The organism is Vibrio sp. QJM3NY_39 (genome assembly GCF_057785895.1).
The window spans coordinates 343304-804676 of sequence record NZ_CM173505.1 but is presented as its reverse complement, the minus strand read 5'-3'; the positions used below and the strand labels follow the sequence as shown (position 1 = coordinate 804676).

The 461373-nt window shown below is 44.7% G+C and carries 385 protein-coding genes, 27 tRNA genes, 7 rRNA genes, 1 other RNA gene and 1 riboswitch (2 of these 421 only partly in view); of the genes, 172 read left to right on the top strand and 248 right to left on the bottom strand.

The window, feature by feature from the left end; all coding sequences use genetic code 11:
• The 9 genes from bamA to rpsB all read right to left on the bottom strand — a co-directional run.
• Positions 1–2256: the 5' portion of an outer membrane protein assembly factor BamA gene (gene bamA, locus AC3CHU_RS03740; RefSeq protein ID WP_017079407.1), read on the bottom strand. 150 nt of this gene lie to the left of the window's left edge; only the first 2256 of its 2406 coding nucleotides appear in the window; the start codon lies at positions 2254–2256; its stop codon lies beyond the left edge, outside the window.
• A gap of 48 nt (positions 2257–2304) precedes the next feature.
• Positions 2305–3663, bottom strand: a complete 1359-nt coding sequence (gene rseP / locus AC3CHU_RS03735) for a sigma E protease regulator RseP (RefSeq protein WP_017093243.1) — start codon at positions 3661–3663, stop codon at positions 2305–2307.
• Entirely contained in the window at positions 3660–4868 is a 1209-nt protein-coding gene (gene ispC / locus AC3CHU_RS03730; RefSeq protein WP_065205031.1) for a 1-deoxy-D-xylulose-5-phosphate reductoisomerase, read from the bottom strand. Before ispC ends, rseP begins: the two co-directional genes overlap by 4 nt.
• Positions 4869–4919: 51 nt before the next feature.
• On the bottom strand, positions 4920–5762 hold the full coding sequence (locus AC3CHU_RS03725) for a phosphatidate cytidylyltransferase (RefSeq protein WP_488518164.1): 843 nt from the start codon (positions 5760–5762) through the stop codon (positions 4920–4922).
• A 15-nt stretch (positions 5763–5777) separates the two neighbouring features.
• On the bottom strand, positions 5778–6530 hold the full coding sequence (uppS, locus tag AC3CHU_RS03720) for an undecaprenyl pyrophosphate synthase (protein WP_029222668.1): 753 nt from the start codon (positions 6528–6530) through the stop codon (positions 5778–5780).
• A 98-nt stretch (positions 6531–6628) separates the two neighbouring features.
• Positions 6629–7186 carry a ribosome recycling factor gene (gene frr, locus AC3CHU_RS03715; protein WP_004734349.1) on the bottom strand — a complete coding sequence of 186 codons (558 nt, stop codon included), beginning with the start codon at positions 7184–7186 and terminating at the stop codon, positions 6629–6631.
• A 98-nt stretch (positions 7187–7284) separates the two neighbouring features.
• A complete protein-coding gene (gene pyrH, locus AC3CHU_RS03710) occupies positions 7285–8016 on the bottom strand; it encodes a UMP kinase (RefSeq protein WP_017072669.1) in 732 nt (243 codons plus the stop codon).
• A 156-nt stretch (positions 8017–8172) separates the two neighbouring features.
• Complete coding sequence (gene tsf, locus AC3CHU_RS03705) at positions 8173–9018, bottom strand: translation elongation factor Ts (protein ID WP_017084154.1); 846 nt, start codon at positions 9016–9018, stop codon at positions 8173–8175.
• Between the two features lie 137 nt (positions 9019–9155).
• The gene (rpsB, locus tag AC3CHU_RS03700) at positions 9156–9887 is read right to left on the bottom strand and encodes a 30S ribosomal protein S2 (protein WP_032500394.1); all 732 of its coding nucleotides are present in this window, start codon (positions 9885–9887) and stop codon (positions 9156–9158) included.
• A gap of 458 nt (positions 9888–10345) precedes the next feature.
• Here rpsB and map point away from each other — a divergent pair, with 458 nt between their 5' ends.
• From map to AC3CHU_RS03685, 3 genes are all read left to right on the top strand, one after another.
• Complete coding sequence (gene map, locus AC3CHU_RS03695; RefSeq protein ID WP_004734352.1) at positions 10346–11224, top strand: type I methionyl aminopeptidase; 879 nt, start codon at positions 10346–10348, stop codon at positions 11222–11224.
• 138 nt (positions 11225–11362) lie between these two features.
• Entirely contained in the window at positions 11363–13984 is a 2622-nt protein-coding gene (gene glnD / locus AC3CHU_RS03690) for a bifunctional uridylyltransferase/uridylyl-removing protein GlnD (protein ID WP_488525088.1), read from the top strand.
• 164 nt (positions 13985–14148) lie between these two features.
• Entirely contained in the window at positions 14149–14532 is a 384-nt protein-coding gene (locus tag AC3CHU_RS03685) for a DUF3461 family protein (protein ID WP_488525087.1), read from the top strand.
• A gap of 127 nt (positions 14533–14659) precedes the next feature.
• Here AC3CHU_RS03685 and truC read toward each other — a convergent pair whose 3' ends face one another.
• Together truC and AC3CHU_RS03675 are read right to left on the bottom strand one after the other, a co-directional pair.
• A complete protein-coding gene (truC, locus tag AC3CHU_RS03680; RefSeq protein WP_286294532.1) occupies positions 14660–15418 on the bottom strand; it encodes a tRNA pseudouridine(65) synthase TruC in 759 nt (252 codons plus the stop codon).
• Positions 15409–15723, bottom strand: a complete 315-nt coding sequence (locus AC3CHU_RS03675; RefSeq protein WP_488525086.1) for a YqcC family protein — start codon at positions 15721–15723, stop codon at positions 15409–15411. Before AC3CHU_RS03675 ends, truC begins: the two co-directional genes overlap by 10 nt.
• Before the next feature lie 87 nt (positions 15724–15810).
• Between AC3CHU_RS03675 and AC3CHU_RS03670 the strand changes: the two genes are divergently transcribed.
• Together AC3CHU_RS03670 and AC3CHU_RS03665 are read left to right on the top strand one after the other, a co-directional pair.
• On the top strand, positions 15811–16851 hold the full coding sequence (locus tag AC3CHU_RS03670; RefSeq protein ID WP_488525085.1) for a DUF3549 family protein: 1041 nt from the start codon (positions 15811–15813) through the stop codon (positions 16849–16851).
• 98 nt (positions 16852–16949) lie between these two features.
• Positions 16950–17258, top strand: coding sequence for a DUF3301 domain-containing protein (locus AC3CHU_RS03665; protein WP_019821602.1), 309 nt, complete (start codon positions 16950–16952; stop codon positions 17256–17258).
• Here the strand turns inward: AC3CHU_RS03665 and AC3CHU_RS03660 are convergent.
• Positions 17224–17742 (bottom strand): GNAT family N-acetyltransferase, encoded by a 519-nt coding sequence (locus tag AC3CHU_RS03660; RefSeq protein ID WP_192889235.1) that lies wholly within the window; start codon positions 17740–17742, stop codon positions 17224–17226. The genes AC3CHU_RS03665 and AC3CHU_RS03660 overlap by 35 nt on opposite strands.
• Positions 17743–18510: 768 nt before the next feature.
• On the opposite strand from AC3CHU_RS03660, the gene AC3CHU_RS03655 reads away from it, so the two are divergent.
• The 3 genes from AC3CHU_RS03655 (at position 18511) to AC3CHU_RS03645 (ending at position 20138) form a co-directional block, all read left to right on the top strand.
• Complete coding sequence (locus AC3CHU_RS03655; protein ID WP_017093239.1) at positions 18511–18795, top strand: hypothetical protein; 285 nt, start codon at positions 18511–18513, stop codon at positions 18793–18795.
• Between the two features lie 41 nt (positions 18796–18836).
• Positions 18837–19280, top strand: a complete 444-nt coding sequence (locus tag AC3CHU_RS03650; protein ID WP_004734361.1) for a YaiI/YqxD family protein — start codon at positions 18837–18839, stop codon at positions 19278–19280.
• A gap of 117 nt (positions 19281–19397) precedes the next feature.
• Positions 19398–20138: a MipA/OmpV family protein gene (locus AC3CHU_RS03645; RefSeq protein WP_488525084.1), complete on the top strand. Its 741-nt coding sequence runs from the start codon at positions 19398–19400 to the stop codon at positions 20136–20138.
• Positions 20139–20243: 105 nt separating this feature from the next.
• Here AC3CHU_RS03645 and AC3CHU_RS03640 read toward each other — a convergent pair whose 3' ends face one another.
• The 3 genes from AC3CHU_RS03640 to AC3CHU_RS03630 all read right to left on the bottom strand — a co-directional run bounded on the left by AC3CHU_RS03640 (position 20244) and on the right by AC3CHU_RS03630 (position 22604).
• The gene (locus AC3CHU_RS03640; protein ID WP_488525083.1) at positions 20244–21830 is read right to left on the bottom strand and encodes an AbgT family transporter; all 1587 of its coding nucleotides are present in this window, start codon (positions 21828–21830) and stop codon (positions 20244–20246) included.
• Between the two features lie 388 nt (positions 21831–22218).
• On the bottom strand, positions 22219–22344 hold the full coding sequence (gene ykgO, locus AC3CHU_RS03635) for a type B 50S ribosomal protein L36 (RefSeq protein WP_010436457.1): 126 nt from the start codon (positions 22342–22344) through the stop codon (positions 22219–22221).
• Positions 22344–22604, bottom strand: a complete 261-nt coding sequence (locus tag AC3CHU_RS03630) for a type B 50S ribosomal protein L31 (RefSeq protein WP_016800686.1) — start codon at positions 22602–22604, stop codon at positions 22344–22346. Before AC3CHU_RS03630 ends, ykgO begins: the two co-directional genes overlap by 1 nt.
• Before the next feature lie 123 nt (positions 22605–22727).
• On the opposite strand from AC3CHU_RS03630, the gene tsaA reads away from it, so the two are divergent.
• The 6 genes from tsaA (at position 22728) to AC3CHU_RS03600 (ending at position 27296) form a co-directional block, all read left to right on the top strand.
• Entirely contained in the window at positions 22728–23423 is a 696-nt protein-coding gene (gene tsaA / locus AC3CHU_RS03625; RefSeq protein ID WP_171308078.1) for a tRNA (N6-threonylcarbamoyladenosine(37)-N6)-methyltransferase TrmO, read from the top strand.
• Positions 23424–23524: 101 nt separating this feature from the next.
• Positions 23525–25240, top strand: a complete 1716-nt coding sequence (locus tag AC3CHU_RS03620; protein WP_065205040.1) for a proline--tRNA ligase — start codon at positions 23525–23527, stop codon at positions 25238–25240.
• Between the two features lie 224 nt (positions 25241–25464).
• Positions 25465–26154, top strand: a complete 690-nt coding sequence (locus tag AC3CHU_RS03615) for a tellurite resistance TerB family protein (RefSeq protein ID WP_428786355.1) — start codon at positions 25465–25467, stop codon at positions 26152–26154.
• Between the two features lie 186 nt (positions 26155–26340).
• Positions 26341–26544, top strand: a complete 204-nt coding sequence (locus tag AC3CHU_RS03610) for a YaeP family protein (RefSeq protein ID WP_065205042.1) — start codon at positions 26341–26343, stop codon at positions 26542–26544.
• A gap of 1 nt (position 26545) precedes the next feature.
• Entirely contained in the window at positions 26546–26737 is a 192-nt protein-coding gene (locus AC3CHU_RS03605; protein ID WP_004736793.1) for a DUF4250 domain-containing protein, read from the top strand.
• 232 nt (positions 26738–26969) lie between these two features.
• Complete coding sequence (locus AC3CHU_RS03600) at positions 26970–27296, top strand: hypothetical protein (RefSeq protein ID WP_004736794.1); 327 nt, start codon at positions 26970–26972, stop codon at positions 27294–27296.
• 338 nt (positions 27297–27634) lie between these two features.
• Here AC3CHU_RS03600 and glyA read toward each other — a convergent pair whose 3' ends face one another.
• The gene (gene glyA / locus AC3CHU_RS03595) at positions 27635–28885 is read right to left on the bottom strand and encodes a serine hydroxymethyltransferase (protein WP_017084166.1); all 1251 of its coding nucleotides are present in this window, start codon (positions 28883–28885) and stop codon (positions 27635–27637) included.
• 347 nt (positions 28886–29232) lie between these two features.
• On the opposite strand from glyA, the gene AC3CHU_RS03590 reads away from it, so the two are divergent.
• The 3 genes from AC3CHU_RS03590 to AC3CHU_RS03580 all read left to right on the top strand — a co-directional run bounded on the left by AC3CHU_RS03590 (position 29233) and on the right by AC3CHU_RS03580 (position 32508).
• The gene (locus AC3CHU_RS03590) at positions 29233–29835 is read left to right on the top strand and encodes a YitT family protein (RefSeq protein ID WP_016784986.1); all 603 of its coding nucleotides are present in this window, start codon (positions 29233–29235) and stop codon (positions 29833–29835) included.
• 89 nt (positions 29836–29924) lie between these two features.
• Complete coding sequence (locus tag AC3CHU_RS03585) at positions 29925–31433, top strand: winged helix-turn-helix domain-containing protein (RefSeq protein WP_237290346.1); 1509 nt, start codon at positions 29925–29927, stop codon at positions 31431–31433.
• A 145-nt stretch (positions 31434–31578) separates the two neighbouring features.
• The gene (locus tag AC3CHU_RS03580) at positions 31579–32508 is read left to right on the top strand and encodes a hypothetical protein (protein ID WP_248389449.1); all 930 of its coding nucleotides are present in this window, start codon (positions 31579–31581) and stop codon (positions 32506–32508) included.
• A gap of 98 nt (positions 32509–32606) precedes the next feature.
• On the opposite strand, the gene treC is transcribed toward AC3CHU_RS03580, so the two are convergent.
• From treC to gmhB, 5 genes are all read right to left on the bottom strand, one after another.
• Complete coding sequence (gene treC, locus AC3CHU_RS03575) at positions 32607–34292, bottom strand: alpha,alpha-phosphotrehalase (protein WP_488525082.1); 1686 nt, start codon at positions 34290–34292, stop codon at positions 32607–32609.
• A 120-nt stretch (positions 34293–34412) separates the two neighbouring features.
• Positions 34413–35837: a PTS trehalose transporter subunit IIBC gene (gene treB / locus AC3CHU_RS03570; RefSeq protein ID WP_016791314.1), complete on the bottom strand. Its 1425-nt coding sequence runs from the start codon at positions 35835–35837 to the stop codon at positions 34413–34415.
• 203 nt (positions 35838–36040) lie between these two features.
• Positions 36041–36985 carry a trehalose operon repressor TreR gene (gene treR / locus AC3CHU_RS03565; protein ID WP_488525081.1) on the bottom strand — a complete coding sequence of 315 codons (945 nt, stop codon included), beginning with the start codon at positions 36983–36985 and terminating at the stop codon, positions 36041–36043.
• An 89-nt stretch (positions 36986–37074) separates the two neighbouring features.
• A complete protein-coding gene (locus tag AC3CHU_RS03560) occupies positions 37075–37410 on the bottom strand; it encodes an MliC family protein (RefSeq protein ID WP_054547584.1) in 336 nt (111 codons plus the stop codon).
• A gap of 118 nt (positions 37411–37528) precedes the next feature.
• Complete coding sequence (gene gmhB, locus AC3CHU_RS03555; protein WP_004734374.1) at positions 37529–38080, bottom strand: D-glycero-beta-D-manno-heptose 1,7-bisphosphate 7-phosphatase; 552 nt, start codon at positions 38078–38080, stop codon at positions 37529–37531.
• 240 nt (positions 38081–38320) lie between these two features.
• On the opposite strand from gmhB, the gene metN reads away from it, so the two are divergent.
• The 3 genes from metN to AC3CHU_RS03540 all read left to right on the top strand — a co-directional run bounded on the left by metN (position 38321) and on the right by AC3CHU_RS03540 (position 40920).
• Entirely contained in the window at positions 38321–39355 is a 1035-nt protein-coding gene (gene metN, locus AC3CHU_RS03550; RefSeq protein ID WP_171329159.1) for a methionine ABC transporter ATP-binding protein MetN, read from the top strand.
• Positions 39345–40028, top strand: coding sequence for a methionine ABC transporter permease (locus AC3CHU_RS03545; protein ID WP_004734372.1), 684 nt, complete (start codon positions 39345–39347; stop codon positions 40026–40028). Before metN ends, AC3CHU_RS03545 begins: the two co-directional genes overlap by 11 nt.
• Before the next feature lie 82 nt (positions 40029–40110).
• Positions 40111–40920, top strand: coding sequence for a MetQ/NlpA family lipoprotein (locus AC3CHU_RS03540; RefSeq protein ID WP_171329157.1), 810 nt, complete (start codon positions 40111–40113; stop codon positions 40918–40920).
• Between the two features lie 91 nt (positions 40921–41011).
• Here the strand turns inward: AC3CHU_RS03540 and AC3CHU_RS03535 are convergent, their stop codons facing one another.
• The 3 genes from AC3CHU_RS03535 to AC3CHU_RS03525 form a co-directional block, all read right to left on the bottom strand.
• A complete protein-coding gene (locus AC3CHU_RS03535; RefSeq protein ID WP_054547581.1) occupies positions 41012–42217 on the bottom strand; it encodes a carbohydrate porin in 1206 nt (401 codons plus the stop codon).
• 403 nt (positions 42218–42620) lie between these two features.
• Positions 42621–43397 (bottom strand): Zn-ribbon-containing protein, encoded by a 777-nt coding sequence (locus AC3CHU_RS03530; RefSeq protein WP_017089735.1) that lies wholly within the window; start codon positions 43395–43397, stop codon positions 42621–42623.
• Between the two features lie 229 nt (positions 43398–43626).
• Positions 43627–56244: a VCBS domain-containing protein gene (locus AC3CHU_RS03525; RefSeq protein WP_488525080.1), complete on the bottom strand. Its 12618-nt coding sequence runs from the start codon at positions 56242–56244 to the stop codon at positions 43627–43629.
• A gap of 368 nt (positions 56245–56612) precedes the next feature.
• Here AC3CHU_RS03525 and AC3CHU_RS03520 point away from each other — a divergent pair, with 368 nt between their 5' ends.
• The 3 genes from AC3CHU_RS03520 (at position 56613) to AC3CHU_RS03510 (ending at position 60531) form a co-directional block, all read left to right on the top strand.
• Positions 56613–57926: a TolC family outer membrane protein gene (locus AC3CHU_RS03520; RefSeq protein ID WP_488525079.1), complete on the top strand. Its 1314-nt coding sequence runs from the start codon at positions 56613–56615 to the stop codon at positions 57924–57926.
• Positions 57926–58537, top strand: a complete 612-nt coding sequence (locus tag AC3CHU_RS03515) for an OmpA family protein (RefSeq protein ID WP_145571319.1) — start codon at positions 57926–57928, stop codon at positions 58535–58537. Before AC3CHU_RS03520 ends, AC3CHU_RS03515 begins: the two co-directional genes overlap by 1 nt.
• Positions 58538–58872: 335 nt before the next feature.
• Positions 58873–60531: an ABC transporter substrate-binding protein gene (locus AC3CHU_RS03510; RefSeq protein ID WP_488525078.1), complete on the top strand. Its 1659-nt coding sequence runs from the start codon at positions 58873–58875 to the stop codon at positions 60529–60531.
• A 100-nt stretch (positions 60532–60631) separates the two neighbouring features.
• Here the strand turns inward: AC3CHU_RS03510 and syd are convergent, their stop codons facing one another.
• On the bottom strand, positions 60632–61177 hold the full coding sequence (gene syd, locus AC3CHU_RS03505; protein WP_488525077.1) for a SecY-interacting protein: 546 nt from the start codon (positions 61175–61177) through the stop codon (positions 60632–60634).
• Positions 61178–61308: 131 nt separating this feature from the next.
• Between syd and queF the strand changes: the two genes are divergently transcribed.
• The 5 genes from queF to xni all read left to right on the top strand — a co-directional run bounded on the left by queF (position 61309) and on the right by xni (position 68814).
• Positions 61309–62154, top strand: a complete 846-nt coding sequence (queF, locus tag AC3CHU_RS03500) for an NADPH-dependent 7-cyano-7-deazaguanine reductase QueF (protein ID WP_488525076.1) — start codon at positions 61309–61311, stop codon at positions 62152–62154.
• Positions 62155–62212: 58 nt separating this feature from the next.
• Entirely contained in the window at positions 62213–64471 is a 2259-nt protein-coding gene (locus AC3CHU_RS03495; RefSeq protein WP_488525075.1) for a tetratricopeptide repeat protein, read from the top strand.
• A 118-nt stretch (positions 64472–64589) separates the two neighbouring features.
• A complete protein-coding gene (locus tag AC3CHU_RS03490) occupies positions 64590–66155 on the top strand; it encodes a GGDEF domain-containing protein (protein ID WP_237290352.1) in 1566 nt (521 codons plus the stop codon).
• Between the two features lie 376 nt (positions 66156–66531).
• A complete protein-coding gene (gene ppnN, locus AC3CHU_RS03485; RefSeq protein ID WP_004734386.1) occupies positions 66532–67899 on the top strand; it encodes a nucleotide 5'-monophosphate nucleosidase PpnN in 1368 nt (455 codons plus the stop codon).
• A gap of 141 nt (positions 67900–68040) precedes the next feature.
• Positions 68041–68814 carry a flap endonuclease Xni gene (gene xni, locus AC3CHU_RS03480; RefSeq protein ID WP_237290353.1) on the top strand — a complete coding sequence of 258 codons (774 nt, stop codon included), beginning with the start codon at positions 68041–68043 and terminating at the stop codon, positions 68812–68814.
• Positions 68815–68908: 94 nt separating this feature from the next.
• On the opposite strand, the gene rlmM is transcribed toward xni, so the two are convergent.
• The 7 genes from rlmM to pomA all read right to left on the bottom strand — a co-directional run bounded on the left by rlmM (position 68909) and on the right by pomA (position 76085).
• Positions 68909–70000, bottom strand: a complete 1092-nt coding sequence (gene rlmM / locus AC3CHU_RS03475; protein WP_004734383.1) for a 23S rRNA (cytidine(2498)-2'-O)-methyltransferase RlmM — start codon at positions 69998–70000, stop codon at positions 68909–68911.
• Entirely contained in the window at positions 69997–70395 is a 399-nt protein-coding gene (locus AC3CHU_RS03470) for a DUF423 domain-containing protein (protein WP_004734382.1), read from the bottom strand. The genes rlmM and AC3CHU_RS03470 overlap by 4 nt, the downstream gene beginning before the upstream one ends.
• The gene (locus tag AC3CHU_RS03465) at positions 70385–71008 is read right to left on the bottom strand and encodes an alpha/beta fold hydrolase (protein WP_102536673.1); all 624 of its coding nucleotides are present in this window, start codon (positions 71006–71008) and stop codon (positions 70385–70387) included. Before AC3CHU_RS03465 ends, AC3CHU_RS03470 begins: the two co-directional genes overlap by 11 nt.
• The gene (locus AC3CHU_RS03460) at positions 71001–71909 is read right to left on the bottom strand and encodes a transcriptional regulator GcvA (RefSeq protein ID WP_017080068.1); all 909 of its coding nucleotides are present in this window, start codon (positions 71907–71909) and stop codon (positions 71001–71003) included. Before AC3CHU_RS03460 ends, AC3CHU_RS03465 begins: the two co-directional genes overlap by 8 nt.
• Before the next feature lie 663 nt (positions 71910–72572).
• A complete protein-coding gene (gene thiI, locus AC3CHU_RS03455; protein ID WP_065205057.1) occupies positions 72573–74021 on the bottom strand; it encodes a tRNA uracil 4-sulfurtransferase ThiI in 1449 nt (482 codons plus the stop codon).
• 339 nt (positions 74022–74360) lie between these two features.
• Entirely contained in the window at positions 74361–75308 is a 948-nt protein-coding gene (locus tag AC3CHU_RS03450; protein ID WP_004734407.1) for a flagellar motor protein MotB, read from the bottom strand.
• A gap of 12 nt (positions 75309–75320) precedes the next feature.
• Positions 75321–76085, bottom strand: coding sequence for a flagellar motor protein PomA (gene pomA / locus AC3CHU_RS03445; protein WP_004734406.1), 765 nt, complete (start codon positions 76083–76085; stop codon positions 75321–75323).
• Between the two features lie 298 nt (positions 76086–76383).
• On the opposite strand from pomA, the gene xseB reads away from it, so the two are divergent.
• Genes xseB through dxs form a run of 3 tightly spaced genes read left to right on the top strand, consistent with a single transcriptional unit; the run spans position 76384 to position 79436 of the window.
• The gene (xseB, locus tag AC3CHU_RS03440; RefSeq protein ID WP_004734405.1) at positions 76384–76626 is read left to right on the top strand and encodes an exodeoxyribonuclease VII small subunit; all 243 of its coding nucleotides are present in this window, start codon (positions 76384–76386) and stop codon (positions 76624–76626) included.
• A 20-nt stretch (positions 76627–76646) separates the two neighbouring features.
• On the top strand, positions 76647–77531 hold the full coding sequence (ispA, locus tag AC3CHU_RS03435; RefSeq protein WP_004734404.1) for a (2E,6E)-farnesyl diphosphate synthase: 885 nt from the start codon (positions 76647–76649) through the stop codon (positions 77529–77531).
• A 21-nt stretch (positions 77532–77552) separates the two neighbouring features.
• Entirely contained in the window at positions 77553–79436 is a 1884-nt protein-coding gene (gene dxs / locus AC3CHU_RS03430; protein ID WP_488525074.1) for a 1-deoxy-D-xylulose-5-phosphate synthase, read from the top strand.
• A gap of 125 nt (positions 79437–79561) precedes the next feature.
• Here dxs and AC3CHU_RS03425 read toward each other — a convergent pair whose 3' ends face one another.
• From AC3CHU_RS03425 to AC3CHU_RS03350, 16 genes are all read right to left on the bottom strand, one after another.
• Positions 79562–79921, bottom strand: a complete 360-nt coding sequence (locus AC3CHU_RS03425) for a putative quinol monooxygenase (protein WP_065205060.1) — start codon at positions 79919–79921, stop codon at positions 79562–79564.
• Positions 79922–79971: 50 nt separating this feature from the next.
• On the bottom strand, positions 79972–80478 hold the full coding sequence (pgpA, locus tag AC3CHU_RS03420; RefSeq protein ID WP_237300348.1) for a phosphatidylglycerophosphatase A: 507 nt from the start codon (positions 80476–80478) through the stop codon (positions 79972–79974).
• The gene (gene thiL, locus AC3CHU_RS03415) at positions 80478–81452 is read right to left on the bottom strand and encodes a thiamine-phosphate kinase (protein WP_171311724.1); all 975 of its coding nucleotides are present in this window, start codon (positions 81450–81452) and stop codon (positions 80478–80480) included. The genes pgpA and thiL overlap by 1 nt, the downstream gene beginning before the upstream one ends.
• A gap of 115 nt (positions 81453–81567) precedes the next feature.
• On the bottom strand, positions 81568–82035 hold the full coding sequence (gene nusB / locus AC3CHU_RS03410) for a transcription antitermination factor NusB (RefSeq protein WP_004734399.1): 468 nt from the start codon (positions 82033–82035) through the stop codon (positions 81568–81570).
• Positions 82035–82505, bottom strand: coding sequence for a 6,7-dimethyl-8-ribityllumazine synthase (gene ribH / locus AC3CHU_RS03405; RefSeq protein ID WP_004734398.1), 471 nt, complete (start codon positions 82503–82505; stop codon positions 82035–82037). Before ribH ends, nusB begins: the two co-directional genes overlap by 1 nt.
• A gap of 280 nt (positions 82506–82785) precedes the next feature.
• The gene (gene ribBA / locus AC3CHU_RS03400; RefSeq protein ID WP_171314987.1) at positions 82786–83895 is read right to left on the bottom strand and encodes a bifunctional 3,4-dihydroxy-2-butanone-4-phosphate synthase/GTP cyclohydrolase II; all 1110 of its coding nucleotides are present in this window, start codon (positions 83893–83895) and stop codon (positions 82786–82788) included.
• A 108-nt stretch (positions 83896–84003) separates the two neighbouring features.
• Positions 84004–84660, bottom strand: coding sequence for a riboflavin synthase (locus AC3CHU_RS03395; RefSeq protein WP_004734396.1), 657 nt, complete (start codon positions 84658–84660; stop codon positions 84004–84006).
• 52 nt (positions 84661–84712) lie between these two features.
• A complete protein-coding gene (ribD, locus tag AC3CHU_RS03390; RefSeq protein ID WP_171314988.1) occupies positions 84713–85828 on the bottom strand; it encodes a bifunctional diaminohydroxyphosphoribosylaminopyrimidine deaminase/5-amino-6-(5-phosphoribosylamino)uracil reductase RibD in 1116 nt (371 codons plus the stop codon).
• A 10-nt stretch (positions 85829–85838) separates the two neighbouring features.
• Entirely contained in the window at positions 85839–86288 is a 450-nt protein-coding gene (nrdR, locus tag AC3CHU_RS03385; protein ID WP_004734394.1) for a transcriptional regulator NrdR, read from the bottom strand.
• 156 nt (positions 86289–86444) lie between these two features.
• Positions 86445–87695, bottom strand: a complete 1251-nt coding sequence (locus AC3CHU_RS03380) for a glutamate-5-semialdehyde dehydrogenase (protein ID WP_171314990.1) — start codon at positions 87693–87695, stop codon at positions 86445–86447.
• A 92-nt stretch (positions 87696–87787) separates the two neighbouring features.
• Entirely contained in the window at positions 87788–88972 is a 1185-nt protein-coding gene (gene proB, locus AC3CHU_RS03375; protein ID WP_488525073.1) for a glutamate 5-kinase, read from the bottom strand.
• Positions 88973–89048: 76 nt separating this feature from the next.
• Positions 89049–89438, bottom strand: coding sequence for a sigma factor-binding protein Crl (gene crl / locus AC3CHU_RS03370; RefSeq protein WP_004734391.1), 390 nt, complete (start codon positions 89436–89438; stop codon positions 89049–89051).
• 143 nt (positions 89439–89581) lie between these two features.
• On the bottom strand, positions 89582–90835 hold the full coding sequence (gene frsA, locus AC3CHU_RS03365) for an esterase FrsA (RefSeq protein ID WP_026012376.1): 1254 nt from the start codon (positions 90833–90835) through the stop codon (positions 89582–89584).
• A gap of 89 nt (positions 90836–90924) precedes the next feature.
• Entirely contained in the window at positions 90925–91389 is a 465-nt protein-coding gene (gene gpt, locus AC3CHU_RS03360) for a xanthine phosphoribosyltransferase (RefSeq protein WP_017076234.1), read from the bottom strand.
• Positions 91390–91473: 84 nt separating this feature from the next.
• Positions 91474–92763, bottom strand: coding sequence for an NCS2 family permease (locus AC3CHU_RS03355; RefSeq protein ID WP_004734411.1), 1290 nt, complete (start codon positions 92761–92763; stop codon positions 91474–91476).
• Positions 92764–93284: 521 nt separating this feature from the next.
• A complete protein-coding gene (locus tag AC3CHU_RS03350; RefSeq protein WP_486679449.1) occupies positions 93285–93350 on the bottom strand; it encodes a hypothetical protein in 66 nt (21 codons plus the stop codon).
• Positions 93351–93827: 477 nt separating this feature from the next.
• On the opposite strand from AC3CHU_RS03350, the gene AC3CHU_RS03345 reads away from it, so the two are divergent.
• A complete protein-coding gene (locus AC3CHU_RS03345) occupies positions 93828–95300 on the top strand; it encodes an aminoacyl-histidine dipeptidase (RefSeq protein ID WP_017087469.1) in 1473 nt (490 codons plus the stop codon).
• A 168-nt stretch (positions 95301–95468) separates the two neighbouring features.
• Here the strand turns inward: AC3CHU_RS03345 and AC3CHU_RS03340 are convergent, their stop codons facing one another.
• Positions 95469–96008 (bottom strand): DUF3332 family protein, encoded by a 540-nt coding sequence (locus AC3CHU_RS03340; protein ID WP_488525072.1) that lies wholly within the window; start codon positions 96006–96008, stop codon positions 95469–95471.
• Between the two features lie 271 nt (positions 96009–96279).
• On the opposite strand from AC3CHU_RS03340, the gene AC3CHU_RS03335 reads away from it, so the two are divergent.
• Complete coding sequence (locus AC3CHU_RS03335; protein ID WP_004734415.1) at positions 96280–97326, top strand: succinylglutamate desuccinylase/aspartoacylase family protein; 1047 nt, start codon at positions 96280–96282, stop codon at positions 97324–97326.
• Positions 97327–97520: 194 nt separating this feature from the next.
• On the opposite strand, the gene AC3CHU_RS03330 is transcribed toward AC3CHU_RS03335, so the two are convergent.
• Positions 97521–97838 carry a DUF3622 domain-containing protein gene (locus AC3CHU_RS03330; RefSeq protein ID WP_009847480.1) on the bottom strand — a complete coding sequence of 106 codons (318 nt, stop codon included), beginning with the start codon at positions 97836–97838 and terminating at the stop codon, positions 97521–97523.
• A gap of 354 nt (positions 97839–98192) precedes the next feature.
• On the opposite strand from AC3CHU_RS03330, the gene AC3CHU_RS03325 reads away from it, so the two are divergent.
• Positions 98193–99203: an adenosine deaminase gene (locus AC3CHU_RS03325; RefSeq protein ID WP_054547561.1), complete on the top strand. Its 1011-nt coding sequence runs from the start codon at positions 98193–98195 to the stop codon at positions 99201–99203.
• Between the two features lie 91 nt (positions 99204–99294).
• Here the strand turns inward: AC3CHU_RS03325 and AC3CHU_RS03320 are convergent, their stop codons facing one another.
• On the bottom strand, positions 99295–100479 hold the full coding sequence (locus AC3CHU_RS03320; RefSeq protein ID WP_054547560.1) for an NnrS family protein: 1185 nt from the start codon (positions 100477–100479) through the stop codon (positions 99295–99297).
• A gap of 308 nt (positions 100480–100787) precedes the next feature.
• Here AC3CHU_RS03320 and AC3CHU_RS03315 point away from each other — a divergent pair, with 308 nt between their 5' ends.
• Positions 100788–101342: a gamma-glutamylcyclotransferase family protein gene (locus tag AC3CHU_RS03315; RefSeq protein WP_488525071.1), complete on the top strand. Its 555-nt coding sequence runs from the start codon at positions 100788–100790 to the stop codon at positions 101340–101342.
• A gap of 114 nt (positions 101343–101456) precedes the next feature.
• On the opposite strand, the gene AC3CHU_RS03310 is transcribed toward AC3CHU_RS03315, so the two are convergent.
• Entirely contained in the window at positions 101457–101789 is a 333-nt protein-coding gene (locus AC3CHU_RS03310) for a tRNA-binding protein (RefSeq protein WP_004734420.1), read from the bottom strand.
• Between the two features lie 197 nt (positions 101790–101986).
• Here AC3CHU_RS03310 and AC3CHU_RS03305 point away from each other — a divergent pair, with 197 nt between their 5' ends.
• Positions 101987–102985, top strand: a complete 999-nt coding sequence (locus AC3CHU_RS03305; protein ID WP_017080052.1) for a substrate-binding domain-containing protein — start codon at positions 101987–101989, stop codon at positions 102983–102985.
• A 40-nt stretch (positions 102986–103025) separates the two neighbouring features.
• On the opposite strand, the gene AC3CHU_RS03300 is transcribed toward AC3CHU_RS03305, so the two are convergent.
• The 5 genes from AC3CHU_RS03300 to galE form a co-directional block, all read right to left on the bottom strand.
• Positions 103026–104219 carry an ISL3 family transposase gene (locus tag AC3CHU_RS03300; protein WP_488524348.1) on the bottom strand — a complete coding sequence of 398 codons (1194 nt, stop codon included), beginning with the start codon at positions 104217–104219 and terminating at the stop codon, positions 103026–103028.
• Between the two features lie 286 nt (positions 104220–104505).
• On the bottom strand, positions 104506–105585 hold the full coding sequence (galM, locus tag AC3CHU_RS03295; RefSeq protein WP_237300339.1) for a galactose-1-epimerase: 1080 nt from the start codon (positions 105583–105585) through the stop codon (positions 104506–104508).
• 111 nt (positions 105586–105696) lie between these two features.
• Complete coding sequence (gene galK, locus AC3CHU_RS03290; RefSeq protein ID WP_488525070.1) at positions 105697–106857, bottom strand: galactokinase; 1161 nt, start codon at positions 106855–106857, stop codon at positions 105697–105699.
• 224 nt (positions 106858–107081) lie between these two features.
• Positions 107082–108137 carry a UDP-glucose--hexose-1-phosphate uridylyltransferase gene (locus AC3CHU_RS03285; protein WP_237300337.1) on the bottom strand — a complete coding sequence of 352 codons (1056 nt, stop codon included), beginning with the start codon at positions 108135–108137 and terminating at the stop codon, positions 107082–107084.
• 227 nt (positions 108138–108364) lie between these two features.
• On the bottom strand, positions 108365–109384 hold the full coding sequence (galE, locus tag AC3CHU_RS03280) for a UDP-glucose 4-epimerase GalE (RefSeq protein ID WP_054547556.1): 1020 nt from the start codon (positions 109382–109384) through the stop codon (positions 108365–108367).
• A 393-nt stretch (positions 109385–109777) separates the two neighbouring features.
• Here galE and ebgR point away from each other — a divergent pair, with 393 nt between their 5' ends.
• From ebgR to ygjK, 7 genes are all read left to right on the top strand, one after another.
• On the top strand, positions 109778–110761 hold the full coding sequence (ebgR, locus tag AC3CHU_RS03275; RefSeq protein WP_488525069.1) for a transcriptional regulator EbgR: 984 nt from the start codon (positions 109778–109780) through the stop codon (positions 110759–110761).
• A 324-nt stretch (positions 110762–111085) separates the two neighbouring features.
• The gene (gene ebgA, locus AC3CHU_RS03270; protein WP_488525068.1) at positions 111086–114202 is read left to right on the top strand and encodes a beta-galactosidase subunit alpha; all 3117 of its coding nucleotides are present in this window, start codon (positions 111086–111088) and stop codon (positions 114200–114202) included.
• 3 nt (positions 114203–114205) lie between these two features.
• Positions 114206–114658: a beta-galactosidase subunit beta gene (locus tag AC3CHU_RS03265; RefSeq protein ID WP_102450325.1), complete on the top strand. Its 453-nt coding sequence runs from the start codon at positions 114206–114208 to the stop codon at positions 114656–114658.
• 165 nt (positions 114659–114823) lie between these two features.
• Entirely contained in the window at positions 114824–116248 is a 1425-nt protein-coding gene (locus AC3CHU_RS03260; RefSeq protein ID WP_004734429.1) for an amino acid permease, read from the top strand.
• Between the two features lie 576 nt (positions 116249–116824).
• Positions 116825–118258: an amino acid permease gene (locus AC3CHU_RS03255; protein ID WP_017080740.1), complete on the top strand. Its 1434-nt coding sequence runs from the start codon at positions 116825–116827 to the stop codon at positions 118256–118258.
• 407 nt (positions 118259–118665) lie between these two features.
• Complete coding sequence (gene ygjJ / locus AC3CHU_RS03250) at positions 118666–119730, top strand: protein YgjJ (protein ID WP_488525067.1); 1065 nt, start codon at positions 118666–118668, stop codon at positions 119728–119730.
• Between the two features lie 15 nt (positions 119731–119745).
• Entirely contained in the window at positions 119746–122139 is a 2394-nt protein-coding gene (gene ygjK / locus AC3CHU_RS03245; RefSeq protein ID WP_488525066.1) for an alpha-glucosidase, read from the top strand.
• Positions 122140–122303: 164 nt separating this feature from the next.
• Here the strand turns inward: ygjK and AC3CHU_RS03240 are convergent, their stop codons facing one another.
• From AC3CHU_RS03240 to AC3CHU_RS03225, 4 genes are all read right to left on the bottom strand, one after another.
• Positions 122304–125465, bottom strand: coding sequence for a beta-galactosidase (locus tag AC3CHU_RS03240; protein ID WP_488525065.1), 3162 nt, complete (start codon positions 125463–125465; stop codon positions 122304–122306).
• Positions 125466–125627: 162 nt separating this feature from the next.
• Complete coding sequence (locus tag AC3CHU_RS03235; protein WP_488525064.1) at positions 125628–126854, bottom strand: ABC transporter substrate-binding protein; 1227 nt, start codon at positions 126852–126854, stop codon at positions 125628–125630.
• Between the two features lie 176 nt (positions 126855–127030).
• Complete coding sequence (locus tag AC3CHU_RS03230) at positions 127031–127882, bottom strand: carbohydrate ABC transporter permease (protein WP_004734435.1); 852 nt, start codon at positions 127880–127882, stop codon at positions 127031–127033.
• Entirely contained in the window at positions 127882–128802 is a 921-nt protein-coding gene (locus AC3CHU_RS03225; RefSeq protein WP_017095500.1) for a carbohydrate ABC transporter permease, read from the bottom strand. Before AC3CHU_RS03225 ends, AC3CHU_RS03230 begins: the two co-directional genes overlap by 1 nt.
• 296 nt (positions 128803–129098) lie before the next feature.
• Here AC3CHU_RS03225 and AC3CHU_RS03220 point away from each other — a divergent pair, with 296 nt between their 5' ends.
• Both AC3CHU_RS03220 and AC3CHU_RS03215 read left to right on the top strand, forming a co-directional pair.
• Positions 129099–130181 (top strand): ABC transporter ATP-binding protein, encoded by a 1083-nt coding sequence (locus tag AC3CHU_RS03220; protein WP_017087456.1) that lies wholly within the window; start codon positions 129099–129101, stop codon positions 130179–130181.
• Between the two features lie 281 nt (positions 130182–130462).
• Positions 130463–131803, top strand: a complete 1341-nt coding sequence (locus tag AC3CHU_RS03215; RefSeq protein ID WP_488525063.1) for an MATE family efflux transporter — start codon at positions 130463–130465, stop codon at positions 131801–131803.
• A 151-nt stretch (positions 131804–131954) separates the two neighbouring features.
• Here AC3CHU_RS03215 and AC3CHU_RS03210 read toward each other — a convergent pair whose 3' ends face one another.
• A complete protein-coding gene (locus tag AC3CHU_RS03210; protein WP_171308107.1) occupies positions 131955–133652 on the bottom strand; it encodes a solute:sodium symporter family transporter in 1698 nt (565 codons plus the stop codon).
• Between the two features lie 101 nt (positions 133653–133753).
• The gene (locus AC3CHU_RS03205; protein ID WP_488525062.1) at positions 133754–135856 is read right to left on the bottom strand and encodes an alpha-galactosidase; all 2103 of its coding nucleotides are present in this window, start codon (positions 135854–135856) and stop codon (positions 133754–133756) included.
• Between the two features lie 248 nt (positions 135857–136104).
• Between AC3CHU_RS03205 and AC3CHU_RS03200 the strand changes: the two genes are divergently transcribed.
• Positions 136105–137172 carry a LacI family DNA-binding transcriptional regulator gene (locus AC3CHU_RS03200; RefSeq protein WP_488525061.1) on the top strand — a complete coding sequence of 356 codons (1068 nt, stop codon included), beginning with the start codon at positions 136105–136107 and terminating at the stop codon, positions 137170–137172.
• Between the two features lie 244 nt (positions 137173–137416).
• Here the strand turns inward: AC3CHU_RS03200 and AC3CHU_RS03195 are convergent, their stop codons facing one another.
• Entirely contained in the window at positions 137417–138343 is a 927-nt protein-coding gene (locus AC3CHU_RS03195) for a LysR substrate-binding domain-containing protein (RefSeq protein ID WP_171329114.1), read from the bottom strand.
• 100 nt (positions 138344–138443) lie between these two features.
• Here AC3CHU_RS03195 and chrA point away from each other — a divergent pair, with 100 nt between their 5' ends.
• Positions 138444–139592, top strand: a complete 1149-nt coding sequence (gene chrA / locus AC3CHU_RS03190; RefSeq protein WP_488525060.1) for a chromate efflux transporter — start codon at positions 138444–138446, stop codon at positions 139590–139592.
• Positions 139593–139751: 159 nt separating this feature from the next.
• On the opposite strand, the gene AC3CHU_RS03185 is transcribed toward chrA, so the two are convergent.
• From AC3CHU_RS03185 to AC3CHU_RS03110, 16 genes are all read right to left on the bottom strand, one after another.
• The gene (locus AC3CHU_RS03185) at positions 139752–140672 is read right to left on the bottom strand and encodes a glycosyltransferase family 2 protein (RefSeq protein WP_488525059.1); all 921 of its coding nucleotides are present in this window, start codon (positions 140670–140672) and stop codon (positions 139752–139754) included.
• The gene (locus tag AC3CHU_RS03180; protein WP_171329106.1) at positions 140669–142447 is read right to left on the bottom strand and encodes a hypothetical protein; all 1779 of its coding nucleotides are present in this window, start codon (positions 142445–142447) and stop codon (positions 140669–140671) included. The genes AC3CHU_RS03185 and AC3CHU_RS03180 overlap by 4 nt, the downstream gene beginning before the upstream one ends.
• An 18-nt stretch (positions 142448–142465) precedes the next feature.
• Positions 142466–143470 (bottom strand): tetratricopeptide repeat protein, encoded by a 1005-nt coding sequence (locus tag AC3CHU_RS03175; protein WP_171329104.1) that lies wholly within the window; start codon positions 143468–143470, stop codon positions 142466–142468.
• The gene (locus AC3CHU_RS03170) at positions 143467–144438 is read right to left on the bottom strand and encodes a type II secretion system F family protein (protein ID WP_488525058.1); all 972 of its coding nucleotides are present in this window, start codon (positions 144436–144438) and stop codon (positions 143467–143469) included. The genes AC3CHU_RS03175 and AC3CHU_RS03170 overlap by 4 nt, the downstream gene beginning before the upstream one ends.
• A 3-nt stretch (positions 144439–144441) precedes the next feature.
• Positions 144442–145407, bottom strand: coding sequence for a type II secretion system F family protein (locus AC3CHU_RS03165; RefSeq protein ID WP_114633953.1), 966 nt, complete (start codon positions 145405–145407; stop codon positions 144442–144444).
• Positions 145408–145416: 9 nt separating this feature from the next.
• Positions 145417–146865 (bottom strand): TadA family conjugal transfer-associated ATPase, encoded by a 1449-nt coding sequence (locus AC3CHU_RS03160; RefSeq protein ID WP_488525057.1) that lies wholly within the window; start codon positions 146863–146865, stop codon positions 145417–145419.
• 33 nt (positions 146866–146898) lie between these two features.
• On the bottom strand, positions 146899–148119 hold the full coding sequence (locus AC3CHU_RS03155; protein ID WP_488525056.1) for an AAA family ATPase: 1221 nt from the start codon (positions 148117–148119) through the stop codon (positions 146899–146901).
• Between the two features lie 24 nt (positions 148120–148143).
• Complete coding sequence (locus AC3CHU_RS03150) at positions 148144–148629, bottom strand: TadE/TadG family type IV pilus assembly protein (RefSeq protein WP_029224628.1); 486 nt, start codon at positions 148627–148629, stop codon at positions 148144–148146.
• The gene (locus tag AC3CHU_RS03145) at positions 148629–149057 is read right to left on the bottom strand and encodes a TadE/TadG family type IV pilus assembly protein (RefSeq protein WP_029224629.1); all 429 of its coding nucleotides are present in this window, start codon (positions 149055–149057) and stop codon (positions 148629–148631) included. Before AC3CHU_RS03145 ends, AC3CHU_RS03150 begins: the two co-directional genes overlap by 1 nt.
• A 2-nt stretch (positions 149058–149059) precedes the next feature.
• On the bottom strand, positions 149060–150328 hold the full coding sequence (locus tag AC3CHU_RS03140; protein WP_017084221.1) for a TadE/TadG family type IV pilus assembly protein: 1269 nt from the start codon (positions 150326–150328) through the stop codon (positions 149060–149062).
• Positions 150329–150344: 16 nt separating this feature from the next.
• Positions 150345–150641: a hypothetical protein gene (locus AC3CHU_RS03135; RefSeq protein ID WP_488525055.1), complete on the bottom strand. Its 297-nt coding sequence runs from the start codon at positions 150639–150641 to the stop codon at positions 150345–150347.
• Complete coding sequence (locus AC3CHU_RS03130; RefSeq protein ID WP_488525054.1) at positions 150604–152058, bottom strand: type II and III secretion system protein family protein; 1455 nt, start codon at positions 152056–152058, stop codon at positions 150604–150606. Before AC3CHU_RS03130 ends, AC3CHU_RS03135 begins: the two co-directional genes overlap by 38 nt.
• An 8-nt stretch (positions 152059–152066) precedes the next feature.
• The gene (gene cpaB / locus AC3CHU_RS03125) at positions 152067–152816 is read right to left on the bottom strand and encodes a Flp pilus assembly protein CpaB (protein WP_017080023.1); all 750 of its coding nucleotides are present in this window, start codon (positions 152814–152816) and stop codon (positions 152067–152069) included.
• Positions 152809–154158, bottom strand: a complete 1350-nt coding sequence (locus tag AC3CHU_RS03120; RefSeq protein WP_081229529.1) for a P-loop NTPase family protein — start codon at positions 154156–154158, stop codon at positions 152809–152811. The genes cpaB and AC3CHU_RS03120 overlap by 8 nt, the downstream gene beginning before the upstream one ends.
• Before the next feature lie 37 nt (positions 154159–154195).
• Positions 154196–154726, bottom strand: coding sequence for a prepilin peptidase (locus tag AC3CHU_RS03115; RefSeq protein WP_488525053.1), 531 nt, complete (start codon positions 154724–154726; stop codon positions 154196–154198).
• A gap of 173 nt (positions 154727–154899) precedes the next feature.
• Positions 154900–155079 (bottom strand): Flp family type IVb pilin, encoded by a 180-nt coding sequence (locus AC3CHU_RS03110; protein ID WP_182795634.1) that lies wholly within the window; start codon positions 155077–155079, stop codon positions 154900–154902.
• A gap of 194 nt (positions 155080–155273) precedes the next feature.
• On the opposite strand from AC3CHU_RS03110, the gene AC3CHU_RS03105 reads away from it, so the two are divergent.
• The 3 genes from AC3CHU_RS03105 (at position 155274) to AC3CHU_RS03095 (ending at position 159033) form a co-directional block, all read left to right on the top strand.
• The gene (locus AC3CHU_RS03105; RefSeq protein ID WP_488525052.1) at positions 155274–156017 is read left to right on the top strand and encodes a helix-turn-helix domain-containing protein; all 744 of its coding nucleotides are present in this window, start codon (positions 155274–155276) and stop codon (positions 156015–156017) included.
• An 83-nt stretch (positions 156018–156100) separates the two neighbouring features.
• Positions 156101–157789: an AMP-binding protein gene (locus AC3CHU_RS03100; protein ID WP_488525051.1), complete on the top strand. Its 1689-nt coding sequence runs from the start codon at positions 156101–156103 to the stop codon at positions 157787–157789.
• 338 nt (positions 157790–158127) lie between these two features.
• Complete coding sequence (locus AC3CHU_RS03095; RefSeq protein ID WP_488525050.1) at positions 158128–159033, top strand: LysR substrate-binding domain-containing protein; 906 nt, start codon at positions 158128–158130, stop codon at positions 159031–159033.
• A gap of 161 nt (positions 159034–159194) precedes the next feature.
• Here AC3CHU_RS03095 and AC3CHU_RS03090 read toward each other — a convergent pair whose 3' ends face one another.
• Entirely contained in the window at positions 159195–159401 is a 207-nt protein-coding gene (locus AC3CHU_RS03090) for a DUF1127 domain-containing protein (protein WP_054547531.1), read from the bottom strand.
• A 103-nt stretch (positions 159402–159504) separates the two neighbouring features.
• Here AC3CHU_RS03090 and AC3CHU_RS03085 point away from each other — a divergent pair, with 103 nt between their 5' ends.
• Together AC3CHU_RS03085 and AC3CHU_RS03080 are read left to right on the top strand one after the other, a co-directional pair.
• Entirely contained in the window at positions 159505–160455 is a 951-nt protein-coding gene (locus AC3CHU_RS03085) for a LysR substrate-binding domain-containing protein (protein ID WP_488525049.1), read from the top strand.
• A gap of 45 nt (positions 160456–160500) precedes the next feature.
• A complete protein-coding gene (locus tag AC3CHU_RS03080; RefSeq protein WP_054547529.1) occupies positions 160501–160719 on the top strand; it encodes a VF530 family protein in 219 nt (72 codons plus the stop codon).
• Between the two features lie 109 nt (positions 160720–160828).
• On the opposite strand, the gene fusA is transcribed toward AC3CHU_RS03080, so the two are convergent.
• Positions 160829–162916, bottom strand: a complete 2088-nt coding sequence (gene fusA, locus AC3CHU_RS03075) for an elongation factor G (RefSeq protein WP_004734469.1) — start codon at positions 162914–162916, stop codon at positions 160829–160831.
• A 234-nt stretch (positions 162917–163150) separates the two neighbouring features.
• Positions 163151–164533, bottom strand: a complete 1383-nt coding sequence (gene radA / locus AC3CHU_RS03070; protein ID WP_004734470.1) for a DNA repair protein RadA — start codon at positions 164531–164533, stop codon at positions 163151–163153.
• Positions 164534–164694: 161 nt separating this feature from the next.
• Here radA and AC3CHU_RS03065 point away from each other — a divergent pair, with 161 nt between their 5' ends.
• Positions 164695–167043, top strand: coding sequence for a PilZ domain-containing protein (locus tag AC3CHU_RS03065; protein WP_004734471.1), 2349 nt, complete (start codon positions 164695–164697; stop codon positions 167041–167043).
• A gap of 106 nt (positions 167044–167149) precedes the next feature.
• Here the strand turns inward: AC3CHU_RS03065 and serB are convergent, their stop codons facing one another.
• Positions 167150–168130 (bottom strand): phosphoserine phosphatase, encoded by a 981-nt coding sequence (gene serB / locus AC3CHU_RS03060; RefSeq protein WP_004734472.1) that lies wholly within the window; start codon positions 168128–168130, stop codon positions 167150–167152.
• Positions 168131–168239: 109 nt separating this feature from the next.
• Here serB and AC3CHU_RS03055 point away from each other — a divergent pair, with 109 nt between their 5' ends.
• Complete coding sequence (locus AC3CHU_RS03055) at positions 168240–168851, top strand: YtjB family periplasmic protein (RefSeq protein WP_017080011.1); 612 nt, start codon at positions 168240–168242, stop codon at positions 168849–168851.
• Positions 168852–169082: 231 nt separating this feature from the next.
• Here the strand turns inward: AC3CHU_RS03055 and deoD are convergent, their stop codons facing one another.
• The 12 genes from deoD to ubiT form a co-directional block, all read right to left on the bottom strand.
• Positions 169083–169802, bottom strand: a complete 720-nt coding sequence (gene deoD, locus AC3CHU_RS03050; protein ID WP_004734474.1) for a purine-nucleoside phosphorylase — start codon at positions 169800–169802, stop codon at positions 169083–169085.
• A gap of 64 nt (positions 169803–169866) precedes the next feature.
• Positions 169867–171087, bottom strand: a complete 1221-nt coding sequence (locus tag AC3CHU_RS03045) for a phosphopentomutase (RefSeq protein ID WP_488525048.1) — start codon at positions 171085–171087, stop codon at positions 169867–169869.
• 76 nt (positions 171088–171163) lie between these two features.
• Positions 171164–172492 (bottom strand): thymidine phosphorylase, encoded by a 1329-nt coding sequence (deoA, locus tag AC3CHU_RS03040; protein WP_488525047.1) that lies wholly within the window; start codon positions 172490–172492, stop codon positions 171164–171166.
• Positions 172493–172715: 223 nt separating this feature from the next.
• Positions 172716–173492: a deoxyribose-phosphate aldolase gene (deoC, locus tag AC3CHU_RS03035; protein ID WP_017080007.1), complete on the bottom strand. Its 777-nt coding sequence runs from the start codon at positions 173490–173492 to the stop codon at positions 172716–172718.
• Positions 173493–174015: 523 nt separating this feature from the next.
• Complete coding sequence (locus tag AC3CHU_RS03030) at positions 174016–175278, bottom strand: NupC/NupG family nucleoside CNT transporter (RefSeq protein ID WP_004734478.1); 1263 nt, start codon at positions 175276–175278, stop codon at positions 174016–174018.
• 204 nt (positions 175279–175482) lie between these two features.
• Positions 175483–176313, bottom strand: a complete 831-nt coding sequence (locus AC3CHU_RS03025; protein WP_488525046.1) for a TatD family hydrolase — start codon at positions 176311–176313, stop codon at positions 175483–175485.
• Positions 176294–176449, bottom strand: coding sequence for a DUF5363 family protein (locus AC3CHU_RS03020; RefSeq protein ID WP_171329090.1), 156 nt, complete (start codon positions 176447–176449; stop codon positions 176294–176296). The genes AC3CHU_RS03025 and AC3CHU_RS03020 overlap by 20 nt, the downstream gene beginning before the upstream one ends.
• Before the next feature lie 91 nt (positions 176450–176540).
• Positions 176541–178121 carry a peptide chain release factor 3 gene (gene prfC, locus AC3CHU_RS03015; RefSeq protein ID WP_054547525.1) on the bottom strand — a complete coding sequence of 527 codons (1581 nt, stop codon included), beginning with the start codon at positions 178119–178121 and terminating at the stop codon, positions 176541–176543.
• A 173-nt stretch (positions 178122–178294) separates the two neighbouring features.
• Positions 178295–178750 (bottom strand): ribosomal protein S18-alanine N-acetyltransferase, encoded by a 456-nt coding sequence (rimI, locus tag AC3CHU_RS03010; protein ID WP_488525045.1) that lies wholly within the window; start codon positions 178748–178750, stop codon positions 178295–178297.
• Positions 178743–179141: a DNA polymerase III subunit psi gene (locus AC3CHU_RS03005; protein WP_102312516.1), complete on the bottom strand. Its 399-nt coding sequence runs from the start codon at positions 179139–179141 to the stop codon at positions 178743–178745. Before AC3CHU_RS03005 ends, rimI begins: the two co-directional genes overlap by 8 nt.
• Positions 179142–179295: 154 nt before the next feature.
• Positions 179296–179799, bottom strand: a complete 504-nt coding sequence (locus tag AC3CHU_RS03000; protein ID WP_488525044.1) for a GNAT family N-acetyltransferase — start codon at positions 179797–179799, stop codon at positions 179296–179298.
• The gene (ubiT, locus tag AC3CHU_RS02995) at positions 179783–180310 is read right to left on the bottom strand and encodes a ubiquinone anaerobic biosynthesis accessory factor UbiT (RefSeq protein ID WP_004734485.1); all 528 of its coding nucleotides are present in this window, start codon (positions 180308–180310) and stop codon (positions 179783–179785) included. Before ubiT ends, AC3CHU_RS03000 begins: the two co-directional genes overlap by 17 nt.
• Positions 180311–180568: 258 nt before the next feature.
• Here ubiT and AC3CHU_RS02990 point away from each other — a divergent pair, with 258 nt between their 5' ends.
• From AC3CHU_RS02990 to AC3CHU_RS02980, 3 genes are all read left to right on the top strand, one after another.
• A complete protein-coding gene (locus tag AC3CHU_RS02990) occupies positions 180569–182608 on the top strand; it encodes a sensor domain-containing protein (RefSeq protein WP_017084241.1) in 2040 nt (679 codons plus the stop codon).
• A gap of 178 nt (positions 182609–182786) precedes the next feature.
• Positions 182787–183800, top strand: a complete 1014-nt coding sequence (gene ubiU, locus AC3CHU_RS02985) for a ubiquinone anaerobic biosynthesis protein UbiU (protein WP_102455927.1) — start codon at positions 182787–182789, stop codon at positions 183798–183800.
• Positions 183801–183818: 18 nt separating this feature from the next.
• A complete protein-coding gene (locus AC3CHU_RS02980; protein ID WP_488525043.1) occupies positions 183819–184697 on the top strand; it encodes a U32 family peptidase in 879 nt (292 codons plus the stop codon).
• Positions 184698–184782: 85 nt separating this feature from the next.
• Here the strand turns inward: AC3CHU_RS02980 and AC3CHU_RS02975 are convergent, their stop codons facing one another.
• The 17 genes from AC3CHU_RS02975 to rlmE form a co-directional block, all read right to left on the bottom strand.
• Positions 184783–186120 carry an MATE family efflux transporter gene (locus AC3CHU_RS02975; protein WP_488525042.1) on the bottom strand — a complete coding sequence of 446 codons (1338 nt, stop codon included), beginning with the start codon at positions 186118–186120 and terminating at the stop codon, positions 184783–184785.
• A gap of 89 nt (positions 186121–186209) precedes the next feature.
• Complete coding sequence (locus tag AC3CHU_RS02970; protein WP_004734490.1) at positions 186210–186617, bottom strand: MarR family winged helix-turn-helix transcriptional regulator; 408 nt, start codon at positions 186615–186617, stop codon at positions 186210–186212.
• Between the two features lie 169 nt (positions 186618–186786).
• Entirely contained in the window at positions 186787–187710 is a 924-nt protein-coding gene (nlpI, locus tag AC3CHU_RS02965; RefSeq protein ID WP_004734491.1) for a lipoprotein NlpI, read from the bottom strand.
• 123 nt (positions 187711–187833) lie between these two features.
• Complete coding sequence (gene pnp, locus AC3CHU_RS02960; protein WP_086048817.1) at positions 187834–189954, bottom strand: polyribonucleotide nucleotidyltransferase; 2121 nt, start codon at positions 189952–189954, stop codon at positions 187834–187836.
• Positions 189955–190333: 379 nt separating this feature from the next.
• Entirely contained in the window at positions 190334–190603 is a 270-nt protein-coding gene (gene rpsO / locus AC3CHU_RS02955) for a 30S ribosomal protein S15 (protein WP_004734493.1), read from the bottom strand.
• Positions 190604–190821: 218 nt separating this feature from the next.
• On the bottom strand, positions 190822–191775 hold the full coding sequence (gene truB / locus AC3CHU_RS02950; protein WP_017094781.1) for a tRNA pseudouridine(55) synthase TruB: 954 nt from the start codon (positions 191773–191775) through the stop codon (positions 190822–190824).
• Positions 191775–192188 (bottom strand): 30S ribosome-binding factor RbfA, encoded by a 414-nt coding sequence (gene rbfA, locus AC3CHU_RS02945; protein ID WP_004734495.1) that lies wholly within the window; start codon positions 192186–192188, stop codon positions 191775–191777. Before rbfA ends, truB begins: the two co-directional genes overlap by 1 nt.
• 134 nt (positions 192189–192322) lie before the next feature.
• Positions 192323–195013, bottom strand: a complete 2691-nt coding sequence (infB, locus tag AC3CHU_RS02940; RefSeq protein ID WP_004734497.1) for a translation initiation factor IF-2 — start codon at positions 195011–195013, stop codon at positions 192323–192325.
• A gap of 22 nt (positions 195014–195035) precedes the next feature.
• A complete protein-coding gene (nusA, locus tag AC3CHU_RS02935) occupies positions 195036–196523 on the bottom strand; it encodes a transcription termination factor NusA (RefSeq protein WP_004734499.1) in 1488 nt (495 codons plus the stop codon).
• 35 nt (positions 196524–196558) lie between these two features.
• A complete protein-coding gene (gene rimP, locus AC3CHU_RS02930) occupies positions 196559–197014 on the bottom strand; it encodes a ribosome maturation factor RimP (protein WP_004734501.1) in 456 nt (151 codons plus the stop codon).
• Between the two features lie 237 nt (positions 197015–197251).
• Positions 197252–197328, bottom strand: a tRNA-Met gene (locus AC3CHU_RS02925).
• A gap of 53 nt (positions 197329–197381) precedes the next feature.
• Positions 197382–197466 (bottom strand) — tRNA-Leu (locus tag AC3CHU_RS02920).
• A 16-nt stretch (positions 197467–197482) separates the two neighbouring features.
• Positions 197483–197815 (bottom strand): preprotein translocase subunit SecG, encoded by a 333-nt coding sequence (gene secG, locus AC3CHU_RS02915; RefSeq protein ID WP_004734504.1) that lies wholly within the window; start codon positions 197813–197815, stop codon positions 197483–197485.
• Between the two features lie 293 nt (positions 197816–198108).
• A complete protein-coding gene (glmM, locus tag AC3CHU_RS02910) occupies positions 198109–199449 on the bottom strand; it encodes a phosphoglucosamine mutase (RefSeq protein WP_488525041.1) in 1341 nt (446 codons plus the stop codon).
• Positions 199450–199470: 21 nt separating this feature from the next.
• Positions 199471–200301: a dihydropteroate synthase gene (folP, locus tag AC3CHU_RS02905; RefSeq protein WP_488525040.1), complete on the bottom strand. Its 831-nt coding sequence runs from the start codon at positions 200299–200301 to the stop codon at positions 199471–199473.
• A 91-nt stretch (positions 200302–200392) separates the two neighbouring features.
• Positions 200393–202369, bottom strand: coding sequence for an ATP-dependent zinc metalloprotease FtsH (gene ftsH / locus AC3CHU_RS02900; protein WP_029404904.1), 1977 nt, complete (start codon positions 202367–202369; stop codon positions 200393–200395).
• 107 nt (positions 202370–202476) lie between these two features.
• Complete coding sequence (gene rlmE, locus AC3CHU_RS02895; protein ID WP_004734508.1) at positions 202477–203106, bottom strand: 23S rRNA (uridine(2552)-2'-O)-methyltransferase RlmE; 630 nt, start codon at positions 203104–203106, stop codon at positions 202477–202479.
• Between the two features lie 114 nt (positions 203107–203220).
• Here rlmE and yhbY point away from each other — a divergent pair, with 114 nt between their 5' ends.
• A complete protein-coding gene (gene yhbY / locus AC3CHU_RS02890; RefSeq protein ID WP_004734509.1) occupies positions 203221–203517 on the top strand; it encodes a ribosome assembly RNA-binding protein YhbY in 297 nt (98 codons plus the stop codon).
• A 125-nt stretch (positions 203518–203642) separates the two neighbouring features.
• On the opposite strand, the gene greA is transcribed toward yhbY, so the two are convergent.
• Positions 203643–204116: a transcription elongation factor GreA gene (gene greA, locus AC3CHU_RS02885; protein ID WP_017079993.1), complete on the bottom strand. Its 474-nt coding sequence runs from the start codon at positions 204114–204116 to the stop codon at positions 203643–203645.
• 513 nt (positions 204117–204629) lie between these two features.
• On the opposite strand from greA, the gene AC3CHU_RS02880 reads away from it, so the two are divergent.
• Together AC3CHU_RS02880 and dacB are read left to right on the top strand one after the other, a co-directional pair.
• Positions 204630–205688 carry a porin gene (locus AC3CHU_RS02880; RefSeq protein WP_488518208.1) on the top strand — a complete coding sequence of 353 codons (1059 nt, stop codon included), beginning with the start codon at positions 204630–204632 and terminating at the stop codon, positions 205686–205688.
• A gap of 111 nt (positions 205689–205799) precedes the next feature.
• The gene (gene dacB / locus AC3CHU_RS02875; RefSeq protein ID WP_488525039.1) at positions 205800–207233 is read left to right on the top strand and encodes a serine-type D-Ala-D-Ala carboxypeptidase; all 1434 of its coding nucleotides are present in this window, start codon (positions 205800–205802) and stop codon (positions 207231–207233) included.
• Positions 207234–207369: 136 nt separating this feature from the next.
• Here the strand turns inward: dacB and AC3CHU_RS02870 are convergent, their stop codons facing one another.
• On the bottom strand, positions 207370–208215 hold the full coding sequence (locus AC3CHU_RS02870) for a magnesium transporter (RefSeq protein WP_029222732.1): 846 nt from the start codon (positions 208213–208215) through the stop codon (positions 207370–207372).
• Positions 208216–208589: 374 nt separating this feature from the next.
• Entirely contained in the window at positions 208590–209777 is a 1188-nt protein-coding gene (gene tyrS / locus AC3CHU_RS02865; protein WP_488525038.1) for a tyrosine--tRNA ligase, read from the bottom strand.
• Between the two features lie 129 nt (positions 209778–209906).
• Here tyrS and shyC point away from each other — a divergent pair, with 129 nt between their 5' ends.
• Complete coding sequence (gene shyC / locus AC3CHU_RS02860; RefSeq protein ID WP_488525037.1) at positions 209907–211196, top strand: peptidoglycan DD-endopeptidase ShyC; 1290 nt, start codon at positions 209907–209909, stop codon at positions 211194–211196.
• Between the two features lie 90 nt (positions 211197–211286).
• Here the strand turns inward: shyC and AC3CHU_RS02855 are convergent, their stop codons facing one another.
• From AC3CHU_RS02855 to erpA, 3 genes are all read right to left on the bottom strand, one after another.
• Positions 211287–214400, bottom strand: a complete 3114-nt coding sequence (locus tag AC3CHU_RS02855; RefSeq protein ID WP_488525036.1) for an efflux RND transporter permease subunit — start codon at positions 214398–214400, stop codon at positions 211287–211289.
• 10 nt (positions 214401–214410) lie between these two features.
• Entirely contained in the window at positions 214411–215535 is a 1125-nt protein-coding gene (locus AC3CHU_RS02850; RefSeq protein WP_065205123.1) for an efflux RND transporter periplasmic adaptor subunit, read from the bottom strand.
• A gap of 337 nt (positions 215536–215872) precedes the next feature.
• The gene (gene erpA / locus AC3CHU_RS02845; protein WP_004734539.1) at positions 215873–216214 is read right to left on the bottom strand and encodes an iron-sulfur cluster insertion protein ErpA; all 342 of its coding nucleotides are present in this window, start codon (positions 216212–216214) and stop codon (positions 215873–215875) included.
• A 296-nt stretch (positions 216215–216510) separates the two neighbouring features.
• Here erpA and hemL point away from each other — a divergent pair, with 296 nt between their 5' ends.
• Entirely contained in the window at positions 216511–217806 is a 1296-nt protein-coding gene (gene hemL, locus AC3CHU_RS02840) for a glutamate-1-semialdehyde 2,1-aminomutase (protein ID WP_017084255.1), read from the top strand.
• 141 nt (positions 217807–217947) lie between these two features.
• Here hemL and AC3CHU_RS02835 read toward each other — a convergent pair whose 3' ends face one another.
• Complete coding sequence (locus AC3CHU_RS02835; protein WP_004734537.1) at positions 217948–218073, bottom strand: hypothetical protein; 126 nt, start codon at positions 218071–218073, stop codon at positions 217948–217950.
• A gap of 76 nt (positions 218074–218149) precedes the next feature.
• Between AC3CHU_RS02835 and AC3CHU_RS02830 the strand changes: the two genes are divergently transcribed.
• The 14 genes from AC3CHU_RS02830 to AC3CHU_RS02765 all read left to right on the top strand — a co-directional run bounded on the left by AC3CHU_RS02830 (position 218150) and on the right by AC3CHU_RS02765 (position 240723).
• Complete coding sequence (locus AC3CHU_RS02830; protein ID WP_004734536.1) at positions 218150–219235, top strand: AI-2E family transporter; 1086 nt, start codon at positions 218150–218152, stop codon at positions 219233–219235.
• A gap of 110 nt (positions 219236–219345) precedes the next feature.
• Positions 219346–220368 carry a 16S rRNA (guanine(1207)-N(2))-methyltransferase RsmC gene (gene rsmC, locus AC3CHU_RS02825; protein WP_054547510.1) on the top strand — a complete coding sequence of 341 codons (1023 nt, stop codon included), beginning with the start codon at positions 219346–219348 and terminating at the stop codon, positions 220366–220368.
• Positions 220369–220584: 216 nt separating this feature from the next.
• Positions 220585–223974: a response regulator gene (locus AC3CHU_RS02820; RefSeq protein ID WP_488525035.1), complete on the top strand. Its 3390-nt coding sequence runs from the start codon at positions 220585–220587 to the stop codon at positions 223972–223974.
• A gap of 710 nt (positions 223975–224684) precedes the next feature.
• The gene (locus tag AC3CHU_RS02815; protein ID WP_488525034.1) at positions 224685–226367 is read left to right on the top strand and encodes an ABC transporter substrate-binding protein; all 1683 of its coding nucleotides are present in this window, start codon (positions 224685–224687) and stop codon (positions 226365–226367) included.
• A 169-nt stretch (positions 226368–226536) separates the two neighbouring features.
• On the top strand, positions 226537–227523 hold the full coding sequence (locus AC3CHU_RS02810; RefSeq protein ID WP_004734532.1) for an ABC transporter permease: 987 nt from the start codon (positions 226537–226539) through the stop codon (positions 227521–227523).
• A 2-nt stretch (positions 227524–227525) separates the two neighbouring features.
• Complete coding sequence (locus AC3CHU_RS02805) at positions 227526–228551, top strand: ABC transporter permease (protein ID WP_004734531.1); 1026 nt, start codon at positions 227526–227528, stop codon at positions 228549–228551.
• Positions 228552–228553: 2 nt separating this feature from the next.
• Positions 228554–229537 carry an ABC transporter ATP-binding protein gene (locus tag AC3CHU_RS02800; protein ID WP_488525033.1) on the top strand — a complete coding sequence of 328 codons (984 nt, stop codon included), beginning with the start codon at positions 228554–228556 and terminating at the stop codon, positions 229535–229537.
• A gap of 87 nt (positions 229538–229624) precedes the next feature.
• A complete protein-coding gene (locus tag AC3CHU_RS02795; RefSeq protein ID WP_017080764.1) occupies positions 229625–230620 on the top strand; it encodes an ABC transporter ATP-binding protein in 996 nt (331 codons plus the stop codon).
• Positions 230621–230718: 98 nt separating this feature from the next.
• A complete protein-coding gene (locus tag AC3CHU_RS02790) occupies positions 230719–232440 on the top strand; it encodes a glycoside hydrolase family 9 protein (protein ID WP_488525032.1) in 1722 nt (573 codons plus the stop codon).
• 2 nt (positions 232441–232442) lie between these two features.
• Positions 232443–233327, top strand: a complete 885-nt coding sequence (locus AC3CHU_RS02785; protein WP_146454923.1) for a glucosamine kinase nucleotide-binding domain-containing protein — start codon at positions 232443–232445, stop codon at positions 233325–233327.
• A 12-nt stretch (positions 233328–233339) separates the two neighbouring features.
• Positions 233340–235301, top strand: coding sequence for a beta-N-acetylhexosaminidase (locus AC3CHU_RS02780; protein ID WP_488525031.1), 1962 nt, complete (start codon positions 233340–233342; stop codon positions 235299–235301).
• 128 nt (positions 235302–235429) lie between these two features.
• Positions 235430–237835, top strand: a complete 2406-nt coding sequence (locus AC3CHU_RS02775; protein WP_488525030.1) for a glycoside hydrolase family 94 protein — start codon at positions 235430–235432, stop codon at positions 237833–237835.
• A gap of 74 nt (positions 237836–237909) precedes the next feature.
• Positions 237910–239322: a phosphoglucomutase/phosphomannomutase family protein gene (locus AC3CHU_RS02770; RefSeq protein WP_004734524.1), complete on the top strand. Its 1413-nt coding sequence runs from the start codon at positions 237910–237912 to the stop codon at positions 239320–239322.
• 207 nt (positions 239323–239529) lie between these two features.
• The gene (locus tag AC3CHU_RS02765; protein ID WP_488524348.1) at positions 239530–240723 is read left to right on the top strand and encodes an ISL3 family transposase; all 1194 of its coding nucleotides are present in this window, start codon (positions 239530–239532) and stop codon (positions 240721–240723) included.
• A gap of 51 nt (positions 240724–240774) precedes the next feature.
• On the opposite strand, the gene AC3CHU_RS02760 is transcribed toward AC3CHU_RS02765, so the two are convergent.
• The 10 genes from AC3CHU_RS02760 to hrpB all read right to left on the bottom strand — a co-directional run bounded on the left by AC3CHU_RS02760 (position 240775) and on the right by hrpB (position 257581).
• A complete protein-coding gene (locus AC3CHU_RS02760; RefSeq protein WP_237291078.1) occupies positions 240775–241803 on the bottom strand; it encodes an ABC transporter ATP-binding protein in 1029 nt (342 codons plus the stop codon).
• Positions 241803–243428: an ABC transporter permease gene (locus tag AC3CHU_RS02755; protein ID WP_017084265.1), complete on the bottom strand. Its 1626-nt coding sequence runs from the start codon at positions 243426–243428 to the stop codon at positions 241803–241805. The genes AC3CHU_RS02760 and AC3CHU_RS02755 overlap by 1 nt, the downstream gene beginning before the upstream one ends.
• Before the next feature lie 245 nt (positions 243429–243673).
• On the bottom strand, positions 243674–244687 hold the full coding sequence (locus AC3CHU_RS02750) for a Fe(3+) ABC transporter substrate-binding protein (RefSeq protein ID WP_017084266.1): 1014 nt from the start codon (positions 244685–244687) through the stop codon (positions 243674–243676).
• A gap of 297 nt (positions 244688–244984) precedes the next feature.
• Complete coding sequence (locus AC3CHU_RS02745) at positions 244985–246214, bottom strand: ammonium transporter (protein WP_017088370.1); 1230 nt, start codon at positions 246212–246214, stop codon at positions 244985–244987.
• 27 nt (positions 246215–246241) lie between these two features.
• Positions 246242–246580: a P-II family nitrogen regulator gene (glnK, locus tag AC3CHU_RS02740; RefSeq protein WP_004738200.1), complete on the bottom strand. Its 339-nt coding sequence runs from the start codon at positions 246578–246580 to the stop codon at positions 246242–246244.
• A gap of 259 nt (positions 246581–246839) precedes the next feature.
• A complete protein-coding gene (locus tag AC3CHU_RS02735; protein WP_017088701.1) occupies positions 246840–247208 on the bottom strand; it encodes a YacL family protein in 369 nt (122 codons plus the stop codon).
• Positions 247209–247462: 254 nt separating this feature from the next.
• Positions 247463–250051: a bifunctional aconitate hydratase 2/2-methylisocitrate dehydratase gene (gene acnB / locus AC3CHU_RS02730; protein ID WP_171330451.1), complete on the bottom strand. Its 2589-nt coding sequence runs from the start codon at positions 250049–250051 to the stop codon at positions 247463–247465.
• A gap of 272 nt (positions 250052–250323) precedes the next feature.
• Positions 250324–252648: a patatin-like phospholipase family protein gene (locus tag AC3CHU_RS02725; protein ID WP_488525029.1), complete on the bottom strand. Its 2325-nt coding sequence runs from the start codon at positions 252646–252648 to the stop codon at positions 250324–250326.
• A 38-nt stretch (positions 252649–252686) separates the two neighbouring features.
• Positions 252687–255086, bottom strand: a complete 2400-nt coding sequence (mrcB, locus tag AC3CHU_RS02720) for a penicillin-binding protein 1B (protein ID WP_488525028.1) — start codon at positions 255084–255086, stop codon at positions 252687–252689.
• Positions 255083–257581, bottom strand: a complete 2499-nt coding sequence (hrpB, locus tag AC3CHU_RS02715) for an ATP-dependent helicase HrpB (RefSeq protein WP_488525027.1) — start codon at positions 257579–257581, stop codon at positions 255083–255085. The genes mrcB and hrpB overlap by 4 nt, the downstream gene beginning before the upstream one ends.
• Positions 257582–257615: 34 nt before the next feature.
• Here hrpB and sfsA point away from each other — a divergent pair, with 34 nt between their 5' ends.
• The 7 genes from sfsA (at position 257616) to panC (ending at position 263735) form a co-directional block, all read left to right on the top strand.
• Positions 257616–258341, top strand: coding sequence for a DNA/RNA nuclease SfsA (gene sfsA, locus AC3CHU_RS02710; RefSeq protein ID WP_488525026.1), 726 nt, complete (start codon positions 257616–257618; stop codon positions 258339–258341).
• A gap of 135 nt (positions 258342–258476) precedes the next feature.
• Positions 258477–258923, top strand: coding sequence for an RNA polymerase-binding protein DksA (gene dksA / locus AC3CHU_RS02705; RefSeq protein ID WP_017073117.1), 447 nt, complete (start codon positions 258477–258479; stop codon positions 258921–258923).
• Between the two features lie 199 nt (positions 258924–259122).
• On the top strand, positions 259123–259998 hold the full coding sequence (gene gluQRS, locus AC3CHU_RS02700; RefSeq protein ID WP_488525025.1) for a tRNA glutamyl-Q(34) synthetase GluQRS: 876 nt from the start codon (positions 259123–259125) through the stop codon (positions 259996–259998).
• A 183-nt stretch (positions 259999–260181) separates the two neighbouring features.
• Positions 260182–261537 (top strand): polynucleotide adenylyltransferase PcnB, encoded by a 1356-nt coding sequence (gene pcnB / locus AC3CHU_RS02695; protein ID WP_004735460.1) that lies wholly within the window; start codon positions 260182–260184, stop codon positions 261535–261537.
• Entirely contained in the window at positions 261534–262019 is a 486-nt protein-coding gene (gene folK, locus AC3CHU_RS02690; protein ID WP_004735459.1) for a 2-amino-4-hydroxy-6-hydroxymethyldihydropteridine diphosphokinase, read from the top strand. Before pcnB ends, folK begins: the two co-directional genes overlap by 4 nt.
• A gap of 22 nt (positions 262020–262041) precedes the next feature.
• Complete coding sequence (gene panB / locus AC3CHU_RS02685) at positions 262042–262836, top strand: 3-methyl-2-oxobutanoate hydroxymethyltransferase (protein WP_488525024.1); 795 nt, start codon at positions 262042–262044, stop codon at positions 262834–262836.
• An 8-nt stretch (positions 262837–262844) separates the two neighbouring features.
• A complete protein-coding gene (gene panC / locus AC3CHU_RS02680; protein WP_065205139.1) occupies positions 262845–263735 on the top strand; it encodes a pantoate--beta-alanine ligase in 891 nt (296 codons plus the stop codon).
• Between the two features lie 91 nt (positions 263736–263826).
• Here panC and AC3CHU_RS02675 read toward each other — a convergent pair whose 3' ends face one another.
• From AC3CHU_RS02675 to AC3CHU_RS02665, 3 genes are all read right to left on the bottom strand, one after another.
• On the bottom strand, positions 263827–264597 hold the full coding sequence (locus tag AC3CHU_RS02675; protein ID WP_004735456.1) for an ABC transporter permease: 771 nt from the start codon (positions 264595–264597) through the stop codon (positions 263827–263829).
• Between the two features lies 1 nt (position 264598).
• A complete protein-coding gene (locus AC3CHU_RS02670) occupies positions 264599–265516 on the bottom strand; it encodes an ABC transporter ATP-binding protein (protein WP_054547493.1) in 918 nt (305 codons plus the stop codon).
• 321 nt (positions 265517–265837) lie between these two features.
• Entirely contained in the window at positions 265838–267469 is a 1632-nt protein-coding gene (locus tag AC3CHU_RS02665) for a SulP family inorganic anion transporter (RefSeq protein WP_488525466.1), read from the bottom strand.
• 287 nt (positions 267470–267756) lie between these two features.
• On the opposite strand from AC3CHU_RS02665, the gene can reads away from it, so the two are divergent.
• Positions 267757–268416, top strand: a complete 660-nt coding sequence (gene can, locus AC3CHU_RS02660) for a carbonate dehydratase (RefSeq protein ID WP_004735453.1) — start codon at positions 267757–267759, stop codon at positions 268414–268416.
• A 115-nt stretch (positions 268417–268531) separates the two neighbouring features.
• Here the strand turns inward: can and hpt are convergent, their stop codons facing one another.
• Positions 268532–269062, bottom strand: a complete 531-nt coding sequence (gene hpt, locus AC3CHU_RS02655) for a hypoxanthine phosphoribosyltransferase (protein WP_004735452.1) — start codon at positions 269060–269062, stop codon at positions 268532–268534.
• Between the two features lie 337 nt (positions 269063–269399).
• On the opposite strand from hpt, the gene AC3CHU_RS02650 reads away from it, so the two are divergent.
• Positions 269400–270005 (top strand): LuxR/HapR/OpaR family quorum-sensing transcriptional regulator, encoded by a 606-nt coding sequence (locus AC3CHU_RS02650; protein ID WP_054547492.1) that lies wholly within the window; start codon positions 269400–269402, stop codon positions 270003–270005.
• 193 nt (positions 270006–270198) lie between these two features.
• On the opposite strand, the gene lpdA is transcribed toward AC3CHU_RS02650, so the two are convergent.
• The 5 genes from lpdA to ampD form a co-directional block, all read right to left on the bottom strand.
• Complete coding sequence (lpdA, locus tag AC3CHU_RS02645) at positions 270199–271626, bottom strand: dihydrolipoyl dehydrogenase (protein WP_017106891.1); 1428 nt, start codon at positions 271624–271626, stop codon at positions 270199–270201.
• A gap of 242 nt (positions 271627–271868) precedes the next feature.
• Positions 271869–273758 carry a pyruvate dehydrogenase complex dihydrolipoyllysine-residue acetyltransferase gene (aceF, locus tag AC3CHU_RS02640; RefSeq protein WP_488525023.1) on the bottom strand — a complete coding sequence of 630 codons (1890 nt, stop codon included), beginning with the start codon at positions 273756–273758 and terminating at the stop codon, positions 271869–271871.
• Between the two features lie 26 nt (positions 273759–273784).
• Positions 273785–276448 carry a pyruvate dehydrogenase (acetyl-transferring), homodimeric type gene (gene aceE, locus AC3CHU_RS02635; RefSeq protein ID WP_488525022.1) on the bottom strand — a complete coding sequence of 888 codons (2664 nt, stop codon included), beginning with the start codon at positions 276446–276448 and terminating at the stop codon, positions 273785–273787.
• Positions 276449–276510: 62 nt separating this feature from the next.
• Positions 276511–277272, bottom strand: a complete 762-nt coding sequence (gene pdhR / locus AC3CHU_RS02630) for a pyruvate dehydrogenase complex transcriptional repressor PdhR (RefSeq protein WP_017629813.1) — start codon at positions 277270–277272, stop codon at positions 276511–276513.
• A gap of 480 nt (positions 277273–277752) precedes the next feature.
• A complete protein-coding gene (gene ampD / locus AC3CHU_RS02625; RefSeq protein WP_488525021.1) occupies positions 277753–278301 on the bottom strand; it encodes a 1,6-anhydro-N-acetylmuramyl-L-alanine amidase AmpD in 549 nt (182 codons plus the stop codon).
• A 135-nt stretch (positions 278302–278436) separates the two neighbouring features.
• On the opposite strand from ampD, the gene nadC reads away from it, so the two are divergent.
• From nadC to yacG, 8 genes are all read left to right on the top strand, one after another.
• A complete protein-coding gene (gene nadC / locus AC3CHU_RS02620; protein ID WP_017079961.1) occupies positions 278437–279327 on the top strand; it encodes a carboxylating nicotinate-nucleotide diphosphorylase in 891 nt (296 codons plus the stop codon).
• 253 nt (positions 279328–279580) lie between these two features.
• Positions 279581–279973, top strand: coding sequence for a pilin (locus AC3CHU_RS02615; protein WP_488525020.1), 393 nt, complete (start codon positions 279581–279583; stop codon positions 279971–279973).
• Positions 279974–281659 (top strand): type IV-A pilus assembly ATPase PilB, encoded by a 1686-nt coding sequence (gene pilB, locus AC3CHU_RS02610; protein ID WP_488525019.1) that lies wholly within the window; start codon positions 279974–279976, stop codon positions 281657–281659.
• 15 nt (positions 281660–281674) lie between these two features.
• On the top strand, positions 281675–282904 hold the full coding sequence (locus AC3CHU_RS02605; protein ID WP_488525018.1) for a type II secretion system F family protein: 1230 nt from the start codon (positions 281675–281677) through the stop codon (positions 282902–282904).
• Between the two features lie 67 nt (positions 282905–282971).
• A complete protein-coding gene (locus AC3CHU_RS02600) occupies positions 282972–283841 on the top strand; it encodes a prepilin peptidase (protein ID WP_004735439.1) in 870 nt (289 codons plus the stop codon).
• A 2-nt stretch (positions 283842–283843) separates the two neighbouring features.
• Positions 283844–284458 carry a dephospho-CoA kinase gene (coaE, locus tag AC3CHU_RS02595; protein WP_488525017.1) on the top strand — a complete coding sequence of 205 codons (615 nt, stop codon included), beginning with the start codon at positions 283844–283846 and terminating at the stop codon, positions 284456–284458.
• 26 nt (positions 284459–284484) lie between these two features.
• Entirely contained in the window at positions 284485–285225 is a 741-nt protein-coding gene (zapD, locus tag AC3CHU_RS02590) for a cell division protein ZapD (protein WP_017088714.1), read from the top strand.
• An 81-nt stretch (positions 285226–285306) separates the two neighbouring features.
• Positions 285307–285504 (top strand): DNA gyrase inhibitor YacG, encoded by a 198-nt coding sequence (yacG, locus tag AC3CHU_RS02585; RefSeq protein ID WP_004735515.1) that lies wholly within the window; start codon positions 285307–285309, stop codon positions 285502–285504.
• A gap of 361 nt (positions 285505–285865) precedes the next feature.
• Here the strand turns inward: yacG and rplS are convergent, their stop codons facing one another.
• The 5 genes from rplS to ffh all read right to left on the bottom strand — a co-directional run bounded on the left by rplS (position 285866) and on the right by ffh (position 289480).
• Positions 285866–286219 (bottom strand): 50S ribosomal protein L19, encoded by a 354-nt coding sequence (rplS, locus tag AC3CHU_RS02580; protein WP_004735514.1) that lies wholly within the window; start codon positions 286217–286219, stop codon positions 285866–285868.
• A gap of 59 nt (positions 286220–286278) precedes the next feature.
• Positions 286279–287019 (bottom strand): tRNA (guanosine(37)-N1)-methyltransferase TrmD, encoded by a 741-nt coding sequence (gene trmD / locus AC3CHU_RS02575; protein ID WP_004735512.1) that lies wholly within the window; start codon positions 287017–287019, stop codon positions 286279–286281.
• A gap of 26 nt (positions 287020–287045) precedes the next feature.
• Positions 287046–287600, bottom strand: a complete 555-nt coding sequence (gene rimM / locus AC3CHU_RS02570) for a ribosome maturation factor RimM (RefSeq protein ID WP_004735510.1) — start codon at positions 287598–287600, stop codon at positions 287046–287048.
• 24 nt (positions 287601–287624) lie between these two features.
• A complete protein-coding gene (rpsP, locus tag AC3CHU_RS02565) occupies positions 287625–287873 on the bottom strand; it encodes a 30S ribosomal protein S16 (protein WP_004735508.1) in 249 nt (82 codons plus the stop codon).
• Between the two features lie 212 nt (positions 287874–288085).
• Positions 288086–289480, bottom strand: coding sequence for a signal recognition particle protein (ffh, locus tag AC3CHU_RS02560; protein WP_004735506.1), 1395 nt, complete (start codon positions 289478–289480; stop codon positions 288086–288088).
• Positions 289481–289680: 200 nt separating this feature from the next.
• Here ffh and AC3CHU_RS02555 point away from each other — a divergent pair, with 200 nt between their 5' ends.
• Both AC3CHU_RS02555 and AC3CHU_RS02550 read left to right on the top strand, forming a co-directional pair.
• Entirely contained in the window at positions 289681–290475 is a 795-nt protein-coding gene (locus AC3CHU_RS02555; RefSeq protein WP_017079954.1) for a cytochrome C assembly family protein, read from the top strand.
• 127 nt (positions 290476–290602) lie between these two features.
• Positions 290603–291874, top strand: coding sequence for an HlyC/CorC family transporter (locus AC3CHU_RS02550; RefSeq protein ID WP_004735502.1), 1272 nt, complete (start codon positions 290603–290605; stop codon positions 291872–291874).
• A gap of 203 nt (positions 291875–292077) precedes the next feature.
• On the opposite strand, the gene luxS is transcribed toward AC3CHU_RS02550, so the two are convergent.
• The 24 genes from luxS to pncC all read right to left on the bottom strand — a co-directional run bounded on the left by luxS (position 292078) and on the right by pncC (position 311280).
• A complete protein-coding gene (gene luxS, locus AC3CHU_RS02545) occupies positions 292078–292596 on the bottom strand; it encodes an S-ribosylhomocysteine lyase (RefSeq protein ID WP_017079953.1) in 519 nt (172 codons plus the stop codon).
• A gap of 24 nt (positions 292597–292620) precedes the next feature.
• On the bottom strand, positions 292621–293271 hold the full coding sequence (locus AC3CHU_RS02540; RefSeq protein WP_054547482.1) for a transglycosylase SLT domain-containing protein: 651 nt from the start codon (positions 293269–293271) through the stop codon (positions 292621–292623).
• A 10-nt stretch (positions 293272–293281) separates the two neighbouring features.
• Positions 293282–294850 (bottom strand): glutamate--cysteine ligase, encoded by a 1569-nt coding sequence (gene gshA, locus AC3CHU_RS02535; protein WP_237291067.1) that lies wholly within the window; start codon positions 294848–294850, stop codon positions 293282–293284.
• A 99-nt stretch (positions 294851–294949) separates the two neighbouring features.
• Positions 294950–297808: a M16 family metallopeptidase gene (locus AC3CHU_RS02530; protein ID WP_488525016.1), complete on the bottom strand. Its 2859-nt coding sequence runs from the start codon at positions 297806–297808 to the stop codon at positions 294950–294952.
• 9 nt (positions 297809–297817) lie between these two features.
• Positions 297818–298279 (bottom strand): YqaA family protein, encoded by a 462-nt coding sequence (locus AC3CHU_RS02525; RefSeq protein WP_004735497.1) that lies wholly within the window; start codon positions 298277–298279, stop codon positions 297818–297820.
• A gap of 6 nt (positions 298280–298285) precedes the next feature.
• Complete coding sequence (locus AC3CHU_RS02520) at positions 298286–299239, bottom strand: NADP-dependent oxidoreductase (protein WP_488525015.1); 954 nt, start codon at positions 299237–299239, stop codon at positions 298286–298288.
• A gap of 171 nt (positions 299240–299410) precedes the next feature.
• On the bottom strand, positions 299411–300541 hold the full coding sequence (locus AC3CHU_RS02515) for a sodium ion-translocating decarboxylase subunit beta (protein WP_004735495.1): 1131 nt from the start codon (positions 300539–300541) through the stop codon (positions 299411–299413).
• A gap of 9 nt (positions 300542–300550) precedes the next feature.
• Positions 300551–302332, bottom strand: a complete 1782-nt coding sequence (oadA, locus tag AC3CHU_RS02510; RefSeq protein ID WP_488525014.1) for a sodium-extruding oxaloacetate decarboxylase subunit alpha — start codon at positions 302330–302332, stop codon at positions 300551–300553.
• A gap of 31 nt (positions 302333–302363) precedes the next feature.
• The gene (locus tag AC3CHU_RS02505) at positions 302364–302621 is read right to left on the bottom strand and encodes an oxaloacetate decarboxylase subunit gamma (RefSeq protein WP_010435831.1); all 258 of its coding nucleotides are present in this window, start codon (positions 302619–302621) and stop codon (positions 302364–302366) included.
• 375 nt (positions 302622–302996) lie between these two features.
• Positions 302997–303073, bottom strand: a tRNA-Arg gene (locus AC3CHU_RS02500).
• A gap of 84 nt (positions 303074–303157) precedes the next feature.
• Positions 303158–303234, bottom strand: a tRNA-Arg gene (locus AC3CHU_RS02495).
• A 101-nt stretch (positions 303235–303335) separates the two neighbouring features.
• A tRNA-Arg gene (locus AC3CHU_RS02490) sits at positions 303336–303412 on the bottom strand.
• Between the two features lie 83 nt (positions 303413–303495).
• Positions 303496–303572: transfer RNA gene (locus AC3CHU_RS02485), tRNA-Arg, on the bottom strand.
• Positions 303573–303673: 101 nt separating this feature from the next.
• Positions 303674–303750: transfer RNA gene (locus tag AC3CHU_RS02480), tRNA-Arg, on the bottom strand.
• A gap of 101 nt (positions 303751–303851) precedes the next feature.
• Positions 303852–303928, bottom strand: a tRNA-Arg gene (locus AC3CHU_RS02475).
• 84 nt (positions 303929–304012) lie between these two features.
• Positions 304013–304089: transfer RNA gene (locus tag AC3CHU_RS02470), tRNA-Arg, on the bottom strand.
• An 85-nt stretch (positions 304090–304174) separates the two neighbouring features.
• Positions 304175–304267: transfer RNA gene (locus AC3CHU_RS02465), tRNA-Ser, on the bottom strand.
• 48 nt (positions 304268–304315) lie between these two features.
• Positions 304316–304392: transfer RNA gene (locus AC3CHU_RS02460), tRNA-Arg, on the bottom strand.
• Positions 304393–304438: 46 nt separating this feature from the next.
• Positions 304439–304531, bottom strand: a tRNA-Ser gene (locus AC3CHU_RS02455).
• 477 nt (positions 304532–305008) lie between these two features.
• A complete protein-coding gene (gene csrA, locus AC3CHU_RS02450) occupies positions 305009–305206 on the bottom strand; it encodes a carbon storage regulator CsrA (protein WP_004415691.1) in 198 nt (65 codons plus the stop codon).
• A 92-nt stretch (positions 305207–305298) separates the two neighbouring features.
• Positions 305299–306480 carry an aspartate kinase gene (locus AC3CHU_RS02445; protein ID WP_080583151.1) on the bottom strand — a complete coding sequence of 394 codons (1182 nt, stop codon included), beginning with the start codon at positions 306478–306480 and terminating at the stop codon, positions 305299–305301.
• A gap of 220 nt (positions 306481–306700) precedes the next feature.
• On the bottom strand, positions 306701–309283 hold the full coding sequence (gene alaS, locus AC3CHU_RS02440) for an alanine--tRNA ligase (RefSeq protein ID WP_488525013.1): 2583 nt from the start codon (positions 309281–309283) through the stop codon (positions 306701–306703).
• A 323-nt stretch (positions 309284–309606) separates the two neighbouring features.
• Positions 309607–310647, bottom strand: coding sequence for a recombinase RecA (recA, locus tag AC3CHU_RS02435; protein WP_004735435.1), 1041 nt, complete (start codon positions 310645–310647; stop codon positions 309607–309609).
• 138 nt (positions 310648–310785) lie between these two features.
• Positions 310786–311280 carry a nicotinamide-nucleotide amidase gene (gene pncC / locus AC3CHU_RS02430; protein ID WP_171317354.1) on the bottom strand — a complete coding sequence of 165 codons (495 nt, stop codon included), beginning with the start codon at positions 311278–311280 and terminating at the stop codon, positions 310786–310788.
• A 123-nt stretch (positions 311281–311403) separates the two neighbouring features.
• Between pncC and mutS the strand changes: the two genes are divergently transcribed.
• Positions 311404–313965, top strand: a complete 2562-nt coding sequence (mutS, locus tag AC3CHU_RS02425) for a DNA mismatch repair protein MutS (protein ID WP_488525012.1) — start codon at positions 311404–311406, stop codon at positions 313963–313965.
• A gap of 157 nt (positions 313966–314122) precedes the next feature.
• On the opposite strand, the gene rpoS is transcribed toward mutS, so the two are convergent.
• The 14 genes from rpoS to rlmD form a co-directional block, all read right to left on the bottom strand.
• Complete coding sequence (gene rpoS / locus AC3CHU_RS02420; protein WP_004735404.1) at positions 314123–315103, bottom strand: RNA polymerase sigma factor RpoS; 981 nt, start codon at positions 315101–315103, stop codon at positions 314123–314125.
• Between the two features lie 98 nt (positions 315104–315201).
• Complete coding sequence (nlpD, locus tag AC3CHU_RS02415; RefSeq protein WP_488525011.1) at positions 315202–316116, bottom strand: murein hydrolase activator NlpD; 915 nt, start codon at positions 316114–316116, stop codon at positions 315202–315204.
• A gap of 34 nt (positions 316117–316150) precedes the next feature.
• Positions 316151–316777 (bottom strand): protein-L-isoaspartate(D-aspartate) O-methyltransferase, encoded by a 627-nt coding sequence (locus tag AC3CHU_RS02410; RefSeq protein WP_004735402.1) that lies wholly within the window; start codon positions 316775–316777, stop codon positions 316151–316153.
• A complete protein-coding gene (gene surE, locus AC3CHU_RS02405; protein ID WP_004735400.1) occupies positions 316778–317521 on the bottom strand; it encodes a 5'/3'-nucleotidase SurE in 744 nt (247 codons plus the stop codon).
• Between the two features lie 76 nt (positions 317522–317597).
• Positions 317598–318644: a tRNA pseudouridine(13) synthase TruD gene (gene truD / locus AC3CHU_RS02400; RefSeq protein WP_473576207.1), complete on the bottom strand. Its 1047-nt coding sequence runs from the start codon at positions 318642–318644 to the stop codon at positions 317598–317600.
• Positions 318645–318666: 22 nt separating this feature from the next.
• On the bottom strand, positions 318667–319146 hold the full coding sequence (ispF, locus tag AC3CHU_RS02395) for a 2-C-methyl-D-erythritol 2,4-cyclodiphosphate synthase (RefSeq protein WP_004735397.1): 480 nt from the start codon (positions 319144–319146) through the stop codon (positions 318667–318669).
• Positions 319147–319148: 2 nt separating this feature from the next.
• Positions 319149–319850 carry a 2-C-methyl-D-erythritol 4-phosphate cytidylyltransferase gene (gene ispD, locus AC3CHU_RS02390; RefSeq protein ID WP_488525010.1) on the bottom strand — a complete coding sequence of 234 codons (702 nt, stop codon included), beginning with the start codon at positions 319848–319850 and terminating at the stop codon, positions 319149–319151.
• On the bottom strand, positions 319850–320131 hold the full coding sequence (gene ftsB, locus AC3CHU_RS02385) for a cell division protein FtsB (protein ID WP_004735394.1): 282 nt from the start codon (positions 320129–320131) through the stop codon (positions 319850–319852). The genes ispD and ftsB overlap by 1 nt, the downstream gene beginning before the upstream one ends.
• A 202-nt stretch (positions 320132–320333) precedes the next feature.
• Positions 320334–321527 (bottom strand): ISL3 family transposase, encoded by a 1194-nt coding sequence (locus AC3CHU_RS02380; RefSeq protein ID WP_488524348.1) that lies wholly within the window; start codon positions 321525–321527, stop codon positions 320334–320336.
• Between the two features lie 155 nt (positions 321528–321682).
• On the bottom strand, positions 321683–322981 hold the full coding sequence (gene eno, locus AC3CHU_RS02375; protein ID WP_004735393.1) for a phosphopyruvate hydratase: 1299 nt from the start codon (positions 322979–322981) through the stop codon (positions 321683–321685).
• 81 nt (positions 322982–323062) lie between these two features.
• The gene (gene pyrG / locus AC3CHU_RS02370; RefSeq protein ID WP_114634010.1) at positions 323063–324703 is read right to left on the bottom strand and encodes a CTP synthase; all 1641 of its coding nucleotides are present in this window, start codon (positions 324701–324703) and stop codon (positions 323063–323065) included.
• Between the two features lie 132 nt (positions 324704–324835).
• Positions 324836–325651, bottom strand: coding sequence for a nucleoside triphosphate pyrophosphohydrolase (mazG, locus tag AC3CHU_RS02365; RefSeq protein ID WP_065102955.1), 816 nt, complete (start codon positions 325649–325651; stop codon positions 324836–324838).
• Positions 325652–325896: 245 nt separating this feature from the next.
• Entirely contained in the window at positions 325897–328122 is a 2226-nt protein-coding gene (gene relA, locus AC3CHU_RS02360) for a GTP diphosphokinase (RefSeq protein ID WP_004735390.1), read from the bottom strand.
• A gap of 136 nt (positions 328123–328258) precedes the next feature.
• On the bottom strand, positions 328259–329578 hold the full coding sequence (gene rlmD, locus AC3CHU_RS02355; RefSeq protein WP_488525009.1) for a 23S rRNA (uracil(1939)-C(5))-methyltransferase RlmD: 1320 nt from the start codon (positions 329576–329578) through the stop codon (positions 328259–328261).
• A 165-nt stretch (positions 329579–329743) separates the two neighbouring features.
• Between rlmD and barA the strand changes: the two genes are divergently transcribed.
• A complete protein-coding gene (gene barA / locus AC3CHU_RS02350; protein ID WP_065205671.1) occupies positions 329744–332557 on the top strand; it encodes a two-component sensor histidine kinase BarA in 2814 nt (937 codons plus the stop codon).
• Positions 332558–332682: 125 nt separating this feature from the next.
• On the opposite strand, the gene acpS is transcribed toward barA, so the two are convergent.
• The 11 genes from acpS to rpoE form a co-directional block, all read right to left on the bottom strand.
• On the bottom strand, positions 332683–333063 hold the full coding sequence (acpS, locus tag AC3CHU_RS02345) for a holo-ACP synthase (RefSeq protein ID WP_017077798.1): 381 nt from the start codon (positions 333061–333063) through the stop codon (positions 332683–332685).
• A gap of 95 nt (positions 333064–333158) precedes the next feature.
• Complete coding sequence (pdxJ, locus tag AC3CHU_RS02340; RefSeq protein ID WP_102537958.1) at positions 333159–333896, bottom strand: pyridoxine 5'-phosphate synthase; 738 nt, start codon at positions 333894–333896, stop codon at positions 333159–333161.
• A complete protein-coding gene (gene recO, locus AC3CHU_RS02335) occupies positions 333893–334621 on the bottom strand; it encodes a DNA repair protein RecO (protein WP_012604785.1) in 729 nt (242 codons plus the stop codon). Before recO ends, pdxJ begins: the two co-directional genes overlap by 4 nt.
• A gap of 102 nt (positions 334622–334723) precedes the next feature.
• Positions 334724–335695, bottom strand: coding sequence for a GTPase Era (gene era / locus AC3CHU_RS02330; RefSeq protein WP_004735384.1), 972 nt, complete (start codon positions 335693–335695; stop codon positions 334724–334726).
• Entirely contained in the window at positions 335688–336365 is a 678-nt protein-coding gene (gene rnc / locus AC3CHU_RS02325; protein WP_004735383.1) for a ribonuclease III, read from the bottom strand. The genes era and rnc overlap by 8 nt, the downstream gene beginning before the upstream one ends.
• Positions 336366–336391: 26 nt before the next feature.
• Entirely contained in the window at positions 336392–337288 is an 897-nt protein-coding gene (gene lepB / locus AC3CHU_RS02320; protein ID WP_488525008.1) for a signal peptidase I, read from the bottom strand.
• Between the two features lie 97 nt (positions 337289–337385).
• Positions 337386–339179 carry a translation elongation factor 4 gene (lepA, locus tag AC3CHU_RS02315; protein ID WP_004735381.1) on the bottom strand — a complete coding sequence of 598 codons (1794 nt, stop codon included), beginning with the start codon at positions 339177–339179 and terminating at the stop codon, positions 337386–337388.
• A gap of 137 nt (positions 339180–339316) precedes the next feature.
• Positions 339317–339787 (bottom strand): SoxR reducing system RseC family protein, encoded by a 471-nt coding sequence (locus AC3CHU_RS02310; RefSeq protein WP_017084321.1) that lies wholly within the window; start codon positions 339785–339787, stop codon positions 339317–339319.
• Positions 339784–340746 (bottom strand): sigma-E factor regulatory protein RseB, encoded by a 963-nt coding sequence (gene rseB, locus AC3CHU_RS02305; RefSeq protein ID WP_004735379.1) that lies wholly within the window; start codon positions 340744–340746, stop codon positions 339784–339786. The genes AC3CHU_RS02310 and rseB overlap by 4 nt, the downstream gene beginning before the upstream one ends.
• Positions 340743–341366 (bottom strand): sigma-E factor negative regulatory protein, encoded by a 624-nt coding sequence (locus AC3CHU_RS02300; protein WP_004735378.1) that lies wholly within the window; start codon positions 341364–341366, stop codon positions 340743–340745. The genes rseB and AC3CHU_RS02300 overlap by 4 nt, the downstream gene beginning before the upstream one ends.
• 26 nt (positions 341367–341392) lie before the next feature.
• Positions 341393–341971, bottom strand: a complete 579-nt coding sequence (gene rpoE / locus AC3CHU_RS02295; protein WP_004735377.1) for an RNA polymerase sigma factor RpoE — start codon at positions 341969–341971, stop codon at positions 341393–341395.
• A 389-nt stretch (positions 341972–342360) separates the two neighbouring features.
• Here rpoE and nadB point away from each other — a divergent pair, with 389 nt between their 5' ends.
• Complete coding sequence (gene nadB, locus AC3CHU_RS02290; protein ID WP_017084322.1) at positions 342361–343977, top strand: L-aspartate oxidase; 1617 nt, start codon at positions 342361–342363, stop codon at positions 343975–343977.
• A 73-nt stretch (positions 343978–344050) separates the two neighbouring features.
• Here nadB and AC3CHU_RS02285 read toward each other — a convergent pair whose 3' ends face one another.
• A complete protein-coding gene (locus AC3CHU_RS02285) occupies positions 344051–344491 on the bottom strand; it encodes a protein YgfX (protein WP_488525007.1) in 441 nt (146 codons plus the stop codon).
• Positions 344439–344699, bottom strand: a complete 261-nt coding sequence (locus tag AC3CHU_RS02280) for an FAD assembly factor SdhE (protein ID WP_004735374.1) — start codon at positions 344697–344699, stop codon at positions 344439–344441. The genes AC3CHU_RS02285 and AC3CHU_RS02280 overlap by 53 nt, the downstream gene beginning before the upstream one ends.
• A gap of 167 nt (positions 344700–344866) precedes the next feature.
• On the opposite strand from AC3CHU_RS02280, the gene ygfZ reads away from it, so the two are divergent.
• The 3 genes from ygfZ (at position 344867) to AC3CHU_RS02265 (ending at position 347072) form a co-directional block, all read left to right on the top strand.
• A complete protein-coding gene (ygfZ, locus tag AC3CHU_RS02275) occupies positions 344867–345838 on the top strand; it encodes a tRNA-modifying protein YgfZ (protein WP_171313215.1) in 972 nt (323 codons plus the stop codon).
• 4 nt (positions 345839–345842) lie between these two features.
• A complete protein-coding gene (locus AC3CHU_RS02270) occupies positions 345843–346304 on the top strand; it encodes an aminoacyl-tRNA deacylase (RefSeq protein ID WP_017077792.1) in 462 nt (153 codons plus the stop codon).
• Between the two features lie 561 nt (positions 346305–346865).
• Positions 346866–347072, top strand: coding sequence for a DUF1107 domain-containing protein (locus tag AC3CHU_RS02265; RefSeq protein ID WP_004735370.1), 207 nt, complete (start codon positions 346866–346868; stop codon positions 347070–347072).
• 155 nt (positions 347073–347227) lie between these two features.
• On the opposite strand, the gene AC3CHU_RS02260 is transcribed toward AC3CHU_RS02265, so the two are convergent.
• From AC3CHU_RS02260 to AC3CHU_RS02250, 3 genes are read right to left on the bottom strand one after another with little or no spacing between them, the layout of a single operon-like run.
• Positions 347228–348451, bottom strand: coding sequence for an FAD-dependent 2-octaprenylphenol hydroxylase (locus tag AC3CHU_RS02260; RefSeq protein WP_488525006.1), 1224 nt, complete (start codon positions 348449–348451; stop codon positions 347228–347230).
• A gap of 12 nt (positions 348452–348463) precedes the next feature.
• Entirely contained in the window at positions 348464–349642 is a 1179-nt protein-coding gene (ubiH, locus tag AC3CHU_RS02255) for a 2-octaprenyl-6-methoxyphenyl hydroxylase (protein ID WP_488525005.1), read from the bottom strand.
• 24 nt (positions 349643–349666) lie between these two features.
• The gene (locus AC3CHU_RS02250) at positions 349667–350242 is read right to left on the bottom strand and encodes a YecA/YgfB family protein (RefSeq protein ID WP_171313212.1); all 576 of its coding nucleotides are present in this window, start codon (positions 350240–350242) and stop codon (positions 349667–349669) included.
• 307 nt (positions 350243–350549) lie between these two features.
• On the opposite strand from AC3CHU_RS02250, the gene zapA reads away from it, so the two are divergent.
• The 5 genes from zapA (at position 350550) to serA (ending at position 353908) form a co-directional block, all read left to right on the top strand.
• Entirely contained in the window at positions 350550–350858 is a 309-nt protein-coding gene (zapA, locus tag AC3CHU_RS02245) for a cell division protein ZapA (protein WP_139685053.1), read from the top strand.
• An 11-nt stretch (positions 350859–350869) separates the two neighbouring features.
• A non-coding RNA gene (gene ssrS / locus AC3CHU_RS02240) (6S RNA) lies at positions 350870–351052 on the top strand.
• A gap of 6 nt (positions 351053–351058) precedes the next feature.
• Entirely contained in the window at positions 351059–351658 is a 600-nt protein-coding gene (locus AC3CHU_RS02235; RefSeq protein WP_488525004.1) for a 5-formyltetrahydrofolate cyclo-ligase, read from the top strand.
• Positions 351659–351760: 102 nt separating this feature from the next.
• Positions 351761–352417: a ribose-5-phosphate isomerase RpiA gene (gene rpiA, locus AC3CHU_RS02230; RefSeq protein ID WP_139685055.1), complete on the top strand. Its 657-nt coding sequence runs from the start codon at positions 351761–351763 to the stop codon at positions 352415–352417.
• A 261-nt stretch (positions 352418–352678) separates the two neighbouring features.
• The gene (gene serA / locus AC3CHU_RS02225; protein WP_488525003.1) at positions 352679–353908 is read left to right on the top strand and encodes a phosphoglycerate dehydrogenase; all 1230 of its coding nucleotides are present in this window, start codon (positions 352679–352681) and stop codon (positions 353906–353908) included.
• 120 nt (positions 353909–354028) lie between these two features.
• Here serA and AC3CHU_RS02220 read toward each other — a convergent pair whose 3' ends face one another.
• Entirely contained in the window at positions 354029–354742 is a 714-nt protein-coding gene (locus tag AC3CHU_RS02220) for an oxidative stress defense protein (protein WP_054547458.1), read from the bottom strand.
• Between the two features lie 110 nt (positions 354743–354852).
• A complete protein-coding gene (locus AC3CHU_RS02215; RefSeq protein ID WP_054547457.1) occupies positions 354853–355749 on the bottom strand; it encodes a LysR family transcriptional regulator ArgP in 897 nt (298 codons plus the stop codon).
• A 142-nt stretch (positions 355750–355891) separates the two neighbouring features.
• On the opposite strand from AC3CHU_RS02215, the gene AC3CHU_RS02210 reads away from it, so the two are divergent.
• Positions 355892–356521: a LysE/ArgO family amino acid transporter gene (locus AC3CHU_RS02210; RefSeq protein WP_488525002.1), complete on the top strand. Its 630-nt coding sequence runs from the start codon at positions 355892–355894 to the stop codon at positions 356519–356521.
• 110 nt (positions 356522–356631) lie between these two features.
• Here AC3CHU_RS02210 and mscS read toward each other — a convergent pair whose 3' ends face one another.
• The 5 genes from mscS to tkt all read right to left on the bottom strand — a co-directional run bounded on the left by mscS (position 356632) and on the right by tkt (position 363698).
• A complete protein-coding gene (mscS, locus tag AC3CHU_RS02205; RefSeq protein ID WP_488525001.1) occupies positions 356632–357498 on the bottom strand; it encodes a small-conductance mechanosensitive channel MscS in 867 nt (288 codons plus the stop codon).
• Between the two features lie 378 nt (positions 357499–357876).
• Positions 357877–358953, bottom strand: coding sequence for a class II fructose-bisphosphate aldolase (fbaA, locus tag AC3CHU_RS02200; RefSeq protein WP_004735492.1), 1077 nt, complete (start codon positions 358951–358953; stop codon positions 357877–357879).
• A 155-nt stretch (positions 358954–359108) separates the two neighbouring features.
• Positions 359109–360272 carry a phosphoglycerate kinase gene (locus AC3CHU_RS02195; protein WP_108193464.1) on the bottom strand — a complete coding sequence of 388 codons (1164 nt, stop codon included), beginning with the start codon at positions 360270–360272 and terminating at the stop codon, positions 359109–359111.
• Between the two features lie 166 nt (positions 360273–360438).
• Positions 360439–361488 (bottom strand): erythrose-4-phosphate dehydrogenase, encoded by a 1050-nt coding sequence (gene epd / locus AC3CHU_RS02190; protein WP_032545991.1) that lies wholly within the window; start codon positions 361486–361488, stop codon positions 360439–360441.
• A gap of 215 nt (positions 361489–361703) precedes the next feature.
• Positions 361704–363698 (bottom strand): transketolase, encoded by a 1995-nt coding sequence (gene tkt, locus AC3CHU_RS02185; RefSeq protein WP_108177678.1) that lies wholly within the window; start codon positions 363696–363698, stop codon positions 361704–361706.
• 377 nt (positions 363699–364075) lie between these two features.
• Here tkt and metK point away from each other — a divergent pair, with 377 nt between their 5' ends.
• The 8 genes from metK to ruvX all read left to right on the top strand — a co-directional run bounded on the left by metK (position 364076) and on the right by ruvX (position 370806).
• The gene (gene metK / locus AC3CHU_RS02180; RefSeq protein WP_065102940.1) at positions 364076–365230 is read left to right on the top strand and encodes a methionine adenosyltransferase; all 1155 of its coding nucleotides are present in this window, start codon (positions 364076–364078) and stop codon (positions 365228–365230) included.
• Between the two features lie 367 nt (positions 365231–365597).
• Entirely contained in the window at positions 365598–366395 is a 798-nt protein-coding gene (locus tag AC3CHU_RS02175) for a DUF2189 domain-containing protein (RefSeq protein ID WP_488525000.1), read from the top strand.
• 78 nt (positions 366396–366473) lie between these two features.
• Positions 366474–366974, top strand: coding sequence for a SprT family zinc-dependent metalloprotease (locus tag AC3CHU_RS02170; protein ID WP_488524999.1), 501 nt, complete (start codon positions 366474–366476; stop codon positions 366972–366974).
• A gap of 97 nt (positions 366975–367071) precedes the next feature.
• Positions 367072–367803, top strand: coding sequence for an endonuclease (locus AC3CHU_RS02165; RefSeq protein ID WP_488524998.1), 732 nt, complete (start codon positions 367072–367074; stop codon positions 367801–367803).
• 159 nt (positions 367804–367962) lie between these two features.
• Positions 367963–368694 carry a 16S rRNA (uracil(1498)-N(3))-methyltransferase gene (gene rsmE, locus AC3CHU_RS02160; RefSeq protein WP_017077778.1) on the top strand — a complete coding sequence of 244 codons (732 nt, stop codon included), beginning with the start codon at positions 367963–367965 and terminating at the stop codon, positions 368692–368694.
• A gap of 9 nt (positions 368695–368703) precedes the next feature.
• Entirely contained in the window at positions 368704–369654 is a 951-nt protein-coding gene (gshB, locus tag AC3CHU_RS02155) for a glutathione synthase (protein ID WP_488524997.1), read from the top strand.
• 116 nt (positions 369655–369770) lie between these two features.
• Entirely contained in the window at positions 369771–370334 is a 564-nt protein-coding gene (locus AC3CHU_RS02150; RefSeq protein WP_171317521.1) for a YqgE/AlgH family protein, read from the top strand.
• A gap of 49 nt (positions 370335–370383) precedes the next feature.
• On the top strand, positions 370384–370806 hold the full coding sequence (ruvX, locus tag AC3CHU_RS02145; protein WP_146454210.1) for a Holliday junction resolvase RuvX: 423 nt from the start codon (positions 370384–370386) through the stop codon (positions 370804–370806).
• Between the two features lie 343 nt (positions 370807–371149).
• On the opposite strand, the gene AC3CHU_RS02140 is transcribed toward ruvX, so the two are convergent.
• The gene (locus tag AC3CHU_RS02140) at positions 371150–372259 is read right to left on the bottom strand and encodes a PilT/PilU family type 4a pilus ATPase (RefSeq protein ID WP_065205686.1); all 1110 of its coding nucleotides are present in this window, start codon (positions 372257–372259) and stop codon (positions 371150–371152) included.
• A 14-nt stretch (positions 372260–372273) separates the two neighbouring features.
• Positions 372274–373311, bottom strand: coding sequence for a type IV pilus twitching motility protein PilT (locus tag AC3CHU_RS02135; RefSeq protein WP_146454212.1), 1038 nt, complete (start codon positions 373309–373311; stop codon positions 372274–372276).
• Between the two features lie 26 nt (positions 373312–373337).
• On the opposite strand from AC3CHU_RS02135, the gene AC3CHU_RS02130 reads away from it, so the two are divergent.
• The 7 genes from AC3CHU_RS02130 to hemW all read left to right on the top strand — a co-directional run bounded on the left by AC3CHU_RS02130 (position 373338) and on the right by hemW (position 378191).
• Positions 373338–374042: a YggS family pyridoxal phosphate-dependent enzyme gene (locus AC3CHU_RS02130; protein ID WP_136994590.1), complete on the top strand. Its 705-nt coding sequence runs from the start codon at positions 373338–373340 to the stop codon at positions 374040–374042.
• An 82-nt stretch (positions 374043–374124) separates the two neighbouring features.
• The gene (gene proC / locus AC3CHU_RS02125) at positions 374125–374943 is read left to right on the top strand and encodes a pyrroline-5-carboxylate reductase (protein ID WP_017077774.1); all 819 of its coding nucleotides are present in this window, start codon (positions 374125–374127) and stop codon (positions 374941–374943) included.
• A 75-nt stretch (positions 374944–375018) separates the two neighbouring features.
• Positions 375019–375576 carry a YggT family protein gene (locus tag AC3CHU_RS02120; protein ID WP_004735475.1) on the top strand — a complete coding sequence of 186 codons (558 nt, stop codon included), beginning with the start codon at positions 375019–375021 and terminating at the stop codon, positions 375574–375576.
• Between the two features lie 29 nt (positions 375577–375605).
• Positions 375606–375896 (top strand): DUF167 family protein YggU, encoded by a 291-nt coding sequence (yggU, locus tag AC3CHU_RS02115; protein ID WP_009847703.1) that lies wholly within the window; start codon positions 375606–375608, stop codon positions 375894–375896.
• A 28-nt stretch (positions 375897–375924) separates the two neighbouring features.
• Positions 375925–376356: a DUF4426 domain-containing protein gene (locus tag AC3CHU_RS02110; protein ID WP_004735472.1), complete on the top strand. Its 432-nt coding sequence runs from the start codon at positions 375925–375927 to the stop codon at positions 376354–376356.
• A 48-nt stretch (positions 376357–376404) separates the two neighbouring features.
• A complete protein-coding gene (locus AC3CHU_RS02105; RefSeq protein WP_151408615.1) occupies positions 376405–377004 on the top strand; it encodes an XTP/dITP diphosphatase in 600 nt (199 codons plus the stop codon).
• Positions 377004–378191 (top strand): radical SAM family heme chaperone HemW, encoded by a 1188-nt coding sequence (gene hemW, locus AC3CHU_RS02100; protein ID WP_488524996.1) that lies wholly within the window; start codon positions 377004–377006, stop codon positions 378189–378191. The genes AC3CHU_RS02105 and hemW overlap by 1 nt, the downstream gene beginning before the upstream one ends.
• 256 nt (positions 378192–378447) lie before the next feature.
• Here hemW and glsB read toward each other — a convergent pair whose 3' ends face one another.
• Positions 378448–379368, bottom strand: a complete 921-nt coding sequence (glsB, locus tag AC3CHU_RS02095; protein WP_004735469.1) for a glutaminase B — start codon at positions 379366–379368, stop codon at positions 378448–378450.
• A 187-nt stretch (positions 379369–379555) separates the two neighbouring features.
• Positions 379556–380275 carry a tRNA (guanosine(46)-N7)-methyltransferase TrmB gene (gene trmB / locus AC3CHU_RS02090; protein WP_004735468.1) on the bottom strand — a complete coding sequence of 240 codons (720 nt, stop codon included), beginning with the start codon at positions 380273–380275 and terminating at the stop codon, positions 379556–379558.
• 165 nt (positions 380276–380440) lie between these two features.
• On the opposite strand from trmB, the gene mutY reads away from it, so the two are divergent.
• From mutY to AC3CHU_RS02010, 16 genes are all read left to right on the top strand, one after another.
• Positions 380441–381502, top strand: coding sequence for an A/G-specific adenine glycosylase (gene mutY / locus AC3CHU_RS02085; protein ID WP_004735467.1), 1062 nt, complete (start codon positions 380441–380443; stop codon positions 381500–381502).
• Between the two features lie 28 nt (positions 381503–381530).
• Positions 381531–381803, top strand: a complete 273-nt coding sequence (locus AC3CHU_RS02080) for an oxidative damage protection protein (protein WP_004735465.1) — start codon at positions 381531–381533, stop codon at positions 381801–381803.
• A gap of 69 nt (positions 381804–381872) precedes the next feature.
• Positions 381873–383006, top strand: coding sequence for a membrane-bound lytic murein transglycosylase MltC (mltC, locus tag AC3CHU_RS02075; protein WP_488524995.1), 1134 nt, complete (start codon positions 381873–381875; stop codon positions 383004–383006).
• 103 nt (positions 383007–383109) lie between these two features.
• A tRNA-Phe gene (locus AC3CHU_RS02070) sits at positions 383110–383185 on the top strand.
• A 74-nt stretch (positions 383186–383259) separates the two neighbouring features.
• A tRNA-Thr gene (locus AC3CHU_RS02065) sits at positions 383260–383335 on the top strand.
• 7 nt (positions 383336–383342) lie between these two features.
• Positions 383343–383418 (top strand) — tRNA-Phe (locus AC3CHU_RS02060).
• 56 nt (positions 383419–383474) lie between these two features.
• A tRNA-Asn gene (locus tag AC3CHU_RS02055) sits at positions 383475–383550 on the top strand.
• A 70-nt stretch (positions 383551–383620) separates the two neighbouring features.
• Positions 383621–383696: transfer RNA gene (locus tag AC3CHU_RS02050), tRNA-Thr, on the top strand.
• A 7-nt stretch (positions 383697–383703) separates the two neighbouring features.
• Positions 383704–383779: transfer RNA gene (locus AC3CHU_RS02045), tRNA-Phe, on the top strand.
• Between the two features lie 56 nt (positions 383780–383835).
• Positions 383836–383911 (top strand) — tRNA-Asn (locus AC3CHU_RS02040).
• Positions 383912–384292: 381 nt separating this feature from the next.
• Positions 384293–385918 (top strand): methyl-accepting chemotaxis protein, encoded by a 1626-nt coding sequence (locus AC3CHU_RS02035; protein WP_054548447.1) that lies wholly within the window; start codon positions 384293–384295, stop codon positions 385916–385918.
• Positions 385919–386153: 235 nt separating this feature from the next.
• A tRNA-Phe gene (locus AC3CHU_RS02030) sits at positions 386154–386229 on the top strand.
• A gap of 56 nt (positions 386230–386285) precedes the next feature.
• Positions 386286–386361 (top strand) — tRNA-Thr (locus tag AC3CHU_RS02025).
• A gap of 24 nt (positions 386362–386385) precedes the next feature.
• Positions 386386–386461: transfer RNA gene (locus AC3CHU_RS02020), tRNA-Asn, on the top strand.
• A gap of 36 nt (positions 386462–386497) precedes the next feature.
• A tRNA-Thr gene (locus tag AC3CHU_RS02015) sits at positions 386498–386573 on the top strand.
• Between the two features lie 29 nt (positions 386574–386602).
• Positions 386603–386678: transfer RNA gene (locus AC3CHU_RS02010), tRNA-Asn, on the top strand.
• A 349-nt stretch (positions 386679–387027) separates the two neighbouring features.
• Here AC3CHU_RS02010 and AC3CHU_RS02005 read toward each other — a convergent pair.
• The 13 genes from AC3CHU_RS02005 to AC3CHU_RS01945 all read right to left on the bottom strand — a co-directional run bounded on the left by AC3CHU_RS02005 (position 387028) and on the right by AC3CHU_RS01945 (position 402074).
• Complete coding sequence (locus tag AC3CHU_RS02005; protein ID WP_017079303.1) at positions 387028–387423, bottom strand: DUF2391 family protein; 396 nt, start codon at positions 387421–387423, stop codon at positions 387028–387030.
• 1023 nt (positions 387424–388446) lie between these two features.
• Positions 388447–388523, bottom strand: a tRNA-Asp gene (locus AC3CHU_RS02000).
• A 30-nt stretch (positions 388524–388553) separates the two neighbouring features.
• A 5S ribosomal RNA gene (rrf, locus tag AC3CHU_RS01995) occupies positions 388554–388669 on the bottom strand.
• A 42-nt stretch (positions 388670–388711) separates the two neighbouring features.
• Positions 388712–388788, bottom strand: a tRNA-Thr gene (locus AC3CHU_RS01990).
• Between the two features lie 73 nt (positions 388789–388861).
• Positions 388862–388977 (bottom strand): 5S ribosomal RNA (gene rrf, locus AC3CHU_RS01985).
• A gap of 97 nt (positions 388978–389074) precedes the next feature.
• Positions 389075–391967: ribosomal RNA gene (locus AC3CHU_RS01980) — 23S ribosomal RNA — on the bottom strand.
• A gap of 390 nt (positions 391968–392357) precedes the next feature.
• Positions 392358–393912: ribosomal RNA gene (locus AC3CHU_RS01975) — 16S ribosomal RNA — on the bottom strand.
• 413 nt (positions 393913–394325) lie between these two features.
• Positions 394326–394441: ribosomal RNA gene (gene rrf, locus AC3CHU_RS01970) — 5S ribosomal RNA — on the bottom strand.
• A gap of 98 nt (positions 394442–394539) precedes the next feature.
• Positions 394540–397433: ribosomal RNA gene (locus AC3CHU_RS01965) — 23S ribosomal RNA — on the bottom strand.
• Positions 397434–397823: 390 nt separating this feature from the next.
• Positions 397824–399378, bottom strand: a 16S ribosomal RNA gene (locus AC3CHU_RS01960).
• Together the 16S, 23S and 5S rRNA genes with 2 tRNA genes alongside form the textbook arrangement of a ribosomal RNA operon.
• Positions 399379–399999: 621 nt before the next feature.
• Positions 400000–401253, bottom strand: a complete 1254-nt coding sequence (locus AC3CHU_RS01955) for a cyclic di-GMP phosphodiesterase (protein ID WP_054548294.1) — start codon at positions 401251–401253, stop codon at positions 400000–400002.
• Positions 401254–401336: 83 nt separating this feature from the next.
• The gene (locus tag AC3CHU_RS01950; protein WP_488524994.1) at positions 401337–401744 is read right to left on the bottom strand and encodes a VOC family protein; all 408 of its coding nucleotides are present in this window, start codon (positions 401742–401744) and stop codon (positions 401337–401339) included.
• A 245-nt stretch (positions 401745–401989) separates the two neighbouring features.
• A tRNA-Leu gene (locus tag AC3CHU_RS01945) sits at positions 401990–402074 on the bottom strand.
• A 195-nt stretch (positions 402075–402269) separates the two neighbouring features.
• Here AC3CHU_RS01945 and AC3CHU_RS01940 point away from each other — a divergent pair.
• A complete protein-coding gene (locus AC3CHU_RS01940) occupies positions 402270–402746 on the top strand; it encodes an RDD family protein (protein WP_281053292.1) in 477 nt (158 codons plus the stop codon).
• 62 nt (positions 402747–402808) lie between these two features.
• Here the strand turns inward: AC3CHU_RS01940 and lptG are convergent, their stop codons facing one another.
• Positions 402809–403879, bottom strand: coding sequence for an LPS export ABC transporter permease LptG (gene lptG, locus AC3CHU_RS01935; RefSeq protein ID WP_192853933.1), 1071 nt, complete (start codon positions 403877–403879; stop codon positions 402809–402811).
• A 3-nt stretch (positions 403880–403882) separates the two neighbouring features.
• Complete coding sequence (gene lptF, locus AC3CHU_RS01930) at positions 403883–404983, bottom strand: LPS export ABC transporter permease LptF (protein ID WP_054548292.1); 1101 nt, start codon at positions 404981–404983, stop codon at positions 403883–403885.
• Between the two features lie 192 nt (positions 404984–405175).
• Between lptF and pepA the strand changes: the two genes are divergently transcribed.
• The 5 genes from pepA (at position 405176) to AC3CHU_RS01905 (ending at position 411846) form a co-directional block, all read left to right on the top strand.
• The gene (gene pepA, locus AC3CHU_RS01925; protein WP_004735335.1) at positions 405176–406696 is read left to right on the top strand and encodes a leucyl aminopeptidase; all 1521 of its coding nucleotides are present in this window, start codon (positions 405176–405178) and stop codon (positions 406694–406696) included.
• A gap of 99 nt (positions 406697–406795) precedes the next feature.
• Positions 406796–407245, top strand: a complete 450-nt coding sequence (locus AC3CHU_RS01920) for a DNA polymerase III subunit chi (protein WP_488525465.1) — start codon at positions 406796–406798, stop codon at positions 407243–407245.
• 103 nt (positions 407246–407348) lie between these two features.
• Positions 407349–410237, top strand: coding sequence for a valine--tRNA ligase (locus tag AC3CHU_RS01915; RefSeq protein WP_488524993.1), 2889 nt, complete (start codon positions 407349–407351; stop codon positions 410235–410237).
• 219 nt (positions 410238–410456) lie between these two features.
• The gene (locus AC3CHU_RS01910; RefSeq protein WP_192889449.1) at positions 410457–410861 is read left to right on the top strand and encodes a DUF2061 domain-containing protein; all 405 of its coding nucleotides are present in this window, start codon (positions 410457–410459) and stop codon (positions 410859–410861) included.
• A 79-nt stretch (positions 410862–410940) separates the two neighbouring features.
• Positions 410941–411846: a bifunctional helix-turn-helix transcriptional regulator/GNAT family N-acetyltransferase gene (locus AC3CHU_RS01905; protein ID WP_488524992.1), complete on the top strand. Its 906-nt coding sequence runs from the start codon at positions 410941–410943 to the stop codon at positions 411844–411846.
• A 93-nt stretch (positions 411847–411939) separates the two neighbouring features.
• Here the strand turns inward: AC3CHU_RS01905 and AC3CHU_RS01900 are convergent, their stop codons facing one another.
• On the bottom strand, positions 411940–412737 hold the full coding sequence (locus AC3CHU_RS01900) for a glycosyl hydrolase 2 galactose-binding domain-containing protein (protein ID WP_146456652.1): 798 nt from the start codon (positions 412735–412737) through the stop codon (positions 411940–411942).
• Between the two features lie 125 nt (positions 412738–412862).
• Entirely contained in the window at positions 412863–413279 is a 417-nt protein-coding gene (rraB, locus tag AC3CHU_RS01895; RefSeq protein WP_237291200.1) for a ribonuclease E inhibitor RraB, read from the bottom strand.
• Positions 413280–413856: 577 nt separating this feature from the next.
• Between rraB and arcA the strand changes: the two genes are divergently transcribed.
• The 5 genes from arcA to AC3CHU_RS01870 all read left to right on the top strand — a co-directional run bounded on the left by arcA (position 413857) and on the right by AC3CHU_RS01870 (position 418455).
• Entirely contained in the window at positions 413857–415077 is a 1221-nt protein-coding gene (gene arcA / locus AC3CHU_RS01890) for an arginine deiminase (RefSeq protein WP_017110564.1), read from the top strand.
• A gap of 156 nt (positions 415078–415233) precedes the next feature.
• Complete coding sequence (locus AC3CHU_RS01885; RefSeq protein ID WP_488518250.1) at positions 415234–416238, top strand: ornithine carbamoyltransferase; 1005 nt, start codon at positions 415234–415236, stop codon at positions 416236–416238.
• Between the two features lie 288 nt (positions 416239–416526).
• On the top strand, positions 416527–417456 hold the full coding sequence (pyrB, locus tag AC3CHU_RS01880) for an aspartate carbamoyltransferase (protein WP_004735321.1): 930 nt from the start codon (positions 416527–416529) through the stop codon (positions 417454–417456).
• 12 nt (positions 417457–417468) lie between these two features.
• Positions 417469–417930: an aspartate carbamoyltransferase regulatory subunit gene (gene pyrI / locus AC3CHU_RS01875; protein WP_488524991.1), complete on the top strand. Its 462-nt coding sequence runs from the start codon at positions 417469–417471 to the stop codon at positions 417928–417930.
• Between the two features lie 135 nt (positions 417931–418065).
• Complete coding sequence (locus tag AC3CHU_RS01870) at positions 418066–418455, top strand: RidA family protein (RefSeq protein WP_009847729.1); 390 nt, start codon at positions 418066–418068, stop codon at positions 418453–418455.
• A gap of 124 nt (positions 418456–418579) precedes the next feature.
• Here AC3CHU_RS01870 and AC3CHU_RS01865 read toward each other — a convergent pair whose 3' ends face one another.
• The 8 genes from AC3CHU_RS01865 to mlaF form a co-directional block, all read right to left on the bottom strand.
• Positions 418580–419305 carry a 1-acylglycerol-3-phosphate O-acyltransferase gene (locus AC3CHU_RS01865; RefSeq protein ID WP_004735318.1) on the bottom strand — a complete coding sequence of 242 codons (726 nt, stop codon included), beginning with the start codon at positions 419303–419305 and terminating at the stop codon, positions 418580–418582.
• A gap of 150 nt (positions 419306–419455) precedes the next feature.
• The gene (murA, locus tag AC3CHU_RS01860; protein ID WP_054548286.1) at positions 419456–420721 is read right to left on the bottom strand and encodes a UDP-N-acetylglucosamine 1-carboxyvinyltransferase; all 1266 of its coding nucleotides are present in this window, start codon (positions 420719–420721) and stop codon (positions 419456–419458) included.
• 8 nt (positions 420722–420729) lie between these two features.
• Positions 420730–420984 (bottom strand): BolA family iron metabolism protein IbaG, encoded by a 255-nt coding sequence (ibaG, locus tag AC3CHU_RS01855; RefSeq protein WP_004735316.1) that lies wholly within the window; start codon positions 420982–420984, stop codon positions 420730–420732.
• A gap of 13 nt (positions 420985–420997) precedes the next feature.
• The gene (locus AC3CHU_RS01850; RefSeq protein ID WP_004735315.1) at positions 420998–421306 is read right to left on the bottom strand and encodes an STAS domain-containing protein; all 309 of its coding nucleotides are present in this window, start codon (positions 421304–421306) and stop codon (positions 420998–421000) included.
• On the bottom strand, positions 421306–421935 hold the full coding sequence (locus tag AC3CHU_RS01845) for an MlaC/ttg2D family ABC transporter substrate-binding protein (protein WP_237300700.1): 630 nt from the start codon (positions 421933–421935) through the stop codon (positions 421306–421308). Before AC3CHU_RS01845 ends, AC3CHU_RS01850 begins: the two co-directional genes overlap by 1 nt.
• 52 nt (positions 421936–421987) lie before the next feature.
• Complete coding sequence (gene mlaD, locus AC3CHU_RS01840; RefSeq protein WP_237300690.1) at positions 421988–422479, bottom strand: outer membrane lipid asymmetry maintenance protein MlaD; 492 nt, start codon at positions 422477–422479, stop codon at positions 421988–421990.
• Positions 422480–422481: 2 nt separating this feature from the next.
• Positions 422482–423261 carry a lipid asymmetry maintenance ABC transporter permease subunit MlaE gene (gene mlaE, locus AC3CHU_RS01835; RefSeq protein ID WP_004735312.1) on the bottom strand — a complete coding sequence of 260 codons (780 nt, stop codon included), beginning with the start codon at positions 423259–423261 and terminating at the stop codon, positions 422482–422484.
• A gap of 1 nt (position 423262) precedes the next feature.
• Entirely contained in the window at positions 423263–424057 is a 795-nt protein-coding gene (gene mlaF, locus AC3CHU_RS01830) for a phospholipid ABC transporter ATP-binding protein MlaF (protein ID WP_004735311.1), read from the bottom strand.
• 265 nt (positions 424058–424322) lie between these two features.
• Between mlaF and AC3CHU_RS01825 the strand changes: the two genes are divergently transcribed.
• The 12 genes from AC3CHU_RS01825 (at position 424323) to mgtE (ending at position 433605) form a co-directional block, all read left to right on the top strand.
• Positions 424323–425288, top strand: a complete 966-nt coding sequence (locus tag AC3CHU_RS01825; protein ID WP_004735309.1) for a calcium/sodium antiporter — start codon at positions 424323–424325, stop codon at positions 425286–425288.
• Between the two features lie 34 nt (positions 425289–425322).
• Entirely contained in the window at positions 425323–426294 is a 972-nt protein-coding gene (locus AC3CHU_RS01820) for a KpsF/GutQ family sugar-phosphate isomerase (protein WP_237300691.1), read from the top strand.
• Positions 426294–426851 carry a 3-deoxy-manno-octulosonate-8-phosphatase KdsC gene (kdsC, locus tag AC3CHU_RS01815; protein WP_054548282.1) on the top strand — a complete coding sequence of 186 codons (558 nt, stop codon included), beginning with the start codon at positions 426294–426296 and terminating at the stop codon, positions 426849–426851. The genes AC3CHU_RS01820 and kdsC overlap by 1 nt, the downstream gene beginning before the upstream one ends.
• Positions 426848–427411 (top strand): LPS export ABC transporter periplasmic protein LptC, encoded by a 564-nt coding sequence (lptC, locus tag AC3CHU_RS01810; RefSeq protein ID WP_004735306.1) that lies wholly within the window; start codon positions 426848–426850, stop codon positions 427409–427411. The genes kdsC and lptC overlap by 4 nt, the downstream gene beginning before the upstream one ends.
• Positions 427392–427886, top strand: coding sequence for a lipopolysaccharide transport periplasmic protein LptA (gene lptA / locus AC3CHU_RS01805; RefSeq protein ID WP_004735305.1), 495 nt, complete (start codon positions 427392–427394; stop codon positions 427884–427886). Before lptC ends, lptA begins: the two co-directional genes overlap by 20 nt.
• Before the next feature lie 2 nt (positions 427887–427888).
• The gene (gene lptB / locus AC3CHU_RS01800) at positions 427889–428614 is read left to right on the top strand and encodes an LPS export ABC transporter ATP-binding protein (protein ID WP_004735304.1); all 726 of its coding nucleotides are present in this window, start codon (positions 427889–427891) and stop codon (positions 428612–428614) included.
• Positions 428615–428668: 54 nt separating this feature from the next.
• A complete protein-coding gene (locus AC3CHU_RS01795; protein WP_488524990.1) occupies positions 428669–430129 on the top strand; it encodes an RNA polymerase factor sigma-54 in 1461 nt (486 codons plus the stop codon).
• A 72-nt stretch (positions 430130–430201) separates the two neighbouring features.
• The gene (hpf, locus tag AC3CHU_RS01790) at positions 430202–430489 is read left to right on the top strand and encodes a ribosome hibernation promoting factor (protein ID WP_004735302.1); all 288 of its coding nucleotides are present in this window, start codon (positions 430202–430204) and stop codon (positions 430487–430489) included.
• Position 430490: 1 nt separating this feature from the next.
• Positions 430491–430952 carry a PTS IIA-like nitrogen regulatory protein PtsN gene (ptsN, locus tag AC3CHU_RS01785; protein WP_488524989.1) on the top strand — a complete coding sequence of 154 codons (462 nt, stop codon included), beginning with the start codon at positions 430491–430493 and terminating at the stop codon, positions 430950–430952.
• Position 430953: 1 nt separating this feature from the next.
• Positions 430954–431823, top strand: coding sequence for an RNase adapter RapZ (gene rapZ, locus AC3CHU_RS01780; RefSeq protein ID WP_488524988.1), 870 nt, complete (start codon positions 430954–430956; stop codon positions 431821–431823).
• A 2-nt stretch (positions 431824–431825) separates the two neighbouring features.
• Complete coding sequence (locus AC3CHU_RS01775) at positions 431826–432101, top strand: HPr family phosphocarrier protein (RefSeq protein WP_004735299.1); 276 nt, start codon at positions 431826–431828, stop codon at positions 432099–432101.
• A 148-nt stretch (positions 432102–432249) separates the two neighbouring features.
• A complete protein-coding gene (gene mgtE / locus AC3CHU_RS01770; RefSeq protein ID WP_004735298.1) occupies positions 432250–433605 on the top strand; it encodes a magnesium transporter in 1356 nt (451 codons plus the stop codon).
• Between the two features lie 138 nt (positions 433606–433743).
• Here the strand turns inward: mgtE and pmbA are convergent, their stop codons facing one another.
• The gene (pmbA, locus tag AC3CHU_RS01765; RefSeq protein ID WP_017086694.1) at positions 433744–435087 is read right to left on the bottom strand and encodes a metalloprotease PmbA; all 1344 of its coding nucleotides are present in this window, start codon (positions 435085–435087) and stop codon (positions 433744–433746) included.
• Between the two features lie 118 nt (positions 435088–435205).
• Between pmbA and yjgA the strand changes: the two genes are divergently transcribed.
• Positions 435206–435730, top strand: a complete 525-nt coding sequence (yjgA, locus tag AC3CHU_RS01760) for a ribosome biogenesis factor YjgA (RefSeq protein WP_017083748.1) — start codon at positions 435206–435208, stop codon at positions 435728–435730.
• A gap of 106 nt (positions 435731–435836) precedes the next feature.
• Here the strand turns inward: yjgA and thiQ are convergent, their stop codons facing one another.
• The 5 genes from thiQ to mpl all read right to left on the bottom strand — a co-directional run bounded on the left by thiQ (position 435837) and on the right by mpl (position 441507).
• Positions 435837–436541: a thiamine ABC transporter ATP-binding protein gene (gene thiQ / locus AC3CHU_RS01755; RefSeq protein WP_020477151.1), complete on the bottom strand. Its 705-nt coding sequence runs from the start codon at positions 436539–436541 to the stop codon at positions 435837–435839.
• Positions 436541–438154 (bottom strand): thiamine/thiamine pyrophosphate ABC transporter permease ThiP, encoded by a 1614-nt coding sequence (gene thiP / locus AC3CHU_RS01750; protein ID WP_065207454.1) that lies wholly within the window; start codon positions 438152–438154, stop codon positions 436541–436543. Before thiP ends, thiQ begins: the two co-directional genes overlap by 1 nt.
• A gap of 124 nt (positions 438155–438278) precedes the next feature.
• A complete protein-coding gene (gene thiB, locus AC3CHU_RS01745) occupies positions 438279–439271 on the bottom strand; it encodes a thiamine ABC transporter substrate binding subunit (RefSeq protein WP_146456662.1) in 993 nt (330 codons plus the stop codon).
• A gap of 53 nt (positions 439272–439324) precedes the next feature.
• Positions 439325–439444, bottom strand: a riboswitch (TPP riboswitch).
• A 43-nt stretch (positions 439445–439487) separates the two neighbouring features.
• A complete protein-coding gene (locus AC3CHU_RS01740) occupies positions 439488–440111 on the bottom strand; it encodes a flavin prenyltransferase UbiX (RefSeq protein WP_016787846.1) in 624 nt (207 codons plus the stop codon).
• 37 nt (positions 440112–440148) lie between these two features.
• Positions 440149–441507, bottom strand: coding sequence for a UDP-N-acetylmuramate:L-alanyl-gamma-D-glutamyl-meso-diaminopimelate ligase (gene mpl / locus AC3CHU_RS01735; protein WP_065207456.1), 1359 nt, complete (start codon positions 441505–441507; stop codon positions 440149–440151).
• Between the two features lie 270 nt (positions 441508–441777).
• Here mpl and fbp point away from each other — a divergent pair, with 270 nt between their 5' ends.
• Complete coding sequence (fbp, locus tag AC3CHU_RS01730) at positions 441778–442788, top strand: class 1 fructose-bisphosphatase (RefSeq protein WP_065207457.1); 1011 nt, start codon at positions 441778–441780, stop codon at positions 442786–442788.
• Positions 442789–442878: 90 nt separating this feature from the next.
• Here the strand turns inward: fbp and AC3CHU_RS01725 are convergent, their stop codons facing one another.
• From AC3CHU_RS01725 to tamA, 3 genes are read right to left on the bottom strand one after another with little or no spacing between them, the layout of a single operon-like run.
• Positions 442879–443232: a gamma-glutamylcyclotransferase family protein gene (locus AC3CHU_RS01725; protein ID WP_488524987.1), complete on the bottom strand. Its 354-nt coding sequence runs from the start codon at positions 443230–443232 to the stop codon at positions 442879–442881.
• Positions 443233–443281: 49 nt separating this feature from the next.
• Entirely contained in the window at positions 443282–447040 is a 3759-nt protein-coding gene (tamB, locus tag AC3CHU_RS01720; RefSeq protein ID WP_488524986.1) for an autotransporter assembly complex protein TamB, read from the bottom strand.
• A complete protein-coding gene (gene tamA / locus AC3CHU_RS01715) occupies positions 447037–448749 on the bottom strand; it encodes an autotransporter assembly complex protein TamA (RefSeq protein WP_488524985.1) in 1713 nt (570 codons plus the stop codon). The genes tamB and tamA overlap by 4 nt, the downstream gene beginning before the upstream one ends.
• 195 nt (positions 448750–448944) lie before the next feature.
• Here tamA and msrA point away from each other — a divergent pair, with 195 nt between their 5' ends.
• Positions 448945–449574 (top strand): peptide-methionine (S)-S-oxide reductase MsrA, encoded by a 630-nt coding sequence (gene msrA / locus AC3CHU_RS01710; protein ID WP_488524984.1) that lies wholly within the window; start codon positions 448945–448947, stop codon positions 449572–449574.
• Positions 449575–449686: 112 nt separating this feature from the next.
• Here msrA and AC3CHU_RS01705 read toward each other — a convergent pair whose 3' ends face one another.
• Positions 449687–449887, bottom strand: coding sequence for a DUF1107 family protein (locus tag AC3CHU_RS01705; protein ID WP_019821424.1), 201 nt, complete (start codon positions 449885–449887; stop codon positions 449687–449689).
• A gap of 253 nt (positions 449888–450140) precedes the next feature.
• Here AC3CHU_RS01705 and AC3CHU_RS01700 point away from each other — a divergent pair, with 253 nt between their 5' ends.
• From AC3CHU_RS01700 to AC3CHU_RS01670, 7 genes are all read left to right on the top strand, one after another.
• Positions 450141–450692, top strand: a complete 552-nt coding sequence (locus AC3CHU_RS01700) for a YtfJ family protein (RefSeq protein ID WP_286294810.1) — start codon at positions 450141–450143, stop codon at positions 450690–450692.
• 90 nt (positions 450693–450782) lie between these two features.
• Positions 450783–451073 carry a DUF2607 family protein gene (locus AC3CHU_RS01695; protein WP_488524983.1) on the top strand — a complete coding sequence of 97 codons (291 nt, stop codon included), beginning with the start codon at positions 450783–450785 and terminating at the stop codon, positions 451071–451073.
• Positions 451074–451114: 41 nt separating this feature from the next.
• Entirely contained in the window at positions 451115–451696 is a 582-nt protein-coding gene (gene zrgA / locus AC3CHU_RS01690; protein ID WP_488524982.1) for a zinc uptake protein ZrgA, read from the top strand.
• Between the two features lie 144 nt (positions 451697–451840).
• Positions 451841–452557 (top strand): ABC transporter ATP-binding protein, encoded by a 717-nt coding sequence (locus tag AC3CHU_RS01685; protein ID WP_488524981.1) that lies wholly within the window; start codon positions 451841–451843, stop codon positions 452555–452557.
• Positions 452554–453813 carry an ABC transporter permease gene (locus AC3CHU_RS01680; protein WP_488524980.1) on the top strand — a complete coding sequence of 420 codons (1260 nt, stop codon included), beginning with the start codon at positions 452554–452556 and terminating at the stop codon, positions 453811–453813. Before AC3CHU_RS01685 ends, AC3CHU_RS01680 begins: the two co-directional genes overlap by 4 nt.
• A gap of 14 nt (positions 453814–453827) precedes the next feature.
• Entirely contained in the window at positions 453828–454343 is a 516-nt protein-coding gene (locus AC3CHU_RS01675; RefSeq protein WP_065207465.1) for a DUF3299 domain-containing protein, read from the top strand.
• Positions 454344–454694: 351 nt separating this feature from the next.
• On the top strand, positions 454695–455603 hold the full coding sequence (locus AC3CHU_RS01670) for a TIGR03899 family protein (protein ID WP_488524979.1): 909 nt from the start codon (positions 454695–454697) through the stop codon (positions 455601–455603).
• A 149-nt stretch (positions 455604–455752) separates the two neighbouring features.
• On the opposite strand, the gene cysC is transcribed toward AC3CHU_RS01670, so the two are convergent.
• The 4 genes from cysC to cysD form a co-directional block, all read right to left on the bottom strand.
• A complete protein-coding gene (gene cysC / locus AC3CHU_RS01665) occupies positions 455753–456373 on the bottom strand; it encodes an adenylyl-sulfate kinase (RefSeq protein WP_428785360.1) in 621 nt (206 codons plus the stop codon).
• Between the two features lie 24 nt (positions 456374–456397).
• Positions 456398–458122, bottom strand: coding sequence for an SLC13 family permease (locus AC3CHU_RS01660; protein WP_017080873.1), 1725 nt, complete (start codon positions 458120–458122; stop codon positions 456398–456400).
• 65 nt (positions 458123–458187) lie between these two features.
• Positions 458188–459618, bottom strand: coding sequence for a sulfate adenylyltransferase subunit CysN (gene cysN, locus AC3CHU_RS01655; protein WP_017086682.1), 1431 nt, complete (start codon positions 459616–459618; stop codon positions 458188–458190).
• Positions 459619–459636: 18 nt separating this feature from the next.
• Positions 459637–460545: a sulfate adenylyltransferase subunit CysD gene (gene cysD / locus AC3CHU_RS01650; protein WP_004735271.1), complete on the bottom strand. Its 909-nt coding sequence runs from the start codon at positions 460543–460545 to the stop codon at positions 459637–459639.
• Positions 460546–460995: 450 nt separating this feature from the next.
• Between cysD and AC3CHU_RS01645 the strand changes: the two genes are divergently transcribed.
• Positions 460996–461373, top strand: the beginning of a protein-coding gene (locus AC3CHU_RS01645; protein ID WP_017069395.1) for a bifunctional 2',3'-cyclic-nucleotide 2'-phosphodiesterase/3'-nucleotidase. Its footprint extends 1599 nt past the window's final position; only the first 378 of its 1977 coding nucleotides appear in the window; it begins with the start codon at positions 460996–460998; its stop codon lies off the right edge, out of view.

Sequence of the window (461373 nt, the reverse complement as noted above, 5' to 3'; positions counted from 1 at the left end):
AGAGTAGTCGTAGTAGTACTGACCACCGCTAGTAGGTCTATTACGATCTACAAATTCCGTATCCCAAACACTTGCCATGTCGAAGAAGACACTGGTTCGAATTTGGCTGCGTGCTTCATCAGAAGCAAACGGCGTAGGTACAATTAACTCTAAACTTGCCAAGGCAACCGCATTACCACCAACCGAATCATCGGTTGCAGAGCTGTACGTAGGGTTGTTACCCGTACTGCTCCCGTAAACGGCTTTTGGACCCGCTGAGTTAGAGCCAAAGCCACGCAACGTTGTAAAGCCACCTGCGTAGTAGTTCTCGTAGAATGGGAACAAGTTATCATTACCATCCGTTTGACCGTAACCATTACCATATCCTAATCGGCCACGCATCAAAAGTGTGAACTCATGCTTTTTGGTCAGCGGGATGTAATGTTTTACATCGTACTGAGCTTTGAAGTACTTAGCGTCAGAGCCTGGTACAGTCATTTTAGCGAAAGCACGTTGGTGATTACCCTCGGTTGGGAAGAAACCACGGTTAAGGTTGTTACGTGTCCAAGAGATATTGATATCGAAGTCATCGGTTAAGATGTTTTCGTCACCATATTGGTTAATACTTCTCGCGAACTGTTCCACTTGGATATAAGTCGGAACGTTACCGATCTTGTTGTGCGTATAGCCAACACCAAATTCGATACGGTTCAGCTCATCCATAGGGAAGCCCCATGTCAGGCTGGTACCATAACTTTGGTTGGTATAGTCGACGATACCCGCTTCAGAGGCTTCGAATTCGTTGTAGAAGATCTTACCGCCTAAGCTCACACCATCAAGGTTCCAGTATGGGTCTCGGTAGTCTAAGCTCACGTTCTTTTGGTAATCGTTCATCATGGCACTTACGCCAACACGGTTACCTGAACCCGCAAAGTTATCTTGTTGCAAACCAACTTGGAAGCTGACACCTGATTCGGTACCGTAACCAACACCAAAGTTGATGCTGCCTGAGTTCGCTTCCTTAACGTTGTAAACCAAGTCAACTTGGTCTTCACTGCCAGGAACACGCACTGTTTGTACATCAACCGTTTCAAAGAAACCTAAACGGTTAAGGCGGCTCTTACCGGTGTCAATTGACTTAGAGTTAAGCCAGCTGCCTTCCATTTGACGCATTTCACGACGTAGTACTTCATCTTTGGTCGAGTTATTACCCGTAAATCGAATATCACGAACGTAGATACGGCTGCCCGCTTCTACATTAATAACCAATGACACTTCTTTGGTCTCATCGTCAAATTCAGGAATAGTACGTACTTGTGGGTACGCATAACCAGACTCACCAAGAATACGCTTTACGCCCTCTTCTAGTGATGTCACAGAAGAGCCGTTGTACGTATCGCCGTCTTCAAATGGTACTAATGCTTCAAAATCAGCCTCACGACCAATCAGCTCACCGCGAAACGCGACATCTTTAACGGTGTAGGCTTCGCCTTCATCAATACCAAGCGTGATGTAAACGCCTTTCTTATCTGGAGAGATCGCTACTTGTGTAGAATCCACCTTAAATTTAAGGTAACCACGGTCAAGGTAGTACGATTTCAACGCTTCGATATCACCCGCTAATACTTGCTTCTGGTATTTTTCATCCGCAAGGAAATTCCACCATGCAACATCAACATTCAGGTTGAAACGGCTCAGTAGCTCAGCATCAGAGAAGACTTCATTACCAATAAAGTTGATTTGCTGAATCTTAGCGGATACGCCTTCAGTAAATACAAACTTAAGGTCAGAACGGTTACGAGGCAAAGGTGTCACAACCGCTTTTACTGTCGCGTTGTACTTACCAACACTGTAGTAAAAATCTTCAAGGCCTTTCTCGATGTTACTCAGCGTTGTGCGGTCAAGGGCTTCACCTTCACGAACACCAGATGCATCTAGGTTCTGCTGAAGTTGCTCTTCTTTGATCGCTTTGTTCCCTGAGAATGAAATGCTTGCGATGGTCGGTCGTTCTTTTACTTGAACAACTAAAACACCTTCATCGCGAAGGACCTTAACATCCTCAAAGTTACCTGAAGCATACAGTGCACGAATGATCTCAGATACATCGCCTTCATCCACTTCATCGCCAATACGCACTGGCATTTTCAGTAGGGCTGCACCAAGTGCAACACGCTGTAAACCTTCGATCTTGATATCTTGAACTACAAAGTTTTGTGCTCCGTTCGCAGCCACACTAGTGGCCAATAGACTTGCGAACAGAATTTGCTTAATCGCCATACTTATTCTAATTATTCCTTGCTACTACCAATGCCTGTGAGAAACCATTCACAGACGAGTAAAATCATTAAATATTGCCAGAGCCATCAAAGAGAAGAGGATTGCTCCTCCCACTCTGTATCCCATTTCCTGAATTTTTTCAGGAACCGGTTTACGAGTAATGGCCTCAATAGCGAAAAAGAGCAAATGTCCGCCATCAAGCATAGGCAGCGGAACCAAATTAATAATACCCAAATTGACACTAATCAGAGCCAAAAAGCCTAAGAAGTAAACCAAACCGTAATCGGCGGTTGTACCTGCGCCTTTAGCAATTGAAATCGGGCCACTCAAGTTGTTTAAGCCAACATCGCCAACGATGAGCTTCTTGAGCATTGTCAGCGTCAAACCAATGATTTGACCTGTTTTATCAAATGCTTTTCCTACAGACTCAATTACACCAAATTGTAACTCAAAGCGATAATCTTCTGGCCATTCTGCGACTTCTGGAGCAATACCCGCATAGCCGATTATTGAACCATCAGAAAGCTCTCGACTTTTTGGCGTCATAGACAACGACTGTTCAAAACCATTACGCAGTACAATAAGGTTCATTGATTTCATCGGGTTCGAGCGAATCAACTCAACAACCGACTGCCACTGTTCAATTGGCTGCCCATTAATTTCAACAATTTTGTCACCAGCTTCTAGCCCCGCAGAGTATGCAGCGCCATCATCAATAACTTGAGCAAGCACTGTTGATATCTCTGGAGAGTACGGTCTAAAACCAAGCGTTGTCATTGCAGACTCAGTTTCTGGGTTGAACGACCAGTCTGAAATATCCAATGTCATCTGTTGCTCAAAGCCAATATCGTCTTGAGAAGAAACCGTTACTGTCATGGATTGGTCACCAATATGTGAGATCAAACCCATATTGACTGATTCCCAATCTGCGGTTTTGATTCCTGAAATAGATTTAAGTTCCATTCCAGTTTCAATTCCGGCTTGTGCAACAATAGATTGCGGGGTGACCTCACCGATCACCGGTTTAACCGCAGGCACGCCAATCAAAAATACCAGCCAATACGCAAACACAGCAAAGATAAAGTTAAATGCTGGGCCTGCACCGACTATGGCCGTGCGTTTCCACAATGGCTTCTTGTCAAAAGCGTATTGCTGCTCTTCTTCAGAAAGGTCGTCAACACGCCCATCGAGCATCTTAACGTAGCCGCCCAGCGGAATCACTGACAAGCTGTATTCAGTACCATCACGGCCGATCTTGCTCCAGATTGATTTACCAAAACCAATCGAGAATTTTTCTACTTTCACACCACAACGACGAGCAACCCAGAAGTGTCCAAACTCATGAACAGCAACCAGAATACCAAGCGCTACAATAAAAGATGCGAAGTTCCACAGAATTCCACTCATGCTAGCTGCTCTTTAATAAATTGAATGGCTATTTGACGAGACATATTATCTAGCTCAAGAAGGCTTTCCAAGCTATCTAAGCCCTCAGAGCTATATTGTTCACATACTTTGCTCATAACATGCTCGTTAATGACAGCAATATCGGTAAACTTAACCCGATTGTTCAAAAAGGCATCGACTGCAATTTCATTGGCAGCATTAATTGCTGTTGTTGCATGCTGCCCTAGGTAACACGCTTCAATTGCCAATCTTAAACATGGGTAACGGCTAAAATCGGGTTCTAGAAAAGTAAGCTCGCCCACTTTGGTGAAATCCAGAGGCTTAACGCCAGCTTCTGTACGCTCAGGATAAGACATCGTCAAAGCGATTGGCGTCGCCATATCGGGTTCACCCATTTGAGCAAGTACCGAGCCATCCTTGTACTGGACCATTGAATGAATCACAGACTGAGGATGAATAATGACTTTTAATTGTTCTTGAGAAGCATTAAATAGCCACTTAGCTTCAATGTACTCAAGACCTTTATTCATCATGGTCGCAGAGTCAACAGAGATCTTAGGGCCCATAGACCAGTTAGGGTGTGCAATAGCGCGAGCCGGTGTTACCGATTCTAACTCAGCAACATCCGTATAGCGGAAAGGACCACCAGAACCCGTCAAGAGAATATGGTTGATACCGTTCTCTTCCAGATTACAACGACCTAGATGGGTTTGTACATTTTGCGGTAGACATTGGAAGATAGCATTATGCTCACTGTCTACAGGAAGTAGTTCAGCACCGTACTTTTCCACGGCGTCTATAAACAACTGCCCTGACATCACTAAAGCTTCTTTATTAGCAAGCAAAATACGCTTACCAGCCTTAACCGATGCCATCGTAGGAAGCAAGCCTGCTGCTCCCACAATCGCAGCCATTACCGTGTCCACTTCCTCTAGAGAAGCAACCTGACACATGCCTTCTGGGCCTGAAAGTACTGTAACGTTAGGATAATTAGCAGACAGCATTTCAGTCAGCTGAGATGCAGCATCTGGGCAAGCCATAGCAATATAGCTTGGTTGCCACTTTTCAACTAACGCCAACATCTTTTCGACATTCGACCCGGCAGCCAGTGCCACGACCGAATAGAGATCTGGGTTTTGTTCAACGACTTTTAGTGTACTTGCACCAATTGAGCCGGTAGCGCCAAGGATAGTTAGATTTCGCATCACATATGACCGTAGAAATGAAATAAAGGGCAGAATCACTGCCCTTTATTATTAGAATGCTAAATAAAGCAGAGCAAAGACAGGGAATGCAGCCGTTAAGCTATCTATTCTATCAAGTATACCACCATGACCAGGAATCAGATTACTGCTGTCTTTCACCCCGGAAACACGCTTAAACATGCTTTCAACAAGGTCACCAAGAACAGAGATAACGACAGTCACAAGGGTAATTACAATCATGTGAAAAGGACTTGTGAATTGGATATCAAACAAGTCAGCAAAAATCCAAGCTATGATCACCGCTGTAATAATGCCACCAATAAGACCTTCAATCGTCTTATTAGGGCTTACCGCCGGTGCCATTTTACGCTTACCAAAACTCTTTCCTGAAAAATAAGCACCGCTGTCAGCAGCCCAAACGAGCAAACAAACAAACATCACCAATTTTGCACCGTGGTAAGGATCAACATCGATACCGTTAGCGCGCAGAATAACCACACTCCAGAAAAATGGCAGCAGAGTCAGCACGCCAAATGCGTGACGAAGGAGAGAAGAATCTTTCCATGCGGGCATAGACTTAGGATAAGTCACTGCCATACCACTTGCTATTACCCACCAAATAGAGCCAATCGTTAGAATTGTGTAGTGAGCGCTAGATAAATGATTAAGGCTAAATGCATCAAAAGGGATAAAAGCAAAACTTGCAGCACTGACTACAACCGTTGGAATCAGCGCTAAATAACGCGATTTGCTTTCAACAAACTGAGTCCACTCCCAAAAGCCCAATAGCGAGATTACTGCTAGTGAAAGAATAAACGTGGGAAGTGATAACTCGAAAATACCTAGAATAACTAGGGGAGCTAAAATCAACGCCGTAATAATTCGTTGTTTCAAACCAAAAAATCCTTATTAACTGTCCATCAGAGCTTTAATTTGCTCACCAGTGCATCCAAAACGACGCTCGCGGTTTACAAACCAAGTCACAGCTTCTACTAAGCTGTCTTCATTAAAGTCTGGCCAGAATTGTTCAGTGAAATACATTTCGGCGTAAGCCAATTGCCAAAGCATAAAGTTACTAATGCGGCACTCGCCACTGGTGCGGATAAGTAGGTCAACTTCAGGAATATCTGCCATAGTCAGGTGCTGTGTAATCATAGCTTCATCAATGTCATCTACATTAATATCGCCAGACTTTACCTGTTGAGCAATTGAGGTCATTGCCTGCTGGATATCCCACTTGCCGCCATAGTTAGCAGCAATATTAATAACCATACCCGTATTGGTACTAGTCAAAGCTTCTGCTTCTTCTATCTTCTTTTGTAGTCGATCATTGAAACGACTTTTATCACCAATAACACGCAATTGTAGATTATTTTTATGAAGTTTTTTGACTTCACTCGACAGCACTGAAATAAACAGTTCCATCAAGATACCGACTTCTTCTTCAGGACGACGCCAGTTCTCGCTACTAAACGCAAAAAGTGTAACGGCCTTAATGCCAAGTCTGGCAGATGAAGAGATGGTTTTACGAACGGCTTGAACACCGTTTTTATGACCAAAGACGCGAGGCTTGCCCTGAGCTTTTGCCCAGCGGCCATTACCATCCATAATGATAGCAATGTGTTTAGGAAGAGAGTCTGTGAACGCTTGAGAATTATGCATAAAAGAGTGAATCAAATTCTAATAGTCGAACAGAGTAGCATAAAAAAACGCTGAACCGTGAGTACAGCGTTTTTCCGGAAAGAAAAGAATATGGAAAATTAAACTTCCATCAACTCTTTTTCTTTAGTTGCTAGAACTTCATCTACGTTCTTAACCGCAATGTCAGTTAGCTTTTGAATTTCGTCTTGTGCTCTACGATCTTCATCTTCAGAGATTTCTTTGTCTTTCAGAAGTGCTTTTAGATCGCCATTCGCGTCACGACGGATATTACGGATAGCAACACGGCCACCTTCAGCTTCACCACGAACGATTTTAACGAGGTCTTTACGACGCTCTTCCGTTAACGCTGGAAGTGGTACACGAATAACCGTGCCAGCAGACATAGGGTTTAGGCCTAGGTCAGATGTCAGGATTGCTTTTTCAACTAAAGGAGTCAGTGTTTTATCAAACACTGTAATTGCTAGTGTACGTGCATCTTCTGCAATAACGTTAGCAACTTGAGCCAAAGGCGTTGGTGCACCGTAATACTCTACAGTAAGACCAGACAGTAGGCTTGGGTGAGCACGGCCTGTACGAATCTTTTGTAGGCTATTTTTAAGTGCATCTACACTTTTATCCATACGCTCTTGAGCGTCTTTTTTGATTTCGTTAATCACAATTTCACCTTGATTATGTTCTTTCTTCAAGAAAGCTTTTTATTTGGAGTGATAAGGATAAGCTTACCAAAGCATAACACCTCAGTAAGCCCGAAAAATTAGTCAGCGTCGCTGATTAATGTACCTTCAGTTTCACCCATAACCACGCGACGTAATGCGCCTGGTTTATTCATGTTAAATACACGGATTGGCATTTTGTGATCACGTGCTAGCGTAAATGCAGCCAAATCCATCACTTTAAGTTCTTTTTCAAGAATAGTGTTGTAAGACAACGTATCATACAGCTCTGCGTCTGGGTTTGCTACTGGGTCAGCAGTAAATACGCCATCTACCTTTGTCGCTTTTAGAACTACGTCAGCTTCAATTTCGATACCACGTAGACACGCAGCAGAATCTGTAGTGAAGAATGGGTTACCAGTACCAGCTGAGAAGATCACAACACGACCTTGACGTAGTTGGCTGATTGCATCTGCCCAATTGTAGTCGTCACACACACCTTTAAGAGGGATAGCTGACATTACACGTGCATTTACGTAAGCACGGTGCAGAGCGTCACGCATTGCAAGGCCGTTCATTACCGTTGCTAGCATACCCATGTGGTCACCAACAACGCGGTTCATACCTGCTTCAGCAAGGCCTGCACCACGGAAAAGGTTACCGCCACCGATAACAACGCCTACTTGAACACCTAGTTCAACCAATTCTTTTACTTCTTGAGCCATACGATCAAGGACCGTCGCGTCAATACCAAAACCTTCTTCGCCTTGTAGTGCTTCGCCGCTAAGTTTTAACAGAATACGTTGATACGCCGGTTTAGGGTTCGTAGTCATGGAGTTTACCTTCCAAAGAGTTGATGATTAACAGTCATGGATAAAAACTGAAGAGCTCAGTTTGCATTCATAACAGCTAACAGCCAAAAAATAATTCATTATTCATAAAAAGACCGCAGCATTTGCCACGGTCTTTTTCAATCAATACACTAAGGATTAACCTTGTTGTACCGCTGCAACTTCGTCTGCGAAGCTCATTTCAGCCGCTTTCTCGATACCTTCACCAACTTCTAAACGAACGAAGGTAGTAACTGATGCGCCTTTCTCTTTAAGAATGTCAGCAACAGTTTTCTTAGGTTCCATGATGAAAGCTTGACCAGTAAGAGATACTTCGCCCGTGAATTTCTTCATACGGCCGATAACCATTTTCTCAGCGATCTCTTGTGGTTTGCCTTCGTTCATAGCGATTTCAACTTGAACAGCTTTTTCTTTTTCTACTACGTCTGCAGGTACGTCAGATGGGTTAACGTACTCAGGCTTAGAAGCAGCAACGTGCATAGCGATGTGCTTAAGCGTTTCAGCTTCGCCTTCACCAGCAACAACAACACCGATTTTCTCGCCGTGACGGTAAGAAGCTAGTGCAACACCTTCAACAAGCTCAACGCGACGGATGCTGATGTTCTCACCGATCTTAGTTACTAGAGCGATACGTGCGTCTTCAAATTTAGCTTGAAGTGCAACGATGTCTAGACGTTCAGCTAGAGCAGCTTCAGCAACTTCGTTAGCGAATGCAAGGAAACCTGCATCCTTAGCTACGAAATCAGTTTGGCAGTTCACTTCAAGAAGAGCAGCAACGCCAGCGTCTTCTTTAATGATGATTGTGCCTTCAGCAGCAACGTTACCAGCTTTTTTAGCTGCTTTCGCTGCGCCAGACTTACGCATGTTTTCAATTGCTAGCTCGATGTCGCCTTCAGCAGCAACAAGCGCTTTTTTACATTCCATCATGCCCGCAGCTGTGCGTTCACGAAGTTCTTTAACTAGAGCTGCAGTTACAGTTGCCATTCTCTATTCCTCAGTAAATTCTAAAAAAGATAAAAAACAGGGGCCTAATTAATTGGCCCCTGATATTGACTGTATTCAGTTCTTAAGCCATCGATTATGACCGCTTAATGTGAACTAAATATGGCTCAGAGCCGCTATTATTCAGCTTCTACAAAACCGTCTTTTTCAGCAGCTACAGCAGCAACATCTTTGTTACGACCTTCTTTAACCGCGTCTGCAGCAGCGTTTAGGTAAAGCTGTACTGCACGGATTGCATCATCGTTACCAGGGATAACGAAGTCAACACCGTCTGGGTTAGAGTTAGTATCAACTACAGCGTAAACTGGGATACCTAGGTTGTTTGCTTCTTTAACTGCGATGTGTTCGTGATCAGCATCGATAACGAATAGAGCGTCTGGAAGGCCGCCCATGTTCTTGATACCACCAAGAGATTTCTCTAGCTTCTCCATTTCACGAGTACGCATTAGAGCTTCTTTCTTAGTAAGCTTGTCGAAAGTACCGTCTTGAGCTTGCGCTTCAAGTTCTTTCAGACGCTTGATAGACTGACGAACAGTTTTGTAGTTCGTTAGCATACCGCCTAACCAGCGGTTGTTAACGTAGAACTGGTTGCTGTTGATAGCAGCTTCTTTAACAGCTTCAGATGCAGCACGCTTAGTACCAACAAAAAGAACTTTACCTTTCTTCTCGCCAACTTTAGCAATTTCAGCTAGAGCTTCGTTGAACATCGGTACAGTTTTTTCTAAGTTGATGATATGAACTTTGCTACGAGCACCAAAGATGAATGGCTTCATTTTTGGGTTCCAGTAACGAGTTTGGTGACCGAAGTGAACACCAGCTTTAAGCATATCGCGCATTGATACAGTTGCCATTTTAAAATCCTCTATGGGGTTAGGCCTCCACACTCCCCATGAATCCGACCCCTAACAACTAACCACTTTTCAGCCGTTATCTGTGTTGTTGAGGCACCCCGGAACATGTGTCGGAATGTGTGTGATTTAAAGAAATAAGTTAGTAGACACAAAGCTTGTTTCGCCAAATGGAGAAAACAGTCCTGATGTCCGGCGCGCTTTATACCATATTTTGTCTATCTATGGCTAGAAAAAAATCTAAAAATGGCGACTGCTATACTGAACCCTAGCGGTGAATTTTCTCTATAAAATAGTGTCCTATTCAAATCGCGTCTGCGTCATTAAACCGAACATTATCTACTCAGACTGAGCAGTATCCACCAACATTGTGCGGACATGGGAATGTTGCGCTAAAATGCTGCACTGATAGAATAGCCCCAATATGCACACTTAGGTGCTACCAAATTAAGAGATATGCAATGGCTGTAAAAATTAAAACTGCTGAAGAAATTGAAAAAATGCGCGTTGCCGGCAAGCTGGCTTCAGAAATTCTAGAGATGATTGAACCTCACATCCAAGTGGGTACAACGACAGAAGAGCTAAACCAAATCTGTCATGAGTACGCTCTAGAAAGAGGCGCATACTCAGCACCACTTGATTACCACGGTTTCCCTAAGTCAATCTGTACGTCTATCAACCACATCGTGTGTCACGGTATTCCAGCATCACAAGATGAGACGGGTAGCACAGGTCAATTCAAACCTGCAGTATTAAAAGATGGCGACATTCTCAACGTTGATATCACTGTGATTGTTCCTGATGACGAAAATGCTGATCTAAGTGTTCGTCCACAAGGCTATCACGGTGACACATCTAAGATGTTCCTTGTGGGTGAAGTTTCTCCAGCAAACAAACGTCTGTGTATGGTTGCTCAAGAAGCACTTTACGAAGGCATGCGTCAGGTTAAACCAGGTGTTCAACTTGGCCAAATCGGTACTGCTATTGAGAAGTACATCAAAACAAACAACAAGAACAACCCACGCGCTAAATTCTCTATTGTAAAAGATTACTGTGGCCACGGTATTGGTTCTGAGTTCCACGAAGATCCACAAGTCGTTCACTACAAAAACAGTGACCGTACCGTACTGAAAGCAGGCATGTGTTTCACAATCGAGCCAATGATCAATGCGGGTAAGTTTGGCTGTCGTCTAGATGACGAAGATAGCTGGACAGTGTACACAGCAGACAGCAAGAACTCCGCTCAGTGGGAACACACTCTAGTTGTGACCGATACTGGTTGTGAGGTACTAACACTACGCAGCGACGATACGATCCCACGTATCATGAAGAACGCTTAGTTCAACAAGCTGAATACCTCAGACTTTTAAAAATATCCTCGCCTGTCGAGGATATTTTTTTATCCCCTCAATTTCGATTTTCCATCAGCTTCTGTTAAATTGTTTACTATTCTCATTTGCTTGCACGGATAGCAGACTATGCCTTATCAATGTCCCCTTACGTTCAATGACGAACAAATTGAAATCTGCGAAATAAAAAATCAGCTCGAAATCTTCACGCAGTATCAAAAAAATGAATTTCTCAATCATCATCCAGTCACCGATTTGGTGCTGCTTCGTTCCGAATACATGGATTTGCTTCTCAATCGTTTATGGGAGCATTTTGGATTCAACAAACTGCCTCATATTTCACTTGTTGCGGTGGGAGGCTATGGCCGTGGTGAACTACACCCTTTGTCTGATATTGATATCCTCATCGTCTCGCAAAAAACACTGCCACCCGCACTGGGTGAAAAAGTCAGTCAATTCATTACCCTACTCTGGGACTTGAAACTCGAAGTCGGCCACGCGGTGCGTACCATTGCAGAGTGTCTTGATATCGGCACCGATGATTTAACCGTTGCCACTAACCTGCAAGAGTCACGCTTACTGTGTGGCAGCGAAGACACCTTTCAAGAACTTAAGCTAAAGATTCATTCTGATTCATTTTGGCCAAGTGAGACCTTCTACAAGGCTAAGATTCAAGAACAGAGAGAGCGTCATGCTCGCTACCACGACACCACCTATAATCTAGAACCGGACATCAAATCGACTCCGGGAGGGCTCAGAGACATCCACACCCTGAGCTGGGTTGCGCGTCGACATTTTGGTGCAACGTCTTTATTGGAGATGAGCAAATACGGCTTTCTAACCGATGCTGAATATCGTGAGTTGGTCGAGTGCCAAGATTTCTTATGGCGTGTTCGCTTTGCACTGCACATTGAACTGCGCCGTTACGACAACCGTCTCACGTTTGCCCATCAAGCTCAGGTAGCGGAACATCTGGGTTACAGTGGTGAAGGCAACCGTGGCGTCGAGATGATGATGAAAGAGTTCTATCGAACACTTCGTCGCGTAGCCGAACTCAATAAGATGCTGCTTAAGCTGTTCGATCAAGCGATCATCAATGGCGGTCAAACACAGGAAGCCGAGATTCTCGACAACGACTTCCAACGTCGAGGTTCATTAATCGAAGCGCGTAAGCCGGCTCTATTCCAAGCAAGACCAGAAACGATTCTCGATATGTTTATCCATATCGCGAATGACTCTTCTATCGAAGGGGTAAGCCCACCAACATTGCGCCAACTGCGAACCGCACGTCGCCGATTGAATCGCTTCTTGCATACCATTCCTGAAGCTCGTGACAAGTTCATGGATTTGGTTCGCCACCCAAATGCACTGCACAAAGCCTTTAGTTTGATGCACAAATTGGGCGTGCTATCGGCCTATTTGCCACAGTGGAGCCAAATTGTTGGTCAAATGCAGTTTGATCTGTTTCACGTTTACACCGTGGATGAACACAGTATTCGCCTACTCAAACACATCAACCGCTTTGGCCAAATAGAGAACCACGATAAGCACCCTATCTGTTGTGAAGTGTATCCACGAGTTCAAAAGAAAGAGCTGTTGATTCTGGCGGCTATCTTCCACGACATAGGTAAAGGCCGCGGCGGAGACCACTCAGAAATTGGCGCTGTTGAAGCTTACTCTTTCTGTATTGAGCACGGGCTATCAAAACCAGAAGCCAAACAAGTCGCGTGGTTAGTACAAAACCACCTGTTAATGTCAGTGACCGCTCAACGCCGTGATATCTACGACCCTGATGTCATCACAGAGTTTGCTAAAAAAGTCCGCGACGAAGAATCATTAGAGCTACTGGTGTGCTTAACCGTCGCTGATATCTGCGCGACTAACCCTGAGTTGTGGAACAGCTGGAAACGCACCCTGTTAGCCGAGCTATTCCACTCTACGCAGCGCGCACTACGTCGTGGCTTAGAAAACCCAGTCGATGTCAGAGACCGTATTCGTCATAACCAGCAAATGGCATCTGCACTGCTGCGTAAAGAAGGCTTCACGGCTCGTGAGATTGAGGTGTTGTGGCAGCGTTTCAAAGCTGACTATTTCTTACGTCATACACACACTCAAATCGCATGGCACTGTGAACACTTACTTCGCTTAGAAGATCCGAGCCAACCTTTAGTGCTTATCAGCCAAAAAGCGACACGTGGCGGCACAGAGGTATTCGTTTACTGTAAAGACCAAGCGGCACTTTTTGCGACCGTGGTTGCCGAGCTCGACAGACGCAACTTTAACGTTCACGACGCACAAGTCATGGTCAGTAAAGATGGCCACGTTTTGGATACCTTTATCGTACTGGATCAGCACGGTGAAGCGATTGATGAAGCAAGACACAAAGCCGTCGCTAAGCATCTAACTCATGTTCTGGCTGATGGCCGCCCAACTAAGATTAAGACTCGTCGTACGCCACGTAACTTGCAGCATTTCAAGGTGAAAACCTTAGTTGAGTTCCTACCGACCAAGAGTAAGAAACGCACCTTGATGGAACTCAGAGCCCTGGACACGCCGGGATTACTGGCTCAAGTTGGTGCAACCTTTGCTGAATTAGACATCAATTTGCACGGCGCTAAAATTACCACCATTGGCGAACGTGCAGAAGATTTGTTTATTCTGACCAGTGAAGCGGGAGGAAGGCTGTCTGAAGAGCAGGAACAAGCGTTGAGAGAAAGATTAACTGAACATGTTTCGGAACTCGCACCCTAAAAACAGAATCTAATCATCAAATAAGTGTGGGTAAAGATAGAGAGCGATCTTGCCCACAACTTACAATCAATTCCCATATATCAACTATCTAGCTCGTCGTTAGGCTGCTACATTGATCAAGTCAATTACATAAAAGTATTACATTCATAAACTAGAGGTCGCTTATGTATCCAAACCTCACTGGCTTAGGTATCCACGAACCTAAACAGATTGAACGTTACTCCCTTCGCCAAGAAGCTCACAAAGATATTCTTAAGATTTACTTCCGTAAACAGAAAGGCGAACTGTTCGCGAAAAGCGTCAAGTTTAAATATCCACGACAAGTGAAAAGTGTGCTTGTTAGCGGTGGCAACAATCAATACAAAGAAGTGACCGAGATAAACCGTAATCTCACACTTGTAATTGATGAGCTCAATAAGATCACCAAGCCGATTCCAACCGCAGAAGTCGATGTGAAACAGAAAATTCTTGCTGACTTACGCCACCTAGAAAAAGTGGTATCGAGTAAGATCGCAGAGATCGAAGCGGATCTAGAAAAGCTAAAATGATCCCGAGAATAGACAACTAACAACCACATTAGTTGTTCCACTCAGGTCACACAGACATTAAAAAGGGCTGATATCACTATCAGCCCTTTGTTTTTCTACTGCCTACGTTGACTAGACACGTGTGTGTTTACTTAGACAAACGCGCTTCCGTATTCACTAAGTGGGTATCCCACTCAAAGGTTTCAAACAACCTTAACCACGTTTCATCTAGATTGGCCTTCATCACCAACTCTTCTTTAGTAAAAGGGTGGATGAAACGCAACTCAGAAGCATGCAGCAACAGACGGTGCGAATCTAAATCATCACGAAACAGTCGGTTATGCTTACCATCACCATGTGAAGTATCGCCTACAATCGGGTGTCTTAGGTGAGCCATATGACGACGCAGCTGATGTTTACGTCCTGTCTTTGGCATCATCTCAACTAAGCAATAACGACTGGTAGGAAAACGGCCTGTTGAATACGGCACTTCGACTTTCGCTAACGGTTCGTAAACGGTGACGGCTTCTTGTGGTTCTTTATCTTCTTTCGCGAACTTGTCTGCGATCTTATCCAACTCGACCTTGAGTGCGTAATCGAGCGTATCGCCCTCTTCTATCCAACCACGAACAATCGCATGATAAGTCTTTTGCATCTCATGGTTGGCGAACATCGGCATCACCTGTGAAGCAACCTCACTCGACAATGCAAACACCAACACACCCGATGTAGGTCGGTCTAAACGATGCAGAGGAAATACGTGCTGACCAATTTGATCGCGCAAAGTCTGCATAACAAATTGAGTCTCGTGTTTATCCAACCATGAGCGATGCACTAGCATACCCGCAGGCTTATTCACCGCGACAAAATACTCATCTTGATAAATGATCTCTAACATTACGCGCATACCTCATCAATGCTCAGAATCGTCACTAGCAGTTCAGCTTTGTCTGCCTCACTTTTCCACACTTCACCAAAATAAGGATGAATCGCAAAGCCTTTCGGTAGGCTCATTTGGGCATCCATCATTGCGTTGATCTTTACGATAAAGATCCACTGCAACCACTCTTCCGGTTGTAGCGAATCAATCGCGAAAGGTTCAACACTTGCAAGCGCCTCATCCGAGGGTGGAAGCGTACTCCATAGAGAACATTGGCGCATTTGTTGTTCTAATTGTTGAAGTAAAAGAGGTAACTTTGTGGCAGCTGTCATTTTTCACCAAGTTATTTATCTAGTGACCTTGAAATTGGGGCATAGAGTACCATCTATTTAGGAAAGAAAGTTAGGAGCTTTATTACTATGGAAACCATTCACACGCTCACTCAGTTGCTAAAGAATAGCGGTTGCCAATACGACATCTACGACCTAGGTCGTCGTATCCAGAAAATCGACAACACCCTATTCTCTGATGTTGAGCAGGGCAAACAGCCATACCCGTTTCCACTTCAGAAACAAGCTCACTTAGCGATTAGCTACTGGAACGAACACAAGCAACCTTGGATCTGGTTTCTAAAATTCAAACTGGACGAGAGAGGCCTATTACATCAAGGCGATGTGGGTAATTTCCTTAAGTTTGTTATCGAAGCAATGGGCACGCGTTTGAACGGCGATATCAGCGAAGAGCAACAACAAAAGCTGTCAAACAACCCTTATACCTTCAAGCCTTCTGAAGACAAAATGGCCGTATTCCATAGCCAAGTAAGAGCAGGTTTAGACCTCGCGACGAGCCAATATTACGAGCACGCTCAACATTACTTCACTGGTGAGCTTGGTTGGGATAACTGGAAGACTGTTGGTCTACAAGGCATCACAGATATGTGCGCACGTTTAGGCAGCCAACAAAACGGTGTCTCGATTCGCAAAGCCATCAATAAACTGCCATCAGAACCGCTATACGCGACGTTAGGTGCGCTTGAGCATACACAAATCAATGACAAACTCGCGCAACGTTTACAAGAGCTTGCAGAGAATGAGATCGCAAGCAAAGAGCCTGATTTGTTCTTACTTTCAGCCTTGGTTCGTGCCCTTTCAGGTGCAGAACAAGGGATTGCGAATAACATCATTAACCAAGTTCTGGCTAGCCCGCGTCTAAGTCACCAAGAAGTGTTGATTGGTTTAGCGGGTCGCAGCTGGCATGCGCTACAAGACCCTGCGATTGCTGAGCAATTCTTGCTACGTCTCGCACAAACAGGTAATCAAAACCTGTTCAATCAGTTATTTGCAGATTTAGTGATGATTCCGACACTAAGAATGGTATTTTTACCCTTGTTGAATTCGAACCCATCACCTGAGCTCTCAAACGCATTAATTGAGTTACAACAAGCGGCTAAGTCGCAATAACGGATTGACGACTAATTCAAGAGCGGGTTTGCTCTATAGCTCGTTGAAATACGCTGTAATGACAATTGGAATAGAGATAAAAAGGAAGTATGGATTAAATGATAGATAACTTATTGGCTATTTTGTTTCTGTGCTTCTTTTGCTTTTTATTTTGGCAGCAGCGCAGGCAATCCGAGCTTGCGAAAGCTGCCATTGCGAGAAAGTGTAAAGAGCTAGACCTACAATTATTAAGCGTCGCTTTCAGTGGTCATAAACTTAAGATGCGCCATGAGCTAACGACCATTTGGCGCTGGCATACTGTGTACCAGTTTGAGTTTTCGGCATTAGGTGATGACCTGTACCAAGGAAAACTGACGATGGTAGGCTTCCGCTCTATGCGGTTTGAGCTACAGCCTCATAGAATGTAACGTCGCAATACGCGGTATAACTATATTCATGAAAAGGGCCAAACTGATCTTGTTTGGTCTCTTTAAATGCAAAGCCTAACTTTTCGAGTAACTTAATCGATGGGTTATGACCGACATTAACAGTCGCGACCACATTCGTTAAGTGCTCTTCAAAACACACCAAACTAAAGAAAGGTTTTAGCACTTCGCTAGCAAGGCCTTGATTCCAAAACTCCTTGTCTAGAATAAATCCCAGTTCATGCTTCCCTTCCTCAGACGAAACAAACAAATGTCCAAGATATTCGCGGGTCTGGTTATGGATAATGGCACGACAAAAACCGACGTTGTCGTTCAATATTTCTTGAAATAGGTGTTTTGCAGAGGCAATAGAGTGCGGCCCGTTCATTTCAGCACGATTAATGGGGCAGCAATTCAACTTGATAAAGTCGTGTTGTAGCTGTTCAGTATAAGGTACTAACAGCGTTCTTGAGGTTGCTATCGTCATAAAACACTCCTTGTGTTGACCATTAGCAGAAAAGCAGATGTCGCGCTCTTAGATAAAAGCTCCTGAATTAAAAAGAGCCCCTAGATAGAGAAAAGCCTCAGATAAAGAAAAGCCCCGACACCGAAGTGTCAGGGCTAGGGTCTTACTCGCAGCAGTCCGGCTACTAATAAATGCTCCATGCATCATCCATAATAGTGGCTGTAATCCTTCAGCTCTTTCCTTTACTTCGCCGTCCTAGCGGTGTCCAATCATCCTGAAAGCTAACAATCCTAGTTAGCGCACATCACTTGTTCCGTGAGCGGTGTCCTTTACATCGTCCTGATGCTAATCCAACCCTTTAAATCCTAAAGGTGTCCATTGTCATTCCGTTGCAGCTAACTTCCTGTTAACTGACTGTATCCCTACAATGTCCTTACGCTCCATGCTTGACTACTCAATCCTAAGTAACCAAATCTTCATCCTGAAGATAACCAAATCCTTGGTGCTTTCCTGTTCCGTGTCAGAATCCTTCCGACAAGGTTTAATTTACGCGATTTAGGATTTCGGACAATAGATTTGCATCACATTTTGAATTCAAGAAAGTTGTTAATTATATAAAACAATTAAAATTCAAACACTTGGTTATATGCATATCAATCTCTCTAGAGAACTATTTGTGTTATCTCACAGCCTTTGTAAGAGATCTCTCACACGCGATGGGCGGTTTTATGATTCGCTATCATTCACTGGAGCGAGTAAAATGACAAAATACTAAAAATGGAGGTCTACATGCTAACAAAAGATGTGTCTGAAGAGTTGAAATCAGTGCTTGAAGGACTGCAAGCACAAGGGAAAGAGCCGACTGTTGCTTTAGTTAAAGCTCGTATGAGCACATCGGTGCCGATGCCTGCTTTGATCACAACCATCAAGAGCTGGAAAAGTGCGAATCGTGTACCTAAAGTAGAAGTCGCGACACAAGAAGAGCCGGCACTTGATCGTGTTAGCCAACTGGAAAAGCAAATCCTTGAACTTACCGCTCGCGTTGCCACGCTTGAAGCCAAGTTAACTGAGTAATAAGTTAACCGATAAATAAGCTAACAGAGAAATAGAACACTATGAAGATATGGGTTGATGCGGACGCTTGTCCCAAGGTTATCCGAGAAACAATCGTACGCGCAGCTGAACGCACAGGGGTCGAATGTACCTTTGTCGCGAACCATTTGGTTCCAGTTCCCAAGCGTAACAACATTCACTCAATTCAAGTCCCAAGCGGATTTGATATTGCAGATGATGAAATCGTAAAACGCACTGAACCCGGCGATCTGGTGATTACCTCTGACATTCCTCTGGCTGATGAAGTGATCACCAAAGGTGCGCTTGCTTTAAGCTCTCGCGGCGAGCTTTACACCAAAGAGACCATTAAAGCGCGTCTCAACATTCGTGACTTTATGGATACTATGCGTTCAAGTGGTATTCAAACTGGCGGACCAAGCACCCTTTCTCAGACCGACCGTCGTGAGTTCGCAAACCACCTCGATCGCTTGCTAGCTAAACGTTAACAGCAGTATTTGAATGACGACAACTTTAGAAGTCACCTCTTAATCGCTGTAGCCCCGATGAAATTTTAATCGACATACTCCGTTCTTGATATTTATTACAATAACGGAGTATTGCTTATGATTCGTCGAATCGCCCTCTCGCTATCCATTCTTCTTGGCAGCACCCAACTTTCTTTTGCCGATAAACACTTTGCTGATCAAGAGTACGGAATCATCGGAGGCAGCATCACCTATGGTGAAAGTGTTTTCTCCACTAAAAGTGCCCCTCAATTTGGCGCGACACCCAACCTATTCTATTCAGGTCCGAAAGGTTTTATCGATGGTAGCTTAGCCAATTGGCAACTGCTGCCTTACGTGGGGCTATCTGGAAATTGGCGCTTTGCTGAAGTGTCAGACACTTTTGTGGACCTACCTAATGGCATTCAAGACAGAGATGGTAATGGAGAGCTGGGGATAACCTTAGGAACAGTAGGCGTACGCCTCACCTACTTACACGATGTGACTTCAGAACATAGCGGCTACGAAGTTCAGCTTCACTTAGGCAGAACATTAGAAACCTGGACGCAGCCATTCACTATTACTCCCTACTTAGAAGTCGATTATCGAGACAAGAAACTGTCCAATCATCTGTATGGTATTTCTAACACCGAATCTTCTGCCTCAGGGTTAAATCAGTTTGATGCGGGTTCGACGTTTGTTTATCAAGCGGGGTTAATCGGGCTCTATGAGTTCACGCCAACTTGGATTGGTATCGCTCGAGCAGACTTGATTCATCACGACAGCGACAGCGCGTTGATACAACGAGACTTGGGCTGGTCATTCGAACTAGGCGTTACCTATCGGTTTGCGGGATTGTAAGTTTACTGACTCAAACAAAAAGAGCCTGCATCAATGCAGGCTCTTGGGTATATCGTCTTATATTCAGTTAATAAACGAATCGAAATGTTCGCCTATCACAGTTCTCTAAGGCGTGTAGTACGTTGCAGCGCCTGGACCTACTGGTAGACCGAATACGAATACCCATAGGTAGAACAAGATGCTCCAACCGAACATGAATACCATTGAGTAAGGCAACATTGTCGCGATCAGTGTACCGATACCAAGGTTCTTCATGTAGCGAGTCGCTACGGCAAGGATAAGACCGAAATAGCTCATCATTGGTGTAATGATGTTGGTTGTTGAATCACCGATACGGTAAGCCGCTTGAATCGTTTCTGGTGCATAGCCTACTAGCATCAACATTGGAACGAAGATTGGTGCTGTTACTGCCCACTGTGCAGACGCTGAACCGATCATCAGGTTAATGAAGCCACACATTAAGATAAACGCGAAGAACAACATTGGACCCGTTAAGCCAATATCTTGTAAGAAGCTAGCGCCACCTACAGCAACGACTTGACCAAAGTTCGTCCACTTAAAGAAAGCAACAAACTGTGCAGCAAAGAAGACAAGAACAATGTACATGCCCATTGAAGACATAGACGTCGCCATTGCATTAATCACATCACGGTCATTCTTCATTGAACCGGTAACTTTACCGTAAACAAAACCAGGAATAGCAAAGAATACAAAGATAAACGCGACGATACTTTTCAGGAATGGAGAGCCTGAAATCGTGCCCGCCTCTGAACGTAGAACACCATCAGCAGGAACAACAGTCCAAGCTAAAAGCGCACTGACGATTAATACTGCAACACCCGCAAACTTAAGGCCTTTCTTCTCAGTATCATTGAGCTTACCCATTGAGTCATTTGAAAGGTCTTCAGACGCGTCTTCGTCGTTGTATTTACCCAGCTTAGGTTCAACAATCTTCTCTGTTACAAATGCACCGGCAATCGAGATAAAGAAGGTCGAAACAAACATGAAGTACCAGTTTGATTCAGGGCCAACAGAGTAAGAAGGATCAAGCATTTGTGCCGCTGTTTCTGTGATACCAGAAAGCAGTGGATCAACCGTACCGATAAGTAGGTTGGCAGAATAACCACCAGAGACACCAGCAAATGCAGCCGCTAAACCTGCAAGAGGGTGACGACCTAAAGAGTGGAAAAGCATCGCTGCAAGTGGGATAAGAACTACATAACCAAGCTCAGATGCAGTATTCGAAATAATACCTGCAAAGACGACAGTTACTGTCACCATGCGCTGAGAGGCACCCATTACCATGCCGCGCATTGCAGCAGATAAAAGACCAGAATGTTCAGCAATGGCTACACCTAACATGGCAACAAGCACGGTGCCTAAAGGAGCAAAGCCAACAAAATTTGTAACGAGATTTGTAACGATAAGTTGTAGGCCTTCTGCATTAAGCAGGCTTACAACGTGGATCATACCATCAGCAGCACGACCACTAGCACCTTCGGGACGAGGGTCCATTACAGATACTTCAAAGTAACCAGCAATACCTGAAGAAACTAGGATTGCGACACAGAAGATTGCAAAAAGAGTGATTGGGTGGGGTAAAAGGTTCCCCAAATATTCAACGCTGTCTAAAAAGCGAGTGAAAATAGGTTTCTTTGGTGCGTTGTTTTTTATTGAAGCAGATGAACTCATCTGTTCCCTCCTTGTGTAGTGATTCCTGTGCAATTGTGACAAAGATGTTCAAATTGCCAGCGAAGGGTACGCGACAAAATTATCAATTAGAAATTCAAAATGTTACAAAATGTGTAACAAACGACTACTTTTAACTCCATTTGAACAATTAATTAGCAAATAAATCTACATTAAATACAAAAACTAGATTTATAATTCACAACTACACATTCACTACAGATATAACTGATGATATAACTCATTGATTCATTTAAAAACAAAGCACAGCGTACTTTAAATAAGCACTCAATATTCAGCAAGGTTCCTCTCGAAGGAAAAGAAAAACAGACAAATGAATGAAGTTTGACTTTCCCCTCGTTTTTACACACGTGTCACATCATATTGACGGTTATTTTTGAACCGCTTTAAATCTTGGATTGGATTTACAGATCACATAGTGACGCCCTCTACGCTTAACTATCTGGCAATCAGGGTGACGGCTTTTCGCACTTTTAAGTGATTTAACAACTTTCATTATTTAGATCCCTTACCTAATTGACCAAAGCGACGAGTAAAGTTAGCAACACGTCCCTCTTTATGTAGCACTCTCTGTTTACCCGTATAGAAAGGATGCGATTTTGCAGACACTTCAATCGTGAAATAAGGGTAAGTATTGCCATCTTCCCATTCGATAGTACGTTCTGTTTTCAACGTTGAGCCAATCAAGAAGTACTCATCAACACTGGTGTCGTGGAACACCACTGTGCGGTAGTCAGGGTGGATATTCGGTTTCATTGTATTTCCCTAAATATTAAATTGATACGTTATAACATATCAAATGATAATTATTATCAAAAGAAAAACAAGCGATTTTATGATATTTTTCCGCCATAGATCGTAATTAGAGAACGTCCACTCATGTACTCCATTGAACCTATTGGCTTTATAGAGTCTCCCTATAAAGAGAAGTTCGCGGTACCCAGGCAGCCTAGATTGGTGCCAACATCCACCTCAAGAGTCAAGTTGGTTGACGCAGCAAACTGCCTTGAGTCTGTGCGAGATATTGAGCAATTTAGCCATGTGTGGTTGTTGTTTTTGTTCGATAAGAACCTTGAAGCAGGCTGGAAACCAACAGTGAGACCACCTCGCCTTGGCGGGAATGAACGTATTGGTGTCTTCGCGTCTCGTGCCACATTCAGACCGAATGGAATAGGCATGTCTGCAGTTGAACTCAAAGGGGTATCTCAAGAAAAGGGACAAACTTGGTTGGACTTAGGCAGTGTTGATCTCGTTGACGGCACACCTATCATAGACATCAAGCCTTATATCCCCTACTCGGATTCGATTCCCGATGCACTAGGAGGGTTTGCCGCCGATGAACCTGAAGTGTTAGATGTGAGCTTCTCGCAGCAAGCCCAAAGTAAGCTGTCTGGTCACCCACAGGCGCGCCATATCATTCAGGTGATCAAAGAAGTGTTAGGCCAAGATCCACGACCCGCCTATAAGAAAGGCAAGCCAGACAGTAAAGAATATGCGGTAAATTTGTTCGATCTTAACGTGAAATTCGTTGTTGAAACGCTTTTCATCAATGTTACCGACATTGAACGCTTTTGAGATCCCAAATAGGCTGATATTATATACGGCTATATCAGATTTGCTGTCGTCACTAACTGCAGCAAGTTTTCTTTTATCAATGATGAAACGGATACCATAGAATGCGTACCAGTAACTACCTTCTTTCTACTCTGAAAGAGACTCCAAACGACGCAGAAGTTATCAGCCACCAGCTGATGCTACGTGCAGGTATGATCCGTAAGCTAGCTTCAGGTTTATATACTTGGCTACCTACTGGTCTACGTGTACTGCGTAAAGTCGAAAATATCGTTCGCCAAGAGATCGATAATGCAGGTGCCGTTGAAATCTTGATGCCCGTAGTTCAACCGTTTGAGCTTTGGGAAGAGACAGGCCGTTCTGAAAAGATGGGTCCTGAGCTACTTCGTTTCACAGACCGTCATTCTCGTCCGTTTGTTCTTAGCCCAACAGCAGAAGAAGTGGTAACGAGCCTAGTACGTAACGAGATCAGCTCTTATAAACAGCTTCCTCTAAATCTGTACCAAATCCAGACTAAATTCCGCGATGAACGCCGCCCTCGTTTTGGCGTAATGCGTGCACGTGAATTCTCTATGATGGATGCGTACAGCTTTGATATCGACAAAGAAGGCTTAGAAAAGTCTTACCAAGCGATGCACGATGCTTACTGTAAAGCATTCGACCGCATGGGCCTTGAGTACCGTCCAGTATTGGCAGACTCTGGCGCAATCGGCGGCAGCGGCTCTCAAGAGTTCCACGTTCTTGCTGAAAGCGGCGAAGACCTAATCGCTTTCTCTTCTGAGTCTGATTACGCAGCGAACATCGAGAAAGCAGAAGCACTAGCTCCAACGACTGAAGCGGCAGCGCCAACTCAAGAGATGGAACTTGTTGATACGCCAAACGCAAAAACAATCGCAGAGCTTGTAGAACAACACGGTCTAGCAATCGAGAAGACAGTTAAGACTCTATTCGTTAAAGCATCTGATGAAGTAGAAGCAAATATCATTGCACTGATCATCCGTGGTGATCACGAACTGAACGAAGTGAAAGCAGAGAACCTTCCACAAGTTGCTTCTCCGCTAGAGATGGCTTCTGAAGAAGAAATCCGCGCACTTGTTGGTGCAGGTCCTGGTTCACTTGGCCCTGTTGGTCTAGAGCTACCATTCATCGTTGACCGCTCTGTAGCAGTAATGAGTGACTTCGGCGCTGGCGCAAACGTAGACGGTAAGCACTACTTCGGCATCAACTGGGGTCGTGACGTTGAGCTTGCTCAAGTTGAAGATCTACGTAACGTTGTTGAAGGCGACCTTAGCCCATGTGGTCAAGGTACTATCCAGCTTAAGCGCGGTATCGAAGTTGGTCACATCTTCCAACTAGGTAATACTTACTCTAAAGCAATGAACTGTAACGTGCTTGGTCCTGATGGTAAGAGCGTAATCCTAGAAATGGGTTGTTACGGTATCGGTGTTTCACGTGTTGTTGCATCGGCTATCGAGCAAAACCACGATAAATTCGGTATCACTTGGCCAGATGCACTAGCACCGTTCCAAGTTGCTATCGTACCAATGAACATGCACAAATCTGAGCGCGTTAAAGAAGCCGCTGAGAAGCTATACGCTGAATTAACGGCTATGGGTATCGAAGTTTTATTCGATGACCGTAAAGAGCGCCCTGGTGTTATGTTTAAAGATATCGAGCTTGTGGGTATCCCTCACACTATCGTTATCGGTGATCGCAGCATGGACGAAGGTAACTTCGAATACAAAAACCGTCGTACTGGTGATAAAGAAGTTATCGCAATGGACACGGTTATCGAGCACCTTAAAGCTCAACTAGCTTAGTAATTAAGTAACTGAATAAGTCTGTATTGACTAAATAATTGGTTACTCGCTAGATAAACATTGAAAGGCTGCCATTAGGTGGCCTTTTTTGTGCCTGTCATTTCGCTTCAAACTCCCTTCTATTTATCAGTAGAGTAAATAACGTAAGTTAATCCCCTGTTCATCTTTAAATCCGTATATTGGTGTCATCAACTTTTTGGACATGCTCACCATTGGAGGTATCGATGGATATCAAAAGCTTACTGAACCAAGCACTTAAATCAGATCTCGTTAAACAAGGCACTCAGAAACTTTCACAAGGGTCTTCAAGTTTAAGTGGCCTAACTCAAGGCAGCAATGGCAAGAGTATCAACAAAAGCACGCTCGGAGCCTTCGGTGCAGGCGCAGTTGGCGGAGGACTCTTAGGTGCGTTAATGGGCTCGAAGAAAACCAAGAAAATGGGTAAGAAAGCCGCTGGTATTGGTGGCGCAGCAGCACTTGGCGCTCTCGCTTACAAAGTCTACAACGACTATCAGTCTAAACAAGGCCAAACACCGAATGCCGAACAAGCTCAATTTGATGAGAACGACTCAAACCATAGTGTGCTGATTCTAAGATCTATGATTGCTGCGTCCAAAGCCGATGGTCATGTCGATGAGGAGGAGATGGCAAAGATCGAGCAAGCGGTCGAAAATATGGGCGCGGACTATCAACTGACTAAACTGGTCTCTGAAGAACTGCACAAGCCACTCGACCCAAGTGAGATTGCTCAGCTCGCAACTTCACCTCAACAAGCGAGTGAGATCTACTTAGCCTCTTTGATTGTGGCTGACGAGCAGAATTTTATGGAGAAGGCCTACCTCAGAGAGTTAGCTAAGCAACTCAACCTTGCAGATGAAGTTACTTATCAACTTGAACAGCAGATATCTGGTTAATCATTAGATACTAAGCGACTCGTAAAGAACGACTCAAATGGCAAGCTAGCAAAGTAATACATTGAGCATTAACAGAATGAGATATTGAGCAAGAACAAACTAACTCTGAACTTAATCAGATCCACTTTGTTTTTGCTTATCTCTATGTGTATATTGAGATCAGTTATCATTTGGTTAGGTATAAAAATGAAAGTATACGATTGTTGTGATTTGGTGCGTGCACTGTATTCTCAAATTGGCAGTGGCGACCAAGGCTATATCCCTAAAGCGATCACCTGCGCGGTAAAAACATTGAATGACCTTGCTGCAGATGAATCTCTTCCTAAAGAAGCACGTGATCGCGCTGCATTTGCCGCAGCCAATCTGCTGATCTCAGATTTCGAGGACTAATATGAACCTCGCTAACTTTGAAAAGATGGACTCTGTGATGTTGATGAGCATCGTCAACATGAAGCTACGTGACGACTTCGGCGGTGATTTGGATCGAGTAGTCAACTTCTACGAAATCGACAAAGCAGCCTTGATCGCTAAACTTGCATCTGCTGGTTTTGAGTTTCTTCCAGAAGCCAAACAGTTTCGATAGTCATTTAAAACAAGCTTGATTTTGAAAGGCCAGCCTCAGTGTTGGTCTTTTTTATTGGTGATACGTATTGGATAAACATGTAGTTAGCCAGTTATAAATTATCTGTCTGCATCTATACTTTTATATCTTAGAGTCAACCAACGCTCCTTGAACCAAAGCGTATTGTTGTATAGGCTACCTCAAATAGCATATAAAACTCATCACCCAATCTGATGATAGCGAAGGATTAACAATGAAAAGACTCGGACTTTTGGCAGTTTTCGCTGCAACACTGACTGCAGGTTGCGCTTCAAATACACAGCAAGACAACTTTCGTGAAGCCTCTTTTGAGCTGTGTAATACCGAAGTCGATATCTACTCAGTAAGCCATGATGAGCGAATTCGTATCGTCTGTTCTGATGGTTCTAAATTCGCTTTGAACAGCGAAGATACACTAGAAGTAATGCGTGATATCAACATCGACTATTGTGATGGCGAAGGCTTAGGCAAATTCAACGAGAGCCGCAGCTACTACTCGTTTAGATGTAAGTCAGGTACTTTACTGAGCATCAAAAAGTAAAACCGATACCAACAAATAGCAAAGGGTTGATGTGCAAACATCAGCCCTTTTTAGTACCTGCCTTTCTGTATTCTCAGATAACCCAACGCTCATACCGACCAATACAAAAAAGGCCCCTATACAGGAGCCCTTCAAATCGTATGTTTCAATCAAATAGATTTAGTTCAAGGAAAAGGCGCGGAGTTTTCAGCACCTTTCCCTAAAACAAAAAGGGACTCAATGAGCCCCTTTAAAAGTACTTTTCAAAGTAGTCGTTTGAAATTTTAGGAGAGCACGCGGAGCTTACGGATGTAAGTGAGCATGCTCGACAACGAAGTTCAAATTACTACGAAGAAAAATTAAGCGTAAACCGGTAGACGCTTACAGATCTCTAGTACTTTTGCTTTAGTTGCTTCGATAACAGACTCATCACCCATGTTATCTAGGATGTCACACATCCAACCTGCTAGCTCTTTCGCATCGGCTTCTGAGAAACCACGACGAGTAATAGAAGGAGAACCGATACGGATACCTGAAGTAACGAACGGGCTACGTGGGTCGTTTGGTACTGAGTTCTTGTTCACTGTGATGTTAGCTGAACCTAGTGCTGCATCTGCTTCTTTACCTGTGATGTCTTTGTCGATTAGGTCAACTAGGAACAGGTGGTTCTCTGTAGAACCTGAAACGATGTTGTAACCGCGAGCTAGGAATTCAGCAACCATTGCTTTTGCGTTAGCCACTACGCGTGCTTGGTATTCTTTAAACTCTGGCTCTAGAGCTTCTTTGAACGCTACTGCTTTACCAGCAATAACGTGCATTAGAGGACCACCTTGGCCGCCAGGGAATACTGCTGAGTTCAGCTTCTTGTATAGATCTTCGCCTTCGTTAGAAAGGATAAGACCACCACGAGGACCAGCAAGCGTTTTGTGCGTTGTTGTTGTAACAACGTGAGCGTGTGGAACTGGGTTCGGGTAAACACCCGCTGCGATTAAACCAGCAACGTGAGCCATATCTACGAAGAAGTAAGCACCTACTTTGTCAGCGATTTCACGCATGCGCGCCCAATCACAAACTTGAGAATAAGCTGAGAAACCACCGATGATCATCTTAGGTTTGTGCTCGATTGCGAGAGCTTCCATCTCTTCGTAATCGATTTGGCCAGCTTCATCGATACCGTAAGGAATGATGTTGTAAAGCTTACCAGAGAAGTTTACTGGAGAACCGTGCGTTAGGTGACCACCGTGCGCTAGGCTCATACCTAGAACGGTATCGCCAGCATTCAATAGCGCCATGTATACAGCGTTGTTAGCTTGAGAACCTGAGTGAGGTTGTACGTTCGCGTATTGAGCGCCAAACAGTTCACATGCACGTTCGATTGCTAGAGTTTCAACTTTATCTACGAACTCACAACCGCCGTAGTAACGCTTACCAGGGTAGCCTTCAGCGTATTTGTTTGTAAGTTGAGAACCTTGAGCTTCCATTACACGTGGGCTTGTGTAGTTTTCTGAAGCGATAAGTTCGATGTGCTCTTCCTGACGAAGAGTTTCTTCTTGGATAGCTGCGAATAGGTCCGCATCGTAATCAGCAATGTTCATGTCACGCTTAAGCATCTGTATCTCCTGACTCAGATTGTACTGAAAGTTTCAAAAAAACCACACAACGACCGAAAGCAAACGTTTCCGTCACCGTTTTGATGTGACGCATTCTACATAATTTGATCTAGGTCATAAAGAGCTAATTGCAATTTTATCATGTAGTTTTTTCATAATCACATATAAGATTCATCATGGTTATTAAGCTTATCCAACCAAAGATGACGCTTACTGTCAATTTTACGCTTTACACCCTGTAAAACGCAGATTACATAGGTTTACCTTAATTTTACCCCTCAAGCTACCGAAAGCTAAGGTTTTTCTCTACTATGCACGCCTTTATTGGTTAGGTAATTATTAAAACGATGGAAAAACACTCACGTAAAGAAGATTGGGTAGCTATTCTCACTGGCACGTTTTTAGTGGCGTTAGGCGTCTTCTTTTTACAGTCAGCGAACCTGCTTACCGGTGGTACTACTGGCTTGGCTCTGCTTTTGAGTCAATTCTTACCTGTAACCTTCGGTATTTTGTACTTTGTGGCCAACTGTCCATTCTATTTATTAGCGTGGAAACGATTTGGCCGTAGCTTTGCCATTAGCAGTGCAATTGCTGGTGCGTTAGTTTCTGTGTTTGCCGATCATTTATACCTAGTTATCTCACTAGAAGTTCATAACGAGATCTACTGTGCTGTTGCCGGTGGCTTATTAATGGGCTTAGGTATGTTAATCCTATTCCGTCATCGCTCCAGCTTGGGTGGCTTCAACGTATTATGTTTGTTCATCCAAGACCGCTACGGCATCTCTGTAGGTAAAACTCAGATGGGCATTGATGCCTGTATTCTGTTCGCTTCTTGCTTCTTCGTATCGCCTTGGGTAATTGCCGTTTCGGTATTGGGCACCGCAGTATTGAACATCGTATTGGCAATGAACCACAAGCCTACTCGTTATTCGGTCAACTACGCGTCTTAATTCCAGTTATCCAATCAATGAATTACTAGCTGTTTTTCATAACAAAAACAGCTAGTATTTAGCTTTTATAAGCTACCCTCTCTTTTCTTATGCAAGATTACCTCTCTAACGCCAAAGACACTCAAACCTCGATCTCTATTGAAGGTTTAGAATTCAACCCAGTCACACGTGTCTTGAGTAGCAACGAGCAGGTCATCGATTTAGAACCTCGTTCTATTGAATTACTCGAACTGTTTCTTACTAGCGTGGGTGAGCCTATCGCAGCTGAGCAGATCATCGAATCAGTTTGGCAAAGTAACTTCATTTCAAAGAATGTTCTCACTAATAGAATCAGTACATTGCGTTCTGTATTGCAAAAGCACCTACCAGAAAGCGATGCTACTAAGATCTTGGTGACCTATCCACGCAAAGGATACTTTCTCAATCCGAGCTCAGTGAGTCTGGCCGATACAGCAGTCGAAATTACAGAAGTAACCGAGCCACCTCAGGCCAGCCAAAAGACGTCGCCGCTTAACCTCTTATTACTGTCATTCTCTGTTGTGTTGCTGATAAGCACCGCGACTCTAGGTTATATGTTTTGGCACTCGTCAAACCAAGCCTCCGAGCTAGAACGCACACAGAGGCTGATTCCTAAGGTCGAACTATTACTGAACCGCATCGATGCCATTGGTGATAATGCGAGAACGCGCCGAAAATCCGTTAAAGCGCTACTGCTCCAACAGCAAATTGAATACGCTTATACCGATTTAGCCAACCAAGATGCTCCGAGTTACTTCGTTGACCCAATAGACAGTACTCCTTTCTTTCCGGGCGCAAAAAACATGCGTACCAGTGACTACCTGCTCAATATTCAATTAAAGGATCAGGAGGTCGATACACGTCTTGCAGCTAAAGTCAGCCTTATTTATCCAAGCTCGGGCAAGCTTGCCTTTCGTGGGGTCTACTCAATAGAGTTAGATAACCTCAATGAAGACTTGATGGAGATAAATAGAGAGCTGGCAAACTACTTTGCTCTACCTGCTCCGCTATCACCAGAATGGTCTGTCAGCGATAAAGAACTAAACCATTTGCTTAATGAACAAACGCTAAAGCTGGATAGCGTGCCACTCAACGTGATGACTGCAACATTGATTGCACGACAAATGGCGCTCTTTGAGACTGACCACCAGCGACTGATCAGTTTCACTAGCCTTGTGCAAACACGCTTTAAGTTGATTCCCGATGAGCTCAAACTCTGGCTTGGGATTATCCACTTCAAGTTAAGAGACCTGCAAACTGCCAAAGAGTTTCTGACCAATACGGCGGGTAACTCGACCATCGAGAACGCACTGGTCTATATGATGATTTCCCATATTGCCTACAAGCAAGGGGATATGGATAAGTTTCGCCTCAACTACATGGAATCCTTGGTCGCGTTACTGCGAGTGGTTCCTTCAGAAGAGTTGTTTGCTCGCTTATCCAAACCTGAGTCGAAATCGACCTGTCTCCAGCCTTGGAAAAATCTAAAATTGAGCATCAATGAGCCACTGATCATCAAGCAATGGGAAAACCTAATGCTTAACTACTGCACGAATGTCGGCCATCAATTTTCCGAATGAATAAATATAAATCACTTAAAAACAATAAGTTAAACATAAATTAAGATCTTATGTATCTTCGTTTTTTGCCCTATTAACCCTCTCAACAATAGCATTCCTAAAAACAACAGGCCGCTCTAGGCCAACTATATTAGGAATGCTCAACATGAATAAATCTATGACGCTGCTTGCGACTTCTCTCTTTGCTTTATATGGCTGTGGAGGTGGCTCTTCTTCATCAGGCTCAACTGGTACAACTCAGTTCGATTACCCGATCAACAACTCTCAGTTTGCACCGAAGAACATCACACTATTATCGTACCTAGTATCAGAAGATGGTGAAGAGAACACAGTGTTGGATCTTGCATACCGAGACATCAGTTCTGAACTGATGTTGGCCAATATTCAGTTGGAATTGGATAAGCTAGCTATCTCTAACACTACTGAAGGTGTTGCTGAACTAGAGAAGCTAAAGGCAACGGTAGAGAGCATGGTAAACAGCGGTATCAACGACTTCTATGCTGCAGATGTGACGGTGCAAAGTGAGACAGACAGTGATCTGTTTTACAAAGGCAGTGATGGCTTTGTTAACTCAGTTGATGCCAATATAGAATTGAGCAACGGTGAGACTGTCGACTTTTTAGTGACCAACCCAGTATTCAAATCCTCAGGCAGTACAGTAAAAGAAAAAAGCCCAAATATTAGCCATAGCAGTAGTTCAGTCGGGCTTTCGTTTGAGGTTACTACTGGCCAACTAGAAGCCTTGCTTGATGATTTCTATGAAGAAGGCATCAATGATTTAGGACCATCAGAAACACAATGTCGATTCAACTGGAGCCAACAAGTATCTGAGAATGGCCAACGTTCAACTATGACGGTTCAAGGTAAGAAAATTGAAACGGCGTACCTGAAAGTTGAAAACACTTACAACGTTGCATGTGATGGGTATGACTCAGCTGAATTTCAAAGTAATACCGAGACATGGTTTAACCCAAACTTTGGCGTTGTGAAAATGATGGACTGGGATGAAAAGAATGGCACACAACTGAGCGAAACAGTGTGGGTTCTCGATTCATTTACGGTCAATAAAGGCTAAGCAATCGAATAAGACTTCAATGTTAAATTAGAAGAAAGCTTTGAGCCTAACATCTAGAGTTCAGGCTCAAAGCTTATACTCGCATAGGGGTACGAGTATTATTGCTCTATCAAGAGAATTCTTGTTTCATATGGTCGTAAGGTCATCGTATATTCAGAAACTGGCGACTGATCATCAGGGTAATTCCCCAATAGCAATTGCGCTTTATCCAGCTCAAGTTCATTAGGTAACTCAACCTGACACGCTTCACCATAGTAGTTATTAATACAAACCAAAGTCTGGCTTTTACTCTCACGAGAGTACGCAAATACCGACGGGTGCTCAGGCAATAAATCTTGATAGCTGCCATAAGTAATCACGGGCACTTCTTTACGTAACTCAATCAAACTCTTATAGAAATAGAATACCGAGTCTTTATCTTCAAGCGCTTGCTCAGCGTTGATCTCAGTGTAGTTATTCGCAACATCTAACCATGGCTGTGATAGCGAAAAGCCAGCGTACGTTTCACTGTTCCATTGCATTGGTGTACGAGAATTATCACGTGATTTCTGAGCTAAAATAGCCATCATATCTTGATGAGCCACACCATCACGGTTCACCATGATGTCGTACATATTGGTACTCTCTACATCACGATACTGGCTGATCTCGGTGTAACCCGGGTTGGTCATACCAATCTCTTCACCTTGATAGATATAAGGTGTGCCTTGCATCATGTGGACTGACGCAGCAAGCATCTTGGCTGATTCAACGCGATATTGCTGGTCGTTACCCAAGCGGCTCACGACTCTTGGTTGGTCGTGGTTACACCAGAATAGTGCGCCCCAACCTTTGCCGTTCAAACCGGTTTGCCAGTGATTGAAGATCGACTTGAGCTGTAAGAAATCAAACGGTGCATTAGTCCACTTCTCACCATTGGTGTAATCGACCTTAAGGTGGTGGAAGTTAAACACCATTGATAGCTCGCTGTTATCAACATTTGAATATTGCTGACAATGTTCCAACGTGGTTGAAGACATCTCGCCGACGGTCACGCTGCCGTATTTCTGGAATACCGCTTCGCTGATCTCTTTCAGGTATTCGTGCACACGTGGACCATCGGTATAGAAACGACGACCATCACCGATATCATCGTTAGGGAAATCTTGTTGCTTCGAAATTAGGTTGATCACATCCAAGCGGAAACCGTCAACGCCCTTCTCAGCCCAGAAGCTGATAACGTCTTTCACTTCTTCGCGTACAACCGGGTTCTCCCAGTTGAGGTCAGCCTGTTCTTTGGCGAATAAGTGTAGGAAGTATTGCCCTGTCGCCTCATCGAGTTCCCACGCATTACCACCGAACTTAGACTGCCAATTGGTTGGTGCTTGGCCATCTACGGGATCTTTCCAGATATAGTAATCGCGATACGGGCTGTTTTTATCGCCCAAAGCAGATTGAAACCATGCATGCTCTGTCGAGGTATGGTTTACCACGATATCCATCACGATGCGAATGCCACGTTGATGCGCTTCAGACAGCAGTAGGTCGAAGTCTTCCATGGTGCCGAACTGGGGGTTAATCGAGTAATAGTCTGAAATATCGTAACCATTATCGATCATGGGTGACGCGTAAACTGGGGTTAGCCAAATCGCATCCACGCTCAAATGTTTGAGGTAATCCAGTTTCGAAATGATCCCTTTGATATCGCCAGTACCTTTATTGCCGCTGTCACAAAAGCTCTTTGGGTAGATTTGATAGATGGTTGCGGTTTTCCACCAACTTTCATCATGCTCAGTCATCGCCATCTCTAACACTCACTTACCAGAAAATATAAACAAAAAATCACCATGCTTACATGGTCAAATAGGAATCATTCCTAAGAGAAAAAGCGATGACTCACTTGAAGTCATCGCTTGCTAAATGCATTACGCGTTGGCGGTTTCTAGTTCGCCTTTCATCTGTGCTCGTTTATAGAAGAACAATGTCAGCGTTATCGGCAGTACAACCGCCACCAGCATCGCGACTAAGTAAATCGACCAATATTGAGGTTGAATCGATAAGATACCCGGCAAGCCACCAACACCGATACCATTCGCCATCACACCTGCACTACCACAGATTGCAGCCGCTGCGGCACTACCGATCATTGCGCTCAACATAGGGAATTTGTATTTAAGGTTGATGCCGTACATCGCAGGTTCCGTTACACCTAGGTAAGCAGAGATTGCTGCTGGTACCGAGATGTCTCGTTCACCTTCACGTTTACTCAAAATAATGATGCCGACAACCGCTGAAGCTTGTGCAATGTTTGATAGTGCAATCAAAGGCCAGATTGGTGTGCCACCTAAGTCTTGCATCAGTTGTAAGTCCACAGCGTTGGTTGTGTGGTGAATACCCGTAATAACCAAAGGTGCGTATAGGAAGCCAAATACCACTGAACCAAGAATCGCGAAGTCACCAGTCATTGCCACTTTGGCAGCGAAAGCCACACCATCACCTAACATACGACCAAATGGGCCAATAAAGGCGTGAGCTAGAATCACAGATAAGATGATCGAGACAAATGGCACAACAACTAGATACAGATAAGAAGGTACAATGCGCTTAAGGTTGGTCTCGATGAAGGCCAGAGCCACACCCGCTAACATCGCAGGGATCACCTGAGCTTGATAGCCGACTTTCTCAATCACGAACAAACCAAAGTCCCACACTTCAGGCACCGATTTACCTATCATGTAAGCGTTCATCAACTGTGGAGAAACCAAGGTCACACCGAGTGTGATACCCAGAATTGGCGTTCCGCCGAGTTTCTTAACCGTCGCCCAACACACACCAACCGGTAGGAAGAAGAAAATCGCTTCGCCAATCAACCATAAGAATGAGTGAACGGTTGCCCAGAATTGGCTGATTTCAACTAAGGTTTTGCCATCGAACATGCGAATGTCGCCAATCACATTACGGAAACCAAGAATCAAACCACCAGTAATAATGGCAGGCAGCAGTGGTACGAAAATTTCGGCTAAATGGGAGATACCACGCTCAAGGAAGTTCATATTTTGACGAGCAGCCAACTTCGCCTCATCTTTTGATGATGCATCTTTACCAGTTTGCTCAATCAAAAGTGCGTACACCTCATCAACCTCGGTGCCAATCACGACTTGGAATTGACCTGCGTTAGTAAAGCAGCCTTTTACCAGTTTAAGCTTCTCTAACTCTGCTTTGTTCGCTTGTTCCGTATCGTTCAATACAAAACGCAGTCGAGTTAGACAATGGCTGACACTCGCAATATTCTCTTTGCCACCGACTAACTCGATAAGACGCGCAACGTCTTGCTTCGCTATCTTACTCATACTACCCCACCCTGGTTTCATTCAATTACTCTTCTAAACCATGCAGCTATAACCACTCGATTCAGATTGATGGGAACATTCCCAATTACGGTTATTATAATGCCCTCATGAATAATAAATTAAAATGGGAACAGTCCCATTAATTGAAAGAGATCACACTCTAATTTTAATCTAAGCGGTTCAATTTCGCTTGATTGAGTGGATTATAGAATCGGAGATTGAGTGTGATGAGAGATCTCTGCATTACCTAAAAGCTGAGAGATCAATAGATTAGCGGCCAACTTCCCCGCAGATTGATACCCAGGATCAATGCTAAATACTCGAGGGAACAAGAAAGAGAGAAGATCATTGCCACCGACACCAGTCACCACCACATCTTCACGTTGTAACTCTTGCAAACGCTTGATTACGCCAAGAGCCAGTGTATCACTCGCACAGACAATGGCTTGAGTCGCAGGAGCAAGCACCTCATCCACCAACTGATAAGCGCTTTCATGATGAAGTTGACCAGTACGATAGTTGGCGATCGAGCCTGTGACTTCACACCAATCCAGGTAGGCCTTAAGACGAAGCTCACCGGTTGATTTATCGCTAGGATCAACGCCAATGAAGCCAACATCAGAGATCCCCTGCTCCGATAGATGCGTTAACGCACTATTGATCACTTGTTGATTATCATAGTTAATCGACGTCACGTTCTCGGTATCCAGAGCAATCACTACCGCTTTGTGTTCCCAAGCTTCAATCGCAGGAATATCACAGTCAGTAAAGCCGAATACAATGATACCGTCTACATTGCGACGCTTGAGAACCTGCAGATGCTCATTGGCTTTTTCTCTATCAAGCTGACTTTCCATGATCACCACATCGTAATCCGCTCGATACAATTCGGCCAGCATCGTACTTACCGCTTTGTTTTCAGAAGGAGAGTCCAGACGAGAAATGATTACGCCGATGACTTTTTGACTGCCACCGCGCATAGACTGTGCAGACTTTGAAGGCGAGTACCCAGATTCTTGAATTACTCTTTCCACCCTTTCACGGGTTTCAGGTTTCACTTTTGGATCATTGGTCAGAACGCGAGATACGGTTGACTTACCAACACCGGACAGCTTAGCAATATCGAGAATAGTGAGTTTTTTGCTCATAAAAAGTCTAACGTTAAAGGGAAGAGAGGAAAAAGCGAGGGTATAATCCCTCACTTAACTGTTTGTAAATCCTAGAAGTTAACTATGACTTACTTTCGGCAATTTTTATAGACGACACGACCAAGTTCTAGACGTGCGTTGTCACCTTTAGTGCGTAAAGTGACGCTATTGATCAGTTCAGAGGTTCCATCATCTAAGATGTACTTCGTTCCTGAACCTGCAGCTATTTGAGTTAGGCGATATTCATTCTCTGGCAAACGTAATACCGCTTTTTCATTACCAAGGTAAGCGACCTTAAATGAAGCGTCAGACTCACATTGATAAGTCACGAATTGATCGTCCGAGACTGCACCATCAGGCGCCGCGGATTTAGAACACCCAACTAACGCTACCGTACATAGAGATGCTGCCAACAATGCTTTCATACTGCGTTCCTCATCTTTATATAGTTAACGGCGCTGATATCTTATTTATGGGTTAGCACCCCAGTTGACTGGTTAGAACACACGAAATAAGTAAGCCTGTTAACGATAGGAAAATGTATCAGCCTTTCAGGAAAGCTGGTACATCCTTAATGCTATCCAGCACAACACTGGCAAGTGCCTCACCCTTTTCAGTCACGGGTTTACCGGTTCTCACCAACACTCGGGTACCAACACCTGCAGCTTCTGCTGCCATCATATCTTCAGCTTTATCACCGATCATGACAGAGTTCGCCATATCAATTTTCAGAAAGTCACGCGCTGAAATGAACATACCAGGTTTAGGCTTGCGACATTCACAATCTTGCTTGTAGTCGCCAATGCCGTGTTCAGGGTGATGAGGACAGTAATAGATACCATCTAACTCAACGCCATTATCGACAAAGTTCCAATCCATCCACTGCGTCAAAGAAAGAAAACGATCTTCGCTAAACTTGCCACGAGCAATACCAGATTGGTTGGTCACAAGTACCAATAAATAGCCCATATCTTTAAACGCTTTTGCCGCTTCAAACACACCATCGATGTATTCAAAGTCATGCTCATCATGTACGTAGCCATGATCAACGTTAATCACACCATCACGATCTAAAAAAACAGCCGGTTTAGACAAAATTCAGTTCTCTATCAACTCTCTATTAATCATTAATTATTACACGCTTTATTTGCTTCATCACTATCTATTTAGTTTTGCGTTCGTTAACGATTTGTTTCTACCTTAGCAACACAATCGACGTTTAGCCGTCTAGACGTAAAAATATCTATTGACTTAGATCATAGAACACCATAGCATCGTCTGTAAATCGAGCGAGCTATCGACATATTATTCTGTTCCACCTGCACGGGTTTCTCTATGATTAAAGTGAATCAAGTCAACAAGGTTTTTTATCAAGGCACTAAAGAAATCAATGCCTTAATCGATATCAACCTTCACATACCTCAAGGTCAAATCTTTGGAGTTATCGGCTCTTCAGGTGCAGGCAAAAGTACCCTGATCCGTTGTGTAAATATGTTGGAAGCCCCGACCTCAGGTGAAGTGATTGTTGACGGTATTGACCTGACAAAACTCAGCAAATCAGAACTCAGCGAAGCTCGCCGTAACATCGGCATGATCTTCCAGCACTTCAATCTGCTGTCTTCTCGTACTGTATTTAACAACGTAGCACTGCCTTTAGAGCTTGCTGGTAAAGATAAAGCTGCGATTGAAGCGAAAGTGAGTGAACTACTTGAGCTTGTTGGTCTATCGGATAAGCGTGATACCTACCCTGCGAACTTAAGTGGCGGTCAAAAGCAGCGTGTCGCGATTGCTCGTGCGCTAGCGTCAGACCCAAAAGTACTGCTATGTGATGAAGCGACCAGTGCGCTGGATCCAGCAACGACTCAATCTATTCTTGAGCTGCTACGTGAAATCAACCGTAAGTTGAGTATCACTATCCTACTGATTACTCATGAAATGGATGTGGTTAAAAGCATCTGTCACGAAGTCGCAATCATCGGCGGCGGTGAGTTAGTAGAGAAAGGCACTGTCGGTGACATCTTTGCACACCCTAAGACAGAACTCGCGCATCAATTTATTCGCTCAACGCTGGATCTAACGATTCCTGAAGATTACCAAGCACGCTTGCAAGGAACTCGCGTAAACAGCAGCTACCCGTTGGTACGTCTTGAGTTTACTGGCGCAACGGTTGATGCTCCGCTGATGACGCAGATTGCGCGTAAATTCAATATCGATGTCAGCATCTTAAGCTCTGACCTTGATTACGCCGGCGGTGTGAAGTTCGGCATGATGGTCGCTGAACTGTTCGGTAATGAAGCAGATGATAATGCTGCTATCCAATTCCTACGCGATAACAATGTAAAAGTAGAGGTACTTGGCTATGTCCTTTAGTTTCAACGAGATTGCTGACTGGATCAGCCTTAACGGTAACCTTCTATTAGGCGCAACAGGAGAAACGCTTTACATGGTTGCTGTCGCAGGTATTGTTGGCTTCGCTGTCGGTATCCCATTAGGCGTGATTCTACACACGACTAAAAAAGGTGGTCTGTTAGAGAACACCAAACTAAACAAAATTCTCGGTGCGGTTGTAAACGTGGGTCGTTCAGTGCCTTTCTTAGTACTGATGGTTGCGATTATCCCATTGACTAAGATGCTGATTGGTACCTTCATCGGTACGACAGCAGCGATTGTTCCACTGACGATTGGCGCTATCCCATTCGTAGCTCGACTTATCGAGAGTGCACTACTTGAAGTACCAACAGGTCTAGTAGAAGCAGCTCAGTCAATGGGCGCAACACCAACACAAATCATCAATAAGGTTCTGCTTCCTGAAGCACTACCGACTATCATCAACTCAGTAACGATTACGCTAGTGACTTTGGTGAGCTACTCGGCAATGGCAGGTACTGTAGGTGGTGGTGGCCTAGGTGATGTCGCGATTCGTTACGGATTCCACCGTTACGATGTGACCATCATGGCTGTCACGGTAGTGATGTTGATTGTGCTTGTACAAATTATTCAATCAATCGGTGATTCATTAGTTCGCCGCGTTGACCACAGATAAAGACTCACAGCTTAAACGCAAACTACCTAAGACCAAGAGTCGTCTGAACCAAATTAAATAGATTTATTAAAAGGAGATTATTATGAAATTTAACCTTAAAGGTTTACTTACCATCGCAGCAGCGGCATCAGCGCTAGTACTAGCAGGTTGTGGTGATAAAGAAGTCGACACTTCTAAAGTAAAAGTTGGCGTAATGGCAGGTGCTGAAGCACAGGTTGCTGAAGTTGCAGCTAAAGTAGCAAAAGAGCAGTATGGCCTAGATGTTGAACTAGTGACTTTCACAGATTACGTAACACCAAACGCGGCACTGGATGATGGTTCTATCGACATCAACGCATTCCAACACGCACCGTACCTAGATCAGCAAGTGGCTGACCGTGGCTACAAGCTGACTATTGCTGGTAACACGTTTGTTTACCCAATTGCAGGTTACTCTAAAGAAGTGAAATCTGTAGACGAAATCCAAGACGGCGCGCGTATTGCAGTACCAAACGATCCAACTAACCTAGGTCGTTCTCTGCTTCTTCTTGAGCAACAAGGTCTGCTTGAGCTTCGTGAAGGCGCAGGTCTTCTAGCTACCGTTCGTGACATCGTTGGTAACCCTAAAAATCTAACGATTGTTGAACTAGACGCTGCGCAGCTTCCTCGTTCTCTAGATGACGTAGCACTGTCTATCATCAACACAACTTACGCGAGCTCTATCAACCTGACTCCGCAAAAAGACGGTATCTTCGTTGAAGACAAAGATTCTCCATACGTAAACCTAATCGTTTCTCGTGAAGATAATCTAAACGCTGAAAACGTACAGAACTTCGTAAAAGCTTACCAAACCGAAGAAGTGTACAAAGCAGCTTCAGATATCTTCCAAGGTGGCGTAGTTAAAGGTTGGTAATCACCTAAACTACAGCATCGTATAGATACCCGAAGGGGCTGACTTAACGTCAGCCCCTTTTTTATTGATTGCCGTGGCTGAAAGGGTCAGCTTACCACCAAGCTTCCACTTGCATGCCGACACTCATTTCGCTGTTTTTACCTTCACCGAAGGCATTGTCATTTTCAGCATCGTTTAGGTAAGTCGCAAAGATACGGAATTCAGGACGCGACCAGAAACCCACTTGTGGAACCCAAGCCTGAGCCACAGTAAACTTACCACCCGCCCCATCTTGGTTATTAATGGTTTCAACAAAACCACCAATTTCAAGAATGGTACGCATACGCTTGTCCCACTTGTAAAGCGGACGAATAACAGCACTGAAAGAGTCATCATCGCTATTATTCGCGCCAACACCCGTCGACATGGCATAACGAACAGTATGGCCAAACTCGATGTTCTCACCAATCGCAAGTACGCCCCAGTTAATCAAACGGAAGCCATCGGCGTCGTTGTTGTTTGCATCACGAACGATGCCTTTACCCGTTCCAAAAGTCGTCATCTGCTCGGCATAACCAGAGTTAGCAACCTGTAGAATGGTTTTGTTGAAACCGCCTGATAGGTTTTGATTCAAGCTCGCGGTTAGCATTACGCTGTCATCCGCATCCACCGTTTGACCTTGCTTTTCATTGGCGAAGTTCATATCAATACCGACCTCAAGATCCGCATTGTTCCACAATGGAATGCCCGCATAACGTATATCAGCAATCATGGCTGTGGTTTCTTTGCCATCAAATACATCACCCGTAACGGTGTCTTGAATCAAAGCTACCGATAATTTACCTGGGCCCATATTGATGTGTTCAACACCGGCACCAATACCACTGACATCCCAGTAATAGTTATCAACGATGTGCACATCATGACGTTGGTAGTAGCGCTCACCCGCCCAAATCCCAATGTCCTTATCTTCAAAAAGCCCCACCGCCTGAACATTCAATTGCACCACATCCACGCTTTTATCCGCCGCGTTTTCATCTTGGCCTTGCCAGTACGACAACATGGAATCAACTAAAAATGAAACGTCGTCCTCTGCATACACCTCTTTCTTAAAACCAAACTCACCATACAGGTCATTTTCGTTGCCGAGTCGGCCAACTTTACTCACTTCCCACTTGCTGTTTGAGCCGCCTTCATTACTCAGGCCAACGCCTCCGCGCATGTAACCATTGAACTCCAATGGCGTGGTTTCATCAGCGTATAAATTAGGGGCAAGTAAAGCAGTAGAGAGTGCAGCAGCAATAGGTAACAGTTTCATCGTCCATTCCTTTCAGATCTAGAATCAGGTTGTTTTTATAAATGGGAACATTCCCATGGGATCGATCCCATTTATATTGAGAAGAATATAAATTGAAAGAGAACTGATTGATTATTGTGATCAGGCTAACTATTGAGGTAACTAAAAGTTGATGGGTGTTGGATTATTTCTATGAATACGTTGGAGCTACAGAAAGAGGGAAATATCACGTTCTGTACCTACTTGGGGGAACAGTAGTTAACAATTAGGGGGAATAAAGATTGGGAAAAGATAGCTTGTGAGTCGCGAAATCGAGTAAGAAAACAAGATGGTAAACGATTAATATAAAAGGGGAAATCGATATCGGAGCACTTAAGCAATACTCCGATATCTAAAATATGACGTTTAAATAACCACAGAAGGGTTACTTCAGGTGATCCCAAGAGATGTTTGACACCAATCGGCAGTCATCACACTTGAAATAGAAAATATCGTGAATAGGCGCATCAAGCAGCCATTCACCACCGCACTGCGGGCATTTACGCTCTTTTTCAGCTTTCAGGCTGATCCCACCGACACGATATAAGTAGTAATAAGTTGGAATCTTAGTCAGAAACTCAATGCGCCCTCTCAAGCCCCAACCGCGTTTAAACAATACGCTTTTGGTATCGCTAATCTCGGTCAGCGTTGCATGTTCAGCACGGCAACCCCCGCCCATTTGTACTTCGTCACAGGCTTGCCATTCTGTCTGCCATTTCAACACGGCTTTATGGTCACCATTGAAGGTTGGCGGGTTGCGGTACAAAGGGATCGGCAACAAGCTATCGCCACTACGCAGCGGCGAACAGGTATGCACGAATGTCGTGTATAGCACCTGCCAACTTGGCGTTTCATCTTCTGCCACTTCTTCTGAGTTCAGATCTCGACCAAGCAGACGCATCTTAGGCGCTAATAAACTCGCAGCTGATAAGCGTTCAAAACAGACCTTTACGAAATCTGAATGATTACGTGGGTGTAAGCTGTCTTGCTCAGGGCACACAACGCGAACATAGAATTCGCCGTCGCCCATCACAATTGGAAACTCACGACCTAACACTTGTCCGTTGTAACGAAGTGCATCCATTAAGCCATTAACTGCCTTATCGACAGCGCTGACCGTTGTGTTATCAAAACACTCAAATTGAAGCTCTAGTACGTACATCTATTTACTATATGTGGTTCTATTAATAGCATCATTATAACGACTATTTATACTATTGTACTTAGCTTAATAATACGGATGACCCCGAATTAAATAAATATTCGCTTATAGCTTAATACTACTGCCTGGAGCTCTAAAGCAGCCAGTTAAAAACGCATATCATCTTCAGGCAAGTAGAAAACCAATTGATTGGCTTTCTACTCTGTTCAACACAAGTTAAACCACGTTTTTACGTAAAAGTTTGTTGTTGGAACAACTGCTCTACAATTTCATTGGATGTTGTCATAGCGCTCATATCGAAGCCTGATAAATCCAAGTTGGTCATCTCAACTGCAACAGATTGGCCAGATTCCGCTTCGATCGCTAACTCAATACTACTATCCGCAGTTAATGAAGCTGTAACATGCTCTAGTAGCATTTCCATATTAGTAACATCATCTCCAGTCAGGTCAAGAAGGTCTGTGAGGTCAATATTGTCATCACCAAAAGTGAAATCAGTAATAGTATCGCGTGACAAACCATCCACTGAGTCTTGCTCAAAAACAAAAGCGTCTTTGCCCTCTCCCCCCGTCAAAATGTCATTACCTAAGCCACCAATGAGTACATCATCACCTTCACCGCCAAGTAAAAAGTCATCCCCTTGGTTACCATGTAAGGTATCACTGCCTTGCTGGCCGAGTAGTATATCAATACTTTCAGAACCAAGAATCGTATTACCCAACTCATCGCCAGAAAGTGTCACACTATCTTGGATGACAGGGACTGCTCCTTTTTCGGTTAGAATTAAACTAAATACATTGTCACTGTTTTGCCCTTTACCGTCCGTAACCTCAAAAGCAAAATTCATATTTATTTGCTGACCATTCGACAAGTTGAAGTTCTCGTCTTGGGTAAAGTTATAACTTCCATTTGAGTATACTTCCAAGACACCAAACTCTGTTGTCACACTCAGAAGACCATTTTCACTAGCAACAGAAGAGGTCACATTGGGCGGTGTATCAAAGCCCATAAACTCGGTATTCATCAATCTAAAGTCATTAGTTTGAGTAGACACCTGTAGCGTATCACCATCGGGATCGAAACTACCCGACAATAACTCACCAGCAATAGGCTCTGGCGTGTAATGTTTAAGCAGTTGTCCTAAACTTTCTCCAGAGTCTACATATACGACAGTATCAGTAATGCCATTCATTGCATCCGCAACACTTTCGTCACCACGCGTCGCAATACCAATACCATAAACAGAAGCTTGGTTATCTTGAACATATTGCTCCCAGCGGTCAGTTAGGTCATCAGCAACCACAGCTCCGTCTCTAGGGTTCGGAGCTCCATCTGACATGAAGAAGATAGAATCATGGCTCTCGATTGGCTGCTCTTTAAGTAAAAGATCCCAATCCAGTTCACCTTGAGCGTTTAGGCCATCCTGCCACGGGAAACGATTAGAACTATCACTTGGTGCCATGACAGCTTCCAAGGCATCATTGTAATCGGTGTTCATTCCTCTATTGTCGATCCAGCACCACTCATTCACATACTTATTGACATCCGTCAGGTAAGTCATGTCCGTGAGCTCACGTCCATTCAGCTCTGGCGGACGTGTCATCTCAAGAACGTCACCAAGTTCAAACCAACTTTGCTCTTCAGTTTCACCTGCAAATTTAACCAAGCGAATGTAGCTATTTGAAGCTCCACCTTGTTGTATTAGATCTTCAACCATTTCATGTAGAGCTTCTGCTGCCTTATACGCTCTTGACTCTGTACGTGAAGCAAGAACTTCATCCGGTAAGCCACTATCTCTATACGTATTCGTCCCATCAAAAGTCCGAGTCATACTGCTAGAAACATCGAACACAACTGTGATCTTATTTATAGGTTGCTCTTCGACTTCAGCAAAACCAACTACTGCGGTGTTCTCCGGCGCCCTATTTTCAACAACATTCAGAGTAACTGTAGTTTGATCTAAGTCGCTGCCATCACTTGCTTCTACGATCAATTCATGAGCTGAAGAAAGATCAAAATCTAAAGCGTCTGAATCTTTTAACCAAATCTCTCCCGTATTACTGTCTATGCGGAATTTGTCACTATCATCCCCTTTAAGGGTATAAGTGATCGTATCGTTGTCAGGGTCAAATGCTGCAACTTTACCAACCAAAATTCCGCTCTCATGCTCAGCAACGTCAAAACTAATGGTGTCGGTGGTTGCTAAACCATGTCCATCAGAGCCTCGAATCTGATCTTCATCGTTTGGAGAAATAAATTCTGGGGCACCGTCTTTGATATTTATTGTAATATCGTTAGTTGCAATATCACCATCAGCATCAATGACTTTGAATGCAAAGCTTTCACTTTGATCACCATCGACATTATTCGCTTTATAGTCATACCAACCATTTTCAAAATTAATCGTTAACTGGCCAAAGTTCGTTTCTACTTCAAGCAGAGAATGTTCTGAAACTTGAGAAGATATCCCATTAACATCCGTTTTCGATACTGTGCCTGTTTGTTTATCAAACTGGTAGTTTTCACCTTTGATTTCAATAGAATTAACCCATTGAATTTCACCGCCAACTTGAGAAAAAACATCACTTTGAACTTCACCTGGGACGGTAGTCACTAAAACATTCTCTACATTTGACTCATCAACAACCAATGCCGAACCAGAACTAGTCGCCACTGGTTTGAGATAATTCAAAGAAGCACTATCGCCAATACCAAGCGCCCAAATATTATTAAAGGTATGGCCATTGGCAGACACTCCATTTTCCATCGCTAATTCGAGAATCAACTTTTCTTCGGCATCTGTCGGAGCCACTCGGCCTGATAACAAGTCATCATAATGTGATTGGTTGCTAAAATGCGCCGGGTCTAAGTCATCCATTAAGCTTGTTCGAGCTTGAGCGGAATAGAAATCTTGACGAGTCCAGCCACTGAAATCTGAAGGCTGTCCGTCAGAGATAAAGTACAACTGGGTATTGGAACCCGCGACTTGGCTAGAGAAGCCATCAGCTGAAACAATGTCTTCAATCTGCTCAATCGCTTCATAATAGGGTGTCCAACCAGCTGGAGATACAGTAGCAAAGAAATCTGTAATGTCTTGCTCTGACTCGATCCAGTTAGAAGTTTTACCGCTTGGTGAACCAGAGTGAGTAGCAATTTGGAACTTCACATCTCCCAGTTCATCATATTTCTCAAACATACTTTTTATTGAAGTTTGTGCTAAATCCCATCTTGTCGTTTGCAGACCATTTGAATCGAGAACAGTATCATTCATAGAGCTAGATGCATCTAGTGCAATCACGACTGAGTTAGACTGAGGTTGAACATCTTTTATCGTATGTTGATGAGTTCCAGCTTCGGGAATAACATCGACCACTTCAATATTTAGCTGTGCTTGCTCCACTTGATGACCGACATCTAGCGTGATATTTAAATCAAGCATCAATGAATCATTACCCTGTTCTAGATGATCAAGTGCCGCATGTTGCGATACTTGATACTCACCAGTAGCTTGATCTATCTTTGCCGAAAGCACATCAACTCGATGACCATTAACCTCAGTAAACGCACTAAATTCTGTTTGGTCTTGAGAAAGTTCAAACTGGACTACCAGACCGTTACTCGTTAAACCAGAAAGATCTTGTGTACTATCGAATCGATACTCCGCTTCTTCCGCTGAACCAAGGTCTGCATCCAGTTCACCTTCGACAAATACGGTCTGATTCGCACCTAAGTCAGATTCTTCTAGAGTAACTGATTCATTATCAAGTGAAATAGATTCTCCGATTATGGTAACGGTGACGCTGGCTGTATCCTGCAACCCATCCTCATCTTGAATAGTGTACTCAAACTCTACAGTTTTAACTTCACCTGCACTTAATGATTGCTCAGCTAAAGGTAGGCTATCTAGATACTTTTCAGCATCAAAAACAAATTGACCGTTTTTAAGTGTTATGTAGTTCGCCTGTGGGTAATCAACAATAGTTAGCTCATCGTTCTCTGGGTCACTATCATTGGCGAGCACATCTAAAGTTAATAGACCGGTTCCGTGTGTGTGATAATTACTATCGAAAGACGTTAAATCAGCAGATACTTCAGTAACGAAATATTCAGAACCTTTAGGGTCAACAACCCCATCTTTGTAGCCAATTGCAGACAATTCAATCGTATCAAAGTATCGTCCGGAGGCATCAATAGAAACTAATTGGCTGCCACCACGATTCCCTTCAAATATACCTGTCGCAATTAATTCACCATCAAAATAAGCTTTCCATACGCCTTGCTCAATGCCTGGTTCCCAGCTTCCGTTGTTTGTATCTGTCCATAAGTTTTTAACTTCAACTTGTGCATGATTAGCAAGTTGATTATTAGCAAAAGAGAAACTCATCGCTTCACTCTTCTGAGTTGCATCATCGTAACCAATTTGGCCAGATTGAACACGATCAGAAGGGTTATCAAGATCAGAATGCACACCGTATTTATTGTCACCATCCCCGGTGTAATCTGCCAGAGTAGCATCTGCAACTTTTTCTCCAGTCACACTGTCAATTACATAGACATCGACTTTGATATCGTCGCTGACTATCCAATTCGATGAATCTAATGTTTTAGTTTCAGTCGTAATACCCTTGTCATCTAAAGCAGTCGGACCTTCATTAACGTCACCGACTGTTATTTGAACTTGAGCGGTATCCGTCTCTCCGGATTCATCAGTAACGAGCACGCCTACACTGTAGCTTTCGATGTCTTCGTGATTGAGAGATACGCCTGGTTTCAACGAAATTTCACCTGATACAGCATCAATCTGAAAGAGGTCGGTATGATTGCTAAGAGAATAGGTCAATTGACTTGCGCTATCGACGTCAAATGCACCGACCTGACCAACAGTTTGACCTGGGCTATTTTCAAGCACAGAGAATGAATAAACATCATCATCAACGAGTCCCATACTGTTTAGGCCATGCGAGTCGTTATTGCCACTGACAAATTCAGGTTTATCATCTGAGCCAGTGATGGTCACTGCAATCTCATGCGTGCTGCCATCCGCAGTTTCTACCGTGAAGGTGCGAACGATTGGAGTAGAGTCGGCATCTAACGCTTGAATATCCGCGTGGTCATTGTTGAGCGTGTACGTCCACTCACCGCTGTCATCAACACTGAACGTGCCGTAATTGCCATCTTGAATATCGGTCTGCGCGGTAAACACCGCTTCGCCTAAATCCGGATCGTCAACATTGAGGTTGCCACCCGTGGTTAGGGTCACGTCTTCTTGCACCGCGCCTTTATCATCACCCGTTTTGCTTGGCGTGATGACCGCCGCGTCGTCTGAGCCGGTGATGGTCACTGCAATCTCATGCGTGCTGCCATCCGCAGTTTCTACCGTGAAAGTGCGAACAATGGGAGTAGAGTCTGCGTCCAACTCTTGAATATCGGCGTGGTCATTATTGAGAACATACGTCCACTCACCGTCTGCATCGATACTGAACGTGCCGTAGTGACCATCTTGAACATCAGTCTGCGCGGTAAACACCGCTTCGTCCAAATCTGGATCGTCAACATTGAGGTTGCCACCCGTGGTTAGCGTCACGTCTTCTTGCACAGCGCCTTTATCATCACCCGGTTTGCTTGGCGTGATGACCGCCGCGTCGTCTGAGCCAGTGATGGTCACTGCAATCTCATGCGTGCTGCCATCCGCAGTTTCTACCGTGAAGGTGCGAACAATGGGAGTGGAGTCGGCATCTAGCGCTTGGACATCGGCGTGGTCATTGTTGAGCGTGTACGTCCACTCACCGTCCGCATCAATACTGAACGTGCCGTAATTGCCATCTTGAACATCGGTCTGCGCGGTAAACACCGCTTCGTCCAAATCTGGATCGTCGACATTGAGGTTGCCGCCCGTGGTCAGCGTCACGTCTTCTTGCACCGCGCCTTTATCATCGCCAGCTTTGCTTGGCGTGATGATTGCCGCGTCGTCAGTACCAGTGATAGTCACTTCAACATTGTGAGTGCTGCCGTCTGCGGTTGCTACAGTAAAAGTGCGAACTATTGGGTCAGAATCGGCATCCAACGCTTGAACATCAGCGTGGGTATTGTTGAGTTGATACGTCCATTCACCTTTGTCATCGATACTAAACGTGCCGAAATTGCCATCTTGAACATTGGTTTGCGCGCTAAAGACGTCTTCGCCTAAATCTGGATCATCAACGTTTAGGTTGCCGCCTGTAGTTAAAGTTACGTCTTCTTGCACCGCGCCTTTATCATCGCCAGCTTTGCTTGGCGTGATGATTGCCGCGTCGTCAGTACCAGTGATAGTCACTTCAACATTGTGAGTGCTGCCGTCTGCGGTTGCTACAGTAAAAGAGCGAACAATGGGAGTCGAGTCGGCATCCAGCGCTTGGACATCCGCGTGGTCATTGTTGAGCACATAGGTCCACTCACCGTCTGCATCGATACTGAAGGTGCCGTAATTGCCATCTTGAATATCGGTCTGCGCGGTAAACACCGCTTCGTCCAAATCCGGGTCGTCGACATTTAAATTACCGCCCGTCGTCAGCGTCACGTCTTCTTGCACGGCACCTTTATCATCACCCGGTTTGCTTGGCGTGATGACCGCGGCGTCGTCTGAGCCCGTGATGGTCACGGCAATCTCATGCGTGCTGCCATCGGCAGTTTCTACCGTGAACGTGCGAACAATTGGAGTCGAGTCGGCATCCAGCGCTTGGACATCCGCGTGGTCATTGTTGAGTGTGTACGTCCACTCACCATCCGCATCGATACTGAACGTGCCGTAGTTGCCATCTTGAACATCGGTCTGCGCAGTAAACACCGCTTCGTCTAAATCTGGATCGTCAACATTGAGGTTGCCGCCCGTGGTTAGGGTTACGTCTTCTTGCACTGCGCCTTTATCATCACCCGGTTTGCTTGGCGTGATGACCGCCGCGTCGTCTGAGCCCGTGATGGTCACTGCAATCTCATGCGTGCTGCCATCCGCAGTCGCGACCGTGAAGGTGCGAACAATTGGATCAGAGTCGGCATCTAGTGCTTGGACATCGGCGTGGTCATTGTTGAGAACATAGGTCCACTCACCGTCTGCATCGATACTGAAGGTGCCGTAGTTGCCATCTTGAATATCGGTCTGCGCGGTAAACACCGCTTCGCCTAAATCCGGATCGTCAACATTTAAATTACCGCCCGTCGTCAGCGTCACGTCTTCTTGCACTGCGCCTTTATCATCACCCGGTTTGCTTGGCGTGATGACCGCCGCGTCGTCTGAGCCCGTGATGGTCACTGCAATCTCATGCGTGCTGCCATCCGCAGTTTCTACCGTGAAGGTGCGAACGATGGGAGTAGAGTTGGCGTCTAGAGCTTGAACATCCGCGTGGTCATTGTTGAGCGTGTACGTCCACTCACCGTCTGCATCGATACTGAACGTGCCGTAGTTGCCATCTTGAATATCGGTCTGCGCGGTAAACACCGCTTCGTCTAAATCCGGGTCGTCGACATTTAAATTACCGCCCGTGGTCAGCGTCACGTCTTCTTGCACGGCGCCTTTATCATCGCCAGCTTTGCTTGGCGTGATGACCGCCGCGTCGTCTGAGCCCGTGATGGTCACTGCAATCTCATGCGTGCTGCCATCCGCAGTTTCTACCGTGAAGGTGCGAACAATTGGAGTCGAGTCGGCATCCAGCGCTTGGACATCCGCGTGGTCATTGTTGAGCACATAGGTCCACTCACCGTCTGCATCGATACTGAAGGTGCCGTAATTGCCATCTTGAATATCGGTCTGCGCGGTAAACACCGCTTCGCCTAAATCTGGATCGTCAACATTGAGGTTGCCACCGGTGGTCAGCGTCACGTCTTCTTGCACGGCGCCTTTATCATCGCCAGCTTTGCTTGGCGTGATGATTGCCGCGTCGTCAGTACCAGTGATAGTCACTTCAACATTGTGCGTGCTGCCATCCGCAGTTTCTACCGTGAAGGTGCGAACAATTGGAGTCGAGTCGGCATCCAGCGCTTGGACATCCGCGTGGTCATTGTTGAGCACATAGGTCCACTCACCGTCTGCATCGATACTGAAGGTGCCGTAATTGCCATCTTGAATATCGGTCTGCGCGGTAAACACCGCTTCGCCTAAATCTGGATCGTCAACATTGAGGTTGCCACCGGTGGTCAGCGTCACGTCTTCTTGCACGGCGCCTTTATCATCGCCAGCTTTGCTTGGCGTGATGATTGCCGCGTCGTCAGTACCAGTGATAGTCACTTCAACATTGTGAGTGCTGCCGTCTGCGGTTGCTACAGTAAAAGTGCGAACTATTGGGTCAGAATCGGCATCCAACTCTTGAACATCGGCGTGGGTATTGTTGAGTTGATACGTCCATTCACCTTTGTCATCGATACTAAACGTGCCGAAATTGCCATCTTGAACATTGGTTTGCGCGCTAAAGACGGCTTCGCCTAAATCTGGATCATCAACGTTTAGGTTGCCGCCTGTAGTTAAAGTTACGTCTTCTTGCACGGCGCCTTTATCATCGCCAGCTTTGCTTGGCGTGATGATTGCCGCGTCGTCAGTACCAGTGATAGTCACTTCAACATTGTGAGTGCTGCCATCCGCAGTTTCTACCGTGAAAGTGCGAACTATTGGGTCAGAATCGGCATCCAACGCTTGAACATCGGCGTGACCGTTATTCAATGTGTATGTCCACTCACCGTCCGCATCGATACTGAACGAGCCGTAGTGACCATCTTGAACATCAGTCTGCGCGGTAAACACCGCTTCGTCCAAATCTGGATCGTCAACATTGAGGTTGCCACCCGTGGTTAGCGTCACGTCTTCTTGCACAGCGCCTTTATCATCACCCGGTTTGCTTGGCGTGATAACCGCCGCGTCGTCTGAGCCAGTGATGGTCACTGCAATCTCATGCGTGCTGCCATCCGCAGTTTCTACCGTGAAAGTGCGAACGATTGGAGTAGAGTCGGCATCTAACGCTTGAATATCGGCGTGGTCATTATTGAGAACATACGTCCACTCCCCGTCCGCATCGATACTGAAGGTGCCGTAGTGACCATCTTGAACATCGGTCTGCGCGGTAAACACCGCTTCGTCCAAATCCGGGTCGTCGACATTTAAATTACCGCCCGTGGTCAGCGTCACGTCTTCTTGCACCGCGCCTTTATCATCACCCGGTTTGCTTGGCGTGATGATTGCCGCGTCGTCAGTACCAGTGATAGTCACTTCAACATTGTGAGTGCTGCCGTCTGCGGTTGCTACAGTAAAAGTGCGAACTATTGGGTCAGAATCGGCATCCAACGCTTGAACATCGGCGTGACCGTTATTCAATGTGTATGTCCACTCACCGTCCGCATCGATACTGAACGAGCCGTAGTGACCATCTTGAACATCAGTCTGCGCGGTAAACACCGCTTCGCCTAAATCCGGGTCGTCAACATTGAGGTTGCCGCCCGTGGTCAGCGTCACGTCTTCTTGCACTGCACCTTTATCATCACCCGGTTTGCTTGGCGTGATGACCGCGGCGTCGTCTGAGCCCGTGATGGTCACTGCAATCTCATGCGTGCTGCCATCCGCTGTCGCAACCGTGAAGGTGCGAACAATGGGAGTAGAGTCGGCGTCCAGCGCTTGAACATCGGCGTGGTCATTGTTGAGCACATAGGTCCACTCACCGTCTGCATCGATACTGAAGGTGCCGTAGTTGCCATCTTGAATATCGGTCTGCGCGGTAAACACCGCTTCGCCTAAATCCGGATCGTCAACATTTAAATTACCGCCCGTCGTCAGCGTCACGTCTTCTTGCACGGCGCCTTTATCATCACCCGGTTTGCTTGGCGTGATGACCGCGGCGTCGTCTGAGCCAGTGATGGTCACTGCAATCTCATGCGTGCTGCCATCCGCAGTTTCTACCGTGAAGGTGCGAACGATTGGAGTAGAGTCGGCATCCAGCGCTTGGACATCCGCGTGGTCATTGTTGAGCACATAGGTCCACTCACCGTCTGCATCGATACTGAAGGTGCCGTAATTGCCATCTTGAACATTGGTCTGCGCGGTAAACACCGCTTCGCCTAAATCCGGGTCGTCAACATTTAAATTACCGCCCGTGGTCAGCGTCACGTCTTCTTGCACCGCGCCTTTATCATCACCCGGTTTGCTTGGCGTGATGACCGCCGCGTCGTCTGAGCCCGTGATGGTCACGGCAATCTCATGCGTGCTGCCATCCGCAGTTTCTACCGTGAAGGTGCGAACAATTGGAGTCGAGTCGGCATCCAGCGCTTGGACATCCGCGTGGTCATTGTTGAGCACATAGGTCCACTCACCGTCTGCATCGATACTGAAGGTGCCGTAATTGCCATCTTGAATATCGGTCTGCGCGGTAAACACCGCTTCGCCTAAATCTGGATCGTCAACATTGAGGTTGCCGCCCGTGGTCAGCGTCACGTCTTCTTGCACGGCGCCTTTATCATCGCCAGCTTTGCTTGGCGTGATGATTGCCGCGTCGTCAGTACCAGTGATAGTCACTTCAACATTGTGAGTGCTGCCGTCTGCGGTTGCTACAGTAAAAGTGCGAACTATTGGGTCAGAATCGGCATTCAACTCTTGAACATCGGCGTGGGTATTGTTGAGTTGATACGTCCATTCACCTTTGTCATCGATACTAAACGTGCCGAAATTGCCATCTTGAACATTGGTTTGCGCGCTAAAGACGGCTTCGCCTAAATCTGGATCATCAACGTTTAGGTTGCCGCCTGTAGTTAAAGTTACGTCTTCTTGCACGGCGCCTTTATCATCGCCAGCTTTGCTTGGCGTGATGATTGCCGCGTCGTCAGTACCAGTGATAGTCACTTCAACATTGTGAGTGCTGCCGTCTGCGGTTGCTACAGTAAAAGTGCGAACTATTGGGTCAGAATCGGCATCCAACGCTTGAACATCGGCGTGACCGTTATTCAATGTGTATGTCCACTCACCGTCCGTATCGATACTGAACGAGCCGTAGTGACCATCTTGAACATCAGTCTGCGCGGTAAACACCGCTTCGCCTAAATCCGGGTCGTCAACATTGAGGTTGCCGCCCGTGGTCAGCGTCACGTCTTCTTGCACGGCGCCTTTATCATCGCCCGGTTTGCTTGGCGTGATGACCGCCGCGTCGTCTGAGCCGGTGATGGTCACTGCAATCTCATGCGTGCTGCCATCCGCAGTTTCTACCGTGAAGGTGCGAACGATCGGATCAGAGTCGGCGTCCAGCGCTTGAACATCCGCGTGGTCATTGTTGAGCGTGTACGTCCACTCACCGCTGTCATCAATACTGAACGTGCCGTAATTGCCATCTTGAATATCGGTCTGCGCGGTAAACACCGCTTCGCCTAAATCTGGATCGTCAACATTGAGGTTGCCGCCCGTGGTTAGCGTCACGTCTTCTTGCACAGCGCCTTTATCATCACCCGGTTTGCTTGGCGTGATGACCGCGGCGTCGTCTGAGCCGGTGATAGTCACTGCAATCTCATGCGTGCTGCCATCCGCAGTTTCTACCGTGAAAGTGCGAACGATAGGAGTCGAGTCGGCATCCAACTCTTGAATATCGGCGTGGTCATTGTTGAGCACATAGGTCCACTCACCGTCTGCATCGATACTGAACGAACCGTAGTTACCATCTTGAACATCGGTCTGCGCGGTAAACACCGCTTCGTCCAAATCTGGATCGTCGACATTGAGGTTACCACCGGTCGTCAGCGTCACGTCTTCTTGCACTGCGCCTTTATCGTCACCCGGAATGCTTGGCGTGATAACCGCCGCATCGTCTGAGCCTGTGATGGTCACGGCAATCTCATGCGTGCTGCCATCCGCAGTCGCGACCGTGAAGGTGCGAACAATTGGAGTAGAGTCTGAATCTAGCGCTTGGACATCCGCGTGGTCATTGTTGAGCACATAGGTCCATTCACCGTCCGCATCGATACTGAAGGAACCGTAGTTACCATCTTGAACATCGGTCTGCGCGGTAAACACCGCTTCGTCTAAATCTGGATCGTCGACACTTAAATTACCGCCCGTGGTCAGCGTCACGTCTTCTTGAACCGCGCCTTTATCATCGCCCGGAATGCTTGGCGTGATAACCGCCGCGTCGTCTGAACCCGTGATGGTCACTGCAATCTCATGCGTGCTGCCATCCGCAGTTTCTACCGTAAAGGTGCGAACAATGGGAGTAGAGTCGGCATCTAGTGCTTGGACATAGGCGTGGTCATTGTTGAGCGTGTACGTCCACTCACCGTCCGCATCGATACTGAACGTACCGTAGTTACCATCTTGAATATCGGTCTGAGCGGTAAACACCGCTTCGCCTAAATCCGGGTCGTCGACATTCAAATTACCGCCCGTGGTCAGCGTCACGTCTTCTTGTAAATCACCTTTATCGTTTCCAGTGATAATAGCGGCTAATGATTCAGAAATAACATCAATAGTAGAATTCAAAACAGTGTTCAAAGTGACTTGTTGATTTGCAGTTAACCCCTTGGTCTCAAAGAATGTTTGCGCTAAAACTTCTACGCCATCTCTTTCAATACTTCCAGAGGTTATCAAACTAGAGCCACTAACATCTCCAGCCGCGGTAGCAAATTCACTCCCCAATAAAGTAGGGTCTAAACCGTCTTCGAGAGCATTGAATAAAGCAATAACATCAGGTGATATGTCAATGTTTTCGTGTTGATCAACAAACGTAATTTCAGGTTCTTTATTGCCTTCAAACGTTTCGACAATAATTTCACCTGGAAACAACTGCTGCCCTGGCTCGACTACTTTAATTTGACCATCTAAACCAATTACAACATGCGTTTCTACTGCTAACTTCATTCTGTCGACCACTGCTCATATCCCCTAGAAATCATCGATTAGATTCATCAATCAAACCCAACACAACAAGCTCATTTATTGACAAGAAAAATAACTGGGTAATTTATCATCAAACAGCCCCTATAAAACACGCACTTTTATAGGCTTAAATTTTCATGTTTTAAATTTGTTTTATTTTTATCCAAACAATAATATTTTATTAAAGAATTAAAAATCGAACAAGTGATGTATATTTTTCGATTAAAAATAAGTTTGAAAGTTGTAATAACCTAAAAAATTGAATGGCATTCCTTAAGCAAGAGTCATTCATTCTAAATCAATAAAAACAAATAATGATGTAAATATTATTAACAAATTGGAGAATTTCTTTGAAGCTAATTTACTGTAGCTTACTGTGCAGTGGGCTTTTATTACCACTACCTTCTTGGGCACAGTCATTAGAGCAAGCGGTATCACAAACCTTTGCTACAAATCCAGAAATAAAAAGTGCGTTTAATGAATATATAAGCAAACGCTATTTAATTGATGCATCTACAGGAGCCTATAGACCGAGTTTAGATTTAGATGCAGGAATAGGGTATGAAGCAATTAATCCAGCTTCCGAAATCGCTCGCGGATCAACTGAGATGACACGCAGAGAAGCATCACTTACGCTAAATCAATTGATATGGGATGGTTCAAAAACTCTGAATGATATCGATCGTGTCTCTGCAGATGCTGAGTCAGTTCGACTACAATTATTATCGAATGCACAAAATACAGCACTCGACGTTATAAGGATTTACATTGAGACTATTGAAGGTTTTGAGATTCTCGCTCTATCAGAGAGTAATCTCGCGACACACGAAAAGATATACGTCGACATAAAAAAGCGTACAGACTCAGGTATCAGTTCAACTGCAGATCTTACGCAAATTGAAGCACGTCTAGCAAAAGCACATAGTAATTTAATCGCAGCTGAAAACAACTTGATTGACTCACAGACCACTTTCATTCGCCTTGTTGGGGAAGCTCCTCAATCCCTTATTTTTCCTCGAGCCGATAAAAACTTTATCCCATTAACGTTAGAGCTCGCTCAAGAGCAAGCCTATGAATCTCATCCTGTTATTAAAATATCACAAGTGGATGTTGAGTCTGCAAAATTCCAATATAAGCAAAGCCAGTCAAACTACTTCCCTACCCTTTCATTTGAAGCCAAGCAGAGTTGGAAAGAGGATGCTGGAGGAATAGAAGGTAGTAGTGATGAAACAACAGCGATGATACGGCTTAATTACAACCTTTATAATGGAGGTCGAGATTCAGCAAAGAGTTCAGAAATGGCTTACCAGTTAAACAAAGCCAAAGATTTACGAGAGAGAGCATATCGCTCAGTTAAAGAAGAACTACAACTGTCTTGGAGCGCTTTAGAAATGACATCTCAGCAAAAGGTCTTCCTTGCTGATCATGTGGATTCGGCCTCCGAAACCGTAATTGCGTACGAAAAACAATACTTAATAGGCAAACGTACTTTGCTCGATCTTTTGAATACTGAAAATGAACTTTTCGAATCACGAAAAGGTTACGTAGAAGCAAAACATTCCGAACAATACGCAAAATATAGAGTCCTTACTTCTACAGGTAACCTATTGAATGCATTGAGAGTTAACTTACCGAGAGAGTGGACAGATAAGGTGGATTACTAATGTACAAACAAACCATTTTTTGGTCTTTTCTATTTTTTACTTTCAACATTCAAGCAAGTGATGAGATTAGTTACATCCCAACCCCGAATGTAAGTCAAGTTGCGGACCAGTTTGACCAAGATAGTGATGGGGTCATCAATGAAAGAGACCTTTGCCCAGACACCCCTCAATTTGCTGAGATAGACAATGATGGATGTGGAAGCCTTGTTGAAACAGAGGATTCATATGTTATTCGAATCTTATTCAATAATGACTCCGATACAATAGATTCAATTTATGATCAGCAAATCAAAGGTATGGTTAACTTCTTAAAGCAGTATTCGAATACCGCAATTGAAATTCAAGGTTACGCCAGTAACGTCGGAAATCACCAATACAACATGGCTCTGTCGACACGTCGAGCTAAACAAGTTCGTAACAAAATAATAAATTTGGGTATAAAAGAAAGTCGAATAAGGATTGTAGGTTTTGGTGATACTCAACTGAGTTCAATAGGTATTGATGAAATAAGCCATGCTCTAAATCGAAAGGTTACAGCTACGGTTGTAGGGCATAAAGGTGAAGTAAAAGAAGAGTGGAATATATTTACAACTCTTCCAAAAGCACATTAACACGATATGATGGGATGCAGAGCATCCCATCTCCGTCTCAATATTGAGACTTTATAATAACAACCAAAAAACAACCATCTATTATTTATAAATAGTTATATTATTATCCAGAAAATAAATGGGGTGTTAAAATTAGCAATCATTAGCAATCACTTCCCGCCAATATAATACTAATAAAGTTTCATACATTACCAAAATCATCAAATAATGCTTATAACAACATCGTTAATAGCGTATGTACACCATATTCCAAACTCTATATTTAGATTAATTCAAATATATCCACAGAACTCGATTTACTTAAAAGCCCAAACACATTATATAGCGATATAAATATGACTGAAACATGCCTTCGCAGGCTAAACCAATTGTTGGGCCACTACGATCATTCAGTCCTTTATGAAGTTAACTTAGACGAACTGGAAAACGTGTTTGCCACCTCCCGACGTAACACATCCAACATTCTAAAAATTTTAGGAGACTACAATTGGATTTTCTGGCAACCAGGTGTAGGGAGAGGGAAAAGTAGCACCATCCAAATAACAGTTTCAATGTATCAAGCAATCTATCAAACCCTTAGCAGTGAAATAGAATCAAATAACTTTGACGTTATTGCTAAGATTCTATACGCCTATCAAGAGGTTGCGGCTAACGCTTTAAATCAAGCAATGCTTGAATCCAATAGGAATAAAGAGGCTTCAAATTCTCTCGTGATCACTCAATATCCCTGGGTCAATGAGTTAAACCCAACTTTAACTTACCGGTTTTCAGAGCTACAAATAGCTCGAAGTCTTTACGACACCTTACTCATAGTTAATGTACACGGGAAACTGGAGACGCAGCTGGCCTATGATTACAGGGTAGATGGAAAAAGTATCTACCTCTGGATCAGACCAGAAGTAATTTGCCATGATGGGTTGCCTTTGACTATAGATGATGTAATTTTTAGCCTTAGAGAACTAAAAAATACACAAGGTCCAGTTAATCTATTATTCAAGCAAGTTGAAGATATCTATTTCTCGGAGTCTGAAAGAGCCGTTTGTATTCAACTGGAAAGTGAAAACCCACTTTTCCTATACTGTCTCGCTACAGCGAATGCTTCAGTTTTTACTAGTCGCAACCTTTCCTTCTCGAAGAAGAGAAGTATACCAATCGGTACCGGTCCATTCTCACTATCTTGTTGGGATAAAGATAAGGTCGTACTAAGAAAGAACCCGCATTACTTTGCTAAAAACGCATTGCTTCAAGAAATAACACTTTCACACCAAGGCAGCGAACTTGAGCACTTTGTAAGTTTCAATCACCCTGCCCTCGAAACAGAAAAGCATCTAATCCAAGCCTTTTCATACTTAGCTTATAATATGCGTGAAAGTAGTGATATTTCTCCCCACACGATCAATAACCTTTTTAAGTACTTAAAATCAATTCGAAATCAATTTAGCGTCAGTGAAAACTTACACCCGATGACACTAAACGAGTCTTCCTCATGCTCTATAAACCCGATTTCGACACCGATATTAAGTGGAAAGTTGGTCTTAACGCACCCGAAATGGACAATTAAGTATCTTGAGAACCTTTCTAACTGGTTAATTAAAAAAATTTCCGAGACAGGTATAATCGTGGATGTCGTTATCTTACCCAATGCGAGCACACCAGAAATGCTTAGAGATCAAGCCGATCTCTTATTTGTAGAAGAGGTTATAGAACAACCCTTAGAGTTCGGCCTTTATGAATGGCTGTTAGCCAGCACTGCCATTCGATTTATTTACCCTTATGAACGACTCTTAGAACATACATCAGACCTTCATAAGCAATTAACAAATGAAGACCAACTACCGCAATTAGTCACACGGTTTAATCAACTATGTTCAGAAAGCTCTTTACTCCCACTTTTTTGGGGGCAAGAAGAAGTAGTTCAAGCGAAACAGGTTAATGGGCTTTACATAAACAAATCGGGATACAGTGATTTTTATAAGCTTTGGATCAATAACTAACCAGTAGTGTAAATATCATCGTCAACCTAGGCTTAGGTTGACGTCTCTAAAGTTCCAGTATCATAGAAAAACGTCACTAGACGAAATCACTTGCTTCACCTTATACCGCTGGTTGTAACTTGTTTAAAAATTCTGCCAATGTCTCGGCTAACACATCACGATTTTTGGTTCCCAAACGCTCTAAAACTACGTTACCCGTTAAGTTACAGATAGAGATAACATCCAGTTCAGCGTCAGTAGCTGCGATGAAAACCGTTGGCTTTAGCTTCAAACGACGCTGAGTCACTAGGTGGCCTAAGATGTTTTCTTGCAGGCATTCGAAGTCTTCATCACTCCAAATCTGTAATAACGTCAGATCGTTACCGTCAAAAGTCGCGTTCATATCTGCGCTGTATTGCGCACCGTAGAAGGTTTTGATGTCTTCATGCAGCGTCAACTCGATACCCGTTTCAACGTTAGTGAAATCCGCGAATTGCTCACGTGGATAGTTTTTCCATAACACGGCGTCGCCGCTCTTTTCTTCTACGCAATGCGACACAATATCAACCAACTCCTCATTGCGAGGTAAGCTTTGGTGTTGCTGCTGCCACGCGTCAACGTATCGCTGACTAAAAGAAAGTAGTGCGTCTTGAGCACGTTGAGTCATGAAAATCTCCTAAACACAAAATAATAAATAGAATCCGAGCCCTTTCAGCGCCGATTAAGCGATGACTTAATGACAGGGTAATAGGGATTCAGTAAAATCGACCCCATTCTAATCGAATTTGAAACGAAAGTATGAGCAAATATTCTGACGCAAAAGAGCTAGCGGGTTTAACCCTTGGCCAAAAAACTGAGTACTCTAACCAATACGATGCAAGTTTATTGCAGCCAGTACCTCGTAGCCTGAATCGTGATGACCTTGCGCTAAACGGTGACCTGCCTTTTGTCGGCCATGATATTTGGACGATGTACGAGCTTTCGTGGCTAAACACCAACGGCCTACCACAAGTGGCGGTGGGTGAAGTTTTCATCCCAGCAACGAGCCCAAATTTAATTGAATCAAAATCTTTCAAGCTGTACCTGAACAGCTACAATCAAACTCAATTCCAAAACTGGGACCAAGTCACTGAGCGTCTTACTCAAGACTTGTCGGCATGCGCTGGCGAAGCCGTGATTGTGAACGTTAACTCGGTAACCGACTACACCAACCAACCTATCGTAACGATGGAGGGTGACTGTATCGACAACCAAGACATCCAAATCACCAGTTATGATTTTGAAGCGTCATTACTTGAAGGTGCTGCTGGCGAGCAAGAAGTAGAAGAAACACTGCACAGCCACCTATTAAAATCGAACTGTTTGATCACCAACCAACCCGATTGGGGCAGTGTTGAGATCGCATATTCAGGCAAGGAAATTGACCGTGAATCACTGCTACGTTATTTAGTTTCTTTCCGTGAGCACAACGAATTCCACGAACAATGTGTTGAGCGTATCTTCACTGACATCATGAAATACTGTGCGCCATCGAAGCTAACCGTGTTTGCACGTTACACGCGTCGTGGTGGTCTGGATATCAATCCATACCGTTCAACAGAGCAAGATAGACCAAGCCACAATAAGCGTATGGCTCGCCAATAATCAGGCGTGAACCCACCCACACTTATTTGAACCTACCAATCTTTAAAGGGACATTGAAATGCGTTGGTTATACGTTGTTAGTCTATTTATTTTAAGCTTAAGCACATCGGTCAATGCGTCGGTTTATTCGTCGGCGCTACTCAATGAAGCCAATAACTTGGTTGAGATCGAGCCAAGCCAAGCAAAACAAATGGCCAACAGTTACCTAACGCTTCGTGTCCTTTCTGATCAACGTGAGAAAAGCCCTTCAGCGATTTCTCGCGAAGAGACAGACTCTTCAATTAGAACACCAAACAGCAGTATCGATGCGTATAAGATCTTAGCCAAAGCGGAATACAACCTAGGCAACATTCGTATTGCGATTAAAAACATCGATAAAGCCTCTGAGCTCGCAAAAACCTATAAGCTTAATTACTTAAAGCTGGATCTTCAGATCCTAAAAGTTCGCTTACTTTGGCTGAGTGACAGAAAGTCAGCCACAGCAACAGCAGAGCTGACAAGTATTGAAGCAAACCTAGAATCGGTGAATAAAACCTTACGTTTAACAGAGGGTATTACCTATCGTTTGATCATGCTGAAAGCTGATATCGCCTCTTATGACAATAAGGTCGACGAAGCTGAAAAGTTCTACCAAGAAGCGAAAATCTACCTCGATCAGCGTTACTCAGAAAAAGTTACCATCGACTACCACATCACGGTCGGTGAATTTTATCTGACTCACAAAGAGTACAATCACGCGTTATCTGAGTTACTGTATGGCTATTGGAAATCAGTAGAAGGCAATCTGAGTTCACGCTTAGCTAAGGTAAACCGCCTACTTGCGCAACTTTTCTTTGAGCGCCAAGTGTTAGATAAAGCATTAGAGCACCTCTCTCAAGCCGCTGATTTTTATGATAACTTTGAAAACTCTCCCATATTAGCTCAAGTACTTAAAAAGATGGGTGATGTGTACTTCTATCAAGGAAAATATAACCTTGCCCTAGTGCACTTTTTCAACGTTCTTGATCACGAAAGTACCGACAGAGATATACACCAAGTCATCGATATTCGTCTAAGTCTATCGGCAACTTACTTACGCCTCTATAATTACCCTCTAGCTGAGCAGTACTTAACCCGGGCCCTTGAACTACTAGAGTACACCGACATTCCAAAACTGGAAGGTCGTGCCGCACTATTATCAGCAGGATTGGCTTACCACCTGCAAGAGAGCGAAGATGTGATCAAGCATGCGACACGTGCACTTGAGATATCGCGTCAAGTAGAAAATATGCGTCTGTCGCAACGCTCATACTATTTACTTTCTTTGGGTTATGAACAGGCAGGTCGTCCACAGCAAGCATTGGCAAATCTCAAGCAATACAACAGCCTTGTCTCTTTAGAGCAGCAAAAACTCAACCGTGTTGGGGAAGACGCATTCCGCCAACAAAAAGAGTTTGCCGAACAAACCCTGCACTATGCAGGCCAAGAACAAGAGCTAGAGAAATACAAACTAGAACATCGTAAGTTCCAAAAGATTTCGTTTGCCCTATTCTTGTTCAGCATTGTCTTATTCTTCTTTGTGCTGCGCCGAGGCTACCTCATTCAAACCTTAGCCAAAGAGGTCGATTCACTGCGTACCGACCTCTTTACGCATTCCCGTTCTAAGCTTCCTAATCTAAGAATGCTGAATGCGAAACTCTCAAATTCATTGGAACAAACCAGCCAAACCTTTGAGCAATGGCAGCTTGGTGAACTGATTCATGAACCGCTCAACGACCGTTTACGCTTCGTGATGATTGACTTACCTTTCCTACGTAATATGTACACGCAGAACGGTTACAAAGCGGGTCTAGAACTCGAAGATGCTTTTGGCGAATTCCTCAAATCTAAGCTTGAAGGCCCAGCTCGTGTCTACCATTTCTCGGATGCGAACCTGCTTTATATCGAGCCCAACGCTGACCGTGATTTATCACCTGAGGCCCTGTTCAGAAAGATTCAATCTTGGGTTAATAACTTCGAACCCGAGCGAAACATCAATCGAACCGTCCGCATGGGCATCGCTGACTACCCGTTCCTACCACGTGCTTACACTGCAATTAACGACCAAGAACTGCTCGATGTGTTATTGATGTCGACTAATCTAGCGCGTGAGATCAGTCTCAAAGAGCGCAGCAGTCAATGGGTATACTTAAAAGCTATCGATAATGCGCCCGCAGCGAGCCTTGCAACTGGTAACATAAGAGAAGCGTGTAAACATGCGATTAATCAAGGGTTAATAAAGATACAATCGTCATACCAGAATGAGGACAACATCAAAAAAATGCTAAAAGATAACTAATTTGCGAGCGGTTAAGAGCGGCAAGCCGTGACCTTATTTTTAGTTTTGTTATTATCGATGCAACGGAATTTCATCAAAATGATCGAGCTCGGTCTACGCGGCGCTAATTAATACATCTATGGGCATTCTTGAAAAAGACATTCAGGCGCAACTCCACCAGCTGAAACTTCAGTTGGAGCAGGTCCGTTTGACGCAAAGAGACACCTCGTTCAAATTTATTAGAGAACAAAAAGTTCTAAAGCGTATCGTCACATCTTTAAGTGACGCATGTGTTGGCAGTAACAGCCATTTAGATGAAAACCTCATTGCCCTTCGGGAAGAGCTAGAAAAGCAAAAAGACATTAGCTCGATGATCCCAAAGCTGGCAGTATTAGAAAGGATGCTTAAGCAGAAAACGTTGGCTATGGATAAACAGAACGGATATCTGGACGATAGCATTAAGCACAGTGGGGAAACGCTGCAACGCATAACAGGCCTTCCAGCGCAGCTTAAACGCGACCTACGAAACTTACTTAGCTTCTCCGAATGCAATGGCAGTCAGAAAGTCGACCATGCCATGAAACTTCTCGGTATTTATGAGCGTGCCATTAAGATTATGGCGAATAACTCACGCACTCATTTTGCCGACGTTACGCATTCTCCGGAACAAGAACTCCTTTCCGACCTATCAAACGAATTACAACATCTGATCACTGAACTCGATTTCGAGGGTGAGTCGGGTGATTTGCTTACCGATATTCGAGCGAAACTACTACTGGGTGTTTCCACACAAAATCTGCTTGAGTTGACACTTCAGATCCTCAAACTGGTAATTGAAGGCACCAACTTAGAGCGTAAGAAGTCTGAACAATTTATCGATCAGCTAAACTCCTCGCTGGCCTCCAGTATCAAAACGGCAGACCAAAATGCCGATCAGAGCCAAAGTTACTTTGAGCACCGCCAAGGCCTTAACTCTGAGTTAAGTGAACTTGTCATTAAGAGCCAGAGCTCTGTAGAGAAAGCGAAGGAAATTGATAGTTTAAAGCGAACGATTAATCCGCTACTCACTGAAATCGCCTCTCTTTCAGAAAGACTGAATCACGCAGAACAGAAAGAACAAGCTCTAATAGAGAGAATGAGTTATGGAAAGACTCAGTTAGATTCACTCTATGAAGTCACCCAAGATTACCGCAAGCGCTTAGAAGATCAGGCTCAGCGTATGCTACTTGACCCGCTCACTAAAGTTTACAATCGCACCGCCTTTACTGATCGCTTAGAACTTGAGTATCGCCGTTGGATTCGTGCACAACACTCACTGCGCGTAGTGCTGCTCGACATCGACAACTTCAAAGCCATCAACGACAGCTTTGGTTATACCGCGGGTGATAAGGCACTTAAAATCATCGCGAGAACTATTACTAAAGAAGCAGGCACAACCGATACCGTGGCTCGCTTTTCTGGTGAAGAGTTTGTCTTGCTGTTGCCAGAACAAACCGATGAATATTGCCACCAGGTGATTCAAAACATCCAAGCTCAAGTAAGCCGCCTACCCTTTAAGTTCCGTGACCAACAAATCACGATTACCTTGTGTGCGGCAAGTACTCAGTTTAAAGAGTCTGATACGCCTGAAGAAGTATTAGAGAGACTTAATAAGACGCTAAACAAAGCAAAGCAACGCGGTACCAACCAACTTGTTTGGAACTAAGTCAGCCTTAGATTTAATTTATTTCATTTTTTCAAATACTTATCACATACCATTTCCCTCAATGTTTGCTAAGCTAATGATTAACATTCGCTTAACAAGCATTCTTGGCAAGCAATGCTGTATATACGCTCTTAATTTATTTTATATTAGCTCTTAAGCATCTATACATCTGCTATTAAGCACCCATGTATATACTGTTAAGCACCTGCATATAGACTGTTAAGCAAGATTATATAATCCATTAAGCAACGCTGTCGTAACCGTTTCGTCTGGTTAACTCTCTCCCCTTTAACCAAACACTTTCAACGTTTGCTTCTCACTCTCGAGTCAGAGGGTCACTTCAACGTCCCCCTGCTCTTTTCAACAAGGAGGCACTATGATCACTCATATCAGCCCTGCCGGTAGCATGGATTTACTCTCTCAACTTGAAGTTGAGCGTCTTAAGAAAACCGCGTCTAGTGATCTGTACCAACTGTATCGTAACTGTACGTTAGCGGTACTTAACTCGGGAAGCCACACCGACAATTCCAAAGAGTTGCTCGACAAGTATCAATCGTTTGATGTTGAAGTCGTGCGACGTGAGCGTGGTATCAAGCTCGAACTAAGCAACCCACCAGAGCATGCCTTTGTCGATGGTGAAATCATCAAGGGTATCCAAGAGCACCTATTCTCAGTGCTGCGTGACATTGTCTACGTCAACATGCATCTTGCAGACAACCAAAGACTCAACCTGACTAATGCCACTCATATTACCAACCTCGTATTTGGTATTTTGAGAAATGCAGGTGCACTTACGCCGGGCATCGAACCTAACCTGATCGTGTGTTGGGGTGGCCACTCAATTAATGCCACTGAATACCAATATACTCGTGAAGTAGGTAATGAACTTGGCCTACGTGAACTCAACATCTGTACGGGTTGTGGACCAGGTGCAATGGAAGGACCAATGAAAGGCGCGGCTATTGGTCACGCTAAGCAGCGCTATACTGATCATCGTTACTTAGGGTTGACTGAACCATCAATCATTGCAGCTGAGCCACCAAACCCGATAGTGAACGAACTGGTGATCATGCCAGATATCGAGAAGCGTCTTGAGGCATTCGTTCGTATGGCGCATGGCATCATTATTTTCCCTGGTGGCCCCGGTACGGCTGAAGAGTTGCTGTATATCTTAGGGATCATGATGCACCCAAATAACGTCGACCAACCCATGCCGATTGTATTAACGGGTTCAAAAGAGAGTGAAGCTTACTTCCGCTCTATCGATAAGTTCATCGGTGAAACCCTCGGGGAAGAGGCTCAGAAACACTACGAAATCGTGATTGATGATCCAGCACGCGCAGCGAAAATCATGAAACAAGCGATGCCAGATGTACGTTCTCACCGTAAAGAGACCGGCGATGCTTATAGCTATAACTGGTCACTGCATATTGAGCCTGAATTCCAACTGCCCTTCGATCCAACACATGAGTCTATGGCGGCACTTGATCTTCATATGGACCAGAAAACAGAAAGCCTTGCGGCTAATTTACGCAAAGCGTTTTCTGGCATTGTGGCCGGTAACGTCAAAGCCGAAGGTATTCTAGAGATAGAGAAACACGGCCCATTCTTGATTGATGGCGACAAAGAGCTGATGACCAAAATGGACCAACTGCTGAATGACTTTGTTGAACAACATCGCATGAAACTACCGGGTGGCACTGACTACGTTCCTTGCTATAAAATTATGCCTAGCAGCGAATAACAACAAGTGATTGATAACACGCCATAAGCATAAAGCTAAACAAGTCATGACGTTTACGTCGCCAACGTTTCAACTCACTAAGTGATACGTTACTATAAGGGGCTAGCAGCCCCTTATTTATTGCCTATTTAGTGGAAACTTATGTCTATCCATCTTGTTATTATCGATGCTTTGAATCTCATCCGACGCGTTCACTCTGTTCAGCCGGACCCAACCGATATTGCAAGAACCATCACCACCACTGCTCGTACTCTTAATCGCATCCTAAAAGAATCAAAGCCAACCCATATCATTGCAGTATTTGATCATCATTTACAAGATCGAGGCTGGCGCGCTGAAGTCCTTCCAGCCTACAAGCAAAACCGCAAGCCGATGCCTGAACCATTAATGAAAGGCCTTGATGCTATCCAACAAGCTTGGTGGGAGTTAGGGATTGATTCACTGCTATCTGATGGTGATGAAGCGGATGATCTAGTCGCTACTCTCGCTAAGAAAGTGGCCGATCACGGAGAAACGGTCACCATCATCTCGACGGATAAGGGCTACTGCCAACTGTTATCACCAACGCTACAGATCCGTGATTACTTTCAGCATCGTTGGTTAGATAAACCCTTTATTGAAGCTGAGTTCGGTGTAAAGCCGGAACAACTCGCTGACTACTGGGGATTAACGGGCGTCAGCTCAAGCCAAGTGCCGGGGATTCCTGGAGTTGGACCAAAAGCAGCCAAAGAGATATTAACAACGTATCCAGATATAGAAACGGCATTCCTAGCTGAAGACTTACCGAAAAAGTATCGTAAGAAATTCGATGAGCATATTGAATCAGCTCGCGTATGTAAGCTCGTTTCAGCACTCAAAACAGACATCGATTTGGGCTTCAATCTTCAAGACATTCGCTACGAAGCTCATTCTTAACTCCCGATAATGCGATGAGCAGATACAAAAAATGCCCCTTAAAGGAGCATTTTATTGGTCACTGACAGTACTAAATTTTCACTTAAGTGAATAATTAGTACGGTGAGATATTCGAAAGCGACTGAATATGAACCGTGATCTCTTCGCGATCGTGGTAAAGGTGCTTCGCCTGCATCTTGAATTTAACTTTGTTATCAATCAGGAACTGTTTCAGGTTCTCGATATCCTGCAGTACTTCATCGTAACGGCCTTTCATTGGCAGTTTAAGGTTGAACAATGCTTCTTTCGCCCAGCCTTTGATGATCCACTCACCCATTAAGTGAGCAACACGAGCTGGCTTCTCAACCATGTCACAGATAATCCAAGTCACGTTCTTACGGTCAGGTTCAAATTTAAAGCCATCTACCATATGGTGCTTGATTTGACCCGTTTCCATTAGGCTGTCCGCCATCATGCCGTTGTCAACACAGTGAACGAACATAGAACGCTTAACCAGTTGGTAAGTCCAACCACCTGGACACGCGCCTAAATCTACGCCCCACATACCTGGAGCAAGACGCTCATCCCACTCATCACGAGGGATGAATACGTGGAACGCTTCTTCTAGCTTCAATGTAGAACGGCTTGGCGCATCTGATGGGAACTTCAAACGAGGAATACCCATAAAGAACTGTGAGTTATTGGTTGGGTAAGAGTAACCGACCAAGCAATGACCCGGAGCGATAAAACATAAGTGAAGCACAGGCTTCTTAACATTGTCTTTCGCTGTCATCAGGCCTTTACCACGCATAGCTTGACGCATTGGCACGGTAAACTTACGGCAAAACTTCAAAAGCTCTTTCGCTTCATTGGTGTCAGGCGTTTCAATACGGATGTCGCCACAACGTGGGAAACCTTCTTTCTCAGAAAGCGCCTCAAGAATTGGAGAAATACGATCATCAGTCGGCAGATCTTTGATTTCAGCTGCTACCGCGATCATTTGACGAGCAAAGATCAGCGATTGGAAGTCGATCTCTTTAACCAATTTATCAGCTTCGCCTGCTTGATAACATTCAAACAATACAAAGCCTGTATTGTTCTTTAAGCGAGGAAAACCAAACACTTCCAGTTGTGTTGCCTTGTCTTGAATTTCGCCAGCACATTCTTTTTCAAAACCAGAGCGACAATAAAGTAGTACGTGTTTCACTGAGTTACCTCTTTTATATTCAAAGCAGCGAAGGAGAAGACTCCCCAACCAATGATAAATAGTAGACCACCAAACGGAGTGATAGGGCCAAACCATTTTATTCCTGTCAGTGCCAAGCCATAAAGGCTGCCACTAAAACAAAGGATGCCGATGATAAAGCAAATTGCCGCAATGAAAAAATATTTTTGTGATTTAGCGCCAAGTTTCATCTGCAGCAGAGCGCCACACGCCAATATCGCCAAAGTATGGATAAACTGATACTGAACACCCGTCTCAAACACGCCTAGCAGATATTCAGGTAAAATAGCTTTCAACCCATGAGCCGCGAAGGCACCAAGCATCACAGCAATCGCACCAGAGATACCTGCAAACGTGAGTAAATACTTACTTCTCATTGAGTACCTCTTTGATAAACGCTGACAGCTTCTCAACGGTTAAGGCAATATTCTGCTGCTCTGTGTAACCAGAACTCTTACGAGGCTTAAAGCTGTGATCACCGTCTGGGATAAATTCAACACGAATAGAATCCGACAGGTCGAAATCAGCAAACTCTTCACGCTTACCAAAGGTATCGCGCTCACCCTGCAAAATAAGACATGGCTTTTGTAACTCAGCTAAGTGCTCACCTTTGTACTTCTCTGGCTTACCAGGAGGGTGGAAAGGAAAGCCTAAACAGGCCATTGCTGCCACCTTATCAACTTCAGACAAATGGCTCGCCATACGCCCTCCCATCGATTTACCGCCAATCACAAGTTTATCGGCATCGCACTGCTCAATGATGCCTTGGTAAGCTTCAAGCAGCTTAGGGGCTCTGTCAGGTGGACGACGCTTGCCATCTTCAGCACGTTTAATCATATAAGGGAAATTAAAACGAATCACTCGTATCCCTTTAAAGGCTAACCCTTTTGCCACCGACTGCATGAATTCATGATCCATACCTGCGCCAGCACCATGTGCAAAGACAAAGGTGATTGGATTGTCTTCACCGTCAATGATGACGTTATTCATCGAGTAAATCCTCTTGTTCACTTTGCGCTTTCGCCAGCATCCAATCGCGGAAGGTGGCGATACGGCCCATATCGGCTTGTTTCTCATGACAAACCACATAGAAGGCATTTTTGCTCACCAACACTTCGTCAAAAGGCGCAATCAAACGACCCGCTTCGATTTCAGGTTGCGCCAACACGTTGTTACCCAGTGCAATACCTTGGCCGTGAGCTGCTGCCTGCAACACCATGGTTGAGTGACTAAAGATAGGACCGTGATTGACGTTTACCCCATCGATGCCATTTTGCTTAGCGAACTGCTTCCAATCCTTTCGAGAAGTATCATGTAATAGCGTATGACATGCCAAATCGCTTAGAGATTCTAATGGTTTGGTACCAAGCAACACTGAAGGTGAGCAAAGAGGGATCAAGTATTCTTGATAAAGCTTATCAGCTCTAAGCCCCGACCAATTACCTCGACCATAATAAATAGCTACGTCTACATCATCGGTCAACGAGCCTTCATCCATATCAACGGCTTTGATTCTTACATCGATATCCGGTTCTTGCTGATTAAAATCAGCCAACCTTGGCACCAACCATTGAATCGCAAAACTTGGCGGTAAACTGATGGTCAATGCGCCCTTCTCACTTCGCTCAAGCACTTTGTCTGTCGCTTCTGCCAGTGATGTGAAAATATCTTTGATATCCAAGAAGTAGCTTTGACCTTCTTCCGTCAGCAACAAAGAACGGTTTCTTCGACGAAACAGCTTCAAAGACAAGAATTCTTCAAGCGCTTTAATCTGATGACTCACTGCAGCTTGAGTAACAAACAACTCTTCTGCAGCGCGCGTAAAACTCAAGTGTCGAGCAGCGGCTTCAAACACTCTTAGCGAGTTTAATGGGGGTAATCGACGAGACATAGGTACTCTCTAAATAAGCATTAGTTTTTTTTATCTGAAACATTATAATTTGTCCATTGCCTAGCGGCCAGAGAAATTCTATATTTCATCCCGCAGCAGCTAGCCTGAACGGCTTGATTCTCTCTAGAATCAATTGGTTTAGCTCCTGCGATGTTGTGTTTGCAAACTCGTTCTTTTCGAGTTGGGTAGAGTTCTACCAAATGTTTTGTTGCAGTTCTATACTGAAACGAGACATGTACTTCCTGTATTTATTTTGACCTGTCTGTCAAATTTGTTTACACCGCCTTATGGGCGGTGTTTTTTTATGTGCAAAGAAAAATAACAATAAGTTTATCAATAGCTGTACTAATTAATCTTTGTTATTTTTCGTCGTTAATCACAGAATCAGACACCCACTCAAATAATCAACTGAACACATACAAATACAACCATTGAATAGCACTAAAAAGTAACAGAGTTCCTCAGGTACTCACACTTCTTCGGTCACCTACAAGCCAACTCAAACCCCATCATTTCAATCTCAGAATCTCAAGACAGAGCATGATGATAACTCGACAAACTCGCGACTCTTACTGCCTACTGTAAAACAATCACAATAGAAAATAAAAAAGCCGCTTACTTTTCAGTAAACGGCTTTGCAAAATATTCGGCTACTCTATACCACTATGGGCGGTAAACCTTCACGTTATGGAAGCCTTGCTCTTTTAGATAAAGTGCCTGTAGACGGCTCATTACACCACGATCACAGTACAGCAAGTACTCTTTTGCTTGGTCCAAGTCGCCAAACTGAGTCGAAAGCTTGAAGAACGGGATATGTTTAATTTCAACACCATCGATCTCTAGTGGGCTTTCGTCTTCTTCGTCTGGGCTACGGATATCAAGAACGATCGAGTGCTCAGCAACAGCTTGAACTTGTTCAACTTCAGGCGCTTGCTCTTGGCTCTCTTTCTCGATGTCACGGATATCCATAACTCGAGCGTTCTCGATCACTTGCTCTAGCACTTCAAAGTTAAACTTAGCTTCTTCCGCTTCTAGTTTGCCTTTCTTCGCTTTCACGGTTGGCTTCTTAGAGATAACACCACAATACTCAGGCATTACTTTCGCGAAGTCTTCAGTACCAATCTTACGAGACAGATCGATGATGTCTTCTTTGTCCCAGTTGATAAGTGGACGAAGGATCAAAGTATCGGTCACGTTGTCAATGTGGCGAAGGTTAGTTAGCGTTTGGCTAGAAACCTGACCTAATGCTTCACCGGTTACTAGGGCTTCGATACCGAAACGCTCTGCAACCATACCACCAGCACGCATGAACATACGCTTAAGAACAACGCCCATTTGGCCGTCTTCAACGTTCTCAAGGATCTCTGCAACTACAGGTTCAAAATCGATAGAGATAAACTTCACCTTTGCAGATGAACCGTATTTATCCCATAGATAGTGAGAAACTTGCTTAACACCAATCTCGTGAGCAGGGCCACCAAGATTGAAGAAGCAGTAATGCACTTTAGAACCACGTTTGATGTGTAAGTAACTTGAAACACCAGAATCAAAGCCACCAGAGATCAAGCTAAGCAGATCTTCTTGAGTACCAAGAGGGAAACCACCTAGGCCTTTATGACGTTCAATAACTTGGTTTAGCTTCTCGTTCTCGACTTCAACTTTAACGGTAATATCTGGATTTTTCAGTTTTACTTTTGCTGATTCAACCGCTTGGTTTAAACCACCACCTACGTAGCGTTCTAGCTCAATAGAGGTAAAGTCATGTTTACCACGACGCTTAGCACGTACAGAGAAAGTCTTACCTTCAATAAGAGCACCGCTTCGCTCAAGAACTTGCTCGTAAATATGATGCAGGTCTTTAAACTCTGATTGCTGAACTTCAAGGGAGTGATGAATACCCGGAGTTTGCGTCAATACTTCGAGTGTTTCTTTAAAGTATTTGTCGCTCTCAGACGTCACTTCGATGTAGTCACGACGGTTGAAGACAGCCACAGACTCAGTACGACGCTGAAGAATAGTACGAATATTACGTTCTAGAATCTTTGTGAAGCGCTTACGCACCGATTCACTTTTAATAAAAATTTCCGGATGAGGCTTAACAATAAATTTCATAGTACTTTCACGCCAATAAGGTTCACAAATTTTAGTAGGTTCATCACCACGTAAAAGGTCATTTCACATAGTTATTGAAGCAATAATAGATCAATATTAAATCTAAGGGCGCGAATTATACATGAGAAAATCAAACAAGGAAAAGAGTGCGTGCTTCAACCTCATCATTAAACTGCCTGTTATTAAAAGTAGCAGATTTCAAAACGACATAAATACAGCTGAGAGCATCATTGAAGACCACAAAACAAAAAGCCCAACCTCATCATAAGGTTGGGCTTTCGATGCTATCTGCTGACTAACGTATGTGTACCTGAAGACTAATCGCTGTCTCTCTGCCTACTACTGACCAATAACAGGCACTTCATCACTATAAAGCGGCTCACCCTGCATTATGCTGATTTCAACACGGCGGTTGAGGCTACGCTGCCATTCAGTATCATTGGGTTCAACAGGCTCTGTATCAGCCATACCGCGCACTCTCAAGCGTTGATGAGAGAAGCCACGTACCTTTTCCATCTCTTGAGCCACAGACACCGCACGCTGCGATGATAAGTCCCAATTAGAACGATAAAGCTCTGAATCCAGTCGCTGGTTATCCGTGTGCCCAGAGATACGGACAATGCCCGGTACATCTTTTACCAGTTCAGCGACCTGTCTAACCAATGGTCGAAACTTAGGTTGTAGGAAAGCAGACCCCGATGGGAACGCACCTTTCTCACGAATTCGAATAACAATCTGCTGGCCAAGGTTTTCAACCTCAATCGCGCCTTGGTCGATCTCTCGCTCCAACGCCTTCTTGATGCTTTCCATCAAGGTTTCCATCTCTTGCGATTGAGCTTCGGCTTGCTGTTGCTGTTGGTCTGACTCAGAGTTTTGATTGTCATGAGTAGAGACCTCTGGCGACTTGCCTCCCGTCATCTTGCCTTGGTCACGCATTGTTCCGCCAGCACGCTCAGATTCACCTTCATGAAACTCAAGCGTTTGCTGCGTAATATCAATGGTCTGCTGCATGATCACATCGATAGGAGTCGGCTCTGGGCGACCAGGGCGAAACTCTTGCGCAATGATGCTAGTCCCTTTAGGAATATCTTTCACTTCCAAGCGGTTTTGTACACCAAACGCAAATTTCATCGATCCAGCGATCTGTTTGAACTTCAGTACGTCCATCTCAGAGAATGAGAGCAGCAGTACGAAGAAACACATCAGCAGTGACATCAAGTCAGCAAATGTCCCCATCCATTGAGGTAACCCCGGAGGAGGACATTTACATGGATTTTCTTCATCCATCTTCAACTCCTCTTACGCGGGTTCACCATCAATCGTGCGCTTACCTTCATTGAGGTAGCTCTTGAGGTAACCATCGATAACTCGTGGGTTCTGACCATCTTGAATCGCTAATACACCATCCATCACCAGACGACGGTTTAGTGTCTCTTGGTCACGACGCAGCGCAAGCTTGTCCGCAATTGGGAAGAACACCATGTTCGAAAGGATTGCACCGTAAAGCGTAGTCAAGAGTGCAACCGCCATCGCAGGGCCGATCGCTTTTGGGTCATCCATGTTAGAAAGCATGGCAACCAAGCCAACCAAGGTACCAATCATACCCATCGCAGGTGCAACATCACCAAATGCAGAGAACACTTTCGCGCCCTGCTCATGACGCTCTGTGGTTAATGCGATGTCTTTTTGCAGTGCAGCACGCACCACATCACCATCATGGCCATCTACCAATAGGTCGATGCCCTTTTGCATGAAACTGTTGCTGATTTCCATTTCTTCAAGTGCCAAGAAGCCACCTTTACGTGCTGCATCCGCCATCTCTACCACTTTAGCGATAAGATCTTCAGGCTCATCGGCCTTAAACATAAATGCTTTGCCAGCGATTTTGGTTGCTCCAAAGAATTGTCCCATGGTGAACTTCATTAGAACAACAAACGTTGAACCACCCACCACGATCAAAATGGATGTCGTGTCATAGAACATCCCGAGGCTTCCACCTAGGATCATTGCCATGATTACAAAGGCAAATCCACCAATCAAACCTATTAGGGTTGCTAAATCCACTGAGCACTCCTCATGCTTTTTTGTAGCTCTACGTCGACGATAATCTTTTTATCGGCCAGACTATAAGATCTTTTAGTAAATTCTTGGCCTAAATATCACACTTTTCGTTTTTGAATCACAATTATTGGCTTACTTTGCTCTTATCCTTAGCGCATAAACTCGATAAAGCTAAGGTTATTCAACCAAAGTGAGTTCAAGCCCCTTAAAAACGAACTTTCTAGCAAAATTTCTTGGTTACATTTGACCATCTCAGCGGCCTAGGGTAACGTTCGTTCATATTTCCAAACGCAGATTTATTATGGCTACTAAGAAACCTGAAAATATGAGCTTTGAAGCGGCTATCGAAGAGCTTGATGGCTTGGTTGATCAACTAGAAAATGGTGATCTAGCTTTAGATGATGCGCTGAAAAAGTTCGAACGAGGCATCTCCCTCGCTCGTGCTGGTCAAAGTAAACTAAACGATGCTGAACAGCGTGTTAGCATCTTACTGCAAAATGATGAAAATGCAGAACTTAGTGACTTTAACCCACAACCAGAATAACGAATTGTATGAGATCCCCTATGATCGAGACTTTATTGTCTTATCAAGCACGTAATAACGAGCAGCTGAACCTTTGGCTTGATCGCCTGCCACACCAAAATCAGAACCTTATCAACGCGATGCGTTATGGGTTACTTTTAGGCGGCAAACGCGCACGTCCATTTCTTGTCTACATTACAGGGGAAATGCTCGGCTGTACCGCTGAAGAACTCGATACTCCAGCTTCTGCAATCGAATGTATTCATGCCTATTCTCTGATTCACGACGACCTTCCAGCAATGGATGACGATGAACTTCGTCGTGGCCATCAGACTTGTCACATCAAATACGATGAAGCAACGGCAATTTTAACTGGCGATGCCCTACAAACTCTCGCGTTTACTATACTTGCGGAAGGCACATTAAGTGCTGACGGGGAAAGCAATCGCGTTCGAATGATTCAACGCCTAGCTGAAGCGTCTGGTGCACAAGGCATGTGCATTGGACAAGCTCTTGATATTGAAGCTGAAAACCGCTCTGTCACGCTAGAAGAGTTAGAAGAAGTTCACCGTAACAAGACTGGCGCTCTAATGAAGAGTGCGATTCGTTTAGGTGCTCTGGCTGCTGGCGAAAAAGCGTTTGAAGTGATGCCTCAATTAGATAAGTACGCCGATGCAATCGGGTTAGCCTTCCAAGTTCAGGATGATATTTTAGATATCATTAGCGATACCGAAACTTTGGGTAAACCACAGGGCTCTGACCAAGATTTGAACAAAAGCACCTACCCTTCTTTGTTAGGTTTAGAGGGCGCTCAAGAAAAAGCGCAAACTCTGCTACAGGAAGCGCTTCAAGCTTTGGCTGCAATCCCATACAATACCCAGTCACTCGAAGAGTTCGCCCGATACGTCATCGAGCGCAAGAACTAAGACAATAAGCGCGCATTACCTATGACTCTTGATATATCAAAGTACCCAACTCTTGCTTTGGCTGATAAGCCAGAGGATTTGCGTCTACTTCCAAAAGAGACGCTTACACAGCTTTGTGATGAATTACGTACCTATCTTCTTAACTCGGTGAGCCAGTCAAGTGGTCACTTAGCGTCAGGCTTAGGTACAGTAGAGCTAACCGTTGCTCTGCACTATGTGTACAACACGCCTTTTGACCAATTGGTTTGGGATGTTGGCCACCAAGCCTATCCACACAAGATTCTTACGGGTCGTCGCGACCGCTTGTCGACTATCCGTCAAAAAGATGGACTGCACCCATTCCCATGGCGTCAAGAGAGCGAATACGACACCCTATCTGTTGGTCACTCTTCAACATCGATCAGTGCCGGACTTGGGATGGCGATCAGTGCGAAGAAAGAAGGTAAGAATCGTAAAGTCGTAAGCGTTATTGGTGATGGCGCGATTACCGCAGGTATGGCTTTCGAAGCCATGAACCACGCGGGCGATATTCACAATGACATGCTAGTTATCCTTAATGATAACGAGATGTCGATCTCTGAAAACGTCGGTGCTCTAAACAACCACTTAGCTCAAGTTCTTTCTGGCAGTCTTTACACGTCTATTCGTGAGGGTGGCAAGAAAGTGCTATCAGGCGTTCCGCCGATTAAAGAGCTCGTTCGTCGTACAGAAGAACATCTAAAAGGCATGGTTGTCCCTGGCACCATGTTCGAAGAGTTAGGCTTCAACTACATTGGTCCAATTGATGGTCACGATGTGAATGAGCTGATTAAAACGCTCAAGAACATGAGAGATCTTAAAGGTCCTCAGTTCCTGCATATCATGACGAAGAAAGGCAAAGGCTACGAGCCAGCTGAGAAAGATCCAATTGGCTACCATGGCGTACCTAAATTCGATCCGGCACATTCAAGTCTGCCTAAGAGCACCAGCTCTAAACCAACTTTCTCTAAGATTTTTGGCGACTTCCTATGCGATATGGCCGCTCAAGATCCTAAGCTAATGGCGATCACGCCTGCAATGCGTGAAGGTTCTGGTATGGTTCGTTTCTCTAAAGAATACCCAGAACAGTACTTTGATGTAGCGATTGCTGAGCAGCACGCTGTGACGCTAGCCACCGGTATGGCTATTGCGGGTGATAAGCCAATTGTGGCTATCTACTCGACTTTCCTACAACGTGGCTACGATCAACTGATCCACGATGTTGCCATCATGGATCTACCGGTTATGTTCGCTATTGACCGTGCAGGTCTTGTCGGTGCTGATGGTCAAACACACCAAGGTGCGTTCGACTTAAGCTTTATGCGCTGCATTCCAAACATGGTGATCATGGCACCAAGCGACGAAAACGAATGTCGCCAAATGCTTTACACCGGCCACCAGCACACAGGGCCAAGTGCCGTTCGTTACCCTCGCGGTAATGGCATGGGTACTGAGATTCAAAGTGAGTTTACCGCTCTTGAGATTGGTAAAGGTCGTATCGTTCGCGAAAGTGCAAAAGCAAAAGATGGCTCGAAGGTCGCTATCCTGAGCTTTGGTACTTTCCTTGAAAGTGCACTTCAAACCGCAGATGCTATCAATGCGACAGTTGCAGACATGCGTTTTGTGAAACCGCTAGATGAAGCTCTGATCAAACAACTTGCTGCTGACCACGATGTACTAGTGACTATCGAAGAAAACGCGATTGCAGGTGGTGCGGGCGCGGGTGTGATTGAGTTCTTGATGCAAGAAAAACTACTGATGCCTGTTTTAAACCTTGGCCTACCTGACAAATTTATTGCTCAAGGTACTCAAGGTGAGCTGCATGAAGAGCTTGGCTTAGATGCGAAAGGTATTGAGAAGTCTATCTCCGACTACCTTGCCAAATAGCTTTCACAAGCAAACAGCATAAGCTGCAAAACAAAAAAGGTTGGCCCTAGGGTCAACCTTTTTAGTATCTGCTAACTGATAAACTATTCGTTGTTTAGCTGTTAGTTATTAGCAATTAAGCCTGCTTAGCAACAAGGCTTAAGTACTGGTGCGTCATAGTTCTCTGGTTCGTCAGAGTAGATAGCAACGTTGAAGTTCTCAACCAAGCCTGTCTCTTCAACGCACTGCTCTTGGAAGAATTGCTGAATCTCACGACGTTGGCAATGCGCTTCAAACGCTTCGTTGTCTGCCCAGATTTCATTGAATGCGATAGGGAAACTCTCACCTTCAGCAAATGGGCTCTTGATGTGACGAGTCACTGTATATTGGATACAACCGTCTTCACGCATTGTGTTTGGCTCTAGTGACTTTAACACTTCAAACAACTCGTTCAATTTGCCTTCTTTAGGCTGAAATTGAGCAACGCAGTAAACCTTCTTAGACATTGTAATTCCTTGTTTTGATCTATTATCGTCAGTGCTTTGGATATTGATTCTTAAACGAGCCAACCTGAAAAATGAGCCACTGCATACAGCGAAATCGCCGCCATAATACCCGCCACGATATCATCAATCATGATACCTAAGCCGCCGTGAACTCGCTTGTCTAACCAACCAATTGGCCAAGGCTTTACCATATCGAAAAAACGAAACAGAACAAAGCCAGCAAATAGCCATTTCCAATCATTAACAGGAATACCCAACAACGGCACTAGGCCCATGGTGATCCAAAAGCCCGCAAACTCATCCCATACAATAGAGCCGTGATCGTGCACGCCCATGTCATCAGACGTCACTTGGCATATTTTGATACCAATAATGCAGCTCACAACCACAAGAATGACATAAATAGGGAAAGGTAACTGAACCAGCAATAGATAAAATGGGATCGACGCAAGCGTGCCCATGGTGCCGGGAATAATCGGCGATAAGCCACTACCAAAACCCGTTGCCAATAAGTGCCAAGGATTTTTAAGAGAGATTGCAGAAATTGGGTTTGTCATCAATTAACCTTAAAGTGATCGTAACCAGTTAAGTTCCAACTCAGTGGTTCACCATTATTGTGTAATTCAAAATATTCTACAGGTCTTATCTGGCCAATGCAGGTGACTTTTGTTCCAGTGTGTGACAAAGCACTTTCCAACGAGCCTTTATTCTCTTCCGGCACAGTAAAGCACAGTTCGTACTCTTCACCACTGGTCAACGCATACTGTTGAGCCGAAGCAATATCAGATGCGAACTGGCGTAGTTCTGGAGAAATTGGCAGCGTACTCACATCAATGCTCGCACCAACCTGAGAACGCTTAAGGATATGTTTTAAATCAGCAATAACACCGTCAGAGATATCAATAGCAGACGAAGCAAGGTTCACGAGCGCTTGACCAGCCAATACTCGAGGAACGCTCATATAGTGTCTTTCTTCAAGCTCGAGAGCATAAGGTTTGACTTTGTTCTGTTCAGGATCAAGCAATACTTCTAGGCCGGCTTTGCTATCACCTAGGTTACCCGTTACGTAAATCCAGTCGCCCACTTTAGCGCCATCTCTACGCAGTGCTCGACCTTCTGGCACAAAACCTTGTACAGTCAATGTCAGACTTAGGGGCCCTTTGGTTGTATCACCGCCAATTAACTGAATACCAAAGTAGTCAGCGAGCTTGAAGAAGGAGTCACAGAAGGGAGCAAGCCATTCTTCATCAACTTCTGGCATAGTTAACGCAAATGAAACCCAAGCAGGTGTCGCACCCATCGCAGCAAGGTCGCTAATATTGGAAGCCAAAGCCTTGTGTGCCACCCAAGCAGGGTTAGCCTCTGCTAAGAAATGTGTGCCTGCAACTAAGGTGTCGGTGCTGATCGCTATCTCAACATTACTTGGCGCTTTGACTAAAGCACAGTCATCGCCCGCAGCCAGATGTACGTCTTTACGTTGTGGTTGTCGATTTACAAAATATTTTTCAATCAGGTTAAATTCGCCAGACATCACATGCCCTATCTTTAGTCTTCATACAAATCACCGTAATTATTGATATTACAGAAATTTAGTTACAAAAAAGGCCAGCATAAAAGCTGACCTTTAGATTCAATATACGAACGTCTTATTTCTTACGAACGTGTGGTGCAGCTTTATCAAGCACACCGTTAACAAACTTATGGCTGTCTTCTGCTGCAAATACTTTTGCAAGCTCGATAGCTTCGTTGATAACCACTTTGTATGGTACATCTTCGCGACGAGTCATCTCGTACATAGCTAAACGTAGAAGCGCTAGTTCCATCAAATCCAGATCTTGCATAGGGCGAGATACGAATGGACGAAGCTTGCTATCAAGTTCCATGTGGCTAAGAGCAACACCAGTTAGTAAGTCGCGGAAGTATGCAACGTCTGTTTCTGGCATAGCGAGAGCAGGTTCTGCGGCATGATGCTCTTCTTCATCATACTTACCACCAGATAAGAACTGTTCTTCAACGGTAGCAATATTTTCTTTAGTAATTTGCCAAGAATAAATTGCTTGTAGAGCAAATTGACGTGCGTTACGACGTGCGGCTGGTTTCACACTGGCCCCCATTAGGAATCGATTTCAGAAAGAACGTTGATCATCTCAAGTGCGCTAAGTGCGGCTTCTGCACCCTTATTACCAGCCTTGGTTCCTGCGCGTTCAATAGCTTGATCGATCGTATCAACAGTAAGAACACCAAACGCGACTGGAAGTGAAAACTCCAGAGACACTTGTGCCAAACCTTTATTACATTCACTACAAACATAGTCAAAGTGAGGTGTACCGCCACGGATTACTGTACCAAGAGATACAATCGCATCGAACTTACCTGTTTTTGCAACGCGTTGCGCTACAAGTGGAAGTTCTACTGCACCAGGGCAACGAACAACAGTGATGTTGTCTTCGCTTACTTGTCCATGACGCTTTAAAGTATCGATTGCACCAGAAAGTAAACTTTCGTTAATAAAACTGTTGAAACGAGCAATAACGATAGCAATTTTTGCATTTGGCGCTGGGAAGCCACCCTCGATCACTTTCATAAGCCTTCCTTTAACTATTTTCATCAAGTGAGAATCGCCGGATTCTAGCACAAAACTGTGAGCAATATCTAATGCTAATTTAGAAGAACAGACACCGGAGATGTAAAGATGATAACGCAGCACGGCTCTCAACCATATAGGAGCAACCAGTAGTCAAGCTCGTGTATTTAACACGTTTTGAATCGGGCTTAACTACTTTGCTCTTTTGGCAAAACTAATCACCAAAAGAGCCACTGGAATCATCGGTAAATTATGTTGCTATAAACAGAGATATATCGACTTACTCGCAAACATACTCAACAACGTTAAGACCAAAACCACCCAATGCGTGGTAACGCTTAGTACTTGAAGACAGCAAACGCATATCGTGAACGCCTAGGTCTTGTAGAATCTGAGAACCTACGCCAACACGACGAGAGGTACCCTGCTTCTTAGCCATGGTTGGTTGCTCATTCTTATCTTGAGCTTCGAATGTCTTCACTTTGTGAATCAAAGAATCTGAAGACTCTTCGTTGCCCAGAATAACCAACACACCGCCCTCGTCGCCAATGCGCTTCATCGCTTTATCTAGCGACCAACTACGCTCGGTACCGCGATCTGAATGAAGCAGATCGGTAAACGTGTCATGCAGGTGAACACGCACTAATGGAGCACCTTCAGACAGGTCGCCTTTTTGCATCGCGTAGTGGATCTGGTTATCAATTGTGTCACGGTAAGTCACTAGCTCAAAATCACCAAACTCTGTTGGCAGATGGCATTGTGCTACACGTTCAATCGTCGTTTCAGTGTTGTTACGGTATTCAATCAAGTCAGCAATGGTGCCCAGTTTGATATCGTGTTTTTCAGCGAAGACTTCAAGATCAGGACGACGTGCCATGGTGCCATCGTCATTTAGGATCTCAACGATAACAGACGCTGGCTCACAGCCTGCTAGACGAGCTAAATCACAACCTGCTTCAGTGTGGCCTGCGCGTGTTAGAACACCACCTTCTTGAGCTGTCAGTGGGAAGATATGACCAGGTTGAACTAAGTCAGCCGCTTTCGCATCTTTTGACACAGCCGCTTGAACGGTAACAGCGCGGTCTGATGCAGAAATACCCGTTGTTACGCCCTCAGCAGCTTCAATTGAAACCGTAAAGTTCGTCGTGTATTGAGCATTGTTGTCTTGAACCATAGGCGCTAGACCCATGCGATTTGAACGCTCTTTCGTCAACGTTAGGCAAATTAAGCCACGGCCATACATCGCCATAAAGTTAATCGCTTCTGGCGTCACATGTTCTGCTGCCATGATCAGATCGCCTTCATTCTCGCGATCTTCATCATCCATCAGGATAACCATTTTTCCTAGGCGAATGTCTTCAATAATTTCTTGAGGAGTACTAATTGGCATTGTTCTATATCCTTTGAAATGGTTCTGCTTCCTAGAACCGACACTATTTAAACCTGATGATATTGCTCGCTTTTACAAAGTGATGTTTAGTGCACTTTGTACCAACGGTTAGGCAAAACCATTCTGCTGTAAGAATTCCATCGTTAATCGAGATTCAGGCTCAGATTCTTGTTGCTGACCTTGCAGTAAACGCTCCATGTAGCGCGCTAATACATCGACTTCTAGATTCACTTTACGACCAACATTGAATTGATCGATGGTGGTTTCTGAAGAAGTGTGAGGAACGATCGTCAGCTTAAAGGCATTCTTGCGTAAATCATTCACAGTCAGGCTAATGCCGTCAACGGTGACTGAACCTTTTTGAGCCACGTACTTTGAGATCTCTGCTGGCATTTCAACCCAGAACTCAATCGCACGACCAACTTGGTTACGCTCAACAATCTCACCGACACCATCAACGTGACCCGATACGATATGACCACCGAAACGCGTGGTCGGTAGCATTGCTTTCTCTAGGTTGACCTTATCGCCAGCTTGGTAATCCACAAAACCCGTTTTTTTCAGGGTCTCAAGCGAAAGGTCTGCACTGTAGCTGTGGTCGTTATACTCAACGACCGTCAAACACACACCATTGGTCGCGATACTGTCGCCTAACTTAACGTCAGCCATATCAAGATTACCAACATTAACCGTTACGGTGATGTCTTCTCCGCGGGGAGTGATTGCACTCAATGTACCTACGGCTTCTACAATTCCTGTAAACATTTTAAAACTCTTTTTGTTGTCAACGACACGTATGCTGTTGGAATGACTATTTCTACTGTGGTTTCGTCGCGATAATAGGTTTCGCGACGATGCGAATATCCACACCAACCTGTCGAACATCTTTAATTTCTAGGTCAATCACATCAGACATTGAAGTGAGCCCTAATGCGCCCATCAAACCTCGTCCGTCACTGCCCATAAGTTTAGGCGCTAAATAGAGGATTAGCTCATCCACTAGCCGTGCTTCAATCAAGCTCTTGGCCAATGTCGCGCCCGCTTCGACCCAAATATGGTCAATATGATTCGCTGGCAATTGACGCATTAAATCGTGTAAGTCCAGCTGACCTGTATTCGTTGTTCCGACTGTAATATCAGCAGAGGTTTCAGCGACTCTCAATACCGAAGTTGGAGTCTGGAATAACTTGAGCTCAGGATACAGTTGATTTTGGCGATCAAGGATCACACGAATCGGCTGACGCAACTCGCCTTCAAGGTAATTTATTTTGGTATTGCTTGGCAATTCTGCCCAGCGAACATTTAACGACGCGTTGTCTTCAATCACCGTCTGGCTAGTTGATAGCACCGCACCTGCTTTTGCTCGGTAATTCTGAACATCACGACGCGCTTCTGGTGAGGTGATCCACTGGCTTTGACCATTTCCCAATGCCGTTTGCCCATCAAGGCTAGAGGCCATCTTTAACTGAACGAATGGCATGCGCGTTTGCATACGCTTGATAAATGCAGGATTCAAGTCGAGAGCATCTTGCTCTAATAAACCGATTTCAACCTCAATGCCGGCGTCGCGTAGCATTTTGATACCACGACCTGCAACTTTTGGGTTTGGGTCCTGCATGGCACAAATCACTTTGGCTACTTGAGCCTTAATCAAACCTTCAGCACAAGGTGGCGTTCGACCATAGTGCGAGCAAGGTTCTAGCGTGACATAAGCGGTCGCACCTTTTGCCTTATCGCCAGCCATTCGCATGGCATGTACTTCAGCATGAGGTTCACCGGCTTTGGCGTGAAAACCTTCACCAACGATCTGACCGTCGGTTTGCACGATGACACAACCCACATTTGGGTTTGGCGCAGTGGTGTAAATGCCGCGTTTGGCTAACTGAATAGCACGCGACATCATTTGAAAATCTAGGGGAGTAAAGTTTGACATGATTGAGGCGTTAATCCTCTAATTTAGCGATTTCTTCGCCAAACTCTCGGATGTCTTCAAAGCTGCGGTAAACAGAGGCAAAACGAATGTACGCCACTTTATCCAATTCTTTTAATTGGCCCATCACAAGATTACCAATCATCTCGCTTGGTACTTCACGCTCACCAGTTGCACGGAGTTGTGACTTAATCGTACTGATCGCAAGTTCAATCGCATCAGCACTCACTGGGCGTTTTTCTAGGGCGCGCTGTACACCACCCACCATTTTATCTTCATTAAATGGTTCGCGGTTTCCATTCGACTTTATGACTTTCGGCATCACAAGTTCTGCCGATTCGAAAGTCGTAAAACGTTCACTACATGCAAGGCATTGACGGCGACGACGAACCTGATGGCCATCGGCTACCAGTCTTGAATCGATTACTTTAGTGTCGTTCTCTGAACAAAAAGGACAATGCATATCACCTCCAAATAATTGAATATCAGTGTAACGGAATTGCCAAACGTTAGGAAAGAAAAAGGGCCAATTAAGGCCCTTTTGTGTGGTGATTCATTGATTATTGCTACTCGATCGCCATTTCAAAAATGAGCTGAGGAGTAAAATTAACGACCAGCGTTAACCGCGAATCAAATAGTTCGCTTTACCCACCCATTTGTAGCTTGTCAGTTCTTCTAAGCCCATTGGGCCTCGAGCGTGCAGCTTCTGGGTTGATACTGCGACTTCAGCGCCTAAACCAAACTGTGCGCCATCAGTAAAACGTGTTGATGCATTTACATAAACCGCCGCAGAACCGACAGAGTTAATAAAGCGCTCTGAGCTCTCTAGGCTGTTGGTCATGATCGCATCTGAGTGACTCGCGTTGTGTACACGCATGTGGTCAATCGCTTCTGCCACATCCGCTACCACTTTTACGCCTAGCGTGTAGCTTAGCCATTCAGTGTCAAAGTCGCCTTCAATCGCATCACGTTGGTCTTCAAAACCCGCTAGCAGCGATTTTGAGCTAGTGTCAGCAACCAAGGTAACCTTGCCTGCTAAACGCTGTTTCAGCTTAGCAAGGAAAGCCTCAGCAACCGCTTCATGCACTAGCAATGTATCTAACGAGTTACACGCTGATGGGCGTTGAACTTTTGAGTTTTCGACCACATCTACCGACTTTTCAAGGTCCGCACTTTCATCAACAAAGATATGGCTGATACCAAAGCCGCCGATGATCACTGGGATGGTGCTGTTCTCTTTACACATCTTGTGTAAACCAGCGCCACCACGAGGAATGATCATATCCACGTAGTCATCCAACTTAAGCAGTTGAGATACTAATTCACGATCAGGTTTTTCAATGTACTGAACTGAAGCGGCAGGAAGCTCAGCTTTCTCTAATGCAGACTGGATAACTTTAACCAGTTCCATGTTCGAGAAGAACGTCTCTTTACCACCACGTAGAATGCTTGCGTTACCTGTCTTCAAACACAGAGCTGCAATATCAATGGTTACGTTTGGACGCGCTTCATAGATAACACCAACCACACCAAGCGGCACACGGCGGCGAGACAGTGACATACCGTTTTCCAGTACCTTACTGTCCATTTCGCTGCCTACTGGGTCGTTCAGGCTAATCACGTTACGCACATCGTTAGCGATACCGGTTAAGCGCTCTTCGTTGAGCAACAGGCGATCTAAAAGTGCATCAGTCAGGCCCGCTTCACGGCCAAGTTCGATATCTTTTGCGTTCGCTTCTAGAATATCTACCGCGTTTGCTTCTAACTCATCAGCGATGATCGCCAATGCTTTGTTCTTCTGCGCCGTTGATGCGGTCGCTAGGTGAAAAGCAGCGTCTTTTGCTGCGATACCCATATTAGTTAAATCCACGTTTAACTCTCCCTAAATTCTGTCTGTCTTTGGATGTAAAAAGGCGATTTACGATTATGTATATTCGCAGCGCATCGCCTTATCATCACGAACTACTCTTGAATCACAACTAGGTCGTCACGATGAATGACTTCTGACCCATAATCGTATCCAAGAATGTTGCCAATATCTTTACTGTGCTTGCCTGCAATTTTTGCTAGGTCTTGGCTTGAATAACTGGCGATACCACGCGCAATCACTTTGCCTTTACTGTCTGTGACTTGAGTGACTTCACCACGAGAGAATTCGCCTTTAACTCGAACAACCCCTTTCGCCAACAAGCTACTGCCCTTAGTATTAACTGCGTTCACCGCTCCATCGTCGACTACGATGTCACCAGCAGAAGCTGGGCCCGCTAGAATCCAACGTTTACGGTTTTCAAGCGCTTCAGCTAAAGGCAAGAAACGTGTGCCTTGTGGGTTGTCACTCAATGAATCAAACACCACATTTTCAGCACTGCCTGCTGCAATAATCACTTCGATACCCGCACGACGAGCAATATCAGCCGCCTGCAGTTTTGTCGCCATGCCGCCGGTACCTAACGTAGTACCACTGCCACCTGCGATCTTACGCAGTGTGTCATCAATGGTTTTTACTTCTTTGATTAGCTCAGCATTTGGGTCTTTACGAGGGTCTGCCGTAAACAGGCCTTTTTGGTCGGTTAATAGCAAAAGCTTATCAGCGCCGCATAAAATACCAACCAGTGCCGACAAGTTATCGTTGTCACCCACTTTAATTTCATTGGTGGCTACTGCATCGTTTTCGTTTACTACCGGAATAATATCGTGCTCAACGAGCGCGTTGATCGTGTCACGTGCATTCAGAAAACGCTCGCGATCATCGAGATCAGCACGAGTCAGTAGCATCTGGCCAATCTTAAGGCCATAGATAGCAAACAAAGACTCCCAAACTTGAATCAACTGACTTTGCCCAACTGCCGCAAGCAATTGTTTGCTTGCCATCGAGTTGGGAAGTGCGGGGTAACCAAGGTGCTCACGTCCGGCTGCAATTGCACCAGACGAAACCATAACCACAGAGTGGCCTTGTTTTTTTAATTCAGCACATTGACGAACCAGCTCAACCATGTGAGCACGGTCTAATGCCAATGTTCCACCAGTTAAGACACTGGTACCCAGTTTAACAACGACAGTTTTACTCTGTGTTGTTGTCCCGCTTTGATGATTTGTTGTCATGAAGTCTTTTATGAATAAAACAAATAAGAGGTGATGTTTTAGCAATCAACAGGGGAATTCACAAGCAGAAAAGGTGCGAAATCGCACCTTTTTGCTTTATAGAGAAGAGTAACCTTCAAAATCAGACGAATTCGACAGACTCTTCGTCTAACTGAACGCCGATTTCAAATTTCTTTTGAAGTTCGTCAACCAGCTTTTGGTGAAAGGCTTCTTGAGTTCGAGACACCTCAGCGACCGCCTTTTTAGGTAATGGCAAAGGATCCCAGTTACCATCAATGTTGTATTTACCCGTGTTGTACTTCGCCGAGAATCCTTCTTCCGACTTATCCAACTCTAACCACCAGCCCCAGAACTCACGCTCTTCTGGTGACTTTTTATCGTTCACACACACAGACAAGCAATCAAAAATGTAATGACCATCTTCTGATTGCGGTTCCCTCAAGTAAGGCCCAATAGCCTTTAAAACGTTTAACAAGCGATAATGCGTAGGTTGTTGTGTCACTTCTGACATATTGAATCTCCATTTCAATGTTAAGAATGACGTTACTCAGACTGCAATACGTAGAAAACACGCAGTTGGATTTTATAAATTTTCTCTGAGTATCAGGTACTTACTTTGTACACTTTTCATGCTTAACTAATTTCGGAGAAATGTCATCTAAATAATTCATCCTCAAGCCATTTTATCGCTAATTCGAGGGATTGCTCATACCCCTGTGTAATTGATTTGGTTTTGATTTTCTTCGCTTTGCCGTAATCACTGTAAATAGCAACCAGTTGATTATCCAGATGCGGTGAAACAGGGTCACCTTCCAAAGCCAATGCCAAAATAGGAACGCTGGTTTTACTGTTAGCCAGCAAGCCTTGCACCTTGAGTGACCAAGCCATCAGTTGCCCAGAAAGGCTATTGATATCCACTGCTCCTTTGCCAAGGCGAGAAGCCAACACATCCAAATGCATCTTGGGCATCTGCTTGAGTTTGTCCGCATGAACAAAGATATCGTGGATCGGTGCGCCAAGAGAGATACAGGCTTTGAGTTTGTGCTGCTCAAGGAAGGATAACCTCACCATCGCGTTACCACCGAATCGGAACCCAAACAGACCGACTTTATGATGGTCCACCCATGGAATGTTAGGCAGTTCATTCAGCACGGCTTGATGCAGGCAAGAAGAATCTTCCGTCAAAGGCCAATGCGAACTGTGCCCTATCGACGGCATATCAATCGTTAGCATCGCAATGTTTTTCGGTGCTAGGTAATCTCTAAACAAACGCCACATGTCAGTTTGCAGACTATCTAAACCTGCACTCACGATCACGACAGGTTGTGGTTTGTCTGTTTTGGTTAGATGTAAGTTCGCCTTAATCTTTTTGTTTTGATACGGCACTTCGATTTGTTTGACGATCAATTTGGTGTGTTTGATCGCTTCAGAATACGCCGCATTCGCTAATACCTGTGCCTGAGCAGCAAGGTTATCGTTCTTTAGGTGTGGGTAGCCCGCAATGCTGAAACACAGCGATGCTGAAAATAACTCTTCAGCCATTTCTTCGCCGTTCTTTTCATTAGAACGATTCTGATGCTGCATACCTAGCTTGGTCCACTCGTATGCCCAGTTACCGCTGCGGTAACCCATCACGGTGTCTAGCCACTCATCAGTCGTGCGTGAATTGTCTGATGACGCAATGCGAGCCAATACCGCTTCTTGCTCAATTGGGTTAACGCCTTGCCATACCCACTGAAGACGTCTTAGGTTTCGATACCAAGATGAGTTCTGCTCTTCACGCTTTTTATCCAACAGTTCTTCTGAACTTGGCATGTAGCGAGTAAGCATTGAGGTCTCTTTGGCCTGCTTGTGCTTTACAAACAAGGTTTCCGAAAGGTTCGAGCTCGTTTCTTCTGATTCAGACATTGGGATACTTAATAAGAAATGGTTGTTACTAATCATATAAAAAAAAATGACCCTATAAAGGGTCATTTCTCAAAAAACTAAGTTTACGCTTATTTTGACTTGCGATTTACTGGCTCAATGAAGCTTAAGCTAGTATCCCAAGGTTGCTCAATCCATGTGTCTTGAGCGATATCCACGATGTACTCGTCTAATAAGTGTGCGCCAGATGGTTTTGCACAAACAGCAATCAGTTTCGCTTTAGGGTACATTTCGCGAAGCTTGCGTGCAGTGTCACCACTATCAACAAGATCTTCAACGATTAAGAAGCCTTCACCATCACCTTCAGGTGCTTTAACTACAGTCATATCACGCTGGTGATCGTGGTCGTAGCTAGAAATACAAATCGTATCTACGTGACGAATACCTAGCTCACGAGCCAAGATTGCACCGGGAACCAAACCACCACGGCTTACCGCCCAGATGCCTTTCCACTGCTCTGCTGGCATTTGCTTTTCAGCAAGTTGACGGCAGTAAGTCTGCATGTTGTCCCAAGTGATAATGAATTTGTTGCTCATAGTATAAAACCTAATAATTTTGTCATGTTATTAGAGGCTATTTCAAACATAGCCTCTTCAGCGATTAAGCAGAAATCTAGACGATTAAGCGAAAATGTATTTAAGAATAAAGATAACGGACATTACCCACACAGCAGGTGAAACGTCGCGACCTTTACCACTTAGCAGCTTAATTGCAGCGTAAGCGATGAAACCTAGTGAGATACCCTCAGCGATAGAGTACGTCAGCGGCATAAGCAGACATGTTACCACGACTGGTGCGGCTTCCGTAAGATCACGCCAATCAATGCCAACTAGGCCAGACATCATCAGAATTGCTACATAGAAAAGTGCACCTGATGTTGCGTAAGCCGGAATCATACCTGCAAGTGGCGAGAAGAAAAGAGCCAGTAGGAATAAGATACCAACAACAACAGCAGTTAGACCGGTACGACCGCCTTCAGCAACACCCGCAACACTCTCAACATAAGAAGTTGTGTTTGATGTACCTAGCAATGCACCAATAGATGTTGCTGTAGAGTCAGCAAGCAGTGCTTTGTTCAAGCGCGGTAGTTTACCGTCTTCTTTGATTAGGTTTGCTTTCGTTGCAACACCAACCAGAGTACCCGCTGTATCGAACAAATCGACGAACAAGAATGCGAATACAACTGAAATCATACCGATTTCAAATACAGCAGAGAAATCAAGCTGCATGAATGTAGGTGCAAGGCTCGGTGGTGTCGACATGATGCCGCCGTATTGAACGTCACCGATCGCAATACCAATCGCTGTGATAGCGAGAATCGCGATCATTACTGCGCCTTTCACACCACGGTGAACAAGAGCAATAGTAATGAAGAAACCAAGCGCGCCTAAAATAGGAGCAATCGCGGTAATGTCGCCCAGTGAAACTTTAGTCGCTGGGTTAGAAACAACGATGCCTGCATTGCTAAGCGCGATAAACGCTAGGAAAAGGCCGATACCAGCAGAGATACCAACACGCAGAGACATAGGGATCGAGTTGATAATCCATTCACGAATCTTAAAGATACTTAAGAAGATGAAGATTACGCCTGATACGAAAACCGCTGCCAGAGCAACTTGCCATGTATAACCCATACCCATTACAACAGCGTAGGTAAAGAATGCGTTCAAACCCATGCCTGGAGCTTGAGCAATTGGGTAGTTAGCAACAAAGCCCATGATGAAACAGCCAATAGCAGCCGCTAAACAGGTTGCTACAAATACAGCGCCATGGTCCATACCAGCATCAGCTAGAATCATTGGGTTTACAAAAATGATGTAAGCCATTGTTAGGAAGGTTGTTAGACCTGCGATGATTTCAGTGCGCACATTGGTGCCATTTTCACTGAGTTTGAATAGCTTTTCGAACATTATCGAATCCTATAAGGGTAAAAAGTAAACGGTTGCGTAAACGATTGGCTGTGGATTATAAAGTTATCAAATAACAAATTCCAGATAGAATTAAGGCTCTAATCGATATTTATCAGAATGCCGTATGAAACAAAGCGATTAAAAACGAGAAGCAACAAGAATAATAATGATTAAAAACAATGGTTTAATCAAAATAAAGGCGATAATATTACTTGGTTATTTTTTCAACCATCGGTTATTTCCATTGAGAATGTAGCCATCATATTCTCAATTTAAACCCACAAGAGTTGTGTATTTTTCAACAGAATCAGTAATAAGACGCAAATTGATATTTTGGCGTTTAAAAAACAACCACTAAGAACAGCAAAGAAAGTGACAAGCGAAAGCGGTTTGGGAAAGTAGCAGGCAAAAAAAACGCCACTCAAAACTGAGTGGCGGTAGAATCTGTCAACCAAAAGGGCTGTAAAAGAATTCCAATATATAGGGGTGAACAAAACTGTTCGAGTTACATGCTTACGGTATTAGTAACCAAAGCTTGTAGGGTATGCAAAGTTGCTAGTGTAAACAGAGCTGTTAATCCAGAACATTGCAGATGGTAAACCTTTCATAACTATCACCTTAATAAATCAATAAAAAACGAATTTGATTTCTCGGTTCCTTGGAGGCGATAAAACGGACTCATCCTTTGAGCATTTACTCTTCATCTCAGAAGTTGGTTATTAATATACTCTAAAGAAAAAAGATTACAAGTATTTTTTGCTATACGTCACACTTTTGGTCAGTTCTGGTTATTTTAAAAACTTATTTGTGTAATTAAATTACACAATAGAATTAAACAAACGTTTGCTTACGCCATTTATAAGCATCAAGTCTCTTAATTATGATCAGATGGACAAGACCGCTTTCAAAATTTGAGGTATTTGAGGTTTATAACCGCTACTCGTCAAAACGCTCAAGTGGTATGCTGTTGCCATCAAAACAGACCCATATTTTAGATTTTTATTCTAAGTTTTTACCTATAGAAACCCTAAATATATGGTTATCAAATAAAAAAGGAGTCATCCGTGTCTGAATTCCATTCTGAGATCAGTAAATTGTCCCCTGCCCCTATTTGGCAGTTTTTCGATAAAATTTGTTCAATCCCGCACCCTTCAAAACATGAAGAGGAGCTTGCTCAATACATTATTGCGTGGGCAACAGAGCAAGGCCTAGATGTACGTCGCGACCCAACAGGCAACGTATTCATCAAAAAGCCAGCAACGCCGGGTATGGAAAACAAAAAAGGTGTAGTGCTACAAGCTCACATCGATATGGTTCCACAAAAGAACGAAGACACTGATCACGACTTTACAAAAGATCCAATCCAGCCATACATCGATGGCGAATGGGTTACAGCAAAAGGCACAACGCTTGGTGCTGATAACGGCATGGGCATGGCTTCTTGCCTAGCGGTTCTTGCTTCAAACGAAATCCAACACGGCCCTATCGAAGTTCTACTCACTGTAGATGAAGAAGCAGGCATGACTGGCGCGTTCGGTCTTGAAGCCGGTTGGTTAGAAGGCGATATCCTTCTTAATACTGACTCAGAGCAAGAAGGCGAAGTGTACATGGGTTGTGCGGGCGGTATCGACGGTGCAATGACATTTGAAATTGCACGTAATGCGATTCCAGCTGACTTCGTAACACGCAAGCTAACGCTAAAAGGCCTAAAAGGCGGTCACTCTGGTTGTGACATCCACACCGGTCGTGCAAACGCAAACAAACTGATTGCTCGCTTCCTAGCGGGTCACGCAAAAGAGCTAGACCTTCGCATCGTCGAATTCAAAGGTGGTAGCCTTCGTAACGCAATTCCTCGTGAAGGTTTCGTAACGGTTGCTGTTCCTGCGGCAAACCAAGAAAAACTGGCTTCACTATACAACTACTACACTGAGCTACTTTCAACAGAGCTAGGTAAAGTAGAAGACAGCATCGTGACTTTCAATGAAGAAGCTTCTGTAGAAATGGGCGCACTAGCGTCAGCAGACCAAGCTCGCTTTATCGCGGCACTTAACGCATGTCCAAACGGCGTGATTCGTATGAGTGACGAGATTGAAGGTGTTGTTGAAACGTCTCTAAACGTAGGTGTTATCACAACGGAAGAAGATTCAATCACAGTACTTTGCTTGATCCGTTCTCTTATCGACTCTGGTCGTAGCCAAGTAGAAAGTATGCTTCACTCTGTTGCTGAACTAGCAGGCGCTAACATCGCGTTCTCTGGTGCTTACCCAGGTTGGAAACCAGACGCAGATTCAGAGATCATGCATATCTTCCGCGACATGTACGAAGGCATCTACGGTCACAAGCCAAACATCATGGTTATCCATGCTGGCCTTGAGTGTGGTCTGTTCAAAGAACCTTATCCGAACATGGATATGGTTTCTTTCGGCCCAACGATCAAGTTCCCACACTCTCCCGATGAGAAAGTGAAGATCGATACTGTTGAATTGTTCTGGAACCAAATGGTTGCATTACTTGCTGCGATCCCAGAAAAAGCATAAATCGATTAGCTATGTGTTTTTCAGTAAATGGTGTTTTCCAATAAATGGGCTCTTCAATAAATAGCACTTTTCAGTAAACACCGTTTATTAAGAACAAAATAAAACAGGTACTCAATGAGTACCTGTTTTTGTATCTAATCTTTGTCACTGCTACTTGTGACTAAATAATTAAGCGCGTGAAGCCGCGTAGCTTTCTAGCTCATCAATTGAAGTTTGTGCCACTACTTCGCCGTCGATGAAGTACGTCACCATCTTGCCATCACGAACACCGATTAACGTCGCACGCTCACCAGACTGGTAAGTGATGTCCATTTGGATAGTGTTTTCGTCGATCTGCTGCATTTGACCTTTCTCAATCATATCGGCACTCGTGATCGGGCCTACTGGCGCTTCAGTCAGTGACTTATCAAGCTGATCGTTGATATCAAGGTAAGTATCAGTCTTAGTATCAAAGATGTGCGGAGCACCTGTTAGTGGGTTGCTACCCGTCCAGAACTCTAGTGAGTTAAATACTAGGTAATCGGCAGCAACCGTTAGACCGTACGCAGGTGCAAGTAGTATGTTCAAACCACCACGAGCGTAGCGGTTGTCAACAGCCTTGATGTTGAACTTCATTAGGTAACCCGTTACTGCGTTGCTACCCACACAGCCAGATAGAGCAACAGATACCACCGCTAGTGCTACAACTTTTGAAATTGTTTTTTTCATTTTGATCTCGATATTTGAATTTGGCCGCCAAAAAATGGCGATGGATAATACCAACCAACCGAACAATAAATATCAGCGTTAAATCAATGTATTGTCAGGAAATTCACAATTCTAAACCCCTTCTAACTAGCCAAATCAAAAACAGAAACCAATTAAGAAACCCCTCCATAAAAAAGTTTTGTCGTCACCGTAAAGCGATTGATTCGTACTAAAAATCAACGATTGATACATTCCGTGTTAACGAATTATCACCATGTTGAGAACAACATAAATGGCAAGACTAAAACCTAATCAACCATTCGAATTACTTGGTTATACTGTTCAGCCAGGACAGAGAATGGAGATTGAACTGCAAGCGGCTCAGCTTTACACGCATTCTCCACTTTCAATCCCGATTGAAATTATTCATGGTCGCCAAGCGGGCCCAACACTGATGGTAAACGCGGCGATCCACGGAGATGAACTAAACGGTGTTGAGATTGCACGACAACTGACCAATGCGATAGATCCAAAAAAACTGAAAGGAACACTACTTGTTGTGCCTATCGTTAACGTATTTGGTTTTATCCATAAGTCTCGTTACCTACCAGACCGTCGTGACCTGAACCGTTGCTTCCCTGGAAGTGAGAAAGGATCACTGACATCACGCATCGCTCACACCTTCTTTGAGAACGTAGCGAAGCACTGTGATTACATTTTGGATCTTCACACGGGTGCGATTCACCGTACTAACTTGCCACAGATCCGTGCAAACCTGTCGAACCCTGAAACACTGCGCATCGCAAAAGCGTTCGCAACACCCGTGATCATAGATTCTCCACTGCGTGATGGTTCATTGCGCAGCGAAGCGGAAAAATTAGGTATTCCTGTATTAACTTACGAAGGTGGTGAAGCGCTGCGTTTTGATCACCTAGCGATTCGTGCGGGTTACCTTGGCGTACATCAAGTGATGAAAGAAATCGGCATGCTGCGCCCTAACCGTAAGAAGTTACCAGAGCCAGTATTGAGTAAATCGACCAGTTGGATCCGCGCTGAATCAGACGGCATTTTGCGTAATATGGTAAGGCTTGGCGAACAAGTTGAAGCAGGACAAACCCTGGCTTACATCAGTTCTCCATTGGGTCACCAAGAAGGCCAAGTAATCACCACTAAAGGCGGTATCGTGATTGGTCAACAAACTCTACCGTTGGTAAACGAAGGTGACGCAGTGTTCCACATTGCTTACTTCAAGCAAGATGATGATGAAGTGGGACAGTCTGTAGAGAGTTACATTGAAGAAGTCGCGGAAGACGATTGGCTGACAGCGCTAAACAACTAAGGACCGAATTCGGGTAATTAGTGAATCAGATACGTAGCCACCAGCCATGAGTGGTTACGTGATCCAGACTAATACGCCACAAATGAAAAAGCCCCGATAAACTTTTAACTAGAAAGAGAAAAGCTATATCGGGGCTTTTTTTACTTGTCCCTTATCTTAAAATTAAGGGACCTGTAAATTAATTGTGCACTGGATTACTCAGCGTCTTCTTGCTCTTCTTCACGAGCTTTTGCGCGTGCTTCACGTGCTTGCTCAGCTTTAAGCTCTTTAGTGTGACGTAGTTCGTCACGCTCTTTACGCTGCTCTGATTTACGCTCGTTACGTTCAGCTTGGTTTGCGATGAAAGATGCTAGCTCTTTCTCTGCCCACTCTTGTGCTAGAGCTTCAGTTTCGAAACCAGACTCACGCTTAGATACTGTTGTGCTGCGAGACGTTACTTGACGAGTAATCTCTGCACACCAACCGTTGCGTTTTTCTGTAAGGCGGATATCAAATTTTTTGTTCTTAGACATGTTCTATTTTTTCCTAAGGGAGATCATTAAGGGATCGGTCACTTTGATAACTCCATCTAAGTGAGCATCTTTTAACACCATCCCTTGGTAAGCGCGGTATTAGAGCACAAATCAATGAATATTGCTGCAAATATTTGCAGCGGATCACACTCCCATGCTGCAAATCGTTTGCGCCGGATTTCAATGGGTTCGTAACTCTCGATTCACCATCAACTTCTGTGCAGTTTTATCGACAACAATGAAATGAACTATGCTCAAACAGAGATAAATGAAAGAGATAACCTGCAGGCTCAGGTTTACAGACTCTACTGTCTCGCCTACTCCGCCCATAATTAAAATAGCTAAGGAGTTGCTATGGATAGCTTCATCAAACATTTACCCAAGGTTGAGCTGCATTTACATATTGAAGGCACGCTAGAACCTGAGCTGATGTTCCAACTGGCCAAGCGCAATAACGTGTCGATTCCCTTTGATAACCCAAACCAAGTAAGAGACGCGTACCAATTCCACAATCTTCAGTCTTTTCTCGATATCTATTATCAAGGCGCTAACGTACTGATTCATGAACAGGATTTCTATGACCTGACTTGGGCTTACCTACTCAAGTGCCAACAAGATAATGTGGTTCATACTGAGATCTTTTTTGACCCTCAAACCCACACCGAACGTGGCATTGCCTTTGAAGTCATCATAAGTGGGATTACTCAAGCTTTGAATCAAGCCGAGCAAGAACTAGGGATCAGCAGCCAGCTGATCATGTGCTTTCTGCGCCATCTTGATGAAGACAGCGCTTTTGAAACACTCCAACAAGCCCTTCCCTACAAAGATAAGATCATTGCCGTCGGGCTGGATTCGTCGGAAAAAGGAAACCCGCCGGAGAAGTTTAAGCATGTATTCCAAGAGGCGATCAACCAAGGGTTCCTGACCGTCGCGCACGCCGGAGAGGAAGGCCCTGCGCAAAATATTAGTGACGCGCTGAGCTTGTTGGGCATCACCCGTATTGATCATGGCGTTCGCTGTGTAGAAGATGAAGACTTGATGGAACAGCTAATCGCTAAACGCACACCGCTGACCGTATGCCCGCTATCGAATACCAAGCTAAAGGTCTTCGACACCATGCAAGAACACAATATCGTCGAGTTGCTGAGAAAAGGGTTGTGCGTCACCATCAATTCCGATGATCCGGCTTACTTCGGCGGCTATATGAATGATAACTTCCTCGCCGTCGCCAATGCTCATCCACTGACGAAAAACGAATTAGCGCAATTCAGTATTAATGCTGTCGAAGCGAGTTTCATCTCGCCTCACGCCAAAGAAGATATCATTGCACAAGTGCGCCAATATCTTGCCGAAAATACTCCCTAAGAGAATGGATCTTTGAGAATGGAGCTTTGCTGCGATCAAAAAAGGGAAGCTCAGTGCTTCCCTTTCAAAATGGGTTCGAAAATCAATAGGCTTAGCCTGGGTGACCATCCACTCTTGGCGTTAGAAGCATCATGCCGAACTTCCAGATAAACAACCCGAATGCTAACGTCCATAAACCCGCGCTGATGTTCACCATCTCAAATAAATACGCAGGGAAGAAAGTCACACCTACGCTGCGAACCAAAGCCGCGACAAAAATAGCCGAGAACGCTAAAGCCATACTTGGCCCTTTATATATAGCACGACCCGTGTGCCCCATTGTCACGCGCGTAATCATCGCAAGAATTAACCCACTCAAACCGCCAATCGCAAACAAGTGCAACATGTTGTGGCTCGCGAACGGGTTGTCTAATAAACCACGTAGCAGCAAGCTTAAAGGGATGCATAGGTAAGCCGCATGCAGCGACCACACCAAGGGTTCAGATAACGTAGTCCAAGGCTTCCAGCGGATAAAGCGCACCAACTGAGTCACACCTGCAAATACCATCAACTCATTGCCGGCTTGAGCAAAGGTCAATGGGAAGAAGCTCAATACAAATAAGCCAACCAAAGGTAGATTCGCTAACCATTCTAACCAAACGAGTGGCTGTGCTTTTTCAAAATCAAAACGACGCGCCGTAAAGAATGGAATAACTCGCCCACCCATCACTGATAGCAGTAAGGTAAACCACCACAACATCGCTTGCCATACCGCAGACGACGGGAATGGAGGCATCCCCTTAATGGTTGCGTAACTAGCAAAGTTCGCCACGATAGCCAATATAAACAGCGGCACAAAGAATAGATTCTTCCAGCCTTTCGATTTAACGACTCGGAAACCAATCTCGTAAGCGGCGAAGATTAAGAACAACGCCTCAACCGATGAGATCAGCCATAACGGTGCGGGGGTCCAAAACAGAATACGAGGTGCTAACCACAAACCAACCAATACGGCTAATCGATAGTGTTTGGTTCCATTGACACCCGTCCACGTTTGCACCGCCGTTAAAACAAAGCCGACCACAATCGCCATGGCAAAGCCAAACAGCATTTCATGCACATGCCACCAAAGCGCCGGTACTTTTAGCATTTCTGGCTGACCGTTTTGGAACATGATGACCCAAGCCACAATCGCGATCACAGCATAGAGACTGCCTAAAAAGAAGAAAGGTCTAAAACCTAATCGAAGATATGCAGGAATCGCATCTTCTACACTTTTATCTGTGATATTTAACAAACTCGTTCCTCACTTCAGATAACAAGCCAAGAGTGGCTTCTGGGAATTGCTATTTCATAGTCAAATTCATGATGCAGTAATCATCACTGCAATATTACCTAACGTAATGCATGAAACGCGCCAAAGGTATAAAGCCAATAAAAACAATCAACAAGGAGTCTTTAGGCTTCAAAAAAGTGTCAATTAAACACACCCCATAAAAGTCATTTAGACTCATGAGTGTGTAAAATAAAAAACTACTGACATTTGATGAAGCCAAACATATAGTAAGACTAGTCTCAAATACAAAAGAACAGACAGGGAACGCGATGTATATTTTTGGTTATGGTAGCTTGATCAACTCCTCTTCTCGTCAACTCACAGGTCAAACAGGACAAGCGATTCCTGCAATAGTGCATGGCCTAGTTCGTCACTGGAGTAAGATCGATGACAGCTATGTTTTGTCTCCTTTGGTCGTGAATCTCGGTGAGGGACAAGTGAATGGAGTTTTACTTGAGGTGGATGATATTGCGCTGACTGAGTTTGATCGCCGTGAGCGTGGTTATCACCGAATCGAATTAAAGGCCTCTCAGATAGAAAGCCAAAATGAGTTTAAACAGGATCAATCGATCTGGGTTTACATCAAAGACGAGATTGAAGCACCTTGCGAAAACAGCCCTATCGTTCAAACCTATGTCGATACGGTATTAGCAGGATGTTTAGAAGTGTCTGAAAGCTTTGCGGCGCACTTTGTTCAACACACACAAGGTTGGCATCACCCATTAGAAAATGATCGCCACCAGCCTAAATACGGTAATCTTGCTGGGGTTTCAGATCACCACCACAGTGTGATTGATGGCTTGATACTGACTGTTCGAAGCTAGTTGATGTACGTTATTAATGGATGTACACAGTTTATTAATCTACATCGTTAATTAATCTAAATCGCCAGTTAATCTAGGTTGGTGAGCTGGATCGCTCTCCAACCTAAAACGATCTTAAACGACACGAATACCTGCAGGCATCGCACGTTCCGGGGTCAGCAATACACTTTCAGATTCATCTTCCGTTTCAGCACATAACAACATGCACTCAGAAGTGTGGCCTCTCATCTTCGCCTTCGCTAGATTGCACAAAACAACAACCTGCTTACCCATCAACTCTTCTTCTGTGTAATAAGGGACTAGGCTGGTCACTGTTTGTAGCGTCTTCTCACCGATATCCACTTGCACGATGTAAAGCTTGTCTGCGTTTTCATGACGCACAACCTCAATGATCTTACCGACACGCATTTCTAACTTAGCAAAGTCACCATAAGAGACAGTATCCATTTCTCACTTCCTATATTGATTTATTTTCACTCATTAAATTATTTACTAAAATTAAGTAAAATGTAAATGTTTACACTAGCATTAAGCCTAATAATTACAAGCGGTAAAGATCTCATTACTGGAAGTAAAATGAGAGTTTCGTTGCCTTGCACTCATTGTCGGTGTTAAATAGATGCAGCAATGTATAGAGGTTAAAAATGGCAACAATTAAAGATGTCGCAAGGGAAGCTGGTGTTTCTGTTGCAACCGTATCTCGAGTCGTAAATAAGTCTCCGAAGGCAAGTGCGAACTCAATTGAATCCGTCACCAAAGCGATGTCTAAACTCGGCTATCGCCCGAATGCCAATGCTCGCGCGCTGGTAAGCCAGAGCACCAATACCGTCGGTGTGTTGGTTGGTGATATCTCCGATCCTTTTTTTGGCACGCTGGTTAAGGCTGTCGATAATGTCGCTCGTGAGAACGGAAAACATATCCTCGTCGGTAATGGCTCACACGATCGTGAAGAAGAGAGACAAGCGATTGAGTTGCTGATAAATAGCCGTTGCGATGCCTTGGTGATCCACTCTAAAGGACTCACCGACGAAGAGCTGATTGCCTATGCCAAAGAAGTGAAAGGCTTAGTGCTGATCAATCGCTATATTGCTGAGATTGCCAACCGTTGTATTTTCTTGGACAACAAGAAAGGCGCGTATCTTGCGACTGAATATCTGATCCGTCATGGTCATAAAAATATTGCCTGTATCGCTTCATCGCACAGCATTGAAGATGCCGATGAGCGTGTACAAGGTTACTTGTCAGCACTCTCGGATTACAAAATAGCGTTATCTGACAGCTATATTGAGTACTCAGCTCCCACCAGTGAAGGGGGTGAATACGCCATGACCAACCTTTTGACTAAATCACTGCCAATCACAGGCATTGTTGCGTACAACGATTACATGGCGGCAGGTGCTTTGTCTGTCCTAGATGAAAACGGTATTCAAGCGCCGGACAAAATGTCGATCATCGGTTTCGATGATGGCTTGATTGCACGCTATGTTCATCCAAAGCTAACCACCATTCGCTACCCGATTCAGATGATGGCAGAGAAAGCGACACGACTCGCGTTGCACTTAGCCAAAGGTGAAAACACCTCAACGGAGCCAATGATGTTCTCTCCGACTTTGGTGCGCCGTAATTCGGTAGAGAAAATCTAAGCTCTGGTCAACTCACCAAACAACAAACAAAAAAAAAGGTTCATCGCGGCTTTCCGGGGAAAGCCGCTTTTATCTTCAAGAAGAAGTAGTCTGTATCTCGATACCCATACCCCATTCGCTTGATTAACTTTATCTTGTTGTTTATCCCTTCCAGTGTGCAGGTGTTCAACGGATAACTTGCCGATGCGATAATGCCGTGAAGATAAGGACTCAGTTTTCGTGCGAACTCTTTCAATGGCTTAATTCCACTCTCTTGCACTTGTTCCCACCACGTGTCCCAGAGCCCCTTCGCGTGCCCTTCGGATTCACAATACCAAAGCTCTTTGAGTTGGGCTCCGAGTATATAAGTGGTCATTAAGTCCTTATTGATATTCAATATTTCAGTAAGATAGCTATCTTGACGTGTATTTAAGTTGCCTCTATTTTTCAGCAGTACCCACCGTGAGCGCTTCACCCATTGCCTCGCTTTTTTATCTTGCTTGAGTTTGTTGGCTTGGTCGACTCTGACTCTATCCATCACCTCGCGACCGAACTTAGCAACAACATGGAATAAGTCGTAAACGATTTTTGCGTTCGGGCAGTGCGCTTGAACTTCAAGGTCAAAAGCCGTATTCATGTCCATCGCTACTGCTTCGATATTTACCCCATTCTCGCCTAGCTGCTCGAAGAACGGCCGTATGTCCTTGCGGCTGCGGCCTAATCCAACCCAAATGACTTGATGAGTCTTCGCATCAGCGATGACGGTGGCATATCGATGCCCTTTAAAGATGGCGAACTCATCCATCACGAGCTGCTTTAGCTCACCCCATTTCACTGGCGGCACCACTTGTCGAAGTCGGCGTTTATCTATTTCTTTAATGGTGTGCCAATGAACGCCCGTAATTTGGGATATATGCTTAATGGGAAGCAGGGGTAGCAGTTGTTCTATATAGCTTTTTAGGCGCTTTGTTATACGAGCATAAGGCTCTAACCAAGAGAGAGATTCTGTTTTTATGCCGCAGTCACGACACTTAATCCTTCGAGTTTGAACGGAAAGTTCAACAGGCACACCGAGCAACATGGCATCCTTTACGTGACGCCATTGATACTCATGGATAGCCTCGGCCTCAAGACCACAAAGGCATTTAGCCTCAGAGCTAGGTTTAAGAGTCAGGGTAATAAGTGATGCTGTCTGGAGAGACTTTACTATTTGAAAGCCTTCCCAGAATGAAGATAGGAAAGTATGATTCGGCATAGAAACGGTAGTTTGTGTATGATTTTTGTTTGGCGACTAAACCATATCACTTACTACCGTTTTTGTTTTTAGTTCCCGCTAATCCGCGATGAACCAAAAAAAAGCCCTAACAGAATCGCTTCTGTTAGGGCTTTCCTACCTTACTCTGATACCCAACAATCGCGCTTAATAAATCACACACTTGTTGAGCGCCACTTTTACTCATCCCCCAAGAACAACACGATAACTCACATCGTTCTATTCACAAACAAAAGCAATTGGCGTAACCGTTTTGAGCTAGAGCGTACTAGTTTGAAGAATCCCCCGAAAATTCAAACTGGTAACAGGTACGGTAGTTATATTCTTGTTCAGGCTTGAGAATACAACTGTCCTGCTTCCACTCTGGGTGGTTAGGAGAGTCAGGTAAGAACTGGGTTTCTAACGCCAAACCAGCGTAGTCTTCATAGCTGCCACCACTTCGGTTTGGTGTACCACCAAGCCAGTTTCCGGTGTATAGCTGCATTGCAGGTTTGGTTGAAAATACTTTTAGTGAGACTAGCGCGTCCGGTGACGTTACGGTCGCAGCGCATTGAGTGCGCTTGCAGCCGTCAGCTAATAAGAAAGAGTGGTCGTAACCCTTTGCTGCTTTCTGCTGTTCATCACCCAACAAACGCTCTGAGATCATCATAGGCTGATTGAAGTCGAAGCTGGTCGATTTCACCGATTTAAGATTGCCTAATGGAATACCTACCGAGTTGGTCGGTAAGAACTGATTGGCGTTGATGCTCACAATGTGTGACAAACAATCGTGGCCGGCTTCTGCACCAAGTAAATTGAAGTACGCATGATTCGTTAGGTTGACTACGGTCGGCTTGTCTGTGGTTGCAGAGTAATTAATGGAAACTCGATTGTCTTCGGTGATGTCATAACGCACCGACACATTCAAATTCCCCGGGAATCCTTGGTCGCCATCAGCAGACTCAAGAGTAAACATCACTGACGTTTCGGTTTGCTCGGCAATATTCCAACGACGTTTATCAAAACCGTTCGGACCACCATGTAAAGTATTGCCCGCTTGGTTGGTTTCCAGCTTGTAGTTTTGACCATCAATTTTGAAACGACCATTGGCTATGCGGTTAGCATAACGACCAACAGTTGTACCCATATAGCTGGCTTGTTTATCGAAGTTCTCCATTGAGTTAACACCCAACAAAACCTCTCTTTTATTTCCCTTTACTGGCAGGATACAGCTCAACCATGTTGCACCAATGTCCATGAATGTCACTTCCATGCCACGCGTATTTGATAGCGTCACTAACTGAGCGGGTTGGCCATCATAGGCTGGAGTTTGTGTCATGGATTGATGCAGGTTTTGCTCTTGTGTCATTCTAAATTCCTTCTAGTGCCAGTAAAAAGCCTCTACCTGAAATAAAGGCTTTAGCATTTGGCCTACCATGATCTTTTCACTTGGTAAGCTCTATATTAAGTCTCGAAGCCGTTAGATTACTTCAACTAAGCCTGCTCCGTCTTTCGCTTGGCACACATAAATAGATTCTTTTAGACCCGTCGCCGCTTGATATTTCTGTTCAACGGTTGTTTTAATTTCATCAACCAATGCAGGTGGAACCAATGCCACAATACAACCACCGAAACCACCGCCAGTCATACGCACGCCACCTTGGTCACCGATCACGTGTTTTACCAGCTCAACTAAGGTGTCGACTTCTTTGACTGTAATTTCAAAATCATCATGCATTGACGCATGTGATTCAGCCATCAATTCGCCCATGCGTTTCATGTCATGAGTACGCAGAGCTTGAGCCGCTTCAACGGTACGGTCATTTTCGGTTATCACGTGACGGGCACGTTTCGCGACCATTTCATCCAACTCAGACTCTTTCGCTTTGAACTGTTCAATAGTCACATCACGAAGTGCAGAAACACCAAAGATGCGCGCCGCTTCTTCACACTGTTCACGACGCGTATTGTATTCGCTGTCGACCAAGCCGCGTTTCTTGTTCGAGTTGATGATAACCACAGCCATATCTTCTGGCATAGAAACCGCTTGAGTCTCTAGGCTACGACAATCCAAAAGCATCGCATGATTTGCACGACCTTCAGCTGAGATCATTTGGTCCATGATGCCGCAGTTACAGCCTACAAATTCGTTTTCGGCTTGCTGACCATTCAATGCAACTTCAGCTTGGCTGATCTCTAGGTTGTAAAGCACCTTGAATGTCTGACCGATGACCACTTCCAGTGCCGCAGAAGAACTTAAACCTGCACCTTGAGGCACGTTGCCCGTTACAGAGATGTCTGCACCTGTAAATTCAAAACCACGACCTTTTAAGCACTTCACCACACCACGAATGTAGTTAGCCCACATCTTATCTTGTTGGAATGTGATCTCTTGAGTTAAGTCGAACTCATCCACTGCATTTCCGTAGTCCACTGATACTACGCGCACGATGTTGTCGTCACGCTTAGCCGCTGCCACTACCGTTTGGTAGTTAATGGCACACGGTAGAACAAAACCATCGTTGTAGTCAGTGTGCTCGCCGATCAGGTTCACACGGCCTGGCGCTTGGATAATATGAGTCGCTTGGTAACCAAGGACTTGCTCAAAAGATGCTTTCACGTTTTGGATTAGATCAGACATAAGTAAACTCTCTGCTTAAACTCTTTAATCAATTGGTTATGGCCCCTTTACGGCACCACTTTAATTCTTTTAAATCCCCTATCTCGTTCGTCTCTCACGGTAGGGAATGACAACATCGGCTTCTCACCTGCCGTCATTCCAGAATCGAGGGACGAGATATCAGGAATCTCGCTTTTTTATTTAGTAACCGAGTTATCGATTAGTTTTACTATCAACGAAACAGGCTATTTCTGCTCTTTGTAATGAACGTCACTCAAATCACGCAAACGCTGCGCCGCTTGTTCTGCGGTTAAATCACGCTGAGACTCAGCCAACATTTCGTAGCCGACCATGAATTTACGAACCGAAGCACTGCGCAACAGTGGCGGGTAGAACAACGCATGTAGCTGCCAATGGTCGATGTCAGTACCTTCTTCGAAGAACGGCGCATAGTGCCAGCCCATTGAGTAAGGGAATGAGCATTGGAACAAATTGTCGTAACGGCTCGTCAGCTTCTTAATCGCAAGCGCTAAATCATCACGCTGCTCGTCAGTCAGTTCACTCATACGGCGGATGTGTGTTTTTGGCAGCAACATGGTTTCAAATGGCCACGCTGCCCAGTAAGGCACCACAGCAATCCAATGTTCGGTTTCAACCACAGTACGAGAGCTGTCTTTCATTTCAGCTTCAACGTAATCCACTAAAAGATTAGAACCTTGTTGTTCGAAGTACTCTTTTAACAGTTTCTCTTTGCGTTCAATTTCGTTGGGTAAAAAGCTGTTTGCCCAGATTTGACCGTGTGGGTGTGGCTGAGAGCAGCCCATGGTCTCACCTTTGTTTTCAAACGCTTGAACCCACAGGTAGTCTTTACCTAGCTCTTCAATCTGTTCATTCCAGGTATCGATAACACCACGGATCTTGTTTACCGGAAGCTCCGGCAGCGTTTTGCTGTGGTCCGGAGAAAAACAGATCACACGGCTCAACCCACGTACACCTTGAGTCTTGAATAGAGGGTTATCAGACTCTGGAGCATCAGGTGAGTCAGGCATCAACGCCGCGAAATCATTACTGAATACATAAGTGCCGTCGTAATCTGGGTTTTCATCGCCCGAAATACGCGTATTGGTTGGGCACAAGAAACACTCTTTCTCATACGCAGGAAGCTGCGCAGTCGATGGTTTTTCATCTTGGCCACTCCAAGGACGCTTTGCTCGGTGCGGTGATACCAAGATCCACTGACCCGTTAATGGGTTATAACGACGGTGCGGATGGTCTACTGGGTTAAATTCAACTTTTGACATGTTTAGATTGCTCTCAAATTTTGTGTCTTGGTCAATTAACCAAGATGAATAATTCTTCTACAAGGAGATTCCCTATCACGCTCGTTCCTCGCTGTAGGGAATGACGTTCAGAAATCGTAGTTTTAAAATTCGTCATTCCAGAATCGAGGGACGAGATATCTGGAATCTCTCTTCATCTGTATTCTCCAAAGAAATTGGAGTTGCAGCTAACAACGCTGCGGCTTCAATTACGAAGGGGAATAGCCGTTCGGGTTATTCGACTGCCAATTCCACGTATCCGCCGTCATTTCCATCACGCTACGCGTCGCCTTCCAGCCAAGTTCGCGCTCTGCTTTTTCAGTGCTTGCCCAACATTCAGCAATATCACCAGCGCGGCGTGGGCAAAGTTCATAAGGAACTGGCTTACCCGATGCTTGTGCGAAGGCTTCAACCATCTCGAGTACGCTTGAGCCTTTGCCCGTGCCTAGGTTGTAAATGTGTAAACCCGCCTTCTCGCCAACCGCTTTCAATGCGGCTACGTGTCCGTCCGCTAAATCCATAACATGAATATAGTCGCGAACGCCTGTGCCATCGACTGTTGGGTAATCGTTTCCAAAAACAGCCAATTTGTCGCGACGACCTACCGCTACTTGAGCAATAAACGGCATTAAATTATTTGGGATACCTTGTGGGTCTTCACCCATGGTGCCTGATGAATGGGCGCCAACTGGGTTGAAGTAACGCAGTAATGTCACACTCCAATCGTTCTCAGCGTTGAACAAATCACTCAAACATTCTTCGACCATGTACTTACTGCGACCATAAGGATTAGTTGTTGCACCCGTTGGAGAGCTTTCAGTAATTGGCACCACTTCTGGATCACCGTAAACGGTAGCCGAAGAGCTAAATACAATGCTCTTCACACCCGCTTTCTTCATGCTGCGAGCTAACACCAATGATCCATTGACGTTGTTATCGTAGTACTCCAAAGGTTTAGACACCGACTCCCCAACCGCTTTCAGGCCAGCAAAGTGAATCACGGCTTGGATATCGTTTTCTGAAAACACGCTATCTAGAAAAGATTGATCACGAATGTCGCCAAGATAAAAAGTTGGTCGCTTACCGGTCAATGATTCGATTCGCTCCAGTACTAGCTCTTTGCTGTTGCAAAGGTTATCAACAATGATTGGCTCCATACCCGCCTGTATCATTTGAATACATGTATGACTTCCGATGTAACCCATGCCGCCCGTAACCAGTACTTTCACAATCAACCTCTCTTTGTCGTCATTCTTGGACTAACTCGAACTAACATTCAGCTCAGTAGCACCGTATGCCAGAAATAGTAGCAGCCATTTTGACTATAATTCTGTGATCAAAACCACGAAGTGTAAACGTTTACACTAACTCATATCATTGTTACTGAACGTGACATAGGGAGAGCCTATAAACAAACACATCTAATTCATTGAATTTTAATAAGATAATTATAGATAGTTAGATTTGAGACATCATAGAGGAGTTGAGCATTTATTTTACTAAAAGTTAATGCAATGACTTCCAGTTTGATTACAATAGGTCTGTAGAATAAAGAGGTGCATTGCTTTTTTACTAAATACCAATTTCAAAGCAGCGCAATGTTCCAATAACAGGAAGTGAGTATGGCAACGTTAAAAGATATCGCGACTGAAGCACATGTTTCATTGGCTACAGTTTCAAGGGTTCTCAATGAAGATCCAACATTAAGCGTCAAGGAAGAGACCAAAAGGCGTATCTTTGAAATTGCAGAGAAGTTGGAATACAAAACCAGCAGCTCACGAAAAGCCGTTAGCAGTAAAAAACAAAATCATCACTTCCTTGCGCTGTATAACTACAAGCAAGAAGCTGAAGTGAATGACCCTTATTATCTATCGATTCGCCACGGGATTGAAACCCAATGTGACAAGATGGAAGTTAAACTAACCAACTGTTATGAAAGTAAAATACACGTAAATTCAGCACCTATCACTGGTGTATTGTTGGTGGGAAGAATGACACCGGAGGTTATCGAACAAGCCAAAAAGCTAAGCGACAATATCTGTTATGTCGATTTCACTGATCACTCTGAACCTTATGACTCTGTCGATATCGACCTGGCTTTGATCAGCAAAGAGATCACCAACTTCTTTATCAACCAAGGCTATCAACGCATTGGTTTTATTGGCGGACAAGATAACGTCAACACTCCTGATATTCGCGAAGTTGCCTTTGCTGAATACGGTAGCCTTAAGAATGTTGTCAGCGAGCAAGACATCTATCGTGGAGACTTCTCTAGTTCTTCAGGTTATAAGCTTGCAAAACAGATGCTAGCGACTGGCGACTACCCTAAAGCCATGTTTATTGCGTCAGATTCCATCGCAATTGGTGTTTTACGAGCCGTTCATGAGCACGGATTAAACATCCCTGAAGATATTGCGCTGATTAGTGTAAATGACATCCCAACAGCTAAATTTGCCTTCCCATCTTTATCGACTGTTCGTATTCACTCTGAACTAATGGGAATTCAAGGCGTTAACCTGTTGATTGAGAAAGTACGCGACGGCCGTACTATCCCACTACGTGTCTATGTACCAAGCAAATTAAAGCTGCGTGATACGACAAAATAGTTAGAAATATCAAATAGATAAATCAAGGCTGCCTTTACTTAAGGTGGCCTTTTTTGTGCCCATCACATACGCCTATATACACATACCTGCCTCTTTAGCCTGCTTCATAAAACAGCCAATAGTATTCTTTTAAGTGGATCACACAGCACTGTAAAAAGACCATAAAAAACGTGATGGAGTTAAAGTAAAACGTTTTCACCAATTTCATTTAGTAAAAGTTTTACTAATAATTACCTCAGTCCAAAAATACTCGTATTCACTACGACCCAATTACGCATAAGAACGTCGGTCAGCAAATTGCATTTAGGCCGAGAGAGAGGCAACGTGAACAACTGGGAAAACTTCCTGAACTTACATGAGAACCGTATGGCACCGCGTGCATACTTCTTCTCATACGCATCAGAAAAGAATGCAAAAACGTTTCAGCGTGAACTTAGCAGCCACTTCCAACTATTGAGTGGCCAATGGAATTTCAGCTATTTCACCAATCCACTATTGGTTCCTGAAGAGTTCTACTCTCAAGAAATGAGCGACTGGGGCCACATTACGGTTCCAAACATGTGGCAAATGGAAGGCCACGGCGATCTTCAATACACAGATGAAGGTTTCCCATTCCCAATTGATGTGCCTTTCGTACCATCAGACAACCCAACCGGTGCATACCAACGCTCTTTCTTCCTTGGCGAAAGCTGGGACGATAAGCAAACCATCATCAAATTTGATGGCGTAGAGACTTACTTCGAAGTTTACGTAAACGGCGAGTACGTGGGTTTCAGCAAAGGCAGCCGCCTCACCGCTGAGTTCGATCTCTCTAGCCACGTAAAAGCAGGCAACAACCTACTTTCTATTCGCGTGATGCAATGGGCCGACTCAACCTACATTGAAGACCAAGACATGTGGTGGACGGGCGGTATCTTCCGTGACGTTTACCTAGTGGGCAAAGAACAGCTGCACGTTCAAGACGTTACCGTTCGTACTGACTTCGACGACGCTTACCAAAGCGCTACTCTGTCGTGCAAAATGGAACTAGAAAACCTAGCAGCAGCGGTAAACGCAACCCTTGAGTACGCATTGCTTGATGGCAGCCAAGTTATCTCGCAAGGCTCTGTAGATAGCTTAGCCGTCCCTAATCATAAGACTGGTGGCAATGTAGAGACTCAATTCTCTATTGATGTGGTTAACCCTGTTCAATGGAACGCTGAAAACCCTTACCTATACCAACTGTTGCTTACGCTGAAAGACGCTGACGGCAAGGTGTTGGAAGTGATTCCACAGCGCGTTGGTTTCCGTGACATTAAAGTTCGCGATGGTCTGTTCTACATCAACAACAAGTACGTGATGTTGCACGGTGTGAACCGTCACGACAACGACCACCTGAAAGGTCGTGCTGTTGGCATGGATCGCGTCGAGAAAGACTTAGTACTGATGAAGCAACACAACATCAACTCAGTACGTACAGCGCACTACCCGAACGACCCACGCTTCTACGAATTGTGTGACATCTACGGCCTATTCGTGATGGGCGAAACCGATGTTGAAACTCACGGCTTTGCTAACGTTGGCGACCTAAGCCGCATCACTAACGATGCCGCATGGGAAGCGGTGTTTGTTGAACGTATCGAACGTCATATCCACGCTCAAAAGAACCACCCTTCTATCATCATGTGGTCGCTGGGTAACGAGTCTGGCTACGGCTGCAACATTCGTTCTATGTACGATGCAGCAAAAGCGATTGATGACACCCGTCTAGTTCACTACGAAGAAGACCGTGATGCTGAAGTGGTCGATATCATTTCAACCATGTACTCACGTGCTCAACTGATGAATGCCTTCGGTGAATTCCCACACGAAAAGCCACGCATCATCTGTGAATACGCACACGCAATGGGTAACGGCCCAGGCGGTTTAACTGAATACCAAAACGTGTTCTACAAGCATGACGCGATTCAAGGTCACTATGTTTGGGAATGGTGTGATCACGGCATTCTGGCGCGTGATGAAGCAGGCACAGAGTTCTACAAGTACGGGGGGGACTATGGTGACTACCCGAACAACTACAACTTCTGCATGGACGGCTTGATCTACCCAGACCAAACACCAGGCCCTGGCTTGAAAGAGTACAAACAAGTGATTGCCCCAGTGAAGCTTCGCGATTTCGATGCAACAACGGGCACCTTCACAGTAGACAACAAGCTTTGGTTCTCAAACATCGATGACTACACCATCACTGCGGAAATCCGCGCTGAGGGTAAAACCATTGCGGTACAGCATATCAAGGTTGAAGAGCTGGCTGAGAACTCTAGCCGTGAACTGACGCTTAATTTGCCAGAGCTTGATGAGCGTGAAGTGTTTGTGAACTTTACAGTTCGTAAGGATTCTCGTACTTCATACAGCGAAGCGAACCACGACATTGCGGTTTATCAGTTCCAAGTGAAAGAGAACACTGCACAACTTGACGCCTTCACTAACAATAATGCGACAGCACTGAATGTTGAAGAATCTCGCTTAGCCTACCTAATCAAAGGACACAACTTTGCTCTGAACTTCTCGAAAGTGAACGGCAAACTGACGTCATGGTTAGTGAATGGCGAGGAACTGATTAAGTCTGAGCCTAAGCTGAACTTCTTCAAGCCAATGATTGATAACCATAAGCAAGAGCACGATGGTTACTGGGAGCCTGCACACCTACAGATCATGCAAGAGCACTTCCGCACGCTAAACGTTGAGCAAGTTAACGGCAAGGTAGAGATCACCACCACCAGCATCGTTGCTCCACCAGTATTTGATTTCGGCATGCGTTGTGAGTATCGCTACCAAATCAGTGCTGAAGGTCAACTGAACGTTGAGCTAAGTGGCGAACGTTACGGTGATTACCCTCACGTGATTCCAGTGATTGGTTTCGACATGGGCATTAACGGTGACTTCGACCAAGTTCAATACTACGGCCGCGGTCCTGAAGAGAACTACCAAGACAGCAAGCAAGCCAACATGATTGATGTTTACCAATCAACCGTGGCTGACATGTTCGAGAACTACCCGTTCCCACAAAACAATGGCAACCGCCAACACGTTCGTTGGGCTGCGCTTTCAAGCCGCGCGGGTAATGGTATTGCAGTAAAACCACAGCAAGAAATCAACTTCAGCGCATGGTTCTACACCAACCAAAACCTACATCAAGCACAGCACACCATTGAGCTAGAGAAGAGCGGTTACATCACGCTAAACCTAGACCACCAAGTGATGGGCTTAGGCTCGAACTCTTGGGGCAGCGAAGTGCTCGACTCTTACCGAGTTTACATGGACGAGTTCCGCTACGGCTTAACTCTGATTCCATTCCAAGCAGGCGATTGCGACGCGCAGCACCTAATCAATCACAACTTTGGCGATGAGTTTTTTACGGCGAATACACCGAAAGCTCAACCACAACAGAACGAGGCATAAGCGATGATCGTTTTAGACAACCTAGAGCAATTTAAAGTCGTTTACCGCGACGGTCGTAAATGGCAACGCTGTGTAGAAGCGATTGAAAACATCGGCAACATCAAAGATGGCGTGATGTATTCCATTGGTGACTCACTGGCTTACATGATTGAAGACGGTGTGGCTCGAAACACAGAAAGCTTCACTGGTAACCGTCGTTACTTCGACGTGCATTACTACCTAGAAGGTCGTGAAACGGTTGAATTTTCAGATAAATCTCAACTTGAACAGACCCAAGCTTACAGCGATGAGACTGACCGAGAACACCTAATAGGTAACGGCGAGACTTGCGAGTTAGCTGAAGGCCAAGTAGCGATCTTTGATAACAGCAAAGCCTACCGATTCCACGGTGATAACCGAGTTCGTAAAGTGGTGCTGAAAGTGACTATCGAAGACGGTTACTTCCTTAATAAGTAAGTAACTGAAGCTAAACAAACGAAAGCAACAACAAGATCTATTCACAGTGTGTACCGAGCCTTGCCGTTCAAGGCTCAGTCACACTGCACAACGCCTTTACGCTTCTTCCCTACAAGGAAGCCTAAAGAAATAACGACTATAATTACGTGACCCTTGGAGGACACTATGTCTGAATCTGTACGCGGTAAGTTAGGTAAATTTGCCTTGCTCTCCATGACATTTGCAGCGGTATTTAACGTTCGCAACATTGTAAATAACAACATCGAATTGGGATTGAGTTCAGCCCCTATCTTTTTGCTTGCGACTCTTATTTACTTCATTCCATTCGTATTCATTATTGCTGAATTCGTATCAGCAAATAAAAATTCTGAGTCAGGCATGTATGACTGGCTTAAACAACCTTTAGGGTCAAAAGCCGCCTACTTAGGTTCATTCCTCTATTGGTTCGTTAACCTATTCTGGTTTGTATCACTGCTACCTAACGTTATCGCATACGCGTCTTACGCGATGCTTGGCTACGAGTACGCCTTCTCTCCTATTGTGACATCGGCAATCTCAATTGGTCTATTTGCGGCGGCAACGCACATCTCGACTAAGGGCGCGAGCTGGTTAGGTAAGATTGCAGAGATCGTGGCATACGGCGTATTTGCACTGTTCGCGGTTTACGTTATCGGCGCCATGATGGCACTCGGTGGTAACCATGAACCTGTAGAGCCAATCACGCTTGAAGCAATGACGCCAACCATCAACTGGGCAACATTAGGCATCATGTGTTGGATCTTCCAAGCAGCCGGTGGTGCAGAAACCGCAGCCGCTTACCTAAACGATGTTAAAGGTGGTCATAAGTCTTTCATCAAGGTGATCATCAGCGCGGGTATCGCTATCGGTATCATGTACGCAGTCGGTTCTCTATTAGTAAACGTATTCGTTGCACGTGATGAACTCACTTATGCTGGCGGCATGGTTGAAATCTTCACTGGTATGGCGAACTACTTCGACATTTCACAATCTCTAACGGGTCGCTTCGTCGGTATTATCCTATTCGTTGCGATGTTCGGTTCAATGATGATGTGGACAGCAGCTCCAGTAAAAATTCACTTCTCTGAAATCCCTAAAGGTGTTTACGGTGAGAAGACGACTGAGCTTAACGAACACGGTGTGCCAGTACGCGCAGCATGGTGGCAGTTTGCGTTCGTATTCCTAATGCTAGTGGTTAACGGCTTCGGTTCTGAGTCTGTGCAAGACATGATGAACACAGCAATCAACCTAACAGCAGGTACCGCAATGTTACCGCCTATCTTCATCATGGTGGCGTACTTTGTATTCCGCTTGAAGCATGACGATACACCACGTGACTTCCGCATGGGTACTCGAGTTCAAGGTATGTCTGTTGTGTCAGTACTTATCGGTATCTTTGTTGTCAGCATGACGGCATCAGCATTCCCAACAGGTGTAGACCTAATGCAAGCGTTCTTCGTCAATGTATTTATGACGGCTGTATTCTCAGCTATCGCTTGGTGGTGGATCTCTCGCTTTGAAAAGAAGCAAGCAGGTAAAGATGCAAAGCTAGAAGCGGCTAAGCAATCGTAATACTTAGCAGCATTAGAACCAATTTCAAAAGCGCCTACCATGGCGCTTTTTTTTGTTTTAAATCAGACAATTAAAAACCAACACCCGAAAATAAAAACGCCATTCCGTCAAGGGTTCACTTCACGAAAAACGTTAATTAAATCGTAATAAAACCCGAACAAAAACAAAGGTAAAATATTAACTAAATTTATTTACTCAAGGTCACATATTTGATCAATTTTGATTAACTTCCCGCCGCTTAATCTTTAATCTTCTTGCTGAAGAGACGAAAGAGTTCATATTTAAAAACGACAAAAAGCCCCTACAAGCCTTACAAATCGTCGTTCATGAAACAAACAATCTCTTTGATGAACCTCTTAACCTTTAACTCTTTGTTTTGGTAATAACTTTACTGAAAATCAAGGAATAAAAGCGATAAGAAGTCCGATCGTAAATCTATAAAAACAACAATGAGCCAACCCTGACAAAACAAAGCGGGTGTTTGCCAAACCAACATAACAATAAAAGTGCGGCCTAGAGCCTCCCTCTCTAGGACCAAGTTATAACGATCATCAACGTGATTCACCGGAGAACATAATGTCCGAAAATAAACGCAGTACGATAGGCAAGTTTGCCCTACTGTCTATGACCTTCGCGGCGGTATACAGCTTCAACAACATCATTAACAACAACATCGAGATCGGCCTTTCCTCGGCACCGATGTTCTTTCTAGCCACCATCTTTTACTTTGTGCCCTTTTGTTTGATCGTCGCAGAGTTTGTGTCACTGAATAAAAACTCTGAAGCGGGCGTTTATTCTTGGGTTAAAAGCTCTCTAGGCGGCCGCTGGGCGTTTATTTCGGCTTATACCTACTGGTTTGTTAATCTGTTCTTCTTCACCTCTCTGCTGCCTAGAATCATCGCTTATGCGTCGTATGCGTTCTTAGGGTTTGAGTACATATTCACGCCAATCACCACGGCGATCCTCAGTACCATTTTGTTTGCGATTGCTACGCACATTTCAAACAATGGCGCGAAACTACTAGGCCCCATCACCTCACTAACATCGTCGCTTATGTTGTTGCTAACAATGTCTTACATCTTGTTGTCTGGCGGTGCTTTGATCGGTGGTATCGAGCCAGCAGACCCAATCACCATTGAAGCGATGACACCAAGCTTTAACTGGGCATTCCTTGGCGTAATCACTTGGATCTTCATGGCGGCTGGCGGTGCAGAATCGGTAGCGGTTTACGTTAACGACATCAAAGGCGGTCACAAGTCTTTCGTTAAAGTAATCATCATCGCGGGTATCTTCATTGGTGCGCTTTACTCGGTGGGTTCAGTACTAGCAAACGTATTTGTATCGCGAGAAGAGCTTAAATTTACTGGCGGCTCAGTGCAGGTATTCGAAGGGCTAGCACGACACTTTGGGTTGTCTGAAATCCTAATGAATCGCTTTGTGGGCGTGGTTTCATTCACGGCGATGCTGGGCTCTCTACTGATGTGGACAGCGACACCCGTTAAGATTTTCTTCTCTGAAATCCCTAAAGGTATCTTCGGTGAGAAAACGGTCGCTCTAAACAAACAAGGCGTTCCAGAACGTGCGGCTTGGATTCAGTTCTTGATTGTGATTCCACTGATGTTCATTCCGACACTAGCGTCCGATACAGTACAAGATCTGATGAGTACCATTATCAACATGACGGCTGCAGCATCGATGTTGCCACCACTATTCATCATGATCGCGTACCTTAATTTACGTTTGAAGTTGGATCACTTACCTCGTGATTTCAGAATGGGCTCACGTATGACAGGCATTACCGTGGTCTCTATTCTGATCGGCATTTTCACTGTTGGTTTCTTTGCGTCTACTTTCCCAACAGGTGCTGACATCATGACCATCATCTTCTACAACGTGGGCGGGATTGTGATCTTCCTTGGCTACGCGTGGTGGAAGTACGGCAAATATGAAAAAAGCTTATCTCCAGAAGAGAAAAAACTAGAGGCAAAACCGGAACCGGCGAACGCTTAGTTTTCCCCTATACTATGATTTAAACTTCAGGCACTCGCATTTGGTGAGTGCCTTTTTATTTGTCGGTACATTTCCACTAACCATCTCGATTAAATCAAAGCCATTCAAGAAACAAAGCATTCGAACCAACAATCTAACCACCCATCAAATAATTCACCTTCCGAATACTTACAACCCTAGCCATACCTCTGCAAATTCAACTGAAAGTCAAAATAAAAACAAAGTAAATATTTACTAAAAACAGATCACACTTTTAAGCCTAATTAATTTTAAACATCAAAATTATCATTAATATTGGTTTTGCGATCGTAAGTAACCTGACCAATACGCCTTGAAGAGCACCCCATATTAGAAGTCAGAACTGCTTGCGAACCTTCATTTATAACCCCGACACAGAAGTGATTAAAATGAAAAGTAGTTTTACTAAAAACACTCTTATTACAAGCTGTATTCTTGCTGCCTTAAGTGCCACTGCCCACGCGGAAGAGTCCGCAGCAAACCACAGTGATACTCAGCCTCCTCAGACAGAAACTGAAACCCTATTTAACTTTTATGGTGAGCTTGGCCTTGGTGGTCACGTGGCACTAGAAGGTGATGATAAAGGCCGCTACGCAGACGGTACTTACATTGAAGCAGGCTTGGCTATCGAGCACGGTAATTGGTTTGGTCTTGCTTACATGGAAGGCTGGACAGTACAAGCCGACGACGAAGGCAATGCTTGGGCAACAGGCCACGGCTGGGGCGGCTTCGAAGGTGGTTTTAACCGCTTCTACGCTGGCTACCGCACCGACGCAAAAACAGAATTTATTGTCGGTCGTATGGACTCGTCACTGGATGACGTTCAATGGTGGGGTGACCCTACGGTTGAATACGGCTACGCAATCTCAAACACGCGAGACGTGCACCTTGGTGTGAAGATTCAAAACCTAGAAGGCAAGCTTCGCTACAGCGTTTCTTTCGCGCCAGAGTCTGACTTCTCTGAAGACGATGCTCTCGTTCACTTCGGTAAATACGACAGCTTCGCAGACCAATGGAAAGATAAGAACGCCATGGTCAATGGTTACCTCCAATACGATCTGACCGACGACTTAACCTTAATGGGTGGCGGTGAAGTTCGTAGCAACGATGGTGGCGAACTATTGCTATTGGGTGCTGAGTACAAAAACTTCGCCACTCGAGTTTGGCACGATACCGATAAAGGCAACCAAGAGTCTTTCGGTAGCGAGTCTGGTATTCAAACCAGTGCATGGTACGAAGCGGCACAAGGCGTTTACCTATCTGCAGCCTACAACTACGCAAACTTTGACGGTGACAATGGCGACAAAGAAATCACCTCTTACATCAATGCTGGCGTTTGGTATGAATACGGCAACGGCGCGTTTGCGACTGCTTTCGATAGCCGCTTTGGCGTAGGCAGCGACACTGAAATCGGCGACGCTCAGGTGTTCGCAATGCAATACTTCTACTGGTAATAACAGGAATTGATCATGAAACTGAATAAATCATTCGCAGCTCTCGCTATCGGTGCAGCCCTTGTCGTTGCTGGTTGTGCTTCAAACTCAATCTCTGGCTCAGGCTCTGACACAGAGCAACTGCAAGCCAACGAATTTAAGAACGTTATCGACCGTACTGGCTCACCTGAATACATGCGTGACTACGACTTCGATGACCACCAACGCTTTAACCCATTCTTCGACCTAGGTGCATGGCACGGTCACCTGCTGCCAGACAGTGCAGAAGGCATGGGCGGATTCCCAGGTACAGCGCTGCTTACCGAAGAATACATCAACTTCATGGCTGATAACTTCGACCGCCTAAGCGTGTTCAAAGACGGCAAAAAAGTGGCTTTCACTATGGAAGCTTACAGCCTACCGGGCGCATTGGTTCAGACGCTAAAATCTGACGATGTGACCGTAGAAATGACGATGCGTTTTGCTTCAAACCGTACCTCTCTGCTAGAAACCAAAATCACTACCGACTCTCCTGTTGAATTGGTGTGGGATGGTGAACTGCTAGAAAAGACCCATGCGAAAGAAGGCGTGGCACAAACCGACAAAACAATCGCTGAAACTTACCCTGAGTATGACCGTCAAATCGTCGCAACCGACGATGGCCTGAAGGTCACCTTTGGTAAAGTGCGTTCAACTTGGGATCTGCTGACTTCAGGTGAGTCTGAGTACCAAGTTCACAAATCGATTCCAACACAAACCACAGTGGATGGTTTAGCGTTTACTTCAACGGCAAACATTGAAGAATCGACCACCATCTACACCACTTACTCGCATGTGCTAACGGCAGAAGAAGCACAAGCTGAACAGCCTGAAATCAAAAAGATCATGGCAAACCCGACTGACTTCCTAGCAGCATCTGCAGAGCGTTGGGAAGGCTATCTTGAGATGGGTTTAACCAACCCGAACGCGACACCAGAACAAGAACGTGTTGCTGTTAAAGCGATGGAAACCCTAAACGGTAACTGGCGTGGCGCTGCAGGTGCGATGGAGTTTGACTCAGTCACGCCATCAGTGACCGCACGTTGGTTCTCGGGCAACCAAACTTGGCCGTGGGACACATGGAAGCAAGCTTACGCAATGGCTCACTTCAACCCAGACGTAGCGAAAGACAACATCCGCGCGATGTTCGCTTACCAAATTCAGGCTGACGACGCTGTTCGCCCTTGGGATGAAGGCTACGTGCCCGATCTATTGGCTTACAACCTAAGCCCAGAACGTGGCGGCGACGGTGGCAACTGGAACGAACGTAATACCAAACCAAGCTTAGCGGCATGGGCAGTAATGGAAGTCTACAAGACCACCAGCGACGAAGCTTGGCTTGAAGAGATGTATCCAAAGCTCGTGGCATACCATGATTGGTGGTTACGCAACCGTGATAACAACGGCAACGGTGTTCCGGAATACGGCGCAGCACGTGACAAAGCACACAACACACCTGAAGGTGAAATGTACTTCACCGTAGTTCGTGGTGATAAACATGAAACCGTCGTAGGCCAAGCTGCACTCGATAAAGTCGTGGCTGAAGGTAACTACGATTACATCGAAAGCCCAGCTCAAACGGCAGCGTCTTGGGAATCAGGTCGTGACGATGCAGCCGCATTTGGTTTCATCGATAAAGATCAATTAGACGCGTATGTCGCGAATGGCGGCAAGCGCAGCGATTGGGATGTTGAGTTCGCTCAAAACCGCGCAGAAGATGGCACGTTGTTGGGCTACTCATTGCTGCAAGAGTCTGTCGACCAAGCAAGCTACATGTACAGCGATAACAAGTACCTAGCAGAAATGGCTGACATTCTTGGTAAAGACGCAGAAGCGAAAGAATTCCGTGAAAAAGCGGAGCACCTATCGAACTACATCAACACCTGTATGTTCGACGAAGGCACTAACTTCTTCTACGACATTCGCATTGAAGACAAACCATTAGCAAACGGCTGTGCGGGTAAACCGATTGTCGAGCGTGGCAAAGGCCCTGAAGGTTGGTCACCACTGTTCAACGGCGCAGCAACGCAAGAGCACGCTGATGCTGTAGTGACGGTGATGAAAGATACGGAAGAGTTCAACACCTACGTTCCACTAGGTACTGCGGCGCTGTCTAGCCCAGCATTTGGCCCAGATATTTACTGGCGTGGACGTGTATGGGTAGACCAGTTCTACTTCGGTCTAAAAGGCATGGACAGCTACGGCTACCGTGACGATGCGATTGAAATGGCAGGCGCATTCTTCGACCACGCCGATGGTTTGGTGCAAGACGGTCCTATACGTGAGAACTACAACCCACTGACTGGTGAACAACAAGGTGCACCAAACTTCTCTTGGAGTGCCGCTCACCTATACATGCTGTACAACGATTTCTTTACTGACGCAGAGTAAATCGAACCTTTTTACCTGTCCTCTGAGATTCATTAATACACCGGTTCAATAAGATACTGCGAATTAACAAATTTCAGGCTTTGGCACTCAGCGTTATGTTGAGTGCCTTTTTTATATCTGAAGCCAAACAATCGAATAAACAAGCACTTATACTATTTGACCTACTATGATCCTTTTACTCTATTCGCTGTACTTTGACCGTTCTCACCACAATAGAAGCGCACCTGATAATGGTAATGCTCTTTCAATAATTTGTATTCATCATGGACACTTGGCGTCCATGAGTCGTCACCGCCGACCCCCATATGGAAGCCATCGACATAAACAAACAGCTGTTCTTGTTCGGTTAAGTCACAAGTATGTTTTGCCTTCTGTAGCTGCTGTAACCCAAAACGACTGACTGAGAAATGGAAGTCTCCTTGCAGTTCAAATGCGCCCACTTTTGCCTCACGAACATCACAACGCAAGCCGCAATCAGAAGGGAAAATATACGGGGTATGCATTTGTTCAATACTCTGCTGATGTAAGCCAACGTGTGCCGACATCTTTCGATCTGGGTAGTTTTCGTGTGGCCCACGACCAAACCATTCCACCCCATCAGGTACATGCTTCAAAGCAAACTCAAAACCGACTCGTGGCAGAGACGGTAAACCTTTCGCCGCTTGTACATCCACATCTAACTTAACCTCACCATCGGTAAATAATTGGTACCGCCAAGTCGACAACAAACGAACCTGCCCTTCCACTGTGTGAGCAATGATTGCCGTCACCAACACCCCGTTTTTCTGAGTGATGGATGAAAATTCGATACACTCTGGAGTGAGCCTATCCAACCTCATCGCCTGCCAGCGTGCTATCCATGAATGAGGGTCGACGCGGTTTGCTTCACTGACACCGATATCGTTGTCCAATGGAGCACGATAAAAGTTATCTCGAAGACCACTAGCAAGCTGTTCCACCCCTTTGATTTTCCAGCTCTCTAATGTCCCAGATAATCTGTCGAACTCTACTTGATAAGCATCACCACTCACCGTCAGCAGCGCATCGGTTTCAGTCACTTTCGGTGGAAATTGAGAGAGGTTGGCATCCAACATCAATTGCGGTTGAGTAGGTAAGCTAAACTGTTCAATCGCCGTCACATGACCTTTATTCGCCCACGCAGTATTGGCATTTAATACTACTTCAAGATTGAGGTAATTAAGCGCATTGGCCGTATGAGGAATAGTCACACCATTAAGCTCTATCTGGACACTCTCCCCCGCATCAACCATCAATTCGATACAACCATCGCACGTCACCACACCATTCTGGGTAACCGTCCAATTCAACGTTTCAACCCTGCTGGTCACAAATAAGTGTTCGCTGTGTACCTCAATCACCAGTGGTGATGCAGACACCAGCTTGAATTGATAAAACTGCTGCGCTTTTTTCACTTCATGTAACGTTGGGTGAACCGTTCTATCGGGGAATACCAATCCATTAATACAGAATTGACGGTCATTAACCTCATCGCCGAAATCACCGCCATATCCCCAGTATTTCTGTCCGTTCGTATCGGTTTTGGTAATCCCTTGATCGACCCAATCCCAGATAAAGCCACCTTGCAATCTAGGGTTATCTCGAAAAGCGTCCCAATATTTGTCGAAGCTACCGAGGCTATTGCCCATCGCATGTGCATACTCACACAAGATCAGCGGGCGCTGTTCGTTCGGCAGAGCAATGGCTTTACGAATACCCACTCTAGGAGTGACTTCAGGTTGACTCTCAACCACAGGTAAATCCCAATCAACACGCGCATACATAGGACATAAAATATCGGTCGCTGCTGTATCTGCCCCGCCACCTTCATACTGAACGGGACGTGTTGGATCAGTTTGTTTCACCCATTGATACATCGCATGGTGATTACGACCAATCCCCGACTCATTACCCAACGACCAAATGATCACGCTGGCGTGGTTTTTATCGCGCTCCACTAGCCTTGTCATTCGTCTCATGTACGCATTCAACCACGACGAATCATTAGACAGTCGACACATCGGAAACTGACCATGGGTTTCCACATTCGCTTCATCAACCAGATACAGGCCATACTCATCACACAATTCATACCACAATGGGTGATTCGGATAATGAGCGGTTCTCACGGCATTGAAGTTGTTTTGTTTAAGTAGTTTGATGTCTTGAATCATCCCTTCACGAGTCATGGTGTGACCCAATTCAGGGTGATGTTCATGGCGATTCACACCACGAATCAGCAACGGCTTACCGTTAACTTTGAGTAAACTATCGGTAATTTCAATACATCGAAATCCGACATCGTAAGCCTCACAATCGACAAGCTCATCATGTTCATTGAGCAATGACACCACACAACGATACAGATAAGGTGATTCGGCACTCCACTTGTTCGGATTCACCACTGAAATGCGGTGTTCAGCGACTTCAGACCAAGGCCCTTTCTCATCGACAACTCGCTCACCAAAGCCCACGATTTGAGGCTCAGAGATGAGTTGCCCCTGCACATCAAACAGCTCGACTTTAACTCGGTTTATTTGTTGAGTTTGGTTATCTTGATCTAATGGATTTGGTTTCGATATTTGTGTCAACACCTTCAAACACGCATCTCGATAGCAAGCGTCCAGTTGAGTTTCAACCCGAACATCCTCAATGGCGACCTTAGGTTTTCTCAACAAAGTCACATCACGGAAGATGCCGCTGAGCCACCACATATCTTGGTCTTCAAGATAGGAACCATCGGACCAACGCAGCACCATCACCACTAGCGTGTTCTCACCCACTTGCAAGTATTCAGACACATCAAATTCAGCTGGTAATCGACTGTCTTGCGAATAGCCAATCCACTTCCCGTTACACCACAAATGAAATGCCGAGTTAACTCCATCAAAGGTCAGCCTATGGGTATCTAATAGCTCCGGTTCCGTGCAGTTAAAATGCGTTCGGTAGAGCCCTGTCGGATTATCGCTAGGGACGAAGGGAGGGTTATCAGCGAAAGGATATTTCACATTGGTATAGATCGGTTTATCAAAGCCTTGCATCTGCCAATTGCTTGGCACTGCGATCGACTTCCATGAGGAGTCATCAAAATGCTCAGAGACAAACTCTTCGCTGACCAACTCAGGCGAATCGAACAGCTGAAACTTCCAAACCCCATTGAGAGACAAGGTGCGTGACGAGTTCTTCCCCACAGCCTCAGCCAACGAGGTGTAGCCATTCAAAGGAGCATGAGCCTCAACAACGTTATGATGAGTGATGTGTTGGTTTTCCCATTCACGGGCAGAGATGATTTGAGAGAAAGTTCTCATGGAGTGTTCCTTACGATAAACCGTTCAAAGTGAATCATTGCAAGTGATACTCAGTGCTCCACAACATTCAAAAATGACGAACACCAACGAATCAGCACTGGCAATAATCCCTAGAGAGACAAAAGAAAAGCCGCAGCCAGAACCGCTGCGGCTATTGAGATATTACTTAAAGGTACGCTTGCTCACCTTATCGAGTTTCTTTAAGATTTTTTCGATTCGGTCAGGGTGAACCATAAACTCTTGGAAACCTTTCATGCCCTCTTTGGCCATCGCAGGATCGGTATCACGGTCATAGAACTGAGCCGTACCATCGGTAGAAGCGAGCATTGCTACACCTTTATCTAAGAACGGATCAGACTTGGCTTTGGCTTTATTGTTGGTCGGAATTTGTAACAGCATCTCATTGATCAGCTGTTGGTTTTCAGCGCGAGCAACAAACTCTAAGAACTTACGTGCATCTTCCTTATTTTTCGCTTTTGAAGGAATGTGTAGCGTATCCATTGGCGCATCTTCTGACATCGGAATGCTTGGGTCGATGACAGGGAATTGGAAGAAATCCATCTTGCCATCCAACTCAGCAGGGAAGTTAGGCGTGATGAAGTTCCCCATCAGGTACATCGCCGCTTTACCGTTGTACAAAAAAGGTTGAGCCTCTTGCCAAGAATAAGAGGCGTGATTTTCTAGATAGTAACCAGGCTCAACAAGCTCAGCCCAGTTAGCGAACGTTTTCTTCACACGTTCGTCAGAATAAGGCACCTTGCCTTCCATCAACTGAATATGGAAATCCAAGCCGTTGGTACGCATGTTGATGTAATCAAACCAACCCGCAGCAGTCCACAAGTACTTAGTGCCAATAGCAAACGGCGCTACACCATTTTCTTTCAGCGTTGCCGATGCCGATTTCAGATCATCCCATGTTTTAGGTTCAGCAATTCCATACTGTTCAAAGATGTCTTTGCGGTAGTAGATGCCCCATTGGTAATACGTGTATGGCACACCAAATTGCTTGCCATTCACCGTCATTGCAGGTGCGGCTGAAGCAAAATCTTGCTTCATGTTGTTGTCAGTCCAAATATCACTCACATCTTCAAACAGGCCGCGGTCAACAAAGGCTTTCATTCGGTTACCCGCGTACCAAAAAACCACGTCCGGCGGCGAAGTGACCAACCAATTACGAATCGTTGTTTTGTACGACTCGTGATCGTACAAATTGTACTTAACCGTAATATCTGGGTTTTCTTTTTCAAAGCGGTTAATGATCTCACCCCACGCCTCTTTTGGCGCTGGATCAGAAGCATCTGAGTTGATGACTAAGGTGTCTGCAAACGATGTTGCAGACATGGAGGCAGCGAGCACTGCAGAGGCAGCGATATGTTTCACGTATTTCATATTGAGGTCCTTGTTATGGAGCTAAGCTCTCTAAGTCCAATTCTTATTGTTTTCTCTCGTAGGGTTGTTCGTGTTTTAGTTTCTCTTCAATGATTCATCCATTCGGGATGTCGGTAGCAATAACGACTAAAGCCGTCGCTATTGCTAGATTCGTGTATCGATTCTTATCTCGTTATTTACCCTTTGGTCGCACCTAATGTCAGACCTGCGATAAAGTGCTTTTGCATGGTGAAAAACAGCACAACCGGTGGGATAGCCGCGACTACAGCACCCGCCGACATAAACTGCCAAGACGCCAGCCATTGGCCTTGTAGTGAGCTCAAACCCGCAGTTACAGGGCGAACGTCATCACTCTGAACCAGTACTAGTGCCCAGAAGAAATCGTTCCAAATAAAGGTAAACACCAATACAGCTAACGCCGCTAAAGCTGGGCGAACCAAAGGCAGCACCACATGCCAGAATATTTTCCATTCACTCACCCCTTCGACACGTGCCGCTTCAATTAACGCATCGGGAATGCCAACAATAAAGTTACGCATGAACAGGGTACAAAAGCCGGCTTGAAAAGCGATATGAAAGAAAATCAGCGCCCAATGGGTATCGTAAAGGCCAAGTCCAATGGTTAAATCACGCACTGGAATCATCAAAATTTGGAACGGAACAAAGTTGCCCGCAATAAACATCGCAAAGATCCAAACGTTGGCTTTGAAGTTGTATTTCGCCAAGGCGTACCCAGCCAGAGTCGAGAGAGCGACAGCCCCTGCGACCGCCGGCAGTGTGATGATCAAGCTATTGATTAGGTACTGCCCCATCGAGGTCGAGGTAAAAACTTGGGTGTAGTTCTCTATGAATTGAATCTCGCTCGGCCAGCCCCAGTAATTACCTTTGTTGATGTCATCCATTGAACGAATCGACGTCATCATCACGGCGATAAGCGGTAACAACCACATCACGATCGAGATAGGTAACGCCACTCGGTAGCTGATATTAGTAAAGCGACCGGCTTTTTGAATTGGTTGCGGAAACATTATTTTTCACTCCTTAACATGCGCCACAAGAAGTAAGCGATATAGATATCCATAATCAGAAACAGCACCACAGAAACCGCCGCACCGTAACCCATTCGATAGTTAAAGATAGACTCTTCATACATTTGATACGCCAGTACCGTCGAGCTGCCCCAAGGTCCACCCGCCGTCATGGTTGCCACTAAATCGAAAGAACGTAGGGCACCAATCACGGTCACGACCACAGCAATAAACGTCGCGGGTCTTAGTTGAGGCAACACCACGTACCAGAGCATGCGCCACTTCTTTGCACCATCCAATCTCGCCGCTTCTAATTGCTCTGGGTCGAGGTTATTCAACCCAGTGAGATACAAGATCATGCAGTAAGAAATTTGTGGCCATAGGCCAGCGGCAATGATTCCGTAGGTGACATAGTCTTCATCAGCAAGTATTGAAACGGGCTCAAAACCGAAGGCACCCAATACCATGTTGAAAAGGCCAAATGATGGGTCATAGAACCAAGAAAATACTAGGCCGACCACCACTTGAGAAATAACAAAGGGGAAAAAGAATAAGGATTTAACGACACGAATGCCTTTCACTTGTTGGTTGAGGAAAAGGGCAATCGCCAAGCCACACGGTGGCGCGAGCATAAAGAAGATCAACCAAAGAAAGTTATTCGTTAACGAAGTATAGAAAGCATCTGAGTCAAATAGCTCACGATAGTTCTCAAGCCCCACCCACTCTTTTTCGCCTAACCCATCCCACTCAAAGAAGCTCAGCCAGATACTGTCCAAGATGGGGTAGATAACATAGAGAGAGAAGATAGCGATGGCTGGCGCCAAAAACAGCCAAGGCGACACCTTAGAACTAATGCGCCTTTTCTTTTTCGCCGATGGGATGCGATTTTCTGGGTATATCGTTTTCACAGATTGCTCCATTTCCCGAAATTCCTTGTATTAAAAGCTTCATTTACTATTTGATTAATTTCCACCTAGGTTTCTAAATTTAATCGAGCAACGCAGCATTTATAGTAATTACGTTCAAATATTAGGCTTATTGATAACATTGCGCACAGTTATGTTTTGTTTTTGTAAACGTTTCCACAAAAATCAGTATAGATCGCCAAATTTATATGACCACGATCAATAAATCATGCGAGGCACCTAACAAATTTCTGATGAAAGCGTATGTTTTAAAGGCAAAGAGATGCAGTCCAACGAAGCAAGGAGAGAGCATGGCTGATATCAGCTTAAAACAGGTCATCAAACGATATGGTGATGTTCAAACGATCCATGGTGTTGATCTAGAAATAAGTAACGGCGAATTCGTAGTATTCGTTGGACCGTCTGGTTGCGGTAAATCAACTCTCTTACGCTTAGTTGCTGGCTTGGAAGAGATTACTGAAGGTGAGATCCATATTGGCGATGATCTGGTTAACGATGTCGATCCTGCAGAACGTGGTGTGGCGATGGTATTCCAGTCCTACGCCCTTTATCCGCATATGACGGTTGAAGAAAACATGGGCTTTGGCCTGAAAATGAACGGGGTAGCTAAAGAAGTCGTCGAGAAACAAGTCACCAGTGCAGCGAAAACGCTTCAACTAGACCCTTTGTTGAAACGTAAACCTAAAGAACTTTCGGGTGGACAACGTCAGCGTGTTGCTATCGGTCGAGCAATTGTTCGCAACCCAAGAGTGTTCTTATTCGACGAGCCTTTATCAAACTTAGATGCTGAACTTCGTGTCGATATGCGTTTACAAATCGCCAAATTGCACCAAGATCTACAAAATACCATGATTTATGTAACACACGATCAAGTCGAAGCAATGACGCTTGCCGACAAGATCGTAGTACTAAGAGACGGTCGAGTAGAACAAGTCGGTTCACCTCTCGAACTGTATCATTCTCCACAAAATGAGTTTGTGGCTGGCTTTATTGGCTCTCCGAAAATGAACTTCTTACCGTGTATCGTGAACAGTACCTCAGAAACTCATGCCCAACTGACCGTCAATGGACTTAATAAAATGACTCTACCATTGCCAAGTGATGGCCTTGCCGAAGGACAAAAGTTGACTCTTGGTATTCGACCAGAACATTTGGAGATCAATGGCGAGTCAGATATCACGATTGAGTTCCAAAGCGAGGTTGTAGAAAGGCTTGGCAACAGCACTTACATGTTTGGCCAATCATGTGGTGTTGATAGCTTTAAGGTCCACCTACCTGGCGATCAGGAAGTCGCACGCTATCAGTCTCTCAATTTAAATTTCGCATCAAAAGATTGCCATCTGTTTGATGCTGAAGGTCAGCGTATTAACTAAACTTTAAAAACGGTAGAGCTAGCTCGATGTCGCTAGCTTTACCGCTTCATTTCAAACTCATTTCTTGTGCCACTTTTAAGTAGTTAAACGCTTCCACTTTCTTCCTCTTTACCTTATGAAACATCTCTCAAAAGTTTCATAACTCACACCTAAATGTTGGCCTCTGAAGGCTTATTCGAACTTTATTTACCCTTAATAGCTATCCGGACATTAATTTGATAGTCGTTTACTCAATAATGGCTAAACTATAGTGTCGCTTACCCCTTTCTGAGAAAACCCAAATGCCTAATGCTGATTCCACCCTAAATAAACGCATGGGAATCGTTGCGCTCACCTGGCCAATTTTTATCGAAGTTCTTCTAAGAACCGCACTCAACACCAGTGATGTATTCATGTTATCGGGGTACTCAGACAAAGCCGTGTCTGCCGTTGGTGTTATCTCTCAGATATCCTTTTTTCTGATCATCGTCTCAACCATGGTCAGCAGCGGTACAGGCATCCTAATCGCACAATACAACGGTGCCTCTCGCACTCAAGAGAGCGCTCATGTGGGCGTGGCGAGCATTATCTTGGCCATTATTACCGGTGTGTTACTCAGTATTATTGCGATTCTTGGTGCTGAATATTTTATTCCGCTCTACCAACTGGAAGCTCAAGTCGAACAGTACGCTCAAGAGTATCTGTTTATCAGTGGTGCTCTCACCTTTAATGTCACGATAGGTGTCGTTCTCACCACGATTCTACGCAGCCATGGCTATTCAAAATCACCGATGGTCATCAACATGATTGCAGGTGTGATCAACATCTTCGGCAACTACTGCGCACTTTACCAACCTTTCGGGTTGCCAGTGTACGGCGTACAAGGGGTTGCAACGGCGACGGTTATTAGCCAAGTGATCGGCTTATTGATCTTAATCGGTGTCGTAAGAAACAAAGGCATTGACCTACCGATGAAACAGTTCAAATCTGTGCCTAAAGCTATCTATCAAAAAATCATGAAGATCGGCTCTATGAATGCTGGAGAAGTACTCTCTTACAACATGGCGCAAATCAGTATTACCTTCTTTGTGGTGCAGATGGGAACGTCTTCACTGGCCGCGTTTACTTACGCACAAAACATCGCACGTCTCTCTTTTGCCTTTTCCTTAGCCATCGGCCAAGGTAGCCAAATCCAAACGGGTTATTACATTGGTAAAGGTTGGATAGATGAGATAGCCAACCGTGTACAACGATACTTTGTAGTAGGCTTTATCGCCTCTATCACCATTACCTGCGTGGTCTATATTTTCCGATTCGAGATTTTGGATTTATTCACTCAAGACCCAGAGATCATCGCACTGACTGCCGCACTCATCGCAGGCTCGATACTTTTAGAAGCTGGTCGCGTATTTAACCTGATTTTCATTTCTTGCTTAAAAGCCGCAGGCGATATTAAGTTCCCGATCAAAATGGGCATTCTTAGCATGTGGGGCATTGGCGTTGCGATGAGCTATTTACTTGGTGTGCATTGGGGTTATGGCGTATTAGGCGCGTGGATGGCGATCGCGATGGATGAATGGTTCCGCGGATTGATTATGGTTCGTCGCTGGCGAGCGAAGAAATGGACTAGATTCTCTTTGTAAGTGGTAAATAGCCAGACAATAACCAATCATAAAGACAATATGTTAGGCATCTCAATCATCACGATTGAGATGCCTTTTAGTTATTGGCCTACGATGATCCTTTTACTTATAAAGCTCATTCTAAAGGAACTAATGGCAGGCTCTATTAAGGTTATGCGGCAGCTTCAACGGCTTTCTTGCGCTTTGCTAATCGCGCAGCTATTCCGAACAACATCACAATGCCGCACACACCGTACACTTGCATAATGGTTGGATCATCAGATACAAAACCAACATCAGAGAACATCACATAAGCGCCCAGCACCATGTAAAGAATGATCGCTGAAGCTTCGAAACGGAACGCCCAAGGCGTAACATCAATGTTTTCATTCACAGGCATCACATAATCATCTTCACGTGGCATAAAGTAGCCAATAATGAACATCAACGCCGTACATACAACAAACAGAATCGCCAGTTGGTGTAAGAAGTGAATGGGCGTTTTGAACACTAACTGCATCGCAGCGTATGAACTTACAAACACCACCAAAGCAACTTTAGCCGCCACAGCAGGTACACGTTTAGAGACATAACCAACAAACACAATCGTAAAAATTGGCACGCTGAAGAAGCCCGCTACCATTTGTAGGTATTGGAACAAACCTTCAGGGGCATACATGATGAACGGTGCAATACACACAGAGATAATCGCGATCACAACGCCGAAGATACGGCCTTTACCCACCAGTTCTTCATCCGTTTTACCTTGACCAAACAAAGGCTTGTAGACATTCAATGCAAAAAGAGTGGTCGAGCTGTTAAGCACACCATTAAACGTACTTAGGATGGCACCAAACATAACCGCGACGAAGAAACCGACTAATGGTTTAGGCAACACTTCATTTACCAAGCGCGTGTACATGGTGTCAGGGTTACCGGCATCTGCGCCAAACATGTGGAATGCAATGATGCCTGGAATGATTAGGAACAACGGAGAAATAACCTTAATTGCACCCGCAAGGATTACCCCTTTCTGACCTTCTTTTAAGTTCTTAGCACCCAATGCACGCTGGATGATTGATTGATCCGTACCCCAGTAGTAAAGGTTCACAAGTAGAAGACCTGTAAACAAGGTTGAGAACGGCAGTGGATCAGTCTCTGTACCAACCGATTGCAGTTTCTCTGGCGCTGCATAAAGCAGAATATCCAAGCCAGCACCAAAGCTGCCCTCGCCCAACACCATCAAACCAAACACGGGGATCATCATGCCGCCAACAATCAGGCCTACGCCATTAATCGTATCCGCAATCACAACCGCTTTTAGGCCGCCATAAATCGCGTAAAAGAAGCCAAGTAGACCAATCGTCGCCGAAATAAGGGCTATTGAACTAAACTCTGAAATATTTAGCAGAGCTTGAACATCAAAGATCTCCCCCAAAACAACGGCACCGGCATAAAGTGTGGTTGGCAAGATATTGATGACGTACTGGCACAAGAAAAGTAACGTCACAAACTTCTTCACCGACATGTCGTAACGGCTCTCTAAGAAGTCTGGAATCGTCGTTATCCCTTGCTTCAGGTAACGCGGTACCAGCATCAGAGCGATGATGACTAAAGTGACACCAGACGCCACTTCCCAACCCATGACACTCATATTGTGGGTATAAGCTTGTGCACTCATGCCAACAAAGCTAGTCGCGCTTAAATTGGTTAAAATTAGGGAGCTGGCAATCAAACCACCGGTTAAGCTTCTTCCGCCGAGAAAGAAACCGTCTTGTGAGGTGTTCTTGTCATTTTTAACTTTGTTGTAGGTAAACGCGACAACAAAACCAGTAAATAACAAGAATGACAGCAGAACTGTAATAGACATTTTGTTTTCCTTAAGTTTAGTTATTGCGGCAGCAATTCCTCGCTGCCGATTATATTTTTATATTTAGAATTTTATTTGTAGGGGTACTCATAGTTAGCGCTTCATATCTTTTTCAGATGAACAATCAAGGCTGACTCTGGGTCTAGAATCGGTAAGGTCAATCCAATTTCCTTGAGGTTATCGCCACTCAGGGCCAACGTTTTGTCGAGCCATTGGGGGCGCTGTTTCATCAATTGGAAACTGGTTTTTGGCATGTCCACTAACTTCACTTGATACATCGCATTGTCTTCCACGCAGCTAATACGAAGTGGCGAAGGCAGAGCATACTCAGGCATCGCTAATTGGCACACGGTGATCAGCATTTCATCGTCATTTTCAACGCCATAAATGTTCTGATTTTTGTCCGAAGGATCCATTCGGAAACTACGACCAGAATGCAAAACATGACGAAATTGCTTATGCAGTGAAATGTAATGTGAGAATGCTTGTTTCTCTTCCGGTGATTCTTTAACAGGGTCAAGCTCAACACCCATGTGCCCCATGAGTGCAGTTACACCACGCATATTGATGCTGTGACGACGGTTGGTTGAGTGGCATTCTGCTGGGCCAATGTGCGCCCCCATCACTTCTGGTGGGAAGAAGTAACTCATGCCTTTCTGAATGGCTTGGCGCTCTAAGGCATCATTACAATCCGATGCCCAGAAACGATGGGTTCGTTTTAGAATTTCAAAATCGATACGGCCGCCGCCCGAAGAACAAGATTCAATCTCGACTTCTGGGTGCGCTAGATTCAACTCATCAACAAGGCGATATAGCGCTTTAGTTTGACCATGCACCGCAGCCTTACCTTGATGCCCAGGTTGAACCAACTCTCGGTTCATATCCCACTTTAAATAAGTGATGTTGTACCGAGTCAGCAGCGCATTGAGGCGTTCATACAAATAGTTAAAACACGCTTCATTTTGTAGGTCTAACACATACTGCCAACGGCCAGATGGTTGATGATACCCTTGTAAACCAAGCACCCAATCAGGATGATTTCGGTAAAGATTAGAATCTTGGCTTACCATCTCAGGTTCAACCCAAAGGCCAAACTCCATACCCTGTTGGTTTACATGTTCAATCACAGGCTCTAAGCCATTTGGATATTTCACCTCATCCAAATACCAGTCGCCCAGTGCGGTACGTTCACCATCACGCCCCACAAACCAACCATCATCAATAATGAAACGTTCAACGCCCATCACGCCCGCTTCCGTTGCCATCTTCATGATGTAGTCAGGCTTGTGATCAAAATAGATCCCTTCCCATGTGTTTAAATGAACGGGACGAGGTTTTTCGGTTGGGAATTTAATAATGTTGTCGCGAACAAATTGCTGAAAACGCTGAGCAATACCGTTCAAGCCCGAATTGCTGTAACAACCATAGAGCCAAGGTGTCTGATAAGTAGCCTCTGGTTCTAGAATCGATTCACCCGCTAGCAATAACTCTCCCGCTTGAACAAAGCGGCGACCATCACTACGAACATCCGCGCGCATTTGGTGGTTACCGCTCCAGCCCAAATGAAATCCCCATACCAAACCATGTTGCTCTGAGAACCCTTGAGTGCCTGCAAACATGCCAGGGAAGTTTTCATGTGAAGTACGACCGCGACGGTTCTCTTGCATGAAGCCGCCGTGTTCAAAACGCTGACGTTGCGTTTGAAACTCATGACACCAACGGCCATGGAACGTCATAAGCTCGTTAGCATGATTCGGCAATGGCAACGTTGAAGAAAGCTTGTTCAAGTAGTATTTATTGCTGCCTTTATTGGTGACGGTTACACGCTTTTGGACGACGTCAGATTCGAAATCCAGTTTGATCTCAACCTTAATCTCCAGCAGAGCAACCTTGTCTTCAAGGAGGAAACTCACTTCTTGCTCTTGAGCATCGTAACGAACTGTCTTAAAGACGGGAGCCCAATCAAGCCCTTCTCTATGACCTTCAATGCCCGGAGCGTTAAAGTGCCCACTGCCTAACTCAGGACAAAGAGAGAGAGGCACATCCACATCAAGTCGCGCTTGGGAAATCGGTCTCTCTGTCGAAAGCAGAAGATCTTCATCAATACTTGCGATCTTTGCCCCCCAATGCAAAACCTCTGGAACACGCCCTGATTTAATGATCAAACTATGGTTTTTACTCTTTAAGTGAATAAATTCGTTCATTACTAATCTCTATTGTTTTCGTAAACATAATATAGGAATAACAATGAACCCATCACGCCAGATTAGTATCCAAAACCCACAAAATCGTGATGTAAATTGGCTTTAACATTCGAAAAACTTGCACAAGATCGACTGTTTCCGGAAACACTTTTAATGTTTTAAAAGACATTTATTTGAGAGTGAGCAGAGTTTAGTTTGGTAAATTTCGGTAGGCTTATTTCACTCTAAAATATTCGATGAGCAGAGCGATGAGTATCACCTTCAAAGACGTAGCAAAACTGGCAGGGGTATCCACCCAGACGGTATCTCGAGTAACCAATGGCTCACAAGACGTCGCGGAATCCACCCGCAACAAGGTTAACGCCGCCATAAAGCAACTTGGTTATGTACCCAATAAAGGTGCTCAAATGCTCAGTCGAGCCAAGTCCACCAGCGTTGGCTTAGTCACTCTCGATATGGCACTGCATGGCGCAGCAATGATCGCAAATGGCGTGCGAATGCAAGCTCACAATATGGGTTACGGCACCACATTTTCTGTCGTCTCTGAATCAACCGTCGACAGTACACGAGAAGCTATTCGTGAATTACTCGCCCAACAGGTCGACAGTATTATCCTCAACGTTCCTCTAACTAAAGTTGAAGCTGAGTATTTGGTCGAGCAGTATCAACACCTGAACCTTATATTCATTGATGTCCCTTCAGACACACACGTCAATTACATATGCGGTGACCATGCTAAAGGCGCAACAATGGCCGCTCAGCATTTAATAGAAAGTGGACGTCGAGATTACTTGCTGATCACAGGCCCTAGTGAATCCAGTGCATCAAAGATCCGTCACCAAAGTTGGTTGGCAGCACTATCAGATACGGGATGTAAGGTGCAATTTGAGCATCAAGGAAACTGGCAGGCGGAAAGTGGTTATCTTGGTGTTCGAGAAGCTATCGCTAAACAAGCCGTATTTGATGCCGTGTTAGTGGCGAGTGATCAGATGGCATTAGGGGTTTTACGCGCGCTACAAGAACTGCAGATTCCAGTACCAGAAAAGGTTGCAGTCGTCGGCTTTGATGGCATCGAAGACAGTGCGTTCTTTAACCCACCTCTCACCACAATCAAACAAGATTTCACTACAATAGGTCAACAAGCCGTAGTACTTGCAGAGAAGCTCAGCGCCAACTCACAAGATTCCCTACTGCAACAACATATTGAAACTACACTGATTCCCAGAGAGAGTAGTCAATCTAAGGTTACGGCTCACTATGAAAAACAACAGATAGAGCAACTCCTGAAGAAAATTCATAGCCTATTACCGGAATAGAGATTGAAAGAAGAAAAAGCGCTAGGGGGAGCTAGCGCTTCAAGACCAACTAAGTCCGTTTAGCCTGGTAGTTTTTTAAGCTATATCATGAGGATATAACCATTTTTTTACTTAGGTAAATCAAAAAGCCTATTCTTTACGACTGCTTTGAGTCGTAAATTAAGTATAGTCACGTTCTGGTAATTAACCGGATTTTTTTAGGGATAATTTGGACAAACTTAACGACAAACCGCAGCTCATAAATTTACTCACTAATCACAGATGAAATAGCTTTAGCAATCAACTTTCTAAGTAATTTATTTTTATCATCTAGATGCTTTGCCTTGCGATAGACAAGCTGTATATCAAAATCTGGAACATCGATAGGTGGCTTCACCGCGACTAAAGCTTCTTTTGTATTAGTATCATTGCGTGCAACGAGTTTAGGGACAATACACAACAGCTCTCTGCCACGAATTAACCGCTTTACTGTCAAGAAGTTACTTGAAGATATAGCGACTTTTCGACTGAAACCTAGCTCAGCCAATCGAATATCAACACCCGTTTTTAGAGCCCCAGCAGGAGAAACAAGCGCATGCTCTACAGACACAAACCGCTCTAAAGACATAGGTTGTTCAATAGATAAAACCGACTGATCGAACAAACAGACATGTTGCTCTGTATACAAATGCTTTGTTCGATAAGGCTTTGGTACCTCACCAAAACTACCGATCGCGATATCGAGCTTAGCGTCTTCAAACACTTGTTGATAGTTGCTTCGATTGACATTGAATAACGTCACTTGAGAATAAGGCGATGATTGCTTAATAAGATCAAACAACATTGGAGCGAACATCTGCTCTGCATAATCGGTAAGTCCGATCTTCCAAGTGCCTTTATAGGTTGCTACATCAAACGATTTAGACAACAGTACTTCTGACTGAATGGTATTGAGTAAGGCATCGACGGTGCTTGATAATTCAATCGCTCGGTCGGTCGCTTCCATCTTGCTACCGACCCGCTCAAACAAAGGGTCATCAAACAACTTTCTCAGTCTTTGTAAGCTATGACTCATCGCAGATTGGCTGACATAACAACGTTCAGCCGCCTTACTAACACTGTTGGTTTTATACAGAGCTTGCAGTGCAATCAATAAGTTAAGGTCAATTCCTTTCCAGTTAAAATCAGCCACAAATCAATCCCATATTATTCATAGTTATAATTAAAACAATTAATTTGAATCATAGTTCAACTCCACCTAAATTACGCTAAACATTTATCTGGAATCGATCATGCTTTCAATTTTTAAAACCTTTTTCTGGCTTGGCTGGATTAGCTTCGGTGGACCTGCGGCACACATTGGCTACTTCCGTAAAACCTTTGTTGAGAAACTGAATTGGTTATCCGACGAAGAGTACGGGCAAATTGTCGCCCTCAGTCAATTTCTGCCGGGTCCAGGCTCAAGTCAGGTTGGCTTCGCGGTTGGTTACAAAAAAGGTGGCTTAACCGGTGCGATTGCCGCATTTGTCGGCTTCACCTCCCCTTCAGTCATCCTAATGTTGATATTGGCCTTAGTGAGCAACCAGTTGTTAGAAGCGCCGCTTTTCATTTCAATCATCCACGGACTTAAGCTACTCGCGGTCGTGGTTGTAGCTGACGCCACTTTCGGCATGTACAAAAACTTTTGCCAATCAAAGGTAGCAACAGCACTGTGTGTGATAACCGCGATTGTTCTACTTTTGATTCCGGGGATCTGGCCTCAGGTATTAGTTCTATTGTTTGCTGCTATGGTTGGCAGTAAGTTCTTAACCTCACACGAATTAAAAACAGCACCTTCGACCCATAAGATATCGTTAACACCACTCGTAATTTTCGTTGCTTTACTGGTTGGTCTGCCTCTATTCAGTGCATATTCTCAAGGCATCGAAGTGTTTGGTTTGTTCTACCAAGCAGGCAGCTTAGTCTTCGGTGGCGGTCACGTGGTTCTTCCGTTGCTACAGAATGGTATTGGAGACCAACTGTCTCAAGATACCTTCCTAACAGGCTATGCTGCTGCGCAAGCGGTGCCGGGCCCGATGTTTACGTTAGCCACTTACCTCGGTTATGTATTAATGCCGTCAGCGCCGATTACAGGTGCTCTATTAGCAACGGTTGCGGTGTTCTTACCTGGCTTCTTATTGCTACTGGGTGTACTGAAGAACTGGCAGGCAATTGCGAGCAAGCCTCTAGTAGCTGGGGCGCTTACAGGTGTGAATGCGGCTGTAGTCGGCTTATTACTTGCAGCTCTATACCAACCCATCTTCACAAGTGCAGTGAGTAGCGGCTTAGACTTCGCTCTGATCATTGTTGGTGTTTGGCTCTTGAAAACCGTGAAGATGCCGATTGTAGGTTTAGTGGGGATCTTTATGTTATTGGGTGCGATTACCGGTCTCGCAATCTAAGTAATAATTGAGAGTAAGAGGTAGGGGAGCTAGTCGCCTACTTCTTACTTTAATCAAAATCGTCATCACAGCAGCAACTATACAATTGCAACTCCACCTAGCACTTCAAGCACTTCAAGCACTCGAGTGCAGCTCCCTTGGCCAAAAACCTCAGCCTAATTATTTATCGTCCTTAAATCTTAAAATAGAGAGTATTCTCATCTCTCGCCTACCTCGTGATACGTTATCGAGTATCAAACCGCAGAAAAAAGACATCACAGCGATCAAAGCTATTGAGCTAGACAAAACAGCTGTAGGTAGCCTTGCCACTAAACCCGTGTCAACGAATTCAACAATAACGGGAATACCTAAGCTCAATGAAATAAGACCAAGCAATATCGAGAGCACGCCAAAGAAAAACATTGGTTTTACATCTCTCAATAAGAACAAGATAAAGTTGAGGATCTTGAGGCCATCACTCAAGGTGTTCAGTTTACTGGAAGTCCCTTCCGGCCTAGATTGGTATTGAGTTGAGACTTCTTTGATTGACATATTATGGTGTAACGCATGCACGGTGAGCTCTGTTTCTATTTGGAAGCCATCGCTGAAGATAGGTGCGGTTTTGACAAATCGATGGCTCATAATTCGATAGCCAGAAAATACATCATTCAATTGTGCATTGAATGCTAAGTTAATCAGTGATGAAAACATCTTATTCCCAAGGATATGTCCTTTTGGGTAAGCCATTGAAGTTCGCTCACGACTTCCAATAATCATATCGAGCTTTTCATTATTTAATTGCTCGATCAACACCGAGCATACTGACGCATCGTAAGTGTCATCGCCATCAGCCATCACATAAACATCAGCCTCAACATCAGAGAACATCCGCCTCACGACTTCCCCTTTACCTTGGCGAGGCTCATGTCGCACAATCGCCCCTACTTGTAACGCCTCGTTGACCGTGTTGTCGGTTGAATTGTTGTCGTAAACATAAATAGTAGAATTAGGTAAAGCTTGTTGAAAAGAAATGACCGTTTTTCCGACCGCACCAGCTTCGTTATAGCACGGGAGTAACACAGCAATGGTTTGGTTTTTCATGAACTCCCCTTAACTCTAAAGACTCGGTAACCGCTTTCAATGTTGTCGTGCACAACCTCCAACCAAGTTGGAGTATCTGAGCTGTATAATTTATTGATAAACGCCTCCTCTCCCGCCGAACCCTTTAGAATCAACAAATGCGGATCATTGCCAACAACAATAATATCTACGCTTTTATCTATAATTTTCCTTTCAACTAACCCGAGATCTTCCTCTAGCATTACCTCAATAAGAAACCTATTCCCGACAATATTTCGATGATAAGGAGCGGCAATAATACTGTTATTTGTCTTTGCTAATACAGGAGCCCCAGTTTCTATTCCAGAGAGGATGGTTTGTGAGTTGATATCGTTATCTTTTAGTACTTTATAGATATTCAGCGATTCTTTCTCTTCATCAAGAGTAGTTGTAATTTCCTCTGTTGGCGACAAAGCGAGAATGACAAATGCTACAGCTAACGGTGCGCCAGAAAAAATAACTGTAGCTTTTAAGATTGAAGAGCGAATGTAATCTGACAACTGCAGAACAACATATGCTTGAAGAGGAGCAGCTAACACAAAGCACAATCTCATGACCCTAATCTGCCAAAAAATCGCAAGGGCTAGATTAAACAGAAAAATGAGATACAAAATTGTGCAGTGGTGGTTTTTACGCTTAAAAAATGGATATAAAGTGGCAGGAATCACGAGCAAAGCGTAATTCTCTATCGAGAAAAAACCATGACTTGCGACATATCTAACGACCGATTTCGCTTCTGTCACTTGGTCTAGCCAATACACTTTAAGTATCGGAGGGTAATCAATAAACAACGCACTACTGAGTGATGGGTAAAGTACTGCCACTGGAATTAAAAACACAACAGCAAGAAATACGAACAGAAAAACCTTTTGTAGCAGGCTTTTATCTTCATTCATTAATCGGTGATAAACATTAACGAAAAGCCAGCCACAAAAGAAAAGAATGATGAGAACAAATGATATTTCGTCGTATTTAAAAACAAAAAACTCATCATAAGGCCGATTTAATAAAACCGCACAAATCCCGAACAGAGCGGAACTCGCATACAACTTAGAGATATAACCAAACCACTCGTGGCGAACAAGACCGCAATACACGGTGTAAATAGCGAAGAAAAACATAAATAACAATACATTATCTAAACCAGTCCACAACGATAAAGACAGGATAATTGATTGAGCATAAACACGCCATGAGTGATTCACCTGGCGATAATTCACAGGTGTTAAAGCTAAAAATAGGGCTGCAAAGATAAGCTGAATATTATGATGATCAATAGAACCCGGTAAGAAGTGAATAATTGAAGGGGAGGAGATAGCAAACATCATGCTAATAAAACGATATTTGTCGCCGAATAAATGTTCACTTAAATAAAAACATGACAATGCAAAAATCAGTAAATAAAGTAATGGAACAATCGATATTGAAATCGTATACGCAACACTATCATCGGCGACTAGTAATAGTGGAAAAGCGACTAGCGATAACATTAGGTCAGGGAAGCGAGACCAATGGATTATAATACCATCAGCGGGATTAAAGTTACTCATCGGTTCAAGATACCAATGACCATTCTTCATCCACTCTTGAAACTGAACAAAACGCATATAATCGTCATTATCATTCAGGTTGAGTATTGAAACGCTTTCCCACTTGTAAATAAATATCGCGATGGCACAAACTAGCCAAATTGCAGAAATAACAACGATATCTTTGTTAAAACTCTCATTTTTAGGCAATATGAAGGTCCTTTTCATTGAGCCAAAGTCAAATCATTACTGTTCCATCTCTCTCACTTCTGCTAACGCTCTGTTTAAGTTTTCATTCGCTACTTTGTAATAAGATGATTTTTTATCGATAGCTTGTTGTAAATAAGGAACTGCCTGATCGGGCTTTCCTTGTAATATCAAGAAGTAGCCGACATTATTTAACGCCTCCGGAGCTTCCATATGCCTCATGAATACGTTGGTTGCTTTTTTAATATCCCCAGACGCTAAATAAATAAGTGCCAGATTATTCTGAGCTTTTTCATTATTCGGCTCTAACTCTAAAGCTGAACGCGTGTACTGATACGCTTCCTTGTAGTTACCGTACATGTAGTGAGAATAGCCCATATTCAGCAAAGCTTTGACTGAACTTTTATCTATCGTCAGTGACTTTTTAAAGTACTCTTGTGCAATCTGATGCTTCCCGTCAACATCTTCCAGTACCCCAATCCCCATATACGCCAATGATGGAGACATACTATCGACCTTCAAACTGGCCACTTCACTTTGGTTCAATGCTTGGTAGTTTTGGATAGTTTCACTGCTTTTTAAACGAACTTGGTCTGAATTAATCGCTTTAAAGAAATAACTACGTCCTTCATCTGTGCGACGTTGTTTGGTGTATAGAACGCCTAACTGCTCCAACACTTCTGTGTGGGCAGGGTTAAAATCTAGCGCAGCAAGGTAAGCTCTCTCGGCCAACGCATAATTACCGCGAGATGAATGTATTTGGCCAATAGTGAACAGGGTTTTATCGTGAAACTCTTTTTCAGGGAAAGACAAAGAGCGTATGTATTCATACAACGCCAAGTCTATGTTGTTGTCTCGCAGAGCAATGTCACCGCGCATAATTGCTTCTTTTTCATTAAGAGGTGGCTCATCGCTAGTTAAAGTATCGATTGGCTTACCGGAATACAATTCTGCATCAAATTGATTAGTTGGTTCATCAGAAGAAGCACAACCGAGTAGCAAGACTGGCAATAAAAGAAGAAGAAACTTATTGTAGAAAATCATAAACTTGCTCCCGGCGCACTTAATGCGTCCATTACAATCAAGAGTCCAGGGCCAAGTGCAACAATGAAAAAGCAAGGCCAAATAAATATCAACATGGGAAATAACATTTTAGTCGGTATTTTCGCCGCGATTTCTTCAGCGGCTTGCTGACGCTTATCTCTAAAGTCTTCGGTATAGTCACGGAGCGTTTGCGCTAAACTTCCGCCCATTCTCGATGCATGAGAAAGCAAAGAAACCAAACCTTCCAATTCGACTAAACCGGTTCGTTCAATAAGCTGCCTAAGCGCATCAGGCATAGTGACGCCAGCTTGGATTTTGGCAAACACAGTCTCTAGTTCATCCGCAAGCTCCGGCTGAGAGATATAGAGTTCTGATGCAACACGTCCAAGAGCTACATTAAAGCCAAGTCCTGATTCAGTACATACAACAAGAAGATCAAGCGCATCAGGGACGCCGTTTCTGATTTTTTTCTGACGCTCTTTTTGTAGCTTACTGAGAATAATATTAGGTGTGAATGTGCCAAGAAAAACACAGGTCATGATGAGTAAATTATTATAATCTCCGCCCAACGCTATGTAATAAACCATAAAGCCCGCGACGATACCTATCAAGCTAGATAAAACCTTCAACGCATAGAAAACCGATAACGAACTCTTCTCATGGAACCCGGCATGCATCAACTTTTCCGAGTAAGTTTCATTATCTTTTTTATTACCTTTACTTATAAAAGGGCTTAATGATTCTAACGTATTTGAGAAGTCGTATGGTTTTCTGCCAGTCGGTGCCCCGTCTTCTGATATCTGTCTCAGTTTCTTGTCCAAAGGAGAACGAGCTCCTAAAAATAGAAATCCAAGCGTTAGTGTTAACAAGACTGTTGTAAGCAAAATCATCGAATAGATAACCATCTGAGAGCTAACTCCAAAGTCTGCTAACATCTGCTTCCAAACTTCAATATTTAATAATTCCATAGGTTAAATCTCTATGCTGATGATCTTTTTAATCCACAAGGCTCCGATAGCCAAAAGAACAATACCGACACTGACCATCGAGAGACCGCGAGGATCTTTATAGAGTGGCTCTATATACTCGGGGCTAGCGACCCTTAAGGCGAAGAACAAACCAAATGGGGATAACGTTAAGATCCATGCTGATAAACGACTTTCAGCAGAGAGCGTTTTGATTTTTCTTTCCAGTTTAAAACGCGCTCTCAGTACTTCAGATACCTTTTGCAGGTTTTCAGATAAGTTACCCCCAGTCTCTTTTTGCAACATTACGGCACTAGAAAATGCCAACATTGAGACGGTTGGTACTCGTTCTGTCATCTGTAGAATCGCTAAGCGTAAGTCATAACCATAGTTAAGTAGGTTATAGGTATTTTTAAATTCAATACCGATTGGATCTGGAAGTTCTTCGCCAACTTCATTGAATGATTGGACGAGCGGTTGTCCTGCTTGCAATGCGCGTCGAATAATATCTAAAGCCTCAGGAAGTTGTTCCTCAAATCGAGCCATTCGGTAAGTCACTCGATTTTGCACAAATAGATAAGCGATAACCCAAACAAAAATGAACGCCGCGACACTAATGAACCATACTTGGTTGGTCATTATCGATATCAACGTGAGTGACACACCACAAAGAGAAACAATAAGTAAGAACCTGCTTAACGTCACTTTCATACCGGCTAGTTCCAACATTTTTTTCAAGCCAGCGAAGAAAGAAATAACGATGAGCTTACGATCTAGCGGGGACAGCTCTTTGTTATAGTGTTCTTTGAGTAATGACAAACTCTCTGCATCGATATTACGTTGCGTCTCTTTCAAACGTCGAGACAACTCTTTGTGCTTCGCTTTTTTCCCTGCAGCAGGGAGCAACAAAGCTTGAGAGATAAAAAGCACCGCAATGAATAATAGACCTAATGAAACGCTTACATTGTCCATAATCTCTCCTTAACGTTTGGTCTCACTAAAGAGCTCGAAAGGCAGGTCGAGTCCACGTTTGACTAACTGGTCATGGTATTGAGGAACGACCCCCGTTGCCGTGAAATAACCGATAATATTGCCGTCTTCATCAATACCTTTACGCTGAAAACGGAATATTTCCGACATCGTGATCACCTCACCTTCCATGCCGTTGATCTCTTGGATACTCACCATACGACGCTTACCATCTTCTTGGCGTTCCATTTGAACAACAAGGTGGATAGCCGAAGCAATCTGAGCTCGTAAGTTTTTGGTTGATATGTTCCACCCTGCCATCGAGAACATGTTTTCGACACGACTTAAGGCATCACGGGGGGTATTCGCGTGAATGGTCGCAAGAGAACCATCATGACCGGTATTCATCGCCGCTAGCATGTCAACGGCTTCGCTACCTCGCACCTCCCCAACCACGATTCGGTCTGGTCGCATACGCAAGGTATTTTTAACCAATTCGCGCTGACTGATTTCTCCCTTCCCTTCTAGGTTCGCAGGACGGGTTTCTAGGCGAATGACATGTGGTTGTTGCAGTTGTAATTCTGCCGAGTCTTCTATGGTAATAATTCTTTGGTCTCGCGGAATGAAACCAGAAAAGATATTCAGTGTGGTTGTTTTCCCTGACCCCGTCCCTCCTGAAATCAAGATATTCAGCTCACCTTTCACCGCAGCCTCTACAAATTTAGCCATCTGAGGCGAGACTGAGTCGTAACCAATTAAGTTATCCATCGTCAAACGATCGACGGCAAAACGACGAATCGAAACTGAAGGGCCATCGAGTGCGAGAGGCGGGATAATCGCATTCACACGGGAACCATCAACTAAGCGGGCATCTACCATAGGTGATGCTTCATCTATCCGACGACCAACCTGACTGACGATACGGTCAATAATGTTTCTTAAATGGCGGTCATCAAGAAAAGTATAGGGCGTTTTTTCGAGTTTACCCCTTCGCTCAACGTAAACACTTTTTGGGCCGTTGACCAATATATCCGACACAGTTTGATCAGCTAATAAGGGTTCCAATGGGCCAAGGCCAAAAACTTCATCTTCTATCTGTTTGATGACCCGTTTACGACCTTCTGCGCTGAGTGCATGACTACCATCATCAGCCATCAACTGAACGATAGCTTCATGCAAATCTAGCTTGGCGCGCTCTTTCTCCAAGCTAGAAAGTAATCCTAAGTCTAACGTTTCAAGCAACTGCTTGTGAAAGAAGTGTTTGATTGATAATTCTTGCTCCAGTACTTTTCGAGCTTCATCGATCGCTTTCTCCTTTTCAATGCTCGCTTCTGTCCGAGAGTGACTGGACGTCTCAACACTTGATAAACGTTCAACAGGATTGGCATCTTCTGAATCATGCGAAATCTGTTCTACTTTTTTTTCAAACTCTGGATTTACATTTTTTCGTTTAAAGAACATCACAATCCCTCGTGTTTACTTTTCATCAACCCATTATGAAAACAACTTTTTCAGCCACCCTTTCTCTTCTTGCTCCGGTGGTGAAAGAACATGAGATAAGTCGATGATAGAGCGAGTAATAGAGCTTTTTTTTCTCGACTGAACTAACGGCTGCCCCAAGTTGGCACTCTCTAGCGCGACTTTAAAATCATTTGGCATAAGGTGTATGTCGTGGTTGCCCACTGCTTGCTCAATGTCTTTCAACTTAATTGAATGTCGCTTTTCATAACGGTTGAGAATGACCTCTATTGAATCGCTTTGTATGCCGTACTCAAATTTCAGAGATTTAATTAATCGACTTGTGTTTTTTACTGACACTAAGCTCTGTTGCAAAACCAAAAGTACTTTAGTCGCGGGTGATATTGCTGATGCAAACACGTGATCTAATCCTCTAGATAGGTCAATGATCACATAAGGGTAGAAACGACGCAGAATTGGAAGTAATCTGCCAATTTTCTGAGCCTGCTCGAAGTCATCAGCGTTATTTTCATGTTTAAAGCTTAGAACATGGAGACCTGATTCGTGTTTATTTACCAAAGAGCCCAAAGACATTTCATCCAAATCATTCGAATTGTTGATCGCATCCGAAACGCTATAAGTCGGTACTATGTTCAAATAGTCTGGAATCACGCCAAACTGAAGATCGATATCGAGTAAAAGAACTTCATTAGGGTGTTGAGTGGCCATCTCAATGGCAGTATTTAGCGCCAAGGTGGTTGCCCCCATCCCTCCTTTGGTATTCAAAAACAAGATAAACTCTCCGTAACTGGAGTTTTCAAGCTTTTCGGAAGCGGTTTTCTTCAATAATGGAAGTAAATCCGATAGAGTCACATTATGAGACAGAAAATCTGAAGCCCCTAAGCGAAGTGCGATTTTTAATGATCCATTATCACTTTCATCACCGAGCACAACTAAAGACAAATCCTTGTCTTCTAAAGACAAATCATACCCTTGCAACTCAACCATTTTTTGCGCCCAATTCCCATTAGCTTCAACGAAAATAAGCTCTGGGACATCTGCACTTTTCAGGTATTCCTCACTCATTGCCGCAAGAGAAAACGACATTACATGAACATTTCGGCATTTTTTTAGTTCTTTACTCATATGCGAATGAAAGCCGTCAGTACTGTAGACTAACCAAACCTTTAGATTCGTTCTTAAACGCGTCATATCCTTATCGTTTTCATTCGGCGTTATTTTGATCGCTTCCCCCATACCGCTACTCCTGTAATAAATAACTTATGGACACCGATTCCTTTTTTCAGAGTCCGCCCTAACCACACCCAAGCTTTCAGCTGGTAATATTGTTTCAAACGCAGGGGCAGCAAGAAATCCATTCTCTCCTAGAAAGCTTAGGTTACTGATTAACTGAATGCCATAACCCGTAGCCCTAGCACGTACAAACTTAATACTGCCAAAGTTAGCTTCAAAATCAGAAGCAACCTCTCCCCCGCTCGCGTCTAAGTAAGCCACTTCTAAGTTAGCATTAGTAAATCCAACAAGAGGAATATCATCCACCACCATTCCCGCAATATTGTCTCTATCTAGGACGTAACATACAGTCGCTAACCTAGCAGCCTTCCTAGTCGCTTCACTGACCATTTGCAGCGAAAATATATAGGCACCTAACGCTAAAATGAGGAAGAGCAGCAGAAAAATTAATGATGAGACCAAAGTGAACTCAATAATGGCAAGCCCTTTGGTTCGTCTTTTAAGTCTTATCATCACAGCACCCTCATCACTGAAGTCACACTTAATGGAACAGCAAAACTCTCATTCGAAAAAGGGATAGACAAAAAGAGTGGAACATAATCATACGTCACACTAACTCGTACATAACTGTCGCCTGAAGGCGGGGTTACGGTCACATCCGATGTCGTCAATGAAGATAATACAGCTGTTCCTGCGCTGTTCTGACCATAGACCACCACATTCTGAATTTCAGACGTCGGTGCGATGGTTCCACCAATGGTTCCATACACTTCACTAACCGCATAACGAGCGCCATTCTGCACTGACTTCGATATCACATTGTAATGAACAAGAATATTGCCAAGCTCTAGAACTAAGACTAGAAAAAACAGTAAAACGGGAGTCGCGATGACCATCTCTACGGCAGCAAACCCCTGTTGAAATTGATTAGATGGCTTCATGATCAAGATTCCCCACTATTGGGGTCTTTATACAGAACAATCTTATAAGTCCCTTCCGTTGTCGACGTTGTACTACCAGATCCACCAGCAACACTGCAAGAGTGGATAAACTCACCAAAAACGGCGGGTGTACCTGAGTTGTTAGTTGGAGCTTTTTGTAACAAGAAAAAGCAGCCAATTTTGTTTACGGTAAAGTCAGTTGCACCACCACTTTTACCTGAGCAATCAACCATAGGAATGGGTAAAATACGACGCCAAGCAACACCATTAGATGCACACCCGGAACCACCGTTTGCTATACAGGCGTTGGTATCTGACTCATATTGAGCATAGGTATAACTTCCGTCAGAATCTATCTCTCCCGTACCTGCATCAATCGTTATTTCATTGGTAGGTTCTGTGGTTACATAATCTGAAGGGTAATCGGATGCCGATAAGCCACCACCATAATCGCCAAAACGAGTATTCAAACCATCGCCTGTGGGGCCAACCGTGCCACCTGGTTTGGTCGTGATATCTTCACCAATTTTGACTGGCTGGTCATAGCTACCACCTAAACCTTCTTTGACGGTTTTACCACCGGAACCGAAATCCAACAGATGATAATTACCGTTGCCCATTTCTGACAAGCTACTGTCACCCACCTTCAATGCGTGGACCGTTCCGACTTCATATCCAAATACATTAACTATCTCTTCGCCTGTCACATCGTGATAGCCATCTTCTGGGTCAATATCGTTATCCGAAGTGCCATCACCAATACACACCCCAATGGGTACAACGTTATTAACTACATCTTGCCCAGAGCTTGGCCCAGCAACGGCACTTGCCGATACTTCCTTATCAAGACCAAACATATGAATGAAAAATTCATCCATCTCTAGTGCATCTACGCGAACTCGCACATAAACATCATCACTTGCACCGAACGTCGCCGTGCCAGTAAAATCTTGTGGGTCATTCGAATAATCAATGCTTATAGAAGCGGTCGAGAAATCAATTTCTTGGTTCCCTGTTGAAGCCGCCATGGCATTGAGCGCCGTACCGACTTCTGCATCCACCGCGTCTTTATCTTTGCTATTGTCTAATATGGTTGCGGCAGCCAGCGCTGCAGAATCAACCGCATTTTGTAAGCGCGTTTTATTTACAACCATATGGTTTATGTCTACAGCTAGCGCTGAGACCGCTAGAAAAACCAACAAGGCAGCAGTAATCATCACCACAACTAAGCCTTGTTGTTTTTTAGGGCTTTGTGATACTCGATACAACATATGAGTACCTCCAGATTTAGTTAAAATCTTCTAAGATCTGGCTACTACTTCCGGACAGATCGTTTTCACCTTTGCCAACATATCTGTCGTAACCAGTCTGCATCCGCTCCCCTGTACCATCAGGTACTTCGAGTAAATTCTCTTGGGTAGCATTAGGGTTATACGTTTGCTCTGTTTTCACTAGTGCTACCGAATGCCCTAAACGAGCATCGTTCGCACAGCCAACTAATAACATTGCGAGAAAGATCATCATTATTTTAGTCATATCTATCCCCTTATAAATCATGCCCAAATGAGCCTTCGCTACCACCATCGGTCGGTGATATATCCTGTGAAGCTTGAGATTGCTCTGAATCAGATTCAGACGGTGCAGCTATGTAAGCACTTCGGCCTAACAAATAGTATTCCAAGTCATTAGGGTCCACAAAGGCATCAGTTGGCAGTGTTACTTTACTTCGATCCACCGGTTTGGCGAGTCGAGGCGTAACAAGAATGACCAGCTCAGTTTCTCCAGACACATACTCTTGACTATTAAAGAGCTGACCTAAAATAGGAACATCACCAATACCCGGCATTTTGTTGCTGACATCTCTGACATTCTCACTGAGTAAACCCGCAATACCGATTGTTTGGCCGTCGGCTAGCTCAAGTGTTGATGACGCGCTACGTCGAGTAATAGGTGGGATAAAATAAGTCGCATTTGTGGTACCCGGATCAATGGTCAATGAGCTGGTATTGGCTATCTCACTAACATCAACGGCTAGATTTAAATTGATTTTTTTGTCACTGAGTACCGTCGGTATAAACTTAAGCCCTACACCGTATTCTTTGTATTCAATGGTAATGCCATCTTCGTCTGGCACAGGGATAGGAAATTCACCACCCGCTAAAAACTCAGCCTTAGAACCACTTAATGCGGTTAAGTTAGGTTCAGCCAATACCTTAGCGACCCCGTTTTGTTTTGCTACGTCCAGTGCGAAAGTAAACAGAGTATTACTATCAATGAAAGACCCTAAAATGCCGTAGTCCGTCGACGTGGGAATATTGAAGATAGGCGTAGCTCCTAATACTCCGGCAGGTACAGAAGACGCCCCCCAAGAAAAGTCAGAACCACTGGTTTGGAAAAAATGGAAGTTCGCATCAAACTTTCTCACTAAGCTTCTTTGAACCTCGGCAACCGTCACCTCTAACATAACCTGTTGCGCGCCACCTATAGACATCAGGTTAATAACACCTGTCGCTGCAGCTTGTTCACTGCCGCTTTCTTTGGATTCGTCAGCAGCCTGCCCTGATGAATAAGTTTCCGCGATTCGCATCGCCACATTCATTTGTTGCTGGTTACTGACCTGACCACTCAGCAACAAACGGTTCTGCGCGCTGTGCACTTCAATAGTTTCATCAGGAAGAAACTCATACAATTTAGCTTTGAGGCTATTAAGATCATGAGTAACCTCAATATTAATAGACTCGATCAACTGACCTCGTGAATCCCAAGCCATTAGGTTTGTCGCACCTAATTTTTTGCCGATTAAGAACAATTCATTTGATTTTAAAATTACAATATCTAAGACTTCAGGATCACCAAGAGAAACCTTCGCCGCTTTTCCCGACAGCACCACATGCGTAGATTTATGATGTGGAACCGTGACTGTTTTTCCCGTCTGTAACGCCGCAACACTGGCCGTCGAAAAACAAATCAGGCTCAAAACACACGCAATTAATATTTTCATATTTCACCTCAATCCTTGACGCGCACATTAGATGTTTCTGTACCTTTGATAATGGTGACACTTGGTCTAGGCACATATCGACGAACCACTTTTTTCTCAACTTCATGTGGGTTTCTCAAAGTCAGCTGAATGCTGCCTTTGCTTTTAGCCGTGAGAAGTTTCTCGGCCTCTTTCGGCGTCATCTCAAGAGTTACCGCTCGTACAATAATCGGACTGTTTTCTTTCGTTTTAGCTGTTTGGTCTACAGCCAAAACCTTAATATCTTTAAGAACGGTTTGAGTCGCTGCAGAGTTTTTTCCGTAAGAAACGGTATTGAGAATATCAACCTTATTCCCAGGTAATAAGAAACCGGCCACACCAATAACATCATCAACACGTATCGTTACCGCACGTTTATTTTCAGGGATAAGAGCGGCAAGTGTTGACCCTTCTCCTGGTACAGTAAATCGTAACTTGTGAAGCACCTCTCCGGCATAGATAGTATTCGCAACAACCTTGCCAATCAGATCCGCTTTATCCGAATAGTTATTTTCATTAATCCAATCAACTTCCATCAACCGAGTAGTTAAGAACTGATCTTCGATAATGGTTCCGGCTTCAATTTCTTGTGATGCGACAACAACGGGGTGACGCTCAACCGTTTCAACTTCAACGGTTGGCTGAACTTGATCATCCATCCACTGCTTAGCAAAAAATACAGCCGCCAAGCCGAATACTACGGACAGTAAAAACAGTAGGAAAACTTGACTCTTATTCATTATTCTCTTCCTCGTGTCCATCAGAGGTAAAATAGACTTCCCATGCCATGGAAAGAATATCGAATGTAATAACAGGTGGGAGTTGCTCAAACGAAAGAATGTCTTTGCTTATACCAACGAGATCTTTCGGCAAACAAGGGAAAAGTGGTACCTTAAGAAGCGTGTGCATTTGAGACAAACGCTCAAAGAAACCATCTTGAAGCTCTACCTCTTTATCAGCGACGACGCTCATCCATAAAGCTTCATAATCTCGCTGATTCAACGGCTTGAATTCAATTTTATAACCTAAACGACGTAAAAATGCAGGGTCGCTTATTTTCTTGGGATTTAGATTGGTAGAAAAGGCAAGCGTTAGAACAAACGGCATCGTGATTTGCTGGCCATTAGGTAGCGATAAATAATCAAAGGAATATTCCATTGGTACAATCCAACGATTAAGCAAAGCATCGACAGGCATGGGCTGACGACCAAGGTCATCAATGATAAAAATCCCATTATTTGCCATCATTTGTACAGGCGCTAACCAAACACGACTGTTCTCAGAATGATTAACTTCAAGCATATCCATAGTCAGTTCTCCACCCACCTGAATATTCGGCCTTTCACAATTAAGCCAACGCTTGTCGTATTGATCTTTGAGGGAAATACTCTGATCGCTGCCATTACTATCCAACGGTTTATGATGTTGTGCGGAAAATACCTTAATGATATTACCTAATGCATAAACGGCATAAGGAATGAAAACAGACGTATGCAGCGCATTGACAATACGTGAAGCTACAAATGTTTTACCCGTCCCCGCATGCCCATACAGCAACAAGGCACGCCCGGAATTGATTGCTGGCCCCAATACCGAAATCATTTTGTCGACACCATATACATCATTCAGTGCTGCTTCGACATGTGGCCGAGTCACTAGCTCTGCTCTTAGATCCTGCTGCTTGACCACATCACTATATTGAGTAAGTGAAACGGGGGCAGGACCTAAATAAGCATCACGTTTAAAGGCAAGATCAGCTTCTTCAAGTCCTTTCTCAGAAAGGGAATAGCGAACGTGACTATGAGATGCAGATGAGAGAGAAAGGTTAGAGGTTGGTTGAAAAACTTCAATCAATGACTTTGTTCTCAACACAGCCAACGCACTTTCAACAATATGTGTCACAACACACAAATAGTTAGAAAGCTCTAAAACATCCGACTTGGGGTAGGCTGACAGGTGCTTCAACACAAGGTTTTCTATAACAACTTCAGGAACACCCAGCATATCAATAGATGTAGGAACGGCTGGGGCTGAAATTTGAGGCTTCAAAGTTGTTGGAGCAGTACGCCCTATAATATCCATATATTATTCCTCTCCATGAAGCTAACCAACAACAGATTTAAGTAAAGTAGCTATACATCGCCAATCCCATGACAACAGAGGGTGCAAAAGGCATCGTCACCTTATTTGAATACCTAGCGTGCAAACTCGCACTTTCATCTAATACTGGTGCCACTCCACCAAGCACAATCAGCTTATTTTCAAAATAGCCTTTGATGCTAAGACTGTTCGAGTTGGAAAAGTTATATAGCAGGTAGAAAGTCCCGATCACTCCAGAAGAAAGTAAGATAAAGTACGACGCACCAAGTAACTGTCCCCACCCGAGATACATCCCCACAATACCCAATAACTTCACATCTCCTGCAGACATAGCTCTTAAAAAATATAAGAGCAATCCAAAACAAAAAAACACTACGAATCCAACGAAGGACATTAAGAAAACATCAAAGGAGTAATTGCGGTTAAACATTGATAAGAAATACACAAACAAAAACAGTATCAATATTTTGTTTGGTATACGATGTTTCTCAACATCGTATACCGAAACTGCAATTAGCAATGCCCAAAAAACTGAAGGCTCATTAATCATATATAAAATTCACACACTCGATATGATACTCTGGAATTTACTAAGTAAGGCCGCTGCCATCCCAGAAAAAACCAATCCAACAGCAAGAACGAGCGAGGCTGCACCGATCACATACTCAGTAGTTGTAAGTCCTTTTTGTTGTCCAATTTTTTTCTTATCCATGACGCTATCAACTACGGGGTGCCGACATTGGCAACAATGGTGTTTAATTTGGTTGCTAGAGTAGTGCCCAATCCAGAGAATACCGTGGTTAAACCTAACACTAATAATGCTGCACCGATTACGTACTCGATAACAGTCAACCCTTCTTCATCTTTCATGAATTCTTTACAATTATTCAAAAACTTATCCATGAGAACCTCTCCTTGATTTTAGTATCAGGCTTTGTTTACCTGTAAACTAAATCTAGAGGTGAGAGATATATTCGGTTAGGATTTTCTTGCCATTCACTTGCACTTTTTTGTGGTACTTCTAATCTAATTATTATGCATCGTAATTTATCTATTTTTAAACTCACAGTTTAATATGAAATAGAGTTGGTATTTATATGAAAGTAGTAACACCTTTATTATCAGATAAAGACAGTGAATTTAATGCTGTTATTATCAATAAAATAAGCCACTACTTCCCTATTGAAAATTGTAAGCAAGACATATCTGTAATCAGTGACTTAGATGTCAGACTAGTATTTTTTATATTGAATAGACCGGATAAACTTCAACTACTTACAATGGCGTTATCTATTTGCGAGAACTTGAACAAGAGAATTGTCATTATTTGCTCGGATCCGTTACCTAATATCGTTCGAAATCATAAGAATATATTTTTCATTATCGAAACAAACAGTAATCATCTGACCAGTACATTCGAAGAACTTAAGAGTAAAACACAGCATATCTTCGAACCTCACTTTGATATCGACCGAGATACAAACAACAACAATCAATTACCTGCAAAGTTGTTTACCTCTGAAGTCGTTAACTTTGTTATGGACAACATCAACAAAGAAATCAGAGAAACAGAAATCGCAGAAAAGTGTCATTGTTCAACAACCTACTTTTCTAAGAAGTTTCATCTACACTTTGGGGTAAGTTTTAGAGACTTTGTGTGCGATAAACGAATCCTGTTAGCCAAAAAGTTAATCGAAGCCGATACCGAATCAAAAATAGCTGTTATTTCTTACCAATGTGGCTACAAGGATGTGTCGTATTTTTCAAGAATCTTTAAGAAAAGGACCGGAGTAACACCCGCAAGTTACAGACGTGCCTGCACGGATAACAGAAAACGCTAATTTTACTCCCTAAAAGAAAAAACCATGGTACATTTAACATGATTTTAACAAAAATAACTTAGCGAAAAACATGGAGTTAGACAATGATTCAGCCTAACGAGTTTAGCCAAGAAAAAGCAACAGCTCTCCCTACACCCAATGACATGATTTTAAAATGGGCAGAAGAACGCCCAGATGAAGTCTATTTAAAACAAATCATCAACCGCCAATTTGTTGAATTTACTTATAAAGAAGTGGCCGACAAAGCACTAAAACTGGCGTCAGCATTAGAAGGATTCGGAGCCCAACCCGGCGATCGAGTCGCTCTCGTTTCAAAAAACTGTGCAGAGTGGTTTATCTGTGATCTTGCCATGATGTTAGGAGATTTTGTCAGCGTCCCAATCTTTCCAACAGCGGGTGCAGACACCATTCAATACTGTATTGAACACAGTGAAAGTAAGATCGTAATTGCAGGTAAGCTTGATGATCCTAAAGCTACTCAAAAAGTACTCGATGATAATCCGAGTCTAATTAGTATCTCGTTACCCTACGATACTGCCGCTAAGTGCCAGCACACTTTTGAGCAACTTATCGAGACACATGAACCCTCAACCAAACGACCTCAGCATCACGATGATAAGCTGATGTCGCTTGTGTATACTTCGGGTACGTCTGGGTTACCGAAAGGCGCAATGCTCACGTATGGTGCCTTTACATGGTCTGTTCAGAGGTTAATCGATCACATTGGTATCCAACCCGGCGATCGCCTGTTTTCTTATCTGCCGCTTGCCCATATAACCGAACGAGTGTACATCTTTGGTTCTTCAGTGATGGGGGGGGTGGTTACTGCTTTCCCTGAATCTTTAGACACATTTATTGATGATGTAAAAATGCATCGTCCAACTTTGTTTATTTCAGTTCCTCGTTTATGGACTCTATTCCAACAACGAATCCAAGATAAGCTTCCACAGAAAAAACTGAACTTCTTACTTAAAATTCCGTTCGTGAATAACCTCATTAAGAAGAAACTGGCTGATGGTCTGGGGTTAGACCAAGCTCGCGTTCTTGGCTGTGGCTCAGCTCCGGTATCACCAGCTCTACTTGCATGGTATGAGAGTGTTGGCCTACACATTACCGAAGCTTGGGGAATGACTGAGTCTTTCGCCTACAGCACGATTAACCACCCGTTTAGAGCAGACAAAATTGGCACTGTAGGTAATGCTGGTCCGGGCATTGAACTCAAAATTGCAGAAGACGAAGAGATTTTAGTTCGAAGCAAAGGCATGTTCTCTGGTTATTACAAAAATGACATTGCAACTCAAGAATCTTTTAACTCAGAAGGTTGGCTTCATACGGGTGACATTGGTGATATTGACAGCGAAGGCTATTTAACGATTCGTGGGCGTAAGAAAGATACCTTTAAAACCGCGAAAGGCAAGTTTGTCGCTCCTGTACCAATCGAAAATAAACTCTTTGAGTACAGTCGTGTCGAAATGATGTGTTTGATAGGCTTAGGCTTACCTGGCCCTATCCTGCTCGTAGTACCGCATGACTTCCCTAATTTTGATCGGGCTCGTTACGAAAGAACAAGCAAACGCGTCATTGAAAAAATGAACGAACAGTTAGCTTCGCATGAGAAGATCAAAGGCGTACTGATGATTAAGGAACCATGGAGCATCGATAATGGTGTTCTTACTCCAACTCTCAAGATAAAGCGACACATCCTTGAGCAGAAATACCATGAAGTCGGTCATAACTGGCCGAAAGATAAATTGGTAGTTTGGGAAGAGTAATCAAAATAGAGAAGGAGCCTGTACGGCTCCTTTTTTGTAAGCTCAACTTATAAGTATTTAGTGTAATCAGCCGCATCATTGCTCCCATAGTCCAGACCGATGTCCTCCCTCATTCGACTGCTCAGCGTTTCCGAACTAATAACTTGTCTCGATTTAGCCGTCTTACTCATCTTGGTTATATCATTAACTTTAAGCATCTGATTAACAAATCTGCCGACCCAACAGGTTATTGTTTTCATTTTCTCTCTCTTGTATTCCTTGTTTATTTGTCGCTATTATGGAAATAACCTGTTCGATAAGCGAACAACCATTGTTAACAAGGACTATAAGCTGAGATTATGGACAATAGACTGCGCCACCTTTCTGGTCTCCGTTATTTTGAAGTTGCAGCACGCTTAAATAGCTACAGTAAAGCTGCTGAAGAACTGTTTGTTAGCCAAGCAGCCGTCAGCCAAAAGATCCGCCAACTAGAAGAACAGCTTGGATGTAAGCTTTTTATTCGTAAAGGACGCGTAATGGCCTTAACACAAGAAGGACGTACCCTTTTTAAGCATGTCTCGGACGGGTTCGAAGAGATAATCGTAGGATTAAATAAGATCCAATCAGAGCCCCTTCAAGGCGTTCTTGTTGTTAGCAGCCCTCCTTCATTTGCTTCCCGCTGGCTGCTGCCGAGGCTTTGGAAATTCTCAGTCAAACACCCTGAGATTCCAATTAAGGTGCTAACAGCGTCTGATACCCCAAATTTAAAACATGGTGAGATTGATGTGGCTATTCTACAAGGCGAGGACCTATGTGTTGAGGAAGGCTTGAGTCTTGAGATGCTAATCAACGAACCCATCTATCCTTTTTGTTCACCTGAACTGGCCAACTCTTTAAAGTTCACGTCACCTGAACAATTACTCAAATGTTGGTTAATTCAATTTAATAGCGGATGCTTCCCTTGGGAAGAGTGGTTCAAACAAGCCAACATATCCACTCAAGGCAAAACAATGCAGTGGATGGAAGTGGGTACCTTCGATATGGGGTTAACGACTGTCATGGCTGGACATGGGGTCTGCCTTGCTACAGATAGCTTGGCTGGTGATTTTATCGAACGTAACCTACTCGTTAAGCCATTCAATATTGGGATGACACCCGGTGTTCAGGTCAATCTCTGCTTTGATCCTAGCTCTCCAAGAAAAGAGCGAGTGACTGCGTTTACTCATTGGTTACATGAAGAAGTAAACGAGGTATTGGAGAACTAGCTCTGCCTATCAGCTTCTGAAATAAACAGTTCCCCAATAACTAAATACAGAATAGCAACGTAACTCTTCCACGCCGACAAAGCTATGTTGAGTAAAAACTATGTAGGGTAAAAACAGCGTTAAATAAAATCCACCTTGAGTAAAAGCTACGCTGCCCTGACTCACTCCCAAAACGATTTCTTCAGTTCTTGATCGACTTGATCCTGCGTAATCCCGACATCTATCAATAAATACTCTGGTAACTCAGACAGCTGCTTTCTGGTTCTACGATTCTGAAGATAACGCTCAAAGTTAGAATAGAATTTCTTAACTGATAACGATGACAAAAATGAATGGTTGGTATTTTCGGTTGCTGTGATCGTATTCATAGCCTTTCTCCTGTTGATCTTTCGCTTTGTTATGGTCAATAATCGACCAACAGAGCAACATCGACAAACGATAGATACTGACATTCAGTTAAGGAAAACTAATGTGAGAGAACGAACCCCACCATTTCAAGGGATCTATTACTTTTACACTGCAGCTGAAACTGGCAGTTTTAAACTCGCGGCTGAAAAGCTGTTTGTCACGGCAGCCGCCGTCAGCCAACAAGTTCGCCAACTTGAAGAGTGGTTAGGTGCAGACTTGTTTATTCGCCAGCACCGAAAAATAGTACTCACTCACGAAGGTGAAGTACTTTACCTGCAAGCTAAGAAAGGCTTTGCCCACATTCAAGATGGTGTGAGGCGAATTAACCAAGACCCAAACCCTACTCAACTTTCTATTTCAACCGTGCCATCATTTGCCCAACATTGGTTGGTTCCTAGAATTGGTGACTTTCGCGATCGCCACCCTGACCTATCCATGCTGATTGAACCGACCAATAAGCTAGTCACGTTTGAAGATTCTAATGTCGATGTCTGCGTTCGGTATGGTCACGGTAACTACCCAAATATCGAGTCTCGTTGGTTAATGGACGAGGTGGTTTACCCAGTTTGTCACCCGATTTATCAAGAGAAGCATGGGATCCATGACATTGACGATCTGCATAAAGCTGAATTGATTGAAGATCGATGGCCAGATATGGATTGGAATCTATGGCTAGACATTGTTGGAGCGAAGGCTGGACGCTCATCATTGCAATTTGATGGCTCGCATTTTGTTTTAGAAGGTGCATTATCCGTACAAGGCGTTGCTCTTGTGAAGCACAGTTTGGTGTATCGGTATTTGCAGGAAAAGAAACTCGTTCGAATCGGTAACATCGCACTTAAGCCCAAATACAATTACTTCCTATGTGCGCCAGATGGATACTTTCATCGCGAGAAAATCAAACGCTTTGAAGCTTGGATGCAAAGTCAGGTTCAGTTATTTGGAAATAAAGGTCGAGAAGAACTAACTATTATCGAGACAGATTACCAACTTAAATGGTCTGATAATTCATAAAGCGAAACTGGTATACTGAGCTCAAATAAATGGCGAGAACATCTCATGACACAAGAAAATAACCCGCTTCACGGCATAACACTGCAGAAGCTACTGACTGAATTGGTTGAGCATTACGGTTGGGAAGAGTTGAGTTATATGGTGAATATCAACTGCTTTAAAAAAGACCCAAGCATTAAATCTAGCTTAAAGTTTTTGCGTAAAACAGACTGGGCTCGAGTGAAGGTTGAGTCGATTTACATTGAGCTAAAACAGAACTCTTAAGTCTTCGTCTTAGTCTTAGTCTTCGTCTTCGTCTTCCAAGAGTAAGATAACAAAAAGCCCCGCAAGCTTTCACTTGCGGGGCTTTTTAGTTAATTTAGAAAAGAGCTAATTACTTACCAGCTTCTTTTTCTGCTTTAACTTTAGCGATTACTTCTTCTGCCACGTTCATTGGACATGGAGAGTACTGTGCGAATTCCATAGAGAATTGGCCACGGCCTGAAGTAATTGTACGTAGGTGACCGATGTAACCAAACATTTCTGAAAGTGGTACGTCAGCTTTAATACGAACGCCAGTTACGCCAGCTTGTTGATCTTTGATCATGCCACGACGACGGTTAAGGTCACCGATAACATCACCAACGTGATCTTCTGGAGTAAATACGTCAACGTTCATGATTGGCTCAAGAAGTTGCGCGCCAGCTTTAGGCATAGATTGACGGAATGCACCTTTAGCTGCGATTTCAAATGCGATTGCAGATGAATCGACTGCGTGGAAACCACCATCGTAAAGTTCAACTTCAACGTCTAGCGTAGGGAAGCCAGCTAGTACGCCGTTTTCCATCATGCCACCAAAGCCTTTCTCAACAGCAGGCCAGAATTCTTTAGGTACGTTACCGCCAACAACTTTTGAAGAGAACGTAAAGCCAGAACCAGGTTCGCCAGGCTTGATACGGTAATCGATCTTACCGAATTGACCAGAACCACCAGACTGTTTCTTATGCGTGTAGCTATCTTCAATTGCTTGAGTGATAGTTTCACGGTAAGCAACTTGAGGAGCACCAACTGTTAGGTCAACGCCGTAAGTACGCTTAAGGATATCTACCTTGATGTCTAGGTGAAGCTCACCCATACCTTTCAGGATAGTTTCGCCAGTTTCTTCGTCAGTTTCAACTTGGAAAGATGGATCTTCTGCAACCATTTTACCGATAGCGATACCCATTTTCTCAGAACCGCCTTTATCTTTTGGAGATACAGCGATAGAGATTACTGGAGTTGGGAATACCATTGGCTCAAGCGTTACTTGATCTTTAGGATCACATAGAGTGTGACCTGTTTGCACGTTCTTCATACCAACGATCGCAATGATGTCACCAGCTTGTGCGCTAGTTAGTTCGTTACGGTCATCAGCTTGCATCTCAACCATACGGCCAACACGCTCAGTTTTACCTGTGAATGAGTTAAGAATCGTGTCGCCTTTGTTCAATTTACCAGAGTAAATACGAACGAAAGTTAGAGCACCGAAACGGTCATCCATGATTTTGAATGCAAGCGCTTTAAACGTTTCTTCAGTAGAAACGATAGCGTGGTTGCCAGTTTCTTCGCCGTTCTCGTCCATTAGAGGTTGAGGATCAACTTCAGTTGGAGAAGGTAGGTAATCTACAACAGCGTCAAGAATGATTTGAACACCCTTGTTCTTGAATGCAGAACCACAGTAAGTTGGGAAGAACGCTAGGTCACGAGTACCTTTACGGATACAACGCTTGATGTCTTCGATAGAAGGCTCTTCACCTTCCATGTAAGCTTCCATTAGGTCATCGTCTTGCTCTACAGCAGTTTCGATTAGCTCTTCACGGTATTGCTCTACGTCGTCTACCATGTCCGCAGGAACATCTAGAATTTCGTAGTTTTCAGGAAGACCAGTGTCATCCCAAACGTATGCTTTACGGCTTAGAAGGTCTACAACACCCACGAATTCATCTTCGCGGCCGATTGGTAGAACCATAACTAGAGGAGTTGCACCTAGAACGTTTTTAACTTGGTCAACAACGTTGTAGAAATCTGCACCCATACGGTCTAGTTTGTTAACGAAGATCAGACGAGATACTTCTGATTCGTTAGCGTAGCGCCAGTTAGTTTCTGATTGTGGTTCAACACCACCAGAACCACAGAATACACCGATACCGCCATCAAGTACTTTAAGAGAACGGTATACTTCAACTGTGAAGTCAACGTGTCCAGGAGTATCGATAACGTTTAGACGGTGACCGTTCCAGAAACAGCTTACAGCTGCTGATTGGATAGTAATTCCGCGCTCAGCTTCCTGTTCCATGAAGTCAGTAGTTGATTCGCCATCATGTACTTCACCAGTCTTGTGGATCTGACCAGTTAGCTTAAGGATACGCTCAGTGGTAGTTGTTTTACCCGCATCAACGTGCGCGAAAATACCAATGTTTCTGTATTTCGATAAATCTGCCATTGTCTTACTCTGTTAATAGGATATAAAATGCGCGCAGAGTATATCACAATCTGTGAAGACTGATAGCTTTGCATGCATTTGGGACTAAAAAACTTTGCCTTTTTCTAACATATAGAAAAAGGCAATCTGTAGAAACAATCTAAATGATTGTTAAGTTTAGTGCTAACTTAAAGCGAAAATAGCGTTTAAGTTAGACTGAATTTCTGCTGTATAGAGTAGCTGAAGTGAGCTCAATTACAACTCATCAAAAGCATTAATTGCTTCTGATAATTTTTTCACACCGTGGATCTGCATTCCTGGAATGCCCCCTTTTGGCATGTTAGCCGCCGGAACAATCGCTCTCTTAAAGCCATGTTTAAATGCCTCATTTAAGCGCTCTTGCCCGCTCGGTACAGGTCGAATCTCACCCGCTAGGCCTACTTCGCCAAAAACCACCACATCTTTTGGTAATGCGCGATCTCTGAAACTAGAAAGTAGTGCCATCACCAACGCGAGATCGGCACTGGTTTCGGTTACTTTAACACCACCGACGACATTCACAAACACATCTTGGTCAGCCATTTGTAAGCCGCCATGTTTATGCAGCACGGCTAATAACAGTGAAAGCCTATTTTGTTCTAGACCAACAGCAACACGACGTGGATTAGCGAGCTGGGAATAGTCCACCAGCGCTTGGATTTCAACGAGAAGTGGACGAGTACCTTCCCACACAACCATGACCGAACTGCCCGAGGTTTCTTCTTCACCGCGAGACAAGAAAATAGCCGATGGGTTGCTGACTTCTTTTAGGCCTTGGCCTGTCATTGCAAATACACCCAACTCATTGACCGCACCAAAACGGTTCTTGTGACTGCGCAGCGTTCTAAAGCGGCTATCAGTTCCGCCATCCAACAACACAGAGCAATCAATAATGTGTTCCAGTACTTTTGGCCCCGCTAATGTGCCGTCTTTAGTTACGTGTCCCACTAAGAACACCGCAACGTTGTTTTGTTTCGCATAGCGCGTTAATGCCGTTGCCGATTCGCGCACCTGCGCCACACTACCTGGCGATGACTGAACATCAGCGACATGCATAACTTGGATTGAGTCGATAACCATGATTTTAGGTTGCTCTTTTTCGGCAACCTGACAGATCTTATCAACATTGGTTTCAGAGAGCATTTTGAGATGTTCTTTCGGTAAACCGAGTCGAGAAGCTCGCATCGCGACTTGTTGCAGTGATTCTTCACCAGTGACATAAAGTGTTGGCAACTGAGAAGAGAGCTGACACATGGTCTGCAATAACAGCGTTGATTTACCGGCACCAGGGTTACCACCAATCAGAATTGCAGCGCCAGGTACGACACCACCACCGAGCACGCGGTCGAGTTCTTTGAAACCACTGCTAAAGCGAGGGACTTCTTGCAGGTTAATTTCCGATAATGTCTGAACGCTCGATTCTGTTGCCCCACCCGCGTAACCACCACTGAGTCGTTCATTACGCGCAACTTGAGGTGAAGCCGCTAACCTAACTTCGGTAATCGTGTTCCAAGCACCACATGCATTGCATTGCCCCTGCCAACGTGGAAAGTCAGCACCACAGTCATTACACACATAAGCTCGTTTTGCCTTAGCCATAAAACCTCAATAATTTACTCAGTTACACAATGATGTTGTCAATTTGTGACTTATTTGACCGTACGGGTGAAAATAAAAGTTGCAGTCATACCAGTTATACTTAAAGATCGATTTAAACTAGTCGATAACATAAACGTACCGTCCATTCTAACAAGAAAAGTATGCAGCAATCTGAAATTCTATCTGTAGCAGAGCGACTCATCCCAGCCTACCACGCTGAGGATTTCGACTTCCTTCTTTCTCAAATGACAGAAGGTGAATCCCCGTCTCTGAAATTGCTCGTTAAAATGGAACTGAATCGTATCATGGCTCCGTGCACAAAGAGCATTGATTTACGCGGACGTATTGACACTGAATGTCGTCAATTTACGTTAGATGGTCGTAAACACTGGCTTGATGATATTGCTTTGAACGCCTATCAACGTGGTACTAAAAAGTTTAAAGGCTATACAGAGGGCGCGTGGGAGTTAGTGATGACTCCGCGAACTCAGCCACTTCGTAATATCGTTAAAACCTCGTCTCAGCATAATCAAGATCTCACTAACGCTAATAGCCCGTATGAAGCGGAAGCCATTAACCTCGGTTATGACTTAAAGCGTCAAGAAAACAGACTCAAGATTAGCTCACAGGTTGAGATCACCACATCTAAAGGCCAAAGCCTACACGGTGTGACGGTTGATATTTCCCCGTCGGGTGCAAAATTCAAGGTACCGAGCGCCTTTAAGTACAACCTCGGTGAGATCATCAGCGTTAAGTTCACAGAGCTTATCGAAAAGTCGCAAGAAAACGATGTTTACCAAGCGGTCGAATTCCGCGTTCTGGGCATTGATGAGTCTTACGAGAATAACGCCGTCAAATTTTTAAGAACCATCAAGGTAAGCAATAACAATATTGTAGCCCGCTTGCTTGATGAATCTTTGAATAGCTCAAGCAAGAAAACCAGCCATGAGAATCAAGATAGAATCATTCGAACTCGTACTCGAGGTATCGAACACACCTATCTCAAGCACACCTGTAATCTTCCTCTTTTCTTTAGCGGCAGTGAACTAAAGCTAGCCCTACTGACGGATAACAACCATCCGCTGTGGCAATACTGGCACGATGAGCGAAACCAACAAGCACTGGGCACCCTGTTCAACGAACAACGAATGAACTTGCTGGCTAAACCTGGCGTAAAGGGAACCAGTAACGTTATTTACTCGTTTACTCATGAGCATCAAGACAAGACCTTGTTCTACTCAATGATGCTCCCTGAAGCCTCTCGTGAGCAAAGACAGTTGTTCTGGCACATCGGTGGTAAACGTAAAAGCTGGAAGGCGTTCAAGTTCTCGGTGTTCGAACTTTCAGACACCGAGCGACAAGCCTTAGCCAAGCACTCGGATACATTAGCTCAAAGCTCAGCACAACTGACGCATTGTGGGATTTTGCAAGAGATTGGCGATCACGAAAGTGCAGCTGACTATCTATTGAGTGAAAAACCGCGCATTCCAAGCAGTGAACTGAACCGCTTCCGTCACCCGCGTTCTGTAGTGGGAAATATTCAAAGTATCTACTTCGACTCTCAAACTCGTCGCAAAGAACCGAGGTATCAATTTAAGTCACCGTTACAACTCACCTCACAAGATGGCGCTGCGGCTAACGGACACACCTTAGATATATCAAAACGTGGACTCAGCATTGCTCTTGAGCATCCGATGGTACTCAAGATTAATGACCCAGTATTAGTAAACTTCAATGAACTGCAGCTCTACGACAAAAACCTGCCATTAAGCACCGTGCCTTACCACGTGATTCGAGTCAGCCCGAATGGTCGCAACGTGCAGTTGGTTATCGCCGAGAACACGAAGACAATGCGTACTATCGCCTTTCTCAATGGGCTTATCGATCAAAACCAAAGCAAGTTGATTAAGAAGAAAGAGATACTGCCAACACACTCTCTGCTCGAGTCTCTACACAACATTTTGCTGAGCAAGATGGTCAGCAACCCAATATTCATCGATAAACCAGGCTCAACACTGCGTTGTAAGATCATTGGCGTAAACTTTCCGCTGAATAAACACTTAGCACTGCTCGCTAAACTTGGCCACAACCAAAAGTTCTCACTCGAACCTATTTTCAAAGGCCACTCTAACTCACTGTTGGCGGAACCACTGAAAAGAATTGAAGGTGCTGAGCCTAAACACCATGATGTCTATATTGCTGCGGTTAAGTTTGGCGACAAGATCCAATCCGTACACACGAAGTTGGTCAAAGACTTCGCCTCGGCAAAGGAACGCATCTTATTCATCAAGAAAGCTCAGCATTTAGGTGACGTGTATGTACTACGAGTCACTACTGCACCTATTTTTAATCCGCTAACGAGTTTATTCCAGTCTGATTTAGAAGAGCTCTCACGCATCAGCATGCACCAAGCTAAGAAGCTAGAAAATGAGGTCACGGCTTTTATTGGTTATGGTGAGATAGAAGATATTACCGATGAAGTATTGATTCGATTGGAGCTGACACGCTAACTCAGTTCATCCATATTCCAGAGACACAAATAGAAAAAGCAGGCTCATCGCCTGCTTTTTTGTGTCCGTTGTAAATGCGCTTTTGTTTAGCGTTTGACGAATATGACTAAGGCTTCGCTTGCCAGCTGATTTTTTGCTGCTTAGCTAGTACACCCGACAAGATGCAAAGTACCCCGCCTAAACCGGCATAACGCACAGCGGTTTGAGCTTGTTGCTCTACTTTTGGTTTCGCATGGTAGGCGATGCCTAAACCTGCAGAACCCATCATAACCAAGTCATTAGCACCATCACCAACGGCAACAGTGTTATGCAGTTCCAATTCGTACTCTTCAGCCAACTCTACCAAGATATCCGCTTTAGTCTGCGCCGAAACAACATCGCCTAAGACTTCACCCGTCAATTTACCATTAATGATTTCAAGCGTGTTTGACTGAGCGTGGTCAAGATCAAGCGTATCTTTCAGATAGTCAGAGAAGTAAGTAAAGCCACCTGAAGCAATTGCCGTCTTCCAACCAAGCTTATTCAGCGTATTCACTAGCTCAACCAAGTCTGGCATGAATGGCAATGATTGACGCACTTGCTCCAAAATAGATTCATCCGCACCTTTCAGTGCGCCTACTCGTTGACGTAGGCTCTGTTCAAAGTCGAGCTCACCTTGCATTGCTCGCTCGGTGATTTCAGAGACTAATTCCCCCACTCCAGCTAGCTTTGCAATCTCATCGATACATTCAATTTGAATCGCTGTGGAATCCATATCCATTACAATCAAACCTGGCTTAGATAGGTCTGGGACCTCGCTAAGGCAAGCATAATCAAGCTTTAAGGCCTGTAGGATTTCTTCGTGTGCTGGTGTTAGGTTGCCTGACATCAAAGCCACTTCATAATGCCCTACCTTCCACGTATCAAGAATGGTGTTGTAAGTGCCTGTGAAAAAATCGATGTCATCGAATGATTGTGGTGATAGATACTCACCGAATACAATCCAGTTGGCTTTGGCTTTAGCGAGTTGAGAAGCAAAACGAGTCTCGGGGAGTCGAGTTAATAATGTTGTATGCCTTTTTATCGGCAGATATTTCTGAGCGTCCATGTGTATGATTCCTAATTAACTATGCTAAACGTTAACCTATTGCAATTTGAAAACGCAAGTCTCAATATGTCTTAATCATAACATTTGTTTATTTCAGGCTTCGTGAAACATGAATGAATCATTGTTCTCAATACGTAACGCTTTACGAATGCTAGCCCTCATTTTGCTGGCTACTATGTTCGTTGTAACGATTAAAAATACAGTCGTGATCAGTAAAGGTAACGAGAAGATCCAAGCAAAACAGCTAGAAACGCTGACTAAGTTGCTTATCTCTCAGGCATCACTTTCTGCCAGTAAAGCGATCACACAACAAGACCAGGAGCGACTGCTGGACCTCACCAATCAGCTGTCTCAGGATCGCTTGGTATTCGATACCACGATATACGATGCAGAGGGGATTCGACTGGCTTCGAGTGAAAAAGCACTCTCAGTACGCGAAGTTCTAGGCTTAGATACGCCACTTTCAACAGCAAGTATCGGCAGACAGCAATTAGTTGAACCTATCTACTCTCCAGAGAAAGCGATCATTGGATTCATTCGTGTGACCTTTGAAACGGGTAAGATGACGGCGATTTCTGATCACCATTATCGTAAAAGTGATCGCTACATGATCGGCATGGTGTTGATGGGGTTTGTCAGTGGCGTGCTGTTTGTCATGCTCATTCGTAGAAGAAAAACCAAGTCTGGTGAGAACTTGCTGCTTAAGAATGCAAACTCATAAGCTTTGTCATAGGGTCTTGGAATCACGAAATAAAAACCTCGGATTAGGCAAGGTGAATTATTTCGATTGAAATCACATAGCCTTCAGAATCCAAGAAATAGCGCTCAGTAATACATCATTACCAATAAAAAGCCCCGACGCTCAGGCAGCGACGGGGCTTTTTGTTATCTGTTAATTTGGCTAGCTATATTTATTCGAGAGCTAGAAACAACTTAAACCACAAAGTAACTCTTACTCTTGATCACCAAGCAGCACAGAGTCTAGTGCGATAACCATCATGTCGTTGAAGGTCGTTTGACGCTCATCTGATGTGGTTTGCTCACCAGTTTTGATGTGATCAGAAACAGTACAAATAGTCAGAGCTTTTGCGCCGTATTCAGCACACACACCATAGATACCTGCCGCTTCCATCTCGACGCCAACAATGCCGTATTTGTCCATCACTTCGAACATCTCTGGATCTGGCGTGTAGAACAACTCTGCCGAGAACAGGTTACCCACTTTTACGTCTACACCACGCGCTTTTGCTGCATCTTCTGCCGCACGCACCATTTTGTAATCCGCAATAGCCGCGAAGTCATGACCTTTAAAGCGAATACGGTTCACTTTTGAGTCAGTACACGCGCCCATGCCAATCACCACATCACGCACTTTGATATCTTCACTCACTGCACCACAACTGCCGACACGAATGATCTTTTTTACACCAAAGTCTTTGATCAGCTCAGTCGCGTAAATAGAACAAGATGGAATGCCCATACCGTGCCCCATAACCGAAACCTTACGACCTTTGTAAGTACCCGTGTAACCGAACATATTACGAACATCACATACTTGAACCACTTCTTCTAAGAAGGTTTCAGCGATGTATTTAGCGCGTAGCGGATCGCCTGGCATTAGAACTACGTCAGCGAAATCACCCATTTCAGCATTAATATGTGGAGTAGCCATTGAAAATATCCTTAATCTCAAAACAAAAAAGAAGAGAAAGGTTTCCCTCTCTCTTCGTTAACTATTATAGAAAGCTTGTACCGTGTCCCATTGGCGACGTACCAAAGTATGACGCTAAGCTTTGACCGATATCAGCGAAGGTATCACGACGGCCTAGAGAGCCTGCTGGAACCTTGTTACCGTAAACAATCACAGGGATATGTTCACGAGTATGGTCTGAACCCGGCCATGTTGGATCACAACCGTGGTCTGCAGTTAGGATAAGCACGTCATCTTCTTTCATCATATCGATGATTTCATTGATGCGGCCATCGAAGTACTCAAGCGCAGCTGCGTAACCTGCAACATCACGACGGTGGCCGTATGCTGAGTCGAAATCAACGAAGTTAGTGAACACGATAGTGTTGTCGCCCGCTTCAGTGATCGCTTCTTTGGTTGCTTCAAATAGCGCTGGAATACCTGTTGCTTTGGTTTTCTGAGTGATACCACAACCTGCGTAGATATCAGAGATCTTACCGATTGAGTGAACGTTGCCGCCCTTCTCATCAACCAGTTTCTGAAGTACCGTCGCCGCTGGCGGCTCAACAGAAAGATCGCGACGGTTACCAGTACGTTCGAATTGACCTTTACCCGCACCAATAAACGGACGAGCGATAACACGACCAATGTTGTAGTCAGCGAGTTCTTCACGAGCAATCTGACAAAGGTCTAATAGGTTTTGTAGGCCGAATGTCTCTTCATGACATGCGATCTGGAAAACAGAGTCTGCAGAAGTGTAGAAGATTGGCAGGCCAGTCTTCATGTGTTCTTCACCTAGATTGTCTAGGATTTCTGTACCCGATGAGTGGCAGTTACCTAAGAAGTCAGATAGACCAGCACGCTCAAGGATGCGATCAGTCAGTTCTTTTGGAAAGCTGTTCTCTTTGTCGGTGAAGTAGCCCCAGTCAAACAATACCGGTACACCTGCGATTTCCCAGTGACCTGATGGCGTGTCTTTACCAGAAGACAGCTCAGCAGCATGACCGTAAGCGCCAATGAGCTCAGCGTCTGCGTCCATACCTGGAGCAAAGCGACCTGTAGACTCTTTGTGAGCCATAGCTAAACCAAGCTTAGACAGGTTTGGCAGCGTTAGTGGACCTTTACGATCCGCGTTGTCTGCAAGGCCTTGATCACAATGGTCAGCAATGTGACCCATTGTATCCGAACCTACATCGCCGAATGTGTCAGCATCCGCTGTTTCACCGATACCGAATGAATCTAAAACTAAAATAAATGCTCTTTTCATTTTCTTCACCAACTTATTGCTCTTTGCACCAGAACTCTGTTTATCGGTATACACGAGGTATACCGATACCTGTTATTTACACGTCTTCAGAACGAATCTGACGGTAAACGTCTGGCGTTGCTGTATATTCTCCGCCCACAGTGATTGCATTTTGTAATGCCGTCGCAGCTTCTTGCCACTGTTGTTCATTGCGAGCATGAATTATTGCTAATGGTTTATCGTCACTTGCTACTTCGCCAAGGCGAATGAAGCTATCAAAACCGACTGCGTAATCAATGCTGTCTGTTGCTACGCGGCGACCACCGCCCATACCAACTACAGCCATACCAATTGCACGCGTATCCATCGCTGATACTACACCGCTTTCGAGTGCGTACACTGGTTTAACAATTTCTGCTTTTTCTAGGTAGTTATCGTAGTTCGTTACGAAATCTGCAGGACCACCAAGGCCCGCTACCATCTTACCGAAGCACTCTGCTGCTTTACCGTTATCCAGTACTGCCATCAGTTTTTCACGCGCTTCATCTGAATCTTTTGCTAGGTTACCCAGCACCAACATTTCCGCACACGACGCTAGCGTTATTTCCAACAAACGTGGATTACGGTATTCGCCTGTTAGGAACTGAACCGCTTCACGGACTTCAACTGCGTTACCCGCTGAAGAAGCCAGAACTTGGTTCATGTCCGTTAGGATTGCTGTTGTTTTAGTGCCTGCACCGTTTGCTACTGCAACGATAGATTTTGCTAACTCTTCAGATGCTTCATACGTTGGCATGAATGCGCCTGAACCGACTTTTACGTCCATTACTAGAGAATCAAGACCAGCGGCCAGTTTCTTAGATAGGATTGAAGCGGTGATCAGTGAGATGTTGTCTACTGTTGCTGTGATATCACGAGTCGCATAAACACGCTTGTCAGCAGGTGCTAGGTCACCGGTTTGACCGATGATAGCCACGCCAGCTTCTTTGGTTACGGCACCAAACACATCGTTGGTTGGTGTAATGTTGTAACCAGGGATAGATTCTAGCTTGTCTAGCGTACCGCCAGTGTGGCCTAAACCGCGACCAGAGATCATTGGAACGAAACCGCCACATGCTGCCACCATAGGGCCAAGCATCAGAGAGGTTACGTCGCCAACACCACCAGTAGAGTGTTTATCAACGATTGGGCCATCAAAGTTCATGTGGCTCCAGTCAATCACCATGCCTGAATCACGCATTGCACATGTTAGTGCGATACGTTCTGGCATCGTCATTTCATTAAAAAAGATAGCCATTGCGAATGCAGCAATTTGGCCTTCAGAAACCGTGTTTTTAGCGACACCTTGGATGAAGAAGTTAATTTCTTCTGTGGTCAGTACTTCGTTATCACGTTTTCTGCGAATAATTTCTTGAGGTAGATACATTAGTGCCTCCCAAACTCTGAGCGAGTATGGTTGTAGGATAAAGAGGTAATATGGAGTGACTTAACGCCACTCCATCAAACAGACTTGTTATTATCAATACTCTAAATATTTGGCGTTGCAGCTAGGCGACCAGTGAGTTCATTCCTATGAGCATAGAAGCTCTATGTGATTAGGATGAACTTACGCAGTCAACAACGCTGCGGCGTCAAATATGACGAGTAAATTAGTATGCTGCTGGATCAGCAGTTTCGTCTGTCACTTCTAATGTATTAAGAAGGTTAGTCAGTAGGCTTGAAGCACCAAAACGGTAGTGCATGTTGTCTGCCCACTCAGCGCCTAGTAGCTCATCAGCCATTGCTAGGTAAGCTTGAGCATCTTCAGCTGTACGTACGCCACCAGCTGGTTTGAAACCAACAGTTTTAGCCACGCCCATGTCACGAATAACTTCAAGCATCATGCGCGCGAACTCAGGAGTCGCGTTTACTGGCACTTTACCTGTTGAAGTTTTGATGAAGTCTGCACCCGCTTCGATACAGATCTGAGAAGCTTTCTTGATAAGTGCTTCTTCTTTTAGCTCACCAGTTTCGATGATCACTTTAAGCGTGATGTCACCACAAGCGGCTTTACATTGCTTAACTAGCTCAAAGCCAACTTCTTCGTTGCCAGCAATAAGAGCACGGTATGGGAATACTACGTCAACTTCGTCTGCGCCGTACGCTACCGCTGCTTTCGTTTCTGCAACAGCAATTTCGATGTCGTCATTACCATGAGGGAAGTTAGTTACAGTCGCGATGCGTACTTCTGGAGTACCTTGCTCACGCAACGCCTTCTTAGCGGCTGGGATGAAGCGAGGGTAAATACAGATTGCAGCGGTGTTGCCAACTGCAGTCTTCGCGTCATGACAAAGCGCCACTACTTTTTCAGTAGTATCGTCATCATTTAGCGTCGTTAGGTCCATAAGTTTAAGTGCACGTAGAGCTGCTGCTTTTAAATCGCTCATTTCTATCTCCGATCAATATATTCAAATAGTTAACTACTTCGCCACCCATCCAGTATAGATGGATATTTTAGTAATGTTCAGTAGTCACAAATGAACGGACTTGGTTCCCTGAAGACTTGATAACTTTCGCTATCAATTGCAATCCTTGTCACCGCACAGTACCAGTTTGGTCTATGGCACAACAAATCAGTCATGTTGTGTCTAACATCTATAGCGTATCGCTAAGTTTGGCTTAATCCCAGAAGAATAACCTTTAGATAAACCCAAGCAGTTATTTTCTTGCCAACAAGAGACATCCTGTCCCTTAAGCTTATACATTATAGGTATCCATCAATAAATTGTAGTGCTCCTTAGAACGCAAACGGTTTGTATCTCAAAAAAACATTCTAGACCCATTTTCGACTCCAAGCATTCACTCATGCTAATGCTCAAAATCACTAGGCCCAAAAACAAAAAAGCCCCGCAGCAATTTCTTGCTACGGGGCGATATTATTATGGCGTCTATATATCGATTTCTAACTGATTAGAAAGACAGGAAGAAGCCAGCAATTGTTGCTGCCATCAAGTTAGATAGAGTACCAGCTACAACCGCTTTAACACCCATACGTGCGATGTCGTGACGACGGTTTGGAGCAATACCACCTAGACCACCTAGAAGAATCGCAATTGAAGAAAGGTTTGCGAAACCACATAGAGCGAACGAGATAATTGCTTGAGTCTTAACAGACATTACTTGACCAGTCGCTTCAACGATTTGAGCGTTGTCACCGATGTATGGTACGAAGTTTAGGTATGCAACGAATTCGTTAACAACTGTCTTCTGACCAATGAAAGAACCAGCAATAGTTGCTTCTTCCCATGGAACACCAATGATGAATGCTAACGGTGCGAAGATCCAACCTAGAAGAAGTTCTAGAGTTAGGTTTTCCATACCGAACCAACCACCGATGCCACCTAGGATACCGTTGATAAGAGCGATTAGACCGATGAATGCTAGTAGCATTGCACCAACGTTAAGTGCTAGTTGTAGACCAACTGACGCACCGCCAGCAGCTGCATCGATAACGTTAGCAGGCTTGTCGTCGCCACCGTCGATGTCTGAACCTAGGTTCTCATCAACTTCATCAGTTTCAGGCTTGATGATTTTAGCGAATAGTAGACCACCAGGTGCTGCCATGAATGACGCTGCTACAAGGTACTCTAGAGGAACACCCATAGATGCGTAACCCGCTAGTACACCACCAGCAACAGATGCTAAACCACCACACATTACTGCGAATAGTTCAGAGTTAGTCATTTTAGGAACAAATGGACGAACTACTAGAGGTGCTTCTGTTTGACCAACGAAAATGTTTGCTGCTGCAGACATTGACTCAGCGCGAGAAGTACCTAGAGCTTTCTGAAGACCACCACCAAGAACCTTGATTACAACTTGCATCGCACCAATGTAGTAAAGTACAGAGATAAGAGCAGAGAAGAAGATTAGTGTTGGTAGAACTTGGAATGCAAAGATGAAACCGATACCGTCAACTGAGAAGTTAACAAGGCTACCAAATAGGAAGCCAGTACCATCTTTACCGTAGTCGATCACGTTTGCTACACCAGCAGAGAAACCTGCAAGTAGATCACGACCCCAAGGGATGTAAAGTACGAATGCACCAAGTGCGAATTGGATAGCGAAAGCGCCACCCACTGTTCTGATATTAATTGCTTTGCGGTTGTCGGATAGTAGTACTGCGATTGCAATCAGTGCAACCATTCCGACGAGGCTCATAAACAGGCTCATAGTTTATGACTTCCTTATTAGTTATTTATTGGCGTGTTACAAAATGGGGCTATAAAGCGGAGGCAATTATACTCATGCGACCACTAATAAAGTAATGCCGTCCTCACACTTTCGTACAAGATTCATGTACCATTCACACGCAAATGTGAACCAAATCACAAGCTCAGTGCAATTTACGCAAACGATAAACAAAAACCTTCGATTTTATTCACATATACCGAATGCACGATGGCTATTTTGCCAAATTTGCGTTGCAATCGATTGCTTTGGCTCTTTTCTAAGCAAAAAAAGTTCATTTAAGATCGTAACTAAATGTTTGGAATGATTAACATTTCCTTGGTTTCCATACATGGGCATATCCGGTGCATCCGTTTCTAATACCAGGCATTCAAGAGGCAGTTTTGCGATGGTTGTGCGTGTTTTTTGTGCTCTGGGGTAAGTAATCGTTCCACCGACACCAATATAGAAACCGAGCTTGATCCACGCCAAAGCTTGCTGTTCACTCCCTGAAAAACCGTGAATCACCCCACCAAAAGTGAACTTGTGCTGCTTTAATAGTTCGATGAGTCGGTTATAAGACTTCCTCTCATGGATGATCAAAGGCAGCTCAAATGCCTTCGCAAGCTCCATTTGTTGGATGAAAAAGCGTTCTTGTTTCTCCCGCTCGACATCGACAAAAAAGTCGAGACCACACTCTCCTATCGCAACGCATTGACTGTTTTTTGATGAGAGTAATTGGCGAAGCTCTGAGAATTGCTCGCCATTGGCTTGCTCTAAAAAGTAAGGGTGGAAACCTAAGGCGTAGTAAACATTAGGGTAAGATTGAGCAATTTTATCGAGCTTCGACCAGTTACTTTGGCCAATAGAAGGAATAAGAATCTTCTCGACTTGAGCTTGTTTCGCTTCTTTAAGATAGCTATCAATACTTTGATCAGGTGTAGCTCCCTGATCAATTACAATATTTTGCTCAAACGCCTCAAAATCCGCATGGCAATGAGTATCAAACAGCGGAAAATTACTTATTTTCTGTGTCATCTTCCCTACTCTCTGTTTGTTTCCCTTGGGGATCACGACGATAAGCAACACAACTGCGCTTGTTCTCAGGCGTTAAGCCAAGCTCTTCACACCATTTATCGTATTTCTTAATCCAAGCTTTTATCCAACTGAACATCATTGCCTCTAACCTCAGCCTCTAAGCCTTAAAAAACGCCTATTGCAGAACAATAGACGTTTTTGTTTAACTCGAATAGAGCGCGGAGAAATTAGTGCTCGCGCGTCGCTCGGAACTGAACGTCAGGGAAACGTTCAGAAGCTAGGTTCAAGTTCACCATTGTAGGTGCGATGTAAGACAGGTTATCACCACCATCTAACGCTAGGTTAGCTTGGTTCTTACGTTTGAACTCTTCTAGTTTCTTCGCGTCATCACATTCAACCCAGCGAGCTGTTGCAACGTTAACACCTTCGTAGATAGCTTCTACGTTGTATTCCGCTTTCAAGCGCGCTACAACCACGTCGAACTGAAGTACACCAACCGCACCAACGATCAAGTCGTTGTTCTGCATAGGACGGAATACTTGTACTGCGCCCTCTTCAGAAAGCTGAACCAAACCTTTTAGAAGTTGCTTCTGCTTTAGTGGATCGCGTAGACGAATACGACGGAATAGCTCAGGCGCGAAGTTTGGAATACCAGCGAACTTCAAGCTTTCGCCTTGAGTAAAGGTATCACCAATCTGGATTGTGCCATGGTTATGCAAGCCAATGATGTCACCAGCATACGCTTTTTCAGCTCGCGCACGGTCGCCCGCCATGAAAGTTACCGCATCCGAAATACTTACGTTCTTACCAGTACGAACATGATTCATCTTCATACCTTGGTTGTAAGTACCCGAAACGATACGCATGAATGCGATACGGTCACGGTGTTTTGGATCCATGTTTGCTTGGATCTTAAAGACGAAGCCAGAGAACTTCTCTTCTGTCGCTTCAACATCACGCTCGTTAGCTTGACGAGTTTGAGGACCCGGAGCCCACTTAGTCAAACCATCTAGCATGTGGTCAACACCAAAGTTACCTAATGCTGTACCGAAGTAAACAGGCGTTAGTTCACCAGCAAGGAACAAATCGAGATCAAACTCAGGACATGCGCCAATAACCAATTCAAGCTCTTCACGAACACTGCTCGCCAGATCTTCGCCAACAGCTTCGTCGAGTTCAGGGTTATCTAGACCTTTAATGATACGAACTTCTTGAATCTCATGGCCATGGCCAGATTCGTACAAGATCGTTTCATCACGATGAATGTGATAAACACCTTTAAACTCTTTACCACAACCGATTGGCCATGAGATTGGAGCACAAGCCATACCTAGCTCGCTTTCCACTTCATCAAGCACTTCCATTGGGTCACGAACGTCACGGTCAAGTTTGTTCATAAACGTGACGATTGGAGTATCACGTAGACGCGTTACTTCCATCAATTTACGAGTACGATCCTCGACACCTTTCGCAGCATCGATAACCATCAAACAAGAGTCAACCGCTGTTAGTGTACGGTACGTATCTTCCGAGAAATCTTCGTGTCCTGGAGTATCGAGTAGGTTTACTAGGCAATCATTGTATGGGAATTGCATTACCGACGTGGTTACCGAAATACCACGTTCTTTTTCCATCTCCATCCAGTCAGATTTAGCGTGCTGGTTAGAGCCACGACCTTTTACGGTACCCGCTTTTTGAATTGCGTTTCCGAATAAAAGAACTTTTTCAGTAATCGTGGTTTTACCCGCATCCGGGTGAGAGATAATTGCAAACGTTCTACGTTTGCTCACTTCTTGTTGGAAAGACATAGTCGCCCTTTGCTGATCTAAAGCATAAAAAGGGCAAGTAGATAATACTTGCCCTTGAATTCTGTGTGCGGATTATACAGAAAGCGAGTCACTTTCTAAAGGGTCAGTTTACACCCTATTTTGTGGCTAATTCTGTGGTTAGTTATCTAGTCGGCTAAAAGACGTAACACGCCCTAACTAAACGACATAAAAAGATAGCTCATAATGATCGCATCTTCGTTGCCTTGCTTGGTTGGGTAATAGTTACGGCGGCGATCGACTTCATTAAAGCCAGCCTTCTCGTAAAGATTAAAAGCATTCACATTACTTTCGCGAACTTCCAGCCAAGCACTCTCAGCGTCAGCTTGTTCACACATATCGAGAAAGTGCTCAACCAAAGCTTTGCCGTAGCCTTTACCTTGCTGCTTAGGGTCAACCGCTATCGTCAGCAAAGTAACCTCACCGACAATATTCTGAGCATAGAAATAGCCGACAACCTCTCCATCGACTTCTAAAACACGGTGGCTGCCTCCACGACTATTAAGATCACGGACCATATTTTCAGACCAAGGATGAGAATGCGCGGTCTGCTCAATTTGCCAAATTGCGTCTAGGTGTTGTTCTGAAGTGGGTAAAAATTGATTAGTCATAAGCACAAATTTGTTGCCATAAGTCGCGGCGATGTTGGTTATTACCGTTAATGTCAGACAGTAATGGAGATTGAAGTGTTTTTGCCTTCAGTTCATGGGCAGAGTCACAACCAGCAAACCATACCCATTCAACCGAACTTAAATCCACAGCAGACAAGTGTTGCGGTTGAAGGTGTAAAGCCTGAGATAAGTCGAGCTTGATGCTTTTAAGTACGCGTTCAAACATCACGGCGAGATCTTCCTGAGGTTTTTCAGGCGAAACCAGTAGCAACTTGCAGTCGCTCGATAGTGGAATCAATTCAGATTCGTAGCCAACCAAACGCTCTGGGTGACTAAGCTCCCATTGGCTGATGCCCATCTCTTGCAGGTATTGTGCGTGTGTTTGTGACATATCTAGCGGTGTAACCTTAGGTTTGTTGGTATTGCTCTTCTTGGAGCGAACTGAAAAGGAGCTCATTGGGGCTGATACTAACAAAAAATAAAGGAGCATCAAGCTCCTTTATTTAGACTAAATCAGTTTGTATCGGATTACGTGGTAAATCAGCTTATAAGTCGTTGAACTCTGGGCTGTAAGCAATCTCACCAGAATGCCCAGCAAACACACCGTCTACCAACTCAATCGCTTGGAAAGCACCTTCAGGTACATCCCAAACACAACTCAGGCCAAACTCGCTCGCAGCCTTAAAACCAAAGCGGCCGTAGTAAGCAGGATCACCAAGCACAACACAGGCTGGGTAACCGAAATCTACTAATGTAGAAAATGCGTCTTCAACCAGTGATTTGGCAATACCTTGATTGCGGTACTCTTCTTTCACTGCGAGAGGCGCAAGTCCCTGCCAGTTATGATCGTCACAATGAAGAGTGATAGGGCTAAACATCAGGTGACCAACCACCTCACCCTCATCAGAACAAGCCACCAGCGATAGCGTTAAATGGCTATTCTCACGCAAGCTCATAACCAAATTAGCTTCTGCATCTGTTTCAAAAACAGATTTCAATAAACGATCAATGACAAGTATATCTGCCGGTGCTTCAGTTCGAATAAGCATTCATTACCTCACTTTGTGTATCTGGGGATTGTACTCCCTTCTGCACAAAATCAGCTAATTGATTTAACAAAGTTTTCATAGGAGTCGGCAATACGTCTAAATCTACGCTATCCATCAAGTTTTTGACTTCTAAACCAAGCTCTGTATCGCCCTCAATCGACAGTCTACGTTGAAAGAAAAGCGTATCTGGGTCTTCTTTACGCCCGGCAATCAGCACAAGATCGTTAAGGTTTCCGCTAAAGCTTACATCTTCAACAACCTCGTTATCAGCTACAACTAGTTGCTCATTTTGATAGCTAATACACCAACTTAACCCCATATCTTTTATTGAGACTTTAAGCCACTTGTCTTCTAAGAATTCAAAGTCACCGTCCTCTAAAGCTTCCTTAAAGACATTCTTAAGCGCCTCCAATAAGGCTCTTTTTTGTACTGTTTTAGGCAATAACTGGACTGGAGATCGCAAAATTGATGCGGCATTTTGAACTAGTTGAGTGCGAATCTTGTTTATCACGTGACTTATCCGTAACTTTGTCAATAATATGGAATGCATCATAGATGATGTTGAAATCTCAGTTACTGTTATGTATCAAATTAACTTCGGTTTGATACTCGACCTTTAATATCCTGAAAATCACAGTTATAGTAACTCAGGTCATGAGAATTACAGCGAATCGCTGCACTCACAGGTAAATATCGATAGCCACACAAAAAGTAATAAATATTTATCGATAGTGAATATTCAAGCTCTTGGAGAATTGGTAGTACTTTGATGCCTCCCCAGCAACTACAACATTGGTTTACCCAGCTAACAGCAAACAGTCCGTTCTTTTTTGCGGTACTTGACGCCCAACATAACTATTTTATGGTTAATGAGCGTTACTGCGATATTGCTGGTTTGAGTAAAACCGAGCTTGCTGGCATGAATGACCGCCAAACATTAGGTGAGCAATTCTACCAACATCTTAAGCCTTACTATGAGCGTGCATTCAATGGCGAAACGATTGAGGCCGAAGTCACGCTCAACGAAACTGACCTCGATACCAGCCTTCATTTCAGCCTATCTCCGCTGACGAATGGCAACAAAACCGACTACATTGTCTTTCATGCCTTCGACACATCAGAAAACCAAGTACTTGCCCGTTCTTTAGAAGAATCCGAAGCGAAATTCCACAAGCTATCTCACCTACTCCCTGACGGATTACTGTTAGTTGAAAGTGACTACATCTTGTCATCAAACCCAGCAGCAGCACGCTTGCTCGGCTTTAACTCCACCACCGAGTTAATTGGCGAAGAGTTGGGACGATTATTCATCGATGAACAAACCAAAACAGTCTTCAATAATAACCTCAGTTCTATTATTTCCGAGTCTGGTTTGGTTTGCTTAACGGGTGCCCGATGCGGCTTTGAACGTAAGGTTCAACTCAACATCGACTCCACCACTATTCTTGGAAGTAACACTCAGCTGGTGCTTATCCAAGACGCGCAAGAGACCACAAAGCAGTATACGCCAGCAAACAGTGAAGATGCCTACATCGATGCACTGACCAAGCTCTACAACCGAGTTGGGTTCACCAAACGTCTTGAGCAGTTCATTCAAAACGATACGCCAGTTGTGATGCTCTACTTAGATATTGATAACTTTAAGAATATCAATGATTCACTAGGTCATCACATTGGCGATAAAGTGATTAAAGAGGTTGCTTCACGCCTAAAACGTTTACTGCCTCGTCAGGCCGTTATTGGTCATTTAGGCGGAGATGAGTTTGGTATTATCCTGCCAGAACCTGAACATCAGCGAACGCCTGAAATGCTCGCTGAAAAGATCATTTCCCTGATCAATCAACCCTTCGATCTTCATCACTTTAGTAAGCGCTTAGCCTGCTCGATTGGCAGCGTGAGCTTTCCTCAAGATGGCACCGATGCTCGTATCTTGCTGCAAAATGCAGACACCGCAATGTATGAAGCGAAAGATCGTGGACGTAACCGCCTGATCAAGTTCAACGAACAGATGAACAAAGAAGCACGTATGCGATTGTGGTTGGAGATAGAGCTACAAAAAGCACTGCAACAGAATGGACTTGAGGTTTGGTATCAACCTAAGGTCAACGCGCGTGATTTCACCATCAACGGTGCAGAAGCGTTAGTGCGCTGGAAGCACCCAGTAGAAGGCTACATCAGCCCTGCCGCATTTATCCCTGTAGCGGAACGAGCTGGCCTTATTGAACAACTTGGCCGAGTGGTGATGCGTGAAGTATTTGCCACGGTTAAGCGCTGGAAGATGCAAGGTATCTTGCCAGGTAGAGTGGCTATCAATTTGTCTCCAGAGCAATTTGGTAACCCGAAACTGATTGATTACGTTGAAAAGCTACTCCGTTCAACAGAGCTTGACCCTAGTGCTATTACGTTTGAGCTGACAGAAAGCGCGGTGATGAGTGATAGTGAACACACACTTCAAATGCTTAACGCTATAAAGAAACTCGGCTTTGCTTTATCTATCGATGATTTTGGTACGGGCTACTCTTCTCTGTCTTATTTGGCTCGCTTCCCAATTGATGAGCTTAAGATTGACCGTGCTTTCATTTCTGATATCGATACGCTACCAAAGCAAATCACTGTGATTGAAAACATCATCAACCTAGGTAAATCTCTCGATTTAACTGTAGTGGCAGAAGGCGTCGAAACCAGTGAACAAGCGACCCTGCTTTCTAACCTCAACTGCAGTTCAATCCAAGGCTTCCACTTCTATCGCCCACAACCGAAACAAGACGTCGAAGAGCTGTTTGCCCAAAATCGTCGCCATAAGAACTAGTACACGATTCAACTATCCCCCAGTCAAAAGCCACACCAAAGCACAAAAGCCTTACTAGTCAGTACCCCAAACGGAGTAAAAGCAGATTTATCCATCTAAACCTGCCTTACATCAATTCCGTCATTCATAATTCTTCATAAAATACTCGCTTCAATTTCATTCTACTGGTAGTGAGCAAATGGAACTCTTATGCCCAGCGGGTAACTTACCTGCTTTGAAAACCGCTATTGATTGTGGTGCGGATGCTGTCTATATCGGATTCAAAGACGATACCAATGCCCGACACTTTGCAGGCCTTAACTTTGCGGGTAAAAAGCTCGATCGTGCTGTGCAGTATGTGCATGACCGCAACAAGAAAATTCACGTTGCCTTAAATACTTTTGCTCACCCAAATGGCTTCGAACGCTGGACAAATGCCGTAGACAACGCCGCAGCACTAGGTGTTGATGCGCTGATCATTGCTGATATCGCAGTGCTTGAGTACGCAGCAAACAAATATCCAGAACTAGAATTGCATCTATCGGTTCAAGCTTCTGCGACCAATGCGGCTGCAATCGACTTCTACCACAAGAACTTCAATGTAAAGCGTGTGGTATTGCCTCGCGTATTGTCGATTCATCAGGTCAAACAGCTTTCTCGTAACATCACCTCTGACGTTGACCTTGAAGTATTCGCTTTTGGTAGTTTGTGCATCATGGCGGAAGGTCGTTGTTACCTCTCTTCGTACATGACCGGTGAATCCCCTAACACGGTGGGCGCTTGTTCTCCGGCGAAATATGTACGCTGGCAAGAAACAGAAACCGGCCTAGAGTCGCGCTTGAATGAGATTCTTATCGACAAGTACGTAGCAGGCGAAAACGCGGGCTACCCAACACTGTGTAAGGGTCGTTTTGAAGCGGATATCGATGGTGAACGTAAGCGCTACCATGCACTTGAAGAGCCAACTAGCCTTAATACACTATCAATGCTGCCAGAGCTTTTTGCTGCAAATGTTGCTTCTGTGAAGATTGAAGGCCGCCAGCGTAGCCCTGCTTATGTCGAGCAAGTGACTCGTACTTGGCGCGCTGCTATCGACCGTTACTTAGCGAACCCAGAACAATACCAAGTGGAACAAGCTTGGAATGCGACACTGGCGAATGTATCTGAAGGTACACAAACCACGCTTGGCGCTTATCACCGTAAATGGCAATAGAGCCAAATGGAGAACTCAATGAAATACGCATTAGGCCCTCTTCTTTATTTTTGGCCAAAACAAGACGTTGAAAGCTTCTATGAGCAAGCGAAATCAAGCTCTGCCGACATCATCTACCTTGGTGAAGCCGTGTGTTCAAAGCGCCGTGAGATGAAAGCCAAACACTGGATGGACATTGCCAAAGAGCTGTCGGCTTCCGGTAAGCAAGTGGTGCTATCGACGATGGCGTTGTTGGAAGCGCCAAGCGAAGTCAACATCATGAAGAAGTACATTGATAACGGTGACTTTGCGATTGAAGCCAACGACGTATCTGCTATTCAATTAGCCAGCGAAAGTAAAGTACCGTTCGTGGTTGGCCCTGCAGTTAACACCTACAATGCACGCACTCTGAACCTGTTTTTGAAGCAAGGTATGACGCGCTGGTGCATGCCTGTTGAGCTTTCTCGTGAATGGCTGAGCAACGTCATGACACAATGTGAAGAGCTTAATATTCGTAATAAGTTCGAAGTCGAAGTGTTTAGCCATGGCTACTTACCGCTTGCTTACTCAGCACGCTGCTTTACCGCTCGCGCTGAAAACAAAGCCAAAGACGATTGCGAAACCTGCTGCATCAAATACCCAACAGGTCTGCAAGTCGATAGCCAAGAAGGTCAGTCGGTTTTCAACCTTAATGGTATCCAAACCCAATCGGGTTACTGCTACAACCTAGTAAATGATCTACCGAGCATGCATGACTTGGTTGATGTGGTTCGTTTAAGCCCATTAGGCATCGATACCTTCTCTGAAATCAATAACTTCAGAGCGAACGAACAAGGTAAAAACCCAAAGATCATTGAAAGCCGCCAATGCAACGGTTATTGGCATCAGCTTGCGGGTTTAGACGTTAAGAACATCTAGTTCCTTAAATTGGAAGAATCAGCAACAGATACAAAAAAGGTCTAGCATTCGCTAGACCTTTTTAATTCAGCTCAAGAAAAGCGACCTATGCTGTCGCTGTTTCTAGCGGCGCATCGTCGAGCTTCTTTACGTCTTTATAGAGCATAATCATAACCACGACGCTTAGCGCGATGTTAGACAGAGGATAGGCAATCCAAATCCCCGGCACACCGTACAATTTAGGCATTATGTACAAGAAAGGTAATTGGATAAGCATATTGCCTATCGTTACAAACATCGCCTTGCTGCCTTTGTTCACCGCCTGATAGTAAGCACCCGCTACCACTAAGAAGCCATCAAGCGCCAATGCAAACATGTGTAGTCGAATACCCAACACTGTGTACTCAACTAGCTGAGGTTCATCCGAATTAAAGACGGAAACAAACTCACGTGGGAACGCATTCAGCAACAACACAAACGCCACACCAATCAAGACAGAGCTCACCATCGCAATCTTCAGTAACTTACGAATATTTGCTTGATTACGCGCACCATGGTTGTAACTCACTAATGGCTGCATGCCGTTGGCGATACCTTCCGCTGTGAGATAATAAACCGTCACTATGTATCCCAAAATAGCATAAGCACCAATCATCAGCTGGTCGCCATATTGAGAGAACAAGGCATTGTGCAGCGCCACCATCATCGAACCGTAAGCGTACATAAAGAAGCTCGAGGTACCAATGGCGAAGATTTCAGGAATCACCGATAACTTCAGTCTCAGTTCACTCCAACGTAAACGTAAGTTTGCTCGACGTGAGAAAAAGTAAGCCAACCCCAAACCCGTTACCACAAACTGAGCAATTGCGGTTGCCAATGCAGCACCCTTCAATTCCCAACCAAGCTGCGCGATAAATAGGTAATCCAATACAATGTTAATCACCGCACCGACAATCATCAGTATGGTGGCCAAGTTAGGACTGTCATCGTTACGCAGTAAAAACGGCATCGCGATAGAGCCTAAAGTGAAGACACTAGCGCCAATCAGAATATGTAAGTATTGCAGGCCTAGTTCATACACTCGCCCTTCAGCACCCTGCCAAAGCAAGAAGTTATCGGCAAACAGAAACAACAATCCAGAAACAATGGGTGTTATCGCCAACAACAATGTTAGACCGGTTGCTAAGATCTGCTTAGCGCCTTTCGTGTCTTTTTCGCCTTGGCGGATCGAGACAAGAGCACCCGTACCCACGCCCACAAGCATACCAATACCGAGGATCGACCCAATCACAGGCCACGCGACGTTAATGCCCGCAAGTCCATCGGCCCCAACATAACGGCCAATGAAAATACCATCCACCACTTGGTAAAGGCCATTAACTAACATGGCCGCTACCGTAGGAATTGTGTATCGCCAGAATTGACGACTAATTGAGTTACTCATTTCTTACTCTACTTTCTTCAGTGAGTCGCATATCAATGGGATATGACTCGTTAAACTAGTTAACAAGGCTAACTAAATATCTAAATTATTTATTTCAAAGCCTTGTTTAATAATAGGTTCAGCTGGTGGGATTCTTGCTCAGACAAGCGACTTTCCAGTATCTGTGCCATGACCTGATAGATTTTACTTTCTTCTTCCAAACCGACTTCAGCCTTTTGGGTCAAAATCACCAGCTTAGATCTCGCATCTTCAAGAGACGCTTTGCGCTCAACTAGACCTTTTCTTTCTAGCCTTTGAACCATAGTCGTCGCAGAAGGTTTTGTCACCTGCATCTCAATAGCGAGGTCTGTTAGTCGAATAGGCTCTAACGATGCTTGAATGACCTTCAAATAATCGTACTCATTGAAGCTCAACTGGCAGATAGGATCTTCATTAACTTGAGTTCGCCATATCTTAGAAGCAAAGCGTTCAATTTTTTCTAGATTTTGGTCCAGCATAGATTTCCAACCACAGAATTTGCATTTAGTTAGCAAGGCTAACTATTTTAGTGTTGTTTAAATAAAAAGCAATCAAAAACAAGACCCCCGTTTATAAAAAAGGAGCATAAAAAAGGGCCATAAAAAAACCGCTGATAGGCAGCGGCTTTTCGGAATCAAAATGTATCGCTTACTTAGCGTTAGCTTCTTCTTCGGCCTCAGCCAACTTAACTTGCGCTAAATGCTCGGCTTTAAGCGTAGTGAAGATACGGCTTAACTCTAAGAAAGAGTAACGGTGTTCTACGTATTCATACACGTTAAAAGAAACCGCTAATTTGTACAAAGAGATAGCATTCGCGTAATCACCATTCATGTGGTGGCGCTTAGCAAGGTAGAAATACGTTTCCGTCAGACGTTGAGCTAGGAGCGTATTGTCACGAGTCCCGGTTAGAATAGCTTTGAATGCCTGCTCTTCGGTAATATCGTCAAGCATGATCGCAACTAATACCCAGCCCCACTGTTCGTCACGGCTCTCGTAACGCTTTTGAAGATCAAGCTTTGCTTGTTCTGGCGTGAGTTCATGCTGAATGATGTAAAGCCACAGAGCGCGAAACGGATCGCTAGGATCATCGGCGTAGTGCTTCATCATCTCTTCGTTGGCTAAGTCATAGCGCTCGCCATAGTAGAGTGCGATAGAGCGATTTCTTTCTGCATATGAGTTTGCAGGATCAAGCTCTAACGTAGAATCAAAAGATTCATAAGCGGCATCAAACTCCCCTACCTGCGTAAAGTAAACACCCAAAAGATTGAAGATATCAGGTTGAGCGGGGTTCAATGAAAGAGACTGATTGAAATCAAGACGCGCTAAATCGCGCAGGCCAACGCTGTCGTAATAATTACCACGCTCGAACAACATTTTAGCTCGAACTTCATCGTTCAAATCTGGGCGTTGTAATAGCTGACTAAGACGCGCTATTTGCACTTCTTGCTGAACACTTGGTTGAAGCGGCACAGCCATTGGTGGATAAACCCAACGTGAGGTGTTATCTGATGTTGTCGCACAACCAGTTAGTACAAGCAGTAAACACATACTCGCGGTTTGAAACCATTTCACAAATAATTACTCCTGTTATGACCGCAATAAAAAGGGGAGCGATATGCTCCCCTTTATAACATGCTTTTTTACCAATGGGTTAGAAATCACTAAAAAGCGATAGTCCCATTAATAGGCTAAGAATTACTCAGCAGCAGGTGCTTCGCCTTCAGCTGGCGTTTCAACTGCTTCTTTCATGCTTAGACGTACACGGCCTTGACGGTCAATTTCAAGAACCTTAACTGGTACTTCTTGACCTTCAGTTAGGTAGTCAGACACTTTCTCAACACGCTTGTCAGCGATTTGAGAGATGTGTACTAGACCATCTTTACCTGGAAGGATAGTAACGAATGCACCGAAGTCAGCTAGACGAGCAACTTTACCTTGGTAAATACGGCCAACTTCAACTTCAGCAGTGATCTCTTCGATACGGCGGATAGCTTCTTGAGCAGCTGCGCCTTCAGTAGCAGCAATCTTGATTGTGCCATCGTCTTCGATTTCGATTGTAGTACCAGTTTCTTCACAAAGAGCACGGATAACTGCGCCGCCTTTACCGATAACATCTTTGATCTTATCAGAGCTGATTTTCATTGTGTGGATACGTGGAGCGAATTCAGAGATATCTTCACGAGCACCAGAGATAGCTTCATCCATTACAGAAAGGATGTGCTTACGTGCACCTTGCGCTTGGTTAAGAGCAATTTGCATGATCTCTTTAGTGATACCTTCGATCTTGATGTCCATTTGAAGTGCAGTGATACCAGCGTTAGTACCTGCTACTTTAAAGTCCATGTCACCTAGGTGATCTTCGTCGCCAAGGATGTCAGAAAGAACAACGAAATCGTCGCCTTCTTTAACAAGACCCATTGCGATACCCGCAACAGAAGCTTTGATTGGAACACCAGCATCCATAAGTGCTAGAGATGTACCACATACAGAAGCCATTGAAGAAGAACCGTTAGATTCAGTGATTTCCGATACAACACGAACTGTGTATGGGAATTCGTCAACAGAAGGCATTACTGCTTGGATACCACGTTTAGCAAGCTTACCGTGACCAATTTCACGACGCTTAGGAGAACCAACGAAACCAGTCTCACCTACACAGTATGGAGGGAAGTTGTAGTGTAGAAGGAAGTTGTCTTTCTTCTCACCCATTAGGCTGTCGATGATTTGTGCATCACGTTGTGTACCAAGCGTTGCAGTAACAAGTGCTTGAGTTTCACCACGAGTGAATAGAGAAGAACCGTGTGTACGTGGAAGAACACCAGTACGTACGTCTAGCGCACGAACCATGTCTTTTTCACGGCCATCGATACGTGGGTTGCCAGCAATGATACGGCTACGTACTACGTTTTTCTCTAGAGAACCAAGCATGCCGCGAATTTCGCGCTCATCTAGGTTTTCGTCTTGTGCAATTAGAGCTTCAACAGTGTCGTTCTTGATTGCGCCAACTTGCTCGTAACGAGCCATTTTCTCAGTGATCTGGTACGCGTCAGATAGACGAGTTTCAGCTTGCTCAGCAACTTTAGCTTTAAGCTCAGTGTTAACTGCTGGCGCTTCCCAGTTCCAAGATGGAGTTGCAACTTCAGCAGCAAATTCGTTGATTGCTTTGATTACAACTTGTTGTTGGTCGTGACCGTAAACAACAGCTGAAAGCATTTCTTCTTCAGATAGGTTATCTGCTTCAGATTCAACCATAAGTACTGCGCCTTCTGTACCAGACACAACTAGGTCTAGTTTAGAGTTTTCAAGCTCAGTATTTGATGGGTTAAGAACAAGTTCGCCGTCGATGTGACCAACACGTGCAGCACCGATAGGACCATTGAATGGTGCACCAGAGATAGCAAGTGCAGCAGACGTTGCGATCATAGTGATCATGTCTGGGTTTACGTCAGGGTTGATAGAAACAACCGTAGCGATAACTTGAACTTCGTTTTTAAACGCACTTGGGAAAAGTGGACGAATTGGACGGTCAATCAGACGAGCTGTTAGCGTTTCGCCTTCAGAAGGACGACCTTCACGCTTGAAGAAACCACCAGGGATTTTACCGGCAGCGTATGTACGCTCTTGGTAGTTAACTGTTAGAGGGAAGAAATCTTGGCCTGCAACAGCTTCTTTTTTAGCAACAACAGAAACGAATACTGATGTATCGTCCATAGTCGCCATTACAGCAGCAGTAGCTTGACGTGCCATTACGCCCGTTTCTAGAGTAACGGTGTGGTTACCGTACTGGAACGATTTTACAACTGGTTTTTCAAACATTGTATATCCTTAGCTCTAAAGTCATGACTTTAGATTAAGTGAAGATTGACTCAAGATATTACCAATCGCGACTAGTGAAAAGAGACTTGGGAATGATGCTTCTTTGTATGAGTTCATACGCCGAATTAATACCAAATCCGCCTTTGAATAGTCGCGACCTATTGGCCGACATCTGTGACTGTAACGTCTTGAGAGGTTGATTGCCCAGCGTTGAAAACGCATAGGCGGGCGTAGTATAAACTATTTTTATTAGGAGAGATATTTCCTATCAGAAAAAGCCAGATGATATTCTGTGCACCCAGCCAAACATTTTCTTACGGGCACAAAAAAAGGAGCATAAATGCTCCTTTTCTTCAAACTGTCTTTGCAGACATCGCTATTAGCGACGTAGGCCTAGACGCTTGATTAGGTCTTGGTAACGAGTAAGGTTTTTGCCTTTCAAGTAATCAAGAAGCTTACGACGGCTAGAAACCATACGTAATAGACCACGACGGCTGTGGTGATCGTGTTTGTGCGCTTTGAAGTGACCTTGTAGGTGGTTGATAGAAGCAGTAAGTAGTGCTACTTGTACTTCTGGTGAACCTGTGTCGCCTTCAGATTGTGCGTATTCTGCAACGATTGCTGCTTTAGTTTCTGCATTCAGAGACATAAATCTCTCCTGATAAGAGTAAGTTTATATTTGTAGCAGCCAATCTCTGATTCAGCCGCTACGCGAGCCGAGGATTATAGGGAAGTTTACGAGTTGGTGCAATAACAATCGAACTCATGAAAAACGAAAAAAGCGAACCATTAAAATTAAGGGCTCGCTTTCTGTATTATTGATTCGCTTTTCCAGGCTAAGCGCCAATACCTAATTAGGTTTCAGCGTTACGCTTGTGGCTCTTCATCTCTGAAAACAACCAAACGCTTAGGTGCAACTCGGCCATCTTCAGCAATTTGAGCAACGCCAACAAACAGCTTCTCTGCACCGCTTGTCATACGAACGGTACCTTCAGCAGGAGCGCCTGCGACTTGAACGGGCATACCGTGCTGAACAAGATCAGTCAGTTCCGCATTCAAGTTAACTTCAGGTAAGTCTTCTACAGCGGTGTCCATTGGCATTAGCAATGGATCAAGCAACTCTTTAGGTGCAATTTCTTGCGCTTGTGCTTGCTCTAGAATTTCGTTCAACTGTTCTAAGGTAACCATGCGTTCATACGGGTACTTTGCAACACCAGTACGACGAAGCATTGTCACGTGAGCACCACAACCTAGCATTTCACCAAGATCGTCGGTAATTGTGCGGATGTAAGTACCTTTAGAACAATGCACTTCCATCTCAACTTCATCACCTTCAAAGCGAAGTAGCTCAATAGAATACACAGTAATCTTGCGAGACTCACGAGGCACTTCGATACCTGCACGTGCATATTCATACAAAGGCTTACCTTGATACTTCAATGCTGAGAACATTGATGGAATCTGGTCGGTTTCACCTTTGAAGCTTGCAATGCAGCGTTCAAGTTGCTCTTGAGTCACGTTGATTTCACGCGTTTCAACCACTTCACCATCAGAATCTGAGGTGTTGGTACGCTCACCAAGCTTCGCGACAACAACGTAGCGCTTATCAGAATCTAGAAGAAACTGAGAGAACTTCGTTGCTTCACCAAGACAAATTGGCAGCATGCCAGTCGCAAGAGGATCCAGAGCACCGGTGTGCCCTGCCTTCTCTGCAAAGTAAATACGCTTTACTTTTTGCAGTGCATCATTAGATGAAATGCCTGTTGGCTTATCTAACAGAATTACCCCATTTATAGGGCGACCTTTACGACGGCGAGCCATTACTCTTCATCCTTAGACTGAGTTTCGTCAGTGCGGCCAGATTCTTCTTGCTTACGCTTGTCATCGTTCAGTACTTCACTTACTAGGTTAGACATACGCATGCCTTCTACCAATGTGTTGTCGTAAGTAAAACGAACTTCAGGTGTTAGACGGTGACGAATACGCTTGCCAAGAGCCATACGAACTGGCACTTCATGCTCTTTAAGAGCAGCAAGACATGATTCAGGTGTTTGCTCACCGATACATAGGAAAGTCACGAACACTTTTGCGTATGCAAGGTCACGAGACACTTCTACATCTGAAATAGTTACCATACCAATGCGTGAGTCACGAACTTCACGTTGGAGGATAAGTGCGAGCTCTTTTTGAAGCTGCTGAGACACACGTTGTGTGCGGCTAAATTCTTTTGACATTTTCTTTTCTCACTTAGAAAGATGGGGGGCTTGGTAATTACCAGCCCCCCATGGTGTATTCAACAACCGATTACTTAGTACCTTTACAGGTAATGTTAGTAACCTTAGTCAATATGTCGAGTCGTACTGACTGATTAGTCTAGAGTACGTTTAACTTCAACAATTTCGAATACTTCGATCTGGTCACCAACGCGAACGTCGTTGTAGTTCTTAACGCCGATACCACACTCGTAACCATTTTTAACTTCTTGAACGTCATCTTTAAAGCGACGAAGTGACTCTAGTTCACCTTCGTAGATAACAACGTTCTCGCGAAGTACGCGGATTGGGCTGCTACGCTTAATCGTACCTTCAGTAACGATACAACCAGCGATTGCACCAAGTTTAGGCGACTTAAATACGTCACGAACTTGAGCAAGACCAATGATCTCTTGACGGAATTCAGGAGCAAGCATACCGCCCATTGCCTGTTTCACTTCGTCGATCAGTTGGTAAATGATTGAGTAGTAACGTAGATCTAGGTTTTCATTCTGAACAGTACCACGCGCAGTTGCGTCAGCACGAACGTTGAAACCAAGGATGATAGCGTTAGAAGCAGCTGCAAGAGTTGCATCAGTTTCCGTAATACCACCAACACCAGAACCTACGATGTTCACTTTAACTTCGTCAGTTGACAGTTTCAGTAGAGAGTCAGCAATTGCTTCTACAGAACCTTGAACGTCAGCTTTAAGTACAACGTTAAGTTCAGCAACTTCACCAGCAGTCATGTTCGCGAACATGTTCTCTAGTTTCGCTTTTTGTTGGCGAGCTAGTTTAACATCACGGAATTTACCTTGACGGTAGTTCGCAACTTCACGCGCTTTACGCTCATCACGTACAACCGTTGCTTCATCACCTGAAGCAGGAACGCCAGAAAGACCTAGAATTTCTACAGGGATAGATGGACCTGCAGTTTCGATGTCTTTACCGTTTTCATCGCGCATTGCACGAACACGGCCGTACTCTTGACCACAAAGAACGATATCGCCTTTGTTAAGAGTACCAGACTGTACTAGTACTGTTGCAACTGGACCGCGGCCTTTATCAAGACGAGATTCAACAACAACACCAGATGCCATGCCTTCTTTAACTGCTGTAAGTTCAAGAACTTCAGACTGAAGAAGGATAGCTTCTAGAAGACCATCGATGTTTGTACCCTGTTTTGCAGAGATGTGAACGAAGATGTTCTCACCGCCCCATTCTTCAGGGATAACGTCGTATTGAGCTAGCTCATTCTTAACGTTGTCTGGGTTTGCGCCCTCTTTGTCGATCTTGTTCACAGCAACAATCAGAGGAACACCTGCCGCTTTCGCGTGCTGGATAGCTTCGATTGTTTGTGGCATTACGCCATCATCAGCGGCAACAACAAGTACAACGATATCTGTCGCTTGAGCACCACGAGCACGCATAGCTGTAAACGCCGCGTGTCCAGGAGTATCAAGGAACGTGATCATGCCGTTGTCAGTATCTACGTGGTAAGCACCAATGTGCTGTGTGATACCGCCAGCTTCGCCAGACGCAACGTGTGCTTTACGAATGTAATCAAGTGTAGAAGTTTTACCGTGGTCAACGTGACCCATGATAGTAACAACAGGAGCACGGCCTTCTGCGACAGCATCGCTATCACGGTCAGCTAGCACTGCTTCTTCTAGTTCGTTTTCTTTACGTAGGATAACCTTGTGACCCATTTCTTCAGCAACAAGTTGTGCTGTTTCTTGGTCGATCACTTGGTTGATAGTCGCCATAGCGCCCATCTTCATCATTACTTTGATAACTTCAGTTGCTTTAACTGACATTTTGCTAGCCAGTTCAGAAACAACGATAGTTTCGCCAATAGCAACATCAGATTTAGCAACAGTTGCTGACTTATCGAAGCCTTGCTGCATTGAAGTTGGTTTAGCAAGCTTACCTTTACCGCCACGACCACGTTGGTTACGACCACCACGGTTGTTGCCAGGTTGAGCTGCTGGAGCAGGTTTCTTCTTGCGACGACGAGGAGCTTTCTCATCTTTTTTATCAGCCGCATCTTCTGCTTCACGAGCATAAGTAGAAGTAGTCACATGGTAATCCGCAGATTTCTCTTGCTCTTTCTTCTTCTTCTCTTCTTCAGACCAACGTTCTTGGTTCTCTTCTGCTAACTTACGAGCTTCTTCAACAAGCTTAGCTGCTTCAGCTTCGGCTTTACGAGTTGCTTCTTGCTCTTGACGAGTTTTAAGTTCATCCGCTTCTTTTTTCGCTTGTGCGTTAGCGTCTGCATTTTTTGAATTCATGTCTTTTTTAGCCTTTTCAGCTTGTGCGCGTTGAGCCTTCTCTTCAGAATCACGTTTTGCATCCGCTTCACGTGTTACTTTTTCTTCGGCTTCGCGCTGTGCTTTCTCTGCAGCATCACGTTTCGCTTGCTCTTCAGCATCGCGTTGTGCTTTCTCTTCCACTTCACGATTAGCTACTTCCTCAGCTTCACGTTTCGCTTCATCTTCAATAGTGCTGCGCTTCACGTAAGTACGCTTTTTACGTACCTCTACTTGAACATCCTTACTCTTACCGCCTCCAGCAGCAACACTTAGCGTGCTGCGGGTCTTGCGTTGAAGAGTTAAACGAGTCGGTTCTGTTTCGCCAGAAGTATCGCCATGCTCCTTTTTAAGGTGCGTTAGCAATGTTTGCTTCTCTGAATCAGTCACTTGATCCGACCCTGCTTTCTTCATTCCTGCATCAGCAAGTTGTTCAATTAAGCGGTCAACTGGCGTACCAATCTCTTCACTCAGTGCTTTAACTGTTAATTGTGTCATACCGCTTTCTCTCCTTGCTGAATTATTCTTCGTCGCCGAACCAACAGATGTTACGCGCAGCCATAATCAGCTCGCCTGCTCGCTCTGCAGTTAGGTCTTCGATGCCTTCTAGTTCATCAACGCCTTGGTCAGCTAGGTCTTCCAATGTCGCAACGCCTTTTGCTGCTAGCTTGTAAGCCATTTCACGCTCAAGACCTTCAAGTGCAAGTAAGTCTTCAGCAGGCTCAACACCGTCGAAAGTCTCTTCTTTCGCTAGCGCTAGAGTAGTCAGTGCGTCTTTCGCGCGGTTACGTAGTTCTTCAACGATACCTTCGTCTAGACCGTCTACTTCAAGAAGCTCGTTCACAGGAACGTATGCCACTTCTTCAAGTGTAGAGAAGCCTTCTTCAACAAGCATTTGAGCAAAGTCTTCTTCAATGTCTAGGTGCTTCATGAAGTTTTCAATAGAAGCAACTGCCTCTTCTTGGTGCTTCTTCTCTAGATCAGCAACAGTCATTACATTCAGTTCCCAGCCAGTAAGCTGAGACGCTAGACGTACGTTTTGACCGCTACGGCCAATCGCTTGTGCCAGGTTATCGGCTTCAACAGCGATGTCCATAGAGTGTGCATCTTCATCAACGATGATTGAAGCAACATCAGCAGGCGCCATTGCGTTAATAACGAACTGAGCTGGGTTATCGTCCCAAAGAACGATATCGATACGCTCACCGCCAAGATCATTAGAAACCGCTTGTACACGTGCACCACGCATACCAACACACGCACCAACAGGGTCAATACGTTTGTCGTTTGTTTTCACAGCGATTTTAGCACGAGAACCAGCGTCACGTGCAGCACCTTTAAGTTCAATTAGCTCTTCACCAATCTCAGGCACTTCAACGCGGAATAGTTCAGCTAGCATTTCTGGCTTCGAACGAGTAACGAAAAGCTGGAAACCGCGAGCTTCTGGTTTAACTGCGTAAAGAAGACCACGAACACGGTCACCTGGACGGAAGTTTTCACGAGGAAGTTGGTCGTCACGAAGGATTACCGCTTCAGCGTTGTTACCTAGGTCTAGAATAACTGTGTCACGGTTAACTTTCTTAACTGCGCCAGTTACGAGCTCGCCTTCGTTGTCAATAAACTGTTCAACGATTTGAGCACGTTCTGCTTCACGTACTTTCTGTACGATAACTTGCTTAGCCGTTTGAGTCGTAATACGGTCAAACGTTACTGATTCGATATCATCTTCAATGAAACCGCCAAGTTCGATCTCTGGATCATCGTACTTTGCAGCTTCAATAGAGATTTCTTTTGTTGGGAATTCAACTTCCTCAACAGCTTCCCAACGGCGGAAAGTTTCGAAATTACCCGTTTTACGGTCAATTTCTACACGAACTTCAATTTCTAATTCGCTTTTCTTTTTTGTTGCCGTTGCAAGCGCGATTTCAAGCGCTTCAAAAATACGCTCACGAGGAACTGCTTTCTCATTTGAAACAGCTTCTACTACCGCCAAAATTTCTTTGTTCATTAATCTAGCCTCTTAAGCTCTTCTCTCTAGGAGAACTAAAATTTAGGGATCAGGTTAGCTTTCGCAATATTGCTCAGGACGAATTCTTCTTCTTGTCCTTCAACCAATACTTTCACTGTCTCGCCTTCGATAGATTGGATATCACCTTTCCATTTACGACGGTTGCCGACAGCCATTTTCAAAACGATGCTTACCTCGTGACCAATAAATTGTTGGTAATGCTCTGCTTTGAACAGTGGTCTCTCTAAACCTGGTGAAGACACTTCAAGGTTATAAGCCACTGAAATTGGATCTTCAACGTCCATTACGGCACTTACTTGGTGACTAACCTCAGAGCAATCATCTACATTGATACCATTTGGTGAATCAATGTAAATACGTAGCGTTGAGTGCTCACCAGCACGAATAAATTCTAATCCAACTAACTCATAACCTGATGCTGCTACTGGAGCGTCAAGCATTTCAGTAAGTTGTCTCTCTAAACCAGTCATTTAACCACTCCAGAAACAAAAAAAGGGCTCAAAGCCCAATTTAAATTCCAAGCAAACATTATCATCTAAAGGCATTTACAAATGCTTAGATAACAAAAAACCCCGTATAAGCCGGGGTTTTTGTTGCTGGACCCTTATATGTTAAGTGTCATCACATTCGATATCACACTTAACTCACAGTGAGGTTCACACTGTGCAAACTTGCTACCAATACAAGCTATATAATAGCATCGAAATTGGTTGCGGGAGCCGGATTTGAACCGACGACCTTCGGGTTATGAGCCCGACGAGCTACCAAACTGCTCCATCCCGCGTCCGACTTGTGAGCATTATACGCCCAACAAGATGTTTTACAAGTTTGTAAACATGGTGCCGAGAGAGGGACTCGAACCCTCACACCCTAAGGCACTAGCACCTCATGCTAGCGTGTCTACCAATTTCACCATCTCGGCATCAAATCTTTGCAGCTTATTGTGGAATTTCGTCGCCTTGCGTCGGAACTTCACTCACTGCATCTTCAGCTTGCTGAATTACCTGACCTTGAGTCGGGTCAATCCATTGTGACTCAGTTTTATGTGTAGACATATTACCAAGCACTAAGCTAAGGATAAAAAATGTAGTTGCAAAAACTGCAGTCATTCGGGTAAGGAAATTTCCTGAGCCACCAGCACCAAACACAGTGTTTGAAGCGCCAGCACCGAAAGAGGCTCCCATATCTGCGCCTTTACCTTGTTGAATCAACACTAGGCCAATTACACCAAGCGCTGCCAACAGGTAAATCACAAGTAGAACTGTAAACATTTTTCCACCTATGTTCCTAATTGTTGAGCCAGCGCCGTTCAAAAAACTATTTTTGAGAACAAGGCTAGCGACCTCCTAACTGAAGGCCGAGCAATACTAGCGAATGCGACGATGGCTGACAAGGGGAATTTGCTAAAAAATAAGCCTTTACCAAGCGAATGGTTAAAAAAAGGTCAAAAGCGACACAAAACTCATTTACGTCTCTTTTGACCGTGATATCTCTTGACCGTTATATAAGTCAATCACTTCTAATCACAGGTGCTATTCGTACGCCCGTTAAGTAAAAGGTTAAATTAGCAGTTTGCTTTTACTGCATCTGCGATCTTAAGCGCTGACGATTGAACAAGCTCAGCATCTTCGCCTTCAACCATGACACGCAGTAGTGGCTCGGTACCAGACTTGCGTAATAGCACACGACCTTTCTCGCCAAGCTCAGCTTCTACTTCTACAACCGCTGCTTTTACCGCTTCGGCTTCTAGTGGGTTTGAATCTCCGCTGAAACGAACGTTTTCTAGAACTTGAGGGTATAACGTCATGCCCTGAGACAGCTCATTCAGTGTCATTTCGCTATCAACAACTGAAGCCAACACTTGCAGAGCAGCAACGATAGCATCACCCGTCGTCACTTTATCCAATAGGATAACGTGACCCGAATTTTCTGCCCCGATCTTCCAGTCTTTAGCAAGAAGTTGCTCCATGACGTAACGGTCACCAACAGCAGCACGTACAAATGGAATACCTAATTGCTTAAGGCCGTTTTCCATACCAAGGTTGGTCATTAGTGTACCAACAACGCCACCTTTCAACTCACCGCGACGCAGTGCATCACGAGCAATGATGTAAGCAATTTGGTCACCATCAACTTTGTTGCCTAGCTCGTCAACCATGATGATACGGTCACCGTCACCATCAAAGCCTAGGCCTAACGCTGCTTGTTCTTCAAGTACTTTAGCTTGCAGAGCACGCACATCTGTCGCACCCACTTCGTGGTTGATGTTAGTACCATTTGGCTCAACACCCATTGCAATCACTTCAGCGCCCAACTCTTTAAATACCGCTGGCGCAATGTGGTAAGTCGCACCATGTGCGCAATCCACCACAATTTTCATGCCCGCTAACGTCATTTTGTGTGGGAATGTACTTTTACAAAATTCAATATAACGGCCAGCGGCATCATTTAAGCGTACAGCTTTACCCAATGCAGAAGATTCCACGCACTCGATATCTTTATCTAGTTCAGCTTCGATAGCCAACTCAATGTCATCCGACAATTTAGTGCCTTCAGAAGAGAAGAACTTAATGCCGTTGTCATAGAAAGGGTTATGCGATGCAGAGATAACGATCCCCGCTTCAGCACGGAAAGTTTGTGTTAAGTAAGCAACAGCAGGAGTTGGCATTGGGCCAGTAAACGTAGCCTGAAGACCCGCAGCAGCAAGGCCAGCTTCTAACGCAGACTCAAGCATATAGCCAGAGATACGAGTATCTTTACCAATGATCACTTTCTTGGTGCCCTGCTTCGCAAGAACACGACCTGCAGCCCAGCCAAGCTTCAGAACAAAATCAGGTGTAATCGGGTATTGGCCAACTTTGCCACGTACACCATCTGTGCCGAAGTAATGTCTTTTATCAGACATATTGATTTTCCTTAATTATTATTAGTGATTGTTATTCATCACTTCGATTATCTTCATCGCTTCCAATGTATCTTCAACATCGTGAACGCGAATAATTTGTGCGCCTTTCATTGCAGCGATAGTCGCGCAAGTGACACTGGCTACCATGCAATCTGCTGGGGCCTTGTCCAGTAGCTTAAAGATCATCGATTTTCTCGACATCCCAGCTAAAACTGGCAACCCAAGCGTATGAAATTTTTCAAGGTGCGCTAATAGGTGGTAATTGTGTTCAATGGTTTTACCAAAACCAAAACCAGGGTCCAGAATCAGCTGTTCTTTTGAGATTCCTACAGCCTCACAAGCTTCCACTCTTTCTTGTAGGAATGCTTCAACATCCATTAGAACATCGTCGTAAACTGGGCTAGCTTGCATGGTTCTTGGTTGGCCTTTCATGTGCATCAAGCAAACAGGAACATTACCCTCAGCGGCCGATTGTAGGGCACCTGGCTCTTGTAAAGCGCGTACATCATTGATCAAATCAGCACCCGCTTCAACAGCTTGGCGCATCACTTCGGCTTTGCTGGTATCAATAGAAATCCAAACATCAAACTTGGCACGAATCGCTTTAATTGCAGGAATAACTCGAGCGAGTTCTTCCTCTAAGGAAACGTCCGGAGCTCCAGGGCGAGTCGATTCACCACCAATATCAATAATGCTAACGCCGGCTTGAATCATTCGTTCAGCTTGCAGCAATGCATTGTCTAATGAGTTGAATCTTCCGCCATCAGAGAAAGAATCAGGGGTGACATTGAGGATACCCATTACATGTGGGCGGTCTAAAACGAGTGTTTTATTGTTTGCTTTTAATATCATGAAAGGCAGGTCTTAAAGAGTAAAAAAACACCTTGAGCTATAAACAGAAAAACCCTGAGCGTACTCAGGGTTTTACTTTATAGCTTAGCGATTAAGAATCTTTGTTTTGAGTATCATCTGATTCAGATTTAACTTCTTCAACTTTCGACTCTTCAGCTTCTGGTTCGGCTTTAGCTTGTTCTTCAGATTTAACTTCAGCTTCAGGCTTGGCTTCTTCCTTTGCAGGTTCTGCTTTTACTTGCTCCCCCCAACCAGCAGGCTCACGGATCTCGGTTTTACGATCCATCAAATCATCAATTTGACCCGCATCAATCGTTTCATACTTCATTAATGCATCTTTCATTGAGTGCATTAAATCCATATTGTCTTCGAGTATTTGTTTCGCTCGAGCGTAATTACGATCAATTAGGATACGAATCTCTTCATCGATAAGTCGAGTGGTTTCATCCGAGACGTGTTTCGCTTTGCTCATTCCGCGGCCTAAGAAAACTTCACCTTCTTCTTCTGCATAAAGAAGAGGGCCTAGTTTTTCAGAGAAGCCCCATTGAGTCACCATCTTACGAGCAATATCAGTGGCACGCTCAATATCGTTTGATGCACCTGTCGATACCTTGTCTGAACCGTAAATCAATTCCTCAGCAAGACGACCACCGTATAGGCTAGAAATCATCGATTCTAGGTGTTGACGGTTCATACTTACACGATCTTGTTCTGGTAAATACATAGTAACACCAAGCGCTCGACCACGAGGAATGATAGATACTTTGTACACTGGATCGTGCTCAGGCACTAAACGACCAACAATTGCATGACCAGCTTCATGGTAAGCCGTCGATTCTTTCGTTTCTTCAGTCAGAACCATTGAACGGCGCTCAGCACCCATCATGATTTTGTCTTTCGCTAATTCAAACTCAACCATCGATACATTGCGTTTGTTACCGCGAGCAGCGAATAGAGCCGCTTCGTTCACAAGGTTCGCAAGGTCTGCACCTGAGAAACCGGGTGTACCGCGAGCAATCAGAGATGGTTCAACATCGCCTGATAGTGGAACCTTACGCATGTGTACTTTAAGAATCTGTTCACGACCACGTACATCTGGTAGACCAACCACTACTTGACGGTCAAAACGGCCTGGACGAAGCAATGCTGGGTCAAGTACGTCTGGACGGTTAGTCGCAGCGATAACGATAATACCTTCGTTACCTTCGAAACCATCCATCTCAACCAGCATTTGGTTTAGTGTTTGTTCACGCTCATCGTGACCACCACCAACACCAGCGCCACGCTGACGACCAACAGCATCGATTTCATCGATAAAGATAATACAAGGTGCTGCTTTCTTCGCTTGCTCGAACATGTCACGCACACGAGATGCACCGACACCAACAAACATTTCAACGAAGTCAGAACCTGAGATAGTAAAGAACGGTACTTTCGCTTCACCAGCAATTGCTTTTGCAAGCAATGTCTTACCAGTACCAGGAGGACCGACCAACAGGATACCTGTCGGGATCTTACCACCCAGTTTTTGGAAACGACTTGGGTCACGAAGATAATCAACAAGCTCTTTCACGTCTTCTTTTGCTTCGTCACAACCAGCAACATCAGCAAACATCGTTTTGATTTGTTCTTCGCTCATCATTCGAGCTTTGCTCTTACCGAAAGACATCGCGCCTTTACCGCCGCCGCCGCCTTGCATTTGACGCATGAAGAAAATCCACACACCAATCAGTAAGATCATTGGGAACCAAGAAATGAAGATAGTGCCAAGCAGGCTCTGCTCTTCAGGTGGTGTACCCTGAACTTTTACGTTTTGATTAATTAAGTCATCAAGTAGCTTTTGATCATAAACAGGCATGTAAGTTACATACTTAGAGCCACCACCACGACGTGTGAAAGTGATTTCGCTGTTATTGAACTGTGCGTCTTGAATCTGGCCTTGGCCAACTTCCTGTACAAACGTGGTGTAATCTACTGCTCTGCCGTTACTTTCCCCAGGGCCGAAGCTCTGGAATACCGACATCAACACTACCGCGATAACAAGCCACAGAATTAAATTTTTTGCCATGTCACTCAAGGTGTAAGCCTCTCGATAACTAATTGTAATTAAAGGTAGGGTACTACAGTTTGTAACCTGTAGCCATGTTGTTAACTCTCACTCTTGGAAGAGAATCGTTAACCTTTGTAACCAGTTGCTACGATAAACACTTCACGAGATCGAGCTCGAGAAGAGTCGGGTTTTCTCACTTTGACTGTTTTAAACATCTCACGGACGTCCTTAACATATTGGTCAAACCCTTCGCCTTGGAATACTTTTACAACAAAACTACCATTGGTAGCTAGAACTTGTCGACACATATCCAAAGCTAATTCAACTAAATACATAGCTCTCGGCTGATCCACAGAATTGTTGCCTGCTATATTAGGTGCCATATCAGACATCACGACATCAACCATGTTTGGCTGTATACGTTCCAACAAGGCATCTAGCACAGCTTCTTCGCGGAAATCGCCTTGTAAAAAGCTCACTCCAGCAATCGGATCCATAGGTAGCAAGTCACAAGCAATGATTTGACCGTTGTCTCCGATAATCTTAGCAGCATATTGAGACCAACCGCCAGGCGCTGCACCCAAATCCACAATGGTCATCCCAGGAGTCAGCAATTTATCTTTCGTTTGAATCTCTTCCATTTTGAAATAAGCACGCGAACGATAGCCTCTTTTTCTTGCTTCATTTGCATACTTGTCGTCGAAGTGTTCCTTCAACCAACGGCCTGAACTGGCCGAGTGTTTCTGTTTGCTCATTGGATACCTAAATTGGAGGAAAGTACTAATTGCTGAATAAATTATAGTCTTCAGCTTTAGATGGCGTTAAAATAGGTTTTTTCAACCCTAATACTAAATAAAATTGGCCGCGTAATGAACCTAAGTACCAAACAAAAGCAGCATCTAAAGGGCCTAGCTCACAGTTTAAAACCTGTAGTGCTAATGGGCGCAAATGGACTTACTGAAGCTGTTCTAGCGGAAATCGAATTGGCTCTAGACCACCATGAACTGATCAAGATTAAAGTTGCATCAGAAGACCGTGAGACTAAGCAACTGATTATCGATGCAATTGTACGTGAATCTAAAGCTGAGAAAGTACAGACTATCGGTAAAGTTCTAGTACTGTTCCGTCAGTCAGAAGCACGTAAAATCGAGATTCCACGCAAATAAGCTAGTTTGACATCAAGCTAGCTCCACAATAAGAAAGCCACTGTGCTTATCTTTTAGTGTAGCGTGAGAAACGAAAAAGGTCGCATTAGCGACCTTTTTACTTATTAGAACCAAAGTAAATTCAATTAGATGTATTCTACTTTGTCGATTTCGAAATCTTTATCGCCGCCAGGTGTAGAGATAATAACCTCGTCACCTTCCATCTTACCAATAAGGCCACGAGCGATCGGTGATTTCACCGAAATGCGGCCAGTTTTGATTTCAGCTTCATCTTCAGAAACGATTTGGTAACGGAACTCTTCATCAGTATCTACGTCAATCAAAGTAACCGTAGTACCAAAGATAACCTTGCCTGTGTTATCCATTTGAGTTACGTCGATGATCTGAGCTAGCGATAGCTTGTATTCGATATCTCGAATTTGAGCTTCACAGATACCCTGCTCTTCACGAGCGGCGTGATATTCAGCGTTCTCTTTCAAGTCACCGAGTTCACGTGCTTCACCTATAGCTGCTGAAATAATAGGACGTAGCTTAAGTAGGCGATCTAATTCGTCACGTAGCTTCTGAGCGCCACGTACTGTCATTGGAACCTTTTCCATTTTTTACCTCTATGCCAAAGCTTTCTTTGGCCAACATAAATACACCCAACGCATTTATTGGGTGATAGAAACAAAACGATTTGGCTTAGTGTAAACAAACTTTATGGCTAAATCACCTTTATTCCACTTTGCGTTATAAAAGCTTTATCTAGGTCTAAATTACAGACATCACAAAAATGAATAATAACCTCCCCATCAATAAGCTGAGAAATAAATACCTAAAAAAACAAAAAACAAACAAAATAAACACAGATCACACTTTTATAAAAACCAATTTAAAACAAATGGTTAAACAACAACAAATATAATAAAACAGTGTTCATTTTTTAGTTTTATATCATTTTACTAACTGACTATGGAACTTTAGAGGTAAAAAGTAACCCATGGATTGCACTGGCATTTTTCAGACTTCTGTTCTAATCATGATTATGAAGCCTGATTAATACAGGCAATACACAAAAGGGTTCAAATCCTTGATAAAACTTCTATGGACAGTAATTAGGAATTAATAACATGAACAAGACTATGATCGCGCTTGCTGTATCGGCTGCAGCTCTTGCTACTAACGCAGTGGCAGCGGACGGCAAACAAGCTGGTGGTATCGACGGCACTTCTGTATACAGCTCAAATGGCACTTCTCTAGAGATCGGTGGTCGTGCGGAAGCTCGTCTATCTCTAAAAGATGGCAAAGCTGAAGACAAAACACGTGTACGTCTTAACTTCCTAGGTAAAGTTGAAATCCAAGACGGCCTATACGGTGTTGGTTTCTACGAAGGCGAATTCACAACTGCTGAAAACGGCGGCTCTACTGATAACAACGACGGCGACATCACTAACCGTTACACATACGCTGGTATCGGCGGTACATTCGGTGAAGTAACTTACGGTAAAAACGACGGTGCGCTAGGCGTTATCACTGACTTTACCGATATCATGTCTTACCACGGTAACTCAGCGGCAGACAAAATCGCAGTAGCTGACCGTTCAGACAACATGCTTTCTTACAAAGGTCAATTCCAAGACCTAGGCTTAAAAGCAAGCTACCGCTTCGCTGACCGTGATGTTGACGCTAACGATGAGTTCAGCGATAACGGTAAAGATGGCTACTCTCTATCTGCTATCTACGCAATCGGCGATTCTGGCGTTAAGCTAGGTGCTGGTTACGCAGACCAAGATCAATCTAACGAATACATGCTTTCTGCATCTTACCGCATGAGCGATTTCTACTTCGCTGGTGTATTCACTGATGGCGAAAAACAGACTACAGGTGTAATCAAGAACGATTCTGTAGACTACACAGGTTACGAATTCGCAACTGCGTACACACTAGATAAAACTGCATTCACGCTAACGTACAACAATGCAGAAACTGACGGTGAAACTTCTGCAGATAACGTTGCAATCGATGCAACTTACTACTTCAAGCCTAACTTCCGTACTTACATCTCGTACAATTTCAACCTAATCTCTGAAAATGATACGATCGGTACAACAAACCTAGCTTCTAACGGCAAAGCAACTTCTGCTCAAGCTGAAGACGAAATCGCTCTAGGTCTACGTTACGACTTCTAATTCTGATTATCTAATTGATTAATTAGTTAATTGAGAATCAAAACGCCCGCTATCTAGCGGGCGTTTTTTATATCTGTATACTGAAAACATCAGCCATCCAAGAAATCTTCTATGCGCCTTCTATCCACCCTACTTCTATGTGGCTTATCACTTAGTAGCTACTCACTTACCACTTTCGCCTACGCCCCTTTAAGTAAACTACCCGATGGCAGTGGCGCAAGTTTAATCTTGCAACCACTGAGTGGTAATTCAAATCAAATGAATACCAATAGCGATGGATTTTATCCACCCGCCAGTACTTTGAAGCTGGTGACAGCTTTGGCGGCTAAATTGGAGTTAGGGGATGACTTTCACTACACGACCAGTATTGCTCGTTCTGGGAATGACTCAATCATTTCATTTAGTGGCGACCCGACGCTACAACGAGAGCAGCTAAAAAGGCTTTTAGCTCAATATGCTAAATCACAATCTAAAACCATTAACGGTAACCTGTATCTCGATAACTCAGCTTATACGGGCTATCAACGAGCGGTGGGGTGGCCTTGGGACATTTTAGGCGTTTGTTACAGCGCGCCTTCGAGTGCTATGACCTTAGACAGCAACTGCGCACAAGCCTCTATTTATACAAAAGATAACGGCAACACTCGTGTCTATATTCCCGCTCACTATCCGATAGACGTGACAACCACCGCAGCCACCGTAACTCGATCAGGACAGAAGGCGACACAATGCGACTTAGAGCTCATTACCACTCCAGACAACGCTTACAAGCTCTCTGGTTGCTTAGTAGAGCGTAAGAAGCCACTACCACTCAAGTTTGCGATTCAAAACCCCGAGCTTTATACCTATCAAGTCGTGACATCGCTGCTTAAAGAGCTGAAAATCCAAGTTAAAGGCGATGTGATTATTGGTAAAAAAGCGAAAGCAAACAAAACCACGTTGGTCGCGAGCCATCATTCTGAAAAGCTTCCCGAACTGCTCGATACCATGCTGAAGAAATCAGACAATCTAATAGCAGACAACCTAACCAAAACACTGGGTGCAACGTTTTATGTCCAACCGGGCAGCTTCAATAACGGCACCGAAGCGATAAAACAGATATTACTGACCAAGGCCAACATTGACCTAAACAAAGCACAGTTGGTTGATGGCTCAGGGTTATCGAGGAATAATCGCATGACCTCGCAAACTATGGCTCAGGTTCTGCGTTACATCTGGGATAACGACAAACAGCTCAACCTGATTGAGGCTATGCCTACATCTGGCACTAATGGAACGCTCAAATACCGTCAGAGTATGAGAAAAGCACCAATCCAAGGTAATATTATTGCGAAAAGTGGGTCTTTGTACGGTAGCTACAACATGGCAGGTTTTGGTTTAGATAAAGCGGGCAATCCAAACTCTCTGTTTGTACAGTTTGTCCGTGATTACTTCCCTGAAGAGCAAGATTCAGAAAAACCTGTAGAAGCACCAATCACCCAGTTTGAACGAGCTTTCTACAAAGATGTGGTCGAATTCAGTCAAACACAAAGCAAATCTAAGTAATGTTTAGCTCTCTGTAAGCTTCTACTTAAACAATAAAAATGGCGCTGAAGATCGTATGATCTTCAGCGCCATTTTTATTCCTAAGATGTTTTTCTTCGGAGGTACTCTTTGTTTCCAAAGTCTTTATTTAAAGGCGTTAAGCAATGCCCAAGAATGAATTCACTACCGTGAAGTAAATCCACATCCCCGAAATATCGACTACTGAAGCCAAGACAGGGCTCACCAGCACCGCAGGATCTAACTTGAATAACCGAGCAACAATCGGTAATCCAGCGCCAAGCACGGTTGATATTGTCACTTGAATAAACAGAGCGACAGCAATCGCGTAAGCAATCATATTAATGTCGTAGCCACCCGTTGATTGGTTGTCACTGAACAGTAAGATGCGGCCTATCATCACCAAGGCAATCGCAAGCGCCAAGCAGATGGCAACTCTAAGTTCTTTCCATAAAACGTTCGCCCATTGGCGCTTCTTCAACTCGCCCGTGGCTAAGGCCCTAATGACCAAAGTCGCCGCTTGTGTGCCTGTATTACCACCCGCAGCAGCGATTACCGGCATATAGATCGCCAGAAGTACTAGCTGGCTAAGAATGTCTTCATACTGAGCAATGATAAGCCCAGAGACAATACCCAGCAGCGCTAAGGCAATAATCCAACCGATACGCTGCCTAACGTGGCTAAGCACTCCAGTTGAAAGGTATCCCTGTTGAGGTTCAACCTCTGAGTAAATCAGCCCTAGTTGGTGAGCTAGATGTCGAGAGCGCTTCTCAAAGCCTTGCTCTTCTAGCTCACTAAGTAAAGTCTGAATAATACTGAGAGAGCATTGCCCAAGTACTAACACCGCATCTTCAAGTGGCATTCGGTTTAAAAGGTTAATTTGTTGCTCACGCCCATACTGTTGAAATGCATTCGATACAGCTTGGATGTCTTGCTCTGTGTACAAAGCTTCGATAGATAAAAAAGTGTTGTTCATTACCGTCATGGCGAATCTCCCGATTGGCAAAGGTAACGACCATCAAAACAAATAGCATAAGTTTATAGATTTATAGATTTATGCGCACCAAGAGTTGAAAGCTACTGGTGTGTCTACTTGTTAGAATCTAGTGTGTGGAAAAGAATGAGGGGAAAACAAAGATACCCTACCTGAACGGCAGGACAATAGATCAATACCGAGACAGGTTATTCTTCTCCATTCAAACTAGGAGGATGGTCGGTATTGTTCATAAAAATCTCCAGAATTACTGTCAATATGACAGCGCGCATAGTGTAGCAATGCACGTTCAAAAACTTCGTCAACTTTGTGTCAATAAAAAAGGCATCCGTGGATGCCTTTTGTTCAATTATTGATGTGTGTTATTACTTAATAGTAATACGAGCAAACTTACGCTTACCTACTTGGTAAACTGCAGTACCTACTTCAGGTACGAATTTGCTGTCTTCAATCTTCTCGCCTTCAAGCTTAGCAGCGCCTTGCTTGATCATACGCATCGCATCAGAAGTCGAGTTTACAAGACCCGCTTCTTTTAGAACGTTCGCAATCGGTAGGCCGGCTTCGAATTCAAATTCAGGCATATCATCAGGAACTTGGTTTTTAGCAAAACGGTTAACGAACTCTTGCTCAGCTGCTTCAGCATCCGCTTCACTGTGGAAACGAGCAATGATCTCTTTCGCTAGAAGTACTTTAACGTCACGAGGGTTTTTGCCCGCCTCAACGCCAGCTTTCAGTTCCGCAACTTCTTCAAGTGGACGGAAAGACAGTAGCTCGTAGTAGCTCCACATTAGATCGTCAGAGATAGACATGATCTTACCAAACATCTCGCTTGGTGCTTCGCTAATACCGATGTAGTTGTGCGCAGACTTAGACATCTTCTTAACGCCGTCTAGACCTACAAGTAATGGCATCATCAGTACCGCTTGTGGTTTTTGACCTGCTGCTTTTTGCAGTTCACGACCCATTAGAAGGTTAAACTTCTGGTCAGTACCACCAAGCTCAACATCACTCTCTAGTGCAACAGAGTCGTGACCTTGTAGAAGTGGGTACATGAATTCGTGGATTGCGATCGGTTGACCACCAGCGTAACGCTTTTTAAAGTCATCACGCTCAAGCATACGAGCAACAGTTTGGTTAGAAGCAAGACGAATCATGCCTTCAGCGCCAAGCTCAGATAGCCACTCAGAGTTGAAACGAATTTGCGTTTTCGCAGGATCTAGAATCTTGAATACTTGCTCTTTGTAAGTTTCAGCATTCTTCAATACGTCTTCACGGCTTAGCGGTGGACGCGTTGAGTTCTTACCTGATGGATCACCAACCATTGCAGTGAAATCACCAATAAGGAATGTCACTTCATGACCAAGCTCTTGGAAAGCACGAAGCTTGTTAAAGATAACCGTATGGCCTAGGTGGATATCTGGAGCAGTTGGATCGGCACCCAGCTTAATGCGTAAAGGACGACCTTCTTTTAATTTAGCAATCAGTTCGTCTTCTGGAATCAGTTCTTCTACGCCACGTTTGATCTCGGCTAGTGCAGCTTCAATACTCGCCATTCTTGTTCACTCCCACAGATTTGGCAAAAATATAATAATTAGACATCTTACTTGAATAGCGATGTATTTTGAAACCAGTTACACTATTCCGTCGCCTATTTTCATAATATTTACAGAACGAACCGGAACATGTTGTCTATTTTTGCACGCCTTCCTATTTTGCACCGGGCTTTTATCGCATTTTTTAGTGCCGTAATTTTCGTCGCGATCTTCTTACTCCCCGATGTCAGCAGTTTGCGTGACGATACGGGCGCTTTAGTGGTGGGGAAACATTACCCACTGACTATCAATGCATCCGCGCTTGTTAGCTCGAGTGACGCACCGCCGACGGCTGTGCTTAATTGGGAGAAATATACCGTTCGTTCTGGCGAAAGCACCTCTGTTTTATTTGAACGTATTGGCCTCTCATACCGCTTGCTGATCACGCTACTCAATACCAATAACGATATTAAGAAGCAGCTGTCTAACCTAAGACCTGGCGATATATTGCAATTCGGTTTTGATGAAAACAACGACCTTATTCAGTTAAAACGACAACTTAGTGCGTTTGAAAGCTTCAAAATCACTAAGTCTGGCGATTCGTTTACCTCTAGCATCGACAAGAAAGAAGTTGCCTACCAATACAATTACGCTGAAGCCAACATTACCTCTAACTTCTGGAATGCAGGCGTTAGCGCAGGTTTAACCGCAAACCAAATCATGGAACTGGCGGGCATCTTTGGCTGGGATATCGACTTTGCTTTGGATATTCGTAAGAACGACAGCTTCAAAATCTTATACCAAGAGAAAGTGGTTGAAGGTGAGGTGGTTGGTCGCGGTAAGATCATAGCAGCCGTATTCAAAAACCAAGGCGATTCATTTACCGCGGTATTGGATGATAAGAGCGGCAACTACTTCGATGAAAATGGTCGAGCAATGAAGAAAGCGTTCTTGCGCTCACCAATTGATTTTCGTCGCGTAACATCGAACTTTAATCCTACCAGGAGACACCCAGTAACCGGTAAGGTTCGAGCTCACCGCGGTACTGACTACGCAGCCCCTGTTGGCACACCTATCTGGGCAGCCGGTGACGGTATTGTTCAGAAGTCGGGTTACAACCAATTCAATGGTAACTACGTGTTTATCCGCCACAGCAACACCTACATCACCAAGTACCTGCACATGAAGCGACGTATGGTGAAAACAGGTCAGCGCGTAAAACAAGGCCAAACCATTGGTACTTTGGGTGGCACAGGTCGTGTTACTGGTCCGCACTTACATTATGAATTCTTGGTTAATGGCGTACATAAAAATGCGCGTACCGTGAAATTACCGCAATCTAAGTCGTTAACAGGTAAAGCAAAAGCAACATTTATTGCGAACTCAGAAATTCGATTGAGTAACCTAGAGCGATACGGCCAGTTACTAGCAACTAATTAGGTTACTAGCGACTAATTGGACTAATAGCCATATAAACCAACGAAAAGAGCGCCCACCTAGGCGCTCTTTTTATTTCCGTCGGACTAGGACTTATCTTTCACCGTCGTTGCTTGGGAGCACATCGGGCTTCTTATCTCGCCCTAACATCAGCAAACAAGGCGTCAGCACCAAGGTAAGTACTGTCGCAAACGCCAAACCTCCAGCAATGGCTGTAGCAAGTTGCGACCACCATTGGGTACTCGGGGCACCAAACTCTATTTTCTGGTTAATCAGATCGATGTTCATTTCTAACACCATCGGCATCAAGCCTAAAATGGTGGTAACCGTAGTCAGCATTACTGGTCTTAAACGCTGAACACCCGTCCTGAGAATCGCATCTCGCTTGTCCAAGCCGCGTTTTATCAGTTGGTTATAGGTATCAATCAGCACAATATTGTTGTTTACCACAATTCCTGCCAACGCTATCACTCCAATACCAGACATCACAATGCCAAACGGACGCTGAAAGATAAGCAAACCAACAAACACACCAACCGTGGAGAACAGCACCGCACTAAGAATCAAAAACGCTTGATAGAAGCTATTGAACTGAGTAATCAAAATCAAAGCCATCACCGCCAATGCAACTAAGAAAGCACTTTGTAAGAAGGCTGACGAGTTTTCTTGTTCTTCATTTTGACCACGAATACGAAACTCGACACTACTTGGTAAGCCTAACTCACTTAACGCTCGCTCAATCTTTGGCAGTTCGAGTGCAAGGTTATAACCCTCTTCCATATCCGCCATGATGTTCACGACACGCTTACCATCAAGACGCTTTATCGTGTCCTGCTTATGGTCTGGCACTATCTGAGCAAAGTTAGTGATCGGCACCAAGCCTGCTGGTGTTTTAACTCTTAGTTGGTCAAAGCGCCCAATATCTCTTTTATCGCTTGGATAGCGCACCAAGATATCGACCTCTTCTGAAGAATCATCTGGGAGGTAATCGCCAATCTTTAGCCCGTTAGTGACGAATTGAACCGTATTACCCACCAAGGTCGCATCAGCCGAAAAACGCGCAGCATCATCTCTGCGAATATCCACTTTCCAATCGATGCCATCTTTACTCGCGGTATCACTTATATTAGTCAGTGCCTGATTGCCATCCGCCCAGTTTCTTACAATTTTTGCAGCCTGATTGAGCTGCTCAGGAGTTTTGGCCGAGAGCTCAATCACTAAGTCATTTTCAACCGGAGGCCCTGCATCAGGAAACTTATATTCAATCTCGACCCCTGCGTATTGATCGGTGTGCACCTTTAATTCTTCAATGATCGCCTTAACACTGCGACGGTATTGCCAATCAACGGGGGTAATCGAGATCAAACCAATCTGATCGTCACCACCAGTACGCGTATAAACGGTATCGAACTCATCATGATTAAGCATCATCAACTCAATATCACGCATGATGACATCTTTCTCTTGGATTGATAGATCACCATGAGAGCGAACTTTGACGTTAAAGAATGGCGGATCCACTTCTGGGAAGAACTCTGCGCCTAGACCTGCCTTTGAGTAAGTAAATCCAACCGCAACCGCAAGTAATATCGCACTGAAAAGAATCTTAAAGGGGTGCTTAATCGCAATCGACAACGTGTGGTAGTACGCTTTGGTTAAGCCTGTAGCCTGTGAGAAATCACCGTTGTGCAGTGCCACCATTCTCGCTTGGCTTTTGGGCGATACGTATTGAGGTTTACCAATCAAACCACCGAGTACAGGCACAAACAACAACGCCATAATCAATGAAGCGGTTAAGGTTGCAATCAACGTTAATGGCAGGAACTTCATGAATTCGCCCGTTACATCCGGCCAAAACAGTAACGGAGCAAATGCCGCTAACGTTGTAGCTGTGGATGCGGTTATAGGCCACGCCATCCGTTTCGCTGCATCTCGGTAAGCGGCTTTACGCCCTTCACCTTCTTGCATTCGCCTGTCGGCAAACTCGGTCACCACAATCGCGCCATCAACCAACATCCCGACCGCCATGATCAACGAGAACAGCACCACGATGTTGACGGTTAGACCAAACACAGACAACACCAACAATCCCGTGAGGAACGATCCAGGAATTGAAATTCCGACCAATAGCGCGGTTCGAACACCAAGAATCGCGATGATCACGATCACCACTAAAATGATGGCGGATAAGATATTGTTTTGAAGATCGTTGAGCATGATCTTCACATCTTTAGATTCATCCCAAGTGTATTTGACCAATAGGTTATTTGGCCATTCAGCTTGCTGCTGAGCACCAGCCATTGCCGCTTTGACTAGCTCAACGGTTTCAATGATGTTTTCACCCGCACGTTTCTTGATATCCAAGACAACCGCGGATTTGCCATCTAAACGGGCAAAGCTTTCAGGATCTCGAAACGCTCGGCGAACCGTAGCCACATCGCCAAAGGTTACTACCTGTTTACCATCAACTTTGATTGGCAACTCAAGTACGTCTTTTAAGGAGTTAAACACAGAAGGGACTTTGACCGAAAAACGCCCGTAGCCTGTATCAACAAAGCCTGCGGCCACCACTCGGTTATTCAAAGCGATCAAGTTATAGATATCCGCTTGATCTAGGCTGTAACTCTCCATCAATAATGGATCAACGATGATTTCTACTATGTCATCGCGATCGCCTGCAATGTCGACTTCAAGGATCTGACGATAGCTTTCGAGTTTATCTCCGAGCTCTCGAGCGATTTGTACGATGGTGCGCTCAGGCACGGTACCAAACAGAACCACTGACAACACAGGCTGCTCAGAAGCGAGGGTAACTTCATTTACAGTCGGCTCATCGCTATCTTCTGGCAATTTGGGCTTAGCCAGATCAACCGCGTCACGAACATCAGCCATCGCTTTAGTAAGATCGACGCCAACATTAAACTCTAACACCACAGAGGCGTGCCCTTCTGCTGCGGTTGCTGTCATCTCTTTTACGCCTTCGATTGACCTAAGCTCTTGCTCAATAGGTCGAACCAATAAACGTTCTGAATCCGTTGGCGAGATCCCTTGATGCCCGACTGAAACGTAGATAATTGGAATGGTGATATCTGGGCTCGATTCTTTGGGTATCGTGATATAGGTAATCACACCTGCGACTAAGATGAGCGCCAAAAGGGAGAGCATTGTTCGAGCACGAGACAAGGCTGCATCAATAATTGAATACATCGGCTATCTCCTACTCTGCAGTTACGTTAGAGAGTTCAGCACCTTGCTCAACAGCAATCACCGAATCACCATCACGAACAAAACCTTGCCCTACCGTGATGATATCGACACGCTGACCTAACCCCGTGAGCCACACGCCATCTTGCTCAGCTTTCACCAGTTGAATGCCGACGAATTTCACGATTGGTGAATCATCAATTGAAACCAAAGTTTTGACCCCAAGATTACCCGCCTCATCCAGTGCCAACATGGCTGGTGTCACTTTGATAGCGTCTCTCGTTTCTAGATTGAGGGTTACTTCGGCACTGACACCGGCAGGTAACAGGCCATCGGAGTTATCGATTTCAATCTCTATTGGGAAGGTATTGGTAGCAGCAGAAGAGATACGAGAAACATAGCGTAAGCGGCCTTCCGCTTCTTCTCGCCCTAACAAGCGAACCAAAGCAGATTGATTGACTAGCAAATGCTGGATATGACGCTCACTGACATCGGCCTCAATAACCAAAGGATCGAGGTCAATCACGCCCGCGACCGGATCGCCAACACCAACGAAATCACCGAGCTCCACCATCAAATCTTGAACCACACCCGAAAAAGGCGAAGTAATCACAGTATTCTTTAAAGCCAATTCCGCATTGCGCTTCATGGCCTTTGCTTCCGTTAGTGAAGCCTCTGCGGTGGTATAGGCTATCTCGCCTTGCAACCCTCTTTTCTTCAAAGACTGTGCTGCTTTAAATTCTTTTTGCTTCAAACGATATAACGCAGATGCTCGCTCCAACTGGATCTCTAAATCGCCTTTATCAATCTGAGCAATGGCTTGTCCAACTTTAACCGCATCGCCCTTAACAACGTTCAATCTAACAACCTTGCCCGCAACTTCAGCCCCCAAACGAGCATGTCTATCGGGCGCCGTTCGACCATAGAGATCAATCGTTTTAAAGGTCGGTGATGAAGTAAATGTTTGAAAAGAGACCTTCGCCAACGGAATTTCTGTCACTTTTTTCTCAGACGACTCTTCCGCTTGCCCCACTCCTAAACCAAGCCAAATCGACAACAGCACAACTAGAATCAGAGAAACCAACCACGGCTGCTTCAGTTTCTGAAAAAGTGGAGAGTTAGAAAATAGAGTGGGCATAGCAAATCCTTTTGTCCGATGTTATTAAGGCGCGCTAATTAGCTTAACACTGTCATATGCAACATCCTGATGCACAGCGGTAACCTTAACAGACCCACACCCAACGAAGTTGGACTCTATCGACAGTTTAAAAAATATGGCGTTTACTATAAGTCAGGCAGATGAAATAAAGATCACACATGCCCAAGCTAAATACCTCTTGGTGTATATGGCTAAAATAGGTCGAATTACTGTCTGTTTTATATGATGTATTTCTTAAAAAAAAACGCCGAGCATGAGCTCAGCGTTTAAAATATTTCTAATGTAGCTCTCAGTTCAAGCTACCTTTCAGTTCACGTTAGACGCTAAATGATGCACCACAGCCACATGTTGTGGTCGCGTTCGGGTTGTTCACAAAGAAACGTGCGCCTTCTAGGCCTTCAGTGTAATCAACCATGCCGCCCATTAAGTACTGTAGGCTCATTGGGTCAACAACCAGCGTAACACCGCTGTTTACAATAGTAGTGTCGCCATCATTTACTTTTTCATCAAATGTGAAGCCGTATTGGAAACCACTACAACCACCACCTGTAATGTATACACGCAGTTTTAGTTCTGGGTTTTCTTCTTCAGCAATTAGCGTTTGAACGCGTGTAGCTGCTGCATCAGAAAAAGACAATGGGATATTTACTTCGCTCACGACAACCTCTCTTACCTGTGTCAAAAACAACATGATACAAATCTAATTCGAGACCATAGTTGTTGAGTATTTTCTTATATTCTGGTGATTATCTAATACCTGACTGAAACGTTCAAGTATTCACCACAGGATCGTTCCTTTTACTGTCGTAAACTCGCCCATATCTGACAATTAAAACGTGTAACCACACAAAACAACCAGATTCGGGGGATTATATCGGCGAAAGCATTCCTAGTTGGATTCTGGATAGGTACAATGCGTGCCAATTGGTCCGACAGTCAAAAGAGGATATATCAATGACCAAATCAGCAGAACTGTATCAAAAGGCACAGCAAACTATTCCAGGTGGCGTTAACTCTCCAGTGCGCGCTTTTAACGGTGTAGGTGGTTCTCCAATCTTCGTTGATAGAGCTGACGGCCCACTTCTTTTTGATGCTGATGGGAAAGCATATATCGATTACGTTGGCTCTTGGGGCCCAATGATCCTTGGTCACAACCACGCAGTTATCCGTGAAGCTGTCATTGATGCAGCGCAACGCGGCCTTAGCTTCGGTGCTCCAACCGAAACTGAAATTAAAATGGCTGAACTTGTCTCTGAGATGGTTCCATCAATGGAACAGCTGCGTATGGTGAGCTCAGGTACAGAAGCAACAATGAGTGCGATTCGTCTTGCTCGTGGCTTTACTGGCCGTGACAAAATTCTTAAGTTTGAAGGCTGTTACCACGGTCACGCAGACAGCCTACTGGTAAAAGCAGGTTCTGGTGCACTGACTTTAGGTCAACCAAGCTCTCCTGGCGTACCAGCTGATTTTGCGAAACTAACGCTAACAGCAACCTTCAACAATCTAGATTCAGTACGCGAAATCTTCGCAGCAAACAAAGGCGAGATCGCTTGTATCATCGTTGAGCCAGTCGCGGGTAACATGAACTGCATCCCTCCTGTCGAAGGCTTCCACGAAGGTCTACGTGAAATCTGTGACCAAGAAGGTGCGTTGCTGATCTTTGATGAAGTAATGACAGGTTTCCGCGTTGCTGAAGGTTGTGCTCAGGCTTACTACAACATCAAGCCAGACCTAACGTGTCTTGGTAAAGTGATTGGCGGCGGCATGCCTGTGGGTGCTTTCGGTGGTCGTAAAGACGTGATGCAATACATCGCACCAACTGGCCCTGTTTACCAAGCGGGGACGCTTTCAGGTAACCCTGTTGCTATGGCAGCTGGCTACGCGTGTTTGAACCTTCTAAGAGAGGAAGGCAACGAAAAGCGTCTAGCATCAAAAACTAAGCAACTGGCTAATGGCTTCAAGCAACTAGCAGACAAGCACGGCATTCCAATGCTAGTTCACCAAGTTGGCGGTATGTTTGGTTTCTTCTTCACTGACCAAGAAACTGTGACGTGCTACGAAGATGTAACTAAGTGTGATGTCGAACGCTTCAAGCGCTTCTTCCACCTAATGTTAGATCACGGTGTTTACCTTGCACCTTCAGCATTCGAAGCAAGCTTTACTTCTCTTGCTCATGGTTCAAAAGAACTGGATGCAACACTAGAAGCTGCTGATCGCTCTCTTGCGATCATTGCTGCTGAAAGCAAATAGTCGAAAGCACTTTATAAGTCGCTAACCGATTGAATTTAGGGCTGCATTAGATGCAGCCCTTTTTAATACATCACGCTCGCTAACCACAAATATAACAGCTTACTTACCCTTCGATTAAGGCTAAAACTGAACTAAAAACGCCTAACGTTCCCAGAAAAGAAAAACCAACAACATCAAGGTACCAAGGAACATTCTGAACCAAGGGATCTCTTTTTTTGTTTGCTGTTCTTCATCTTGGCATTTCTTATCTTTATTACAGCATCCCATTATCAAAACTCCTCATTGCTAACTCTCTGTTTTGCAGCCATTATAAACTCAGAACGCAAATATAGAGACCATTAACGTGTCAGAAAAACTCAAAATCAATACTAGCCACTGGGTGATCATCATTGCCCTACTTGCGGCGGCTTATGCTTGTTACTTGCTTATAGAGCCGTACGTCAACTCAATCGTGATGGCCTTTATCATTTCACTATTGATGTTCCCAATCCATGAGTGGCTTGAAAAAAAGCTCCCGAATAAAGAAAACATCGTCTCTCTGCTGTCTTGTGTGATTCTGACTTTCATTATTGTTATCCCTTTATTGGCAGTATTCGCCGCAATTGTTCAGCAAGGTTCTCTGTTCTCTCAAAACACCTACCAATGGGTGACCCACGGCGGTATTCAGACTCTGTTTGCACACCCATTAGTGGTCAAAGCGCTGTCATTTGTGAATAACTACTTGCCTTTCGACAACATTGAGCCTCAAGCCATCGCACAGAAAGTCGGTGAATTTGCGACCAGCTTTGGTTCAAAATTGGTTGGTATCAGTGCAAAAATCCTTGGTGATGCGACAAATTTCTTGATGGATTTCTTCTTGATGCTGTTTGTTCTGTTCTTCCTACTAAGAGATCACGACAAAATCATCAGTGTGGTTCGTCATATTCTTCCTTTATCTCGCAGCCAAGAAGACAAGCTTCTAACAGAGATTGAGCAAGTATCTAAATCAGCTGTAATGGGTTCATTCTTAACCGCAATAGCGCAAGGTTTTGCGGGCGGGTTAGGTATGTGGATTGCCGGTTTCCCAGGCCTATTCTGGGGCACCATGATGGGCTTTGCCTCTTTCATCCCAGTTGTGGGGACCGCTCTAATCTGGATCCCTGCGGCGACCTACTTGTTCCTAACAGGCGATACCACGTGGGCGATTTTCCTAACGGTTTACTGTGTAGCGATTGTTGGTTCTATTGATAACCTGCTTCGTCCGCTGCTGATGCAAGGCAGTGCAGGCATGAATACCCTGATGATCTTCTTCTCACTGTTAGGTGGTATTCAATTGTTCGGCTTAATTGGTCTTATCTACGGCCCACTAATCTTTGCGATTACCATCGTCCTATTCAACATCTACGATGAAGAGTTTAAAGACTTTTTAAACCAGCAAGACAAGAGTTAACGAACTTGACGTCAACTTGATTGGCGAACCCGTATTAAACACTTCAAGCTTTGGGCGGATTATGCGAAAATCCGCCCTCATTTTTTGCTAACGATTCAATAGAGTGTCCTATGTCAGCTTATATTGCCCCAAGCCAGATTGCTCAACGCCAACTCGCCTACTTTGAAGGCAAACATGTTTTAGTTGCTGGTGAGGCAGAAGACTTATTCCCTGTTGAATTAGCGAAACATTGTGAATCAGTCACCGTGTTTACCTCTAATTACAGCTACTACCGTCAATTAGAAGGCTGCAACACCATCCAACGTTTTTATGGTGCGGAGTTTACCGAAGAAACCAAAGCCGACTTAGTGATGCTGTACTGGCCAAAGGCTAAAGCAGAAGCGGAATTTCTGTTGGCGATGTTATTTGCCAAGCTAGGTAAAGATACCGAAATCGTTGTGGTTGGTGAGAACCGTTCAGGCGTGAAAAGCATCGAGAAGATGTTTGCTCCTTACGGTAAAGTCGTGAAATACGATTCGGCACGTCGTTGCTCTTTCTACTGGGGTCAATGCTTCGAGCAACCACAAGCCTTCAATCTGCAAGACTGGTTTAAAACCTATACGGTTAACATTGATGAGCAGTCACTGACTGTAAAAAGCCTTCCAGGAGTGTTTAGTCACGGCCAATTTGATGTAGGTAGCCAACTGCTACTTGATACTCTGCCAAAACTGAAAGGTAAGGTACTGGATTTCGGTTGTGGTGCAGGTGTATTAGGCGCGGTAATGGCATCTCGCAACCCTGATATCGAGCTGGAAATGTGTGACATTAGCGCTTTCGCAGTAGCATCGAGTCAAGCCACCTTGCAAGCGAATGGTTTGACAGGTCATGTGTTTGCTTCAGATGTCTATTCTGATACGTCAAAAGACTACCAATTCATCATCAGTAATCCACCATTCCATTCTGGTTTGGATACAAGCTACAGCGCGACTGAGACCTTACTTGCTCAGGCTCCTAAGCATTTGAAGCGTTCTGGCGAGATGATTATTGTTGCGAACAGTTTCTTAAAATACGTTCCAATTATTGAACAAGCGTTTGGAAAATGCGCGACTCTAAATAAGACCACTAAATTCGCGATCTACCACGCAAACAAATAGCCTATCTAGCACAGCGCAGGGTCATTATCTGCGCTGTCTGTTCATATTTTTGTCAAAACTCTATAAAAATGAGCTTTTGCACACGCTTTAAATACCACTTACTTGTCAAAGTAAAAAAACTCGTTAATTTCGTTAAATTGGAACCCGTTAATTCTATTCTCTGTACTTGTTTTCACCCCTTTTAGCAGTACATCAAAGGAAAGTAGTACCCAATTTATGTTTAGATTCTATCGTAAGCAGAAGTTTAAGCGCCTTCAAAATACCCTAATGCTGGCATTTCTTGTCCTCAGTATTACCCCAGTGACACTTATCGCGATATTTTTCCTCCAGTCGCACAGTCAGGATCTTCAGGAACAAAGTACTTCGCACCTTGTTTCGGTCCGTGATACTAAGCAACAGCAAATTGTCGATTACCTACAAGCTCAAGAGTCCCAAGTCATGGGCTTTGTTCGCTCAGAACTTGCCAATGCCAGTGGCGGGCGATTCTATGGTTTGATCAATGCATTCCAACGCTTAGGGTTAGATATTGACGAAGCACGCAGTAATGCGCAGCAGCGTTACATTCAAGGCTCAGGCGATCAAATCAAGACATCGATTCTTCCAGAATCTAGTAGCTTTATTGGCAGCGAACGTTATCGACTGCTTCACAAGCGCTACCATAACTCATATCAGGAATTGCTTAAGCGTTCAGACTTTGATGACATTCTATTAGTCGACATTAACGGTAACGTCGCTTACTCAATCTTTAAGCGTGATGATTACGGCACTAACTTGCTAACAGGTAAGTACAAAGATTCAAACCTAGGCGTTACCTTTCAACGCTTAGCAAAAGACGTAAAAGACAAACGTAAATCCAACGAGGACTATACGCCGGTTATCGTTTCTGACTTTAAAGATGAGAACGGTAAGCAGACGGCTTGGTTAGGTGCGCCTATTGTTCAACAAGGCTACCTGCACAGTTACGCCATGTTTAGGCTGCCAATCAATGGGATTACTAAGCTGATTGCGGATCTCAACAAGAGTTCAAATATTCAAACACTGCTTGTGGGTGATGATCACCTGCCACGCAGCCTCGCCCATTCGCAAGAGTCGATTAATTTAAGCTTAGACGTTGTCGACAAAGCATTGGCTGGCGAAACAGCCGTTGGTACGTTCAACAACACTCAAGATCAAGCGATCATCGCAGCATATACCCCAATTGAGCTGAAATACGCAACATGGGCTCTTGTCGTAGAGCTGCCAGAAAAAGAGGCGTTTGCCCGTATTCATCAATTAGAGAAGATCTTCGTGATCGTGATGCTAACGGCGATCATTCTTGTGTTTGTCGCATCGCATTATCTGTCCAATTTCATCACTTCCCCTCTCCTCAAGCTCACATGGGCTGCCGAGAAAGTCTCTGCTGGTGATCTTGATGAAACCATGATCAATACCGAACGCAAAGATGAAATAGGTCGACTCGCGGTTAGCTTCGAAAGAATGCAGCGATCGATCCGTGAAAAAATGCAGCTCATCAAGAGCCAAAACGGTGAGCTTGAGGACAACCTTAAGACCATTCAAAAGCAAAACGAAGAGTTACAACTGGCGAACAAACTTAAAGATGAATTCTTAGCCACCACCTCACATGAATTGAGAACGCCATTGCATGGCATGGTTGGTATCGCTGAAGCGCTAATATCTGGTGCTAACGGCCCTATTCCTGCCAACCAGAAGTACCAATTGGATATCATCATCAATAGTGGTCAGAGGTTGGCTACACTGGTTGATGACCTGCTTGATTATCACAAGATGCGCTATGGCAGCTTGGATATTAAGAAGTCTGCTGTTGATTTATCTGCTGCCACCAGCTTAGTGCTTGAGTTATCTCATCACCTGTTAGGCAACAAACCGATCCGTATTATTAACCAAGTGCCAAGTGACTTAGGTTTAGTCTCATCTGATCCACAACGCCTTGAACAAGTAATGTATAACTTGGTCGGCAATGCCATCAAGTACACATCCGAAGGTAAGATTGTTATCTCAGCGAGTGTTATCGACGACAATATTCGAGTTCAAGTTGTCGATACCGGCCAAGGTATCCCAGCAGAGTACCTAGAACACATCTTTGAACCACTGATTCAAGCAGGACAAGACTCAAGTAACTATCGCCAAGGTGCTGGACTTGGATTATCCATTAGTCGCCAGCTGATTGAGCTAATGGGTGGCTCACTGTACGTAAGTAGCCAACCTATGCTTGGCACTACATTCAGCTTTACATTACCTTTAGCTACTCAAGAAGAATTGGATAGTTACAATGAATCAGGGAGCTACTCACACTTCCAAGCGCCTGATTTGATTGATAACACTCAGCAAGAAAACAGCGCTATCAGTGAAGACCCGAATGGCCCGTTGTTAGTAATTGCTGATGATGAGCCGGTAAACCTACGCGTGCTAGACAGCTTCTTGAAATTGGAAGGTTATCGAGTTCGCACCGCATGTGACGGCCCAGAAACGATTGAACTGATTGAGAAAGAGAAACCAGAATTACTTCTGCTCGACATTATGATGCCAGGTATGAGCGGCTATCAGGTTTGTGAAGCACTGCGTAAGCAATACGATCATGCACAATTGCCAATCATCATGCTCACAGCTCTTAATCAAGCAGAAGACCGTGTTCGTGGCTTTGAAGCAGGTGCCAACGATTACTTGTCCAAGCCGTTTAACAAACAGGAACTGGCGGCTCGAATCACAGCGCACTTATCGGCAAGTAAGGCTGAACAAAGACGCCTTGAGAATGACCAGCTGCAACTGGAGCTCAAACACCGAGCTATGGTTGAAGCGAACTTACTAGAAACTCAAGGACGCTTGCTAGAACAATTAGAGTCAGCACCAGAAGCCATCATCTGTATTCGAGAAGACCAACGTATTCGCTTTGCCAACGAAGCTGCGGCTAAGCTGTTTAGACGCGGGCAAGAACAACTCAAGCGCTCAATGGCCGACGAGATCATCGCGCCTAAATACCTGAAGGTGGAACAAGCTCACTACTGTGGTGATATTGATATCTATATAGACGACACACGTCAGCGCATTCCAAGTGATATCCTTAAGCTACCTGAAGGCTCAGGGCTCGACACCATGTATATCTTCAATGTCGGTGGTGGCGTTAACTCAAACCGAGTCAATAACCTTGAAACAGCGGTTGAGGCACTTTCAAGCTACGCCTTTGAAGGTGACAAAGATAAGCTTCAACAACTGAAGGAGCTTGGCGGTGAATTTACTCGCCTTGCAGATAAGGCAACCGGTGAAGGTAAAAACAAACAAGAGCTGATGCGTGAAGTACTAGTCGATGTCATGACCAATGCCATTATCTACTGGGAGTCGGTTACAGGGGAGACCAAGTTTGCTTTCGCAGAAAAGAGTGGCTTGTGGCGAGTCTACTTAGACCGTAGTACCCTGCAAACTAGAACGCTAGACAAATACCTACGCGTAGAAACTCTACCGAAAACACCTCGCTGGCGAACGGTACTGAGCTCTATCGAATTCATTCTTGAGCACTGTAAAGAACAAACACCAGAAAGAACTCATATCGAGATGCTAAGGGATAAACTACAGAAACTACTGACCAGCTAACCCTGAGGTAAGATCACGATACTGTAAATAATGGAGCCCACCTAGCGTGGGCTTTTTTATGAGTATCATTCACGAACAAAGCACAATAACGTCTATTCAGACACACTTATTTCACTGTATTAAACAAGCAAAGTGACACGTTACTCAAGCTTAAATAATCATCAGTTCAATCACTCTTTGGAAGCTTTTTCTTGGCTGAATTTCACATTCCTCTGACTCTTTGTTGCAGTTTGAGAAGCGAGTCACAACAGAACGGCAGATTTAATTTTCTAGGGAAATTTAACGTAAAATCGGCAAGTGACCAAGATCTACAATTACATCATTCCAGCCTAAGGCTTTATAATAAAAAGCCTATAAAGTTAGTGACCACTTACAATTAACCGACATAGCAAAACCAAATGCGAGTCACATCACCTTAACAATTACGCACAAAAAACCATCAAAGCACCCCATTTTGACGTTAATGACGTGGGATTATGTCTTTTTAACGTTTTTGACGGGAAACGAGTTTGATTAATTCATCGATAAGGTGTTTTCTTACTCCTGCCAAAGGCCTACAGGCCACTCTTACCACTTCTCAGAATCAACGATGAATCTGGAGCAATGAAGAAGAGGTAGGCCTTTAACTAGAGTGTGTATCTACTAAACAATTTAGCGACAGATAACATTCAATCCATTAGTGAAATGAAAGCAAATAGTAAGGAACAGCTATGCTTGCCAATATAAAAAAAACAGCAATAGCAACAGCAATTATTGCAACTGCTACAACAGGTTTTGCATCAGTAGCAACAGCTGCAGAACGCAGTGAGTTGACTATTCACCCGAAAGAGTACACTACATTCGTACGTAACTTTAACCCGTACCTTGGTGCTACCAACCTACATACTACAACCGACTTCCTTTATGAGCCGCTAGTAGTATTTAACGAAATGCACGGTAACACTCCTGTGTTCCGTCTAGCTGAAAACTTCACAATGTCAGATGATCTGATGAGCGTAGTTTTCGACATTCGTAAGGGTGTTAAATGGTCTGACGGAGAAACTTTCTCTGCTGATGATGTTGTTTTTTCTTTCAACCTTGTAAAAGAGAAACCAGAGCTTGACCAATCTGGCATCAACTCTTGGGTAACTTCTGTAGAAAAACTGAACGACTACCAAGTTAAGTTCAGCCTAACAGAAGCTAACTCGAACGTACCTTACGAGATTGCTAAAGTACCAGTAGTACCTAAGCACATCTGGAAAGGCGTGAAAGATCCATCAACGTTTACCAATGAGAACCCAGTAGGTTCTGGTCCGTTTACAGAAATCGATACGTTTACAGCTCAGCTATACATCCAGTGTGCTAACCCGAACTACTGGGATGCAGACAACCTAGATGTTGACTGTCTACGTGTTCCACAAATTGCGAACAACGACCAGTTCCTAGGTAAAGTTGTAAACAGTGAAATGGACTGGACGTCTTCTTTCGTTCCAGATATCGATCGTACATACGCTGCAGCTAGCCCTAAACACCACTACTGGTACCCGCCAGCAGGTACACAGGCATTCATAGTTAACTTCAAGCACCCTGATGCTGCGAAGCATGAAGCATTGAGCAACGTTGAATTCCGTCGTGCTTTCTCTATGGCTCTTGACCGTCAAACTATCATCGATATCGCATTCTACGGTGGCGGTACTGTGAACGATTTCGCATCGGGTCTTGGCTACGCATTTGAAGCTTGGTCTGATGAAAAAACTCATGACAAGTACAAAGGCTTCAACACTTACAACGCTGAAGGCGCGAAGAAGCTTCTTGCTGACGCTGGCTTCAAAGATGTAAACAAAGATGGTTTTGTTGATACTCCATCAGGCAAGTCTTTCGAACTAATGATTCAATCGCCAAACGGCTGGACTGACTTCAACAACACAGTTCAACTAGCGGTAGAACAGCTAAACGAAATCGGTATTAAAGCGAAAGCTCGTACACCTGACTTCTCTGTTTACAACCAAGCAATGCTTGAAGGTACATACGACGTAGCATACACAAACTACTTCCACGGTGCGGATCCATACACGTACTGGAACAGTGCTTACAACTCATCACTACAATCTGGTGATGGTATGCCTCGTTTCGCGATGCACTTCTACCAAAACGACAAGCTAGATGGTCTTCTAAACAGCTTCTACAAAACGGCTGATAAGAACGAGCAGCTAGATATTGCACACGGTATCCAGCAAATCATCGCTGCAGACCAAGTGACAATCCCAGTGATGTCTGGTGCTTACATGTACCAATACAACACGACTCGCTTCACTGGTTGGTGGAACGAAGAAAATCCAAAAGGCCGTCCAAATATTTGGGCTGGTATTCCAGAGCGTCTACTTCATGTACTGGACCTAAAACCAGTTAAATAAGTAATCGTTCAATCTTTGCGGCGTAACTTCTTACGCCGCTTATAAAAATCCCCACACTATCAATTGAAAGTATGGCGCTAGTCGTCAGGGGATTTTTCGTTCCAAATTTCGCTAGGAGCGACCTGAATCCAGAAACAGGGAAACAATCTGGGTGAGTAAGGTGTGAGTTATGGGTTATTTTTTAAGACGTTTGTCATTTTATTTTGTCGCGCTATTAGTTGCAGCGACGTTAAACTTTATTATTCCAAGAGCAATGCCTGGTGACCCAGTTACCATGATGTTTGCGAACGCTTCTGTACAAGTTACTCCTGAGCGTATTGCGGCAATGAAAGAACTATTAGGCTTCGTTGATGGCGGCTTACTGGTTCAATACGGCGCATACATGAAGAACATTCTAAGCTGGGAGCTTGGTACATCAATTCAATTCTACCCACTTTCAGTAAATACACTGTTAGGTGGCGCATTCGGTTGGTCGCTATTCTTAGCAGGCACTGCCGTTATTCTTTCTTTCTCGATTGGCTCAATCCTAGGTATTTTTGCAGCGTGGAAACGTGGCAGTAAATACGATGCTTTTGTGACTCCAGGGATGCTTATTCTACAAGCTGTTCCTCAAGTTGTTATTGCCATGCTTGCGCTATTTACCTTCGCAATTGGTTTGAAGTGGTTCCCAACTGGCTACGCCTATACCGCTGGTACGATACCTGACTGGACAAGTTGGGCATTCATCAAAGACGTTGCTTACCACGCTTTCTTACCTCTGGTATGTGCTTCGGTTGTTCAAATTGGTGGCTTCCTAGTAAACATGCGTAACAACATGATCAACCTACTCGCAGAAGACTACATCACCATGGCGAAAGGCAAAGGCCTTAGCGAAAACCGAGTGGTATTCAATTACGCAGCTCGTAACGCGATGCTACCAAGTGTGACAGCACTTTCGATGTCTCTAGGTATGGCAATCGGCGGTCAGTTAATTATCGAAATCATCTTTAACTACCCAGGTCTTGGTAGCGTACTTTTCAACGCAATTAACGCTCGTGACTACCAAGTATTGCAAGGCCAACTGCTTATCATGACGCTATTCATGCTGTTCTTTAACCTTGTTGCAGACATGCTTTACGTTGTTCTTGACCCTCGTCTTCGTAAGGGTGGTAAATAATCATGAAAGATATTCTAAAACTCATTTGGCGCAATCCGATGGCCCTAACCGGTGTCATCATCCTAAGTATTTTTATTCTTGGTGCTATTGCGGCTCCATTGATCACCAAACATGTACCAGACAAGCGTACAGGTAACCCACACGAGTACCCTGGCTTCGTCGTAAAGTCTGCACAAACGAACCCTGACGGCTGGGTTGCTCAAAACCTAGCAGACGACCGTCGCACACTTATCATGTCTAAGAAGGCAGACCATGTACTGGGGACAACTCGTATGGGCCGTGACGTTTGGTCACAAGTGGTATACGGCGCACGTGTATCTCTGGCTGTAGGTTTTGGTGCGGGCCTTACCGTATGTTTACTAGCAACGGTTATCGGTGTTTCCGCGGGCTACTTTGGCGGCCGTGTCGATGACATTTTGACAGCCGCAATGAACATCATGTTGGTTATTCCTCAATACCCATTACTGTTCGTAGTTGCAGCCTTTATCGGTGAGGCAGGGCCACTCACCATAACCTTAGTTATCGGCTTTATGTCCTGGGCTTGGGGCGCGCGTGTTGTTCGTTCCCAAACGTTAGCACTGCGTGAAAAAGAGTTTGTAAAAGCCGCTGAAGTTTTGGGTGAATCTTCATTCCGTATCATCTTCGTAGAGATTCTTCCAAACCTTATCTCTATCGTTGGCGCGAGCTTCATCGGTTCGGTGATGTACGCAATCATGATGGAAGCTACGATTTCGTTCCTAGGTCTTGGTGACCCGAACACAATCAGCTGGGGAATCATGCTTTACAACGTTCAAACCTCTTCATCAATGCTGATTGGCGCTTGGTGGGAACTGTTGGCTCCTTGTATCGCATTAACACTACTTGTAACTGGCCTTGCTCTACTTAACTTCGCGGTCGATGAAATTGCCAACCCGCAACTGCGTTCTCACAAAGGCATGAAGCGTTGGAAAAAACTAGCGGCTCAAGATAAAGAAGAACGTGAACCAGAACTACCACCACAAAATGCACTTTGGAGCGGAGATAAATAATCATGTCTGAACCACTAATTTCAATCCGCAACTTATGCGTGGATTACATCACAGAGTCTGGCGATGTTCGCGCGTGTAATAACGTAAGTTTTGACATCGCTCCGGGTGAAGTATTCGGCTTAGCTGGTGAATCTGGCTGTGGTAAATCAACCGTTGCTTTCTCTCTTATGCGTCTTCATAAGCCGCCCGCTTACATCAGTGGTGGTGAAGTCATCTTCAATGGTGAGAACATCCTTGAATACAGTGACGAACGTATGCAAGCGTTCCGCTGGAGCGAGATGTCGATGGTATTCCAGAGTGCGATGAACGCACTCAACCCTGTACTTCCAATGGAAGAACAGTTCTGTGATGTGATTATGCATCACACCAACATGACTCGTGAACAAGCTAAGCAACGCGCTGAAGGTCTACTTGAAATCGTCGATATTCACCCGAGCCGATTGAGTGACTACCCTCACCAATTCTCTGGCGGCATGCGTCAACGCTTAGTTATTGCTATCGCTTTAGCATTGAATCCAAAGCTGATCATTATGGATGAGCCAACGACCGCGCTTGATGTGGTTGTTCAACGCGAAATCCTACAAAAGATCTATGCACTAAAAGAAGAGTTTGGTTTCTCAATTCTGTTCATCACCCATGACTTGTCATTGATGGTCGAGTTCTCTGACCGTATCGGCATCATGTACTCCGGTGAACTTATCGAGGTCGCGAACTCTCAAGATATTCTAGAAAACCCTTACCACCCTTACACCAAAGGGCTGGGCAGTTCTTTCCCTCCACTAACAGGGCCAAAGACAAAACTAGCGGGTATTCCGGGCAACCCTCTGAACCTCCTAGAGATTCCTGAAGGGTGTCGTTTCCAAGCTCGATGTGACCGTGTACATGAAGCTTGTACTAAGGTGCCAACCAAGCTGCGCTCTATCGACCCTGGACACTTGTCTAACTGCCACCTGTACGGTGACCCAATAGTAAAAAGAAAGCTATAGCTTGCACGCTGAATCAGCGTGGATAACGAATAAGGCGGCTCGACCGTCGAAAAGCAAGCAAAGCGAACAAGGATTCTGGAGACAATTATGAGCAAAGATTTCGGTCAATTATTGGTAGAAGGCAAGAATGTCGTAAAAGACTTCCCAATAAGCAGTACCACCATTCAAACCCCAATGATGCGTGCGATTAACGACGTGTCATTCAAGATGTACAAAAGCCGTGGCCTAGCGGTGGTTGGTGAGTCTGGTTCAGGCAAATCAACAACAGCAAAAATGATCGCAAAAATGTACGCGCCTTCGGGCGGTACGATCGAATACAAAGGTCGCGATATCCAAGAGATCTCAAGCAGAAAAGATCTCATGCACTACCGTGAAGGTGTGCAGATGGTATGGCAAGACCCGTTTGGTTCACTGAACCCAACGCACAATATCTTCCACCACATCGCTCGCCCTTTGTTGATCCACAAAAAAGTATCTCCGGGCAACAAGAAAGAGTTACAGGAACGTGTATACGATCTTCTAGAGCAAGTGGGGTTAGTACCACCGCAAGCGACGGCAGAAAAGTACCCTCACCAACTCTCAGGTGGCCAGCGTCAACGTGTCAACCTTGCACGTAACATCGCGGTAGGTGCGGAAGTGGTTCTAGCCGATGAGCCAACCTCAATGCTTGATGTATCGATTCGTGCTGGTGTTTTGAACCTGATGGAAGAGATGAAGTTTGAGAAGCAAATGTCTCTACTTTATATCACTCACGACATCGCAACTGCTCGTTACATCGCTGAAGATCTTTCCGTAATGTACGTTGGACACATGGTGGAATGGGGCGATACCGATGACGTTATTGCTAACCCTCAACACCCTTACACTCAGCTATTGGTTTCGGCAGTTCCAGATCCTAAGAAATCGATCCACGACCAACTAGCAGGTAACAAAGGGGAGATCCCACTTTGGACACCAGTATCAGCAGGTTGCCCATTTGCAGGCCGTTGTACTCACGCGATGGACAAGTGTAAAGAACAGCTTCCAGGAGTTACACAGTTAGCTGATAACCACTTTGTACGTTGTTACCTACACGAAAGCTAAGCAATAAAGTCCAAGTTAGGGTCTGCGGACCCTAACTATTTATATCCAAAACATTCAAGTACCTAGCCAATAGAAACTAGGACTGTCGGAGAGTATTGATGCTGTTATTGACCAACCATATTGGCTATGAGTCCACAGGCCCAAAGCAAGCTATCTTACAAACAAAGAAAGCTCGTCTATCGAGCACTACGGCTTTACTCGTCTGTGCAGACAATCATATGACTGTCGGAAGCTTTGATGTGGTTAAACAAGGCCGCGTAGCAAATTGGCATCAAGGGCAATTCTTCACTATCGATTTCAGTTCAGTTACTGAATCTGGTCGCTACTACCTACGTTTTGACAACCTGCGTTCAGAAGTATTTGAGATTGGTAGCAACCTATTAATGAACCACACATTCTCTGATGTGCTTCATTACTTTAAGTCACAACGCTGTGGCGGTATTTTCGACAAAAAAGATCGACAAGCACAAATTCTAGGTACCGACAGATACGTCGATGTCCACGGAGGATGGTATGACGCATCAGGAGATGTCAGTAAGTATTTTAGCCACCTGTCTTATGGTAACTACCTCAATCCTCAACAGATTCCGATGGTTGTTTGGAACATGCTAAAAAGTGTGCGCTTGACTAGCCATAATCCAGACTTCCCGAAATTCTCCATGACTCGTCTAACGGAAGAGGCTCTGTTCGGTGCCGACTTCTTAGTACGTATGCAAGACGCCGACGGATACTTCTATATGACGGTATTCGACAAATGGAGCAAAGATATCAATCAGCGCGACATCTGCGCTTATGCGACTCAAGAAGGTCATAAATCAACAGACTTACAGGCGGGCTACCGACAAGGTGCAGGCGTTGCTATTGCAGCACTGGCTGCTGCATCTGAGCTTGAAACCTCTGGCAGTTACTCGAGCCACACCTACCTTGAAACGGCTGTTAAGGGTTACTGGCACCTAAAAGAGTACAACCTCCAGTACCTAAACGATGGCGAAGAGAACATCATTGATGAGTATTGCGCCCTACTCGCAGCCAATGAGCTGTATCGCGTAACTCAAGACCAGCAATACCTAACAGAAGCAAGAACTTGGGCGACTCGTTTAATCTCTCGCCAACAGTCAGATAATTCATTTGAGAACTTCTGGTCTGCAAATTCTGATGGCTATCGCCCATACTTTCATGCAGCAGAAGCTGGCCTTCCGGTGATTGCGCTATGCGAATACATCGACAACGAAACCAATGCTGAATTAAAAGAACAGGCTCGCACAGCTGTTGAGCAAGCTTGCCAGTTCGAAATCAACATTACCGACAAAGTCACCAACCCATTCGGCTACCCAAGACAGTACGTTAAATCTGTCGATGGTGATAAACGTGATGCCTTCTTCGTCGCTCAACAGAACGAGACCGGTTACTGGTGGCAAGGTGAAAATGCTCGCCTTGGTTCACTCGCAACCATGGCTTACCTAGTTCAACCGCACATTAAGGATAATGACCTTCAACAGCGTCTAATCCAGCTTTCACAAAACAGCCTTGATTGGATCTTGGGCCTCAACCCATACCATATGTGCATGCTCGATGGTCACGGCCATAACAACCCAGATTACCTACCTCAGCTTGGTTTCTTCAATGCAAAAGGTGGTGTCTGCAACGGCATCACGGCGGGCTTTGACGATGAACAAGATATCGCATTCAATCCACCAGCTCAAAAAGACGACATGCTACAAAACTGGCGTTGGGGCGAACAATGGATTCCTCATGGCGCTTGGTTCCTATTGGCAACGGCTTCGCAATTCAACTTCCTAGCCCAAAGTAAGGAGCAATAATCATGACTCTTTACTACGTAGGTATTGATGGAGGCGGTACATCTTGTCGAGCTCGAATTCGAGATGCCCAGGGCAAACTGATTGGTGAAGCGAAAAGTGGCAGTGCCAACATCCTATTGGGCGTGGATGTTGCGATGAACTCTATTGTTGATGCCATCACAAAAGCGGCACAACAAGGGCAACTCAACTCAGACCATTTTTCAAATATGCATGTTGGCCTAGCACTGGCTGGCGCTGAGCAAAAATCAGCATGGTTCGACTTCATGGCTCAACCACAGCCTTTCGCAAGCGTGACGCTAAATACCGACGCTTATGGAGCTTGTATTGGTGCTCACAACGGCCAAAACGGCGCAATCATGATTGGTGGTACGGGTTCTTGTGGAATCTACCTAAAAGACGGTGAGCAACATGTGGTTGGCGGTCGTGAATTCCCGATTTCAGATCAAGGCGGCGGCGCAGTGATGGGCTTACGTTTGATTCAACAAGTCTTGCTTGCAGAAGACGGTATTCGCAGTAAAACCCCACTGACTCTACATGTCATGAATCACTTTAATAATGATGTGGATGCCATTGTGGAGTGGTCGAAAGGCGCGATTCCAAAGGATTACGGTCAATTCTCACCAGTGATTTTTCAACTCGCTAACGAAGGCGATGAACTGGCTATCGAGATGCTCAAGCAAACCGCGGCTGATATCGAAATGTTTGTCTTGGCACTTCATCGAAAAGGCGCTGACAAGGTGTGCTTAATGGGAAGTATCGCTGAGCGTATTCTCAACTGGCTATCACCACCAGTACAACAATGGATAGTTAAACCTCAATTCGACGCTATTGAAGGCGCATTGATGTTTGCCGGGAAACCACAACACAACTTGTATCAACAGGCTTAGCAGGGAAGTTATATGAATTATCGCATCGACTTAGCTGTTCTTTCTGAACAAAAAAATAACTGCCGATTTGGCCTTACGGTACATAACTTAAGTGATCTTGACGTACAAGATTGGTCACTGCATTTTGCCTTTGACCGATTCATCCTTCCTGAGAGTTTATCGCAAGGTGAACTGACTCAAGTTGGAAGCTATTGCTCGTTCAAACCAAGTTCGCCAGTGTTAAAGGCCAATAACCATTACTACCTTGAATTCAGTATTCAAAGTGCACCATTTCGTTTCTATTCAGATGGCTTGAATGATGCCTTTATCCAATCACATCATGATGGAGAAACATCGGTACTGCCTGTCGCGATATCACCCATTGTACTGGCTTCGCCATACCGTGAACGCAATCAAATTCCTGAAGTAAGCGCAGCTGAAGTGGCATTGATTCCTCAGCCGAATCAGATCGAATTTCAGCAAGGTAGTTTCGCGCTAAGTAGATTCGCGCTAAATAACGACTGCAGAATTGAGGTTCAATCTCACCTTGCTGATAAGGCAGTATCTTGGCTGCAACAAGAATTGCTTTCTACCTTTGAACTATCTCTTTCGAACGCGCTTTCAACTGAACTTTCAAAAGACGAAAGTTGCGACATTCTATTTCGCAGCAACCCGACGTTAGACGAAGCCGAGTACAAGCTAACCGTCACGACACAACAAATAATGGTTGAATCAGGTAGCCAATCGGGCTTCACACACGCTGTAGCAAGCTTAATTCAATTGGTACAACAACTGGATGCCGAGAACTTCTCTGTGCCATGTTGCAAAATCGCCGATCAGCCTCGTTTCAAATACCGAGGCATGATGTTGGACTGCGCTCGTCACTTCCACTCGGTAGAGCAAGTGAAGCGCTTAATCAATCAACTGGCGCACTACAAGTTCAACGTTTTTCATTGGCATCTAACTGACGATGAAGGTTGGAGAATTGAGATTAAGAGCCTACCTCAGCTGACTGAAATCGGCGCTTGGCGTGGTCCTGATCATGCACTAGAACCGCAATACACCCACATTGCTGACAATTATGGCGGCTTCTACACGCAACAACAGATTCGTGAAGTGATTGAATATGCTGAGCAGCGCAGTATCACGGTTATTCCTGAAATCGATATCCCAGGACACTGTCGCGCCGCGATCAAATCACTGCCAGACATGCTAGTTGAGCAAGCAGACACCACACAATACAAGAGCATTCAGCACTACAACGACAACGTGCTAAATCCAGGTTTACCGGGTACTTACCAATTCCTAGATGCCGTTATTGAAGAAGTGGCAGAGCTTTTCCCTAGCGAATTGATCCACATGGGCGCAGATGAAGTGCCACCAGGAGTGTGGAGCAACAGCCCTGCTGCTCAAGCTCTGATGAAAGAGCATCAATATAAAGACAGTAAAGACTTGCAAGGTCACCTATTCCGTTATGCCGAGAACAAACTCAAGCAACTTGGCAAGCGCATGGTGGGCTGGGAAGAAGCGCAACACGGCGACAAAGTCAGTAAAGAGACCATCATCTACTCGTGGCTCAGTGAAGAAGCGGCAGTGAATTGCGCTCGCCAAGGCTTTGATGTGGTGCTGCAACCGGCACAATTTACCTATCTCGACATGACCCAAGATTATGCACCGGAAGAACCGGGCGTAGATTGGGCTGCCGTAATCCCATTAGAACAAGCTTATACCTACGAAGCGCTTGCTGAAATATCCGACACCGACCCAATTCGTAAGCGGATCCGCGGAATTCAGTGTGCTCTATGGTGTGAGATCGTCACCAATCAAAAGCGTATGGATTACATGGTATTCCCAAGAATTAGCGCTTTAGCTGAAGGATGTTGGACACATAAAAACAACCGAAACTGGCTAGATTACTTGTCTCGCCTAAAGGGTCACCTGCCATTACTCGACAGACTCAACGTTGACTATCGCAACCCTTGGAAAGCTCAATAAAACAAAACCAAAGCACACTCACACCGAGTGTCAGCTTAACCCTGATTAAGGTGTTCAGTCAGATAAGACTCAGCATCACTATTTAAAAATTAGCTGCATAGATGCAGTTTGTTAAAAAGGAAATGACAATGAAATACGGCTATTTCGATAACGACAATCGCGAATACGTCATCACTCGCCCTGATGTACCAGCACCATGGACCAACTACCTAGGTACTGAAAAGTTTTGTACCGTGATTTCGCACAATGCGGGTGGTTACTCGTTCTACAATTCTCCGGAATACAACCGTGTTACTAAGTTCCGTCCAAACGGTACATTCGACCGTCCAGGACACTATGTTTATCTGCGTGATGATGAGACAGGTGATTACTGGTCTATCTCTTGGCAGCCAGTGGCAAAAAGCCTAGATGAAGCGAACTACGAAGTTCGTCACGGCCTGTCATACTCAAAATTCAAGTGTGAATACGGCGGTATTACGGCAACTAAAACGCTATTCGTTCCTAAAGGTGAAGATGCGGAAGTTTGGGATGTCGTGCTGAAAAACAACACTGACAAGCCAAGAACGATCAGTACTTTCTCATTTGTTGAGTTCTCTTTCAGTCATATTCAATCAGATAACCAGAACCATCAGATGTCTCTGTACTCTGCGGGTACATCTTACCAAGAAGGTGTTCTGGAATACGACTTGTACTACAACACCAACGACTTTGAAGGCTTCTACTACCTAGCATCTACCTTCTCGCCAGACAGCTACGACGGACAACGTGACAACTTCCTTGGCATGTACCGTGACGAAGCAAACCCAATCGCGGTTGAAAATGGCAAGTGTTCTAACAGCGCTCAAACCTGTTACAACCACTGTGGTTCTCTGCATAAGCAATTTACAATTCAACCGGGTGAAGAGGTTCGCTTTGCGTACGTACTAGGTATCGGCAAAGGCAACGGTGAGCGCCTACGTGAGAAATACCAAGACACAGCCAACGTAGATGCGGCTTTCCAAGGCATCAAAGATCACTGGGATGAGCGCTGCAACAAGTTCCAAGTTAAGTCTCCAAACGAAGGCTTAGACACCATGATCAACACGTGGACGCTTTACCAAGCGGAAACCTGTGTGGTTTGGTCGCGCTTTGCATCCTTCATTGAAGTCGGTGGCCGTACTGGCCTTGGTTACCGTGATACTGCGCAAGACGCGATCTCAGTACCTCATGCCAACCCACAAATGACCAAGAAACGTATTATCGATCTGCTTCGTGGCCAAGTGAAAGCGGGCTACGGGCTACACTTGTTCGATCCTGACTGGTTCGATCCAGAGAAAGCCGACGTTGAGCCTTCAAAATCGCCAACGGTTGTTCCAACGCCTTCAGACGACGACAAGATCCACGGTATTGACGATACCTGTTCTGATGATCACTTGTGGATCGTACCAACCATCATCAAATACGTGATGGAAACCGGTGAGCACGACTTCTTTGACGAAGTAATTCCATACGCAGACGGCGGCGAAGCGACTGTTTACGAACACATGAAAGCCGCACTGAACTTCTCTGCTGAATACGTAGGGCAAACCGGTATCTGTAAAGGTCTTCGCGCAGACTGGAATGACTGTTTGAACCTAGGTGGTGGTGAATCTTCAATGGTTTCATTCCTACATTTCTGGGCGCTACAAGAATTTTTAGACCTAGCTAAGTTCCGTAATAACGATGCTGATGTCGCTAAATACACAGAAATGGCCGCTAACGTTCGCGAAGCGTGTGAAACACACCTATGGGATGACGAGGGTGGCTGGTACATCCGTGGTCTGACTAAAAATGGCGACAAGATCGGTACAGCTCAACAAGCTGAAGGTCGAGTTCACCTTGAGTCAAACACGCTAGCGGTTCTATCTGGCGCGGTATCTCAAGAACGCGGTGAGAAAGCGATGGACGCTGTCGATGAGAACCTTTTCTCTGAATACGGCCTACACCTAAACTCTCCATCGTTCGCAACACCAAACGATGATATCGGCTTTGTGACTCGCGTTTACCAAGGCGTTAAAGAGAACGGCGCTATCTTCTCTCACCCGAACCCATGGGCTTGGGTAGCAGAAGCGAAGCTAGGCCGTGGTGACCGTGCGATGAAATTCTACGACGCACTAAACCCATACAACCAAAATGACATGATTGAAACACGCTACGCAGAACCATACTCGTACGTGCAGTTCATCATGGGTAAAGACCACCAAGACCACGGCCGTGCAAACCACCCTTGGTTAACAGGTACGTCGGGTTGGGCTTACTTTGCGGTAACCAACTTCATTCTTGGTGTTCGCACAGGCTTTGAAGGTTTAACCGTAGATCCTTGTATCCCAACTGATTGGCCAGAATTCGAGGTAACTCGTCAATGGCGCGGTGCGACTTACAACATCAAAGTTCAAAACCCGAATTCAGTAAGTAAGGGCGTTGCTTCTATCACGATTAACGGTGAGCAGATTGAAGGCGTAATCCCAGTACAAGCAGAAGGCAGCGTGAACGAAGTTATCGTTGTACTCGGCTAATCACTTAATTTGATGAACAGCTCCTATCTCAAGTCTTTACTGGCTTGAGATAGTGAGACTAAAAGGATTTTCTAATGATTAAATTTGGTACTGGCGGCTGGCGCGCGTTTATTGGTGAAGAATTCACTAGAGAAAACGTCCGCTTAGTGGCACAAGCACTCTCTAACATCATCAATAATGAAGATGCAGCGAAAAACGGCTTCGTTATCGGCTATGACCGCCGCTTCCTTTCAGATAAAGCCGCGTGCTGGTTTGCTGAAGTATTGGCAGCCAACAACATCAAAGTGAGCTTTATCGACAAGTTCGTTCCGACTCCTATCGTGATGTTCCAAGCGAAAGAGATGGGATGTATTTACTCTGCGTGTATTACCGCTTCTCACAACCCAGCGGACTATAACGGTATAAAGATCTTCATTGAAGGTGGCCGTGATGCTGATGAGATCATCACAGAAAAGATCGAACAACAGATTTCGACCCTAACCAGTGAAGATGTTGTCAGAGTCGATTTTGAACAAGCATTGAATGACAAAGAAATTGAAATCATCAATCCGATGAACGCCTTTGTTGACTCGATCATTAACGCTATTGATATCGAATCGATTAAGAAAGCCAACCTAAAAGTACTGATTGACCCGATGTTTGGTGTGGCAAAAAACGCACTGCAAACCGTGTTAATCAGCGCTCGCTGTGATGTCGACGTGATCAACGATGGTAAGAACCCAGATTTCGGTGGTCTCATGCCATCTCCTAATGCCGCTACGCTCTACCGCTTGAAGCATTTGGTTGCAGCAGAAGGCTATGACATTGGTATTGGTACCGATGGCGATGCCGACCGTTTAGGCATCATCGATGAGAAAGGTCACTTCATTCACCCTAACGAAGTGTTACTGCTTCTTTACTACTACTTATTGGAATACAAAGGCTGGAAAGGCTCTGTCGTGCGTAACATCGCCACCACACATCTGCTCGACAAAGTAGCGGCAGATCATGGTGAGAAGAGCTTTGAGGTTCCTGTAGGCTTTAAGCATATCAGCTCTCAAATGGAAGCCGATGATTCACTAATTGGCGGTGAAAGCTCTGGCGGTTTAACCATTCGAGGTCACATCAAAGGTAAGGATGGCGTGTTCGCATCGAGCTTACTGGTTGAGATGATCAGTGTGACAGGTAAGAAACTCTCTGAGCTACTTGATGAAATCTACTCTAAGTATGGTTATGCGTATACGGCAGAAGGAGATTGCAAATTCAAACCTTCAGAGAAAGAAGCGCTCTACACCAAGATCTACGTAGAGAAACAACTGCCTGAATTTGAATACGAAATTGAAAAAGTCAGCTATGAAGATGGCGCTAAGGTGTACTTCAAGAATGGCGGCTGGGTGATTGCTCGTTTCTCAGGAACTGAGCCATTGCTACGAATCTTCGCTGAAATGGAAGATAAAGACACTGCAGAACATGTTCTTCAAAAAGTGAAAGACTTCCTCTCTCTATAGGCTTATAGAGCGCAGCAGTCTTGTATGGGACTTAACAAATCACTGCCTTGTTAACCCCTATAGATGAAGAGCTTTTGCCCAGTACTTTCGATTAAAGTGCTGGGCTTTTTTAGGTTCATCGCGGATTAGCGGGAACTAAAAACAAAAACGGTAGTAAGTGATATGGTTTAGTCGCCAAACAAAAATCATACACAAACTACCGTTTCTATGCCGAATCATACTTTCCTATCTTCATTCTGGGAAGGCTTTCAAATAGTAAAGTCTCTCCAGACTGCATCACTTATTACCCTGACTCTTAAACCTAGCTCTGAGGCTAAATGCCTTTGTGGTCTTGAGGCCGAGGCTATCCATGAGTATCAATGGCGTCACGTAAAGGATGCCATGTTGCTCGGTGTGCCTGTTGAACTTTCCGTTCAAACTCGAAGGATTAAGTGTCGTGACTGCGGCATAAAAACAGAATCTCTCTCTTGGTTAGAGCCTTATGCTCGTATAACAAAGCGCCTAAAAAGCTATATAGAACAACTGCTACCCCTGCTTCCCATTAAGCATATATCCCAAATTACGGGCGTTCATTGGCACACCATTAAAGAAATAGATAAACGCCGACTTCGACAAGTGGTGCCGCCAGTGAAATGGGGTGAGCTAAAGCAGCTCGTGATGGATGAGTTCGCCATCTTTAAAGGGCATCGATATGCCACCGTCATCGCTGATGCGAAGACTCATCAAGTCATTTGGGTTGGATTAGGCCGCAGCCGCAAGGACATACGGCCGTTCTTCGAGCAGCTAGGCGAGAATGGGGTAAATATCGAAGCAGTAGCGATGGACATGAATACGGCTTTTGACCTTGAAGTTCAAGCGCACTGCCCGAACGCAAAAATCGTTTACGACTTATTCCATGTTGTTGCTAAGTTCGGTCGCGAGGTGATGGATAGAGTCAGAGTCGACCAAGCCAACAAACTCAAGCAAGATAAAAAAGCGAGGCAATGGGTGAAGCGCTCACGGTGGGTACTGCTGAAAAATAGAGGCAACTTAAATACACGTCAAGATAGCTATCTTACTGAAATATTGAATATCAATAAGGACTTAATGACCACTTATATACTCGGAGCCCAACTCAAAGAGCTTTGGTATTGTGAATCCGAAGGGCACGCGAAGGGGCTCTGGGACACGTGGTGGGAACAAGTGCAAGAGAGTGGAATTAAGCCATTGAAAGAGTTCGCACGAAAACTGAGTCCTTATCTTCACGGCATTATCGCATCGGCAAGTTATCCGTTGAACACCTGCACACTGGAAGGGATAAACAACAAGATAAAGTTAATCAAGCGAATGGGGTATGGGTATCGAGATACAGACTACTTCTTCTTGAAGATAAAAGCGGCTTTCCCCGGAAAGCCGCGATGAACCCTTTTTTATGGTTCATCACGAATTATCGGTACTATGAGTTGTACCTAATTAGAAAGCCAATACGCCTTTGGTATCCACTTTTACGTTGACCGGCATACCAACTTCAAGCGCTTCTGACGAGGTTGCCAATAGCTTTTGACCGTGTGCTTCAATAACATAACGGCAGTGGTCGCCCATAAATTGCTGTTCTAGCACTGAAATAGCACTGTCTTGTTCATAACTAGCTTGAATATGCTGTGGTCTTAAAAGAAGCTCACACGCACTGCCGAATTCAATCTCCGTTTGTGGTTTAGCTTCAACCATACCCAAGCTGGTTTCAAACTCCAGCTCTGAAATACGCTGTGCATTGAGGTAACTGCCGCCGCCCAAAAAGTCTGCAACAAACTTACTCGAAGGGTGGAAATAAAGCTCCGATGCCGAACCATACTGTTCAATCACACCATGGTTCATTACTGCCATCTTATCTGCAAACGCGAACGCCTCTTCACGACTGTGAGTCACAAAAATAGCCGTCACACCCTGCTTCTTAAATATTTTACGAATCTGAGAGATCAACTCATGGCGAACCTGAGTATCGATATTTGAGAAAGGTTCATCCAATAACAATAAATCTGGCTTGTATGCTAAAGAACGAGCAATCGCTACGCGCTGCTGTTGACCACCAGAAAGTTGATGTGGGTATCGGTCACCGAATTCATCTAAATGAACCAGCTCCAACATCTCTTGGACTTTCTCTTTCTTTTGCTGATCAGAGAGATCTTTAAGGCCAAAACCGACATTCTGGTTTACCGTCAGGTGCGGAAACAGGGCGTAATCTTGGAAAATCATACCGATGTTTCGTTGCTCTGGTGGCAACCAATTATCACCATCATCAATGGTTTGACAGTTCAAGCTCATGATTCCGCTACTTAATGGAAGCAGCCCTGCAACCGCCTTAAGCAAAGTCGTTTTTCCGCAGCCACTGGCACCAAGAAGACAAACGATTTCACCATGCTCAACTTCTAACGAGAGCGATTCCAAGATGGTTTGCGACTCATATTTACAAGTCAGATCTTTAATTGATAATGCACAACTCATTAGTGTTTCTGCTCCAAAGAACGGTTGACGATGATCAGAGGAATTAAACCCACCAACACCAATAATACAGCAGGCATTGCCGCCAACTCTAGGTGCTCATCTGAGGCATAGTTATAAACATAGGTCGCCAATGTTTCGAAGTTGAAAGGACGTAACAGCAATGCCGCATTTAGCTCTTTCATTGATTCGATAAACACCAGTAAACCTGCAATCAACGCGCCGCGTTTAATCAAAGGTAAATGAACACGACGTAACATCTGGTTGGTATTACAACCCATGGTTTTAGAAGCCATATCCAATGAAGGCGATACTTTACTCAAGCTACTTTCGATACTGCCGATCGCCACTGCCGAAAAACGCACGACCATTGCAAAGATAAGCGCAAACATGGAACCAGAGAAGATCAAACCAGGTCGTCCCCACTCCATCACTTTAGCGATGTCATTGACCAAGTGATCCATAAACAACACGGGTACCATCACGCCAATCGCTAACACGGTGCCTGGAACGGCATAGCCCATCGAAGCAATACGCATGTAAGCCTGATTTTTCTTACTTGGGCTAACACGTTGATTAAAATTCACAATCATCGCAATGATAACGCCAATAATCGCCGCGACGACTGACACATAAAGGCTGTTAACCGCATACTCTCTGAATTCAGGTGTCCAGCTTTGCGCAAAGTATTTGTAGGCATAGATCATCAACTGACCGAGAGGAAACAAGAATGCAACGCACACTAATCCCCAACACCAGAACAGTGCCAACCATTTTTTCCAACCGGACAAGTCGTAGCGAAAGTCTTCACGACTGCTGAATTGATTCTGGAACAGTTTCTGTTTACGACGGCTATAGCGCTCTGAACTCAACAGTAGGATCACGATAACCAGCATAATTGCCGATATTTTCGCTGCAGCCGTTAAACTTGAGTAACCTAACCAGGTATCGTAAACCGCTGTCGTTAAGGTGTTGACTGCAAAGTAACTCACGGTACCAAAGTCACCGATGGTTTCCATTGCGACAAGCGATAGACCTACCGCCATAGAAGGACGAACAAGCGGTAAAGAAATACGACGAAAGCTTTCCCAAGGTGAACATTTTAGCAACCGAGCGGATTGCAATAAGGAGACGTTTTGCTCCATAAAGGCCGCGCGGCACAACAAGTAAACATACGGGTAAAGAACGAGGGACAGAACAATAATGGCGCCCGATAACGTTCTAATATCCGGGAACCAATACTCACCGGGTCCCCACCCAGTCAGATCTCGCAGTAACACTTGAACAGGGCCTGCAAAGTCGAACCAATCGGTAAAGATATACCCGACAATATAGCCTGGCATAGCTAATGGCAGTACCAGTGCCCACTGTAAAACACGCTCACCCGGCACACGGCACATTGCCATAATCCAAGCAGACGGAATACCAAAAACTAAAGACAGGAACATGGTTCCTATGACTAAAACCACCGTATTGTAAGCATAGGTGGGCATCACTGTGGACATCAGATGAGAAAATAGCTCATCTGTTTCTCCAACAGCCGTCGTAAAAATCGCTAAGATCGGTAAAACCAGCAATACTGCAATAATGCCGCTACTGGTGTTCCATAAATAATTCTTTTCTTTCATCGCCTAACTACAACGAGGCTTAATGAAACACAAATGCATTTGCAAATACATCTCATATCCTTTTAATGGTGGGGTTATTTATACCCATATACTGTAACGACTTCAAGGTGAGATGCTAATAACTCAAGGGATCAACGACGAGCTTTGTATCAAAAAGTGATTTTCCAAAAACAAACAACCCCAAGTGACCGAAAATGGCGACTTGAGGTTGTCATTTTACTTGGGCCGAAGCCTACAGTAATAAATTAAAGATCGAACTTAACTTCATCTAATAGCTTGATTGCTGCTGCGTGGTGGTCAGCGATCTGGTCTAGAGAAATTGTATCAGCTTTGAATTCACCCCATGAAGCAACAAGCTCAGAAGGTTTAACGTCTGCTTTCACTGGGTACTCGTAGTTCACTTCTGCGTACATGCTTTGTGCTGTGTTACCAGATAGGAATTCCATTAGCTTAACGGCATTCTCTTCATTTGGAGAGTATTTAGCCATTGCCATACCAGAGATATTCACGTGAGTACCTGTTGTCTCTTGGTTAGGGAAGTTAATGTAAACAGCATCAGCCCAAGCTTTTTGCTCTTTATCGTTAACCATCTTACCTAGGTAGTAGCTGTTGCCAAGAGCAACATCACATAGACCTTCTTTAATCGCTTTAACTTGTGCGCGATCGTTACCTTGAGGCTTACGTGCTAGGTTTGCTTTTACGCCTTCGAGCCACTCTTTCGTTTCAGCTTCACCTTTGTGAGCGATCATCGAAGATACTAGAGAAACATTGTATGGGTGCTTACCGCTACGAGTACAGATTTTGCCTTTAAATTCAGGCTTAGTTAGATCTTCGTAAGTAAACTCTTCACCTAGACGACCAACACGATCACGTGAAGAATAAACGCTACGTGTACGAGTTGTTAGAGCAAACCACTCGTTAGCAGTATCTTGGTACTGAGCAGGGATGTTCTTTTCAAGTACATCACTTTCAACAGATTGAACTAGACCTTGTTTAGTGAGTTCAGATAAACGACTGATATCAACAGTTAATACAACGTCAGCTGGGCTGTACTCACCCTCTTGAGCTAACTTCTCTGCTAAACCTTTTTTAGCAAACTTAACGTTTACTTTAATGCCAGTCTCTTTCGTGAATTCCTTGAACATAGGCTCAACTAGGAAAGGTTGACGGTAAGAGTATACGTTCACTTCTTCCGCAGCCATTGCTGTCGGGGCAATCACACTACACGCTAGAGCTGAAAGTGTTAGCAGTTTTTTCATTGTAAAATCCTTTATATCGAAATGATAATCTATATCAGTTGCGTTATTATATTCATCAGTAACATAATTACAATGATGTCCGACAAAAAATTCGTCTGCTCAGCACCATCAAGCTCGCACTTTTGTAACAATGTATTTCAGAGGATATTCATATCATCTCCTATCCAAAATACTCGCTCACTCTCTCTTGAGAGATCATTGTTGCTTAGACATAAATAACAAGAAACCCCATAACCAATGGTTATGGGGTTTCTTAAACTAGCTTACTCTTTATCTACATTAAGCTTTATTCTTTGATTACTTTACTGATACAAATTCAGGGTAAGCGCCAACACCACAATCATGCATGTCCATGCCTTCCAATTCTTCATCTTCAGTTACACGGATACCAATTGTTGCTTTAAGCACTGCCCATACCGCTAGGCTAGCTCCGAATACCCATGCAAAGATTACTGCTGCACCCAATAGTTGAGCACCAAACGTTGCATCCGCATTGCTTAGAGGCACAGCCATTAGACCGAAGAAGCCACATACACCGTGAACTGAGATAGCACCCACTGGATCATCAATCTTCACTTTATCTAGAGCAATGATGCTGAATACAACCAAGGCACCAGATACCGAACCAATCGCTACAGAAAATAAAGGTGATGGTGATAGAGGGTCTGCAGTGATTGCTACTAGGCCAGCTAACGCACCGTTAAGAATCATTGTTAAGTCTGCTTTACCCCAAGTTGTTTTACATACTAGTAATGCTGCGATTGCACCTGCTGCTGCTGCTGCGTTGGTGTTAAGGAAGATCTGACCAACCGCTGTCGCGTTTTCAAAATCTGAAACCATTAGCTGAGAACCGCCGTTGAAGCCGAACCAACCAAACCATAAGATGAATGTACCTAATGTTGCTAACGGCATGTTTGAACCAGGGATTGGGTAAATTTCACCATTTTTACCGTATTTACCTCGACGAGCACCGAGTAACAATACGCCAGCAAGCGCAGCCGAAGCACCAGCCATATGCACGATACCTGAACCTGCGAAATCACTGAAGCCTGCTTCTGATAGGAAGCCACCACCCCAAGTCCAGTAACCTTCCATTGGGTAAATAAACGCTGTTAGAACCACAGAGAAGATAAGGAATGACCAAAGCTTCATACGCTCAGCCACTGCGCCCGAAACGACCGACATTGCCGTTGCAACGAACACAACTTGGAAAAAGAAGTCAGATTCTAGTGAATGGTCTGCGCCTTCACCTTGAGTACCAATTAAAGTACCAAATGAAGGCAACCAACCACCTTCACCGTTATCTACGTACATAATGTTGTAGCCAACCACTAAGAAAGTCGTACAAGCAATAGCGTATAAACAGATGTTCTTAGTTAAGATTTCTGTGGTGTTCTTTGAACGAACTAGGCCAGCTTCAAGCATTGCGAAGCCTGCTGCCATCCACATGACCAACGCACCTGAAATGAGGAAGAAAAAAGTGTCTAGTGCGTAACGTAGTTCCATTACTGTTGTAGTAAGTTCCATATTAAAGTCTCCAGTCCTTGTAATTCTTTAAAGTGCTTCAGCATCCATTTCACCAGTACGAATACGTACGGCTTGGCTTAGGTCATACACAAAAATTTTGCCATCACCGATTTTTCCGGTATGTGCTGCTTGGCTAATCGCTTCAACAACTCGGTCAACGTTTTCAGCTTGGGTAGCAATCTCTAGCTTCACTTTTGGTAGAAAATCCACTTGGTACTCCGCACCACGATACAATTCAGTGTGTCCCTTCTGACGACCAAAACCTTTCACTTCAGAAACTGTCATACCTTCAATACCCACATCAGAGAGCGCTTCGCGTACATCGTCTAATTTGAATGGCTTAACAATGGCATTTATTAATTTCATATTCGTTCCTTAAATTCTTCACTTAATCCGTTAATTCTCTTATTACAATCCAAGTAGCGTGCCAAAATGTTAAGTTATTGATTTTAAATAATATGTAAATGATAAGGTCATAAAAACGAAAAAGGCCGCACCAATATGGTGCGGCCTTTTCACTATCTTAATGCGTTGCGCTATTGTTGCTCCAGTTTTGGGCAACCAAGCCTTCAAAGCTCTAAATGACTCAAGAATAGGGGCTAACTAGCGTGTAGAAAGTTAGACCTTAATAGCCTAGAAAGTCCATCCAGCGTTCGATAAGTCGCTCGAAATCATCGATTCCACAGCTTGCTTGGCTTTCACAGTTATAGAAGTCGAATTCACTGCCCTCTTCCATCTCTTGCTCATGCGCTAACACGTTTTCCTGAATCGTTACGTCATCTTCATTGATAGCAAGGCTGATCTCTTTGCCAAGCAGCGTCACTTCATTACTCAGATCCTGTCGAGATTGTTCAATCAACGCCATCACATGATCCAGTTTCTGCTTATCTTTCCCGATCTCTTCTTGAAGCCAGCGGCCAACAATCTCATGGCCCATGCTGCATTTCACATAGTATTCACCCATTAGAGTGTTTCTAGTAAATTCGAATTCCATAAGGCTCCAAAGTTCTAATAAAAAGAAGGTTCAATAAATAGGTAGTAGCAAAAATGAGGCGAGAGTATATAGCTAAGTCTACGAGAGATCGAGTGTGTTTAATGCTGCACTAAACCACCAAGAACAAATCACCAAGAACAAACCACCAGCAACGCGCATAAACAAAAACGCCCTCTCACAAAGAGAAGGCGTTTTGTTAGCAGCGAGTGCTTTACTGCAGCGCAGTCGGCACTTTATCGCACTCCATTAACCGCTTACGCAGGCTCTTGGAAGATAACCGTGTCTGCTTTATCCGTGTACTGACCCATTTTATGGAAGTTCAAGTAACGGTAAGTATCGGCAGCGGTTGCATTAATCTTCTCGGCGTACGCTAAGTACTCTTCTTTAGTTGGGATACGACCAAGAATCGCACCAACTGCAGAAAGCTCGGCAGAAGCTAGATAAACGTTCGCACCATTACCCAAACGGTTCGGGAAGTTACGAGTAGACGTCGACATTACTGTCGAAGCGTCAGCAACACGAGCTTGGTTACCCATACATAATGAACAACCCGGAGTTTCAATACGAACCCCAGCACGACCGAAGATGCCGTAGTAGCCTTCTTCTGTCAGTTGGTCTTTATCCATCTTCGTTGGCGGAGCAACCCATAGGCGAGTATTTAGTGAGCCGTTAAACTCTTCTAACATCTTACCTGCAGCGCGGAAGTGACCGATGTTGGTCATACAAGAACCGATAAACACTTCTTGAATCTCAGTGCCTTGAACGTCAGAAAGAAGACGAGCATCATCTGGATCGTTTGGTGCACATAGGATTGGCTGATCGATGTCAGCAAGGTCAATCTCGATAACATGAGCGTATTCAGCATCTGAATCAGCAGAAAGCAACTCAGGGTTCGCTAGCCACTCTTCCATTGCCGTAATACGACGCTCAATAGTACGAACATCACCGTAACCTTCAGCAATCATCCACTTAAGCATAACGACGTTCGAGTTCAGGTACTCTTCGATAGACTCTTGAGAAAGCTTAACAGTACAACCAGCAGCAGAACGCTCCGCAGATGCATCTGAAAGTTCAAATGCTTGCTCAACAGACAGGTGGTCAACACCTTCAATTTCTAGTACACGACCAGAGAATTCATTGATCTTACCGGCTTTTTCAACAGTCAGTAGGCCTTGCTTGATACCGTAAAGAGGAATTGCATGTACAAGGTCACGTAGCGTGATACCCGGCTGCATTTCGCCTTTAAAGCGAACCAAGATTGATTCTGGCATATCAAGAGGCATAACACCTGTTGCTGCAGCAAATGCTACTAAACCAGAACCTGCAGGGAACGAGATACCTAGAGGGAAACGAGTATGTGAGTCACCACCTGTACCAACAGTATCAGGCAGAAGCATACGGTTTAGCCATGAGTGGATAACACCATCACCCGGACGAAGTGAAACACCCGCACGGTTCATGATGAAATCAGGCAGTGTATGGTGAGTGTTTACATCAACTGGTTTCGGGTATGCAGATGTGTGACAGAAAGACTGCATCACAAGATCCGCAGAGAAACCAAGACAAGCTAGATCTTTCAGCTCATCACGTGTCATAGGACCCGTAGTATCTTGAGAGCCTACTGTTGTCATTTTAGGTTCGCAGTACTGACCCGCACGCACACCTTCAACACCACACGCTTTACCTACCATCTTCTGAGCTAACGTGTAGCCTTTATCAGAAGCAGAAGGATCGATTGGTTTAGCAAACAGATCGGTTTCAGCTAGGCCTAGAGCATCACGAGCACGGCCCGTTAAGCCACGACCAATGATCAGTGGAATACGACCACCAGCACGTACTTCATCTAGAAGTACTTTGCCTAGCTCAAAGCTTGAGATATCTGCACCGTCTTTACGAACAACACCTTCATAAGGATAGATATCAATCACATCACCCATGTTCATGTCTTGTACGTTCAGCTCAATTGGTAGTGCGCCTGAGTCTTCCATTGTGTTGTAGAAGATCGGAGCAATTTTACCACCAAGACAAACACCGCCAGTACGCTTGTTCGGTACGAATGGGATATCTTCACCCATGAACCAAAGTACTGAGTTTGTCGCTGATTTACGTGAAGAACCAGTACCAACAACATCACCAACGTAAGCCAGTGGAATGCCGTCTTTTTGCATTTCTTCAATTTGAGTAATTGGACCAACGTTACCCTGCTCATCAGGAGTAATACCATCACGTTCCATCTTCAGCATCGCTTTTGCGTGTACTGGGATATCAGGACGTGACCATGCATCTGGCGCTGGAGATAAGTCATCGGTGTTCGTTTCACCAGTGACTTTAAATACTTTAACGGTAATTTTTTCCGCTACTTTGTCTTTAGCTGTAAACCACTCAGCATCAGCCCAAGATTGAAGCACTTGTTGTGCTGAAGCATTACCTGCTTTTGCTTTTTCTTCTACATCGTAGAATGCGTCAAACATCAGTAGAGTATGAGAAAGCGCTTTAACAGCGATAGGAGCAAGCTCTGCATCATCCAGCAAAGAAACTAGAGATTCGATGTTGTAACCACCTTGCATTGTGCCAAGTAGTTCCGCAGCTTTTGCTTTGCTTACTAGTGGAGATTCAACTTCACCTTTAGTGATAGCTGTTAGGAAGCCCGCTTTAACGTAAGCAGCTTCATCTACACCTGGTGGAATTCGGTTTTCTAGTAGGTCAAGAAGGTATTCTTCTTCACCTTGAGGTGGGTTCTTTAGAAGTTCAACTAGGCCAGCGACTTGCTCAGCATCTAGTGGTCTTGGAACAACTCCCTCGGCAGCACGTTCTTCGACGTGTTTACGGTAGGCTTCAAGCACGACTTTTTTCCTCTCATTGCGGTTCACTTCTTATCTTCATAATTATTAGTAAAATAAAGAAGTGAACATCCTTGGAAACTTGGCTCTCCATTGCCATTTTTGTCATTCAATTTGTATTGATGAGCGGCATCATAGAGGCCAAACTGTGGGCGGTAGAATAGCAAATTTAACGTTAAATTAAAATCTTATCATTTTGACCAACATAGCAAGTTAAGACGAAAGTCCTACGATTTTTGCCTATTTAGTCGGAAAAAGAGCTATCCCACGCATGTTTATTTGTAAGACGTTCCAATAATTAAGTAGACCGAGTCGTAATTATCTTCGGTTCTACCATAAGCCAAAATAATCGGCCCTAATGGGGAGTCGACTCCGGCAAAGACCGAACCAGCGGTGAACATTGGCGCTTCGTCAATGTTCAAATCATTATTCGACCATACACCACCATGCTCAATGGACGCACCCACGTAGAACGGTGACTTAAACAAGCCAAAATCATTTTCAAACCATTTATAGCGATAAATTAAACTGCCATATGCCAAGTTTTGCCCAATAAGACTATTTCTTGGTATTCCCGATAAATTTAAGAAGCCTCCAAGCTCCTTTGGATCAATAGGGAATACGGAATTTTTACTCTCTACCATACCAAAATCGAACTTTGCGACTAAAGTATGCTTTTCAATACTCTGCGCAGCCATGACATTAGCTGAAATCTCATAAACCGTATCGCTTTCAGAGTTAAATTCAGAATCAGCAAGAGAAGAGTCATTATCGAAATCATCATGGGAAACGAGATACTCCAGATCAACGAAATACCCTTTGGTTGGCAAACTGAAGTTATCTAAAGTATCCAATCGATAACTCATAAACCCACCAATACGTGTATATCCACCGCTACCTAAAGACGGTAACGAGGCTACCTCAACATCACCATCGGTGTATCGAGCCCCCACTTTAAATTCTTGCCACAATGTTGGCTGGTAACCTAATGCCAGTTCACCAATATACTCTTGATAAGTCATTGGTAAGTAGTCTTTAGTTACGTCAAGAGTGGGCTCTTCGATATCGTCAATATTGGCGGGTAAGTTTCTCTTCTGATTGCTATAAACAAGTGATGCCGATGTAAATAACTTCTGGCTTGAGAAAAAAGGAGAATATAACTCAGCCTCAATGAGTTTATCAGTTCCCATTTCTACATTCGTTCTTAACTCTGCGCCATGCGAGTTAATATCCGTAAAATTAGCCGACATACCAATTGAATATTGGCTCTCGGTTGCAAAGTCATCTTCAAGATAAAATCGAAAGTTGAGGTAATTAGGACCCCATGATTTTTCATTTACATCTACCTGCAGTTGATCTTCACCGTCTACATTGTCAAATTCATAGGTGACCAATTCAAAACGGTCGAGCGCATAGAGGTCTTTAACCTGAGATTCAATTTCACTGGTTTTAAGGATTTTGCCAGAATCGAGGTTCAAACGATTGGCAATCAACTTATCTGAATAGTGGGTGTTATTATTGATAACGACCTTATCCACCACCGTTTTATCACCATGCTTAAGCTGCTTTCGAGCTTTCTGTTTATCATCAATATAGTGTTGGTAGTCCGCATTCGAGAGCGACAACTTAGAGAGCTGATCCGTATACTGCCTTGTTGCTTCGTATCCAGCATGATAAGCCGTCGGCATTTTATCGAACTCTGTGGTCTCCATTTGCCCAACATCAGGACGTAGGAAAAAATCATCGTCTGTTAACGTAGCGGCTTGCTCTTGAGTACTGCGTTGAACAAGGTAATTAGAGAGTTGGTCTGCTGCTGCTAAAAAGTTAGTAAAGTCTTCTTTGCTTTTGTAGTTAGTACTGATATCAACGGCAATAACGATGTCGGCTCCCATTGCTCGAGCAACATCCACTGGCATGTTATTGGTGACACCACCATCAACCAGCATTCGTCCATCAACCTCATAAGGAGGAAGAGCTCCGGGTACCGACATACTCGCCATCATCGCATCAACAAGATGACCATGGTCGATGACCACTTCTTCAAGATCGATAATGTCGGTTGCAACAGAGCGATATGGAATAGCGAGGTTGTCGAAAGAATCGAGTGGAGATAAGTTACCTGTGGTCTCACGCAGAATACGCAACATATTCTGGCCTTGAACCACACCTTTTCTGGCTTTGATTTCACCCCAACCTAAACCGAGGTCGGTATTCAGTTGATAACGGTCTTCATACTCTTTGTCACGCACACGGCGATCACTACGGTTAACGCGATCGCGATAGCCACGATTCCAATCCACCGTATAAATAAAGCTCTCGATCTCATCTGCGCTCATCCCTGTCGCATAAAGACCACCAACGTAAGCGCCCATACTGGTACCGGTAATGTAATCAACCGGAATTTGCATCTCTTCTAAGGCTTTAAGCACCCCAATGTGAGCCGCTCCTTTGGCCCCTCCACCAGCAAGCACGACAGCAACGGTTGGTCTTTTATGAGCTTGCTGAGATTGCTCCACCGGTGTCACAGTAGATGCAAACAGCTGAAAACTGATCACAGTACCGACAATGCCTAAGCCGCTCACAATCCAACGAGAAATCATTCTTTAAACTATCCTTGTTATTCTTTTCTTTTACGACTTTACCATTGAAAAAGCTTTTTTAGCCACTGTTTTGGTTGACTTTCACAACCCTTTTTAATGTTTCCATTCTCATCCCAAACCGGCAGTTTAACCGTACCGTCACAGTCAAACTCTAAAGCCCCTTCAGAAGTCCGAGTAAAACTTGCCGTCGTAATGCCATTCGGCCAAGGCAACAATAACTGCTCTGGAGTTCGATGTTTCAAGTAATCGGCATAGACACGTAACGCACCACTAGAGCCCGTAAGTTTAGTCGGCTTATTATCATCGCGTCCTAGCCAGATGGTAGTGACTTCACGACCATCAATACCCACGAACCAACTGTCTCGGCTGTCATTACTGGTACCCGTTTTACCGGCTAATCCTGCCCATGCAAACTGACCTTGTAGGAAACGTCCAGTACCTTCCGACACACCACGTTTCATGGCATAAGTTGTCAACCAAGCTGCTTGCTGGTCAACGCTTTGTGATACACGAGGGATCGACTGATATAAAACCTCACCATCGTTATCAACCACTGAACGAAGCGCAGACAAAGGTGCTATACGGCCAGAGTTGGTAATCGTTTGGTACATCTGCGCTACCTGAAATGGGGTCAATGAGAATGAACCCAAAAACATCGATGGCACTGGGCGAATTTCGTTTTTATCGACACCCAGTTTTCCAATCGTATCCGACACGCTATCAATACCTAACTGCATGCCCAAGCGAACCGTTGGTACGTTGTAAGACTTAGAAAGCGCCACATACAAAGGCACCTCTCCGCGAAACTTGCGATCGAAGTTTCTTGGGCTCCATACGCTGCCTTTACTGCCTTTCAAGCTTAGTGGAGTATCCATCAAGGTTGTCGCCAATGTGTACTTCTGGGGTTGCTCTAATGCGGTTAAGTAGATTGCTGGTTTAACCAAAGAACCAATAGGACGACTCGCATTCAAGGCTCGATTGAAACCATCGTAGCCAGTGCGTTTACCACCGACCATCGCACGAATTTCACCAGTATTTCTATCCACTGCAATAGCAGCAGCCTCTAGCTTGTTACCTGCAGTTTTAGATAAATCAGGCACCTTACGAGCAATCGATGTCTCTAGCTTGTCTTGAGAAACAGGATCCAGAGAGGTAAATACTCGAATGCCTTTCTGTGCTTCAAATCGATCACCGACATATCTCTTAAGCTCAATATTGACTTGCTGGAAGTAAGCGGGCTGACGGCTCGCAATGCGTGGGTTATCTTGAATATCCAAGTCTCGGCTTGCGGCTTCTTCGTACTGTTTCGGCGTCAATATGTCTTGTTGCATCAGCAAACGTAGAACCAAATCTCGTCGAGTCTTAGCTCGCTCAGGGTAACGAACCGGGTTGTAATACGAAGGTCCTTTGACCATACCGACCAGCAGTGCTAGTTGGTCAATTCGGAGTTCTTGAATCGGTTGCCCGAAATACAAGCGAGATGCTAATCCAAAGCCATGAATCGCTTGCCCACCATTTTGCCCAAGATAAACCTCGTTTAAGTAGGCTTCTAAGATGCGGTCTTTGCTGTAACGATGATCCAAAATAAGTGCAATATAGGCTTCGCGAACCTTACGCCATAATGTGCGCTCACTAGATAAGAACAGGTTTTTTGCCAACTGTTGCGTCAACGTACTACCACCTTGTACGGTTCGCCCTGCTTTTACATTGACCACCATCGCTCGAGCGATGGCCAGTGGCGATACCCCATCGTGCTGATAGAAATTTCGGTCTTCGGTTGCCAGCAATGCATCAACCATCACCTCTGGGAACTGATTACGTTTTAAGAACAGACGCTGCTCATCGCTACTTTTTTCAAGCATGCCAAGCATTTTCGGTTCAACACGCAGATACCCCATGTCGCCTTTCTTCTCTAGTGACTGAATACGAGTTAACTCGTTACCGTTGAAATGCAGCATCACATGACGATCCGCTTCCGGTCCATCGACAAACTCGAACGGGCGGCGAATCATTTCAATCTTGGTTGAGGAAGAAGAGTATTCGCCAGGGTGACGAGGAGCGTTCACCTTACGATAATTGAGTACATCCAGCTCATTCTTAACCTGCACCAAACTCACCTGAGTTCCCGGAGACAGGTCCAGCACTCGCGCATAAACCACGGTTGGCAAATCAAACAGCTGACCTTCAAAACGTTGCTTGACCACAGAATCAAGATAAATACCGACGAACAACAGCAATGCGGCGAGCGCTAGGCCCGCTTTCCAAGAAATGCCCCACAGGATCTTCAACCAACCTCTCTGACCAGACGGCTTAGCTTTAGGTTTAGTCTTTTTCGCTGCTGCTCTTGGCTTTCTAGGCTTTGCTTTGGTCGCTGGTGACTTCTTTGCTGGCGCTTTTTTAGGTGGTGCTTTTTTTGGCGTTAACATTTTGGTCATCATCGATTCAACTGTCGTTTAGTTTTAGTGGTTGCTACATGATTAGCAGGGTCATCTGGCCAAGGATGTTTTGGGTAACGGCCTTTCATTTCTTTTTGTACTTCTTTGTACGCGCCAGCCCAAAAGCCAGCTAAATCTTGAGTAATTTGTAGTGGTCGTTGTGCTGGAGAAAGTAGCTCAAGCACCACTTTTTTACGCCCTTGCGCAATTAATGGCGAGTCTCGTTCACCAAAGACTTCCTGCATTCGTACTGAGATTACTGGCTCAGACTGATACTGGTAGCGAATTGCTTTTTTACTGCCCGTCGGCATCAGATAGTCAGAAGGCAGCCATTGATCAATTTCTTGATTCAACGGCCAACCAAGGTATGCCGACAGTGCTTGTTCAATCGATACATTCGACAGCCCTTTAGCGGACTTAATGCCATTCAGATATGGTGATAACCACTCATCAAGATGTTCAATCAAACTCGCGTCATCCATCGCAGGCCAATCATGCTCAGGCATCCAAAGCCCTGCACAGCGTACACGCTCAACAAACTGTTTAGCCGAAGGGGTCCAATGTAAGCGATCCAGTCCGCATCGAGCGATATAATTGAGTAGCGCTTTGCTCGCCTGATTCACATCAGGCTCTGGTAAAGCTTTGGTGCTGATAATCAACTTACCCAAAGACACTCGCTGCTCTGCCACTAAGCGGCCACGTTTCTCATCCCAATCGGCGTAATCTGAACGCACAAACAGTTTTGGGAATTCAGCTTCTAGCTGCGAAATATCAACGGCAGTGGCTAAGAAAATCTGGCTAGCTCGCCCTGTGCTACGCATCAAATCAATCACTACGATATAGTCATTGTTCGCCAATGGATCATCGTCACGAACCTCTGCCCCGTGGCCATTCGCAAGAAGGAAAGCACTGCTGGTTGCGCTTCTCACTTGTGCAATTCGGTCTGGGAAGGCAAAACAAAGCACTAATGGTAGCAATGATTCGTCAAGTTGTGACAAATCTAAGTGATGATTGAGTTTACTTGCGAGGCTTTTTGCGCGTTGCATTACAACACTGTTTTTCGAGTGTTTTCTTTGCTTAAGGCGATGCAACGAATGCTGAATATCCGTCACATTGCGCTCTGGCTCTTCCAGTAAAGCGGCAGCAACAATCGCGACATTCAGTAGCTCTTGGCTACTTTGCTGCGCTTTAACCAACATACTGGCAATGCGAGGTTCAAGTCCTAAGCGTTGAGCCTGTTTTCCTAGTGCCGTAAATTGACCATTACCGTCTAACAGTTCCAGGTTTTGTAAGAGTTGCTTGGCTTGTTCTGTTGAAGCTTTCGGTGGAATGTCTAACCATTGCAATTCATCAGCACTTGCGGCTCCCCATTGTGTCAATTCAGACACCAACGAAGACAAATCAGAATGAAGAATCTCAGGCTCTGGTACAGCGGGTTGCTGCATCAACTGTGTTTCGCTGTACAAACGAACACACAGGCCCTCTTCGATTCGCCCAGCACGACCCGCTCTTTGTTCAGCAGAAGACTGCGAGATTTTCACTTGCTCAAGCTTAGTAATACCGGTTTTCAGATCGAACTTTGCCACACGTTCAAGCCCGGAATCGACCACCAGTCGAATGCCCTCAATCGTTAAAGAAGTCTCAGCAATATTGGTCGCTAACACCACTTTTCGACGCTCTTTCTCTGATGGCGCGATCGCTTTTTGTTGTTGAGGAAAGCTGAGCTGACCGTACAAAGGACACACATCGATATCGCTGGCGAGTTGTTCTAGTTGAGATTCGACTTGCTTAATCGCCGAGACACCCGGCAAGAAAGCCAAAAGTGAGCCTGACTGTTTCTCCATCAGAGAACAAATCACGTTGGCCATCTTAGGGGCTAAATATTCATTCGAGCCTAATGGCTGATAACGGAAGTCGACCGGGAAAGTTCGCCCTTGTGATTCAACATACTTGGCATCAGGCAACAAAGATTGCAAAGCTTGTTGATCTAACGTCGCCGACATTACAATCACTTTTAGATCATCACGCAGTGCTTCTTGGATCTCTAAGCTAAAGGCCAGCGCAGTATCTGCATGGATACTGCGCTCATGAAACTCATCAAAGATCACCATATCAACCCCAGTCAATTCAGGGTCGGTTTGGATCATTCTCGTCATAATCCCTTCAGTTACGATTTCCAAGCGAGTCGCACTGCTGGTTTTAGATTCACCACGAACTCTAAAACCTATGCTATCTCCCACTTTTTCTCCCAATTGGCTGGCTAAGTAAGTTGCGATATTCCTTGCCGCCAAACGCCTCGGCTCAAGCATAATGATTTTGCCTTGAACTGCGTTGGTCTTAACTAACTGTAATGGGAAGAATGTTGACTTACCCGCACCGGGAGCAGCCTTTAGAATAAGTTGAGTGTGTGTTTCTACGCCAGCGAGCAGATCTGGCATCACAGCTTCTATGGGCAGTTGTGGCAATGGGAGAACCTTGTGGTGTAATGTTGGCAACATTGTACATAAAAACCTACCTGTCTTAATAAGTAATATGCACTTCAATCCTCCATTAGAGCCAGCGACTCTTATTAAACGCTATAAACGTTTTCTCACTGACATCCAACTTCCAGACGGCAGCGAACGTACTATTCATTGCGCTAACACTGGAGCGATGACGGGATGTGCGACTCCTGGCAATACGGTGTGGTACTCAACATCCGATAATGCAAAAAGAAAATACCCAAACAGCTGGGAGATCTCAGAAACAGACAAAGGTCACCGTATTTGTGTAAATACTGCGCGAGCAAACCAGTTGGCAGTGGAAGCAATTGAAAATAATACTATAGTTGAACTCTTAGGCTATAACGCGTTACGAACCGAAGTGAAATATGGCAGTGAGAATAGTCGAATTGATATTCTGCTTGAAGATAACGAAAAGCCACCTTGCTATATCGAAGTAAAAAGCGTCACTTTGCTCGATGAACAACAAGCGTCAACCAAAGGGCAAGGCTTTTTCCCTGATGCGGTCACCACCAGAGGCCAGAAACATCTGCGTGAACTCACAGAAATGGTCGAATCTGGAAATAGAGCCGTACTTTTATTCACTGTTTTGCATTCAGGTATTGAAAAAGTGTCTGCGGCACACCATATAGACGCCAAATATTCGTTATTACTAAAACAAGCACAAGACGCTGGTGTTGAAGTGCTTTGCTATAAAGCAGAGCTCAGCAGTACTCAAATACAACTAAAACAAGCTGTTGAATTTATCAATAGCTAAGCAAAAATGCTGAACTATTCACATTGATTGCAAGTTTGAGCAAGAGTATTTGCCACCATTCGTTCTTTCTGCTATAGATACCCGCCTTAAAATTAGCTGCTTTGCAGTTGACTAGGTGTAAATAGGAGATGCTGTATGCCAGAATCTAAGAAAAAAGCGCTAGGCATCCTAGCCATCGCAGGTGTTGAACCGTACCAAGCAAAACCAGGTGAAGAATACATGTCACCTGAGCAAACGGAACATTTTACAAAAATTTTAGCAGCTTGGCGCAACCAGCTCAGGGAAGAAGTTGATCGTACTGTGCACCACATGCAGGACGAAGCAGCAAATTTCCCAGACCCAGTTGACCGTGCTTCTCAAGAAGAAGAATTCAGCCTAGAGTTACGTAACCGTGACCGTGAGCGCCGTCTTATCAAGAAAATTGAGAAGACACTAGACAAGATCGAAGAAGACGATTTCGGCTTCTGTGACTCTTGCGGTGTCGAGATTGGCATTCGTCGTCTTGAAGCTCGTCCAACTGCTGACCTTTGTATTGACTGTAAAACACTTGCAGAGATCAAAGAGAAACAGATGCAAGGTTAATTCTTGCGGATGTAAAGAAAGGGAGCTTTGGCTCCCTTTTTTGTTTGTTATCCAAGCTGGATATTTCAAGATTTTGATAGCAAATCAAAAGCTTTAGCTTGTTTTTACGTATTAATACGATGACTAAACGAACCAAAGCAATAGATAAACGTCTTAAGAATCGGCTACTGCGGTACCATCAAGATTAGGTTTTTCACTTATGAATTATATCGGGCGCTTTGCACCATCACCGTCAGGTCCTCTTCATTTTGGATCACTTGTTGCTGCTCTTGGCAGCTACTTTCAAGCGAAATCGAACCAAGGACAATGGTTAGTTCGCATGGAAGACCTCGATCCACCAAGAGAAATGGCCGGCGCTGCAGACCTCATTCTTAAGACGCTTGAGGCTTACCACCTATTTTGGGATGGCGAAGTCGTCTATCAAAGCCAACGTCATGACCTTTACCAAGCTCAAATTGATCAATGGGTCGCTGACAAGCAAGCCTATTACTGTGAATGCACACGCAAGCAGATAAAGTCTCTGGGTGGCTTTTATAATGGTCACTGCCGAAACGCAGGTTTGGTTGATTCAGGCGAACAAGCCGTGCGCTTGTGCATGGACTTTCCAGTCGAGTCTTTTGACGATGTTCGTCACGGCACGATTCAAATCCCTAAAGCATTGGCTGAAGAAGATTTTATTATCAAACGCAGAGATGGATTGTTTGCCTATAACTTGGCGGTTGTCCTTGATGACATCGATCAAGGGGTAACAGAAGTCGTAAGAGGCGCCGACCTGATAGAGCCTACAGGTCGACAAATCAGTTTGTATAAGACACTCAAGCAAAAAACCGTGAGTTACTTGCACTTACCATTGGCAACCGATGGCTTGGGGAATAAACTGTCAAAACAGAACCATGCCACCGCGATCGATCTCGACAACCCAAAACCAACGCTGCTCGACGCTATGCGATTCTTAGGTTTTGGTATCCCACATGCCCTCTGTGAGGCTTCAATGGATGAGATTTTGTTATGGGGAACTCAGCAATGGAACGTCAGCCAGTTACCTGATAGTTTACAAAAAGAGCACAGCGATTAGCTCAAAACTAACGGCAAATAGCAAAAACGACACATAAAAATACCACAACCAACAGCAGTGGTTAAGCAGACGATGTTCTCAAATGGCTCGCGCTAAGCTATCATTAGCCGCAATTAAACTCTGCACTACCACTTTGGACTAAGAGAAAAACAAAGTTGGCGATACCTACTTTGTTCTAAACTAATGAATACAAACGACAATACCCCAAGCGAACAACGCGGATTCCACGAATTAGCTCTGAATATATATACTCGTCAAGAGCACAATATTTCACGTAAGCAGATCAGCGACAACGCACTAAAAGTGCTATATCGCCTGAATGGTGCGGGTTTTGACGCATTTCTAGTCGGTGGTGGTGTTCGCGATATCTTATTAGGCTCACAGCCAAAAGATTTTGATATTGCGACCAACGCAACACCAGAACAAATCAAAAACCTCTTCAGAAACTGTCGCCTTATCGGCCGCCGTTTCCGCTTAGCACATATCATGTTTGGTCGTGACATCATTGAAGTGGCAACTTTCCGTGGCCACCACCAAGAGCCATCGAAAAACGTTTCTGCGCAATCTGATGAAGGCATGTTGCTACGCGATAACGTGTACGGCAATGTTGATGAAGATGCAGAGCGTCGTGACTTCACTATTAATGCGATGTACTACAACATTGCAGACTACAGCATTCACGATTACGCGGGTGGTGTGGAAGATTTAGAAGACAAGCTGATCCGCTTAATTGGCGATCCAGAAACTCGTTACCGTGAAGACCCGGTACGTATGCTTCGCGCAATGCGTTTCGCCGCTAAACTGGATTTCGATATTGAAGAAGACACAGCAGACCCTATCGAAGAACTGGCACACCTGCTAAAAGATATCCCAGCAGCGCGCCTTTACGAAGAGTCTCTGAAATTACTTCAATCAGGTCACGGTTTAGAAACCTATCACCTAATGCGTGAATACAACCTGTTCCAACAGATGTTCCCTGCAATTGCAGAGCACTTCACTGAAGGTTACGACTCTCATACAGAGCAGATGCTTGACTTAGTACTCGACTCAACCGACCTTCGCATAGAAGATGGCAAGCGAGTCAACCCTGCATTTATGTTTGCAGCGATTCTTTGGTACCCAATGAACAAGCTCGCAGACAAGCTTGTCGCTGAACAGGGTATGGCGCATTACGATGCGATCATGGAAGCGAGCAACATCATTCTTGACCAGCAAGTTAAGTCTATTGCTATTCCTCGTCGTCACACGGCGACCGTTCGTGAAGTTTGGCAACTGCAATTGCGACTGCCTCGTCGTAACGGTAAACGTGCCGTTCGTCTTATGGAACTGAATAAGTTCCGTGCTGGTTACGACTTCCTAGAAATGCGTGGCGAGATTGAGGGTGGCGAAACCAAAGAACTAGCAAAATGGTGGGAGCGTTATCAGACCGCAGGCCGCAACATGCGTCAAGCGATGGCTAACGACGTTGCAGCACCATCAAAATCTGGCCATCGTCGCCGTAAGACTTACCGAAATAAAAAGAGTAAGCAGTCCGAATGATAACGGCTTATATTGCGGTCGGCAGCAACCTTGCCGACCCAGTTAGCCAAGCAAACTTGGCTATCGAAACGCTAAAAAGCCTACCGCGATCAACGTTTATTGCGACCTCTCAGCTATATAGTAGCACTCCAATGGGGCCGCAAAACCAACCTGACTACATCAACGCGGTAGTAGCAATCCAAACCGAATTAACGCCAATTGAACTGCTTGATTGCACTCAAAAGATCGAGCTAGAGCAAGGGCGCGTCCGTAAAGACGAGCGTTGGGGGCCAAGAACTTTGGATCTCGACATTGTGTTATACGGCAATGAGGTGATCGATTCAGAGCGCTTAATCGTTCCTCATTACGGAATGAAAGAACGAGAGTTTGTACTTTACCCGCTTGCTGAAATCGCACCAAGTTTACAACTCCCTGATGGGACTGAGCTGACAGAACTACTCAAAATAGTCGATAAGAACGGGCTCAATGTTTGGCAACAATAGCCAAGCGCATTAAGGAAAACCAATGAAAAAAGTAACCATTAACGACCTGATCAAATGCAAAAGTGAAGGCCGTAAATTCGCGACGTCGACAGCTTATGATGCGAGCTTTGCTCAGTTATTCGAAAGCCAAGAAATGCCAGTTCTGCTTGTCGGTGACTCACTGGGTATGGTTCTACAAGGCCATAACGATACATTACCAGTAACCGTTGAAGACATTGCTTACCATACTCGCTCAGTGCGTGCAGGTAGCCCAAACTGTCTTCTTATGGCTGACATGCCTTTCATGAGCTACGCAACGCCAGAGCAAGCCTGTGAGAGCGCAGCAACATTGATGCGTGCTGGTGCGAACATGGTAAAAATCGAAGGCGGAAGCTGGTTGGTTGATACTGTGAAGATGCTAACAGAACGTGCCGTACCAGTATGTGCACACTTAGGCTTAACACCTCAGTCTGTGAACATTTTTGGTGGTTACAAAGTACAAGGTCGTGACGACGAGCAAGCCGACAAAATGGTTGCTGACGCTCTAGCACTACAAAACGCAGGTGCTCAAATCGTTCTCCTTGAATGTGTACCCGCTTCATTGGCAAAACGAATTACAGAAGCTTGTGACGTACCCGTTATCGGTATCGGCGCAGGTAATGTTACCGATGGTCAGATCCTGGTTATGCATGACATGTTCGGTATTTCTGCGAACTACATGCCGAAATTCTCTAAGAATTTCCTAGCTGAAACAGGTGATATGCGTAAAGCCGTCGCTCTATACAAAGAAGAAGTAGAGAGAGCACGTTTCCCTGATGATGCTCATACAATCGCTTAGGAGTAACTATGCAAACTTTTGCTGAAATAGCGGCTCTTCGTGAGCAGATTAAACAGTTTAAGCGTGATGGACGTACGGTCGCTTTTGTCCCGACAATGGGAAACCTGCATGAAGGTCACCTGACTCTGGTCAAGAAAGCTCGTGAACTGGCGGACATTGTTGTGGTAAGCATCTTTGTTAACCCGATGCAGTTTGATCGTACCGATGACTTGAACAACTACCCTCGTACGTTAGAAGCTGATTTAAGTAAGTTAACAGCCGAAGGTGTTGAGCTCGTGTTTACACCGACACCAGAAGTCATGTACCCAGATGGATTAGATAAACAGACGTTTGTTGAAGTTCCAGGCATATCTCACATGCTTGAAGGCGCGTCTCGTCCAGGTCACTTCCGCGGCGTATCAACGATTGTCACTAAACTGTTTAATATCGTTCAGCCAAACTTTGCATGCTTCGGTGAGAAAGACTTTCAGCAACTTGCTGTTATTCGCCAGATGACAACAGATTTAGCGTTAGACATTGAAGTTGTCGGCGTAGCGACCGTTCGTGAAATGGATGGCTTGGCAATGAGCTCTCGCAATAGCAACCTAACGATTGACGAGCGTCAACGAGCTCCTGTTCTAGCGCGTACTATGCGTTGGGTCAGCAGCGCAATTCGTGGCGGTCGTGATGACTACGCATCTGTTATTGAAGATGCGACAGACCAGCTTCGTGCAGCCGATCTTCAACCCGATGAAATCTTCATTTGCGATGCTAAGACGTTGCAAGCTATCACTTCAGAATCCACACAAGCCGTGATCCTGATGTCAGCTTTCCTAGGTAAGACGCGTCTTATCGACAACCAAGTTCTCGATTTGGTAACGGAAACTAAAGAAGAAGTGAAAGAAGAAACGGCGGAGTAATCAGCCTCTAGCTTGAACGCAAGACATAAAAAAGGTCGATGTAATATCGACCTTTTTTATGTCTGTCATTCAGAGCTTAATCCGCTATTTATTAACTACGTAAGCCAATCCCCTTAGTCACTAGATAGTGTGCAACGCCATACAGCGCTACGATAAACACACCCAATACACCAAACGACGTTACAATACCCACATCAGACACTCCCAAGAAGCCATATCTGAACGCATTAACCATGTACACAATTGGGTTCAGTTTCGACACACCTTGCCAAAATTCAGGCAATAAACTAATCGAGTAAAACACACCACCAAGGTACGTCAGCGGCGTTAAGATAAAGGTCGGGATAATAGAGATATCGTCAAACGTGCGTGCAAATACAGCGTTGATTAAGCCACCCAGAGCGAACACAACCGACGTTAGAAATACTGTCGCAATAATCACGCCCCAATGGTCAACTTGCAGGTCGACAAAGAAAAGCGATACGAAGGTGACTATGGTACCCACTAACAAGCCACGCACCACACCGCCCATTACGAAACCAGCAATAATCACGTAGTTAGGAACTGGCGCGACAAGCAACTCTTCAATGTTCTTCTGGAATTTGGCACTAAAAAACGACGAAGCAACGTTGGAGTATGAGTTAGTGATCACCGACATCATGATCAGGCCGGGAACAATGTATTCCATGTAGCTAAAGCCGTTCATTTCACCAATACGCGCACCGATAAGGTTGCCAAATATGATGAAATACAGCGTCATGGTAATCGCTGGCGGGACAAGCGTTTGCACCCAGATACGAGTAAAGCGATTGATCTCTTTGGTCAACAAGCTACAGAAAGCGGTCCAATATAGGCTGTACATATTATTTACTCCCCTCACGGACAATACTCACAAATAGCTCTTCTAAACGGTTTGCTTTGTTACGCATAGAAAGGACTTTCACCTGCTGTTCACTCAATTGAGCAAAGATGGTATTCAAACCTAGGTTCTTGTCGATTTCGATTTCTAGCGAACCATTAACCATCACTTGGCTATTCACACCTTCAAGTTTAGGTTCAGTCACGCCCTCTTCAAGATCAAGAATAAAGGTCTCTGCACTCAACTTACCCAGCAGCGACTTCATTGTTGTATTCTCGATCAGCTCACCACGGTTGATAATACCAATGTTACGACACAACATTTCCGCTTCTTCTAGGTAGTGTGTAGTCAAGATAATGGTAATACCCTGCTTCTCATTGATCTCTTTCAGGAACCCCCACATTGAACGGCGCAATTCAATATCAACGCCCGCCGTTGGCTCATCAAGAATCAACAAATGAGGCTCATGCATCAGTGCACGTGCGATCATCAAACGACGCTTCATACCACCAGACAAGTTACGTGCACGTTCGCTACGCTTTTCCCACAAATCGAGCTGAGATAAGTATTTTTTCGCTCGCTCTTTCGCCAGTGCTTTGGGCACACCGTAATAACCCGCTTGTTGCAGCACGATCTGCTCAACGGTTTCGAACGGATTAAAGTTAAACTCTTGCGGCACTAGACCTAAGTTCTGTTTCGCCAACTCCAGATCGGTATCAATGTCGTAGCCGAACACTTTAACCTTGCCTGAAGTTTTGTTAACCAGTGAAGAGATAACACCAATGGTGGTTGATTTACCTGCGCCATTTGGACCAAGCAGAGCGTAAAAATCGCCTTTTTCTACTTGTAAACTAACGCCTTTAAGAGCCTCAAAGCCCCCTGCATAAGTTTTTCTTAATTGCTCAATTTCTAATGCATACATAGAGATAGACTGCCATTTGCTATAGATAAGATGTTGATGACCGAGCTTGAGGAAGCGAGTAATGCTTAAAACGAGCTAGCAGAAAACTAACCCAAACTTGTTTACTCGGCCATTTTGCAAACAAGTCTATCGTTGATTAACGATTAATACAAATACCGAGTGAGGGTTTCTTTCGAAAGCGAACAAGAATATTAGCGACGTAAAGACCAGTTCAGTGTTCAGTAAACATAAAAATGCCGTTAAGTTAATAACTTAACGGCATTAATCACCAATACTAGATTTGGCATCTATAACTGATTCATGTCAGATTATTACTGAAAATTAGACTGACTCAAATTGATGTTCATCTCTATCAACATAGCTTGTTGCAGCTGTCAGAGCTTCATACCTGAATCGGTAAGTGTTAGATTCCGGCACAAGATCAAGCACGTGGAATTTCTCTAGCTGCTGACGAGTATTATCATTCGGACACAGCAAGTACACTTCACACTGCGCATCCAACGCATCTTTAATCGCATTTTCTAGTGCAAGCCCAACCGTCACATCAATCATCGGCACATCTGTTAGATCTAGAATCATCGCTTCGTAATCAGAGATACTAGAGTGCTGGCGTGAAATCGCCTTTGAAACACTGAAGATCATCGGTCCAGAAAGGTAAAAGAACAGCACTTTACCATTAGCACTATCCAATAGCTGACGTTCGCTATCGGTCAATGGGATATCATCTTCATCATCACCATCACTGATCGCCTTAACTTGTCTGGCTTGCTCTCGGCTCAATCTTTCAATAATCAGGATGTTAGATATAAAGACACCAAGACCAACAGCAATAATCAAGTCCACGAATACAGTCAACAGCATCACGCCGTACATTACACCCATGCCGGCATAACTCACCTTGTGTGCTCGCTGGATAAAGCTCCAGTCAAGAATATTGAAACCAACATACATCGCAATGCCAGCCAATACCGCCATAGGGATAGGTTCAGTTAAGCCACCAGCAACCAATACCACCAATGCCAAAACTAAAGCTCGAATAACACCAGAAAGTGGAGAACGAGCACCCACCTGAATATTGGTTACGGTACCCATGGTTGCGCCCGCACCAGGTAGCGCACCAAACAGACCAGAGATCATATTCGCGATGCCTTGGCCACGAAGTTCTTTATCTGAATCATGTTCTTTACGAGTCAGTGAATCTCCGATAACCGCAGTCAGAAGCGTATCAATGCAACCCAACGTACCCAGCACCAAGGCATCAATAACCATGGTCGTAAATTGTTCAGAACTGATTGTCGGAATAACGAGAGAGGGTAAACCAGCAGGGATCTCACCAATACGGCGAATAGAGTCTGTATCGAAAATAATGACGGATAAAAGGGTGACAGCAACCAAAGCAACGAGTTGGGCTGGCACATACTTACGGTATTTAGCTGGAAAACCGAAAAGAATGCCTAATGTTAATGCTCCTAAGAACAACTCACTTATTTTCAAATTGGCCAACGTATCAGGTAGCGCAGAAAGCGTGCCCATCACCCCGCCGGATGGAGCCGCATGTCCTAACAATGGTGATAGCTGCAAGATAATCAGAATAACGCCGATACCCGACATAAACCCAGAAATCACGCTATATGGCATCAAAGTAACGTATTTTCCGAGCTTTAAGGTGCCAAGTAATATCTGAAAAGCACCCGCCATCATGACCACGGTAAAGGCCATTGCCATTCCGGTTTCAGGATACTTGGCCACCATGCTTGTCATCACGGCTGTCATGATCACCGTCATCGGCCCGGTAGGCTCTGATATCAAGCTGTTTGAACCACCAAACAATGCGGCAAATAGGCCGACCATGATGGCGCCCCAAAGGCCAGCTTCCGCGCCCGCACCAGACGCAACACCAAATGCCAACGCTAAAGGCAATGAGATGATGGCTGTGGTGACACCGCCAAACATGTCTCCTTTGAGACTGATATCCGCAAAACGACTTCCAAACAAAACACACCTTCCTGATGATGAAAATGACAAACCTTATCACTTTAACAAATGAGTTAATCAGACAGAAAGTGTTAATTCAATCACATTATTCATGACTTATAACCAGATGGTAGTTTCTGTGCTAAGTTAATGATCTTAACGACTAGAACACGTCAGATGAGTACGTGTTGACGCAGTTTTTACGGGATTGAATTTGTAACATTGTGTATAGTTACAATTCTTAATGAAGGGATGTAAGACGCAAAATGCCAGAGATTAAACAGCTTTTTGAAAACAACTCTAAATGGTCTGAAGAAATTCGCTCTCAAAGACCTGAGTATTTTACAACGCTTGAAGAAGGGCAAAGCCCTGGCTTTCTATGGATTGGCTGCTCTGATAGCCGAGTACCGGCCGAGCGTCTCACTGGTTTGTATTCTGGCGAACTGTTTGTTCATCGAAATGTAGCAAACCAAGTGGTTCATACCGATCTCAACTGCTTATCCGTTGTGCAATACGCCGTTGATGTGCTCAAAGTTAAACACATCATTGTATGCGGTCACTATGGCTGTGGTGGTGTTAATGCAGCGATTGATAACCCTAAACTTGGCCTTATCAACAACTGGCTACTCCACATTCGCGATAACTACCTTAAGTACCGTAAGCAAATTGAATCTCTACCTCGTGAACAATGGGGTGACAAGTTGTGCGAAATTAACGTTGCAGAGCAAGTCTACAACCTTGGTAACTCAACCATCATGCAAACCGCATGGGAACGTGGACAAGATATTGAAATCCACGGCGTAGTTTATGGTATTGGTAACGGCAAACTACAAGACCTTGGCGTTCGTTGTTCAAGTAATGACACGCTAGAAAATAGCCACTTAGAAGCGCTTGAAAAAATCCTATCGTCTCCCACTCTTGGTTAACCTTTAACCTTTAACCTTTAACCTTTAACGTCTAACCCGTTGATATAAGAAAGAATAGATATAAGAAAGGCTCGCATTGTGCGAGCCTTTTTTGTTTTTCTTCATAGAGCAGTGATTACTCTTGAGGTACTACTTTACCGATGTACGGTAGGTGACGATATTTTTGTGCGTAGTCGATACCAACACCAACAACGAACTCATCAGGAATCTCAAAACCAATCCACTTTGTATCAACAATCACTTCGCGGCGAGAAGGCTTGTCTAATAACGTACAGATTTCGATAGATTTAGGGCCACGTAGGCTCAAAATCTCTTTCACTTTAGTCAGTGTGTTACCTGTATCGATAATGTCTTCTACAAGCAGAACATCTTTACCTTGGATATCATCATCAAGGTCTTTCAAAATACGAACGTCACGTGAGCTTTCCATGCCGTTGCCGTAGCTAGACGCGGTCATGAAATCAACTTGGTGAGTTAAATCGATAGCACGAGCAAGATCCGCCATAAAGACAAAAGATCCACGTAATAAGCCAACTAAAACGAGATCTTCACTGCCTTTGTAGTGCTCCGTGATCTGCTTGCCTAATACGTTCACTCGATCCTGAACTTCTTGCTCAGAGATCATGACTTCAACTGTATGCTTCATACTGCTCTCATTTTATTTGGTGATTGCGACGAATGTTGACAGTTTCGTCAGTTGTGCCGCTCAATTTTGTGGGTAAGTCTAGCACTGCTCAAATACCCACACCACCTTATGGTTCTAATTTACTGTGAGATTCTCAATTAAATGTGCGCTGATGCCCTATCCAATACTCGCTTGCTTTCACATCAATCCTGATCACGCTTTATGGATCTAGTTTGATGTAACTGCCTATAAAACAAGCTCAAAGGATTGACCATTCGCATATGCACCATTACACTCATCTTGGCTTAAATAATAATAAAATCATTAATATAAAAATTTCGTTGGCAAGGAAAATAAAATGGACTCAATATCTAAGAGACCTAGAACTAGGCTTTCACCTTTAAAAAGAAAACTTCAATTGATGGAAATCGCTCTTGAGGTATTCTCTCGCCGCGGTATTGGTCGTGGTGGACACGCTGATATTGCAGACATCGCTCAGGTGTCTGTAGCAACGGTATTTAATTACTTCCCTACCCGTGAAGATCTGGTTGATGAAGTGCTTAATCATGTTGTACGCCAATTCTCTAACTTCCTTTCAGACAATATCGATCTGGATATTCACGCAAAACAAAACCTACATAATATTGCGACTGAAATGGTGACGTTAGTGGCTCACGATAGCCATTGGTTGAACGTATGGTTTGAATGGAGTGCTTCGACTCGTGATGAAGTGTGGCCTCTGTTTGTAACCACTAACCGCACTAACCAGATGTTAGTACAAAACATGTTTAGTAAAGCGATTGAACGCGGCGAAGTTTGCGACGATCACGACCCTAAACATCTAGCGAACCTATTCCACGGCATTTGCTACTCGTTGTTCATCCAAGCGAAACGTGTAGATACTCAAGAAGAACTTTCGACCTTGACGGATAGCTACTTGAACATGCTGTGCATTTATAAGTAGATTCGAGTAAATAACTTAAGGGTTGGCCTAATCGGTCAACCCTTTTTTTGTCGAGTGTAATCGTTCTTCGCATCCTCCCGAGCGCAACATACTCGCATCTCGAATAGAATATTTCTGCTCTTTTCTTCAGACATAAAAAAACCGCTGACGAATCAGCGGTTTTTAAAAATATTAGCGAGTGACTAAGAAAGAATTACTTCTTCTTTTTTACTGCTTTTTTGTTTGGAAGGTCAGTGATTGAACCTTCGAATACTTCCGCAGCTAGACCAACAGACTCGTGTAGAGTTGGGTGAGCGTGGATAGTAAGAGCGATATCTTCTGCATCACAACCCATTTCGATTGCTAGGCCGATTTCACCAAGAAGTTCACCACCGTTAGTACCAACAACAGCACCACCGATTACGCGATGAGTCTCTTTATCAAAGATCATCTTAGTCATACCGTCTGCACAGTCAGAAGCGATTGCACGACCAGAAGCAGCCCAAGGGAAAGTAGCAACTTCGTAGTTCAGGCCTTCCGCTTTCGCTTCTTTCTCAGTCTTACCTACCCAAGCAACTTCTGGCTCAGTGTACGCAATTGATGGGATTACTTTAGGATCGAAGTAGTGCTTCTTACCAGAGATAACTTCAGCAGCTACGTGACCTTCATGCACACCTTTGTGAGCAAGCATTGGTTGACCAACAACGTCACCGATCGCGTGGATGTGAGGAACGTTAGTACGCATTTGCTTATCAACATTGATGAAACCACGCTCATCAACTTCGATACCCGCTTTTTCAGCGTCGATAAGTGCACCGTTTGGAACACGACCGATAGCAACAAGAACAGCATCGTAGCGCTCAGCTTCAGCTGGTGCTTTTTTGCCTTCCATTGAAACATAGATACCATCTTCTTTCGCTTCAACAGCAGTCACTTTAGTTTCAAGCATTAGCTTGAACTTGTTCTTGATGCGTTTAGTGAAGACTTTAACGATGTCTTTATCCGCAGCAGGGATAACTTGATCGAACATCTCAACAACTTCAACTTTAGAACCTAGAGAGTGATAAACCGTACCCATCTCAAGACCGATGATACCGCCGCCCATGATAAGCAGTTTTTCTGGTACTTCGTTTAGTTCTAGTGCATCCGTAGAATCCCAAATACGTGGGTCTTCATGTGGGATGAACGGAAGTTTGATTGGGCGAGAACCCGCTGCAATGATTGCATTATCAAAGTTAATTGTTGTCGTTTCTTCGCCAACAACTTCGATGCTGTTAGGACCAGTAAACTTACCGAAACCGTTAACAACAGTAACATTACGCATCTTAGCCATACCGCCAAGACCGCCAGTCAGTTGATCAACTACTTTGTCTTTCCAGATACGAACTTTGTTGATGTCCGTCTGTGGCTCGCCGAATACAACGCCGTGCTCTGCCATCGCTTTTGCTTCTTCAATTACTTTAGATACGTGAAGAAGTGCTTTTGATGGAATACAACCAACGTTTAGACATACACCACCAAGAGTGCTGTAACGTTCAACTAGTACTGTTTCTAGACCTAAATCCGCACAACGGAATGCCGCTGAGTAGCCAGCAGGACCTGAACCAAGTACAACAACTTGGGCTTTAATTTCTTTGCTCATTGTGACCTCTTGTAGTCATTATCCCTAACAGGCTGAGTAGATGTTCTTAAAATTATTGGGCTTTCAAACAGGAAACATTTTACAGAGATGTTAACAGTGTGAAAGTAGCTTTAAGTTAGCCTGTGAGCTAGACAACAATTCCCCCGCAGTTTATGAGAAATGCCGGAAACTGTTCTCTAAAAATAGTCTTTATATAAAGAATTAAGGTGACCCGAAAGTCACCTTAATAATTACTTTCTCAATTACAGTACTAGACGACGAATGTCAGATAGTGCGCTGTTTAGGAAAGTAATGAAGCGTGCACCTTCAGCACCATCGATCACGCGGTGATCGTATGATAGAGACAGTGGAAGCTGTAGACGTGGTTGGAACTCTTTACCATTCCAAACTGGCTTAATCTCAGACTTAGATACACCTAGGATACCTACTTCTGGAGCATTTACGATTGGAGTAAATGCAGTACCGCCAATACCACCAAGGCTAGAAATTGTGAAACAACCGCCTTGCATGTCTGCCGCTGTTAGCTTACCAGAGCGTGCTTTCTTAGAAACAACCATTAGTTCTTCAGATAGCTCGTAAATACCTTTCTTGTTCACGTCTTTGAAAACAGGAACAACTAGGCCGTTTGGTGTATCAACTGCGATACCCACGTTTACGTACTTCTTAAGAATGATGCTTTCGCCATCGTCAGAAAGAGACGAGTTGAATGCAGGGAATGCTTCTAGCGCTTTAGCAACAGCTTTCATGATGAACACAAGTGGAGTGATCTTCATGCCAGTGTCTTTCTTCGCTTCGATTGCGTTCTGTTCTTTACGGAATGCTTCTAGCTCAGTGATGTCTGCGTTGTCCCACTGTGTAACGTGCGGGATCATTACCCAGTTACGGTGCAGGTTAGCGCCAGAGATCTTCTTAATCTTAGAAAGCTTCTGAACTTCAGTTTCGCCGAACTTGCTGAAGTCAACTTTTGGCCATGGTAGTAGACCAAGAGCAGAACCGTCGCCGCCTTTGCCAGATGCCGCAGCACCAGACTCTAGACGCTTAAGTGCATCTTTAACGTAAGACTGAACGTCTTCTTTAAGGATACGGCTCTTACGACCAGTACCTTTAACCTTAGAAAGGTTAACGCCAAATTCGCGAGCAAGACGACGAACAACTGGAGATGCGTGCGCGTAGTCACCGTTCTCTTGGAAGTCGCCAGCTGCTGGAGCTACTGCTTCTGCTTTAGGTGCTGATGCTGCTGCCGGAGCTGCTGCTTGTGCTGGAGCTGAAGCCGCTACTGCTACTGGAGCTGCGCCTTCAACAACGAAAGTCATTATTGAAGAGCCTGTTGACACTTTGTCACCAGCTGCAATCTTGATCTCTTTTACTGTACCAGCGAATGGTGCAGGCACTTCCATTGAAGCTTTGTCGCCTTCAACAGTAATTAGAGATTGCTCTTCTTCTACTGTATCGCCAACCGCGACCATGATTTCAGTAACTTCTACTTCGTCGCCACCGATATCAGGAACGTTCACTTCTTTCTCAGCAGATGCTGCTGGAGCAGCTGCAACTGGTGCCGCCGCTGGAGCAGGAGCTGCTGCAACTGGTGCGCCAGAACCTGCCACTTCAAATACCATTACTAGAGAACCAGTAGATACTGAATCACCAGAAGCGATCTTGATTTCTTTAACGATACCAGCGAATGGTGCAGGTACTTCCATTGAAGCCTTGTCACCTTCAACAGTAAGAAGAGATTGCTCTTCTTCTACTGCGTCACCGATAGCTACCATGATTTCAGTTACTTCAACTTCATCACCGCCGATATCAGGAACGTGAACTTCTTTAAGCTCAGCTGCTGCAGGAGCAGCTGCAACTGGTGCCGCCGCTTCAACTGCTGGCGCAGCCGGTGCTGCTGCAGCACCTTCCGCTTCGAAGATCATGATAAGAGAACCAGTAGAAACAGAATCACCTTCTGAAATCTTGATTTCTTTAACGATACCCGCTTGAGACGCAGGAACTTCCATTGAAGCTTTGTCGCCTTCAACAGTGATCAGTGACTGCTCTTCTTCAACCTTGTCGCCAACGTTTACAAGAATCTCAGTTACTTCAACCTCGTCAGCACCGATGTCTGGTACATTAATTTCGATTGTCATTGTATTTACCTACCTTAATGCCAGTCTTATGCGTATTGCGGGTTAGTTTTTTCAGTGTCGATATCGAACTTAGCAATTGCTTCAGCAACTACTGATTTCTCGATATCACCACGTTTAGCCAGTTCAGTTAGAGCTGCAACTACGATGTAGCCAGCGTTAACTTCGAAGTGACGACGTAGGTTTGCACGGCTGTCAGAACGGCCGAAACCATCTGTACCAAGTACTTTGTAAGACTCAGTTGGCATGTACGCACGTACTTGCTCAGCGTAGTTCTTCATGTAGTCAGTCACTGCGATTGCAGGTTCTTTACCAAGAACAGTCGTGATGTACGGTACTTTCTCTTCAGCTTCTGGGTGAAGCATGTTGTCACGCTCTACCGCTTGGCCGTCACGAGTTAGTTCGTTGAACGACGTTACAGAGAATACGTCAGATGCTACGCCGTACTCTTCGCTTAGAATTTCAGCCGCTTTACGCGCTTCGTTCATGATAGTACCAGAGCTCATTAGTTGAACTTTGCCCTTAGCACCAGCGTGAGATTCAAGCTTGTAGATACCCTTACGAATGCCTTCTTCAGCGCCTTCTGGCATTGCTGGCATTGCGTAGTTCTCGTTCATTACTGTTAGGTAGTAGTAAACGTTCTCTTGATTCTCACCGTACATGCGACGGATACCGTCTTGCATGATAACCGCTAGCTCGTAAGCAAACGTTGGGTCGTAAGAGATACAGTTAGGGATCGTGTTCGCTTGAATGTGCGAGTGACCATCTTCGTGCTGTAGACCTTCACCATTCAGTGTTGTACGACCTGCAGTAGCACCTAGTAGGAAGCCACGAGCTTGTTGGTCGCCTGCTAACCAAGCCATGTCGCCAATACGTTGGAAACCGAACATTGAGTAGTAGATGTAGAACGGGATCATCGGTAGATCGTTTGTGCTGTATGAAGTTGCAGCAGCAACCCATGAAGCCATAGAACCTAGTTCGTTGATACCTTCTTGAAGAACTTGACCAGACGTTGCTTCTTTGTAGTAAGAAACGATGCCTTTGTCTTCAGGTGTGTATTCTTGACCGTGTGGGTTGTAGATACCAACCTGACGGAATAGACCTTCCATACCGAATGTACGAGCTTCATCACAGATGATAGGAACAATGTTCTTACCAATGTTCTTATCTTTAAGAAGGATGTTTAGCGTACGTACATAAGCCATAGTTGTAGAGATATCACGCTTCTGTTCACCTAGTAGAGGTGCGAATGCGTCTAGCTCAGGAACCTTGAACTCTTGAGTAAACTTAGGAAGACGAGCAGGCGTGTAACCGTGTAGAGCGTTACGACGAGCGTGCATGTATTCGTACTCAGGCGTACCTTCTTCTAGTTTCAGGTAAGGAAGCTCTGTGATTTTCTCATCAGAAAGAATGTCTTCTAGGCCTAGACGATCACGTAGGTGTTGAACATGAGTCATGTCCATTTTCTTAACACCGTGTGCAATGTTCTTACCTTCAGCTGCATCACCCATGCCGTAACCTTTAACAGTCTTAGCTAGGATTACCGTTGGCTTACCGTTTGTCTCTTTTGCATTGTTGAATGCAGCAAACAGTTTAGAAGAATCGTGACCACCACGCTTAAGAGCGAAGATTTCGTCATCAGTCATGTCTGCAACTAGTGCAGCTGTTTCTGGGTACTTACCAAAGAAGTGCTCACGTACGTATGCGCCATCTTTAGATTTGAATGTCTGGTAGTCACCATCGATAGTTTCATTCATCAGTTGAAGAAGCTTACCTGTCGTGTCTTTAGCCAGTAGTGAATCCCAGTTGCTACCCCAGATAACTTTAACAACGTTCCAACCTGCACCTTTAAATAGGCCTTCAAGTTCTTGGATGATGCTACCGTTACCCATTACAGGGCCGTCTAGACGCTGTAGGTTACAGTTGATTAGGAAACATAGGTTGTCTAGCTTCTCACGCGCAGCGAAAGAGATAGCACCACGTGATTCTGGCTCATCCATCTCACCGTCACCTAGGAACGCGTATACGCGTTGCGCTGAAGTTTCTTTCAGGCCACGGCCGTCAAGGTACTTAAGGAAGCGCGCTTGGTAGATCGCAGAGATCGGACCAAGACCCATAGATACAGTAGGGAACTGCCAGAACTCAGGCATCAGTTTCGGGTGCGGGTAAGAAGGGATACCTTTACCATCAACTTCTTGACGGAAGTTATCTAGCTGTTCTTCAGTTAGACGACCTTCAACGAATGCACGAGAGTAGATACCTGGAGAGATGTGACCTTGGTAGTAAACTAGATCGCCACCGTCCGTCTCATTTGGAGCACGGAAGAAGTGGTTGAAACATACTTCGTAGAACGCTGCAGCTGACTGGTAAGAAGCCATGTGACCACCAAGGTCTAGGTCTTTCTTAGAAGCACGCAATACAATCATGATTGCGTTCCAGCGAATAATCGAACGAATACGACGCTCAAGAGTTACGTCACCAGGGTAAGCTGGCTCTTGTGCTGCTGGAATTGTGTTGATGTAGTTTGTGTTGATGCCTGTAGCCATATCAACACCATCTAAACGCGCTTTATCTAGAACTTGTTCTAGTAAATACTGTGCACGTTCTACACCTTCTTCACGTACTACTGACTCAAGAGCTTCTAACCAATCTTGAGTTTCCAGAGCATCAACGTCATGCTTCATGTCAGACATGGCGATCTATCCTTTTTGTTAGTTGGATTCTACTAAACACGTAAAAAGCCGAAGTATTACGGCTATTTACCCTGTTGAATTCGACGTAAAGAACGTTCGCGGCGCGATTCTTCTTTGGTCAAATCCAGCAATGTTTCTTCGATGTAAGCTAAATGAGAATGTGACATTTCACGTGCCTGTTCTGGCTGCCCTGAAACGATCGCATCTACAATGTTAGCTCGATGTATACTCACTTTCTCCACAACGTCTTTACGACGATGCAACAGCTTTAAATTTTCTAAGACGTTTTGTTCGAGTAACGGAGCCAAACTACGAACAATGTGCAATAACACCACATTGTGCGCTGCCTCTGTTAAAGCAATAAGAAAAGCCATCACCGCTGCAGATTCGGCTTCAATATCACCTTTATCTTGCGCACCATGAATCTTATCTTGGCATGCTTGAATTCGAGCAAAGTCTTCATCAGTACCACGCAATGCCGCGAAGTAAGCCGAAATCCCTTCCATCGCATGACGCGATTCCAACAAGTCTAGTTGGGTTTCAGAATGGGACGACAACAAATTAAGCAAAGGATCTGAAAAGCTTTTCCAGATATTTTCGCTAACAAACGTACCTCCACCTTGACGGCGAGTAAGCAAGCGTTTTGCTTCTAAACGTTGTATCGCTTCTCGGATTGAAGGACGAGACACATCGAACTGTTTCGCTAGTTCGCGCTCAGGCGGCAACTGCTGCCCTGGAGCCAGTGTTCCTTCCACTATCAACCTTTCTAACTCTTGTTCGATAACGTCCGAGAGTTTTGGCTGACGAATCCTTTGATAAGCCATAGTTTGTTGTTCTTCTTTTTCTTCGCTGACAATTGGTAATACCAATTTTAAGTTGGGCAGAAATTAACATAATTAAAACGCCACTGTCCAGTGCAAAATTGACCTGCATCATAGAACACAGCATGAATTAACCATGATTTAACAAATGAAATTTAAAACAGCAACTAAATTGGTCTTACCATTTACAGGGGTAATACTTTTGGGGAGGTTTCGTGCTAGAAAGTTTCAGGATAAAAATGAATTGTTTCAGAAAGATTAGTGCCACTTGTTTAAAAATCAAACCAAGCGCACATTTAGGATGGAAATTCTGTTCATAAGTTTTAATAAATTAGCGTTTGATAAGCTCGTCACACTCTCGATTTATTGATGCTCTCCTCTCCACCACTTTCTTTACATAGCAACAACAAAAATTCACAAGTCATTATGCCAGGCGTTGATTATTCAACGCCTAACAGCAGTAAGGCTATCTAAAGTTGAGGCTTAGCCCTTGAGCTTTTCTTTAAATTTCTGCCAGTCGAAAACCAAGCCAGGATCGGTTTTGCGCAGAGGCGCAATATATTGGTGGCCTGTGATTCGTTCAGTGGTAATTTGAGGGAAGCTCGATACCAGTGTTTCCGTTAATTGGGTAAGCGCATGATACTGCTGCTCGGTGTAAGCCACAAAGTCACTACCTTCCAGTTCAATACCAATCGAGTAATCATTACACCTTTCACGGCCGGCAAAGCTGGACTGGCCAGCGTGCCAAGCTCTATCAAGGAACGAAACAAACTGCACCACCTCACCATCACGACGAATCAAGCAGTGTGCAGAAACACCCATTTGGTGAATCACTTGAAAAAACGGGTGTTCTTCTGGGTCAAGTTTGCCCGTAAAAAACTGTTCGATGTAAGGCCCACCAAATTGCCCCGGAGGTAAACTAATGTTGTGAACCACCAGCAGAGAGATATCGTCGACGCTAGGTCTAACATCAAAATACGGGGAAGGAACATGCCGAGCGTTGTCATACCATCCGTTGAAGCTGATCGTCATCTTGGTCTCACTTTCTTTTCTGCTAGCACAATAAGATTGTGACCTTACCCATAGAGCAGTCACGCTAGCCTCTTTAATTTGAAGTTAAGCAAGAGTATCATTCCATTCCCACTCCCTTTCAAGATTAGATTTGCGATGAAAAACACACATAACAGCCACCAACGCCTTGACTACTTAAAAGAGCAACTGCCTCTAGAGATCACTCGCTCAGTGGCTGAGACCATCAAAGAAGATCTAGGCGGAACGTTAGATCCAGCGGCTGATATTACGGCAAGTCTAATCCCAGCAGACGCAATCAATAGCGCTACCATCATTACCCGTGAACACGGTGTGTTCTGTGGTAAAGCTTGGGCTGATGAAGTGTTTAAGCAATTGGGCGGTGAAGTGACTATCGAGTGGAACGTAGAAGATGGCGACAAGGTTGAACCAAACCAAACGCTTTGTAGCTTGACTGGCCCAGCACGTGCGCTATTAACCGGTGAGCGTAATGCAATGAACTTCATTCAAACGCTATCTGGCTGTGCGACAACAACAGCGATCTACGCAGACAAAGTTAAGCACACAGAATGCCGCCTGTTAGACACTCGCAAAACAATTCCTGGCCTTCGCAGCGCACTAAAATACGCTGTCGCTTGTGGTGGCGGTTTCAACCACCGTATTGGCGTTTTCGATGCTTACCTAATCAAAGAAAACCACATCATCGCCTGTGGTGGCATTGAGAAAGCTATCTCGACAGCAAAAGAACTTAACCCAGGTAAACCTGTGGAAGTTGAAACGGAAAGCCTAGCAGAGCTAGAGCAAGCGATCAGCGCTGGCGCAGACATCATCATGCTAGACAACTTCACCACAGACATGATGCGTGAAGCCGTGAAAATCAACGCTGGCCGCGCAGCATTAGAGAACTCAGGCAATGTAACATTAGACACTATCGCAGAGTTCGCTGAAACAGGTGTTGATTACATCTCGGTAGGTGCACTGACTAAGCATCTAAAAGCAATGGACCTATCAATGAGATTCAAAGCGTAATTTACTGAATAGTAAATAATTTCTATAAAGGCACTGTTGAAGACGGTGCCTTTTTTATTGCTTGAATTATCAGTATTTCAAAGACTTATTTAAGTTGATCGCATAAATTTGCTTTCTATATGAAACACTACACTAATAAATACCAAACCACTCGCGACCACACCTAAACACAATTCCACTTCCCCATCTTGACTTCTATTCTCTCAATCAACCAGTGCCTGCACTGAAACAAACTAAAGAATGGAATTAGACAATGAAGAACAAAAGAACGAACCAGAAAGGCTTTACGCTGATTGAATTAATGATTGTGGTGGCTGTGATAGGGGTACTTTCAGCTATTGCCATACCAAAGTACCAAGAATACGTTGAAAAAGGCGCTCTAGCTTCCGCCTTAGCAACCGCTACCGCTTTAAAAACAAATTATGAAAATTACTTAGCTGTAAGTGGTGCTGAACCTACTAGCTCAGCTGCAATTGGGGCAACAGACTTTAGTTTAGGTACGATTAATGTAACTTCTGGTGGGATTAATATTGCAATCACAAATGGTGGGGGGAAAGGCAGCTCTATTTTATTGTCTAGAAGTGACGACAGTTGGACTTGTAGTGTTAGTTCTGCACGAAACATTCTCCTTAACGGCTGCCCTTAAGTGCTAACCAACCTCCCAACCGTTCTTCGTCAGGCAGACTTACTTAGCCTGACTCAAGAGCAAGCCGTGGCGGAACATGTACAAGCTTCAGGTATTTCGACACCTGAAGCTTTGCTCGTTCTTGATTTCTTCAGCGGCGATTCCTTAGCAAATAATATAAAAACCATCTTCGGTTTACCGTTAGTACAACTTGCCAATACTGACTACGAAACCTTATGTGATCAATTAGGGCTTCGTGAGCTGATCACCAAATATCACGCGATCCCGGTTTCAGTCTCTAGTTCGACTCTCACACTCGCCTCTGCTGACCCAACAGATTTACAAGCAGAAGATGACTTTCGCTTCGCGACCGGATTACAGATCGAACTCGTTGTTGCTAACTATTCTGAATTAGAGGGTGCAATACGTAAGCTGTACGGCCGCTCGATTTCCGGGCAGGACTCCAAACGCAAAGAGATCACTCAAGATGAACTGGCTAACCTCGTTGAAGTCTCCGACGATGAGATGACTTCAATTGAAGATCTCAGCCAAGACGACTCCCCTGTCAGTCGTTTTATCAATCAGATACTGGTCGATGCGGTGCGCAAAGGCGCATCAGATATCCATTTTGAGCCTTACGAAGAACACTACCGTGTACGCCTGCGTTGCGATGGCATCCTTGTTGAAATACAACAGCCCGCTTCCCATTTAAGTCGCCGTTTATCTGCTCGCCTTAAAATACTCGCCAAGCTTGATATTGCCGAACGACGTCTGCCGCAAGATGGACGCATAAAACTGCGCCTGAATGACGACCTAGCGATTGATATGCGCGTCTCAACGTTGCCAACATTGTGGGGTGAGAAAATTGTACTGAGGCTACTCGATAGCAGCGCAGCTAATCTCGATATCGACAAGCTCGGTTACAGCGACGATCAAAAAGCCCTCTACCTGAATGCACTAAAACGTCCGCAAGGAATGATCTTAATGACCGGGCCAACCGGCAGTGGAAAAACCGTCTCGCTTTATACCGGCCTTCGAGTATTGAACACTACGGAACGCAACATCTCAACAGCTGAAGACCCGGTGGAGATTAATCTGTGTGGTATCAACCAAGTGCAAGTGACACCTAAGATCGGCTTTGGATTTGCTGAAGCGCTGCGATCATTTTTACGACAAGACCCCGACGTGGTGATGGTCGGTGAGATCCGAGATTTAGAAACCGCAGAGATCGCGATCAAAGCATCGCAAACAGGTCACTTGGTACTATCTACGTTGCACACCAACTCTGCGGCAGAAACCGTCACTCGACTCGCTCATATGGGTATTGAACCCTTTAACCTCGCTTCATCACTGAGTTTGATTATTGCCCAACGCTTGGCAAGACGGCTGTGTAACCACTGCAAAGAAAATGACGACTCACCAGACATATTTCTGCGTCACTCAATTCCTAACACCCAAACCATCTACAAAGCCAATCCTCAAGGGTGCAATGAGTGTAACCAAGGATACTCAGGTCGAGTGGGGATCTATGAAGTAATGCCTTTTACCGACAAACTCAAAAGCAGCCTTATCAGCAAACCCAATGCGCTAGCGATCGAAGATCTCGCGCGTCGAGAAGGCATGAGAACTCTGCAAGAGTCAGGTCTGGATAAATTGCTTGAAGGCACCACCAGCTATCAAGAACTGCAACGTGTTCTGTACATATAAGCCAATGGAGCACCAATGAGTAGCAAGTCCAAACAATCACAACTAAAAAGCTATCACTGGAAAGGCATTAATAGCTCAGGCAAGAAAGTGTCAGGGCAGACCTTAGCGCTAACCGAATTGGAAGTACGAGAAAAGCTCAAAGAGCAGCATATTCAGATTAAGAAAATCAAAAAGAAAAGTATTTCAGCAGTCACTCGTTTAACCCATAGAGTCAAAGCCAAAGACATCACTATTTTGACTAGGCAGCTCGCTACCATGCTGGCTACGGGTGTCCCTATCGTGCAAGCCATCAAGTTGGTCTCAGACAATCACCGCAAAGCTGAAATGAAATCGATTTTATCGCACATCTGCAAAGGCGTAGAAGCCGGAACGCCAATCTCAAAAGCGATGCGAACCGCAAGCCGTCACTTTGATGACCTCTATACTGATTTAGTTGCCACGGGTGAGCTCTCCGGCAACCTCGCACAAGTCTTCGAACGCTTGGCGACCTATCGTGAAAAGAGTGAGCAACTAAAATCCAAGGTTATAAAAGCTCTCATCTACCCAGCAATGGTTGTAGCGGTCGCCCTTACCGTTTCCTACTTAATGCTGACCATGGTCATTCCTGAATTTGAATCGATGTTTTCTGGTTTCGGAGCAGACTTACCTTGGTTCACCCAGCAAGTGCTTTATCTTTCCCATTGGATGCAGGCTTATAGTTTCTATAGTGCCATCGGTATTGGTTTATTAATTCTGTCTTTTCAGCAACTGCGTCAGCGATCCTACTCGATTCGACTTTCAACCAGTCGTCTTGGCTTACGCTTTCCTATCTTGGGTGCTGTTATCACAAAGGCATCGATTGCAAAGTTCAGCCGAACACTTTCAACCAGTTTCAGTTCTGGGATTCCCATCTTAACCAGCCTTAAAACAACGGCTAAAACCGCAGGCAACCTGCATTATCAATCGGCCATCATCGAGGTTCACCGTGAAACTGCCGCAGGCATGCCGATGTACATTGCAATGCGCAATACCAATGCCTTCCCAGAGATGGTTTTACAGATGGTGATGATAGGTGAAGAGTCAGGGAATCTTGATGATATGCTCAATAAAGTCGCTTCCATTTACGAGTTCGAAGTAGACAACACCGTCGATAACCTAGGTAAAATTCTAGAGCCACTGATCATCGTATTTTTAGGCACCGTAGTTGGCGGACTTGTTGTCGCGATGTACTTACCGATCTTTAATCTTATGAGTGTGTTAGGATAGTTAAAAGCAACTAAACACCCATGAGCAGCCAACCTCTGCTCACCTTGATTAAGTGGTAAAGGACACTATGGAAGTATTTCACTACTATCCTTGGCTATTCCCCGTATTAGCTTTCATTTTTAGCCTTCTTATCGGCAGCTTCCTCAACGTAGTCATCCACCGTTTACCGATAATGATGGAACGAGAGTGGCAACAAGAGTGCTCGGAGTATTTCTCTCAATATAAAATTCCAGCACCAGAGGGAAAGTTCAATCTCAGTATCCCTCGTTCTACCTGCCCGAAATGTAAAACCCAATTAAGAATCATCGACAATATTCCAGTATTAAGTTGGTTGTTCTTAAAGGGCAAGTGCCATAGCTGTGCTAACCCAATCAGCGCTCGTTATCCATTGGTCGAACTGCTTACGGCGATACTTTGTACCGTAGTCGCGAGCCACTTTGGTTTCAGTTACTACGCCATCGCTCTGATTTTTTTCACGTTTGCATTGATTACCGCAACCTTTATCGATCTCGATACTATGCTGCTGCCAGATCAAATTACCTTACCTTTAGTTTGGTCTGGTATCGCGTTAGCTCTGTTTAATATCAGCCCAGTATCGCTTCAAGATTCTGTGATTGGCGCAATGGCAGGCTACCTAGCACTTTGGTCGGTTTATTGGCTGTTCAAGCTGTTAACAGGCAAGGAAGGCATGGGTTACGGTGATTTCAAGTTACTAGCTGCGCTTGGCGCCTGGCTTGGTTGGCAACATCTCCCAATGATCATTCTTCTATCCTCACTTGTCGGTTTAGTTTTCGGCTTGATTCAACTTCGCTTGAAACAGCAAGGCATAGATAAAGCCTTTCCCTTTGGACCTTACCTTGCGATTGCGGGTTGGGTGAGTTTGATGTGGGGCAACGACATCATGGGCTGGTATTTCACTTCTGTACTAGGAATTTAACCATGGCAATCATTATCGGATTAAGCGGTGGTATCGCCAGTGGAAAAACCACCGTTGCTAACCTCTTCAATGAGCATTTTAATATTGATATTGTCGATGCTGATATCGTTGCACGCGAAGTCGTTGCAGTGGGCAGTGACGGCTTAAAGCAGATTACCGACCATTTTGGTGAGGCTATCTTACTTGAAGATGGAGCACTCAACCGAAGTAAGCTGCGTGAGTTAATCTTCTCGGATCCCATAGAGAAACAATGGCTCAATGACCTGCTTCATCCCATGATCCGTAACAAAATTGACAGTGACCTGTCTAAAGTCACATCCCCTTATGGTTTATTAGTCGCACCGCTATTGGTTGAAAACCAAATGCAAGGTATGGCCGATCGCGTATTAATCGTTGATGTGCCAACAGAAGTGCAAATAGAGCGTACGATGAGTCGTGATAATGTTTCTAGGGAACAAGTTGCATCAATTTTAAAATCACAGGCTTCAAGAGAACAACGCTTAGCAGTTGCAGATGACGTGATTAAAAACCATACTAAAAACCAAGAACTTTTGCCTCAAATCACAGATTTACATCAAAAGTATCTGGCAATCAGTACTGTAGATGGGTCAGAATAGAATAATGTTGAATGAAGGTTTGCTCGATGATCACCCACAAATTTGAACATCCTCTAAATGAGAAAACACGCATCTACTTAAGAGTTGAATCACTCTTGAGGCAGCTGCACTTGTCTTCTACATTTTCCGATGCTCAACAGTATCAACTTTTTTTCCGTTCCATCTTTGATCTGGTTGAAATCTTCGAACAGATCCAACTCAAGAGTGAACTCGCAAAAGATATTGAGAAGCAGCGTGTAACCTACAAAAGCTGGTTAGATGTTGAAGGTGTTGATCAAGAGATGCTGACTTCACTACTCAACGATATTAGTAACATCTATCGTGAACTGATGCAGGCGGAGCGTTTTGGGCAGTCACTTAAAGAAGACCGCTTCTTGAGTGCCATACGTCAACGCTTTAATTTGCCAGGTGGCTCATGCTGCTTTGATTTACCCGCACTGCATTATTGGTTGCATCTTCCTCTCGATAAGAGAATGCGAGATGCCAAAGCTTGGATGGATAGCCTACAGCCTCTGTATGAAGCGCTAACGCTATGGTTAAAGCTCACCAGAGAGACTGGTCACTTTAAAGAGCAAATTGCTCGCGCTGGCTTCTTCCAGAGCGATGCTGATGAAGCGAATATCCTTCGCCTTTCTATTCCAATGCAATACGGTGCTTACCCGATGATCTCCGGGCATAAAAACCGTTTTGCCGTTAAGTTCATGAGCTTTGAAACAGGACAAGCCTGTACTCAAGACATCGAATTTGAATTGGCTGTCTGCAGCTAATTAATTTCCTTTTATAGTTTGGCTTGAGCCTTCACTCGAGCCTAAACTCTTTCTTACAATACCCTCTAATTAAGAATCACTATGTCGAAAAAAATCACCATCGTTAAATGCCCTCAATGTAATGCCGACGTTGAATGGGGCGAACAAAGCCCACACCGCCCGTTTTGCAGTAAGCAATGTCAGATGATTGATTTCGGTGAATGGGCAGACGAAGAGAACAGCATTGCTGGCGCACCAGACATGTCAGATAGCGATGGTTGGTCGGAAGATCCGCACTAAGCGAGTAACGAGTAACGAGTAACGAGTAACGAGTAACGAGTAACGAGTAACGAGTAACGAGTAACGAGTAACGAGTAACGAGTAACGAGTAACGAGTAACGAGTAACGAGTAAATTTTGAAGGGTTGGCGTTTAACGTCAATCCTTTTTTATTGCCTATAGCATGGTACGAATAGAGATTCCCTACTCCTTCCTTCGTCAGTCTAGGGAATGACAGTTAAATGTGAGTTTCGTTTAAGTCCGTCATCCCCAAGAGCGAGGAACGAGCGAATTGAGGCTCTCTTACCTACTCAGATCTAAATAGCAGACACAAAAAAGCGGAGCCAAATGGCTCCGCTTTTATCGATAGAATGCAAAAAGAATTACTTCTTAGTAAGCTTCTCTTTAATACGAGCTGACTTACCAGAACGCTCACGTAGGTAGTACAACTTGGCACGACGTACTGCACCACGGCGTTTAACTTCGATGCTATCAACCATTGGAGAGTGAGTTTGGAACGCACGCTCTACGCCTTCACCGTTCGAAATCTTACGAACTGTGAATGCAGAGTGTAGACCACGGTTACGAATAGCGATTACAACGCCTTCGAAAGCCTGTAGACGCTCACGGTCACCTTCTTTTACCTTAACCTGAACTACAACAGTGTCACCTGGTGCGAATTTAGGAAGGTCTGATTTTAGTTGCTCTTCTTCAAGAGCCTTGATGATGTTGCTCATTTGTATAAATTCCTAGAATAAACTGATACTAAATTTAATAGGTTACTGCTTGCTTTTCTTTAAGAGCGTTGCTCTTTAATGAATTCAGCCAGTAATTGTTCCTGTTCGTCAGTCAGAGCTAGGTTTTCCAGGAGCTCTGGTCTTCTTAGCCAAGTTCGGCCCAACGATTGTTTTAATCGCCAGCGACGAATGTCCTTATGGTTTCCAGACTTGAGTACCGATGGCACATCTTTATCGTCTAGCACCTCAGGGCGCGTATAATGGGGACAATCTAGCAAACCATTTGCAAAAGAATCTTCTTCTGCTGAAGCGAAATCTCCAAGTACACCCGGAACAAACCGAGAGACTGAATCAATCAACGTCATGGCTGGCAGTTCGCCACCCGTCATCACAAAATCGCCAATCGACCATTCTTCGTCGACTTCAGATTGAATAATGCGCTCATCTACCCCTTCATAGCGGCCACAAATAAGAAGCAAGTTCTCGTTTGTTGCCAACTCTTCAACACCTTTCTGGTCGAGTTTACGACCTTGAGGTGAAAGATAGATTACTTTCGTCTTTCCCGGTGCTGCTTGCTTGGCAGTTTGGATAGCATCGCGCAAAGGCTGAACCATCATTAACATGCCAGGACCACCACCGTAAGGTCTATCATCAACAGTGCGATGTTTATCATGAGTGAAATCGCGAGGATTCCATGTCTCAATAGATAAAAGACCTTTTTTAACCGCTTGACCTGTTACTCCAAAATCAGTAACAGAACGGAACATTTCAGGAAACAGGCTAATAATGCCAACCCACATGTGTTCTCTCGCTCTGTAATTTGGAGTTAGAATCCAGGATCCCAGTCAACTTCGATCCGGCGAGCTTCGCGATCAACTTTCTTGATCACTTGCTCTTCAAGGTACGGTACTAACCGTTCCTTTTGGCCAAAAGCATCTTTAAGATTTGCTTTAATTACTAGAACATCGTTCGAGCCAGTTTCTAATAGGTCAGTGACCTCACCAAGGTCGTAACCTTTAGTGGTAAAAACTTGCATACCGAACAATTCGCGCCAGTAGAATTCATCTTCTGACAATTCAGGTAACGAAGCAGGGTCAATAGCAATTTCAAAGTTAGTCATCAGTTGCGCGTCTTCACGAACATCTAATCCCGCTAGCTTACATACATAACCTTGGCCATGACGTTTCCAGCTCTCAACTTTGTACTCAACCCACTTACCCTTTTGGTTTAAATACCAAGGGCTGTAATCAAATATGCTTTCAGCATTGTCTGTGTAGGAGAACACTTTAAGCCAGCCACGAATACCATAGGTAGACCCAAGTTTACCCATGACAATTCTATTATTTTGCTCGCTCATCGTTTCTTTACCCTTCATCGACATAAGCTATTTCTCTTTAAAAAAGAATTAAGCCGCTTTTTGAGCGTCTTTAACTAGCTTAGCTACACGATCAGATAGAGATGCGCCTTGACCAACCCAGTGGTTAACACGATCTAGGTCTAGACGTAGACCTTCTTCTTGACCTTGAGCAGTAGGGTTAAAGAAACCTACTTTCTCGATGAAACGGCCAGTTACAGAGTTACGGCTATCCGCAACTACGATTTGATAAAATGGGCGCTTCTTTGCACCGTGACGTGCCAAACGAATGGTTACCATGTCGTCCTCTTTGCTTTCTTAATAAAATAATTAACCCCAAGTATAAGTAAATAGCTTGGGGTCTCGTGCCAAATTAAAGCCCCGGAATTTTACTCTTATTCCGGTGCAATGCAAGGGCTTTAGCTATTTTTTCACCAACATAGCAACCGGACACTTTCTGTGACACGGCTAACACTATGAAAAGTAACGTAGCTAAAGCTTACATTTGTAGTTTATCGACCAAACGGGTTAAAACCACCACCCATTCCGCCCATACCTCCACCGCCGCCCATCATGCCTTGCATGTTGCGCATCATGCCTTTCATTCCACCTTTCTGCATTTTCTTCATCATCTTCTGCATTTGAGTGAACTGTTTAAGCATACGGTTTACATCTTGTACCTGCGTACCAGAACCTGCAGCAATACGCTTTTTGCGTGAGCCTTTGATTAGGTCTGGACGCTGGCGTTCTTTCATTGTCATAGAGTTGATGATCGCTTCCATTTGCTTGAACATCTTGTCATCAACTTTATCTTTAACGTTGTCTGGTAGCTGAGACATACCTGGAAGCTTATCCATCATGCCCATCATGCCGCCCATGTTTTTCATCTGACCAAGCTGCTCACGGAAGTCTTCAAGGTCAAAGCCTTTCTTCTCTTTGAACTTCTTAGCCAGTTTCTCTGCTTTCTCGGTATCAACGTTTTTCTGTAGATCTTCAATAAGAGACAGTACGTCGCCCATACCTAAGATACGAGAAGCAACACGATCTGGGTGGAATGGTTCTAGTGCGTCAGTCTTTTCACCAACACCTAAGAATTTAATCGGCTTGCCAGTGATATGACGAACAGACAGTGCAGCACCACCTCGAGCATCACCATCAACTTTCGTCAAGATAACACCGGTTAGTGGTAGCGTATCACCAAAAGCTTTTGCAGTGTTCGCAGCATCTTGACCAGTCATTGCATCAACAACGAACAGAGTCTCTACTGGTTTAATTGCAGTATGAAGCTCTTTGATCTCGCCCATCATCTCTTCATCGATAGCCAAACGACCAGCAGTATCGACAATTAGCACGTCGTAGAATTTCTTCTTCGCATGGTCGATTGCAGCGTTTGCAATATCAAGAGGCTTTTGATCAGCTGAAGATGGGAAGAAGTCGACGCCAACATCGCTTGCTAACGTTTCAAGCTGTTTGATCGCCGCTGGACGGTAAACGTCGGCAGACACAACCAAAACTTTCTTCTTGTCACGCTCAGTCAGGAGCTTAGATAGCTTACCTACCGATGTGGTTTTACCCGCACCTTGTAGACCTGCCATTAAAATAACGGCTGGCGGCTGTGCTGCTAGGTCAAGAGCCTCGTTAGACTCACCCATCACCGCTTCAAGTTCAGCTTGAACGATCTTAATGAATTCTTGACCAGGTGTTAGAGATTTAGAAACCTCAACACCCACAGCGCCTTCTTTTACGCGCTTAACAAAATCGCGGACAACGGGCAGTGCAACGTCGGCTTCAAGTAGCGCCATACGTACTTCACGCAGCGTCTCTTTTATATTGTCTTCGGTCAGACGACCTTTACCGCTGATGTTCTTCAGCGTTTTGGATAGACGATCCGTTAAATTATCAAACATAGTTTTCTCTTCGCTCAAAACTGCGACTATTACTGTGAGTATACATTAGCGCGGATTAGAGTCATACCCGTTGTAGAGCGTTAATCATCCACGCTTGTGATGTGAGACATTATTCACTTGGAATTGAATGAGGTTCACCATAGCCCCAAAGAGCGATGCGAGGTATAATTCGCCAATTAGTAATCATTTAAATGGATACCATGGACAGTCTTATTGCGATCGCAGCAGCCTTTCTTTATACAATGGCGATTTCCACGATCATTCCAGGTCTCGTGCACCAAACAGGAATCCGCGTAAAAACGGTGTTTATCAGCGCATTACTTGCTTTAGCTTTCCATGCTTGGTTGCTTGGCGATTTAATTTTTAATGCCAGTGGCCAAAACCTCAGTATCTTGAACGTTGCTTCATTGATCAGTTTAATCATCTCTTTGGTCATGAGCGGTGCGATGCTCAAAACCCGTTTGTGGTTCATCTTGCCGGTTGTTTATAGCTTCGCTGCTCTAAATCTAATGGCGGCCACTTTTCTTTCAAGCACGTTCATTAAACATCTAGAGAATGATCCAAAGCTGCTACTGCACATCTCTTTGGCTTTGTTCTCATACGCGACGTTGACTATCGGTGCGCTATACGCCCTGCAACTTGCGTGGCTAGATCACAAACTTAAAAAGAAAAAAGCGTTAGTGATAAACCCGAACCTACCTCCTTTAATGATGGTGGAAAGACAGCTTTTCAAGATCATTCTGATCGGTAATGGCTTATTAACAGGTACTTTATTGACAGGCCTTATCTTCGTACAAGATATGTTTGCTCAAGGAAAAGCACACAAGGCTGTATTGTCTTTTATTGCTTGGGTTATCTACTCCATCCTTCTATGGGGTCACTATCAGAAAGGTTGGCGTGGACAAAAAGTCACTTGGTTCGCACTTGCCGGTGCCAGCATGCTCACACTAGCCTACTTCGGTAGCCGCTTCGTTCAGGAAATCATCCTGAATTAGTCTGTAATATGAAGGCAAGGTCTCACACACCTTGCCTTTAAAATATTGAGTCCGTTAGATTCAATTGACATCTCGACCATGTTCGGTCATAAATTAATCAAGATACACAAATAGGAAAAGAATAGTTTTGGACGACATATCAACGGGTATCTTATTTGCGCTACTCGCGTGTCTCATTGTAATTTCTGGTTATTTCTCTGGTTCCGAAACGGGCATGATGTCCTTGAACCGCTACCGTTTAAAGCATTTGGCCAATACGGGTCATAAAGGTGCCAAACGCGTAGAAAAACTTCTGAACCGCCCAGACAGATTGATCGGCCTTATTCTCATCGGCAACAATCTCGTCAACATTCTTGCATCTGCGATCGCGACTATTCTTGGTATGCGCATCTACGGGGATATCGGCGTAGCGATTGCTACCGGTGTCCTGACTCTCGTGATCCTCGTGTTTGCCGAAGTAACCCCAAAAACCATCGCTTCTCTGTTTCCAGAACGTGTCTCTTACGCCAGTAGTATCCTTTTGATGATACTGATGAAGGTACTGTCACCATTGGTGATATTGGTGAACTTCATTACCAACGGTTTTATTCGTATCTTAGGCGTCAAAGCCCGCCACGATGCGACCGACCACTTAAGCTCTGAAGAGCTGAGAACCGTGGTAAATGAAGCGGGAAGCCTGATACCTCAGCGCCACCAAGATATGTTGGTGTCTATTTTAGATTTAGAACACGTGACCGTGAACGACATCATGGTGCCTCGAAATGAAATCACTGGCATCGACATCAATGATGACTGGAAATCTATCGTTCGCCAATTAACTCACTCGCCTCATGGTCGTATTGTGTTATATCGTGACCAGATAGATGAAGTGGTTGGTATGCTTAGGTTACGAGAAGCTTACCGCTTGATGCTTGAAAAGAACGAATTCAATAAAGAGACACTGCTGCGTGCTGCGGATGAGATCTACTTTATTCCTGAAGCGACACCACTCAATATTCAACTACTTAAGTTTCAGCGCAATAAACAACGCATCGGTTTGATTGTGGATGAGTATGGCGATATCAACGGCTTGGTTACCCTTGAAGATATTCTAGAAGAAATCGTTGGTGAGTTTACGACCTCAATTGCACCAAGCTTATCTGAAGAGATCACACCGCAAAGCGATGGCAGCTTCTTGATTGAAGGCAGCGCCAATATCCGTGACATAAACAAAGGCTTGCAGTGGACACTACCTACAAATGGCCCAAGAACACTTAATGGTTTAATACTGGAACACCTTGAAGACATTCCTGAGAGTCACCTGAGTGTTCAGGTTGCGAGTCATCCAATGGAAATTGTTGAACTCGAAGAGAACCGTATCAAGCTCGTTCGCGTGTTCCCGCAGATCGTTAACGGATAAAAGTGGTTTGCTGGACTGGGATAACTAAATGAGTAGTCACAAGCTCACATGCGACAACTGCTTAGCTCTAAAATACGTTGACGAAAAAGGCCCGGTTCATTGAACCGGGCCTTTTAGTATCTAACTCGCTCTGTCTCTAGAGTGAAATGTATCTAGAGTGAAGCGCTTCTAAAGTGAAAAGCATCTAGAGTGAAGAAAAGTGATTAGTCGATTTTAAGCTCTTGCAGCATAGACTCAGGCAATGCCAGTTCATCATTTTTGTTTACAGAGATACCAGCAGCAATAATCGCGTTGGCGATATCTTTCGCTTCATCCAAAGAGTGCATTGCCGCAGTACCACATTGATACTCGTTCAGCTCAGGGATCTTATTTTGATTCTCAACTTTCAGCACATCTTGCATTGCAGCCAACCAACCGTCTGCCACTTGCTGCTCTGAAGGCGTACCAATTAGGCTCATGTAGAAACCAGTGCGACAGCCCATAGGTGAAATATCGATGATCTCTACATCTGAACCGTTCAATTGATTACGCATAAATCCTGCGTAAAGGTGCTCGAGAGTATGGATACCTTTCTCAGATAGAATGTCTTTGTTTGGCGCAGTAAAACGCAGGTCAAACACAGTGATGGTATCCCCTTTTGGGGTTTGCATTGTTTTAGCTACACGAACTGCAGGTGCGTTCATGCGCGTGTGATCAACAGTGAAACTATCTAATAAAGGCATTGCTATTCTCCGTGACGGTTGGCTTTAGAAAAACCAACTTCTATTGTCTTCTAGTTCTTTACGACACTGTTTAAGCTGCCATCCATAATCTTTTGCTTGCTGTTCGACTTTGCGTGCCACCTTAATCAACGATGGTTTGCTGTTGTATGACTTGCGCTTATAACCACCACGGCCTTCATGATAAGCCAAGTACTGGTTATATGGGTCCCAAAGTGAAACCCCTAACTGACGACGCGTCTCGCTGGTGTACCAACCGATGAACATCAATGCATCATCAAAGTTGGTTCTTGAACCACCGTTATTGGTCGCCTTTTGGAAGTCTTCCCAAGCAGGGTCTTGAGCTTGTGCATATCCGTAGGCACTGCTCACGCGTCCCCACGGAATAAAGCCAAGAATGTAATCTTTAGGTGGGCGTGCATCATGACGATAGCTACTCTCTTGTTTCACAAAAGCCATCGCTACGTTGATCGGCGTGCCCCACTCTTCTTGCATATCGAGAGCATCTTCATACCACGACGGGTGTTCTCTGAAGATGCTACACAAGTTATCTTGCTGCTTTGGCGGTGGCGTTGCACATCCAACCAATAGGCTAGAGACAACACCAACAGTCACTACTGGCAACCATTTTCCACTTACGCGTTTAGGCTGGCCTAATAAGGCTTGCTTCCTTTCCACCAAAGTCTCGCTATGCTTTTAAATACGAAAAGTAATCCGTTAAGAAGCTGTCAAAATCTTGAGTGCTTGCTTCTTCACTTTGTTGCTGAGCAATAACAGAGCGTTGAACTTCCGCTTCCATCAACTCAGCTGAGTAAACTTTATATTGGTGTGCTTTGTGTTGCTGAGCGTACGTTTTTCCTAACGCACAACCCACTTTACCCAAGCCACCTAATTTTTTGGTCTCTTCTAGCAACTGGCCAGAAATGGTCAGCTCTGGGTTATCGATCCAAGTTTCAAGCGTATCGCACGTTTCTTGGTATGCACGACCACCTTGCTCAGCATCCATCAACTCAGCGATAACACGAAGATCTTTGAATACGCGTTTAGCCCAATCTTGCAGAGACAGTCTCTCGCCATCACAACCAATCTTGAGTTCTAAACCAACCTGACGACCTTCTAAGATCACCTTGTTCCAGTTATCGCGCCAGCATTCAAGTTCGCAGTTATCCATCTCAGCAGAGTCAGATAGAACACTCCAAGTTAAGAATAGATCGAGGAAGCGAACTTGTTGCTCATTGATACCAATTGAGCTGAATGGGTTTACGTCCAAAGAACGAACCTCGATGTACTCAACACCAGCACGAGCCAGTGCTTCCGATGGTTTTTCACCACTTTTCGCCACGCGCTTAGGGCGAATTGGCGCATAAAGTTCGTTCTCGATTTGAAGAACGTTAGTATTAAGCTGACGGTATTCGCCATCAACCTTAGTACCAATCTCAGCAAACTCTTCTGATGGCGTGCGAATCGCTTGGTTCAAACCTTCAAGGTACTGGTCTAGGCTGTTGAAGCCAATCTTTAATACGCTTTGAGCACTATTGGTGTAGCCAAGATCACTCAGGCGAAGTGCCGTTGCTTTTGGCAGATACAGTGTCTCGCCAACCTTCTCAAAAGGTAACTTTGTCTCTCTTCCTTTGATGAAAGAAGGACATAGTGCAGGTGAAGCGCCGAAGAAATATGGGATTAACCAACCAAAACGGTAATAATTACGAATCAAACCAAAGTACGCATCTGACTTAGCTTCACAACGCGCTTCTTCTGTTTGCTCTCCAAACAGGCTATCCCAAAAACTTTCTGGGAAAGAGAAGTTGAAGTGAACACCAGAAATAATCTGCATCAGGCTACCGTAACGGCGCTTTAGGCCTTCACGATATAGCGTCTTCATTTTGCCGTTGTTAGAGGTGCCGTATTGCGCTAGCTGAATGTAATCTTCACTGCCTACGTAACAAGGCATAGAAAGCGGCCACATCTTTTCGCCATCTAACTTAGTTTGAGTGAAATGGTGGATATCAGACAACTGATTCAAAAGAGTCGGAACGTCGTTAGAAACAGGCGTAATAAACTCCAGTAGCGACTCGGAAAAATCGGTCGTTACCCATCCGTTCATCAACGCAGATCCCAAAGCCTTTGGGTGCGGCCCAGTAGCAAGATGCCCATCTTCCGTGTAGCGTAACGTTTCCCTTTCAACACCACGACCAAATTGAGAGAAGGTCTTAGGGTTGGTTGCAACTTGCTTTAGTCGCGCAGCAAAATCAGTCAAAATTCAGTTCACTTATCTTATATCGTTCTGATTAGAACTATCATAAATTAGGTTGGAGGAGAAAAATAGAGTCTTTTCCCTCCCCCTTTAATGTGTACTCTAACGAATGATTTCAAGCTCTTCTATTGGAATATCTAACTTTTCTAGTTGAGGACGAAGCGAAGTCGCATCACCAACAACAATTATTTGATAATCATTCGGGTCAAACCATTTCTTAGATAGCTCGTTTAAAGTCTCTTTTGAGACCGTTTCAACTATCTGATTACGTTGTTGCAGATAATCTTCATCAAGGCTCAGCGCAACAATATTACTCAACAACCCAGCCTTTTGACTTGGTGTTTCGTATTTGAGTGCATCTTGTTGACCGACGGCAAGGCGCATAAATTTCACCTCTTCGTCAGTTAATCCACTCTGACTAAATTCATTTAGCTCGGCGATAAACTCTTGAATCGATGGAACCGTCGCATTGGCTCTCACTTGAGCACTAAATACTACCGCACCAGTTTCACGAGTACTCGCGAAGTAACCGCTCGCACCGTAAGTGTAGGCTTTGTCCTCACGTAGATTCTGGTTGATACGGCTATTGAAGTTACCGGCTAAGTTAAAGTTGGCTAGCTGGCTCAAATACAACTCACCAGTCGCGTCGAAAGGTAAACCTTTACGCACTAAACGAACAATACTTTGCGGTGCACCCGGTTTATCAACTAAATACAGGTGCTGTCCTGAAAGCTCTTTGATGATCTGAGGACGCGTTAGTGGTGCCGCATCGCCTTGCCACTGTTCAAAGAATTGTAGCTGTTTTCCCACCTCTTTCTTCGAGATGTCTCCCACAACAACAATATTGGCACCTTCCGGTGTGTAGTGTTGTGCATAGAATTTTTTCACATCATCTAAGGTTAGATCCGATAGAGACGCCTTGGTGCCATCGCTTGCTCGAGCAAAAATACTGTCACCAAATAGCACCTCACGGGTTGCTTGAGAAGCCATCCAGCTTGGTTGTTGATGCTGATAGACAACACCTTCAAGCATCTGCTTCTTAACACGTTCAAAGTCTTGCTCATCAAACTTAGGCTCAAACAGAACCTCTTGTACGATCGCTAAGGTTTGAGGCAGGTTTTTCTCTAGCGTTGAAACCGAGATATCCGTGGTATAACTGCCTGCGCCAATGCTAACGCTACTGCCAAGCTTATCTAAGGTCGCCTGTAGTTCTTCAACCGTTCGTTTAGTCGACCCCTCTTCCATCATCGAAGCCGTTAGGTTCGCTAAGCCTTCTTGACCTTTACGAACATAGCGTTCGCCTGCAGGCAGTTGAATTTGCAGCTGAACTGTCGGCGTTTCACTGGTCACGGTACCAATCAAGTCAGTGCCGTTCGCAAAGTGCATGCGGTACAACTCAGGCATGGTCGCTTCAACACCAAAGTTCACTTCTGGCATCACGCTGCGATCAAATGTGTTTGGCGCCTTTCTGAAATCCAGTTGGTCTTCCGTCACCTTACTGTATTCAGGAAGGGTACGTGCAGGTGTGGTAAAGGTAGCCTCACGAACCGCTAAGTCGAGCTTTTTCTTAGGAACCACACTCAACGTAACCTTGTGCTTACCTTCGATGAAATCTTGGTATGCCTTGCTTACGCTTTCTGGAGTAACCGCTCGAATTTGATCGAGTTGTGACTCAATGCGATCCGGCTGACCATAGAAGGTTTGATTAGACGCGAGCTGCGAAACCTTGCCTTTAACACTTTGCAGCGCAAAAACTGCATCCGCTTCTGCCATACCAGTGATCTGGTCTAAACGCTCTTGTTCAACGCCCTCTTTCGAGAATTGATCTAAGGTATCCATAAGCTCTTTGTTTAGAACCGTCAAATCACCTTTTTCACCTGAATTACCCATCGCATACACATACATGGTACATGCAAGCTCAGCACAATCATGGAAAGATCCTGCACTCACCGCTTTTTGCGTTTTTACGAGGTTTTGATACAGGTAACTGTTGGTGCCAGAACCTAACACGTTGGACAGTGCATTCAATGAAGCCTGCGTCTCTTCACCACGATACGTTGTTGGCCAACCAACAAGCACCATCGGCTGACGAATATTATCTTTTAAGGTGATGTACTTGTCTTCAGTCAGCACTGCAGGTTGCTTCTCTGCCGCCTTAACTTCAGGTCCCTGAGGGATAGGGCCAAAGTACTTGTTAACCCACTCTAGCGTGTCATCAACATCGATATCACCACCGATAGTCAACACCGCATTATTTGGGCCATACCAGCGTAAGAAGAAGGCTTTAAGATCATTCACATCCACACGGTCTAAATCTTCAACATAACCGATTGGTTGCCACGAGTATGGGTGGCCTTCAGGGTAAAGCGCTTCACCCATGCGTTCCCACATCAAGCCGTAAGGACGATTTTCGTAGCTTTGAGCTCGCTCGTTCTTAACCGTTCCTCTCTGAACTTCAAATTTCTTCTGAGAAACCGCATCCAACAAGAAGCCCATGCGGTCTGATTCCAGCCACAGCATTTTCTCAAGTTGATTAGATGGAACGGTTTCAAAGTAGTTGGTACGGTCACGGTTGGTGGTGCCGTTTAAAGAACCACCCGCTTCGGTGATGATCTTGAAGTGCTGTTGATCACCGACGTTCTCAGAGCCTTGGAACATCATGTGTTCAAAGAAGTGAGCAAAGCCTGATTTGCCAATCTGTTCACGAGCAGAACCCACATGATAGGTCACATCAACATGAACAAGTGGATCAGAATCATCAGGAGAAAGAATAACGGTCAAGTCGTTTTCAAGCTGATACTTCGCATAAGGAATCACGACTTTATCTTTAGAAGGCTTAACCTCTTCTAACAGAGTGACGCCTTCCGGTAACGAGGAAAAGAAGGGTGTTGAGCTAGGTACATTGTAAGAACAGCCAGCAATGGCGATAAGAGAAAATGTACCAAGTAAAACCTTTTTCATAGGTTCTCCTTAGAAAAAACCGAAATAGATAGCAGCAAGTAAGCTGTAGCGAGCGGCTTTGCCAATCGCTATCAAAATAACGCTAGGGATAAATTTCATTCTCAGCCAACCCGCAGCCAGACATAAAGGATCACCAATGATCGGTAACCAACTGAATAACAATGTCCAGTAACCATAACGGCTCAGCCAAGCCATAGCCTTATGACCATGCTTTTCAGATTGAGTTCGATTAGGTAACCACAAACCAATCCAATAGTTGGTCAGGCCGCCTAAGGTATTACCAAGTGTCGCCAGCAGAATGATCGATGATGTTGAGAACTGATCTAAGCTCAAGGCTGCCACAAGGCTCGCTTCTGATCCCCCGGGCAATAATGTGGCACTCAAGAAGCCACTAATAAAGAGTACCCACAGCGCTGAGTCAGAGAACCACAGCGCTATGTTTTCAAACAGAGAATTAAAAAACTCTAGCACTGCATATCAACCTTCTTGCATTTTAAGTAGTACTTTGCCTCTGGTGTGTCCGGTTTCAACCTGCAGATGCGCCGACTGCGCTTCATCCAACTGGTAGATACCTTGAATTTCTGTTTTGAGCAATCCGACACTGACCATGTACAACATAGTGTCCATTTGCTCTGGGTTTGGTTCAACCAGCATGCCTGATGCAGTAAAGCCTAATAATGTTGCTTTTTCGCAGATCAATTCAGCAGATAAAGTTGGGACTGTCACCACTCTTGCGCCATCTTTTAGGCACTTCAACGCATCGAGAGCGGTATCGCCACCAACCAAATCAATCAGCACATCGACATCAGAGACTCTTTCCGATGCTGGCGCAAATTTATAGTTAATCGCATGAGCGCCTAACGTTGCTAAGTAATCAAGATTCGCTTCACTACAAGTTGTGTAAACCTCGGCTTTCGCTGCCACGGCGATTTGAACCGCTAGATGACCAACGCCGCCGGCACCCGCTAAGATAAGTACGCGATCGCCCTCTTTCACTTCAGCTTTGTTGAGCGCTTGAGCTGCTGTTTGACTGGCTAATGGTAATGCCGCAGCCGCTTCTAGAGTCACCGAATCAGGAACCATGCTTAATGCCGCTTCTGGGACACATACATATTGGCTGTAACCGCCACCTTGCAATGGGAAACCAATAAAGCCTGCCACGTTGTCGCCAACCGTAAAGCGCTCAGCATGCTCCCCTAGGGTGACAATTTGCCCTGAAATGTCATAACCAGGAACCCAAGGCAGGTTATCTTTGTTCTGTGCTGCAGCCCAACCTAGACCAGCACGGGTTTTAACATCAATCGGATTAATGCCCGAAAAGGAAACTTTAACCACGACTTCTCCAGCCTTAGGCTCAGGAATAGCACGGGTTTGAATACTGAGGTTTTCGACACCGCCGAATTGAGTAATCGCTATCTGTTTATTTTCCATTTCCACATTTCCTTGATTGATAAAAGCCCTAATGAGCAAGCACCCTAATTGATAAAAAGAAAGGGATGCGAAAGCATCCCTTTGACTATAAACCATTTAATAAGGCTAAGTTAACCGCTCATTCGTAAATTGACGACCAATTAACGTAACGATACGTGACCTAGGAACCTACTAGCCCACTAGAGCTAATAGAATACCCGCCGCAACCGCACTACCAAGTACACCTGCCACGTTCGGGCCCATCGCATGCATCAACAAGAAGTTCTGAGGGTTTGCCTCAAGACCAACCTTGTTTACAACACGAGCCGCCATAGGAACCGCTGATACACCAGCCGCACCAATCAGTGGGTTGATGTCTTCTTTAGAGAAGCGATTAAGTAGCTTAGCCATTAATACGCCACCCGCCGTACCGATACTGAACGCCACCGCACCTAAACCTAAAATACCCAGCGTCTCTAAGTTCAAGAACGTGTCCGCTTGAAGCTTAGAACCAACACCTAGGCCTAGGAAAATAGTTACGACGTTAATCAGTTCGTTTTGAGCTGTTTTTGAAAGGCGATCAACCACACCCGCTTCACGCATTAAGTTACCCAAGCAGAACATACCTACTAGAGGTGTTGCTGAAGGTAGGAACAGAATCGTCATCAGTAGTACAGCAAGCGGGAAAAGGATCTTCTCGGCTTTACCAACGTGACGTAACTGCGCCATCTTAATCTTGCGTTCTTCCGGCGTCGTTAGCGCTTTCATGATAGGTGGCTGAATAATAGGAACTAAAGCCATGTAGCTGTATGCCGCAACTGCAATGGCACCTAGTAGGTCAGGAGATAACTTACTCGCCAAGAAGATCGCGGTTGGGCCATCGGCACCACCAATGATCGCAATGGACGAAGCATCTGCCATTGAGAATTCCATTCCTGGAACATAGTTCAGCAAGATCGCACCAAATAGCGTTGCGAATATACCAAACTGAGCCGCAGCCCCTAGCCATAACGTTTTAGGGTTAGCAATCAACGCACCGAAGTCCGTCATTGCACCAACACCCATAAAGATCAGCAGTGGGAAAATACCCGTTTCAATACCAATGTAGTAAACGTAGTAAAGCAAACCACCGGGATCAGTAAACCCAGCATTTGGAATATTTGCTAATACAGCACCAAAACCAATCGGTAATAAAAGTAACGGTTCAAACCCTTTACGAATTGCCAAAAACAACAGCAAGCAACCAACCAACATCATACAAATCTGGCCGAACTCAAAGTTAGCAATCCCTGTTTCAGACCATAAGGTCATCAATCCTTCCATGGTACTCCCTTACGCTAAGCTTAGTAGTGGAGCGCCTACAGTAACTGCATCGCCTTCTTTAACATTCAATTCCTGAACGATACCACCACGAGCAGCACGAACTTCCGTTTCCATCTTCATCGCTTCCAAGATCAGTAGCACATCGCCTTCAGCCACTTCAACACCTGGCTGAACGATAACTTTGAAGATGTTGCCTGCTAATGGAGCTGGAACTGCTTCTGCATCAGAAGCCGCAGCTGGTGCTGCTTGAGACGCTTGTGCTGGTTTCGCTGATGGAGATACCGATGTCAGTTCACCTTGAGGGCCAACTTCAACATCATAAACTTGACCATCAACCTTCACGCTGTAGCTTTCAATGCTACCAGCAACAGGCTGTGGTGCCGCAACAGGAGCTGCCGTTTCTGCAGTTGGTGCAGGTTCAAATGCTTCAGGGTTACGACGGTTCTTAAGGAACTTAAGGCCGACTTGTGGGAAAAGTGCGTACGTCAGTACATCATCAACGGTATCTTCAGCGAGTGAAATGCCATCTGATTTCGCTTTTTCTAAAAGGTCTGTCGTTAACGTATCCATTTCAGACTTAAGTAAATCAGCAGGACGACACGTGATTGGCTCTGCACCATCTAACACTTTTGCTTGCAGTTCAGCATCAACCTCAGCAGGCGCTTGACCGTATTCACCTTTCAGTAGACCAGCAGTCTCTTTAGTGATGCTCTTGTAGCGCTCACCCGTTAGAACGTTGATAACCGCTTGAGTACCAACAATCTGAGAAGTAGGTGTTACCAAAGGAATGTAACCCAGCTCTTTACGTACGCGAGGGATCTCTTCGAGCACTTCGTCCATACGATCGGCTGCGCCCTGTTCTTTAAGCTGGCCTTCCATGTTGGTTAACATGCCGCCAGGAACCTGAGCAATCAAGATACGTGAATCAACACCTTTTAGCTGACCTTCCCATTTCGCGTACTTTTTACGTACATCACGGAAGTAAGCCGCGATGGGTTCGATCTGATCAAGCTTAAGATTGGTATCACGCTCTGTACCTTCTAACATCGCAACAACCGTTTCGGTTGGCGTGTGACCGTAAGTACAGCTCATTGAAGAAATAGCGGTGTCTAGAATATCGATACCCGCTTCAACGGCTTTAACCGCTGTTGCTGTCGATAGACCGGTTGTCGCGTGGCTATGCAACGCTAGAGGAACGTCACACGATGCTTTGATACGTGTAATCAGCTCTTCCGCTTCATACGGCTTTAATAAACCTGACATATCTTTGATACATAGTGAGTGACAACCTAGGTCCTCTAGGCGTTTAGCTAAATCAACCCAAGTATCTGAGTTGTGAACCGGACTGGTTGTGTAAGACAACGTACCTTGAGCGTGACCACCAACATCAATCGTTGCTTTCACTGCTGTTTCAAAGTTACGTACGTCATTCATCGCATCAAAAATACGGAATACGTCCATGCCGTTCTTATGGGCACGTTCAACAAATTTCTCTACTACATCATCCGCGTAGTGACGGTAACCCAATAAATTTTGACCACGCAGTAGCATCTGCATTGGTGTGTTTGGCATCGTTTTTTTCAGCTCACGCAAACGCTCCCACGGATCTTCTCCTAGAAAACGGATACACGAATCAAACGTTGCGCCGCCCCAAGTCTCTAAAGACCAGTAACCGACTTTATCCAGTTCTGCCGCAATTGGCAGCATATCTTCGATACGCATACGAGTAGCAAATAGTGACTGGTGCGCGTCACGAAGTACCACATCTGTGATAGCTAGTGGTTTAGACATGCTCATAAACTCCTTTTTAATCCTTTAAATGCTACTTAGCAGTAGACGCACGGTATTGATGAACCGCGGCCGAAATTGCTGCCACTACCTGTGGACTAACAGCTGAAGGGTTTGATTGTGATTTTTTAATTTTTTTAGGTGCTGCGATCGGCTCTGGTACTTCTTCTGGTACCAGTTTTGACATCAACCGAACGAGGTAAACTAGAATAGTTAGGAAAATAAAGACAACGGACATCCCCGTTATCATTAGAGTCGCCGCATCTCCTAGCAGGCTTCCAATATTAGTCATGTTGCTTCCTTTCTTCGTCATCCTGACATACGTGCAGGATTTCAGCGAATAGTGATCCCGACCCATGGATTATCTCGATTGGTAAAAGTTTGTCAATTTTGTTTAAGGTTCTGTTACGGACAACGCACACATAAGGTTAATTATTCGCCTATCAGATCACATAAATCTGTCAAATACGTCATTTATAGATATTTAAACTGTGACTTAAACGGGGCTTTTCTTAGAAATGATATGAGAAAGGTGGAATAACAAAGAAGCAATCAAGAATTACTTTAAATACAACAAGTTAAATAACGACAAAATTTAACATTGTCGCAACAAATTTGCAGCAGACATAAAAAAAGCCTCGTATAAACGAGGCTTTCTTTAATAAGGTGGTGCGCCCTGGAGGATTCGAACCTCCGACCGCCTGGTTCGTAGCCAGGTACTCTATCCAGCTGAGCTAAGGGCGCAACGGTTTCGATATTAAGCTGTTAGTTAAGGCAATAAAGCAAAACTAAATGTTCAACATCAGGATTAATGAAAACCCTAAATAGTGGTGCGCCCTGGAGGATTCGAACCTCCGACCGCCTGGTTCGTAGCCAGGTACTCTATCCAGCTGAGCTAAGGGCGCAACGGTTTCGATATTAAATTGTTAGTTAAGGCAATAAAGTAGTTAAGACTATAAAGCAAAACTAAACGTTCAACATCAGGATTAGTGAAAACCCTAAATAGTGGTGCGCCCTGGAGGATTCGAACCTCCGACCGCCTGGTTCGTAGCCAGGTACTCTATCCAGCTGAGCTAAGGGCGCAACGGTTTCGATATTAAGCTGTTAGTTAAAGCAATAAAACAAAACTAAACGTTCAACATCAGGATTAGTGAAAACCCTAAAAGTGGTGCGCCCTGGAGGATTCGAACCTCCGACCGCCTGGTTCGTAGCCAGGTACTCTATCCAGCTGAGCTAAGGGCGCAACGGTTTCGATATTAAGCTGTTAATTAAAGCAATAAAGCAGTTAAGGCAATAAAGCAAAACTAAACGTTCAACATCAGGATTAATGAAAACCCTAAATAGTGGTGCGCCCTGGAGGATTCGAACCTCCGACCGCCTGGTTCGTAGCCAGGTACTCTATCCAGCTGAGCTAAGGGCGCAACGGTTTCGATATTAAGCTGTTAGTTAAGGCAATAAAGCAGTTAAGACTATAAAGCAAAACTAAACGTTCAACATCAGGATTAATGAAAACCCTAAATAGTGGTGCGCCCTGGAGGATTCGAACCTCCGACCGCCTGGTTCGTAGCCAGGTACTCTATCCAGCTGAGCTAAGGGCGCAACGGTTTCGATATTAAGCTTTCAATTAAGGCAATAAAGCAAAACTAAACGTTCAACATCAGGATTAATGAAAACCCTAAATAGTGGTGCGCCCTGGAGGATTCGAACCTCCGACCGCCTGGTTCGTAGCCAGGTACTCTATCCAGCTGAGCTAAGGGCGCACGGTATCTTCAAGTGAAGAAGTTGTGAAATATATCACATTCTTGTTTCTACGAAACAAAAAAAAGGCCATAGGCCTGTAATGAATGGCGGTGAGGGAGGGATTCGAACCCTCGATGCGGCTACAAACCACATACTCCCTTAGCAGGGGAGCGCCTTCGGCCACTCGGCCACCTCACCTAATTCATTATTCTTATCCATTACTTCTTAACAAAGTAATCTAAAGAATGGTGCGCCCTGGAGGATTCGAACCTCCGACCGCCTGGTTCGTAGCCAGGTACTCTATCCAGCTGAGCTAAGGGCGCACATTGTTACTTCTGTGTTTGCTTGCAAATTCAAACGTGCAAGAAATGGCGGTGAGGGAGGGATTCGAACCCTCGATGCGGCTATAAACCACATACTCCCTTAGCAGGGGAGCGCCTTCGGCCTCTCGGCCACCTCACCGTCTTGCGGAGGCACATATTACGTTTTACCGAAAATATGTCAAACACTTTATTGAAAAAAACCGGACAAAAACATTCAACCGTTTGCAATTTAATCAAAGCGCTTGCAAATTGAACTTATAACATCCAATTAGCGCTTTTTCCCTTAAAAATTAAGGTGAAAGATTGGCAATAATTAACAACGGAAAACAATTATCTAATTTATCTCGCAGTAAGTGTCACTGCTGATTGCACCATACTACGGGATGCTCTATTTCGCCATAGGGAAAGTCAGTAAAACTTGAACTATGGCAAACAAATCTCACGATGCTTCAATAAGAGTTAACTCTGGTGGCGAGGCTTTTCTATACCAAGCACTCCATCCAGCATCTATAACTAAGCCAGCTAGTGAATCAACCTATTGCTACGTTGTGATTATGTGCACCCCAAGATCAAAAAAGGCTAGCAACAATGCTAGCCCCTCTTCTACGCAAAAGTATTAGTAGTTGCCAGATGCAACGTTACCATTACCTTTTTCAGCTTGAATGCGCATGTAGATCTCTTCACGGTGAACAGATACTTCTTTAGGTGCGTTAACACCAATACGTACTTGGTTACCTTTAACGCCTAGTACAGTAACTGTTACTTCATCACCAATCATCAGTGTTTCGCCAACACGGCGAGTCAAAATTAGCATTCTTTGCTCCTTGAGTAATCTCTAAATTTATCTAGCTACGAGAGCATTATCCAACAAAAGTTATATTTTCGTAAACTATCGATTGAGTTTATTTAACCAAAATGCACTTCTTTTTTAAGATAACCCTGTGTTTCACGCGCTACGATGTATGCATTGTGTAATATGTTAGCAGCTATATCGACTTGCGTTGGTGATATCACCAAAGTTAAAGACTGCTGCTGCAATAAGTGATGTTGTACATCAATTTCGCCTTCAGACAACAATCCATGTGAACTGACCACAATTTCTTGCGTTCGGCTTCCTACCACAGTTAACAAACTAACATATTCACTATTACGGATTTTTTCAGCAAAAACTAGTTTTAATTTAGCACTTATGTCCGGTTTGATAATGAGCGCTGCCCGTTCTGTTTCCTCGATCACACTACAGACTTCGATCCCTAACAACTGGCAATGCGACATGAGAGACGGTAAGTCTTGATTCAAACACTCGATGCGCACCATATCTCTTTGAATGGCTATTCCAGCAATATCATTCAAACAATCATTACCCGCGATGAGAGTGCCCTCGCCTTCTTCAAAACTCGAAAGTACTCTCAGTGGTACATTGTGTCGCCACGCATGCTGAACACATGGAAGGTGCAAAACCTTAGCGCCTCTGCGAGCCATTTCTTCCATAGAGGGAAAGTCTAAGGTATCTAATTTTTTAGATTGCTTAACCACTCTAGGGTCGCAGGAATATACGCCATCAACGTCGGTATAGATCTGACACTCTTTAGCTTGAAGCGCGCCCGCTAATGCAACGGCCGTGGTATCTGAACCACCTCGCCCTAAGGTTGTGATATCACCTTTCGCATTAACGCCTTGAAAACCTGCAACAATGACAATCTGGTCATCATCTAACAGCGCTCTAATAGGAGCGGTATCAATACGCTCAATCGTCGCATTATTATGATTAGAATCGGTGTGTATCTTGGCTTGATAGCCGGTCATCGATGTCGCTTCATAACCCAACTTGTGCAACGTCATCGCCAACAAAGCCATGGAAACTTGTTCTCCAGCCGTCAACAACACATCCAATTCTCTAGCGTTTGGGACACTATCAACTTGTGAAGCTAAGTTAACTAACCGATTTGTTTCACCTGACATAGCAGAAACGACAACCAAGATCTGGTTCCCTTCATTTTTCGCTTCAATGATTTTTTCTGCTACATGATGGATCCGCTCTATTGAACCCACCGACGTTCCACCAAATTTCTGCACGATAAGAGGCATTTTCACCCGTCCTCACCTTCCCAAGACCAATGTCTATATATGACAAAAAAACACATACTCCGCGTCAGGGCGAAGCAATAAAAAATTAACCAAGGAGTCTAACGTCTCCATTGGACTTCTTGGTTAATCTCAATCAAACCTTGTTTAAACACGCTTCCAATAGGCAAAATAAAAGATGCCCAATCAACTGATTGGGCATCTTTGTATCAATTACTTAAGCTTAAAGACGCTCTTCTAGCCAAGTACGCACAGATTTAAGCGCTTCAGGTAGTGCTTCAACGTCTGTACCACCCGCTTGAGCCATATCTGGACGACCGCCGCCTTTACCGCCAACTTGCTCAGCAACCATCTTAACGAGGTCACCCGCTTTTACTTTGCCGATAAGGTCTTTGGTTACGCCAGCAATCAAGCCAACTTTACCGTCTGCGATATTCGCAATCAGGATGATGCCGCTACCTACTTGGTTTTTAGCGTTATCAACCATAGTACGTAGGTTCTTGTTGTCTGCGCCTTCAATTGCAGCAACCAAAACTTTAGTACCAGAGATGTCTTCTACTTTGCCCATGATATTTGCGCTTTCTGCAGCAGCCATCTTTTCTTTAAGCAGTTGGATTTCTTTCTCTAGCGATTTCGCTTTCTTAGCTGATTCAGCCAATTTCTCTTCGTAAGCGTTAGCCTGAGCTTCTACTGCATCTAGAGCAGCTTCACCCGTTACCGCTTCGATACGACGAATACCTGCAGCGATACCACCTTCAGATGTGATCTTAAATAGGCCGATATCACCCGTATTGCTTGCGTGGATACCACCACAAAGCTCAGTAGAGAAATCGCCCATCGACAGAACGCGAACTTCATCATCGTACTTCTCGCCAAACAGTGCCATTGCACCTTTTTCTTTCGCTGACTCGATGTCCATGATGTTGGTTTCAATCACGTGGTTCTTACGAACTTGTGCGTTAACCAAACGCTCTACTTCTTTAATCTGTGCCGGCGTTACCGCTTCAAGGTTAGAAAAGTCAAAACGTAGGTTGTCTGGCTTAACTAAAGAACCTTTTTGAGCAACGTGCTCACCTAGAACTTCGCGCAGTGCAGAGTGAAGTAAGTGAGTTGCAGAGTGGTTTAATGAGATAGCAGCACGACGCTCAGCGTCAACCGTTGCTTCTACTTTATCGCCTTGAGCAAATACACCTTCAACTAGCTCACCGTGGTGCGCAAATGCGTTACCTAGCTTCTGAGTGTCTTGTACTTTGAATAGACCAGATGCTGTTTTTAACGTACCAGCGTCACCACATTGACCGCCTGACTCAGCGTAGAATGGTGTCTCTTCAAGGATGATGATTGCTTTGTCGCCAGCCGATAGTGAATATACTTCTTCGCCGTCAACAAATAGCGCAGAGATTTCACCAGCGCCTTCAGTCGCTGTGTAACCACAGAACTCAGTGTTCGTGTCTACTTTGATAGTTGCGTTGTAATCAGTACCGAATTGGCCTGCTTCACGTGCACGCTTACGCTGTGCTTCCATCGCCTTCTCAAAGCCTTCTTCATCGATAGTAAAGTCGCGTTCACGAGCTACATCGTTAGTAAGGTCAGCTGGGAAGCCGTATGTATCGTAAAGTTTGAAGACTGTTTCACCGTCAAGCTCTTTGCCTTCAAGTGCGTCTAATGCGTCGTTAAGGATAACCATGCCACGCTCTAGCGTGCGACCAAAGTTCTCTTCTTCGATGCGAAGTACTTTTTCAACAAGCTCTTGCTGTTTCTTAAGCTCTTCAGCCGCAGAACCCATCACTTCAGCCAGTACACCCACAAGTTTGTGGAAGAACACGCCTTGTGCACCAATCTTGTTACCGTGACGAACTGCACGACGAATAATACGACGTAAAACGTAGCCACGACCTTCGTTTGAAGGCATTACGCCATCAGCGATTAGGAATGAACAAGAACGGATGTGGTCAGCAATAACGCGCAGCGATTGGTTAGATAGGTCGTCGTGACTTACTACTTCTGCTGTCGCCTTGATTAGCTTTTGGAATACATCAATTTCGTAGTTAGAGTGAACGCCCTGCATGATTGCAGAGATACGCTCAATACCCATACCAGTATCTACCGCTGGCTTAGGTAGCGGTTCCATAGTGCCGTCAGCGTGACGGTTGAACTGCATGAATACGTTGTTCCAGATCTCGATGAAACGGTCACCATCTTCTTCAGGTGTACCAGGACGGCCGCCCCAAATGTGCTCACCGTGATCGTAGAAGATTTCAGTACATGGACCACAAGGACCTGTGTCACCCATTGTCCAGAAGTTATCAGATTCAAACTTCTTGCCGCCTTCTTTGTCGCCGATGCGAACAATCTTGTCAGCTGGGATGCCTACTTTCTTGTTCCAGATTTCGAATGCTTCGTCATCTGTCTCGTAAACCGTTACTAACAGGCGATCTTTTGGCAGACCTAATGTTTCAGTCAGGAATTCCCAAGCAAACCCAATCGCTTCTTCTTTGAAGTAATCGCCAAAGCTGAAGTTACCTAGCATTTCGAAGAATGTGTGGTGACGAGCCGTGAAACCTACGTTTTCAAGGTCATTGTGTTTACCACCAGCACGTACACAACGCTGAGCCGTAGTTGCTCGAGAGTAGGCACGCTTTTCGGCGCCTAGGAAGCAATCTTTGAATTGGTTCATACCTGCGTTAGTGAACAGCAGGGTTGGATCGTTATGTGGAACTAACGATGAACTGTCTACGATTTGGTGTTCTTTGCTCTCAAAGAACTTAAGGAACGCGTTGCGAACCTCATCAGTGCTCATGTACATGCAGCTCTTCCTGAAAATAGTCGAGTTAGAATTTTGCCGTATTGTAGATCATGGTTAAGGCTTCGACTAGTTTTCTTGTAGAAAAGACACCCTTGGGCAGGATTTTAGTTGGAAATCGATAAAATGAAGAATATTCCACTAGCTCAGATAGGGAACAAACAAAAAATTGGCAAGCTACCTCAAACAACCAAATAGATCTAGCAAGGCGCTGCAAGGATGGAGACAGATACTTTGACAAAAAAAGCCCCACATAAAATATGCGAGGCTTCCTATTCTTTCAAAGCGGATGTTTCTTTCAGACGCCCGCTCTATAAACCGTTAGCTTATAGCTCTTCGTTTTCTTCTTCTTTCTCTGCGCCTTTCTCTTCAAGAACAGCAGGAGTCAGTAGCAATTCACGAAGCTTAGTGTCAAGTTCCAGAGCGATCTCTGGGTTTTCACGTAGGTGCTTACAAGAGTTCGATTTACCTTGGCCGATCTTGTCGCCTTTGTAGCTGTACCAAGCGCCCGCTTTCTCAACTAGCTTATTCTTAACACCTAAATCGATAAGCTCACCTTCGCGGTTGAAGCCTTTGCCGTAAAGGATTTGAGTTTCAGCTTGTTTGAATGGTGCAGCAATCTTGTTCTTCACAACCTTGATACGAGTCTCGTTACCAACAACTTCATCACCATCTTTGATTGCACCAGTACGGCGAATATCAAGACGAACAGATGCGTAGAACTTAAGTGCATTACCACCTGTAGTTGTTTCTGGGTTACCAAACATCACACCAATTTTCATACGAATTTGGTTAATGAAGATAGCCATACAGTTAGACTGTTTAAGGTTACCTGTCAGCTTACGCATTGCTTGAGAAAGCATACGCGCTTGAAGACCCATGTGGCTATCGCCCATTTCGCCTTCGATCTCAGCTTTAGGTGTTAGTGCAGCAACCGAGTCAATAACAAGAACATCGATAGCACCTGAACGAGCCAGTGCATCACAGATTTCTAGAGCTTGTTCACCGGTATCAGGTTGAGATACAAGCAAAGCATCGATATCAACACCCAACTTTTGAGCGTAGATAGGGTCAAGTGCGTGTTCCGCATCCACGAATGCACACGTTTTACCCACTCTCTGCGCTGCAGCAATAAGCTCAAGCGTTAGCGTTGTTTTACCTGATGATTCTGGACCGTAAACTTCAACGATACGTCCCATCGGTAAGCCACCAGCACCTAGTGCGATATCTAGAGATAGAGAACCTGTAGAAATAGTTTCTACGTCCATTGTGCGGTTATCACCAAGACGCATGATAGAACCTTTACCAAATTGCTTTTCAATCTGACCAAGGGCTGCAGCTAACGCTTTTTGTTTATTCTCGTCCATTTCTATCTCCACATAATCGGTTGTCTCAACAAGCGACTTAGAATCTATTTCTAACCCACAAGGGGTGACTAATTGGCTTTTATTATACTGTTGATTCATACAGTGTCTATACCTGTATGAAAATAATTTGTACAAATGTTACTTGTCTTCCATTGATAGGTAATCATAAATAACTTGTAGGGCATGGTGCGTAGCTTGTTGGCGTACTTGTGATCTATCGCCTGTAAATACATGCGTTCCTACTTTGTTCCACCCATTTACTGCTTTCCAAGCAAAACACACAGTCCCTACGGGTTTATCTTCCGTGCCGCCGCCCGGGCCAGCAATACCGCTGATAGACACAGAAATAGTGCCGTTTGAATGTTGTAGCGCCCCGTGAGCCATTTCTATAACCACTGGCTCACTCACAGCACCAAACTCAATTAAGGTTTCAAGCTGAACACCGATCATCTCTTGTTTCGCTTCATTACTGTAAGTCACGAAAGCACGGTCAAACCAAGCCGAGCTACCAGCAATATCGGTTACCGCGCTAGCAACGCCACCGCCAGTGCAAGATTCAGCCGTCACTAATACATGTTTATGTTTCGCAAGTAAGTGTCCGAGTTTTTCACTAAGAGCTTGAGTCGTCTGCATCTTTGGCTTCCCTTATCTAGATGTATATCATTTGGATTTGCATCTTTTCGCATGTGTCGCTTTTCGCACGAAACGCTTTCACGTATCCTAAGCCGCAATAGAAATAAACGAAAGAAGTTAACTGTGAAAGCCGATCAAAAACATACTCCTATGATGCAGCAGTACCTAAAACTAAAAGCAGAAAATCCAGAAATTTTGCTGTTCTACCGCATGGGAGATTTCTACGAGCTTTTCTACGATGACGCTAAGAAAGCCTCTCAACTCCTCGATATTTCACTAACTAAGCGTGGCTCTTCAAACGGTGAGCCTATCCCTATGGCGGGCGTTCCATACCATGCCGTGGAAGGTTATCTTGCGAAGTTAGTGCAGTTGGGCGAGTCCGTAGCAATTTGTGAGCAGATTGGTAATCCAGCAACTTCAAAGGGCCCTGTTGATCGCGCTGTCGTAAGAATTGTGACTCCGGGAACCGTAACCGACGAAGCATTGCTTTCTGAGCGTGTTGATAACCTGATTGCATCCATTTACCACCACAATGGTAAATTCGGCTACGCGACGCTTGATATTACTTCTGGCCGATTCCAGCTATGTGAGCCGGAAACCGAAGAAGCAATGGCGGCAGAGCTACAAAGAACGTCACCACGTGAATTGCTATTCCCTGAAGATTTCGAACCTGTAAATTTGATGGCAAGTCGTAATGGCAATCGCCGTCGCCCGGTATGGGAATTTGAATTAGATACAGCGAAGCAGCAACTGAATCAACAATTTGGTACTCGTGACTTAGTTGGCTTTGGTGTTGAAAGCGCAAAACTAGGTTTATGCGCTGCGGGTTGTCTGATCCAATACGTTAAAGATACGCAACGTACTGCCCTCCCGCATATCCGTTCACTCACAATGGATAAGCAAGATCATTCCGTGATCCTTGATGCGGCTACTCGCCGTAATTTAGAAATCACCCAAAATCTTAGTGGCGGCACCGATAACACCCTATCTGAAGTGCTTGACCACACCGCGACGGCTATGGGTAGCCGCATGCTTAAGCGTTGGTTACATCAACCCATGCGTAATATTTCAGCTCTTGATCAACGCCTAGATGCTATTGGTGAGATGAAAGATCTGGCTCTGTTTACAGAGTTACAACCAACGCTGAAACAGATCGGTGATATCGAGCGTATTCTTGCTCGTCTTGCCCTTCGTTCTGCACGTCCTCGTGATATGGCACGACTTCGCCAAGCAATGGAATACCTACCAGAGCTTGCTGAAACGCTAACGCAACTTAAACACCCATACCTAACTCAGCTTGCTCAGTATGCTTCGCCTGTGGATGAAGTATCTGAACTGCTTGAGCGTGCGATCAAAGAGAACCCACCCGTGGTTATCCGCGATGGTGGTGTGATAGCAGAAGGCTACAACGCCGAGCTAGATGAATGGCGCGACCTTGCTGCAGGTGCAACTGAGTTTCTGGATAAGCTTGAGCAAGAAGAGCGTGAACGTCACGGTATCGACACGCTAAAAGTTGGCTACAACAACGTCCACGGTTTCTTCATTCAGGTAAGCCGCGGACAAAGCCATCTTGTGCCACCACACTATGTTCGCCGCCAAACGCTCAAAAATGCAGAACGTTACATTATTCCTGAGCTGAAAGAGCACGAAGACAAAGTTCTCAGCTCTAAATCGAAAGCCCTAGCTATCGAGAAGCAGTTGTGGGAAGAGTTGTTTGATTTGTTACTGCCTTATCTAGAGCGACTACAAAACATTGCATCTTCAGTGTCTCAGCTTGATGTTCTACAAAACTTAGCTGAACGTGCAGACACCCTTGATTACTGTCGTCCAACAATGACAGAGTCTGCTGGTGTACAAATTCAGGCTGGTCGTCACCCCGTAGTTGAACAAGTGATGGACGAACCCTTTATTGCTAACCCTATCGACCTCAACGATCAACGTAAGATGCTAATCATTACAGGTCCAAACATGGGTGGTAAGTCGACCTACATGCGTCAGACCGCACTCATTGCGCTGATGGCTCATATCGGTTGTTATGTTCCAGCAGAAAGCGCGACGATTGGTTCTATCGACCGTATCTTTACGCGTATTGGCGCATCCGATGACTTAGCTTCGGGTCGTTCAACCTTCATGGTTGAGATGACAGAGACCGCGAATATTCTGCACAACGCGACACCAAATAGCCTTGTGTTAATGGATGAAATCGGTCGTGGTACCAGTACTTACGATGGTCTGTCTCTGGCTTGGGCAAGTGCTGAATGGCTAGCTAATCAAATCAATGCGATGACACTATTTGCAACGCACTACTTTGAGCTAACTGAACTACCAAACCAAATACCAACCTTAGCGAACGTACACTTAGATGCGGTTGAACACGGTGACAGCATTGCCTTTATGCACGCAGTTCAAGAAGGTGCAGCAAGTAAATCTTACGGCCTCGCGGTAGCTGGATTGGCTGGTGTACCTAAAGCGGTAATCAAAAATGCACGCGCGAAGCTGACTCAGTTAGAGGCATTGAGTATCGACTCTCCAACATCAAAGCCAAGCGGCGTTGATATCGCTAACCAACTGAGCCTGATACCTGAACCGAGTGAAGTAGAACAAGCACTAGCGAATGTTGACCCTGATGATTTAACTCCTCGCCAAGCGTTAGAAGAACTCTATCGTTTGAAGAAGTTGCTTTAGTCTCTTTCCAAGTAGCTTGTTATTGTCGCTTGCTATTGTCGTTTTGTACTGTCACTTAAATAGGCAGCATCAGATAAAAAAGCCACAAACAAAAAAACGCTGACTTAGAGTCAGCGTTTTTATTTGTCTTCTATTCAAAGAAACATCATCAGTTCATTTAGTCATTTTCTACATTGAACAGATTTTCCATATTCAGACCTTGCTTGATAAGAATCTCACGTAGACGGCGAAGACCTTCAACTTGGATTTGACGAACACGTTCACGAGTCAGGCTAATTTCACGGCCTACTTCTTCTAGTGTTGACGGTTCGTAACCAAGTAGTCCAAAGCGACGTGCAAGCACCTCTTTCTGCTTAGGATTCAGTTCATCAAGCCAGAAAATCAATGAGTTCTTGATATCGCTATCTTGAGTTGAAACCTCAGGATCTGAATTGTTGATGTCTGGAATAATATCCAACAGTGCTTTCTCACCGTCACCACCAATTGGCGTATCAACAGAGCTCACTCTTTCGTTTAGACGAAGCATCTTACTCACATCACCAACAGGCTTATCTAGCTTAGAAGCAATTTCTTCTGCCGTTGGTTCATGATCAAGTTTTTGTGATAGCTCTCTTGCGGTACGCAGGTAGATGTTCAGCTCTTTCACAACATGGATTGGCAAACGGATAGTGCGAGTCTGATTCATTAGCGCACGTTCAATGGTTTGACGAATCCACCATGTCGCGTAAGTTGAGAAGCGGAAACCACGTTCTGGGTCAAATTTCTCTACGGCGCGAATCAAACCTAGGTTGCCTTCTTCAATAAGATCAAGAAGTGCAAGACCACGGTTACTATAACGACGTGAAATTTTTACCACTAAACGCAGGTTACTTTCGATCATGCGTTTACGTGCTGCTTCATCACCGCGCAGAGCTCGTCGTGCATAAAGCACTTCTTCTTCAGCGGTTAGTAGTGGTGAGAAACCGATTTCGCCTAGATAAAGCTGAGTAGCATCTAAACTTTTAGACGTAACTTCAACTTCTTCTTTCGCTTCGGTTTTCTTTTTGACTGTTCGTTTTGCTTTTCCAAGAGCTTCCGGTTCCGTGGTTGCTTGGTTAAGATCGAACTCTTCTTTGGTTACTGCATTGCTTATACTCATAACGCCTCCCCCTGGCGAAATTAGCATGACATCACAACTTGATATGTCGCTAAATGACTATGTCACTCCATACAATACGTAATTTTTGCATATTGTATTTAAGGTAAATATCGTTTTGGATTAACCGATTTACCTTGGTAACGAATCTCAAAGTGCAGCCTAACACTGCTGGCTCCAGAGCTTCCCATAGTTGCAATCTTCTGCCCTGGTTTCACACTTTGCCCTTCAGATACTAATAGTCGGTCGTTATGCGCGTATGCACTTAAGTAATTATCATTGTGCTTCACAATCACTAGATTGCCGTAGCCTCGTAGTGCATTACCCGAATAAACAACCGTTCCCCCTGCAGTAGATACTATTGGCTGACCTCGCTGTCCTGCTATGTCGATGCCTTTATTTCCTTGTTCGCCTACAGAGAAATTCTTGATTACTCTCCCTTTAGTTGGCCATAACCATTTGGATACTTTATCACTTGTTGGTTTGGTGGACGGTGTAACATTCTGTTTACCTTTAGAACCAACATACTCCTTTGATTTGGATTGTTCAACCTTCTTTGGTGGATCTTTTTTCACCACTTTGGTGGTAGTTTGAGCTGGAGCAGGTTTAGATTTTTTACTCTTCTTCGGCGTAGTTTTCGGTTTACTTGCCGCAGATGAAGTTGTGGATGCCGCGACAGGCGCAGCAACGGCTGCAACCGCTACTGTTGATTTACCATACGCTGGCGCATTGTAACTCGGGCGCCACAACTTAAGCTTCTGCCCCGGGTGGATAGTGTAAGGAGCAGCGAGTTTGTTATAACCGATGAGGTCTTTAACGTCTTTATTGGTGACATAAGCAATGAAGTAAAGGGTGTCGCCTTTTTTTACTTCATAGTAACTGCCGCGATAACTACCACGATCAATCGATGAGTAATTCTTGTTTAGGCTTGAAACGGGCGCAGGTGAATTCGCCGCACACCCAACAAGTGCACAACTAAGCAATAAAGTACTTCCTTTTAACAACTTCGAACGCATCGACTCTCTATCCACCTACACCATTAGTCTTTTATTAAGCTAGCTCACCAGGGACGAGAGGTACAAATCTCACCATCTCGATAACACTCGATAAAAACTCGTCACCATGGCGAACAATCTTCAACAATTGCTGTTCGTCATCACCGACAGGAATCAATAAGCGACCACCATCTTTCAGCTGTTGCAAAAGCGCTTGAGGAATCGACTCTGCGGCAGCAGTTACGATAATCGCATCAAAAGGGGCTTTCGAAGACCACCCTTGCCAGCCATCACCATGCTTAGTTGAAATATTGTAGAAATCGAGCTGTTTAAGACGACGCTTGGCATCCCATTGCAATGATTTAATTCTTTCAACCGAATACACATGATCAACTAGTTGAGCCAAGACCGCCGTTTGATAACCTGAGCCGGTTCCAATTTCTAAAACACGGCTATCTTGCTGTAATTCTAGCAACTCTGTCATCTTAGCAACAATGTACGGCTGAGAAATCGTCTGGCCCTGTCCGATAGGAAGCGCATTATTATCATAAGCTTGATGATACATCGCCTGCGATAAAAAGCTCTCTCTCGGCAGTTGATAAATAGCATCAAGAACCTTTTGATCCTGAATGCCATTTTCAATCAGAAAAGTAATTAAGCGCTCTGCATGCGGATTACTCACTTACTTCTCCTCTAACCATGTTGTCATCGCACCCAACGACTCATGCGCAGTCAGGTCCACTTGTAATGGTGTTACCGATACAAAGCCATGCTCGATAGCGTAAAAATCCGTGCCTTCACCGGCATCTTGCTCTTTTCCCGGAGGACCAAGCCAATAGATATCATGACCTCGTGGGTCTTTTTGCTTAATCATATCTTCAGCATGATGACGAGCACCTAAGCGTGTCACCTGAGTACCAGACAACTGCTCTAACGCTAAATCAGGGATATTGACGTTTAACAGGCGATTGGTTGGGATTGGGTTTGCTAAATGTTGTTCGACGATACGACGAGCAATAGCCGCCGCTGTCTTAAAATGTTTTTTACCCACCAGAGAAAACGCCACCGATTGAACGCCTAAAAAGTGCCCTTCCATAGCGGCTGCCACTGTGCCTGAATAAAGCACATCGTCACCCAAGTTAGCACCATGATTAATACCCGTTAATACCAGATCAGGCATATCATTCTTTAGCAGTTCATTTAACGCAAAATGTACACAGTCGGTCGGTGTTCCTTGTACCGAATATGTATTTTCGGTAATTTCTTGAACACGTAAAGGCTGTTCTAAAGTTAATGAATTTGAAGCGCCCGAGCGATTACGGTCAGGTGCAACAATGATAATTTCAGCAAGATCACGTAATTCATTGGCTAGCTCATGAATACCTTGAGCATGCACACCATCATCGTTGCTGAGTAAAATCTTCATCTTGTATCCTTTCTTTTGTTCCAATGCCAAGTCACTTAATTTCCGATATCAAGTGACTTCGCTCCAAGCAGAATCGTTATTGCTCGTAGCTTCTCTCTACGTGAACTTCTTCAACCAATTCACGAACAATAGCGGTTGCGAAACAACCTGCATCGAGAGAGAACTTAAGAGTGACATTGTCTTCGTTCACTTCCCACGCTAAACCCATCGGCTTCAGCGAAGCTTCACGGCGATCATGGCGCATACGGTTGCCACAAATCAGAGCCATTAGATCCGGTTCAGCATCAAGGTGTTTCTGCTCTAGAGCTTGAGACTCATCGCTCGTCGGTAACGCATTATCTCCAGCCAAAGCAACGGTAATAAACGCAGAACCGTTCGCGATATCTTGATTTACCGTTTCGATATTGTCTGCCGTCACAGCTAATTGCGCGCCGTCTTTAACGACGATATCGCCAACCAATGCCGACGCAAACGCATCTTGCTCAATACGGTCAGAAAGAATTAAGTTGTAAATCCAAGAACGAGCCGCAGAAAGATACAAGCTACGCTTATTTTGATTACGCGTACGAACGTTTTCACGACCCCAACGGCGAGCTTCAGATAAGTTGTTACCTTCATTACCAAAGCGCTGAGCACCGAAGTAATTTGGCACACCAACTTGAGCGACTTTTTCTAAACGCTTTACCACATCATCACAATCCGTTACTTCAGACAAAGTCAGCTCGAATTGGTTGCCAACTAAATCGCCTGGACGTAACTTTTTGTTGTGACGTGCTGTCGCCAAGATCTCAATGCTTGGGTATTGTGCGAGAAAAGCAGAAAAGTCAGGTTCACCCTTTGGTAAGTGCACGCTTAACCACTGCTCAGTCACAGCATGACGGTCTTTCAAACCAGCCCAGCTAACATCTTTCGACTTAACACCACACGCTTTAGCCAGTTCGTTTGCTACGAAGCTCGTGTTCTCACCAGTTTTACGAATACGCACCATTAAGTGCTCGCCTTCACCAGTAAACTCAAAACCCAAGTCTTCATTAACGACAAAGTGTTCGGCTTTTGCTTTTAGTTTTGCTTTCGCAGTTGGTTTACCGTTTAGGTAAGCCAATGAAGATAAAATATCTGACATGCTGTTCTTTTCGTGTTGGTGCTTACGCACTTTTAGTAATTAGGACCACCGCTTCACATGCGATGCCCTCTTTGCGACCTGTAAAACCTAAACGCTCGGTAGTCGTGGCTTTTACATTCACATTGCTAATGCTTGTTTCTAAATCTTGAGCAATGGCTTGGCACATAGAGTCTATATGAGGAGCCATCTTTGGAGCTTGCGCCATGATAGTAATATCCGCATTACCAATCACATAACCTTGCTCTTTTACTCGACGGTAAACATCTTTCAGTAATTCGCGGCTATCTGCGCCTTTCCACTCATCATCCGTATCAGGGAAATGACGACCAATATCACCGGCTGCAATGGAACCCAGTAAAGCATCGCATAATGCGTGCAGGGCAACATCACCGTCTGAGTGTGCGATAAGACCCTGTTCATAAGGGACACTCACGCCACCAATAATTACCGGGCCTTCACCACCAAATTTGTGTACATCAAAGCCATGGCCAATACGAATCATCATTATTCCTTATTCTGACTTAAATAGAACTCAGCCAAAGCCAAATCTTCAGGCTGAGTAATCTTAAAATTATCTGAACGCCCAGCAATCAATGCTGGTGATAAACCTTTCCACTCAAATGCAGAGGCCTCATCGGTAATCGAAACGCCTTGTTGCAAGGCCTCACTCAAGACTTTCCGTAAAGGCTTAGATCGAAACATCTGAGGGGTAAGCGCATGCCAAAGATCGACGCGATCGACCGTGTGTTCAATTTGTCCTTGAGCACCACGCTTCATTGTATCGCGAACCGGCGCAGCTAAAATCGCGCCAACATCATGGGTCATAGCAACAGAGATCAGTTTGTCGATATCGCTCAATTGGATACAAGGTCTAGCGGCATCATGCACCATCACCCAATCACTGAGTTGCTGTTGGGCAATATAGTCCAGAGCAGAAAGCACCGAGTCGGCTCTTTCCGTTCCGCCGGAAACTCTGATCACCAGTGGATTAAGGTTAAGCGGTAATTCAGGGTAATAAGGATCATCGTCGCTGACCGCTACCACAATTTTAGACACTTGAGGGTGAGACAACAGTTTCTCAACCGTGTGCTCTAAAATCGTTTTACCGTGAATTTGAAGATATTGCTTGGGACGGTCTGCCTTCATTCGGCTGCCGACGCCCGCAGCGGGGACCACTGCAATAACGCTTTGAAGTTGGTTGGACATTAATGAGATTCCTCACCAATAATACGATAAAACGTTTCGCCTTCTTTCACCATACCCAGCTCATGACGTGCGCGTTCTTCTATCGCGTCTAAGCCTTGGCGTAGATCGTCGATTTCCGCAAACATCTCTGCATTACGAAGATGAAGCTTTTCATTTACTTGCTGCTGAACTTGGATTTCGTTGTTCACACCGTAGTAATCAGAAATACCATTTTTACCGAGCCACAGTGTGTGTTGTAGCCAGCCAAACACTATGAGCAGTACTAAAGCAAAAATTCGCATAACACCTTTCGCCGGTTGAAAAAGAAGGAACTAGAATAAGGCACATATATACCATAATGCGCTTATTGGTGCGAGATATGTGGTGTCAGGGGATCAATAAGTCGAGGAATTATTGGACAGAATAGTGAGTGGTAACAATGAAGTTCCCTACTCCTTTCTTCGTCAGTCTAGGGAATGACGAATTTGAGGCAAAAAAAATGGTTCATCGCGGCTTTCCGGGGAAAGCCGCTTTTATCTTCAAGAAGAAGTAGTCTGTATCTCGATACCCATACCCCATTCGCTTGATTAACTTTATCTTGTTGTTTATCCCTTCCAGTGTGCAGGTGTTCAACGGATAACTTGCCGATGCGATAATGCCGTGAAGATAAGGACTCAGTTTTCGTGCGAACTCTTTCAATGGCTTAATTCCACTCTCTTGCACTTGTTCCCACCACGTGTCCCAGAGCCCCTTCGCGTGCCCTTCGGATTCACAATACCAAAGCTCTTTGAGTTGGGCTCCGAGTATATAAGTGGTCATTAAGTCCTTATTGATATTCAATATTTCAGTAAGATAGCTATCTTGACGTGTATTTAAGTTGCCTCTATTTTTCAGCAGTACCCACCGTGAGCGCTTCACCCATTGCCTCGCTTTTTTATCTTGCTTGAGTTTGTTGGCTTGGTCGACTCTGACTCTATCCATCACCTCGCGACCGAACTTAGCAACAACATGGAATAAGTCGTAAACGATTTTTGCGTTCGGGCAGTGCGCTTGAACTTCAAGGTCAAAAGCCGTATTCATGTCCATCGCTACTGCTTCGATATTTACCCCATTCTCGCCTAGCTGCTCGAAGAACGGCCGTATGTCCTTGCGGCTGCGGCCTAATCCAACCCAAATGACTTGATGAGTCTTCGCATCAGCGATGACGGTGGCATATCGATGCCCTTTAAAGATGGCGAACTCATCCATCACGAGCTGCTTTAGCTCACCCCATTTCACTGGCGGCACCACTTGTCGAAGTCGGCGTTTATCTATTTCTTTAATGGTGTGCCAATGAACGCCCGTAATTTGGGATATATGCTTAATGGGAAGCAGGGGTAGCAGTTGTTCTATATAGCTTTTTAGGCGCTTTGTTATACGAGCATAAGGCTCTAACCAAGAGAGAGATTCTGTTTTTATGCCGCAGTCACGACACTTAATCCTTCGAGTTTGAACGGAAAGTTCAACAGGCACACCGAGCAACATGGCATCCTTTACGTGACGCCATTGATACTCATGGATAGCCTCGGCCTCAAGACCACAAAGGCATTTAGCCTCAGAGCTAGGTTTAAGAGTCAGGGTAATAAGTGATGCAGTCTGGAGAGACTTTACTATTTGAAAGCCTTCCCAGAATGAAGATAGGAAAGTATGATTCGGCATAGAAACGGTAGTTTGTGTATGATTTTTGTTTGGCGACTAAACCATATCACTTACTACCGTTTTTGTTTTTAGTTCCCGCTAATCCGCGATGAACCAAAAAAATGCCCCGCATAAGCGAGGCATTTAAAAAGCTTAGATGAATAATTCGCTAGGAATTATTGACCTTTAACTTCTTTAAGACCGTTGAAAGGAGCTTTAGAACCTAGAGCTTCTTCGATACGGATAAGTTGGTTGTACTTAGCAACACGGTCAGAACGGCTCATAGAACCAGTTTTGATTTGACCTGCAGCTGTACCTACCGCTAGATCAGCGATAGTTGCATCTTCAGTTTCGCCAGAACGGTGAGAGATTACTGCAGTGTAGCCAGCGTCTTTAGCCATCTTGATAGCAGCTAGAGTCTCTGTTAGAGAACCGATTTGGTTGAACTTGATAAGGATAGAGTTAGCTACGCCTTTCTCGATACCTTCAGCAAGAATCTTAGTGTTTGTAACGAAAAGATCGTCACCAACGATTTGAAGCTTGTCGCCTAGAAGTTCAGTTTGGTGCTTGAAGCCATCCCAATCTGACTCGTCAAGACCGTCTTCAATAGAAACGATTGGGAAGTTGTTCGCTAGTTCAGCTAGGTAGTGGTTGAACTCTTCAGAAGTGAAAGTTTTACCTTCGCCCTTCATGTTGTAGATGCCAGCTTCTTTGTCGAAGAACTCAGATGCTGCACAGTCCATAGCAAGAGTAACGTCTTTACCTAGTTCGTAACCAGCAGCTGCAACAGCTTCTGCGATAACTTCTAGAGCTTCAGCGTTAGATTTAAGGTTAGGAGCGAAACCACCTTCATCACCAACTGCAGTGCTGTAGCCTTTAGACTTAAGAACTTTAGCTAGGTTGTGGAATACTTCAGCGCCGATACGCAGACCTTCTTTAAGAGTTTTAGCGCCAACTGGTTGGATCATGAACTCTTGGATGTCAACGTTGTTATCAGCGTGCTCGCCACCGTTGATGATGTTCATCATTGGTAGAGGCATAGAGAACTGACCAGCAGTACCGTTTAGCTCAGCAATGTGCTCGTATAGAGGCATGCCTTTAGCAGCAGCCGCCGCTTTTGCGTTCGCTAGAGAAACAGCAAGGATAGCGTTAGCGCCAAACTTAGACTTGTTCTCAGTACCGTCTAGATCAAGCATAACTTGGTCAACGTCAGCTTGTGCTTTAGCATCTTTACCAACTAGAGCGTCAGCGATTGGGCCGTTTACAGCTTCAATTGCTTTAAGAACACCTTTACCTAGGAAACGTGATTTGTCGCCGTCACGTAGCTCAAGAGCTTCGCGAGAACCAGTAGATGCGCCAGATGGAGCAGCAGCCATACCTACGAAACCGCCTTCTAGGTGTACTTCAGCTTCTACAGTTGGGTTACCACGTGAATCGATGATTTCACGACCTAGAACTTTAACGATCTTAGACATTGAATGTTTCCTTCTCGTTGAATATATAAATGTCAAATTTAAAGGTAGCAGCACAACTTACGCAGCTACCTGGATTCCTTTTTACTTTTCTAATTCGCCGCGCTGGAATTCACCAGCCGCTTTAACGAAACCTGCAAACAATGGGTGACCATCGCGAGGTGTTGAAGTGAACTCTGGGTGGAACTGAGCAGCAACGAACCATGGGTGGTTCGGGTTCTCAATAACTTCAACCAGTTTCTTGTCCGCAGATAGACCCGATACTTTTAGGCCCGCTTTTTCAATTTGTGGACGAAGATTGTTGTTCACTTCGTAACGGTGACGGTGACGTTCATGGATCGTCGCGCTACCGTATAATTCGTAAGCTTTCGTCCCTTTCGCAAGGTGACAAAGCTGTGAACCAAGACGCATTGTGCCGCCTAGGTCAGATTTTTCAGTACGCTCTTCAACTTTACCTTCGCCGTCAATCCACTCAGTGATTAGGCCAACAACAGGGAATTTAGTTTCTTTGCAGAATTCAGAAGAGTGTGCACCTTCCATCTTCGCAACGTTACGAGCGTACTCAATAAGAGCAACTTGCATACCTAGACAGATACCTAAGTAAGGTACTTTGTTTTCACGAGCGTATTGTGCAGCAAGGATCTTACCTTCAACACCACGATCGCCAAAGCCACCAGGAACTAGGATTGCATCTAGGTCTTGTAGAATTTCTGTGCCTTTAGATTCAACATCTTGTGAATCTACATATTTAATTGTGACACTTAGGCGATTTTTCAAGCCTGCGTGTTTCAGCGCTTCATTTACTGATTTGTATGCGTCAGGCAGTTCAATGTACTTACCAACCATACCAATCGTCACTTCACCCGTTGGGTTAGCTTCTTCGTAAATTACTTGTTCCCACTCAGACAGATCAGCTTCTGGTGCATTGATACCGAAACGCGTACATACAAGATCATCAATGCCTTGAGCACGGATTAATTGTGGGATCTTGTAGATTGAATCTACATCTTTCATAGAGATAACGGCTTTTTCTTGTACATTACAGAAAAGAGCAATTTTCTTACGTTCGTTTGCTGGGATAACACGATCTGAACGACAAACTAGGATGTCAGGTTGAATACCGATAGACAGTAGCTCTTTTACAGAGTGTTGCGTTGGCTTAGTTTTCACTTCACCCGCAGCTGCTAGGTATGGCACTAGAGTAAGGTGCATGAACATTGCGCGTTCACGGCCTAGTTCTACTGCTAACTGACGAATCGCTTCCATGAATGGTAGAGATTCGATATCACCTACAGTACCACCAACTTCAACAAGCGCGATATCGTGGCCTTTAGCGCCAGAGATTACGCGTTCTTTGATAGAGTTAGTGATGTGTGGAATAACCTGGATTGTTGCACCTAGGTAGTCACCACGACGTTCATTACGTAGAACGTCAGCATAAACACGACCTGCTGTGAAGTTGTTACGCTTAGTCATCTTGGTGCGAATGAATCGCTCATAGTGACCAAGGTCAAGGTCAGTTTCAGCGCCATCTTCCGTAACGAACACTTCACCGTGCTGAGTCGGGCTCATAGTGCCTGGATCAACGTTGATGTAAGGGTCAAGCTTCATCATAGTCACTTTAAGACCACGAGCTTCTAAAATAGCCGCAAGAGATGCTGCTGCAATACCTTTACCTAGAGAGGATACAACCCCGCCAGTAACAAAAATGTAATTTGTCGTCATGTTTAACCTGAAATTGGTTGAATGAGGGAAATGGATTACTTCTGGACGGGATGAAAATATACCAGAAGCCCCTTATCGCCACAACGTGAAATCTATCACACTGCAATTTTTTATTTTTTGCTTCAAATCAATTCATGATAAAAGCTTTGATGATCTTTTCTCCGCCACTTTGACTTCATCCCACATGGAATCAAGCTGTTGTAGAGAAAAGTCGGTCAAAATTTTATCTTGCTGACGAACTTTTTGTTCCACACCTTTAAAGCGGCGTGAAAATTTCAGATTGGCTTTATTGAGAGCCGTTTCTGGATTTTTACCCAAATGTCGCACTAAATTGACCGTCGCAAACAATAAATCACCCAGTTCTTCTTCAACTAAATCTTCGTTTGGCGTTACTTGAAGCGCTTCTTCTAGCACCTCATCAACTTCCTCTAAAACCTTATCAGCGACTGGGCCAATAGTGTCCCAATCAAAGCCAAATTTCGCGACTTGCTTTTGAATTTTTGTAGCACGCGAAAGTGCAGGTAGAGAGTTTGGTATTGAGTCTAGAATACTTTCTTGAGTTTTGCCTGCCTGTGCTTTCTCTTTGGCTTTTTCAGCTTCCCAGTTGGCATTAATTTCTTCATCACTGGCAAACTCTGTATCAGAAAATACATGTGGATGACGGCGCGTCAGTTTCTCATTGATACCGTCGACCACATCAGAGAATTCAAACAAGCCCTGCTCTTTCGCCAATTGGCTGTAGAAGATTACCTGAAACAACAGGTCACCCAACTCTTCTTGTAGGTTTGGCCAATCTTTGTTGTGAATCGCGTCCACCACCTCGTAGGTCTCTTCGATAGTATGCGGCACAATTGTTTCAAAATTTTGTTTCAAATCCCAAGGACAGCCACCTTCAGGATCGCGCAGCTTAGTCATGATCTGTTCAAGTTGTTCAATCGGGTGATTCATCGTTTTCTTCCTATTCACTGTCTTTGATTTTTAAATTTATAACGTCTTCTAAAACTAAAAGGTACTGATATTAAAAAAGGTGAGCAGCCAAAACCACTCACCTTTGTTGATACTGTCTAATTCTCTAAATAATTGAAACTGTGGCTAGGCGACAAGCAAGCGAGACTCCTGAGCATAGCTTGTCTATGTGATTGAGCGAGTGCGCGCAGGCAACAACGCCATCAGCTTCAACTATGACGAGAATTTTAGCCGAGGCGTTTTACGCTCATAACATCTTTGATTTGTTCTACTCGGCTGGTCACTCGACTCAGAATCTCAATATTGGTCACTTCCAAATCGAAATCCATCACCGATAGCTGACGTTTATAGTCAATACGGCTCTTCATTGTCGTCACACTGACTTTTTCGTTTAAGAACAGGGATGTTATGTCTTTCAACAAACCGGTACGTTCTAGCGCCTCGACACGCAGCGTTAAGATATACGAGCCGACAAAACCATCGCCCCACACAGTATCGATGATACGTTCGGGTGCATGTAGGTTAAGTTCACTTAACTGTTCGCAATCGCTACGGTGCACTGAAATACCGCGACCTTGAGTTATGTAACCTTTGATCACATCGCCTGGGATTGGCTGGCAACAACGAGCCAAGTGGGTCATTAGGTTATCGACACCTTCAACGACGACGGCATCCTTTTTCGGACGACTCTGATGAGCGGGCTTATTGTCAGACTCAAGCAACTTTTCGAGCGCTTTTTTATCTTCTTCTTCCGCTGTCGGCTTGTTGACCAAAGCATTGATGTGATTAACGACTTGGTTGATACGCATATCGCCGCTACCAATACCCGCATACAGTTCATCTGGAGTATTGACGTTGAATCGTTTCAGCGCGTATTGCTCGGCATCTTTCAGCGTCGCTCCGACTCTGCCTAGCTCGACTTCTAGAATATCTCGTCCAGCTTCAAGGTTTTTCTCACGACTCTGAGCGCGGAACCAAGCGTTAATTTTTGCACGAGCTCGACTTGAATGAACAAAGCCTGTGGTCGGGTTTAACCAATCACGTGATGGATTAGGTTCTTTTTGAGTGATGATCTCAACTTGATCGCCCATCGCCAACTTATGAGTAAACGGGACGATTCGACCTGCTACTTTGGCACCGATACAACGGTGTCCAACCATCGAATGGATGTGGTAAGCAAAATCCAACGGTGTTGCACCCATTGGTAAATCGACCACATCACCACGAGGTGTAAAGGCATAAACACGGTCATCAAAGACTTGGCTACGCACTTCATCCAGCATTTCACCAGAATCCGACATCTCTTCTTGCCAGTCGATAAGCTTACGAAGCCAGGTGATTTTCTCGTCGTAGCCACTGCGTACGCCGCTTGAAGCACCTTCTTTGTACTTCCAGTGCGCTGCAACGCCTAATTCAGAGTCTTCATGCATCTGCTTGGTACGGATCTGAATTTCAATGGTCTTGCCTTCAGGGCCAAGAACTACGGTATGAATCGATTGATAACCATTGGGTTTAGGGTTCGCCACATAGTCATCAAATTCACTTGGGAGGTGTTTATATTTGGTGTGAACCACGCCTAAACCGGCATAACAGTCTTGCAGTTGGTCTGCGATAATACGCACCGCACGCACGTCAAAAAGCTCATCAAACTCTAAGCCTTTTTTCTGCATTTTACGCCAGATGCTGTAGATATGTTTTGGTCGACCGCTGACTTCAGCATTGATGCTTGAGCGGTTCATTTCTGACGTTAAATCGTCAACAAAGTCAGTGATGTATTGTTCGCGCACGATACGGCGCTCAGACAGCTGTTTAGCAATCTGCTTATAGATATCTGGTTGTTGGTAGCGGAAAGCGTAATCTTCAATTTCCCACTTTAGCTGACCAATACCTAAACGGTTTGCTAGAGGTGCATAAATGTTGGCACACTCTTTTGCTGCCGCACGGCGCACAGCATCAGGGGCCTTTTTCACTTCTATGAGATTACAAATTCGCTCTGCTAGTTTGATGACGACGCAGCGGAAGTCATCCACCATTGCAAGCAGCATTCGTCGAACATTATCGACTTGACCCGAGGCAGCACTGCCTTCAAGGGTGACGTTTAGCTGGCCCAAAGCCGCCATTTCTTCCACGCCATCAATCAGCTTTACGGTTTCCTTTCCGTAACTTTCTTCAAACGCTTCACGCTCAAAAACACCGCTTGATACTACAGGGAAAAGTTGCGCTGCCACTAAAGTTGCGCGATCCATAGACAAGGTGACCAAGATTTCAATCATCTCGCGCCCACGCCAAAGCAAGAGTTCGCCTTGCTCATGATCTTTTAATAGCTCTTCACAGTGACGATAAACTTTGGTCAGTTTATTCGAGGTTTTTGCGTCTTGATTCAGTGACGCAATCCAATTATCTAGCTCAAACTGTTCGCTTGGGTTTAAATGTGCGCTTCGTACCGCAACCATCATGCCTTCCTAGTTATTATGTTTTATACCCAATTCAATATGACTAACTGATTCCAAGTTAGTTCGACTCATATTGATATCAGCGCAGGCTTCCCTGCACCTTTGTGATTCATTTTTAAGCCTTGTTTAAGGGCCTCTAAGCCTTGATAAAGAGAGCCATCGATTCTAGATGACTGGTGTGTGGGAACATGTCCAACATACCCAGCTTGGCTAATTGATAGCCTTGCTTTTCTAAGCTCTCTGAATCTCTAGCTAGAGTAGCAGGATTACACGAAACATAAACCACACGCTTCGCTCCTAACCCTGAAATTTGATCAACGATCCCACTCGCTCCAGCACGTGCTGGATCAAGTAAGATTTTATCAAATCTTTCTTTTGCCCAAGGCTGTGAAGATAGCTCTTCTTCAAGATTCGCTTGATAGAATTCTGTATTACTCAATTGATTTAAAGTTGCGTTAGATGTGGCCTGTTGAACCATTTCATCAACACCTTCAACACCCACTACAAATGCAGATTGTTGTGCAATAGGCAAACTGAAGTTCCCTAAGCCACAAAACAGGTCGAGCACTCGCTCATCGGCTTGAGGCTCTAGCCACTCAATCGCTTGAGCAACCATTTTCTGGTTCACTTTCTGGTTAACTTGGATAAAGTGGTTTGGCTCAAAAGGTAAAGTCACGCCTGTTTCGCTATAAGCTGGCGCATCACCGACTAAACGAACGAGCTTGTCCGTTTCAGGCATAGTATACAACGTGGCACCTTCCGCTTTAGCGAGTGCAATCAATGCTTGCTCATCTTTCTCAACCAAAGGCTTAAGGTGACGCAGCACCATCACAGAGCCAGTATCACCCAACACCAATTCAACGTGTCCTAAAGACGTAAGGTTGCTGAAAGTATTGAGTAAACTTTTCAGTTTTGGCAGCAATACATTAAGGCGAGGATCCAGCACGGCACAATCGGTGATGTTTTCAATCTGCTTACTTTGTTTCTTACGGAAACCGAACTGAAGCTGCTGTGTCTTCTTATCAACAAACAGGCTGATACGCGCGCGACGTCGATAACCGGTTTCATCACCCACAATCGGCTCAACAACTTCGGTGTTAGCCGTTTGGTATTGACTCATCAGGTGCGTCAAAGATTGCGATTTATGCTCAACCTGAGAAGCGTAACCAAGATGTTGAAGGTGACAGCCACCACACTGATTAAAGTGCTTACAGAATGGCTTTAAACGCAGCTCACTCGGTTTAAGTAATTTGATGAGTTTTGCTCGCGAAAACTTACTTTTGCTCTCAGTAAGTTGAATAACCACCTGCTCACCGGGCAATGCGCCATCAATGAAAACAGGTTTATTCTTCTGATAAGCGATGCCAGCGCCATTGTGATCCATTCGTTCAACCAAAACCGATTGATGCTTGGTCTCGAGTTGCGTTTTCTTTTTTGGTTGGAAAAAACGTGCCATTGCTTGTGCCTAATGTATCTTTTAATAAGTAATTGGTATCCAGGACTCACTATTATGTCTTGGAATCATTGTCGAACGTCACGGCTTTGATTAAGCTTACCGTTCACTTAACCGCCATTGTGTGCGTTATTTTCCCATATCCAGACCTCGATGTAATTAAAGAACATGACCAGATATGGCTTAAGAGCCCGTGTAATTACCTTAACTCTAGCTCCAACCTTGATTATTGGGTTGCTATTGAGTGCATTTTTCTCATTTAACCGCTATCAAGACCTTGAGGGCCAAGTGGTTAATACTGGTACTAGCATCATTGAACCGCTGGCAATTGCTAGTGAGTCAGGCATGAAGCTCGAAAGTCGAGAGTCTGTTCGTCAGCTTATTAGCTATGCGCACCGAAAGAATTCTAAGCTGGTGCGCAGTATCGCAGTATTTGATGAACGTCATGAGTTGTTTGTAACCTCGAACTTTCATCCTGATTTTGAAAGCCTGACCTATCCGAAAGATAAACCCATCCCGCATTTAAGCTCATCGAACTTGCTCGACAATACGTTGATTCTTCGAACGCCTATCATTGCGGAAGGTCAATACATCAACTCAGCAAACGGGCAATCTCAAGCCAACCAAGCGATCGGCTATATTGCGATAGAGTTAGACTTGTCGTCACTTCGATTGCAGCAGTATCAAGAAGTGTTCTCTGCCTTCTTGGTGTTGATTTTGGGGCTGGGACTTTCTGGTGTATTTGCTTTTCGCTTGATGCATGACGTAACCCAACCGATCACACACATGAAAAACATGGTCGACCGAATTCGTCGTGGTCATCTCGATGTACGTATCGAAGGCAAAATGCACGGTGAGCTAGACTCACTGAAAAACGGTATCAACGCGATGGCGGTATCGCTATCAGAATATCACGTCGAGATGCAGCACAGTATCGACCAGGCTACGTCTGATCTGCGTGAAACCCTAGAGCAATTAGAGATTCAAAACGTTGAGTTAGACATTGCGAAAAAACGCGCTCAAGAAGCGGCACGTGTTAAATCAGAGTTCTTAGCTAACATGTCTCACGAATTGAGAACACCGCTTAACGGTGTGATTGGTTTTACTCGTCAAATGCTTAAGACCCATCTATCGACCAGTCAAACAGATTACTTGCAAACCATTGAACGTTCGGCAAATAACCTACTTAGCATCATCAACGACATTCTTGATTTCTCGAAACTGGAAGCCGGTAAATTAGCGCTCGAGAACATCCCATTCGAGTTCCAAGCCAGCCTTGAAGAGGTTGTGAACCTTCAAGCGACCAACGCCCATGAGAAAGGCCTAGAGCTAACACTTAAGATAGACCCGAAAGTGCCACCAGGCGTTGTTGGTGACCCGCTGCGTATTCAGCAGATCCTAACCAACCTCGTGGGTAACTCAATCAAGTTTACTGAACGTGGCAACATTGATATCAGTGTTGAACTTCGTTCACAAAGCGAAGACAGCATCGAGTTGCAATTCATGGTTCGCGATACAGGTATTGGTATCTCTGAGCGTCAACAAGCTCAGCTATTCCAAGCCTTCAGCCAAGCCGACGCAAGTATCTCTCGTCGTTATGGCGGTACGGGGCTAGGTCTGGTTATCACCCAAAAACTGGTCAGCCAAATGGGCGGAGAGATCAGCCTAACCAGTCGCCTACACCAAGGTTCAACCTTCTGGTTTACTTTGAGACTATCAACGACTGATATGCCGATGACTGAGCTGATTGAGACTCAGTGTCTGCAAGACAAGCAGCTGCTGCTTATCGAGCCAAACATGCAAGCGGCGTCGATTACTCAGCAAATCTTAACTCAAGAAGGCTTAGTGGTAACGTATCGTTCGGTTATGCCAGACGAGAGCACCTCGTATGACTACGTACTGTTGAACCTAGCTGCAAACCAAGAGTATCAATTTGATACCGTGAGTGGTTGGGCTATTGGTGCGAAGAAAATCGCTCAGAACGTAATTATTGGTACGCCGAGTACTGAGCTAGCGTTGGGTGAGCAACTAATGAAAGAGGTCGATGTTCAATGCATCACTAAACCTCTTTCTCGCAAGAAGTTACTGCAAACTCTGGTATCAAATCAGGCGCCAACCTTGATTGCACCCGCGATTGAAACACACTCAGAAGAGAAGCTACCGCTCACTGTATTGGCGGTCGACGACAACCCAGCAAACCTTAAATTGATCACCGCGCTACTAAAAGAGCGTGTAGAGACTGTCATCAGTTGCACCAGCGGACAGAAGGCCATAGACAAGGCGAAGGAGACCCCATTTGATATCATTTTCATGGATATCCAAATGCCGCAAATGGATGGTGTGACGGCCTGTAAGAATATAAAAGAGCTAGCGAATAATGCGAATACCCCCGTCATTGCCGTCACAGCACACGCGATGGTTGGCGAACGTGACCGTCTGCTTGAAGCCGGCATGGATGACTACCTAACCAAACCGATTGAAGAGCACGTGTTACAGCAGGTTCTGATTCATTGGAGCCCTACCTCTGAGGTTGAGCACATTGAAAAAATAGACCCAGCCCACCCAGCAGTCTCTGCGGAAGTAGACAATAGCTCAGTTTCAGATTCTGAGGCTAACGTGCATAAGAATATCATCATTGATTGGCAAGCAGCTATGAAGCAAGCCGCCAACAAAGAAGACCTCGCACGCGATATGCTGCAAATGCTAGTCGACTTTATTCCTGAGGTTTATGAGGCCGCAGAGAAAGCGATCGAAGACAGTGACTACCCCGTTGAAGCACTGACACACATCATCCACAAGATGCATGGCAGCAGCTCATACAGCGGTGTACCAAGGCTGAAGTCGGTGTGTGCGACGATAGAGAAAGAGCTGCGTTCCGGCACTTCCGTTGAAGACATTGAACCTGAACTTTTTGAACTTCAGGATGAATTAGATAAGGTTCAAGCAACCGCGATTCATTATTTGAAACCAGCTAAGACCTAGCGAACATTTCTTACTCACAAATATTCGTTAAACGGTTTACTAGCCAATAAAAAAGCAGAGCTCATGAGCTCTGCTTTTTTCTGTCTAGAACCTAGGGCACTAGATATAGAGTAACGGTAATCTATTTACGACTCGAGTAGTACCGTCGCCACCGCATAATGGCGCTCATCTGAGATAGTCAGATGAATCGACTTTGTACCACTCGCTTCTGCGATTTCACGCGCCTTTTTATGTAGGCTTAGAACTGGCTTGCCATGCTCATCGTTTGAAATCTCGAAATCGTGAAAGGTCACACCCAGCGCGATACCCGTGCCCAACGCCTTAGATGCCGCTTCTTTTGCAGCAAAGCGTTTTGCAAGGTAACGTCCTTTTTGCTTCAGTTGCTGAAATACTTCAAACTCAGAGTCGGTCAAAATACGCTGAGCAAAAGCGTCGCCACTTCGTGACAGCGCCTTTTCAACACGTTCGATTTCTGCGATATCTGTACCTAATCCAACAACAGCCATGTTTACCCTACTACCAAACTTCTATCTATTAACTTTATCGATTCTACTGATTAACCGCTTAACGCTTACTACTAAACTAATGACGAGTTAAAGAACTAAGCATTGTTGCGTGCTGTTTCCATCACGGCTTTCATGTCTGCAACGGCTTTATTCAAACCATCAAATACTGCGCGTCCCATGATCGAGTGACCAATGTTCAACTCGTAAACCTCAGGAAGTGCCGCAATTGGCGCTACGTTGTGATAAGTCAGACCATGACCAGCATTGACTGTGATACCAAGATCGTCTGCGTAGCTTGCGCCTGCAGCAATCTTTTTAAGCTCATCTTGCTGATCTTCTTCTGTTTTCGCATCAGCGTAATGACCAGTATGAAGCTCAATGAACGGTGCGCCACACGCTTTTGCTGCGTCGATTTGCTCACGATCTGCATCGATAAACAGAGATACTTTGATACCCGCCGCCGACAGTTTTTCCGTCGCTGCTTTGATCTTTTCAAGTTGACCAACCACGTCCAAGCCGCCTTCCGTCGTCAGCTCTTCGCGCTTCTCTGGAACCAGACAAACGAACTCAGGATTAGTATCGAGTGCAATTTGAACCATCTCGTCCGTCACTGCCATCTCTAAGTTCATGCGAGTCTGGATTGTCTCAGCAAGAATACGTACATCGCGATCAACAATATGACGGCGATCTTCGCGCAGGTGAATGGTAATGCCGTCAGCACCCGCACGTTCAGCAATTTCAGCTGCGTGTACTGGATCTGGGTATTTAGTACCACGTGCATTACGTAGTGTAGCAATATGGTCGATATTAACGCCTAAAAGGATTGAGCTCATTTTCCAATACTCCGTGCTCTAGAGAGGGCTATTGTGGGCATAAATAGCTCTCTACTTTTTAATGGTTTGCCGCCAAGATACGGCTTTAAGGCTATGCGTGTAAAGCGTTTTGCTGCTTTTAACTGCTCTTTAGTGATAAACCTACGTTCACTGATTGCGATAAGTTCATCGCCCATAAATGTCAGGTTATCTCGACGTACAGAAGCGATGAAACCTTTCTGCTCTCGATAGCGATAAGTCATACTTGGATCGATCGCTTCACCAGTACCAGCACAATGCAAAAAGTCGACGCCATACCCCATAGCGGAAAGTAGAGCCAATTCAAAACGACGTAGCGCTGGCTCAGGGTTCTCATTATGAGCGAGTTCTGTTAAAGCATGAAGATAGTCGTGAAAAAATGCGGGCATGGCTACTTCGGCCATCAACACACGGCCAACTAGCTCATTGACATACATAGCGGAATACAGATTAATACCGGCAAGAGGAAGCCCCAAGCTGATGGGTTCAGCTTGGCGTAACGTTTTCATTGAACCATTGCCAGACCACTTAAGCAGCAGAGGCGTAAAAGGTTGCAATGCACCTTTCAAATTAGAACGCTTACTCCGCGCACCTTTAGACATCAACGTCACCCGACCGTACTCTTCACTGAAGACGTCTAGAATCAGGCTCGACTCACTGTATGGTCGACGGTGCAACACAAAGCATCGCTGTAACCCTTCGCTCAATCACTTACCCTTCTTACAGATACAAAAAGAGAGAGTTCGCACTCTCTCTTGAAATTATATTCAGTTCAACTTTCTTAATCTCAGAAAGTGACGTTCAATATATTATAGATCGTCGATGTAGCCTAACGAGCGAAGTGCACGCTCATCATCAGCCCAACCAGACTTGACTTTAACCCAAGTCTCTAGGTAAACCTTACGACCGAACAGTTCTTCCATATCGATACGAGCTTCACGACCAATCGTTTTGATCTTCTCGCCCGCTTTACCAATCACCATCTTCTTCTGACCAGTACGTTCAACAAGAATCAAAGCATTGATGTGGAAGCCATCGTTATCAGGGTTGTAATCGAAACGCTCGATTTCAACCGTTACTGAGTAAGGTAGCTCTTCGCCTGTGAATCGCATCAGTTTTTCACGGATGATTTCAGAGGCCATAAAGCGCTGTGAACGATCCGTTACGTACTCTTCAGGGAAGTGATGCGTCGCTTTAGGTAAAGAGTTACGAACGTGCTTACGCAGTACATCGATATTCTTACCTTGCTTCGCCGAGATTGGCACAACATCAAGGAAGTCCATCTTCTTAGACACTTCCATCATGTGTTGCATCACGTCGGTACGATCTTGAACGTTGTCTACTTTGTTAATACAAAGGACAACTGGGAAATCTGTTTTTCTCAGTTTGTTCAGTACCATTTCATCGTCGTCAGTCCAGTGAGTACCGTCAACAAGGAAGAATACTAGGTTCACATCACTCAGTGAGCTGTTCGCCGCACGGTTCATCAAACGGTTGATAGCACGCTTTTCTTCGATGTGAAGTCCAGGAGTATCAACGTAGATCGCTTGGTAATCACCTTCAGTTTCTACGCCCATAATACGGTGGCGTGTTGTCTGAGGTTTACGTGATGTGATCGAGATTTTCTGACCCAAAATATGGTTCAGAAGCGTCGATTTACCTACGTTTGGTCGACCCACGATAGCGATGAAGCCACAGTGTTGGTTTTCCGGTAGGCCCGTTTTTTTGCTATCAGATGAAAAGAATGCATCGATATCGAAATCTTGATTGTTATCAGACATTGCTTAGTTGCTCTAATGCTGTTTCAGCAGCCGCTTGTTCTGCCTTGCGGCGGCTAGTGCCTTTACCGATAACAGGTTTATCCACACCTGCCACTTCACACTCAACCGTAAACTCTTGGTTGTGTGCTTCACCTTTAATATTAGTCACTGTGTAGACAGGTAGGGGATTTCTTCGACCTTGTAAAAACTCTTGTAAGCGAGTTTTCGGATCTTTTTGAGATACACCAGGCTGAATAGACTCTAGGCGAGATTGGTACCAGCTTAAAATAATGCGGCGAACAACCTCGGTATCACTATCTAAATAGACAGCACCGATGATCGCTTCTACTGCATCCGCTAGAATAGAATCACGACGGAAACCGCCACTCTTCAACTCACCTGGACCTAATTTTAAGTAATCTCCTAGTTCGAATTCACGACCTAGTTCTGCCAATGTATGACCACGTACTAATGTTGCGCGCATGCGGCTCATATCACCTTCGTTTACCTTAGGGAAACGATGGTAAAGATCATCAGCGATAACAAAACTTAAAATTGAATCGCCCAGAAACTCAAGACGTTCGTTGTGTTTACCTGCGGCGCTACGGTGAGTCAGCGCCAAATGGATAAGATCGGCATCATTAAACTGATAGCCAATCTTTCTCTCTAGTTTATCAATTGGAGAATTCATGCTCTCTCGATGTGTTATGTGATCGATTAGTGAATCCCACCGATGCGATTAAAACGCACACCAGTAGGAATCCATGTTGGAAGTACACTGTCTGAACCGCGTTCGAATTCGAAGCTGGTCCAAATAGCAACGGCCTTACCAACAAGGTTTGCTTCAGGGACAAAGCCCCAGTAACGGCTGTCAGCACTGTTGTCACGGTTATCACCCATCACAAAGTATTGGCCTTCTGGAACGATCCACTCGTTAACACCATTGCGAGGTTGATATGCTTGCACACGATCACGACGTAATGGGTTAACTAAAATTTGGTGCTCCACATCACCCAGCTGTTCATTCAGCTGAATCAGAGGCACACCATCTTGAATAAATTGGCTTTCTTCAACGTTACTTAACTTCACTGGTTTACAGCTACTGCCACCCTTCGCTTGAATGCAGACTTCTTTATTGCTGCTGTAGCGAATGGTATCACCCGGCATACCAACAACACGCTTAATGTAGTCGATATTCGGCTGAGGTGGGTATTTGAATACGATTGAATCACCACGTTCTGGTTTGCCCGTCTCTACCAGTTGAGTGCGCCATACCGGGTCTTTTAGACCGTACGCGTACTTCTCTACTAAGATGAAGTCACCAACCAAAAGGGTTGGCATCATCGAACCAGATGGGATTTGAAACGGTTCATAAATAAATGAACGCAAAACCAAAACAAATGCAATTACAGGGAAAATGGACACACTGTTCTCAACCCACCAAGGCTGAGCCGTAACTTTTGCGCTGGTTTCAGCGTCTAGGCCATTCGATTGTGCTTCAACGTCAGCAAGCTTTTGCTGGCGCTTCTTCGCCCACACAAACTTTTCCAACGCCCATACAATGCCGGTCACTAGAGTTAAGAGCACTAAAAAGAGCGAAAATTTATTAGCCATTGATATCCCTTAAATTTCATTTCTTTAAAAATAACGAAAGTGAAAGAATAGCGAGCTACTCTTCCACTTTCAATTATTCGTTTAATGCTGGATAAAGTTAGTCTTTACCAACATGAAGAATCGCTAAGAATGCTTCTTGAGGCAGTTCAACGTTACCGATCTGCTTCATACGCTTCTTACCTTCTTTTTGTTTCTTAAGAAGTTTCTTCTTACGACTGATATCACCACCGTAACATTTTGCGATTACGTTCTTACGCAGTTGTTTCACTGTAGAACGAGCAATGATGTGGTTACCAATCGCTGCTTGAATCGCGATATCGAACATCTGACGAGGGATGAACTCTTTCATCTTCTCAACCAATAGACGACCACGAGACTGTGCAATGTCTTTGTGCGTAATAATAGCCAGTGCGTCAACCGTTTCGCCATTAAGCAATACGTCTACACGAACCATGTTCGACATTTCAAAACGTTGGAAGTTGTAATCCAGTGACGCATAGCCACGAGATGTTGATTTCAAACGGTCGAAGAAGTCTAGAACCACTTCTGCCATTGGCAAGTCGTACGTCACAGCAACTTGCTTACCGTGATAAACCATATCCACTTGAACACCACGTTTTTCTACACATAAGGTAATTACGTTACCTAGGTAGTCTGACGGTACAAGGATATTACAACGAGCGATAGGCTCACGAATTTCTTCTACATCATTAGTCGCAGGCAATTTAGCCGGGCTATCGACGTAAAGAATGCTGCCATCCGTTTTTACAACTTCGTACACTACGGTTGGTGCCGTTGTGATTAGGTCTAGGTCGTATTCACGCTCTAAACGCTCTTGAATGATCTCCATGTGAAGCATTCCTAAGAAGCCACAACGGAAACCAAAGCCAAGTGCTGCTGAACTTTCTGGTTCGTAGAACAGTGATGCATCGTTCAGGCTTAATTTGCCTAGTGCGTCACGGAAGTTTTCGTAGTCATCAGACGATACTGGGAATAGACCTGCATATACCTGAGGCTTCACTTTTTGGAAACCAGGTAGACGTTCTGTGCTGCCGCCTTTTGCAAGCGTCAACGTATCACCAACAGGTGCGCCAAGGATGTCTTTAATACCACAAACAACCCAACCAACTTCGCCAGTATTTAGCTCTGTTGTGTCGATTTGCTTAGGTGTGAAGATACCTAGACGGTCAACACCCCAAACTTGGTCTGTCGACATTACTTTAATCTTGTCGTTCTTCTTCAGCTTACCGTTCTTGATACGAACCAAAGAAACAACGCCTAAATAGTTATCGAACCAAGAGTCAATGATCAACGCTTGTAGTGGTGCGTCTGGATCACCTTCAGGTGGTGGGATAGCTGTTACGATGTTTTCAAGAACGTCATCAACACCGATACCGGTTTTTGCAGAACAACGCGTCGCTTCCATCGCATCGATACCAACGATCTCTTCGATTTCTTCAGCAACTCGCTCAGGTTCAGCAGCAGGTAAGTCAATCTTGTTCAAGATTGGCACTACTTCCAGTTCCATTTCGATCGCGGTGTAACAGTTTGCTAGAGTTTGCGCTTCAACACCTTGGCCAGCATCCACTACAAGAAGCGCGCCTTCACAAGCGGCTAGAGAGCGAGATACTTCGTAGGAGAAGTCTACGTGTCCAGGGGTATCGATAAAGTTTAGTTGGTAAGTTTCACCATCTTTCGCTGTATAATCTAAAGTCACACTTTGCGCTTTAATTGTAATACCACGCTCGCGTTCTATATCCATAGAATCGAGGACTTGAGCTGCCATCTCACGTTCACTTAACCCTCCACAAACTTGGATTAAGCGGTCAGAAAGGGTCGACTTACCGTGGTCGATGTGGGCGATAATCGAAAAATTACGAATGTGCTTCATAGGCTTGGTGTGACTAAACTCTTTGAATAGGGATAATAAGAAAGCCGCGACGCGTCCAATCTACAGTCAGCATTGGTGGCGGCATTTCAATCAAGTTGGCAGATTCTACCCAATTTAAGGGCAAGAAGCATCATAAATTAGACGAGAGGCTCGCCTAGGATTCGAATCAAGACGACTTCTTGCTTGGATTTGTCTTCCATTGGTTTGGCTAACCGCTTCGCTAAGGCAATACCACCAGCAGTAAACAGCGCTGCACTTAAGATAACAATGCCCTCGCCCCCTTGGAGTAAGGGTTGCAACAAGAGCTGTCCAAAACCAGCACCAATCATCAACATGAAAAGTGGAATGAGGTAAACAATAGCCGCAGACTGCAGTAAGCTTTTTTCTGGAAAGCCAATTTCCACGATCTGTCCGGCTTTAACTAAACTTTTGGTTTTAAGCTGCCAAAACAAGGATTTATTGCCAACAGCCTTAGTAACAATACCCGTTCCGCAGCTTTTTTGAGATGAGCAACTGCTGCAACTGGTTTGTTGTTCGCAGCTCAGTTGAACAAAGTATTGTTGACCGCTTTGTTCAACCGAGCTAACGGTTGCCAGCGCCGTCATCATTGCGCTGGTACCGGTTTATTGAACGTAACTGATTGGGCAATACGTTTGGCGGTTGCTGGCGGAATATCACCCACCACAGAGATCTCTTTGTCACCAATCACTAAGCTATGTAACGTTCTGCGTCCTTGGCGTACCAACTGCCCTTTCAATGAATGTTCGTCTTTATCGGCGATATAAACTGAAAAGCTAAACAACCCATCACTGAAAAGTTGGCTTTCAACCATTTTATCGGTCGCAGCCATTGGATAACGACTAAGCTCTTTTGACTTAAATCCTTCAGGAATCCAAGAGGCTTGCCAGTTAGTTTCACTCACTAAGCCTTCCGGCAGCGATAAGACTTTCGGCAGTTGAGCGCTATTCAAGCCCCCCATTGCCTCTGCAATCTTATCGTTCACCACGTAAGAGATAGTACGGTACTGTTCAAGCACTTCGCCATCACGGTCCAACAGATCGGCACGCAAAGGAAGACTCGTTTTTTCATCTACCCAAACGACGTAAGAGTAACGAAGGCCATCTTTCGGCACCACGCGCAATACTTGCGTAGTACTTCCAGCTTCACGAGCACGGCCAACTTTAACGAAATCGTAATAGTCGTTGAGCGCGTCAATATCTCGATTAATCATCGGAATAACAGGGGCAACCATACTGCCAGATTGAATGGTAAACGGTTCTGTGCCCGGTTCAATATAACTGACTTCATCACCACGTCGAATAACTTCACGGATAGGCCCGCTCAAGTAAACAAGGTGTGCAAGTTGTTGGTCGTCGTTAACCGCATGGCGATAAACAAGAGGTTCAATACTGCTCTTCTTGATCAAAATGTAGGAGAGTTCGTAATTTAGATGCTGACTGGCCTCGTTCATCTGATGTAACAACGCCTTTGCAGTGGGTTCCTCTGCAAAGGCTGTTGGAGACATCAAACTGAACAGTGTCAGTGCACTGACCAGGATTTTCTTCATTCAATGTCCGATTCTAGATGTGCATCTTGCATTGGCGATGCATCACTGTTTAATCTTAGCTGCAGCTCATAATCTTCTAGCATTGCATGAACGCGTTTACGCTGCTCTTGCAAGTTAGCTTCAGATGCTGGCTTCTCAACAGAGTCACGCGTTAAGCTTACTGGTTCCGCAGAACCCGCAAATGGAATCGTCTGGAGAACAGGCAACTGCTCTGGCGCAGCAGGGTCGCTGCCACCATATTGTTGAACACCTAGTACAACGACTAGTGAGACACACGCTGCCACGGCAACTTGTCCAAACTGTTGTAACCACGCTGGAAGCTGACGCTTCGCTTGCTGAGGTTTAGGCTGCTCTTCAATTGGAGCAACAGTTGGTTCAACATGCACTTGGTGCAAGTTCGGCATTGCACTATGTGCAGGCTCATTATCAAGCGCTGCCGCAACACTGTTAGCAATGTTCCACTCTGGAGTTTCTGGCGCATCCCCACGCATAACATCACCAATTAGATGGTAACTCTGCCAGGTATCCATGCTTTCTTGATCAGATTCGAGATCTACAATGAGAGCTTTATCGATCGTTTCACCATCCATGAGTGCCGAAAGCTTTTCTTTATCAGCCATTATTTTCACCATAATTATTACAAGTTCTAGCGTTGCAAAAGAGGCTTAATTTTCTTTTCCACCGCTTCACGAGCTCGGAAAATACGCGAACGTACGGTTCCTACAGGGCAATCCATTACTTCTGCAATCTCTTCGTAGCTCAAACCTTCGAGCTCACGCAACGTCATTGCAGTTTTTAAGTCTTCTGGTAGCGCTTCAATCGCTCCAAAAACAACTTGTTTCAATTCGTTTGACAGCGTTAAGTTCTCAGGGTTCGATATTTCTTTTAACGCGCTGCCTGTTTCGTAATATTCTGCATCTTCTGCATCTACATCTGTTGCTGGCGGCCTACGGCTCTGGGCAACGATATGATTTTTAGCGGTGTTCACGGCAATTCGGTACAACCATGTATAGAAGGCACTCTCGCCACGAAAGTTAGGTATCGCGCGGTAAGCTTTAATAAAAGCTTCTTGTGCTACATCAGGTACATCACCGGAATTATTCACGTATCGAGAGATAAGATTACAAACTTTATTTTGGTACTTAACCACTAGTAAGTTAAAAGCCTGCTTATCTCCACTCTGAACTCGCTCAATCAACACTTGATCGGTTAGCTGCTCGTTCATTCGAGCGGGTACTCCTATTGTTATAACCCTTACCTTCACAGATATGGGTACTAATTATGCGAAATGTAGTATTGACACCACCGTCTACAAGAGCACTATTGTGACTAAGCCAAATACCGAAAGTTCCAACTTTCTTAAAATTATTTGCCATTATTGTTTCACAATGTGATGTAATAAAAATAGCTATCCCTATCAATTTGGGGAAACTTGAGCAAAAGCAATGGTATTGAGCAATTAAATATTTCTAGATAGCTGTCTGTACATTGATTTTGTGTAGCATTTTAGGATGACTCTGGAGAGATTATAACAGTCTTAGCCAAACTCCTAAAACAAGACAACGTCAATTGAGAGTGGACAACTCGACTATAGCCCGGGATTTAATAAGTTTTATGAACGCAAACCGTGAACATCAGTGTGATGTATTAGTGGTAGGAAGTGGTGCGGCAGGCTTGTCATTAGCCTTACGTGTAGCAGAACATGCAAAAGTAATTGTATTAAGCAAAGGACCACGCAGCGAAGGATCGACGTATTACGCACAAGGTGGTATCGCCGCGGTGTTCGATGAGTCGGACAGTATTGAGTCTCATGTAGAAGATACTCAAATTGCTGGGGCTGGGTTATGCGAAGAAGATACAGTTCAATTCATTGCTGAAAATGCTAAAGAGTGTGTGCAATGGCTGATTGATGGTGGTGTTCCATTTGATAAAGATGAGAACAGCACGGAAGGCCAACCAAAATATCACCTCACTCGTGAGGGTGGCCACAGTCACCGCCGAATTCTACACGCTGCCGATGCAACTGGCATGGCAATGCAAACCTCACTGCAAGATAACGTCAACAATCACCCCAACATCGAGATCTTCGAGCGCCACAACGCGCTAGATTTGATCACAGAAGATAAGGTTGGTGGTTCGAAAGACAAAGTTATCGGTGCCTACATTTGGAACCGTAACCAAGAACACGTTGAAACCGTGCGCGCTAAATTTGTTGTATTAGCTACAGGCGGCGCTTCAAAGGTTTACCAATACACCTCTAACCCAGATGTATCTTCAGGTGATGGTATTGCTATCGCTTGGCGTGCGGGTTGTCGAGTAGCAAACCTTGAGTTCAACCAGTTCCACCCAACTTGCTTGTTCCACCCAGAAGCGCGTAACTTCTTGCTAACGGAAGCACTGCGTGGTGAAGGTGCCTACCTGCGTCGTCCAGACGGTTCTCGCTTCATGAAGGACTTCGACGAGCGTGGTGAACTGGCTCCGCGAGATGTGGTTGCTCGTGCGATTGACTTCGAAATGAAGCGCCTAGGTGCCGACTGCATGTATGTTGATATCAGCCACAAGCCTGAAGAATTCATCACAACGCATTTCCCAATGATCCATACTCGTTTGATGGATTTGGGGATTGATATGACTAAAGAGCCGATCCCTATCGTACCGGCTGCGCACTATACCTGCGGTGGTGTGATGGTGAATAAGCAAGGTCAAACCGACTTAACTAACTTATATGCGATTGGTGAAGTGAGTTACACCGGCTTACACGGTGCGAACCGCATGGCGTCAAACTCACTGCTTGAATGTGTTGTGTATGCTTGGGCAGCAGCAAAAGATATCGTTGAAAACATCGACCAATCTCAACTGTGCGCTGAACTCCCTGCATGGGACGAAAGCCAAGTCACCAACAGTGATGAAGAAGTGATCATTCAGCACAACTGGCACGAACTAAGACTGTTCATGTGGGATTACATGGGTATTGTTCGAACGGACAAACGTCTAGAACGTGCAATGCGCCGTATTCAGATGCTGCAGCAAGAAACTCATGAGTACTACAGCTACTTTAAGGTTTCGAACAACCTATTAGAACTGCGCAACTTGCTACAAGTGGCTGAGCTAATGGTTCGCTGTGCGATGCAACGTAAAGAGAGCCGCGGCTTACACTACACGTTGGATTACCCAGAACTTGCAAAAGACAGTGGCCCAACGATTCTTACGCCAGAGAGAAACCAGTCGTAATCATTATTTGAAAGCTATTAGCTAATCAACTAAACGCAATCAAACGAAAAGGAGCCTAGCGCTCCTTTTTCTTTTATCTCGCGTTCTCATTTGCCTCGTGCGATCGTTGTAAGTTCGCCAGAAAGTGGCGATATTCACGCTCACGACAACTATCACGCCAAAGCATTACCGAATGCCCACATTCGAATTTTAGTTTGACGAAAAAATGTGCCCAGATCTTATCAACGGACTTAAGTGTGTAGGATTGGTCATTGAGTCGAATCTCGCCATCTTCTTTATAATCAAAGCATCCATGTGCTGTATTCAAGATTACATGATTGGCTTTAAACAAACTGAACATTAGAGCTAAACAATAGAGGGCAACAACGAGCGGGATAGAAGAAAAGACAATGAAAAACAAAAGGCACCCAGAAACAGTGCCTTTTGCAAATAATGCGGAAACTGAAGGTTTAAGCTGAAGCTTAACGAACCTTGCTGAGGTTGTGCGCGACAATTTTATCAACCATTGAAGCATGGCCTAGATTTTCACTGCGCCCATGTCCCATAACCCAAGTAAACAAATCTGGGTCATCACACTCAAGTAGAGAAACAAACTCACGCTGTTCCTGCTCTTGCAATGAATCAAAACACTCTTCAAAAAATGGCATGATGACTACATCAAGTTCTAACATGCCACGACGGCAACCCCATTTAATTCGTGCTTTCTGCTCTGCAGTGTACATTGGCTATCCTCACCTATAATTTTTCTTTCTCGGAGTGTAACAAGTCATACGCTCTGCAACTACTATGTGAGTCACAGTCCCTATCTAAGCTCACAAAAAAACCTAGGCTGACAAAGAAACAGAACCGGATTAACATAGAGCCAAATAAAATTCTTAGGAAAGATAAAATGGATTGGAAAAACACATTTCAGCCGCTCGCTCATACGCAAAATGAATCGCTTCCAGAACTGATGATCACACACGTGTCAGACTGGAGCGCAATCACCATGATAGGCGATGACAAAAAGTCGTACCTACAAGGTCAAGTAACGTGCGATGTCGTCACTCTTCCTAATGATGATTCTACATTAGGCGCGCATTGTGATGCGAAAGGAAAGGTTTGGAGTATCTTTCGTTTGTTCCACCACAATGGTGGTTACGCTCTTATGCAGCCTAAATCGGCAATTGAAGTCGAGTTAGTTGAAATCAAGAAATACGCCGTGTTCTCTAAAATTGATATCGAGCAGACGTCTGACGTTGTTATCGGAATCATGGGGACTTCAGCGAACCAATACGTTGATTCGATTGCAGAGGGCCAAGGTAAAGTGCGTACTATCTCTGGTGGTACAGCCGTTCAAGTCTCAGACAACCGTTGGGCTCTACTTGTTACTCAAGAAGCAGCAGAAGCCTTGGTATCAAGCAGCTCAGCTGAAAAAGTATCAGAAGCGCTTTGGCAGTATCATGAAATTCTTGATGCTCAGCCTAACCTATCAAAAGCAGAGCAAAACGAGCACATCCCTCAAGCTCTTAACCTACAAGCGATTGGCGGCATCAGCTTTTCAAAGGGCTGCTACACAGGTCAAGAAACGGTTGCTCGTGCCAAGTACCGTGGCATGAACAAGCGTGAGATGCGCATTGTTTCTGGAACAACTTCAGATGTACTCTCTCTAGAGAATACGATTGAACTTGAACGTAGCGTGGGTGAGAACTGGCGTGGTGCAGGCCGACTATTAAACGTCTATCAATTTGCTAATAACCAAGCGATTGGTTTGATGGTACTGCCAAACAACCTTGATGACGATGTTCAGCTTCGACTGACCGCGCAGCCTGATCAAACATGGAATATCCTGCCACTGCCTTACAGCCTTGACGACGAGTAACCACGTGGAAACACTGATTACACAATGGCTGGATCAACAGCAGGTGAACTATCGCCTGCTGATGCAAAGTAAACCAACCACCAGCATCGAAGAGACAGCTCAAGAGCGAGGCATCGACGCCTCTCAAATGGTGAAGTGTATCCTGCTCAAGGATATGGGCAACCAATATGCGTTGGCCTGTACTGCTGGAGATCGCTCTGTCGACCCCAAGAAAGTACGCTCGGTACTGAATTGCCGTCGAATGACCTGTGTATCACTCGCTGATGTTGAAACGATCACAGGCTTTAAGGCTGGGTGTGTTGGCCCTCTTGCTCTAAAAAGATACATGCCGATCATTTTTGATCCTTCAATTCAAAAAAACTCGACGGTTACTATTAGCTCGGGTGATCGAATGGCTGGTGTTGCGCTGGATCCCAATGATCTTATGGCCCTTTGCGCACCAATCGTTGCTGACATCAGTCGATGACCTTTTCGATCGAGTCATCGTTCGCAAACTTAAGTACAACTTTTCATTGAATACATTTTTAGTGTGAAGTTCGTCATAAGAAGAACACACCAATAATAAATAGTTACTCAAAATAAAAGCATAAGTAGTCACAAGGGGGAATTTACGTTATTGTGAATTTACTGACTCGCTTTTAAGCAAATCAGTACAAGTGAATCCACTGAGTAACATCAGTATCCACTTTTGTGTAATGCATCTGTGACTATTCGCCCGTTTTAGACGGGCTTTTTTTTGTCAAAAATTTACAATTTGATTACACAAACAAAAAAATCCCACCTATTCTTATACTTGTAACATTATCACTGCTTAATACCGAACAGGAAAGTTCACAGCAGTTCACTACTCAGTATTATTTTGGGGAGAAGCTCACGTAAAAATAGATATTTACTGAAGAAAGTGCTTAGAACAGCACAAATATCTAATTCACGTCAACTCTACTGCATATTACTCCATGCTTATCACAATTATTATCTCGGAGTTTTTCTATAATATGCAGGCTAGGTAAATATAAGGATAATTAAAATGAGACTGTTTAAGCGCTATACACCAAGTATGATTGCTAAACATGTAAGTCGACTTTTCAAAGGACGAATCTACATTTACGGCGTAGGAAAATTTGAGTTTGATAACGGTAAACTCGTGCTGCCAGACCGAGCAGAAAGGCGTCACTTTCAAACGGTAAAAGAAATAAATAGTGAAATCATGAAACTGCGCTGCGCATACGCATGACCTGATTATCTACAGAATTAAAAACAAAAAGGGTTGGCATAATGCCAACCCTTTTTTCGTGTTCAGATTGAGTCAATGGCAATCAGCTGCAGCTGCTGACCATCAACAACGGCTCACCCGTGCGCGACTATTGATTTGCGATTGTTGATTCACGATTATTGGTGCGTAACTGGACGCTTGGCTAGATCAGGAAGATTGCCTGACAAACCCAGTGCTCGCTTCATGATCTCATCTTTCGCACCCGGTAATTGGCCCGCGAGCTTCATACCGATACCACGAATCAGCTTCTTGGCTGGGTTATCGCCTTCAAACAGATCTTTAAAGCCCTGCATAGACGCAATCATTTTAGCCGCCTCTGCTTTTCTCCAGCGCTCGTAGCCACGAAGGTTACGCTTGGTACCAATGTCCTCGCCAGCAGCCCAAAGCGTTAACAGCTCTTGCGCTAAGCTTGCAGCATCTAATAGCCCTAAGTTGACCCCTTGCCCCGCTAACGGGTGAATCGTATGAGCTGCATCACCAACCAAAGCGACACGCTCTAAAGCAAAGTCACGTGCATAGCGCATACGTAATGGGAAGGCAAAACGCTCACCAACCACTTCACATAAACCAAGTTTTGAGTCGAACTCAGCCGTCAGTTGCTTATTAAAATTAGCATCCGACATGGATACAAGCTTCTCGGCACGATTAGGCTCCGTAGACCAAACTATCGAGCTCATGTGGCTTGGCTGCATTGGTAGGAATGCCAATGGCCCTTGTGGTGTGAATATCTGACGAGCAACGCTGTGATGCGGCTCTGTGGTCTTGATATTCGCGACAATCGCGCTGTGTCCGTAATCCCAATGTGTTAATGGGATATCTTGTTGTTTGCGAACCCAAGAGTTTGCGCCGTCCGCTCCAACAACCAACTTAGCGGTCAGTGCTTGGCCATTATCTAGCGTTAGCCATGCTTCGCTTTCACCAATCGCCATCGTTTTGCACGTCGCGGGCATGTACAAGCTGACATTATCTTGCTTCTTCACCTGTTCAAGCAGTGCGAGTTGAATCACACGGTTTTCAACAATATGACCGAGATTCGGCTGAGCCAAACGTGTCGAGTCAAACTCAATACGAGCAAAGCTATCTTGTTCCCACACCTCCATCGCTTGGTAAGGTGCCGCACGTCTTTGTTCAATGCCTTGCCATGCGCCTAGGTTACGAAGAATCACTTCACTAGAGCGGCTCAATGCCGACACACGCACATCAGGCAATTCGCTAAGCCCTTCACTGGGTGCCCTGCCTTCAATGACGGCAATTCTTAGGTCACTGTCTTTCAACGCAGCAGCAAGCGCTAGGCCAACCATGCCTCCACCAACAATCGCGATATCAACACTTTGCATCATTATTTTTCTACCTTATCTTTCTACTAGGCCAAGCGTATGACGCAAAAGTGGACCTTTAAGTGGTGGAAGGTTATCAATTACGGCTAACCCAAGATTACGCCCAATGCGAGCGGTCAAAAAATCGTTTGAGAATAAATGGACTAGGCTTGATGTCAGCGTAATCGTCGTGTCTCTATCTTGTTCTCTACGCTTTCTAAAGTTAACAAGACCATTGTAACGCCCAACATCATCGAGTTGGGTACACAACTCTTCCGCCAAGGAAGCCACATCACGAATGCCAAGATTAAAGCCTTGTCCCGCAATTGGGTGAAGCGTTTGAGCAGCATTGCCTACGATCGCAAAACGATGAGAGATATTTTGCTGACGATGACGAAGAATCAGTGGGTAACTGGCACGCTTGCCTACCTTCTCGAGTCGGCCAAGTCGCCAACCAAAGTCACTCTGCAACTGCTCAAGAAATTCATTGTCGTTTAGGGTCATCACTTTTTGCGCTTGCTCCGGTGACAAACACCAAACCAGCGACAAACGGTTGTCACTCATCGGTAAGAGAGCGACTGGCCCATGATGAGTAAAACGCTCAAATGCTCGACCTTGATGAGGTTCGCTCGCCACGATATTGGCAATCACCGCAACTTGTTCAAAGTCATGCTCACTCAATGAGATATTGAGTTGCTGGCAACATGTTGAGATAGCGCCATCGGCAGCAACCAATAACTTAGTTGTTACTGTTTGCCCACTTGTCAGTTCAATCGTCGTTTGCAACTCTTCACGTTCGACTTTACTGACAGACTCAGGGCAAAGCATCGTAATTGCAGCTTCGGATTCAAGCTTCTGCTGATAGATTCGCCCCACACCCGCCAACTCCACCACATAGCCAAGCGCATCAACAGCAAGCTCTTCACTGTAGATGTCCGTCATTCCGGCATGCCCTCTATCCGATACATGGATATCTTTAATCGGGGTTGCTACCGGTGCGATAGATTGCCACAAATGCAAAGAATCAAGGATCTGCACCGTGCCATAAGACAAAGCGATCGAACGAGAATCAAAACCAGGGTGAGCTTGATGATCAACCTGATAAGGCTCTACTACCGCGATCGATAGTGAACCTTGACTGAGGTGATTCAGAGCAAGGGCTAAGGTCGCCCCTGCCATTGCGCCACCAGCAATTACAACATCATACTGAGCCATTATAACCTCAAACCGGCAAGCGGATTAATGAATGGTTGGAGCTGCATCTGCAGATGGGCGAGCACCGAATTCAGCATGAATCGTTAGTGCACACGCTTTTACGTGTTCAATAACGTGCTCTAGAAGCTGCGCCTGCTCTTCCATATCATCTTCTTCATCAATACCCAGCTTTGCCATCTCTTCAAGATCAGCCAAAGCTTCTTTGGTACCGTCAGAGGCTTTATTCAATTGAGCGCCAACCAAGCCTAAGCCAGAAATGAAGTGGTTAATCCAATCAGACACACCGTCCGCAAGATCAAACAGGCTTGCGCTTGCGTCTTCGTCCGGCAACAACATAGACAGCTCCATGCCTGAACCTGTGATTTCGCTGGTCGTTACTTTTAGCGTTGCTTCCGCAAGCGTTAATGCGCGATCTGGCCAGCCCATACCTTCATTGGTGTAATCAAAGATCAGTGGTTGCCAGCTTTTATCTGCCAGGTTTAAGCCTCCGCTTAACATACCCGTTAATAAACCATGCATCTCAGCAGGGTTTACGGCTAGGCTTGCCGATTGAAGTTCAGTCGCAACCGTTAGGTAGTCAGGTAAAGTAGTTTCGCTCATCAGATAGCTCGCTCAGTTATTCTTTATATCGATAGTATAATCGTACCACTTCACCCCAATTCTGATAAGCATCGATCCTGAGCAATTGAAGGATGACTGACTACCAATTGTTCAATTTGCTGAATTACTGTGTGCTCAAGCTCTCATTTACAAACAGTCACTCTGAAAAGCTTGAATCTTAATAGCGGTTTACCTATAGTTTCTCCCTCAGAGGAGATTGCTTCCTCATCGGTACTTGCACTTTTTCTTTGTAAAAATATGATAAAGGGCAACAGCCTTAAATAGTGCGTTAAAGAGTTCATCCATCATGAGTAATCAAGCGGTAGACGTTGAAATATTAGGAAAACTGACTCGAGTTAATTGTCCTCCAGGGCAAGAAGAGTCATTGATTGCAGCGGCGGTCGATCTTGATAATCGATTGAAAGAGATGGCTGAACGTACTAAGGTAACCAATGAAGTGAAGCTGCTAACGATCGCAGCTCTGAACATTTGCTATGAATTACAAACTAAGAAGTTTGAAGCAAATGATGAACAAAACGCACTGACCGAGCGAATGGAACAGCTCACGACATCACTTTCCGATGTCCTCAGTAAAGTGAAGCACGGACAGCAATAGCGTACACAAAATTTACCCTGGAGTGTTTGTCAGAGGATTCACGTCCCCGAGCCGATAAGCAATCCCTAAGGGTTAGTACTTGAGTGCTATTGAGCATGCTCGGTCCGCCGAGAAGCCTACGGTAATCATTGCTGATCCGCCTTGAACTCGCTGGTTCAAGGGCCATCTATTCTCAACGGCACTTTGGGGTATCCCTTCTTATGAAGACGCTCACACGCAGCGAATTTCGCAAACAGATCCGTATCAAACGCAATGCCTTATCAGGCAACCAACAAACTCAATCCGGTATAGACTTAGTTAAGCAGTGTTCTCAGCTTGATGAGATTCAGTCAGCTCAACATATCGCCCTCTATATTTCCATTGATGGCGAACTCGATACCCAGCCTTTAATTGAATGGTTATGGGCGCAAGGCAAGCAAACTTATTTACCAGTATTGCACCCCTTCTCGGCCGGACACCTGCTGTTTCTGCACTACTCGCTAAGCACACCGACGGTTTTGAATAAGTACGGCATCGTTGAACCTCAACTCAATCAATTACTCGTCAAACCATGTCAGCAACTTGATCTGATTCTCACACCACTGGTGGGCTTTGACTCTCAAGGACATCGCTTAGGCATGGGCGGCGGATATTACGATCGCACCTTGGCTCGATGGTTCGAGACGGGCAATGGCGCAACACCTATTGGCCTTGCTCACGATTGCCAACATGTCGATCGCTTACCAATTGAAGGTTGGGACATTCCGTTACCTAAAATCGTGACTCCGAGTAAAACTTGGCAATGGGAAAACAACCATTAAAGCGCTATAATCGCGCCGCAAACGTTAACCTCGATATCTAAACGTTAACTTCAATACGCGAACGATTAATTCAAAGCGCAAGACCTTATTCAGGAGAATGGCATGACTCAAGATGAAATGAAAAAAGCAGCGGGCTGGGCAGCACTTCAATATGTTGAAGAAGGCAGCATTGTAGGTGTAGGTACTGGCTCAACAGTAAATCACTTCATCGACGCACTTGGCACAATGAAAGACAAAATCAAAGGTGCGGTTTCAAGCTCTGTAGCCTCTACTGAAAAACTAGAAGCACTAGAAATCAAAGTATTCGAATGCAACGACGTATTCAAGCTAGACGTCTATGTTGATGGTGCTGACGAGATTAACGCTTCACGCGATATGATCAAAGGCGGCGGCGCTGCTTTGACTCGTGAAAAAATCGTAGCAGCTATCTCTGATAAGTTTATTTGCATCGTTGATGGTACCAAAGCAGTTGATGTGTTGGGTAAATTCCCATTGCCTGTTGAAGTTATCCCAATGGCACGTTCATACGTTGCACGTGAACTAGTGAAACTTGGTGGTGACCCAGTTTACCGCGAAGGCTGCACAACCGATAACGGCAACGTGATCCTAGATGTGTACGGCATGGCGATTGAAAACCCGAAACAACTAGAAGATATCATCAATGGTATCGCTGGTGTGGTGACGGTTGGCCTGTTCGCTCACCGTGGTGCTGATGTGGTTATCACAGGCACGCCTGAAGGTGCAAAAATCGAAGAATAAATAATAGAAGATTGAGTTTTTCTGTTACTTCATTACAGACGGTGCCCTAGGGCGCCGTTTTTTTTGCTTTATTGCTGTAAAATTATGTCTTATTCCGTAATTTTCTTACCCAAAACATTTTTTTTTTGTTACTTTATTGTTCAGAAGACGCACAGGGAAAACGTTTGTCTCCTAACAAAGTGGTGAATTTGTTCCCCTTTCAGCCATTTTGTAGCACGTGCGCCGCATTTGCCCAACCTTTCCATTTTAAGGACGAGAACAATGGCCAAAGTTTCACTGGAAAAAGACAAAATTAAAATTCTACTTCTAGAAGGTCTTCACCCTTCTTCTGTAGAAGTACTGCAAGCCGCTGGTTACACAAACATTGAGTACCACAAAGGCTCACTACCTGAAGATGAACTTCTTGAAGCAGTTAAAGATGCTCACTTCATTGGTATCCGTTCTCGCACCAACATCTCCCAAGAAGTGATTGATGCGGCTGAAAAGCTGGTTGCCGTCGGTTGTTTCTGTATTGGTACTAACCAAGTCAACCTTCAAGCAGCAGCTAAGCGCGGTATCCCTGTTTTCAATGCACCGTTCTCAAACACTCGAAGCGTTGCTGAACTCGTTCTAGGTCAGGTTCTATTACTGCTTCGAGGTATCCCAGAGAAGAATGCTCTTGCTCACCGTGGTATCTGGAAAAAGAGTGCAGACAACTCTTACGAGGCTCGTGGTAAGCGTTTAGGTATTATTGGCTACGGTCACATCGGAACTCAGCTAGGTATTATTGCTGAAAATCTGGGTATGCGTGTTTACTTTTACGATATCGAAAACAAGCTGTCTCTAGGTAATGCCACTCAAGTTCATACGATGACCGAGTTGCTGAATAAGTGTGACGTGATCTCTTTACACGTACCTGAAACCAATGAAACTAAAGACATGATGGGTAAAGAAGAGTTCGAGCGCATGAAGCCTGGTTCTATCTTTATCAATGCAGCTCGTGGCACTGTTGTTGATATCCCTGCTCTGTGTGGTGCTCTAGATTCTGGTCACCTTTCAGGTGCAGCAATCGATGTATTCCCAACGGAACCAAAAACCAATGCTGACCCATTTGAGTCACCATTGATGCAGTTCGATAACGTGATCCTAACGCCTCACGTGGGTGGTTCAACTCAGGAAGCACAAGAGAACATCGGTGTTGAAGTAGCAGGTAAGCTTGCAAAATACTCTGATAATGGCTCAACGCTATCCAGTGTTAACTTCCCTGAAGTATCATTACCACTACATACAGGTGCTTCTCGCCTGCTGCACATTCACGAAAACCGTCCGGGTATCCTAACTCAAATTAACACCATCTTCGCAGAGGAAGGGATTAACATTGCAGGTCAGTACTTACAAACTGCAGCAGATATGGGTTATGTGGTTATCGACGTGGAAGCGAATCGTTCAGAAGAAGCTCTGCTTAAACTGAAAGAGATCGAAGGCACCATTCGTGCTCGTTTACTTCACTAATCATCGAATTAGATCATAAGTAAAAATAGAAAAGGCTCTCGTAATGAGAGCCTTTTTAGTATTTGGTCTACTGTAGGTAAATAGATCATGATGATCTAATCCCTTCCTGAGGTATGTTCACTACTCTTCTAGTTGGTAGATCACATTAACTCGATCACGAATGGTGATCGTCGAATCTTCATAAGAATTCGACTCGGTTCTCGCATCCATTGCCATTGAACGCATCAATACAGGCTGAGAAGATTGTGCGTTGTAATCTATGCGCCAGACATCACCTAACTCGCGCTCAAAACCGCTCGCTAATGATTTAGCTTTTGATGTCGCATCTTTAATGGCCTCCAAGCGCGCTTGCTCCTGATACTTAGCTTGGTCACGAACCTGAAGTTGGATATTATCGATCTGGTTAATACCCTGCCCGATGGCAATATCCATGTAGTCATTTAAGTTGGCTAGCTCATTCACTTGAACGGTCACATTACGTGACGCACGGTAACCAACCAGTTCAGGTTTACCATTTTTCGGGTAATGATATTGAGGAGATAAATACAGGTTAGAGCTGTGTACACTCGCCTCATCAACACCCGCTTGATGTAGCTTATTTAGAAAGCCAGTCACCACTTTATCAACGGTATTTTTAGCCTGCTCAGCAGTCATCGTCGATTCCACGACTCTAACTGAAAATGTCGCCATGTCTGGTGTCGCGATCACTTCACCATAGCCTGTCGTTGAAATATGCGGAAAAGATGGCGAGTCAGCCAATGATGGAAAACTCACAGCACTCAATGCTGCAGTAAGAGTAAGAGACGTTGCTAACATCTTTGGTACAAACTTCATTAGGTAAACCTATGCTGAACAAATGTTCTTTTATCATAGAGCAATTTGTCACATAACCAATCCCGCGACAGGACTTCTAACACAACTTTGACGCTGCAAAAACCAACAGCTTACTGAGGTAAGTGGTTGTGGGCATAATTTAATATCGCTTGAGATATCTCTTTTAATACCCCGCTCTCTAATTGCCAATGGTGCCAATAGATTCGGTAAGACAATAAAAAGCCGGGCGTAATATCAATCAAAGCACCAGACTCTAGCTCCTCGATAATCTGCAATCGAGGAATCAAACAGTAGGCAACGCCCGACAATGCCAAGCGTACAAATGCTTCTGAACTACCGACAGTATGATTGATCACGCTATCTCTCGGGACGTTAAAATGATCATGCAAAAATTTCTTATGCAGATCATCGTATTGGTCGTACGAAACCGCAGGGGCTTTGGTTAGTGTCGAATAGTTCACTCCATCAGAGAAGTAGCGTTGATGGAAGCTAGGGTTCGCCACACACACATAATCCATTCTTCCAAGATAGTCCGCACTGCAACCTGGAATAGGTTGAGGTTCGAGGCTGATTGCCCCAGCAACCTCACCACTTTTAATCTTCTCAATGGTTCTTGATTCACCATGAATCGCAAGGTTCAACTCAACTTGACGTGAATTCATCACATCAGATAACGCAGGAAGTAACCATGTCGCCAAGCTATCAGCATTGGTCGCAATAGACAGAGAAAGAGGTTGAGCTCCCTCTTCGTTCATTAACTCTGGGACAAGCTCGTGCTCTAACAAGCGAACACGACGATACAAACCCAACAGTTTTTTTCCTGCTGGTGTTGGCCTTGGTGGGCTCTCTCTTACCAGAGCAGGCTGTGCTAACCATTTTTCCAGTTGTTTGATGCGTTGAGACACCGCAGACTGGGAGATATATAACTGCTCGGCTGCCCTTTCAAAACTGCGTTGTTTCACCACAGCGTCCAGTGCTTCTATCCATTTATAATCCAATCCACGCATCAACTTGCTTCCTTTTTGGCCTAATTACCGCCCACATTAGCAACTCTAATAATAGATTAAAATCATTAATTATACTTATTTAAAGTGTCAGAGTATCTTCGCCATATAGCACATAAATATCGTTAATTAAGTGGAGGTTGAAATGAATTTTTGGGTTTTATTACAAGGTTTTGGTCTAGGGGCAAGCATGATCATCCCTATTGGCGCTCAGAATGCGTACGTCTTAAATCAAGGGATAAAACGCAATCACCACCTAACCACAGCAACGATTTGTAGTCTGCTCGATACCTTGTTCATCTCATTGGGTATTTTTGGTGGCGGAGCGATCTTGTCACAGAATGAATTACTACTCACCTCAGTGACATTGGGTGGTATCGCCTTTCTTACGGTTTATGGCTTGCTATCCCTACGCAGTGCGTTCAGAACACGTACCAGTGATGAATCAAAGGGTGAGATATTAGCTCGCGGTAAGCGCACCGTTATTTTAGGTGCATTGGCGGTGACCGTATTAAACCCACACCTCTATTTGGATACCGTGGTGATTCTAGGATCTATTGGCGGACAGTTTGAAGGTAACGACAGAATTGCTTTTGCTATGGGAACAATCTTGGCTTCATTTGTTTGGTTTTACTCTTTGTCATTAGGCGCTGCAAAGCTAGGCCCAACGCTATCGAAACCCAAAGTTAAGAAAGGCATCGATATCGCGGTAGCAACCATGATGTTTACTATTGCACTTGTACTCGCCAATGGACTCATTGAGCAGTACGGCTAAATCCGTTCATATTGAGTCATCCACAGACTTAACTCATCAAAAAAAGGCGGATAACCTAAGTTATCCGCCTTTCCTTATAAAAGCTTATAGCTAGAAAAACTAACTAGAAATTAAGCTTCTACTTTATTCATGTGCACATCCACTTGCGGGAATGGGATTTCGATACCTTCGTTATCCAAGCCTTCTTTGATTGCTTGCATCAGGTCGAAGTAAACATTCCAGTAGTCAACAGTGCTGACCCAAGGACGAACAACAAAGTTAACTGAAGAATCCGCTAGTGTGTGAACACCAACTTGAACGCCAGGCTCTTTCAGTACACGCTCATCAGATTCACAGATCTTAGTCAGTAGCGCTTTTGTCTTTTGAAGATCGGCGTTGTAAGAAACACCAATCATTAGATCAATACGGCGCGTATCATGACGAGAGTAGTTAGTAATTGGGCTACCAATAACGCTGCCGTTAGGTACTACAACCATTTTGTTGTCTGGTGTTGTTAGAACGGTTTGGAAGATCTGAATTGAATCTACTGAACCCGCTACACCACCAATTTCCACGTAGTCACCAGACTTGAATGGACGGAATGCAACGATAAGTACACCCGCAGCAAAGTTAGATAGTGAGCCTTGTAGTGCAAGACCAACAGCCAAACCAGCCGCACCAATAACAGCAACCACAGATGCAGTTTGAACGCCTAGACGACCAAGTGCTGCAATTAAAACAATAACAAACAACAAGTAACGAACTAAACCATGGACGAACTCCACAACTGCTCGGTCCATTTTCTTCTTCTGAAGAACCTTAGACACGCTATTCGCTACTGCTTTAACAATAAGGTTACCAATAAATAGAATTATCAGTGCTGAGATAATGTTTACACCGTATTGAATAAACAGATCTGAGTTATTTGTTAACCACTGTTCTGCGTGAGACAGACCATCCACAAGTGGAGTCTCAATCGCTGTCGAACTATCAGCCATAATGTGCATCCTCTATATAATTTGCTATGAGCTAAACTGCCTTAAGCCAAACTTACCCAACAACAAAATAAACCGTATAACTCATATTAAGTCGTTGTGTTAAAAGTAAATTAAAGCCAAGTCCTTTTTTATAAACTGAACCAAGTTCAATTTTTCGGCACGATATCCTATCTTTGACAGATTGCAAAGTCATATTTATGTAAGCTTTTGAATTAATAAAACTTACCAATAAACACAAATACCGATAACTAAAAGACTACGAAATTTATTCACCGCACGCTAGGTTTTTCACATATTTAGTACAAGTTTTTATCAGACATAAAAAAACCCGCTCAATGAGCGGGCTTTAAAAACTTAAAGAGTACTTAATTCAAAGAATTACAGTACGTCTACAGCGTTAAGGTCAGCGAATGCTTTCTCAAGACGAGTAACCATTGAAGACTGACCAGCACGTAGCCATACGCGTGGATCGTAGAACTTCTTGTTTGGAGCAGCTTCGCCAGTTGGGTTACCGATTTGACCTTGTAGGAAATCACGGTTCTCAGCTTCGTAAGTACGAACGCCATCCCATGAAGCCCACTGAGTATCAGTATCGATGTTCATTTTGATAACACCGTAACCAATAGACTCTTGGATTTCTGCTTCAGAAGAACCAGAACCACCGTGGAATACGAAGTTAAGAGCGTCAGCTGCAATGCCAAACTTCTCAGCACAGTATGCTTGAGAATCACGCAGGATAGTTGGAGTAAGTACAACGTTACCAGCTTGGTAAACACCGTGTACGTTACCGAAAGAAGCTGCGATAGTGAAACGTGGGCTAACTGCGTTTAGTTTCTCGTATGCGTATGCAACATCTTCAGGAGAAGTGTAAAGCTCAGATGCGTCCATATCAGAGTTATCAACGCCATCTTCTTCACCACCAGTACAACCAAGTTCGATCTCGATTGTCATGTTTAGTTTAGCCATGCGAGCTAAGTAAGCTGCACATGTTTCAATGTTCTCTTCTAGAGACTCTTCAGAAAGGTCTAGCATGTGAGAAGAGAATAGTGGCTTACCAGTTTGTGCGAAGAACTCTTCACCAGCGTCTAGTAGACCGTCGATCCATGGAAGAAGTTTCTTAGCAGCGTGGTCAGTATGAAGAATAACTGGAACACCGTAAGATTCTGCTACTGCGTGAACGTATTTTGCACCAGCTACAGCGCCAAGAATTTGTGCGCCTTGACCTTCAAGTTTAACGCCTTTACCAGCGAAGAAACCAGCACCGCCGTTAGAGAACTGAACAACAACTGGAGCTTTTGCTTTAGCAGCAGCTTCAAGAACAGCGTTGATAGTATCAGTGTTGATTACGTTTACTGCAGGAAGAGCAAATTTGTTTGCTTTTGCTACTTCAAATACTTTCTGTACGTCATCGCCAGAAATCACACCAGGTTTTACAAAATCGAAGATCTTAGACATGGAAATAGTCCTATTTATTCTATCGTTTTAAGATTAAAAAACTTAAGTTTAAAAATTTGCAATCGTTTGCTCACAACTTATGCCATTCTAGCAAAAAAGTGTGATATGCAGCAAACGTTAAAAGGCGAGATTCACATCTCGCCTTTCTAAATCAATTATGCTTTAGCACGCTCTTCAAGCATTGCTACTGCAGGAAGTACTTTACCTTCAACAAACTCAAGGAAAGCGCCGCCGCCAGTAGAGATGTAAGAAACATCTGCTTTGATACCGAACTTGTCGATAGCTGCTAGCGTGTCACCACCGCCTGCTACTGAGAAACCTTCAGAGTCAGCGATTGCCTTAGAAATGCCAGCAGTACCCGCTTCGAAATTTTTGAATTCGAATACGCCTACAGGGCCGTTCCAAAGAATTGTTTTTGCGTTGCCGATGATTTCAGCTAGAGCTGCAGTTGAATCTGGGCCAAGGTCGAAGATCATGTCGTCGTCTTGAACTTCAGAAACGTGCTTGATTTCAGCTTCTGCGTTTTCGTCGAATACTTTAGCACATGCAACGTCAGTCGCTACTGGGATAGCACACTCTTTCATTAGCTTCTTAGCCGTTTCAACTAGGTCAGCTTCGTATAGAGACTTACCTACGTTGTGGCCTTCAGCAGCGATGAACGTGTTCGCGATACCACCACCAACAACAAGTTGGTCAGCGATTTTAGAAAGAGATTCTAGAACAGTTAGTTTAGTAGAAACTTTAGAACCACCAACGATAGCCACTAGTGGGCGAGCTGGGTTGTCCATTGCTTTACCAAGAGCTTCAAGCTCAGCCGCTAGAAGAGGACCAGCACATGCTACAGGAGCGTAAGTACCAACGCCGTGTGTAGAAGCTTGAGCACGGTGAGCTGTACCGAATGCGTCCATCACGAAGATGTCACATAGTGCAGCGTATTGCTTAGAAAGTGCTTCTTCGTTCTTCTTCTCGCCTTTGTTAAAGCGAACGTTTTCAAGAACAGTTAGTTCACCAGCGTTTAGCTCAAGACCATTTACGTAATCTTTCGCTAGTTTAACGTCGCAGTCTAGTGCGTCGTTTAGGTAGTTAACTACAGGAGCTAGAGAGAACTCTTCGTTGTATTCGCCTTCAGTAGGACGACCAAGGTGAGAAGTAACCATAACTTTTGCGCCAGCTTCTAGGCAAAGTTTGATAGTTGGTAGAGATGCAAGGATACGTGCATCTGAAGTTACTTTACCGTCTTTTACTGGTACGTTTAGGTCAGCACGGATGAATACGCGTTTACCTGCAAGTTCCAGGTCAGTCATCTTGATCACAGACATGATTTGTCCTCTCAAATTTAAATAAAAATAAAGTTTTGGAAACTCAGCAACCCTGCTAAGCCTATAAATTATTCAACTGGTAATTCTTTCACTACTAATAATATGTGGACTCTTAGTATTTATTTCAAGCTAAAAAATAAATAATCCACACATTTGCTTCTAGGTCTTACTTCTTGCCTTCAGAAGCTTGCATTGCAAGAACCGTATCCAGCATCCGGTTCGCAAAGCCCCATTCATTGTCACACCACACAAGCATTTTTACTAAGTGGCCGTTGCTCACTCGAGTTTGTGAACCATCAACAATTGCGCTATGGGGATCGTGATTAAAGTCGATGGAAACGAGTGGCGCTTCAGTATAGTCAACTATATTGTGTAATGTACACTGGGATGCATTAACAATGGTTTGATTTACGTCATTAACTTTCACATTTGCATTAATTGTGACACTTAAATCCATCGCAGTGACGTTTACCGTCGGCACACGCACAGATATAGCTTCAAATTTGTTAGAAAATTTCGGGAAGATTCTTTCAATACCTTTATGCAATTTGGTATCGACAGGAATGATGGATTGGCTTGCTGCTCGAGTTCGACGTAGGTCGCTGTGGTACGCATCGATCACTTGCTGGTCATTCATAGAAGAGTGAATGGTCGTAATCGTGCCGGACTCAATACCAAAGGCATCATCAAGCACCTTGATGATAGGGACAATACAATTGGTGGTACATGAACCATTGGAAACGATTCGATGATCGGCTTCGATAGTCTCGTGATTCACACCATAGATAATGGTGTTATCAAGGTCATTAGCACCAGGATGCGAGAACAGCACCTTTTTCGCTCCAGCAGCGATGTGTGCTAAGCCGTCATCTCGGCAACCGTAAACACCGGTACAATCGAGAACAATATCGACTTCAAGGTCACGCCAAGGCAGCAGTTCAATATCAGCCAAGTGTAAGATACGAATGGTATCAAACTCTCCTTTATCTTCAGCACCAATGCCATGATGAACATAGATGTGCTCTTGATCGTTTGAGATTTTCTTGCCGAAGCGGCCGTGACTGGTGTCGTACTGCAATAGGTGAGCCATAGCGTCAGGCTGAGCAAGCTCATTGACCGCTACTACTTTGATTTGTTGGCTTTTGCCACTTTCATAGACAGCGCGCAATACATTGCGCCCTATTCGTCCAAATCCATTTATCGCGACTTTTAGCATAGTTCCGTACATCTAACCAAAATTTCGTGCAACAGATGATAACTGAATCCTACCTAAAAGGCATTACTTGAATAACTCAGCTGACTTATGACAGATTGATCTGTTGCTTGTAAGCCTTAGTCTAAGTGATAACAAACCCCAGATACAAAAAAACCGAGCTTAAAGCTCGGTTTTTTCATTCATTTCATTGTTCGCACAAGGCTAGTAATCAATGATTAAGCAAGAAGTTCTTTCGCTGTATTTACTACGTTTTCAGTAGTGAAACCGAACATCTTGAATAGCTCGCCTGCTGGTGCAGATTCGCCGAACGTTGTCATACCGATGATCTTTCCACCGAAGCCAACGTACTTATACCAGAAGTCAGCGATGCCAGCTTCTACAGCAATACGTACTGTTACGTCAGCTGGAAGTACAGACTCACGGTATTCAGCGTCTTGCTTATCAAACGCGTCAGTTGCAGGCATAGAGACTACGCGTACCGCTTTACCTTCAGCTGTTAGTTCAGCAGCAGCGCTAACCGCTAGCTCAACTTCAGAACCCGTTGCAATGATGATTAGCTCTGGCTTGCCAGCACAATCTTTCAGGATGTAACCCCCCTTCGCGATGTTTGCTACTTGCTCAGCGTCACGATCTTGTTGTGCAAGGTTTTGACGAGAGAAGATAAGTGCAGAAGGACCATCTTTACGCTCGATTGCCAGTTTCCAAGCAACAGCAGACTCAACTTGGTCACATGGGCGCCATGTGCTCATGTTTGGAGTCAGACGTAGAGAAGCGATCTGCTCAACCGGTTGGTGAGTAGGACCATCTTCGCCTAGGCCGATAGAATCGTGTGTGTAAACTTGGATGTTCTGAATTTTCATCAGAGCCGCCATACGCATTGCGTTACGTGCGTATTCCATGAACATTAGGAACGTTGCACCGTATGGTACGAAACCACCGTGCAGAGCGATACCGTTCATGATAGCCGTCATACCGAATTCACGTACACCGTAGTGGATGTAGTTACCTGAGAAATCGTTCGCTTCAAGAGACTTAGAACCAGACCACATAGTCAGGTTAGAAGGCGCAAGGTCAGCAGAGCCGCCCATGAATTCAGGTAGCATAGCGCCGAACGCTTCTAGCGCATTTTGAGATGCTTTACGTGATGCGATGTTTGCTGGGTTAGCTTGAAGGTCAGCAATGATTGCGTTTGCTTTCTCTTCCCATTCAGCTGGAAGCTCGCCGTTAGTACGACGTTTAAATTCTGCTGCTAGCTCTGGGTGAGCCGCTGCGTATGCGTCAAACTTAGCATTCCAAGCCGCTTCTTTCGCTGCGCCCGCTTCTTTCGCATTCCACTCAGCTGCGATATCAGCTGGAATTTCGAAAGGACCGTGTTCCCAACCAAGTGCCGCTTTAGTTGCTGTGATTTCATCAGCGCCTAGTGGAGCACCGTGACAGTCGTGCGTACCCGCTTTGTTTGGAGAACCAAAACCGATAATAGTTTTAGTACAGATAAGCGTTGGACGAGGATCCGCTTTAGCTGCTTCGATAGCCGCGTTGATAGCATCAGAGTCGTGACCATCAACGGCCGGGATTACGTGCCAGCCGTAAGCTTCAAAACGCTTAGGTGTATCGTCAGAGAACCAACCTTCAACTTCGCCATCGATAGAGATGCCGTTGTCATCCCAGAAAGCAACCAGCTTACCAAGACCTAGCGTACCTGCTAGAGAACATGCTTCGTGAGAGATACCTTCCATCAGACAACCATCACCCATGAATGCATAAGTGAAGTGATCGACGATGTCGTGGCCTTCTTTGTTGAACTGTGCAGCCAATGCTTTCTCAGCCATCGCCATACCAACAGCGTTAGTGATGCCTTGACCTAGAGGACCAGTCGTTGTTTCGATACCAGGAGCGTAACCGTACTCTGGGTGACCAGGAGTCTTAGAGTGCAGTTGACGGAAGTTCTTAAGGTCTTCAATTGAAAGCTCGTAACCTGCAAGATGAAGCAGAGAGTAAATCAACATTGAACCATGCCCGTTAGACAGAATAAAACGGTCGCGGTCAGCCCACTCTGGGTTTGCTGGGTTGTGGTTCAAGTGACCACGCCAAAGAACTTCAGCGATGTCAGCCATACCCATAGGTGCGCCAGGGTGGCCTGAATTTGCTTGTTGAACGCCATCCATGCTAAGTGCGCGAATTGCATTGGCTAGATCTTTACGAGAAGGCATGTCTGCTCCTGAGTACATAAGCGATTTAAAAAAGAGATTGATGCTAAAGTTTTCATTTTTATTAGCGCGGGTATTCTCTCAAACGACTTTAGCGACTGCAAACGTTTTACTGGCATTTTAACGGTCACTTTTCGCAATTTTCGAACATTTACATCACTTAGCAATGCGTTATCTCGACCGATACGCAAACGTTTAGTTATGACATATCATAAAAAAGAGCTTGTAATTCGACCGCTGGAATTTAGAATAGCCGTCTAGATGTAGAAACACCTACAAAATATACTGTATTTAATGGCGTCGCTTCCTAGCTTGCGACGCCTGAAATTATTTGCATTTAACTATTTGCAACTAAAAACTAAACTAAAAGTGGAGCTCTCATGGCTAAGCACCTATTCACTTCTGAATCTGTTTCAGAAGGCCATCCAGATAAAATTGCAGACCAAATCTCTGATGCTGTTCTTGATGCCATCTTGGAACAAGATCCAAAAGCACGTGTTGCTTGTGAGACTTACGTAAAAACCGGCATGGTTATGGTTGGCGGTGAAGTAACAACGTCTGCATGGGTTGATATCGAAGAAATCACTCGTGAAACAGTTCGTGAAATTGGTTACGTTCATTCTGATATGGGCTTTGACGCTGACTCTTGTGCAGTACTAAACACAATTGGTAAGCAGTCTCCAGACATCAACCAAGGTGTTGATAAAGCCGATCCTAAAGATCAAGGCGCAGGCGACCAAGGTATCATGTTTGGTTACGCGACTAACGAAACACCAATCCTAATGCCAGCTCCAATTACTTACTCTCACCTTCTTGTTAAGAAGCAAGCTGAAGTACGTAAGAGCGGCAAGCTTGACTTCCTTCGCCCAGATGCGAAATCTCAAGTAACGTTCCAATACGACCAAGGTAAGATTGTTGGTATCGACGCTGTTGTTCTTTCGACTCAACACTGTGATTCAGTAACAACACCTGACCTACGTGAAGCGGTAATGGAAGAGATCATCAAGCCAGTACTTCCTGCTGAGTGGATCAACAAAGACACTAACTTTTTCATCAACCCAACCGGCCGTTTCGTAATCGGTGGCCCAATGGGTGACTGTGGTCTAACAGGTCGTAAGATCATCGTTGATACCTACGGCGGCGCAGCTCGTCACGGTGGCGGTGCATTCTCTGGTAAAGATCCATCAAAAGTTGACCGTTCTGCAGCTTACGCAGCTCGTTACGTTGCGAAAAACATCGTTGCTGCTGGTATGGCTGACCGTTGTGAGATTCAACTGTCTTACGCTATCGGTGTTGCAGATCCAACATCTATCATGGTTGAAACGTTTGGTACTGAGAAAGTAGCTCACGAAATCATCATTGAAGCCGTTCGTCAAAACTTCGACCTACGTCCATACGGTCTTCAAGAGATGCTGAACCTTCTTCAGCCTATCTACAAGCAGACTGCTGCATACGGCCACTTCGGTCGTGAAGAGTTCCCTTGGGAAGCGACTGACAAAGCAGCAATCCTTGCGGACTTCGCTGGCCTAAAATAATTTAGCCACTGCGATTTGTTTCTTTAAAGTCCTTACTGCTTAGTAAGGGCTTTATTTTTATGTACTTACCAAACCTTTCCTTACTAGACCACCCTGCCCAAGTCTTCTTTACCGTTAACCACTTAGTATAAAAACCCACCGATAATTTGTGTTTTCGAACACTACTGACAATAGTTAAGGTAACTCCTAGGCGATCAAGCTCACATTTAACTCAAAGTAATTCAGTCTGATAGCTCTCGTTAAATGCACGCTAGAACAATAACTGGGACGAAAAAGAGCATTTTAGCTCAATACCATAATCCTCATATGATCGCAATACTGAGCTTTATGGAACTATAACTAGGACGTTATTTAACTAGGGGGATATATGCCTCGTACTGTACACCCATCCGAACTGAACGATAAGAAACACAAGGTCAGCGATCCGGATTATGCTCGCACCATTCCTTGTAACCAAGTAAGCATATCCGCCCCATTCCATTGGTTATCGCTTGCACTGCATGACTTAGTGAGAATGCCATTAATTAGCGCATTTTACGGTTTGTGCTTTATGGGTGCGGCCATCGCCATTGTTCAACTTGTCCAATGGCAAGGAACACATTTGGTCGTTATGCCAAGCTTGATTGTGTACATGCTAATAGGGCCGTTTCTTGCCCTAGGCTTGTATGACGCAGCCTGGGAAAGAGAAAAGGGGCACAACGCTAGCCTACTGCACTCGATGAAAGCCATCACGCGGAACTCAACCCACCAATGGGCGTTTGCGATTGTATTAATGGTCGCGATGATATTCTGGATGCGTATCGCTGCATTATTGCACGCACTTTACCCTTCAGTACAAGGTGCACCATTGACCGAATTTGCTCCCTTCTTAATTACAGGGTCTGTGATTGGTTTTGTTATCGCTAGCCTGATATTTAGCATCTCAGCATTTTCGATTCCATTGATGATGGAAAGACGTGTAGATGTAATGAGTGCCATTTTTACTAGCTTCAACGCTGTTAAATCAAACATCCCTGCGATGGTCGTTTGGGCTGGTATCATTGGTACAGGTATCTTAGTCGGCTTCGCGACCTACGGTGTGGGTATGATTGTAACGATGCCATTACTTGGCTACGGAACATGGCATGCTTACCACGAAGTCATCAAAAAGAAACATCACGTTTAAATCGTTTCACGATCGATGAGCAATGTTATGATGAGGCCTTAGCTTAAACGCTGAGGCTTTTTTTGGAGTTAACAACGCTTGTCTTACACCCCGCAACAACATCGAGTAAATAAAAAACTGGGCGAATGCCTAGCTATTGCTAATCAACATTTTTCTCGTGAATTTCCATGCCCAACCGTCACTTACAAGTTAAGAGGAAAGGCAGCGGGAAAAGCCTACCTCCAATTAAACGAGATAAAACTCAACCAAGTGCTATTCAGCGAAAATGAAGACGCCTTTATTAACGAGGTTGTACCTCATGAACTCGCACATCTGATCACACATCAGGTCTTCGGACGAGTTAGGCCTCACGGCAATGAGTGGAAATACGTGATGGAAAGGGTATTCAATGTACCGGCCAAAACGACCCACAGCTTGGAGATAACCTCAGTGCAGGGCAAAACTTTTGAGTATCGCTGTGATTGCACCACTTATCCCCTATCGATAAGACGACACAACAAAGTCATCCGCAACCAATCAACGTATCGTTGCCAACAATGCCAGCAAACCTTAGCTTTTACTGGCCTTCAATTGAGCTAAGTCTTAAGCTCATAAGTTAACGCGAATAAATGTAATAGAGAGAACTAACATTTGAGTGCTAGACTGTTGTTTATCATACTTTCATCAGTCTTTCTCTATGCAAAAAACCACTCCAAAAGCATTTGGCCTATCGGTGTCCTTTTACTTATCAATAGTATTTGGCCTACTGGTAACCCAAAGCGTTTTCGCCGCTCCACCAAGCTCCTTCTCCAAAGCAAAAAAAGAAGCCGTGAAGATTTATCTCGATCACCCGACTTCATTTTATTGTGGTTGCGACATCACTTGGAAAGACAAAAAGAAAGGTATCCCCGACCTCGACGGCTGTGGTTATCAAGTGAGAAAACAGCAAAAGCGCGCTTCCCGTATTGAGTGGGAACACGTGGTTCCAGCTTGGCAATTCGGCCACCAGCGTCAGTGCTGGCAAGATGGCGGACGTAAGAACTGCACTCGCAATGACAAAATATTTAAATCGATGGAAGCCGACCTTCATAATCTAACTCCGGCAATTGGCGAGGTTAACGGTGATCGATCCAATTACAATTTCAGTCAGTGGAATGGAATGGATGGCGTGAGTTACGGTCAGTGTGAAATGCAGGTCAACTTCAAACAACGTAAGGTGATGCCGCCAGACAGAGCAAAAGGTTCTATCGCGCGTACTTATCTTTATATGAGCCAAGAGTATGGTTTCAAACTATCTAAGCAGCAGACTAACCTGATGATGGCGTGGAACAAGCAATTCCCTGTCGATAAGTGGGAATGTACTCGTGATAAGCGAATCTATGCGATCCAAGGTAATCACAACCCATTTGTTTTCCCTGCTTGTAAATAACACGACTCAGGCAACCAACATCTCCAATTGCCTCCATCTCAAACAAGAGTTTCAGAATTGCCCCTGAAACTCTTGCTCTACCCTTGTTTTTTCAACTAAAAGCATCCATGTTAGGCAGAGACAAAATACCCAAATGACACTATTTATAGGTTTACCAGCATGAGAATCCCTCGTATCCATCACCCAGAACGCATTCATCAGTTAGGTTCACTCGCTTTAGGCGAAGATGCCGCGGGTCATGTTGGTCGAGTCCTTCGTATGAAAGAAGGTCAAGATGTTCTTCTATTTGATGGCAGCGGCGCTGAATTCCCAGCGACAATCGCTGAAGTATCAAAAAAGAACGTCACAGTTAATGTTACTGAGCGTATCGAGCGTAGCAGCGAATCTCCGTTAGACTTACATTTAGGCCAAGTGATTTCACGTGGCGACAAAATGGAATTCACGATTCAGAAATCGGTTGAGCTTGGTGTGAACACCATTACCCCCCTTATTTCAGAGCGCTGTGGAGTTAAGCTTGATACTAAACGCTTCGAGAAAAAGCTCGCGCAGTGGCAAAAGATTGCTATCGCGGCATGTGAACAATCTGGCCGTAATACGGTTCCAGTTATTCGCCCAATAATGCAACTTGAAGAGTGGTGCAGCGAACCGAGCGAAGCGTTAAAACTAAACCTGCATCCTCGTGCAAAATACTCAATCAATACCCTTCCAGAACCCATCAGTAAGGTGCGCCTATTGATCGGTCCTGAAGGCGGACTGTCAGCTGAAGAAATCGGTATGACAGAACAATACAAATTTGAAGAGACGCTACTCGGCCCACGTGTACTTCGTACCGAGACAGCAGCTCTAACCGCAATTACTGCCTTACAAGTCCGTTTTGGCGATCTAGGCTAGGAGAAAAAAATGATCAAACTTGGCATCGTAATGGATCCAATTTCATCCATTAACATCAAAAAAGACTCTAGCTTTGCCATGATGCTTGAAGCTCAGCGTCGTGGTTACGAAATCCATTACATGGAAATGGATGATCTACATTTAGATCAAGGCGTAGCCATTGCTGACACTAAGGTTGTTGAACTAAAAGAAGATCCAAACGGTTGGTACGAGTTCAAATCAGAACAGACTATCACTCTCTCTGATTTAGATGCGGTACTGATGCGTAAAGATCCTCCGTTTGATACAGAATACATCTACGCAACTTACATTCTTGAGCGTGCTGAAGAGAACGGCGCACTGATCGTAAACAAGCCACAAAGCTTACGTGACTGTAACGAGAAGCTATTCACAGCTTGGTTCCCTGAACTGACACCAACCACCATCGTGACTCGTAAATCTGAAAAAATTAAAGCGTTCCGAGAAGAACACGGTGACGTGATTCTAAAACCACTTGATGGTATGGGCGGCGCGTCTATCTTCCGAGTGAAAGAGGGAGATCCAAACGTATCAGTGATCATTGAAACACTGACTAACCACGGTCAGAACTACGCAATGGCGCAAACTTTTGTTCCAGACATCAGCAATGGTGATAAGCGTATTCTTGTGGTTGATGGTGAGCCAATGCCTTACTGTCTAGCTCGTATTCCTGCAAAAGGGGAAACTCGAGGTAACCTTGCTGCTGGCGGTACAGGTGAAGCTCGTCCGCTAAGTGAAACAGACTGGGCTATCGCAAGAGCAGTTGCTCCTGCACTGAAAGAGAAAGGCTTAATCTTTGTAGGGCTTGATGTTATCGGCGACAAGCTGACTGAAATTAACGTCACTAGCCCTACTTGTATCCGTGAAATTGAAGCCGCTTTTGATATTTCAGTTACGGGTAAATTAATGGATGCAATTGAGCGTCGCGTTAACGCTAAATAGCCTAAACTAAAGAAAGTCTTAGCTATTCGAAAACACAGAAATATCTAGGCAAAGAACAATGAGCGGCTTTACGCCGCTCTTTTTCCTTTACTAGGAACACACTGGCAGGAGGCTCTATGAATTTAACGAACCACTTTCTGGTTGCTATGCCCGGAATGAAAGACCCATACTTTCAAAATTCGGTGATTTACCTTTGTGAGCACAATGACGAAGGCGCGATGGGTTTGATGATCAACGCCCCTATCGATGTCACTGTCGGTAGCATGCTTAAACAAGTTGAGGTTGATTCTGAACAGCCAAAATCCAACCAAGCAAGTCTTGATAAGCCTGTATTGAATGGGGGGCCGGTCGCAGAAGACCGTGGGTTTATTTTGCACAAACCTAAAGGCAGCTATCAATCCAGTATCAGCATGACGGATCAAATATCGGTGACAACCTCAAAAGATATCTTGATGGTATTAGGTACAGAAGATGAACCGATGAATTATCTAGTCGCTCTTGGTTATGCCGGATGGGAACCTGGGCAACTGGAAACCGAACTGACTGAAAACTCATGGTTAACCGTAGAAGCAGATCCAAAGGTCATCTTCGATACGCCAATTTCAGACCGCTGGAAAGTCGCAGTGCAGATGTTAGGTATTAATGCCGCTCAGCTTTCTGCTGACGCTGGTCACGCCTAACTCAGACTCAGTATATAAACTCTCAAACACAGATTAATTTGGAAACCCCATGTCACGAACAATTATGGCATTTGACTACGGTACAAAAAGTATCGGCAGTGCGATAGGACAAGAGATCACAGGCACAGCCAGCCCTTTAAAAGCCTTTAAAGCGAAAGATGGCATCCCAAACTGGGATGACATCGAAAAGCAAATCAAAGAGTGGCAGCCGAATATTATCGTGGTTGGTCTTCCTACCGACCTTCATGGTAAAGATCTAGCCGCGATTACACCAAGGGCGAAAAAATTCGCTAACCGTCTTAAAGGACGCTTTGGTGTCGATGTTGAATTACATGATGAGAGACTTTCTACGACAGAAGCTAGGGCCGACCTTTTTGAAATGGGCGGCTATAAAGCACTAAGTAAAGGTAACGTCGATAACCAATCCGCAGTTGTTATTCTAGAAAGTTGGTTTGAAGCACAATATTCTTAGTAAAAACTAAGCGATTAACATTTGAGCTAATTTATGATCCCACATGAATTTCACGCCGTAGTGCCAGTGCAATTCATAATAAGGACGTGGGAGTTCATATGAAAATTTTTTAGTCATCTTCGCTTCTCTAGCAATCACAGCATGCAGCTCTATGAGCGGAGGCTCAGCAGGTTATACCGGTGAACAATATCCGACAAAAATCAAATTAGAGAAAGAACGAGGATATTCTGGTAAAAACAATAGTTACGGCAACCACTAAATTATCTAGCCTCAAAAAACCGCCTTCACAGCGGTTTTTTAGCGTTCAGCATTCAGCATTCAGCATTCAGCATTCAGCATCAATCTAACCCATATCAATCTTCACGCCAGCCAAAGCACCAGTTCCGTAGTCATCATCACCACGTCTGGTTTTTAGCATTAAGCGTAAGTCATTCGCGGAATCAGCACTGTGGAATGCGTCTTCTTCACTGATCTTGCCTGCAAGCACCAAGTCATACAACGCTTGGTCAAAGGTCTGCATACCAATCTCTTTCGATTTAGCCATAGTCGCTTTTAGTTCATGCAACTCACCACGACGAATCAAGTCAGACACTCGCGGGCTGTTAAGTAGAATCTCAAACACGCCATGGCGACCGCTGCCATTCTTATCTCGGATTAATTGCTGAGCGACCACACCACGTAGATTCATCGACAGATCAAACAAGAACTGCTCTTTCTGCTCTTTAGGCACCAAGTGAAGAATACGTTCTAACGCTTGGTTGGCATTATTCGCGTGCAGTGTTGCCATACACAAGTGACCCGTTTCAGCAAAGGTCATCGCGTATTCCATGGTTTCACGGCTACGGATTTCGCCAATCAAAATCATATCAGGTGCTTGGCGCAAAGAGTTCTTAAGCGCAACTTCATAACTCTCGGTGTCGAGCCCAACCTCACGTTGAGTCACGATACACTTTTTATGTTCGTGAACGAATTCAATCGGGTCTTCAACCGTCAAAATATGCCCGGAACGATTGGTATTGCGATAACCTGTCATCGCAGCCATCGAGGTTGACTTACCGGAGCCCGTCGCCCCAACCACCAGCACAAGTCCACGCTTTGCAATTGACAGGTCTTGCAGTACATCAGGAAGCTTTAATTGCTCAAAGGTTGGGATGTTAGTCTCGATACGACGAATTACCGCTCCTGGTAGCTCTCGTTGAAAGAATGCGCTAACACGAAAACGGCCAAAATCACGCACGATGGCAAAATTAGCCTCACGCGTTTGCTGATATTCATCACGTCGGTCTTGATCCATCATCGCGTCAAGCAACTGTGCGACCTGAGCCGAATTCAGCTTATCTCCTTGAGGGCGAAGTTCACCATCCACACGAAACAGGATTGGAGCATCGACAGTGATGTAAAGATCCGACGCTTTTTGTGAAAGCATACCTTCAAGGATTTGATTCAATTCCATTTTGTTCACCTTGATTAAAACATAGAGGTTTGAATTTCGATCTTTTTCTCGACCTCTTCCGAATCAACCAAACCTTGAGCCATAAGCTGCTTCGCATTTTGCTCCATGGTTTGCATACCATGTGCAGCGCCCGTTTGAATGATAGAGTACATCTGCGCGACCTTGTCTTCACGGATCAAGTTTCTGATCGCTGGCGTCGCCATCATGATTTCATGACAAGCTACACGACCACCACCGACACGCTTTAACAGCTTCTGGGCAATCACCGAACGTAACGATTCAGACAACATTGAACGCACCATGTCTTTGTCGCTACCTGGGAATACATCGATAATACGATCTATAGTTTTAGCCGCAGAACTGGTGTGTAGAGTACCAAACACTAAATGCCCAGTTTCTGCTGCTGTTAGCGCCAAGCTAATCGTTTCTTGGTCACGAAGCTCACCGACAAGGATAACGTCCGGGTCTTCACGTAACGCACTGCGCAGCGCCGCTTTGAAGCTGTGAGTATCACGATGAACTTCACGCTGATTAACGAGACATTTATTATTGGTATGCACAAATTCGATCGGATCTTCAATCGTCAGAATATGCTTGTTGTGGTTGCGATTTACGTAATCGACCATTGCCGCCAAAGTTGTCGATTTACCAGAACCCGTAGGACCAGTGACCAGCACTAAGCCTTTTTCGTAGTTGGCAATCTTTTCAAAAATATCAGGTGCGCCTAACTGCTCTAACGTGGGAATTTCTACAGGGATAGTTCGAAAGACAGCTGCGCAACCACGAGCTTGGTTAAAAGCATTAACACGGAAACGACCAACATTGGGTAATTCAAAAGAGAAGTCGACTTCCAGTTTTTCTTCGAACTCACCACGTTGTGAATCACTCATGATCTCAAAAACCAAACGATGCACATCGGCATGACTCAAAGCTGGTATTCCAAGCTTCCTTACTTCACCATCTATACGTACCATTGGAGATACACCCGCAGAAAGATGTAGATCTGACGCGTTATGCTTTACACTAAAATCTAGTAACTCAGTGATATCCATTTATTTTCCCTTAAGTAAAGTCAGCTATGAGTAGTATTCAACAAAATATCGAACAAATCACCTCACAGATACGTAGTGCTGAGCAAAAGTGCGGACGAGCTCCAGAGTCCGTGCAACTTTTAGCCGTCAGCAAAACTAAACCTATTGATGCGATTCTAGAAGCCGCACTCGGAGGCCAAGTTGCCTTTGGTGAAAACTATGTTCAAGAAGGTGTTGATAAAGTAAAACACTTTTCAGAACAACATTCTAACTTAAATTTAGAGTGGCATTTTATTGGCCCAATTCAATCCAATAAAACCCGCCCAATCGCAGAAAGCTTCCAATGGGTGCATTCTGTTGAACGCGATAAGATCGCACAAAGACTTAGTGATCAACGACCAAGCGAACTTCCACCTTTGCAAGTTTTGATTCAGGTAAACACCAGTGGTGAAGAATCCAAGTCTGGAACGTCAGAAGAAACAGTTTTTGCACTCGCGGAGTTGATTTCGTCGCTCCCTAACCTCACGTTAAGAGGATTGATGTCGATTCCTGCAAACGTATCTGACTATCAATCTCAGCTTAATGCATTTTCTCAACTGGCGGATCTTAAAGGCAAGCTAGCCGTGAAGTATCCAAACATAGATACCCTTTCGATGGGTATGAGTGGTGATATGGATGCAGCAGTTGAGGCCGGTAGCACAATGGTTCGTATTGGAACGGCTATCTTCGGTGCTCGTGATTACACGAAATAGTCTTAGTAAGTAACTAACGACAAGTACAAGTATTGATACCGCTTCGCTTTAACCGCGCAGCGACACGCTCAGGATTTTATATATGGAACATAAGAATATCGCCTTTATTGGGGCGGGAAATATGGTTCGCTCAATTGTAGCGGGCTTAGTGGCGAGTGGTTACCCAGCACAAAAGATTACGGCCACAGCCCCTTCAGACACCAGAAGGCTGCCGTTAGAGCAAGAGTACGGCATCAATACCACCAGCGATAATATTGCCGCAGCAGAGCAAGCAGACGTTGTTGTGCTATCCGTGAAACCACAAATGATGGCTGATGTATGTAAACCCTTACAAGATATCGACTTCAGCAACAAACTGGTTATCTCAATTGCAGCGGGTATTAATGCGAATCGACTCAATGAGATGTTAAACTGCCAACTGAACCTTGTACGTGTTATGCCAAACACGCCATCACTGCTTGGTAAAGGGATGAGTGGCCTTTATGCTGACTCAACGGTTAGTCAGGGCGATAAAGAGTTCGCTTCTCAGCTAATGCAAGCCGTAGGTGAGGTAAGCTGGGTTGAACAAGAGTCTGGCATCAACAACATCATTGCGGCGGCGGGGAGTGCTCCGGCTTACTTCTTCCTGTTTATGGAAGCGATGCAAGCTGAAGCAATTAACCAAGGTTTTGACCAAGAAACCGCTCGTAAATTAGTGCAGCAATCTGCATTAGGCGCGGCAGAGATGGTAGTAGCAAATCCAAATACTGAATTATCAACACTGCGTGAGCAAGTGACTTCAAAAGGCGGAACGACCGCAGAAGCATTGCGCACGTTTAACGACCATCAACTATCAGACATCGTAGCGAAAGCCATGCAAGCGGCGGTTGCTCGAGCTGAAGAGATGGAAAAACTGTTTTAATACTCGTTACAGTACAAAAGCATTGTGCCGTTCGGGTTATACCTAGCGGCAAGTAAATCCGAAAAAGGAAACAATATGAATTCGATGAGCTTTCTGATCTCGACCGTTTTTGATCTTTACATCATGGTTGTGATCTTGCGTATCTGGCTACAAGCATCACGTGCAGATTTCTACAACCCATTCTCACAATTTATCGTAAAAGCGACACAACCGGTTGTTGCCCCACTACGCCGAGTGATTCCATCAATAGGCAGCCTTGACCTGGCGACAGTTGTTTTCGCTTATGTGCTGTGTGTACTTAAGTTCGTCGCTCTAAACTTGATTATCTCTGGCGGTGCGGCTGTATTTGATATCAGCTTCCTGATCTTTGGCGCACTATCTCTGCTAAAAGCGGCTGGTGGGTTAATTTTCTGGGTTCTGCTAATCCGTGCAATCCTGAGCTGGGTTAGCCAAGGCCGTAGCCCAATCGAATACGTATTCCATCAATTAACAGAACCAATGTTAACGCCGATTCGCCGTATCCTTCCTGATATGGGTGGCTTCGACCTAAGTGTGCTTGTTCTGTTCATTGTTCTGCAATTTGCGAACTTCCTAATGGGCGACATGATCGGTCCTATTTGGTATCAGCTATAATTCAAGTACGAACATCAGGTACTTTGACGATGCCAAAAGCAGTTTGGGCCGAAGAGGACGATATTCTTCTTAGGCTCTATATCCAACCCAAAGCAAGCCGAGACAAGATTGTCGGCTTGCACGGAGAGGAACTGAAAATTGCCATTACTGCACCACCGGTTGATGGCAAAGCAAATGCTCACTTAGCGAAATACCTTGCGAAACAATTTAAGGTCGCTAAAGGGCAAATTAAGATAGAAAAGGGAGAGCTCGGTCGGCATAAGCAAGTTCGAATATGCTCACCAAGCCAGATCCCAACTGAAGTCAAAGCCATCCTATGATGGCTTTTTGCTATTTATTGGAGTCATTATGCGTCTATGGATAACAGCACTACTCACCGCTCTGATTGCCCTACCAAGCTCGGCAGGACAGTTTAAAAGTATCAAGGATGTCGAGGTTCATTACTCGGCTTTCAATTCCACGTTTTTAACTGCGCAGGTTGCTAAGCAATATAAGCTGAAACGAAACGGATACTCAGCAATTCTAAATATCAGCGTGCTAGACAACGCTTCCCTAGGCAAGCCAGCAACAACGGCTAAAATTACGGGAACAGCACGAAACCTAGTAGGTAACACTCGCACGCTTAACTTCCGTGAAATAAAGGAAGGCGATGCGATTTATTACCTTGCAGAGTTCCCTATCACTCACGAAGAAAACATCACTTTTAATATTGATGTTAACGCAGGTTTAAAAGGCACTGGTCCACTGCGTTTCACACAAAAATTCTATATAGAAGAGTAGCTTCAAAGCTCACTTTTCTAGTCATTAACTTATTAGAGCCACATCCCCATGAGTAAGATTGTTTTAGCAACAGGCAACCAAGGCAAAGTTCGCGAGATGGCAGATATTCTGTCTGAGTTTGGTTTCGACGTTGTCGCGCAAAGTGAGTTTAACGTTTCAGAAGTCGCTGAAACGGGAACAACTTTCATTGAAAATGCCATCATCAAAGCTCGCCACGCTGCGAAAGAGACGGGGCTACCAGCCATTGCTGACGATTCTGGCTTAGAAGTTGATTACCTTAATGGTGCACCCGGTATCTACTCAGCGCGTTACTCAGGTGAAGGGGCGACTGATAAGCAAAACATCGAAAAGCTGTTAGACGCCATGCAAGGTGTGGCTACTGAAAAGCGTACCGCTCGTTTCCACTGTGTGTTGGTGCTAATGCGTCACGAAAACGATCCAACACCATTGGTGTGTCACGGTAAATGGGAAGGTCGTATTCTGACTGAAGAACACGGTGAGAATGGCTTTGGCTACGATCCTGTATTCTTTGTGCCAGAAGATAACTGCGCCTCAGCAGAGCTTGAATCATCACGTAAGAAGCAACTGTCACACCGTGGTAAAGCTCTCGCGTCATTATTCAAGACTCTCAAGGAGCAAGCTCTGTAATGTACAATGCAGCGCTAATACCACCCGCACTCAGCCTTTATGTCCACATCCCATGGTGTGTACAAAAGTGTCCGTATTGTGATTTTAACTCTCATGCTCTAAAAGCCGAGATTCCTGAAAAAGAGTACATCGATGCTCTGCTTGAGGATCTCGATACCGATATCGAAAAGTACCAACTCAATGACGCACCTCGCCCATTGCATTCGATCTTTATTGGTGGCGGCACGCCGAGTCTATTTTCTCCAGAAGGAATAGGTCGATTACTGCAAGGTATTGAACAACGCATCCCGTTCAAACCTGAAATAGAAATCACTATGGAAGCCAATCCGGGCACCATAGAGGCAGAACGTTTCGCTGGTTACCAAAAGGCAGGCATCACTCGAATCTCGGTAGGTGTACAAAGTTTTGAGCAAGAGAAACTGGAAAGGCTTGGCCGTATTCATGGTCAAGATGAAGCGGTCAACGCAGCTCACTTAGCGCATAAAATCGGATTGAACAGCTTCAACCTAGATCTAATGCACGGCTTACCGGATCAAAGCATTGATCAAGCCTTGGCTGATTTGGACAAAGCGATCGAGCTCAATCCTCCACATTTGTCTTGGTATCAGCTAACAATAGAACCTAACACCATGTTCTATTACAAAACGCCAAAGCTACCTGACGATGATGACCTTTGGGATATCTTCGACTTAGGCCATAAGAAGCTCGCAGACGCAGGTTATGTACAATACGAAATTTCAGGCTACAGCAAGCCGGGATATCAGTGTCAGCATAATCTCAACTACTGGCGCTTTGGTGACTACCTAGGTATAGGCTGTGGCTCTCATGGCAAGCTGAGCTTTGCAGATGGACGTATTGTTCGCACCACTAAGGTTAAACACCCTAGAGGTTACCTAGCCGCGTATCAGAATCTGGTGAAGCCCTATCTGTCGGATGAACTTGAAGTACCTAATGACGACCGCCCTTTCGAGTTCTTCATGAACCGCTTCAGGCTAATGGAAGCGTGTCCAAAGCAAGATTTCATTGATACGACTGGGTTAGAGTTTGATTCGATTCAGCCAACGATAGAGTGGGCCAAAGATCTCGGTTATCTCAATGAAACCGACAGCCATTGGCAGATCACTGAAAAAGGAAAACTCTTCTTAAACGATTTGCTTGAAGCGTTTATGGCTGAAGAAGACGAATAGTTCGAGATTCGAGAAGTATTGCGTAAGGGTTGGCTTTAGGGTCAACCCTTTTCTAATTTGCACGCCGACAAATAATAGATTCCCGGTTACGCTCCTTCGTCGCTATCGGGAATGACGGGTATCAAACAAGTCTTATCCCCCAAGAAGTTAGGGGCCAGTACGTCGAAAGTTACAAACAACACCGTCATCCTCAAGAACGAGGGACGAGTGAGTTGGGGATCTCTTGCAAATGTAGAACCCCAACTAAAAAGCGCTTTTAAAAAATAGAACGACCAATACGCTCAGAGAGCAATTCTAAAGCCTGAGTTCCCGCCAGTGAATTACCCGACGCGTCCAGTTCTGGAGACCACACCGCGATCGTCATTTCGCCAGGAACAATTGCAATAATCCCGCCACCGACACCAGACTTTCCGGGCATACCAACACGATAGGCAAACTCTCCCGCCCCATCATACAAACCACATGTCGCAAGCAAAGCATTCAGCTGTTTGGTTTGAACTGGCGTGATGATCTCTTTCTTGGTTTGAACCGACACACCTTTATTTGCCAAATAGCTAAAGGTTTTTGCCAAGTCCACACAGGTCATTTTAAGCGCACAAGCATGGAAGTAATTGTTGAGTACGGGGATAACATCGTTCTCAAAGTTACCAAATGAACGCATCAAATACGCGATGGCAGCGTTGCGATCGCTGTGCATCATCTCAGAAGCCGCCACAACCTTGTCATACACAATATGAGTATCGCCCGATAGCTGACGCACAAATTCTAATAAACGGTGTCTTGGTGCAGATAGACGGCTTTGCAATAAGTCAGCAACGATAATGGCGCCAGCATTAATAAACGGGTTACGAGGGATGCCGTGCTCCATCTCAAGCTGAATCATCGAGTTAAAGGCTTGTCCTGAAGGCTCCTTCCCTACTCGCTGCCAAATCTCTTCCGGCTTATACAACACCATCGCTAACGTCAGGCTTAAAGCTTTAGAGATTGATTGCACTGAAAAGGCTTCATCGGCATCGCCAGCTTGAATGACTTCACCTTCATTGGTGTATACCGCAATCGCCAGTTTCTGATTAGATACACGAGCCAATGCAGGAATATAATCAGCGACCTTTCCCTGACCAATTAAAGGGCGAACTTCATCTAAAATCTCGGCCAAAATAGCTTGAGTTGGTTTCATGTTTGCTTACTTCTTTATTGTTATTTTTGTAGGGGGTGTGACATTACTTTCTGTCCTTAAACCTTTATCGCAATAAAAGCCTAAGGACAAAAAAGCCAACATTACAATAATGTTGGCTTTAATCAATCCCATAAAGTGTAGGGTTTAATCCTAAGTCGGATTCACCTTCACTTAATTTGATTCAGAATTACTTAGTACGCTTAAACTTAATGTCCCAAACACCATGACCTAAACGGTGGCCACGCGCTTCAAACTTAGTTAGTGGACGCTCGTCTGGACGAGGAATGTAATCACCATCTTCAGCGATATTCTCGAAACCTGGAGCTACGTTCATCACTTCAATCATATGTTCTGCGTAGTTTTCCCAGTCTGTTGCCATGTGGAAAATACCAGTATCAAGTTGAAGCTTGCCGCGAACCATCTCTGCAAACTCAGCCTTAACGATACGACGTTTGTGGTGACGAGCTTTATGCCATGGGTCAGGGAAGAACAGTTGCAGTGTATGCAGGCTGCTGTCTGGGATCATGTGTTCAAATACTTCTACTGCATCGTGACACATTACACGCAGGTTAGTTACGCCAGCATCGCGAGCTGTACCTAAACACGCACCAACACCTGGGCTGTGAACTTCAATACCTAAGAAGTTTTTCTCAGGCGCATTCTTTGCCATTTCAACCAGTGATGCACCCATACCGAAGCCAATTTCTAGTACAACAGGGTTGTCGTTGCCAAACACTTCTTTCCAATTAAGAAGTTCTGGGTTGTAGTCGATACCCATTGTTGGCCAACATTCGTTCATCGCGTTTTCTTGGCCTTTTGTTAAGCGGCCTTCGCGGCGAACAAAACTACGGATCTTACGAACCAGTTTGCCGTCTTCAGTATATTCGTTAGTGGTCACTTCACTCATTGATTTTTGCCTGCACATTGATTAATCAAAGCGGGGATTATCCAAAGAATTGCCTCCGGTGCAAGTCTTTCCGTGGATAAATTCCCACACAATTTGTCTGTTTTACATCCAACCGTAAGTGTGGTGCAATTTCACTCCTAATAATAGCAAAGCATAGAGCATGTCGTGACTCCTTTCGCAACTGCCATATTAAAGTGGTATGACGCCTTTGGGCGTAAAGAATTACCTTGGCAACAAAATAAAACCGCCTACACCGTTTGGCTATCTGAAATCATGCTTCAGCAGACTCAAGTCGCCACGGTGATTCCATACTACCAGCGCTTCTTAGAACGCTTCCCAACGGTTATTGACCTAGCGAACGCCGAACAAGATGAGGTGCTGCACTTATGGACAGGGCTTGGCTATTACGCGCGAGCTCGTAACTTGCACAAGGCTGCCAAAATTGTTGCCGAGCAATACGGTGGTGAATTTCCGCTTTCTATCGAAGAAATGAACGCGCTACCGGGTATTGGACGCTCCACTGCCGCTGCAGTGCTGTCCTCTGTGCATAAACTTCCTCATGCGATTCTTGATGGCAACGTCAAGCGCACCTTGGCGAGAAGCTTTGCAGTAGAAGGTTGGCCTGGGCAAAAGAAAGTTGAAAATCAGCTGTGGGAACACGCAGAAGCACACACCCCCAACCAAGATGTTGATAAGTACAATCAAGCCATGATGGATATGGGTGCGATGGTTTGTACCCGTAGCAAGCCTAAATGTACCTTATGCCCGATTGAAAGCATGTGTGAAGCTAAGAAGCTCGATAAACAGCTCGATTTCCCTGGTAAGAAGCCTAAGAAAGAAAAGCCAATAAAAGAAACATGGTTTGTGATTCTGTACCACAACAATCAAGTATGGCTCGAACAACGCCCTCAATCTGGTATCTGGGGAGGGTTATTCTGTTTCCCTCAAAATGAAAACGCAGAGATCGAACATCAATTAGATCTTCGTTCGATCAAAGACAATGAAACCGATTCGATCAAGACCATGATTGCGTTTCGACATACTTTCAGCCACTACCACTTAGATATCACGCCTGTATTAGTAAAATTAGATAAACAACCAGATTTGATAATGGAAGGGACTAAAGGTCTCTGGTATAACTTATCAAAACCGGAAGAAATTGGCCTAGCCGCTCCTGTAAAGCAGCTTATTGAGAGCCTACCCTTTGAACTGAACGACGACGTTTGAATCAACGAACGCGATAAGAGGAACCACTATGAGCCGCACTGTATTTTGTGCTCGCCTTCAAAAAGATGCTGAAGGCCTAGATTTTCAACTTTACCCAGGTGACTTAGGTAAGCGTATCTTTGACAACATCTCTAAAGAAGCTTGGGGACAATGGCAAAGCAAGCAAACCATGCTTATCAATGAGAAGAAGCTAAACATGATGGATCCTGAACATCGTAAACTTCTTGAAACTGAGATGGTTAACTTCCTTTTCGAAGGTAAAGATGTCGTTATTGATGGCTACACTCCACCAAGCGAATAAGACATTTATTTAAGCAAATTTTAATGACATCATGGTTAACGCTGCGATGTCATTTTTGTATGAGGAACTATGAAAAAGCTAAGTTACTTCCTAACAGCCATGTTGTTAACTGGCTGCAGTCGTGAATTTGTCGAAAGCATTTATGATGTTAATTACGAACCAACCAACCGATTTGTCAGTAATTTAGCGGAGCTACCCGGTCAATTTGAAAAAGACACTGGGGCGTTAGATTCTTTAATTAATAGCTTTTCTGGCAATATCCAAAAACGTTGGGGCAGCAGTGAAGTAAAGATGGCGGGCAAGAGTAACTATGTGAAATACATAGATAACTACTTGAGCCGTTCAGAAGTAAACTTTAGCCAAGGCCTAATCACAGTTGAAACCGTTTCCTCAACGGATCCTAAAAAGCACCTTAAAAATGCGATAATGACGACACTTTTGACGCCAGATGATCCTGCAAATGTCGATCTGTTCTCCTCCAAAAGCATCAAGTTAGAAGGCCAACCTTTCCTCTATAACCAAGTCGTTGATCAGGATAATAAGCCTATCCAATGGACATGGCGTGCTAACAAATTTGCTGATTACCTGATCGCCAATAACCTAAAAACCAAGGAAGTCGACTTTAAAAAAGCGTATTACGTCGAAATTCCAATGGTGGCCGATCACGCCAGCAAACGAAGCTATAAGTACGCCGATATCGTTCGTCGCGCATCCCAACGTTATGACATCCCTGAAGACTTGATTTACGCGATCATCAAAACAGAGAGTAGTTTTAACCCATACGCTGTGAGTTGGGCGAACGCTTATGGTCTTATGCAGGTAGTCCCAAAAACCGCAGGTCGAGATGTCTTTAAGCTTGTCAAAAAGAAACCTGGAGAACCAAGTCCTGAGTACTTATTCAATCCAGAAAACAACATTGATGCTGGCACTGCGTACTTTTACATCCTTAAAAATCGTTATTTGAAGGACGTGCAGCACCCAACAACGCTTGAGTACAGCATGATCTCAGCATACAACGGTGGCACTGGTGGGGTACTAAATACCTTCAGCAAAGACCGAAAGCGAGCAATGCGTGACTTAAATTCATTGCAACCTAGTCAAGCTTACTGGGCACTGACAAAGAAACACCCAAACAAAGAGTCGCGTCGATACTTAGAAAAAGTAACAAAATTCAAGAAAGATTTTAACCAAGGTAAAACGTAAGCCTCACTTTTGAATAAAAAAACAACTAACGAACGTTTTTTTTAATTATTTTCAAAAAAGGTGTTGACGGTTATGCAGAAAATCCGTTTAATAGCGCTCCGTTGCCCGGATAGCTCAGTCGGTAGAGCAGAGGATTGAAAATCCTCGTGTCGGTGGTTCGATTCCGCCTCCGGGCACCACAATTTGATTTGTTGGTGTCATTACTCTTTAACAGGGAGTAGCAACACGAACAAAAGCATAAAGAATTTAGTGTGCCGACTTAGCTCAGTAGGTAGAGCAACTGACTTGTAATCAGTAGGTCACCAGTTCGACTCCGGTAGTCGGCACCATTCTTTTGCCTCGATAGCTCAGTCGGTAGAGCAGCGGATTGAAAATCCGCGTGTCGGTGGTTCGATTCCGCCTCGAGGCACCATTATTTGGTACTTAACAAATAATGGTCTTTATAGACCTGATGTTGAGACAAGTAATTCCCCTTTAGTTCAGTTGGTAGAACGGCGGACTGTTAATCCGTATGTCGCAAGTTCAAGTCTTGCAAGGGGAGCCATTTTAAAGAACTTCATTTTATGTGAGGTTTTAATTAGAGAGTAAACTCTCTAAAGCAAAGAATTTAGTGTGCCGACTTAGCTCAGTAGGTAGAGCAACTGACTTGTAATCAGTAGGTCACCAGTTCGACTCCGGTAGTCGGCACCATTCTTTTGCCTCGATAGCTCAGTCGGTAGAGCAGCGGATTGAAAATCCGCGTGTCGGTGGTTCGATTCCGCCTCGAGGCACCATTATTTGGTACTTAACAAATAATGGTCTTTATAGACCTGATGTTAAGACAAGTAATTCCCCTTTAGTTCAGTTGGTAGAACGGCGGACTGTTAATCCGTATGTCGCAAGTTCAAGTCTTGCAAGGGGAGCCACATTCAAGAAAGCCAAGTCGAAAGACTTGGCTTTTTTTCGTTTGAGCAAAAGCTAACTCTATTCAGTATTGCCGCCAGCTCAACATCAAGCCCTGATCATCCCCATAAAGTTAAAGCATCCCCTTTCCTATCTCGACAGTACCCATCCTTGAATTCGTTCAAACCCTCTCGATACAAACTAAACCATCACTGAAATTAAGCACCTTTAGCCGCGTATCGTCACATGAAAACAAACAGAATGACAACTCGTTACTTTTTTTGCTTCGTAAATTTAATCTTCATCATGTTTTGATATCTTTCTGATATCTGCCCTACACGACTTAGATTAAGATTCGATGAATTATATCTAATACTAATTATTGAATCGCTACGCAGGAAAATATGAAATTAAAAACGCAAGCTTACTTATTATCGGGCATCATCTTGATCGCTCTGCTGGCGCTAACTGCTACTGGTTTATGGACCTTGAGAGTCGCTAGTAACATGGACAACAAAGCTCGTGTGACAGAACTATTTAAGAGCGCATACAGCATTCTTACTGAAGTCGAAAAAATGGCGATTGATGGCACATTAGAAGAACAGCAAGCTAAACAACTTGCTACTCGCCTACTACGTAACAACATCTATAAAGACAATGAATATGTCTACGTCGCAGATGAGAACATGACGTTTGTCGCGACACCATTAGATCCTCAACTACACGGAACCAGCTTTAACGACTTTAAAGATGGCGACGGCAATAGTGTGGGTCAGCTAATCCAAAGAGTACTTGGCAATCGCACTGGCCAGATCATTGAGTACACCTGGACACAAAAGCTTCCAGACGGAACGATTGAAGAAAAACAGTCTATTGCAGAGAAGACCCCGCATTGGGGTTGGGTTGTCGGCACAGGTATCGGCTTCAATGAAGTTAACGCGCGTTTCTGGTCAACGGCTCAATGGCAATTGTTTCTATGTGTCGTGATTGCTGGCCTTATTTTATCAAGCCTAATTGTATCCATTAAACGCATGTTAACGCTTCTTGGCGGCGAACCTAAAGATGTAAGAGAAGCTGTACAAGCAGTAGCACAAGGTCGCATTCAAACCTATTTCGAAACTCAGGCAACAGACGGCAGTATCTACCACGCCGTACAACAAATGAGTAAGTCACTGGCTGAGTTGGTATCAAACCTTGACGCTTCAATGCTGGCATTAAGGGGCGAACTGCAACGCGTAGAAGATCGTGCTGGGGCAATTGCTCAGCTAACAGAGACACAACAGCAATCAACAGAGATGATCGCAACAGCAATGACCGAGATGGCCTCTTCAGCCAACAATGTTGCTGATTCAGCGGGTGATACTGCGCGTAATACTGACGAAGCTGATAAACAGAGCCAACATACTCAGCAGTTAATTCACAACACGGTAGATAACATTCAAGGTCTAGCAGGCCAACTAGGAACTGCCAGTGAAGCCGTCGCTAACCTAGATAGCGATGTACATAACATCGTTAAGGTCTTAGACGTCATCGGTGATATTGCAGAACAAACTAACCTTCTAGCGCTAAATGCGGCAATTGAAGCTGCGCGCGCTGGTGAACAAGGCCGCGGATTTGCGGTTGTGGCTGATGAGGTTCGTAACCTTGCAGGTCGAACACAATCAAGCACGAAAGAAATCCAGCTAATGATCAATAACCTTCAAGAAGGCTCTCGTAACGCAATAAAAACTATGGAAGTGTGTGCGACGACCAGTGAAAGCACCGTAACAGAGTCCCAGAATGCCTCTGAAGCTCTACAACAGATTGTTATCGCATTAGAGTCTATTTCATCGATGAGTCATCAAATCGCGACAGCCGCCGCTGAGCAGACTCAGGTGAGTGACGATATTTCGAAGCGTATCAATATGATCGAAGAAAGTGGCAACCAACTGAGTAATGTGGTGACAGAAAGTCATAACAGCACTCAAACTCTCACCTCCCTTTCTAACGAATTAGAAGCTTGGGTTAATAGGTTTGAAGTAAAACACTAAACTCTCGAGTAAATTCTTAAATATAAAAGCACGTTTTCATACGTGCTTTTTTTGTTTCGGTGCCTATTCAGTCCAGTTAACCGTAGTTTCAGTATCTTTTAGAGCATGCTAGACCTAGGTTTTTAGCCCCAAACGAACAAAAACAATCCACTAAGTATAGAAAAACATCAAACGATACTTTTTTTGCAATTTAATGTTGACCCAGAACGCGAAAACACGTTTAATACACCTCGTCGCCCGGATAGCTCAGTCGGTAGAGCAGAGGATTGAAAATCCTCGTGTCGGTGGTTCGATTCCGCCTCCGGGCACCACAATTTATTTGTTGGTGTCCTAGACAACAACAGTAAAGCACAAAGAAATATTATGTGCCGACTTAGCTCAGTAGGTAGAGCAACTGACTTGTAATCAGTAGGTCACCAGTTCGACTCCGGTAGTCGGCACCATTTCTTTAAAGCTTTAAGAATAATTCCCCTTTAGTTCAGTTGGTAGAACGGCGGACTGTTAATCCGTATGTCGCAAGTTCAAGTCTTGCAAGGGGAGCCAAGTTAATCATCAAGCATAAGCTTTTTGATTCATGATGCCGACTTAGCTCAGTAGGTAGAGCAACTGACTTGTAATCAGTAGGTCACCAGTTCGATTCCGGTAGTCGGCACCATTCTCTTGATTAGAGACTAAACAATCAATTCCCCTTTAGTTCAGTTGGTAGAACGGCGGACTGTTAATCCGTATGTCGCAAGTTCAAGTCTTGCAAGGGGAGCCAATTAGAAAAGGCCGCATCATTGATGCGGCCTTTTTGCATTTAAAGATCCGAACTCATCCATACCAGTCTACTCACCTTTTACTACCTCATTTAATTCGAAAACCAACACTTTTAATGCTCTTCTAAAGCAATCAGACTTTTCTCTTTAATTCCGCTCAAGCTATCACAAGAACAAACTTGTCACTCTTGCAAGAAGCCAGTCATCACGAAGGGCTACTTTCGTTATCTATAGAAGTGCTCTGCTGAGAAATTCTAGTCGTAATGGGGGCGGGAATTAAAAGCTAAATAATGAATTCAAATAAGCTCTAGAAAGGCTCTGTTGGTTGCTTAAATTGAAATGACATACGACTCACTCTTTATCGAAACTATCCACTACAATCGCTCCCATAGACGCTGGCATAGAAATAACAATTACCCTTTTGATAGATACAATTGGATCGCTTAATAAAGGAAGCTTGTCCAAACAAGTCAGCACCAAAGCAACAACCAATGCAGTCATCACATAAGCAATAACAATTCTGAAAATAAACACTGGCAACCGAGCGACAATATCTTTCTGAAATACACTCTCATACGTGTAAAAGCCCAGGAATACAGCAGACAATAGAAACAACAACAGCAAGTTAGCTGTGGGCAAAGTCTCTCCTAACTTCCACGCTTCTTCAGAAAAAGAAATCGGCACGGCCAAAGCAAAAGATCCTACAAAGATCTGGCTCGCATCTTCAAAGTTAAAGCTTAATTTCATAATTCGACCCATTAGGTTTTAAGGCTTTATCTATTTTTAAAATAATCACAAAATTATCTGCCGATGATTTGGGGAATTTTCTATTCTTACCAAGCAACAGAAATGACAATTCTTAGCTTAATATTAGTCGTAATAACTTAAACATAGCTTGAACTAACCAGCAAGAAATCAATATGTTCAGAGTAAAAGCGGTGAAACAACTAATTCATATCGAGTCAACAAGCACATCAGAATCGAAGAAATACCGGCAAACATCCTAAGATACCAGTACCTAGAACCAGAGAACCTCAATCAGTTGGGTGATAAACATCACTGCACGGATCGGGGGATAGTCTATTTCTTAGCTTATATATCCTTCCAGCATCACTTGGGGAGCTCAACCTAGCGACTCTCACCTTCAAACTGAATCTAGTCCGCTTTCCCCCTTTGAGATGCTTCAAACAGGGTGCTCAATACAATTAAGATTGGTTTAAGTTTAATGCATAGCAAGAGCATGAAATCGAATCATTAAGGGCTCTAGCGTTCTTAGCAGAAGTCCCCATGATGGAGTCCTAATTACACACCAGAACTATCCTCTAGATTCACAGATAGAACAGATAGAACAGAAGTCAGGTTTCCTAGACAAAGATCTATTAACTAATACTTGAGGAGGGCTCCAAGCAATGAGCAAGCAGGATGAGTTGTAATGCTTGTATAGTTTCAGGTATTGAATTGGGGCGCTGAGTCAGAACAGTCTCATTAGACTAACTTACAACGTCGTATGGCTCGAGTATTTGATTAGTAAGCTTAAAGATCTGCGTGCGTTTGAAGTCATTCTTGTATCAAACCACAATTGGAATCAGAAATGATGTGATTCTAGTCGTAGGATTGGGATTTCTGATAAGTGACGGAATTATGGGGACGCGTTGGCTAGGAGTTATGGTTTACGGGAAACCTTATGTGGAAGTCATTAGATGGAAGGGCGAAACACTATAATTTAGATGTAAAAAAGCCCCGCTATTTCTAGCGAGGCTTCTAAATAAGTGGCGGAGTGGACGGGACTCGAACCCGCGACCCCCGGCGTGACAGGCCGGTATTCTAACCAACTGAACTACCACTCCGCAGTGTCTATTCAGCATAATGCAATTTAAGCCTGACGATGTCCTACTCTCACATGGGGAAACCCCACACTACCATCGGCGCTATTGTGTTTCACTTCTGAGTTCGGCATGGAATCAGGTGGGTCCACAATGCTATGGTCGTCAAACAAATTCTGTTGTCAACTTGATTAATCAAATCAACTAAATAGTGGTGCTGATACCCAGACTCGAACTGGGGACCTCACCCTTACCAAGGGTGCGCTCTACCGGGCTGAGCTATATCAGCAATTCAGGAGTCGTTTAAAAAACGATTCTGAAAACTTTTGTCTTCACTTTTAAAAAGTGAAAATAAATTTAAAGCCTGGCGATGTCCTACTCTCACATGGGGAAACCCCACACTACCATCGGCGCTATTGTGTTTCACTTCTGAGTTCGGCATGGAATCAGGTGGGTCCACAATGCTATGGTCGCCAAGCAAATTTTAAAATTCGGAAAGCTTATCTAAAAGTATTTCTCTTCAAACGCATTCAAGGTCTGGTACTTCTGAGTCCACAAAACCCCTTGGGTGTTGTATGGTTAAGCCTCACGGGCAATTAGTACAGGTTAGCTCAATGCCTCGCAGCACTTACACACCCTGCCTATCAACGTCGTAGTCTACGACAACCCTTTAGGACACTTATAGTGCCAGGGAAAACTCATCTCAAGGCTCGCTTCCCGCTTAGATGCTTTCAGCGGTTATCGATTCCGAACTTAGCTACCGGGCAATGCCATTGGCATGACAACCCGAACACCAGAGGTTCGTCCACTCCGGTCCTCTCGTACTAGGAGCAGCCCCTTTCAATTTTCCAACGCCCACGGCAGATAGGGACCGAACTGTCTCACGACGTTCTAAACCCAGCTCGCGTACCACTTTAAATGGCGAACAGCCATACCCTTGGGACCGACTTCAGCCCCAGGATGTGATGAGCCGACATCGAGGTGCCAAACACCGCCGTCGATATGAACTCTTGGGCGGTATCAGCCTGTTATCCCCGGAGTACCTTTTATCCGTTGAGCGATGGCCCTTCCATTCAGAACCACCGGATCACTATGACCTGCTTTCGCACCTGCTCGAATTGTCATTCTCGCAGTCAAGCGGGCTTATGCCATTGCACTAACCACACGATGTCCAACCGTGTTTAGCCCACCTTCGTGCTCCTCCGTTACTCTTTGGGAGGAGACCGCCCCAGTCAAACTACCCACCAGGCACTGTCCGTAATCCCGATTCAGGGACCAACGTTAGAACATCAAAACTACAAGGGTGGTATTTCAAGGACGACTCCACCACATCTAGCGACGCGGTTTCATAGTCTCCCACCTATCCTACACATGTAGGTTCAATGTTCAGTGCCAAGCTGTAGTAAAGGTTCACGGGGTCTTTCCGTCTAGCCGCGGGTACACTGCATCTTCACAGCGATTTCAATTTCACTGAGTCTCGGGTGGAGACAGCGTGGCCATCATTACGCCATTCGTGCAGGTCGGAACTTACCCGACAAGGAATTTCGCTACCTTAGGACCGTTATAGTTACGGCCGCCGTTTACCGGGGCTTCGATCAAGAGCTTCGACCGAAGTCTAACCCCATCAATTAACCTTCCGGCACCGGGCAGGCGTCACACCGTATACGTCATCTTACGATTTTGCACAGTGCTGTGTTTTTAATAAACAGTTGCAGCCACCTGGTATCTGCGACTCTCGTCTGCTCCATCCGCAAGGGACTTCACTGATAAGAGCGTACCTTCTCCCGAAGTTACGGTACCATTTTGCCTAGTTCCTTCACCCGAGTTCTCTCAAGCGCCTTGGTATTCTCTACCCGACCACCTGTGTCGGTTTGGGGTACGATTCCTTACAATCTGAAGCTTAGAGGCTTTTCCTGGAAGCATGGCATCAATGACTTCACTACCGTAGTAGCTCGACATCGTATCTCAGCGTTAAGAAAGTCCGGATTTACCTAAACTTTCCGCCTACGTACTTGAACCTGGACAACCGTCGCCAGGCCCACCTAGCCTTCTCCGTCCCCCCATCGCAATTGTAAGAAGTACGGGAATATTAACCCGTTTCCCATCGACTACGCCTTTCGGCCTCGCCTTAGGAGTCGACTTACCCTGCCCCGATTAACGTTGGACAGGAACCCTTGGTCTTCCGGCGAGGGAGTTTTTCACTCCCTTTATCGTTACTCATGTCAGCATTCGCACTTCTGATACCTCCAGCAGCCCTTACAGACCACCTTCAACGGCTTACAGAACGCTCCCCTACCCCACATACCCTAAGGTATGTAGCCGCAGCTTCGGTGTATAGCTTAGCCCCGTTACATCTTCCGCGCAGGCCGACTCGACCAGTGAGCTATTACGCTTTCTTTAAATGATGGCTGCTTCTAAGCCAACATCCTGGCTGTCTGAGCCTTCCCACATCGTTTCCCACTTAGCTATACTTTGGGACCTTAGCTGGCGGTCTGGGTTGTTTCCCTCTCCACGACGGACGTTAGCACCCGCCGTGTGTCTCCCGGATAGTACTTACTGGTATTCGGAGTTTGCAAAGGGTTGGTAAGTCGGGATGACCCCCTAGCCTTAACAGTGCTCTACCCCCAGTAGTATTCGTCCGAGGCGCTACCTAAATAGCTTTCGGGGAGAACCAGCTATCTCCAGGTTTGATTGGCCTTTCACCCCTAGCCACAAGTCATCCGCTAATTTTTCAACATTAGTCGGTTCGGTCCTCCAGTTGATGTTACTCAACCTTCAACCTGCCCATGGCTAGATCACCTGGTTTCGGGTCTAATCCTAGCAACTGTACGCCCAGTTAAGACTCGGTTTCCCTACGGCTCCCCTAAACGGTTAACCTTGCTACTAAAATTAAGTCGCTGACCCATTATACAAAAGGTACGCAGTCACACCACGAAGGTGCTCCTACTGCTTGTACGTACACGGTTTCAGGTTCTATTTCACTCCCCTCACAGGGGTTCTTTTCGCCTTTCCCTCACGGTACTGGTTCACTATCGGTCAGTCAGTAGTATTTAGCCTTGGAGGATGGTCCCCCCATATTCAGACAGGATATCACGTGTCCCGCCCTACTCGTTTTCACTGATTATGAGATGTCGACTACGGGGCTATCACCCTTTACTGCGGCACTTTCCAGAGCCTTCGTCTGTCTCATTAAAAGCTTAAGGGCTAATCCAATTTCGCTCGCCGCTACTTTCGGAATCTCGGTTGATTTCTCTTCCTCGGGGTACTTAGATGTTTCAGTTCCCCCGGTTTGCCTCCTGTTGCTATGTATTCACAACAGGATACGTGCTTATGCACGTGGGTTTCCCCATTCAGGAATCCCAGACTCAAAAGGTTATTACTACCTAATCTGGGCTTATCGCAAGTTATTACGCCTTTCATCGCCTCTGACTGCCAAGGCATCCACCGTGTACGCTTAGTCACTTAACCATACAACCCGAAAGGGTTTCTATTTGCTTTCACTTTAAAAAGTGAAGACAAATAAGCGTATGGCAACTAACCAAGGTTTTTGGTTGTCATCAAGAAGGGTTAATTCTTGATGACTGTTTGCCGGACTCAATTGTGAATCAATGTAAACATTGATTCGAATACAAGACACTTGAATGTGTTTGTTGTGTTTATCTAATGAAAGATAAACATTGAGAACTTTTAAATTTGATTGAATTACTCGTAAGTAAATCAATCAGTCAGCTTTCCAAATTGTTAAAGAGCATAAAGCAAAAAGCTTTAATCAATAACTTGCGTTATTAATTAAAGCTCTGGCTTTAACTAAATCTAAACCATCAATCTGTGTGGACACTCATCGTAAGTATCTTCGTATAAGGAGGTGATCCAGCCCCAGGTTCCCCTAGGGCTACCTTGTTACGACTTCACCCCAGTCATGAACCACAAAGTGGTGAGCGTCCTCCCCGAAAGGTTAAACTACCCACTTCTTTTGCAGCCCACTCCCATGGTGTGACGGGCGGTGTGTACAAGGCCCGGGAACGTATTCACCGTGACATTCTGATTCACGATTACTAGCGATTCCGACTTCATGGAGTCGAGTTGCAGACTCCAATCCGGACTACGACGCACTTTTTGGGATTCGCTCACTATCGCTAGCTTGCTGCCCTCTGTATGCGCCATTGTAGCACGTGTGTAGCCCTACTCGTAAGGGCCATGATGACTTGACGTCGTCCCCACCTTCCTCCGGTTTATCACCGGCAGTCTCCCTGGAGTTCCCGACATTACTCGCTGGCAAACAAGGATAAGGGTTGCGCTCGTTGCGGGACTTAACCCAACATTTCACAACACGAGCTGACGACAGCCATGCAGCACCTGTCTCAGAGTTCCCGAAGGCACACCTGCGTCTCCGCTGGCTTCTCTGGATGTCAAGAGTAGGTAAGGTTCTTCGCGTTGCATCGAATTAAACCACATGCTCCACCGCTTGTGCGGGCCCCCGTCAATTCATTTGAGTTTTAATCTTGCGACCGTACTCCCCAGGCGGTCTACTTAACGCGTTAGCTCCGAAAGCCACGGCTCAAGGCCACAACCTCCAAGTAGACATCGTTTACGGCGTGGACTACCAGGGTATCTAATCCTGTTTGCTCCCCACGCTTTCGCATCTGAGTGTCAGTGTCTGTCCAGGGGGCCGCCTTCGCCACTGGTATTCCTTCAGATCTCTACGCATTTCACCGCTACACCTGAAATTCTACCCCCCTCTACAGCACTCTAGTTCACCAGTTTCAAATGCAGTTCCGAGGTTGAGCCCCGGGCTTTCACATCTGACTTAATGAACCACCTGCATGCGCTTTACGCCCAGTAATTCCGATTAACGCTCGCACCCTCCGTATTACCGCGGCTGCTGGCACGGAGTTAGCCGGTGCTTCTTCTGTTGCTAACGTCAAGATGTGCAGCTATTAACTACACACCCTTCCTCACAACTGAAAGTACTTTACAACCCGAAGGCCTTCTTCATACACGCGGCATGGCTGCATCAGGCTTTCGCCCATTGTGCAATATTCCCCACTGCTGCCTCCCGTAGGAGTCTGGACCGTGTCTCAGTTCCAGTGTGGCTGATCATCCTCTCAGACCAGCTAGGGATCGTCGCCTTGGTGAGCCATTACCTCACCAACTAGCTAATCCCACCTAGGCATATCTTGACGCGAGAGGCCCGAAGGTCCCCCTCTTTGGCCCGTAGGCATTATGCGGTATTAGCCATCGTTTCCAATGGTTATCCCCCACATCAAGGCAATTTCCTAGGCATTACTCACCCGTCCGCCGCTCGACGCCCATTAACGCACCCGAAGGATTGTTAGTGTCGTTTCCGCTCGACTTGCATGTGTTAGGCCTGCCGCCAGCGTTCAATCTGAGCCATGATCAAACTCTTCAATTTAAGATTTTGTGACTCAACGAATACTGACTTCAAAACTAATATTCATGTAAACATGAACATGTAATTCTAAAGCTATTACCATTCCAACAGAATGGTAATGAATTGACTGTGCCAAAATTAAGTAAACTTAACTTTGTATTGGTCACTCAGTTCATTGAAATCAAGTTTGTTACCGAAGTAACTGTTACTACCTAAGTAATAACGTTTTGATATTCATCAACGAGTGCCCACACAGATTGATAGGTTTAAATTGTTAAAGAGCCTGTTCTCTAAAAAGAGAACGCTTTCAGTGCCTTAGCACTTAAGCAGGACGCGTATAATACGCTTTCCACTTTGAAAGTCAACATAAAACTCTAAGAAAACTTAGAACTCTATGGTGACTTGTCTAAAAACTAGACAAAGTCGAAATTAAAGCCTGGCGATGTCCTACTCTCACATGGGGAAACCCCACACTACCATCGGCGCTATTGTGTTTCACTTCTGAGTTCGGCATGGAATCAGGTGGGTCCACAATGCTATGGTCGCCAAGCAAATTTTAAAATTCGGAAAACTGATTTAAAAGTTATATCTCTTCAAACGCATTCAAGGTCTGGTACTTCTGAGTCCACAAAACCCCTTGGGTGTTGTATGGTTAAGCCTCACGGGCAATTAGTACAGGTTAGCTCAATGCCTCGCAGCACTTACACACCCTGCCTATCAACGTCGTAGTCTACGACAACCCTTTAGGACACTTATAGTGCCAGGGAAAACTCATCTCAAGGCTCGCTTCCCGCTTAGATGCTTTCAGCGGTTATCGATTCCGAACTTAGCTACCGGGCAATGCCATTGGCATGACAACCCGAACACCAGAGGTTCGTCCACTCCGGTCCTCTCGTACTAGGAGCAGCCCCTTTCAATTTTCCAACGCCCACGGCAGATAGGGACCGAACTGTCTCACGACGTTCTAAACCCAGCTCGCGTACCACTTTAAATGGCGAACAGCCATACCCTTGGGACCGACTTCAGCCCCAGGATGTGATGAGCCGACATCGAGGTGCCAAACACCGCCGTCGATATGAACTCTTGGGCGGTATCAGCCTGTTATCCCCGGAGTACCTTTTATCCGTTGAGCGATGGCCCTTCCATTCAGAACCACCGGATCACTATGACCTGCTTTCGCACCTGCTCGAATTGTCATTCTCGCAGTCAAGCGGGCTTATGCCATTGCACTAACCACACGATGTCCAACCGTGTTTAGCCCACCTTCGTGCTCCTCCGTTACTCTTTGGGAGGAGACCGCCCCAGTCAAACTACCCACCAGGCACTGTCCGTAATCCCGATTCAGGGACCAACGTTAGAACATCAAAACTACAAGGGTGGTATTTCAAGGACGACTCCATCACATCTAGCGACGCAATTTCATAGTCTCCCACCTATCCTACACATGTAGGTTCAATGTTCAGTGCCAAGCTGTAGTAAAGGTTCACGGGGTCTTTCCGTCTAGCCGCGGGTACACTGCATCTTCACAGCGATTTCAATTTCACTGAGTCTCGGGTGGAGACAGCGTGGCCATCATTACGCCATTCGTGCAGGTCGGAACTTACCCGACAAGGAATTTCGCTACCTTAGGACCGTTATAGTTACGGCCGCCGTTTACCGGGGCTTCGATCAAGAGCTTCGACCGAAGTCTAACCCCATCAATTAACCTTCCGGCACCGGGCAGGCGTCACACCGTATACGTCATCTTACGATTTTGCACAGTGCTGTGTTTTTAATAAACAGTTGCAGCCACCTGGTATCTGCGACTCTCGTCTGCTCCATCCGCAAGGGACTTCACTGATAAGAGCGTACCTTCTCCCGAAGTTACGGTACCATTTTGCCTAGTTCCTTCACCCGAGTTCTCTCAAGCGCCTTGGTATTCTCTACCCGACCACCTGTGTCGGTTTGGGGTACGATTCCTTACAATCTGAAGCTTAGAGGCTTTTCCTGGAAGCATGGCATCAATGACTTCACTACCGTAGTAGCTCGACATCGTATCTCAGCGTTAATGAAAGTCCGGATTTACCTAAACTTTCCGCCTACGTACTTGAACCTGGACAACCGTCGCCAGGCCCACCTAGCCTTCTCCGTCCCCCCATCGCAATTGTAAGAAGTACGGGAATATTAACCCGTTTCCCATCGACTACGCCTTTCGGCCTCGCCTTAGGAGTCGACTTACCCTGCCCCGATTAACGTTGGACAGGAACCCTTGGTCTTCCGGCGAGGGAGTTTTTCACTCCCTTTATCGTTACTCATGTCAGCATTCGCACTTCTGATACCTCCAGCAGCCCTTACAGACCACCTTCAACGGCTTACAGAACGCTCCCCTACCCCACATACCCTAAGGTATGTAGCCGCAGCTTCGGTGTATAGCTTAGCCCCGTTACATCTTCCGCGCAGGCCGACTCGACCAGTGAGCTATTACGCTTTCTTTAAATGATGGCTGCTTCTAAGCCAACATCCTGGCTGTCTGAGCCTTCCCACATCGTTTCCCACTTAGCTATACTTTGGGACCTTAGCTGGCGGTCTGGGTTGTTTCCCTCTCCACGACGGACGTTAGCACCCGCCGTGTGTCTCCCGGATAGTACTTACTGGTATTCGGAGTTTGCAAAGGGTTGGTAAGTCGGGATGACCCCCTAGCCTTAACAGTGCTCTACCCCCAGTAGTATTCGTCCGAGGCGCTACCTAAATAGCTTTCGGGGAGAACCAGCTATCTCCAGGTTTGATTGGCCTTTCACCCCTAGCCACAAGTCATCCGCTAATTTTTCAACATTAGTCGGTTCGGTCCTCCAGTTGATGTTACTCAACCTTCAACCTGCCCATGGCTAGATCACCTGGTTTCGGGTCTAATCCTAGCAACTGTACGCCCAGTTAAGACTCGGTTTCCCTACGGCTCCCCTAAACGGTTAACCTTGCTACTAAAATTAAGTCGCTGACCCATTATACAAAAGGTACGCAGTCACACCACGAAGGTGCTCCTACTGCTTGTACGTACACGGTTTCAGGTTCTATTTCACTCCCCTCACAGGGGTTCTTTTCGCCTTTCCCTCACGGTACTGGTTCACTATCGGTCAGTCAGTAGTATTTAGCCTTGGAGGATGGTCCCCCCATATTCAGACAGGATATCACGTGTCCCGCCCTACTCGTTTTCACTGATTATGAGATGTCGATTACGGGGCTATCACCCTTTATTGCGGCACTTTCCAGAGCCTTCATCTGTCTCATTAAAAGCTTAAGGGCTAATCCAATTTCGCTCGCCGCTACTTTCGGAATCTCGGTTGATTTCTCTTCCTCGGGGTACTTAGATGTTTCAGTTCCCCCGGTTTGCCTCCTGTTGCTATGTATTCACAACAGGATACGTGCTTATGCACGTGGGTTTCCCCATTCAGGAATCCCAGACTCAAAAGGTTATTACTACCTAATCTGGGCTTATCGCAAGTTATTACGCCTTTCATCGCCTCTGACTGCCAAGGCATCCACCGTGTACGCTTAGTCACTTAACCATACAACCCGAAAGGGTTTCTATTTGCTTTCACTTTAAAAAGTGAAGACAAATAAGCGTATGGCAACTAACCAAGGTTTTTGGTTGTCATCAAGAAGGGTTAATTCTTGATGACTGTTTGCCGGACTCAATTGTGAATCAATGTAAACATTGATTCGAATACAAGACACTTGAATGTGTTTGTTGTGTTTATCTAATGAAAGATAAACATTGAGAACTTTTAAATTTGATTGAATTACTCGTAAGTAAATCAATCAGTCAGCTTTCCAAATTGTTAAAGAGCATAAAGCAAAAAGCTTTAATCAATAACTTGCGTTATTAATTAAAGCTCTGGCTTTAACTAAATCTAAACCATCAATCTGTGTGGACACTCATCGTAAGTATCTTCGTATAAGGAGGTGATCCAGCCCCAGGTTCCCCTAGGGCTACCTTGTTACGACTTCACCCCAGTCATGAACCACAAAGTGGTGAGCGTCCTCCCCGAAAGGTTAAACTACCCACTTCTTTTGCAGCCCACTCCCATGGTGTGACGGGCGGTGTGTACAAGGCCCGGGAACGTATTCACCGTGACATTCTGATTCACGATTACTAGCGATTCCGACTTCATGGAGTCGAGTTGCAGACTCCAATCCGGACTACGACGCACTTTTTGGGATTCGCTCACTATCGCTAGCTTGCTGCCCTCTGTATGCGCCATTGTAGCACGTGTGTAGCCCTACTCGTAAGGGCCATGATGACTTGACGTCGTCCCCACCTTCCTCCGGTTTATCACCGGCAGTCTCCCTGGAGTTCCCGACATTACTCGCTGGCAAACAAGGATAAGGGTTGCGCTCGTTGCGGGACTTAACCCAACATTTCACAACACGAGCTGACGACAGCCATGCAGCACCTGTCTCAGAGTTCCCGAAGGCACACCTGCGTCTCCGCTGGCTTCTCTGGATGTCAAGAGTAGGTAAGGTTCTTCGCGTTGCATCGAATTAAACCACATGCTCCACCGCTTGTGCGGGCCCCCGTCAATTCATTTGAGTTTTAATCTTGCGACCGTACTCCCCAGGCGGTCTACTTAACGCGTTAGCTCCGAAAGCCACGGCTCAAGGCCACAACCTCCAAGTAGACATCGTTTACGGCGTGGACTACCAGGGTATCTAATCCTGTTTGCTCCCCACGCTTTCGCATCTGAGTGTCAGTGTCTGTCCAGGGGGCCGCCTTCGCCACTGGTATTCCTTCAGATCTCTACGCATTTCACCGCTACACCTGAAATTCTACCCCCCTCTACAGCACTCTAGTTCACCAGTTTCAAATGCAGTTCCGAGGTTGAGCCCCGGGCTTTCACATCTGACTTAATGAACCACCTGCATGCGCTTTACGCCCAGTAATTCCGATTAACGCTCGCACCCTCCGTATTACCGCGGCTGCTGGCACGGAGTTAGCCGGTGCTTCTTCTGTTGCTAACGTCAAGATGTGCAGCTATTAACTACACACCCTTCCTCACAACTGAAAGTACTTTACAACCCGAAGGCCTTCTTCATACACGCGGCATGGCTGCATCAGGCTTTCGCCCATTGTGCAATATTCCCCACTGCTGCCTCCCGTAGGAGTCTGGACCGTGTCTCAGTTCCAGTGTGGCTGATCATCCTCTCAGACCAGCTAGGGATCGTCGCCTTGGTGAGCCATTACCTCACCAACTAGCTAATCCCACCTAGGCATATCTTGACGCGAGAGGCCCGAAGGTCCCCCTCTTTGGCCCGTAGGCATTATGCGGTATTAGCCATCGTTTCCAATGGTTATCCCCCACATCAAGGCAATTTCCTAGGCATTACTCACCCGTCCGCCGCTCGACGCCCATTAACGCACCCGAAGGATTGTTAGTGTCGTTTCCGCTCGACTTGCATGTGTTAGGCCTGCCGCCAGCGTTCAATCTGAGCCATGATCAAACTCTTCAATTTAAGATTTTGTGACTCAACGAATACTGACTTCAAAACTAATATTTACCGAAGTAAACATGTAATTCTAAAGCTATTACCATTCCAACAGAATGGTAATGAATTGACTGTGCCGAATAATTTCTTTCTACAAGAGAAAGTCGTTAAACGTATTGGTCACTCAGTTCATTGAAATCAATTTGTTACCTAAGTAACTGTTTTATCCAAAGGATAAAACGTTTTGATATTCATCAACGAGTGCCCACACAGATTGATAGGTTTAAATTGTTAAAGAGCTTCACTTATTGAGCGTTCCTTTTAAGTAAGGAGCCTCTCTAAGTGGACGGCCATTCTAGCGTTTTAATTCTCAGTGTCAAACACTTATTGGGAATTAATTTCTACTTTTTAAAAGTAGGAGCGATTAAACGCTTTAAGCTAGTTGCCTTACCAACATTCTGCGCTGAAGCCTTGTGGCGTCTGCCGTGTCAGTGAGGCGGCATTATAGAGATGCAGCTCTTATTGGCAAGCATTAAATGCGTTTTTTATTGAAAAAAGAGGTTAAGCGAAGACATTTCAACCAAGGGCTTATTTATACCACTTTCAACCCAAGTTTCGAACAAATTACCCACAACACCCTGTGGATAACTACTCACCATTATCAAAAAAGTAAGATAAACGAGCCCTAGGGTTTAGATATTCTCTAACTTGTTCCGGTAACTTACTTGGATGAACTGCATTGACAATTTTTATCTCTTTACTAAAGAGGTCAATGATCGGGGCTTGGGTTCTTGGCACGCTAGGATCATAGATCAGTACATTCGGGTAAAGCATGTGTTTAGCATTAACTGAAATCACTATTCCAATTGATTCATTTGAAAGCTGCACGACAGTGCCCGGTGGGTACACTCCCATAAACTTGACTAACAGACTCAAGTTATCCTGACTATATAGGTGTTTGCAGTTCTTATATAAATGAGAGAGTGCTAAGTAAGGGATCTTCTGCTGGGATTGCGCTTTACTGTGGCAAAGGTTATCAAATGCATTTGCTACCGCGACTATTTTTGCAAACTCATCTATACCATCTTCAGTTAAGCCTTCTGGATAACCCGAACCGTCATTCATTTCGTGATGCTGACCAATAACTCTCTTCGCACTGTCAGGAAAACCCTCAATAGCCGTGACTATATCTACCCCATACTTAGTATGAAGTTTGAGATAATTCGCCTCTGGCACAGTCAAAGCTGCCTGCTTTCTTAGTATCGCTACGGGTATCTTTATTTTACCTATATCGTGAAACAACGCGGCAAATGAAAGGTCTTTCAACTGTTGCGTATTGTAGCCTTTTGCTTTACCAATCATTAACGCAACAACAGAGACATTTAATGTATGGAAGTAAATGTCTTCAAAGTCAGCTTTTGCATTCATGAGATGCAAGGTTACGTTATCGTCACTCACTAGCGTTTCAACAATATCATCAACAAGAGCTTTAACCTCCCCTACCGCATCTAATGGGCGATTACGGATTTTGGTCATCACAGAACGCATTCGGGCAAGCGAACGTTCGAACTCTTTCTCGCAATGACTCACCCTACGACGGTAAGAGCTTAGAGTTTCGATACGCTCATGCTTATCTTTCCACATTCTTTCCGCTTCAAGACTTACTTGTAAATCAGTATCAAGGTCTTGTTCACTCACATGGTTAGCGGGTAAAGGTGATGTATCGCTTTGGTTCGGATTTATATAGACGTGCTTAATCCCAAGATGTCGAATTACTTGTACTTGAGCGTCATCTTTGATTTTAAAGCTGTTAAGTAGAAATGGGTGTTCATTCCATTTTACTGGGAGTCGTACATGTAGACCGGGCTGAATGCGATCTACGGTAATCTTTATGCTGCCCATTTTTATATATAATATTGATCAATAATCTCTATTTATAATTCTAATAAAACCGAGCAACAATTTCACTATCCAATTTCACAGGTTCAACTTAAAGAATCACAGTGCACCATCCAACGTATGCCGAACTTATCTTCCACTTTGCCAAACCGAGCTCCCCAAAACGTATCCGCTAAAGGTGTCATTATTCGCCCACCTTGCTTCAGGTTTTCAAAGATGTGCTCTTGAGTCGCGGTATCCTCAGTAACAAGGGAGAGAGCGAGGTTGTTACCTTCGAGCTCTTTCGCTTTAACACCATCAGACATCATCAGCTTCATACCAAACGCTTCAAACTCAGCATGCATAATCCAATCAGGTTGAGCTCCCTCTATTACTTGTGGCGCATCACTAAAAAGTTGTTTCGATAAAACTACACCGCCAAAACATTTATGATAAAAATCCAACGCTTCGTTACAACGGCCATCAAAAAACAAGTAAGGGGTTACTGTCAGCATATATCTCTCCTCTATTATTTCTTTAAACATAGACAATAGATGAGAGAATGGTAGGTAACATCATGATTTAAGATGATTAATTTATTAAGGAATCGAATTGCGAAGGGAAACGGTGAGATTTATGAATGAAACACCAAGATCTGACTGATTGAAAAACCGTTCCTGCCGTTAAAACAAAGGTAAGCTTTTCTAGTCTCCAGATACAACAAAGCCCCGACTTGAGTCGAGGCTTTGTCATTTAAATATGGTACCGGTAGGCGGACTTGAACCGCCACGCCCGAAGGCAACGGATTTTGAATCCGTCGTGTATACCAATTTCACCATACCGGCATTATCTTGGGGCATTGCCCTTTCGATGTCTGGCATTATACGTATGCGAACTGATGTGGCAAGTATAAAAACTTGAATTCATGTGTGTTTGCCGATAATTTCGCCACTAAGTCATAAGCTGTGCGTCATGTCTCTTTTCACGCCAAGCCTTAGACTATATTCTGACGCCTAAATTTTTGAAGAAGTAATGACACCATGACATCAACAAACACAATGCCACCAGCAGGAGTAATGCGCCGATTTGGTGCCTTGTTCTATGACGCCCTTATCGTAATCGCTATTGAAATGTTGGCGGCTGGCGTCATTGTCGCTCTGCTGCACGCACTCATGGCTCTTGGCATTTTTAACCATAGCGGTTATGCCGATGTTAGTGACTTCTTAACGAACCACCCTATCTGGAGCCCTGCATATACTTTCTACTTAGTCGTAGTTTGGGTGTACTTCTTTGTATTCTTCTGGACAAGAGCAGGCCAAACGCTAGGAATGAGAGCTTGGAAACTGCGTGTTCAAAACAAAGATGGCTCAGCAATTACGGTAACCCAAGCGCTGATTCGCTTAGGAACCTCAGGATTTGGATTGGCAAACTTATGTGTTCCATTCGATCCTCAGAAACGTGGCTTTCACGACATCTGGGCGAAGACCGAAGTAGTAGTTCTACCACAAGCACGATAACGCTATTAATCTCGCTACAAGCAAGATCAAAAAAGGAAGGCGTTATGCCTTCCTTTTTCTATTTACAGTTTCCGCCTCAAGAGCATTATGGCTATTCCGAGGAACACCACGCTCGGGGCGAGCGCACCAAAGGCAGGTGGTATTTGATAAACCAAACTGACCGGACCAAAAAACTCACTGGATATATAGAAGGTGAAACCTGCAATAACCCCCGAAAGAATTCTTGCTCCCATCGTCACACTTCGTAATGGACCGAAGATAAACGACAGTGCCATCAACATCATGACCGCTATCGATATTGGCTGAGTTATCTTTCTCCATAAAGCGAGCTCATAGCGTGATGCATCTTGCTCCGAGGCTTTTAGGTAGGAAACATAATCATACAATCCACTTAAAGACAGCTCTTCAGGCTTAACCGTTACAATCGCAAGCTTATCTGGAGCGAGTGACGTCTTCCATGAGTATGTCGGTAGGCTTTCTTTGGTAATCTGAATCTCATTTTCGAACGACGTGATCTCTACATCGTTCATTGTCCAAACGTTGTCTCCAACGTAATCGACCTCTTTAGAGTATATCGCCGTTTTAAGTGCCTTATTCTCGTCAAAGCGCCACATGTTCAAACCATATAACTTTTCATCGTCAATTTTGACAACGAATATAAAGTCATTGGCATCACGGGCCCATACCCCACTTTGGGTAGAGATAATATTACCACCAGCAATCGATATAGTCCTCAGATCACGAGCCATCTTCTGTGCTTGAGGTGCACCCCATTGACCAAGAAGAGTCACCACGATCATTAATGGAATTGCGGTTTTGAGTACAGATAGGCCAATATCTAACTTAGAGAAACCCGCAGCCTGCATCACCACCAACTCAGAACTCGCAGCAAGCATACCCAATCCAATCAATGCCCCAAGTAATGCCGCCATTGGAAAGAACATTTCAATATCACGAGGGATACTCAATAGAACGAAATACAGCGCTTGTAATAGGTCATAAGTACCACGACCAACCTTTCTCAACTGCTCTACGTACTTGATAATCCCAGAGAGACCAACAAACGTCACCAATACCAGTGACGTAGTTGCGATGATGGTTCTGCCTATATATAAATCGAGAATCTTAAACACGGCTTAAGCTAACCTTTTATTCTTGAATTTTTCTTTCAAACGCCTTACTGGCACGCTATCCATAAAGTTTGCACCAATCGCGACAAATAACAACAACGCATTAATTGGCCACATGCCGACTACCGCAGGGATACTCCCCTCTTCAATCGAAGATTTGGTTGCACTAATGGCTAAGAAATAGGTTAGGTAAATTAGAATAGCGGGGCCAATTTTAGCGAAACGACCTTGTCGAGGGTTCACCGCAGACAGTGGCACAACAAGCATGGTCAACAATGGAATACAAAGCACCAATGAAATTCGCCACTGTAATTCCGCTTTCGCACTTTTTTCTGGATTACCAATCAGTTCGAGTGTAGGAATAGCTTCCCAATCTCGACCTTTCTTCTCAACTTCACGCTGACCAATTAAACCTTCGTACTCTTCAAAGTGCGTCACCATATAATCGAGACGTGTCGGAACTCCTTCATGGCGAGTGCCGTCATACATAACGATGACTTGGCGACCATCGCTCAGTTCTTTGACATCACCCGACTTAGAAAACATCACACTAGGCAATACCGAGTCACGTGGGCGCATTTGAGCAACGAACACATTTTCTAACTTATTACCGTCGATATCATCAATGAAAACGACAGAAGAACCATCCGGCGTGCCTTCAAACTTACCTTTTGGCAGCAGATCAACACTGTTCTCTGCAGCCACTTCTTCATACATTTGCTCAACTTTGTCTTGCGACCAAGGAGATAACCAAAATGAGTTAAAAGCGGCAACTGATGCGGTTATCAAAGCCAAATAAAGCGCAGATTGGATAAGGAATTTATTACCAATACCCGTAGCGTTCATTACGACTATTTCACTTTCAGCGTAAAGACGGCCAAAAGTAAGCAAAATACCAATATAGATACTGAGTGGAAGCATCAATAAGCCCATCGCTGGCATATTTAGACCAACAATCGACAATATGAGGCTCGCAGGAATATCACCATCAGAGGCGTCCGCTAAAACACTGATGAATTTTTGGCTGAGAAACACGAGAAAGAGAACAAAAAAGATCGCAAATTGGCTCTTGATTGTCTCGCGGATCAAATATCTAACAATAATCACGCTCAAATTACCTATACAAAACTTGTTTTTTTGATTGAATCACTATAATTTCCCGTTGAACCTTTTATTTTTTTAAATTTTTAGCTAAGTGTTAGCGTTCTTCTTTAAGGTTAGTTCCATTATAGGATCCAACAAGTAAGAACCCATTATCTAACATTTAGTTCGATTTGTCTTCAGGATGTAGGAGTACGCATGGAGTTCAGTGTAAAAAGTGGCAGCCCAGAGAAACAGCGCAGCGCATGTATCGTTGTCGGTGTATTCGAACCGCGCCGCCTTTCTCCAGTAGCCGAGCAATTAGATAAGATTAGCGATGGCTACATTAGTTCACTGCTTCGTCGCGGTGATCTAGAGGGTAAACCTGGCCAGATGCTGCTACTGCATCAAGTACCTGGTGTACTTTCAGAACGTGTTCTACTGGTAGGCTGTGGTAAAGAACGTGAGTTAGGCGAGCGTCAATATAAAGAAATTATCCAAAAAACCATCAGCACGCTAAACGAAACAGGTTCTATGGAAGCGGTATGTTTCCTTACAGAGCTTCACGTTAAAGGTCGCGACACTTACTGGAAAGTTCGTCAAGCAGTAGAAGCAACTAAAGATGGTCTTTACACATTTGACCAATTTAAGAGCAACAAACCAGAGACTCGTCGCCCATTGCGTAAATTGGTATTCAACGTACCAACACGTCGCGAGCTAAGCCTTGGCGAAAAAGCGATCTCTCATGGTCTTGCTATTGCTTCAGGTGTGAAAGCATCTAAAGATCTTGGCAACATGCCACCGAACATCGCAAACCCGGCTTACCTAGCTTCTCAAGCTCGTCGTTTAGCTGACGATTATGAGACAGTAAAGACTAAGATCATCGGTGAAGAAGAGATGGAAAAGCTGGGTATGACTTCATACTTAGCAGTAGGCCGTGGCTCTAAGAACGAATCTATGATGTCTATCATGGAATACAAAGGTGCTGCTGACCCAAATGCAAAACCTATCGTTCTAGTCGGTAAAGGTCTTACTTTCGATTCAGGCGGTATCTCACTTAAGCCTGGTGAAGGCATGGATGAGATGAAGTACGACATGTGTGGTGCTGCATCTGTATTCGGTACAATGAAAGCATTGGCGAAACTTAACTTGCCAATCAACGTTGTAGGTATTCTTGCGGGCTGTGAAAACATGCCGGGTAGCAATGCTTACCGTCCAGGTGACATTCTAACAACCATGTCTGGCCAAACAGTTGAAGTACTCAACACTGATGCTGAAGGTCGCTTGGTTCTATGTGATGCTCTAACTTACGTTGAGCGTTTTGAACCTGATTGTGTTGTTGACGTTGCAACACTAACTGGCGCGTGTGTTATTGCTTTAGGCCACCACATCAGTGGCGTTCTATCAAACCACAACCCTCTTTCTCATGAACTTGTTAATGCTTCAGAGCAAGCAAGTGACCGTGCATGGCGTCTACCTATGGCAGACGAGTACCATGAGCAGCTAAACAGCCCGTTTGCTGATATGGCAAACATCGGTGGCCGCCCTGGCGGTACTATCACCGCAGGTTGTTTCCTGTCTAAATTCACCAAAAAGTACCACTGGGCCCACATCGACAGTGCAGGTACAGCGTGGAAGTCAGGCGCAGCGAAAGGCTCGACAGGTCGTCCTGTCTCAATGCTAGTCCAATTCTTATTGAACCGCAGCGGCCAAGAGACTGAAGAGCAATCTTCAAAATAATGAAAAGGGCCTACGGGCCCTTTTTTAATAAGCGCTATTTGTTAGATCCTGTTAGCCAAGTAACATTGATATCCACGATTTTCAGTTCGAGTGTTAAGTATGCAAACTGCTACGTTTTACATTGTGTCTCCAGAAAGCGCGCAAGCCAGCGAAGAAGGTTTTGCTCGCTATGTGTTGTTTCTTGCGCAGCATTTTGCAAAACAAGGCGCTAAACTTTATCTCAACTGTAACGATAAAGATCATGCTGAGCGTATCGCTGAAGTTTTTTGGCAGGTAGAACCTACTGAATTTATCGCGCACAACTTGGTTGGCGAAGGCCCAAAATATTCAACGAATATTGAAATAGGCCATCAAGGTGCCAAACCTAATTGGAACCGACAATTGGTAATAAATCTGGCCGATAATCATACAACCTTTGCGAACGCCTTTGCTCAGGTGATAGACTTCGTTCCTTGCGAAGAAAAACCTAAGCAACTCGCTCGAGAAAGGTATAAAATTTACCGTCAGGCTGGATATCAGCTACAAACTATCGAGATTCAACATCCATAGTCAAACCTCATAGTTAAAGCTATCTTTGGATTTAGATTCAAGAAGCTTCACTTATGAAGTTTGACCACGATTAACCATTCACAGTATCCGTTATAAGAGCACTATGGAAAAGACATACAACCCAACATCAATCGAACAAGCTCTGTATAAGACTTGGGAAGAGAAAGGCTACTTTAAGCCACACGGTGACACATCAAAAGAAGCTTACAGCATCATGATCCCGCCACCGAACGTCACTGGCAGCCTACACATGGGTCACGCGTTCCAAGATACGATCATGGATACGCTTATCCGTGCTCAACGTATGAAAGGCAAAAATACTCTTTGGCAAGTGGGTACTGACCACGCTGGTATCGCCACTCAAATGGTTGTTGAGCGTAAGATCGCCGCTGAAGAAGGCAAAACAAAACACGACTACGGCCGTGAAGCTTTCATCGACAAGATCTGGGAATGGAAAGGCGAATCAGGTGGCACGATCACTCAACAACTTCGTCGTCTTGGTGCTTCTGTAGATTGGGGTCGTGAGCGATTCACTATGGATGACGGCCTATCGGCTGCGACTCAAGAAGTGTTTGTTCGTCTATACGAAGAAGACCTAATCTACCGTGGTAAGCGTCTAGTAAACTGGGATCCTAAACTGCACACGGCAATTTCTGATCTTGAAGTTGAAAATAAAGACAAAAAAGGTTTCATGTGGCACTTCCGCTACCCATTAGCGAACGGTGTTAAAACGGCTGATGGCAAAGACTACATCATCGTTGCTACTACACGTCCTGAAACCATGCTTGGTGATACCGGCGTTGCGGTTAACCCAGAAGATCCTCGCTACAAAGATCTTATCGGTAAAGAAATCCTGCTTCCTATCGTAAATCGTCTTATCCCTATCGTAGGTGATGAGCACGCTGACATGGATAAAGGCACGGGTTGTGTGAAAATCACGCCAGCTCATGACTTTAACGATTACGAAGTGGGCAAGCGCCATAGCCTACCAATGATCAACATCCTAACGTTCAACGGTGATATCCGTGATGCGGCTGAAATCTTCACAACTAACGGTGAAGAAAGCGATGTGTACTCAACAGAGCTTCCAGCTAAATACCAAGGTATGGAGCGCTTTGCTGCTCGTCGTGCAACGGTTGCGGAATTTGATGAACTAGGTCTACTTGAAGAGATCAAAGATCACGATCTAACCGTTCCTTACGGTGACCGTGGTGGTGTGGTTATCGAACCAATGCTGACTGACCAATGGTACGTGCGTACAGCGCCTCTTGCTGCTCCTGCTGTTAAAGCCGTTGAAGATGGTGAGATCCAATTCGTACCTAAGCAGTACGAAAACATGTACTTCGCGTGGATGCGTGACGTGCAAGACTGGTGTATCTCTCGTCAACTTTGGTGGGGTCACCGTATCCCAGCATGGTACGACAACGATGGTAAAGTTTACGTAGGTCGCACTGAAGAAGAAGTTCGTGAAAAGAACAACCTTTCACCGGTAATTGTTCTTAAGCAAGACAACGACGTTCTTGATACCTGGTTCTCTTCTGCACTTTGGACGTTCGGCACACAAGGCTGGCCTGAAGATACTGAAGCAATGAAAACATTCCACCCATCAGAAGTACTAGTATCTGGTTTTGATATTATCTTCTTCTGGGTTGCTCGTATGATCATGATGACTATGCACTTCGTGAAAGACGAAGATGGCAAAGCTCAAGTACCTTTCAAAACAGTTTACATGACGGGTCTTATCCGTGATGAAAACGGCGACAAGATGTCTAAGTCGAAAGGTAACGTACTTGACCCAATCGATATGATTGACGGCATCGGCCTTGAAGAGCTAGTAGAGAAGCGTTGTGGCAACATGATGCAACCTAAACTGGCTGCTAAGATCGAAAAAGCTACACGTAAAACTTTCGAAGATGGTATCGAACCATACGGTACTGATGCGTTACGTTTCACTCTTGCTGCTATGGCTTCAACTGGCCGTGACATCAACTGGGACATGAAGCGTCTTGAAGGTTACCGTAACTTCTGTAACAAGCTATGGAACGCAAGCCGTTACGTACTGATGAATACAGAAGAGCACGATTGTGGCATGTCACTGTCTGTTGAAGACCGTGCAAACATGGAATTCTCTCTAGCTGATAAGTGGATTGAATCTCAGTTTGAAGTTGCTGCGAAAGAGTTTAACGCTCACCTAGACAACTACCGTCTAGACATGGCGGCAAACACGCTTTACGAATTCATCTGGAACCAATTCTGTGACTGGTACCTAGAGCTAACTAAACCTGTTCTTTGGAAGGGTACTGAAGCTCAACAGCAAGCGACTCGTTACACGCTTATTACGGTTCTTGAGAAGACTCTACGTCTTGCTCACCCTGTTCTTCCTTACATCACTGAATCTATCTGGCAGAGCGTTATTCCGCTGATCGACGGCGTTGAAGGCCCTGATGCAGAAGAAAGAACTATCATGACCCAAGCGCTTCCTCAGTTTAATGAAGCTAACTTCAATGCTGAGATCGTTGACGACATCGAATGGGTTAAGACTTTCATCACTGCTATTCGTAACCTACGTGCAGAATACGACATTGCACCAAGCCAAGGCTTAGAAGTAATGATCAAAGTAGCCGATGAAAAAGACGCTGCTCGTATCGAAGCAAACAAGATTGTTCTAAACTCTCTAGCAAAACTTGATGTACTTAAAGTGCTTGCAGACGGTGAAGCAACGCCAGCGTGCGCAACGAAACTCGTTGGCAAATCCGAGCTAATGGTGCCAATGGCTGGCATTATCGACAAAGATGCTGAACTTGCTCGTCTAAACAAAGAAAGCTCAAAGACTCAAGGTGAGATTAAACGTATCGAAGGTAAGCTAGGTAACGAAGGTTTTGTTGCTAAAGCACCAGAAGCGGTTATCGCGAAAGAGCGTGAAAAGCTTGAAGGCTACCAAGAAACGCTTGTTAAGCTAGAAGAGCAAAAAGCGACTATCGCTGCACTTTAAAACTGATTGAACGAGAAGGCTTCGAACTTCTCGCTCTAAATAGAAAGGTTGGTCTTCGTGACCAACCTTTTTTATGCCAATCACTCCAAGCTTTATCGTCCGTCACTTATTTATTGATAGTTTTTACCTATCAAATTAATCCCTACAACCCATTTTAATTAATGATAATAATTCTCAATAATAGCTCTATCAAAACAACACAACGATTGAGTAATTATCATGAAAAAGACACTAACCTTTGCCGCATTACATTTTACTATCGCATTTAGTGTCGCTTACGTACTCACAGGCGACATCTTAATTGGCAGCTTAATTGCCATGATTGAACCCTCTGTGAATACTGTTGCCTTCTATTTTCATGAAAAGGCTTGGGCTCAAGTTCCAGCGCTTAAAGCTCGTCAGTGGATGACTAAATTAAAAACAGCAAGCTTCGCGACTATCCACTTTAGTGTTGCCTTTACCGTTGTCTACTTATTGACTGGCGATGCCTTCGTTGGTGGTGTAATGGCAACGTTAGAACCCGCTTTGAATACCGTGGCTTACTACTTCCATGAGAAGGTGTGGTTACGAAAAGCAGAAAGCCAAGCAGCACAACCACAGTTTTGTTTACACCAACATGCTTAACCTAGAGAGTTTACTGTTGACATAGTTGCGATGCGCACTTAAATTATAGTTGTACATCGCAACCATATTAAGAGGCAACATGACTTCAGCACAACTTAGAGAATTATCACGTCAGCTCGTTCGACAGCTTGGAATACTCGACAAAGATTGTGGTGATATTGCCCTACCTCCGATTCAAGCTCATACACTGATCGAACTAGAACAGCAGCCATTAACTGTGAATCAATTGGCGGATAAGCTCAATATTGATAAGTCCAACGCCAGTAGAGCAGTCAACAATCTAGCGAAGAACTCACTAATTCAAACCTCCCCACACCCCAACGATAAGCGCAGTGTTGTTGCTTCAGTAACAGAACAAGGGATAAACACTCTTGCCAAACTTCACAGTCAGCAGAATCAGTTTTATGACTCGGTACTTGAGCGTTTAACGGAGGCGGAAACTCAACAAGTTTCGGGGGGAATCGAGCACTACCTTAAAGCACTGCAACAAAGCCACGCTTCAATCGATGTAGTAGTTCGCCCTCTACAGCAGCAGGACAACACCGTAGTGGCCAATGTGATTCGCCAAGTCTCTTATGAAAACGGGCTAACCGAAGATAAAGGTTATGGTGTGGCTGACCCCACCTTAGAAGACATGTTCAGCGTTTATAACAATGAAAGATCTCGGTATTGGGTAATTGAACTTGATGGAAAGGTTGTCGGTGGTGGTGGGTTTGCACCATTAGCAGCGATGCCAGAGGTCTGTGAACTGCAAAAGATGTACTTCTTGCCAGAAACAAGAGGCAAAGGCTTAGCGAAGAGGTTGGTTAATATGTCGATGGAGAAAGCTAAGGAACTGGGTTATCAACATATGTATCTAGAAACGACCGAATGCCTTAATGCCGCCATTAAACTTTACGAAAAATTGGGCTTTGAACACCTTGATTCAGCTTGGGGAGAAACAGGCCATGACGCTTGTGAGGTTGTCATGGCCAAAACGCTATAATGTGTTTTGAAATAGGGTTAGCGTCGGCAGTTCATCAGATGACAAGCAAGTGAGCGAATTGATTCCTTACGTAACGGGCTAATTAAATAACCGCTAACTACGCAAAAAATTACTGACGCAAGAAGCTGGATTCAAGGCGACAAAAGAGCTCTCTTCCTGGCCATCAAGTACCACTTCTAACGAGTATAAATGTTTAGGGTTAGGATTCTCAATATCAAAAATTATCGGCGCCTCAACCTGGAAAACAACACCCGTATGTTCTGCTCGCACATCTATCGGCATCACTAATGTCATACCATTAAACTTGATTGATGCCGATATTAGCCCTGGCTTTAGCGTTTGATAGATAACATCCACTTTGAACTCACAACCACCACCGTAATGCCAGATCTGCTCTGTCACAACTTGCTCAAGCTTGACGTGACGAACGAACTGCAGATATGGCGCTTGCCAGATTCCGATACGAGAATCCGATTTAGCGACAGCCGATGAAGAGACTGACTCATCCATATCCTCTTCAAGCAATAAGCTCTCCTCTTCTTCAAGGAAAAGAATCTCAAAACGGTTGCGACCAGACTGCATGTAAGGTCGAATATCTTTACGATATTCGACTTGGCTACCATCACAATCAAACACAGCCACACCATTGAGTCGAACTTCCGCAAAGTAATCAACACCTGCCATTACTAACTCAACAAACGGGCACGCCAACATCGCATCATCCACTTCGATGTCATGCATCAGGTGCCACTCTTGCTCTGCGATTTCACTTTCACTCAAGCTATCAGGAAGCTTTGAACTTAACGGAGCCGGAAAAGTAATGTCATCTTGTGGAATAGAGAGGTCCGTCAGTGGCGATATTTGCCAAAGACCATCGAGAGGTAATCGCATAGCATTCCTTGAGCTAGATCAATTTTGACCGCATTATAATGAATGAATGCATATAAAGACATTTATTTTTCTGAGGATAAAAAAATGCCAGCTCAAGGCTGGCATTCTTTAAAACTGGGAAGAAATTACTCTTCGTCTTCCTCATCTTCGTCTGGGTAGATAGCATCTTCACCTTCGTAGTAAGTGCCCCAACCGTCGTAGATAATGTCAAACTTCTCTGCAAGATTTACAAGCTTCTCAACTTGCTCATCAATCGCTTCTGCATTCAGAGTACACTGCATCGTTGCATCACAACAAAGTAGCTTGTTGCCATCTTCGTCTTCTGTCTCTTCAGCTTCAAGCACTTCAAAGCCCATTTTGAATGCTTCAACAACGGCTTTCTCAAGTACTGCGAAATCTTCAGCAAAAAGGTGATGCTCGATATCGTATAGAGCTTCAGGATCGCTACCATCTTCGATTAGTGCTTCAATGATGTCGCGAGTCTCTCCTTTTTGAAATTCAATTAATTCCGCTACTGATAGATATTCATCTTCGTGAGACATGTGTCTGCTCCAGAGTGTTGACTATGAAAAGATCAAATTTGATTGCCACGAAATATGGCATGGATCGCCTAGAAAAGCCACCTAGATCAGGTATAGAAGAGTAAGTTTATCGCTAGATAACAGAGGGGATATCAATTAAAAAGTGAAATCAAAATCACAGAAACAAATTTTCAACATATTATTAACTAACGTGTGTTTTAGCATTTCATTTTTATTGTTACTTTTCGCCTTACTTCTCTAAAACTGAGTGGTTAGTCATATCAAATGCATACTGACGATCACTTCATTGGTGCATAAGATCTCATTTTAGAATGGATAATTGCATAAATTTTGAATGAAAAATCATGTTCACCAAGCAAAATGGATTATCGAGTTACTGAAATTTGAGCATAGAACTGCAAAAAGTTTGTTCTAGCATTGAGTCTTTCAATTGGATTTTAATATCACTAATTTTTAATTAATCAGCATTAAAAACCAACAATTGAGAAATAAAACAACCTTTACACAATTTTCAAAACTTGCATATTACGAACAAGCTTGTCATAAATAGACGCTGGATTAATAGTAAGGATGCAAAATGAGTAAGCTGTACGTTGGCTCCGAAGTCGGTCAATTAAGACGAGTTCTCCTAAATCGACCTGAAAGGGCACTCACCCACCTCACCCCTTCTAACTGTCATGAGTTACTCTTTGATGATGTACTTGCAGTAGAAGCCGCAGGAGAAGAACACGATGCCTTTGCGACGACACTTCGTAACCAAGACGTTGAAGTGTTATTACTGCATGACCTACTGGTTGAGACACTCGCTGTAGCTCAAGCTCGTGAGTGGCTACTGACGACTCAAATCTCAGACTTCCGTTACGGCCCTACATTCGCACGTGATTTAAGAGAATACCTTGCTCAAATGGACAACGAGCACTTAGCCACGATCCTACTGGGTGGCTTAGCCTACTCTGAACTTCCTATTAAATCTTCTTCAATGCTACCGAAGATGCACCGCCCACTTGATTTCGTTATTGAGCCACTACCCAACCATCTATTTACCCGCGATACTTCTTGTTGGGTTTATGGAGGTGTCTCTCTTAACCCAATGATGATGCCTGCTCGTCAACGAGAAACGAATCACTTGCGAGCAATTTACCGCTGGCACCCTGTATTCGCAGGCCAAGATTTCATTAAGCACTTCGGTGATGAAGATCTTCACTATGACAATGCGAATATTGAAGGTGGAGATGTTCTGGTTATCGGTAAAGGTGCCGTGCTTATCGGTATTTCAGAGCGTACTAAGCCACAAGGTGTTGAAAACCTAGCCGCGAGTTTATTCAAATCCGGTCAAGCAACCGAAGTGATTGCGATTGATTTACCAAAGCACCGCTCTTGTATGCATCTTGATACAGTAATGACGCACATGGATATCGACACATTCTCAGTCTATCCAGAGATCGTTCGTAAAGACCTAGATACTTGGCGCTTAACGCCGAAAGAAAATGGCGAAATGCGAGTAGAGAAAGCTGAAAACTACCTAACAGCGATTGAAGGCGCACTGGACCTCGATCAACTGAAGATCATCACAACCGGTGGTGATAACTACGAAGCTGAACGTGAACAATGGAATGACGCTAACAACGTACTGACGGTGAAACCGGGTACGGTTATCGGTTATGAGCGTAATGTTTACACCAATGAGAAATACGACAAAGCAGGTATCGAAGTTCTGACAATTCCGGGCAATGAGCTAGGTCGTGGCCGAGGTGGCGCTCGCTGTATGAGTTGTCCTATCGAAAGAGACGGTATCTAAGCCACAAAACTCGATAAAGCGAACACGCTAACTTATCTAGGCCAGTACCATTGTACTGGCCTTTTTTATCAAATTAATAAAATAAATATTCACAAATATAGCATTTTTATGTTTAACTGAGTTCTTCATTGATTCTATATACGCAAGGAGCGAGAGATGGCCTTTAATCTTCGCAATCGTAACTTTCTAAAACTTCTCGACTTTACTCCTAAAGAGATTCAGTTTTTACTCGACCTATCTGCCGACCTTAAAAAAGCTAAGTATGCAGGTACAGAGCAGAAAAAGCTTAACGGTAAAAACATCGCTTTGATCTTTGAAAAAGCATCCACTCGAACTCGATGTGCCTTTGAGGTAGCTGCTTTTGATCAAGGGGCTCAAGTCTCTTATTTAGGCCCTTCTGGTTCTCAGATTGGTCAGAAAGAATCAATGAAAGATACGGCGCGTGTATTAGGTCGCATGTACGATGGCATTGAATACCGAGGGTTTGGCCAAAGCATTGTCGAAGACTTAGGCGCTTATGCCGGTGTACCGGTTTGGAATGGCTTAACCGATGAGTTCCACCCTACTCAGATCTTGGCTGATTTCCTCACTATGCTTGAGCATGGTCGCGGTAAATATCTGCATCAAATCAGTTTTGCTTACCTAGGCGATGCACGTAACAACATGGGTAATTCTCTGCTAGTAGGTGCAGCAAAAATGGGCATGGATATTCGCCTTGTCGCGCCTAAAGCGTTCTGGCCAGAAGAGCACCTTGTCGAAGAGTGCCAAGCTATTGCACAAACTACAGGTGCAAAAATCACACTAACAGAAGACGTTGCCGAAGGCGTGAAAGGCTGTGATTTCCTTTACACCGATGTTTGGGTTTCTATGGGTGAAGCACCAGAAGCTTGGGACGAACGTGTGGCTGTAATGACACCTTACCAAGTGAATATGGATGTCATAAAGCTTACTGGTAACCCTCAAGTGAAGTTCATGCATTGCCTACCTGCTTTCCACAACAATGAAACCATAATCGGCCAACAAGTCGCAGACAAATATGGAATGAACGGTTTGGAAGTAACAGATGAAGTCTTTGAGTCTGATTACTCAATTGTGTTTGATGAAGCTGAGAATCGCATGCACACCATCAAAGCGGTAATGGTTGCGACCTTAGGTCAATAACGAAGAATCAAACATAAACAAAAGCTTGATGTAATCGCTTGCGCTCACAGATTGAAAGCGTATAATTCTCGGCAATTTGTCTGAGAGTAGTGAAAATGACGCCAAGCAATGTTGTGATAAAACATAATGATATTGTGAAAACACATAATAAAATTGTGGAAACACCAAATATTGCTCGCAAGCTAGCATGCTTGCCAGGCCGTCTATTCTGCTTTTCAGCACTTTTTTAAAGCCTCCCATTATGGGGGGCTTTTTTATGGCCAATACATTATTGTGGGGAAGAAGATCATGGCGAATTCGCTCTATCAAAAGCACATCATCTCAATTCCAGAGCTTTCTCGTGAAGAGCTAGAATTAATTGTTCAAACGGCAGGTCAGCTAAAGGCTGAACCAAACCCAGAACTCATCAAGAACAAAGTTGTTGCCAGCTGCTTCTTCGAACCTTCAACGCGAACTCGTCTCTCTTTTGAAACGGCTATTCAACGCATCGGTGGTGATGTGATTGGTTTCGACAGTGGTGGTAACACTTCACTGGCGAAGAAAGGCGAAACGCTAGCGGACTCGGTACAGGTTATCTCTTCATACGTTGATGCTTACGTAATGCGTCATCCTCAAGAAGGTGCTGCGCGTCTGGCTTCTGAGTTTTCTAACGGTGTACCGGTTATTAACGCAGGTGACGGCGCAAACCAACACCCAACACAAACGCTATTAGACCTATTCTCTATCGCTGAGACACAAGGCCGCCTAGACAACCTCAACGTTGCATTCGTTGGTGACCTTAAGTACGGCCGTACGGTTCACTCGTTGACTCAAGCGCTAGCGAAGTTCGATAACATCTGTTTCTACTTCGTGGCACCTGAAGCACTGGCGATGCCAGACTACATTTGCGAAGAACTTGATGAGGCGGGTATCAAGTATCAACTGCTGACAGACATGGAAGATGTCATTCCAGAGCTTGATGTCTTGTACATGACTCGAGTTCAAAAAGAGCGCTTCGATGAATCGGAATACGCGCACATCAAATCAGCGTACATCCTGACGGCTCCAATGCTGGAAAATGCACGTGATAACCTAAAGGTTCTTCACCCTCTTCCTCGTGTTGATGAAATTACTGTCGATGTCGATAAAACACCTTACGCTTACTACTTCCAGCAAGCAGAGAACGGTGTTTACGCACGCGAAGCACTGCTAGCCCTTGTTCTTAACGAAACGCTGTAGAGGAGAGATATCATGTCTAAAGAGACTCAATTAAAAGTTGAAGCAATCAAGAACGGAACGGTTATCGACCATATCCCAGCCAACATCGGGATCAAGGTACTCAAACTGTTCGACATGCATAACTCAAATCAGCGAGTGACAATTGGCCTAAACCTGCCATCTTCTGCTCTAGGCGGCAAAGACTTACTCAAGATAGAGAATGTTTTTATCACGGAAGAACAGGCGAGCAAGTTAGCACTTTACGCACCTCACGCAACGGTAAACCAAATCGAAGATTACGAAGTGGTTAAGAAGCTACCACTAGAACTTCCTGAGCAAATCAACGATGTGTTTGAGTGTCCAAACACCAACTGTATTACTCACAATGAGCCCGTAGAAAGCAGCTTTCAGATCTTTGAAAAGAAAGAAGATATTCGATTGAAGTGTAAATACTGCGAAAAAGTCTTCTCTCGTGAGATCGTGACAGAAAGATAACGTCATACGGCAACATCGATCGAACGCAAAAACTATTCAATACCTCGCCTGTGCGGGGTATTTTGCTCTTTACCTATCCTAAGTTTGAAGGCACACTAAAAATCGCTTTTTATCCAATAACTGATGGAATAACCAATGACTAAAGTACTTCACACAGAATCAGCTCCAGCTGCAATCGGCCCATACGTACAAGGTGTTGACCTTGGTAATATGGTTCTGACTTCTGGTCAAATCCCAGTAAACCCAGCAACTGGTGAAGTATCTGCTGATATCGCAGTGCAAGCTCGCCAATCTCTAGACAACGTTCAAGCGGTTGTTGAAGCTTCTGGCCTGACTGTAAAAGACATCGTAAAACTAACGGTATTCGTTAAAGACCTAAACGACTTCGGTACAGTAAACGAAGTTTACGGTAAGTTCTTTGATGAGCACGGTGTTGCAAACTACCCTGCACGTTCATGTGTTGAAGTAGCGCGTCTGCCAAAAGATGTAGGTATCGAGATCGAAGCTATTGCGGTTCGCAAATAGGTTTTAATATCTAGAATAAACGGTTTCTAGTAAACAAGTTGGCATAAAGCTGAGCGTTTATCAGATACAAAAAAGGTTGCCCAATTGGCAACCTTTTTTATTGTTCATCGTTTCGCTTAGATGATTACTTCTTATTAAGCTCAACCACTTCTTTGTCTAACTCTTCAAGCTTCGCAGCCATCTGCTCACGAGCTAGGTTAGCCAGTTGACGAACATTAGACTTATCGTAATCTTCAGTACTGATTGGTGGCAGCATTTCAACAATCACATGACCATTGTTCCAACGGTTCAGCTTCACGCCACCTGTTGAGCTACACACGATAGGGATAATAGGTAAGCCAGCGCCAATCGCAGCATGGAAAGCACCCGTTTTGAATGGCAACAAACCACGACCACGAGAACGAGTCCCCTCAGGGAACATCCATACTGAAACATCACTCTCTTTAAGGCTAGTAACCACTTGGTCAATCGTACCTACCGCTTTGCTGCGGTTAGCTCGGTCGATTAGGATATTACCCGTCAGCCAATACAGCTGACCAAAAAGAGGCATCCACGCTAAGCTCTTCTTACCAACAGTCACAACTTTAGGTGTTACCGCTGATGAAATCGTGAATAGATCCCAGCTATTTTGGTGGTTTGCAACGTAAACATGTTGGCCACGAGAGTAAGCATCTTCCGGGATGCGAAGCTCTAACTTCATACCAAAGATTTTCGACATACGACCGAAATAACGACCAAAGGTAAATACGTGTTTCGGGTTGCGTGGGCTTAGTAGACAGTAACCACACCCAAATACAAACATAAGAATCGCAAATATCGCCACTGCGAAAATACGTAATATTGCTATCATTTTGTTCCTCACAACCGCCAAGTTGATTCATCTATTTGCACAAAATAGGCAACAGATTCACTGACGGTAAATACAACTATAAAAAAGCCGAAACCAAGGTTCCGACTTTTCTGTTTTCATCTTACTGATTCATGAACTCACTAACCTAAGTTAGTTCGACTCGCTAAACCGTGTAATGTTTGCGCCTAAGGCTGACAATTTATCTTCAATCTTATCGTAGCCACGATCGATGTGATAAATACGGTCAACAATGGTTTCACCTTGAGCAATACAGCCAGCAATAACAAGACTCGCAGATGCGCGAAGGTCCGTTGCCATTACTTGAGCGCCGCTCAATTTTTTGGTTTCACCACAAATAGCCGTGTTGCCTTCTATTTCCGCTTTTGCGCCCATTCGCTGTAACTCAGGGATGTGCATAAAGCGGTTTTCAAAAATAGTCTCAGTGATAACACCACTGCCCTTCGCCATCATGTTAAGCAGAGTAAATTGTGCTTGCATGTCGGTTGGGAAACCTGGGTGAGGTGCTGTTACGATTTTCACCGCTTTCAGCTCACGGTCTGTCATATCAAGGCTGATCCAGTCTTCGCCTGTTTCAACCTTCGCACCCGCTTCTTCAAGCTTCGCTAATGCAGCTTCAAGAAGATGAGCGTTGGTGTTGCGACAAACCACTTTACCGCCAGAAACAGCAGCAGCAACAAGGAACGTACCCGTTTCGATACGGTCAGCAACCACAGAGTGATGACCACCACCAAGACGCTCAACGCCTTCGATAGTAATCGTGTCTGTACCTGCGCCAGAAATCTTAGCACCTAGTTTGTTTAGGAAATCAGCCGTATCAACAATCTCAGGCTCGCGCGCTGAATTGTCCAAAACAGTTGTTCCTTCAGCAAGTGTTGCTGCACACATGATAGTAATGGTGGCGCCCACACTTACTTTATCCATCACGATGTGCGCGCCTTTCAAACGGCCGTCAACACTTGCTTTTACATAACCATCTTCCAACTTAATGGTCGCACCTAGTTGCTCTAGGCCATGGATATGTAAATCAACAGGTCGAGCGCCAATTGCACAACCACCAGGAAGTGACACTTGGCCTTCACCAAAACGAGCGACTAGAGGACCTAAAGCCCAAATAGAAGCACGCATTGTTTTTACTAAATCGTAAGGCGCACAAAATTCATTAATTTCGCTGCCATCAACATGAACACTACCGTTACGTGATACTTTTGCGCCTAAACGCTTAAGCAATTCCATCGTAGTATCGATGTCACGTAGGTGAGGAACATTACTCACTTCAACCGGCTCTTCAGCAAGGATTGAGGCGAATAAAATAGGTAGCGCTGCATTTTTTGCGCCTGAGATCGTCACTTCACCGCTTAACGGCTTATCCGATCCAATAACTCGAAACTTTTCCATCATAAACCTTAAAGTGACATCAGTTTCTTATCACGTTCCCACTCTTCTGGCGTGAAAGCCTTAATAGAAAGAGCATGGATGTCATTGCGTTGAATGTATTCCATTAGTGGGCCGTAGATTAGTTGCTGCTTCTTAACTCGATTCATGCCGTCAAAACATGCATCAACCGCAACAACTTCGTAATGACTGCCTTCACCCTTCACGAAAATCTCCTGAAGGTTCAGTGCCGCTGCTAATAATTCTTGTACTTTTGTGCTGTCCACAAATAGCTCCTGCCTAATTTTTTATGTGTTCTGCCATCATTGGCTGGATATTGCTCAATTGGAACAACGTTCGTAATTGTTCTGGCACGAAACTGAGCATTATATGACAGTTTTGATTTTTTGCATGCTCTAATAAGTGAATTAGCATCACCATTCCTGCTGAATCGACTCGATTTATATGGCTAAGGTCAATTTCAACGCTCGATTCCGTCGTTTGCCACTTTTCCAATATACGCCAGATTGCAGGGACACTGTCTCGGTCTATGTCACCGAGCAGCTGATACTCTTTAGAGCTTAGTGCTTGCCATTGAGAGTGGCTCATTATTTATTACTCTCAAAACGAATCGGTTGTGCTGCAAGTTTCTCTAATTCATCGGCAACTTGTAAAATGCCTTCTTGACGAATTTTAGTATTCCACTCTGATTGCTTGCTCGATAACAGGCTAATACCTTCAGCAACCATATCAAACGCCTTCCACTCGCCTGACTTCTTGTCTTTGCGTAGCTTAAATTCAAGCTTAATGTTTGGTCGCGGCGTATCTAAGATACTAACCTTAATACTGGTAATACGGCTATCTGCTTTGATTTTTGGTTCTGGACCAAATTCAATCGTCTGATCCGAGTACTGAGTCAGTACTTGAGCGTAAGAAGAAACGAGGTATTTACGGAACGCATCGATAAATACACGTACGTCTTTTCTGTCCGCCCCTTTTAGGTTAGGTCCTAACAACTTAAGTGCCGCATATTGCGCGTTCACATAAGGCATCAATTCATCTTCCACAATGACCTTCAATAACTCAGGATCTTGCTGGATATTCTCTTGCTCACTCTTTAAACGATCAAATGCCACTTCAGCAACTTGCGTCATCATCTGATAAGGCTGAGTGCGATCAATCGATTCTGCAGCAAAAACTTGAGCAGAAATAAGTGAAGCCATTGCTACCATAAACATTGATTTCAAGTAACCGATAACTTTGAAGTGACTAATAGTTTTCAACATCATCTTATTCCTTAACTTCGCTGTCATCAGAGCCACCAACGCTATACAGCACTTGGCCAATCAAATCTTCTAGTACTAATGCTGACTTGGTGTCTTCAATAGAATCACCATCAACCAACATCTCTTCATCATCAAAAATGAAGCCAGGAACCAGACTGATGTACTGCTCACCGATTAAGCCAGACGTTAAGATTTGAGCACTAGAGGTATCTGGAAATTGTGAGTACTTCGCATCAATAGATAATTCAACGACAGGAAGGTAACTCTCGGTATCAAGCTCAATACTTTTAACTCGACCGACAACGACGCCACCCACCTTCACTGGAGAGCGAACTTTTAGGCTACCAATGTTGTCAAAGGTCGCTTTTAGATTGTAAGTATGGTTCGAACCTAAGCCTTTTACGTCAGCGACTTGAAAGATCATGATTAAGATTGCGCAAATTCCGACAATAGCAAAGGTGCCGACCCATAATTCTAATTTTCGAGTTTGTTGCATGATTAATTCCCAAACATCAATGCGGTAAGAACAAAATCTAGCCCTAATACCGCTAGAGAAGAGTGCACTACAGTGCGTGTGGTTGCCTGACTAATACCTTCTGAGGTCGGTACCGCATCATAACCATTAAAAAGTGCGATCCAAGTTACTGTGATAGCAAAGACCATACATTTGATCGTGCTGTTACCAATATCTCGACCTAGCTCAACGGAAGACTGCATCGCAGACCAGAAACTACCGTGGTCAATGCCCTTCCAATCGACACCAACCAATTGAGCACCCCAAATCCCGACCGCCATAAAGATCATCGCGAGCAGTGGCATTGAAATAAGCCCGGCCCAAAGGCGTGGCGCAATAATGCGTTTAAGAGGATCGACGGCCATCATCTCAAGGCTAGAGATCTGTTCGGTTGCTTTCATTAAGCCGATCTCAGCCGTTAATGCTGAACCTGCGCGGCCTGCAAACAATAACGCAGTCACCACTGGGCCCAACTCACGTAACAGTGAAAGCGCGACCATTTGACCAAGGTTACCTTCAGCACCGTAGTCGATTAACACGACATAGCCTTGCAGGCTGAGCACCATGCCAATAAACAAACCCGAAACTAAAATGATAGCTAATGACTGAACACCAACGCTATAAAGTTGTTTAACGAATAAAGGGAAATTCTTTAGTCTCGGGATGCCAAACAAAGCCCCGAATAACATCAGGCTTGCTCGACCAAATGACTCACAGATCGCAAGTGTTCGCTTACCGACACCCGCAATAGCTTTAACAATCATATTAAAACAAATCCTCTTTTAAGCTCTTCGCAGGAAATCTAAACGGCACAGGGCCATCCGCGTCACCTTGCAAAAATTGCTGCACTCTCGGATCGCTGTTGTTGTACAGCTCATCAGGCGCACCAGCAGCAATGATTTTTCCATCAGCCATCAGATAAACCCAATCGGCAATACTCATCACCTCAGGCACATCATGAGAAACGACAATAGAGGTCAAGCCCAAAGCTTGATTGAGATTACGGATCAGCTCAACCAAGACGCCCATAGTGATCGGGTCTTGGCCAACAAACGGCTCATCGTACATGATAAGTTCAGGATCCAATGCGATCGCACGAGCCAACGCAGCACGTCTCGCCATCCCACCAGACAATTCACTCGGCATCAATTGCGCAGCACCTCGTAACCCTACCGCTTCAAGCTTAAGTAATACGATGGTACGAATGAATTTTTCGTTAAGTTCAGTGTGCTCTCGCAGCGGAAACGCCACATTATCAAAGACATTAAGATCAGTAAAAAGTGCACCCGATTGGAAAAGCATGCTCATTTTTTTACGTGCTTGATATAGCTTTCGACGTGATAATGCAGGGATATTGTCGCCATCAAACCAAATTTCGCCCTCATCTGGCGGTAATTGTCCGCCAATCAAACGCAGCAAGGTCGTTTTACCGATCCCTGACGGGCCCATGATTGCGGTTATTTTGCCTTGAGGCACCTCTAAACTGATGTCATCAAAGATAACGCGCTCACCGCGTGAGAAGCTGAGGTTCTTAACTTTCACAAGCTCAGTGTTCAACATATTTTTGTTGTTTCCTTGCTTTAAAATACGCCAATTATGGCTGCAATAATAATGAGTCTACTTTAGAATTAAAAGCACTGTTCAATTAATTCATATTAAACAGGAATCTATGCAGGGATTTGAAAGCCTTAGAAAATTATCTATTGAGCTCTCTTTCTTGCCTGCTAACTGGTAATTAATTTGCCGAGTGACTTCCCTTTTATCTAGCAACAGGTCAAAATTAGCGGTTAATTCTCCGTTTTTTATTAATTTTTTAGGAATCATCATGCTTGAAGCGATTGCGTTTCTTATTATCGGTCTAGGTTTTTTGGTGTGGAGTGCAGATAAGCTGGTTTACGGCGCCGCTGCTCTTGCTCGCAACTTTGGTATCTCACCATTAGTTATCGGTATGACGATTCTAGCAATGGGGTCTTCGGCTCCTGAAATGATGGTTTCAGCAACAGCTGCTCTTGATGGAAAAACAGATACGGCTGTAGGTAACGTTCTCGGTTCAAACATCGCCAACATCGCACTGATTTTGGGTATTACAGCGCTTATCAAACCGCTATCAATTAGCTCTGGTGTGATTCGCCGTGAACTACCATTGATGATTGGTGTCACTCTACTAGCGGGTGCTTTGCTGTGGGACAACCATTTAGGGTTCTACGAAGGCGTATTGTTGTTTGTTCTTTTTGCCGCATTCTTATTCGCAATGCTGCAAATCAGCCGCAGTGAGAAAAAGAACGGCGATGCCTTCCTTGAAGAACAAGAATCTGAAGTTCCTGAAGGCGTGAGCAACCCTAAAGCCGCAATGTGGGTGGTAGTTGGTCTGATAATTCTGCCTCTAGCTGCCAACATGTTGGTTGATAACGCCGTTGTTATCGCGAAATTCTTTGGCATGAGCGACCTTGTGATTGGTTTAACCATTATTGCCGTTGGTACAAGTCTGCCTGAGCTAGCAGCATCACTTGCTGGCGTAATGAAGGGTGAGGATGATATGGCCGTGGGTAATATCATTGGCTCGAACGTATTCAACATCCTTGCTGTTATGGGTATCCCTGGCATCCTCAACCCTTCAGTCTTGAGCGAGTTTGCGATGGGTCGTGATTTCTGGGTAATGCTAGGCGTATCGCTACTGCTTGTCGTCATGGCGCTAGGTAAATCACGTAGTGTGAATCGTATTGAAGGCGGTGTGTTAATTGTGACATTCGTGGCCTACCAAGCTTACCTACTTATGAACATGTCAGCTTAATTATTGATTTAACTTCCCGTACTTGGAGTATTTAATGTCTCAGTCATTCGATTATCGCAGTGTTGCAAAGCAAGTTTTGGAAACCGAAGTTGCAGGTCTTACTCAATTGGACCAATATTTTAATGATGACTTTTGCAAAGCTTGCGACCTTATCCTGAACAACAAAGGAAAAGTGGTTGTGATGGGCATGGGGAAATCTGGCCACATCGGCAAAAAAATCGCAGCAACACTAGCAAGTACTGGGACATCCGCTTTCTTCGTACACCCAGGGGAAGCTGCGCACGGTGACTTAGGAATGATCGGGGCTGGCGATGTTGTGATAGCAATATCCAACTCTGGCGAATCAGGTGAAATCCTAAGCTTATTCCCGGTATTGAAGCGTTTGAACATCAAGATTATCAGCATGACAGGTAAGCCAGCATCAAACATGGCGACGTTATCTGATATTCATTTACAAATATCAGTACCAGAAGAAGCGTGTCCACTTGGTCTTGCGCCAACAACCAGTACAACGGCTACCTTGGTGATGGGTGATGCATTAGCCGTCGCACTTTTACAAGCCAGAGGCTTTACTGCGCAAGATTTTGCTTTGTCCCACCCTGGCGGCGCTTTGGGTCGACAACTATTATTGAAGCTTGAAGATATCATGCATACGGGCGATGCACTCCCAGTGGTAACACCGGAAGCATTGGTACGAGACGCTCTTTTGGAGATATCTCAAAAAGGCTTGGGGATGACGGCAGTCGTGGGTGAAGACGGTCTAATGGCCGGTATTTTCACTGATGGTGATTTGCGCCGTATCCTAGACAAGCGCATCGATATCCATGATACGCAGATCGGCGATGTGATGACGCTAAATCCGACGGTAGCAGAACCAAACATGCTCGCGGTTGAGGGTTTGAACTTGATGCAAGCTAAGAGCATCAATGGCCTAATGTTGTGCCATGAAGGCAAACTAGTCGGAGCGTTAAACATGCATGACTTACTCAAAGCAGGAGTAATGTAATGACACAGACAGTCGAAACTCTATACGGCACGGTAGATTCAGAAGTGTTTGCCGTAGCAAAAGAGATCAAATTGCTTATTTGCGATGTCGATGGCGTATTCTCAGATGGTCGCATCTACATGGGCAACAACGGTGAAGAACTAAAAACCTTCCACACTCGTGATGGCTATGGCATTAAGTCACTGATGAGCGCCGGTATCGAAATTGCAATCATCACTGGCCGTAAATCTCAAATTGTTGAGAATCGAATGACCGCTCTCGGTATTAAGCTTATTTACCAAGGTCAGGATGATAAAGTTAAGGCCTATCAAGATATTTGCGATAAACTTTCAGTGAATCCTGAAAATACGGGCTACATCGGAGACGATCTGATCGACTGGCCTGTGATGGAAAAAGTTGGCTTGAAAGTATGTGTTGCAGATGGTCATCCACTACTTGCAAAGCGTGCAAATTACGTGACAACCATTAACGGTGGTCACGGTGCGGTACGTGAAGTTTGCGACCTTATTTTACAAGCAAGAAATGAACTCGACGTGCATAAAGGTTTAAGCATATGAGTTTTACTCGTATTATCTATTTAATACTCATATTTATTGCCTCTTGGTCGACCTATTACTTGTACGACAAAGAGCAAACATCAACGATACAAGTGGCTCCAAATTTGGAGCTGCCCGCGTTTAGTGGCAAAAGTCTAAACAACATTAGCTATGACGAAAGCGGTATTCGTAGCTATCAGGTTGAATCGACGTATTTAGAGCACTACTCAGTGGTTGGCGATACGCACTTTCAAAACCCGGTTCTTTCGGTATTCAGAGAAGGGCACACGATTGAATGGCAAGTCACCGCTGATCGCGCGATTATGGATGAGAATCAAGTTGTCACGTTTTATGACAACGTCGTGGCAAAGAACCTGTTGCCAGAAGCCAGCTTCGATACAATGACCACAGATAAAATGGTTGTTGAGCTGCCTAGCCGAGATTTTTATTCAGAGACTCCGGTCCATATGATCGGTACATTTTTTGAAACTGAGGGACAAGCAATGAAAGGTAACTTCGGTACCAACAATGCAACCCTCTTTAATTCTGTTCAAGGTAGATATGAAACTCTTACACCTTAGTTTATTCGCTTTGACCCTTGCGGCGCCTAATGTCTATGCCCTTTCTTCGGATAGCGAGCAACCTGTCTACATTGACTCAGACAGCCAGCAATTGGATATGAAAAGTAACCAAGTGACTTTCCTTGGTGATGTAAACCTTAAGCAAGGCAGCATCAATATCAATGCCGATAAGGTTATTGTTACCCGCAACGCCGTAAACGGTGAGATTGAAGAAATTCAAGGCTTCGGTAAGCCAGCGACCTTCTCTCAACTGACTGACGACGGGAAGACACTCTACGGTGAAGCTGACGACTTACATTACCAGCTTGTTGCCGACAAATTGATCATGACTAAGAATGCAATGCTATCTCAAGATGGCAGCATCATTCGTGGCTCTAAGATCACCTACCAGATCGGCTCTCAAAAATTAGTCGCTGACAGTGGTGAAAACAAACGAGTGTCAACGGTTTTACAACCAACGGAAGTGAATAAGTAACGATGGCTGTTCTTAAAGCAAAAAACCTAGCGAAAACCTACAGCAAGCGCAAAGTTGTTACCGATGTAAGCTTGCAGGTAGAGTCAGGCCAGATCGTTGGTCTGCTTGGCCCTAACGGTGCGGGGAAAACGACCTCTTTCTATATGATAGTTGGCCTGGTTGCACGTGATGAAGGTACTATCAGCATTGACGACCGTGACATCAGTATCTTGCCAATGCACAGTCGTTCTCGTCTTGGTATCGGTTACCTACCGCAAGAAGCATCTATTTTCCGTAAGTTGTCTGTTGAGAACAACATCATGGCCGTTTTACAAACCCGTGATGAAATGACTAACGAACAGCGCCAAGATAAGCTGGAAGACCTTCTAGAAGAGTTCCACATCCAACATATCCGCACCAGTAATGGTATGGCTCTGTCAGGTGGTGAGCGTCGTCGTGTGGAGATTGCTCGAGCTCTAGCAGCAAACCCGCAATTCATTCTGCTGGATGAACCGTTTGCCGGTGTTGACCCGATCTCAGTTATCGATATCAAGAAAATCATTGTTCACCTACGTGATCGCGGCTTGGGCGTTTTGATTACCGATCACAACGTTCGTGAAACATTAGATGTGTGTGAAAAAGCTTATATCGTAAGCCAAGGACATCTGATCGCTGAGGGTACTCCTGAAGATGTTCTCAATAACGAACAAGTTAAACAAGTTTATCTAGGCGAACAATTCCGTCTATGATTATATAGAGAGTATCGAGAGTTCTAAGAATAATAACTAGGTAAGTCACACTGAATGAAACCCTCATTACAACTTAAGCTAGGCCAACAGTTAGCAATGACTCCTCAATTGCAGCAAGCGATTCGTTTGTTGCAATTGTCTACTTTAGATTTGCAGCAAGAGATTCAAGAAGCACTTGAATCTAATCCACTACTCGATGTCGAAGAAGGCAATGAAGATACGCCTACATCGGAAGAGAAACCTAGCAGTGACGAGAAAGAAACAGTTGAAGCCACAGAGCAAGATTTACCTGATAGTTCAGACTTAATCGAAAAATCAGAAATTGGCAACGAACTAGAAATCGACACAACTTGGGAAGACGTCTACAGCGCAAACACAGGTAACACTGGTATTGCGATTGATGACGACATGCCTGTTTATCAAGGCGAAACGACTCAAAGCCTACACGATTACCTACTTTGGCAACTCGACCTAACACCATTCTCTGAAACTGACCGAAGCATTGCTTTCGCGCTGATTGATGCCATTGATGACTATGGCTACCTCACCGTATCTTGTGAAGATATCCTTGAAAACTTCGATAGCGAAGAAGTAGAGCTTGATGAGATTGAAGCCGTCCGCAAACGAGTTCAGCAGTTTGACCCGCTGGGTGTCGGTTCAGTGAACCTACAAGATTGCTTGTTACTGCAACTGGCAACCTTTCCCCAGGATACCCCTTGGCTTAACGAAGCTAAGTTAGTACTTACTAGCCACATCGACCAACTCGGTAACCGCGATTACAAATTAGTCATCAAAGAAACCAAGCTGAAAGAAGCGGAACTACGTGAAGTTCTGCAGTTGATTCAGCAATTGGATCCTCGACCTGGCAGTAAAATTACACCGGACGAAACTGAATATGTGGTTCCTGACGTAACGGTGTTCAAAGATCTTGGAAAGTGGTTAGTCACCATTAACCCTGATAGTGTCCCTAAGCTGAAAGTAAATCAGCAATATGCCGCTCTTGGTAGTAAGGGCAGCAGCGCAGACAACCAATTCATTCGCTCAAATTTGCAAGAAGCAAAATGGCTAATCAAAAGCTTAGAAAGCCGAAATGAGACGCTACTCAAAGTTGCGCGATGCATTGTTGAACATCAGCGTGATTTCTTCGAACATGGCGAAGAAGCGATGAAGCCAATGGTTCTGAATGATGTTGCGTTAGACGTTGATATGCACGAATCCACGATCTCTCGTGTGACGACTCAAAAATTCATGCACACGCCACGTGGCATCTTCGAACTCAAATACTTTTTCTCAAGCCATGTCAGCACTGACAATGGCGGTGAATGTTCATCTACAGCAATTCGCGCACTGATTAAGAAGCTTGTCGCAGCGGAAAATACCGCGAAGCCTCTCAGTGATAGTAAGATTGCTGCTTTACTGGCTGACCAAGGAATTCAGGTAGCTAGACGTACCATAGCGAAATACCGTGAGTCTCTGGGCATTGCCCCATCGAGTCAGCGTAAACGCCTGCTATAAGCTAATTTAGTTAGCTATTTAGTTAACTATTAATTTGGTTATAACCTGGCAACCAACTGAAAAGGAAAGTCTATGCAAATCAATATTCAAGGCCATCACGTTGATCTTACCGATTCAATGCAAGACTATGTTCGCACTAAATTCGACAAACTTGAGCGCTTCTTTGATCATATCAATAGCGTTCAGGTTGTTTTAAAAGTTGAGAAAATCAATCAAATCGCGGAAGCTACCCTGCATATAAATCAGGGGGAAATCCATGCGACAGCAACTGATGAAAGCATGTATGCCGCGATTGATTCATTGGTTGATAAACTCGTCCGCCAACTCAACAAGCACAAAGAAAAGCTAAGTAGTCACTAACATGCAATTAAGCGAAGTACTTTCATTGAACTGCACCAAAAGTGCAGTCCAATGCACAAGCAAAAAAAGAGCCCTTGAGCTCATCAGTCAGATCGCTGCAGAAAGCTGTGGTCAAGATTCAACAGAACTGTTTGAGTGCATGTTGAGCCGTGAAAAAATGGGCAGTACTGGTATTGGTAATGGCATCGCTATTCCTCATGCTCGTATGAATGTCAGTGATAAAGCGATAGCTGTATTACTACAATGCCAAGACCCAATCGAATTTGATGCGATTGATAATCGTCCTGTCGACCTACTATTTGCCCTGCTTGTTCCAAGTGAACAGTGCAAGGAGCATCTAAAAACCCTTTCATGTATGGCAGAACGACTTAACGACAAACAGACTCTTAAACAGTTGCGTAATGCTCAAAGCGATCAAGAGCTTTACGACATCATGATCCAAGTGCCAACTTGCGAGCAATAACATGCGATTAATCGTTGTGAGTGGCCAATCTGGGGCCGGTAAAAGTGTTGCGTTACGAGTCCTTGAAGACTTGGGGTATTACTGTGTTGATAATCTGCCAGTAAACCTGCTAAGCGACTTCGTCGAATCGGTACGCGAGATCAATCAAAACGTCGCTGTTAGCATTGATATTCGCAACCTACCGAAAGAACCGCAGTTAGTTACAGAGACACTAGAACAACTAGAAGCCGCTACTGATATTGATGTGAACGTTTTTTTTCTAGACGCAAGTAAGCAAACGCTACTCAAACGCTACAGCGAAACACGCAGAATCCACCCTTTATCGATCGGCCAAGAAAAGTTATCTCTTGAGCAAGCGATTGATCTAGAAAAGACACTCCTAACACCTCTCGCAGAGCAAGCCAGCATTGTGATTGACAGCAGTGACTGCAACCTCTATGAATTGAGCGAAAAGGTACGATTTAAAGTTGAAGGCAAAGAGAAGCAAGAGCTGATCATTGTCTTTCAATCTTTCGGTTTCAAATACGGACTACCAAGTGATGCCGACTATGTGTTTGATGTTCGCTTTTTGCCAAACCCTCACTGGGAACCAGCACTGCGACCATTAACGGGCCTTGATGCACCCATTCACTCTTTTCTTGAAAAACATTCAGAAGTTCTTGAACTCAAGCAGCAAATTCAAGGCTTTGTTGAGCAGTGGTTGCCAATGTTAGAGAAGAATAATCGCAGTTATCTAACGGTCGCGATAGGTTGTACTGGCGGTAAACACCGCTCGGTTTACCTAACTCAGAAAATTGGTGAATACTTCGAACAACTTGGCCATCAAGTTCAAATCAGACACGCCTCCCTAGAGAAGCACCAACAGGGCTAACCATGGAATTAACTCGAACTGTACTGATCCAAAATCGCTTGGGTCTTCACGCTAGAGCAGCCGTAAAATTGGTTGAGCTTGCACAAAGCTTTGATGCAACCATCACTATCCATAGTGAAGAAGATAAAACGGCAACAGCAGACAGTGTAATGGGGCTACTTATGCTGGAGTCGGCGCAAGGGCAACACATCACTATCCAAGCCGCAGGCACCGATTCACAGCAAGCGCTTGATGCCGTTTGTCACCTAATTGAAGACCGGTTTGATGAGGGCGAGTAGCAAAAACGCTTCACTCACAACATCTAAAACTCAAACCACGCATCAACCAATATTAATTCTTAGTTCTACCTAAGTTAATGATTTAAATAAGCCCCAGAATTAAGTTACTATTCCAAGCATTGTTAGAATAATGAGATAGGAGGAAAATATGGCAGAGCAATTAGAATTCGACCAAGCTCACCAAACCCTCCAAGAAGTCAGCGAAGCCCTAGAAAACGGCCGATTTGTTCACGTACGCCGACAACTTCAGGATATGGAACCTGAGGATATTGCACACCTTTTAGAAGCCTCCCCTCGCAAAAGTCGTGACGTACTCTGGCAACTCACCGATCCAGAAGACTACGGTGAAATTCTTGATGAGCTAAACGAAGATGTCAAAGATGCTCTTGTGTCAAAAATGGCACCAGAAACTTTGGCAGAAGCGACCGAGGGTATGGAAACCGATGACGTCGCGTACGTACTTCGAAGCCTGCCGGACGATGTTTCTCGAGAAGTCCTTTCCCAAATGGACTCTGTCGATCGTGCATTAGTAGAAACTGCCCTTTCGTACCCTGAAGATTCAGCGGGTGCGTTAATGAACACCGACGTAATCACGATCCGCGGTGATGTCGATGTTGAGGTCGTACTGCGTTATTTACGTATGCGTGGTGAATTACCTGACGCTACCGATGCATTATATGTTATCGATGACGACGAACGCCTCATTGGTAACCTATCGCTCAGCACACTGATTACAACCCAGCCTGATGTGTCTGTTTCAGAAGTGATGGAAGATGCCGACGAAGCGATCGCCGTTGAAACCAGTGCCTCTGATATCGCCAGCCTGTTCGAACGTCGTAACTGGGTGTCAGCTCCTGTTGTCGATGTAAATCAACACCTTGTAGGTCGTATCACGATCGATGATGTGGTTGATGTCATTCGTGAAGATGCTGAACACTCGATGATGAGTATGGCGGGTATGGACGATGATGAAGATACCTTCGCACCGGTCGTAAAATCTGCTCGTCGTCGTAGTGTATGGCTAGGCGCAAACGTTTTAGCAGCACTCGCGGCAGCGTCTGTGTCTAATATGTTTGAGGCCACACTGAATGAGATGGCCGCGATTGCCGTTTTGATGACTATCGTACCGTCCATGGGTGGTGTTGCAGGTAACCAAACCGTCGCTCTAGTGATTCGTGGTTTAGCGCTTGGTCACATTGGTGACAGTAACAAACGCGAACTACTACTCAAAGAAGCCTCTATCGGCTTCCTTAACGGCATTCTATGGGCCGTTATCATTGGCGGTATAGTGGTTGCTTGGAAAGGCAATTGGATCTTGGGAGGCATCATCTCAGCAGCGATGATGACAAACTTGATTGTCGCGGGTATTGCCGGTGTAACCATTCCTGTAATGCTGAAGAAGATGAATATCGACCCTGCCCTTGCTGGCGGTATGGCTCTGACCACAGTAACCGATGTGATTGGCCTATCGGTATTCTTAGGCCTAGCCACCATTCTTATCTAACTCATACATATCTAGTGTAATAAACAGATAGCCTATTCTAAGACGAGATGCTGAATACAAAAAGGGAGCCAGAGGCCCCCTTTTTAATATGTCAGATTTACACTTCCGGTTTGAGCTTCAGATTTAAACTAAAGCAAATTACTCACCCGCGACTTTCATCGATTCAAGCAGGATAGAACCTGTTTGAATTTGTGAACGAGTTTCAACGTCGTTACCTACCGCTACAATCTGAGTGAACATATCTTTTAGATTGCCCGCGATCGTCACTTCCGATACTGGGTATTGGATCTCTCCGTTCTCAACCCAGAAACCTGCAGCACCACGAGAGTAATCACCTGTCACGGTATTCACGCCTTGACCCATCACTTCAGTCACAAGGAAGCCTGTGCCTAACTCTTTTAGCATTTGCTCAAAGTTTTGACCAGTCGATTTAACGAACCAGTTATGAATACCACCCGCATGACCTGTTGGCGTCATATCCATTTTACGTGCGGCGTAGCTCGTTAGCAGGTAAGTTGCTAACACACCATCGGTGATAATTTCACGATCTTGAGTGAACACACCTTCGCTATCGAATGGGCTTGAAGCCAAACCACGTAAGATATGGGGACGCTCAGAGATATTGAACCAATCTGGCAAGATTTTCTGACCTAGATGATCCAGTAAGAACGAAGACTTACGGTAAAGATTACCACCGCTAATTGCCATCACAAGGTGGCCAATTAGACCTGTAGCGACATCGTTCGCGAACATAATTGGATATTGGCCTGTTGGTAGCTTTTTAGCATCCAAACGGCTGATGGTTTTTTCTGCCGCTTCTTGACCAACACGCTCAGGCGCCCATAGCTCATCACGATGACGTGCAACGGTGTAGCTGTAGTCACGTTCCATTTCACCATTAGCGCCTTGCCCAATCACACAGCAGCTCGTGCTATGGCGACTTGAGGCGTAGCTTGCCAGTAAGCCATGGCTGTTACCATAAACCTTAACACCATAGTGACTGTCGTAGCTTGCACCATCACTTTGCTTGATCTTGTCGCTATAAGCTAGCGCTTGCTTCTCAGCAGCAATCGCAATCTCAGCGGCATAGTCAGGGTTTGGTTCATCAGGGTGAAAAAGGTCCAAATCTGGAATTTCTTTTACCATGTATTCTTTTGCGGCAGGACCTGCAAATGGGTCTTCAGAAGTGTACTGAGCAATATCAAGCGCAGCCGCTACTGTTTGAGCAATTGCCTTTTCACTCAGATCAGATGTAGATGCGCTGCCTTTTTTCTGGCCGCGGTAAACAGTAATACCTAGAGCACCATCACTATTAAATTCAACGTTTTCCACTTCACACATACGTGTTGAAACACTTAAACCCGTTGACTTAGTAATAGCGACCTCAGCTGCGTCTGCACTCACTGATGCCATATCCAACGCTTTAGCTACTGCGGCTTCTAGCTCAACTCTTTGCTGGGCGACTTGCTGTTTTACATCCATATCTATTCTAATTTTTTAGGTCAATATTAGGTAGGATAACAAGAATTTCGCTTTCTCCCCAAGATTCTTGCTAAAATAGGCAATATATTCGTTTGAGATAGTGACATAGGCAGAAAAGATGGCTCGCAAAAACCAAAAAGCCCCATGGGAACCAGAAGAAGAAATCATCTGGGTAAGTAAGACAGAAATGAAAACGGACATGGATGCCCTGCAAAAGCTGGGAGAAGAGCTTGTTGAACTAAAGCCTTCTATTCTTGATAAGTTCCCTTTGTCTGAAGACCTGGCACAAGCGATTAAAGATGCACAACGCTTTAAAAATGAAGCAAAGCGCCGTCAGCTTCAATACATTGGTAAAGTAATGCGCAATGTAGATCCAGAGCCAATTCAAGCGGCTTTAGATAAAATTCGCAACAAACACTCTCAAGCAACAGTTGAACTACACAAACTAGAACAACTGCGTGACCGCGTTGTTGCAGAAGGCGATGCTGCCATTTCTGACGTTATGGAAATGTACCCTGAAGCAGACCGTCAACGTCTTCGTCAGCTAGCTCGCCAAGCTAACAAAGAGAAATCAGCAAACAAGCCAGCGAAGTCTTCTCGCGAGATCTTCCAAATCTTAAAAGAGCTAAAGCAAGGCGACTAATCTTAGTCTCCCTTTGCTCAGAAAGATAATAAAAGACCTAGCACATGCTAGGTCTTTTTTTTTCGACTTACTCAATGTCAAAGCCCACAAGACCAATACTCAGTCGTCACTCACCCGCTTTAACAAACGAACTTAATTCTTGCTGTGGATGAGTAGCGGTCAGTACCTCTATCGAGTCTTCAACCAACACCTTACCTAGCGCCACAAAAATAAACTTATTCGCGATACTGCGTGCATCACCTAAATGGTGCGTCACCATCAATACCGTAATATTTCGTTCTGCCGCTAATCGCTTCACTAAGCTAAGCATCTCCTCGCGCAGCAAAGGATCAAGCGCAGAGAAAGGTTCATCAAGCAACCAGATATCATGAGGCTGAACAAAACAGCGGGCTAACGCGACACGCTGGCGCTGGCCACCCGATAAATGCTCAGGCAATCTATCTAAATACTCTGCAACACCTACTTGTGCGGCTGCTTGCTCAACTTTGAGCTTTTGGGTTGCTGTAAGCTTTAATCCTGGATGCAGCCCTAAACCAATATTTTCACGTACGGTGAGATGGGCAAAAAGATTGTGTTCTTGGAACAACATCGCCAATGGACGTTGGTGCGCTTCTTTACCAATAAGCGATTGTCCTGCCACTGATATCTCACCCGATGTAGGCTCTATGAATCCCGCAACTAGCGCCAACAACGTTGATTTACCAGCGCCACTCGGCCCCATCAACGCGACAATGTCGCCCTGCTCAGCTTGGAAATCAAAGCGAAACAACTCTCGGTGATAGTGGTAGTCCACCTCTTTCATCACTAACATCATCGGTTCCTTAACTCTTTAGCATTAGGGTTTGAGCTTCGAGTAAATAAAAATTCTATTAAGCTAAAACTGCCCACACTCAGCAGCAGTAAACTCACAGAAACCACCGCGGCGGCTTCCATTTGATAGCTGCCTAACAATTGGAATAGATACAAAGGCAGCGTTCTAAAATCTTGGCTACCAAACAAGGCAATGGCACTCAAGTCCCCCATCGCCAGCATAAAGCTAATAGAAAAGGCTTGCGCCATTGGTTTACGTAGTGCGCGCCACTCCACCAGCCTAAAACGTGTGAAACCTGTCATTCCCAAGCTTGCACACACGTATTGATACTGTTGAGATAAATGCAACATAGGTTGGGCTAAGGTTTTGATCACATAAGGCAGTGCCATTAAGCTATTTACTGCAATCACAATAAAGAAAGCTAAGCTAAATACATCGGTAAATGAACGCAGTAATAAGAAGAGTCCCGTACTGATCACTAACCCTGGTGTCACTAAGATAATGGTACCAATCAGCTCGATTTTATCGGCTCTAAAGTTCTTGTTCTGCAAACGCCATGCACGACTGGTCAGCAGTATCGCAATACCAATACCGACGGCAATAACACTTGCTAAGGACGCAACTTTAACTGAGGTCATTAGCGCAGCCCAAAACGGTTCGCTGCTGAGCACAGTTAGTGCTTGTGAGTTAATACCACTGACGATAACCATGGCTAATGGCGGCAATACCAGCATTGAGACTACTATGATCCAAAAGCTATCCCAAGCTTTTGACCACCAGCAGTCCTTAACCAAATATTTCTCTTCCGACAACTGACTGGCCGTCACTGAAATAGGTTTCGACAGGCGCTGAATACTCACCGCGAGCACTCCACACAGCAGCATTTGCCATATCGCGAGCAAGGCACCAGCCTGTAAGTCAAAGTCGAATTTAATCGCTTGATAAATAGCGAGTTCGATAGTGGTCGATTTCGGACCTCCACCTAGCGCCATCACGGTAGCAAAGCTAGTAAAGCACAACATGAAGACTAAGCCACACACATGAGGCAGTTGTTGTCTCAATCGCGGCCATTCGACCCATTTAAATTTATTCCAATGACTCATACCCAAATGAGCACACAGCTTGTGCTGCTCGGCAGGCACGGTATCTAAAGCTTGTAAAAGTAAACGGCTGGCATAGGGCAGATTAAAAAAGACATGTGCGAGCAAAATGCCATTCAATCCATAGATGGAGAATGGTAATTCAATATCGAAGTTCGCCAGAAATTTAGCTAACCAACCACTGTTGCCATAAATTGCAAGCAAACCAAACACACCGACTAACACAGGCAAAACCAAGGTCGATGCGAACAGCCTTAACAACAGAGCTCGCCCAAAAAATTGCCTGCGACACAAAGCATGAGCAATAGGTATAGCAAAGCCAACACTCAGCACAGTTGAGAGTGTCGCTTGATAAAAACTGAATTTCGTTACGTGCCAATAGTAAGGATCGGACCATACTTGGCTGATATCAAGAGAAGGGGCATTGCTAAGCAATGCCCCAACTGCTGAAACCACAAAGGCGGTAATGAGTATCGCAACCCAGATCCCGACCTTAGGTGTTTTCTTTATCATAAATTGATTTTTTACCGTAAGTGGTTCACTCAGTTAATATCGAACGAACCTTTAAATACAGAAAGTTAGAAAGCTGAGCTTTAGGAAACTCATCTTTAGAAAGTTAAGCTAGAAAGCTAATCCTTTAAAAAGTAAGTGCACTCTGCCATTCACGAATCCATGGCTTACGCTTAGCAGCGATTTCTTCAGGCGTAAAACTCAGAGCTTTCTGCGGTACTGTTAACTGCTCGAACCCTTTGGGTAGCTCGATACCCGTCACTGGGTACATCCAGTTGCCAGTTGGCATCGCCGATTGGAATTCATCACTTAAGATAAACGCCATAAACTCATCGGCCAGTTTTTCATTTTTGCTGCCTTTAACTTTCGCAGCCACTTCCACTTGAGTGTAATGACCTTCTTCAAAGCTTGCAGCTGCATACTTAGAATCACTTTCTGCAATGATGTGGTAAGCAGGAGATGTTGTGTAAGACAAGACTAAGTCCGACTCCCCCTTTAAGAACATAGAGTAAGCTTCAGACCAACCTTTAGTAACCGTAACCGTCTTCTGAGCAAGTTTCTTCCAAGCTGCTGTCGCTTCATCACCGTATACTGACTTCATCCATAGCATCATGCCTTGACCCGGCGTAGATGTACGTGGGTCTTGGTAAATAACCTTGAGGTCGTCACGCTGCTCAACCAGTTCTTTCAAGCTCTTAGGTGGGTTTGCTAGTTTCTCTTTGTTATAGATAAACGCAAAGTAACCAAAATCATAAGGAACAAAGGTGCTGTCGTCCCAGCCGTTAGGAAGTGTCACTGAAGACGTATCAACATTGTGCTCAGCCAATAAGCCCGTCGCTTTCGCTTCAGCCATCAGATTGTTATCTAGGCCTAACACGATATCAGCTTTGCTGTTACCACCTTCAAGACGTAAGCGGTTCAGAATAGATACGCCATCTTCTAGCGCGACAAAGTTCACATCGCAGCCACACTTTTCTTCAAATGCTTTTTCAACGGCAGGACGAGGGCCCCAATCCGCAGCAAAAGAGTCATAGGTATAAACCGTTAGGGTATTGTCTGCAGCAAAGGCAGAAAAAGAGATGGCTGTAGTAACAGCAAGAGTTGTTAATGTAAATTTCACTGGACGCTCTCCATGGTCTGAGCGGCACAGGTTTGAGGGAGGAGAACGGTAGAAGTTGTTCCTAACTCAATTCCTACGCCAGCATTATCTGGTTCAGGTTTACGGGTCCCAAGCACTTGCTTGATCTCAGCTCGCATTCATTATTTGAATGGTTCGCTCCCCGATGAGTGTTCAGAATTGTAATTCGAATTTTAACAATAAGCTATCAAGTTTGGATCAATTACGTTGATCGTAACCCCAACGTGGCACTAAACCTTGCTCGATGCCAAGATGGTCCAAAATGCGCGCCACCATAAAATCGACCAGATCTTCAATCGACTTAGGTTGATGATAAAAACCCGGAGCGGCAGGCATGATCGTCACGCCCATAGTCGATAGCTTATGCATGTTCTCTAAGTGCAGCGTCGAGAATGGCGTCTCACGAACCACCAACAACAGTTGGCCTCGTTCTTTCATGACCACATCTGCAGCACGCTCAATCAGATTATCCGATAAGCCATGAGCAATTGAAGCCAAGCTTCCCGCTGAACATGGACAAACGACCATCTGCTTCGGCGCTGCAGAGCCAGAGGCAACCGGTGAGAACCAATCATCTTTGCCACACACCACCAGCTTTTCGGGGTCACACCCAAGGTGTTTAACCAAAGCTTGTTTCGCTGCATCGGGTCCTGCAGGTAACTTAAGTTCATGCTCGGTCGCCAACACCACTCGCGCAGCCGACGATATCAGTAAATAGACCTGATAATCCGCCGCCAAAAGGCATTCAAGTAAACGCAGGCCATAAGGCGCACCTGATGCGCCAGTGAAAGCGAGGGTTATAGCTTTATCGTGTTTTGTCATGTTCTCAATTACTTCAAAATATAAGATCGTGGATCAGTTAGCCTTTGAGTGCCAACGCATCCAACAGTTTCTGGTGAATACCACCAAAGCCACCATTGCTCATTACCAAGATTTGGTCGCCCGCTTGTGCCTCTGAGACAATTCTAGCAACGAATGTATCCATGTCATCACTTACATGTGCGGGTTGATGGCACGCATCGGCAACATCTTGTACAGACCAATCAATGTTATCTGGTTGGAATAAGTAGGTAGAATCCGCCTGTTTAAGAGAATCAGCCAAGGTTTCTTTATGCACACCACGCTTCATGGTGGCAGAACGAGGCTCTAAAACGGCAATGATTTTTTTCGTATCGACCTTATTACGTAAGCCACCCAGAGTAAGTTCAATCGCTGTAGGATGATGAGCAAAATCGTCATAAACAGAAACACCTACTACCTCACCTTTGAACTCTAAGCGACGCTTGGTATTAATGAACGCCGCCAGTGATTCACATCCTAAGTCGGGTGTAACACCAACATGTCTTGCCGCCGCAATCGCCATCAAGGCATTACTTACGTTATGATCGCCAACCAAATCCCAGTCTACGGTTCCAACACATTCGTCTTGGAAATAGACCTCAAATTTGGAGCCATCTTTAACCAGTTTCTTGGCATCCCAATCGCCAAGTTCGCCGCTCGATTCAGTCTCACTCCAACACCCACGAGAAAGAACATCTTCAATAGCCGTATCTTGCTTCGGTGAAAAAATACGACCATTACTTGGCACAGTGCGAACCAAATGATGAAACTGTCGCTTGATCGCTTCAAGATCATCAAAGATATCCGCATGATCGAACTCAAGATTATTCATGACCAAGGTTCTTGGGTGGTAATGAACGAACTTAGATCGTTTATCGAAAAAAGCACTATCGTATTCGTCGGCTTCAACCACGAAGAACATGCTTTCACCAAGGCGAGCAGATATACCAAAGTTACCCAACACACCACCAACTAAGAAGCCCGGTGCATAGCCACAGTCTTCCAAGATCCAAGCCAACATGCTTGATGTAGTAGTCTTGCCATGCGTTCCCGAGACTGCAAGAACCCAACGGTCATGCAGTAGAAATTCTTGCAACCATTGCGGGCCTGATGTGTATCTAAGGTTATTATCCAATACATACTCAACACACGGGTTACCACGGCTCATGGCATTACCGATAACCACGAGATCAGGCCTTGGCTCTAATTGACTAGGGTCGAACCCTTCAATAATTTCAATCCCTTGCGATTCCAACAAAGTGCTCATTGGAGGGTAAACATTCGCGTCACTACCCGTAACCTTGTGACCTAATTGACGAGCCAATACCGCGGCACCACCCATGAAGGTGCCACAAATTCCTAAGATGTGAATATGCATATATTGCTTCCAAACGCTTGGCTAAATGAGCCATGTCTAAATCAAACTACTTGCACTCATTATCATTAAATGGCGATTAAAAGCGAGCAGCAATGCAAAACAAATTTAGTCGACATAGTAAGTGAGATCTGTGTCGCTTAGTTCATTACCATTAAAAAGATCTAACCTTTAGAATTTAGGTAAGCGTCTAGATGAATAAAGCCCACTCAAGAGGCCTAATCTACAGTGCTCAAATCCCCCCTAATATTGAGAGAAGTTTAAGGAAATAACATGTCTGAGATGCGCACCCTTGGTGAGTTCATTGTTGCAAAACAAAATGATTTCCCCCATGCAAGTGGTGATCTATCATCCCTTTTGTCATCAATTCGTCTTGCTGCAAAAATTGTTAACCGTGAAATCAACAAAGCAGGTCTTGTCGACATTACTGGCGCTGTTGGTACAGACAACGTTCAAGGTGAAGAGCAACAAAAGCTAGACCTTTACGCGAACGACAAATTTAAAGCGGCTCTAGAAGCTCGTGACCAAGTTTGTGGCGTTGCAAGTGAAGAAGAAGACGAAGCTGTTGCCTTCAATAAAGAGCTCAACAAAAACGCAAAATACGTTGTTCTGATGGATCCACTTGATGGTTCTTCAAACATCGATGTGAATGTATCGGTTGGTACGATTTTCTCTATCTACCGCCGAGTGTCACCGATTGGTACCCCACCAACACAAGAAGATTTCCTACAACCTGGACACAAACAAGTCGCAGCTGGTTACGTAATTTACGGTTCTTCAACCATGCTTGTTTACACAACAGGCGCTGGCGTCAATGGTTTCACCTACGACCCATCACTGGGTACCTTCTGTCTATCTCATGAAAACATGATGATCCCTGATGAAGGTAAGATCTACTCGATCAACGAAGGTAACTACTTCCGCTTCCCTACTGGTGTTAAAAAGTACATCAAGTACTGCCAAGAAGATGAGCCGAGTGATAACCGCCCTTACACCTCTCGTTACATCGGTTCTCTAGTATCAGATTTCCACCGTAACCTGCTGAAAGGCGGCATCTACTTATACCCAAGCACACAAAGCCACCCTCAAGGTAAACTGCGTTTACTTTACGAGTGCAACCCAATTGCTTTCCTTATGGAACAAGCGGGTGGTATCGCTTCAGACGGTGCTCAACGTATCATGGACATCAAACCAACTGAGTTACACCAACGTGTACCTTTCTTTGTTGGCTCAACAGACATGGTTCGCAAAGTAGAAGAGTTTCTTGAGCTTAACCGAGACTAATTATCTCGTTTATTTCTCAAAATAACGTCATTAAAAAAGCCAGCATTTATATGCTGGCTTTTTGTTTGATAACTCTAGGATACATAACGGCTAACAGATGTCCCGCTTACACCAGTCACCCGAAAGTATTTCTTTATTAGCTGTTAGATCAAGCTGATACAAATATACCCATGCTAATCCAAATATAGTCTCTATTTGCTCGCGACGATACTCAACAGGAACATCTTCTAGCCGATCGAGCGACTCCAAAATTTCGTCGTTAATGATATAGACCTCGCCAGCGACACTTTTCTTTCCGAAAATCATCGCCGGATACGCAACTAAATCAAAAAGTGCGTATTCCTCAGGTGTGTCAAACCTTCCTAAACACTCACACGGTTTTAAATAGTGGTGGTTCGATTGGTCTTTTCTCAATGTTCCATCAACAAAAACGAGGTGCTGCATGCTCACTCCCTAGCATTCGTCATCCGCTAATCAATCACCGCTTAAAGTGTTACTCGAATTCAAACTGATAGAGAAGATCCACAGCACTGTCTAGACCCGATACAGCCTCAACGTAGAGATCCTGCATCAATCGATAACGAACGGTAAACTCGCCTAACGAGTTAAAGATACCCACACCATACTTCACCTGTAAACCAGGCAGAATGTAGCCACTTACCGTTACTTGTGAGTCATCCCCAGAGCCTGCTGTATCCAGTTGTAAATCTTGTACACCAAAGGCTTCACCGATTTCGCCAACAACCTTACCACTCTTCGCCAAACTCAAACCGATCAAGGTTGTTGTCATCGAACCGCTCGACTCGCCATCAATATCTTGGCCACGCAAAATATAAGACAGCGCATTGGCTTGCGGCATCGCTGGATCAGAGTAAATCTCGATGGTCGGCTCAGTCGCTGGGCCCGTCACTCGAATGCCGGCGGTCACATCGTCCTGAGTATTGTCAGGATTACGAATCGCGTTGATGGCTACATATGGCTGATCCGGTGGACCATTCATTAGAATTTTACCCTCTTCGATCAAGAGGTCTTGCCCGAATGATTGGTAAGTACCATCGACGATATTCACTTCACCAGTGATGAATGGGCCTTGGTCTTTTTGAGCTACATTGAGCTTACCAACCAAGTCGCCTTCAAGACCGAAGGCAGACAATTTAAAGTCATCACCAATGGAGATATTAATATTGGTCATCACATTGAATGGGATCGTATCTTCACTTTCAGGCTCAAGATCTTTGTTCAATATAACCTGATCGGAAGACACACCAACCGCTGACGGTGGTAAGTCTTCTACCACAATTCGTCCCCATGGTAGTGCTATGTCACCCGTAATTTTTGCCAGCTCGGGCGTGACATCAATAGTCATATCAGGTACGACCTTAACCTTGACCATCGGCGGGATATCAACCATCAACTCATCGGCAAAAACTCTAACGTTAGAGTGCCATGCTTTAAGATCTTGCCAATCCCCGGTTCCCTCAATATCAAGATGACCGTCAGGCGTTTCTACATTCGCATCCAGTTTTGCACTATAACCATCAAAATCGAGGTCGATGCGGCCATCTTTCACATCAACAGGCGTAACGTCGCCTTTGACTTGAATACCATCAACCGAGAACTGACCAAAAACTTGAGGGTGCATCAAAGATCCTTTAACTTGAAGATCACTCTCAAGGTCGGCTTTCAATAGGCTGTACTCACCTAGGATTGGTTGCAAGAAATCGAGGTGGAACGTAGTCAGCTTAATTGCGGCATCGACCATTTTGTCTTCGGCAAGAATATCCGGTAACGACACCGTACCAGACAGGTCACCATTATCAGACACATCCAACTTAAAATCGGCATCCAGTTTGTTATCTTTCAGCTGGGCATTCAATGCAATACTTTCCCAACCCAGTGTGATTGGCTCGCCAACTTGTTGAACAACCTGACCTTTCGGCATATCAACGCTTACCGTAACCTCCGGCTCACCTTGTTCAGACCACTTAGCATGGGCAGTCGCATTGACTAAGCCCTGTAATTGCGTCTCTTTTGGCACAAAGGCTTTAATCTGCTCGAAATCAAATTGATTGATGGCCACCTTGGCCTCACCCGATTTTCCGACACGAACGTCTTCGTCCAAACACACACTCGAACCAGATTGTTTCCAACAGTGCGCTTGAACATCGGCAAACTGTTTATCGACATCCGCCTTTATCGCGACAGGTTGATCTAATACCCAAGGGCCTTGCTGAGTGGTTATTTTGACGCGGTCTAACGACCCATCCCAAATAATAGAAGGCTTTTGAATCAACTCACCAGAGATGGCCAAACTTGTCGACACGATGTCGGATATCACATCAAGTGTCACCGTGTGTTTCTTCTCGCCACCACTCACCGTGAGATCTATGCTTTCCACCCTTTCATCTTGATAAGTTAGGTTCTTAGCCCTTAGTTCAAGATCGGCTTGAGCTTCGGGCAATGGCAGAGGAACAACAGAGCCATTGAGAGACAAGGATTCCAGTGTTGCTTCGCTATTCCAATCGACCTTATCCACATTGAGAGCGAGATCGAGCTCCGGCTCTTTCGTTGGGCCACTAAGTTGGATATTACCGATCACTTTGCCTTTCAAATCAGGGACACTTTTTACAAGTTCAGGAAAGAAAATCTCAACGCCCATGTCCCATTGCTTATCAAGCTCACCCTGAGCCTTAATCGAGTTAACACCATGAGCCAAGCTCAAACCGCTGGTTTTCAGCTTTGGTTCACCGCTCGCGCTGCGATCCGACGCTGACAACTGACCTTCGATATCCAGAGGGTACTCTCGCAAGATCCCTTCAATATCCAGTTTAGGCAATTCAATCGCCCAACCGCCCACTTCCGTCAACTCACCCGAGGTGACGATGCTTCCGCTGATGTTGCCCTCAGCTTCTGGCCACTGCAGACCCGGTTGAATGTCTTTGAGTGTCACATCAGCTTGCCAGTTAACAAGATTCTTCCAGTTCGCTTTAACGACACCATTAAGTTCACCGCCTAATGTGTTCAACTTTAGACGTTCGAGCTCAATCTGTTCGGTCGTGCCTTTCCCCTGAAGATCGATGGATAACTCAGGAATCTCCTTACCATCAGCTTCACCAATAAGCTGAACATTGAATCCATCTAATGAGCCATCGGCTTTAAACGTCTTAATTGCCGCTTGGTAATCACTTTTTCCGGTAAGAGGCCACTGTGCTTGGCCACCCTCTAAAAGAAGATCAAACGGTAGAGTTGGCTCTAAGGGTTGAATATCCCCAGACAACTTTGCCTCAATTAGCTCATAAAACTTGGACTCTAGGTTGAGCTTGGCCACGCTCCCTTGCGCTTTCAATGATAGTTTTTGCCCAGCAAGGTCGGTTTCTTTCACTAACGCATCCAAAGAAAGCTCTAACGGATAACCATCTTTGAGTTCAACCTTCGTCGCTAGGTTCGCACTTACTTGTGGCATATCGAGTTCAAGGGTTGAAACGTCTACTGTGTGCCCACCAGCTCGTGCTTCGAGCCCAAGGTGGTTCACAACAATGGGTGTATCTTGCTCTAAAGTGAAGCGATTTAAATCAAAGCGCTCTAGGACAACCTTTAAAGGAATCCAGACTTCGGGTAATTCGATAGCAGTTTTAACGGTTGCCTCTGGTTCAACAGCTTCAGCTTGCGGCTCTTTTGTCGACTCCGAGAGATTGACCTTGAGATCATTGAATAAGGTTGGAGATACAGTCAGCTTTTCGCCTTGCATACTCAAAGCGGTCGAGAACAGGCTCCATTCAATTTCATGGCCTAAGATATTCAACTTGATATCAGATAAAGCGATACGATTGATTACGATTGGCAGCGGTGTTTTTACCGATGTTACAGGTGGAGTAGGCTCAGCTTCTTCTGGTGATGCTGGAGGTAGCTCAGTAAATGCAAAGTCCACCCCTTGAATCGCTAAACGATCGACACACAACTTAGGGTCGAGCAAACAGCGAGTGTTAATAGCCAATGCCAATTTTTCAACCTTGGTATCGATATGAAGGCTATCATCTTTGAACTGGACATTATTAAGCGTAAAACTTGGGAAAAGTGCACCTTTAGTGCTTTCTACTTTAAGCTGTGGCAATGCTTTTTCCGCGCCCCACAACACGATGTTCAACCCTGGGTTGGTGAACAAAACAAAACCTAGCAGGGCTATCAACAGCAGCAAAATAGACGTCAATGAGATCGACGTCCACTTAATGCATTTACCCATCACTTTGATCATAATTCAGGTCCTAAACTAAAGTGCAGTTGGAACTCATCGCCTTTCTTCGCATCTAGACCCCAAGCAAAATCTAAACTCACAGGGCCGACAGGAGACGCCCAACGAACCCCAACACCAGTACCGTGTTTCCATTCTGGCGTATAATTAAATGCATCACCAATATCGTAGAAGGCCGCGCCCCACCAATTTCCAACTAAGCGGTATTGGTATTCAAATGAGCTGGTAGCAATGAATTTTGCACCGGTCAATGCGCCACTTTCATCGCGAGGAGAAATCGATTCGTACCCATAACCACGGATACTGTTGTCACCACCGGCGAAGAACCTCAGTGAAGGAGACAGTTTCTCAAATTCATCAGCAAAGTTACCACCAAACTGTAGGCGGGTTAGACCACGGTGGTTGTTACCGATACTTCTGATCCAAGCTGTTTGTCCTTGAAAGCGTACCACCTTGGTTTCCGACAATAAGGTATCATCAGCCGCTTCAAACATTATGGTTTGTTTGTCGCCCCACATCGGCATCGAACCGCCTCGCGTTCGAGTTCGTGAGAAAGAGATGCCCGGCAACACAAATTGCGCTAAATCATCTTGCAAACCTTGTTCATAGTTTTCGACCAAGTATCGAATGAACACCGTGCGTTGCCAGCCGTTATCCAGGCGCCAATATCTTTCTAAGGCAAGGTTTGATTCCAAACTCTTGGTATCACGGTTATCTAAATTCTTCATCCCGTACTTAACTTGATAATAGTCATTAAGTACGTCATCCAATGGCATTTTATAGGTGGCGGTAATCGTCTGTTCAGGCTTAGAAATCGACAAACTACTATTGAAGCTATGACCTTGGTCGTTAACCCATGGTTTTTTCCATTTGAGAGTGCCTTTTACACCAAGGTCTGTTGATACACCAATACCCGTTTCTATTTGATTACGAGCTTGCGGAGCAAGGCTGACCTTCATAGGGATTTCTCGACCTTCGCCTAATTGGCTTAAATCCGGTTCAACAAAGACCGAAGAGAACCAATCGGTATTAGACAGGTTTTGGTTGTACTCGCCGACTTTAGTAATTGAGTAAGGTTCGCCATCTTCAAATGGCTTGAGAGATTGAACTTTGTCATCTTCAATTTGACTGCCCGTCACTTTGGTAGTGCCGAAGTGATAGCGGATACCACTATTATAGTGAAGGCGAATGTAAGCGCGATTTAATTCAGGAGCGACTTCTAACTTACTAAGATCATACGCACCATCGAAGTAGCCCTTCGCCAAGCCAAGGTTGCGAATCGACGATTTCAAAGAATCATAATTACCATGGTTCAGAATCGAACCTTTAGACAGCTTGCTCTTAGCGATCAAGGCCAAAAAGTCAGGGTCATCTTTAGCTTCGCCAGTCAAAACGATATCTGAAGTATAAATAACAACAGGCTCTCCCGGCTCAACCGTAACGGTCATTTCGGTATCATCTTCGGGGTGAGAAAATGTGATCTTAGGGTGGTAGTAACCTAACGCATTCAGAGCTTCTTTTATCATAGACTCCAAGCGAGATTGGAACCTTAATGAAACCGAGTACTCTTCTTCAGGAATCGCACTCAGATAAGCATCAACATTATCCTCAAGCGCTCCATTAAGCCCTTTAATTTCAAGGGAAACATCAGCGAAAGCGAGCGTCGATGACAATAGAGTGCCAATCAGAACTGGTAAAGTTTTTCTTATCATGCTTAATTGGTGAAGAAGTTATCAATACGTTAATAAATGAAAAGAAATAATACCGCTAAAAAGACATTGAGTCTGTAATAAATCTTGGAATAACACGGTCTAATTTAAAGACTTAATCAATATAAACCAGCCGTTAATATGAACCTAGAGTTAAATTAAACCAACGCGGTAAACGTATGCGAAAAGGAATATAACATGCTAAACAAACAACAACTGGTTTCCGCAGCAACCGCTTTACCGGGAAATGCAGACCCAATCCGAATCACTGAGCGCCATTTTGTCAATCAAACTGACTTGCTCGATGCTCCTATGAGTTCCCAACAAGAAGTCCTACTTGGTATGGGATGCTTTTGGGGAGCTGAGCGTTTGTTTTGGCAACTTGATGGTGTTATTTCCACATCCGTTGGCTACGCTGGTGGATACACAGTCAATCCCACTTATGAGCAGGTATGCAGCGGACAAACCGGCCATACCGAAGTCGTTCGTGTCATTTTTGACAGTGCACAAACCTCACTAGCTCGTATACTAGAAACTTTTTGGGAACGTCATGACCCAACTCAAGGGATGCGCCAAGGTAACGATTTGGGCACTCAATACCGTTCCGCGATCTACATATACAGTGAAGAACAACAATCTATCGCTGAGCACTCAAAGCGTGAATATCAACGAGCAATGACTGAATCTTTAGGCAACGAGATCACGACAGAAGTTCTGCCTGCAGGGAAATATTTTTTCGCAGAAACATACCACCAGCAATACCTAGCTAAAAACCCGAATGGTTATTGTGGATTGGGTGGGACAGGTGTCTGCTTCCCGCCACAATAAAGTGAAGCTCGATATACCAACAAGAACAACACGCATTAAAAAGGGCTTCCATTATTAGGAAGCCCTTTTCATTACAAATTGATTTGAAGCACTGTAACGCGATAAAAGTCAGTTAAACCGGCAACGCAGCAATCGTACCGTTAACTTCTTTAAAAATAGTGAGTTTTTGTTTGTCTGAAACTTCAGGAAGCAGCACCTTGCCTTGGTCGAAGCGAAACTCGCCAACACCTTCAATAGCAAACTGACCTTTGAATAGGACTTTAACGAAACGCGCCACTTGATGTGGACGGTAAGTAGAAAATTTTCTTAACATAATACAACCTCAATTCCCTTTGAGTACTACAGTCTCATACCTGAATAGGATCACTATTCAAAGCACATTAAATCGCTAATTCCTTTAGCAAACAGCAAGATAATCTATTGTTCATCTCGATATTGATGCATTATACCTTCTGGTAACAAGCCTGCAACTTATTTCTACATCGTACGATAAAAAAGTTAAAGAGGCATTTTTCAAATTTCATATTATACTTCCAGTGCAAACCAATAAGCGGAACAAAAATATAATGAAAAACAAAACTCTACTGGCTTTTTTAGCCGCAGCCTCTCCACTCTTCGCCAATGCTCACAACCTATCTGTAGGTGAAACTCTACCTGCTGTCGATGTTAGCAACTATGGTGAAATCGTACTAAACGACGGAAATACCGGATATCAAGCTTGGGCAACCAACAATCTCCTAGGTAAAGTTCGTGTCGTTCAAGCTATCGCTGGCCGTAGCAGCTCTAAAGAGCTCAACGCACCACTGATGGCAGCCATTACAGCATCTAAATTCTCAGAAGACAGCTACCAAACCACGACCATCATCAACCAAGATGATGCGATTTGGGGTACAGGTTCTTTTGTGAAATCGTCTGCCGAAAGCAGTAAAGAAGAATTTCCATGGTCTTCTATGGTGTTAGATGAAGACGGAGCCGTCGCGTCATCATGGGCTTTAGCAGAAGAAAGCTCAGCGATTATCGTTCAAGACAAACAAGGTAAAATCTTGTTTGTTAAAGAAGGTGCTCTCAACGAATCAGAAGTCACGCAAGTTATTGAATTGATTAAAGCGAGCCTTTAATCAGATAATCGCGTCTTTTTCGAGACCTGACCAAAGGATATTGTTATATTATAACGGTATCCTTTTTTAATTCTGTGGTTAATCATCCTCATGTGGCAAAACACACCTAACAATGTGAAACGCAAAACAGGCTTCTTGCTTGGGCTGATGCTCATGTTAAGCGTGTTAGCGGCAACACATATGGTGGATATTGACCCCGATCACCACACTTCGCATCACTGTGAGCTGTTTTCGATAAATCAGTTCATTACTGCGCACTCACTGCCACAGGTTCCAGAGTTCCATTCAGAATTTGCTGCCACGATTACAGAGTCAGTAATTTCGTTACAGCGCCTGTATTTCGCTTATTTAGCACGTTCACCTCCTGTAAATATCGCTTAATTACCACTACTTTTTAATTAACCTTTATTCAGGAAAAAAACATGAAACCTACTATTTTAGCCGTTGTTATCGGCATGACTGTCTCAACAAATATTCTAGCTAACGAAGAATTCCGCTCTCACGAAGCACACGTGCACGGTAAAGTTGAAGTGAACATCGCTCAAGATGGACAAGAGCTGCTTGTTGAAGTAACAGCTCCCGGCGCTGATGTGGTTGGCTTTGAACATGCTCCAGAAACTGCCGAGCAAAAGAAAGTGTTTGAACAAGCTATCGCGCAACTGAACAAGCCAGAAGAACTATTTGGTTTCAACAATGCAAGCTGTACTCTGAAGTTCAAGTCAGTGACGAACACCCTAGAAGACGATCATGATGACCATGAAGGCCATGACCACGCTGAAGGCGAACATGACGACCACGAAGGCCATGACCATTCAAAAGGTGGCCACGGTGAATTCACTGTTGAGTACCATTACCAGTGTTCAGATGTTGCTAAGCTAGACACAGTTAGCACTCAATGGTTCTCTAAGTTCAGCAATACAGAAAAAATGACTGTGAACTTGCTTACAGACACAGCTCAAGTACAAGAAATACTTAACGCAGAGCGTATTAGTTTCCGATTCTAATCACTCCTAGATCGAATTAAACGTAAAACAAACAGCCAGGTAAACAATCACTTACTTGGCTGTTCAAATCGGTGTGTTGTTCTGGGGAATTAATGTTTCAAATTGCTGTCCAGTAGATACACCGCTTTAATTATTGGAGCTAGCATGTCTTCTGACAGATCATCACTTGTGGTCAAACTCGAAAATATCAGCTTTCGTTGGAAGCCTGAATTACCACCAACACTAGAGATCCCATCTCTGCACATCCAAGCCCAAGAGCACCTTTTTATAAAAGGGCCAAGTGGTTGTGGAAAATCAACATTGTTAGGGCTGTTGACTGGAATCAACCAAGCCGAGCAAGGTGAAGTCTCTATTTTAGATCAAGACCTCACACAGCTCACTCCTCGTCAAAGAGACAAATTTAGAGCTGATCATATTGGTTATATTTTCCAACAATTTAACCTTCTTCCTTATTTGTCAGTCATCGACAACGTGACGCTTCCTTGTCAGTTTTCAACAATTCGTAAACAACAAGTCGTTGAAAGCCAGAAAAGCTTACAAGAAACTGCTCGAGAATTGTTACTTCGATTAAAGCTACCCCAAGCCTTGATGGATAAGCCTGTTACCGAGTTGAGTATTGGTCAGCAACAACGTGTCGCTGCTGCTCGTGCTTTGATCGGTCAACCAAAAATCATCATCGCCGACGAGCCAACCTCGGCTTTGGATCATGACAACCGAGAAGCCTTTATCGAGCTATTGCTAGAACAAGCGAATCAAGCGGGTTCGACTCTAATCTTTGTTAGTCACGATCCAACATTAGAAAAACTGTTTACTCGAACCATAGATTTAAAAACCGTTAACCAAGCTAAGGTTGTCGTATGAAAGTAATTACTCACTTAGCCTTAAAAAGTGTACTCAACCGTAAAGCCACGGCCATTCTCACTATTCTCACCGTGGCGGTATCAGTCATCCTATTACTCGGTGTAGAGCGTGTTAGAACCGAAGCCAAGAGCAGCTTTGCTAATACGATTTCAGGTACTGACCTTATCGTCGGTGGCCGCTCTGGTCAGGTAAACCTGCTGCTTTATTCCGTATTTAGAATCGGTAATGCGACCAACAACATCGACTGGAAAAGCTATGAAGAATTTAGCCAGCACAACGCCGTAAAGTGGGCGATCCCAATCTCATTGGGTGATTCACATAAAGGCTTCCGCGTAATGGGCACAAACCATAGCTACTTTGAAAACTATCGCTATGGAAGTAAGCAACCACTTACTTTTCAAAAAGGAAAAGAATTCAATCAACTATTTGATGTAGTGATTGGTGCCGATGTCGCGAAGAAGTTAGATTACAAAATCGGTGACCACATCATTCTTGCACACGGAATCAGTGATGTAGCCTTCAGCCGCCACGATAACCTGCCCTTTACGATTGTAGGAATACTCGCGCCAACCGGCACACCTGTAGATAAAACCGTGCATGTTTCGTTAGAGGCTATTGAAGCGATTCATGTTGGTTGGGAGTCGGGTGCCAACTTAGGACACACACCTGATGCTGAAGCACTAGAGCAACGTGACTTCCAACCTAAACAAATTACGGCAATGATGGTAGGGCTCAAGTCGAAGATCCAAACCTTTGCACTGCAACGAGAAATCAATAACTACCGCCAAGAGCCGTTGAGCGCCATTATGCCAGGCATTGCGCTGCATGAATTGTGGGGAATGATGGCCGTCGCAGAACAAGCACTACTGATTGTGTCAGGGTTTGTTGTAATCGCGGGACTGTTAGGGATGCTGAGTAGCCTACTTACTAGCTTGCAAGAAAGACGTCGAGAGATGGCTATTCTGCGCGCGATGGGAGCAAGGCCTCGCCATGTATTTGGTTTGCTAATTAGCGAAGCCAGTGCACTGACCTTCCTCGGTATCACATTGGGTGTTGCCGTGTTGTTTGCTCTGATCGCAGTAGTTGCTCCTATTGCGCAACAAAGTTATGGTATCAACATATCGATATCCGCAATCACACCTCATGAGTGGAAACTGCTTATGTTGGTGCAAGTTGCCGGAATCATTATCGGCTTTATTCCCGCTTTCAGGGCTTACCGTCAGTCATTGTCTGATGGCATGACTATTCGAATCTAAAATAGGAACCTACGATGCAACGCAAATTCCTACTGATACTTGGGTTACTTATGTTCCCATTTATCAGCACAGCTCACGCTGACACCACTCAGACTGACGAATCGGTATTAACACTCGATTGGATTGACTTAATTCCAGAATCGGAACGAGCACAACTAGATTCATTTGGCATGCCGATGGTTAACCACGACAGTATGGACAAACCTCAACAATCGACACTTGGCGCTGTTCGTCCGGAGTTGAATGGCAGCACAGTTAAGATCCCAGGCTTTGTGATTCCATTGGAAGGCGATGAGAACATGATCACTGAGTTTCTGTTGGTGCCGTACTTTGGCGCATGTATCCATGTGCCACCACCGCCACCGAACCAAATCATCTATGTGAAGTTCCCTAAAGGTGCACCGATCCAGCAGTTATGGGATGTGATCTATTTAGTGGGTACGCTGAAAACTGAGTCAATAAGCCATGACTTGGCGCAAACCGGTTATCTTATTGAAGGTACTGCGATTGAAGAATATGACGACATGTAGTCATTAGAAGGGTGGCTCAAGGATGAGCTGCCGTCACTGAACGAGTGAGATCATTCAATAACAGTTTAATAACGATTGTTTTATTCTAAATTACGCGATGTAATTAGATAAGTACGCTAGAACAGCGACATAAGTAGCGAGTAATAACCCTATACTAAGCTGTTTCTTCAGCTTGTTATCATTGACTTGATTCATAACTCCTCCTTGAGAATTACAACAAATTTAACATTTTATTATCATTAGCAAAAGTAAAATTTTGTTGAAACCTTCAACTCTGCACGCAAAATCTAGCCACCAATAAGATAAAGAGTTACATTTTAGACAGTTAAGTCGTCTCCTAACGGTACTCTTATGTCAGAAACTAAACAGCCAGTGATCATTGAGCATGCTAGCGATACACAGCAAAAGCATGAGAAAAAGCCTCATATTGCCGACAGTGCAAGCAGAATGCTGCACATCGCACAAAGCTTCGGCCTCGATTCCTTAATTAGTCATAGTGCAAAGCCAAACGATAAAGCTGAGAGTTCGCTTATCGAACGGGCACTATTACGAGAGAAAAAACGTAGAGAGCTTCGCCAAAAGAACCTAGAACAGATTCTAAAGTTGGCACACTCTTCATGTAAGGATGAAGCGGCTGGAGACCCTGATCAGGACTGGCTATACCGCTTCTTCGATATGGCACAAGAGATCCACAATACATCGATGCAGAGGCTATGGGCTCAAGTACTGAAACGAGAAGTCACCAACCCAGGCTCGACGTCGATGAAGGCGCTTCAGATCTTAAAAGACATGACACCAAAAGAAGCGCTCACCCTGCAAAGAGCCGCGTCACTGGGTTGTAGCTTTGGTAGTGATAACAACAGAAAACTATTACTCGGCTTTAAATCCCATGCTGGAATCTTCAGCTTTGGCAAAAGGGACACCACCAACACCATCAACCTTGGTGGACACAACCTGCCCTACTCTAGTTTGCTCCACTTGATTGAACTCGGGATTATTCTAGGAACAGAATTAGAATCTGGAGAGATTGATTTCGACCCAGCTCTACACCTAACTTATCAAGGTAAGGGCATGTCACTGGCACCGTTATCAAAAGGCGTGAAGCTGGTTTACTATCGATTCAGCCCAACAGGCAATGAGCTTTGTACCTTGCTTGGCAACAAGCCAAACACGCAATATTACGACCAACTGATTGCGCTATTGAGCCAAAAATTCACGGTTCAGACAGAAGTTAAAAGCAGCGTAAATTACACCGTCTAGACACTCGACGGTGTAAAAGTGAAGTGTATTGAGAGGAATAAAGAGAATCTAGAGGATAGGTTTCTTGTCTCGGTAAACCAAGGCTGCACGACTTATCAGTCATAAATCAATAGATAAGTAAGTGCTCAGCCTTAATCATACCAACGATCTCAATTGGCTAAAATATTACGCTTCTCTAACACATCAATACACAGCTCGACCAATTCATCGAGTGTCTTCTCACCTGCGGGTAAATTAATCTCAGGGTTCTGAGGCGCTTCGTAAGCTGAACTAATACCAGTGAAGTTCGGGATCTCTCCAGCACGTGCTTTCTTATACAGGCCTTTAGGATCACGCTGCTCACAAACCTCAAGTGGCGTGTTCACAAACACCTCTAAAAACTCGCCTTCAGGTAGCAAGTCTCGCACTAACTGTCTTTCAGCTTGATGTGGGGAAATAAAAGCAGACAACACAATTAAGCCCGCATCTGCCATCAACTTAGCAAGTTCACCAATACGACGGATATTCTCTCGGCGATCCTGCTCAGAGAAGCCAAGGTCGCTACATAACCCATGACGCACATTATCGCCATCCAATAAGTAAGTATGGTAACCAAGCTGTGCCAAGCGGTTTTCTAATGCTCCAGCGACTGTCGACTTCCCAGAACCAGATAATCCCGTGAACCAGAGCACGGCTGGCTTTTGTGATTTCAGATTAGAGCGAAATGCTTTATCAATCGAGTGTTGATGCCACACAACATTCTCATCTTTTGGTTTGAGTACTGCGGTCATAATTAGTCCTTTAAATAAACAGCATTAAAATGGGAAAAAATAAGGAATTAGGGTCAGCACCAAACCCGAATAAACAATCGAGATTGGGATGCCGATGCGCAGATAATCCGTAAGGTGGTAATTACCTACGCTATAAACAAGTAAGTTGGTTTGGTAGCCGTATGGCGAAATAAAACTGGCACTGGCACCAAACAGAACCGCCATAATAAACGGCATTGGATCGACGCCATAGCCGACGGCCATACTGTAGCCAATGGGAAATGAGAGTGCCGCTGCCGCATTATTGGTCACCAACTCAGTCAGGACCAGCGTCATGAAATAGGTCGCGACTAGCGCTCCAAACACGCCCCAACCATTAAAGGCCTCCATAAACATCAGCCCCATTCGCTCAGACAACCCAGATGAAATCATCAGTTGAGCAATAGAGAGTGCCGAACCAACGATCACGACAATATCGACGGGGAAGCGGCGGCGAAGCTCTCCAAGTTGTACTACACCAAATGCCACCAGCAATAATAAAAATCCCGCTAGCCCTTTAATAATCGGGACTACATCAGCGAGCGATAACCCAATCACACTGGCAAATCCGAGCAACACAAACGTCGATTTATCGGCATCAAGCTTGGCGCTTGAGTCTAGGTCGTTCATCAACACAAACTCTTTATTGTGTTGTTGACGCTGTTCTTCAAAACGTTTGCCTGGAACCAAAATCAAGGTATCGCCAGCGGTTAATGTGATGTTTCCAAGGCCACCTTCAAGGCGTTCATGACCACGACGAATGGCAACCACAACCGCATCGAAGCGATCTCTAAACTGGCTGGTTTTGAGGGTTTTATTACAGAAGCTTGCCGATGAACTGACTACGACTTCAACAAAGCTCTGCCCGTTCAGGTGGTGTTGACCAAACAGAGTTAGCCCTTGGATCTCTTGCAGTGTCGCAACACTCTCGACATCACCACAAAACAGTAATCGATCACGAGCTTGAAGAATAAAATCAGGGTCAATAGACGCGGTTGTTTTACCGTCTCGAATTACTTCTGCTAAGAACAGTTTTCTCAATGCTCTGAGGTTATTCTCGCTGACGCTGCGGCCAACTAAAGGAGAACCCGGCTCAACTCGCGCCTCGAGAAAGTAAGGTAGATCGTCTTGAGAACCATCATCGTAGCTGGGTAAGAAGTAGCTCAGAGGAATGAGGATCAACACACCACCGACCAACACCGCTAAACCGATCAAGGTCGGTGTAAAAAAGTTTAAGCTTGGCAGTCCAGCATCTTCAACAAAGCTATTGATGATCAAGTTGGTAGAGGTGCCGATCAATGTCAGGGTTCCACCTAAGATGGCAGCGTATGACAAAGGGATAAGCAGTTTAGATGGCGCATGCTGTTGATTACGTTTGATCGCCCCGATCAAAGAAACAACCACCGCCGTGTTATTAGTAAAAGAAGAAAGTAACGCTGTGGAAATACCCAACTTAGCAACCACGGTACCTAGCCTACCTTCAGAGATATTACGGCTAACCCAACTGATTAAGCGAGTTTTCTCCAACGCACTTGATGCGAGGATCAGAAGAATTAAAGTCAGTAACGAGGAGTTAGTGAAGTTATTGGCTAAGCTCGACAAATCGATCATGCCTGCCATAAAAGCAATAAACGCCGCGCCAGCAAAGATAAAGCTTGGCTTAATACGGGTAACGAGCAGGCAAGTAATGATGCCGAGCAAAATCGCTAATACAAATCCTTGTTGCCACATATACCCGTCCTTTATGGCGGAAACGATGGGTTTCCGCCTGATTCAATAAGCTGTTACTTAGTCGTTTATGACTTCAGTAATTGGCTTAGATCTTTGGCATCCCAATGAGGGAAGTGCTTGCGTACCAATGCGTTGAACTCAAGTTCAAATGCAGAGAAGTTACCGACTTGCTGTTCAACAGAGTCCAAACGGTCTCGAATCAAACCAGCACCAACCGTCACGTTAGTCAGGCGGTCGATAACAATGAAACCACCGGTATCGGCACTCTCACGGTATTTATCCAGCGCGACAGTCTCGTTCAATGACCATTCACACAAACCAATACCATTCAGTGGCAACTCATCAACAGCGTAAGTCGACAAGTTGTTGATGTCATATTGGTGACGAACCGTTTCAACCTGACCGACGGTTTTCTTGCCTGCGATTTTGATGTCGTAGGCTTTGCCCGGTTGCAGTGGTTGCTCTGTCATCCATACGATGTCGGCCAATACATGGTTAGTTGATTCAATTTGAGCATTTTCCAACACAATCAAATCACCACGGCTGATATCGATTTCATCTTCAAGAGTCAGCGTTACTGCTAAACCCGCTTGCGCCGATTCAAGTTCGCCATCAAAGGTCACAATACTTGCCACCTTAGACGTTTTACCTGATGGCAGCGCCTTGATTTCATCACCTACACTGACACGTCCAGAAGCCACAGTACCTGCAAAACCACGGAAGTCTAAGTTAGGACGGTTTACGTACTGAACAGGGAATCGGAATTCACCTGCAGAACGTTTTTGGTCAATATCGACGTTCTCTAACACTTCTAATAGAGACGGACCTTCGAACCATGCAAGCTCTTTGCTTTGCGCTGCAACGTTAATGCCTTCAAGTGCCGAAACGGGCAGAATTTGAATGTTAGTTTCGCCTTCTAGGTTTTCAGCAAACTCTAGATACTGATCGCGAATCTCTTCAAAACGATCTTGCGAGTACTCGACGAGATCCATTTTGTTGACTGCGACGATGAAGTGCTTCAAACCAAGCAGGTTAGAAATAAACGAGTGACGACGTGTTTGATCCAGAACGCCCTTACGAGCATCAATCAAGATCACAGCCAGATCACACGTTGAAGCGCCTGTTGCCATGTTGCGCGTGTACTGCTCATGCCCTGGGGTATCAGCAATAATGAATTTACGCTTTTGCGTCGAGAAGTAACGATAAGCCACATCGATCGTAATCCCTTGCTCACGCTCAGCCTGTAGTCCGTCAACAAGCAGTGCTAAATCAGGCTTCTCACCTGTGGTACCCACTCGTTGGCTATCCGAGTGAACCGCCGCTAGCTGATCTTCATAAATCTGTTTTGTATCATGGAGCAAGCGACCGATTAACGTACTTTTACCGTCATCTACCGAGCCACAAGTTAAAAATCTAAGCATAGATTTATGCTGATGCTGACTTAGATAACCTTCAATCCCTAGTTCAGCCAATTCGGCTTCTACTGCACTATTCATTTTTCTTTCCTTAGATTCTTAGAAATAACCTTGGCGCTTTTTCAGCTCCATAGAGCCCGACTGATCATGGTCAATCGCTCGACCTTGACGCTCACTAGACGTCGCCACCAGCATCTCTTCAATAATGCCTGTTAGCGTATTCGCCTCAGATTCAACCGCTCCGGTTAATGGGTAACAGCCTAAAGTACGAAAACGAACGCTTTTCTCTTCAATCACTTCACCTTCTTGCAGCTCCATACGGTCATCATCAACCATGATCAGCATGCCATCACGCTCAACCACAGGGCGTTTGTCTGAAAGGTAAAGTGGAACAATATCGATGCTCTCTAGGTAGATGTATTGCCAGATATCAAGCTCAGTCCAGTTAGATAGCGGGAAGACACGAATGCTTTCGCCCTTATTAACCTGACCGTTGTAGGTGTGCCAAAGCTCTGGACGCTGGTTTTTTGGATCCCACGTATGGTTCTTATCACGGAAAGAATAAACACGTTCTTTCGCACGAGATTTTTCTTCATCACGACGCGCACCACCAAAAGCCGCATCGAACCCATACTTGTTTAACGCCTGCTTAAGGCCCTGTGTTTTCATGATGTCAGTGTGCTTCGAAGAACCATGTACAAATGGGCTACAACCCATCTCAATACCTTCTGGGTTCTTATGTACTAAAAGGTCGAAGCCGTACTTTTTAGCCGTACGATCACGAAACTCAATCATCTCGCGGAATTTCCAATCCGTATCTACATGCAATAGCGGGAATGGAATCTTGCCTGGATAAAACGCTTTGCGAGCTAAATGAAGCATCACAGAAGAATCTTTTCCGATGGAGTACATCATCACTGGGTTATCAAACTCAGCCGCTACTTCACGGATAATATGAATACTTTCCGCTTCGAGCTGTTTTAGGTGGGTTAAACGTTCTTGGTCCATTTCAGTGCTTCCTTTAAGGCTCGCGTTACGAGCAATTCATTACTTGGTCTTGCCAAGCAAGGGATTTAACTCATCCACTTGAGTGAATGGGAGTATTGGCACTAGAAGAAAACAGAAGCTTCGTTTTGAGCTATCCTTGCTATTCATCTGCCTGATACGTCCTTGATATAGGCATTATGACGAGCCTCTCATATTACTGGAAATTCTAAAATTTCATTTTTTATTCGAAAAGCTGATAAGGGATTGAATTTACCGATAAGCAGGTGAAATGAATGGACTAATATTATCGATATCAGTTGCGCATCGATTGAGCAGCTTTGGGAGGCGTCTTGCAGAACACCATAAAGTAATCGATCTAAGTCACGAATTCACATTCGTTGTAATCATTGTTTCATTCGGTTTTGTTACATTACGCAACGAATTTTCTACTATCCACTTTGGAGCTACAAAATGAAAGTTGCAATGAAACCTTTGTCATTGGCTGTACTTGCGGGTCTTGGTTTGACTTTAGCAGGCTGCACAACAACACCAGATACCGATGAAGTGATTAAATTACGTGTCGTAGAAACGACGGATATCCATACCAATCTAATGGATTACGACTACTACAAAGACAAGCCATCGAAAAAAATTGGCTTAGCACGTACTGCAACTCTAGTAAAAGAAGCTCAAAGCGAAGTAACCAACAGCGTATTAGTTGATAACGGTGACTTGCTGCAAGGTAGCCCAATGGGTGACTACATGGCAGACAAAGGCATCGAAGCGGGCGAAGTTCACCCTGCATACAAAGCTATGAACCAACTAAGCTACGACGCTGCAAACCTAGGT

Coding starts and splice junctions, on each gene's coding strand:
- rseP (WP_017093243.1), bottom strand. CDS start 3,663: ATGAGTGGAATTCTGTGGAACTTCGCATCTTTTATTGTAGCGCTTGGT.
- ispC (WP_065205031.1), bottom strand. CDS start 4,868: ATGCGAAATCTAACTATCCTTGGCGCTACCGGCTCAATTGGTGCAAGT.
- uppS (WP_029222668.1), bottom strand. CDS start 6,530: ATGCATAATTCTCAAGCGTTCACAGACTCTCTTCCTAAACACATTGCT.
- pyrH (WP_017072669.1), bottom strand. CDS start 8,016: ATGACTACGAACCCTAAACCGGCGTATCAACGTATTCTGTTAAAACTT.
- tsf (WP_017084154.1), bottom strand. CDS start 9,018: ATGGCAACTGTAACTGCAGCTCTAGTTAAAGAACTTCGTGAACGCACA.
- rpsB (WP_032500394.1), bottom strand. CDS start 9,887: ATGGCAACTGTATCAATGCGCGATATGCTTAAAGCTGGTGTTCACTTC.
- map (WP_004734352.1), top strand. CDS start 10,346: ATGGCTGTAAAAATTAAAACTGCTGAAGAAATTGAAAAAATGCGCGTT.
- glnD (WP_488525088.1), top strand. CDS start 11,363: ATGCCTTATCAATGTCCCCTTACGTTCAATGACGAACAAATTGAAATC.
- AC3CHU_RS03685 (WP_488525087.1), top strand. CDS start 14,149: ATGTATCCAAACCTCACTGGCTTAGGTATCCACGAACCTAAACAGATT.
- truC (WP_286294532.1), bottom strand. CDS start 15,418: ATGCGCGTAATGTTAGAGATCATTTATCAAGATGAGTATTTTGTCGCG.
- AC3CHU_RS03675 (WP_488525086.1), bottom strand. CDS start 15,723: ATGACAGCTGCCACAAAGTTACCTCTTTTACTTCAACAATTAGAACAA.
- AC3CHU_RS03670 (WP_488525085.1), top strand. CDS start 15,811: ATGGAAACCATTCACACGCTCACTCAGTTGCTAAAGAATAGCGGTTGC.
- AC3CHU_RS03665 (WP_019821602.1), top strand. CDS start 16,950: ATGATAGATAACTTATTGGCTATTTTGTTTCTGTGCTTCTTTTGCTTT.
- AC3CHU_RS03660 (WP_192889235.1), bottom strand. CDS start 17,742: ATGACGATAGCAACCTCAAGAACGCTGTTAGTACCTTATACTGAACAG.
- AC3CHU_RS03655 (WP_017093239.1), top strand. CDS start 18,511: ATGCTAACAAAAGATGTGTCTGAAGAGTTGAAATCAGTGCTTGAAGGA.
- AC3CHU_RS03650 (WP_004734361.1), top strand. CDS start 18,837: ATGAAGATATGGGTTGATGCGGACGCTTGTCCCAAGGTTATCCGAGAA.
- AC3CHU_RS03645 (WP_488525084.1), top strand. CDS start 19,398: ATGATTCGTCGAATCGCCCTCTCGCTATCCATTCTTCTTGGCAGCACC.
- AC3CHU_RS03640 (WP_488525083.1), bottom strand. CDS start 21,830: ATGAGTTCATCTGCTTCAATAAAAAACAACGCACCAAAGAAACCTATT.
- ykgO (WP_010436457.1), bottom strand. CDS start 22,344: ATGAAAGTTGTTAAATCACTTAAAAGTGCGAAAAGCCGTCACCCTGAT.
- AC3CHU_RS03630 (WP_016800686.1), bottom strand. CDS start 22,604: ATGAAACCGAATATCCACCCTGACTACCGCACAGTGGTGTTCCACGAC.
- tsaA (WP_171308078.1), top strand. CDS start 22,728: ATGTACTCCATTGAACCTATTGGCTTTATAGAGTCTCCCTATAAAGAG.
- AC3CHU_RS03620 (WP_065205040.1), top strand. CDS start 23,525: ATGCGTACCAGTAACTACCTTCTTTCTACTCTGAAAGAGACTCCAAAC.
- AC3CHU_RS03615 (WP_428786355.1), top strand. CDS start 25,465: ATGGATATCAAAAGCTTACTGAACCAAGCACTTAAATCAGATCTCGTT.
- AC3CHU_RS03610 (WP_065205042.1), top strand. CDS start 26,341: ATGAAAGTATACGATTGTTGTGATTTGGTGCGTGCACTGTATTCTCAA.
- AC3CHU_RS03605 (WP_004736793.1), top strand. CDS start 26,546: ATGAACCTCGCTAACTTTGAAAAGATGGACTCTGTGATGTTGATGAGC.
- AC3CHU_RS03600 (WP_004736794.1), top strand. CDS start 26,970: ATGAAAAGACTCGGACTTTTGGCAGTTTTCGCTGCAACACTGACTGCA.
- glyA (WP_017084166.1), bottom strand. CDS start 28,885: ATGCTTAAGCGTGACATGAACATTGCTGATTACGATGCGGACCTATTC.
- AC3CHU_RS03590 (WP_016784986.1), top strand. CDS start 29,233: ATGGAAAAACACTCACGTAAAGAAGATTGGGTAGCTATTCTCACTGGC.
- AC3CHU_RS03585 (WP_237290346.1), top strand. CDS start 29,925: ATGCAAGATTACCTCTCTAACGCCAAAGACACTCAAACCTCGATCTCT.
- AC3CHU_RS03580 (WP_248389449.1), top strand. CDS start 31,579: ATGAATAAATCTATGACGCTGCTTGCGACTTCTCTCTTTGCTTTATAT.
- treC (WP_488525082.1), bottom strand. CDS start 34,292: ATGGCGATGACTGAGCATGATGAAAGTTGGTGGAAAACCGCAACCATC.
- treB (WP_016791314.1), bottom strand. CDS start 35,837: ATGAGTAAGATAGCGAAGCAAGACGTTGCGCGTCTTATCGAGTTAGTC.
- treR (WP_488525081.1), bottom strand. CDS start 36,985: ATGAGCAAAAAACTCACTATTCTCGATATTGCTAAGCTGTCCGGTGTT.
- AC3CHU_RS03560 (WP_054547584.1), bottom strand. CDS start 37,410: ATGAAAGCATTGTTGGCAGCATCTCTATGTACGGTAGCGTTAGTTGGG.
- metN (WP_171329159.1), top strand. CDS start 38,321: ATGATTAAAGTGAATCAAGTCAACAAGGTTTTTTATCAAGGCACTAAA.
- AC3CHU_RS03545 (WP_004734372.1), top strand. CDS start 39,345: ATGTCCTTTAGTTTCAACGAGATTGCTGACTGGATCAGCCTTAACGGT.
- AC3CHU_RS03540 (WP_171329157.1), top strand. CDS start 40,111: ATGAAATTTAACCTTAAAGGTTTACTTACCATCGCAGCAGCGGCATCA.
- AC3CHU_RS03535 (WP_054547581.1), bottom strand. CDS start 42,217: ATGAAACTGTTACCTATTGCTGCTGCACTCTCTACTGCTTTACTTGCC.
- AC3CHU_RS03530 (WP_017089735.1), bottom strand. CDS start 43,397: ATGTACGTACTAGAGCTTCAATTTGAGTGTTTTGATAACACAACGGTC.
- AC3CHU_RS03525 (WP_488525080.1), bottom strand. CDS start 56,244: ATGAAGTTAGCAGTAGAAACGCATGTTGTAATTGGTTTAGATGGTCAA.
- AC3CHU_RS03515 (WP_145571319.1), top strand. CDS start 57,926: ATGTACAAACAAACCATTTTTTGGTCTTTTCTATTTTTTACTTTCAAC.
- AC3CHU_RS03510 (WP_488525078.1), top strand. CDS start 58,873: ATGACTGAAACATGCCTTCGCAGGCTAAACCAATTGTTGGGCCACTAC.
- syd (WP_488525077.1), bottom strand. CDS start 61,177: ATGACTCAACGTGCTCAAGACGCACTACTTTCTTTTAGTCAGCGATAC.
- queF (WP_488525076.1), top strand. CDS start 61,309: ATGAGCAAATATTCTGACGCAAAAGAGCTAGCGGGTTTAACCCTTGGC.
- AC3CHU_RS03495 (WP_488525075.1), top strand. CDS start 62,213: ATGCGTTGGTTATACGTTGTTAGTCTATTTATTTTAAGCTTAAGCACA.
- AC3CHU_RS03490 (WP_237290352.1), top strand. CDS start 64,590: ATGGGCATTCTTGAAAAAGACATTCAGGCGCAACTCCACCAGCTGAAA.
- ppnN (WP_004734386.1), top strand. CDS start 66,532: ATGATCACTCATATCAGCCCTGCCGGTAGCATGGATTTACTCTCTCAA.
- xni (WP_237290353.1), top strand. CDS start 68,041: ATGTCTATCCATCTTGTTATTATCGATGCTTTGAATCTCATCCGACGC.
- AC3CHU_RS03470 (WP_004734382.1), bottom strand. CDS start 70,395: ATGAGAAGTAAGTATTTACTCACGTTTGCAGGTATCTCTGGTGCGATT.
- AC3CHU_RS03465 (WP_102536673.1), bottom strand. CDS start 71,008: ATGAATAACGTCATCATTGACGGTGAAGACAATCCAATCACCTTTGTC.
- AC3CHU_RS03460 (WP_017080068.1), bottom strand. CDS start 71,909: ATGTCTCGTCGATTACCCCCATTAAACTCGCTAAGAGTGTTTGAAGCC.
- thiI (WP_065205057.1), bottom strand. CDS start 74,021: ATGAAATTTATTGTTAAGCCTCATCCGGAAATTTTTATTAAAAGTGAA.
- AC3CHU_RS03450 (WP_004734407.1), bottom strand. CDS start 75,308: ATGGATGAAGAAAATCCATGTAAATGTCCTCCTCCGGGGTTACCTCAA.
- xseB (WP_004734405.1), top strand. CDS start 76,384: ATGGCTACTAAGAAACCTGAAAATATGAGCTTTGAAGCGGCTATCGAA.
- ispA (WP_004734404.1), top strand. CDS start 76,647: ATGATCGAGACTTTATTGTCTTATCAAGCACGTAATAACGAGCAGCTG.
- dxs (WP_488525074.1), top strand. CDS start 77,553: ATGACTCTTGATATATCAAAGTACCCAACTCTTGCTTTGGCTGATAAG.
- AC3CHU_RS03425 (WP_065205060.1), bottom strand. CDS start 79,921: ATGTCTAAGAAGGTTTACTGCGTTGCTCAATTTCAGCCTAAAGAAGGC.
- pgpA (WP_237300348.1), bottom strand. CDS start 80,478: ATGACAAACCCAATTTCTGCAATCTCTCTTAAAAATCCTTGGCACTTA.
- thiL (WP_171311724.1), bottom strand. CDS start 81,452: ATGTCTGGCGAATTTAACCTGATTGAAAAATATTTTGTAAATCGACAA.
- nusB (WP_004734399.1), bottom strand. CDS start 82,035: ATGGGGGCCAGTGTGAAACCAGCCGCACGTCGTAACGCACGTCAATTT.
- ribH (WP_004734398.1), bottom strand. CDS start 82,505: ATGAAAGTGATCGAGGGTGGCTTCCCAGCGCCAAATGCAAAAATTGCT.
- ribBA (WP_171314987.1), bottom strand. CDS start 83,895: ATGCCAATTAGTACTCCTCAAGAAATTATTGAAGACATTCGCCTAGGA.
- AC3CHU_RS03395 (WP_004734396.1), bottom strand. CDS start 84,660: ATGTTTACAGGAATTGTAGAAGCCGTAGGTACATTGAGTGCAATCACT.
- ribD (WP_171314988.1), bottom strand. CDS start 85,828: ATGTCAAACTTTACTCCCCTAGATTTTCAAATGATGTCGCGTGCTATT.
- nrdR (WP_004734394.1), bottom strand. CDS start 86,288: ATGCATTGTCCTTTTTGTTCAGAGAACGACACTAAAGTAATCGATTCA.
- crl (WP_004734391.1), bottom strand. CDS start 89,438: ATGTCAGAAGTGACACAACAACCTACGCATTATCGCTTGTTAAACGTT.
- frsA (WP_026012376.1), bottom strand. CDS start 90,835: ATGTCTGAATCAGAAGAAACGAGCTCGAACCTTTCGGAAACCTTGTTT.
- gpt (WP_017076234.1), bottom strand. CDS start 91,389: ATGAGCAACAAATTCATTATCACTTGGGACAACATGCAGACTTACTGC.
- AC3CHU_RS03355 (WP_004734411.1), bottom strand. CDS start 92,763: ATGTTCGAAAAGCTATTCAAACTCAGTGAAAATGGCACCAATGTGCGC.
- AC3CHU_RS03340 (WP_488525072.1), bottom strand. CDS start 96,008: ATGAAAAAAACAATTTCAAAAGTTGTAGCACTAGCGGTGGTATCTGTT.
- AC3CHU_RS03335 (WP_004734415.1), top strand. CDS start 96,280: ATGGCAAGACTAAAACCTAATCAACCATTCGAATTACTTGGTTATACT.
- AC3CHU_RS03330 (WP_009847480.1), bottom strand. CDS start 97,838: ATGTCTAAGAACAAAAAATTTGATATCCGCCTTACAGAAAAACGCAAC.
- AC3CHU_RS03325 (WP_054547561.1), top strand. CDS start 98,193: ATGGATAGCTTCATCAAACATTTACCCAAGGTTGAGCTGCATTTACAT.
- AC3CHU_RS03315 (WP_488525071.1), top strand. CDS start 100,788: ATGTATATTTTTGGTTATGGTAGCTTGATCAACTCCTCTTCTCGTCAA.
- AC3CHU_RS03310 (WP_004734420.1), bottom strand. CDS start 101,789: ATGGATACTGTCTCTTATGGTGACTTTGCTAAGTTAGAAATGCGTGTC.
- AC3CHU_RS03305 (WP_017080052.1), top strand. CDS start 101,987: ATGGCAACAATTAAAGATGTCGCAAGGGAAGCTGGTGTTTCTGTTGCA.
- AC3CHU_RS03300 (WP_488524348.1), bottom strand. CDS start 104,219: ATGCCGAATCATACTTTCCTATCTTCATTCTGGGAAGGCTTTCAAATA.
- galM (WP_237300339.1), bottom strand. CDS start 105,585: ATGACACAAGAGCAAAACCTGCATCAATCCATGACACAAACTCCAGCC.
- galK (WP_488525070.1), bottom strand. CDS start 106,857: ATGTCTGATCTAATCCAAAACGTGAAAGCATCTTTTGAGCAAGTCCTT.
- AC3CHU_RS03285 (WP_237300337.1), bottom strand. CDS start 108,137: ATGTCAAAAGTTGAATTTAACCCAGTAGACCATCCGCACCGTCGTTAT.
- ebgR (WP_488525069.1), top strand. CDS start 109,778: ATGGCAACGTTAAAAGATATCGCGACTGAAGCACATGTTTCATTGGCT.
- AC3CHU_RS03265 (WP_102450325.1), top strand. CDS start 114,206: ATGATCGTTTTAGACAACCTAGAGCAATTTAAAGTCGTTTACCGCGAC.
- AC3CHU_RS03260 (WP_004734429.1), top strand. CDS start 114,824: ATGTCTGAATCTGTACGCGGTAAGTTAGGTAAATTTGCCTTGCTCTCC.
- AC3CHU_RS03255 (WP_017080740.1), top strand. CDS start 116,825: ATGTCCGAAAATAAACGCAGTACGATAGGCAAGTTTGCCCTACTGTCT.
- ygjJ (WP_488525067.1), top strand. CDS start 118,666: ATGAAAAGTAGTTTTACTAAAAACACTCTTATTACAAGCTGTATTCTT.
- ygjK (WP_488525066.1), top strand. CDS start 119,746: ATGAAACTGAATAAATCATTCGCAGCTCTCGCTATCGGTGCAGCCCTT.
- AC3CHU_RS03240 (WP_488525065.1), bottom strand. CDS start 125,465: ATGAGAACTTTCTCTCAAATCATCTCTGCCCGTGAATGGGAAAACCAA.
- AC3CHU_RS03235 (WP_488525064.1), bottom strand. CDS start 126,854: ATGAAATACGTGAAACATATCGCTGCCTCTGCAGTGCTCGCTGCCTCC.
- AC3CHU_RS03230 (WP_004734435.1), bottom strand. CDS start 127,882: ATGTTTCCGCAACCAATTCAAAAAGCCGGTCGCTTTACTAATATCAGC.
- AC3CHU_RS03225 (WP_017095500.1), bottom strand. CDS start 128,802: ATGGAGCAATCTGTGAAAACGATATACCCAGAAAATCGCATCCCATCG.
- AC3CHU_RS03220 (WP_017087456.1), top strand. CDS start 129,099: ATGGCTGATATCAGCTTAAAACAGGTCATCAAACGATATGGTGATGTT.
- AC3CHU_RS03215 (WP_488525063.1), top strand. CDS start 130,463: ATGCCTAATGCTGATTCCACCCTAAATAAACGCATGGGAATCGTTGCG.
- AC3CHU_RS03210 (WP_171308107.1), bottom strand. CDS start 133,652: ATGTCTATTACAGTTCTGCTGTCATTCTTGTTATTTACTGGTTTTGTT.
- AC3CHU_RS03205 (WP_488525062.1), bottom strand. CDS start 135,856: ATGAACGAATTTATTCACTTAAAGAGTAAAAACCATAGTTTGATCATT.
- AC3CHU_RS03200 (WP_488525061.1), top strand. CDS start 136,105: ATGAGTATCACCTTCAAAGACGTAGCAAAACTGGCAGGGGTATCCACC.
- chrA (WP_488525060.1), top strand. CDS start 138,444: ATGCTTTCAATTTTTAAAACCTTTTTCTGGCTTGGCTGGATTAGCTTC.
- AC3CHU_RS03185 (WP_488525059.1), bottom strand. CDS start 140,672: ATGAAAAACCAAACCATTGCTGTGTTACTCCCGTGCTATAACGAAGCT.
- AC3CHU_RS03180 (WP_171329106.1), bottom strand. CDS start 142,447: ATGAAAAGGACCTTCATATTGCCTAAAAATGAGAGTTTTAACAAAGAT.
- AC3CHU_RS03175 (WP_171329104.1), bottom strand. CDS start 143,470: ATGATTTTCTACAATAAGTTTCTTCTTCTTTTATTGCCAGTCTTGCTA.
- AC3CHU_RS03170 (WP_488525058.1), bottom strand. CDS start 144,438: ATGGAATTATTAAATATTGAAGTTTGGAAGCAGATGTTAGCAGACTTT.
- AC3CHU_RS03165 (WP_114633953.1), bottom strand. CDS start 145,407: ATGGACAATGTAAGCGTTTCATTAGGTCTATTATTCATTGCGGTGCTT.
- AC3CHU_RS03160 (WP_488525057.1), bottom strand. CDS start 146,865: ATGTTCTTTAAACGAAAAAATGTAAATCCAGAGTTTGAAAAAAAAGTA.
- AC3CHU_RS03155 (WP_488525056.1), bottom strand. CDS start 148,119: ATGGGGGAAGCGATCAAAATAACGCCGAATGAAAACGATAAGGATATG.
- AC3CHU_RS03150 (WP_029224628.1), bottom strand. CDS start 148,629: ATGATAAGACTTAAAAGACGAACCAAAGGGCTTGCCATTATTGAGTTC.
- AC3CHU_RS03145 (WP_029224629.1), bottom strand. CDS start 149,057: ATGAAGCCATCTAATCAATTTCAACAGGGGTTTGCTGCCGTAGAGATG.
- AC3CHU_RS03140 (WP_017084221.1), bottom strand. CDS start 150,328: ATGTTGTATCGAGTATCACAAAGCCCTAAAAAACAACAAGGCTTAGTT.
- AC3CHU_RS03135 (WP_488525055.1), bottom strand. CDS start 150,641: ATGGTGGTAGCGAAGGCTCATTTGGGCATGATTTATAAGGGGATAGAT.
- AC3CHU_RS03130 (WP_488525054.1), bottom strand. CDS start 152,058: ATGAAAATATTAATTGCGTGTGTTTTGAGCCTGATTTGTTTTTCGACG.
- cpaB (WP_017080023.1), bottom strand. CDS start 152,816: ATGAATAAGAGTCAAGTTTTCCTACTGTTTTTACTGTCCGTAGTATTC.
- AC3CHU_RS03120 (WP_081229529.1), bottom strand. CDS start 154,158: ATGGATATTATAGGGCGTACTGCTCCAACAACTTTGAAGCCTCAAATT.
- AC3CHU_RS03115 (WP_488525053.1), bottom strand. CDS start 154,726: ATGATTAATGAGCCTTCAGTTTTTTGGGCATTGCTAATTGCAGTTTCG.
- AC3CHU_RS03110 (WP_182795634.1), bottom strand. CDS start 155,079: ATGGATAAGTTTTTGAATAATTGTAAAGAATTCATGAAAGATGAAGAA.
- AC3CHU_RS03105 (WP_488525052.1), top strand. CDS start 155,274: ATGAAAGTAGTAACACCTTTATTATCAGATAAAGACAGTGAATTTAAT.
- AC3CHU_RS03100 (WP_488525051.1), top strand. CDS start 156,101: ATGATTCAGCCTAACGAGTTTAGCCAAGAAAAAGCAACAGCTCTCCCT.
- AC3CHU_RS03095 (WP_488525050.1), top strand. CDS start 158,128: ATGGACAATAGACTGCGCCACCTTTCTGGTCTCCGTTATTTTGAAGTT.
- AC3CHU_RS03090 (WP_054547531.1), bottom strand. CDS start 159,401: ATGAATACGATCACAGCAACCGAAAATACCAACCATTCATTTTTGTCA.
- AC3CHU_RS03080 (WP_054547529.1), top strand. CDS start 160,501: ATGACACAAGAAAATAACCCGCTTCACGGCATAACACTGCAGAAGCTA.
- fusA (WP_004734469.1), bottom strand. CDS start 162,916: ATGGCAGATTTATCGAAATACAGAAACATTGGTATTTTCGCGCACGTT.
- radA (WP_004734470.1), bottom strand. CDS start 164,533: ATGGCTAAGGCAAAACGAGCTTATGTGTGTAATGACTGTGGTGCTGAC.
- AC3CHU_RS03065 (WP_004734471.1), top strand. CDS start 164,695: ATGCAGCAATCTGAAATTCTATCTGTAGCAGAGCGACTCATCCCAGCC.
- serB (WP_004734472.1), bottom strand. CDS start 168,130: ATGGACGCTCAGAAATATCTGCCGATAAAAAGGCATACAACATTATTA.
- AC3CHU_RS03055 (WP_017080011.1), top strand. CDS start 168,240: ATGAATGAATCATTGTTCTCAATACGTAACGCTTTACGAATGCTAGCC.
- deoD (WP_004734474.1), bottom strand. CDS start 169,802: ATGGCTACTCCACATATTAATGCTGAAATGGGTGATTTCGCTGACGTA.
- AC3CHU_RS03045 (WP_488525048.1), bottom strand. CDS start 171,087: ATGAAAAGAGCATTTATTTTAGTTTTAGATTCATTCGGTATCGGTGAA.
- deoA (WP_488525047.1), bottom strand. CDS start 172,492: ATGTATCTACCTCAAGAAATTATTCGCAGAAAACGTGATAACGAAGTA.
- deoC (WP_017080007.1), bottom strand. CDS start 173,492: ATGAGCGATTTAAAAGCAGCAGCTCTACGTGCACTTAAACTTATGGAC.
- AC3CHU_RS03030 (WP_004734478.1), bottom strand. CDS start 175,278: ATGAGCCTGTTTATGAGCCTCGTCGGAATGGTTGCACTGATTGCAATC.
- AC3CHU_RS03025 (WP_488525046.1), bottom strand. CDS start 176,313: ATGACACAGAAAATAAGTAATTTTCCGCTGTTTGATACTCATTGCCAT.
- AC3CHU_RS03020 (WP_171329090.1), bottom strand. CDS start 176,449: ATGTTCAGTTGGATAAAAGCTTGGATTAAGAAATACGATAAATGGTGT.
- prfC (WP_054547525.1), bottom strand. CDS start 178,121: ATGTCTTTCCAACAAGAAGTGAGCAAACGTAGAACGTTTGCAATTATC.
- rimI (WP_488525045.1), bottom strand. CDS start 178,750: ATGACTAATCAATTTTTACCCACTTCAGAACAACACCTAGACGCAATT.
- AC3CHU_RS03005 (WP_102312516.1), bottom strand. CDS start 179,141: ATGTCACAAACACACGCACAATACCTGCAAGAGATGGGCATCAGCCAA.
- AC3CHU_RS03000 (WP_488525044.1), bottom strand. CDS start 179,799: ATGCTTATTCGAACTGAAGCACCGGCAGATATACTTGTCATTGATCGT.
- AC3CHU_RS02990 (WP_017084241.1), top strand. CDS start 180,569: ATGCCTCCCCAGCAACTACAACATTGGTTTACCCAGCTAACAGCAAAC.
- ubiU (WP_102455927.1), top strand. CDS start 182,787: ATGGAACTCTTATGCCCAGCGGGTAACTTACCTGCTTTGAAAACCGCT.
- AC3CHU_RS02980 (WP_488525043.1), top strand. CDS start 183,819: ATGAAATACGCATTAGGCCCTCTTCTTTATTTTTGGCCAAAACAAGAC.
- AC3CHU_RS02975 (WP_488525042.1), bottom strand. CDS start 186,120: ATGAGTAACTCAATTAGTCGTCAATTCTGGCGATACACAATTCCTACG.
- AC3CHU_RS02970 (WP_004734490.1), bottom strand. CDS start 186,617: ATGCTGGACCAAAATCTAGAAAAAATTGAACGCTTTGCTTCTAAGATA.
- pnp (WP_086048817.1), bottom strand. CDS start 189,954: ATGTTTGAAAAACCAGTTGTAAAATCGTTCCAGTACGGTAACCACACC.
- rpsO (WP_004734493.1), bottom strand. CDS start 190,603: ATGTCTCTGAATGCAGAAACTAAAGCAGCAATCGTTGCAGAATACGCA.
- truB (WP_017094781.1), bottom strand. CDS start 191,775: ATGGCTCGCCGTCGTAAAGGTCGCCCTATAAATGGGGTAATTCTGTTA.
- rbfA (WP_004734495.1), bottom strand. CDS start 192,188: ATGTCAAAAGAATTTAGCCGCACACAACGTGTGTCTCAGCAGCTTCAA.
- infB (WP_004734497.1), bottom strand. CDS start 195,013: ATGACACAATTAACAGTTAAAGCACTGAGTGAAGAGATTGGTACGCCA.
- nusA (WP_004734499.1), bottom strand. CDS start 196,523: ATGAACAAAGAAATTTTGGCGGTAGTAGAAGCTGTTTCAAATGAGAAA.
- rimP (WP_004734501.1), bottom strand. CDS start 197,014: ATGACTGGTTTAGAGAGACAACTTACTGAAATGCTTGACGCTCCAGTA.
- secG (WP_004734504.1), bottom strand. CDS start 197,815: ATGTTTACAGTTCTACTTGTGATTTACCTGTTGGCAGCGCTTGGTGTA.
- glmM (WP_488525041.1), bottom strand. CDS start 199,449: ATGTCTGATAAAAGACATTACTTCGGCACAGATGGTGTACGTGGCAAA.
- folP (WP_488525040.1), bottom strand. CDS start 200,301: ATGATATTAAAAGCAAACAATAAAACACTCGTTTTAGACCGCCCACAT.
- ftsH (WP_029404904.1), bottom strand. CDS start 202,369: ATGGCAAAAAATTTAATTCTGTGGCTTGTTATCGCGGTAGTGTTGATG.
- rlmE (WP_004734508.1), bottom strand. CDS start 203,106: ATGAGCAAACAGAAACACTCGGCCAGTTCAGGCCGTTGGTTGAAGGAA.
- yhbY (WP_004734509.1), top strand. CDS start 203,221: ATGAACCTAAGTACCAAACAAAAGCAGCATCTAAAGGGCCTAGCTCAC.
- greA (WP_017079993.1), bottom strand. CDS start 204,116: ATGGAAAAGGTTCCAATGACAGTACGTGGCGCTCAGAAGCTACGTGAC.
- AC3CHU_RS02880 (WP_488518208.1), top strand. CDS start 204,630: ATGAACAAGACTATGATCGCGCTTGCTGTATCGGCTGCAGCTCTTGCT.
- dacB (WP_488525039.1), top strand. CDS start 205,800: ATGCGCCTTCTATCCACCCTACTTCTATGTGGCTTATCACTTAGTAGC.
- AC3CHU_RS02870 (WP_029222732.1), bottom strand. CDS start 208,215: ATGACGGTAATGAACAACACTTTTTTATCTATCGAAGCTTTGTACACA.
- tyrS (WP_488525038.1), bottom strand. CDS start 209,777: ATGGCGAGTATTGAAGCTGCACTAGCCGAGATCAAACGTGGCGTAGAA.
- shyC (WP_488525037.1), top strand. CDS start 209,907: ATGTTGTCTATTTTTGCACGCCTTCCTATTTTGCACCGGGCTTTTATC.
- AC3CHU_RS02855 (WP_488525036.1), bottom strand. CDS start 214,400: ATGTATTCAATTATTGATGCAGCCTTGTCTCGTGCTCGAACAATGCTC.
- AC3CHU_RS02850 (WP_065205123.1), bottom strand. CDS start 215,535: ATGCCCACTCTATTTTCTAACTCTCCACTTTTTCAGAAACTGAAGCAG.
- hemL (WP_017084255.1), top strand. CDS start 216,511: ATGACCAAATCAGCAGAACTGTATCAAAAGGCACAGCAAACTATTCCA.
- AC3CHU_RS02835 (WP_004734537.1), bottom strand. CDS start 218,073: ATGGGATGCTGTAATAAAGATAAGAAATGCCAAGATGAAGAACAGCAA.
- rsmC (WP_054547510.1), top strand. CDS start 219,346: ATGTCAGCTTATATTGCCCCAAGCCAGATTGCTCAACGCCAACTCGCC.
- AC3CHU_RS02820 (WP_488525035.1), top strand. CDS start 220,585: ATGTTTAGATTCTATCGTAAGCAGAAGTTTAAGCGCCTTCAAAATACC.
- AC3CHU_RS02815 (WP_488525034.1), top strand. CDS start 224,685: ATGCTTGCCAATATAAAAAAAACAGCAATAGCAACAGCAATTATTGCA.
- AC3CHU_RS02810 (WP_004734532.1), top strand. CDS start 226,537: ATGGGTTATTTTTTAAGACGTTTGTCATTTTATTTTGTCGCGCTATTA.
- AC3CHU_RS02805 (WP_004734531.1), top strand. CDS start 227,526: ATGAAAGATATTCTAAAACTCATTTGGCGCAATCCGATGGCCCTAACC.
- AC3CHU_RS02800 (WP_488525033.1), top strand. CDS start 228,554: ATGTCTGAACCACTAATTTCAATCCGCAACTTATGCGTGGATTACATC.
- AC3CHU_RS02795 (WP_017080764.1), top strand. CDS start 229,625: ATGAGCAAAGATTTCGGTCAATTATTGGTAGAAGGCAAGAATGTCGTA.
- AC3CHU_RS02790 (WP_488525032.1), top strand. CDS start 230,719: ATGCTGTTATTGACCAACCATATTGGCTATGAGTCCACAGGCCCAAAG.
- AC3CHU_RS02785 (WP_146454923.1), top strand. CDS start 232,443: ATGACTCTTTACTACGTAGGTATTGATGGAGGCGGTACATCTTGTCGA.
- AC3CHU_RS02780 (WP_488525031.1), top strand. CDS start 233,340: ATGAATTATCGCATCGACTTAGCTGTTCTTTCTGAACAAAAAAATAAC.
- AC3CHU_RS02775 (WP_488525030.1), top strand. CDS start 235,430: ATGAAATACGGCTATTTCGATAACGACAATCGCGAATACGTCATCACT.
- AC3CHU_RS02770 (WP_004734524.1), top strand. CDS start 237,910: ATGATTAAATTTGGTACTGGCGGCTGGCGCGCGTTTATTGGTGAAGAA.
- AC3CHU_RS02765 (WP_488524348.1), top strand. CDS start 239,530: ATGCCGAATCATACTTTCCTATCTTCATTCTGGGAAGGCTTTCAAATA.
- AC3CHU_RS02760 (WP_237291078.1), bottom strand. CDS start 241,803: ATGAGTTGTGCATTATCAATTAAAGATCTGACTTGTAAATATGAGTCG.
- AC3CHU_RS02755 (WP_017084265.1), bottom strand. CDS start 243,428: ATGAAAGAAAAGAATTATTTATGGAACACCAGTAGCGGCATTATTGCA.
- AC3CHU_RS02750 (WP_017084266.1), bottom strand. CDS start 244,687: ATGAAAAAACTGCTAACACTTTCAGCTCTAGCGTGTAGTGTGATTGCC.
- AC3CHU_RS02745 (WP_017088370.1), bottom strand. CDS start 246,214: ATGGAACTTACTACAACAGTAATGGAACTACGTTACGCACTAGACACT.
- glnK (WP_004738200.1), bottom strand. CDS start 246,580: ATGAAATTAATAAATGCCATTGTTAAGCCATTCAAATTAGACGATGTA.
- AC3CHU_RS02735 (WP_017088701.1), bottom strand. CDS start 247,208: ATGGAATTCGAATTTACTAGAAACACTCTAATGGGTGAATACTATGTG.
- AC3CHU_RS02725 (WP_488525029.1), bottom strand. CDS start 252,648: ATGATTTCTCGTTGGATTGTGAGCGGCTTAGGCATTGTCGGTACTGTG.
- mrcB (WP_488525028.1), bottom strand. CDS start 255,086: ATGATGACCAAAATGTTAACGCCAAAAAAAGCACCACCTAAAAAAGCG.
- hrpB (WP_488525027.1), bottom strand. CDS start 257,581: ATGTTGCCAACATTACACCACAAGGTTCTCCCATTGCCACAACTGCCC.
- sfsA (WP_488525026.1), top strand. CDS start 257,616: ATGCACTTCAATCCTCCATTAGAGCCAGCGACTCTTATTAAACGCTAT.
- dksA (WP_017073117.1), top strand. CDS start 258,477: ATGCCAGAATCTAAGAAAAAAGCGCTAGGCATCCTAGCCATCGCAGGT.
- gluQRS (WP_488525025.1), top strand. CDS start 259,123: ATGAATTATATCGGGCGCTTTGCACCATCACCGTCAGGTCCTCTTCAT.
- pcnB (WP_004735460.1), top strand. CDS start 260,182: ATGAATACAAACGACAATACCCCAAGCGAACAACGCGGATTCCACGAA.
- folK (WP_004735459.1), top strand. CDS start 261,534: ATGATAACGGCTTATATTGCGGTCGGCAGCAACCTTGCCGACCCAGTT.
- panB (WP_488525024.1), top strand. CDS start 262,042: ATGAAAAAAGTAACCATTAACGACCTGATCAAATGCAAAAGTGAAGGC.
- panC (WP_065205139.1), top strand. CDS start 262,845: ATGCAAACTTTTGCTGAAATAGCGGCTCTTCGTGAGCAGATTAAACAG.
- AC3CHU_RS02675 (WP_004735456.1), bottom strand. CDS start 264,597: ATGTACAGCCTATATTGGACCGCTTTCTGTAGCTTGTTGACCAAAGAG.
- AC3CHU_RS02670 (WP_054547493.1), bottom strand. CDS start 265,516: ATGTATGCATTAGAAATTGAGCAATTAAGAAAAACTTATGCAGGGGGC.
- AC3CHU_RS02665 (WP_488525466.1), bottom strand. CDS start 267,469: ATGTTTGGCGGTGTCACCACAGCCATCATCTCATTGCCTTTAGCGTTG.
- can (WP_004735453.1), top strand. CDS start 267,757: ATGCCAGAGATTAAACAGCTTTTTGAAAACAACTCTAAATGGTCTGAA.
- hpt (WP_004735452.1), bottom strand. CDS start 269,062: ATGAAGCATACAGTTGAAGTCATGATCTCTGAGCAAGAAGTTCAGGAT.
- AC3CHU_RS02650 (WP_054547492.1), top strand. CDS start 269,400: ATGGACTCAATATCTAAGAGACCTAGAACTAGGCTTTCACCTTTAAAA.
- lpdA (WP_017106891.1), bottom strand. CDS start 271,626: ATGAGCAAAGAAATTAAAGCCCAAGTTGTTGTACTTGGTTCAGGTCCT.
- aceF (WP_488525023.1), bottom strand. CDS start 273,758: ATGACAATCGAAATTAATGTACCAGACATCGGTGCTGACGAGGTTGAA.
- aceE (WP_488525022.1), bottom strand. CDS start 276,448: ATGTCTGACATGAAGCATGACGTTGATGCTCTGGAAACTCAAGATTGG.
- pdhR (WP_017629813.1), bottom strand. CDS start 277,272: ATGGCTTATCAAAGGATTCGTCAGCCAAAACTCTCGGACGTTATCGAA.
- ampD (WP_488525021.1), bottom strand. CDS start 278,301: ATGACGATCAGCTTCAACGGATGGTATGACAACGCTCGGCATGTTCCT.
- nadC (WP_017079961.1), top strand. CDS start 278,437: ATGAAAAACACACATAACAGCCACCAACGCCTTGACTACTTAAAAGAG.
- AC3CHU_RS02615 (WP_488525020.1), top strand. CDS start 279,581: ATGAAGAACAAAAGAACGAACCAGAAAGGCTTTACGCTGATTGAATTA.
- AC3CHU_RS02605 (WP_488525018.1), top strand. CDS start 281,675: ATGAGTAGCAAGTCCAAACAATCACAACTAAAAAGCTATCACTGGAAA.
- AC3CHU_RS02600 (WP_004735439.1), top strand. CDS start 282,972: ATGGAAGTATTTCACTACTATCCTTGGCTATTCCCCGTATTAGCTTTC.
- coaE (WP_488525017.1), top strand. CDS start 283,844: ATGGCAATCATTATCGGATTAAGCGGTGGTATCGCCAGTGGAAAAACC.
- zapD (WP_017088714.1), top strand. CDS start 284,485: ATGATCACCCACAAATTTGAACATCCTCTAAATGAGAAAACACGCATC.
- yacG (WP_004735515.1), top strand. CDS start 285,307: ATGTCGAAAAAAATCACCATCGTTAAATGCCCTCAATGTAATGCCGAC.
- rplS (WP_004735514.1), bottom strand. CDS start 286,219: ATGAGCAACATCATCAAGGCTCTTGAAGAAGAGCAACTAAAATCAGAC.
- trmD (WP_004735512.1), bottom strand. CDS start 287,019: ATGTGGGTTGGCATTATTAGCCTGTTTCCTGAAATGTTCCGTTCTGTT.
- rimM (WP_004735510.1), bottom strand. CDS start 287,600: ATGTCGATGAAGGGTAAAGAAACGATGAGCGAGCAAAATAATAGAATT.
- rpsP (WP_004735508.1), bottom strand. CDS start 287,873: ATGGTAACCATTCGTTTGGCACGTCACGGTGCAAAGAAGCGCCCATTT.
- ffh (WP_004735506.1), bottom strand. CDS start 289,480: ATGTTTGATAATTTAACGGATCGTCTATCCAAAACGCTGAAGAACATC.
- AC3CHU_RS02555 (WP_017079954.1), top strand. CDS start 289,681: ATGGACAGTCTTATTGCGATCGCAGCAGCCTTTCTTTATACAATGGCG.
- luxS (WP_017079953.1), bottom strand. CDS start 292,596: ATGCCTTTATTAGATAGTTTCACTGTTGATCACACGCGCATGAACGCA.
- AC3CHU_RS02530 (WP_488525016.1), bottom strand. CDS start 297,808: ATGAAAAAGGTTTTACTTGGTACATTTTCTCTTATCGCCATTGCTGGC.
- AC3CHU_RS02520 (WP_488525015.1), bottom strand. CDS start 299,239: ATGGAAAATAAACAGATAGCGATTACTCAATTCGGCGGTGTCGAAAAC.
- AC3CHU_RS02515 (WP_004735495.1), bottom strand. CDS start 300,541: ATGGAAGGATTGATGACCTTATGGTCTGAAACAGGGATTGCTAACTTT.
- oadA (WP_488525014.1), bottom strand. CDS start 302,332: ATGTCTAAACCACTAGCTATCACAGATGTGGTACTTCGTGACGCGCAC.
- AC3CHU_RS02505 (WP_010435831.1), bottom strand. CDS start 302,621: ATGACTAATATTGGAAGCCTGCTAGGAGATGCGGCGACTCTAATGATA.
- csrA (WP_004415691.1), bottom strand. CDS start 305,206: ATGCTAATTTTGACTCGCCGTGTTGGCGAAACACTGATGATTGGTGAT.
- AC3CHU_RS02445 (WP_080583151.1), bottom strand. CDS start 306,480: ATGCCTCTTATCGTGCAGAAATTTGGTGGAACGTCGGTGGGTTCAATA.
- alaS (WP_488525013.1), bottom strand. CDS start 309,283: ATGTACATGAGCACTGATGAGGTTCGCAACGCGTTCCTTAAGTTCTTT.
- recA (WP_004735435.1), bottom strand. CDS start 310,647: ATGGACGAGAATAAACAAAAAGCGTTAGCTGCAGCCCTTGGTCAGATT.
- pncC (WP_171317354.1), bottom strand. CDS start 311,280: ATGCAGACGACTCAAGCTCTTAGTGAAAAACTCGGACACTTACTTGCG.
- rpoS (WP_004735404.1), bottom strand. CDS start 315,103: ATGAGTATAAGCAATGCAGTAACCAAAGAAGAGTTCGATCTTAACCAA.
- nlpD (WP_488525011.1), bottom strand. CDS start 316,116: ATGCGTTCGAAGTTGTTAAAAGGAAGTACTTTATTGCTTAGTTGTGCA.
- surE (WP_004735400.1), bottom strand. CDS start 317,521: ATGAAGATTTTACTCAGCAACGATGATGGTGTGCATGCTCAAGGTATT.
- truD (WP_473576207.1), bottom strand. CDS start 318,644: ATGTCAGATATTTTATCTTCATTGGCTTACCTAAACGGTAAACCAACT.
- ispF (WP_004735397.1), bottom strand. CDS start 319,146: ATGATTCGTATTGGCCATGGCTTTGATGTACACAAATTTGGTGGTGAA.
- ispD (WP_488525010.1), bottom strand. CDS start 319,850: ATGTCCAACCAACTTCAAAGCGTTATTGCAGTGGTCCCCGCTGCGGGC.
- ftsB (WP_004735394.1), bottom strand. CDS start 320,131: ATGCGAATTTTTGCTTTAGTACTGCTCATAGTGTTTGGCTGGCTACAA.
- AC3CHU_RS02380 (WP_488524348.1), bottom strand. CDS start 321,527: ATGCCGAATCATACTTTCCTATCTTCATTCTGGGAAGGCTTTCAAATA.
- eno (WP_004735393.1), bottom strand. CDS start 322,981: ATGTCTAAGATCGTTAAAGTTCTAGGTCGTGAAATCATCGATTCACGT.
- pyrG (WP_114634010.1), bottom strand. CDS start 324,703: ATGACGACAAATTACATTTTTGTTACTGGCGGGGTTGTATCCTCTCTA.
- mazG (WP_065102955.1), bottom strand. CDS start 325,651: ATGAATCACCCGATTGAACAACTTGAACAGATCATGACTAAGCTGCGC.
- relA (WP_004735390.1), bottom strand. CDS start 328,122: ATGGTTGCGGTACGAAGCGCACATTTAAACCCAAGCGAACAGTTTGAG.
- rlmD (WP_488525009.1), bottom strand. CDS start 329,578: ATGGCACGTTTTTTCCAACCAAAAAAGAAAACGCAACTCGAGACCAAG.
- barA (WP_065205671.1), top strand. CDS start 329,744: ATGACCAGATATGGCTTAAGAGCCCGTGTAATTACCTTAACTCTAGCT.
- acpS (WP_017077798.1), bottom strand. CDS start 333,063: ATGGCTGTTGTTGGATTAGGTACAGATATCGCAGAAATCGAACGTGTT.
- pdxJ (WP_102537958.1), bottom strand. CDS start 333,896: ATGAGCTCAATCCTTTTAGGCGTTAATATCGACCATATTGCTACACTA.
- era (WP_004735384.1), bottom strand. CDS start 335,695: ATGTCTGATAACAATCAAGATTTCGATATCGATGCATTCTTTTCATCT.
- rnc (WP_004735383.1), bottom strand. CDS start 336,365: ATGAATTCTCCAATTGATAAACTAGAGAGAAAGATTGGCTATCAGTTT.
- lepB (WP_488525008.1), bottom strand. CDS start 337,288: ATGGCTAATAAATTTTCGCTCTTTTTAGTGCTCTTAACTCTAGTGACC.
- lepA (WP_004735381.1), bottom strand. CDS start 339,179: ATGAAGCACATTCGTAATTTTTCGATTATCGCCCACATCGACCACGGT.
- AC3CHU_RS02310 (WP_017084321.1), bottom strand. CDS start 339,787: ATGATGACGGCGCTGGCAACCGTTAGCTCGGTTGAACAAAGCGGTCAA.
- rseB (WP_004735379.1), bottom strand. CDS start 340,746: ATGAAGAAAATCCTGGTCAGTGCACTGACACTGTTCAGTTTGATGTCT.
- AC3CHU_RS02300 (WP_004735378.1), bottom strand. CDS start 341,366: ATGGCTGATAAAGAAAAGCTTTCGGCACTCATGGATGGTGAAACGATC.
- rpoE (WP_004735377.1), bottom strand. CDS start 341,971: ATGAACGAGCAGCTAACCGATCAAGTGTTGATTGAGCGAGTTCAGAGT.
- nadB (WP_017084322.1), top strand. CDS start 342,361: ATGAACGCAAACCGTGAACATCAGTGTGATGTATTAGTGGTAGGAAGT.
- AC3CHU_RS02285 (WP_488525007.1), bottom strand. CDS start 344,491: ATGCTTCAATGGTTGATAAAATTGTCGCGCACAACCTCAGCAAGGTTC.
- AC3CHU_RS02280 (WP_004735374.1), bottom strand. CDS start 344,699: ATGTACACTGCAGAGCAGAAAGCACGAATTAAATGGGGTTGCCGTCGT.
- ygfZ (WP_171313215.1), top strand. CDS start 344,867: ATGGATTGGAAAAACACATTTCAGCCGCTCGCTCATACGCAAAATGAA.
- AC3CHU_RS02265 (WP_004735370.1), top strand. CDS start 346,866: ATGAGACTGTTTAAGCGCTATACACCAAGTATGATTGCTAAACATGTA.
- AC3CHU_RS02260 (WP_488525006.1), bottom strand. CDS start 348,451: ATGATGCAAAGTGTTGATATCGCGATTGTTGGTGGAGGCATGGTTGGC.
- ubiH (WP_488525005.1), bottom strand. CDS start 349,642: ATGGCTCAGTATGATGTTGTAATTGCTGGTGGCGCAATGGCAGGGGCG.
- AC3CHU_RS02250 (WP_171313212.1), bottom strand. CDS start 350,242: ATGAGCGAAACTACTTTACCTGACTACCTAACGGTTGCGACTGAACTT.
- zapA (WP_139685053.1), top strand. CDS start 350,550: ATGAGTAATCAAGCGGTAGACGTTGAAATATTAGGAAAACTGACTCGA.
- AC3CHU_RS02235 (WP_488525004.1), top strand. CDS start 351,059: ATGAAGACGCTCACACGCAGCGAATTTCGCAAACAGATCCGTATCAAA.
- rpiA (WP_139685055.1), top strand. CDS start 351,761: ATGACTCAAGATGAAATGAAAAAAGCAGCGGGCTGGGCAGCACTTCAA.
- serA (WP_488525003.1), top strand. CDS start 352,679: ATGGCCAAAGTTTCACTGGAAAAAGACAAAATTAAAATTCTACTTCTA.
- AC3CHU_RS02220 (WP_054547458.1), bottom strand. CDS start 354,742: ATGAAGTTTGTACCAAAGATGTTAGCAACGTCTCTTACTCTTACTGCA.
- AC3CHU_RS02215 (WP_054547457.1), bottom strand. CDS start 355,749: ATGCGTGGATTGGATTATAAATGGATAGAAGCACTGGACGCTGTGGTG.
- AC3CHU_RS02210 (WP_488525002.1), top strand. CDS start 355,892: ATGAATTTTTGGGTTTTATTACAAGGTTTTGGTCTAGGGGCAAGCATG.
- mscS (WP_488525001.1), bottom strand. CDS start 357,498: ATGGCTGATAGTTCGACAGCGATTGAGACTCCACTTGTGGATGGTCTG.
- fbaA (WP_004735492.1), bottom strand. CDS start 358,953: ATGTCTAAGATCTTCGATTTTGTAAAACCTGGTGTGATTTCTGGCGAT.
- AC3CHU_RS02195 (WP_108193464.1), bottom strand. CDS start 360,272: ATGTCTGTGATCAAGATGACTGACCTGGAACTTGCAGGTAAACGCGTA.
- epd (WP_032545991.1), bottom strand. CDS start 361,488: ATGCTAAAAGTCGCGATAAATGGATTTGGACGAATAGGGCGCAATGTA.
- tkt (WP_108177678.1), bottom strand. CDS start 363,698: ATGCCTTCTCGTAAAGATCTAGCCAATGCAATTCGCGCACTTAGCATG.
- metK (WP_065102940.1), top strand. CDS start 364,076: ATGGCTAAGCACCTATTCACTTCTGAATCTGTTTCAGAAGGCCATCCA.
- AC3CHU_RS02175 (WP_488525000.1), top strand. CDS start 365,598: ATGCCTCGTACTGTACACCCATCCGAACTGAACGATAAGAAACACAAG.
- AC3CHU_RS02165 (WP_488524998.1), top strand. CDS start 367,072: ATGCAAAAAACCACTCCAAAAGCATTTGGCCTATCGGTGTCCTTTTAC.
- rsmE (WP_017077778.1), top strand. CDS start 367,963: ATGAGAATCCCTCGTATCCATCACCCAGAACGCATTCATCAGTTAGGT.
- gshB (WP_488524997.1), top strand. CDS start 368,704: ATGATCAAACTTGGCATCGTAATGGATCCAATTTCATCCATTAACATC.
- AC3CHU_RS02150 (WP_171317521.1), top strand. CDS start 369,771: ATGAATTTAACGAACCACTTTCTGGTTGCTATGCCCGGAATGAAAGAC.
- ruvX (WP_146454210.1), top strand. CDS start 370,384: ATGTCACGAACAATTATGGCATTTGACTACGGTACAAAAAGTATCGGC.
- AC3CHU_RS02140 (WP_065205686.1), bottom strand. CDS start 372,259: ATGGAATTGAATCAAATCCTTGAAGGTATGCTTTCACAAAAAGCGTCG.
- AC3CHU_RS02135 (WP_146454212.1), bottom strand. CDS start 373,311: ATGGATATCACTGAGTTACTAGATTTTAGTGTAAAGCATAACGCGTCA.
- AC3CHU_RS02130 (WP_136994590.1), top strand. CDS start 373,338: ATGAGTAGTATTCAACAAAATATCGAACAAATCACCTCACAGATACGT.
- proC (WP_017077774.1), top strand. CDS start 374,125: ATGGAACATAAGAATATCGCCTTTATTGGGGCGGGAAATATGGTTCGC.
- AC3CHU_RS02120 (WP_004735475.1), top strand. CDS start 375,019: ATGAATTCGATGAGCTTTCTGATCTCGACCGTTTTTGATCTTTACATC.
- yggU (WP_009847703.1), top strand. CDS start 375,606: ATGCCAAAAGCAGTTTGGGCCGAAGAGGACGATATTCTTCTTAGGCTC.
- AC3CHU_RS02110 (WP_004735472.1), top strand. CDS start 375,925: ATGCGTCTATGGATAACAGCACTACTCACCGCTCTGATTGCCCTACCA.
- AC3CHU_RS02105 (WP_151408615.1), top strand. CDS start 376,405: ATGAGTAAGATTGTTTTAGCAACAGGCAACCAAGGCAAAGTTCGCGAG.
- hemW (WP_488524996.1), top strand. CDS start 377,004: ATGTACAATGCAGCGCTAATACCACCCGCACTCAGCCTTTATGTCCAC.
- glsB (WP_004735469.1), bottom strand. CDS start 379,368: ATGAAACCAACTCAAGCTATTTTGGCCGAGATTTTAGATGAAGTTCGC.
- trmB (WP_004735468.1), bottom strand. CDS start 380,275: ATGAGTGAAGTGACCACTAACGAATATACTGAAGACGGCAAACTGGTT.
- AC3CHU_RS02080 (WP_004735465.1), top strand. CDS start 381,531: ATGAGCCGCACTGTATTTTGTGCTCGCCTTCAAAAAGATGCTGAAGGC.
- mltC (WP_488524995.1), top strand. CDS start 381,873: ATGAAAAAGCTAAGTTACTTCCTAACAGCCATGTTGTTAACTGGCTGC.
- AC3CHU_RS02035 (WP_054548447.1), top strand. CDS start 384,293: ATGAAATTAAAAACGCAAGCTTACTTATTATCGGGCATCATCTTGATC.
- AC3CHU_RS02005 (WP_017079303.1), bottom strand. CDS start 387,423: ATGAAATTAAGCTTTAACTTTGAAGATGCGAGCCAGATCTTTGTAGGA.
- AC3CHU_RS01955 (WP_054548294.1), bottom strand. CDS start 401,253: ATGGGCAGCATAAAGATTACCGTAGATCGCATTCAGCCCGGTCTACAT.
- AC3CHU_RS01950 (WP_488524994.1), bottom strand. CDS start 401,744: ATGCTGACAGTAACCCCTTACTTGTTTTTTGATGGCCGTTGTAACGAA.
- AC3CHU_RS01940 (WP_281053292.1), top strand. CDS start 402,270: ATGACATCAACAAACACAATGCCACCAGCAGGAGTAATGCGCCGATTT.
- pepA (WP_004735335.1), top strand. CDS start 405,176: ATGGAGTTCAGTGTAAAAAGTGGCAGCCCAGAGAAACAGCGCAGCGCA.
- AC3CHU_RS01920 (WP_488525465.1), top strand. CDS start 406,796: ATGCAAACTGCTACGTTTTACATTGTGTCTCCAGAAAGCGCGCAAGCC.
- AC3CHU_RS01915 (WP_488524993.1), top strand. CDS start 407,349: ATGGAAAAGACATACAACCCAACATCAATCGAACAAGCTCTGTATAAG.
- AC3CHU_RS01910 (WP_192889449.1), top strand. CDS start 410,457: ATGAAAAAGACACTAACCTTTGCCGCATTACATTTTACTATCGCATTT.
- AC3CHU_RS01905 (WP_488524992.1), top strand. CDS start 410,941: ATGACTTCAGCACAACTTAGAGAATTATCACGTCAGCTCGTTCGACAG.
- AC3CHU_RS01900 (WP_146456652.1), bottom strand. CDS start 412,737: ATGCGATTACCTCTCGATGGTCTTTGGCAAATATCGCCACTGACGGAC.
- rraB (WP_237291200.1), bottom strand. CDS start 413,279: ATGTCTCACGAAGATGAATATCTATCAGTAGCGGAATTAATTGAATTT.
- arcA (WP_017110564.1), top strand. CDS start 413,857: ATGAGTAAGCTGTACGTTGGCTCCGAAGTCGGTCAATTAAGACGAGTT.
- AC3CHU_RS01885 (WP_488518250.1), top strand. CDS start 415,234: ATGGCCTTTAATCTTCGCAATCGTAACTTTCTAAAACTTCTCGACTTT.
- pyrB (WP_004735321.1), top strand. CDS start 416,527: ATGGCGAATTCGCTCTATCAAAAGCACATCATCTCAATTCCAGAGCTT.
- pyrI (WP_488524991.1), top strand. CDS start 417,469: ATGTCTAAAGAGACTCAATTAAAAGTTGAAGCAATCAAGAACGGAACG.
- AC3CHU_RS01870 (WP_009847729.1), top strand. CDS start 418,066: ATGACTAAAGTACTTCACACAGAATCAGCTCCAGCTGCAATCGGCCCA.
- AC3CHU_RS01865 (WP_004735318.1), bottom strand. CDS start 419,305: ATGATAGCAATATTACGTATTTTCGCAGTGGCGATATTTGCGATTCTT.
- murA (WP_054548286.1), bottom strand. CDS start 420,721: ATGGAAAAGTTTCGAGTTATTGGATCGGATAAGCCGTTAAGCGGTGAA.
- AC3CHU_RS01850 (WP_004735315.1), bottom strand. CDS start 421,306: ATGAGCCACTCTCAATGGCAAGCACTAAGCTCTAAAGAGTATCAGCTG.
- AC3CHU_RS01845 (WP_237300700.1), bottom strand. CDS start 421,935: ATGTTTATGGTAGCAATGGCTTCACTTATTTCTGCTCAAGTTTTTGCT.
- mlaD (WP_237300690.1), bottom strand. CDS start 422,479: ATGCAACAAACTCGAAAATTAGAATTATGGGTCGGCACCTTTGCTATT.
- mlaE (WP_004735312.1), bottom strand. CDS start 423,261: ATGATTGTTAAAGCTATTGCGGGTGTCGGTAAGCGAACACTTGCGATC.
- mlaF (WP_004735311.1), bottom strand. CDS start 424,057: ATGTTGAACACTGAGCTTGTGAAAGTTAAGAACCTCAGCTTCTCACGC.
- AC3CHU_RS01825 (WP_004735309.1), top strand. CDS start 424,323: ATGCTTGAAGCGATTGCGTTTCTTATTATCGGTCTAGGTTTTTTGGTG.
- AC3CHU_RS01820 (WP_237300691.1), top strand. CDS start 425,323: ATGTCTCAGTCATTCGATTATCGCAGTGTTGCAAAGCAAGTTTTGGAA.
- kdsC (WP_054548282.1), top strand. CDS start 426,294: ATGACACAGACAGTCGAAACTCTATACGGCACGGTAGATTCAGAAGTG.
- lptC (WP_004735306.1), top strand. CDS start 426,848: ATGAGTTTTACTCGTATTATCTATTTAATACTCATATTTATTGCCTCT.
- lptA (WP_004735305.1), top strand. CDS start 427,392: ATGAAACTCTTACACCTTAGTTTATTCGCTTTGACCCTTGCGGCGCCT.
- lptB (WP_004735304.1), top strand. CDS start 427,889: ATGGCTGTTCTTAAAGCAAAAAACCTAGCGAAAACCTACAGCAAGCGC.
- AC3CHU_RS01795 (WP_488524990.1), top strand. CDS start 428,669: ATGAAACCCTCATTACAACTTAAGCTAGGCCAACAGTTAGCAATGACT.
- hpf (WP_004735302.1), top strand. CDS start 430,202: ATGCAAATCAATATTCAAGGCCATCACGTTGATCTTACCGATTCAATG.
- ptsN (WP_488524989.1), top strand. CDS start 430,491: ATGCAATTAAGCGAAGTACTTTCATTGAACTGCACCAAAAGTGCAGTC.
- rapZ (WP_488524988.1), top strand. CDS start 430,954: ATGCGATTAATCGTTGTGAGTGGCCAATCTGGGGCCGGTAAAAGTGTT.
- AC3CHU_RS01775 (WP_004735299.1), top strand. CDS start 431,826: ATGGAATTAACTCGAACTGTACTGATCCAAAATCGCTTGGGTCTTCAC.
- mgtE (WP_004735298.1), top strand. CDS start 432,250: ATGGCAGAGCAATTAGAATTCGACCAAGCTCACCAAACCCTCCAAGAA.
- pmbA (WP_017086694.1), bottom strand. CDS start 435,087: ATGGATGTAAAACAGCAAGTCGCCCAGCAAAGAGTTGAGCTAGAAGCC.
- yjgA (WP_017083748.1), top strand. CDS start 435,206: ATGGCTCGCAAAAACCAAAAAGCCCCATGGGAACCAGAAGAAGAAATC.
- thiQ (WP_020477151.1), bottom strand. CDS start 436,541: ATGTTAGTGATGAAAGAGGTGGACTACCACTATCACCGAGAGTTGTTT.
- thiP (WP_065207454.1), bottom strand. CDS start 438,154: ATGATAAAGAAAACACCTAAGGTCGGGATCTGGGTTGCGATACTCATT.
- AC3CHU_RS01740 (WP_016787846.1), bottom strand. CDS start 440,111: ATGACAAAACACGATAAAGCTATAACCCTCGCTTTCACTGGCGCATCA.
- mpl (WP_065207456.1), bottom strand. CDS start 441,507: ATGCATATTCACATCTTAGGAATTTGTGGCACCTTCATGGGTGGTGCC.
- fbp (WP_065207457.1), top strand. CDS start 441,778: ATGTCTGAGATGCGCACCCTTGGTGAGTTCATTGTTGCAAAACAAAAT.
- AC3CHU_RS01725 (WP_488524987.1), bottom strand. CDS start 443,232: ATGCAGCACCTCGTTTTTGTTGATGGAACATTGAGAAAAGACCAATCG.
- tamB (WP_488524986.1), bottom strand. CDS start 447,040: ATGATCAAAGTGATGGGTAAATGCATTAAGTGGACGTCGATCTCATTG.
- tamA (WP_488524985.1), bottom strand. CDS start 448,749: ATGATAAGAAAAACTTTACCAGTTCTGATTGGCACTCTATTGTCATCG.
- msrA (WP_488524984.1), top strand. CDS start 448,945: ATGCTAAACAAACAACAACTGGTTTCCGCAGCAACCGCTTTACCGGGA.
- AC3CHU_RS01705 (WP_019821424.1), bottom strand. CDS start 449,887: ATGTTAAGAAAATTTTCTACTTACCGTCCACATCAAGTGGCGCGTTTC.
- AC3CHU_RS01700 (WP_286294810.1), top strand. CDS start 450,141: ATGAAAAACAAAACTCTACTGGCTTTTTTAGCCGCAGCCTCTCCACTC.
- AC3CHU_RS01695 (WP_488524983.1), top strand. CDS start 450,783: ATGTGGCAAAACACACCTAACAATGTGAAACGCAAAACAGGCTTCTTG.
- zrgA (WP_488524982.1), top strand. CDS start 451,115: ATGAAACCTACTATTTTAGCCGTTGTTATCGGCATGACTGTCTCAACA.
- AC3CHU_RS01685 (WP_488524981.1), top strand. CDS start 451,841: ATGTCTTCTGACAGATCATCACTTGTGGTCAAACTCGAAAATATCAGC.
- AC3CHU_RS01680 (WP_488524980.1), top strand. CDS start 452,554: ATGAAAGTAATTACTCACTTAGCCTTAAAAAGTGTACTCAACCGTAAA.
- AC3CHU_RS01675 (WP_065207465.1), top strand. CDS start 453,828: ATGCAACGCAAATTCCTACTGATACTTGGGTTACTTATGTTCCCATTT.
- AC3CHU_RS01670 (WP_488524979.1), top strand. CDS start 454,695: ATGTCAGAAACTAAACAGCCAGTGATCATTGAGCATGCTAGCGATACA.
- cysC (WP_428785360.1), bottom strand. CDS start 456,373: ATGACCGCAGTACTCAAACCAAAAGATGAGAATGTTGTGTGGCATCAA.
- AC3CHU_RS01660 (WP_017080873.1), bottom strand. CDS start 458,122: ATGTGGCAACAAGGATTTGTATTAGCGATTTTGCTCGGCATCATTACT.
- cysN (WP_017086682.1), bottom strand. CDS start 459,618: ATGAATAGTGCAGTAGAAGCCGAATTGGCTGAACTAGGGATTGAAGGT.
- cysD (WP_004735271.1), bottom strand. CDS start 460,545: ATGGACCAAGAACGTTTAACCCACCTAAAACAGCTCGAAGCGGAAAGT.